A 461,373-nucleotide genomic window follows, 5' to 3' on the forward strand; every position below is an offset into this window, starting at 1 on the left:
TACGGCTACCTTGTTACGACTTAGCCCCAATCACCGGTCTTGCCCTAGGTCGCTCCTCGCGGTCACGAACTTCAGGCACCCCCGGCTTTCATGGCTTGACGGGCGGTGTGTACAAGGCCCGGGAACGTATTCACCGCGCCATGGCTGATGCGCGATTACTAGCGAATCCAGCTTCGTGGGGTCGGGTTGCAGACCCCAGTCCGAACTGGGACCGGATTTCAAGATTGGATGCAACTTGCATTGCACCGTCCCTCTGTACCGGCCATTGTAACACGTGTGTAGCCCCGGACGTAAGGGCCGTGCTGATTTGACGTCATCCCCACCTTCCTCGCACCTTGCGGTGGCAGTGTCCCCAGAGTGCCCGGCATAACCCGATGGCAACTGGGAAAGGGGGTTGCGCTCGTTATGGCACTTAAGCCGACACCTCACGGCACGAGCTGACGACAACCATGCAGCACCTTCACAGACGCCCCGAAGGGAAGCCCACGTCTCTGTGGGCTGCGACTGCAATTCAAGCCCGGGTAAGGTTCCTCGCGTATCATCGAATTAAACCACATGTTCCTCCGCTTGTGCGGGCCCCCGTCAATTCCTTTGAGTTTCACCGTTGCCGGCGTACTCCCCAGGTGGGATGCTTAATGCTTTCGCTTGGCCGCAGGCGCAGGGCGCCAACGGCGGGCATCCATCGTTTACTGTGCGGACTACCAGGGTATCTAATCCTGTTCGATACCCGCACCTTCGAGCTTAAGCGTCAGTAACACTCCCGCAGGCTGCCTTCGCGATCGGAGTTCCTCATGATATCTAAGCATTTCACCGCTACACCATGAATTCCGCCTGCGCTGCGTGTACTCAAGTCTGACAGTTCGCGCTGCAAGTTAAATGTTGAGCACCTAAATTTCACAACACGCTTAACAGACCGCCTACACTCCCTTTAAACCCAATAAATCCGGATAACGCCCGGACCTTCCGTATTACCGCGGCTGCTGGCACGGAATTAGCCGGTCCTTATTCATGAGGTACATGCAATGGCGCACACGTGCGCCACTTTATTCCCACATAAAAGCAGTTTACAACCCATAGGGCCGTCATCCTGCACGCTACTTGGCTGGTTCAGACTTGCGTCCATTGACCAATATTCCTCACTGCTGCCTCCCGTAGGAGTTTGGACCGTGTCTCAGTTCCAATGTGGGGGACCTTCCTCTCAGAACCCCTACTGATCGTCGCCTTGGTGGGCCGTTGCCCCGCCAACTAGCTAATCAGACGCATCCCCATCCCTTACCGGAAAAACCTTTGTTTCATATCGGATGCCGTCAATGAAACACATCGGGTATTAGGCCGTCTTTCAACGGGGTATCCCCAAGTAAGGGGCAGGTTGGATACGCGATACTCACCCGTGCGCCGGTCGACGTCCAGAATGTGCAAGCACATAATGCCGTTTCCCCACGACTTGCATGTGTTAAGCCTGTAGCCAGCGTTCATCCTGAGCCAGGATCAAACTCTCCATTGTAAAATATCTCTCATGGAACGGGAACACGAATGGCACGAAGGCCATCGGAATGCCCGTCCCGTAATCTGCCCGGGACCAATTATCAATTGGCATAAAGTTCATGCACCTAAAAAATGACAAGGTCGTTTCTTTTACCCATCTGCCGTCCCGAAAGGAGCGGCAGACGCTTCTCGTACTACTTCTCTGTCCATGTAAATCCTATCAAAGAACGATGCCCAACGACGGCACGACAAACGCGCCGGCCGTAAAAGCGAGTGCAAAGGTAGGACAAAAAATAATAACAACCAAACTTTTCGCAGAAAAAAATGATTTTTTTGCAAAATGTACACTTATACTAATCCTGGCGGCATAAGACAACAAGGACATACATTATTGTATATAATATACAGAGTGACCTGTACTGATATAAATAGACACATTTATAACAACAATACTCCGTCAATTTTTATGCTGCGTCAGCATCGAAACTAAATGTCTCATTAATACTTTCTTTATTTAATGTCGTGTTCGGGTTTTTCTCGAACACGTCAATAATTCGTTGTGCGTAATAGGCATTGATCATCTTCGCTTTAAGGCGACCGATGGACGTGCCAAGTTCCTTGCACATGATTTTGGCCACATTGAGTGCCGTGAATGAAGAGTTGAAGGCAAAGTCAAGTTTTCTCTTGTCGCGTGCCTGACAATCTGTAAGGCCGAGGAACTGCTTTGCGTCGCGAAAGCAGAACTCCTCTTGGAACCGTGTGGTGTAATATTCCACCACGTCGCGTCCGCTCATGTTCTCATCCGTAGCGAAGTACAGACGGCGGGCACCGTTGGGCAACTCGTGGATGACAAGCGAAACGACCCTGTGCAAGGACTTGCACCATGCCTTGAGCGCATAAGCCTTGCCGGAGGTCTCCTCCAGCTCAAGCATTTCGACTTTAGACATATCGATGTTCCTCACGTCAATCTTGTCACCTTTGACACGGGGACGGCCGGGCTTTCCCGTGGGTTCCCCGTCCCATGTGTAGAACAAGGCTGCGTCGTGACGCAAGCGGCTCACAACATGGAATCCCATCTTCATTACCTTGTCGATGAAAGGCCTTTTGGAGAAGGCTGAGTCGGCGACAAGAACCTTGCAGATACGCTGCAGTCTTACCTTGTCGTCCTCCAACACCTTGGCATACCAGTCATACAGGCTCATCTCTTTTTTCTCCCCGCCTTTTTCCAATGTGGTCTGCACAGCCTTGAGCATCATACACTCATGCAGGTCCACGTCTATCACCCCGATGCCGAGGATCTCAAGACCGTGCTTTACCGCACCTGCACAGCCCGACCAGAACGCACCCACGTATGGGGTATGCTTCCCAGCCTTCTTGATGAAGCTTGGATCAATAACGATGGCATTGCGACCCTTACCCTCCCTGAAGGTGAAAGCACTCAGCCACATGTTCATCTCAAGCCAGTTCACGCTGCGCTCTGCCGTCTGCCGATAGCATTGCTCGACACGCTTTCCATAGCGTCCCATCTGCGTGAAATTGCATCTCCTTGGGATGACCATCAAAAGAAAAAGCATTTCCATGGCGTTTGTTTGAATACTTTCGTTTAACTTTGCTCCATCTTCAGCACTAAATGCTGCTTTGCAGAGCCTCATATATCGGCTAATCAAGTTGGTTATCAGCATAAACTTTATGTTTCTTTCTCAATCCATAAAGTTACTGAAAATCAACCAGATATCCGATTTTATTATGTTATATATTATTATTTAATCTACTCTTTTTCAGAGACCTGTCATGTTATCTTTCTGCCACAATTTATGTTGGCTTTTGGGTGAAAGCTTCATAAACTGCGAAAATTTAACGGACTATTGTAACAAATAAATAAATGTGTAAAAATTATGAGTAAAAGCCAATATGGAACAAAAGTTTTAGATATCTGTCACGAGAGTTTCAGATATCTAAAATAGTAGTTTTATATATCTGTTTTTCCACCTTTTTATTATGAGATAATAAACAGAAAACCAAAAGAAATATAAAAAAAGATTACTTATTTGCATTTATCGAAGCTTTAAAGTACATTTGCACAAAAATTATTGACATGCACCACTTTCAGAGAAGTTGGCACATCTCTTGTTCAAGAATAAAAAGAAACAATTACAAATATAAAAAGAGGAATTATGGAGTTTGACAATTTTTCGAGCGCAAATAACGAGCGCTTCAACGAATTAGAAGCATCGCATACATGGTCTTTGCTTATGCGCAAAGTCTACACATGGATGGCGATGGCACTTACTATTACAGGTGCTGTGGCATACGGAGTTAGTAACTCTGAGGCGATGTTGACTATGCTTTATAGCGGTATGGGACCAATATTGATTTGTAGTTTAGCCGAACTTGGTATTGTTGTCTACCTTTCTTCACGTATAGAGAAGCTATCGTTAACGACTGCCACAATGTGGTTTATCATTTTTGCTATTCTAAACGGAGTTACATTGGGTGCAATTTTCTTAATTTACACTCTGACTTCCATCGCCCAGACTTTCTTTGTTACAGCAGGGACATTCGCTGCAATGGCTATTGTGGGTAGCACAACAAAGAAAGATCTAACCCAGATAGGCGGTATCTTATTTATGGCGCTTATAGGTTTAATTATTGCAGTTATAGTAAACGTCTTCTTGCACAGTTCGATGTTTAACTTGATTGTCAGTGGTATAGGTGTATTAATCTTTACAGGATTGACTGCTTGGGATGCACAAAAAATTAAAGAAATGGTAAAGCAAGCGCCTGATGCAAATGAGTCAGCACAAAAGATTGCGCTGTTGGGTTCGCTAAGTCTGTACTTAGATTTCATCAACCTTTTCCTTTATTTACTTCGGTTCTTAGGAAGGAGAAACTAAGGAAAAGATTACTAAGAAAGCGAACAGGCAGATGCACAACTCTTAAGAAGTGCATCTGTAGATTTGTTTACGTCAATAGATTATTCTCATCGTGTATTTTTCGATTAGAAAATAACTAAATAAAAAGAAAACAACAATGAAGAAAACATTAAACAAAATGATGCTGGTGACATTCAGCAGCATTGCATTACTTGGCATTACATCGTGCAATCTTGACAATAATAAAGATAATAAGGGACTTACACCAGCCGAAGTCAAAGTCGCATACGAAAGCGTAAAAGGAAACTATACGGGAAAAGTCTTTTTCAACAGGCTTAACGAAAGTGCAACATCTCTCGAAAGGGACAGTTTACCAGTTTCTGCAACCATTAATACCGACTCAACGCTTATTATCAATAATCTTCCAATGAAAGTACTCACGGGTCAATTAGAGAATAAAGACTTAAAGAACTCTATTGAGAGTTTAGGAACAACCAATTTGAAATGTTATATAGGTTTCGTTAAGAAAGATCCAGTAACGTTCTTGGTAAACCCTACCCCGCTTTCACTCAACATAAACTATAAGGGCAAGGCACAGTTGTTTAAGACAAGCTTCTTCTTGAACAATAGGAATTCTTTTGCTCAAGTTACTGGAAAGAATAAACTTACAATGCAAATCGTCCAATCAGCCAATATGTATCTTGACGACCATCTCGCAACCAGTAGAGCAAACAACACTGCATTACTCTTCAGATTAGAACACAGATAAGTAAAGCGTAAACATAGAAGCACTGTTGGTATTCTGTATTAACAGGATACCAAACAATATTTATTATTTACAGAATTCTATTGATATTCCGTTAGGGGGGAGACAGAACCACAACGTCCGTCTCCTCCCTCTTCTACTAACTAACTTTTACGTCCATTCACAACAAGCCAGTTTCCTAAATTCGCCTATATTTATTTTGTTGTTCAATCTATTTAAAGTAACTTTGCACTCATTATTACATTATAATAATGTCGAACGAGAATACTTTCAAACTTTTAAGCAAAATTGATTCGCCTGCCGATTTAAGAAAATTGAGCATTGACGAGCTACCAACCTTATGCGACGAACTTCGTAAAGACATAATTCAAGAAGTAGCTGTTAATCCAGGACACCTCGCATCGAGCCTTGGCGCAATCGAAATTACCGTAGCCTGTCATTACGTTTTCAATACGCCTGAAGACAGAGTAGTGTGGGACGTGGGACATCAGGCATACGGACACAAGATTTTAACGCATCGTCGCGAATGCTTCTGCGAAAACAGAAAGAAAGATGGACTTATGCCTTTCCCCTCTCCAAAAGAAAGCGAATACGACACGTTTACTTGTGGGCATGCTTCCAATTCCATTTCGGCAGCATTAGGAATGGCAGTAGCTGCCAAGATGACAAACCACCCCGAACGCCACGTAGTAGCCATTATCGGCGACGGTGCAATGAGCGGTGGCTTGGCTTTTGAGGGTTTGAACAATGCTTCGAGCCAGCCCAACGACTTGCTCATCATCTTGAACGACAACGATATGTCGATAGACAGAGCCGTTGGCGGTATGCAACAATACCTGCTCAACCTCGATACCAACGAAACTTACAACAGGCTTCGTTTCAAGGCGTCGCAATGGTTGCATGCCAAAGGCATACTGAACGACAAGCGACGCAAGGGCATTATTCGCCTGAACAATGCCATCAAGTCGGCTCTTGCCCAACAGCAGAACCTCTTCGAGGGTATGGATATACGCTACTTCGGCCCATTCGACGGGCACGATGTCAAGGAAGTGGTAAGGGTGTTGAACCAACTTAAAAATATGAAAGGACCGAAACTGCTGCACCTGCACACCACGAAAGGCAAGGGATACAAACCTGCCGAGAAGAGCGCAACAGTGTGGCACGCACCTGGAAAGTTCGACCCCGAAACAGGACAGCGTCTTGTGCAGGACAACAGCAATAAGCCACCAAAGTTCCAAGATGTGTTTGGGCATACCCTTTTAGAGCTTGCAAGAAGCAATCCACGCATTGTTGGCGTTACGCCTGCCATGCCGACGGGGTGCTCGATGAACATTATGATGAAGGAAATGCCCGACCGCACCTTCGACGTTGGCATAGCCGAGGGGCACGCCATGACTTTCTCGGCAGGCATGGCAAAGGACGGCTTGCAACCATTCTGCAACATTTACAGTTCTTTCGCACAGCGCGCTTACGACAATATCATTCACGATGCCGCCATCTTGAACCTCCCCGTTGTGCTCTGCTTAGACCGCGCAGGACTCGTTGGCGAAGACGGTGCAACCCACCACGGTGCTTTCGACATGGCTTTCTTGCGTCCTATCCCGAACGTTACCATTGCTTCGCCAATGGACGAACGCGAATTGCGCCGGCTTATGTTTACTGCCCAACTGCCCGAAAAGGGCTTCTTCGTGATAAGATACCCTCGTGGCAGCGGTGCATTGATGGATTGGCAATGCCCATTAGAGGAAGTAAAGGTGGGCACAGGACGTAAACTTTACGACAAGACTTTCGGCACCGACCAGGAGAAAGCCGCGAAAAGCATAGCCGTCCTTACCATTGGCCCTGTGGGAAACGATGCGCTGAAAGCCATCGAAGAGCTGGAACAAGAAAACAAGTGCACAGGTCGCATTGCCCACTACGATATGCGTTTCCTGAAGCCAATAGACGAAAACATACTCGAAGAGGTTGGACAGAACTTCTCGGAAGTCATCACTGTGGAAGACGGGGCGAAGAACGGTGGACTTGGAACAGCCGTCATGGAATGGCTGAACGAGCACAACCACAACATACACGTGCAAAGGTTAGCCCTTCCCGACGAATTTATCGAGCAGGGAACAGTGCAGCAACTCCGCCAATTGTGCGGAATTGACAAGGACAGCATAAAGCGGGAAATAGAAAAAAGATTGTAAGCAACACACACAGAACAAAGGTATGAAGATAATTATAGCAGGAGCATACGCCATTGGAACTTATCTGGCACAGTTTCTTTCTCGCAACAAGTACGACATCATACTTATTGACGAGCAAGAAGAGAACTTGAACAAGATTGGTCAGAACTACGACCTTCTTACGTTGCAAGGGAAGCCGACAAGCATAAAAGTGCTGCAGGAAGCAGGTGTAAAGCATGCTGACCTCTTTATTGCGGTAGACCCCAAAGAGACCATCAACATAACAGCCTGCACCATGGCACACAATCTCGGAGCAAAAAAGACTGTGGCTAAGATTGACAACCCCGAATACATGGAGCCTAAGAACCAAGAGCTTTTCAAGCAGTTGGGCATCGACAGCCTCATCTACCCCGAACTCTTGGCGGCAAAAGACATTATAAACGGACTGAAGATGTCGTGGGTCCGCCAGCGATGGGACGTCCAAGACGGGGCGTTGGTCATGCTGGGCATAAAGCTCCGCAAGACTTGCGAGATATTAGACCAGCCACTCAGGGACATAAGCGGGCCGGACGACCCTTACCATGTTGTGGCCATCAAGCGCAAGAACGAAACCATCATTCCCGGTGGTAACGAGACACTGCAGCAGGAAGACCTCGCCTACTTCATGACGACCAAGGAATACATACCCTACATACGCAAGCTCACCGGCAAGGAGCACTATGTAGACGTGAAGAACGTAATGATTATGGGCGGTGGGCGCACGGCTGTCCGTTCGGTAAAGATAATGCCCGAATACATGGACGTGAAGGTTATAGAAAGAAGCATCGACCGTTGCGAATACCTGAACGAAATGTTCGACGAGTCGCAGCTTGTCATCAATGGCGACGGGCGCGACACCGACCTGCTCGTAGAAGAGGGTATCCGCCACACGCAAGCCTTCGTTGCACTTACGCCGAATGCCGAGACGAACATACTTGCATGCCTGGCTGCAAAGAGCCTGGGTGTCAAGAAGACCATTGCGGCGGTAGAGAACTTCGACTATGTAGACATGGCAGCCAACCTGGACATCGGCACCATCATCAACAAGAAGGCGATTGCCGCAAGTTATATCTACCAGATGCTGCTCGACGCCAATGTAGACAACGTGCGCTTCCTTATGTCCGTCGATGCCGACGTTGCCGAATTCATTCCCGTGCAAGGCTCGAAGATAACGCAGAAGCCCATCAAGGACATGAACCTGCCAAGCGGAATGACCATCGGCGGACTGGTACGGCACGGCGAGGGCATGCTCGTTTCGGGCAATACGCAGATTGAAGCGGGCGACATAGTAGTCGTGTTCTGCTACAACACCAACATGAAGAAGGTGGAACAACTGTTCAACTAAAGACGGAAGGAGAGGTTAGCAATGCTCAATCTAAAGACCATTTCAAAGATTTTAGGGGCGCTTCTGGGAATAGAGGCGCTGCTGATGTCGCTTTGCCTGACAGTGTCATTGCTGTATCAGGGCAACGATGTAACGGCGTTCATCTGGGCAATACTCATCACCATAGCCGCGGGAACGTGCTTCCGCCTCATGGGCAGGCATGCCGACAACACCATCGGGCGGAGGGACGCCTACTTCGTGGTGGCAGTAGCATGGGTCATATTCTCGCTCTTCGGCACCCTGCCTTTCCTTATCAGCGGCTATATCCCGGACTTCACCAATGCCTTTTTCGAGACGATGTCGGGCTTTACCACCACCGGTGCCACCATCGTGGACTATCCCGAACGTTTTCCAAAGGGGCTGCTCTTCTGGCGCTCGCTGACACAGTGGATAGGTGGCTTGGGCATAGTCTTCTTTACCATTGCCATTCTGCCTTCGCTCGTCGGCGGTTCGCTCAAGGTGTTTGCAGCAGAGTCTACCGGGCCGATCAAGAGCAAGCTGCACCCCCGCCTCAGCACGGGAGCCAAGTGGATATGGATGGTCTATCTCGTCCTCACGACTGCATGTGTGGTAAGCTATAAGCTGTGCGGCATGACCTGGTTCGACTCTTTCAACTATGCCATGACCAGTACGGCTACGGGCGGCTTTGCAACGGAGAGCGGCTCAATCGCAACTTTCCATTCTCCTGCGGGCGAGTATGTGTGCACCATCTTCTGCTTCCTTTCGGGCGTGAACTTCACCTTGCTCTACACCTCTGTGGCAGGCTTCAGGTTCAGGCAACTGTTCAGGAACAGCGAGTTCAAGTTCTACACGATGATGATTGCGGCCTTCACCCTCTTCATCATGCTGGAACTTATTTTCCAGCGCAACTACGAGGTGGAGCACGCCTTCCGCAGCTCCGTCTTCCAGGTTGTTTCTTTCATCACGACGACGGGGCTTTACAGCGACGATGCTGCCAAGTGGCCTCACGTTACGTGGGTGGTGCTGGCAGCCTGCATGTTCTTCGGCGGCTCGTCGGGTTCAACCAGCGGGGGCATCAAGAGCATACGTGGCGTAATGCTGGTGAAGATTGTCAAGAACGAGTTTCGCCAGATACTCCACCCCAATGCCGTCCTGCCGATGAAGATAGACGGCTACAACGTGCAGATGTCCAAGCGTGTAACGCTGCTGGCTTTCATAGGGCTGTACTTGTTCCTTGCCGTTATCTGCGCCTTCACGATGATTGCCGCGGGCATCGATTCCACCAACTCGATGACGATAACGCTAAGCAGCCTTGGCAACGTCGGGCCGACACTGGGCTTGGAGATTGGTCCGACAATGTCGTGGAACGAACTGCCCGACTTTGCCAAATGGATCAGCTCGTTCCTCATGCTTGTCGGGCGTCTCGAACTCTTCTCCGTCCTGGTGCTTTTCACCCCTTCTTTCTGGAAAGAGAATTAGGCTTTGCAGCCCATGCATGGAAAGCTCGTTCCACGCACGCCGAACCCACGCCACAGACTGCATAAAATACAAGAGGGCAAATCAGGAACACTGCGTCCTGATTGCCCTCTCTTCTTTTCCCGCACTCTCCTGCATTCCTGTCATCAAGTGTATTCGGTATCTGCCATCGCCGATGTCTGGTATCTGTCGTCATTGGTATTCAGCATCTGCTTACGTTAGTATTCGGCATCTGCCGTCGTCGGTGTTTAGTACCTGCGATTGTAGGTATATAGTACCTGCAACCAATACCCTTGCAAGGGTATCGACAGACACCCTTGTAAGGGTATTGACTGATACCCTTACAAGGGTATTCGTCGCCGGTGCGGAATACCGACAGTTGCCGGTGCCATATACCGACAATCAAGTTGTCATAGGAGCTGTTGTCAAGGCTGCATGGTATCATTGACGTTCCGCCACGTACGGCAGGACATGGCGGAGTGGTTTTCCGGACATCTAAGGACGGTGCAAGGTATGATGGTGCGAAGGGAATAGCTGTTTCAGTCCTCGCCATTCCCGTCCAAGAAGCCTTTCAGGTCGGCTTTCAGACGCAAATAAGGTTCACTGTTGGCATAGCCCACGTTGCGCCGCAGCATGGGTACAATTTCTTCTATGCTGTGATTGTAGTTTGAAAGTTCGTTTCTTTGTTGCACAATGTGTCGCGCATTGCGATAAATCTCCCGCTCATGGTCGCGTATAAGCTTGTCGCACACTCTTTTCAGGGCGGGCACCACCACGTTGTCGAACAAGTGGTGCCCCTGTATGTACAAATAGGTGGTTTGCGCCGTTACCCCCAGTCGCCTTATGTCCTTTTTCAGAGCCAGGTAGGTGTCCTTGGCGTCGGGGTATTCGCGCTGGAACTGCCCTGTCTTCCTTGCCACCTTGCGGCGCAGCTTCTCTATGTTCGCATAAGCCGTATGGAAAGTGAAGTTGCCCATTTCTATGGCATGGTTGAAATCGGTGATGGTGAACTTTCCGTAAATTCCTTTCCTGTAGAACCATACGCTCCACACGAACAAAGGGAAGATGGCCTCGCTGTAGAGGCGCAGGTACTCCCTGAAGTCGAATATCGGCTTGTCGTTCAGCGTTACGGCGACACACACGTTGTGCAGGCTCTCGGCACAGCACTGCAGGTTCTCTATGGCATAGGCATAGGTGTGGAACACGTAGGGATTGTGGTTTATGGTGCGCGACATCGACGTGGAACCCTGAAGGAGGTAGTCGTAGTCGGCGTCCACGCAGGCAATCATGCTCTCGCCGGCATTGCCCGATATCAGGTTCATCAGCACCGAGCGCTTCCCCTTCGTCAGCGTGTGGCGCGACGGCAGCATCACTTCGAAGTAACGGTGTGCGTTCTCGAACTCGCTCAGTGCCGTGCGCCAGAAGAATATGTCGTCGTAAGCCTCCACATACGCCACGATCCTCTTTCTCGCCCTGCGTCCCTGCAGGCGGTTGGCTGCCTCAAAGTAGTCGGACGACAGATTGTCCTTAAGCTGTTTTCCCATCAGGTGTTCCCTTTGCTTATCCTACGGTAATCTCGTCAACCTCGGTAACCTTGTCCAGCCATCCGTCCATGACGACCGCCGGACTGTGCGTGGTAAGTATTATCTGCACATTCGGGTTCAGGCTCAATATCAATCCAATCAGCCTCTTCTGCCATTCAATGTGCAGGCTCACCTCGGGTTCGTCCATGAACAAGGCGTATGGCTTCCCGTCCTGCACCAGGACGGTGAGCAATATGGCCAGCATCTGCTTTTCCCCGCTCGACAGCTGGTAGGGGAACAAGGTTTCTCCAATCTGCGAAAAGCGTATCTCGTTCTCCGAACGCACAATCCTCTTGCCCGTCTCGGCAAACAGTTCGTCTATTATGTCCTGGAACAATCGCTTCGGTGCCGAATATTCCTGCGCCTTGGTTGCAGCGTCGGGCTCCCCGCTTTGCAGCGTTTCAATTATACGGTTGCCAACGTTTACCTGATAGTCGAGATACTTTCGTTGCAGCTGGAACAATTGCCAGTCAAGTTCGGTCGCAAGTTTCAAGTCCACCTTGCTTATACTCTCCACATTCAGAAGCGGGCGGTCGAACGAACGTATAATATCGTACCTGATCCAGTTTGCATCGTCTGGCGAAACCTTTATGTGCACGCCTTTCAGCATGTGGCTCGGAAATTCGCCACCCTGCGAGAGTCCTTTTATCACCTTGTTCAATATCGTGCTCTTGCCCACGCCGTTGATGCCACTCAATATATTTACGTGCTTGTCGAGCTCCCAGCGTATGTGCTTCTGCCCCGCCCACAGCGAGTCAATCTCAATCTCTTTAATATAATCGGCATATTTCTGCATAGCTGTTCAGTTATTTCTCCAGCAAATGTAGCATTTTTCTTTCAGTTATAAGCCCAAATAGCATCTTTTTTTTACCATAACCAGCACTTGCCAAATACATTGAGGGGGCATCTGTACAGATGCCCCCTCTCCGTTTGTAGATTATATTTAAGTAGGTTCTTGTTTTCTTCAGACTTATCAATCCGAAATCAGAACTTTTCAGCCCAATCCAGACTTATAAGTGTGTCGAAAAAGTTTTGTTCGTTGAGCCCCGCGTTTCAAACAACGAAGAGCACCAACTTGTTCATCACATAGTTACATTAACTTAATCTGTAGAAAAAAGCATATATCGTATTTAAAAAGTTCATAACTTCTTAGAAGTTCCCGCTGAACTTCACTTATAAAACACGGAAATGTACAAAACCCCTACTCCCCTCCTATATTTAACACTCTTTTAGATAATGTCCCTTCATAGGCAACTGTTCAGCAATACTAATTTTGAAAACCTTATTTTGATATCTGAGAGAATTGCAGTACATTTGCAATAAAATTAAGACAGAAAATGCAAGAAACAAGACAAAACCGCATTGCACGCCTTCTACAGAAAGAGCTTGCGAGCATATTCCAAAGTCAGACACGTGCAACGCACGGCATATTGATAAGCGTTACACAAACAAAGATTAGTCCGGACTTGAGCATATGCACGGCCTATCTGAGCATATTCCCATCTGACAAGGCTGAAGAACTTTTAAAGAACATAAACAAGAACGAGAAAACCATACGCTATGACTTGGGGCAACGCGTGCGCAGCCAATTGCGTATTATTCCTGAACTACGTTTCTTCTTGGACGACTCGTTAGACTATATTGAACATATCGACGAACTGCTGAAAAAGTAATGGGCTTTCCTTTTTACATTGCCCGGCGCTATCTTTTTTCTAAGAAAAGCACCCACGCCATCAACGTTATCAGTCTGATATCTGTCATTGGCGTGGCTGTTGCTACCATGGCGTTAGTGGTAGTGCTAAGTGGCTTCAATGGCTTTTCCGACCTTGTAGCATCGTTCTTCACTAACTTCGATCCGCAATTGAAGATAGAAGCTGCAAAGGGAAAGACCATAGCAGCAGACGACCCTCTCTTGCACAAGATAAAAGCATTGCCCAGCATAGAAGTCGCCACCGAATGCGTTACCGACCAAGCCCTGGCAATCTATCAAGGCAAACAAATGATGGTGATGGTGAAAGGGGTGTCCGAAAACTTCGACTCGCTTACCAACATCAGTCATATCTTAATGGGCGATGGAACTTTCAAGCTGAATACTGCCAATTTAGACTATGGAATTCTTGGCGTGGGTGTAGCACAGCAACTAAACACAGGCATTGAATGGAACAACTATCTGCACATATATGCACCACAACGCAAAGGACAATACGATACTTCGAATCCCACGAACGCCTTCGTGGCAGACTCCTTGCTGTCGCCAAAAACAGTCTTCCAAGTCAAACAAGGCAAATACGACAACAACTACATTATTACATCGCTACCTTTCGCACGTCGATTGTTCAACAGACAGGGTGAAATTACATCGCTTGAACTACGTCTCAAGGCTGGTGAGGATATTGATAAGGTAAAGAGTGAGATAGAACATATTGTAGGCAACAAGCTTGTTGTAAAAGACCGATATGAACAACAAGCCGACACATTCAACATTATGCATATCGAAAAACTCTTCGCCTACGCATTTCTTACCTTTATTCTCTTGGTGGCATGCTTCAACATTATTGGTTCGCTCTCTATGCTAATGATAGACAAGAAGAACGATGTACAAACGCTGCGCAGCCTCGGAGCTTCCGACAAACAGATAAATCGGGTCTTCCTGTTCGAAGGACGTATGATTTCGGCAGCAGGGGCAGTCATTGGAATTACTGCAGGACTATTGCTGTGCTGGCTACAACAAACTTACGGATTGGTAAAACTGGGCAACCAGGCAGGCAACTTTGTTGTAAATGCTTACCCTATCAGTGTCCACCCCTGGGACATTGTCGGCATCTTTGCCACAGTCATCATCATCGGCTGGCTTGCCGTCTGGTATCCAGTACGATACATGAGCAGACAGCTCACTAAATAAGAAAACCAGGCAACAGCATTCTTCCGTCTGCCAATTATTAAGACAAAAGTTTCTGCAATTCTACTTTTTTTTATACCTTTGCAGAGCAATTAACGCGGGATGTAGCGCAGTTGGTAGCGCACTACGTTCGGGACGTAGGGGTCGCTGGTTCGAATCCAGTCATCCCGACACCGTAAAAGGCAAGCGAAAACAACATCGCCTGCCTTTTCTTATTGTTCTTAACTAATCAGTTCCTCCACCATTTCAGCATAACTTCCAACTTATCATATTATACATGCACATATAAGAAACCCATCTTGACTCTTCCTGATTTGACTATACACTTTCTTATTATATTAGCTGAAACAGTAGACACTTTCTCGTTATGCTTCCTATATAATTAGATTCTTTCTTGCTATGCCTGCTGGAAAGTTGGACACAAGTGGGCAATCTATGATAGAATTATAGACACCTGGACTTACCTGGCACGGGGTTCATGGCTTGCTTTCTGGCACGGCAAAGATACTATTTCTTGCCCTATCTCATATCGTTTCAGCCAGTAATTTAACAATGAAGGATTACATAGACTGGAGCCTTAGCGTAGTGCCAAGGCTTTATTTTCATTTTCTTCCATTATTTCTCGTTCACCCGGACCTTTATCGTTGATGCCGCAAAGATGGAGTACACCGTGAATAATGACGCGGAAAAGTTCGTCTTCGTAGGTCTTACCGAACTTTTCTGCATTGGTGCGAACGGTATCGAGCGATATTACTATGTCGCCATTAAGAATGTTGCCCTCGCAATAGTCGAAAGTAATGACATCGGTGTAATAGTCATGACCAAGATATTCGTTGTTCACTTCCAATATCTTTTCATCGTTTACAAACATATAGCCGATTTCGCCCACCTTACGGTTCTGGGTTGCTGCCACTGCTTTTATCCAGCGTGTGGTATCGCGTTTTCCTATCTTTGGGAGCTTTACACCCTCTGCGTTGTATGTTATCATTCTGCGTCTGTTTTATCGTTTCCGTGGCAGAAATTTGCTGACGTCCCTGCCAAAGTGTATAAGTTCGCGCACAAGACTTGAGCTGATGCTTGCAAATTGTGGTTCAGCTACTATCAGAAGTGTTTCAATTCCACTCAAAAAACGGTTTATCTCTGCCTGTTCGCGTTCGTATTCAAAGTCTTTTATGCTTCGCACGCCCTTTATAAAGAAGGTGGCTTGCTCGCGCTTTGCGAAATCTATAGTAAGATCCGAATAGCTTTTTACCTTTATCTGTGGTATATCTGCATAAAGTTGTTGTATTGCGGACATACGCTGTTCGGTGGTTTGCATATATTGCTTACGTTCGTTTACCCCTATGCCAATCACTATTTTGTCGAACAAAGGCAATGTTCGGCGCACAATTGAATCGTGCCCAATGGTAAAAGGGTCGAAACTTCCCACAAACAAGCCAATCCGTTCTGTATGTTTATTTTCGTTTGCCATATTCTTCAGTATTCTTCTCTTCAAAACACCAGTTATTGCATTTACTATCTGAAAAGTGCATAGAAATGACTCCGCGGTTTACTATTTGTTACCATTATATTTGTAGATGGTGCTGAAATAGTTAATCCACAACAAGTACTTATACTGTGTTCTCCGGCATTGGTTAAAGATGAAAAATAATTGGCTGTGTGGCGTTCGAATGGAACAAGTTGCGACAAAGCCCTGTCAAATCTTCCGACAAGTGTAGCATCGCCAGCACAAAGTTTATGAATATAATCGGAGAAATCGAAGAATGCTGCAGGACGATATCCATCGAGTACTTGCAAGTTTGAACCAACACTTGTGCCTATTCTGTAGTGCGCATGAATATCATCAAGCACTTGCATCATGGCATCTATATTCCGACAATCAGTAACAGAGATTGTTCCATAGTGGTAGTCTATACTGCCAATAGAATAATTAGAATAGAAATCGTAGAATCTGTCCACTGCTTTTCCGTAATCGGGGTGTATGGGTGCAAGATATTTCCACATTTCGCGATAAGGCATTCCGTGCCCCATTATCTCAGTCGGACAACCTATAAGATAGTCGGTAACACGGCTCAATTCGTAAGCTGTTTCGATATTTGCCATATAGCAATCGTCGAAGAGGAGGAACTGCAAATGGTTTACTTTGGAACGTCGTATTCCTTCTGCCAAATCGTCGATATTCATCTGAACAGCTCCGCCACCGAAGTAACGGCTCTGTCGAGTAATGGGCAATCCCATCGCCTTGTTTCTGTCTCGGTCAGCTGCAATGCGACGTTGCGCAGACTCAGAGACTTTTTCGGCATATATCCAGCCTACGCCGTGCGAGCCAATCATCATAGAATAAATGCGTGCAGGAGCAACCTCTGCCACCTTATTTAACAAGTCGGTCATCTTGTCGGAGGTATTCATGGCACCGTCGTCGTAGGTTTTGAGCGTGTCGTTATAACACTTTCCGTTGCGATAAGTAACATTGATAAGATGGCTTTTATCTATGGAGTTGGCTATTAAGACAAGCAAATTGGTATTGTTCAAGCCTCCTTGCTCAACGATTCCTTTCTTCATATCCTTGATATTGTTCACGAAGAAGTCATACAAGCTCTGTCCTGAACCCGTCCAAGGCATATAAACAAAGATTGTTTTTTCTTTCGTGGAGGGCGTGTCGTCAGGGTCTTCGCCCTCTTTGCTGCAGGAAACCAAGGTTGCAGCAACGAACATACACAAAAGCATAAAGACACTGCCAAGGTTTTTAAACAACTTTTGGCGCATTGTAATTGAATATGGAGATAAGTATTTCATTGTCTATCAATCGGAATAATATTTCTATTTGACTTGCAAATATAATAATAAAATAATAAAATCGTTGGTTCACAACTATTTTTTAAGCATCTAACCATAATATTTACTATTTAAAAATCCCACAAGGCTTATGCTTTGTGGGATTTTAATATAAGCTGAATGAACTTTAAAAGCCATTCAAAACTTTACAGTAATTGCTTTAGTCGGCAAGTTTTGCTTTGATAAACTCGCGGTTCAAGCGAGCAATGTTAGCAATAGACTCGTTCTTTGGACACTCTGCCTCGCACGCACGGGTGTTTGTACAGTTACCAAAGCCGAGTTCTTCCATCTTCATAATCATAGCCTTTGCACGTTTAGCCGATTCTATTTTGCCTTGTGGCAATAGTGCCAACTGGCTTACTTTAGAAGAAAGGAAGAGCATTGCCGAACCGTTCTTACATGCTGCAACGCAAGCTCCACAACCAATACAAGTTGCACAATCCATAGCCTCATCGGCAGCTTCTTTTGATATAAGAATAGCATTTGCATCTTGTGGCTGACCTGTACGAATGCTTGTATATCCGCCAGCTTGTATAATTTTATCAAAAGCTCCACGGTCTACCATGCAATCCTTTATTACAGGGAAAGCAGCAGAACGCCATGGTTCTACGGTTATCACATCTCCATCGTTGAAACGACGCATATAGAGCTGGCAAGTTGTAGCCCCGGTTGCAGGTCCGTGTGGGTGTCCGTTGATATAAAGTGAGCACATTCCGCATATTCCTTCCCGACAGTCGTGGTCGAAGACGAAAGGTTCTTTGCCATCTTCGATAAGCTGTTCGTTGAGAATATCCAACATTTCGAGGAAAGACGTATCTCCAGGAATATCCTTCATCTCGAAAGTATCAAAATGACCTTGTGCAGTTGGTCCGTTCTGACGCCATACTTTAAGCGTAAAACTTATTATCTTTTCCATTACGTTGATTTCTTTTAAATTGTTGCAAAGCAACCTTGACCTAAATTAGTTCTTGTAGTTACGTGTCTGAACCTTGATAGCCTCGTATTCGAGTGGTTCTTTTATAAGTTCTGGTTCTGCATCGTCGCTACCTTTATATTCCCAGCAACCTACGTAGAAATAATGTTCGTCGTCGCGTTTGGCTTCTCCTTCCTCGGTTTGATATTCTTCGCGGAAGTGTCCACCACAACTTTCGTTGCGCGATAATGCATCGTAAGCAACAAGTTCGCCAACCAAAATGAAATCGCGAAGGTGAATTGCCTTATCGAGCTCTACATTCAGCCCGTCTTTGCTTCCTGGAATGAACAGATTTGTATCGAACTCTTTTCTTATTTCCTTCATTTTCTGCAAACCAGTCTTCAAACCTTCTGCAGTACGCCCCATTCCTGCGTATTCCCACATAATACGACCAAACTCCTTATGCAGAGAATCTACACTTCGTTTACCTTTTATGTTCATAAGTCGGTCTATTTCTGCCTGAACTCCCTTTTCTGCTTTTTCAAATTCAGGGTGATCGGTAGGAATTTTTGCCCACAAAGCTTGGTCGGCTAAGTAGTTTTGTATAGTATAAGGTAATACGAAATATCCATCTGCCAAACCTTGCATCAATGCAGAAGCACCAAGACGGTTGGCACCGTGGTCAGAGAAATTACATTCGCCAATGGCGAAAAGTCCTTTAATCGTGGTTTGCAATTCGTAGTCTACCCATATTCCACCCATTGTATAGTGGATAGCTGGGTAAATCATCATTGGATTGTAATACTTGACACCATTAATTTCCTTTGCTAATTCGCCTGGATTAACGTCGGTTATCTCTTCGTACATATCGAAAAGATTACCATAACGCTGGCGGATAACGTCTAAACCAAGACGGTTTATACTTTCAGAGAAGTCGAGGAACACAGCCAAACCAGTGTTGTTTACACCAAAACCGTGGTCGCAACGCTCTTTAGCTGCACGAGAAGCAACATCGCGTGGCACTAAGTTTCCGAAAGCCGGGTAGCGACGTTCCAAATAATAGTCGCGATCTTCTTCCGGAATATCAGAACCTTTCTTTGTGCCTGCCTGCAATGCCTTTGCATCTTCTATTTTCTTTGGTACCCAAATACGTCCATCGTTACGCAAAGATTCTGACATCAATGTTAGTTTCGACTGTTTATCACCGTGAACAGGAATACAAGTTGGGTGAATTTGAACGTAAGCAGGATTTGCAAAATATGCTCCTTTACGATAACATTGTATAGCTGCAGTACAATTACAGCCCATTGCATTGGTAGAAAGGAAGTAAGCATTGCCATAGCCACCTGTAGCTATTACGACTGCATTGGCAGAGAAACGCTCAAGTTTACCGGTTACTAAGTTCTTTACTATAATTCCACGTGCATGATCGTCTACAATTACAACGTCTTCCATCTCATAACGTGTGTAAAGTTTCACACGACCATCGTGTACTTGCTTGCTCAATGCAGAGTAAGCTCCGAGAAGAAGTTGTTGTCCTGTCTGACCCTTTGCATAGAATGTACGTGATACCTGTGCACCACCGAAAGAGCGATTTGCCAACATTCCACCATATTCGCGCGCAAAAGGAACGCCTTGTGCCACACACTGGTCGATAATGCTGTTTGAAACTTCAGCCAAGCGGTAAACATTTGCCTCGCGAGCGCGATAGTCGCCACCTTTCACTGTATCGTAAAACAAGCGATAAACAGAGTCGCCGTCGTTCTGATAGTTCTTTGCAGCATTAATACCACCTTGTGCAGCAATAGAGTGTGCACGACGTGGTGAGTCCTGAATACAGAAATTGTAAACAGTAAAGCCCATTTCTCCAAGCGAAGCTGCAGCACTGGCACCTGCCAAGCCTGTTCCAACTACAATTACATCGAGCTTTAATTTATTCTTAGGATTAACCAAACGCTGGTGAGCCTTAAAGTTGGTCCACTTCTCTGCTACTGGTCCTTCCGGAATTTTTGAATCTAATATTTTAGCCATAATCTTGTATCGTTCTATTAGAATTATTGAATTAAACAACAAGCACTATGAAGACTTGGTGCACAACTAAATGTGAAAGCAAGCACTACAATCAGGAAACCTAACATGAGAAGTGTGGTGTAAACCAAGCCTATCATCTTCCAACGCTTGAACCAAATCTTGCCATTTACACCGAGAGTTTGCATAGATGACCAGAAACCATGTGAAAGATGGAACCAGATAGCGCAAAGCCAAACAATGTAAAGCACCACGAAAACCGGGTTCTTAAAGGTTTCCACAATGTAAGCATAGCCATCTGTTGGCCCATACTTGGCTTCAAAGCCCACAATTTCAGCAAACATCATGTTGTACCAGAAGTTGAACAAGTGGAGCAACAAGCCCAAAAGAATAATAATTCCCAATACCAACATGTTCTTTGATGCCCATTCTACCTTAGGACTTGAACCGTTTACAGCATAACGCTCGTTACCACGTGCGCTGCGATTTTGTGCTGTAAGAATAAATGCGTAAACGATATGAGCAACTGTAAGTGCTCCTAAAGCAATTGTAGCTACTACCGCATACCAATTCGCACCAAGAAATGCACAAATCATATTGTAAGCCTTTTCAGAAAAAAGCGCAACAATATTCATCGACATGTGGAATGTCAGGAATAGAATAAGTGCAATACCAGTTACGGACATCACAACTTTTCTACCAATAGAAGAATTGATTAACCACATAAATTGTTTTGTTTTTTAATATTTAAACTGTTAGAATTAATTTGCAACACGGAACGAGCGCATAAGCTAAAAAGGCATACCATAAAAAGCATACTTATTATAGCAGATACCCAAAAGTTGGTATTAAATGCACATATATTCGGTGCAAAAATACTATAAAATAATGACAAGGCGAAGCTTTTTAGGGGAAAAACGGCTATGGAAAGCCTATAAATGTGTAATATTGACAAAGTCTAAACAAGCATTTAAAACAAAATGTTATTTAATTGGAACACAGAACATTTAAAACTAAATTAATAAAAAAGACTGTTCAGCTATCGTTTTACGTTTGTAATGCTGCTTTCTGTATCGTTTTGCATAAATAACATGGTTTTCTCTATCCATAACAACCTGTTAGGATTTAAAATTAAGACGAATGGCATATATAGAAAAATATAGAAAAACAGCAAAAAAACACTTTATTAAGCTATTAAAAATCAGTTTATTATAAGGACTTAGAAAAATATAATTATAAAATTTAAAATTGTAATTAAAAAAAATAATTTTATAATTAAAAACTCAGAAGGATATTATTAATTATTGCTCACCTACTTGTTCTACAAGTTACAAGAAAAGAAGTTTCTGTTTGTTACTGCTACTTTGTTGGAGAGCGTAAAGGCTACTTTCTTCGGTTACACCCACAAACAGAATTCTGTCTGCCATATCGCAGATATATTTGTTGCGTTCTAAAGCTGTTGATTTCGTATTCGAAGCATAAAATTAAGACCTATGCCCATCTTTAAACTCTAAATACTTACGGTTGTTCTTAGGGTCGGTCTTCGCATAGTTATCTTTAATAAATGTACGTGTTCTGCGGATAAGGAAAAGTTTCATTAGTTCTTGCCAATCTTCTTGACAGTCGCTGTGTTCGAAAGCCTTTATATTTCTGTTAAAGCCGTCGTGTTTTTCTGAAAATGCCCTTTCGCCTCCAATCTGACGAATATAAGCTTCGGGGCAAATGCCTAAATCTGTATCGTCGCCAATAAAAAGTCGTAGCTGTGCACTTAAATCTTTATAGTGTTTATTATAAGGTGTAACCGTAAGCAATAATACTTTACAGTCTTGTTTCTGAATAAGTTCTCTGATATTGCGATAACATGTACCTTGATTGTTACTGAGATTATGGCTTTCGTCTACAATAATGAGTTTATAATAGCGCGCATTGTCTACATCTAAAGGCTTAGCCATCGACATTATAAATGATGTCTATAATCAATGTAGTAATATGATGAATTTGTACTACATAATTCAATTAAATTTCTTACTTTTGCCGAAAAATAAACGAAGAATGAGTATTACATTCAAATACGATGTATTAGTTATTGGTGGCGGTCATGCTGGTTGTGAAGCTGCAACGGCAGCAGCAAACATTGGTGCAAAGGTATGTTTGGTTACAATGGACATGAACAAAATTGCCCAAATGAGCTGCAATCCTGCTGTAGGAGGCATTGCAAAAGGGCAAATTGTGAGAGAAATTGACGCTTTAGGCGGACAAATGGGACTTGTTACTGACGCCACTGCTATACAGTTTCGCATGCTCAATCGATCAAAAGGACCTGCTGTTTGGAGTCCAAGAGCACAATGTGATAGAGAGAAATTCATAACAGAATGGAAAAGAATACTCGATAAAACCGATAATCTTGACATTTTCCAAGACCAAGCTGAAGAACTTATTGTAAAGGACGGATGCGCTATAGGAATACGTACAATTTGGGGAATTGAACTTTTCGCACGCTCGGTTGTAATAACAGCTGGGACATTTCTGAATGGTCTTATGCATATTGGTAAACGGCAGGTTGAAGGTGGACGATGCGCAGAACCATCTGTACACAACTTAACAGAAAGTATTACGCGCTGGGGAATTCGTAAGAACCGTATGAAGACTGGCACTCCTGTACGTATAGATAAACGGTCAATTCATTTTGATGAAATGGAAGAACAGCCTGGCGAAAACGATTATCACCAATTCTCATTCATAGGTCCATGCAGACCACTTCCACAATTACCATGTTGGTTATGTAACACAAATGAGGAAGTACACAATATATTACGAAAAGGAATACCCGACTCTCCCCTATTCAACGGACAAATCCAAAGTATCGGACCACGATATTGTCCATCAATAGAAACTAAACTTGTTACTTTCGCAGAGAAGAAATCACACCCACTGTTTCTTGAGCCAGAAGGCGTTGATACAAACGAAATGTATTTAAACGGATTTTCTTCTTCGATGCCGTGGGAAATCCAATTAGAAGCATTAAGAAAAATCCCTGCATTGCGAGATGCCAAAATCTATCGACCTGGATATGCTATTGAATATGATTATTTTGATCCAATACAATTGAAACCTACGTTGGAATCGAAGATTATTAAAGCACTATTCTTTGCCGGACAAGTGAATGGAACCACTGGTTACGAGGAAGCAGGAGGACAAGGATTGGTTGCTGGTATTAATGCAGCATTATTATGCGTAGGCAATAACACCTTTACGATGAAACGTGACGAAAGCTATATCGGCGTATTAATCGATGATTTAACAACAAAAGGAGTAGATGAACCCTACCGAATGTTTACTTCAAGGGCAGAATACAGAATATTACTTCGCCAAGATGATGCCGATGCGCGATTAACAGAGAAAGCCTATAAACTTGGCATAGCAACACGGAAACGTTATAATTGGTGGGTAGAAAAGAAAAGCTATATAGAGAAAATCATTAATTATTGCGATGAAACGTCGATTAAACCAAACGAAATTAATGGATATTTAGATAGTATCAATAGTTCTGCAGTACAAGGTTCGATTAAAATTTCTGGACTTATAGCACGCCCAGATATAAGTTTGTACAACTTAACAAAACATCTACCACGACTTAAAGAGGTCTTAGAATCATTCCCAAATCGTAAAGATGAGATTACAGAGGCAGCCGAAATAAAGATGAAATATAAAGGTTACATTGAGCGTGAACGTACTTTCGCAGAAAAGATGCGCCGCCTCGAAGATATTAAAATAAAAGGACACTTTGATTATAGCACTATACACGACCTTTCAACAGAGTGTCGTCAGAAGTTAGAACACATACAACCAGAGACCTTAGCACAGGCAAGCAGGATTCCAGGAGTAAGCCCAAGCGATATAAATGTCCTCTTAGTACTTATGGGAAGATAGCTGCTAAAAGTTCCACGTGTAACAATTAACAAGAATATCAATATATAATTAATTGAAAATGAATAAGAAAATACTACTCGACAACCTACGGTGCATACCCGATTGGCCCATTAAAGGTGTGAACTTTCGCGACGTTACCACCTTATTTAAATCGCCCGAAGCTCTTAAAGAGATAACGGACGAAATGTATGAACTATACAAAGACAAAGGAATAACTAAGATTGTAGGAATCGAAAGTCGTGGTTTCGTAATGTCGTCTGCACTTGCTCTGCGCCTTGGAGCAGGCATCGTGCTCTGTCGTAAGCCCGGAAAGCTGCCTTGCGAGACTGTGCAAGAGAGTTACGCAAAGGAATATGGCATCGACACAATAGAGATTCATAAAGATGCAATCAACGAAAACGACGTTGTCCTGCTGCACGACGACTTGCTTGCTACAGGCGGAACGATGCGTGCTGCATGCAATCTTGTAAAGAAATTCAAGCCTAAAAAGATCTATTGTAACTTTATTATAGAACTCAAAAGCGAATTTCCCAATAGCCGTAGCACATTCGACAAAGATATAGGAATTTCCTCTTTACTGCAATTCTAAGTAAAATTGATGATGGGCGGGAACTTCGTTGCCTCTTTCAGAATCCTTACTTTGGTGAACAAAACAAATGCTTTTACGTTTCAGAATAGAGATATCTGACCTTTGCAAGAGCCAGAACACACAAATGGACCGAAAGACACAACATAACCGTCTTTCGGTTTTCGCAGTCTAAAAGCAATTGGGAATTTGCTTAAGAGAATAAGATTTCCTCCTTAGTACAACGAGAAAGGTATATGGCAAGTGCGAAATGGCAGTCTTGTTTCACGTGAAACAAGAAAAGCATAAAACACTTTAATATAAAGAAGTTAGACGAATGACAAAAGAAGAGAACGATAAACGATTGGCTTATCTTAAGAACATAGTATCGAATTTGCCCAACAAGCCGGGCACATATCAATACTATGACAAAGAGCACACCATTATTTACGTGGGCAAAGCTAAGAATTTGAAGAACCGAGTGTCGTCTTACTTCCATAAAGAAACCGACCGCTTCAAGACAAAAGTGTTGGTTTCTAAAATCTATGATATAACTTACACGGTTGTAAATAGCGAGGAAGATGCGCTGTTGATAGAAAATCAGCTTATAAAACAATATCAACCGCGCTACAATGTGCTGCTAAAAGACGGCAAAACCTACCCCAGCATCTGCATAACCAACGAATATTTCCCGCGAATATTCAACACTCGCACCATAAACAAGCGGTATGGCAGCTTCTATGGTCCTTACAGCCACATCAGCAGTATGTATGCCATACTCGAAATAGTAAAGAAACTCTATAAGCCGCGCACGTGTCGGTTCCCCATAACAAAAGAAGGAATAGAGCAAAAGAAATATAAACCCTGCCTGGAATATCACCTTGGGAACTGCGACGCGCCTTGCATTGGCAAGCAATCGTACGAAGATTACCAGCAAAATATGGCTCAGGCACGTCAAATACTGAAAGGTAATACACGCGAGGTGCAACGCTTAATGAAAGCCAAAATGGAGGAATGTGCTGCAAAATTGCGCTTTGAGGAAGCAGAAGTGTACAAACAACGCTACCTTGCACTTGAGAATTTCGCTGCCAAAAGCGAGATAGTAAGCTACACAATAGCCGATGTAGATGTCTTCTCTATTGTGAACGACGACAGTAAGAAGAACGCTTTCATAAACTATCTGCACGTTACAAACGGTGCCATCAACCAGAGTTTCACTTTCGAATACAAGCGTAAATTAGAGGAAACAGATGCCGAACTGCTCAACGAAGCTATTCCAGAGATTCGTGAACGCTTTAAAAGTACGGCGAAAGAGATTATCGTTCCCTTTGAATTAGACTTTCATATAAAAGACGCAACCTTCTTCATTCCACAGCGAGGTGACAAGAAACACTTGCTCGAACTGTCGGAAATGAACGCAAAACAGCATAAGTTCGACCGCTTGAAGCAGGCAGAGAAGCTCAATCCAGAGCAGCGACAAACACGCTTAATGAAGGAACTGCAAGACCGTTTAAAGCTGCCCAAGCTGCCCTACCAGATAGAATGTTTCGACAACTCGAACATTTCAGGCACCGATGCAGTAGCCGCCTGCGTGGTATATAAAGGCATGAAGCCTTCGAAAAAGGACTATCGGAAATACAATATCAAGACTGTTGTAGGTCCAGACGATTATGCGTCTATGCAAGAAGTGGTGCGACGACGCTACAAACGTATGGTGGAAGAAGGCATGCCCCTACCCGACCTCATCATAACCGACGGCGGGAAAGGGCAGATGGAGGTTGTCAGAGAAGTCGTCGAAGACGAATTGCAACTCGCTATTCCTATTGCAGGATTGGCAAAAGACAACCGCCACAGAACCAACGAACTGCTTTACGGATTTCCACCACAAACAATCGGCATTCCAACCAAGTCCGAACTCTTCAAAGTTCTCACACAAATACAAGACGAGGTGCATCGTTTCGCCATATCATTCCACAGGGATAAACGCTCGAAACATCAGCTACACAGCGAATTAGACGATATAAAAGGAATCGGAAGCAAAAGTAAAGAACAGCTATTGCAGCGGTTTAAGACTGTAAAAAAAATTAAAGAGGCTGATATTCAAGAACTTACAGAAGTTATTGGCAGCACGAAAGCAATGCTGTTATACAATTATTTCCACTCAAAGCCCTAATAATCAAAATAAAATAAGTACATTTGCGATATGAGAATTGTAGTTCAACGTGTAAAGCACGCATCGGTAACCATCGATGGAAACATAAAATCGGCTATCCAAAATGGCTTGCTCATTTTACTCGGAATTGGCGAAAACGACGACGAAAGCGACATTAAATGGCTTGTAAACAAGGTTGCAAGTCTGAGAATCTTCGACGATGAACAAGGCGTAATGAACAAAAGCGTGATGGATATAGGCGGCGAAGCCCTTGTTGTTTCGCAGTTTACGCTTATGGCAAGCTATAAAAAAGGAAATCGTCCAAGCTATATTCACGCTGCCAAACACGAAAAATCTATCCCTCTCTACAAGCGTTTCTGCGAAGAATTGAGCCGTGCTATGGGCAAGTCTGTGGGCGAAGGAGAGTTCGGTGCCGACATGAAAGTGGAATTGCTGAACGACGGTCCCGTTACAATATGTATGGACACTAAAAACAAAGAATAACAAAATGCACGACGAATTAAGCATCAAAGAAGCGCAAAAGCTCGTCGATAAATGGATTCACGAGTATGGTGTGCGTTACTTCAGCGAGCTCACCAACATGGCTTGCCTTACCGAAGAGGTGGGCGAACTGGCGCGTGTAATGGCTCGTACCTACGGCGACCAGAGTTTCAAGGAAGGCGAAAAGCACAATATCGGCGAAGAAATGGCAGATATTCTGTGGGTTCTGATGTGCTTGGCAAACCAAACGGGCGTAGACCTTACGGAGGAACTACAAAAGAGTTTCGACAAAAAGACAAAGCGAGACAAAGACAGACACAAGCAAAACAAGAAGCTAACGAAGGCGGAAACGCCCGAAAAAACAGAAGAATCATAACAAAAAACCAAAAACGAAGTATTATAATAAACAAACAATAAGACATTATGCAAAACAATAAAGGTAACATTCAAACTACCAGTAAGTACGATGAAATGCTGAAACAATACAACCTTGACATTACAGACGAGGAAGTAAAGGCAGCAGTAAAAAAGATTATTGAAGAGAAAGTACCTGAGAACGACACCTTAGACGTTAAGAAATTCCTTCTCGGAAGTGTCGAATTAACTACTCTCAAGACCACAGACACAGAAGAAGAAGTGCTCGCAATGGTCGAGAAAGTGAACAAATTTGCACAGGAATACCCTACTCTTCCACACGTTGGAGCTGTTTGTGCTTATCCGTGCTTCACAAAACTCATTGCCGATAGCTTAGAAATAGATGGTGTAGACATAACAAACGTAACAGGAAACTTCCCATCTTCTCAAACATTCCTCGAAGTTAAGACCATCGAAACGGCACTTGCCATCAAGGACGGTGCCACACAGATAGACATTGTATTGCCTGTGGGCAAGTTCCTTTCGGGCGATTACGAAGATGTCTACGACCAAATCAGCGAACTGAAGCAGACCTGCGGCGACATACCTATGAAGGTTATCCTCGAAACAGGCGACCTCAACAACGTCCGAAACATAAAGATTGCTGCCCTACTCTCTATGTTTGCAGGTGCCGATTATATCAAGACAAGCACCGGTAAAGAGAAGATTAGCGCAACTCCGGAGGCTGTTTACGTGATGTGCACGGCGATTAAGGAGTTCTACGACAAAACCGGCGTACAGATAGGACTAAAGCCTGCGGGCGGCATAAACACCGTTATGGACGCCATTATCTTCTATACCATCTACAAAGAAGTTCTCGGCGAGAAGTGGCTCACCAACTATTGGTTCCGCCTTGGCACCAGTCGTCTCACCAATTTGCTGCTCAGCGACATTGAAGGCAAAGAGGTTAAGTTCTTTTAAACCTCCGTTCAAACAATACAAAAATCCTGATTTCAACGCAGAAATCAGGATTTTTTATTTCTTAAATTCAATAGAACGGCATTGCTTTATATATACATTCATCAGAAGAAACGATAACATTGCAGTTGGTCTTATTGAGGTTCCATAAAGCCAAAAATACAGCAATGTTTCCCACTATATAAGCAGAAAAACTGTAAAAAGTATGTAAATATTTTTCACAAGAATATCTATTACTTAACTACCTTATTATCAATACTTTCCAAAACCTATTGTTTTACATTCTAAAAGCGTAGGTTTTGCACGGTAAAAGCGGCTCTTTTGCAACGCAAAACCTACGCTTTTGCAATGCCAAATCGAAATTACCATTTTTCTCACGAATTATCTTTACAAAACGAACGTAAAATACCGTTATTGCCATTCCTGTATGGCGTAGTTGCATTCGTGTATTCAACTGCCACATTAAACGGATAATTCTTACTGTCTTATTAGAATGGTTGCCTATAAAAAACATCTGCGGGACAACCCTTAAACAGGCTATCCCGCAGACACTTTACTATATTTGCAATTGTTTTAGTTCTTCCGTTGAATCACAAAATCCAAGTAAGCCTTCAGCGCACGGGCTATTGCTCCATCGTGTACGCAGTTTGAAACGAACTGAAAAGCCTCGCTGTGAAACTCCAACATCTTCTTTTCTGCATATTCTATACCCCCACTTTCTTTTGCAAAAGATACCAATTGGGCGATTTCATCGGCATTTACCGTACCTTCTTTCACCTTCATTGCCAACGCCATCATTTGCTTGTTGCCTGTCGATTTCAACGCATAAATAACAGGAAGCGTCAGCTTTCCTTCCAACATATCGTTGCCTGTGGGTTTTCCTATCTCGGTTGAATCGTAGTAATCGAATATGTCATCGCGTATCTGGAAGATAATTCCGATGCGTTGTCCGAACAGTCTTGCAGCCTCAACATCGCTTTCCAATGCGTTGCCAGCCTTTGCGCCAATCGCCGCACACGCCTCAAACAGAGCCGCCGTCTTCTGGTTTATTACCTGATAATATACTTCTTCCGATATTTCCTGATTAGAAATGTTGGTCAGCTGCAATATTTCACCGTTGGAAAGCGTGCGCCCCAACTCTGCAAGGTCGCGCACAATGTCTTCCGACTGCGTATAAGCCACATTCAGCAGTGCCGTAGAAAGAATGTAGTCGCCCACCAACACTGCCACCTTGTTGTTATAAGTGGCATTCACCGATGCCTGTCCTCTGCGCTCTCCGCTTTCGTCCACCACGTCATCGTGCACCAGACTGGCAGTGTGCAGCAACTCCAATCCAACGGCAGCGTGCTGCGCCACGAACGTAACTTCGCCGAAATTCTTTGCCATCAGCAACATCAGCATTGGGCGCATACGCTTTCCTCCCCTGTTCCGTATATGCTCCAACGCACTCGAAAGCAGCCCTTCTTCGTGCATTAACGCTTTGTTAAACAGTGAGATAAAGTCGTTTAATTCCTGACTAATCGGTTCTTTTATAATCGACAGATAATCCATTCAAAAATTATTTTGATACAAAAATAATGAATAATATCGGTAATTATGGCATTTTTTTAGTAATTTTACCCTTAAATAATATTTTTACAATGGACAAACTGTTTCTCATCGACGCTTACGCACTTATCTATCGGTCGTATTATGCCCTCATCAGAAATCCGCGTATCAACTCAAAAGGAGTGAATACATCGGCTATTATGGGTTTCTGCAACACGCTGAACGAAGTGCTGACAAAGGAAAATCCCACACACATTGCCGTGGCTTTCGACCACGGACTCACCTTCCGACACGAGGCATTCCCCGAGTATAAGGCACAAAGAGAGGAAACACCCGAAGACATAAAGCTGTCTGTTCCCTACATAAAGCAAATTCTTGAAGCCATGCGCATACCTATCCTGCAAGTCGATGGCTTCGAGGCGGACGACATTATCGGTACGGTGGCAACGCTGGCAGGCAGCAAGGGCATTACCACTTTTATGCTTACGCCCGACAAGGACTACGGTCAGCTTATCCGAGAGAACGTCTATATGTATCGTCCAAGGCATGGCGGAGGGTACGATGTGGTGGGTATGAACGAAGTTGAAGACAGATACGGTATCCCTACCCCAGCCCAAGTAATCGACCTCTTGGCACTTATGGGCGACTCTGCCGACAACTTTCCGGGTTGTCCGGGTGTGGGCGAGAAGACCGCTGCAAAGCTTATCAACCAGTTTGGGTCTATCGACAATATGCTCGAACATACCGACCAGATAAAAGGAAAGCTAAGAGAGAAAGTGGAAGCTGCCGTCGATGACATAAAGATGTCGAAGTTCCTGGCAACCATTCGCACCGATGTTCCAATCAATATGGAATGGGACGAACTGAAGATAGAACAGCCCGACGAAGACAAGCTACGCGAAATCTTCACCGAATTGGAGTTCAAAACACTCCTTAATAAATTTGTTAAAGGTAATCAAAAAGCGCAAAAAAGCGATAATTTGCAGCTCAATTTATTTGCAGAAAATGCGCCCGAAGATGCAGGCGACGCAAAAAAAGCCCCTTCCTGCAGCCTTTCAGCAGTGCCACACAATTACAAACTAATTGAGAATGAGCAAGAAGCGCGTAATGTTTGTGATTATTTCTTTACAAGAGAGTTCCTATGTTTAGACACAGAAACCACGTCGGCGGACGCCATCGATGCAGAATTGGTGGGTTTAAGCTTCTCGGTTGCCGAAAAAGAGGCATTCTATGTAGCCGTTCCTGCTAACCGTGAAGAAGCCTTAAAGATAGTAAATATATTCAAACCACTATACGAAGACGAGTCAATTCTGAAGATTGGACAGAACATTAAATACGATTACGAAGTTCTGCACAAATATGGCGTAACGTTAAAGGGCAAGTTGTTCGACACGATGATTGCACACTATCTTATCCAACCCGAGCTTCGGCACAACATGGACTACATGGCGGAAACGCTTTTGAACTATAAAACCATTCCAATAGAAAGCCTTATCGGTGCCAAAGGGAAGCAACAACAGAAGAACATGCGCGACCTGCAGCCGAGCGAAATCTACGAGTACGCTTGCGAAGATGCCGATATTACGCTGCAGTTGAAGCACGTGCTCGAACCGAAACTGAAGGAAGTGGAAGCCGAAAACCTATTTTGGAACATAGAAATGCCGCTCGTGCCCGTGCTCGCCGATATGGAACTGCACGGCGTACGCTTAGATACGGCTGCCTTAGAAGAAACTTCGCGCATCTTTACGCAACGCATGAACCAATACGAACAGGAAATATACGAACTCGCAGGCGAAAGTTTCAACATCTCAAGTCCCAAGCAGGTGGGCGAAATGCTGTTCGGAAAGTTGCAGATAATGGAGAAACCGAAGAAGACAAAGACAGGACAGTATGTTACAAGCGAAGAAGTATTAGTGAGTTTGGAGAACAAACACCCCATTGTACATAAGATATTGGAATACAGAGGCATTAAAAAGCTGCTCAGCACCTATATCGATGCTTTGCCAAAACTTATCAAACCCGAGACAGGACATATACACACGTCGTTCAATCAGGCACTTACGGCAACGGGCAGACTGTCGTCGAGCGACCCAAACTTGCAGAATATCCCCGTCAGAACAGACGACGGCAAGGAAATCCGCAAGTGTTTCATACCCGAATCTGGCTGCGAGTTCTTCTCTGCCGACTACAGTCAGATAGAACTTCGTATCATGGCGCACCTCTCGGAAGACGAAAACATGATGGAAGCCTTCCGCAAAGGGTTCGACATTCACCGTGCTACGGCTGCCAAAATATGGCACGAAGATATGGAAAACGTAACCGACACACAGCGAAAGAAAGCCAAACAAGCCAATTTTGGCATCATCTACGGCATTACTACTTACGGTTTGGCACAGCGAATGGACATTCCGAACGGCGAAGCAAAAGAGCTGATAGACGGATACTTCAACACTTTCCCGAAGGTAAAGGCTTATATGGAGCGTGCGAAAGAAGAAGCACGGAAGAAGGGTTACGCCGAAACCATCTTCCACCGTCGCCGTTACCTTGCCGACATCAACAGTCGGAACGCAACTGTAAGGGGGTTTGCCGAGCGCAATGCCATCAACGCCCCTATACAAGGTTCGGAAGCCGACATCATAAAGGTGGCTATGGTGCGCATCTGGCAACGTTTCAAGCGCGAAAACATACGCTCGAAAATGATTTTACAGGTACACGACGAACTCAACTTCTCGGTATTTCCCGACGAAAAAGAACGAGTAGAGCGCATCGTGATAGAAGAAATGCAGAATGCCTACCCGCTCAACGTTCCCCTGATAGCCGATGCTGGTTGGGGAGAAAATTGGCTCGAAGCGCACTAAAATGGTGTAAATATTTTTCGCAAGCGCATCTATTGCGTAACTATCTTGTTATCAGCGCATTGCAAAACCTATTGTTTTGCATTCCAAAAGCGTAGGTTTTGCACGGTAAAAGCGGCTCTTTTGCAACGCAAAACCTACGCTTTCGCAATGCCAAATCGAAATTACCGTTTTTCGTTGGAATTATTTTTACAAAATTAAAGCGATTTCCACGGATTCATTTAAAGGTTCCTAGATTTCCTAAGAATACTAGAAATACTATTTGGAAAAACTTTCCTCGATAAACGAATTTTATGGGTTTGGCGCGCAAATCGTAATCATTCTCATTATTTTGTAGTAACTTTGCCTACGTAAAAGATAAGTATGGATATACAAGAATATGAAATAATGGCACCTGTTGGCTCACGCGAAAGTCTCGCAGCAGCCATTCAGGCAGGAGCAGGCTCTATATACTTCGGTATTGGGCAGCTTAATATGAGGTCGCATTCTGCCAATCACTTCACCATAGAAGACTTGAAAGAGATTGCAGAAACGTGCAACGAACGAGGCATAAAGACCTATCTCACGGTAAATACCGTTATTTATGGCGAAGACATCAACGCTATGCGCGAGATTATTGATGCGGCAAAGGCTGCCAATATCACCGCCGTCATCGTCAGCGACGTAGCCGTCATGGTGTATTGTCGCCAAGTGGGTATGGAAGTACACCTGTCTACACAACTCAATATATCGAACATCGAGGCGTTGAAATTCTATGCGCAGTTTGCCGATGTGGCAGTGTTGGCACGCGAACTGAATATGGAACAGGTGGCAGAAATATACCGACAGATTGAAGAACAGGACATTCGCGGCCCTCGTGGCGAATTGGTACGCATAGAAATGTTCTGCCACGGTGCTTTCTGTATGGCTATTTCGGGTAAATGCTACATGAGTCTGCACGACTCGAACCGCTCTGCCAACCGTGGACAATGCACACAGATTTGCCGCCGTTCGTACACCGTTACCGACAACGAAACAGGTAATCAACTCGAAATCGACAATAAATACATAATGAGTCCGAAAGACCTGAAAACCATTCGCTTCATCGACAAGATGATGAAGGCAGGCGTAAGGGTCTTCAAGATAGAAGGACGGGCACGCGGTCCCGAATATGTCTACGAGGTTGTAACGTGCTACAAGGAAGCCATACAAAGCGTACTCGACGGCACTTACACCGAAGAGAAGAAAGACAAGTGGGACGAACGCTTATCAACCGTGTTCAATCGTGGTTTCTGGGACGGCTACTACCAAGGCCAACGCTTAGGAGAATGGACAAAAAACTACGGCAACAAGGCTACGGAAAAGAAAGTTTTGGTGGGCAAAGTTATGAAATACTTCTCTAAACTCGGCGTGGCTGAAATTGCAGTGGAGGCTTCTGAGATAGAGAAAGACCAGAATATGCTCATCACAGGACCCACAACGGGCATTATGAAGTTCGATGCAAGCGAAATACGCTACGACCTAAAGCCTGTTGAAAAGGCAGAAAAGGGGTGGCGAGTGTCTGTCCCCGTGCCCGACAAGGTGCGTCCGAACGATAAGGTTTATAAACTTCTGAAGACAAATATAGAGTAAAAAACGCAAACAAAAAACGATAAATCATGATAGAACTACGACAAATTGCCAAACTGTTCCTACGTCTTACCGTAGCCGCATCGATGCTTTCGTCGGTAGCCGACCGCTTCGGAATATGGGCAAAGGAACTCTGTATGTGGGGCGATATGGACAAATTCGTCGCCTATACACAATCGCTGATACCCTATATTCCTGCCGATGTTGTGCCTGTATTGGCGTGGACAGCTACCGTACTTGAAGTTTTGTTCTCGCTCTGCCTGCTTCTCGGACTGAAATTAAAGTGGACAGCATCGCTTACAGGACTGATGATACTTGTCTTTGCCATCGCAATGGCAACGTCTGTGGGCATTAAAGCACCGTTAAACTATTCGGCTTTCACCGCTTCGGCAGCAGCTTTCGGCATACTCGCCTGCGGAAATGGTATATGGGAAGTGGATAACCTGATTGGCAACCGACGCCATAAAGGCCGTCGTATTCAGATGATTAGATAAACAAGAAACAGAATAGGAAGATGACAATCAACGAAATACAAGACGAAATAATAGAAGAATTTGCCGAGTTTACCGAATGGATGGATAAGTACCAAATACTTATCGACCTCGGCAACGACCTCAATGCACTCGACCCAGCCTATAAGAACGACCAGAATTTAATAGACGGTTGCCAGAGCCGCGTGTGGCTGCAATGCGATATTAAAGACGGTAAGCTGGTGTTTACAGCCGATTCTGACGCGCTTATCACCAAAGGTATCATTGCCCTGCTCATAAGGGTTGTAAGCGGACATACACCAAAAGAAATACTCGATACCGACCTTTATTTCATCGAACGCATAGGTTTGCATCAGCATTTATCGCCTACACGCAGCAACGGACTGCTGTCGATGGTGAAGAAAATAAAGGCTTACGCGTTGGCATTCAATATGAAAGGCGAGTGAGAAAGCTACGTACCATAGAAATGAACCGCCTCTCGCTTGAGGAATTTAAGCAGAGTCGGAAGCTCCCGCTCGTTGTCGTGCTCGACGATGTGCGGTCGCTTTACAACGTTGGTAGCGTGTTTCGTTCGTGCGATGCCTTCCGTATCGAGGCGATTTACCTCTGCGGAATAACGGCTACACCTCCCAATGCAGAAATACACAAGACGGCTTTAGGAGCTGAAAACTCTGTCGATTGGCAGTATTTCAGCAATGCTGAAGATGCTGTAACACAGCTGAAAGACAATGGTTACTTCGTTTACAGCGTCGAACAGGTAGAGGGTTCAAACGCATTGCAAGACCTTTCGGAGCATATTTCGCCCATCAATAACGATGCAACTACCCAAAAGCATTACGCCGTAGTACTCGGAAACGAAGTAAAAGGTGTGCATCAATCGGTTGTAGACCTAAGCGACGGTTGCCTTGAAATACCCCAGTTCGGCACGAAACACTCTCTAAACGTAAGCGTTACAGCAGGTATCGTGGTCTGGGAGTTTGCCCGCGCACTGCTGTTGTAAATATTTAGGCAGTATAAAAACAAAACAATCGCAACCCTACCCTATCATCATTTGCAAGTAAGCACACTTCTCTGGATTACCGAGAGTCTTACCTTTGTCGCACGAAAGCTTCACACAGTCGTGCCATTCACGGTTCTCCGTTATGCGCATTCGGGTGAGTTTAACGACAATATTCATTGGTTTCACGTTCTCAACATCGCAGGTCAGGAAGGTTCCCATGCCGTAACTGTCCTTCACACGCCCATCTACGTAGTTGTGAATTTCTATGGCTCGGTCGATGTTTAAGCCATTGCTGAACACCACTTGCTTGGTGGCAGGGTCGATGCCGAGCGACTTATACTTTGCAATAATCTTCTCTAACTGTTCTTCTTCCACGCCGCTGTCCACACGCAAACCGGTGAACATCATCGCCATACGCTTGGAAAGGTTGCTGAAGAACACTTTGTCGCCGAAGCAATCGTAGAGATAAATACCGTTGTCGCCATCGTAAACGTCGCTGAATTTGCGCATTACATTGAAGTTACATTCAAATATTCCACTCACACATTCTTCAAATTCGATAATCTGATGGCTCATTGTTCCAATGGCGATAAGGTCGTATCGCATCGCAAGATAAACGTTGCTCGTTCCTGTAAAACGCCCCGTCCAAGGGTGAAAGCCGTTATCATCGGTATAGCCACCTTGCCCGTAGACTTCCTTCATCGTACGAATGACCATATTCTGGTGGTCGAACGACATACGGCGGCGCGTACCCATATCGCCTAAAATCAACCCATTTGAAAGAATTTTACGCGTCTTTTCCACACAACGTTCATACTCTCGCTTAGGATTATAGGCGGTTATATGCCCCTGAAGATTGTGCATCAACTCCGAAACAATGCTTAAAATGGGCATCTCCCACATAATGGTAGAGTACCATTTACCACGCACTTTTACGTCTAAATGCCCTTCCTCGTCTTGCGTAACCGTAAGTTCGTGAGGGTTGAAGCGATAACCTCGAAGGAAGGTAAAGTACCATTCGGGCAGATAATACATACGTTTCTTCATGAAAGCAATCTCTTCTTCCGTGATAATCACGCTGGGCATGTATCCCAACTGTTCGTTCAGCAGCTCGGCAAACCCCTTCGGATAGACAGTTTCATTGCGGTCGAAGAATGTATATTCCACTTCGGCACGAGGATATGTCTGCAGTATGTAGTACTGACAACTGAACGTGTAAGCGTCGTTATCGGTGAAATGTTGAATTATTTGTTGCATATTCTTTCTCTAATTTCTGCCTCGTTACTAAGGCATTACCCCTTGCAAAGATAATAAAACTTAATGGATAAGTAGGCTAACTCCTATTTATTTTGTACATTTGCACCTAATATTAATGATAAAGAACTGAACAAATGCAGAATTTAGTTATATATAATACGCTGCATCGGCAGAAGGAACGCTTCCAACCGATAGCTGCTCCCAATGTAGGAATGTATGTTTGCGGCCCTACTGTATATGGCGACCCACACTTGGGACACGCCCGTCCGTCGATAACATTCGATATTTTGTTCCGTTATCTGCAACACATTGGCTACAAAGTGCGCTACGTTCGCAACATAACCGACGTAGGACACTTGGAACACGATGCTGATGACGGCGACGACAAGATAGCAAAGAAGGCACGATTGGAACAGCTTGAGCCCATGGAAATTGCACAGTTCTACACCAATCGTTACCACGACGCAATGCGTGCACTTAACGTTCTGCCTCCATCAATAGAGCCTCGCGCCACAGGACACATCATTGAGCAAGAGGAACTCGTGAAGGAGATAATGGAAAACGGCTACGCTTACGAAAGCAACGGCAGCATTTACTTCGATGTAGCGAAGTACGACAAGGACCATCGCTACGGTGTACTGTCTGGTCGTAACCTTACTGATATGATAAACAACTCGCGCGAGCTGAACGGCGTGGGCGAAAAGCGAAACCAAGTAGACTTCGCATTGTGGAAAAAGGCTATGCCTGAACACATCATGCGCTGGCCTTCGCCTTGGAGCGACGGCTTCCCAGGCTGGCATTGCGAATGTACGGCAATGGGAAGAAAGTACCTTGGCAAGCATTTCGACATTCACGGCGGTGGCATGGACTTGGTTTTCCCACACCACGAGTGCGAAATTGCACAGGCTGTGGCATCGCATGGCGAGGAAATGGTGAAGTATTGGATGCACAACAATATGATTACCATCAACGGACAGAAGATGGGCAAGTCGCTCAACAACTTCATTACGTTGGAGCAATTCTTCACAGGCAACCACGAAACCTTGCAACAGGCTTATTCGCCTATGACCATTCGCTTCTTCATTCTGTCTGCTCACTACCGCGGAACGGTAGACTTCTCGAACGAAGCCCTGCAAGCCGCACAGAAAGGATACGAAAGACTGATGAACGCCATAGAGGATTTGAAACGCATTCAGACCGCTGCAACAAGCGACGAGAATACCAAGAAGTTCGTTGCAGCATTGCGCCAAAAGTGCTACGATGCGATGAACGACGACCTTATGACACCTGCTGTCGTCTCAAATCTGTTCGAGGCGTGCCACATAGTGAACCTGCTTATCGACCATAAAGCGCAAATCAACGAAGAAGACTTAAAGGAACTCAGCGAAACGATGCGTCTTTTTGCTTTCGATATTCTTGGTTTGGTAAACGAACGTGGTGCCAACAACGACGCACGCGAAGCTGCTTACGGCAAAGTAGTAGATATGGTGCTCGACTTGCGTGCGAAAGCAAAAGCCAATAAAGACTGGGCTGTAAGCGACCAGATACGCGACGCTCTTGCCGAAGCTGGTTTCCAAGTGAAAGATACCAAAGACGGCGTAACTTGGAAGTTGGATAAATAAAAGATAAAAGCCAAACAAGGAGTTAAAGCGCAAAGGGAATCAGGAGGATAAAAACAACCTCTTGAAACTGCCCTTTGCGCTTTAATTCCTTTTATTATATGCGCACTGCGGTGCCCGAACAAGCCACCATCAGCATCGAACCGCCCTGCCCTACTGTCTCATAATCGATGTCGATGCCCACAATAGCATTTGCGCCCAATTCCTGCGCACGTTGCATCATTTCCCGAACAGAAGTTTCCTTGCCTTCCTGCAACACCTTTTCGTACGACTTGCTGCGTCCGCCTACAATGTCTCTGATACCTGCAAAGAAGTCTTTTATAAAGTTTGCACCAATAATTGTTTCACCTGTTACAAGTCCTTTATACTCTAAAATCTTATAACCTTCGATGTTTGGAGTTGTTGTAAGAATCATAATTTGCCTTTCTTTAAGTTTTAATTGGCAATCGCTTTGACTGCCCTACCCTTTTAACGGAATATTTCTCTAAAAGTTGTAATTGCGTCCTACTTTTGTAAAAATAATTTATAGGAAAAACGATAATTTCGATTTGGCATTGCGAAAGCGGCTCTTTTGCGATGCAAAACCTACGCTTTTACCGTGCAAAACAGCCGCTTTTGGAACGCAAAACAATAGGTTTTACAACGCATTGATAACTAACGAGTTACACAAGAGTCACGCTTGCGAAAAACTTTTACACTATTATCGTCTGTTTTCCGCCTATGAAACGAAGAATACAAGGGTAGCAGAACAGACAGCCAAAGGGTTCTTCCTATTCAGAAAAGCAAAACTATATGTTAGTCTTCGGTAAATATTGACCGACCATTAAAAATTCAATAAAGCATTATTCTATTCATCATTATCGCTCAATTGCCATACAACGACTTACAATGCAAGGCTCGGAATCGGTTTCAGATTATAGTCCGATTTCTTGAAACAGACTATCAGACAAAGCCCAAATAAATTGGCTATCGTTTGGACAATATGCCGAAAATTCGTATTTTTGCATTTCACGAATTTATATAGTAATAGGCAAGAAAGGTAAAAGCAATATGGCAAAAGACAACAAAGGGCTCACTCCGATGATGCGACAATTCTTTTCGATGAAAGAAAAGCACCCCGATGCGTTAATGCTCTTTAGGTGTGGCGACTTCTACGAAACGTATTGCGACGATGCCATAGAAGCTTCTAAGATACTCGGCATAACGCTGACACGCCGAAACAACGGTGCGGCAGCGGGCGACGAGATGGCTGGATTTCCTCATCACGCACTCGATACCTTCTTGCCAAAGCTTATTCGTGCTGGAAAACGCGTAGCAATATGCGACCAACTCGAAGACCCGAAGAAGAAGCGCGAAGCTTTGAAGGGCAAACGGGGCTTGTCTGCCGAAGACAAAATGGTGCGACGAGGCATAACGGAACTTGTTACGCCTGGCGTTGCTATGGGTGACAACGTGCTGAACTATAAGGAAAACAACTTCTTGGCTGCCGTTCACTTCGGCAAAGGTTCTTGCGGTGTGAGCTTTCTCGACATTTCGACAGGCGAATTTCTCACCGGTGAGGGCACGTTCGACTATGTTGAAAAGCTCATTGGCAACTTTTCGCCAAAGGAAGTGCTGTACGACCGTGCCCGAAAGTCTGACTTTGAACGCCATTTCGGTACACGCCTGTGTGTGTATGAAATGGAAGACTGGGTGTTTACCGACCTTTCTGCACGCCATAAACTGCTGAAACACTTCGGAACAAAGAACCTGAAGGGTTTCGGTGTAGACCATCTGAACAACGGAGTGATAGCTGCTGGAGCTATCATGCAGTACTTGGAACTTACCCAGCACACAAACATCAACCACATAACGTCGCTCGCTCGCATCGAAGAAGAGAAGTATGTGCGACTCGACCGCTTCACCATTCGTTCCTTGGAACTTGTCGCGCCCATGCAGGAGGACGGTTCGTCGCTGCTCAACGTAGTAGACAGAACCATCACACCAATGGGTGGCAGAATGCTGCATCGCTGGCTTGTGTTCCCATTGAAGGACGTAAAGCCCATTAACGAGCGTTTGGACATAGTGGAATACTACTTCCGCGAGCCCGATTTCCGCCAATGCCTGAACGACCAACTCCACCGTATGGGCGACTTGGAACGCATCATTTCAAAGGTGGCAGCAGGCAGAGTGTCGCCGAGAGAGGTAGTTCAGCTGAAGATAGCCTTACGTGCGATACAGCCAATGAAGACCGCTTGCCTCTATGCGAACAACGAAGCCTTGAAGCGGGTAGGGGAACAGCTGAACCTCTGCGAGTCTATTCGCGACCGAATAGAGCAGGAAATAAAGCCCGACCCACCACACTTGGTTGCCAAAGGCGACGTGATTGCACACGGTTTCAACGCCGAATTGGACGAATTGCGCTCCATTCGCGACAACGGAAAGCAGGTTTTGCTCGACATTCAGGAGAAAGAAGCGGCTCAAACGGGCATCAGTTCGCTGAAGATAGGCTTCAACAACGTTTTCGGATACTACCTTGAGGTGCGCAATACATTTAAAGACAAGGTACCTGCCGACTGGATTCGCAAGCAGACCCTTGCGCAGGCAGAACGCTACATTACCCCTGAACTGAAGGAATACGAAGCCAAAATACTTGGTGCCGACGAGAAAATACTCGCTCTCGAAGCGCGTCTTTTCAACGAATTGGTGCAGGATATGCAGGAGTTTATTCCTCAAATACAAATCAACGCCAACCTTGTGGCACGCCTCGACTGTCTGTTGGCATTCGCAAACATTGCCGAAGAAAACAAGTATGTGCGCCCCATGGTAGACGACAGTATGGTGATTGACATAAAGAAAGGCCGCCACCCCGTAATAGAAACCCAACTGCCACTTGGCGAACCATACATACCAAACGATGTATATCTCGACAACGAGCAACAGCAGATTATGATGATAACAGGTCCGAATATGGCTGGTAAATCGGCTCTGTTGCGTCAAACCGCACTCATAGTACTATTGGCGCAGATAGGTAGTTTCGTCCCAGCAGAGGGCGCAAGAATCGGTTTGGTCGATAAAGTTTTCACACGAGTGGGTGCTTCCGACAATATTTCGCTCGGAGAATCTACTTTTATGGTGGAAATGACTGAGGCATCGAACATTCTGAACAATGTTACACCCCGCTCGTTGGTACTCTTCGACGAGCTGGGACGTGGCACAAGCACCTACGACGGCATCAGCATAGCGTGGGCAATCGTAGAGTATCTGCACGAACAACCACGTGCTGCGGCACGTACACTCTTCGCAACGCACTACCACGAACTGAACGAAATGGCAAAGAACTTCCGCCGAATAAAGAACTTCAACGTATCTGTGAAAGAGGTGGACGGCAAGATTATCTTCGTGAGAAAGTTGGAACGAGGCGGCAGCGAACACTCTTTCGGTATTCACGTAGCCGACATTGCAGGTATGCCAAAGTCGATTGTGAAGCGTGCGAACGTCGTCTTAAAAGAATTGGAAGCCGACAATGCGCAGGTAGGCAGTGTAGGAAAGCCGTCGGCAGAGAAGCTTGAGCAGAGTAGGGAAGGGGTTCAGCTTTCGTTCTTCCAACTCGACGACCCTGTACTGACGCAGATACACGACGAAATCATAGGCTTGGACATCAACAACCTTACACCCGTTGAAGCATTGAACAAGCTCAACGAAATCAAGCGAATTGTACTTCCGAACAGCAAATAAAGTGTAAATATTTTTCAAAGAGATATCTATTGTCTAACTATCTCTTTATCAACACTTTGCAAAACCTATTGTTTTGCATTCCAAAAGCGGCTCTTTTGCACGGTAAAAGCGTAGGTTTTGCAGCGCAAAAGAGCCGCTTTCGCAATGCCAAAGCGCAGTTATCATTTTTAAGAGAATTATCTTTACAAAGTCAAGGCAATTTCCACGTGTTGGTTTAAAGGTTTATAGGAACCTTAGGGAGATTAGGAATATTAGGCGAAAACATTTTTTCTTGGGTGCTGGGAACATGATGAAACACGCCCATACCTGCCATTGTGCAACACAAAACCTATGTGTTTGCAATAACAAAGCAGCTTGCAGCTGACGCCCTTAAACAGCAAAAACAACATCGTTCCCCCAATAAAATTCCATTCAATCCCTTCTACCCTCTTACAACAACGGCTCTGCAATTAAGTTGCAGAGCCGTTGTTGTAAAGTATTTCTTATCTTATCGGTCGATTTACGCATTGTATTCTTTTCCTCTCGACCGCATAACCGACCATATACCGAGTGCTATAAACGGTATGCTGAGTATCTGTCCCATATCGATTGGCAAGCCTGCCTCGAAGTCTACTTGCACTTCCTTTGTGTATTCGATGAAGAAACGGAAGGTGAAAATAAGCGCAAGGCATAAGCCGAAGTAAAGTCCTGTACCCACTTTCTTGGGATATTTCCTATAAATAAGGAAGATAACCCAGAAGAAAACGAAGTAGGCAATCGCCTCGTAAAGCTGTCCAGGGTGGCGCGGATAGGTATCAACATCGTAGAAGATAAACGCCCAAGGCACATCGGTTACCTTTCCGATAATCTCCGAATTCATCAGATTGCCCAAGCGAATGAACACCGACGTAATGGTAGAGCATATACCCATAAAGTCTAATACCACCCACACATTCAACTTAGTACGCTTAATGTAGAGGTAAAGGGCTATAAGCAGCCCCACAACCCCACCATGCGAAGCCAAACCCTGATAGCCTACAAACTTCCAACCGCCGCCAGCAAGGAACTTTATAGGGAGAAATATCTCGACAAAATGTTGCCAAGAGTCGAAGAAATCTTCTGGTTCGTAGAAGAAACAATGCCCCAGACGTGCTCCAATAAATGCACCAAGGAAGACGTACATGAACATTGGTTCGAACTTTTCTACTGGTATTTTGTGGCGTTTGAAGAGCCATCGCATAAGAAAATATGCAACAGCAAAGCCCACAAGCCAGCACATTCCGTACCAACGAATGCCCATTGAGCCGAAACGCACAAGGTATTCGTCGGGTTGCCAGGCTATATAAAGCAAATTATTCAGCATGTTTTATTTCTCCATAAACTATACATTGAAGCGGAAGTGCATAATGTCGCCATCTTGGACAACATATTCCTTGCCTTCTACGCCAAGCTTTCCAGCTTCGCGGACAGCAGCTTCGGAACCGTATTTCAAATAGTCTTCGTACTTGATAACCTCTGCACGAATGAATCCTTTCTCAAAATCGGTGTGGATAACGCCTGCACATTGAGGGGCTTTCCAACCTTTTTGGAACGTCCACGCCTTTACTTCCATTTCTCCGGCAGTAATGAATGTCTGGAGATTAAGTAGTTGATAAGCTTTCTTTATGAGTCGGTTTACACCGCTTTCCCCCAGTCCAAGTTCGTCAAGGAAGAGTTTTTTGTCTTCGTAACTATCTAACGATGCTATGTCTTCTTCGGTCTTGGCAGCGATAATCATCGCTTCTGCACCTTCTTCAGCGGCAATTTTCTCTACTTGCTTGCTGTATTCGTTGCCGTTCTTTGCACTGTTTTCGTCCACGTTGCAGACGTAAAGCACGGGCTTTGTGGTGAGAAGAAACAAGTCGTGAGCCGCTTGTTGTTCTTCTTTCGTATCGAATTGCACGCTACGGGCGTTCTTGCCTTGCTCCAGCACCGTTTTGTAAGCCTCGAGAACAGCTACCATTGTCTTGGCATCTTTATTGCCCGCAGCCGCCACTTTCTGCTGTTTTACGAGCTGAGACTCTATGGTTTCAAGGTCTTTCAGTTGGAGTTCGGTATCTATAATCTCCTTGTCTTCAATCGGATTTACTGCCGAACCGCCTTCACGAACAATGTTATCGTCTTCGAAACAGCGTATTACGTGAATGATAGCATCGCATTCGCGAATGTTGCCGAGGAACTTGTTGCCTAATCCTTCGCCTTTGCTTGCACCCTTAACAAGACCTGCAATGTCTACTATCTCGCAGGTAGCAGGGACGATTCGCCCCGGGTGAACGATTTCGGCGAGCTTGTTCAGACGCTCGTCGGGCACGGTAATAACCCCCAAGTTGGGTTCTATTGTACAGAAAGGGAAGTTGGCTGCCTGCGCCTTGGCACTGCTCAGACAGTTGAAAAGTGTAGATTTGCCCACGTTTGGCAAACCTACTATACCACATTTTAATGCCATATTCTAAATAAACGTTTATTTTCTTTTGGTGCAAAAATACTGCTTTATTCTGACATTATAATCTTTAAAAGCACTATTTTGTGTTCCTATCCTAAATTGTAAGCTATTTTGCATAGCTTAATATAGCCATTGTTGCATTATTCGAACGCCTTCGCTTCGGCTTCGGCAATAATGCTTTCTTTCTCGTTGTCTTCTGTGTTAGAGACATGTTCCTCGCTTTCTATTATGGCAGAAGCATCGTTCTCGTCATCTTCTAACGGCAAAATAGATACATTATCTTCTGTTGTCTCAATAACATTGCCACCCTCTGGTTGCTCTAAAGCAATGCGCTTTCGTTTGGCTTCGAATATTCTATTGGCAAACTTCGTGTCTTTTCGGATATGTTGGAGTGTTATTTTAGCCGCTTCTTGCTGACTTTCTTTTTTCGAATAGCCGTTTCCCTCGCCACAAGCAATGTCTTCTAACACCACTTGGAAGCAAAAGATAGGACTGCCCTCCTTGTCTTTACCGAAAGAAAGCGGCTTAAACTCAAGGCAAACCTTGTGTTTCTGTGCCCATTCTATGAGTTTCGACTTAAAGTTTACTTCTTTATAGGCTACCTTATCAATATTGATAAGCTCTCCTAATATCTGCTTTTTCATAAACTTCATACAAGCCGTGTAGCCGTGGTCAAGGTATAACGCACCTACCAAAGCCTCGAACGCATTGCCCCCAAGGTAGCTATTGTGCGACTGCGAGTGTCCGCTCGACAAGATTAAACGTGTTATTCCTAAGTCGTTTGCCAACTTATTGAGGGTTTCACGCTGCACTATCTTAGACCGGGTATTGGTTAAGAAGCCTTCACGCTTGCCTGGGAAGTGTTCGAAAACAATGTCTCCAACGATAGCATCGAGTATTGCATCACCCAAAAACTCTAAGCGTTCGTTGTTAACAGGTTTGCCTTTATCGTTCCTTCGTGCCACACTTTTATGTAAAAGTGCCGTCTTATAGAGGGAAAGGTTATGCGGAAGCACACCTATTATATGATACAAAGACAAATAAAGCTCCTTTTCCTTGCGGAAAGGGAGCTTTATTCTGTCTATCATTTTATTCAGCATACTTCTTGAAAATCACGCAAGCATTGTGGCCACCAAAGCCGAATGTATTGCTAAGTGCAGCACGTACTTCGCGTTTCTGAGCCTTATTGAATGTAAAATTCAGTTTGTAATCAATTTCTTCGTCCTTATCGTCTTCCTCATGATTTATGGTTGGAGGAACAATATCGTTTTGAATGGAAAGCACACAAGCCATTGCCTCAACTGCACCGGCAGCTCCAAGCAAGTGTCCAGTCATACTCTTGGTAGACGAAATATTGAGTTTGTAGGCTGCATCGCCAAAAAGCTGGACAATAGCCTTTGCTTCTGAGACGTCGCCGACAGGAGTTGATGTGCCATGGACATTGATATAGTCGATGTCTTCAGGCTTCAAACCGGCATCGTCGAGTGCTGCTTGCATTACCAAATGTGCGCCCAAGCCTTCCGGATGAGACGCTGTGATGTGGTAAGCATCGGCAGATTCACCCTCACCAACCAGCTCTGCGTATATCTTAGCGCCACGAGCCTTTGCGTGTTCTAACTCTTCAAGTATCAGACAGCCTGCTCCTTCACCCATAATGAAGCCGTCTCGGCTTGCTGAAAATGGACGCGAAGCGTGTTCCGGGTCATCGTTGCGAGTTGAAAGTGCGTGCATTGCAGTGAAACCGCCTACCCCTGCTTCGGTAATAGCAGCCTCTGCACCGCCACTGACAATCATATCAGCCTTGCCCAAGCGAATTAAATTGAATGCCTGACTGATAGCATTGGTAGACGATGCACAAGCTGATGTCGTTGTAAAGTTAGGACCGTGGAAGCCGAAACGAATACTAATGTGACCAGAAGCAATGTCGGCAATCATCTTTGGTATGAAGAAAGGATTGAATTTGGGTCCGTCTTCCTTATGAAGTGCATAATAACCAATTTCTTCTTCAAAGGTTTTAATACCGCCAATACCAACTCCGTAAACCACACCGATACGGTTTTTATCGGCTTTCTCCAAGTCGATGCCGCAATCTTCCACACCTTGAATGGCACTGATGAGTGCCAACTGTGTGTAGCGGTCGAGCTTGCGCGCTTCTTTACGGTCGATATAATCGTTCACATTAAGGTTTTTCACCTCGCAAGCGAACTTTGCTTTAAAATTAGTTGTATCGAAATAAGTAATAGGAGCTGCACCACTCTTACCTTCAAGCATTGCTTTCCACGTTTCTTCAGGATTATTTCCCAACGGAGTAACTGCACCCAGCCCTGTTACTACTACTCTTTTTAATTCCATTAATTTGCTGATTTAAATTCTGTCATCGTGATTACGAGACGCTCTTAGGTTTCTTTCAGAAAAAAATTAAGGAGTTAAGCAAAAGGTTCTACTATACACTTATGAAACGTAAGTAAAACGATTGGCTTAACTCCTTAACTCCTTTTTCTTGTCTTAGAGCCTGAATGGACGAAACCCAAGTAAGAAATAAGTAAATGTTAAAGACTAAAAATCAGTTGGAAGCCGAAGCTCCCAACCATCATTTATATATCTTCTTACTTTGCGTTCTCTTGGATATAAGCAATGGCATCGCCTACAGTAGCGATTTTTTCTGCCTTATCGTCTGGAATAGAGATACCAAATTCTTTCTCAAACTCCATAATAAGTTCTACTGTATCCAAAGAATCAGCGCCAAGATCGTTTGTGAAACTTGCTTCTGGCTTTACTTCTGCCTCGTCTACACCGAGCTTATCTACGATAATTGCCTTTACCTTTGATTCAATTTCTGACATAATTGTTAAGTTTTAAAATGTTTAATACTAACTTTCTAAATTCTAAAATTCGGTTGCAAAGGAAAGATAATTTTTTCATACACGCAAATTTTTTGCTTAAAAAAGCACTTATCTATGCACAGAATATATGTATTTGTGCAATAAAAACAGTACTTTTTGTATTATATTGCGCTAAATCAAGACATTATAACAGATGATTAGCACATTACTTCTACGGCTCCAGCACATCGTTTGCAAGCCTTCAGCACATTCATCTGATATATATTATTATAGCAGAGAGGCTTCTTTAGATAAAAATGCCTTGCTTTTATTTTGTGTATATGATTTATTTGAACTATATTTGCAGAAAAATTAAAAGAACAGAAAATATGTCATTTACGGAACATTGTAATGAGATTTTTAGTCAAGCTATCCGCGATTACCACATCACGGATAATGTAGACACACCTATTAATAATCCATACGAAAGAGATTCTATTGAAAACAGATTGTATTTGAAGTGCTGGATTGATACGGTCCAGTGGCATTTTGAGGACCTTATCCGCGATCCGCACATTGCTCCAGAAGACGGAATGAGTTTAAAGCGCCGCATCGACCGTTCCAACCAAGACCGAACAGACCTCGTTGAACAGATTGATTCGTATTTCCGACAGCTTTATTCTGACGTAAAAGTGCAGGAAGGAGCTACCATCAATACTGAAAGTCCAGCATGGGCAGTAGACCGCTTGTCTATCTTGGCACTGAAAATCTATCACATGAAGGAGCAAGCTGAGCGCACAGATGCATCAGCAGAACACATTCAAAAGTGCCAGAACAAGCTGAATGTGCTGCTCGAACAGCAAGCAGACCTTGGAACAGCTATCGACCAGCTGCTCGACGACATTCAGGCAGGACGCAAATACATGAAGGTCTACCATCAGATGAAGATGTACAACGACCCTGCCACCAACCCCGTACTCTACAAAAAGTAAGAGGTGAAGACCGACCACATCATCATCATGCGCTTTTCTGCCATGGGCGACGTTGCCATGACAGTTCCTGTGGTCTTCTCTCTTGCCCATCAATATCCCGACCTTCGCATCAGCGTTCTTTCCCGTCCGTTTGCCAAAGCGTTCTTCAGCCACATGCCAAAGAATGTGGATTTCATTGCAGCCGACTTGAAAAACGAATACAAGGGCATTAAGGGACTGAACCAACTATACGGCAGACTGAAGGCAAAACAGCCTACAGCCATTGCCGATTTCCACGATGTGCTGCGCTCGAAATACATACGAACACGCTTTACCCTTTGCGGATACAAGACAGTGCACATCGATAAGCACAAGAACGGAAAGCGTAAGCTCTGCCGAAAAACACATAAAGTAATGGAACAACAGCCCACATCGTTCCAGAACTACGCAGAAGTTTTAAGCAAATTGGGCTATCCTGTAAATCTTTCCTTTTCTTCTTTATTCGCAAACGGTGGCAATCAGCTGTCGCAGCTCCCTGATATAATAGGCGAAAAGCCTGACGGCGAACGCTGGATAGGCGTTGCTCCCTTTGCTGCCCACAGCGGAAAGATGTATCCAAAAGAGAAGATGGAAGAGGTGGTAAAGGTGCTTTCCACTGAATACAGCAATCTCCGAATATTCTTTTTTGGCGGTGGAAAGGAAGAAAAACAGATACTCAACACGTGGGCTGCAAAGTATAAAGGCTGCACTTGTGCTTCAGAAGTGCTGCACGGACTGAACGAAGAGCTCGTCTTAATGAGCCATTTAGACACAATGATTTCGATGGACAGTGCCAATATGCACCTTGCTTCACTTGTCGGCACACGCGTTGTAAGCATTTGGGGGGCTACTCACCCTTACTGTGGCTTCCTCGGCTGGAACCAAAAAGAGGAAGATGCCGTACAAAACACCGAACTGGAATGTCGCCCTTGTTCTGTATTCGGCAACAAACCGTGCCGCCGTGGCGACTTCGAATGTATGCACAGCATAGCCCCAAGTGCCATTATTGAGCAGTTAAACTTATAATATAGTTTATTTTACACTATAATTAAAACTAAATAATAATACCTACTGCTAAACTAATCGGCACAAACTCCTACCCATACACCTTGCTTTACAGAAGTAGAAATAGTATAAAGAATTTTTCAAAGTATATCTATCGTGTAACATCTTCTTTATCAACGCATCACAAAACCTATTGTTTTACCGTGCGAAAAATATTTATTTACGTGTAAGTAATATAAATATTAATTATTAACTTTGTCCTAAATCAAGTGTTCTTAGAACATAAATGATTCTATGAAAGACTCTAAAATGTCTTATAATACTATTTTTAGAAAGTACGGATAAAAGTGCATTAACCACACTTTTAAAATAATAGTAATTAACACATAAATAAGTTAAGAATCATAATTAGTCATCCCTTAAAAACTATATTTCAGCATAAAGCTTGTACTGACAAGCTCTATGCTGATTCTTTTTATAAGGTCCAAAAGAACTCTCATAGCTCTTTTGAAGTTATATGCTGCTGCAGCTAATAATACATTGATAGCATCTCCTTTCACACCTTTATAAAAGTTGCGAGATAATCGGTGGTCTGCTTTAAGATGTCCTATTGTTGGTTCTATACCTGCTCGTTTACAAAATAGTTTGTGTTTCTTTCTCTTTTGGTAGTAGCTGTCTTTAGCTTTAGGAACGTCTGGAATGAGTATCTTTGTCTGCCCAATCTGCTTTACACCTCTATACCCTCTATCTCCTGCTAACTTATCAACCTGCTTTCCTGTCATCCTTTGGATTTGTTCTAACGTCTTTTCGATAGTATGCCCATCATATTCATTCCTAAAAGAACATGCACCAAGAATAAGTCCTGACCATGAGCGAAGAATAGATACTTTATTGCCAAACTCATATTGCTTATGCTCCTTACCTTTGCTGATACAAACTACATCTGGTTCGTGCAGAGAATATACTTTATTCTTTGACTTCCTATTCTGAGAAAGAACTCTGTAATATAGCTCAAACATCTCCTCATATCCTTTCCTTCCCCCAAGATTACGCTCTAGCTCTCTTACCAATCTTCCTGCTATGGTCTTCAGTTGTCTATCTGCCTTAAGAGCTTTCTTACGATTCTTGGGATGATTACGAAAACGTTGGGAACGGTAAATGCCTTTCAAGGTACGCGTATAACTCTGTCGTAGAGGAAGACAATTGTCATGAACTATCTTCAGAACGTTTTTGATTATCTTTTTATGCAACTTCGCATCTGTAGGATAGGTTATATTCTTCTCCTGCACGGTAGAATCAATGAAAGCCGTATCAAAATGATCTTCGTTATCATGGTCGGTATTAACGCGGATGCTCTCTGCTAATATTAATTCCATACCTTTTTCACCGATACGATTTCTGAAGTGAACTAACTCGGAAGCGTCACAGGGTTGTTTGGGCATAAATTCAAGTCCACCACAGAAATATTGGTAGTAAGCATTCTCACTCCATTGAGAAACCACCATTTCATCTGACACATTACGCAAATGTTTTAAAATTAAAAGACCACACAGCAAGCGAATTGGATGAGCAGGGCGGCCGTTAGTGCTGCAATACAAAGGAGAAAAAGCATTTTCAAAACATTCCCAATTAATCTTATTACTAAGTTGGAAAAGGGGATGTTCATGGCTAAGCATGTCCTCTAGAGAAGAGAACATAGAGAGCTGTTTAGATGTGCGTTTAAGCATAAATATCTGCAAGAATTATAGTATAAAGGTACAAAAACTTGCAGATATAAACAAATAATTTACAGGATAATATACTATGAATCAGAGGAATATTAGGTTTATAAGGGAGGACTAATTAACATTAAATTAAAAAATAAAAATATGGATAGGAATAACACAACAAATATACTATTAAAAGGAATAGTAATTTTAATAGTGCCAGCAATAGCAATAGTAGCTTTAGGAAAAATAGGACTCACAGAGGCACAAGCGATTTTAATAGTAGGAGTATTCACAGTTATTACTGCTGCAAATCAAATCCGTGCAAGTAATAAAAAAACTTTTATCAATACAATAACAATTGCTCGAAAAGAATATATAGCTACACTTCGTAAAGTAGTTAGTGAGTTTTGTGCAAGTGCTGAAAGTAAAGACAATAACAATACAAGATTGATAGAATTATCATATCATCTAAAAATGTTTATGAATCCCAATGGTAAACCCAATGATAATTCCAATAATAAACCTGATGATACCACCAATGGAAAAACCGAGAATACTGATGGATATTGGGATAGGGAAGCTATTAAACTAATTGATGAAATTATCCAAGCAGCCCAAACAGAACAAACAGAAGATAAAAAAAGACATATTAGTAAATTTATAAGATTAATGCAACTATGGTTTGCTCTTGAATGGCATGGAATGACAGAAGAAAGCAAACACGGAATAATGGACGATGATGATAAGAAAAATTTGCAGAAAAAATACTATTTAGAATATAAAACTTGGGTAAAGCAAGAATATAATGAATAAAAATGCAAAGAGTTAAAGTTGATAACCATTTTCGTGAGCTCACGAAAATGGTTAAATCGAGTAGCTAAAAAAAGAAAGGTGCATATAAAATCGGTAATTTGAAATAAATAACAAGGGAGGTTATGACAAGAATAAACTTAATAATGATGCTTCTTCCTTTCGTGTTTATGATTCACGAATACGAGGAAATTATTATGTTTAGACGTTGGATAGACAGGAATAGGGAAGAATTGAGAAAACGATTCCCTAAAATCGAATCATTCTTTACCCGACGAGGAGTTTTCGATTATTCCACTTCCACCTTTGCCGTTGGTACTGCTCACGAGTTCATACTTATTTCTGTTGTTTCGTTTTGCTCCGTTTGGACTGGGGAATATCAATGGTGGTTTGCTGCATTGACAGGGTATTCCGTTCACCTTTTAATGCATATTGCGCAGTGGATTGTATATCGAAAATATGTGCCTGTTATCATTACAAGCCTCCTGACATTACCTTATTGCATCTATTCTTTTGCTGAATTCTCAAAAACAACAGTTCTATCCTTCTCGCAAATGGTTCTATGGGCAGCCATTGGCATTGTTCTTACCATACTAAGCTTGTTTTCTGCATTCTTCTTTATGGATAGGTTTCAACGTTGGGAAAAAGGTAATAAATAACAAATCAATAAGAAATAAATGATGGAAGATTATTATAAAATAAACAAAGAGGCATGGAATGCAAGAACAGAAATTCATCTGCATTCCTCATTTTATGATTTGAATAAATTCAAAAGAGAAGTAAAGTCTGTTCCCGACTTGGATTTGTCTTTACTGGGAGATGTTCGGGAGAAGTCTATCCTGCATCTTCAATGCCATTTCGGAATGGATACGCTTTCCTTATCAAAGTTAGGAGCTAACGTTGTTGGGGTAGATTTCTCGGAAGAAGCTATACAAACGGCAAAGTCTTTGAACGAGGAATTAGGACTGAATGCGCAATTCTGCTGCTGCAACATTTACGATGTACCTACCGTATTGCAAGGGCAACAGTTTGACATTGTATATACGTCTTATGGTGTTGTCAATTGGTTGCCCGACTTAACCCAATGGGGACAGGTGATTTCACAAATGCTGAAAGACGGAGGGAAGTTCGTTATCGTGGAATTTCACCCCGTATTGTGGATGTTCGATGGAAACTTTTCTCAAGTCCGATATGCTTATTCACGCAAAGAGCCTTACATAGTGGAAGAAGCCATTTATACGGATTCAGAAACCAATAATCGGCAAAAGACCGTTACATGGAACCACGGACTGGCTGAAGTTATTAATGGCTTGCTCTATAACGGCTTGCAGATACGGTCTTTTGGAGAGTATGATTATTCGCCCTTCAACCTATTTGGAAATATGACTGCCGAAAAGAACGGAACGTTCAAAATCGCAGGAAAGAATGGCAAGGTACCGATGCTGTTTTCTGTTGTCGCCTCGAAATAAGTGTTTTCTGCATAACAAAACCGCTATCAAACGAAGCAAAAGCTGTTTGATAGCGGTTTATTTGTGCTGATAAGGGTATGTTTCAGGGTTGCTTAAGCATTGATATACCCTTTTCGCATTGCTGTGAGAAAGATTTTATTTCGGCTGTATGATAATCGTTACCTTTACTTGTCCGTAGTTGGCGTTGTTGCGTTTCAGCATATAGATGCGAGTTTGCTGGGGCTTTTCCACCACAAGTAGGGTGGTATGTTCGTTGTTTGCCACCTTGTCGGTCCAGCTTCCCGTACGTGCTTCGCGTTTAAATGCGCGGTAAAAGGTATTTCCTTCGCCATTATCGGTTTCGAGTGTCTTCACAACTTTCACTACCTTTTGGGTTTGCGGATTGCGTTTTACAGCTGTTGTGAAGGAAGAACCACCCGACGAAGAATAGCGTTCCACAAGATTGTCGATGCTGTTTTGCGCCTTTGCGGCAAGCGTTGTCAGCAAGCAGACAATGAATGTTATTATGTATTTCTTCATTTTTTTCTTCCTTATATTTATGGTTTCGTATCGTTGTTACAGCGTTGTTTCGCCGTCAGTATTCAACAGTTGTTCCAATGCTTTGCGCTGTTGGGGGTCGTCAATGCTTTCAAGCACTTCCGTTTCGGCATTTTCTATCACGGCTTGCCTCTGTACTTTCTGTTCTATTCGGTCGGCTTCGGCAAACGTTTCCTTCAGTTTTCCCTTTATTTCGTGCAGATTGTCGTTCCTAACTCCATTGACAATAGTGTAGCTACCCGCATATTTCCTTGCCAATTGGTGGTCTTGATACTGCCCATAAAAGAAATAAATGCCGAGCAAAAACAGTAGAGAAGCAGCAATGCCGACGATGCGACGAAACGTAACCGTGTTTGTTCGTGTCGGCTGTCTTGGTGTTTCTTCAATGTATTCGGATAGTTGCTGAACGGCAGCAAAGTCGAGAAACATTTCCCGATAGTGCAAGTATTCGGGCAATACACGCTCCGAGCGAAAGTAAGCGTAAAGGCTTTGCTCCTCGCCGAGTGTGGTTTCGCCGTCCAAGAACTTGTCAATCAGTAGTTTTATTTCTTTATTTTCCATTGTTGTATTGCTTTAAAACTGCTCGTCTGGCACGACTGACAGCCTGCCGTATGGCAGCTTCAGTACTGCCCGTAATCTGTGCAATGCCGGCATATTCCATTCCGTCGATGTGGCGCAGATGCAGAATGGTTTGCTGGAACGTAGGCAAGGTGTTCATAATGTGGAGCATTCTGTCGATGCGTTCATCGGTTTCCGTGCGTTCTTCCGCCTGTATGGCTTGCAAGCTGCTTATTGCCGTGTGTGGCATGGCATGGCGCAGGCGGTCGATAGCTATGTTCCGAGTAATGACGGAAGCGATGGGCATGAGCGGCAAATTGAGTTCGGCATGTATCTGCCACAGTCGCAACATTGCATCTTGCACAATGTCTTCCGCCTCATCGCTGTTCTTCAGATAGCGCAGGGCGATGCTGACGAGTTTCGGTCGCGCGGTGGCGGCTTCTTGCTTAAACTCTGTTTCGGTCATTCACAGGCAGTTTGGTCGGGCTTTTAATATTTGTTCAGCTTGGAGCTGTCTACGTGTGAGATGCCTTGATTGTCTATCTGGACATCGTCGGCAGTACCTGCAAGCGTTACTTCGCCGAAGCCTGAGTTTGTTACCACGATGCGCCGGCATTCCAAATTGGCCTTTACTTCCCCGTTTCCGGTATTGCTAATCCTTCCTTCGCCTCCTTTAAAGTTAAGATTAAACTCGCCGAGACCCGAATTTACAATGTCCAGTAAGTCGGTTCTTGTGGCTTTCAGCCTGATGTCTCCATTGCCTGTATTGTCTATTCTGCCTTTCTTTCCGCTGAACGTAACCTTATATTCGCCCGACCCGCTGTTTGCTATCGTAAAGTCGTCGGAACAGACTGACGATTTCATATCGATGACACCAGTTCCATCAAACTTAACTTTCGGGGCGTTTATATTTATCTTTCCATCTACCACACCGCTCATGTTCAGTGTCAGCGATTTGCCCGAAAGGTTGTCTATGTGCAACGAGTTTACACCGCTAAGGTCGATTTTCATGTCTCCTCCTTTCATGTTCCTCGCCTTGAAATCGTTCACACCGTACATATTGATGATGTCCATACGGGGCGATGTTATTCTTATGATGGGTGTCTTCTTGCATTCGTCCTTGTCCTTGTGCTTTGTGCCTTTCTTCCAATGTATGCTGAGAAGTCCGTTCTTGTTGTTCACCTCCGTGCTTGCAATGATGTTTGCGGGTGCTGTAATGCTGACGCTGTATGTGTCGCCCTGCACGTATTCCACGTTTCCTACCATGCCAATGTCAATGCCGCCAAACCCTTTCACGTTGTAGCTTTGGGTAATGATGGCTGTCGAAGCAGTAACGGTAATGTCGTTGCGTTTCTCTCTTGGCTTTGTTGCACAGCTGTTCATCGCTCCGAGAAGTATGGCACAGCAAAAAATCAGTCGTTTCATAAGCATTTTGTTTTGATTGTCTACTCTTGGTACGCAGCAGGTGTTGTTTTGTGACAACAGTCTGACGAATATTTAATCACCTGCTGTCGCAGGTCTATAACATCTGCAATTGTCAGTCTATATATGCCTTTGTTGCAGGTATTCAATATCTTCTATCAATACCCTTGTTAGGGTATTGACTGATACCCTTGTGAGGGTATTGACAGACACCCTTGTGAGGGTATTCATTATCGGTACGTAATACTGACGGGTGCAGGTGTTACATACCAATAATCGAAGCATAAGGGAAGCTGTTGTCAGAGCTGTATCCATCATTGACATACTGTCTCTATTTAGCAAATATGGCACCATATTCTAATATGATGCCATACCTTACTGTTATATGCTGCCTGAATGTCTACATTCCTATTCCGGTACCAACTCCGCCCACCTGGCTGTCGTTCTTCTTTTCCTGGAAATCGTTGGATATCTTGGTTCTGTTTGTCTGGAACTGCCTCTTGGTGTTGCCGAAGTGCCATGTAAGGGTTAAACCTACTTGCTGAACGGATATGACCATGTTTGTGCGTTGCGTAAAGTCGGCACCTGCGCTGTATTGGTCTTGCCTTATCTTTCCGGAGAATGGCGTAAAGTAGTTCAGGCTTACGTTCAGCTTCTCGTTGAAGAAGTCTTTTGCTAATGCAATGTTTATCATGCTGAAGCCGTTGCCGTATCCCTGCAGGGTGTGTCGCTTCGTCATTCCGCCCGTGTATATGCTCATCTTCACGTTCCAAGGCAAGGTTTGCTGCAGCCCTATGAATGCCGTTGCCTGCCAGGCGTGCTTCTTCTGGCTGAGCTTGTCGGAACGCATGTCGCCGTAATCGAAGCCACCGTTAAGGAATATGCGTGTATTGGGCGTCAGGGAATAGTTTATGAACGTGTTGAAGTTGGTCCATCGGCTGCGCACAATGTTGCCGTAGGTGGTGTTCAATATGCCGTTGGCGTCCATGAACGAATACTGCTCTATCTGGTTGTTGGCAAATGCTTCGCCCAGAGTAAGGTTTATCATGAACTTCGGAGTAAAGGCATTGAACACAAGATTGACCTTGTGGCTCTTTTCCACGTCGAGGTTTGGATTGCCGTAAGTGAGCACTGTCGGCGTAGAACGGTCGATGTAAGGGTTGAGGAACGAAATTCCGGGACGCGATATGCGCATGTTGTAGTTCACACCGACATTCACCGCAGCTCCGATGTTGTAAGTGAAGCTTGCCGAAGGAACCAGATTGCCATAGTTCTTCTTGAAGTCATCGCCCTTTCCAAGTATGAATTCCACGTGCTCCCATGTATGTTCGTAGCGTGCTCCAGCCTTTGCACTGAACTTGCCCAGCGTGAGCTTATACTCTATGTACGATGCTAGTATGCTTTGTGTGTTCTTGTAGTTTACGCTGTTGTTGCTGTCGAAGACCTCTTTGCCGTTTATTATGTTATAGAACTTAGAGTCGGAAGTGTTTCTTCTGCCAATGAACTTGGCACCTGCATTGAGTGTCTGGTTCTTCGACAACGGCGTCGTATAGTCGGCTTGGAACGTGTGCTCCGTGCCACGCATCTTTGAGTTGGAGTGCAAATCGTTCAACGTGAGTGGTATTCCTGCAGGCAATGGGTCGTAGATGTTGCGACTTTCGGTTGTTGTAGGGTCTGTCGTGAAGAGATAACTCAAGGTAATGTTGCTTGTTCTATCGCGATTTAAAAAGCGCTGATAGTCTATGTTTCCATTGAATGAAGTGTTTTCGTTGCGCGTCATCATATCGTTGCCGTACGAGAAGCCGCTGCCATACATACCACCAGAGAAAGTTGTTGTAGGGTGTCCGCTATTCTTTACACTGTAATTCATCAACCCGACAGAAGCACCAATGTTGCTTAAAGAGTCTATCTCGTAACCCAAACTGAAGTTAGCCATGTTGAAAGGCACTTTTATCTTGCTCTTTTGAAACGAATGCATCTTTGAGCCGTCAGAAGCAATGCGCTCTGTTGTAAGTTCCATCTTCCCCGTCTCCGAATGGTTGTGCGTTACATTGGCACTGTAGGTCAGCTTGCCTTGCTGTCCACTGACAAATGCAGAACCATTCCAGCCAAAGTTATTTACCATTGCACTCACACTGCCATTATAGCCGTTCATGCTTTGCTGCTTTCCATTAACTTTATTCATTATGATGTTAAGCACGCCGCCGACACCTTCGGCATCGTACTTTGCACCTGGGTTGGTAACAACTTCAATCGACTTGACCGACGAGGCCGGCATCGATTTGAATATCTGCGAAGGATTGGCAGAGAACATTACGTTCGGCTTTCCGTCTACATAGACTTTGAAAGAACCTTGTCCGTTCACGGTAATGTTGTCTTGTCCGTCTACCGTTACCATCGGAACCTTGCGCAACATATCGAGCACTGTCTTCGATTTGCTGTCCACATCATTCTCTATATCGTAGCTCATCTTGTCGGTTTCCATCTTTACGAGTGGCTTTTGTGCTACTACTTCCACACCTTTCATCATCTTTTCATCGTCTTGCACCAAGATAGTGCCAAGGCTTAAAGTAGGATTTGCAGCGCTAAGGTGCACTTTTCGTGTTATCATCTTACGTCCCATAGAACTGATTGTAACAGTAAAGTTGCCCGTTCCGTCCACTTTCTGCAATATTTTACCATCATCGTCGGTAACAGACATAGCAACAGGCTTGTCCATTTTTCCACCTTTGAACACACGAATGGTAGCAAACGGTTCGCTTTCATGCGTAAGCGAATCAAGCAATTCGCCTGTAATTGTCGTTGTCTGGGCATTTATAGCTGTGCTTATCCACACCAATGCCAATGTCAGTAATGTTTTCTTTATCCTCATTGTTCGTTGTTTTTATTTTGCTGCAAAGATAACTATAATATAAAAAGGTCGAAAATAATTTTCGACCACTTCTGTTATTCTTTTCGACGAAAAAGTATTTTCAATTCACTTGCGATGCTATTTTGTGGCGTATTCCCTTCATCGATGTAAGATAAGCTTTGGCAGAACCAAACTTTAAGTTCATATCCAAACGAACAGGAATATGGTTGTCGTCGTCAGTAACAAAGAAATTGGCAATATTGCGCCACTTGCTATCCTCCTTTTCATAATAGGAAAGCGACAGGCAACGATATTTTTTATCATTATCTGCCTTTATGTTTTTCTTGCCATTGTATATTATACGTGCCGGCAACAGACTTTTACCACTTACCAATGGGAAGTTTACAACAAACCCTTTCTTCCAGCTCGTAGGATTAAAGCTGCGTGCCCGAAGGAATATACTCATCATATCGTAAACGCATTCTGTTTGCGAACTGGTCTTCCAATGCTTTTCTCCGTCGCCATCTATACGATGTTGTTTTATTTCTACTTTACCTTTCGGATAAGAATAGAACACTTCATCTACCGTATATCGCTTGCCTTCCTTTGCGCCCTTACGATAATAAAGCGGTGCCAAGTCCTTTGTGTTGTAACAAAGCAGCGTGTCTCGCATTACGAAAAACTTGTCGAGCTTTCCGTTTCCTCGCGTTGTCAGCGAAGCACGATAGGCTGGTGTTCCCTTGTAAGTAGAGGAAACAGTGTACCAAGAAGCTGTTCCCACTTTAACCCAAACAAACTTCCAGTTAAAATAAAGATTGTAGTTTAAAAATTCACCACTATTAAAAGCAGTGTTGCGAAACGAACATTGTGCCGAAGCCAGTAAAGAAAACAACAGCAAAACAGACACTGCATAAAACTTAAATCTTCTCATCTTATTAACAATTTTCCTTGTTAGTTACATTATTCTCTTATTTATTCTTTTAAAAAGAAAAAAAGAAAGAGTAGTATGATATGGTGTGGATAGTGTTTATAAGTTTTCAATCAATCTCTTGCATATTTGGTTATTAAGCCGTGAATGAAAGTTATCCACACTCCAATACTTTGCTTTCTTATTGATATTCAACTATAATATAAAGTTATCCACATTTCAACTTCACCTTGCAAAGATAGTAAGTTAATATCTTTTATGCGGTAAAAGCTGTGTAAAACTTCTATAAAATCCTATTAACAACTCAGCAGTTATGCCCAATATCTTTTCCATTTGCTGTGCGTTGTTCATAAACCAATAGTTATTCTGAAGTTATTATATGAGTTATCTACACAGTTATCCACAGTTGTTATAAGCATATTTAAACTTTTATTCTCACTCAAAAAGAATCAATTATAAGTTTGAGAATTTCTTATTAAAAAAAATATTTTTTTAATTACAAATTTTGAAATTATAATTATAATTTTCAGAGAGAATATCTATAACTGAATAAAATAGCTAAAAAGCAGGGCTATTCAGTAATTTTGCAGTACTTTTGCAATTTAAACAACAGGATTAGAAATGAATTTAACAAGCATAGTAAATAAGTTGTACTTTCAACCTCGCAGACGCGAATTGGAACGTTATATTAATGAAGGCGAGGAAATGCAACACGAAATATTACAATACTTGGTTAAGCGTGGCAAAGATACTGAATACGGTAGAAAATATTTGTTTTCTACAATAAACAATTATAACGATTTTGCACAGAATATACCTCTTAATACTTACGAAGAATTAAAAGGATATATAGATCGAATGAGGCATGGAGAACGAAATATATTATGGCCGGGACAAGTAAAATGGTATGCAAAGTCGTCGGGAACTACTAATGATAAAAGTAAGTTTATTCCAATTACGCACGAAGGTTTGCAAAATGTGCATTATCAAGGCGGAAAAGATGTTCTGGCTTACTATTTAAGCAACAACCCTGACAGTAAACTTTTCAGCGGAAAAGGACTTATTCTCGGTGGAAGTCATTCGCCAAATTATAATCTTTCAAATTCGCTTGTTGGCGATTTAAGTGCCATTCTTATAGAAAATATAAATCCATTAGCCAATCTTGTTCGTGTACCTTCTAAAGAAGTTGCATTGCTAAGCGATTTTGAAGTAAAGCGAGATAAAATAGCTCGCGAAGTGCTTTCGCAAAATGTAACCAATATTTCGGGTGTTCCATCGTGGATGTTGTCAGTTTTGGTACGTGTAATGGAACTGTCCGGAAAGAAACATTTGCAAGAAGTATGGCCCAATTTGGAAGTTTTCTTCCATGGAGGCATAGCGTTTACGCCTTATCGTGAACAATACGAACAGCTTATCACAAAGCAAGATATGCACTATATGGAAATATACAATGCTTCGGAGGGCTTCTTTGGAATACAAGACGATCCGAACGACAAGAGTATGTTGCTAATGTTAGATTATGGCGTGTACTACGAATTTTTACCAATGGACGAGTTTGAAAATGAAAAGCCAAATATTGTTCCATTAGAGGGGGTAGAAGTAGGGCGCAATTACGCAATGATTATCAGCACAGTTTGTGGATTGTGGCGTTACGAAATAGGCGATACAATTCAGTTTACATCTGTTCGTCCCTACAAGTTTGTTATTACAGGTCGTACAAAATATTTTATCAATGCTTTCGGCGAAGAACTTATCATGGACAATGCCGAAAAAGGAATAGAAGCTGCCTGCAAAGCTACTGGTGCGCAGATATCCGATTATACAGCAGCTCCTATTTTTATGGATTCGAATGCCAAATGTCGCCATCAATGGTTAATAGAGTTCACGAAGATGCCTGACAGCATAAGCGATTTCGAACGCATATTAGACAGCAAGTTGCAGGAAATAAATTCCGACTACGAGGCAAAACGCTTTCACGATGTAACTTTGCAACAATTGGAAGTAGTAGTAGCACGGAAAGATTTGTTTAACGATTGGTTAAAATCGAAGGGTAAACTTGGTGGTCAGCACAAAATTCCACGACTATCGAACAGTCGTAAGAATATAGACGAGATGTTGGCAATGAACATAAATCAATAAGATTACTAAAGTTATGAACATACAAAGCATAAAGAAAAAAAGTTGGAAAGCAGGAATATTCAGTCTACTTTTACTAACCGTATTTTCGTGTGCAAGAATGGGAAGTCCTGACGGTGGTTGGTACGACGAAACACCGCCAAAAATACTTGGAACATCGCCTGCAAATGGTTCTGACGATGTAAATAGTAAGAAAGTTACCATTCTGTTTAATGAGTTTGTAACACTCGACAATCCAACCGAAAAGGTTGTTGTATCGCCACCACAATTAGAAGCACCTGAAGTAAAGGTAAATGGAAAGCGAATTACAGTGGCTTTGCAAGACACTTTAAAGCCAAACACAACTTACACCATAGATTTTTCTGACGCCATTGCCGATAATAATGAGGGAAATCCATTAGGCAATTACACTTATTCGTTCTCTACGGGCAACCATATAGACACGATGGAAGTGGCAGGATATGTGTTGGAAGCACAAAACTTAGAGCCAATAAAAGGTATATTGGTGGGACTTTACCGTAATCTTAACGATACAGCTTTCCAACACGAACCTATGATGCGCATTGCTCGTACCGATGGAAACGGACACTTTGTGATAAAAGGTGTAGCAAAAGGCGATTATCGCATCTATGCCTTACAAGACATGGACGGCAATTACAAGTTTAATCAGGCGAGCGAAAAAATAGCATTTACCCCAGAAATTATAATGCCTTCGTTTAAACCCGATGTACGACAAGACACTATTTGGCGCGATTCGCTCCATATTAACGATATAAAACAAGTGCCTTATACACACTTTCTGCCCGACGATGTGGTACTTTCAGCCTTTATCCAAATACAAACCAACCGATATTTTTTAAAGGCAGAACGCAAAGAACCCGACCATTTCACCTTGTTTTATAGTTACGGCAATGCCGAATTGCCCGAAATAAAAGGTCTGAACTTTAACGAAAAGAACGCTTTTATAGTAGAACCCAGTTTAAATCAAGACACAATAACCTACTGGCTTCGCGATACAACGCTCGTAAATCAAGATACATTGCACATGCAAGTATCTTATTTGGCAAGCGATTCGTTAGGAAAATTGGTAAGACAAACCGACACATTAGAAGTCTTGTCGAAAGTTCCTTATGAAAAGCGTTTGAAACAATACAAGGAAGAATACGACAAATGGAAAAAACAACAAGAGAAAAATAAAAAGAAAGGCGAACCTTATCAGACGGAATACCCCACGACACCATTAGAAGTAAGAATAAAAAACGGAACACAAATAGCACCCGACGAAAATCCAACCTTTATTTTACCGTCGCCAGTAGCTGTTTGCGACACGTCTAAAATACATCTTTACGAAAAGGTAGATACACTTTGGCAACGTGCTAAATATCAGTTTGGCAGTGTTCCTGGTATTCCTCGGCAATATAAAATTGTGGGCGCATGGAATCCAGGGCACGAGTACAGTCTCGAATTAGATTCTGCCACCTTTATTGATATATATGGCAAGGCATCACGAAAGATAAAACAGAGCATAAAAGTGAGTTCGCTCGACGAATTTAGTACACTAATTGTGTCGCTTCAACGAATGGAAGGCAAAAACTGTTTGCTGCAACTGCTCAACGAAAGCGATAAACCCATAAAAGAAGTAGTAGCAAAAAACAACGAAGCTACTTTCTATTATGTAAAACCAGGCACATTCTATCTGCGCCTAATAGTAGACGAGAACGATAATGGCGTTTGGGACACCGGACTTTACAATACTCGACAGCCCGAAGCTGTTTACTATTACACAAAAGAAATAGATTGTAAAGCCAAACGCGATGTGAGAATAACGTGGAATCCACGCCAAACTCCACTTTATTTGCAGAAACCGGCAAAGATAACCAAACAGAAAGCTGACGAGAAACAAAAAATAAAACGTCGAAACTACGAACGCGCCAAGAAACTCGGCTTAGAATATAACCCGAAAAGTGGTGTAGCTGAGAAAGTAAAGAAAAGTAAAAAGGCTCATCGTAAATAACACTTCCAGACGCTGTTATTGAAGAAAATAAAAAACGTAATTATGTTCTGCAAAAACATAATTACGTTTAAGTTAGAAATATAATGTTTGGCATAGAAAAATATCACCCTCAGAGAAGAGTATTTAATCTATGAGCAAAGATACTCAATTTATACTTCCACACGCTTGATATTCCAATAAAAAACACTATATTTGCATTGTGTTTCTTCGGAAACACAAGACATTGTTGGAAAGAAAGAGCATCATCCAATGACTTGGACATTGTAGATTTTGAACAATCATCATATAATTATTAAAATAACAAACTTATGAAGAAAATCTTTATTACCTTATTATTTTTCTTTTGTGTAATTGTATCCTTTGCGCAAAGTGAAAGTGTTAAACCTACATATGGGGTTGTATTAGACAGAGAAGTGGCGATTGCCACAATAGAAAAAGAGAAATACGAAGATGTAATAGTCGAATTAAATTCTGCAGATCTTGGAGATTTTTTTACGGGAGTGAAGATAATTATAACAGATACCAAAACAGGAAAAAAAATATATAAAAAACGTTTTTCAAACTCTTATCTTTATGCTTTTTCTGATGGTACTATTCAGGTGGGTAAAGGAAATGCGTTAACTCAACTCACTCTTTACAAATCCAAAGAGTATGGTGTCTGGTTAATGAAAGTAAGAGAAAAAGGAATCTACTAAATGAAAAATTATGTATCCTCACGATAATGTTTTCAATATTTATTATAACATAAGCAAGTGAACTACATTCTTAGTTAAAAGATGTGAGTTAGGCTTGGCTAAGTCATCAATTGAAGAAAGGCATATAGACCCTTTTTAGAGAGAGGGTAAAGCCGCATAGTAAATACAGAGTAAGTGTTTTGTAAATGGTAAAACTGATAATAGATAATATAAACATGAATTAGTCCAGCAAGTAATACTTTCAGATACGATTATAATAAAAAACGTAATTATGTTCTGCAAAAACATAATTACGTTTTTTAATTTGGTAATTAAATATTCTTATTCTTTAATTTTATATTTGGAAGAAGCTTAAGTTCCTTTTTGTTTAGTATCTTTAGAACTTTGTTCTAAATAGATATTTCCTAAGTCCAAAAAAATTATAACTATCCAAAAATTTAGTAGTTCACCTTTATATATATAGTATATAACTAACCCTAACAATGAAGCTAAAAGATATCCATAAGATATTTTCCCTTCGTTTATAAGATTATTCTTTATTGGTATCTTTTTTATGAATATACCTAATATAAAGCCAATGAAAATTAAAAAGACTATACTTGCTGATACTGCCAAAAGATACCAATATATATTAGACGAACTTAATATAGGTTCAAAAGCAAATAAAAGAATGAAAAATAGTATTCCTTTATTAATCCATTGCATTCTATTTAGTTTCTTATTTAATAGCTTCATCTTTTTCTATTTGATTAAGTTGAATATTTTATTTTTCATTTGCAAAGATACAATTTTTTTTCAAACTTTTTTTTATTTGAATTGATTTATATCGCAGTCTTTTGAAAACATATAAAAATTCCCAATCATTGTAATGCTAAGAGTATACACTTTTCCTTTAATAGAAGTGTAATTTGTATTTTCATTTATCGTTACTATATACAATATTGGGATTTATAGATTGTAGATTCTTTATGAAACCATTTTTGTCTTTTGGTGAAATAATAAGAGGTGTTTTTTGTTGGATGAAATATATTGCTATTCGATCTAGCGAGGCTGCCGGTGCAGCAAGAATAGAATTTGTGTCTTTTATTTTTCTTATTTGATTTATGTCATAATTGGTGGTTGATAACATACCGCATTTAACAGAGAGGATGTTATTATGGATAGTATAGCGGATATCAAAAAGAGAGAAAAGAGCAAAAAAGAGAATTAATGCTACAATTGTTACTACAATCCACGAAAAATCGTATACTAATACGGGTATTATAGGAATTACAGTGAATCCTATAATGGCACATATTAGCCAAATTGCAATTTTTGTTTTATAAACTTTTTCCATCCCGTTCAATAATTATATGGTCATATTAAATCAATCTGCATTTTTTGTTAGTTGATAACATGGTTATTTTTTTGTATTTTTACAGTCTTGACCGTTCAGACACTCCAGCATTACTTTCATTATATCTATTTTTCTGTAAGTTAAATTCATATGAAACGGTGTTTCCCGGAAGCATATTCTAATGGAGAATAATATTCTACGTTAGATCTAAGTTCTTGATAGTTTGGTCTACGTATTTTCTTTATTTTATAGCTAAAGCATTATTTTTCTTTTTAGCCATTTTGCAAAAATAGGGTCGGTTATAACCAATCCTGTGTTTTGTTTTTCTATTAAGTCGCGTTCTAAGAGAGCTGTTTTCAGTCGAGTTATATTCGAATAGCTGCCTAAGTTATATTCTTCTCGCACTTCAGAAAGTCCGAAATCTTTTTTAATTCCCAATGCTATTGCACGTAGGAAATTTAATTGAAATTCAGATAATGGTTCAATCATCTGCATAAAAAGAATATCGTTTGTAGCCAATAAGTCGTTTTTGGCTTGTCTTACATCGTCTTCAGTTACAGTTTCTCCTTCTTCTTTTAATGTAAAGACCAACCAAGCGAGTTGTTGTACGTAGGCAGAATAATTCTCGGTAAATTTGCAAATTTCTTCTGCCAAAGCGTGGCTAATGGTTCTTTTTCCATCGGCAAAATGCGAAACAATATATTCAACCCAATCTTCTGTTGCTATTTTGTTTAACGAAATAGTATCGCCAAACTGGAAAAAAGGCATACTTCTATGGAGAAATATAGTGCTCATTAAGTGGTGTTTACTTCCAAAAAGACAATAAGATACGTGTTTTTGGTGTTGCCAAACAGTTCTTAAACGTGCCTGAATTTGTTTGCTATTGGACATTTCTCCTATTTGCTGAAACTCGTCTATGCATATAACAATGCGTTTTTTTCGTTTTATAGCAATTGTTTCAGCCATCTGTAAAACCTCTTCTGGCGTGTGTGTTTTTGGAGTAATACCTAAAGAAATGGAAAAATCGGAATTAGGTTCAGGACTAAAAGATATTTTAGGAGTGAGACGGTAAAGAAACTCTTTTGCTTCTTCAAACCATAATTCGCTTTTAGAAGCAGTTTGTTTTAATACCTCTGCGGTTAATTTATTGTAGAAATCGTATTCGCTTTTGCAACCAAATATGTCTAAATAAACTGTAATTATATCTTTATTGTCGAGCTTATTACATACGTGTTTCACTAAAGATGTTTTTCCTAATCGTCTTGGCGACATTAGAATTACGTTTATTCCACCTTTAAAATTATCTAAAAGCCGCTTTGTTTCTCGTTCTCTTCCTATGAAGTTATAGTCGGAGACAGCTACTCCATAAACAAATTTCTTGCACATAATTTAATGCTTTAATTCATCTTACAAGTGCAAATATAATAAGAAAAAAGTAATAACACAAGTATGTATCACACAAATTTGTGTGATACATACTTGTGTTATTATAAATAAACTAAAATATAGGTGGTTGTAATGTGCTTGATAGATATTAATGCTTTACTATATAACATAGTAAGACACTGTGTTTTTATCGTCCTTTTTTTACCATTCTTTTTGAAAAATAGAAGAGTGTAAGGTAAACTAAAATAGCCGAAATAACACCTGCGATAGCATCTATAAGATAGTGTGCTTGAATATAAACAGTGGCACAACAAAGGAAAAAATAAAATGGGGCAAGCACCATAAGTAATTTGTAATTTCGTGTATGCCATACTAAAAACATACATATAGTACTTATTCCTACATGCGAACTTGGGAAGGCAGCTGTAGGACGTTCTCCTGCAGCTTTAGCATCTTCTACTAAATTATAAAAGAAACCATTGGTGAAACCAGGGCTGGGCAAGCAGTCTTTATGCAAATTAAAATAATCGTGTACGTTCGGGAATATACCCGCTGCAATAGTTTTTAAGCCAACTGCCTTATAATAGAATGTAGGACCAGCCACTGGAACAAAAATAAATACTACATAATAGATAAAAAATGAAGCCAATAATATGAAACTTACTCGTTCAAATTCTTTGTAGCGCCATATAAAATAATAGAACACAGTGAGTGCAATCATTGGATAATAAGCTGCATATCCCATATCGAAAAGTTCGCTGAAAAAGGCATCTGGTAATTCTTTAGAGAATAATAGTGCTGGCTGACAGCTAAATATATTTTGTTCCCATTGTGCAAACACATGGTCGAGGTTAGGTAAAAGTCTATTAAACTCGTAAGTATCGGGATACCACCATGCAAGTAATCCTAATTGGGCGGATACTCTTGCTAAACGAGTAAACTTACAAGGGAAAATTCTATATACCAACCATAAGGCAGCCGTCATGGCAATGATGCGTAATCTGCCGTAAATCATGGTTTGGGGAGCTTCCATTTTTGTGTAAAAGAACATTATTAACACGAAAGTGAAAAGCATATATGCTGCTGCTGCCCATTCTATTGGCAATAATCCTTTTAAAGGTTTCTTCTCTATTTTAAAAAGATCGAGTACAAATTTTACCATTTTATTTCTACTATCAGTTATCCTTATTTTTAAATCCAGCCATTATTTTTATACCAATCCATTGTTTCTTTTACGCCTCGCTCTAAGTTATATTCTGGTTTATAGCCAAGTTCTTTTACAATGGGTTGTATGTTGCATCGCCAATTTCGTTGTTTCAAAATTTGATATTTATCGTTGTTCAGCGGCGAAAGCTTGCCCGTTATGCGTCCTAAGATATCGCCAAAGAAAGTAACAATACGCAACAAAGCAATAGGGGCTTTGATTCTTATCCACCAAGGGTTGCCCAATTCTGTGTGAATAAGATTGCTGAATGTGGTGCTTTGATATACTTCTCCATCGGTAAGAAAATAAGCTCTTCCAGTTTTAGCCTTATCAATTGCAAGAAAAACAGCCTGGACAAGGTCTTTTACATAAATAAAAGTAATGTCTTGACGCTGAAAACCCACCGAAAAGTCTATATGCCCTTTTATGGATTTAGCCATTAAAAAGTAGTCTTTTTCTCTTGGTCCGTACACACCCGTAGGACGAAGAATAACGTAAGGCAATGTTTTTCCATTGTAAACAGTGTTTGCCAAAACTTTTTCTGCCTTTAGTTTACTCTCTCCGTAAGCTGTGTTTGGTCGAGGAATATCGGTTTCGTCAATATCTTTATAAGGAAGTTGTTCGTGAATAGCACCATAAACGCTGAGGCTCGATATAAAAACAAAGCGTTCTATGGGCATATTCAGCGCTAAAAGTGCATTAACAAAATGTTGCGTTCCTTGTGTGTTTATGCGGAAAAAATCGTCTCTCTTTGTACATTTTGTGGCTCCCGCAGCATGAACAACATAATTAAAGCTGTAAGATTGTAGCTGCTTTTTAAGTTTTTCTTCCGAAGAAAAGTCGAGTTCTATAAAGTGAATGCGCTCGTCTTGCAAGTATTTTTTCGACGAAGTTGCACGGATTGCCGCCCAAACTTCCATATCGTGGCGCAATGCTTCTGCTACGATAAACGAGCCAATGAAGCCCGAAGCTCCTGTTATTAATATTCTTTTTTTCATTAAAATACTGTGAAACGCTTGCAAAGGTACGAACTTTTTCGTTACTTTGTAAACACAATCAAAGCGCAAATAACAATGGGAAAGGAAAAAAAGAGTAGAAAACGATTGACTAAGGTAGAATTAGCAGAGAAGATTAGAGGTTTCTTTCAGACACAACCAGACAATACTTTTAGCCTAAAACAAATATTCAAAGCATTAAAACTAACCACGCATCCGCTAAAAATGCTTGCTATCGATGTGATGGAAGAAATGGCGTGGGACGATTTTCTTGCTAAAGTTGGCGAAAATGCTTATACACTTAACACCAAAGGACAGGTACAAGAAGGTGTTTTTGTAAGAAAATCGAACGGAAAAAACTCTTTCCTTCCCGACGATGGTGGTACTCCCATTTTTATTTCTGAACGCAATTCTATGTCGGCTCTTAATGGAGACAGGGTGAAAGTGCAGTACTTTGCGCGCCGTCGTAATCATATTAAAGAAGGAATGGTTATTGAAATTCTGCAGCGGAAGAAGGAAACATTTGTAGGACGTTTGCAAGTAGAACCCGAAATAGCATTCCTTATTACGCAAGAAAACCTTTTTGTTCACGATATTCTTATTCCGAAGAAGGCTTTGAATGGTGGTAAAACTGGTGACAGAGCAGTAGTAAAAATAACAAAGTGGCCAGATGCTGCCCATAAAAATCTTGTAGGAGAGGTGATTGACATACTCGGACAGGCAGGAAATAACGATGTAGAAATGAATACTATTCTTGCGCAATATGGTCTGCCTTATAAATATCCGAAGAAAGTCGAGGAAGCGGCAGAGAGAATTAATGCCGAAATTACTGCGCAAGATATTGCCGAACGCGAAGATTTTCGCAAAGTCTGGACTTGTACTATTGATCCTAAAGATGCAAAAGACTTTGACGATGCTCTTTCCATACGTAAGCTGGAAAATGGTTTATGGGAAGTGGGCGTACATATTGCCGATGTTTCCCACTATGTTAAAGAGAACGATATAATTGACAAGGAAGCACAAAAGCGTGCTACATCTATTTACCTTGTAGACAGAACTATTCCAATGCTGCCCGAAAGGTTGTGTAATTTTGTTTGTTCCTTGCGCCCTGACGAAGAAAAATTAGCATACAGCGCAATCTTCCAATTAGACGATAATGCCGAAGTTAAACATTTCCATATTGCACATACTGTTATAAAAAGTAATCGTAGATATGCTTACGAAGAGGTGCAACAACTATTGGAAGACAATGGAGTGATAGACGGAACTGGTGAACCTGCACCAGAAAAACAAGAATATAAAGGCGAATTTGCCGATAAACTTATAATGCTCGACCGTTTGGCAAAACGACTTCGTGCCGAAAGAATAAAGAAAGGCAGTGTAAAGTTCGACTCGGAAGAGTTGCATTTTGATATAGATGAGCATGGAAAACCCCTTCGCTGTTACTTTAAACGCTCAAAAGATGCCAACAAACTCATAGAAGAGTTTATGTTGCTTGCCAATAAATATGTTGCAGAACACGTAGGAAAAGTAGCACGCGGCAAGAAAGCAAAGACATTGCCCTATCGTGTTCACGATAATCCTGACCCACAAAAGTTTGAAAACCTCAGACAGTTCTCTGCAAAGTTCGGATATAAACTGAAATCGTCAGGTACGAAAGGAGCAACGGCACGAGCCTTGAATGCCTTAATGGACGAGATAGAAGGCAAGAACGAGCAGAAAGTCATTCAAACTGTGGCTTTGCGCTCTATGATGAAGGCGAAATATACTACACACAACATAGGACACTTCGGACTTGCCTTCGATTATTATACTCATTTTACATCACCCATACGTCGTTATCCCGATACTATTGTGCACCGTTTACTTACTCGATATGAAAATGGAGGACGTTCGGCTAATAAAGAACATATAGAAGAGCTTTGCGAACACAGTTCTGACATGGAACAAGTGGCACAGAATGCAGAACGCGATTCTATTAAATATAAAATGGTGGAATTTATGGGCGAACATCTTGGCGAATGTTATGATGCGCACATAAGTGGTATTCAGAGTTATGGAATTTATGCTGAGATTGACGAAAATCATTGTGAAGGAATGATACCAATGCGCGACCTTGACGACGATTATTACGACTTTGACGAGAAGAATTATTGTCTTGTCGGGCGTCGTCATCATCATAAATATCAGTTAGGAGATCCTATCCGCATACAAGTTGCAAATGCAAATTTAGAACGAAAGCAACTCGACTTCACTTTAGATGAAGATAAAAGTAGAAAAGTTTCGCAAAAGGTTTCTACAAAAACAAAAGCAGGAAAAACTGTAAAGGCACGCAAAAAGCACCGATAGAAACATTTGAAAAATGAAACAAATAGGAATATTGCTCGCTTTCTTGCTTACAACCATTGTAGCACAATCGCACGAACAACAATATATAAGGTTGAAAGGATACTACCGTGTATATCAGTCTACAAATTTTATGCTTAGCTATTTCGTAGATGGTATGATGGAATTGTATGTTCCATTAGATACAACTTCGAAAAAAACAACTTTCGTAGACCGAAAATTTCTTGGCGAAAGGCGCAGAAAAGCCAAACAAGCTAATGGAGACGAAACTTTTGTTCGTATAAATATGCCTGCATTAGAGTCTACACCTCTTATAGAAAGCATTAAAAGCGAAGAATATTCCACCCGAAACAATGGCGACGTTTACCGATGGGCTGACAAATGCGGTACAATTTCAAAGCATAAGTTTCCTAATCAAAAAATAGCAACTACTGGAATAACCATTAACATGGATAATTTGATGGGACAAGAAAACCATGAAATTGAAATGAACCAACTAAAAATGTATGGTATCATAGCACGTATGACGCAATTTGATGAACAAGAAACTTACGTAGAACATGCAGGAACCTATACATTAAAAGATTTATATTCGGCACATAAACACCAAACTTTTATGGCACATTATAGGGGAGAAGATACAGACGAACAAATAGATGTATGGTCGGACTTGTTTATTACCGATAGAGCTATCATTTCGGAAAGTGAAATGAAAAAAATAAAGAAAGAAAAACCTCGCACACTTACTTTTGAGATACCATCTTCAGTACCACAATTAGACAATAATATTCTGCAAGCATGGTTACAAATGGTAGAATATTAAAAGTATACGCTCTAAACTATTCCTAAATTATTATCTCTTTCGGCGTAATAGACATTTGGTAGAGTGGTTATTCCAGCCTACTTTTCAAAAAAACGTCCGTACATTCTTAGAAAAAAGTACGGACGTTTTTTGAGACATTTCGCTGTTTTTGTATATCGCTAATTACCAACCACTTACAAATGTACAAAAAAACGGCTGAAAACAGTTCAAAATATAGGCCTATACGCCAAATCTACGGCAAACCTGATAGATATCTGAAACGAAAGTAACCAACTTTTTTGACAGACTTTTCTAAGCATCTGAGGTATCTACCATAATCTGCCAAGCATTTTTTGCAGTAGATTGCCCGATGAGTGTACTATTTGAAAGTCTAAAGTTTGGTTTTCTACCGATTTTATTTCTGATGACTTGAAACGACAGAGGATTTCTTGACGATCCAAAGTATCACGAACTGAGGAAAGATTTTGTATTTGTCCAGTAAATGTACCATTAGGTAATTGCAGACAGAGCATTTGTTCAGTTATATTGCCAGGACGTTTGTTATCGAATTTGACAAAAATAGCTATATCTACACTATCGGCTGCTGTATTTGTTATTCTATGAATGGTTGCTGTTCCTGAATAAACCTGCTTGTAGGGCAAGAAATAACCCACAACAAAGAGACAAAGCAACACAGCCCCAATGGCGGTGATGCCGTAGCGAATAAGTGAAGAGGGTATTTGCCCCACAATGCTGCGTACTTTTTCGCTACGAAGTTCGTAACTGCGTTCTTGTTTCTTCTCTTCTTCCATAATGTTCTGCAATCATTGCCAAACAAGATGGACCACAATCCATTGCATTACGTTGTCTGATTATCTTCATTCGTATCTGCAATAAGTTTTTAAAGACGCTGAATTTCACTATTAGTTGTATTGCCTTTATATCTCTTACCATTGATAATGTTAGGTAAGTTATATGAAACTTGTATTGTGAATGTACGGGTTTGATAGTTTCTACTATAATCCATAGATATATTGTTTCCGTAACAACCTCGTTTTGCATGTAGAGTTGAAAAAATATCTGTACATTCAAGATAGATGTTGAGACGATCTGATAGAAAAGATAAATTTAATGCCAAATCTACATTCCATGCCTGTGGAATTTTGAATAATCCATTTTCGCTTGCACTCTGATAGGAACCATTTACAAAGCACTGAATATTTTTATTTATGTTGATTGTATTGTTTGCTCTAAAAATGTATCCCTCACCTTTCTGTTTCGTAAAACCTGCAACATTCAACCATTGAGAATGATAGCTCACTCTTAATGAACTTTCTAAAATATCTCCCCAATTTATTTGCTGCCCAACCGACAATGAAAGATATTTGTTTGTTCCTGTGTTTTCTGGTCTATATAACATTATATTATCAGAATAAAGCGTAGGAACCTGAATAATTTCATCACGAATCGCTGTATAATTGAGCATCAGTGAGCTATTCAAAAACTTCCCAAGAAAAGATAATTCATGTCGTGTTTCAGGACACAAATCAGGATTACCACTTTCATACAGATAAGGAGAACTATAACTCAACCCTGCACGTAACTGGTTATAGGTGGGATATTCTGTTTTCAAAGAATAAGATAGTTGAGATTGAAAAGCTCCCTTTGTCATAGTTACAGATGCTGACGGATATAGTTTTGAAATTGAAAAGAGTTTGTTACGTCCTTTCTTTACATCATCTTCTCTATTTATAGACAATGTTTCGTGTCGAAGTCCCAAAGAAAAGGCAAAGTTAGTAATAGCATAATTCAAAGAAGCATACTCTGCATAACGATGTTGGTAAGTTTTAATGTCAAATGGGTTTAAAACAGCATGAGCACTATTAACATTATATGCTTGTAAAACAGATGTATGAGCATAGTCTGCACCCATTTGAAATTTAATAGATTCAGAAATATTATAGTTTCCTAATGCTTGGAAATAACAAAGGAAGTTACTATCTTCCGAACGTGTATCAACATCTGGTTCTACTGTATGATTGGAACTAATTGAAACCATATTCCTTGAACCAATTCCTCTGTAAATATCTGTATTGAAGAAGAACTCTATTTTTTTATTAGAATAATTATAAAACAAGTTCCCTACCCACTTATGATTTGGACTTGTTGAATGTGATTTTTGTCCATATTCCACATTATTTATATCATCAGTGTAATGTAATCCATTATCTACATCTGTAGTCCAATTGGAATGTCCATAACTCATAGAGACTCCAAAGCTATTATTTTTATTAGGCGTATAAATTAGGCTGTTACGAAACCGTAGATTTCTATATATTTGTTTTTCCGTACTATTGTAATAAACTGATGAAGTATGCTCTTTTCTCATTAGTTGTTCAATCTCAAGGTGTGCAAATGTTGGATCGTAATCATAAACTAATGAAGTTTGTAAACAAAGAGTAGGAGTATTGTACGAGAAATTTCCTTGATTCCATAATTCAGTAAGTTCACTGTGAATAATACCACTGGTTAGTTCAAAGCCCATTCCAGTATTCTTCTTTTTCGTTTTGATTTTTATTACGGCTTTAATATCAGAATTGTATATTATTCCAGGATTAGGAATTACTTCTACCGATTGAAGTTCATCCATTTTTAGTTCCTTCAGCTCTTTCAAATCTTCTATTCGTCGATTATCAATGTAGAAGACAGCTCTTCCTTTACCAACGACAACAAAACTATCACCAGATTTTTCAACAAAAGGCAATTGTGCAATATAATGACTAATATTAGGCAATTGTCTTTGCATTTGAGTGGGAGTAAACTTAATTCCGTTAGTTGTTATTTTATTCGGAGTTTTTCCAGTAATTGCTACTTCCGTTAGTTCCAAAGGCATAGATTCCATTTTAATAATTAATGAATCAGCAAAAGGAGCTTTCAGTAGCACCTTGTCATATCCAATATACTGTGCTCTAATAAGTTTAATTTTCTTTTCTGTAGATAAATGAAACTCGCCAAGACTATCAGATATAACAGTCGCAATGGGCTCTGAAGTCTCTGATGACAAAAACATATCTATATGTGCTCCAGATAAAGTATTTCCTTTATCGTCAATGACTTTTCCAGATAGTGAAGAATTGGATTGAGCAAAACACACTCCCGAAATCCCCAAAAGGACTAATAATGTGATTATAATTTTATTTTGTAATATGATCATAGTATTTCTCTAGCATTTTATTTCTCATACCTGGTGCTTTTAAAAGGCATTGACACAGGTTAAATTGTCCTCCTTTATATTTGTTTTTTAATTGGTACCATGAACATTTCCCGTTACAAATAGGAAGATAAAAACATTTCTTACAATTAGGATCATTAAAACAAGAGCAACTACTGTGGTAGCGATAGTTAACTGAGGATTTGTTATTACAATCTAATGTAGGAGCAACGACTACGCCTAAAGAACTTTTATCATTCTGTGAGGTCTCGCTGATAAATCTCAATTTATCAATAGTCATTATTTTCAGACTCATCGCTCCATTTTCATTAAATTAGGTATTTCCCACTTAATACTTCCCGAAGTAAGTACTTGGTCTGGCTTTTCAGTAGAACTACATTCTACACCAAGTGCACTATAGGTTGCTACAGGATCGTTGTAAAGGTTGGTAAGAAAACTAATGGCTTTTTCGCGTGTCATTTTTTGCAGTGGACGTGCAAATGTATAAATTTGTTCGTAATTTCTACCTTTTCTAATTCCTATTGCTTGCCAACTTGCGCCTTCTAATTCAATTTTCATAATCAATCCAGGTAATCCCATAAAACAATAAGGACCAGCATCGTATGGAAGTTCTTCAGAAAACCATGCAACTACGTTTTTGCCACGATAGGTTGTTGTTGCTTTTGAGCAAACATAACCTAAAATTTTTTGTTTTTCATCTTCGAAGAAACTCCATTGTAATTCATTGGCTGGTTGGATAAACGATATAATTATATTGTCGAAAGGTACTCGATAACCTATTTCTACTGTCTTTGCTTGTATATTTGTCCAAACTTCGTATGGAATAGTAGGGTTAGAATAGAGTGATACTCCTTTTGCACCTTTAGCAATGAGTGATGTTGCTACAGAATCATTTTGATAGAGTGCTTCGTTACGTGAATAGATATGGTTGCGCCCAATTAATAAAGTTCGTTGTTCTGTATGTGGCTGCGAATTGTTAGCATAAGTCCATGTGAATTGGTAACGCACTTCTAAGAGTACTGTATCAAGCGGTTTTTTATTTTTCATGTCTAATGCCGTATAAGAAGGAGAATTACCAAACACAAATGCTTGTGAGAAGGAGGTTTCTGACAGACCAATTAGGAAAAGAAATAGAATTCCTCTGCGTGCAAGGTTTTTAAAAGAAGGTTTCATATTATCTAATAAGTTTATAGGTTGAACTTTAATGAAAGAATCATACTGCGTGGCACAAGAAAAAATGTGTTGCGCTGCTGCTCTTGTGCATTAACTGAAACGATATTCAGTTGTTGTGCGTTGAACAGATTACGAAGGTTTAAACTCCATTCAACTAATTTTGTCTTATAATACAATTTCGCATTTGCGAGAAAAGTATGTGTATGGTCTTGCTGCGAATATAAGGTGTTGCAGGCAATACTCCATTTTCTGAACGTTGCCATTATCTTCCCTATTAACATAGCACGAGTTGTAACAATGTCGGTATTTTTACTGGTGGGTTCTGACATACAGCTACGGTTGATAAACATCTGAATTTCGGTGAGCAAACCTTTTACAGGCGTAATACCTCCCTTCAGAGAGAAACTGCTTTCATTGATCTGAAAGGGATAACTAATATCATTTAGCATTTGTGAAGAAGAAAACCGTGTATGACTTATTTTCAAACCAACGTTTGTTTTCTTCCAATAAAAAGCTTTCGATAACTCGCCACTTAAACTCAATGAATGGGTATCAAAATTCAGTGGAATAAGATAAAGTGCTATGTGATTATTCTTTACCACTTTATTTGTCATCATATCGCTGTTCAGATAATTATAGTTTATGCGTAAATTACCAAAGAGTAATTTGAAAGCGTTGGCATAATTGATTTTTGCTGAAAAATAATGATTATTTGTTGAAGTTATATCGTTTATATTTGCACGAGTCTGCTCGTAGCTGTTACGGATAATAAAAGCTTGCAAAAAATCTTCTGGTTTATTGTCGTGAACCTCTCTAGACCATTGTAATTGCAGCGAAATATGAGATAACAAAGAGCGTTCTATCGTTAAATTCGGAAGGATATGTAGTGAATGTTTTTTTGGGGTGATATAAGGAGAATATACGGAGATATGTGAATAAACTAACGGAATATATCCATAGATTCGAAAATGTGCCATAACCGACTGAAACGATAAACCTATTCCAGCTTTCGCACGGTTATAATGCATATCGTCACTTAAAGCAAAACTACTTTCTGGAGAAAATAAACCTGAAGAATACAATGCAGTAGTTAGCATATTCTTATCAGCAATGCCAAACCAATAAGGGTCGAATGTACAATTGCCAAGTCTGATTGTAGAAAGCATCTCTTGTCGCAGTTCTGCGTAATAGAATTTTTGCTTTACTTCTTGCCGTGCTGTGGGCTGTGGCAAAGAGTTGATTCTCGCTTCTTGTGCTAAAAAGAGCAGCTCACGACTATTGGTAAATTGTAAGTTGAACTGCGTATCCAGTCCATTTACTTCGTTCCATTTGTATATTAACCTTAATTTATTATCAAGTGCAAATTCTCTTTGGTTGAGACTTTCGTCAAGTTGTGCAGTTTTTATAAGTTGTTGTACGAATGGCAACTCTCTATTACAAGTTCCAACCAATTTGTTCATAAAAAAATATCGCGATTTATTTTGTTCGTATTTGAGAAGGAAATCTATATTTCGGTAATTATTTCCAAATTCAAAACTTCGTTTATGCGTTTTCTCTTGTTGGTTAATATGATAAGTATATTCCATACTTGCGCACCCTTCGGTATTTTCGTTCATTGCTATTATTGCATAATTCCATTTGGAATCAGGAGTTTTATTGTATAGTCCGTTTATTGACAATGCCTCACTCTTATTTGTCATATAATCATTCTTGTTGAGCATACCACTTTGTGGTGTGGGAGAAGAAAGTAAATTACTGGATAGCGAGGTTAAAGGCACGGCATAAATATCTCTTAATTGTTCGCCGCTATTATTTGCCGAAGCAGTGACAAAAATTTGATGTTTGGCATTAAATAAACCTCCATATAATCGTGCGGTATAAGCTAAATTATCTTTGTTGCCTTCTCTATAACCACCACCAACTTCCATTTTTCCAGTCAAAGTGTTTTTTGAATTTGGAGAAAGTTTCACATTAAGTGCTACATCATCTGTAATACGGCTACCCTGCAAAGCACGTATGGGCTGATGGTGTTGCATTATGTCTACTGCAATAATATCTTTTGGGTCTATACGTTCAAGTGCTATAGAATATTTTCCCTCAAAAAGATTGCCCCCTTCTATCTGAAATTCTGTAATTTCCCTACCATTATATAATACTCTTCCTGCATCGTTTATGGTAATTCCTGGTAAACGTTCTAAGGTTTCTCGGAGCTTTCTGTCATTTTTATCTCTAAAATGAGAAAGATGATAGGTCAGCGTATCGCCTTTGGCATTTATAATCGTCGGTTTTACATATACTTCCTCTAATTCTATGTTTTGCGATTCTGCAACAAAGTCTAAAGTTTGAGAAATATTGGCTATTTCCTTTCGAATGGGTTTGATATTGAAGTTGGAAATATATAAAACAATTTGCGGACTGCTATTTGAAAGTGTAAAAGCATAGTGTCCTTGTTCATCGGTTCTTGTATTGGCAACAATACGTTCTCCTTTTTCTGATGGAATTTTAGCTATAATAATGGCACTTTCAACAGGACTTCCATTATGTAATTTTACGCTACCTATAAATTTAACTTGTGCATTACAGATGGTACACAAGCACAAATAGAACAATATGATAGTAATGAATTTCATCAATTAGCGAGGTTACAATTGTTTATAAGTTAATGTAAGAAACTCTATATTAAAAAATAGAGAAATACACTATGGACTAAAGTTGCTGCAAATGTAAAAGAAAAAAACGTTACGTCCAAATTTATCCAAAATATTTTCCATTTTATCTTTCTTTTACCCTTATTCTCTCTTGTTTTCTTATATTAAAAGTGAGAAATGCTGGTTATGCTCAAAATAATAATAAGAAATTGAAAAATATTAATTACATTTCTCTTCATTCCTTATTAATATTCATCTGTGTTTTAATGAAAAAATTTTTAGTGGGTAATTCTGTTTGGTTGTGTTGTGAAGGAAGTGTAAAACAACTTATGAATAAGAGGTAGGAAAGATATTGAGGTTGTAGATGATGCGAATTGCACCGCAGGCAAGAAATGTAAATTTCCGCTGCATTTTATTCTTTTTCCATTGGCTTAATTTATAGATAGTGGCACAATGAATATTTGGTAGATTGGTTATTCCATCTTACTTTTCAAAAGAACGTCCGTACATTCTTAGAAAAAAGTACGGACGTTTTAGAGGAAAAGTACGGACGTTTTTGGGAAAAGAATAATAGTTTCGTAAATACCTGAATACTATCTATTTATACTTTCAGTAAAAAATACGTTTTTTCTGTGTATTTTTGGTATGAAAAGATGGTATGTGGTGGGTGATTCCTGCCAACGAATGATGTTGGCAGGTGGGTGTTGCAGTTTATTTTTGTATAATAAAAGTTTATAATGGTTTTGTTGACAGGTATGGGTTTCTGTGTAGTTTTATTTGTTTCTGCAAGATGGTTGCGTTTTTTTATTCTACCGTTATGGTACCGTCTTTGCCTACTTTTAGCTTTCCTTTCTTTGCGGGTTTGGGTGTATTTTCTATTTTTATGAAGCTTGGTAAGGTTTGGGTATTTCTTTGCTTGCCTGTTTTTTGCTTTTTTGTATATTTTGTTGCCATAGAATTGCGTTTGCCTTTTGCGGTTTGCTGCCTTTGCGCTGCCGTGTTGCTTCCGTTTCCACGGGCATGTCCGGGCATTGTCCGGGCAGTTTCGATGGTTTCATAATAATATTCGTCGTCCGGGTCGGAGGCATCGGCATCATGTTTTCTTGAAGTGTTATAGACGGTATTTCCATCGTAGACGGTTTCCGATGCCATCATTCCGTTGTCGAACGTGCGTTTTTTTATGATTGCTCCATTCCGGTCGTATGTATATTTTGTGCCTACCGGCTCTCCGTTCCGGTAGGTTGTCCGTGCATAAAGGGGCAGTCGTCCCTTATTGTCGGGCGTACTGTAGTATTGCAACATTGTTCCATGGAGCATTCCGTTGTGGTAAGTTTCCATGATGTATATGCGCCCTTTCTTGTCGTAGACGTAATACTTGCCTTCTTTTTCGCCGTTCTTGTAGTCGAACTCTTCGAACTTCGTGCCGTCTTGCCTATAAGTAACCCAGTGTCCTTGACGTTTACCCGTGTCCTTGTTTATGAATCCTGCTGTTTTCAGTTTTCCGTCTGCATAGTGTTCTTTGTATGCTTCCTGGGCTTGCAATGCTGTTGCAGCGAGGAAAGTGAGCAGAAGTGCCAATATCTGTTTCATTTTTATTTAGCCTTTATCTTGTATTCCTCTTGCAGGGTATTGTATATTTTATATTTTCCGTCTTTTAAATCGAAGCCGTAAATCTGTAGTATGTCTCTACCTTCGGAACTATCTAATGCTCCACAGAACCATAATTTATTATTGTAAAGCATGACACTCCTGAATTCTGAGAATTTGTTTAATGCTTGTGTCCATAATGTATTTCCGTAAGCATCGTGCAATTGGAATACTGAACTTGCATCTTCAGAAATCGTGGGTCGGAAAGTAATAAATATATAGTTTGAATCGCGATAGAGTATTTTGCCTCCAAAGCCCGTGAACCATGAAGTGAGAGGAGTGGCGCTGACAAGTCGTTCTCCACGTTCTTGGGTGAAAGTTTTTTGTATCCAATTGTAAAAGCCAAAGTCTTGAGGGTCTCCAAGATGGAATTTTGCATGTATTTTCCATAACCGCAACATTCCACCTTTGCTTGACGTTTCGCTGACGTTCTCCTCTTGAAGTTCAAGATAAGTAGTGTCTCTTATCTCTCCGTTTAGCTGGTTCGGTGTTAATTCTCTGGCGTATTTAAAAGCCTCTTCAGTATAAAGCCTATTTGTTGCGGGGAAATAATAGTAGGTTGCCGAAAGATTATTATTAATTATAAATCCTTCTCCATAATCCCTATCTAAGTATTTAACCTCCGATATTCCTACATTCATTGCCTCTTTCCCTTTGAACAGCGTTTTAGAAACATCGGTATAAGTTAATGTTTTTGGATCCATCTCGTAAATCGACTTATCGTTTAAGATGGAAAAATATCTATGTGCCTGATAGAAAAAGAGGGGCGGCGACTGATCAAAATTCACACGAAAATTATGATCTCTAAGTTCTTTTTCTGAAAATAACAAACGTTCTTTTAGTATTTTCCCTGATTCGACATCGCGAAAACCATAATAATATCCATCAACGTATTTAGGATTATCGTCCCCATATCCTAAAGAAAAATCTCGATTGAGTATATAAAAGTAGCAAGGTCTCCCATTATAGACAATCAAACGCACACTCTTATAATCGTCTCTTACACTTATGGCATCGTCTGACATGCCGAGAAAGCCGCTTTTACTATGGTCTGTGGTGAGGGCACTATAGAATAGAATAAAGACAATTGCAACCGGAGCCAGCATAGCTACGATGCCAATCTTGGTTCCCGAACTTAAAAGTTTGTTTAACGATGATGAGGATTGGGATTGATATTCGTAGTGATGATTAACATTAATGTTGATATCATCGTCGTCTATATAGAATTCAGTCCCACAACTCTTGCACCTGTATCGTTTTTCGTCTAATTGTTCGTGCTTCTCGCTGCCACATTGTGGGCATTTTATCGCCTTAATTTTTGTTGCCATCTTTAGGGATTAAGCTTCTTTTGAATAATAAACTGCTAAGAACAACAATATACACTGTATGGAAGTAAGCGTAACGACACCTATCAGCCACCAGTTGTTTGCCCATTGTTCCGGTGCAAAGAAGCCTGTAAGAAATTCCAAGGCACCAATTGCAGTGAATATGAAACCAAGACTTAAACGGTGTGTACTCTCGGCACGTCCTAAGAATGACAGTGCCAGCAACAGTCCGTTTATAACAATTGCACTGCTTGTAAAAAGCAGATTAAGCGGAGAATAAGCCGTAACTATCAAACCTACGAGAAGGTTTGTTATGAGTACGATGAGGGCAATTATAATTATTCTTTTCATAACGTTTCAAGTATTTCGTTTTTCTTTTTGTTGTATTCTTCTTCCGTAATAAGCTGTTCGTCGAACAATTGCTTGAGTTGTTTCAAACGAGCAGTAGCATCTGTTGTTGTAGAAGTAGTGGTTTCGTTTGGCTTTGCAGTATTATCTTGTGTATTGAAGAACTCTTTTGCCAACTGAACACCTGCTCCAATTTGCATACCGGCACCGGCAAGTCCGCCTTCAGTACGTACGGCATCGCGCAAGGCAGCCAATTTTTGTACTCCTGCGTAATCGAGATCCACTTCTGTTGCAGCAAGTTTCTCGGCTGTCATGTCTGCTATTCTGCCGATACGCTCCAAAGTTTCATCGTCGAAAGTAACAGAATCGATACGGAAGTCGGTAAGAATTAACCCTAAACGCTCTAATTCTTCGGTTGTTTTAAGCTTTAAATCTGCCGATAATTCCATTAAATGTTTATCCACTTCTGTATATGGATAACTCTTTTCTGCGAGGAAAGAGGTCAGTGGAGCAACAATTCTTGATGATACAAGCTGGCGGACATCGCTTGCAGTATAGTCGTTTACCGTACCTAAAAGTGTACTAAACATAATGGCAGCATCGTCTATTCTTACAGAAAAGTTACCACAAGCCCCTACTGCAACAGGAAACTTATAGTTTGGTTCCATATATTTTACTGGTGTTGCTGTACCCCAAAGCACATTTACCAACTCGGCTGTACGGAAGAAATAGAAGCGCATTTTATGTTCGCTTTCCATTCTTTGAGCCAGATTGAGCAGCGTTGTAATAAAAGGATGGTTATCTGTTTGCAGTTCGTAGGTATCAGGTTCGGTCAGCGTTGCTTTTACTTTTCCGTCGTAAACAAGTAAACATCCTTGTCCGGGAGCTACTATTAGTTTACTTGAATTCTTTATTTCGTCAGTCGAAGTTTCTAAGCGATGGAACAATATATTGGTGTCTTGTTCTTTCCATTCAATGACGGAACGCATCTGATGTTTGAATAGTTTACTTATACCCATAGTTTTATTGTTTTATAGATAATGTTTATAGAACGTCTAAGATTCTTTATTATTGTCTTGTCTCTGGTCGTTTTCGATGAGTGCAAGCAGGTGTTCTACGGCATCTTCTTCGGGAATATTCCGCTCGATGCATACCTTTTTGCGGTACAGACTCACCTTCTTCATGCCTGCACCCACATATCCGTAGTCGGCATCTGCCATTTCTCCGGGACCGTTTACAATGCACCCCATGATGCCAATCTTCAGTCCTGTCATTCCCTTTGTGGCTTCTTTTATGCGTGCAATGGTGGTGCGGAGGTCGTAAAGCGTGCGCCCGCAACCGGGACAAGAGATGTATTCGGTCTTCACCATACGCAATCTTCCAGCCTGAAGAATACCGAAAGCTGTTTGTTCTACATCGTCCTGCGGAATGTTTCCATTGTTCATGAGCCATAAGCCGTCAGTCAATCCGTCAATCATAAGTGCTCCCATGTCGGCAGCAGCAGACAGTTGGAACTGTTCCTTTGCCGTTGGCTCGTTTGTGTTATTATTGTCTTTGTCCACCGAAAATTGGTACATTTGTGCAAAGACGACAGGGTTTTCCACGCCTGCAATCATCATTTGGTGAACCAATGCACGTTGTTCGGCGAGCTTGTTCTGGTGTGAACTTACGCAGACTATCACTACTTCGGGGTGGTATTTCAGGCAAGCAAGCAACTCTTCTGATGGCGTTCCATACTTCACAACCAAGAATTTAATCTTCGATTTTACTGTTCCAATGAACGGAATGGCAGGAGTAGGGAAGATGGGGAATACGTTTTCAGTTGGCAATTCTCCCTTTGCAGCCAGTTCTATATAGGCGTTATAGTCTATAATATACCTTTGCCCATCTTTCAATTTGGCTGGCAACGTGTCTTTTGTGTAGATGTAATCGGGTGCCGGGAGCTTTGAAACAATGTCTGCATTGTGTTCTGCCGCATCGTGAGTAGCTATTACTATAGGGACATTATCGCCACCAATGTTTTCCACTGCCTTGGTTTTTCTACGTTCAGGACGCAGATAATCGAAACCTTTAAAGGTTTCGGCAGGAACAATAATATGCCCTTTCTTCTGGCGAATATAGCGTGCCAAGTATTTTGCAACAGGTATTTCGCATTCTGGTTCCTCGCTCAGCGACACGCGGATAGTGTCGCCAATGCCGTCGTTCAGCAGTGCACCAATGCCCACAGCACTCTTTATGCGACCATCTTCGCCCTCGCCGGCTTCCGTAACGCCAAGATGGAGTGGATAGTTCATGCCCTCTTTCTCCATTTCAGCCACCAAAAGGCGTACTGAGCGTACCATTACCACCGTGTTGGAAGCCTTGATGGAGATGACAACATCGTTGAAATCGTGCTTTTTAAAGATACGTAAGAACTCCATACAACTCTCCACAATGCCTTCGGGCGTATCGCCATAACGCGACATAATACGGTCGGAAAGGCTGCCGTGGTTTACTCCTATGCGCACGGCAGTGTGGTTTTCCTTACATATATTAATAAAAGGTGTAAGGCGTTCTTCTATCTTTTTTAGTTCTTTAGCGTACTCTTCGTCTGTATATTCCAATATTTTGAACGTGCGTCCGGGGTCTACATAGTTGCCGGGATTAATGCGGACCTTCTCTGCATACAGTGCTGCCACGTCTGCAACATTCGCATTGAAATGCACATCGGCGCAGAGAGGTGTTGTAATACCTTCTGAACGCAATTGCGCATTGATATGTCTGAGGTTTTCTGCTTCGCGTTTTCCTTGCGTGGTAAGCCTTACAAGCTCGCCACCAGCAGCTATAATGCGCTTTGCCTGCGCCACACTCGCTTCGGTGTCGTTGGTGTCTGTGGTTGTCATAGACTGGATTCTGACAGGATTGTCGCCACCCATATCCAACGCTCCAACGTGTGTAACAGAGCTTTTCCTACGTTCGTAATTGAATAAATCTATCATTTTATATTTTTAGCATTCAGCGTTCAGACTTTAAGTCAGGCAGAACTATGTTGGTTTTCGAGTGTTTTACCAATCGTAAACTATAGCTTTCGTTCTGTTATACTTTCGTTCTGTCTTCCTAACACTTATACTTATAGTCTTTTATTTCAGCCAATTCCTTGTTGGCTTTTTCTATTTTCTGCCCTAAAGTAGCCTTCCATTGTTCTACTTTCTTGGCAATTTCTTCATCTCCGAGTGCCATCATCTCAGCTGCTAATACGGCTGCGTTCTGTGCTCCGTTTACTCCTACGGTGGCAACAGGAATGCCAGGAGGCATCTGAATGATGGAAAGCATAGCGTCTAAACCGTCCAACATACCTTTAATAGGTACACCAATTACAGGCAAAGAGGTTGAGGCTGCAATGACACCGGGCAATGCTGCCGCCATGCCTGCACCGGCAATAATCACCTTAATGCCACGTTCTTTTGCTTCTTTGGCAAACTTTTCTACTGCCGCAGGAGTGCGATGAGCCGAAAGTGCATTCACTTCAAACGGTATTTCGTATTGTTCCAACCACTTGCAAGCCTTTTCCATGATTGGAAGGTCGCTTGTAGAACCCATAATAATGCTGACCAATGGCTTCATATATCTTTGTTTTTATTTTTTGTTTCTATATTAATATGATTGTAAAAAATGCGCTGATAATGCCTAAGAAAAATCCTGCCGTAACCTGCGTAAGCGTGTGTTGTCGCAATATAATGCGGCTCGAGCCTACTATTCCCGATGCAATGACAACAAGACACAGCCACCAGACAGAGTTGAAATTGAGCATGAACGAAAACGCCAACAGTGCTCCCAGCACGCCGCCAATGGCTGCTGTGTGTGTAGATATCTTCCACCACACGTTGATAACGGCACAAAGCATTTGTATTACCAGTGCCACTATCAGTATCGACGTTATCAAATGTGGCAGATGCAATAGGTTCATGAGGTAGAAACAACTGAAATAGCAGAGTATGGATATGGCGTAAGGCACCATTCTGCGTTCCTTTTGTCCTAATTGCAACAGTGTCCAACCCTGGTATTGCCTATAAAGATGAATGAGCACTGTTGGAATGAACACCGTAAATAAGTAGACCATTACTACCAATGACACCTTGAACTGCCACGGAAACATACTTAAATACGAGAAAAAGAATATAGCCAATATGCCCATTACAGGCAAATAGAACGGTGTAAGCAGCATGCTTGCTATTCGTGCTGTCAGTATTATGTTTTTTTCGCTCATATTTTCAATATGTCATACCTCCCTGCCCGGCTTGCTCATTCCTTGCGCAGGCGTGCCACGGGCAGGTTGAGTTGCTCCCGATACTTTGCCACCGTGCGCCTTGCAATGGGGAAACCTTTTTCTTTCATCACCTTTGCCAGAGCGTCGTCGCTAAGCGGTTTCTGTTTGTTTTCGTTGTCAATGATTTCCCGAAGTGCCACTTTTATTTTCCTTGTAGACAGTTCTTCTCCGTCTTCCGTAGTGTAACTGTCGGTGAAGAAGAAGCGGAGCGGAAACGTTCCCCACCTTGTTTGTGCATATTTTATGTTGCTTACGCGCGAAATAGTGGATATATCGAGTCCCGTTTTCTCTGCAACGTCTTTCAGAATCATCGGTTTCAAGTCTGCCTCGTTTCCATCTTGGAAGAACTTCTTTTGTATGTCAATAATGGCTTTCATTGTTACGTACAGCGTATTTCTACGTTGCTTAATGGCTTCTATAAAGCCTTGCGCCTTCTCCACCTTACCTTTTGCGTAGAGCAACGCTTCTTTTTCTTGTCGGCTCATGCCCTGCTTGTTGTCCTTATAGGCTGCCAACATGTCGTTGAAGCTTTGCGAAACGTGCAGTTCGGGCAGATTTCCGTGGTTCAGGGTGAAGCTGATGTTGCCGTTGTCGTCGGTATCGATGATGAAGTCGGGCGTTATCTGCTGCACATTCCTGCCCATTGTCTCTCCCATAGAGGCTCCGGGTTTCGGGTTCAGCTTGCGAATTTCAGCCTGAAGTGCCTTTACTTGAAGGTCGGACAGCGAGAGAGCCGCTTGTATTTTGTCCCAGTGTTTCTTTGTAAAGGCATCAAAATAGTCGGTAAAGATGGTTTTCAGATTGCCATAAACCTTGCTGTTGTGTTCCCATTCTCCGTCCGTTACCTTGCGTTTTATTTGCAGGAGCAGGCATTCTTGCAGCGAGCGTGCTCCAATGCCTGCAGGGTCGAAGTCCTGTAGTTGTTCCAGTGCATCGGCAAGCTCCTGTTCGTTGCAGTCTATACCATGGTAAATGGCAAGTTCGTCGGCTATTGTGTCCAAGTCTTTTCGTAGCAGACCATCGTCGTCGAGGCTGCCAATGAGATATTCCAATATCGTTTTTTGTCGTTCGGTAAGCACTCTTTCGCTTACTTGCTCGTTGAGTTTGTCTATAAACGATGTTGTATCGCCATACACAATCTCTTCGTAGTCGGCATTGTCGTGTCGTTGCCGTCCGTCGTAAACGGGCAGTTCGTCGTCGTCTCCCATACGTTCGAGTGCGTTGTCGAGCGCATCTTGCCGCTCTTGCCGCTCCTGCTGTGCATCGAAATCGTCGTTGCTGTTCTCTGCTTCGCTTGTTTCTTCGGTTTGTCCCCCATCTTCTTGTCCCTTTTCCAATGCGGGATTGTCGTCCAATTCGGCATTAACGCTTTCCTCCAATTCGGTCAATGGCATTTCGAGCAACCTTATCTGTAGTATTTGTTGCTGTGAAAGTCGCTGTACTTGCAATTGTCGTTGCTCTTGTATTTGTACTTGTTCCTGTGCCATAATAGCCTGAATTATGTTTGCAAAATTACGAAAAAAGAAATACAATCATCTGTAATAGTAGCATAATTCTTCTGTTAAAGCCGAAAGTTCTTTTGTATCGGCGTTGCCATATCGGTCCCAAACGTTCTGGCACGGCAGCAAAAGTGGCGAAATCATGAGGTCGGCATGGTTCAGGTAGGGGTCGCAGAAGCGGTAAACGTCCATAATTTCCACAACACGCCTGGTGGTTATGTCCAGTAATCGTGCCACTTCTTTCACCTCGGGCGTCTCTTCTGTCATTGTGACAGGGGTGAGATGGAAATACAAGTCAAGCACTATAATGAGCGCAACAGGTGTCAGGTCGGTGGCTTTTTCTATGGGCTTGAAATCTTTTTCAAAGGTTTCTGCTGTCGTTACACCTTCGTAGAACTCCTCGGGTTTCCCAAATCCGCTCATCTTTCTTATGCGTCTGGCTTCTTTCTGTAGTTTTTTGGGGTTGTTGGCGTATGCTTTCCAAAGTGCTTGAATACTTGGAAGGTCGTTTAAATCGAACTCTTCCATCTTTTCGTGCAGTATGTATGGTGGAATATGTAGTTCCAAACTAAGCTCAACCATTGGTCGGGCGTAGGTTCGTTTTATGCCTGCGGGTTTCTTAAAATATATTTGCAAGAGCAGTATCCAATATTCTTCCGACCATAATGGGTGTGTTGCCATAAGTTCAAATACGGTTGATGATTACGGCAAAGTTACTTATTTTAAGTGTAATAGCCAAATTTTTGTTTGGCTCATTGCATTGCATGGAAAACAAGACAATCACGGTGGATTTGTAAAAATAATTTTATAGAAAGGTCAAAGGCACGTTTTTACATTATAAAACTGCCTGTTTTGAGACGTAAAAGAGCCTGTTTTGCACGGTAAAAGGCATACTATTGGTGTGCAAAAGAATGAGTTTTGCAAAGCGTTGGTAATTAGAATGTTATGCGAAAGAAATGTTTGCGAGAAATGTTTACAGTTCTAAGGCTCAATTTTTATGGATTTTAGTCCGGCTTTTATAAGCTTATACTCGCTTGCATTGGCTATGTATTCTTCTTTGTTGCCAGTGTTTAAGGTCTTCTTTGTTGGTGTTGTTGTACTGTTTTTGTTGCTCAATAATACGTACTGTTGTGCTTCGTTTAAGTTTACTACTGTGGGTTTTATGTCGGCAAAGATGGCAAATGTGATATACGCCTTATGTGTTTGATGATTGTAAAACACATATTTGCTGCCGTCAGCCGCTGCATTGTAAATGGTGAATACCTCTATTTGCGTTTGCTTGTCCGTGCTCTCCATGCTTTCTAAAGGTTCAATATCGCTCCCGTCAGCGCAGTAAATGCTTATCAATGTATCTCTTACACCGCCTTTGTTTAGTACTAAATGGCTTATGCAAGAGTCGTCGCTGTTGTTTGTAACAACCACGATCGTGTCCTTTGTTCCTATATTCTGTCCGGCGTATGCATAGGTATTGGCTGCGAACAAAAGAAGTGTGATGAAGCTTTTATATAGATGTTTCATGTTCTTTTATAGGTTTATGTTTTCTGTTTCGTTCCGTCTTATTTTGCTGTCGTTCTTGTTTCTTCCTCTTCATAGCATAGTTCGACGGTAGACCAATGGCACGAACACGTAAAAGTAGAGTGGTTGTTTCGTTGAATTTGAGGTATGTTGATGGTGTCTATTTCGTTGTTATGCTTTCCCGTCATCTTGATATAGAGTTCAGAAAAGTGATAATCGGACACCTTTTGTTCGATGGTTGTAAAGCCTAAATGGTGTAACGACTGCACTAAAGCGGCAATAGGTTCGCACATTTTACTCATTGAATAACTCCTTTCGCTTATATCTTATATTGGGTTCGTACCTTTCTTCTCGTTAAAATAGACCTATTCAAATGCCTCCTCTTCCGTCTTCATACCATTGATAAAGTCGGTTAACGACTTTGCAACAAGTTCCATCATATCCTCTTTATTGTCGTAATGTTCCAAGTTAGCAAAGAGAATGTGTCCTGTTTCAGCATCGTAGCAGTAGGGAAAGCCCCCGCCATCAATTGCAAAAGGAATATGTTTCTTTTGTATTAAACACTTTTCTACGGTGAAAGTGTGCCATAATTTCTCTACAGTATATTGTGAAGAAGAAACCGAATGTTTGATGGACGCAATGTATTTCAGTGTATATTCGTTTTCCAAATCGTCTAAGTAAACGCTTCTATCGCCTTCTTCCACCTTTCCGCCGTTATGCTTTAAGTAGAAGTTTCTTATATCAGCAGGAAGGCAAAAGCCTATTTTGTGTTCTAAATCTAATATATCTGCCTCTGTAATAGGCGGCGCACTGTTCGTAATTTGATAGTTTATCATTTTCGTTTTTTACTTACTTCAATTGCAAATATAGAGTTTATCTCTTATACAAACAAGCAAAGAACAATGTTAAGTTCCTTTTTTGTGCTTGTTGCACAGACACTTTTTGTATGTTTAAAGTTGTGCTACGTGGCTGTAAAACATTAGTAGGAAAGACCTATTTCTATCCACGAATCAAGGTAATCCCAAAAGTCTATGTCCATCTTTGGTGCATCGTTGGTCCACCAAATCAGTGCTTTGGGGTTTTCCTTATTCTCTATATTGATGCAAAGAAATCCATTTCCGCCATTGTGAAGCACGTAGTAAGTCTTGTTTAAGTCGGTAGATTGCAATATCTCTTGGGGCAAACCCCATTCCGATTGGCTTAGGAAACGAACCTTTTCTAAAGGAAGTAATCCTAAACCACCGCTTATATTCTCGAACCAACCATTATGTAAATGCTTGTAAAAGTGCTGCAACTTGTCGGGCAATATTGCGATATGGCTGTCTGTTGTGGGCATATTGCCTACATATAGCACGTATTCTTCGTCGACCAACAGTAGGTAAACCATCTTAATTTGTTGCTGATGAACCACCAAAAACACATCTTCGAGTAGCTCATCCAATAAATGTAGCGTCTTAGGAAGTAGGCTGCTGAAGTCCGACCAGCGTTCTATAACGAGGGCTTTCTTCTTGTCCTTGTTTTCCTCCGTGAGAAGGAACGACCATGTTTTGGGTATTTTTATTTCATCAGATGCAGATAAAATTCTTGCTTCTGAGAGGTTGTTTTCTTGAAAAATGCTATCTATGTTCATTATGAAATATTGCTTTTACGATGTTGAAACCTATTTAAAGATGTCTTGTCCTTCGAGTTCTATGCACCAATCTATCATTACTTCGTTGAACCAATCGCAGAAATCGGAGTTCACAACTTCGGGTTTATCTGTTTCAGAATAGTTATAGTTCGATGTGTAGAACACTATCTCGTTGTTTTGTTTGGTATCGAAGCAGTAGTAATTGCCTCTACCGTCGGGTGCAAATGGAACAATATGGCAGGGCATAGGCATCTGTGTTGCTTCGTGTTCAGTCTTGTATGCCTTTACAATATCAAAGGGCTTATTGCCTATTCCCAGTACTTCGTCGCCGCAAATACTTATTCCGTTAGAGAAGCGGAGGAGGCTTATGTAATCCTCTGGTAGCTGTATTGGAATGTTTTCCTGTGCAAATAGGAGAGCATTGTTACTGATAGGAGCGAAACATTCAACGTATTTGTCTTTGAAAGATTGTATTCTTTGAATAATGGAATCGATGTTCGGACGGTCTTGTAAGTCGTATAATAGCGGGTTAGCGTCTGCTTCTATGTCGCTGTTTATCCACATTCCTTCGTCCTTTCTATACACATGGAAGCGGAAATAAATATCTTGTGTATTGGTAATATACACTATAAGGCAATACGGGCGAGGGTAAACGGCATTTAAACGCTGCTTAAACTGTTCTATAAAAGGCAGAATACAACTAAGCGAAAAGCCTTCGAAAGCCGACAAACAAATCTCGTTGAACCACATCTCCAAGCCTGTCCTGTCGCCTTGTTTCTCTATTTGTTCGGATATGTTGTTAATGAATGAAGTGTTAATATCGTTGTTTGCATCGTATAAAATGCAACATTCTGCCATTTTTATTTTGCTTAAAATGCTCTCGCAAACCTTGCTTATCAATTCCTTATTTGCAGGAACCGACTTCTCTAAAAGCATTGCCATGCGTTGGTTTATCTTTCTCATATAGCAATAATTTTGTTCTTTATACTTATAATTCTTACTGTTATTGCCGTTCACTGCTACGATGAAAGCAATTTGTTCCTGACCGAAAATGGTTGTCTTTCTTGTGCAATGTGTCTTAAAAACAAATTTAAAAAGCCTCCGACAGCAGCGTTTCTATATCCCAACTCTCTGCCTTGTATATTGCATCGAAGTAGCCTTTTACCGCTACACCAATGCCTTCGCATACGCAATCTTTGTCGTCTGCAAAGTTCGGCGCGTAAATATCAATGCCTAAAACGGAAGAAGCAAAGCCAACATAGTCTTCTTCTAATAAATTATTATCGTGGGAAGATAGCTGCTGATAGATGTTTGATGACTTCATTCCGAATAGGTTTTTCCCTTCAAAAATGAGCTTTACTGTAGGTAACGGAACAAAGGTGAGGAAGAATAATCGTTGGTCGTGCTGATTATAATAGGCCAGAAAGTCTCCATGGTCATCTATAATGAAACTGTTGTTTCCATCGTTTTCTTCTCTGGTAGACTTGATTTTCAAACTTGTTTTAGCTAAAATATCCTTCCGATAATCCCCGAAAACAAATTCATTCACGCCAATAAGAGGTTGGATTATATATTCCATGTCTTTGTAAATAGTAAAGTTTTGTTGATAGATATGCCTGCTTCTGTTCTCAAAGAATAAGCTATATATCGTCTCTATTAGGGTCGTTTAGCAGTCTATCCCACTCTTCAAAGGTGAGAGGAGGCAGGCCTTCCTTTGCTCGCATAGCGTTTCTCAGCTCAACAGACTTAGGGGTAATGGTTACCTTACCGCTTGCAATAGCTCGCTTAATCTCCTCTTTTGTTGGCAAAGGGGTAGGGGTTAGCTTTTCAATAAAGTCGTTAAGGTTTTCCGAAACCAGCGTTGGGTATTTGTTATTTCCCTCTAATCCCCAATCGTTTTCTTCGTGAAACCAATAGTAAACCTTACCTGTAATCTTGTTAATACATAGCCAATCGCCCCCATCAACACTTGCAATGGGCATCAATTCCTCTGGCATTCTGCCCTCATAGTCGTTGTATGTTGCGATAATATCATCGTTTTTGTTTTCCGAAAATCCAAGAAAATAGTTAATGGTAAACTCTGTTTCCTTATCCTTATAATGGTTTTTATGAGGCTTGCAGACATTATTTTGCATCAACAAATCCTTGAGATGAGAAGGCAAAACAGAACCTATTGTATGTTCTAACTCGTTGATTTTCTCCGCCATAGCATTTGAAGCTAAAGGCTCTAATACATGTATTACATTCATATCCTCTTTATAAGTATTCTTGAAAGCTATTATATGCACATGCTAAACTGGTTTTTATTTTATTTCGTTGATAGTTTTTTGCGTGCTATTGCTCCAAAGGTGGCAGTCCGTCTTTTATTCTTTTCTCGTTTATTAGCTTCAATAATCGGGGCGAATAGGTAACACTTACGACTTCCCTTTTGTCTTCTTTGTCTTCTTTTTTAGGCTCAATTCTACTGATAAAGTCGTTTAATGATTTTGCAACCAATATTAAATCGTCGCCTATTGGAGTATCGTGCGACCAGTAATAGATATTGCCCAAGCTGCTTTCTTCTAAGGAATAGACTATTAAATCGCCACTTGCACCCTCGCATAATGGGAAGAACTTTATGCTTATTTGCTCCTTACAATAATACATTTTGATGCTTTTCTCAACACTTCTCTGAGTATTTCCAAAGCCCAAAATACCACTAACGTAAAGTAATTCGTCGCTATTCGCCTGCTTTTCCAACGGAGATACCACCATTTCTTCATTGAAATAGGAGAACCCATAGGTAGTAATAAACTGCAAAACAGTATTATCTGGAATTGCGCCCAACGTCCTTTTTACTTCTTCTAAGAACGAAGTTACATCATAACTCTGGTTTAATTCTCTCTCCTTAGAAAAAGAAATAAGTTGTTTAAAACCTTGTATATCCATATTTAAAAAGCTCCGTTTAACTCCCTATTAGGGTCGTTTAGCAGTCTATCCCACTCTTCAAAGGTGAGAGGAGGCAGACCTTCCTTTGCTCGTATAGCGTTTTTCAGCTCAACATACTTAGGAGTAATGGTTATCTTACCGCTTGCAATTGCTCGCTTAATCTCCTCTTTTGTTGGCAAAGGGGTAGGGGTTAGTTTCTCAATAAAGTCGTTAAGGTTTTCCGAAACCAGCGTTGGGTATTTGTTATTTCCCTCTAATCCCCAATCGTTTTCTTCGTGAAACCAATAGTAAACCTTACCTGTAATCTTGTTAATACATAGCCAATCGCCCCCATCAACACTTGCAATGGGCATCAATTCCTCTGGTATTCTGCCCTCATAGTCGTTGTATGTTGCGATAATATCATCGTTTTTGTTTTCCGAAAATCCAAGAAAATAGTTAATGGTAAACTCTGTTTCCTTATTTTTATAATGGTTTTTATGAGGCTTGCAGACATTATTTTGCATCAACAAATCCTTGAAATGAGAAGGCAAAACAGAACCTATTGTATGTTCTAACTCGTTGATTTTCTCCACCATAGCATTTGAAGCTAAAGGCTCTAATACATGTATTACATTCATATCTTATTTGTAATAGCCAACAAAACTTTGCCAAAACTCAACTCCTTTGGCGTTTACAGACTCTCGTATCATGCTTATGAACTCGCTTTCCTTACCATTCCACACTGCGTATTGCCCTGTACCCATCGCCCGTACAAGCATTTCGAAGTTGTCGGCTATTAGTATTCGGTCTTCATAAGCGGTCTCGCTATCGATTGCATAGACCTTTCCTGTTGCACATTCCAACAAGATTGTAGATGGATCTCCATTAGCAATAATCATCAAATCGTACTGATGCAGAATGTCATAATCGGCATATTCCAAGTTCCTTTGTACTATCCAATTCAGCGTTTCCTCATCGTTTATCCCGAATTGGTAGCTCAAAAAACCGAAATTTCCCCAGTTGTAGCTAAGTATTAACTCTGTGAATATCTGGCTTAACGTACCAATATGTAGCTTAGTTTGTAGTTTTACGATTTCCGAACGGGGGATAACGGCTTCCTTTAAAATAAGCCCTTCCGTAATTTCAGGGTCTACATCGCGAGTCTCTTTCATAATAGAAAGCTCGATTTCTTGCATTGTTAATAACTTCATTTGATATGTTTGATATATCTTTTTCTATATTTTACCATAGCGTACTGCCCTCTATCGGTGCCATAAACTATGCTTTTTTTATTTGTTATAGCTCTCTTTATATCAGCAAACACGCCTACCCTTGCTTTCAGAATATATCTTATAATTCTGGTCTTTCTCCGGATTCCAATAGGTAAATACGTATTTTGAAACACCAAATATGGTGCGATGCTCTCTTTGTTTAAGCTTAAATTGGGTTCTTAAATAGCCAGATAGTTTTTCTAACTCGTATAACTTGAAGTATTGAGAGAACATAACTAAGGGCATACAAAGCCTTATTCGTTTATCGCTAAATACAAAAACGATAGACGAAGTTATCTTTCCTTGCCCTGCACACCTTATATATAACAAGTTGTCTATGGTGTTTGTGTATTTCAGTTTACCTCTTGTATAGAAATTAATAGTGTGGTTATCAACAATCTCAACCCGTTTTTTGCGAAGCAAACACACTATTATTAAACCACAAATAATATATGGGATAGCACTTTCATAGCGAAAATAGCGATGAGAAGTGCCAAGAAACGAATTAATAATATGGTCTATTAGATAACTGAAAACAAGCAATCCTAATATATGGATTATACTTAAAGGCGATGCATAGAAGCTAAATTCCTTCTTCTTCTCCTGTATTTTGGCTGTTTCCTTTGGTACTGTCATTTCCTATTTTCTATATTTTTGCATAGTGTACTGCCCCATAATGCTTTACAGAAACTATCCAGTTAAACGATGCATCAAATACTTCTATGTCGTCAGCAGCAGGATACCATATATCGCCGAAGTATTTACAGAAGTCTTTGAATAGGAAAACATCAATGCTGTTGAAGCGTTCAAAGTTGATGAAAACCTCGTTAGGAACAGGTATTCCTATACTATTGAATACCTTGTTCCAGTCGAAATCCTCGTCTTCAGAATTTATGTCGTCCAACAAAACAAGTTCTTGTTCTTCCTTTTTAAAGAACTCTTCGAGCGTATTCACGTGCCAATTGCGAAACAAGGAACGGCACACTGCTTCGCATTCGCTACCTTCTATGCTTCTAACAATAGGCATGTTGGTGTTATACTCATTCTTAAAGTTTACCAGTTTGAAGGCTTCCATAGTGTACGAATGGTTCTATTGGCTTATTTTAGACTATTTATGAATGCTTCGAAAGTATCGGCAAGCAAGTACGTGTTACCATCATCGTCTGACGATTCGAACGTGTAGGCATGGTCGTAGTAGTACACACCCTTGTCGTCTCCATCAGGAATCAAGAGCAAGAAGCCGCCATCTTGGAAGTCGCCAATAAGCAATGCACCCTCTGGAATATCGTCTTTATACTCTGTATTCCAGTATTCGAGCGTCAAAGCTCGGTTTAATTGAGGGTCGCTGCCAAACAAAACGTTGAGTAAAGTTTCCTCTTCGATAGCCTCAATCCTGACAATTGTGTTCTCCGTACAAATACCATTGTGTTCAATAAGAAACGCTTTGTAGTCGGCAGGAATACTTACAGAGAGTTCTTGTTCTATGGAATGAATGTCTGCTTTTGCTTTAGATAATACTTGAAAGTCCATATTACATTTACAAAAAATATATTGTTTATTGGTTTTACGTTAGTTTTCTGCTCCGATATATGGCTCAATGTACGATAGAAATTCACCGTCGTCGGTATCGAAAACATCGGTTCCGTCTAACATGTAGGCGCGCATCAGTGCATCGACACCCTCTTCTTTGTTGCCTAATTTAATAAGGTTGCGCCCTTTAACATACCAAACGTATGGGTTCTCTATACCACTACCACGTGTTAAGGACATAGAATAGAACCTGTCGGCTACGATGTATTCGCCCATTTCGTAATACGAATCGCCAATGCATATAGCGATAGTGTCGAAGAGAGTCCAGTCCTCTTTTGGCTCGGGCAGACGGTTCATGGCTTCTTCGTAATAGGCTATGGCTTCTTTATATTTACCTCTTTCCACCAACTCATCGCCTTCGTCTAACAACTTATTGATAGTTTTGTTAAGTTCAGAAGATAGTTCTTCCGTATCATCTTCTGTATCTTTATAGTTCTTATAAAACTCCAAATACTCCGGCTTAGCATTTGTAAAGTATCTTAATCCTGTCTCTTTCACCAGAATATCCCAATGCTTAAAGGCTTGTTTTTTATCTTTTTTCTCATAGCAATACTGGCCCATTAAAAACCGAACTTCCTCGTCTGACAGGTGCAGATTGTTGTTATTGTCTATCAATCTATTCAGCCATTTCTTGGCTTCGTCGAAGTTTTGATGCTCTAAAGCCTTTCCAAAGAACGACTTTGCATAGTTATATGCTTGGTTCCAACCCTCTACTGGTGCTGGAAATTGTGCCCAACCTTGCTCTGCTAATACAAAAGCATCGTTGTATTTTCCATTGTTATACTTTGTAACAGCTTCCTTGCCATATTCAATAACCTTATCAAATAGTTCTTGTTCTAATACTGCCATAAATATAATATTGTTTGTTCTTTTCTGTAATTTCTTCTTTACAATGTTGTTTTACGATAGTTTGCAATCAGCAAAAGGCGACATCTGCACAACCAATTTCAACTATTTCAAACTGTTGGCCGTTGCCTTTCAACTTTATTCCACAGCCATGTTCTACATCGAATTCGGTTCTGTAACTCAGTCCAAATAGGTCTGGCTCGTCTTGTTCGAATAGTATAAATATAGCCATTAACTCTATATCGGTATCGGAAACATCTTTAATGCCATACTTACCATCGGCATACTGTTTTACAGCATCGATAGTTTTGTTGTACCAAATACTGATTTCTTCAAGAAATTGCACTATCCTTTGTTTGTATTCTTCGCTAAGTTGCTGTTCAGATGCCTCCAAATCGTCAGACAAAACTAAGCGTACTTTCTTCTTTAAAGCACTAATAAAGACACTTGTTTCCAAGTCTTCATCGAACTGTAAATCACATACTTTCATTGTCCTATCGGTGTTTTAGTTCTGTTATATTACATATAATGTGTAACGCTTTTGATAAATAAGTATGCCAAAGCGCCTGAACTTGTTAGACTTTGTCTATTATTTGTACAATAGATAAAAACTGTTTGTAACTGCTTCTCATTCTCTTTGCACTGTAATAGGGCATAGTTAGTGGGCACAAATGTAATGAATATCTTGTAAACGGACAACTAAAAATAACAGATTAGTGTAGTTTAAGTATTGTGTAAACAAAATAAAAAAGAGCTATATGTTGCCAGATTATAACGGAGATATTTGTTTGTTGCACCTTTAAAATAACTAACTTAGTTGTAAATATAGCCACTATGAATTTGCCTAATATGCCACAATATTTGTTCGTAGCTATATGTATGCTGTTGCAACTTTATTGTTTGGCAATGCTGTTCTTAATGTAAATATATTTCAAAGCTATTTAAATCTGTAACGTGCTCTATGTTAATGTGTTACAAAAGGGTGTATTTTGCATTGTAAAAACCCCATTTTTGCGATGCAAAAATATGGTTTTTGCACTTCAAAAGTATGGTTTTTGCAATGCAAAAACGTACTTATTGTTTTCCATTAAATTTATATTTACAAAAGTAGCACATAGTTTTCGAGTGAAAAGCCGTATATTTGCAACTTCTATTTTCATAGCATTAATATGGAATAGAAGCTAATTAAGTGTTGCGGAAATGGAGGATAAGTGTTTTCATAGGTTGCCAAAGGGCAATGAAAAGGTAGCGATGGGCAAGGCAAAAGTCTTTTCCAATCCGTTCTATTATGAGCCTTCTCCACTTGCACGCCTTGCAGTTGCGTTGCTGCAACAGTCGCTTCCAGAGCTGAAAGAAGGCAAAATGTTTGGTGTGCTGATAGTTGAATACGAGGGAAAGTTAGGCTATCTGCAAGCCTATTCAGGACAATTGGAAGGTGTTAGCACCGAGGGCTTTGTGCCACTTGTATTCGATTACCTGCAACCCAATGACTATTTCAAGACACATGAAGCCGAGATAACAGTAATGAACCACGAAATAACGGCTTTAAAGCAGTTGGGCGATTACGAAAAAGCAATGGAAAAACTTACCAAACTCAAGACAGAAGCACAGCAAGTTGTGGCAGAAGCGCAGCAAGCAATGGTTGTTGCAAAGCACTTACGCGACGAACGGAGGAAGGAAAAAGCCATTGTTTCGGACAACGAACAACGGGAGATGATACGCGAAAGTCAGTATATGAAGGCAGAGTTGCACCGCACAAAGAAGCGATATGCAGCGTTGTTGCAAGCAGCAGAGGCTGAAGCGGAGGAGTATAATAGAAGAATAGCAGAACTGAAGAGTGCTCGCAAGCGTAAGTCGGACCATCTTCAGCGTTGGCTTTTCTCGCAATTCATCTTTCAAAATGCACGGGGCGAACGTAAAGACTTACTGTCTATCTTTCGCAATTACTATTTATTGCATAGTCCACAGTCGGTTCTTGCTACACATTTTGCCACTATGGGAGAGCAGATAACACTGTTCCCACCATCGGGAACAGGCGAATGTTGCGAGCCAAAGTTGCTTCAATATGCCTTTATACATGGTATGCGACCCATAGAAATGGCGATGTTCTGGTGGGGGGAAGCACCAAAAACCGAGATACGGCAGCACGGACAGTTCTATCCGGCGTGCAATGGTAAGTGTAAACCCTTGCTGACATGGATGCTGAAAGGTATGAATGTAGCTGCCAATGCGTTGGAGACAGAAGCCGAACAAAGCATAGAGATTATATACGAAGACCATGATTTAGCGGTGATACTAAAGCCAAGCGGTATGCTAACCGTGCCTGGACGAAGTAAAAGACAGTCGGTTGAAACAATATTGCGCCAGCGATGGAACGAAAACGATACACCAATTATAGTGCATAGGTTGGATATGGCAACCAGCGGACTGCTTGTTGTGGCACGAAATAGGTATGCACACAAGCAATTGCAAGCACAGTTTAAGGAACGAACAATACAGAAACGCTATGTAGCTTTGCTTTCTACAGACTTGCTTAATAGGGTGGGACTGCCCAAAGAAGGCACAATATCGTTGCCATTGTGTGCCGATGTGCTCGACCGACCACGCCAAATGGTAGATAGAAACAAAGGAAAAACAGCCATTACACATTATAAAATAATAGGAAAAATACCTTTACACGATAGTTATTACAGCGAGGCGGTAAAGGTAGAACTACGTCCTGAAACAGGACGCACCCACCAGTTGCGAGTTCATTGTGCACATTCTGAAGGGTTGGCGTGCCCCATTCTTGGCGATACACTGTATGGAAAACGGGCCGATAGGCTCTATCTGCACGCCGAATACCTCGAGTTTACACACCCAACAACAGGCAAACGCCTTCGTTTTAAGAAGAAACTAACAATATAATAGTTAGGCAACAGGTAATTTATACAAACTTTTCCTACAGCAGATGAGACAACGACGAATACTTCATGATGGTATGCGACTGGCTTAACAGACGGCAGAACTCGCGCGCAGAGTGCTTTACATAGGTGTTCTTAAGCATGTGAATGCAACCTTCCATATCGGCATTTCCCATATCGAGTGGTACTCCCACGAGTCCTTCCTCGCCGTGCAGGGCAGCTTCGGCAAGTACTGTTACAAGCCTGCTCTGACGCACCAACTTCAGCAGAATGTTCATATCGTTTATCTCTAAACGTATGTTGATGTCGCTGGCGGTCGTTTCTGCCATGTTGTCGAATGCGTTGCGGTTTTGCAAGCCATGTGCCGGCATAGCCACTTGACAATTTTTCAGGTCTTCTACCGTTATGCTTTTGCGTTTTGCAAAAGGATGAGTAGCGCTCATTGCTGCTACGAGCTTATTGTTGAACAGCATGTAGCTTTCCACTCTTTCGTTCTTTTCGGTGGGTTTGAATGCCAAAACAAAGTCTACTTCGTGGCGTTGCAGCATATCCATAAGTTCTGCCATCGTCTTATAGATAATGTTGAGGCGTACTTCAGGATAGTGTTCCATGAACTTGAGCACGGTTTCGGTGAGTAGCGGACTGAAAGTAAACGTAACGCCAATGTTGAGTTCTCCCGTCAGCAAATCTTTCAGATCGGTCATCTTCTGTTGGCAGATGTCGGCGTCTATGACTACCTTTTGTGCATATTCCACAAGTTTCTGCCCGGCTTCGGTGAGCGTAACTTCGTGGCTGTTGCGCTCGAAGAGTGTTGTGTTGAGCTCTGTTTCAAGTTGTTTTATCTGTTGCGACAGTGTGCTTTGCGTTACGTACAGCACTTTCGAAGCCTCTGAGAAGTTTAAGAGTTCTGCAACTTTTAAGAAGTAGCGTAGTTGTCTGAGTTCCATTATCCTTGCCCTTTTTTATTTTTCGGATCTTGTTACTGTGTACGAAATCTTATTTAAGATAAAGATAGGCATAGTTGCCCCCAATACCATTCCAAAGATGTCGAATGCACAGGTAAAGCCATTCGATGTGCAAAGATACAAATAATGGTCGAATAAATCTTCGTTTTCGGTAAATAAACACATTACCAGCCCTTCTATGGTGCGGTAGGCATACATGCCAGGAATCATGGGCAGGAGTGACGGAAATGAGAATGTTTCGGGCGGACACTTGGCTTTCCGTGCCATGAACACCGTTAGAAAGCCTATGCTCAGGGCGGCTACGAAGCTGGCTACAATCAGTCCGAAGTGGTAGTAGCTGTTGTTCATGAGCACGAAACGTATGGCGTGCCCCACAGCCGATATGACAAAGCAGTATTTATAAGCATTCTTTGGTGGATTGCTGATGCTGGCAAAACCTATTCCTGCCAAGCCTCCGAAGAATGCATCTTGCAGTATTGAAAGAATGAAATCCATGACCGAGTGTTATGATAATAGTTTGAGATTCATGAGAAGGATACCTGCCGCCAAGCCCACGGACAGGCAGAAGGTGAGTATCATGGCGTCCATGAAACGGCTGTATGCCACAAGATATTCGCCTGCCATAAGGTCGCTGATGCTGTTTATGTAGGGTATGCCCGGAATTAGATACAGCACGCACGTTCCAAGGGCTACTTCGGGTTTGTTCCCCCAGCCGAAGATGTAGCCCGAAGCGGCGATTACAGATGAGAAGAAGGCGCAAATCAGGAAGACGAACTTAACGTTCATACCATCTTCGAGCAGTATCTGCTTCAGCCGAAAGCCTATGAAAGTGGCAACAAAGACTATCAGCATTGCCGCAAGGTCGCCGCCAAAGACACGGCAGAACGAAAGATTGGCAAGCGATGTCAGCAGCAACACCAACCATTTGTTGGTGAAAGGTGCTGCACTGACTTCTGTAAGGGTTTTGTTTGCCTCGTCCAAATCTACGTGTCCGTCGGCTATATCCCAGCTTAACTGGCTTAAATATGTGTTCTTATAGAAGCTGATACCTGTGTGGGGCGCTCTTTTTATAACCACGGAAGATTGTTCCGTGGTGGGGTCGAATACCATCAGTTCCACGCTACCAGGCATTATCAGAAGGTGACAGTTTATGTTCCACTTATCGGCAATGCGGGCTACATTCTCCTTTATGCGAGTGCATGTAGCACCACAACCGTACATCCATGCGGCATATTCAGCGATAAAGGCGCTGGTTTCGTTGGCGAGAGAAACAGATTCCTTATACTTCATCTTCGTTCCAATCGTATAGGTCGAATTCATCGGATACTTCAAAAATCTTTGCATTACCGCTTGTAAGGCGAGCGGTGACGGCTACGCGCAAGATGAAACCAACTAAAAGTAATAACATTACTGCACTCCAGATAATAACTTGACTGTTCATAATTTTTCGATTTTTAAGTTTGCTTGTTTGTTTTTACGTTGCAAAGGTAGGTGCATTTCCGCATTTTTGCAACCATTGGTAATGGGTTGTTTCGATAATGGTTATCGTGAAGTTTCGAAAGTAAACTGTTAGAAAGCAACTAAAATCTCCATAATGACAAATATAAGTCAAGCATATATCTGTTTCTTATTACGGTGTTGCTTGTGTTTTATTTTTTTTCAGATAGCAGCATTCGTTTTTTTATAATTGAGGTATATATTTTTATCCCCTAATGGTATTGTTGTTAGGGTATGTTTATTAAAATGATTAAGGTTTTACAGTAGGGCGATAGTGTTTCCTTTATATATTATACGTGGCAAATTTCGACGATTTTGCGCACGTACTCTTCAAAGTTCTTGTCTGCTGTTCTGCTCCAAATATCGCCCAAAAGTGCGCCGCCGCCAAAGCCGTAATACTTTGTTTTGTCGATGTTGGCTGCGGTAATACCTCCCAAGGCAACTACTTTTTGGTCGATAACGCCTTGCTTTTTCGCTTCGGAAAGGGCTTTTGGCGTGAATGCAGAGGTATATCCCAGCTTTGAAATACTATTGAAAACAGGGCTGAGAAAAACATAGTTGCACTTTGTTTTGCAGACTTTCACTTCGTCTAACGTGTGGCACGATTGCGAAACCGTGCCTTTGTGGTTTGGCGGCAGCACGCTGTTTCGGCGGTTTAAGTGTAGTCCGTGTAGTGTGAAATGGGTAGCTAAATCGAAATGATCGTGCAGTACAAGGCGGTTATGGTAGGCTGTGGGAATGGCTTCGATGAGCTTTGCCAATTCGTCGGCACTGCTTTCGGGTTTCCGTAGGTGCATAAGGTCTACGCCCCAATGCAGCAGTTGTGCGATAATGGCTGCCTCGTTGTCGGTAAACTGTGGTTCGGTAATTATAATGAGATACATCGTTTTGTTGTTTATCAAGCATTTTCTCTCGTAGACTATACATATTATATATATTAGTTGGTTTATTACATACATTGCTATTCTTTTATTAAGAATAAAAGAATAGCAATACAAACCAAAATCATAGAAATGAATCTAACAACTGAAATCATGCGGGACAAAGAGTCACTATCTCTAAAGGTCTTATATAAAGTTATACTTTCAGTTATCGTAATTGTTAATATTAGGACATACGACAAGACATAAAATATATTATATGATATCAATAAAAAGGCATTACCCTTATTATTATAAATAGATAGTAGTTTAGATAACGCCATAATAAAGGCGTTAATCTCTAAGAGAGATAGAACAATTCTGCTTCCTTTCATATAGTTGATGATTCAAATACTTCTTAACTATCTTCCAAAAGATAGGTATCTAAGCTGCCAGACTATTAGCTCATTGTATTTCTTGCTTCATAGCATCATTTAATATTGCGCGATATAATTAAAATAAATGTTAGAATAAAAGATTGAAATACTTGTTCATAATTTGTTATATTTAATTGTTTGTAATAATAAAGCACGGGTTCAAAGTTAAATAAATAATATTAAAATAACATTATTTCGATATAGAATTTGAATAATCTTTCTATTGTTTCCCTATAAAATAGATGATTTAACAGGTGGCAACCGTTGCTGTCGTGCAACCGTTGCCACCTGTTTTGCTTTCTATTTCAAACGTTCGATAATGGCTTCCGCCACCTTCTTGCCAGAAAGAAGCATACCGCCGAAGATGGGTCCCATACGTGGCGTGCCACCAACTGCCGACGATGCCATACCGCAAACATACAAGCCAGGGTATATTTCCTTTGTGCCTTCCACCACTTGGCGTTCGCCTTCCGCCACGTCTAACGAGCGTTCGCCAATCACATCGCCTGTTGCCGTGTTGAGCTTAATGCCGTTTTTGCGTGCAACCACTTGGCACATCTCGCTGTCGTGGCCTGTTCCGTCTACCACAAACTTTGCCATAATGTTCAAAGGGTCTACGTGCAATCCTTCGCGGAGCACGGGTGTCCAGTTCACAACCACACCGCTCACAATGTCGTTCTTAAACACAACGTCCTCGACTGAATAGCAATTGAAGATGGTTGCGCCTGCGTGGGTGGCCTTGTAGAGTAGGGCGGAGGTGCTTTCCACCGAGTCGGCAGTGTATAAACCGTCTTCGTAAGGCTCGTAGTTGATGTCGAAATCCTTGATGATTTCCAAGGCTTCTTCCTGTACAACCAGTTGGTTGAACATCATTGCACCGCCCCACATACCACCGCCCGGCGATAGCTTGCGGTCGAAGAGTGCCACTTTAAGTCCTGCTTTTGCCATGTAGTAAGCTGCTGCAATGCCCGAAGGACCGCCGCCAACAATGACAACATCGAGTTCGAGACACTTTTCCATCTTGGCAAAATAGGTGCTGATAATTCCTTTTGAAACTTTTTTCTCAATCATAATATTATAGTTTTTAGGTGTTTTTATTTTGTTTATTCTTCGCACTCGCAGTCTTCCAATGTCTGACTGATGCGCATTGCGCAGAAGTTAGGGCCACACATTGTGCAGTATTTTCCACCTACCTTGTTCGATGTTTTCCAATATTCGAGTGCCTTTTCAGGGTCGAGTGCAAGGTTGAACTGGTCTTTCCAGCGGAACTCATAGCGGGCTTTGCTGAGCGCATTGTCCCTTACGGCAACACCAGGGTGCCCTTTTGCCAAGTCGGCAGCGTGGGCAGCAATCTTGTAAGTAATTACTCCTGTGCGCACATCGTCCTTATTGGGTAGCGAAAGATGCTCTTTTGGGGTAACATAACAAATCATTGCCGTGCCGTACCAGCTTATCATTGCCGCACCAATGGCACTCGTAATGTGGTCGTAAGCAGGCGCAATGTCGGTTACAAGAGGGCCCAAAGTGTAGAAAGGCGCACCGTGGCACTTCTCTATCTGTCTGTCCATATTCTCCCTAATCTTGTGCATTGGTACGTGTCCAGGACCCTCTATGAACGCCTGAACGTCTTTTGCCCACGCCCGTTCCACCAATTCGCCCATTGTGTCTAACTCTGCAAACTGTGCAGCATCGTTGGCATCGTAGGTAGAACCGGGGCGTAGACCGTCGCCAAGCGATATTGCAACGTCGTATTTGGCGCAAATGTCGCAGATGTCATCGAAGTGGCTGTACAGGAAACTCTCCTCGTTGTGCACCTGACACCATTTGGAGATGATGCTTCCGCCACGACTCACCATACCCGTAAGGCGTCCGTTGGCAAGATGAACATTCTTCAAGCGGATTCCGCAGTGAATTGTGAAATAATCAACGCCTTGCTCGCACTGTTCAATCAGTGTGTCGCGGAATATCTCCCAAGTAAGTTTCTCAGCCTTGCCGTTCACCTTCTCGAAGGCTTGATACATTGGAACGGTGCCTACTGGTACGGGACAGTTGCGCAAAATCCACTCTCTTGTTTCGTGAATGTTCGTTCCTGTCGATAAATCCATTAAGGTATCGCCACCCCATTTGCAGCTCCAAACCGCCTTTTCGACTTCTTCGTCGATGCTCGAATTTTCGTGTGAGTTGCCGATATTGGTGTTTATTTTCACACAGAAGTTCGTTCCGATAATCATTGGCTCGCTTTCAGGGTGGTTGATATTGGCAGGAATGACTGCCCGCCCTGCTGCTATCTCGTCGCGAACGAACTCGGGTGTGATGTGCGTTTTTATGCCCAAAGCCTCGCAATCCATATTTTCGCGAATGGCAACGTATTCCATTTCCTCCGTAATAATGCCCTTCTTGGCATAATACATCTGCGTTCCTTTGCGCTTTTCTATCCACGATTGGCGCAGTTTCGGCAAGCCTTTGTTGAGGTCTATCTCTATGTTCGGGTCGCTGTATGCCCCACTTGTGTCGTAAACTACTACTGGGTCGTTGGGGAGTTCTATGCGTTTGCCACCTTCGTTTGTAACCGTTGGTGTAAGAAGAATGCGGCGCATACCCACCTTTAGTTCAGGGTAGATGGTGCCACGCTTATAAATCTTCTCCGAATTGGGATAAGAAATCTTAATGTTTTCGTTCTTCATAATGTTATATTTCTATTAGTTTCTTCATTTCTTTAATGGGGTCTGCTGCTCCGAGTACAGCTCCGCTGACGGCTATTCCGTTTACGCCTATGTCTCGAAGTGCTGCAATATCGGTGCTGACGATACCGCCAATGGCAATGAGCGGTAGGTTGATGCCCGCTTGCTGCATTTGTTTTAGAATGTTTTGGAAGCCTTCCAAGCCGAGAATAGGGGCAAGGTTGCGTTTCGTGGGTGTGTATCTGAAAGGACCGCACCCTATGTAGTCTGCTCCTTGTGCTGCCAAATGCTGCACGTCAGCAAAGGTATTGGCGGTTCCACCAATTATTTTTTCGTTGCCAAGTATGCGCCGTGCTTCGCTGATGGGCATATCGTTCTTGCCAAGATGCACGCCGTCGGCACCGAGTTCGGCAACTAAATGCACACGGTCGTCGAGCAGAAACGTTGCATTATAGCTACGGCAGAGCGCAGCAACCTTGCGTCCAATGCTTAGAAACTTGTTGTCGGTAGTGTCTTTCATACGCAACTGCACCCATTTGCAACCGCCACGGAGTGCCATTTCAGCACCTTCAACGTAGTCAAACCGTTGGTTCTCGTGTGTAATAAACTGTATGTTGTTCATCGTTTTATTAGTTTTTCAGGACAAAAGAAATGGTTTACCGCTCCGTGTCCGCTGCCAATGCACACGTTTGCCCCCTCTCTTATGGCTTGCGAGATATAGTTTTTAGCCATTGCAACGGCTTCTTCGAGCCTTAAACCACGAGCTAAGAAAGCCGCAATCGCCGAAGAGAGCGTGCAGCCTGTGCCGTGTGTGTTGAACGAATCGATGGTTTCGGTTTCAAAGATTAGCGGTTTGCTGTTGTCGGAAAAGTAAAGACGGTCGGTCTTTGTGCTGTCTTCTATGTGTCCACCTTTTATTAATAGTGCCTTGCAACCAAGTTTTAGGATTTCTTCAGCAGCCTCGTCAATGTCTGCTACCGTTGCGATTGTACGGCGTGCCAAAACTTCTGCTTCGGCAATGTTGGGCGTCAGCACTGTCGCCATAGGTAAAAGATGTTGGCAGAAGATGCCAATCGCTTCCTCTTCCATAAGTTTATTGCCCGATGTGGAAATCATTACGGGGTCTATGACGAGTGGAATATCGTTGTATTCAGCCAATACTTGTGCGATTGTCTTGATGTTTTCGGCACACCCCACCATACCTATTTTAATGGCATCAGGGCGCAAATCGGTGAGAACGGCACGCAGCTGAGCCTCTACAACCGCAGCTTCGATGTTCTGAATGCAGAACACTTGCTTCGTGTTTTGTGCAGTAACAGCCGTAACAACCGATGAGGCGTAACACCCTAAAGCCGACATTGTTTTAATATCTGCCTGTATTCCTGCGCCTCCTCCGCTGTCGGAGCCTGCTATCGTAAGAGTTTTTACATAGTGCATCATAAGCCATGAAAGTAACAAATGGTACTTTTCGGAATAGCCAAAGTATAGGGGGATACACCAATAAGGATAGATAAACGCAAATGTCTGTATATTCGCACTTCCTACGGCAGCATTACCTGCATCAGGTTATACGGGTATAATCTCAGCTCACTCAATGGAGTGGCACCCCTTTTTCGGATAAACCGAAAGTCTATCTGTGTGCAAAGGTACGATAATGTTCTGCAATTGCAAAATTTAAGTCAAAGTTTTTCCCTATCAACAATTTTTCTTTTATTTTCCCTTTGGTTTGCCAAAATTTGCGTACATTTGCAATCCAACTACTAATTTATAATAGAAATGCTTGAGAAAAACATACGCGAACAAATCATTGATTTGATGCATCGACAGGTTGTTCCTGCCGTTGGCTGTACCGAACCTATGGCGGTAGCACTCTGTACTGCACGTGCCACAGAGCTGTTGGGGCAGAAACCAGAGAAAATAAGTGCATTCTTGTCTGCAAACATCTTAAAGAACGCAATGGGAGTGGGTATTCCCGGTACAGGAATGATAGGCTTGCCAATCGCCATTTCGTTGGGTGCGCTCATAGGAAAGTCGGAGTATCAGCTTGAAGTAATTAAAGACCTGACGCCCGAAACCTTGGAAGAGGGAAAGCAATATGTAAGCGAAAACCGCATAGACATAAAGCTGAAGGAAGGAATTACCGAGAAATTGTACATCGAAATGACGTGCGAGGCAGGTGGAAAGAAAGCTACTGCCATTATTTCAAAGACACATACAAACTTTGTCTATGAAGAAGCCGACGGCAAAGTGCTGCTTGACAAGCAGGTTCCTGCAGAAGAAGGTGCGCCAACTGATAACAAAGACATTCAGTTGAACTTGAAAATGGTGTGGGATTTCGCAACTACGACACCCATAAACGAAATAGAATTCATTCTCGAAGCTAAGCGTTACAATATGAATGCTGCTGAAGAGGCGTTGAAAGGTAACTACGGACACTGTGTCGGTAAAACAATGGACCGCCCATTGAGCCGCGGTTTGTTCGGCAACAGTATCTATTCGCACATACTTTCTAAAACTGCGTCGGCTTGCGATGCACGTATGGGCGGCGCAATGGTGCCTGTTATGAGCAACAGTGGTTCGGGAAATCAAGGCATTTGTGCAACAAACCCAGTTGTAGTGTTTGCCAAAGAGAACGAAAACACACCCGAAGAGTTGGTGCGTGCGCTCACATTGAGCCACCTCACCGCCATTTATATCAAGCAAAACCTCGGTACCTTGTCGGCACTCTGTGGCTGTATCGTTGCCTGTACGGGCTCAAGTTGTGGCATTACTTATCTGATGGGTGGCGACTACAACAACATTTGCTATGCTGTAAAGAATATGATAGCCAACCTTACAGGTATGGTTTGCGACGGTGCAAAGCCAAGTTGCGCACTGAAAGTTTCGTCAGGCGTATCTACTGCCATACTTTCTGCAATGCTTTCAATGGAAAATCACCACGTAACAGAGGCAGAAGGAATCATCGACAAAGACGTCGACAAGTCTATTCGCAACCTTACCAGCTTGGGCAAGGACGCTATGAACGAAATGGATATAATGGTCTTAGACATTATGACAAGTAAAGGTGCTTGCTAAAACATACACCTAAAAAATATGAAAAAGGTTCGCATACAATCCGTGTGCGAACCTTTTTGCTAATATTATCAATGAAAAACGTATCCTTAACGTGAGTTCGATGATTTTATCGGTTGTTTCATCGTGTGCGAAACCGCTTTCATACTCCATAAGTAAGGTGCGTTTATATACCACTCGTGGTATACACTTGCATATCACTCGTGGTATATGCTCATACCCCACTCGTGGTATACGTTTGTGTATTACGAGTACAGTATCACCCTATTTACAAACAATTAAGGGCTGTGAACCTGCATCTTGTCAGCTTGAACTCCCATTAGAGGGTGAAGCTAACGCCTGCATACCATGTTGCACCATATACAGGAGCATACATAAATGCTGCGTCGTCGCCATGCTTTTCGTCTTGCAGATAGCTGAAGATGTTCTTTCCGCCACCATAAACGCTGAACGAACCGAAACGCTTAGCTACACGGAGGTTCCACAAAGTGAAAGTGTCTGTCTTCTTAATCTTAGATGTCTTTGGCGCATCTTCAGAGTTATAGTCGATGTACATCTTGCCTTGCAGAGAACCTGTGAGTGCAAACGACCAAGTACCAGGAGTGTATTCGAGGTTTAAGTCGCCCGTCATAGCAGGGAAACGAGAGATGTACTTGCTGTCTTTGGCGTAAGCTAAACGCTGAGGAGCTTCTTTGCATTCGTCTGATTCTGGGTCAGACCATTCTGCGCGTTCATGTTTGAACTTGCCTTGGTTGATTGTCCAGTTCACACCAGCCTTGAAATCTCTGAATGGATTCCACTTTACGCCAAGTTCAATACCTTGCACGTATGCGTCGTCTACGTTCTCCCACTGGTATGTATAGCCGAATTTCTTCACTTCATCGCTTGCAGGAGCAAACTGTATCTTGTCCTTCAAGTCGGTGCGGAAAATGTTTGCGCTCAACTGAACGTTTCTTGCATAGTAGTCGGCAGAGAGGTTGTAGCTGATAGAACGCTCACCCTTGAGACTTGACGACTTCCATACACGTGGCGAACCAGAGCAGAGGTGCAAGTCTTCAGAGAAACCGTAAGGAGCACGGAAGCCTGTACCAATATTTGCACGGAGTACGAATGAAGGGCTCACAGAATACTTGATGGCAAGACGAGGACTGAACGAAGTCTTGCTGAAGTGGGTCTGTGGGAAGGCATAGTCAGACACTTTTTGGCTTGTTGTGTATTCTTCGCCAGAAGAGTGGGTGTCTAAACGCAAGCCAGGCACAACGGTAAGGTTGGGCAATATGTTCCATTCGTCTTGAACAAAGAAGCCAAATTCGTTGGCGTGCTTCTTACCGATAGATGTGTAAGGAATACCGAAGTATGGGTTACCTCTTTCTTCTTCAGCCGAGATAATGTAAAGACCAGTTTCGTTCAAACGGGTAAAGTAGCCTTGAACACCCGCAAGCAAAGTGTGATTTCCACAGTTCTGGGTCAGCGTAAGCGAAGGAGTGAATGTATTTTCCTTGGCAATGTATGGTCGCATGAGCTCTATATCGGGGTCAATACCGTCAGGATGCGTTGCATCTTTGGTTGCCTCTCTGTAGTTAGACAGGAAAGTATCGTTGGTTGCGTTGCGCTTATGGTGCACGTAAGCCATTGCAAGGTTCAGTTCCGAGTGCGAACCGAGTGGCAAAGTGTAGGCCATATCAGTTGAAATGCGGTTGGTTCTGATGTTCTCGGTGCCTGCTGAGAAGGGGTTTAAGAACAGGTTGTCCTTCATGTTTCCGCCATAACGGAGTTCGTCCATTGCCTTTGCGCGAAGCACGAGCTTGTCGTTCTTTGCAAAGGGACTATACACGTAGATGCTTGCACCGACGTTGTTCATAAGGCTGTAGACCCTGTCGGAAATCTGGTCCTTATGCTTTACCTCGTCGCGGGTCAGTCCGTCCTGTGTTGCATCGACGGCATCTTCTTCCGTGCGTTGTGCCGTAACCAGCAAGCCAATATTCCGATAGCGTATAGAACCGGCACCTTTGTAGCTCTTGTGCCCGAAGTTTCCATACTGAATGTCGGCATTTACCGATGGCTCGAAGGTGGGTTCCTTCGAGATAATGTTGATTGCGCCAGCCACAGCACTACTTCCATAGAGGGCAGAGCCTGCGCCTTTCACCACTTCGAGGCGGTCTATGTCGTTCGTACCCATCTGTTGCAAGCCGTAAACACCTGCAAGACCAGAGTACACGGGTTCGCCATCGAGCAGCACCTGTGTGTGTTCGGCACCAAGACCCTGCATGCGAACCATTGAGAAGTTGCAGAATTGGCATTGCTGTTCTACACGAATACCGGGCACTCCTTCGAGTGCATCGTATAGGTTTAGGGCATTTTTGCGTTTCAAAGCCTGCGATGTCAGCACTTCCGTGCGGATAGGAACGTTCTTTACAAAGTGCTCGGTACGTGTGCCTGTTACCACAACTTGGCTAAGCTCTAAAGCGTCCTTGTCCAGTTTAAAGTAGACGGCAGTACCTTTGCCGCTGACCATTTCAACCTCAATTTCCTGTTCCTGATAACCCTCGAGGTTGGCAACAACAATTTGTTTTCCTACCGGCAGGTCCGTCATCTTAAAGTGTCCCGAAGCGTCGCACTTGGTTTTTAAGGTCGTACCTTTCACGGTAATGGTTGCATGAGGGAGGTGTTCACCTGTCTCTTTGGCTTTAACATCTCCAAAAAGCATGGCGTCTGTACCTTGTGCCATGGATATAAGGGCACAAAACAGACTTAATAATAAAATAAGATTTCTTTTCATGTAGTGCTACATTAATTGATTTTAGTGTGCAAAGGTATTTATTTTTACAATATCCAACAATACCTAATGTTTAGTAAAAACAATAAAATTTTATTTTTCTTGCAATATGTTACTATCCTTTAAATGTAAGTATTATTTAGTTGTTTTATTTGTTTAGTATATGTGCATAATAATGCTTAAACTGTAAAAATGTTTATTTTCATTCATTGTGTTACGAATATTGTTTGCGGAAAACAAGTGCGTTGGCACTCTTTTTGTACATTATGCATACCTAAAAGCAATGATTTTTATAGGTAAACCTAATGTTCCTATAGTTGAAGAAGTAGGGTATTTCCTTTCTAATATAGGTATACGCCTTTGGCAGTGTGGGGATTTACCGCTATATTTGCAGCAGAAATATTGAATAAAAATATAACGGAATAGGAGGAATAAAGTTATGAAACGTCAGAATATAGTCTTTATGAGTGCCATTGCAGCAATGATATCTCTCGCTTCGTGCGACAGTTTATTAGCCTTGGACGGAGGTTCTTCTGGTGTCATTTATACGTCAGGCGGCTCTGTTTATAACGCTGGCTACGGACCAGACCATGGCGGTGTCTATGCTTATTCGGGCATGCGATACGACGATGCACGCCGTCAGGCACTGTTCTTGTCCGACAAAATGGCTTACGAATTGGGACTTACCGATGCTCAATACGAAGCTATTTACGAAATAAACTTAGACTATTTGCTCAATATGCGTGGCGAAAACTCTGTTTATGGTAACTACTGGGCACGCCGGAACAGCGACATTTTCTATGTGTTGAATGCATCTCAATACAATTATTTTGTAAATATGGACTATTTCTATCGTCCAGTCTATTGGTACGATGACACATACGTGTTCAGCATTTACAACCGTTACGACAATCCACGCTGCTTCTATCGTCCGCGCCCCGTCTACTACGACACTTATAGAGGTGGCAGAAACCTTGGCGAACAAAGCTATTATGCCGGCAGATTTGGTAGACGAACCGGACAGCCAGTAATAATTAATCGTAACAATGGCAGCTTTGGTAGCTATAGCAATAATAGTCCGCGTATTGTCCAAACACCACAAAATGGCAACAACGGGAACCGTCCAACGTTTGGAAACCAACGCAGAGGTAATGATGGCATGGACAGAAGAGGGTTCGGAAACGCAACAATACAAGGGCGCCCATTCGATGTTCAGCCGCAGCAGGCGCCACAACGTTCCAGCAATAACAGTAGTTTTGGTGGCTCTCGCCAAGGAACAACTTCTCAGCCGTCCGGTTTCAGTGGCAGCTTTGGCAGGAACAATGGATCGGAGCGTACCTTCTCGTTTGGTTCAGAAAGTCGCCGTCCCGCTACGCAGCCGTCTAACAGCGGACTCAATAATAATGGCAGCAGCCGTGGTTCGTTTGGCAACAGCACTCCACGTACGAGTATGCAGCCAAACCCAACCATCGAACGTCCTGCACAAAACAACGGTTCTTTCGGAGGACACAGATAAGAAATAATAGATATGCGCACGACAACTGTTAGCCGCCACAAGGTGGTGGCAGCAATGACAAGGGGATTTTTCCAAGCCTTTGTAAGTGGTCAGATAGATGCTACACAGCCCGGGAAGACAGACATAACGCCCTTGGAGTACAAGAAAATAATAGCCGACAACTACGAAAAGTTGTCGGCTTGTTACGTTTCAGTGATGTTTCCAATTCTCATTCGTCTGAACTATGCTGACGGAGAAGCGGTTGCGGAAGCTATGAAGCGCAGGAACTTCAGTAATTCAACATCGCCGAAGATGCTTCTCCGCTATGCTTGTGGCTCGAAAGAGCTGTACGATACTGCCATTAAAGAGTATCAGCAACAGATAGCGACCTTGCTTTCGGGACGATTGCAAACCATTTCGGAGTTCTTTGAAAATTACGAGTGCGGTGCAGAAACGACCGAAGCGGTTGATGTAGCCCTCGCCATTCGCTCTATGGTACGCACGCAAATGATGGCGTACAGCACGGTTCTGAAAGCTGCCAACCCAGAGTTGGCAACCCTGCACCAAGCTACCGTCTTCCGTCTGATGCTCCACGGCACAATGGCTTTGTTGCACGAAGAACCCATTTCGCTCGAAGGCGACAACTTGGAACTTATCTTTCGCCGTGTGGCACTTAATTCCGACAACTTTGAAGTGCTGATGAACGAGATGAATCAAGCCTACGAAGATTTGGTGTAAAAGTAGGAATAATCAGGCAACAAGAGTGTAAATATTTTTCACAAGAGTGTCTCTTGTGTAATCGTCTTGTTATCAACGTGTTGCAAAACCTATTGTTTTGCATTCCAAAAGCGGCTGTTTTGCACGGTAAAAGCGTAGGTTTTGCATTGCAAAAGAGCCGCTTTCGCAATGCCAAGCGCAGTTATTACTTTTTAACAGAATTATCTTTACAAAAACAAACGGAAAGCTTAATATTTGAACGATGAGCCTCCCAAGAACTCTCGAAGCAGCGATGTTGGCGGTAAGCTTCGGAAAGGTAAAGAAGCAAAATAGCCCAAAAATTTGCGTAATCGGTAAGCTTCTGCATATTCGTTACAGTTTTCCGGCACTTGTTCCAATACGGCTTCGGCTTGTGCTTTTAAAACTGCAACTTCGTAAAGCATGGCTGTATTGAACATTGTGTCGGCATTTTCCTGATAAGGGAATATCCATTTTTTTTCTCCGGCACGTACACTTGGCCATCGTCGTATGGTTTCTTGTGCGGAACAGCCACGATATTTATGGTCGCGAACAATACGGCGAATAAGTCGGTTGTCGGTGGTTGGAATATAGTTATGGTCGTCCAACAATATAGTTGTTAAGGCAGAGGCATAAATACGGAACTTCTTATTGTCGGGAATATTTTTTGTCAGCGTAGGATTTAGAGCATGTATACCTTCTACGATAAGTATATTGTCGGAATTTAAACGCAGTTTCTTACCTTTCATTTCGCTTTTACCTGTTTGGAAGTTATAGGAAGGCAATTGCACTTCTTCACCACGGAACAATGCCAAGAACTGCTCGTTGACAAGCGGAATGTTCAATGCATACAAGCTTTCGTAGTCATAATCGCCAGTTTCGTCCTTTGGTGTGTCTACACGATTTACAAAATAATCGTCCAAAGAAATCTGTACGGGTTTTATTCCACAAGTCAATAATTGTACGGAAAGTCGCTTACAGAAAGTTGTTTTTCCGCTCGAAGACGGTCCGGCAATCAGCACAACCTTTACATCTTTCTTGTTTGCGATGGTTTCTGCCATTTGTGAAATCTTCTTTTCTTGCAATGCTTCGCTCACGTTTATAAGATCGTTGGAGAATCCTCGCCTTACTGCTTCGTTGAAATCGCCCACTGTCCGTACACCCAGAATATCTTGCCAGCGATGGTGAACTCTGAATACTTCGAACATTTTGTCTTGGTTTATCAAATTATCTAACTTGGCAGGATCTTCTGATGAAGGTACACGAAGCAATAATCCGTCGAAGAATTTCTCTATTCCAAATAGCTTAATCTGCGATGTATTCGTAAGCATCGCACCATAATAATAGTCTACATAGTCGTCTAATTTATAATAAGTGGTGTAAAGCGAGCCCATACTTTCAAGGAGTTTTACTTTAGCTTCGTCGCCCAAATTGCGAAACATACTGATAGCCTCCTCGGTTGTAGTTTCATAACGCTGTATAGGTAAAGCCTCGCCGACAATGGTTTGCATTCGCCGATGTATGTTTTCTATGTCGCTGTCGGTAACCTCACGGTGTATATTTATATTGCAATAATAACCGTTTGACACCGGAATGTCAATTACGACCTTGCTTTTTGGATAAAGGTCGTGTACAGCTTTACATAATACCATAAACAATGAGCGGGTATAAGCGCGCATTCCTGATGCAGAATAAAGATCGAGAAATTCAACATCTTTATTATGAAATACTCTATAATCTAACCCTTCTACCTTATTGTTTACTTTTGCACTGACTGGTCCGAAGTACATTTTAAGATTAAATACGTTGTAAATTTCATAAAGTGTACTACCTATTGGGACTTCTAAAGTTTTTTTATTATTTTTGCAACGGATTTGTATTACTTGTTTCATCTTGTGTGAATGTTTAACGATTTTAATCAGGGCATAAAGTTAGCAAGTTCTCATTAAAGAGCAAAAGAAATCGCATTAGAAAAAGAAATTATTATGACAACAGGTATTTATTTTGCCATTCTATTTAAGATTATTGGCTCGTTAGCATTGCTTATCTATGGCATGAAAGTAATGAGCGAAGCATTACAGAAGATGGCAGGTTCACAATTACGCCACATTTTAGGCGCAATGACCACTAATCGCTTTACAGGTATGCTTACTGGAACATTTATTACTTGTGCTGTTCAATCGTCTTCGGCTACAACAGTGATGACTGTTTCGTTCGTAAATGCAGGATTGCTAACACTTGCGCAAGCCATTTCGGTCATCATGGGTGCCAATATTGGAACTACACTTACAGCCTGGATTATGTCGTTGGGTTATTCAGTCGACCTCACAAGCTTTGTTTTTCCTGCCTTTCTTGTTGGAATAGTGCTGATTTACACACGAAGAATGCGCTATGTAGGCGACTTCTTGTTTGGTCTTTCCTTTATGTTCTTCAGTCTTGTACTACTGAGCGATGCAGGAAAAGCACTTCATTTAGATTCTACACCTGCGGTTATAGAGTTCTTCAAGTCGTTCGATGTGAACAGTTATTTCACTATTCTGATATTTCTTGCCATTGGTTCCGTCATAACTTGCATCGTTCAGTCGTCTGCTGCAGTTATGGCTATCACCATTTTGCTTTGTTCTACGGGCGTTTTACCTATTTACCTTGGTATCGCATTGGTCATGGGCGAAAACATTGGTACAACCATTACTGCCAATTTAGCGGCATTAGCAGCAAACACACAGGCACGAAGAGCTGCATTGGCACACTTAATGTTTAATGTGATTGGTGTTATTTGGGTGCTCGCTGTTTTCTATCCTTTCGTAAACATGGTATGCGGATTTGTTGATTACAACCCTGCCGTTGGCGCAGTTAATGCTAACATCAAAGTAAAACTACCTGTTGTCTTAGCTGCTTTCCACACAACGTTCAATGTTGCCAATACTTTCTTACTGATTTGGTTTATTCCTCAACTCGAGAAATTGGTCTGTTGTATTATCAAACCACGTAAGAGCGAGGCTGAAGAAGACTTCCGTCTGCGTTTCATACAAGCTGGAATTATGAAGACTCCTGAACTTTCAGTGCTCGAAGCAAGCAAAGAAATACAATCGTTTGCCGAACGCCTGCAACGAATGTTCGACATGGTGAGAGAGCTTTTACATACTACAGAAGATTCGAAGTTCGTAAAACTGTATTCCCGAATAGAGAAATACGAGGGAATTTCAGATAATATGGAGATTGAAATAGCCAAGTACTTAGACCAGGTCAGCAATGCCCACCTTAGCGATGAAACCAAGGAAAAGGTACGCTCAATGCTTAGAGAAATATCTGAACTCGAAAGTATCGGCGATTCATGTTATAACATTGCACGCACCATAAACCGCAAAATGTCGGCGAAAGAAGACTTTACCGAGAAGCAATACAACCACATAGAGCAGATGTTTGAACTTACCGACGATGCTCTGACGCAGATGAATAGTTTGCTGATTAGCCATAAACACCAAAACGATGTGAACCGTTCGTTCAACATTGAAAACGAAATAAACAACTATCGCAACCAGCTCAGCACGCAGAATATCCAGGACGTAAACGAGCACAAGTACACTTATGCTATTGGAACAATGTACATGGACATCATTCAAGAATGCGAAAAGCTTGGCGATTATGTCGTAAATGTGGTTGAGGCACGCATGGGCGTAAAGCAAAATGCATAATTTTGCTGTTGCCACTTTGCCGTCTAAAGTGCTTTTAGTAACTTTGTCAGTATGGAAAAAGAAAGTTTTGCATCACGGTTTAATTCTACAGACTATACCATAAACGTAAAAGGACAACTCCTCGACTTGTCTAAACCGTGTGTTATGGGAATTTTGAATGTTACGCCAGACTCGTTCTATGCGGACAGCCGCATGCAAACCGAGGCAGAAATATACAATCGCACCAACCAGATAATAGCAGAGGGAGCGAAGATTATAGATGTCGGTGCATGCTCTACACGTCCCGGCAGCAAGTTTGTAGACGAAGCAGAGGAAAGACGCCGCCTTGCCATGGCACTCCCCATTATAAGGAAAGCACAGCCCGAAGCCATTATCTCGCTCGACACTTTCCGTGCCTCGATAGCCCGGGAAATGGTAGACGAATTTGGTGTAGACATTGTAAACGACGTGGAAGAAGGCAGCGACCCCGACATGTTTCGTACCGTTGCCGAATTAGGAGTACCTTATATCTTAATGTCGAAGGCTCCTGACATGCACGACATGTTGCTCAATCTTGCACGCGAAGTGCAGGAGTTGCGTGCTTTGGGGCAGAAAGATATCATTTTGGACCCGGGCTTCGGATTTGGCAAAGACCCCATCGACGGCAACTATGCGCTAATGAACGCAATGGAACAGCTACACGTCTTGGAGCTTCCCATTCTGGTTGGAATTAGTCGCAAGCGCATGATTCATCAGCTATTGGGCATCACAGCGCAGGAGAGCCTGAACGGAACGACTGCCCTAAACATGATTGCACTGATGAAAGGAGCAAGCATTCTGCGTGTACACGACGTGAAAGAAGCAGTAGAAACCGTGCGGATTTATGGGCGTCTGGCGGCTGCAGCCAGGACTGAATAGACTGCCTGTTACGCAAAAGGAATAGCAGAAAGGAAAGAATATGTTTTTCGAATTTGGCTTAAAGGACATCATCGATATCGTGTTGGTGGCACTCATGCTCTACTACACCTATCGCATCATGAAAGAATCGCGTTCGCTCAACGTGTTCGCGGGCATTATGGTATTCGTCGTTATCTGGCTTATCGTCAGTCAGGTATTGGAAATGCGCCTCTTGGGAAGCATCATGGACAAGCTGGTCTCTGTGGGAGTAATCGGACTTATCGTGCTCTTCCAAAAGGAAATACGCTACTTCCTCTATAATCTCGGTGCACACCAGAAAGCAAAGAATATACTGAAACTGTTCCGAAGCGACAAGAACAAGAAAGGCGTAGACCGCGAAGCAATTCTCCCAATCGTCATGGCGTGCATGAACATGGGTAAGGGAAAGGTGGGGGCACTCATCGTAATAGAGCGCAGCGTGATGCTTCAGGACATTGTAGAAACGGGCGACTACATCGATGCGCGTATCGACCAGCGGCTCATCGAAAACATTTTCTTCAAGAACTCTCCCCTCCACGACGGCGCAATGGTAATATCAAAGAAACGCATAAAAGCCGCAGGCTGCATTCTTCCGGTCAGCCACAACCAGGACATACCGAAAGAATTCGGGCTTCGCCACCGTGCAGCATTAGGAATTTCGCAGGCATCTGATGCGCTTGCCATAGTGGTTTCAGAAGAGACGGGCAAGATTTCGACAGCCATTCGAGGAGAGTTCCAAGTGCGCTTGTCGGCAGAACAACTCGAAAGTATCCTTGCAAAAGAACTTTCAGACTTTTAGGAACAAAGTACAGCCACCTGCAAGCCAAACCTGCCTTGAGTTTCCTTCCACGGAACACAAGGCAGGTTTGTTGCTTTCAGAACCTCTGTTCCGCAAGGCTGCAAAACGCCGTGTTTACCGATGTTCCGCAACGGTGTTTGTCGTAACCCCGAAGCGGCAACTGCCGTAACCCCGAAGCGACAAATGCCGTAACTCCGTTGCTATTTTGGCAGTTGTTCGGAAGGGTCTGTTTCCGGACACACGGCAATAATCCTGGAGGAATGTGCAAAGGCAACTGCTGCTTTAAGATGTGCCTTCTCCGTCGTTCATAAACATTAACAACTAAAGCTCTACTTCTAAAAAAAGACAAAAGTAATCCAAGTATTTGGCTCAACTATCTTAATAGTGTACTTTTGTATTGAAATAATTGCATTCGGTTAGAATATAAATAATGTAAGATATGAAAATAGGTGTATTCTGTTCGGCTAACAATAATATAGATCCAGATTTCTTTGAGTGTACAGAAGAGTTGGGAAGATGGATAGGCGAGCACCATTATGCCGTAGCATACGGAGGCTGCAACATCGGACTGATGGAGTGCATCGGTCGGTCTGTTCACGAAGCAGGCGGCACAACCATCGGCATAGTGCCACGTATCATAGAGAAAGGCGGCAAGAAGAGCGACTACATAGACATAGAGTTTCCGTGCGAGAACCTGTCGGACCGCAAAGACCTGCTGATGATGCAAAGCGACATGGCAGTGGCACTCCCCGGCGGCATAGGCACCATCGACGAGATATTCACGGTTGCGGCATCGGGCTCGATAGGCTATCACGACAAGCGCGTCATATTATACAACGTGAAGGGTTTCTGGAACAAACTTGTTGCAGTGCTGGACGACTTGCAGGCACAAGGATTCATACGCGGCGACTACCATCGTTATATCGACGTAGCCAACAACTTTGAGGAACTTACGAAAAAGATAATGCAGGGATAAATTAACTATTCCACGAGAATACAACGCATTTATACATAAACAACAGTAAAATTTTATTCATTATGAAAAGAAAAGAATTGAAAGTGGCTGTATGCCTCCTGGCAGGCACAATGTTGGCAACCTCTTGTGTAGGTTCGTTCACGATGTTCAGCAAATTGGCTAAATGGAACAGACGTGCCACCGACTCTAAGTTCCTAAACGAACTCATCTTTATTGTCATCTCTCCGGCTTATGCCATTGCCGGCACAATCGATGTCCTTGTTCTTAACACTATCGAATTCTGGACAGGCGACAACCCAATGGCAAAGAACATAGGCAAGACCAAGAACATTAAAGGCGACGACGGCCTGATGTATGCCGTGAAGTATCTTAAGAATGGCTACGAGATAACCCGTCCGGACGGAAGTGTCTTCTACCTAACCTACAACAAGGAAGAGAACAACTGGTACATGAATGAGAACGGCAAGGAAAACAAGCTCATACATTTCAACGAAAACGGCACGATAAAGGCATTCCTGAACAACGGAATGACCATGGACGTTACCCCAGACGCAGCCGGCGTGTACGAACTTCGCCAGGCAGTAGCAGGCACAAGCTACTTTATGGCAACACGCTAAGACAAAATAGACGAGGTAAGCACTATGCTTGTAGCACTTACCTCGTATTTCTTAGCTTTCTTTCTAATACCCATATTACACTTGTTGTCCGATTTATAAGAATTTTGTTACCTCATGTCGGACATTCTTTCTGTGCATCTTAATAGTTTCAATAATACACTCCTCTCTTTTATTTATTGCATGTCATATAGTAAGCCAATAGACTGCTTTCCTAACAATTGACGAACGAAATACACGAGAAAGGCATATGAAAGCTTGCATATTCATGAAATTAACGTTATTTTTGCGAAGTCTAATGACACTTAAATCATTTATTCACTAATATCATTGTGTTATGAAACAAAAACTATTTACCAACGGAAACTTTAGGGGTTTCATCGCATTAGTATGTATGTTGCTATCGGCATCGGTAGCTTTTGCACAGAAAACGGTGCACGTAGAAGAAGCAGGAACATTGAAAGACAAGCTGACGGAAGAGGAAATGCTTTCTCTTACGGAACTTACGCTGACAGGAAACCTAAACGGCACGGACATTCTCTTTATTCGTGCCATGGGTGGAAGCACCATTGCGGGCGGAAAGACCGACGGAAAACTGCAGGTGCTCGACCTTTCGGGGGCGAACATTGTGGCAGGTGGCGACACTTATTATTATGTCAATGAAGATTTGGAATACGGCACAAAGGATAACACCCTCTCGATTAATATGTTTTGCAAGTGCGAGCAGTTGCGCAAGATAACGGTGCCCAATAGCGTTACATCTATTGAGAAGAACGCTTTCTTGCTATGCGACAATCTTACAGAAATTATTGTAAAGCCTGAAAACAAGAACTTTAAGACGGCAGAGGGTGTGCTTTTCGACAAGGATATGACTACCTTGATGAAGTGCCCCGACGGAAAGACGGGTACGTACACCATTCCTGAAGGCACGGTAAAACTCTTAGGCGACGCTTTCTCGAACACCGAAAAGCTTGAGAAACTTGTTATTCCTGCATCGCTTGACGATATCGGCAGCAGCGGTTCGGTGCCTTTCTACATCTGCAACGCTATGAAAGCGTTTGAGGTTCATAAGGATAATAAGACCTTTGCGTCTGTAGACGGCGTGCTTTTCGATAAGAACATAGAAACGCTTTTGAAGTATCCGAAGGGCAGAAGCGGCGAGTATGTGGTGCCCGAAACGGTGAAGAAGATTGACAAATATTCGTTCTATGAGGTTTACGAGCTTACGAAGATAACCTTGCCGAAGTCGCTCACCGAGATAGCAAGCTCGGCATTTGCACACATAAAGAAATTAACGACCATTACCTTGCCCGAAAATCTTGAGCAGATTGGCTTTGGCGTGTTTATGAATTGTACGGGACTGACCGAAGTTCACGCCCTTGCTGCTGCGCCTCCCTATTGTGGTTCGATGGCGTTCTATAACGTGGACTTCGACCAATGCAAGCTGTTTGTTCCTCACGGAAAGCTGAACGTTTACAAAATATCTACGCCTTGGTCGTCGTTCAAGCATATTGAAGAAGCTGCAGAGAAGGCTTATGTAACCTTTACGACCAGCAAGAATATTGGCAGCGAGGTTGTTTTCCATATTGTCGGCGAGGATATGACGTTCGACGGAATTAAGTTCTTGAAGACGGAAGATGTATTGGGCGAGAAGTTTGACTACTATCAGGTTACGAAGAAAGATGTAAGAATCGAAGGCAGAATTACGGATATGAGTGTCGATAACTTTGAAGTGGAAGCCCTTGATGTAAGCCATTGTCCTATGCTGAAGGTACTAAGTTGTAAGAACGGCAAGTTGGAGAAGTTGGAATTGTCTAATAACAAAGACCTCGACACTTTGATTTGCAGCTACTGCGGACTGAAGGAATTGGATATTACGCAGTGCGGAAAGCTTGTTTTCGTGGATTGCGACGAGAACGAACTTACGAAACTCGATGTCAGCAAGAACCTTCTTCTGAACTTCCTTTCAGCAAACAAGAACAAGATTGGCAGCATTGACGTGAGTGCGCAGAAGTATCTTGAAACGCTTTCGCTGAACGGTACAGACATAGAGAAGCTGAACGTAACGAACAATCCATATTTGCAGAACCTGTTTGCGAACGAGAATAAACTCTCCGAACTCAATCTTACGAAGAATACCAACATACAGGAATTGCAGTTGGCAAAGAACAATTTCGCGTCGTTCTCGCTCAATTCGCCTACGCTGAAGAAACTTTATATCAACGACAACAAGCTGAAGGCGATGACGCTCGACCTTCCTGAACTGGAATTGCTCTGTGCTTACAACAACGAGATGGCAGAACTCGACTTGTCGAAGTTGAAGAACGTGAACACGCTTTCGCTTCACCATAACCTGCTGACCGATGTAAATATGAAGGCACTCGAAGAGTTGGAGTACATCTGGATAGACAACAACAAGCTGAAAGCGTTGGATTTGTCGCAAAACCAAATGATTTTAACCGTAGTATGCTATTCAAATGAGCTTTCTGCCAAGGCTTGCAAGTCGCTTATGGAGGGACTTCCGCAGCGTAACGAGAGCGACATTGCCGAAATAATCATCGTCGATACGAAGGGAACAGAGGGCAATGTCTGCACGAAATCGGCTGTGGCGGTTGCAAAGGCAAAGCAGTGGAACGTGATAGACTATGTTGGCGGTACGGAAGGTTATCCCGGTTTGTCTTACGAGGGCGTTGATGACCCAACGGGTGTGCAGGGCATCGAGGCTGACGGCAGCACAGCAGAGTTTGTCGTTACCGATGGAAAGATACTGTTCAACGGCAATTGCGGACGGGTTGTGCTCTATAATGCACAAGGCGCAGCGGTGCGTTCGCTCGACAATCCTACAGTGATAGACCTCGGCGATATGCCGCGCGGTGTCTACATCGTAACCTTCAATGGAGCTTCAACGAAGTTCGTTCATTAACATAAGTATCTGTTATTATTTTTGACGGCGGAACAACGCGATGTTGTTCCGCCGTTTTTGTATACTCACTATGCTGTCAATGAATTATCATACCGTTGTCAATTAAAAAAAGTAGGAGATAAAACACCTATTGGTTGGTATTTACCTCCTACTTGATTATTTACCTATTCTCCAGCATTTGCCACACGAGCTATTCGGTATATGGGAATAGTTCGTGTTTTCGCATCTTGTAATATGCAGCAAATTGTTTTATCCATCAATGCATGCGCTTAAATGTCTTGCCATCTACCTGAATGAATATCACACCCTGGCTATCACCTTTCTGAATAGAAAGAAGCTGAAGACCACCCTTGCACACATCTTGTTTCAGAATACGTCCGTTGATGTCATACACCCTGATGTCCCTGCCTTGCAAACTTTGAGGCGTATTAATTTGCAACAATCCATTGCCAATGAAGCATACGTTAATATCTTCTCTGCCCTCCGGCAGGTTTAATCCCGTAGGATTTTCTTTTCCCTCATAGAGGTTTTTACCATTGTTTTCTTTGTTCTTATAGTCATAAACCTTCCAATTGCGCTTGTTGGCAACTTCTACGTCTTTCTTTGTACACTGGTTTTCTTCCGTGGGATTCGTGGTATCGACAACATAAAATTCACCCTTTTTATTATCTTCTCTCACCGGCAACATGTTGCATAGCGATTTCATTTCCTGCCCTTTGATTTGATTACAGAAGCAATATACAGCTTCCAGCTGCTTTAGATTTTCATCAAGAGCGATGCTGGAGAGGGCATTGTGCTCACACGAAAGCATTCGTAGACCGTTAAGACCCTTTAAGTTTAGCTTTGTAAGTTTGTTCTTCTGGGCATAAATACTCTCAATGAGGGCATTCTTGCTTAAATCAACTTCTTGGAGCTGATTATTCTCAAATGCAATTGTCCGAAGGTTTATGCAGGGTTTTACATTGAGTTCTTTAAGTTCATTGTTCGAAATAAATAATGTAGTCAGTGCATTATTATTGTCAAAGTTTGCTGCCGAGAGTTTGTTGGTGTTGAGTGATAGCAAAACCAGTTCTTTGTTTTCACTCAGATCTATTTCCGTTAATTCATTTTCATACCCTAACAATTCTTTGAGTTTCTTGTTGCTGTTAAGTTTCAATGTCTGAAGTTCGTTCTTTGAACAATTAAGAGTCTCCAACTCTGTGCATTCTTCAACATTGAGTGCGGTAAGGTGATTGCCCATACACACAAGTTTGCTTAGCTTGCCATAAATGTTTATTTTTTCTCCACTGATGGGCAGGCGCACTTGCTGATTAAATACATTTTGTTCCTCACCGTAGTCATATTCATTGTTGTTATTCAAGTCAATCCAAACGCTATCAACCTCTTGTTCGGGAACACCGATATTGAGTAGCCACTCACCGCTTTGCTTGGAGGTGGTCAAGATAGCCTTAGGCTTTGACGTAAGATAACGATTGTGGTCTGAACCAGAATAATCAAGTTGCCCTGTGAAGTATTTTACGTCCCATTTCTTGGTCTTGGCTTGTTCTACCGAAGTTTTCAGAATCTCGTTCTTCTCCTTCTCGTCTATACTGTAAAGTACAAATAACCTGCCTGCTGTATTTTCTTGTGAACGGTCCGGAAGACTCTCCACTAACTTTTGCATGGCATCGGCTGTAAGCCTATTTTTAAAGCAGTCTATTCTCACCAACTTGCTGCAACCGGACACTTCAAGTTTATCAAGTTCATTGTCGTTCACGTCCAGTTCTTCCATCGCAGGACTTTGGACAGGCAGTGCAATACTGTTGAGTTTGCAACCACTAACATTAACCTTCTTAAGATTGGCATTTCCTGAAAGGTCCAATGAAGTGAGTCCTTTAGAATAAGTGCATTTTAGCTTTTGAAGATTGGGGTTGTTCTTAATATTGATTGCAGCAATTGCATTGTCTTTGCTACCACAGTCAATATCAATGACAGGTCCATAAATCCTCAAGGTCTTTGCTGTACGTGGTCTACTGTACCAATACCATTCCCACATACCGATGGTTTCGTTCTCGTCTTTTTGTCCGTTGTTATTCAGGTCTACCCATACTTTGGCTTTATCTTCATCGTTAGCCACCGCAAGCGATAGCCCCCACTTACCAGTTTCTTGTTCTGATGTAAGCTCAATATACGGTTCTCCGGGAGAAGTTTGAGCCATGCAAACATTGCTGGACAGAGCAATTGCTGCAGTCATTAATAGAGAATAATTTCTTTGCATACTTTGATTGTTTTTAAAAAATGAATATTCTATTTGCTTCCAAATTAATTTCAAGGAATAAGCCTTATCCTACTCCTCCATTTCTGACAAGTTATACATTGGCAATAATTTAGTTAAGAGAGTTTTTTGATTAGCTTTCCATCTTGACTTTCATATTTATAAATCGTGCAAGGCTTCTCTGTGTGGTTTTGTACAATGGCAATATTCCCTATTAACAAGAATATACAAGCCAAAGAAAAGAATGCTTTTTTCATATTACATAAATCTCCTATATGCAGCGGATTGTTTAGTTTAATCATCAAAACCTAAAGGAAAAAGCCGATAAGGTTAGATGAATGCGTTTTATCCAGCTTCCTGCTGCATGGAAGAGGATATATAATTAAATCCGTACAAATATACTATTATTTTTTAAGAAAAGCAAAATGAGGCTATAATAACATTACATTCTTGCAAAATTATTCCATAATATTCTAATAAAATCCGAAGCAATCCTTTCTATTATTACTTGGAAAAACGCTATCAAATTAAAGAAGACAACCTTATTGATTGGTTTAAAACAGTTTACTGTGGATAGTTACGAAAGACTGCTGCCCTGTAAATACTTTTCAACGGAGCAGGTTCTACAAAGCGACTCACTAACAACATAATGAGAAAGATATTGTTTTGCATTTCAAAAGAGACTGTTTTACCGTGCAAAACAGCCTCTTTTACCGTGCAAAAGAATGGGTTTTGTAATGTGTTGATAGATAACAGGTTATGCGATAGGTAAGTTTGTGAAAAATATTTACGCTCTTATCGTCTTCTGTCTGCTTCTATAATACAGTGTACAGAGGTTGCTATCTGGAAAGATAAAAAGGGCTTTTTACTCGAAGAGTGGTAAATATGGGCTTGATTTTTCTACATTATCACCTCTCTTAATTATTCGTATTAAACTGTTATACAGTATTAAATATTAAATAATTAACAATTATTGGCACTGTAAAGTTGCTTTTATTACGAATTAATCGTAAATTTGCAACAGAAACAATCAAACCCAATTCGGATATGGAAAAGCTGACAAAACAAGAAGAAGAAGTTATGTTGCAAGTATGGCGACTTGGCAACTGCACAACGAAAGATATATTGCAACAATTGGAGGAACCCAAACCACCCTACACAACCGTGGCTTCGGTGATGAACAACCTGAAGCGCAAAGGGTATATAGCGGCAAAACAGCATGGGTTGGTCTATCATTTCACTCCTAAAATAGCCCAGACCGATTACAAGTCAGACTTCATGAGCAACTTCGTAGGCAACTATTTCAAGAACTCGTTCCGCGAGATGGTATCGTTCTTTGCCAAGGAAGACAAGATTTCACCGGAGGATTTGAAAGACATTATCAGCGAGATAGAAAGGGGAAAGGATACAGAATAAGATGCAAATGCTGTAAAGGTGTCTTTCTGAATTACTCCAAGATGTATCTTCAACACGTTAAACTTAAGATGTAACGGATATGACGATGTACCTATTGAAACTAAACCTTGCCCTCATCGTGCTCTTTGGTTTTTACAAACTGATGTTTTCGGGCGATACATTCTTCGCGTTGCGCAGGGCAACGCTTATCGGAATGTACCTTGTTGCGATGTTGGTGCCGGGACTGAACTGCTCTTATTGGATAAACAAGAGCGTGGGAATGGTATCGATGGCAAACGAATATGCTGCCATTGTCCTGCCGGCTGTAACCGTAACACCGGGTGGTGGAGGTTCGATAGGCTGGGAAACTACGGCGATGACTATATATACTATGGTGGCTTGTCTGTTGTTGCTGCGCTTCTTCTGGCAGTTGGTGTCCATCGTAAGGCTGAGGAATAAATGCAGAACAACCGATATAAATGGAACGAAAGTGTATCTTTTGGAAAGCGACGAAGGACCTTTCTCGTTCTTCAACTGGATTTTCATCAACCCGACGAAGCACAACAGACAGGAAACAGACGAGATAATGACGCACGAACTGGCTCATTGCAGGCAGCTTCACTCCGTAGATATCCTCTTTACAGAACTGTTTGCCATCGTCTTTTGGGCAAATCCGTTCGTGTGGTTGCTGAAGCGTGAAGTGCGGTTGAACCTCGAATATCTTGCCGACAACAATGTCTTGGCAGGCGGAACGGACAGCAAGAAATACCAATACCATTTGCTTGGATTGGCATATAGAAAGAATGTAGCTACTATTTCAAATAATTTTAATGTTTTACCTCTTAAAAAGCGTATCAAAATGATGAACAAAAAACGAACAAAGAGAATAGCAAAAGTAAAGTATGCACTTTACATTCCGTTGGCAGCAATGCTGCTTGTTGTGAGCAACATCGAAACAGTTGCACGCGATATAGCCAACGTTGCGAAGGCAATGCCTATGGCAAAGGCAAGTGTTAAACAGGAAAAGATGGTGGATTTGTCATTTGGCAACAAGGCTACTGTAGCAGTAGAAAGTCGAAAGAATGTGCAGTCTACGGAAGCAATTGAACGCAAAGACAACAAGATGGAAGTACAAGCGGACAACCGCAACAGTGAAATGTCGGCTCAAAAAGTAGAAGAAACGACAGAAGTTGCAAACGAAGAGTCTGCAGAGAAGGGACCAAAGAAAAGCCCGAAGAAAGTGTACGAGTACATAGAAAATATGCCTACCTTCAATGGAAACCTTAACCAATGGTTACTTCAGAATATGAAATATCCAGTTGAGGCTATGAACAAAAAAGAGCAAGGAAAGGTTATTGTGCAATTCATCGTATCGGAAAATGGTGAAGTTTCAGAGCCAAAGATTATCCGTTCGGTTTCTCCGGCACTCGATGAGGAGGCTTGCCGCATAGTGTTGGCTATGCCGAAATGGAACCCGGGCAAGCTAAAAGGGAAACCAGTTGCTGTGCGTTACATGCTGCCTATAACGTTCAGATTGCAATGACAATAGGTAAACATACCATTTTGTAATCGTTTCTGTGGGACTGCAACCGTTTAAAAGTCCCACAGAATTCCTTATCTAAACATCTATCGAGCACGTTCTAAACCAATTATCCATGCGGAAGACATTCCTCCTTCTTGTAGTCTTGTGCAGCTTCAGCCTGCACGCAATGGCGCAAAACCGCCGGCAACTTATTGAAAAAGGCGACAGTTGCATGAAAGCTTACAACTATTTCCACGCCATTTCGCACTATAAGCAGGCGCAGACACTGGGCGACGACAATGCCATACGCATGAAACTTGCCTCGTGCCACTATCTCCGTACGGCATATAAGCAATGTGCAGATATGCTGAAAACCATTCCCGAAGACAGCCTTACCCACGATGCACTGCGCGAAATGTACTATGCGCAGGGAGCAATGCAACAAACAACGTTACAGACTTATTGGGGAATGACGCTTATAGAGAAGTTTCCGATGGACGGACACATCGTTGCCGACCTTATGAAAGTATTTTTAAACCAAGAAGACAGCAATCCTAACATGGCAGTTCTGTATGGCGAACGCTATTGTAAAGTCGATTCCGACAATGTGGAAGTGAACCGTACACTGGGCGAAGCCTATTTCTTGAATCGTAAATACGAGCAGTGCATTGCTATATATAATAAGGTGATGGCAGCAGGCGATACCACTTACAACGCACTTTACTATACGGCAGGCGCATACGAATACTTGGAAAAGTTCGATTCGGCAGCCCTTTACTTCGCAAAAGCGGTGGAACGAGACCCCAAAATGGCAGTTGGGAACTATCGTTTAGGCGTTGTGGAAAACCAACTCGGTCGCTACGATGCAGCCATAGAGCATTTGCGAACCGCTGCAACACTTTACGAACCGAACAAAACCATCATGTTCGAAATATACAAGAATATGGGCGACGCCAAAAACAGCCTGAAACAATTAAAGGAAGCCTATCTTTATTGGGGCTATGCTCTGGCTTATACCGACGATAAGGAGTTGAAAGAGAAACGTCTGGAACTGAAGAAGCGGCTCAATCTGTAATCTTGAAAAACATGCTATGGGGCGAAACGAGACTTAGAGTTACTATAAAGATGACACAAAAAGGAATGTGTATGGTCTATCAGCTCCGTTCATGGAAGATATTTTAACCCAAGTCGTTCATTAGAGCATAAGTAGATTTCGTTTTATTGTTAAGCAGATTGATTGGCTTTATAACGAAGACGTAGCGGGGTATGCCAAGTTAGAAAGGCAATCAAGATGCCGACAAGAAAATGGAAGATGGCAGGAAGTAAAATTATTAACAAGATATGATGATGTTACGGTTTAATGAACCAATTTGGATTAAAATTTTTTCATTTCGTAATAATAACTTTAAATTTTGTAACTACAGATTTTCATTATAAATTTCTGTGCCATTACAACTCGTTTATTTATAGATATTTGAAGAGGCATTTTTATAATATAATCTACATTTGTTACCACTTGTTTTTATGTCTGCTAATTCAGTACACGTAAATAGAACTCTATAGTAAAATGGTAAACTTAATTTAAAGTAGCCGAAAAATATAAATACTTTATGCATTTTGGCACAATTTACACCCCACTTTCTTTAAATGTATATGCAGATAGGTCATAATTTGGTTTTGTATAAATAGTATGTAATATTGTTAATTTAATTCAAAGTATTTAAAAGATATTAAGTTTCTGTGAATTTACTTGTACCTTTACAAATAATTCTGAACACTTAATGCTATAAGTGTATGGGCACTTCATCGTATGAATAAGATTACGAGCTAAATTCAAAAAAGTGAACCTAACGGATTGAAGAAATTTTAAACAATATAATTTAAAACATTAACTTAAACATCATTCATTATGAAAAGAAAATTTTTCTCAGCTGTTATAACAGCCATAATGACAATGAGTTTCTCGCAAACCTATGCGCAGACGCAGCTTGTGGTTACGCCACATTCGGGCGATGTTGGCAAGTATGCCATTGCAGACATTCAGAAGATAACCTTCGATGCCAGTGGTATGCATATCGTGGGCAGCAAGTTCTCGGTAGAACCTGTATGGAAACTATCGGTCATTAAGGAAATTAAATTTGTGAAAACTTCCGATGGAATAGACAAGGTAGGCAATGCAGAAACTGAAGAAATAAAAATTTCTCAGCGTGGCGATATGCTTTATTTCAACGGATTAGGAAGCGAACAAGCAGAAGTGGCAATCTACGACTTAAAGGGACAGACAATGTTGCGAACCAGAGTTGCAGATGGCGAAGGCATAGAAGCTTCTAACCTGCACAATGGTGTATTCATTATTAAAATTAAAAACACAACCTTTAAATTCGTAAAACAATGAAAAAGAAAATATTACTTTGCCTGATGGCAATTTTCAGTCTGGCTACATTTGCACAGACAGAACCTAATCGTGTAATTGTATTAGAGAAAAACAACTCGCACAAAGCCTTTATGGTAGACCGCATAGACAACATTTTCTTTGCAAATGTGGAAGGAAGAGTTGCCGCAGACGTAACTTATAAAGACTATAAGTCTGGATCTACCGGCGATACACTTTGGGTTGCAGTTAAGAAAACTGCTGAATGTAAAGGATATAAAATTACTTGTATTCCAAAATCGTTGTCGAGCAAAATAACCAGCGATGAAGTTGCAGCTTCTTACTTTGAAAGAATTAATGCAACAATGATGCAAGATGATTTTACAAATGCACAAATGACTGGTTTTGACCAGGCATTTAAAGACAACACGCCTTACACTATTATTACCCTTGGTTACGATAAATATGGTGTAGCTTGCAGCATGTCGAAAGCTGAATTTACAACACCTAAGAAACCACTTATTGGAAATCCGCAGATAACTGGCGAAATAGTAAATACAACCGCAACAACCATTAAGGCTAAGTTTACACCAAATGCCGATGTTGCCGGTTATGCTGTTTGCATTTTCCCTGAAGGAAAAGCAAAAGAACAGTTCGAACAGTTTGGTCCAATGATGGGTTTAAGTAATATGGGCGATATGATTAAGCGCTGGGGTGTGCCAAAGACAGGTGAAAGCGAACACGAATGGACTGGAATGGAGCCAAACACCAAATACGAAATATATATACAAGCGTGGGACGCAGCAGAAACCTACGCAGACATGGTTATAGTTCCTGTTACTACAAAGAAACTTGGCGGAACTGGCACTGCTAAAGTAGCAATCGAAATAAAGGAATTTGCAAAGAGTGGCGATTCATACTATCAGCGTGTAATTTATACTCCAAATGCAGAATGCTCTGTACACAGAGATATTATTATAGAGAAGCAAGCCTATGATAAACCCGATATGGGCGAAACGGGTGTAATAAACTTATTGAAGACAGACAACACGCAAGATCCACATTGGAACCAATACGGTGTAGACAATGCAACGTGGAATGCAGACCCATCTACAACCTATTATGCTTGTTCGTTGGCTAAAAACATAAACGACGAATGGGGTCCGCTTGTAAAAGTTGAATTCACTACAGGTACGGGCGAAGCAAAAAGCAAAGTGTCTGCTCCAATTCGTTTAGAACAAAGCACATCGCACGGTGTTACAATGATACCGATGATGACAGCCCCAAAGGCTCAAGCTAAGTTCCAGATGATTCAGAAGTAAGATAGTCTTATATATATAAAGTATATGGTGCGGGCTTTGTCAATCAAAGAGCCTAACGCCATATACTTTACTTTCCTTTTTAAACGTTACTTTAAACCACAAGACATTTTAAGAAACAACTTCAAAACAATAATTACTTATGCGAAAAATTTATACTATTCTTTTATCAGTCTTTTTCTGCGCAGCAACAGCAGTAGCACAAGAAACTATAATTACACAACCCGCAGATGGTGAAACCATAAATCTCTATCGTACCACCACTGGATTTGAATCGGTGTATTACTACGGAATACCACACAAAAGTACAGGCGACTGGCAACGACTTGTTTTTGGTAACGATGGTGCAGTATATCTTGAAAATCCGCTCAATTCACTTTACACAAAAACGTGGATAAAAGGCAGACGCACCGAGGGAGATACAATAGCTTTTCAGCTTCCACAAGCCATATATTCGGAAGAAGATTTTTCTACGGGCGAACCAAAATACGGATATCTCTACCGAATACACCCAGAAACAAAAAATGGAAAAGAGACATTTGTGCCCAACGAGGGGAAAGAAAAACAAGTGCTAAAGTATGTATGGCACGACAATACACTTGAAATGGTGCTCGAGCCGGAAGAAATGATAGGAATGTGCCGTTCTACCGGAGCGTGGACAAGTTATGCAGAAAAAACTTACAGAGCAACACGCAAAGACGATAATAAGCTAACACCGCCAGCATCGGCTAAATCTTACGACGGATTAATGCTCTATATGGATATGGAAGGAAAGTCTCAGCTATATCCTGTAAAATATGCTTTCGATGGTAACGATGCCTACTTAGGAGATTTATCGGCAAACGTAAAGGGCTATTGGATAAAAGGTACAAAAAACGGTACAACCGTAACTTTCCCACGAACATCGTTTCTCGGAATAGACCACACAACTGCTTGTTATGTATATGCCTCATCGGGCATCATGGGGAAAGGCAAAAACGAGATGGGCGACGAATTCGACAAAGCGTGCATAGGCAGCGAACCATTAGTATTTACTTACGATGCAACGAAAAACGAACTAAGCACGAAAGGTATATTAATGATACACAAAAGCGAAGACGACGACCGCAGCACTTTTATTTTCGATGCTTATCGTTACCCGCTAATTAGCCAATGGAACAAGAAAGCTGCAGCACCAATGCCGCCAAAACTTACGGCATATCAGCCCTATGACCCAGAACCATGGGGAGGTCCTGGCGGTTTGCAGTTCACTTTGAGCTATTATTCGCCAGATTTCAACTATCTCGACCCTACGCATCTTTATTATAATCTCTATATTGATGGTGAACGAGTAACTTTCAAGCCCGACACTTACAAGAACCTGAAAGCTGAAATGACCGATGTGCCATACGCTTTTTCAGACCAATACCAATTCTATAAGTACGACGATAACGCACGTGCAATTTACTTCTACAAAGAAGCAAAAATAAAAGTAGGCATGGAAGCCTTATATATCGACGGTGACACACGTTTAAGTTCCGGGATTACAGAATATCAGATAACGAGCGACGGCATAAATGCTGCAACCATAAAGAAAATAGATCACGTCAAGTATTACGACCTTTCCGGGCGAATTGTCGAACACCCACAAAATGGTGTTTACATTCAAACCACAACTTACATAGATGGTTCGCAAACATCGCAAAAGATAGTGAAGTAACGCAAGATACTTTAATTTAAGAAGTAAGACAACAATCCACAAGCCTGTTTTGAAGATGAATGAATAGTATTCATCTTCAGAATAGGCTTTATGTTACACACATATTGCCATCTATAAAATCAGTTTCCATAAAAAAATAACAATCGTCAATGACAAAGATAAAAACATTAACCATACAGTTTAATACTCCATTGAAAAGGAGAGAACTCCCACTTTTTCGTGGTGCAATTATAGCAGCTATCTCTACAGGCAATATTCTTTTTCATAATCACAACGAAGGTTCAACCTTACGTTATGCCTATCCCTTAATACAATACAAACGAATAGGTGGCAAGGCTGCCATCGTTTGCATAGAAGAAGGAGTAGAGGCAATAGGAGAATTATTAGCCAATCAAGATTTATGCGTAAATATTGGAAAAAGAAAGACAGAACTTCGGATAGAACATGTTGAAGCAGAAGAAGTTGAGATAGAAAATAGCGAAACTCGCATCGACTATCATTTAAAAGACTGGTTCGCATTGAATGAAATAAACTATGCTTTATTTCTCGAAACAGACGATTTAGTAACACGTATAAAGATGTTGGAACGTATTCTCGTAGGAAATATATTGTCTTTCTTAAAAGGTATAGGTGTTCGTATCGATTATACTCTGGAACCTATGATAAAAGCATATAAAATTAATAACGTTACACATTTTAAGCATATAAAATTAACTAGTATGGACATCGACTTTTCTATTAATATAATGTTGCCAAAACAAATGGGAATAGGAAAACACTCCAGTATAGGAGCAGGAATATTAACAAGAAAAAATAAATAATCAAGAAAAATATGGAAAAATATTTATACGGGGCAGCCGTACAAGGTATTCAAAACTTTATTTTTCAGACGAATGAACTGAAAGATATTGTTGGAGCAAGCGAATTAGTAGAAGATATTTGTACAAATCTATTTCAAGAAGCTGTAGGAAAAAAGAAATGGAACGAAGAAAACAGACTGATAACTGCAGCAGGAAATGTAAAATATATTTTTAATTCGAAAGAAGAATGTATAGAAGTGGTACGTAATTTCCCCAGAAGAGCTATGATAAACGCTCCAGGCATAACAATTAGTCAGGCAGTAGTAGCGATAAAAGATGGTGATAAAGGGGATTTAGTAGATGCTATAAATGAATTGGAAGCTAAATTACGTGTCCAACGAAATAAACCTAATAAGAGTTTGCTAATAGGGAGACTTGGTTTGAAACGTTCTACAAAGACAGGATTTCCAATAACACACAAAAAAGGCGAAGAACAGTTAGATGAATCTACTTTTGCTAAGCGAGAAAGTAATAATACAATACAATTATGCAAAAAAAGTTTTGGAGAATCTGCCCCATCAAACCTAATAAGTTTTATTCCTTTTGATGTGTCGAAAATGACAGATAAGAATGAATGGATTGCAATTATCCATGCAGACGGAAACGGATTAGGACAAGTGGTACAAAAAATTGCCAAAAAGGTGGACGATTTTAAGGAATTCTCTCACAAATTAGATAAAGCAACCATAAATTCTGCCAATAGTGCTTTCAAAAAAGTAAGTCCAAAAGATGGTTGGAAAGGTGTAATTCCTATTCGACCAATAGTATTGGGCGGAGATGATATGACAGTTATTATTCGCGGCGATTTAGCTTTTCAATATGTTACCGAATTTATGGCACAATTTGAAAAAGAAACCATGAACGATGAATTTAAAAATATTTTGCAGCAAGCAGAATTAAATAAACTTACTGTTTGTGCTGGCGTTGCTTTTATAAAATCGTCTTATCCTTTTTATTATGGTTATGAATTGGCAAAACAACTTTGTGATAAGGCGAAGGATGTGGCAAGGGACCAAAATAAAATCTTAGCACCATCGTGTCTAATGTTTCATAAAGTGCAAGACTCTTTTATTATGCGATACGATGAAATTGTAAAAAGAGAATTGCAAATTGTCTACGAAAAAGATAAAAACGACGATAAGCAAACGAAAGAGAATGATAAGGATATAAAAAAGAATGTATCGTTTTGTTTTGGTCCTTATTTTCTTGATAAAAAACAGACTCCCGAAAACTATTATACCATAAACGATTTAGAAAGAATAAGTGAGGAATTAGATAAAGAGAGTGCCGACGGTATTAAAACTGGCGTAAGACAATGGTTAACACTTATGCATGAAAATAACGAAAAGGCAATGCAACGTTTAAAACGTATGAAAACTTTAAACGAAACGCAAAGAGAATTGATAGACGATTTAACAAAAAGTAGAGATTTAGACGAAAAATGGAATGTTTATCCAGCCTATGATGTGTTAGCTTTCCATACTATTATGAATCAAAAAACAAAAAAGGAGAAAGAAAATGATGGACATAAAATATAAAATAGCGTTTTTTTCAAATTGGCATTGTGGTTCTGGCTTAGCAGCAGGAGCCGATGTCGATGAATTAGTTATTAAAGATAGCAATAAATTGCCATACGTTCCCGGACGAACTGTAAAAGGATTACTTAGAGAAGCTGCAAATATGCTTTCACAATTTAAGAAAGTACCACAAGACAGCCTAAAACGAATATTTGGACTTGGAGGCGATGATGAAAAATTTGGCTCTCAGAGTACAGTTTCGTTTACCGATGCAACACTTTGCGAAGACGAAAAACTTACTATTATAAATAATGAACTTACAAACTATTTGTATATGTCTGTAGCTTCTACAGCTATTGATGAAAAAGGAATAGCAAAAGACCTCTCGCTTAGAAAAATTGAAACAACAATTCCCTGCAATGTTTATGGCACAATTCTGAATGTAGCCAATGAAGATGTAGAATTGTTGTTAGAAACATTTAAATGGGTAAAGCGTTTGGGATTAGGTCGTAATAGAGGATATGGAAGATGTGAAATAAGTAAGGAGGATTAGAAATATGGAGAAGATACAATTTAAATGTGAGTTGCTTTCGGATATTGTTCTGAACGATTCGCCTGCAACAGAAGGAAAACGAAAATGTATTGATTTTATTTCTGGAAATAACTTTCTTGGAATTGTTGCATCACAATTATATGGAGAAACTGATGAAACTTCGTGGCTTATTTTTCATAGTGGAAATGTTCGTTTTGGCGATGCACATCCTTCTTTTAACGGAATAAGAAGTCTGCGAGTTCCTGCATCGTTCTACTATCCTAAGTTAAAAAAGATAGACGATGCTTGTTATGTTCATCATTTTGTAAAGCACGACGATGAAATTAAAGGCTTGCAACTAAAGCAATGTAGAGGCGATTTTTATGTGTTTAGCGAACAAAACGAGGCTACTAAGGTGAAAGTACTGAAAGATTTCTCTATTAAGTCGGCATACGATAGTGATTTGCGTAGAGCAAAAGATAGTCAAATGTTTGGTTATGAAGCATTGTGTAAAGGACTTGTTATGTATTTCTCTATTGAAATTGACGAGAATGCCCTACATTGTAAAGACAGTATTGTAAATGCTATTTGTGGTAAACACCATATTGGGCGTTCACGCTCGGCACAATATGGGTGGGTAGAGATTTCTACAACTTCGTTTAAAGAAGTTGAAACAACTAAACAACCTATTCTTATAGGCAACGAGCAATATATTGCTGTGTATGCAGATAGTAGACTCATATTTTTCGATGAAAATGGTAATAACACCTTTCAACCAAAAACAATAGAGCTTGGAATTGAAGATAAGGATGCTGAAATAGATTGGAACTTGTCGCAAATTCGTACCTTCCAATATGCGCCATGGAATTATAAACGACAAGCATTTGATGCTGAACGCTGCGGAATAGAAAAAGGAAGTGTATTTTTGGTAAAAGCAAAAGACATAAATATAAAGTCGAGCACAATTGGTTTTTATAAAAACGAGGGCTTTGGACACGTTATTTATAATCCAGCTTTCTTGCAAAGTAGAGAGAAAGGACTTTCTATATACAATTTTAGTGAACAAAAACCAGAAACTGTTTCTATAAAAGCGTACAAAGATATAGATAATGAATTGATAGCTTTTTTAAAAAAGAAGAAAGAACAGGCTGTTAAACAAGGTGTAATTATTGAAGCTGTTAATCATTTTGTAGATGAATATGGAAAGCTTTTCCAAAAATCACAGTTTGCTTCACAATGGGGAAGTATAAGAAGTTTTGCAATGGTGTATTCTGAAGATAAAAAACTTAGAGAAGCGATAGAAGGTTTTCTAACTCATGGGGTAAAATCAGAAGATTGGAAAGAAAGAGGACGCCGCGATAAGCTTATAGGTTTCTTGGCAACTACAGAATTTGAGGGACATTTGCAAGAAGCAGTTATCAATTTGGCATCTGAAATGGCAAAAATTTGTAAGTCATAAAAATAAAAAAGATGGAAAATACATATAGATATAGACAAATAGCAAGAGTTACATTCGAAATAACTACTCCACTTGCTGTTGGTAGCGGAAATAAAGATATAACAACCGACTCAGTTGTTATGAAAGATGTAAACGAACTTCCTTATGTTCCAGGAACAACTTTGGCAGGTCTTATCCGCCATTCGTTGCCAGCCGACAAACAAAATACGTGGATGGGGTGGCAAAAAAAGAAAGAAGGACAGGGTTCTCGTTTAATAGTTTCGGAAGCAAAAATACTTTCGGCAGAAGGTAAACCTATTGACGGACTAAATAGTTGTGAAGACACGGTTACAAAATTGTGTAAAGAATTGCCAATTCGCCAACACGTTCGTATAAATCAACAAGGAACAGCCGTAAAGAATGGTAAGTTCGACGAAGAAATTGTACCAAAAGGATTGCGGTTTTGCTTTGAAATGGAAATAATGGACGATAAAGATTGTTCAGAAGATATGAATGCCATTTTAGCCATAATTCAAACAGACGATTTTCGTATAGGAAGTGGCACCCGAAGTGGTTTTGGACAAATTAAAGTTATCAGCATTTTGAGAAGAAGCTTAGATTTAAATGACCCTACCAATTTAGGACTTTATCTTGAAAAATCGTCTTCGTTAGCAAAACAATGGAAAGGTTTTGAATCGTTCCCAGTCGAAAGTCTCACATCTGCTAATTACGTTCGTTATGAATTAAGATTACAGCCTACAGATTTTATGTTGTTTGGCTCTGGATTTGGCGATGACCGTTCGGATATGACTTATGTTCGTGAGCCTATTATAGAATGGAAAGATGGTAAAGCTGTATGTGCAGAACGCGAAAAAATAATACTTATACCAGCAACTTCAGTAAAAGGTGCATTAGCACATCGTACAGCTTATCATTACAATAAATTAAACAATCGGTTTGCAGATACTAAAACAGTAGAAGAACTTGAAGAATATATAGGAAAAGGAAATGAAGCTGTAAAGGCTTTGTTTGGATCGGAAGGAAATAGTAAAGGCGAAGATAAACAACGTGGTGAAATACTTTTTTCTGACGTAATAATAAAGAACGAAGAGACTTTAAAAGGAAAAGTACTCAATCATGTAAAAATAGACCGTTTTACTGGCGGTGCTGTTGAAGGTGCATTATTTTCTGAAGAGGTTCTATATGTACCCAACCAAAATATAAATTTAGAGCTGCGATTCCATAAGTTTGAAACAGAAGATAAAAACATAATTCCAGCTTTCGAATCAGCTTTAAAAGATATATGTAAAGGTTATCTTCCACTTGGTGGAGGCGTAAACCGTGGAAATGGTACATTTAAAGGAAGTTTAATTAAAGAAGGAGAAACAATTTATGATAACGATAAATGAAATAGATTTCAGCTTACCTTACGAAGGATATTTATGGATAAGTAACGAAAATAATCCACATGTTTTCTGTTCAGAAACAAAAATAGATGCACAATTGTTTAAGAAGCTCAATCCTTTCATTGCCGAAGGGTATTTATATAATAAGGAGACAAGAAAGTCTATTAGCATAAAATATATAGATGGGCAATATCATATTTATGAAACAGAAGTAAAACCTACCGATATTAGCAATGAAGATGTAGATAAAATAGAATATCTAACCTTGCGAATGAGTAACCCTCCTACTTTATGGGCTAAATTTCTGCGTTATTGGCATGAGGTTGAAGATGCTAAATGCCTTGATATGAAAGTTCTTGAAGTAGAAAAAGAAGTATTTGTAGGATTTAGAACAAAGGATATCTGATAAAATGTTCTCTATAAAATACGATAGGAAAGAATATCTAAAAAGTCTTTTAAATCAATAACATTCAAAATATTCAAAGTAAAATGTACCGTATAGAATTTATAATAAGAAAATGAAAATTTATAATTATAATTTTTTGATTTTTAATTATAAATCATCTGCATTTTAATTAGAAATAAAACGACAGGAATAATAAAATAGGCGATAACGGTGCAATTTGGGAAATCTCCATAACTTTGAAGAGATTAAATAGTGGGATAAGCATATCTATCTTATTAATATTGAGAAGGAAATATCTGCGTATATTAAATATGTAGAATACCAATAATTTAAAATAAAGAAGATAAAATGAAGAAATATAAAATTCAACCAACGATAAGAGAACAATTCTATAATCCATATTGTTTTGTTCCATTAAGTAATAACGTGTTTAATTACACAGAAGAAGAGAAATATAAGTTTATGATAGCAAATGATGTTCCTTTTAAAAAAGGGATATCAGGAAAAATATACGCTACATTTATTGCAAAGTCTCCTTTCTGTGTAAAATCAAATGAAAAGGAAAATTGTAATATAAATGGGAAGTATATAATCCCATCTACTTCTATCAAAGGTATGATTCGTTCAGTTTTTGATATTATTACTTTATCGAATATAAGTCATTCAGCTGATAATTCGCGTTTTAGTATGAGAAATGTAAGGAGTGATGACTATGACTTAAAAAAAGAAGCCCCAAAGAGCGGCTTTTTAATTCTTTTAAGAGGAGATTACTTTATTATTCCTTGTAAAAGTGAAGCCGTTTTGTATGAAACTATAAACGAGGAAGAAGGTGTAGATGTTAAACATGGTAAGACAGTTGAAGAAAAATATAAACTAATTAGAAAGAAGTATAAATTTCAAACAGAAGATGATTTTTATCATTATTGGTTCTTTTCTGGCTTTATGAATAACAAGAAGCATGAGTATGATTTTAAAGTACCGAAGTCTATTACTCAAAAAGACCTTATACCACTTAATGAAAAGGAATTTAAAGAATTCCGTTTTATTTATGAAATAGAAAATAAGAATAAAAGTTGGGCTTTTTGGAAGAAAGAGATGCTTAGTTTCTCTTGTTTAGAAGAGTTGCAAGAAAAATCTTATAAAGGGCTTGCTCCTTGTTTTTACAGAGAACAAATTGATGAATTTGGAAATAGAAGTGTGAAAGATTTAGGTTTCTCTTATTTATATAGAATTCCTTATCAGAATACAATACACGATTGTTTGCCCAATTCATATAAACAAAATACTTTTGATATGTCGCAAGCTCTTTTTGGATTTGTATTGCCTAAATCTAAAAATAGAAAAGAAGAAAGTTTGCGTGGAAGAGTGCGATTTTCGAATGCCTTTATTAAAAATGCAGAACGCGAAGGAGAACATACATTTATTTTAGGTTCTCCCAAACCAACTTATTTCCCATTCTATTTACAAAATAATGGAAAATCTTTACAAACATATAAATCTGAAAATCCAATTATATCTGGTTGGAAGCGTTATTTGCTTCATTCCAAAGTGCAAAAAGGAGAAAAGCAAAATAAAGGTAGTGAGTCTTCATTTGTAGCATTAAAAGCAGGAGCAACTTTTACTACAGAGATATATGTTCATAATGTTCTACCTTACGAATTGGGAGCTTTGATAGCAGCCTTAACATTCTGTAATAAAAAAGAGTGTTTCCATTCTTTAGGTTATGCTAAGCCTTTTGGATATGGAAAAATGAAGTTGGAAGATGTAAAGTTAGCACTTACACCAAATAGTTCGGAAATTGAAGAACTTAGTTCTGATTTTTTGATGAAAGAATTCGAAAACAAAATACTTAGCAATACCCAAATGACACTTAATCAGTATCATAATTACTTATGGTCTCTATTTAAAATTGCTTCTGGTGATTATAACGACAAACCTATTCGCTATCCACGTTTAGATAATTACGATAAAATAGCACAAAGGAAAAAAAGTGAATTTGATATTATTAGCAATGAAAAGAAATCACTAACAGATTTCTCACCAATAACAAAATAAATATGAAGAAAGTATTAGTTTCAATATTAAGTGATCACCTTGTGCCGAATTATCTTTTTATTAAAGAAATGCGTGGACAGTATAATGAGTTGCTATTTATAGGAACACCTTATACAGAAAGTAAGGCGATAGCAACTCATTTGGAGAATGCTTTAGAAAATAGAAAGAGTAATATTAAAAAAGTTATATTAGAAAGTGATCAATATCAAGAAGGTGTACAGTCTCTTGAAAATATAAGTCTGCCTAACGATGTACAATATATTGTTAATCTTACAGGTGGAACAAAAATTATGTCGTTGATAGTTTACGATTTCTTTAGAAAGCTAAATAGTTCGTTCTATTATATTCCTATAGGTAAAAACACTTATTGCAATATTGAAGAAGAAAATATGCATGCTTTGCAATATCGTATATCGCTTAGAGAATATTTCACACTCTATGGACTCCATTATGAATGCGATAATGCATTATTAAAGGATGCGGAGACTACTTTTCAATTTTTCGAGAAGCAAAAGAAACGAAAGTTTTATCTTTCAGATGAAATAAAAAATTCACAAAAGGCTGAGACAGCAAAAGATAAGAAGTATTATGCAGGAGAATGGTTTGAAGAGTATACTTATTTGCGAATTAAAAAAGAACTGAATTTACGCGAACAAGATATAGCTATGTCGTTGAAAATATATAGAGAAGATGCTCAAAATAACGACAACGAAATAGATGTTGCCTTTATGTACGAGAATACTCTTTATATTATAGAGTGCAAAGTCAGTATGAATGGATTTAGTATGTTGGGTTATGGTAAAAAACCACAGCAAACAATAGAAGAGTTTCTTTATAAGTTAGCTGCTATAAGTAAAGATTTTGGACTTATAGTGCGTCCTTATATATTTACACTCCATAAAATGGAGAAGCTACCTGACGGCTCACTTAAAAGTCTTCAAAAGCGTATGCAAATTCTCGGTATTCGCAATATTATAGATGGCAAACAATTATCAAAACAAAAAATAGATTTCTAATATGGCACGAAAAATATTTATATCTGTACTGGGTACTGGGCTTTATGAACGTGGAATATATACTCAAGGAGAGTTTAAATCTACTGAAACGAGGTTTATACAACAGGCAACAATAGAATTGCTTGGGTGCAAAGAAACGTGGACTGAAGATGATAAAATATGTATTCTGCTTACTGAACAAACAAGAAAATTAAATTGGGACGTAACTGTACGTAAAGCTCGTTGTACTGGAGAGGAAATACCTTACGAGGGGTTAAAAGATATATTAAAAGAAATGCATTTGAAACCTGCCGTTCTTGATATTCCTATTCTTGATGGAAAGGACGAAAAGGAAATGTGGGATATTTTTCAGACGGTGTTCAATCTGTTGCAAGAAGACGATGAGCTATATTTCGATTTAACTCATAGTTTTAGATATTTACCTATGCTCATTCTTGTTCTTGGCAATTATGCTAAATTTCTAAAAAATGTGCAGATTGCTCATATTTCGTATGGAAATTATGAAGCACGAAACGAAAATAGCTCACCTATAGTAAATCTTCTTCCATTAGCAGTTCTTCAAGATTGGACATTTGCTGCTGCAGATTATCTTCATAATGGACAAAGTGAACAGTTGGTACAACTCACCAAAAATGCAATAAACCCAATTCTAAAGGCAACACTTGGAAAAGATGAAGACGCAAATAGCTTAAGGGAATTGTTTATTACGTTAGAAACAATAATAAGTAATATGCAAACTTGTAGAGGTTTGTCCATTACACAGGAAGAAGATGTTTTTAAATTGAAACAATCTATTGAAAGTAGTTCAGCAGATATTATTCCTCCACTTGTTCCTGTGATAAAAGAAATAGAAAAATCTTTTTCTAATTTTTCGGCTGATGCCAATATAATTAATGGTTTACATGCTGCAAAGTGGTGTTACAAAAACCGAATGTATCAACAGGCAATTACAATATTGCAAGAGACGATAGTAACAATGGTTTGCGAAAAAACTAATCTACCTATAGAGAACGATAAAACAAGAGGACTTGTAAATTCAGCTTTCTATATTGTTTTTAATAAGAAACAACATGATGAAGATAGTTGGAGTCTTAATTATGAAAGTAGAGATGAGTCTATAAAAATAGTAAGAGAATTAATTCAATTACCAATTATCAATGATCTTTCTAAAGTCTTTAGTGATGCAACTGAATTACGCAATGATTTTAATCATGCTGGATTTAGACCAAATCCTTCAAAGATTAATAAAATTAGGGATAATATAGGAAAATGTATTAACGAAGTGTTTAATTTATTAATACCCCAAAGCGATGTTCATTAACTTTTCTAACCATTCATTATCTACGTGGACTGAAAAGCAGATAAAGGCTGCAAAAGAATATGGAGAATTGGAAGAAATTGTTTTTCCAAATATAAATCCACAGTTTACAACTGAGCAAGTTCAGATGTTAGCAACAGATTATGTGGCTAAAATACTCACTCATTATTCAACCGAAAATCTCACAGTACACGTTATGGGCGAACTTACTTTTTGTTTTTCTGTTGTTCAACAACTTAAAGAAAAAGGTGTACGTTGTGTTGCTTCTACTACCGAACGTGTTGTGGAAGAAACGGACGATAACAAGAAAATTTCGAAATTCACCTTTGTTCAGTTCCGAGAATATTAACAATTGCTTGCAGATATTGATTGTAACACTCAATATCTACAACAAATAAACACTATTGCCTAATGGAATTAATTCTAAACACTTTTGGAGTTTCACTAAATCGCGATAACGAAGGTTTTGTTATTAATACTTCAGATGGGAAACAACGTATACCAGCTGTTGGAATAGATAGTATTCAAATAAGTCGAGGTGCACAAATAACGAGCGATGCTGTAATGTTGGCTATAGAACGCGAAATAGAAGTGTTGTTTATGGATCGTTCTGGAAATCCAATCGGACGTATTTGGAGTTCAAAATATGGTAGTATTTCTACTATTAGGAAAGGACAACTTAGTTTTGTTTACTCGCACAATGCCGTAGACTGGATAAAAAATGTGCTGCTTAAAAAAATAGAAAACCAACAAGCGCTAATGCTTCTTTTCAACAATAATGATAATCCGAACGTGTCTACCGAAAAGAATATTGCTCGGTTGGAAGATTATAGAAATAAGATACGTGCATTAGATGGAGATATTGTAAACGATATTGCGCCTATGCTTAGAGGTTGGGAAGGACAAGCCTCACGAATTTATTTTAGTACCATAAATTCGTTTCTTCCAGAACAATTCCGTTTTGAAAATAGAACACAACACCCAGCTCTTGATGTTACAAATGCTTTTTTAAATTATGGATATGGCATACTTTATGGGCGTATTGAAGGAACACTTATAAAGGCAGGAATAGATCCATATATTGGTATTTTGCATCGCGACGATTATAATCGTCCTGTCTTGGTTTACGACATTATAGAAATGTATCGTATTTGGGTAGATTATGTCGTTTACACGCTTCTTGCCCAGAATGTCATTACAGAAGAGTTTTATTCTGTTCGCGAAGATGGTTCTTATTGGCTCGAAGCTTTAGGAAGACGTGTACTAATCCAGTCGCTTAACGATTATATGGACGAAATAATAACTATGAAAGGAGTTACACGTTCCCGGCTCACGCATCTCTCTTTTTATATACAATCTTTGGCTCAAAAATTTAAAAACGAAAAGTAAGTTATGCTATTATTTGGAACTAACATACAATCGGCAGCCGACGAACTGCGAAAAGTTCAAGAAGAATATCTTTATCATAGTTTGCGAAATCCTAAACCTGCCATTGCTGCTACTATAAAACAGTTGCGTATTATATATGGTATGGATAAAAATGGCTATAGCCAGCTAAAACGCAAACTTCCTTATTTTGTTTGTGGGCAATTTAATCCGCCGTTTCGGCGTAAAGAGAACTTTGCTTATACAGAAAACTTTATTCTCGATTTCGATCATCTTTCTTCAAAACAATTGTCGCTGAAGGGGGTTCGCGAAAAAATTATTCAAGACCAACAGGTATTAATGTGTTTCGCATCGCCAAGCGAAGATGGAATTAAGGTGATGTTTCGGTTAAAAGAGCGGTGTTACGATGCTGGCATTTATTCTATTTTCTATAAAGCATTTGCTGCAACCTTTGCAATGCGCCATAATCTTATGCAGGTTTCCGATAGTAAAACGTCAGATGTAGCCCGGGCTTGCTTTGTTAGCATTGATACTGAAGCTTATTTCAATCCAAATTGTACACCTGTAGACATTAATGCTTATATAGACGAATCTGATTCTGATGCTATTTTCAAAATGAAATACGAACAAGAACAGCACGAAAAGGTTGCAAAGAAAAACGAAAACGGACAAACGCCAGAAGCAAAAGACCCTGATAAAAAAATATTAGAATGTATTCGACAGAAACTAAACCCCAAAAGTTCTCCAAAAACAGAGACAAAGCAGGCTTTTGTTCCCGAACGTCTGAACGAGATTATAGACAACTTAAAACAATTTATAGAAGCAACAGGAGTACAAGTTACCGAAATTATAAACATACAATATGCAAAAAAAATAAGAGCACGACTTGGACAGAGAGAAGCCGAAATAAATCTTTTCTACGGAAAAAGTGGATTTAGTGTTGTTATTTCTCCACGAAGAGGCACTAACGAAGAGTTAAACGATTTACTTGCAGAGATAGTTAATAACTTTTTGCTGCAATAAAATGGCGAGCCATTGCTATAAAAATACTATAAAACTATAGAAATATGCGTAAACAACTTCCATATATAGAAATTTTGCGTAAACTTAATAGGGCTGGTGTAGAAAAATCGCCAACTATTAATAGAGAAGTAGGCAATATCGATAATATTCCAACGCTGCACGAACGCATAAATTTTCTTCTTGGAATAGTAAACAAAACATCACGTCCCGCTACAAATATGTTATTCTTTGTTATGTATGATATTGCGAGCAATAAAGTTCGCTACCACATTGCGAAATATTTAGAACGAAAGGGGTGCACCCGTATTCAGCGTTCTATATTTCTTGCCGATCTCGACAAGGCAGTTTACGACGAAATAAAAAGTAATCTGGCAGAAGTGCAGGCTCTTTACGATAATAACGATAGCATTATTGTTTGCCCTGTATCTACCGACCAGCTAAAGGCAATGAAAGTTATTGGCGAAGATATTAATATTGATGTTATACTTCGTTCTAACAATACACTTTTCTTTTAGGCGTATTCAGTAAAATATACATCGAGATTAAGTAGGTGTAACTATATTTTCTCTTTGTGTAGTGTTACTTTTTGAGAGTTCTGTTTTGTTTTTCTGTAGTATAACTTGCAATATACTTTCAGGAAAACGAGCTTTTCTCATCTGAAGCGCAAAAAAGTATAATAAAAGTGCTTTTTAAAGCATATCTTAACAAAGATTTTACAGCGTTCTTTGACATTATGAACAAAAATATGTACTTTTGCACTCGCTTTTGAGATACTTAATTTCTGTTAAATAACAATAGCTGTCATCGAAATTATAAACCAAAATGCTTTATACAAAGGATATGTAAGTCTTTGCTCTCATTGAGTATATTCCATTACAACAAGGATTAAGACAGGCTGAAAGTACGGTAAATGTTCATTCTTATAGGTACTCATTGAGTATATTCCATTACAACAAGGATTAAGACTAACACGCAAGTTCATACAGCTATTACACTGGCCTCATTGAGTATATTCCATTACAACAAGGATTAAGACTTTAGATTCATCTTCTCCTTTAACTTTGCATTTTCCTCATTGAGTATATTCCATTACAACAAGGATTAAGACCCACCTGCATTTCAGCAAGCGGGTCCAGCATCATCTCATTGAGTATATTCCATTACAACAAGGATTAAGACTCCACAGGGCAGATTTCAGTAGCAATACACTTGCTCATTGAGTATATTCCATTACAACAAGGATTAAGACTATTTATCGGGTATTCCTGAGCTTAAACTTTTTCTCATTGAGTATATTCCATTACAACAAGGATTAAGACTCTTTACTTCGACAGAGAATGAATTGCCGTCTTCTCATTGAGTATATTCCATTACAACAAGGATTAAGACCATTTACTTTTTTACTCTCTACTTTTACATTATTCCTCATTGAGTATATTCCATTACAACAAGGATTAAGACGATTGGTTACGCTTTCTAATTGCACTAAATTATTATCTCATTGAGTATATTCCATTACAACAAGGATTAAGACTGCAGGCTCGACCTCTCTGTAGGTACTGTCGTTATGGGGGCTCATTGAGTATATTCCATTACAACAAGGATTAAGACTAAATACTGGCAAGGCAACTGTAAACTCTTCTGGATACTCATTGAGTATATTCCATTACAACAAGGATTAAGACCTGAAAATCCTGTAGAAAATAAAGTAATAACAAGCTCATTGAGTATATTCCATTACAACAAGGATTAAGACAGACAAATGTTCTTATGAAGGTTTACTTAGGATAATACTCATTGAGTATATTCCATTACAACAAGGATTAAGACCCCAAAATGAAAAGATACATACGCATAACACTTCTCATTGAGTATATTCCATTACAACAAGGATTAAGACTTCTTTAAAAAATGCTGCCACACGAGCGATATTCTCATTGAGTATATTCCATTACAACAAGGATTAAGACCTTCTACCAGTTTACCTTCTGGTGTTTCTTTTGGCTCATTGAGTATATTCCATTACAACAAGGATTAAGACTCATATTAATCAATAGTACCCTCTTTATCGAGCTCATTGAGTATATTCCATTACAACAAGGATTAAGACCGGGAGACTGATAACTTACCTTGTAAGCACCATTCTCATTGAGTATATTCCATTACAACAAGGATTAAGACTAGTAATAATAATTTAAATATTAAAGAAAATGGCTCATTGAGTATATTCCATTACAACAAGGATTAAGACTGATTATGATTCTTCTATTCATATAAATTAAGGTTTCTCATTGAGTATATTCCATTACAACAAGGATTAAGACTTCTTCTATTCATATAAATTAAGGTTTGCTCATTGAGTATATTCCATTACAACAAGGATTAAGACACCTCAGTAACCTCGATTACTTTACCCTCGATTGCCTCTCATTGAGTATATTCCATTACAACAAGGATTAAGACGATTCTTCTATTCATATAAATTAAGGTTTGTTTTCTCATTGAGTATATTCCATTACAACAAGGATTAAGACAACTACCAATTACTTTTTGTTCTTTTTCTTCGGCTCATTGAGTATATTCCATTACAACAAGGATTAAGACCTTGACGTATCTCTTGCAAAAGGGAAGAAGCAACATGCTCATTGAGTATATTCCATTACAACAAGGATTAAGACTTTATTTGGATCATACTCTACGTGAATATGGTCTTTCTCATTGAGTATATTCCATTACAACAAGGATTAAGACATTTTTTTCATAAGGTTTCGTCAAAAACCTAAAACCTCATTGAGTATATTCCATTACAACAAGGATTAAGACGTAAAACTTAAATTCGTTTAAGTTCTCATTAACTACTCATTGAGTATATTCCATTACAACAAGGATTAAGACTCTTAATACTTACATTTACATTTGACATAATCTCATTGAGTATATTCCATTACAACAAGGATTAAGACATATAAATACCAAACAGCTTAAAATGTATATACTCATTGAGTATATTCCATTACAACAAGGATTAAGACAATGAAACATAAACTTCACCCGAAAGATTATCAGCTCATTGAGTATATTCCATTACAACAAGGATTAAGACACAAAATCTTTTTTACTAAGTTTTTTTCTGCAACTCATTGAGTATATTCCATTACAACAAGGATTAAGACCGCAATTAGAACGCTTTTACATAAGCCGTTAGACACTCATTGAGTATATTCCATTACAACAAGGATTAAGACCGCTTTTGCATTGCCCATTAGACAATTGTTCTATTCCTCATTGAGTATATTCCATTACAACAAGGATTAAGACTCGCCCAATAAACTCTGGTCTAAATGTATTTTTTATTCTCATTGAGTATATTCCATTACAACAAGGATTAAGACAAAACCAAATCTCTCAAAAGTGAAAGAGTTAGCCGCTCATTGAGTATATTCCATTACAACAAGGATTAAGACCAGTCAAATGACGTGTACGAATATCAATAGCATACTCATTGAGTATATTCCATTACAACAAGGATTAAGACAACTTGCCAAGCATGCTCTTTAACAGCACGCTTTCTCATTGAGTATATTCCATTACAACAAGGATTAAGACAGTAGACGTAATCACCATATAAATACCGAATAGCTCTCATTGAGTATATTCCATTACAACAAGGATTAAGACGACATCTTTAGGCTTTTTCTTTTCTCCTTTGTTCTCATTGAGTATATTCCATTACAACAAGGATTAAGACACTCTAAATTGTTAGTCTTCGTCCTCGTCTTTGTCTCATTGAGTATATTCCATTACAACAAGGATTAAGACCGGTAGCAAGTTTTATCATCGGACTATTCACAAACTCATTGAGTATATTCCATTACAACAAGGATTAAGACGATTGAAAGACTTTTTAATTATTAACTAACTTTCTCTCATTGAGTATATTCCATTACAACAAGGATTAAGACTGCAATAGCCTTAATACTTTCTGGATTGTCCATGCTCATTGAGTATATTCCATTACAACAAGGATTAAGACACTTGATTACCTTCTTTGTTGGGTTTTTCTTTTTTACTCATTGAGTATATTCCATTACAACAAGGATTAAGACTAGATACAAGGGAGCTATCACAATTCGCATTAGACTTCTCATTGAGTATATTCCATTACAACAAGGATTAAGACTTGTAACGCTCGATCTTACTTACTTCAAGCAATCTCATTGAGTATATTCCATTACAACAAGGATTAAGACAGTAACACGAGAAATCCAACAGTAAGAAGTAACGGCTCATTGAGTATATTCCATTACAACAAGGATTAAGACAACTATATCCAATGTTCTATCAAAATGAAATTTTAACTCATTGAGTATATTCCATTACAACAAGGATTAAGACTTTTACGCAATTTTGGAAAAACACAATAGAAGCTCATTGAGTATATTCCATTACAACAAGGATTAAGACCCCATTCTTTTTAAGATAAGAAAAATCAACTATTCCTCATTGAGTATATTCCATTACAACAAGGATTAAGACATTTTTTCCATAATCTATTATTTTGTTTATTGTTACTCATTGAGTATATTCCATTACAACAAGGATTAAGACTGAACAAGGAAGAGGAATTTATAAAATTCAAGTACCTCATTGAGTATATTCCATTACAACAAGGATTAAGACATTGGATTATTTTCCTTTCTCTCTTTTTTATTCCTCATTGAGTATATTCCATTACAACAAGGATTAAGACTGCTAGAACGTTTATAATCAGTGACGCAAACATCTCTCATTGAGTATATTCCATTACAACAAGGATTAAGACAAATCAAACTCTCCTATGATTGTTTTAAGTTTACACTCATTGAGTATATTCCATTACAACAAGGATTAAGACCAATGGAATTAAACCAAAAACGTCTAGTATCCATCTCATTGAGTATATTCCATTACAACAAGGATTAAGACTCTCAGTATACTTCTTTTTTGTAGCTTCAAGGATTTCCTCATTGAGTATATTCCATTACAACAAGGATTAAGACTTTCAAAGTGCTAAGTGAATCTTCTACATAAGTTGCACTCATTGAGTATATTCCATTACAACAAGGATTAAGACAAGCTCAAATTTGATAGTAGTTTAAATCTTTATACTCATTGAGTATATTCCATTACAACAAGGATTAAGACTCCATAAGTTTTTCTTATCTTTAATTAATCTGTCTCATTGAGTATATTCCATTACAACAAGGATTAAGACTCAGATTAATCGTGAAGTTACAATCAGCCAGCGCTCACTCATTGAGTATATTCCATTACAACAAGGATTAAGACCCTGATTCGGAGATGGCAACCTTTGGTGCTGACTCATTGAGTATATTCCATTACAACAAGGATTAAGACAAATACCGATTCGTAAAATCTTGCTTGTGGTATTCTCATTGAGTATATTCCATTACAACAAGGATTAAGACTCATAGATAATTGACTTGTTTTGTGCTTCCCGATCTTCACTCATTGAGTATATTCCATTACAACAAGGATTAAGACATAATTTGGCTTTTTTCAGAATTAATCTACCAAAAATACTCATTGAGTATATTCCATTACAACAAGGATTAAGACTTCTGGCGCTCTTCCAAATCGGCATTCTTCAAGGCTCATTGAGTATATTCCATTACAACAAGGATTAAGACCTTATGATAACTTTCTTGTTTATCTTTGCACCACCACTCATTGAGTATATTCCATTACAACAAGGATTAAGACAATGCGTCCGTCTGGTTCAATGATTATGATTCTTCTCATTGAGTATATTCCATTACAACAAGGATTAAGACCTCGCATAACTATCCTCATGCTTCATAAACCCAGTACTCATTGAGTATATTCCATTACAACAAGGATTAAGACCATAATAAGTATTAAACCAAGATACTAAAATTCCTATTCTCATTGAGTATATTCCATTACAACAAGGATTAAGACTATTACCTGTATTTGTAACATTTACAGTTTTAGCCTCATTGAGTATATTCCATTACAACAAGGATTAAGACTACTCTAATGTAGTATCACAAAGAACTCTAAGCTCCTCATTGAGTATATTCCATTACAACAAGGATTAAGACTCATCACGACTAAGAGGATTAATAACAATAACTACTCATTGAGTATATTCCATTACAACAAGGATTAAGACAGGGCAGTTTTCTGCACAAAGATAAAACCGTTTCTCATTGAGTATATTCCATTACAACAAGGATTAAGACGCTTGTGGTATTCTTGAACTCCTTGATTTGAGCACTCATTGAGTATATTCCATTACAACAAGGATTAAGACAATTAAATCCTTGTTGATTAGCATATCATTGACTCTCATTGAGTATATTCCATTACAACAAGGATTAAGACGTTCTCTTGAGGAACAACGTTCACATTCTTCACCTCTCATTGAGTATATTCCATTACAACAAGGATTAAGACACCAATCCAAAAATCGGATTTAGAAATTTTACTTTTCTCATTGAGTATATTCCATTACAACAAGGATTAAGACTAGTTAGCGATAAATCGAAAGTCGCAGTGTAGGCGTCTCATTGAGTATATTCCATTACAACAAGGATTAAGACAAAGATTATTCTATGGAAACGAAACCGTGGGAAATAACTCATTGAGTATATTCCATTACAACAAGGATTAAGACATTACTATTTTGTGCTGGTTTACATTTTTTATCTCTCATTGAGTATATTCCATTACAACAAGGATTAAGACTTATGAGGATTATAAGTAGAGTGTTTACTCCACTCATTGAGTATATTCCATTACAACAAGGATTAAGACACTAAGACTAACTCTAACATAATTGTCTAAAGTTCATTGAGTATATTCCATTACAACAAGGATTAAGACTTTAAGATTTATTACTTTCATAATTGTTATTTATTTCATTGAGTATATTCCATTACAACAAGGATTAAGACTCCTGACCACTTGCGACGTCCTCTTGAAGGATATCATTCATTGAGTATATTCCATTACCGCAAGTTCAACATAGAACTGCAATCCCAAGTGTAGGTTTAGCTTAATAATCTATACCAGAAAACACCGAGGGGTTTGGGGGCGAGCAGCTCCCATGAGTGGAAAATCAACAAGCAATGCATAAAAATAAAAAAGGGAGACCTCTGTCTCCCAAAGATTAATTAATTTTGCATTGCAATGTACAAACAATTAACCTCGGAGCAAAGGTACACAATTTCTGTACTACTCCAAAATAGAACGAAACAAAAAGAGATTGCCAAAGCGATAAATGTAAGTCCAAGTACAGTGTCTCGTGAAATAAGACGTAATAGTGGAGCCAGAGGACGCTATAATTGGGAAACAGCCCAAGCAAATGCAGTACAAACAAAGCGTAAACAGCCAGGCAATCATTCAATCAGTAAGGATGTCATGGAAGAGGCAAAGCATCTTCTTGTTACCGAGCAATGGTCTCCGGAACAAATATCCGGTGTATTGGCCAAGGACGGCAAGTATATTAGCCATGAAACCATATATCGTATGATACGTAAGGACAAGGCAGAAGGAGGAACATTATATAAACACTGTCGTCACAAGCTGAAGCGTCGCGCCAGACCTGTTGGTGGCAGGCGCATATCCATACCCAATAGAACAAGCATCAGTGAGAGACCTGCTGAAGTTGACGGAAAACGCTTTGGGGACTTCGAGATGGACACGATTGTTGGAAGAGGAAATCATGGAGCCATCGTGACACTGATAGAGCGCAGTACAAACATGCTGTTTATGAGAAAACTCAAAAAGGGAAAAAATGCCAAAGACCTGGCACGTACTGTAATACATTTGCTGTCTCCATTCAAAGAGCATGTCAAGTCTATTACAACTGACAACGGTACTGAATTCGCTTGTCATGAAATGATAGGCAAAAGCCTTGGTGTCACCATCTGTTTTGCTGACCCATACGCTTCATGGCAGAAAGGGGCCATAGAAAATGCAAACGGACTGATTAGGCTATACGTGCCAAAAACAGAATCGTTTGAACATGTCAGCCATCAACAAATCACAAAGTATTCAAAGAAAATTAACATCAGACCAAGAAAGAAATTAGAATTTAAAACACCACAGGAGTGCTTTTACGAACAAATTAAGTAAATTTGCACTTGCTTGTTGAATTCACGATGTCAAAATAAATACGATATAATTAAAACAAATATAATAAGATAATCTAACTTTATTAATATGAAACGTTTTACCCTTTACGTCCTTACTTTATTAGGGCTTACATGCAACAATCTGTTTGCGCAAGAATATTACAAGGGAGTTGTTCTCAATAGTAATGGAAATGGAGTAGAATTTGCAAACGTTGCTTTGCTAAGCTCTAAAGATTCTACTTTAATAATGGGTACAGTCACCAATTCAAAAGGGCAGTTCGAATTAAACTCTTCTTCAAAAGGATTGCTCAAAATCTCTTGTCTTGGCTATAAAGCTGAGTACGTAAACACAGAGAGTAACATACCTCTGACCATTACATTGCAAAACAGTTTCACCCTAATGAAAGAAGTTGTGGTCAGCTCAACAAAGCCTTTCACCCATATAGAAGGAGACGCACTGGTTACACACATAAAAGGTACGCCGCTCGAACGTTTGGGTACGGCAAACGATGTATTGAGTAGACTTCCTGGTGTGATGAACAATCAAGGAAACATTGTTGTGTTTGGTAAAGGTGTACCGGCTATTTATATCAACGGACGATTGGTGCAACACAACAACCTGTTAGACCAACTTAAATCGGAAAAGATAAAAAAGGTAGAGGTAATAACCAACCCTGGAGCACGATACAATGCCACCGTTAAAGCAGTGATACGTATTACTACTGAAAGAGAATATGGCGAAGGACTTGCTTTTGCTAATACAACAAAGATAGGATATCTCGACTATCTTTATGGAATGGAGACTATAAATATGAATTACCGAAAAGGAAAACTCGACATTTTTACAGACCTTGAATATAATTATCAGAAGACAAAGCAGACTAGCCAAAGTGTTCAGAACACCTATCTAACACATCTATACACACAAAACATAAATTTAAGAGGGAAAAATAAAAACCAATTATACGACGGAAGAATTGGTTTTAACTATACTTTCTCCCCTATACATTCGCTGGGGGTGTATTATAAAATAAGCCATAAACCCAGTAAATCGCAACTAATATGCAACACAAACTCATGGATTGACGATATTTTTGACGATAATAGCAGCATAACGTCAGCTATAGATGGCAATTCTACTACACACAATATCGACGGATACTATACTAACAATTTTGGTAAATGGAACATCAATGCTGCATTCGATATCCTATGGAAAACAGCTAATGGATTCAGCCATTACCAAGAAGTAAACCAAAACACCTCCAACAGAAACATCACATCAAGCATTGATAGAGATGCACGCTTTTTTGCTGGTGAACTACACCTGATGAGACCTTTTTGGAAAGGTATTATAAAATTAGGTACCGAATATACAAATAGTCGAAGCAAGGAAGATTTTGTGAATACCGGAAACGTACTTACAAATAATTTCCCCTTAATAAAAGAAGGAAACACTGCTTTGTATATAGAGTTGATGCAACGCTTTGGGCAAATAGCTTTTCAAGTTGGTTCAAGATACGAACACGTAAATAGTAACTACTATCAGAATGGACAAAAGATAGAACAGCAATCGCGCCGATACGATAGGCTATTTCCTACAGCACTTATAACCTTCCCCTTATCCAAAACGAATATTCAAATAAGCTACGCAAAGAAGTATATGCGACCTCTATACTCACAACTTGGAGGAAGCGTAACTTACATAAATCGCTATCTGTTTGAAAGTGGGAACCCTCTTCTTCGCCCAACTTATATGGACGAATTTGCATTGAATGTAAACTATAAGTGGGCAATGATGATGCTGAACTACACCCACACAACCAATAAAATTATCACCTCTGCCATCGATTATAAAACTACAGGAGCTACATTGTTTAAGAAAGAGAACTCTAAATACGACATGAACGAACTGCAAATGCTCTTACACGTGGCTCCAGAGTTCGGAAAATATCGTCCTGCGCTGATGGTTGGAATAGTTGCACCTTTCTATAAAGAGATTTATCAAGGTAAAACAAAGCACTTTAATCATATCATAACGATTATTCGTTTCAACAACATTCTTTTATTAAACCCTACCAGTATGTTCACAGCAGACTTTAGTTGGCGTGGTAAAGGAAATGGGGAAAACACATTTATTAATAAAACATGGCAAATAAATCTGGGACTAATAAAGCAATGGGGAAAACATTGGAAGACTAAATTCACAGTAAACGACCTCTTTAATAGTGCTAGAAAACAATCTATAGCAATGTATAGTGGTGTGAGAGAAAACTTTATGGAGAATCTATCCAACACACGAAGCGTTGAATGTACCGTAACTTACAGCTTTAACACAACAAGGTCTAAATACAAAGGTAAAGGCGCTGGTAGTAAAGAAAAAGAAAGATTGCAATAACTATATTGTGCATTATGAAACATATTATGCAGCATGATGCCATGCAATGCGGAATTGCTTGCATAGCTATGGTTTGTAAGTATTATGGTAGAATGTGTTCATTCGAAACTCTATCAAATACCTGTACTATAACCAATGAGGGTGTTTCAATGCAGGCTTTAAAACAATTGGCAGAAGCCTTAGGTTTTGATGTGCTATGTGGAAAAGCAAGCTTATATCAAATAAAAGACATAAATTATCCTTGCTTACTCCATTGGAACCAAAATCATTTTGTGGTACTGTACAAGGTCAAGAAGGGAAAGACATTCTACATTGCCGACCCCGCAAAGGGACTTGTTAAATATACTCTCGAGGAATTTAAAAAGCACTGGGTAAGCACACAATCGGGCGGTGAGGAAAAGGGTATCGCTATGTTCTTGGAACCAACACCTGCGTTTTATGGAAAGAAGATGGACGAAGAACCTAAAGAGGAACGCTCGTTTAAGTTCCTCTTTGGTTACATTAAGCAATATCGCAAGTACTTCGGTCAGATCGTATTGGGCTGCTCGTGGGAAGTCTTCTGCAACTCATTCTTTGAGGTAGGCAGAACGACTGAAAGATGGACTTAAATATATTGATAATTAATTGTGAACACCTACTTAGTGCAAAATAATTGTATTGATTGTTTATGTACTGACATTATATGAACTGCAAACTCGTATCGTTATGTATGGTGTGACAAAATATGACGTCATATTTGTTCGTTTGAGATATCTCAGACGAGAGTTTGTTATATCTCAGGCGAAGGTTTATGATATCTAAAATGCGACCGACAGACAATTGCTTTTCTGAAACCTTATTTTTGTCTCTGTAACTTGTTGTATTACATAATCTTGTAACATTTCCTTTTCAGCTTATTCTAATTCGCTCTCCGAAGCTGTATAAGGTCTTTATTTCATTAGAAGTATACTCCAAAGTATAACCGACATAAATTACGTTTTCTTGTTTCTTTTTTTTGTTCTTGAAAGTGCTGTTCTTATAGCACCCTCACTAATTCCTAATATTTTAGCTATCATAGCTTTAGAGTGCCCTAAATGCTGTAGAATGAAAATGAACTCATTTTTATAAGTAAGACTATTGTATTCTTCTTCGAGTTCATTGAGATAATTGGCATCAATAATTTTATAATATTCTATAAAGGCTTGAAAATCATATTTTTTCCAGGTAACAGTTGTCTTTCCGTTTAAAATACTGTCATAACATTGATGCCCAACTGCAAGGAAACCATTATGCCGTTCTTCAATTTTGGTTACTTCTTGTTCCAGTCTTTCTATCTTAAGTTTCTGTTTATCACGTGAAAATTCTGTATTGGCGAGAGATTGTTTTGCTTCAACAATCTGTTTATTTAAAGTAGCAATCTTTAATCTGTCATCTGCAAGAATAGATCTCATTTTCTGTACTCTATATCTTAAATAAATAAGCAAGATAGCTACACTTAAGATGAGTGCTATGATTGCTAATAGAATATAAGCATATACACGTTGTTGCCTTTGTTCTCTCAATTGTTGTTCAAAGTTGTTCTGCGCAGTTTCCAAGTCTTTTCTATTATCGGCTTCGGACATACTATCTTCCAAGTGCAATAACTGCATAGATAGTTGATTTGCTGATTTATAATCTTTATCTTGTAATTTCATATCACGCTTACCCTCTATGAGTGCATAGCAATGTTTCCCATTACATTGTTTCTCCGCCTTGTCAAGAAGCAGATAGGCTTCTTCTTTCTTCCCTTGATTATATCTGCGGGCAGCCATATATAAATAAGGTGTTATATTGCTCTGATTGCTCATAGCTTTGTGCATAAGCTGTTCCATCAATTCTGGATTTCGCAATTGATAATATTGACCAAGAATGTCTAAGATATCCATTTGTCCTTTCTCGCTCATTTTAGGCAAAAGTTTTAAAAGGCGTTGTATAGTTAGCTGAGCCTCCTTCGTTTTCCCTAACCCATTAAAACTTAAGGTAAGCAAATAATACTCGTATCCTACCCAGTCAGGTTTATGTAGTTGATTGGCTATTCGTAATGCCTTTTGTGCATATTGTATGGCTATTCCCAATGCTTCACTACACATATTTTGAAATGCAATACTTTCATAGATGTGATGCTGAGTAATGAGGTCATCTTTTGCAACAAGTTGTTCCGACCTTTTGTAAAAAATAATCCCTTTTTCTACTTGTCCTTTATCACACAATAGTTCTCCCTTCATGTAATAGCAGCGAGCCAAAAGGGCATCATTACCATTTTGCTCTAAATAAGAAATGCTTTTGTCCAAGTCTGTTTCATTCTTTATAGGTTGAGACAGCCTCCATGTTGTCAGAATAGAAAGCAAATTGTATTTAGCAAGTTCACTTTCACTCATATCTTTTTCGCTTATTTGGCGCAAGGTAAACTCTGCCTCGTTTAAGTTATCAGCAGCCAGAAGAGTATCAACAGTAGACAATTTCTTCTCTATGGAATAGTTTTTACACCCTAAAAGAATGAAAGAACTCCATAATATAAGGCAGAGATATCGATCTTTGTTTATCTTATTCATACCTGCAAAAATAAGAAAAATAGGCACATCATCAAAGCCTTTGTTACATTTTAAGGGTAAAATCACGAACTAAAAACAGATAAATATTTATTAATAAGATAGTTATCTGTTTTTGGAATGTAACACCTCTAAAAAACTTTTTCTCAAAATATTTGATATTGTTTATAGGAACTCCTACTTTTGCAAACAGAAAAATTAATTCTGATAGTATGGAGAGACAATTAAAACGTAAAGAATTAAAATGTATCCTTATGTTGATATGGATTATGTTGATTGGGAGTGTATTTAACATGAATGCTTCGACTTTCAATGTTGATGGAGATGTTGTAATTATACATACAGATAAACCGAAGTCATCAACAACAACTTCTAATTCTAAACCACGACATGCCCCGATGCATAGAAAAACTAAAATGGTTCGATTAGAATTTTTGCAAGACATGAACGATGTAATTATTCTGTTAAAAGAGTCTGGGCAGATAACGGAAACATATAATATAGGAAAAATTTTGTCTGGTAATGAAATTCCTATTAGTATATCGGCTAATTCTGGCGAAATTTGTATAGAGATCTATTCAGAAGGAGAAATCATTAAGTTCTTTTTATTCTAATTAGTCAGCATTATAAAAATAAATCGAAATAAATATATAATCTAGATTATAAAGCAGACCAAACTGTTAAAAAGGAGCAATGCCGGAAGCTAAAAGAAGGCAATAAAATCATTTTAATATGAATAATGAAATTTTTAAAGTTCTCCATAAAGGACAGAAATTATAGATGTAAATTCCTTGGAAATGCTAAAAGGTGGTATGGTTATGGCAGGCTGCCCTAATCTAACATCATGTGGTTGTTATAAAGCTGTAAATAGATCATGTGGTAATAGGAATGAGAGAAAACCCATTCCTGATCCCAATCCATCGAACGATTCTACTGGTACGACAATTTTAAAGCCTTAAAGCGTAGATAAAGTAATTTAACATCGTATAGTGAGCTTAATAACACAGAATTAAGCTTTAGAGGATAGAGAATAATTTTAAAGTATTAAGTTCACTACCTTAAATGAACAACACATATTAGAAGAGTGTCTTTTAGCCAATGTAGAGAAACCTATAGAGGCTATTCATAAAATAACAGCTATTTAATTATTATGAAAAGGTACATTTTATTTTTATCTGCAGCGTTAGTATGCTCTGTATACTCAAAGGGTCAAAGTATCAGTGGCAGGGTGATGGAGAACGACAGTACTTCAATCTCTTTTGCCACGGTGTCTCTACTTCAAGCGAACGATTCTACCTATATTTTAGGAGACATGAGCAACGAAGATGGAAGTTTTTCTTTCAATGCCTCTCCTGCGAACAAGCTGGTCAGAATATCCTATATAGGATATAAGACAATAGTGCTGCCTGCAAAGGAATGTATGACAGTATTGCTGGAACCTTCCGAACAGAGCATGAAGGAAGTAGTTGTAACGGCAACTCGCCCTACTTTCAAGTTAGATAAAGGAATGTTCGTCTCCAACATTCAGGGAACAGTATACAGCAAGCTTGGCAAAGCTATAGACGTGTTGCAGCAACTGCCAATGATGGGCAGCAATGGTGTAAGTGTGCTGGGAAGAGGAACCCCACTCGTTTATATCAACAATAAGCTAATGCGTAGTTGGAACGAACTGGAACGTATCCCGAGCAACATGATTAAGGAGATTAAGATTGACATGAATCCTGGTTCCAAATATAGTTCCAACGTGCGCGCAGTGCTTTTCATTACAACCTTAAAGCCTGTTGGCGAGGGATTGGGAGGAACTTTAACAATGAAAGAAAGTGTATCAAGCTGCTGGGAAACAGATGGCTGGCTCGACCTTAATTACCGCACGAAAGGATTGGACGTCTTTCTGAGTTCCTCGTTTGGCACTTTTGCAAATTCGCATTACAAGCGTCAGGATACCTATGACTTTCAGCATGCGGGTAAAAACATTAATGCCAGGTATGTAGGCGATGGATACAACTCTTCGAAGAGTGGCTTTGTAAGCATTGGTTTCAACAACCAGTTCACCAACAATCAATCGCTCGGTGCCACCTATACCTTCAACAGGTTGTTTGCAAGTAATTCCAACCAGAATTTCCATAATTATATGCAAAAGGACAATGTCCTCACGGAATTTGGAACAAGCGCCCATCAGTTTTTACAAAATGGAAACCATAATGTAAGCCTCTACTATGAAAATAAATTCAGCAATAGGCTGACGCTCAATATAGATGGTACCTATGCGCACAATAACAGCAATGGGAAGCAAACAGTTGTAGACGTGCAAAACAGTCACAGCTCTACACTTGTTCCCGTTACAGAAACCAATTCGGATATGGCGGCTCTGAAAACTGTTTTTACATCGTCTGTTGGCAATGCTAAATTGGAGTATGGCTTTGAAACTACTTATACACACTTCCATCAAAAGTATAATGTGGAGAACAACAACTATACAGGTGTACTGACTGCAAACGACAATAGTTCGGAACAAAAGGCAGCCAATGTTTTCGCCAATTACAGCAGGAGCTTTGGAAAACTCTACACCCAGTTAGGGGTAAAGTATGAATATGCCGATTATGATTACTTTGACAATGGAAAATTGCTAAGCTCAAGCAGCCGCACCTATCATCGCATTTTGCCTTCTGTCTATTTTTCTTATCCCATAAACAGACTGTCGTTAATGCTAAGCTACAATATATATGCCCAATGTCCCTCTTACAGTCAATTGGACGAGGGAATGCAATATATCAGCGATTTTCGTTACAATAAAGGAAATTCATTGCTGCGTCCCACTTACGAACACGAAATATCATTTAATGCATCGTATGGAGATTTCCAATTCATCACCAATTATTCCTACCAGAAAGATGCCATCATCACATGGTTCGAGGTAATGCAACAAATTCCAGCCATATTATCTTCAGACGTCAATCATTCTTATTCGTCTCTATACGCCAGCCTTTCGTATGCTCCTACATTATTCAGAATATGGAAACCATCGTGGAACATTTGGGGCAACAGACAATGGCTTACCTACGATGGGTTACGCTATAATCGTCCACAGATTGGTTTGCAATGGAAAAACCTTTTCATACTTCCAAAGAACTGGTTTATTGTGCTAAATACAAATGGAAATCGTAGGGGAAATGTAGATACCTATATGGCACAGCCAACTATCAGAATGGATTTCGCTATACAGAAGAATATGAAAAATTGGTGGATAAAGCTAAGTGCCTTGAACATATTCAATGCTAAGGAGAAAGGATACTCTCGGTACGCAAAGATATATACATCGCACTATGTGGATAATCGCCAACCTACCATTTGTTTGACAGTATCCTATTCATTCAATCCTGCCAAATCGAAATATAAAGGACAGACAGCTGGACAAAGCGAACTAAACCGCTTGTCATCAGGTCCTCGTTATTAAAAGTAAGAATAAGAAATGATATTCCTTATGAGGTATGTCAGTATGACGATCAAGGCATGCAAGCTTTTCTCGAAGAATTTACATTAAATAATACAAGGCTATGAATAGAATAATCTTTCTTTTAGTACTAAGCTTTTCATCACTTCAACTCATTGCGCAAAATATCAAAGGACAAGTGATTGATGAACAGCAACAGCCTTTACTTTGTGCAAATGTATTATTGCTCACTGTAAAAGATTCAACATTGATAAAGGGGACTGTTACTAATGAACAAGGGCATTTTGAGCTGGCAGCCCCTGACGTTCCCTATATTATTAAAATATCCTTTATTGGTTATGAACCTTGCTATTTAAACAATAGGCAAGGAAACATTGGAGCTATACAGCTAAAGACTAATTCTACAGACCTTAATGCGGTTGTTGTAAAGGGAAGACGCCCGACTGTTAAGGTAGGCTTGAACAAAATAGAGGTAAATGTGTCAAATTCCTATTTAAAATATATGGGAAAGGCTACTACTGTTCTTGGGAAAATACCGGGGTTGACAAAAGATTTGCAATTGCTTGAAGGAGGAAGTCCAACATTTGTTCTTAATGGCAGACCCGTCGATGTCAAAGAGCTCTCAACAATACCATCTTCTGAAATTAAGAAAATTATAGTTGATTCAAATCCGAATGTAGAATATAGTGCAACATGTAAAGGTGTTGTATATATAACAACTATCAAGGCATTAGAGAATACCTTATCTACAGAAATATCCAATGGCTCATTGTTTGCACGGCATTATATGGATGTTGCAGATTTCACATTAAATGAAAAATTTAAAAATATGAGTAATTTACTTTCCATAGGTTTCTCATACCTGAATACAACTCAGATAGACAACACTACTGAGAGCGTGTTTTTACCAACAAGTATCATTTATAGCACCAAAGAACGCCACACGCATGGGCAAGGGCGTGCTCTAACCTGGTTCTATGCAATGAATTGGGCACTTTCCAGCAAACAGTCGTGGGGGCTTCAGTATTCTGGCAATATAGGAAATACTCATACAACAGAACCTACATTACAAAAAATGAATGCACAATCCATGGATTACACTCAAGGTAAACGTGGAGTATCATATATCCACAACATAGGAATAAACTATAAATATTCATTTAATAAAATGAGTTCTCTTAGGTTTATTGCAGACTACGCTCATTACAAATCAGAGAATACAGGATTTGCCAATGCGATTCCTGAGGTAAAGACAAGTAGCTCAGGAATGTACAATATAGCAGGTGCTAAACTAACATACAGCACAAAAGCAAAATGGGGAAATTTCAGTACAGGCGCATTTACGTCTACTATGAGGAATAATGGAGGGTATTCATACAACAAGGAAGAAGAAAGTTATAAGACACGGGAGACCCTGTATGGTGCTTTTACTTCATACTCCAAACGTATAAAAAAGTTTCTTGTCCAGGTGGGGTTGCGAGTAGAAGCTGACAAGCGAAGGTTAGAATCACGCGAGAAAGGTATGTTTGTAGATTCTACAGAATGGAAAGTGTTCCCCAATTTAGTCGTAAATAGAGAATTGACAAAAAAATCATCTATTGGCTTGTCAATTGGTCAAAATATAGGAAGACCTTCATATGGTAATTTAAATCCATCTATAGACTATTACGATGCCATTTCGTATAAAGTAGGCAACCCACAATTACGACCTTGCATCTCCAACAACATTAAACTAAGTTACAATGCTGGCAACTTAATGACATCTGTAGCTTATAACTATAGTAGAAATACAATCATAGAGTTGCCTTCTTGGAAAGACAAAGGTATCGATAATAAAAATATTGAATGGCGACCTGTGAATTTTGTCAAATCATCATCTATAGTTGCTACTGCTATTTATTCTTATGGCTTTGGACCAATACAGGGAGATATTAGCTTTTATTACTCTAAACCTTTTATGAAAGCTACTTTTTTAGATGAGGAGCGAACATGGAACAAACCCAGCTACAATGTGAATTTGTCAGCCCAATGCCCAATAAGCAAGACTTCGATTTTAGCTTTCGACGGTTCTTTTGACAGTGCATATTCTGGAATGGTAACCAACCATCGTAGTTCCTGGACATTAAATCTTACCTATATGCAACAATTGTGGAAGGAAAGGCTGACACTGCTTGTTGTCGCAAATGATATTTTTCATACAGATAGAAGTAATACTTGGGATATGGAATATAATAATATTCGCACAACGATGGATAGTAATTTCGACACTCAATATCTGATGGTTAAACTAAATTACAACTTTGGGAAATTAAAATTGGATAAAACAAAGAAGTCGGCATCTAAAGATATTATAGACAGGTTATGATTATAAAATAAAAAATGAGAAAAAAATTTTCTTTGATTTTACAACGTGACTCTATGCAATGCGGGGCATCATGCTTGGCAATGATTTGCTCTTACTTTGAAAAGAATGAATGTATAGAGTATCTGTCGGAACAATGCTTTGCGACCACAGAAGGAGTTTCGCTACCCTACTGGGCAAGGAGGTGTGTGAGCGGCTGCATATCAGCCCCCACACCTTGCAGGACTATCGGGACAAAAGGATTATTCCCTATAAGCAGTTCGCAGGGAAGATACTTTATAAGGCTTCAGATTTGGAGAGGCTACTGGAAGAGAGTTATAGCGCATAGACAGGAGAAAACTCTTTTATCATATTGGAATTGCCTCCACCATATACTTTATACAAAATACATGGTAGAGGCCTTTTATTTTCATATTTTTGCTATGTATGAAACGTAGAAAACCATGCGAAAATTTGTGAAGAAGTACCAACCGTCCAAGAAATCGTAAGAAAAATTCCGCACAGAAGAGACACAATGGTACACACGTCAAAACACACAAAAGCACAGCCATGAATACGCCCAAAGAACAATTAGTGTGCATTTTACGGCAGTTTAATTGTTAATTTTTCGACTTTCATTGAAATTTCCGGACAAATTTCTTGCAATCTAAAGAAAAAAAGACTTTTTTTGCAAAAACAACAATAAAATATGCTTATGAAAGTAGTACTGTTCTTACCCCATATATCACCTCCAACATATTGATTAGAGTTCGAGTATGTAACGGAGGGTAAAGCGAAGCCTAAAAATCCATGCTTCAAACCATGCTTTTTGATTCCAATAGAGATATTAACCCTACAAGTGTGAGATAATATTTAGATAGTAAAGTCGACAATATTATATCCAGACCATACTGGTAAACAGGAGCGGTAGCCGAAAAGCTAATAGTAACGAGTAGGCATATTTATATAGTCCTTATGAAAGATTTAATTAAAAAGAGTTTTTTAGAGGAGTCTGAAGTTCTCTTAAAATCAGAAATGGTAACATTGACAGGTGGCGATAACTTATCCGACAAAACTGCAGATCATCCTGTAGTTCCTGGAATGTGTCCAACTACATGTTCAAACGGCTGCAGTACAAGCTGTAGCTCTGGTTGTTCAAAAACAAGAACAAGTTAATGAAAGTCCATGTAAGACCTGTAAAGACTATGAAGCTTGTAGAATTCCTAAACAAGTATGTTATAGAGATATTGTAAGAAAATATGGCACAAAACATTGGGATTATCCTGACGTAAATTGTCCAAAGTTCCTATGAAAAAGTATTTATACATTCTTTCTTTTTGTTTTTTGCAATGTGTACTAACGGGCTTTGCACAGAACAAACCTACCTCAATGTCAGACACAATAAATCTTTCTGAAGTAACTGTATTAGCAGAAAGACCATTTGTTCAATATAAAGCTGACAGAATGATAGTTAGTGTAGAACATAGTAAATTGTTAAAGGCACGTTCTCTTTCTAATATTTTGAATTTGATTCCGGGTGTAAATTATGATGGAGAAGGTGGTATTACCATTATGGGCAATGGTATCAAAATATATGAAAATGGAAAATTGGTAAGGTTAAGCGGGGCGCAGCTCAAAAGATATTTATCATCCTTGCGCGGTAATGATATAAAGAATTTGGAGTTGCTGCCTCAGGCAACAGCCGGATATGATGCAGAAGGAGGCACGGGTGTTCTTGTTATTAACCGTCAGAAGAAACATGAGTACGGACTATCAGGCTATGTGGGCAGTGAATACGAACGGAAAAGCAAAAATTTATTTTCGGAATTTGCAGGGTTAACCTATTCGTGGGGAAACGTTGCTCTTTATGCTAATATGGCGTTAGGGCAGTCAGCAAGCCTAAGTAAGATATTCGAAAGCGACTATGGAAAAAACATTACAATCAACAGTATATCTGAAAGTACAGATAAAAGTCTTTATTATATGCCTAAGTTAGGCTTTGACTTTTATATTTCTCCGAAGCATTATTTAGGCGTAGAATGGTCGGGCAACTATTCAAAGGATTATGCCAATGCCTGTTGGGTTCATTCTACTATTACCGACAATAGTCCTTATCAAACAAGTATTAGGAGTTATGCACCATATACATTAAAGCCTAATACCAATAATGTTACATTAAATTATGAATGGAAAACAGATACACTGGGCAGTAAACTGAACCTTCTTGCTGATTATGTAGGAGAAAGAGAACATGATTTGTACGAGTATGAGAATAAATACACCTTAGGTATAGGTGGGGATAGTATTATATCTAAATCGCAACCCTCATTTGAACACATCAACATATATAGTACACAGGTAGATTTTACAAAGTTCTTCAACCGCCATCAGTTTACGCTTGGTGTCAAGTATGTCAATGCCGGTATCAATTATGATAATAAGCTATATCTCGGAAACACGACATTAGGAGGAGTGTTATCGGAAGATGTTGACCAACGGGATAATTTCAGTTATGATGAGCAACGATATGCGATATATGGAATGTACAGGTACTCCTCACGACCTTGGGATTTTCAAGTGGGACTACGTGACGAATATACAGAATGGAATACCCAACAAAGAGTTAGAACCCAATTACATAACAACCAAAAAGGCAATAATTTCTTCCCGTCTTTCTTTGTGAGAAAAAACATGGGACAAGGGAATGCCCTGTCGCTTAGTTATACGCAATCGATAAACCGTCCGTCGTATCAGATGGTAAATCCATTTGTTTTTCATCTGTCCGAAACATCTTATAAGGAAGGTAATCCTAATCTGAAAGGCGAATTGCTGTACAATGCAGGATTACAATTCGTTTTGAAGTCAAGATATGTTTTCTCGTTATCTGCATTTTTTATTGATAGGAAAATCAATGAGGTATACGAACAGATGAACGAACAACAAACGCGCTACACATTAAGAAATGATGGCAATTTAAAGAAATTAGCTTTATACATGGAATTTCCTTTCACGTGTGGTATATGGAATAGCAGAAGTAATGTCGAACTAAGTGAGAACTTTTATCGGAACAGTACCAAACGTGTTAATGACTTTGGGCTTGTCCTGTCAAGTTTTAACCGTTTCAGGTTGTCCAAGCAACTTACTGCAATGGCTAATTTACGCTATATCAGGCATTATAAACAACTTTATCTTATTCAGAAATCAGATTACTTTGGAGTAGATATAGAGGGGGATTATAGTTGTTTGAAAGACAAGCTGAATATCAATTTTGGTGTAAAAGACTTGCTGAATAGCAGAGGAAAGAATCAACAAATATTCAAGAACGGTGACTTTGAGCACCGTACGGACTTTAATTTCATTTCCCGAAAATTCTTTGTCAGCGTAACATTTAGTTTTTCTGCCGGGTCAAAACATGCAATCCAGCATGATAAGACACACTCTAATGAAGAAGAAAAAGAAAGAATGTGATGAGTAGTTTTCCTTTGATTAGGCAACATGATTCGATGGAGTGTGGTATCGCATGCCTTGCGATGGTATGTAAATTTTTTAGAATCGAATATTCAATAGAATATCTTTCTAGAATTTGCTTTGCAACCACAGAAGGAGTCTCATTACTTGGTATTAATGAAACAGCTTTACAACTTGGATTACGAACTATCAGCGGAAGAATCAGTATTAATAAACTTTGGGAGGCTCATTACCCTTGTATTCTTCATTGGAATCAAAACCACTTTGTAGTACTGTACAAGGTTAAGAAGGGAAAGACCTTCTACATCGCCGATCCGGGAAAAGGACTTGTAAAATACAATCTCGAGGAATTTAAAAAGCACTGGGTAAGCACTCAGTTGGACGGTGAGGAAAAGGGTATCGCTATGTTCTTAGAACCTACTCCTGCGTTTTATGAAAAGAAGACAGATGAACAGCCAACAGAGGAACGCTCGTTTAAGTTCCTCTTTGGTTACATTAAGCAATATCGTAAGTATTTCGGTCAAATTGTTTTAGGCTTGCTCGTTGGCAGCCTGCTGCAGCTTATTCTGCCTTTCCTCACACAATCTATCGTGGATGTGGGCATTAAAAACCAAAATATTGGCTTTATATGGCTGATACTCCTTGGACAACTGATGCTTACCATTAGCCGAACTGCCATCGATTTTATCCGCCGCTGGCTCTTGCTCCACATCTCGTTGCGCATAAACATTTCGTTGGTAAGCGATTTCTTCATCAAGCTTTTAAAGTTGCCCATGTCGTTCTTCGACACAAAACTAATGGGCGACCTCATGCAGCGTATGGGCGACCACAACCGTGTAAACTCGTTTCTGACACAGCAAACGCTCAGCATCGTGTTCTCGCTCTTTACCTTTGTGGTGTTCAGCATTGTATTGTTATCCTATAACTGGCTTGTCTTCGCCATTTTCATGCTCGGCAGTCTGCTCTATGGCGGTTGGCTTGCACTATTTCTAAGGCGCAGAAAGGTTCTCGACTACGAACTTTTCGAGCAGCAAGCCATCAATAACAATAAAACCTACGAATTTATTACCTCCATGCAGGAGATAAAACTGCAAGACTGTGAACAGCGCAGACGCTGGGAATGGGAGGACGTGCAGGCTGATTTATTCAACGTACAGATGAAATCGCTAAAGCTCCAACAAACGCAGGAGGCTGGCAGCATATTCATCAACGAACTGAAGAATATTGTCATCACCGTGGTGGCAGCAACTGCTGTTATTCACGGACAACTAACACTGGGTATGATGCTTGCCGTGCAGTACATTATCGGACAACTCAACTCACCAGTGGAACAGCTAATGAGTTTCTTCTATTCTGTGCAGGACGTGAGGATTAGTCTTGAACGTATAAACGAAATACATCGCATGGACGATGAGAACGGAAAACAAGGATTGGAAACTTCAGTGAAAGAAGAAGATAGTGGTATAGACATGGAAAACATAAACTTTAAATACGACCCACATGCACTGAAAACTATCATAGATAATGTAAGCCTCACTATTCCCAAAGGCAAGGTAACAGCCATTGTCGGAGCGTCGGGTAGCGGAAAAACCACGCTCATCAAACTCATGCTGGGTTACTATCCCGTGCTGGGTGGACAAATCAATATTGGTGGAACAGATGTAAACACACTCAATAAAAAGTGGTGGCGCAGACAATGTGGCGTGGTGATGCAGGACGGTGTGATATTCTCCGAGAGCATTGCAAGGAACATTGCCGTAGATGATGGCGAGATAGATAAGGAACGACTAAGGAAAGCAGCCGAAATAGCCTGTATTCACGATTATGTGATGGGGCTGCCCTTAAAATACAACACAAAGATAGGGCGCGATGGTGTAGGATTAAGTCAGGGACAAAAACAGCGCATACTGATAGCAAGAGCCGTATATAAGAATCCCGACTACATTTTCCTTGACGAAGCTACCAACTCGCTCGATGCCAACAACGAACGCATGATTGTGGAACATCTGGACGAGTTCTATAAAGGCAAGACGGTAGTTATAGTGGCTCACCGACTAAGTACGGTGAAGAATGCCGACCAGATAGTGGTACTGGATAAAGGCAAAGTGGTGGAAATCGGCAATCACGAAACACTCACGGCAAAGCGTGGCGCATACTATAACCTCGTGAAAAATCAGTTAGAATTGGGCAACTAATAATAGAGAGACACTATGGCAGACAGCAAGATTGAACTCCGCAGCGAGAAGGTAAGACATATCATTGGCGAAATACCATCAGGAATAGTGCGCTATGGCATCACCATAATCACCATTGTAATATTGGGACTGCTGGTGGGGGCATACTTTATACCTTATCCCGAAACCATCAGTACAAGAATTGAGATAGCTGACAGGCGACAAGGAACAGTAGCCATTCCCTATCAATATGTGAATACTGTAAAAAAAGGAATGAACGTCAGCATTGAGTTGGAAGGATACGATACAGAAATGTATGGCGTAACAAACGGAACCATTACAGCAATATCTTCTACTCCACAACACACAGCAAATGGAAATATATTCGTTGCAAAAGTAAATGTAAAAAACTGCAAGTATAACATTGAGGGCGGAATGGCGGGCACAGCTTCCATACTTGTAAGCAACGAAAGCATGCTTCAAAGGATACTTCAGCGAGTAACAAGCTGTATATAACAACAGCAGACATCATAATCATTTTGTTGACATTTTGCATAAATCCTTATCCCATTTGCCTATACCTAATATGTTCGTACCTTTATATATAGTATGAGACTGAAGTAATCTTCCCCAAGTTTTGCAGACATGTTCCTTAACCAAGAAAGGAAAAGTATATGCAGCTTATGGTCGGCAAAACCTATATTTAGATAATTGGTCTTTACTTAAAGAACTTAAAAATAGGCATTAAAATCAATAATTTACATAATAAACTATCAAAAGTGAGCAGTATCTAAAGAATTCTACGTAAATTTGCAGACAATATAGTATAATTGCTGTCCAATGAAACATAAGATATATCTCCTTGTTGCAATGCTGACAATGGCACTTGCATTAACATCTTGCTTTAAAGATGAAGAAGAAACAAAAAACTATAACTCGCATGCCACTGCGATTATAGCTTTTTCTTTAAAAGAAATAAAAGCGCCGCGCGATACAACTAATAAGGCTGGTAAAGACACAACCATTATTGCAAAGTACAAACCTGCAGCGTACAAGTTCTACATCAATCAGAACAATGGGACTATTTTTAACCCGGATTCTTTGCCGTATGGAACGAAAGCAAAGGCTATGCTCGCCAAGATTGTAACCAAGAGTGGTGGAAAGATATTCATTAAGTCGTTGACCAACGACGAACAAAAAGTATACAACGAGAAGGATTCTATCGATTTCTCCCAACCGCGTACCATCATGGTCTATTCGCGCAACGGAGAATATCGCAGAACGTATACCATAACCGTAAATGTACACAAACAACGCGGGAACGAATTCAAGTGGAAGGCTCTCAGCGATAACGCCAACTTTGCATTGTTCGACGATGCGAAGATGGTAAGCTATAACCAAAAAATATTCATTTTTGGCAAGAAAGGCTCTCAAACTACATGTTACTTCACGTCAGAAAGCGATGGAAACACATGGACGCAAGTTCCCACAACTTTCAGTGCTACAAGCTATAAAAGCGTCATTGTAGCCGAGGGAAGTATGTATTTGCTTGACAATGGGCAGATTAAACGTTCTACCGACGGGGCAACATGGGCAACTGTAGGAACTGCAGCTTTACGGCAACTTGTAGGGGCTGGGACAACTGAACTGTATGCACTGTCGAACAGCAACATGCTTATGGTATCGAAGGATAATGGTGCAAACTGGATCAACGAGGCTTTAGATGCCGATGCTTCCAGACTGCCAGCCGAGAGTGTGGGCTTTATGTATCAACCATCAGCTACGAACAGTTCAATAAGCAGAAGTACGCTTTTCGGTATAAACACAACCAGCAATTATGCCGTAGCATGGACCAAGCTCATAGATGGGTCTAACACAACTGCAAGTTACAAATGGTCGTTCGTTGAATCGAACGCAGGCAACGCATTCAAACTTCCCAGATATAAAGACCTTAACGTGCTTTATTACAACAATAGAGCCATGGCATTCGGAGTAGCAGACGACGGTAAGTTTGCACAAGTTAGAGAAAGTGGCAACAACGGCATTGTCTGGACAGTCAACAAAGCTTATGTCTATCCTACAGAAACTCCTTCTGGATACTTCGCAATAACTTCCGACACCCAAAAGTATATTTGGATTGTAAGTGGCAACAAGGTATGGAAAGGCAGACTGAACAGCATGGGTTGGAGCAAGCAACAAACTGAATTTACGAAATAGAACATACAGGCTGGCTGCAAGAGACTATCTATCTGTAAGCAAACTACAAAACAAAATATGAAGCGTATCCTTTCCTACATATTGTTTCTCATGGCTTCTGTACCCATTCTGGCACAAGATGGTGAAGAATACAGAATGGAATTGGGTGCAGGAATAGGACTGATGGGCTACCTTGGCGACTTCAACGGCGCGCTGACAAAAGACCTTCAGCCTATGGGGACTGTGTTGGCACGCTATGCCTTTAATCCCTATATGGGACTAAAGTTCAATATCTCTTATGGGAAGATGAAAGGTAAATCGAACGATGTTAAAACCTATTACCCTAAATTTACCACAACGCCCTATGAGTTTAACAACACACTGGTAGATGTCGGGGCAGTTTACGAATACAACTTCTGGCCTTATGGTACAGGCAGGGAATACAGGGGGGCACAACGCCTGACGCCTTTTGTTTTCGGAGGAATAGGTGCGACCTATGCACAAATAAAGAATGGAGACAGGAAATCGGCTTTTTCAGCGAATGTCCCGATAGGTTTAGGCATCAAATATAAATTAGGAGAACGAACAAACATTGGATTGGAATGGGCAATGCATTTCTGTCTATCCGACGAATTGGACGGGCAAAAGGATCCTTACGACATAAAGAGTAGTGGAGCTTTTAAGAATACTGACTGTTATTCTACACTGCAACTCACCATTACCTATAGTTTTATGACTAAATGTCGGACTTGTCATAACGAAGACGAATAAAAACCGTTTGCTTGTTATCCAACAATTGAATATATAAGACGATACAATCTTCGAAGAATATGGTAGAAGAATTAGATATGAAACGCATACCACGACATATTGCCATTATTATGGATGGCAATGGACGTTGGGCTACGGAACGCAATAAGCCCAGGTCGTTTGGACATCAGGCGGGCGTGGAGACTGTACGCCGAATAACTTCTGAATGCACAAGGTTAGGCGTGAAATACCTAACACTTTACACATTCTCGACAGAAAATTGGAATCGACCGTCCGATGAAATAGCAGCGCTTATGGGATTGGTACTGACTTCTCTTGAAGACGAAATATTTATGAAGAATAATGTACGCTTCCAGGTCATCGGAGACATTGGGCGACTTCCATCAGCCGTGGCAGAAAAACTAAGAGAGACGATTGAGCATACTTCAAAAAATGATGCTATGACAATGGTTGTTGCGCTAAGTTATTCGGCACGCTGGGAACTTACAGAAGCTACAAAACAAATAGCTGCAAAAGTGCAGAAAGGCGAATTGAAGATAGATGATATTGATGAGAATATCATTAATGGTCATCTTTGTACAAACTTCATGCCCGACCCCGACCTACTTATAAGAACAGGAGGAGAGTTCCGCATTTCCAACTATCTGCTTTGGCAGGTAGCCTATTCGGAACTATACTTCTGTGACACTTATTGGCCAGATTTCAAAGAGTCCGATCTACACAAAGCAATAATTGACTACCAAAGTCGGCAGCGTCGCTTCGGGAAGACAGAGAAACAAATAGAAACAGAACTTAAAAATAAATAAGATACGCTATAGATGAGTAATACGAAAAAGGTCTTAATATTCTTGGCTTTTATTTTCAGTATCAGTTTGCAAATAAAAGCACAACAGAAGATCGTAAACCCAGTCATTTCATATGCGGCTAACCCACAAACGTATAAGTTAGCTGGCATATCTGTGTCGGGAATAGATGGCTACGAAGATTATGTCCTGATAGGAATATCTGGATTAACTGTTGGGCAAGATATTGAAATTCCAGGAACTTCCATCACAAACGCAGTAAAGCGATATTGGAAACATGGTCTGTTCTCGGACGTCTCAATCGCAGTAGATTCCTTGGTAGGAGATAACGCATATCTCCATATCTATCTAAAGGCACGTCCACGTATCTCAACCATTAACTATTATGGACTGAAGAAAAGTGAGCGCGAAGATATGGACCAGAAATTGGGAATTATGAAAGGAGGACAAATAACCCCCAACATGATAGACCGTGCCCAGATACTTGCCAAGAAGTATTTTGAAGACAAAGGATATAAGGACGCTACTGTGCAAATTCGACAACGTAACGATGTAACTGCAAAAAATCAGGTTATTCTCGATGTAGACGTAGATAAAAAAGAAAAGAAAAAGGTGCGCCACATCATAATTGACGGTAATGCACAACTGCCAAATAAAGAGATAAAAGGTACATTCTTCAAGAAAGGCGCCTTCACCAAGACAAACGAGGCAGGAAAACTGTCGACTCTTCTTAAAGCGAAAAAGTTTACCCCTGAACGTTGGGAAGAAGACAAGAAACACTTAATAGAGAAGTATTACGAACACGGTTTCCGTGATGCAACTATTCTGAAAGATAGTATCTGGAATGCAGACGACAAACATGTCAATGTATATGTAAAGGTAGACGAAGGCAAGAAATATTATATCCGAAACATCACGTGGGTGGGTAATACTGTCTATTCTACAGATTTCCTTAACTCTTTGCTCGATATAAAGAAGGGCGACGTTTACAATCAGAAATTCCTTAACAAACGCTTGTCGGAAGACGAATCATCTGTTGGTAACCAATATTGGGACCACGGTTATCTCTTCTATAACCTACAACCTACAGAGGTAAATATCGTTGGCGATTCTGTAGATTTGGAAATGCGTATCTACGAAGGACAGCAAGCGCGTATCAAGCGTGTGCGCATTAATGGTAACGACCGTATTTACGAGAATGTCGTCCGCCGTGAATTGCGTACAAAGCCAGGCGACCTTTTCTCTAAGGCTGCACTGATGCGTACTGCGCGCGATTTGGCTTCAATGGGACACTTCGACCCAGAATCCGTAAACCCAGAGCCAAAACCCAATTACGAAGATGGAACAGTAGACATTAACTGGAATTTAAAACAGAAGTCGAACGACCAAATACAACTATCGTTAGGTTGGGGACAGATGGGTCCACTGCTGCAAATGGGCTTAAAACTGAACAACTTCTCTATTGCAAACTTGCTCAAGAAGAACAAGGAGCACAGAGGCTTCCTGCCTGTTGGCGACGGTGAAACAATGTCGTTAAACGCTCAGACCAATGGCAAATACTATCAATCGTATGGATTACAGTACGCAACGAATTGGTTTGGCGGGAAACGTCCCATTCAGTTTACACTTGGTGCGAACTTCTCCAAATCCACCGGTTTAAATTCCAACTACTACAATCGCAGTTATATGGAAAACTACTATAACTATATGTATGGTGTGGGCAATTACAGTTACAATAACTATGAGAATTATCTCGATCCTGACAAATACATTCAAATTTGGGGGTTCTATGCTGGTTGGGGTAAGCGTTTAAGATGGCCTGATGATTATTTCCAGTTATCTCTGCAATTGTCGTACCAACGTTATATCTTGAAGAATTGGCGCTACTTCTTTGTAATGTCAAATGGTACAGCCAACAATTTAAGTTTGAACATTACGCTTAACCGAAGCTCTACCGACAACCAACTATTCCCTCGTACCGGTTCAGAATTCACAGCTTCACTTTCAATTACTCCACCATGGTCTAAATTCGACAAGAAAGATTATAAACATCTTGCAAACGACCGCTTCTCTGCAACTTACCAGCAAGAGCAACAAGAAAAGTATCGTTGGGTGGAATATCACAAATGGAAGTTTAAGGCACGTACCTTTACAGCTCTCAGCAATGGCAATAAATGTTTCGTGCTCATGACGCGTGTTGAATTTGGTCTGTTAGGAAGCTACAATAAGTACAAGAAGAGTCCGTTTGAAACCTTCTATATGGGGGGCGATGGCATGAGCGGATATTCTTCAAACTATGCTCAAGAAACGATAGGTCTGCGAGGTTACGATAACGGGCAGCTTACACAACACGGAGAAGGTTATGCTTACGACCGTATGACACTCGAACTTCGTTACCCACTTCTTTTAGGCAATACAACTATTTATGGCCTTGGCTTCTTGGAAGCTGGTAATGCATGGACAGAGACTTCCAAGTTTAATCCATTCGACATGAAACGTTCTGCCGGAATTGGTGTACGTATCTTCCTTCCAATGGTTGGCATGATGGGTATCGACTGGGCTTACGGCTTCGATAAAGTCTTTGGTAAAAAAGGAGGAAGTCAGTTCCACTTTATTTTGGGACAAGAATTCTGACAACTTAACAATGCTACTTTCTTATAAGTGGCATACATGAATAACAAGAAAAGATATATTGATAATGAAAAAGTTAATTGTATTCTGCTTGGTGGCTGTGTTTGCAATAACAGCTCATGCACAGAAATTTGCACTCCTCGATATGGAGTATGTTTTAAGCAATGTTCCAGCTTACGAACGTGCCAACGAACAATTGAATCAGGTTAGCAAGAAATGGCAAGCGGAGGTGGAAGCACTCAACACCGAAGCTTCCACGATGTATAAGAACTATCAAAACGAGGTTGTTTTCCTCTCACAAGAACAAAAGAAAAAGAAGCAAGAAGCCATTATGGCAAAAGAGAAACAAGCTGCTGAATTAAAGCGTAAATACTTTGGTCCGGAAGGTGAACTCTTTAAAAAACGTACAAGTCTTGTCACGCCTATTCAAGACGAGATATATAATGCCGTAAAGGACATTGCCGACCAACGTGGTTATAGCCTTGTAATTGACCGTTCAAGCACCACAGCTGGTATTATTTATGGTTCGCCAAAAATAGATATCAGTAACGAAGTTCTGGCAAAATTGGGCTATGGCAACCAATAAATTGTACGGAGAGACAATAGAAATGCGGAAGAAGAGACAAAGGTAGTATTAATAGACAATTACAAACATTTAAAACAATAAAAGAAAATGAAAAAGCTTATTTTAATGTTGATGCTCTGTGCTCCTATGAGTTTGTTTGCACAGAAGTTTGGTCATCTCGATTCACAAGCACTCTTGCAATCATTGCCAGAAGCTACGAATGTACAAAAAGAACTTGAGGCAAAGGGTAAAGAGTATGAGAAACAACTTACCGACATGCAAGCAGAACTGCAACGCAAAGCAGAAGAATACGATAAGACAAAGAGTACGATGAATGCCACAAAACAGGCTGAAACCGAAAAATCGCTTCAGGACATGTACACTAAAATCCAGCAAACTGCTCAAGACAACCAAAAGGCTTTTAACGAACAACAACAACAAAAGCTTGGTCCAGTTCTCGACAAAGTACGTAGAGCCATCGAAGCTGTAGCAAAAAACGGTGGTTATGTTTATATAATGGAGAAAGGTGCCGGGCAACCATTGTACATAAACGAGGCTGTCAGCAAGGATATTACAGCAGAGGTTAAGGCTCAGCTTGCCAAAATGAAGTAAGAAAGAGCAAAAGAGTTCTGTAGCTTTTTTGCTAACTCCTATTGTTAAGGCGGGTGTCTTTCCCGTTATTATTTTCCAGAGTTTTAAAGCTTATCGGAAAAAGTAAGACTACCGCAAAAACTTTGTTCTTGCAGTAGTCTTTTTTATACAAAGAAAACGATATGCAATTATGATAAAAAAAATCTTTGCTTGCTTCGTTATCGCCATCTTGGCGATAACAGCAAATGCACAAAGCACACTAAAGTTCGCCTACTTCAACTACGACGAAGTATTAAAGTCGATGCCGGAATATGCTGCAGCTACACGCAGCATTAACGACCTTCGTGCTAAATATGATGCAGAGACGACACGTTCCGAGAACGATTTTCATGCAAAATACGAGGACTTCCTCGACGGACAGCGTAACTTCGCACCATCAATATTAAAGAAACGTCAGGCAGAATTACAAGAACTGTTAGACAAAAATATTGTCTTTAAGAAGGAAGCCGACCGCCTGATAGAACAAGCCGAGAAGCAGGCTTATGCACCCGTACACGCAAAACTAAGGAAGACAATAGCCAAGATGGCGCAAGAAAGTGGCTATGCCTTTGTTCTTAATGCCGACAACAATGCATTGCCCTACGTAAACAATATGATTGGTGAAGACATAACGGTTGCCTTAAAAACAGCCTTGCAATAGAATAATGGACAAATTGCTGACACAAACACCAGGACCGATTGGGATATTTGATTCAGGATACGGCGGACTTACCATATTGAAAGCCATACGCGAACTGCTTCCACAATACGATTATGCCTATCTTGGCGATAATGCCCGTGCACCATACGGTACGCGTTCGTTCGACATTGTGTACCAATTCACCCGCCAGGCAGTATTAAAACTGTTTGAAATGGGTTGTCAATTGGTTATTCTTGGTTGCAATACAGCCTCGGCAAAAGCACTTCGCAGCATTCAGCAAAACGATTTGCCCAACATCGACCCACTTCGCCGTGTACTTGGAGTTATACGCCCGACAGCCGAAGTAGTAGGAAAACTTACCGAAACCAAGCACGTTGGTATTCTTGCTACACCAGGAACAATCAAAAGCGATAGCTACAACATAGAGATAAACAAGCTGTGGCCTGAATTAAGTGTTACGGGAGTAGCGTGTCCGTTATGGGTTCCAATAGTTGAGAACAACGAAGCCACCGGTGCAGGTGCCGACTATTTTGTAAAAAAGAGAATCGATCACATCTTATGGTTAGACCCCGACATCGATACGCTCATATTGGGTTGCACACACTATCCCATTCTTATGCCGAAAATAAAACAATACGTTCCCGAAGGCGTAAAGATTGTATCGCAAGGTGAATATGTAGCCGAAAGTCTGAAAGACTATCTTGCCCGCCACACCGATATGGACGCTCGTTGCACCAAAAACGGAACAGTACGTTATTATACCACCGAAAATGCAGATAAATTTAAAGAGGCTGCACGCATATTTATTACCGAAGATATTCAAGTAGAGCATATAGATTTAGAGTGATAGCTGCATTTAGCTATCACTTTTTTTATACCGCTGAAACAGAGAACGACAAATTACAGATTCTTCCAACAACATTTTTAAAGAGCTGTTATTGCTGTTCTCCCATACTTAAAACACAGCAATACTTCTTATCGTATAAGCAGGAAAAAGACGGAAAATGTGTAAAGATTTATTGCAAGCGCAACTATCATGCAACCACCTTGTTATCAACATTTTGCAAAATCTATTGTTTTGCATTCCAAAAGCGGCTGTTTTGCACGGTAAAAGCGTAGGTTTTGCATCACGAAACAGCTGCTTTTGCAACGCCAGAACGAATTTACTGTTTTCAATAAAATTGTCTTTACAAAATCAAAGCAATTCCTTTGTAAAACCAACCTATATGCGCTCGAATATGCGGACGTATTGTAAGGGCTTTATTTATCACTTTCCACCTATCCACATTGCAGCTTCTTCGGTGTCAGGAGCGTAAAAAATAACGTCCCTACCTGCCATTGGTGATTGGAAGAAACACGCTGCACTCACTCCAAAAACTATGTTACTTGCGACCGAAGTCGGCAGGAATTTCTCCCCACTCCTTTGTTTCCCACTTTATAATGGGCGTGGTTACACTGTGGGTGCGCAACCACTGTTCTGCCCGTGCTATGATATTGTGCAGCCCGGCGGTCGTTTCGTTATGCTCCAAGGTGGTTTTACACTTCTTTTTGTTCACCCACAAGATGGCATTGTACGAGTCGCTGTAGATTACCTTGTCCTTAATGCCTTGCTTTTCCATCAATGCCAGCGCATGGACAATTGCCAGAAACTCGCCAATGTTGTTCGTTCCCATCGTCGGACCGAAATGAAAGATGCGCTGCCCCGTAGCAAGGTCGATGCATTGGTACTCCATTGGTCCCGGATTTCCCGAACACGCAGCATCTACCGCCCACGCATTTGCCTTTACACACAAGGGCAGAGGCAACACGGTGTCGTGTCTGTTCTCGGGTGGGTTTTGTAGTTTCATCGGCTTATACATGATAATGTGTAAAACAAATGGTCGCGGCAACGTTACGTTTTCACTCCCGACAGGGGCAGAAGAAGATTTTATAAGCCCTTTGTCTCGAATCCCTCAGCTTTCAATTCTTCAACAACGCTTTGGGCTATTGCCATTCCTACTTGCCGCCCCGCCTGATAAAGGTCGTTCATTAACGAAGGATTTGTTCTTGCTACTTTACGTCCTAAGTTGGTTTCATAAAAGGCAATGTATTCCTTTATATCTTCTAACGTAAAGTAACGATTGTAAATCGGCGCATAAAATTCTGTCATTCTTTTAAGAAAAATCTCTTGATACTTGGCCTCTATCTTGGCAAACACATCGTCAGGAATGCCTTTCAGCATTTCTCTAAGATTGCTCATAATAACAGGGAATTGTGCTTTCAATGTAGTTTTGGCACCCGATACCTCCATTAACTTATCCACGGCATTGATGTATTCCACATCGATACCTTTTGGCGTATCTATGCTTTTGGGTGCTTCTACTGCTTTTGGAATCTCTACTTTCTTTGATGTTTTTACTTCTTTCAAAGCCCCAGCCTCTTTCGATGCTTCTGCTTTTTGCGTTTTCAAATTGCAAGAAAAGGCTGCAAAAGAAACGAGAAGAAGGGATAAAAATACTTTTTTCATAACTTTACTATTAATATTTCAATTGTGTAGAATAGGTGTCGAATGCATTAAGACCATACGATAAAAGAATTTTCCTCTCTCTGAAAAGAGAGGGAAATAAATTGAGTTTACATACGTTCTGGCACTTCTATTCCGAGAAGTTCCATACCGTTCTTGATTACTTTCGCTACATTCTGCGCCAAGACAAGGCGTGTGGTCTTTTCGTCTTCGGTGTCTGCGTTCAGAATACTGTAATCGTGGTAGAACTGGTTGAACTCTTTTGTAAGTTCGTAGCAGTAGTTCGCAATTCCGCTCGGACTGTAATCGACGCCTGCCTGTGCTACGGCTGCGCCAAAGTCGTTCATCTTCTGAATGAGTGCAATCTCCTTTTCGTTCATCGGAGCATTGTCGGCAACTGCCGTTGGAATAGCGATGCCTTGTGCAGCAGCCTTGCGCAGAATGCTGCGAATACGTGCGTAGGTATATTGAATGAACGGGCCCGTGTTGCCGTTGAAGTCGATTGACTCTTCTGGATTGAAGAGCATATTCTTTCGTGCGTCTACTTTCAGAATGAAATACTTCAGCGCACCCAGACCCACGATGCGTGCAATTTCGTTCTTTTCCGCTTCGGTAATGTCTTCCAACTTGTTCACCTTGTCCTCGCTAAGCGTACGGGCGTTCTGTACCATCGAAGCTATGAGGTCGTCGGCATCTACCACTGTGCCCTCACGGCTCTTCATCTTGCCGTTCGGAAGTTCCACCATACCGTAAGAGAAGTGCACCAAATCCTTGCCCCACTTGAAGCCGAGGCGGTCTAAAAGAATGGAAAGCACTTGGAAATGGTAGTTCTGCTCGTTGCCTACGACGTAAATCATCTTGTCGATAGGATAGTCCTTGAAGCGCATTTCAGCAGTTCCGATGTCCTGTGTCATATACACCGACGTGCCGTCGCTTCTCAAAAGTATCTTTTGGTCTAAGCCCTCGTTGGTCAGGTCAGCCCATACAGAGTTGTCGTCCTTGCGCACGAACAAGCCTTTAGCCAATCCTTCTTCCACCTTTTTCTTTCCTTCGAGGTAGGTGTTGCTTTCGTAATATATCTTGTCGAAGCCCACGCCGAGTGCCTTATAGGTTTCATCGAAGCCTGCATATACCCAGCTGTTCATCTTCTCCCATAACGCACGCACCTCAGGGTCGTTTGCTTCCCACTTCACCAACATTTCGTGAGCTTCTTTCATCAATGGCGATTCTTGTTCGGCCTTTGCCTTTGCAGCCTCATCGTCTAAGCCTTCTTCTCTAAATTTTGCTGTTAGTTCTGCTACTTCTGCACGATAATGTTTATCGAAGAGGACATAGAAATCGCCGATAAGGTGGTCGCCCTTCTTTCCTGCCTGCTCTGGCGTGATGCCGTTGCCCCACTTCTGCCACGCAAGCATCGACTTACAGATGTGAATACCACGGTCGTTCACGATGTTGGTCTTCACCACTTTGTAGCCGTTAGCCTCCATAATCTTCGACAACGACCAGCCTAAAAGGTTGTTGCGCACGTGCCCCAAGTGGAGCGGCTTGTTGGTGTTGGGCGACGAATACTCCACCATGGCGAGCGGACTGTCTGCCGTTACTTGCTGTTCGCCAAACTTCTCGTCGGCGTGAATATCGTTAAGAAGTCCTATCCACGCTGCAGGAGCAATGACAAGGTTCAGGAATCCCTTTACAACATTGAAGTCGGCAATCGCCTTGCAGTTTGCTTTTAAATACTCGCCTATTTCTTGTGCTGTAGTTTCGGGGCTTTTTCGAGAAGTCTTCAGCAATGGGAACGTTACCAACGTAAGGTTGCCTTCAAAGTTTGCCTTTGTCTTTTGCAACTGTATCATCTGTGCTGGAATCTCTGCACCGTACAGTTCTTTTACGGCTGCCAATGCCGCAGCGATTATCTGGTCTTCTATCTTCATATCGTTTGTTTATTTATATTTGGGTGCAAAGGTACTAAAAACTTTGTAACTTTTGGCAACCAACACCTTACATAAAGGTGATGTTTCTGAATGTTTGTGGATTATATCTTTATTTTTTGCTTCGTTTATTTGCACTTTAACTATTAAATGGCTATATTTGCAGACGAAGTTACATTAGCATAAACTATTATTTTTTACAAAACTTTATGAGAAAAAACATTACTATTCTTTGCTTCTCATTGTTGGTAACAATGGGAGTGCAAGCCCAGAAACAGAATAACTGGGGAAAAGTTCTAAATCAGTCCAATCACATGGTAAAAACTTCTGAGAAAGAAGAGATGATTGTTACGCAGCCCAAAGGGAAAGTCTATAAGAACCTTTATAGCTATGCCGAAGGTTTCTATTCGATGTGGGGATTGATATTCGACGGCAAGAAAGATGGTGTGGCACGCGACGTTGTGATTGCCGACGACGGAACATTTTATATTCAGAACCCGATGACTTTCTTCCCTACCAATTCATGGATTAAAGGAAAGAGAACGGTGAGCGATACGATTGCCGTTGAGCTTCCGCAACTTATCTATGTCAACGACAACGACATTAAGTACTATGCAACTAGAATGAACTTTGAAATAATAGACGGTAACAACCAATATGTAAAAGACCCTAAGTCGCAGACCATTAAGTTTGTGTGGCGCAACGACTCGCTTATCAAGACCGAGAATGATGTTCTGATTGGAATGACGAGCGCTGACGGCGATTGGAATGGCATTGGCGATTTAGTCTCTTCATCTGTCATCTGCAACTATACAAATATGGTCCCATCATCTACAGCAAATGCTAAGAAATACATCTTTTCATTCAACAATGGTGGCAGAGAAATATTCGAACGTATGTCTGAAGTAGTGTTTGAAGACAACCATATTTACGTTAATAATATAGACGCTGACTTGCCCGATGCTTGGGTGAGAGGCGACATTGAGGACGATAAGGTCGTTTTCAAAAACACGCAATTTATGGGATTGTTCCCAACCAAGCATGCTTATAAGTGGGTAATGCCTGCTGATGTCAGTTACAACTCGCAAGAAGGTACGACCGATTACAAGTCGCTGCCATCTGTTACTTTCAACTACGACCGCAACAACCAGTCGTTCACCTGTCCTGAACACGGCTTTATGGCAAACTACGGCTATCGCCTTATAGATTTGGAAATGCAAGTAATGATGAAACCTTCGTTCCGTCCATGGGTTGAAAATGTAGGACGACCGAAGAATCCTATATTCTCAGTAATACAAGATATGGGCGGAGATACGAAAAGATTTGTTTTCAGCCTTGACCGATACAATGAGAAAGGTAGTTTCATGAACTCGAAAAACGTTTATTACAACATTTATCTCGACGATAAGAAGTACACCTTCACCCCATCTGTTTATCCGTGGCTGAATGCAGAGATAACGGATATCCCTATCGATTTTTCTGATAAGACTCGCTACGACTTTGAGAATCACGGCAATGCGCATGCCATAATGATTTACGAGAAAGCAAAAAGAATAGGTGTACAAGCGTTCTATCAAGACGGCGACAACCGACTTGTTACCGACATTGTGTACAGTGATGGTACAACTGTTTCGAGCGTTAATGGTGTTACCGATGTTGCAACTGGCGAAACATTCTACACCGATTTGAGTGGTCGCAGAGTTGTAAAGCCAACGAGAGGCATTTATATTAAGAGTGTAAGAATGGTAGATGGAAGTATTAAATCTGAAAAGATAATAGTTCCATAGTCTGCTTTCTTTAAACTATCTCACAGGAAAGTGTGCCAGTGTGGTGCACTTTCTTTTTGTTAGGTTGCAATTTATTTAAGAGTGAATTGATTAGGACAGCATTTATTTGTTTCCCAGTGCTTTTGCCACATTATTCCAGCAGTTTGTTTATTTCGTCTTTCACTTGTCGAGCCGGAACTATGTGCAGTCCATTTTTGTTTAGTTCCACTAAGCGGTCGGCAATGCGGAGGGCCAATTCCAAATCGTGTGTGGAAAGAAACACCACCTTGTCGGTTTCCCTTGCCAAACGATGGAGCAGCTGCAGCATTTCCACCTTCGACGGAAAGTCCAAGAACGACGTGGGTTCGTCTAATAGGATAATGGGCGTTTGCTGCGCCAACGCTTTCGCAATCATTACTTTCTGCCGCTCGCCGTCGGACAGTGTCTGCACCATTCTGTCTTTCAGATGGTTGATACCCACCATATTGATGGCTTCAGCCACAATTTTTCGGTCGTCGTCGTTGAGCTTTCCCCAGAAGCCTGTGTAGGGCATACGCCCCATTCCCACCATTTCGGCAACGCTAAGGTTCTGCACATCGGTCTTGTAGGTGAGCACGATGCTGATGTATTTCGCACGTTCGCGCTGCGAAAGCAAGTCGATGTCGCGCCCATCGAGTAGAAGCCGTCCGCCGAGTTTGGGCAGAAAGCCTGTCAAGGTCTTCAACAAGGTAGACTTGCCGATGCCGTTCGGACCTATCAGACAGGTAAGCTCGCCACTCTTTATTTCTACATTTATGCCGGTTACTACGGGCGAAAAGCCTTTGTAGCCCACTGACAGCTGTTCAAGCGTTATTTTCATTGGCTCAGGAAACGTTACGGTTGGCTCGCCTGCTCGTGCAAGATGCTGTGCAACCTGGCTATTTTCGTCTTCCTTTCAATCGAGTAAACACTTTGCTTTTCGTCTACGTATGCAAACAGCAGATAGGCTTTTTCGAGCAACATGTTGCGCAAAGGGTTTACTTTGTAGCTGCCTTCGGCATACAGAAGCTCGGCTACCATTTCCAAGCGGTCTGTCCTTTCCTTATCGTCCCATTCGTTCGCAGCGTAAGCAATAAGTTCGTCCACACTCATGTTGCGCAGAAGCGTATAGTCGCCAACATATTGTCGGTACAAATCTTTCAGACTGTCGTCGCGCTCGTCTTCCTTTTTCTTCATCATTGTGGCAAGCGCAGTAGCAAACTCTTCCAGCAGTCGTAGAAAATAGTCTTGTCGTATCATATATCAATACTCCGTTAATTTTTATGCTGCGTCAGCATCGAAACTAAATATCTCATTAATACTTTCTTTATTTAATGGCGTGTTCGGGTTTTTTCTCGAACACGTCAATAATTCGTTGCGCATAGTAGGCATTGACCATCTGCGCTTTAAGTCGACCGATGGACGTGCCAAGTTCCTTGCACATGATTTTGGCCACATTGAGTGCCGTGAATGAAGAGTTGAAGGCAAAGTCAAGTTTTCTCTTGTCGCGTGCCTGACAATCTGTAAGGCCGAGGAACTGCTTTGCGTCGCGAAAGCAGAACTCCTCTTGGAACCGTGTGGTGTAATATTCCACCACGTCGCGTCCACTCATGTTCTCATCCGTAGCGAAGTACAGACGGCGGACACCGTTGGGCAACTCGTGGATGACAAGCGACACGACCCTGTGCAAGGACTTGCACCATGCCTTGAGCGCATAAGCCTTGCCGGAGGTCTCCTCCAGTTCAAGCATTTCGACTTTAGACATATCGATGTTCCTCACGTCAATCTTTTCCCTCCCTCTCGTGTTATATCAAGATATCAGATAACAAAAAATTGTCGGGCGGAGATGACTCCGCCCGACAATCGTTTCTCTTAATTATCTGCCACAGGGCGGACAAAGCCCCCCCATGGCAGATTAGCTTAAAGCTGCGGTTCCGCACTACTCCCGAAAGAAGTGCAGGGAGCAAGCGCCGAACGTGATGTGTAGTTACTCGAATGGAATTGCCAGATTCCCGTGTGCACGGCTTTCGCCTTCCACTCCTATACCACCCCTGCCGAAGCGCAGGGAATACGCAGTTTCACCGCCCCATGGGCAGGCACTTGACGTCCAGTAGTAACCGCCCTCGCTAATGTAATGGAACCATTCTTTGTCGTACTGACCAAAAGCAGGCAAGTAGAAATAGTTGGGTTTTTCGCTGAGGAAGAGGTGTTTATAGGGGTCATCAGCAACATTGTTGTTACGGAAAGATTTGTTAGTGGTGCGCATGTCGGTCTCGTTGTCAGCTGCCAAGTCGCTTCTGAAACCGCTAATGTTGGCCTTCTTCTTAATCCACATACCGCCACTGTGTATATGACCCATAGCAGTCCAAAGCTCTTCGTCCCAATGAGGATCACCATACATAACATACCAAGACATTTCGTTGGCGTTGGGAACGTGCTGGGGAGAAGTAGGATCGAAAGTTCCGTGAGTTCCTTCACCTACGTTGCCAATGTCCTTGTTATAATAACGGTTATCACCGATAACCGACGATCCGGGATACTCATTGCCATGTCCTCCTGAGTGGGTTGGCTGGTCAATACCATAAACGTAGCCTTCTTTGTTCCACTCATGACGGAACCAGTAAGGGCGCTTGGCATCCCACATGTAGTAAATAGGGGAGTAGTCCTTGACTGTCAACTCCGAAGGCATATCGTAGATAGTGTTGGCAGCGTAATTGAAAGCTGGATATTCCTTAGTGACGTAGCCCGTTGTGACGGTTTCTAAATCCTTTATCCCAAAGCGAACTCTCAAGGTGTGTGTACCAGGCATGATGACTACGTAGCAAGCGTTGGCATCAGGGGTGGCAACGGCAGGGATGGGGAAGCCATCACTGTATCCTTCCCCCACACTGGTGTCGAGAGTTATTAGTGTTTCTTTGACGATACCACCGGTGATCTGGTCGTTAGCCGGGTCGAGGGTGAGGTAGGTACCCGCAATGTCGTTGTCAGAGAAAATCTGTATATGGGTCAGCTTGACTTTGTCGCCGTTGAGCAATTTATTATTGCCGCAATAAGGCGTGAACTTGAGGAATGCGGCCTTGTGGTCGATCTTAAAGACGAAATCTACTCTATCAGCGGCAGCGCCAGTGACAGCAGTAGCGACGCCCCAGCCACAATCGCCATCTTGACAGACGTGGTTGGCGTTGTTGGGTATGCGCTGGAGCTGGAATCTCTGGATGTGTACCATATCTTGACCGCCGCTACTACCGCCAACATAGTAAACGGTGTAATTTTTGCTGGCGGAGAACTTGCCGGGCACTATGAAATCGAACGTGGCAGTTTCGCTCGTGGGAGTGTTTTCACTTACCTGCCATTCGCCTTTGTCGTCCTTCACCCAAATCTTGTCGCCTGCCTCCCACTTGAACACACCAGTGGGGCTCATGGTGGTGCGGGTGTTCGGAGCTACGGATGAGAAGGTGGCGAAGTTCTTGTCGGTCTTGGGCGTTTTGCCGCTGTCATCCTGAGCGATCTCCTCACTTGAGCAGGAGGTCAGCGCCATGATCGTACCCAGCAGGGCGACCATACAGAGCATGCGTGCCTTGAATGTTGATCGTATTTTCATTGTAATTTCCATTTTTTTGTTTTACATGTTTTTATGATTCTGTGCTGTTGCAGCTTTGTGCTTCATCGCAGTTGCAGCTTTTGCCTCATTGCCTTTCGTCAGTCGTCCCAAAGTGATTTATGACCGCTCTCTGGGGCGTCTTCCTCCTCCTCAAACAATCCTTGTTTGGAATTCAAAGGTGTAGGACCTGGGGCAGGCTGTGCGGGGTTGTGCTGACTGGAGAAGATATCCATCAGACTATCGTTCTCCTGAACGGTGATTATCGCGCATTTGGGATTCACGTAAACCCGTCTGTTCCTTGTCGTTTCTTCCATGTTTTTATGATTAGTGAATTGAAAATTTCATTGTTCCACCCATGTCTTTTCCGTTAGCCAGACTGGCAAAAGGACACGGGAAAGCGGGCAAGGGAAACTCCAGAGGGAGTCCTTTGCCTGTTGAGATTGTGCGGGGGGCGCCCCGCACGTGTATGCGAGAATGTTGGGGGAAGGCGTTATGCCAGTAGCGCCTGAGAGAGAGTAACAAATTATTTGGAACTGCCAAATAATCCGACGACAAATTTACAGGAAAAACTGCTTTTTCCTGCTCTGCTCTTATAGCTTTATTATATAAGGGAGTCTGCCGTGGCTGATGATGTCTCTCCAATGTATTCAAATTCCTTTAATTTGTGAATGCTGGGGACAAAGGTAATGTTTATTTTGTTAACTGCCAAATTTTCGGGAAGTTTTTTGCTTTGCGAGGATAGACATGTTTATAACGCAGACTTGTCTCCTTTTGAGTGTGCGGTGGTAGTCATGACGAGAAATCGCCATTTGTAGGTATGCGTAATTCTTTCTAACTTTGCTATCTCTATACACATTTATGACACAATATAAACATCAATACTCCGTTAATTTTTATGCTGCGTCAGCATCGAAACTAAATGTCTCATTAATACTTTCTTTATTTAATGTCGTGTTCGGGTTTTTCTCGAACACGTCAATAATTCGTTGCACATAGTAGGCATTGACCATCTGCGCTTTAAGTCGACCGATGGACGTGCCAAGTTCCTTGCACATGATTTTGGCCACATTGAGTGCCGTGAATGAAGAGTTGAAGGCAAAGTCAAGTTTTCTCTTGTCGCGTGCCTGACAATCTGTAAGGCCGAGGAACTGCTTTGCGTCGCGAAAGCAGAACTCCTCTTGGAACCGTGTGGTGTAATATTCCACCACGTCGCGTCCACTCATGTTCTCATCCGTAGAGAAGTACAGACGGCGGACACCGTTGGGCAACTCGTGGATGACAAGCGAAACGACCCTGTGCAAGGACTTGCACCATGCCTTGAGCGCATAGGCTTTGCCTTCGGTCTCTCCTAAATCACGCTCATTGACTTTGAATATGTCGATGTTCCTTACGTCAATCTTGTCACCTTTGACACGAGGACGGCCGGGCTTTCCCGTGGACTCCCCATCCCATGTGTAAAACAAGGCTGCGTCATGACGCAAGCGGCTCACAACATGGAATCCCATCTTCATTACCTTGTCGATGAAAGGTCTTTTGGAGAAGGCTGAGTCGGCGACAAGAACCTTGCAGATACGCTGTAAGGTTACCTTGTCGTCCTCCAATACTTTGGCATACCAGTCGTATAGGCTCATCTCGTCTTTCTGCTCACCTTTTTCCAATGTGGTCTGCACAGCCTTGAGCATCATACACTCATGCAAGTCCACGTCTATCACCCCGATGCCGAGGAACTCAAGACCGTGCTTTACCGCACCTGCACAGCCCGACCAGAACGCACCCACGTATGGGGTATGCTTCCCAGCCTTCTTGATGAAGCTTGGATCAATGACGATGGCATTGCGACCCTTACCCTGCTTGAAGGCGAAAGCACTCAGCCACATATTCATTTCGAGCCAGTTCACGCTGCGCTCTGCCGTCTGCCGATAGCACTGCTCGCCACGCTTTCCATAGCGTCCCATCTGCGTGAAATTGCATCTCCTTGGGATGACCATCAAAAGAAAAAGCATTTCCATGGCGTTTGTTTGAATACTTTCGTTTAACTTTGCTCCATCTTCAGCACTAAATGCTGCTTTGCAGAGCCTCATATATCGGCTAATCAAGTTGGTTATCAGCATAAACTTTATGTTTCTTTCTCAATCCATAAAGTTACTGAAGATCAACCAGATATCCGATTTTATTATGTTATATATTATTATTTGATCTACTCTTTTTCAGAGACCTGTCATGTTATCTTTCTGCCACAATTTATGTTGGCTTTTGGGTGAAAACTTCGCAAACTGCGAAAATTTAACGGACTATTGATATATAAGACAGGGATAAATTATAAAACAGCGACAAAGGTAATAAAAGTTTTAAGAACAATGTGTAGTACCTGTCGTTTTGTGGTGCAAGAAGAAAGACTTTGATATGGTTTTGTCTACATTTATATTGTTTGCCAAACTGCAAGCCAACGTAGCCCATCAGCTTAGCTACAGCAACCACGAGTCAGGCTTTTCCCAATCATCAGAACACCGTTGTTTGCGGCGTTGGAGAGCAGCCATGTCTACCTGTTCCGTAACGGCGTTTGCCGTAACTCCGTTGCGACGATTGTCGTAACCCCGTAGCGACGATTGCCGTAACCCCGTAGCGACAATTGCCGTAACCCCGTAGCGATGATTGCCGTAACCCCGTTGCGACAATTGGCGTCCCACTTTTAGAGTTCTCACTACGATAAGTAATGCGCAATTGCTTGCTAATCTGCCAACAAATACGTACCTTTGCACGCTGAGAAAACAAGAAGGAAAGTTGATGAAAAAACTCTATATAGAGACATACGGCTGCCAGATGAATGTGGCAGACTCGGAAGTTGTTGCTTCCGTGATGAAGATGGCAGGATACGATGTGTGTGAGAACGAAGACGAGGCTGACGCTATTTTCCTCAATACTTGTTCCATACGAGAGAACGCAGAAAACAAGATTTACAACCGTCTGGAAACACTTTATGCCGAAAAACGAAAAGGACGTGAGGTCATTCTCGGCGTATTGGGCTGCATGGCAGAGCGTGTCCGCAAGGATTTGATAGACAATCACCACGCCAATCTTGTATGCGGGCCCGACTCGTATCTGAACTTGCCCGAGATGATAGCACGCTGCGAGAATGGACACAACGCAATGGACGTAGACCTTTCTACCACCGAAACCTACCGCGACATCGTGCCACAGCGCATCGGCGGCAATCGTGTATCGGGATTCGTGAGCATTATGCGTGGCTGCAACAACTTCTGCCACTATTGCATCGTGCCGTTTACACGAGGCAGGGAACGCTCGCGCGACGTGGAAAGTATATTGCGCGAGGTGAAAGACCTGCACGACAGAGGTTTCAAGGAGGTTACACTGTTAGGTCAGAACGTAAATTCCTACGGACTACTGCCTAACGGAAAACGCCCGGAAAACGGAACATCGTTTGCCGAACTGCTGCGCAAGGTGGCACAAAGCGTGCCCGACATGCGTGTTCGCTTCTCTACTTCCAATCCCGAAGATATGACGGAGGATATTCTGCACGCAGTAGCCGATGAGCCGAACCTTTGCAACCATATCCATTTCCCAGCACAAAGCGGCAGCAACACCGTGCTGAAGAATATGAACCGCAAGTACACTCGCGAAGACTACTTGGAGAAAGTGGCAGCCATTCGCCGAATTATTCCGAACTGCGGACTCACAACCGACATCTTTGTGGGCTATCACAACGAAACGTTGGAAGACCAAGAGCTCACACTATCGCTGGTTCGGGAATGCCAATTCGACTCTGCCTTTATGTTCAAATATTCAGAACGCCCCGGAACCTACGCAGCAAAGCATTTGCCCGACAACATTTCGGAAGAGGAAAAGGTACGCCGTCTGAATGAGCTCATAAAACTTCAGACCGAGATTTCGGCTATCCAGAACAAGAAAGACGAAGGAAAAGAGTTCGATGTGCTGATAGAACGCTTCAGCAAACGCAGCCGAGAGCAGCTTATGGGACGCACCGAGCAGAACAAAGCCGTCATTATTCCACGCGGCAAGCATCACATTGGGGAGACGGTTCGAGTGCGTATCACGGATTCAAGTTCGGCAACCCTCATTGGAGAAGTAGTAGAATAAGTCTAAGATGTTTCAACAAATGTAAGTTATGAAAGAATTTCTCCAAATATTGCGCAGGTTTGTTCCACCTTATAAGAAGTATCTTGTATGGTCGGTGGTCTTCAATATCCTGTCTGCTTTACTGAACATCTTCTCGTTTGCAGCACTCATTCCGTTGCTCCAGATACTGTTTAAAGTAAACACAGGAGCGAAGGCAACCCATGTAATGGCATTGAGCGACGGTTCTTTGAAAGATGTCTTGGCTAACAATGCCGACTACTACACGCAGATGTTCATCGCAGATTGGGGACCAACGACGACATTGCTCATCATTGGACTCATAATGGGCTTTATGACTTTCCTGAAAACGGGTGCCTATTTCCTGTCTTCAGCTTCTATCATTCCTGTCAGAACGGGCGTCGTTTGCGACATTCGTAACCAACTATACAAAAAGATAACGTCGCTTTCGCTTAGCTTTTTCAGCGAAGAACGAAAGGGAGATATTATTGCTAGAATGAGCGGCGACGTGCAAGAAGTGGACTCTTCTGTTATGTCTTCGCTCGATTTGCTGTTTAAGAACCCTATTCTTGTACTGATTTACTTCATTACTTTGATGGTTATTTCGTGGCAACTGACGATTTTCACCCTACTTTTCGTTCCACTCTTCGCATCGTTTATGGGCATTGTGGGCAGGAAATTAAAGCAAAGCAGCATTACGGCACAAGCCCTTTGGAGCGATACGATGAGTCAGGTAGAAGAGACTTTGGGCGGTTTGCGCATCATCAAGGCTTTCTGTGCAGAGGCTATAATGAATCAAAGGTTTCATAAAATAAACTCTATGTACCGCAACGACATAATGCGCGTGAACATTCGACAGCAGATGGCGCACCCCATGAGCGAGTTTCTTGGCACCATTATGATTATCGTTGTGCTGTGGTTTGGCGGTACGCTCGTATTAGGAGAGTCTCCCGTCATAAGCGGTCCAACCTTTATATACTATCTTGTTATTCTGTATAGCATTCTCAATCCGCTGAAAGAAATATCGAAAGCAGGCTACAGTATTGCGAAAGGTTTGGCTTCAATGGAACGAATCGACAAGATATTGATGGCAGAAAACACCATTAAAGAAGTGGAACAACCCAAACATATTGAGGCTTTCAACCGCCAAATAGAGTTCCGTAACGTCAGTTTTGCATACGATACGATTATAAAAGAAGACGGAACAACAGAGCCAAAGTGGGTTTTGCGTAACATTAATTTGATTATTCCCAAAGGCAAAACCATTGCACTTGTTGGACAAAGTGGTAGCGGAAAGTCTACATTGCTCGACCTTATTCCTCGCTATTACGATGTGCAAGAAGGCGAAATACTGATTGACGGTATCAATATAAAAGAACTCGGGCTGCACGATTTGCGCCACCTTATCGGCAATGTGAACCAAGAAGCCATTCTTTTTAACGATACATTCAAGAACAACATCTCTTTCGGAGTGGCGGCTGATGACAACGGAATCGTTGAGGCTGCGAAGATTGCAAACGCCCACGACTTTATCTCGCAGACCGAAAAAGGCTACGAAACAAACATTGGCGACCGTGGTGGCAGACTGTCTGGCGGACAACGGCAGCGTGTCAGCATTGCCCGCGCCATTCTAAAGAACCCCCCTATCCTTATTCTTGACGAGGCAACGTCGGCTCTCGACACCGAAAGCGAACGCCTGGTGCAAGATGCGCTCTACAAATTGATGAAGACGCGCACGACAATTGCAGTGGCACACCGCCTTTCAACCATTAAGAACTCCGACGAAATATGCGTCATGCACGAAGGAGAAATCGTGGAAAGAGGTACACACGACGAGTTAATGCAGCTCAACGGATATTACAAGAAGCTGCACGATATGCAAGAAATATAATGAATCAATGATAAGATTTGATTGATATATGATTGATACGATTGACTTTGAAGACTACATTGATACGCTCATTGCAGACAAAGAATCTGAAGAAATAGAATTTAAGAGCGCAAAAGGTGGTTTCCCGAGAAGCTTCTGGGAGACTTACTCTGCCTTTGCAAACACTGAAGGAGGGACAATCGTATTAGGAGTAAAAGAGAAAAACGGTAGTTTTAGTTCTGATAACTTAACAGAAGAGACCGTTGTCAAATATAAGAAAGTTTTCTGGGATAATGTAAACAATCCTAACACAATAAGCAGATGTTTGTTGAAGAATAGTGATGTAAAGACTATTAAATATCAAGATAGTTGGTTGTTGCTATTCTATATACCAATGGCTGATAGAACAGAACGCCCAGTCTACAGGACGCAAAATGCAAAAAATGGTACTTATAAGCGTGGTTACGAGGGCGATTATCTATGTGCATCTAACGAAGTAAATCGTATGTTTGCTGATGCAGACATTACAACGCCTCCTGATAGTCGCATTCTTACAGGTTTCTCAATGGACGATATAGATAACGAAAGTATGCAACAATATCGCCAATTATTTAATCTTTCAAACCCCAATCACCCTTGGAACGTACTAACCGATTTTGAGTTCCTACGTAAATTAGGAGGATATCGCACAGACAGAAAGACAGGAAAAGAGGGTTTTACATTGGCTGGAATATTGATGCTTGGGAAAACACATGCGATAACAGACAATGAATGTGTACCTAACTTCTTTTTGGACTACCGTCATTATGATGATGAACAGACACTAAAAGGACGCTGGATAGACAGGGTGTATCCTGACGGAACATGGGAAGCAAATCTCTTTCAGTTCTATAGACGCATTGCCCCAAAGCTCTATAAATTTGTTCCTGCACCTTTTGTGTTGTCAGGCGATACAAGAATTGATGAAAGCGAAGCACAAGTATCACTTCGTGAGGCTTTTATAAACAGTCTCATACATGCCGATTATAGTGTGAATGCGAGTTTATCAATCCTTAAATACTCTAATCAAATTGTGTTCTCGAACCCTGGAACACTGCTGATTTCAAGGCAACAATATTATAAGGGTGGTGAAAGTGTATGCCGGAACAAGGCTCTACAAACCATGTTTATGATGTTAGGTAAAGCCGAGAAAGCTGGCAGTGGCGTTGATAAAATACTGAAGGGTTGGGAAAAACAATACTGGAAGAAGCCTTCTCTATCCTTTAAATACCAACCGGACAAGGTAGAATTGTCCATGAGTATTGAGTCGTTATTATCTAATGATATCCGAATGGGTTTAATAAAGTTATTTGGTGAGAAGATAAACGGTTTAGATTATCAAGCATTAATAACATTGGCTACAGCTTATTCACAATCAGAAATTAGCAATGAGACTATTCGTCCTTTGCTTACAATACACAGAATAAGTGTTACTATCTTACTAAAACAATTATGTGAACATGGCTTTTTAGTAGCAACAGGTAGAGGGCGTGGTACAAAGTATCATTTAAACAGACAAGAAGCGAGTGCTGATATTGCAAGTTTAGACGCTAATATTGCAAGTACAAAAGCTAATATTGCAAGTACAGATGCTAATATTGCAAGCTCAAAACAAATAAAAATAGGAAAGCGTACAAAGCCAGAAATCTTATTTAAAGCAATTGCAGAAGTTTGTTCCGAATACGTAACACTCGAAGAGATTGCAACAAAGACAGGTCGTAGCACAGGATATTTAAAAGATAGAATTATACCAGAAATGCTCCGTCTGCATATAATTGAGCGATTGTTCCCGGAAGCTCCAACGAACCCTCATCAAAAATATAGAAGGATATAAGTATGTTAAACAATAGGAAAATGGCATTAAAAGCTTTGCAACCATTGTTCTCTTTGGTTGCAAATGTTGTGTTGGCATATTTGGTTTACTTTGTTGCCCGCGTGGCTTATCTGCTTGAAAACTATTCTTTCTTTAAAGAAGGGTTAAGTTTTGGGCATTTGATAAGAATGTTCCGAGGCGGCTTAATGTTCGACACCACAGCCCTTGTGTACAGCAACGCACTCTACATTCTGCTGATGCTGTTCCCACTTTGGCTAAAAGAAACAGACGCTTATCATCGTTTCTGCCGTTGGTTGTTCATCATCGTGAATGCCATTGGCTTGTTCTTAAACCTCTGCGACGCCGTCTACTTCCCCTTTACACTGCGCCGAACCACAACAAGCGTATTCCGAGAGTTCGACAACGAGAATAACTTAGGAGGCATTTTCACCACAGAAGTTTTAAACCATTGGTATTTCGTTCTGCTTTTCATAGTCGTAACGTGGGGTATGTACAAGTTTTACAGAATTCCAAAGAGCAACGCTTCCGACTTCAATACACCTCAAAAGAAGTGGCAGTTTGCAGGAATCAACTTCCTATCGTTGGCACTTGCCGCTGTCATTTGTGTGGGCGGAGCACGTGGCGGACTGCAAAGCGGAGTGCGTCCTATTACGATTAGCAATGCCAACGAATATGTGAAACGCCCCATCGAGTGCGCTTTGGTGTTGAATACGCCTTTCGCACTGATGCGAACCATCGGCAAAAGCATTTTCAAAGTGCCCGAAACCTTTGCTTCTCTCGATGCATCTGCAAAGTTTTTCAACCCCATTCATACACCCAATGCGGAAGTAAAAGCCAACAAAAAGAATGTTGTCATACTGATTGTTGAAAGTTTTGGACGCGAATATATCGGTGCTTACAACACACAACTCGAAGGCGGACACTACAAAGGCTATACGCCAAACGTAGATAAACTTATCAAGGAAAGCACCGTTTTTGAGTATTCGTATGCCAACGGGCACAAGAGCATCGACGGAATGCCTTCTTCCTTGTGCGGCATTCCGATGTTCATAGAACCTTTCATACTGACTCCCGCCTCTATGAACGACTACACAGGCATTCCCGGACATCTTTCAAAGTGGGGCTATCAAACAGCTTTCTTCCACGGAGCCAACCGCGGCTCAATGGGTTTCCTTGCCTTTGCCAACAAGATAGGCTTTCAAAAATACTATGGCAGACAGGATTATGCGCAGGACAAACGCTTCGGAGGCGATGCCGACTTCGATGGAAACTGGGGCATTTGGGACGAACCTTTCCTGCAATACTATTGCGCAAAGATGGGCGAAATGAAGCAACCGTTTATGACGGCTTTGTTTACAGTCTCAAGTCATCACCCCTTTGTCGTGCCAGACAAATACAAAGACCAATTCAAAGAAGGGCAGCTGCCTATCCACAAGTGCATTCGTTACACCGATATGGCTATCGGCCGTTTCTTTGAAAGTGCCCGAAAGCAACCTTGGTTCAAGAATACCATCTTTATATTGGTAAGCGACCACACCAACCAAAGCAACCACCAACAATACAAAACCGACATTGGCGAGTTCAGCGCACCCTTCATTCTCTACGACCCATCGGGCGAAATAAAACCCGGAAAGCGTGCCGGCATCGCACAGCAAACAGACATTATGCCGACCGTCTTTGGCATTTTAGGCTACAACAAGCCTTATCTTTCGTTTGGTTGCGACCTTCTCAACACGCCACCGCAGCAGACTTACGCGCTCAACTATATCAACGGAGTGTACCAATACACGAAGAACGGCTACACAATGCAGTTCGACGGCAACCGAGTAACAGGCATTTATAGTCTGAAAGACCTGCTTATGCAGCACAATCTCGTAGGCAAAGTACCCGAACAAGCACAGATGGAACGCGAATTAAAGGCAATTATTTATCAGTATATGTACCGTATGGTAAACAATAAACTTAGGTAAGCACTGTATTGATGGGGATTTTCCACAAGAAACCTATACTGTGTAAAGAAACATCATTAAACTCTATGGATTATATAAGAACAAGGCAGATAAAGTAATCTTTATCTGCCTTGTTCTTTTTAATAGCTTCTCTGATTTGTAAAGATAATTCGTTAGGAAAATGATAATTTCGATTTGACGTTGCGAAAGCGGCTGTTTTGCGCTGCAAAACCTACGCTTTTACCGTGCAAAACAGCCGCTTTTGGAACGCAAAACAATAGGTTTTGCAAAACGTTGATAGTGAGATTGTTATACAATGATTATGCTTGTGAAAAATATTTACATATATAAATGCTCTTGTTGGCGGATTTACAACGGTGCGTAAGCGTTTTATTGGCTCAACCAGTTTTACGTTTGCTGAGCACCAAAATAAGCACAGCGACAATGATAAGCACAAAGCCAACAACGATAGGAAGTGTGAGCGGTTCGCCGAAAAGAAGTATGCCCACGCACATAGCTGTCATAGGTTCGAATACTCCAAGCACAGCTGCCATGGTGCTGCTTATCTGCTTTAGTGAGATAATAAGCGTTACGTTACTTATGGCAGTGGGTACCAAACCCAATAAAAACAAATTGATGAACTGACTATGAGTTTCTATCGGGTCGATACGCCCTCGTGTAAAGGTGCCATAGAGTGCCAGAATGAGCATCGCAAAGAAAAATATGTAGAATGTAAGCTTGAGCGATGGCATCTTACGGATACGCATTCGGGGGAAGGCTACCATATAAACGGCATAGAGAAAACCCGAAGCAAGGAGCAAGAACAAACCTGTAAAGCCCTCCATGCCGCCTCCACCATCGAGTATTCCCGAAAGAAAGAACACGCCAGCAACCGCTATGGCAATGGAGATAGCTGTAGTTGCCGATAGTCGTTCGTGCAGAAACACCACCGAGAGCAGGCAAGTCCATACAGGATAAGAGAATAATAGCGTGGTGGCAATACCACTTGCCATGTAGTTATAGCCCTCGATAAGGGTGATAGACGATGCCGCATACACAGAAGAAAGAAACAATATGCGCAAGAAATCGCCAAAAGCAAGCCACATTCGGGTGCGGTGAAACATAAGCATACCTAACATAGCGAGGCAGCCAAAGGCGTAACGATAAATCAAAACGGACGTAGAGTGCATACCCGTGGCAAGCACAGGGACAGCGAACAGAGGGATTAGTCCAAACGTAATGCCCGAGATACTGGCATTGAAAAAACCTTTTATTGTAGACGACATCTAATGATCTGTTATAATGGAGATACGCGGCAGTTTGCCATAGTGCCTTCGTCTTTGCGTAGCACTGATTTTTCACTCCTTAATGGTGCGTGTATGCTATTTTACTTTTTGTGTATATCGTAAGCCAACATCTGCCTATAGGTTGTGTCAGGCATTGGGATAAGTGTTAGAAATGCTCGATAATATTGTATCTTTGCAGCACTTTGCGTGTGCAAAGTTACGAAGATGCTTTGCAATAACCTTGAAACGAGTGGCTGATTTTGGTATTATTAACGGCAAAGAAGCAGAATAAGGTGAAGAAAAACAGAAAAAATAGAGCTTACAAAGATAAATAATAGAATTTATGAAAATAAAATAAGGTTATATCAAAGCAAATAAGTACATTTGCAGTCGTATACTTTTGTTTGACAACGTACAAGGTAAGCGCGCCTATGCATACGTATTAACAAACAGAAAAACAGATGAATATCAAGAACAAAATACTTTACGGAATAGCATACGGCTTTTGGTTTATCCTCTCGCTGTTGCCATTTCGTTTTCTTTTTTTATTGTCCGACTGCCTCTACTTCCTTGTTTCAAAGGTGGTGAAATATCGCCATAAGGTTATTTGGAAGAACCTGAAAGAGAGTTTTCCCGATAAAACAGAAGCCGAATTGCGTACCATTGAAAAAGGCTTTTACCATTGGTTCTGCGACTATATCGTAGAAACCATCAAACTGATGACGATGTCGCCCAGTACACTGCGCAAGCGAATGAAGTTCACGGGTATGGAAAAGTTCAACGAAGTGCTGGGCAATGGCGGCTCGTGTGCCGTGTACTTGGGGCACTATTGCAACTGGGAATGGATAACCTCGCTGCCCTATTGGCTTCCCGAACACGTGCAATGCTGCGAACTCTACCACCCTTTGGAGAACGAACCTATGGACCATTTGTTCAAGAAAGTGCGCGAAAGGCAGAATGCTCTCTGCATTCCGATGCAGGAATCGCTACGCAAAATCATCGGTTTCAAGCGCAACAGCAAGTCGATTGTCGTAGGTTACATTGCCGACCAGACGCCGCTTTGGTGGAACATACACCATTGGATAGACTTTCTTCACCACGATACGCCTGTGCTTACAGGTGCCGAACGCATCGTCCGCCACACCAATCAAGTCTGCTTCTACGGCTATATGCGCCGCCCCAAGCGTGGCTACTATGAGTGCGAAATGCAGCTTATGACCGAAATACCTACCGAAGCTGCCGAGTTTGAGATTACCGACACTTACTTCCGAATGCTCGAAAAGAACATAATAAACGCTCCTGCCTACTATCTTTGGAGCCATAATCGTTGGAAGCGGACCCGCGAAGAGTTCAACGAAAAGTGGGAAGTAGTAGACGGAAAAGTACTGAAGAAGAAACAAACAGATTAATTCAACATCGCTTTTATAAACAATGGACATACCACAAATTAAGGATAAGAACCGCATTAGTTTGGAAGAGACCAGAGAAATGCAACGTATCATCTTGGGAATACTGGAGGCAATCGATAAGGTTTGCCGCAAGCACAACCTGCAATACTTCATGATTGCAGGCACAATGCTCGGAGCGGTACGTCACCACGGCTTCATTCCGTGGGACGACGATGCCGACGTAGCCCTTCCACGCCACGACTACGAGGTGCTGTTGGCACACGCCAACGAATGGCTGCCCGAAGAATACGAACTTGTGGACTACGAAAAGGATAGTCATTATCCTTACCAGTTCGCGCGCATACAAGACAAGCGCACCACCTACATACTGCGACGCAGCTTCAATTTTTTAGGTGGCATTCCCGTAGACGTGTTCCCTATCGACGGAATAACCGAGAACCGACTTGCTCGTAAGTATCATTACATGCGCTACAACTTCGTAAACAAACTGCTTTACTACTCGCAGCGCGACCCTTACAAGCACGGCAAAGGCATTTCCTGCCTGTTCTACAAAACCCTGCAAAAGATACTTTCACCACAGAAAATACATCGGGTACTCACAAAAATACAGTCGGAATACTCGTATTCGGATAGCAAATTGGCAGCCGACCACGACAATCGCCCAGAACGAGGCATACTCCCCAAGGAAGTCTATGGTACGCCTACGCCTATCATGTTCGAAGGCGTAGAGCTTATGGGAGTAGCCCAACCCGATGCCTACCTTTCTTATTGCTATGGCAACTATATGGAAATGCCCAAGGAAATACCGCCACAGAATTTCCGCTACATGGATATGAAGTCGCCCTACAAAGACTACAAAGGCTCTGTTTCGATGAAGAAGCAGTGAAATTCAAGCCTTCTCTGCCGTAAGGGCGATACGATTGGCAACGATACTGATTAGGTCGTAGAGCCTGAATACCTTGCAGAAAGAAGTACATCGGGGCATACCGTGTAGTTCTGCATTATGTATTGAACAAAAAATCAGCCGACTGATTCTTTATAATCAGTCGGCTGATTTAATGAAATATGCCCGACCATATCGGTACACAGCCATCAAATTGTTTCCATCTACTTACCCATTATCCAACCTGGCTGCCTGGTTTCACTTTGCCAAGTGTGGTGGTTACGCTGAGCGAACCATCGAAGTTTACGGCAGAAAGTATCATGCCTTGGCTCTCTATGCCCATCATCTTGCGTGGAGGGAAGTTGGCAATGAAAAGCACATCTTTGCCCGTGAGCTGTTCAGGCTCGTAGTAAGCAGCAATACCACTTAGGATTGTGCGCTCCGTTCCCGTACCGTCGTCGATGGTAAACTTCAGAAGTTTCTTGCTCTTCTTCACCTTTTCGCAGTGCAGAATGTGCCCGACGCGAATGTCGAGCTTCTCAAAGTCATCGAACGAAACTTCATTTTTAATAGGTTCTGCCACATAGCTGGCTGCTTCGTTTGCCTTTTTCGTTTCCTCGAGTTTCTTGAGTTGGGCGTCGATAGCCTCGTCTTCAATCTTCTCGAACAGCAAGTGTGGCTTGTTCAGCTTATGCCCTGCCGGAAGAATATCGGTGCTGCCGAGCTGTGTCCAGTCGTATTCTGAGAGATTAATCATATTGCGCAGCTCCTTGCTACTGAAAGGAAGGAACGGCTCGAATGCGATGCTGAGGTTCGCTACTAATTGGAGCGAGATGTACAAGATGGTTTCCACACGCTTCGGGTCGGTCTTCCAGACCTTCCATGGCTCGCATTCGGTAATGTAGCGGTTGCCTATTCGTGCCAAGTTCATAGCCTCTTTCTGCGCTTCGCGGAACTTAAACGCATCGAGATAGCTCTCCACTTTCTCCTTCACATCTTTAAATTCCTGAATGGTTTCACGGTCTACTGCAAGCAATTCGCCACACGCAGGCACTACACTGTCCCAGTATTTCTGTGTCAGTTGCAACGCTCTGTTCACGAAGTTGCCGTACACTGCCACTAATTCGCTGTTGTTGCGCTCTTGGAAATCCTTCCAAGTAAAGTTGTTGTCCTTGGTTTCCGGCGCATTGGCGGTAAGCACATAGCGCAGCACATCTTGCTTGTTGGGGAAGTCTGCCAAGTATTCGTGCAACCACACAGCCCAGTTGCGACTTGTTGAAATCTTGTCGTTCTCAAGGTTCAGGAACTCGTTTGAGGGTACGTTGTCGGGCAAGATGTAGCCGCCGTGCGCCTTCAGCATACTTGGGAAGATAAGGCAATGGAACACGATATTGTCTTTTCCGATGAAGTGGACAAGGCGTGTTTCAGGGTCTTGCCACCACTTTTGCCAGCTGCCGAACTGTTCCGGCTTGCTGTCGCAAAGCTCTTTGGTGTTTGAAATGTAGCCGATGGGCGCATCGAACCACACGTAAAGCACTTTTCCTTCCGCTCCTTCGACAGGCACGGGTATGCCCCAGTCCAGGTCGCGCGTCATGGCACGCGGCTGTAAATCCATGTCGAGCCAGCTCTTGCACTGTCCGTAGACATTCGGACGCCACTCTTTGTGGTCGTTCAAAATCCATTGTTTCAGCCATTCCTGATAGTCGTTCAGTGGCAGATACCAGTTTTTGGTTTTCTTTACTACAGGCTTTGAGCCAGAGATTGTGGAATGCGGATTGATTAATTCCATCGGGCTGAGGTCGCTGCCGCACTTCTCGCACTGGTCGCCATAAGCATGCTCGTTGTGGCAGTGCGGACATTCGCCCACCACATAGCGGTCTGCCAAGAACTGCTTAGCTTCTTCGTCGTAGAGTTGTTCGCTTTCTTTCTCTATCAGTCTGCCGTCATCGTAGAGCTTACGGAAGAAGTCGGAGGCAAACTTATGATGGGTTTCGCTCGTGGTACGGCTATAGATATCGAACGAAATACCAAACTCTTTGAACGAGTCTTTTATCAGTTTGTGATAACGGTCGCACACAGCTTGCGGAGTTATACCCTCTTTCTTGGCACGCAAGGTGATAGGAACACCGTGCTCGTCGCTGCCGCCGATGAAGACGACATCTTCTTTTTTCAGTCGCAGATAGCGTGCATAAATATCTGCAGGGACGTACACTCCTGCAAGGTGTCCTATATGAACGCCACCGTTTGCATACGGCAAGGCAGCCGTAACGGTGGTTCGCTTGAATTTCTTCTCTCCCATAAATTAATTGTTTGTATCTTTTCGTCTGCAAAGTTACACCAAATTGGCGGAACTAACAAAGGTTATTGCATTCTTGCAGTCTACTGAACTCTTACCGTTTTCAAACCTTCGTTACAACCAATGGTACGATTGCCTTTCTTGTACACATCTTCGTTGCCAGGCATATCAAGCACAAAACCTGCTGCTTTTACCTGTGCTACAAGGTTGTCGTAGGCACCCTGATTGAATACTCCTATAATAACAGCGCCATCTTGAAAAGCTACATAGCTCGAAACTCCCTTTTGAAGAGGTTTCGGATAGTCTTCGTACTTGCCTGCAGTAAGTATTTTTGCAAGGCGGCAGTTCTTGTAATACATCTTCGAGAACTTATCGAGACGGTATATCTCATAGTTCTCCTTTAGCTTGTAGCCGTATTTCTTCGTTATGCTCGCTATCTTTTCAGGATTTTCAACCATGTCTATAGCTTCTGCAATGCTTATAAAATCCTTGCTTGCCTCTACCTTTTCTGTAGTAGTTACTGGCGTAGTCGTAGCCCCCACAGTGTTTGCAGACTTCTTAATTGTGCCACAGCTCGTTAATGTTAATGCCATTGTTATGATGGCAACAGTTATCCATTGTCTCTGTTTCATACTTTTCTTATTTCCGAATGGTCTATATATAATAAAGGTGCAAAGATACAATAATATTTTGTACTTGTAGCATAAAACGCCATATCTAAGCATGAATGTGTTATAAAACCATTACAAATAGTATTCGTTTAATGGCACAAGACATGCCAGATTGTCTACTAAGATATACATTTCATGGTGGAATAACGAAAAAGAGACATAAAGATATTGGTAAAGCAGAAAAGAAAATAGGTACAAACCATATCTGCGTTTAGTTTTTGAAAATCTAATTACCTACAATTAGGTAAATTAAGTAGAAAACAACAAAAGGATACACTCAATTCAACTATTTTTCATACATTTGCCTATCGAAGTTACATCTTAAAATAAATGTATTTATGAAAGAAAACAAAGTATTGACAAGCAGTTTGCCATCAGAATGCACCACTATTATTGTGGGACAAGATATGACAGCCGATGGCTCTATGATTGTGGCACGGTCGGAAGACTGGGACGCCATGGAAGCCAAGAACTATGAAATTTACGAGGACACCACCGAAGGAGCAACAGAATACGTAGCGAAAGACAGTCCGTTCCGTTGCGAACTTCCTAAAGAAGCTTTGGGCTATGGCGCATTGGCACCTTATTGCCTGCCCAACCACTGGGGAAGTGCTGGCTTCAACACGGCAGGCGTGGGCATGAGTGCTACAGAAAGTATATTCAGCAGCGATGCGGTGTTGAAGTTCGACCCACTCGTAGAGACGGGAGTTGCCGAAAATGCTGTATTCAATGTTGTATTGCCCTACGTTCGCACAGCGCGCGAAGGGATTGAACGGTTAGGCATGTTGATTGAGAAACATGGTATTGCCGAAGGGTTCGGTATAGGCTTTGTAGACAACAAGGAAATATGGTACTTGGAAACTGCATGCGGACACCGCTGGCTGGCTTGCCGTATGCCGAAGGACAAGTATTTTGTTACGGGCAACCAGAGCCGCTTCCGCGACTACGACCCGTTAGACTCAGAAAACTACATGGCATCTAACGACTTGCTGGAATTTGCCGAAAACTGCGGACTGTACGACCCCAAGAAAGGGAAATTCGATTTCCACGAGGTTTACGCACGCGACATAAAGCTCGACACTACCTACAACTATCCGCGTGTATGGGGATTGCAGAAGATGTTTTCGCCCGGCATAAAGAACGATGTTGCCAAGAACACGTTCCCTGTTTATGCAAAAGCTGAACAGCCCATCAGCATTGCAGACATGCGCCGCGCTTTCCGCTTCCACTACGATAACACGGAGCACGACCCTTATTTGCACAGCAATCCGAAAGAACCTTATCGTCCGGTATCTATCTTCCGCACCACCCAAACACACATCTTGCAGGTTCGTCCCGAACTTCCACAGGCTATTGGCTGTGTAAACTATGTGGCTATGGGAATGGCAGACCTCGGCTTGTTCCTCCCGCTCTATCAAGGCATAACCTCTTATCCTGAAGCATATATGAAAGGAACAAACGAATCGAGCGTGGATTCTGCCTACTGGAAATTCCGCAAGGTAATGACTTTAGGCATGGTGAACTACAACAAGTATGCACCCATTATAAAGGAAGCTTACCTGAAGTTTGAGGCAGAAACCGACCAACGGCAGTGCGAAATGGAAGAAGAATATCTGCGCATTTACAAGACACAGCCACTACGTGCCAAAGATATGCTGCAGGAATTTTCGGACAGCATACTTATAAAAGGTATGGAACTTGCCGACCGCCTGCAAGAAAAACTCTTCACTCAGCTGACAAAGGACATACAAGCCGAATATCTTTTCCACGGCGCATAAACCATATTGCAGCCAACAAGCTATATACAAAAAAGAGTGTATCGATGCCATTACTTCGATACACTCTTTCGTTATTGAGAGAGGGGACGGCAAATGTCAGACTCCATCATAATCCCCAACTGATCATTAGACCGTAACACCATCAAAATAGCAACGGAGTTACTCCAATCGTCGCAACGGAGTTACGGCAGTTGCCGCAACGGGGTTACGACAAACACAGTAACTACGTTGCGACAAACATCGCTGCGGAACATCGGTAAACACGGCTGTTTGCTGATGCCGTGGCATGAGCCCCCTTTGAGTGAAGAACGATGAGACTGGAAGCATATAGCCATTGGCAACCAGTCTTGAGCTTATAAAGAATACACCGAACAACCTCTGACAGGCTACTGTGGCAGATATATCCACGTTTTGCAACTGATGAATGAGGTAGAATTTCAATTTTTTATTGTATCTTTGCCCGGTAATTTGTATATGAGAGGAGTTGGAAGAATTATCCAGATTGGGTTCATTTCTATGGAGACAAAACTGATCATGGCTATAAGAATGGCAACGAAGCTGTTGAAGTTAATGAGCAGCAACAGCATGGGCAAAAGAAGCCTGACAAAGAAGTTTGTTTCATCAATGGTGAAATATTTGTTGTTTATTATCACAATGACGTGTTGCATATGCTGTAACTCATTCCGCAATGCCCCCACTGTCAAGATTCGATACTCTACGGAAAAGGACACACTGCTGAAATCCTTTGGTATTTCGTATATTGATTTAAAAGGAGACAAGATAATCCATATCAGTAAAAGAACAAGTTGTATTTTGCAGCCGCTTGAGACATCGAAAAAGGGAGAGACTAATTACTTTCGACTAAAATTAAACAAAGATGGAAATACTGCATATCAAATAGACAGTATTTTATCTGTCGGAGAAATCCAGTACAATCCGGGGAACACAGGGATCATCTTTCCCATTACTAAACATCAAAATGAAGGTGATTTCTCGACAGCAGGAGAGATTCAATATTTTAATACTGACGAGTTGCTGGCAGATTGTATAGAGAAGAATCTTGAAAATTCAGAGGCTGTTTGTTTTGACAATAAGGGATTGTTCTGTTTGTACATGAACGCAGATACTTTGTTCGCATACAATATTTCCACAAAAGAGAAGAAGTCTATTTTCGCTTTTGATAATCCTATGATGTATTCTGTAGAACTAAAATTAAAAAACAACATACTCACGTTAATATATTATCCTAACTTCGTTGAAGACTTCTCTGACTTTCATTCAGCAAAAGTTATAAATTTTGACTATCATGAATAATAAACCTCACGCAGATGTTCTTTGGCAACTTCTTTTATACCAGTCTACAGCAAAAGTCCCTCGTAAGTATAGTTTTCCATTAAATAGGTTACTCTCAGCATCTGTATATATTTTTGATAGTCTTCATTATAAACTGCGCCTTGAAGTGTCAGCTGTCCGCTATTGCTGGAAGTGTGAGTATAATTCGTTCCATAGCCAGCGAGAATTTCTTACTTATAATTGAATGTCCACTCAGGAAAGCATTATATTTATTTTTTTGATATTGGGAATATTCCGCAGGGTTATTGCCTACAAAGGTTTTGAAATAAAGATATATTTAAGTCCGACATAGAGATTATGATTATAAGGAGTGCTTCCCTTTCTCTTTATGTTGCTTGTCAAGTCTGTAACTTTCCCCTTAATATCATGTTTTGTCCAAGAGCTTTTTGCCTCCTGCTTGATTATTTACCTATTCTCCAACATTTGCCACACGAGCTATTCGGTATATGGGAATAGTTCGTGTTTTCGCATCTTGTAATATGCAGCAAATTGTTTTATCCATCAATGCATGCGCTTAAATGTCTTGCCATCTCTACCTGAATAATATCACACCTTGACGGTACATAGATGTTTAAAAAATCTATAATTAATGTAAAGTAGAAGTTTTTTGTATATCTTTGCACTGTTCTTTTAAACTTAAAACAAAATGTATTTTATGAAAAAAATTTTATCACACGTGTTCGTTGCAGCTTTCTGCATGTTGAACACAATGCCAGCAATGGCTCAGATTAACCTTAAAAAGGCTGTCGGAGGTGCTGCAAAGGCAGTGAAAGCAGTAACTTTAACCGATGCCGACGTGGTAAATTACGTCAAGGAGTACATTGATTGGATGGACAAACACAATAAAGTTTGCCCCGAAAACAGTCCCTACACTATTCGTTTGAAGAAGCTTACAGCAGGCCTGACCGACGTCGAAGGAATTCCTTTGAACTTCAAAGTCTACCACGTTATTGATGTGAACGCCTTTGCTTGTGCCGACGGTAGCGTGCGCGTATTCTCTTCTTTGATGGACATTATGACCGACGAAGAACTGCTCGGCGTCATCGGACACGAGATTGGACACGTTGCCCACAAAGATTCAAAGAACGCATTCCGTACCGCTTTGCTTACTTCTGCTTTTAAAGATGGCATATCTTCAACCAACGGTAAGGCAGCCGCACTCACCGACTCACAGCTTGGCGAACTTGGCGAGGCACTGCTGAACGCTACATACTCACAGAAGCAAGAAAGCAATGCAGACGCTTATGGCTATGAATTCCTCAAGAAAAACGGCAAGAACCCTTGGGCTATCGCCTTGTCATTCGAGAAGCTGAAGAAACTCGAAGAGGACGCAGGCTACCAGAAAGACAGCAAATGGAAACGTATGTTCTCTTCGCACCCAGACCTTGACAAGCGCATCAAGACCATGAGTGCGCGTGCTACAAAGGACGGATTTGCTCGTCCAGAGAATAAAATGCCCGAGAAGCCAGCAGCACGGAAAGAGGTAAAGGGCAAGAAGAAATAAACTAAAATCCTATTACAATTGTTTTTATGAATAAGAAAACAACCACAATTCTTATGCTGATGCTATGTTTCGTGGCACAGTATGCAGAAGCTTTCAAGATTACTGCGAAGAAAGTTCAGCTTCCGGAAAACGACAATAACACTATATTCTGGATTATTGCAGTCGTTGTCGGCTTGGCAATCTTGCTTTGGCTATACAACAACAGTTCTAAAATCAAGAGTCTGTTCAGATTTTTTCGCGGCAATATCCAAATGGCAAAGGAAACCGATTTGACCGAAGACCAACAACGCAAGGTGCTTTTGAGCGGTGTTTTCTCAGCCCAGAAGTCTGCCCTTATGAATACCATAAAGACCGGAATGGACAGGGAAGAACGCCAGACAATGCTTGCAAAGGGTTGGGGAATTCCCAACAAGGAGTCGGCAATAGACACACTCAACTATCTGGAACACGCAGGTACACGCCGTTTCTTTCCGCAAGTTGCCGAGGCTTTGAAGCTCAAAAACAAGAAGGCTATACAGCAATATCTCGCCGATACCTTTCAAAATGAAGGTGATATACGCGCCTGTTGGGAGCAGGTTCAGTATGCTTTCGGGTCTATTGATTCTCTAATGAAGGAACAAATCATCAAAGACGAAGCCGACTTTGTACGTATCGGACCTGATGCTTGGGACGCCGGAAGATTAGTATTCATGGCAAGACTGTGCCGTGAACAAGATTATATCACCGACGAACAGATGTGGCAATATATCGATGCAGCCGACGAAATAGCCCACCGAACACTCACTTGTTGGGAAGACTTCGGCAAGAGTTACATCATCGGACGCTGTCTGTGGTGTGGCACTGCCAACTATTTTGAAGTTATGGCAGGTCATGCAAGGGATATGTATTCGAATCCGAAGAGTCCTTGGAAGAGCATTCGGTTTTAAAAATTAATCTTTATAAAATAATAGAATATGAAAAAGAGAACTATTTTTAGTGTAATGTTTATGTTGTGCCTTGTTGCGCAAGAGGCTTCTGCCTTCAGACTGCGCCTTAAAGTGCCTACGGGGTCTGACTCTGATGAAAGCAGTCCATACACTTGGATTATCTATGCGGTAATTGCTATTGCAGTCTTGGTTGGTCTCTACACCTACTTAAAGCAATTTAAAACCGTATTCCGCCACTTGGGGAGTAGCTTTAAAATGGACGCTAAAACTACTTTAAGCAGCGATCAACAACGTAAAGTACTTTTGGGCGCTGCCTATTATGTACAGGATAAGGTCTATATGAATAGTCTTAAGACTGGCATGACAAGCGAAGAACGCGAAGAAAGGCTTGACGATGCCTGGAATATATCCAACAACAAGAATGCCATGAACGTCTTGGGCGAACTTAAAGTAGAGTGCAAGAAAAGCTATTTCCCACAAATTGCCGAGGCGTTTAAGCTTAAAAACCAACAAGATATAGACAAATACCTTAACGATACATTTGTAAATCAGAGTGATCTATTGGCTTGTAGCAAACAGATAGAGCGTGCTTTCAAATCTATTGGAAACTTGGTTAAGTTAGGAATTGTACGCAACGAAGACGACTTTGTACGCATTGGCGATGCCGGTTGGGCTACAAGTCGTTTGGTCTATGTAGCACGTATGTGTCTCGAATCAAAGTTTATTAACGAAGCCGAGTTTTGGCAATTTGTTGATGTAGCCGACGAAATGGCACATCAGTCGCTCACTTCTTGGGAAGACTTCGGCAAGAGTTATATCATCGGACTTTGTCTTTGGGGTGCCAGCGGATATGAAGTAAAACATCAGGTTCGTGAAGTTAATAAGCTGCTTGAGGACCCGAAGAGTCCTTGGAAGACCTTCCCTTTCGGGAAATAAGGTTCAAACAACAAGCTGTAGTCCAATTTGAAGAATAAGAAAAAATAGGTATCCGAGCCTCGGATACCTATTTTTTGTTGTCCATATTCCTCTTTGTGATGACACAATTACCAAGGTTCCCACACTTACAATATACACTGTATGAATGTAGAAGAAATGTAATAATATCCTCTCAAAATAGTTTTTACACAACAACTTGTATATCAGCATATTACAAATCCGTCTGTTTTATGTCCTAAAAGTGCCTGTTTTACCGCGCAAAACCGACTCTTTTACCATGCGAAAACTACCCTTTTGCGAACTAAAACCGATACTGTTACATCTTTCCAACTTACTGTAGCCCACTACGCCTTCGTTATAAAGTCAATCAATCTGTTCGTACTCTAATGCCCGGTTTGGGTTAAATCAGCATCTTCCAGACTATGTCCAACCATATTATTACTATACCATTCTTCGTTTTTATTGTTCGTTTATGCCATAGAAAGACAGAAATTAATTCATAATAACCTTGAAATAATTTCCTTATCTGACTTATATTTACTATTTTTGCATTGCTTATAAAGCATACGAACAATTGTATTCGATAAAAGAAAGAAAAACTATGCAGGCAAAATATCACTACGCTGTACTCATACACGAACAGGCAAAGAAGTATGGAACAAAGCCCGTTATCACCTTCAGGAACTTCGGAAGCTTGGAATGGAAATCGGTTTCGTGGAACCAATTTTCCATGCGTGTAAAGCAGGTTTCGAATGCTTTGATTAACTTAGGACTGAAACCACAAGAGAGAATTGCCGTGTTTGCCCAGAACTGCATACAATATCTGTACACTGATTTCGGGGCGTACGGTGTTCGTGTCATCACCATTCCGTTCTACGCATCAAGTTCCGAACAGCAAATACAATACATGATACAAGACGCCAGCATTCGTTACGTCTTTGTAGGCGAACAGGAACAGTATAACAAAGCACACCGCGTACTCCCACTTTGCCCGTCGTTGGAACGCATTATCATCTTCGATCCGAGCGTACGCATAAGTTCTCACGACCCACATGCCATCTTCTTTGAAGACTTCCTGAAGCTTGGCGAAAAACTGCCACGCCAGTCTGAAGTGGAAAAACGCTGGGCAGAGGCAAGCGATAAAGATATTTGTAACATACTCTATACCAGCGGAACAACCGGCGAAAGCAAGGGCGTTATACTCACTCATGGCATGTACAATGCTGCCATGCTTGCCAACAGCTTGTGCGTTCCCCTTTCCGATAAGGACAGGTCAATTGACTTTCTGCCCTTCGCACACGTCTTCGAGCGTGCTTTCGCCTACTTAGTATTAGCCAACGGAGGCGAATTGATAGTGAACACGTACCCGAAAGAAATTCAAGACAGCATGCGAGAGACCCACCCAACCTGCATGGCGTCGGTGCCACGCTTCTGGGAAAAGGTATATATAGCGGTGAAAGAAAGAATTGAAAACGCAAGTGCAGTACAACGAAAGATATTCGAACATGCATTGGAGGTAGGGCGCAAGCACAACGTAACGTATCTCGGACGAGGCAAACGTCCCCCCCTGAGTCTGCAATTAGAGTACAAATTGCTGAACAAGACGGTTCTTGGGCTCGTTCGCAAGCAATTAGGGCTCACCAATCCGAACTTCTTTCCAACGGCAGGTGCATACGTTTCGCCCGAAGTAGAGACCTTTGTACACAGCATAGGACTCGACATGCTTGCGGGATATGGCCTCACCGAAAGTCTCGCCACCGTTAGTTGCGACCACCGCGGCGAGCCTTTTACAGTGGGGTCGGTGGGCAGACCCATCGAAGGATTGCAGATAAAGATTGGCGAGAACGACGAAATATTGCTGAAAGGTCCAACAATCACACCGGGATACTACCATCGCGAGCACATAAACGAAACGGCTTTCACCCCCGATGGCTTCTTCCGTACCGGAGATGCAGGCTATCTGAAAGATGGAGAACTGTATCTGAAAGAACGCATAAAAGACCTCTTTAAGACGTCGAACGGCAAATACATTGCTCCACAAATGATAGAAGGACTACTCTTGGTAGACAAGTTCATCGACCAGGTAGCCATTATTGCCGACCAGCGCAAATACGTTTCTGCACTCATTGTACCCGAATTCAGAGTCTTGGAGGAGTGGGCGAGAGACTTTAAGATAGACTACGACAGCCGAGAAACACTTTGCAACAACCTTCAAGTGAACAAGATGATGAAGGAGCGCATAGCTACGCTCTTGCAGTTGCTTGCCCCATACGAGCAAATAAAGCGGTTCACGCTGTTGCCCCACCACTTTTCGGCAGAGAATGGAGAACTGACAAACACGCTGAAGCTGCGCCGGCCAATAGTCTACAAGAACTATAAGGACGTTATAGACCGTATGTACGAAGAATAAGAAAACACTATCTAAAGACGGAAAAGGAAAGTGATTACAGCAGAACAACTGAAAGATGTGGTGGCACGCGTAGATGCCCTGCACCACTATTTAGGCATAGATAAAAAGAAAATAGAGTTCGAAGAAGAACAGCTTCGCACGCAGGCACCCGACTTCTGGGACGATGCCGACCGTGCAAGGGAGCAGATGAAGAAGGTCAAAGGCATAGAAAAATGGCTGAAAGGCTACGAAAATGTGAAATCGGAAGCCGAAGAACTGCAACTCGCATTCGACTTCTATAAAGACGAACTCGTTACCGAAGAAGAAGTAGACAACGACTATGCAAAGGTAATAACCGATATAGAGAACCTCGAACTGATGAATATGCTTCGCCAAGAAGAGGATTCCATGGAGTGCGTAATGAAGATTAATTCCGGCGCAGGGGGTACGGAGAGTCAGGACTGGGCATCTATGCTGATGCGAATGTATATGCGTTACGGCGAAGCACACGGCTACAAGGTTGCCATTTCTGACATTCAAGATGGCGACGAGGCAGGTATAAAGAGCGTAACCATGAAGTTTGAGGGCGGAGAATATGCCTACGGCTTCCTGAAAAGCGAGAACGGCGTACACCGTCTGGTGCGCGTCAGTCCTTTCAATGCACAGGGAAAGCGCATGACGAGCTTTGCCAGCGTGTTCGTTTCACCCCTTATCGACGATTCCATCGAAGTGTATGTAGACCCCGCACGCGTAAGTTGGGACACCTTTAGGTCGGGTGGTGCCGGTGGACAGAACGTGAACAAGGTAGAATCTGGCGTGCGCTTGCGTTATCAATACGAAGATCCCGACACGGGAGAACAGGAAGAAATCCTCATAGAAAACACGGAAACGCGCGACCAACCAAAGAATAGGGCGAAGGCAATGCAGCTTCTGAGGTCGCAGTTGTACGACCGTGCAATGAAAAAACGTATGGAGGCGCAAGCCAAGGTTGAGGCTTCGAAGAAGAAAATAGAATGGGGGAGCCAGATAAGAAGCTATGTCTTCGACGACCGTCGTGTGAAGGACCACCGTACAAACTACCAGACTTCCGATGTAGACGGTGTGATGGACGGCAAGATAGACGGCTTTATTAAGGCGTACTTAATGGAGTTTCCTGAAGAAGAAGAATAGAAAAGGTGAATTGAGAGAGACTTTCTCACCTTATTATATATAGTAACCTGCGAGAAGCCGAAAGGGCTTTTTGCGTAGAACAATATCACTATGAGCAACAAGAACAAATTGAGAAAGAAGGCACGCGAGGCACGGGAAGAGAAAGAAGCAAAGTCTGTTATCAAGTGGATTGCCATATCTCTCATGATATTAGCCCTCATCTTAATGGCGTGGGCAATGACTCTTACTGCATGATGAGCAGCGGATTGGAAATTGAACGCAAGTTTCTTGTCCATAAAAATATGGACTGGAAGAGTCAGGCGTACAGCGTCAGTCATGTCAGACAGGGATATTTTGCAGACATCAATACTGTTCGTGTACGCATTCGCGACAGCAAAGGCTATCTGACAATCAAGGGAAAATCGGTTGATGGTGGTCTTTCGCGTTACGAATTCGAGAAGGAAATAACCCTCGAAGAGGCGGAACAACTTCTTCGCTTGTGCGAAAAAGGAATTATAGACAAGCACCGCTATCTTGTGAAAAGTGGCAGACATGTCTTCGAAATCGATGAGTTTCATGGCGAGAACGAGGGGCTTGTAATGGCAGAAGTAGAGTTAGGCAGCATAACGGAGACCTTCGAGAAGCCCGACTTCATAGGAATGGAGGTAACGGGAGATGCCCGCTTTTACAATCGGCAGATGCGTTGCAACCCATTCAGTGCCTGGAAAGAAACCTTACCAGCAGAGTACCGATAATCAAAGCGATGGTACAACCTACCATGTCGGCAACAAAATCGAGCCATTCGCCACTTCTGTTCCCATTGGTACAATAGGCTTGCAGTAATTCTATTGCCCCTCCCAAGAGCGAAGGCAACAGCCAGACGCCCAGAAACATACCCTTTGGTGTTACAGATTTTTGGTTGTGAAAGTACTCGTGCGCCACAACCATGCCCAGTATGGTATATAAGCCGATGTGTGTCCACTTGTCTATGAGTGTAATACTACTTAATGGTGTCTCCGGAATAGGTATTAACGAAACGACCAAGATAAATATCGTCATGGCAATGACCATTGGAAACCTGCGCAATAACGAGAGCATTCTCTTCATAATTCTATACTATTTTACTGCAAAAATAACAATATTCTGGCATTCCAGTAGCGTTTCAACTGAATAATCTAAAAACAATTATATGTCATTCTATGGATTTTCGTGAATTCTTTTACCTGCAAAAGACGGATAGAAAGGCTATTGCCTTTCTGCTATGTCTTGCCATTGGCATCTTGGGAATCATGCTTTTATTAGGCAACAAGCACAGTAGCACATTGCTGAATGGTGCTGACAGCGCGGCAATTGCCACAGAAAAAGGAAGGAATACGACCAGGTACGAGTCTGGTTCGGAGCAGTACAGAATGGAGAACGAACGAAAAGTAGAGCTGTTTCCGTTCGATCCGAACACGGCAGACAGTCTACAGCTAAGTTGTTTAGGTCTTGCACCCTACCAAATACGCAATATCTACAAGTACAGAGCCAAGGGAGGCGTATTCCGTTCGCCCCAATCGTTTGCCAAAGTCTATGGTTTAACCCGCAAGCAATACCGGGCTTTGGAACCCTACATAACCATTGGCGACGACTATCAGCCTGCTTTCACGATGGAAACCATACGCAATTACGAGCGAGGGCGGGCAGAAGAACAGCGAAAACTGCACGAAGCCTACGAGGAGTACAAGAAGAACGATGCGTATAAACCCTACAAGAAATACGACAGGGATACCATTCGATATCCCATAAAGATTAAGTTGGGCGCACACATCAACCTTGCCCATGCCGATACAACGATGCTGAAGAAAGTTCCCGGCATTGGTTCTGGCTGGGCAAAAGCCATTGTAGCTTATGGAGAACGACTTGGCGGATACGTTGCGGTGGGACAACTGAGGGAGATAGAGGGCTTTCCGGTGGAGTCGTTGCCGTTCTTCGAGGTTCGCAACACACAAACCAAGCGTCTCAATCTGAATACCCTTTCGGTGTCGCAACTGCGTCGCCACCCATACATAAACTTCTATATGGCACGCCAGATAGTAGAATACAGACGATTAAAAGGCAGATTAAACAGTCTTTCACAACTTAGGCTGCTCAAGGAATTTCCGCCCGATGTAATCGAAAGGCTGCAACCTTACGTCTGCTTTTAAGCGTTTCGTCTCAGTGACTGCGAAATGGTTGTAAGGCTGCAGGAGGCATTTCATCACCCCCTCATACCTATTGACGTTTCAGCAGTGTTTCGGTCGCAATCTTGTTTTATGCCAATCGGTTCAGCAGGAAAAGGCTCTCTGTCAATTTCTAATGAACCAATTTGGGGCTATTTGTAGATAAGCGTCGTAAGTTTCTCCTCTGCAAACAAATCTTTCGCCACGTTTTGAATGTCAATTGCCGTAACCGCATCGATTTGCGCATAAAGATTAGTTATGTCTTTCTCCCAGCCATAATGTAAGAAACTCTTTCCAAAATCGAGCGCAAAGCTCTCCCGATTATCGCAGGCAATGCCTATTTGTCCTTTAATCTGGTGTTTTGCCCTATCAAGTTCCTCGGTCGAAAGCGGCTCCTGCATTATTTTGTCGAACTCCTGTCGCACCAACGATATACACTTGTCGGTGTCTTGTGGGTCGCAACCGAAATAAGTGCTCCACATTCCCATGGCACTGAACGATGCAAATGTACTTTCAACCGTATAAACCAGTCCATTCCGTTCGCGCAACGAAAGGTTTAAGCGGGTGCTCATGCCAGATCCACCAAGTATATTGTTCAATAAGTAGAGAGCAATACGGCGCTCATCGTGTACCGAATAGCCACGCGTGCCCATCATGACATGTGCTTGATGTGTCTTCTTGTCTACAACAATGTTCGATGTGCGATACATTGCTGCCGGCTTAACAAGCGTGTTTGTAGCGTCTTCGGTATAACCTATGCAAAGCGGATTGGAAGGAGCTATGTCTGCCGTATGCTGTTGCAAGAGTGCAACAATCCGTCTGAACTCCACATTTCCATAAACAAAGAATATGGCATTGTCGGGGCGATAATATTTGTTAGTAAACCGCTGTGCATCGTGCGAGGTGAATTGTCGCACCATTTCGCTCGTGCCCAGAATGCTGTGCCCTAACGGCAGGTTATTGAAAAGAAGATTTTCGAACTCGTCATAAATAAGCTCCGCCGGACTGTCGTTGTACGATTCTATCTCGTCGCATACGACTTCCACTTCCTTTTCTATTTCTTTCTGTGGATAAACGCTTCGGAAAACAATATCTGAAAGCAAGTCTACAGCCAGTGGAAAGTGCTCGCTGAGAATGGCAGAATGGTAAACTGTAGACGTCTTGGTGGTGTAGGCATTCAAATCGCCGCCTACATTTTCAAGGCATTTAATAATTTCCAAGCTATCTCGGTGCTGCGTTCCTTTAAACGTAGCGTGCTCGCAGAAATGAGCAATACCTTCTTCCGTTGGGGCTTCGCTGGCAGAGCCTACATTAATTTCGTAGCCACAATAAACCACTGGCGATGTAGATGGGAGGTGAATAATGCGCAACCCATTCGCCAAACGTGTTGTATTATATTTCATACGCTGCAAAATTAGTTATTTTCTTTTTGAAATCTGCCGAATTAGTACTACTTTTGCAAACCAACAAATAAATGATACGATATGATAGAAATAGCAAATAAGCTCTACTATGTAGGCGTAAACGACCGCAATAAGCAACTTTTCGAAGGTCTGTGGCCCTTGCCCCATGGAGTTAGTTACAATTCTTATCTCATCGACGATGAGAAAGTCGTACTGATAGACACAGTAGAAGTAGACTTCTTCGTGCAATTCATAGAGAACATTAGAGAAGTAATTGGCGACAGGAAGATAGATTATCTCGTTATCCATCACATGGAGCCAGACCATTCAAGCGGATTGGCACTTCTCAAACAGTATTATCCAGACATTAAAGTTATAGGAAACAAGAAGACATTCGACCTACTGTCTGGTTTTTATGGTATAAAAGAGAATACTATAGAAGTAAAGAATGGTGAAACAATGGAATTGGGAAAACATTCGTTACAATTCTTTATGACACCTATGGTACACTGGCCAGAAACAATGATGACTCTCTACAAAGGTGAGAGTTCTGCTCTCTTCTCTGGCGATGGCTTTGGCTGTTTTGGCGCATTGAATGGTGGAATTATTGACAAAAACATCAATACAGAGCCTTATTGGCTGGAAATGGTACGCTATTACTCTAACATTGTTGGTAAATACGGCACTCCTGTACAGAATGCACTGAAGAAACTTGCTGGTGTCAAGTTCGATTACATCTGCTCTACACACGGTCCGGTATGGCACGACAATGTGGAAAAGGTGGTTGCACTGTACGACAAGATGTCTAAATACGAAACAGAAGCAGGTCTTGTTATCTGTTACGGCACAATGTACGGCAACACCGAACGCATGGCTGAACAGATTGCGCGTTCAGCTTCAGCTGAGGGAGTGAAGAATATTGTGATGTACAACATTTCAAAGACTCCGCACAGCTATATTCTCCGCGATATCTTCCGTTATAAGGGCTTAATAGTTGGCGCACCAACCTATAACAATGGCTTGTACCATGAAATGGAAGTGTTGCTTTCTGAAATAGCCAATCACGACATTAAGAATCACTACATTGGTTGGTTCGGCTCTTACGGCTGGGCAAGTAGAGCCGTTACAGCTATTGGCGATTGGAACGAAACACGTGGACATTTCGAAAAAGTGGGTGAGCCTGTTGAAATGCGACAAGCCCTTACCGAAGAAACAAAAGCAGAATGCTGGCGATTGGGCAAAGAAATGGCAGCAAAATTGTTAGCTGATAAGGCTTAAACGAATGAGAATAAGTATAAACACTGCCAACACACAGTCGCAAGTTATAAGTGTCTTGCGTTTCCCGTTGGTAGTGTTGATACTTTTCATTCACTCTAATTTCCATGATATTAGTGCCAATTGGGACGTATTTTGGACAATCAATACAACTGGAATTGGTCCACAGTTGCCATCTCTGGGCGATGTCTTTGACATCATTTCTAATTCATTAGCAACACTGGCTAATCCGTTTTTCTTCTTCATCAGTGGTTCGTTATTCTTTAAAGAAGGCTTATTCTCTAAAGAATTGTATTTACATAAGCTACAACGACGTGCTTTCTCGTTACTTCTACCCTACATTCTATGGATTAGCACTTATCTCTTTCTTTTATCTGTGGCAGAGGGGATATTTCCAAACTGGACAGCTATTGTGCATAAACCCATAGAAAGTTTTAGCTTTACCGACTGGTTGTTTTGCTTTTGGGATATAAGTAAGATTGGTCCACAAGGCGGCATAGCTGCACCTTTAGTTATTCCGTTTTGGTACATACGAGACTTAATGGTGATTTGCCTTTTTACACCTATTATATATAAGGTACTGCACTGGCTTGCAAATAAACAAAAGGAGATATCAATACTGTTGTTTGTTGCTTTGCTTTATGCATCGCGTTGGGCTGAAAATCTACCGGGGGTAAGTGTTCAAGGACTGTTGTTCTTTTCTTTCGGAGCATTCTTTAGTATTAAACAAATAAAGTTTATAGATGTTATGCGTCCGCTAAAGTGGGGAGGTCTCTTCTTTGCTATATTTGCTTGGCAGATAAATTGTGCTAACTTAATGTATGCTGGATTGATAGTTTTCATAGTTTCTACAACTACACGCATTTTAGAGCGTCGCAAACAACAAAACAAACTTGCTTTTCCACTGCCACTTGTTCTAATCAATTCCACTTTCTTTGTGTTTGCCTTTCACTCTATTGTGTTGGGTGGCATTCTTACCATATTGAAGCACGGAATAGTAGTACCACACAACGAGCTCGAAGCATTCCTTATTTATATACTAAGCCCGGTTACAATGCTCACCGTGAGCGTGGGTGTATATTGGCTATTCTACAAAATTGTGCCCCGAATAGTTTCTATCTATTGTGGCGGAAGATAGACGGGGCGTCTTAATTTCTTTGTTAAAAATGTCCCATTCATTGGCAATATCCTACCATAAACGAACTTCAAACGTATAATACCGATTAACCATAAGTAGGTAGAGAGTGTCTAAGACATCGCTTCAAAAAAGAAGATATATCTTTCTCGGTCATTTCTTTATTCTTTCATTTACGAAAGAGAATCTCATAACCAAACTTTAGGAAGTTGGCTATTAGGGTTGTACATAGCACTTTACGCACTTTAATGGATTTATTCCACACTGCCAGACACCTAAACCCTACACTATACCTAACTTGCACTATTGAAAATACTAAATACGAGGTATTGCACAGCCATCTGTAAATACGTACTTTTGCACTCGTTACAACTAATTAGATATTTAAACACTATTATTTATGAAACTTAAATCACTGATGGCATTGACATGCCTCGCTGGGTTGCTGTGTGTATCGTGTTCAAAAAACGAAGACGGTCCTAAGTCTAAACCTGACCAACCACAAAATGCTCCTATCAAAAAGCTTTCGTTCATAACACAAGAGAAGACGCTTGAAGACTACGACAAGTGGGTGTACGTAAACTTAGAGACAGGCGAAACCGTTATGAAAGAAGATGTCAGCGGACAAGAGTGGCGGACATACTCTGAGGACGGTAAGCAGAAAGACCAATTCGGAAAGTACAATATAACCAAGACTGTAGAGGAAAGACCCTCCAATGCACCTGCAAAATGGCATTTAGCCTTCCACATCTATGATGTTAGGACCAACAATGGTGAAGGTTGCATGACCGATACTACAGATATAGAAACCATTAAATCGTTACCAACCAACGTAAAATGGGTGAGCGACATAAAGGCTTATCTTATCTACGACATGAAAGGAATGATGAAGAAACCAGTCGTAATGGGCTATATGAAGAACTACGTAAACATGGGACTCTACTACTGGATGCATAAAGTAAAGGGGACTATGGGCGAATATGCGCTCACAATGTCGAAGTCGAACCCAAAGAAGGCACCTGTATTCTTAGTACGGTTTAAGGACGGCAGTTACGCAATCATTCAGTTTACGAGCCTGAAAGACGCTACCGGAAGAAAGAAAGAAGTAAGCTTCAACTATAAGTTTATAAAGAAGAATTAATCTATAACATAAAAAAGGCACTGAGAAGTGTACACTTCTCTGCAATACTACATACACAGAGATACTCACCAGTATCTCTTGTGTTGCAGTGTGTCGTGCTTTATTACAAATTTATCAGTAACAATTATTAAAAACAAACAATGAAGAAACTATTACGTTTAACAGTGGCAGCCCTGATGCTTGCCACAGCTCAAGTAAGTACTGCGCAAATAAAAATGGCGCCTAACTATTTCAAAGCAGACCCTGCCATTTACAAATATCGCATGGCACAAGTTGTAGAATGGAAAGACACAGAAGACGAACAAATTACAAAGTACACCTACGACAAGCAGGGCTGTCTTGTCAAGGAAGAATACAAGAAAGGTGAAGGTCCGGCTATCTATGCCTACAACTACACCTACGACCAGCAAGGCTACATGATTCAGAAAGAAGAAGTAGCCTTAAAAACCAATAACAACGTTCCAATCGTGTCGTCAAGACATACCTTCAAGCGCAACGAGTACGGATACGTAACCGAATACACCCGTGCTACACACCACACTACGGAACCAGACGAAATAACATTGACCGAAGACGTTATAATGGATTTTGTCTACAACGACAAAATGCGCCTCGACCACGTAGATATTCGCCAGTTTGATTATCCTACTGACAAGATAGAAGAGAAGGTAGGACGCGTATGTAAGGTAGAATACAACGATGCCGGACTTGTCAGCTGCGTCAGTCAGATATACCCTGACAACAACGAATTGGTATGGAAAGAAGAATTTACGTACGACGAGAAAGGTCGCCGCATCTCTATCAAGAAAGTCCCTGGTCCCAATTACACATCGCAGCAAACATTAACATGGACGTGGCACTACGATGATGATGGCGATATAGACATACATTCAAGCAGCAATGGCTTTAGCAAAGAGTTTAAATACGACAAGGAAAAGCTCGCTTCTGAAACATTTATGCCACTCGAAGCAACCGAAGCAGAATGGGCACTCCAAGGTCCGCTCAACTGCACGCTCTTCAAGGAACTGCCAATGGAGAAGTATTTCAAGCACGCACCTGTCAGTGAAACTACCGAAGAGTCGGAAATAATCTACGAAGCTGTTGGCACACCCGACAACATTAGTAATGCTACCACTACACAGAAGCTGCTCAAGGCACAGGTTAACGGCAACAGACTCACCGTTGAGATGCCGGCAGAACTCGTAGGAAAGACTCTGAACATATTCAATGCTGCAGGAACATGTGCTGATAGTTATACTGCAAAACAAATGCAAACAACTATCGACCTTAGCAACTTCGCTCCCGGAATGTACATTTTAAGCATCGACAACCAGGCTGTGAAGTTCGTTAAGTAATCAACAAGTAGGTATCATAAATAAATTACCTACTTACATATAAACTTGTTACAACAGGTCGTTGAGCCTTCTCTCTGTTTCTAACCAGAAAGAACTCAGCGACCATTTTGTGTTTAAACAATTTTAATCCGAGTTTAATGCTTTCTCATCAGCACAGTAACTCATTGGCAACAGTATGACAATCGGAACGCAAAACAACCGCTTTTACCGTGTAAAACAATAGGTTTTACAACACGCTGATAACAAAGCAGTTACATAATAAGTGTACTTATGAAAAACATTTACGCTTTTGTTGTGCATCTTTCGCCTATCGTTTTACAACCAACGAGCGTTATATCAGCACCGTATCTTTGCGTTGATAGAAGTCGGCAGTAATGTTGGCGATGGCTTCCGACACGTCTTTGCTGACGTAAGAAAGGTTGCGCTGGCTCTGAATAGACTTGATGAAGGTGAGCAGTTCGTAGCGAATGCCCTCGCCATCGAGCTGGTAGAAGTAGCGTTTGTTGTCGCTTTGATTTTCCCGTCGCACCTCGAAATAGTCGGTTTTCCACCACGGAGCAGGCACGTAGATGTAGCCTTCTGTGCCCGAAATAACGAGTTCGCCTTCCGATTTTATGCCTTGTCCGACCTTCAACGATGCCACTGCGTGGGGATAAATGAACGATATTTTGGTGAAAGTATCGAAGTTTGGCGCATCGTCGATAAGGTGCGTGCAGATGGTTTTGTCGGTATAGTCGGTTCCTAACAGCTGCAAGATGGGCAGAAGTGCCGTAGGTGCCCATGCACAAAAACTGTTCCAAGTGTATCGTAGTGCCTCTTTATTCTCGGTATCGTAGTGCGAAAGGCTCGTGCAAGTGGCATCGATGGAATATATCTTGCCTATTTTTCCGCTCTTTGCAAGCAGGCAAAGGCGGTCGTATGCCATGGAATAAGCCGTTTTTATAGAGTCCATCAAGATTAATCCCTGCTCGTCTGCAATGCTGTTGAGCTCTTTCCACCCCTCGTTGTTGAGTGAAATGGGCGACTCGCATAGCACGTGCTTCCCGTGTAATAGGGCTTCTTTGATGTGTGTATAATGTTTTTCGGGGTGCGAAATAATGTAAACGGCATCTGAAACTTCGAGTAACGCGGCGTAATTGTCGGCAAAAAAGGGTACTATTTCGCGCAAATTGCCTAACTTTTGGTCGTTTTCGGTGTACACGCCACTAATGTTTATGCCATTGACATACTTGCTTTCGCGTGCAAACTTGGTTATAATAGACGACTCTCCCACCAGTCCGATGCGTATTTCGCGTAGGTCTGAGCGCAGTTCTGTACTGGAAATGCCTTTCGTTCGCTCGAGATAGACTACCTTACAATACTCTGATAGGTAGTCGAACTTGCCCCGCCAGTCTGAACCTACGGTGAAAATATCGACGTTCATACGCTTGATGTCGTCTATTTTCTGCCCTTCGTATTCCTCAATCACTATTTCGTCAGCCAAGCCAGTGGACTTAACGTTTTCTATTCGCTCCACCAACGATTGCTGAACGTTTATCTTTCCGCGTTCACGGTCGAAGGTATCGGCTGTTACACCCACTATCAAGTAGTCGCCCAAAGCCTTTGCCCGTTCCAATAAACGTACGTGTCCTTTGTGCAATAAGTCGTAAGTTCCATAGGTAATAACCTTCTTCATAGCTGTTTAAAGTTTGCCAATTTTATGTAATTCATCGAAGGCTGCCACGAGAGTAGAGTTGTTTTCGGGTGTCAGTGCACCAATATGACCTACTCGGAAGATGGTATCGCGCATATCGCCACCATTCGGACAAATCCAAATACCGTACTCGTCTTTCAACGTTTCAAATATACTGAACGCCGAATTGTTCAGCGGGTGCAACGATGTTACGGCATTTGAAGGCGATTTTGTGATAGGTTCCAAGGGCAGATGGGCTATTTTCTGGCGGAAGTCCATAGCCAAATTGCGTGTCCGTTCTATTTCGGCTGCAACACCGCCATTGCGTTTTATCTCTTTCAATCGGTAGTTAATTTGTCGCAATATACCCACAGCCGGGGTGAAAGGAGTCTGTCCGCGTTCGCCATTACGCAGTGCATCTTTCAGGTTTAAGTACATGCAGCGCACGTCGTTGCGCTCTACACGCTCGATAGCTCGTGGCGAAAGTACGATGACAGAGATACCCGGAGGACAGGCTAAGGCTTTCTGCGAGCCTGTAATCATAACGTCGGCACCCAATTGTTTCATGTCAAACTCGTCGGCAAGAAACGAACTTATGGCATCGACAAGCAGGAAAAGATGGTTGCGACGGCAGAATTTGCTGATTAAATCAATGTCGTAATGCACGCCCGTAGAGGTCTCGCCAACATTCACAAGAAAGGCTGTGTAGCCCTGACCATCGTACTGTTCGAGCATCTCGGCAGTGATTTGCTGCCCTGTTTTCATCTTTATTACAGTGTGTGGAATGGCATACAGTTCGCACAAGTCCACAAACCGTTGTCCGAAACTACCACCGTTTACCACCAATGCCTTGTCTTCAGTGGTGAGGAGGTTCATTACAGACGCCTCCATAGAAGCCGTACCCGAACCTGTTATGAATACCACACGAGCATCGTCGTCGGCTTTTGCAAACCTTTTCATTAGTATTTCGTTCTCTAACATCGTTGCAGAGAACTCTGAAGTACGGAAGTAAGGCACTTGTTCTGCACCTATTTCTCTTACTTTGTCAGCCGACATTACGGGTCCTATAGTGAAATTAAGCATACTCATAACTGCGTTATTATTATATAATGTGTGCAAAGTTACTGTTTTTTTTTCGCTTTGTCGGCTAATTAAACTATCTTTGCATAAAAACAAAAGTATAATGCGCATTTTACTATTTTGTGAGAACAAATATGCCGTAGATATTCTACAGCCTATCCAAACCGAAGCAGACAAAGAGGGCAACAACGATGTGCTGTGGTATGTACACCAAGAAAAGATACCCGAATTTCCGTTAAAAGACTGTGTGAAATGGACTAACAGCATACAGGAAAGTTTCGATTTCAGTCCGGAAGCCATTTATGTGCCGGGCAACATCGTACCTTATTACCTGCCGGGGGTGAAAATTCAGATATTCCACGGCTATGCTGCGGAGAAGAAAGACCACTGGGTGATACGCCGTTACTTCGATATTTATTGCACGCAAGGACCTTACTTTACAAGTCATTTCAAGGCTTTGGCAAAGAAATATGGCGACTTCTCGGTGGTGGAAACAGGCTGGACGCGCCAAGACTACATCTTTGCGCATCGCCACGACTTCGACAACGAGCGAACAGAACTGCTGCAAGAGCACGCTTGCGAACGCATTGTGGTCTACGCACCAACATTCTCTCCCAAGCTGACTTCCATTCCGTTTATCCTCGACGACCTGCGCAAGCTTGCCGATACACGCCCTGTTCTGATTATCATAAAGCTGCACCCACTGACCAAAACAGAATGGGTGGAAGCCTGCCGAGCACTTGCCGACAGCCACAAAAATATTATAATGGTAGGCGAATTTGCCCTTACAAAATATCTTTTGATGGCTGATGTGGTGGTGAGCGACACCTCTTCGGCAATCTACGAGGCACTCTTGATGGATAAACCAGTTATAACGCTCAATGCCATATCGAAAGATTTGTATTGGAAAAACATCACCGATGCTTCGCAACTGTGCGACGCTTACGACGATATATTTACGAATAAAGAGATTGCCGCCCTGCGCAAATGGGTGATAAACAACTACGACCCGTACCTCGATGGACTGTGTGCACACCGCATGTTAGACGCTGCACGCGATTTCATAGCGCACAACGGTGTGCCACGACAGCGCAAACTGAATCTCTGGCGTAAGTACACCAGCATTAAAACCTTTGGAAAAATAAAGCGATAAACGCTGCAATGCAATACGAAAAGATGGTATGATAGATGTGTAAAATGTGTAAACATTTTTTATTCGTATATATATTGCATAACTGTCTTATTATCAAGGTATAGTAAAACTCCTTATTTTATATTCTAAAGAGTCTGTTTCGTTCTCCGAAACAGACTCTTTTGTGTTGCAAAACAGACACTTTCGCAACATTAAAGTACAGTTATCACTTTTTAAAAGAATTATCTTTACAAAAGCAAAACACTTTCTGCATCTGCCTTAAGCAAGAAAAAGACTATTCACTCCCTCACTAAGTTTCTACTGAACCGAGATTTAATAACAGCTACAATTGAGAATTAAGAGGTAAATCCCAACACTATCGAAATGCCCATATAGGAGAAAAACAGAAGGAGAGAAGAACTTTCAATTTACTTTTATCAGATAACAAAAGTTTTATACCTGCTTTGCTATCTCCCTTAGCAAATCATTGCTAATAGCAAAAGACAATTGAGGAATCTTCTTACCATTCACGCTTGAGATAACTTTTGCACACCCAAATATAGCTCGAGTCAGCTTTGGGTCAGCTCTCAAAGCATCTGCATAAGGGCCACAAGCAAGAATAACGGTTTTAAAATGAGACCAAAATGAATTTGTAGCAATCATTAAGTCAAAACGATTTCTAATATTTTCTTCTATTTTTCTTCGTTCTTCGGCTGATAAGCGATGATTATTAAGTCTACACAACTCATTCAATTCTGTTATAAAACAATCTTTATAGAAATCTATGTGAGTGGTATTTACTGGGCTGTCAAGTTTTCCACGCTCTCTAATAAAATTGATTAGTTTCTGATATTTATACCACGTAGCAGATGTTCCACCCTTTCCTGAGATAACTTCTCCGTCTTTATTTCTTCTTTCAATTGCAAAACGTTGTCCGCTATAAGGCGCAAGAGGGTCAAATATTTTCCAATCCAAGATAGGATTATCTATCCAATTCTTAACATCTTCAACTTTAATTGACCAATCTCTGTTCTTCCATAAGTTGTAGTTCTGCGAATATTCGCACTTGTATGAATCGCTATTTTCATCAACAGCGCATTCTTTTCCGACAATCAATATCTCTGCATTTGGATTTCCCAAACCAACATAATGTTCGCCTTTTTTCCATAAAGGATTCTGCAAAAGGTCTTTAATTTTTTTTAAACATTCCATAGCTTATTCTTATTTGATGGTTATACTTTATTTTATCATTAAGGATTTTAGTTTCCTACAAAGATACAAAAAAAATGTGAAATTCAATAAAATAAATTCATCAATTATCCATTTATCATCAAAAAAAGCATCTTTTCAGGTTACCATTTTGGTATTCAGAACCGATATGGCAGGACTTACAAAAAAGCCAGACAGCAATTTTGGCTGTCTGGCTTTATGGTTTCTATATATAATATATAAGGTGTAGCTTATCGGAGCCACTGTTCCGGATTCAGCTTTTGAGTCTCTTTGTGAAGTTGGAACTGGAATATGCCGCCCGAGTCTACTGTTCCGAGCGTCTGCCCTGTACCAACTTGCTGACCTCTGCTGACACTAACGCTGCCCAAGTTCAGGTAAACGGAGATGTAAGCACCATGGCGCACCATTACAAGGGTGGAACCACCTACGTGCGAAACACTGGTTACTTCGCCTTTAAAGACACTGCGAACGGGAGTACCCGGTGAAGCCTTGATGGCAATTCCATTGCTGCTTAGCTTGACATGCGACAGTCCTGCCACGTTGTAAGTACCGAAACGCTTCACGATTGGTCCCGATACCGGGCGCGGCAACCTACCCTTATTGTTGGCAAAACTGCCCGTCATGGCACGGTCGGCAGACGAAAGGAGAGAACTGTTGTCGTTCGCTTTGCTGGCTGCAGCCTGCTCGCGAGCAGCACGTTCCCTATCGGCAACAGCCTTGCGTTCGGCAGCCATACGGTTGGCTTCGGCTTCGCGAGCTTGCTGGTTGGCACGTTCGCGCTCCATATTCTCCCTTGCTCGTGCCTGGTCTTCGGCACGTTTGGCTGCTGCAGCACGCTCTTCGGCACGCTTCAACTCGCGTGCTTTCTTTGCCGAAGCCTCAGCCTCGGCTGCACGCCGTGCAGCTTCTGCCTCCCTACGTGCCTGTTCGGCTCGCTCTTGAGCTGCTCTACGCTCACGTTCTAACTGTGCTGCTTTAGCGGCAGCTTCAGCTTTTGCCTTGGCTTCGCGTGCCTTGGCTTCGGCTATCCGGCGTGCATTTTCTTCAGCAGCACGCCGTGCTGCCTCTCGCTTACGGGCTAATTCTTCGGCTCGTTGCTTGGCTGCTGCAGCACGAGCAGCGGCTTGTGCACGCGCTTCTTCCATTGCACGCTCACGCGCTTTCCTTATTTCGATGGCAATCAGTCGGTCTATCTGTGCATTAATGGCTTGCTGTTTCTTCTGTCTGTCGGATATAACCGACTGCAAAACCTTTTGGTCGTTCTGCAAAGAAGCCACCACTTTCTGCTGTTCCACCTTCTTGTTCTCCATCTGAATGTGAACTTGGCGCCCTTTCACAAGGAGGTTACTCTTATGTCCACGCACATGTTCCAATTGGTTGTGCTTGTTGTCTACCTGCGCCTGCTTCTGCTTTAAGAGTTCGCCCTGTGCTCTTTGGTAAGCTGCATACTCCCTTACGAAACGAAGACGGCGATACATTTGCGTGAGCGTTTTGGCGGAGAAAATAAACATAATCTTGTCCTGAATGCTGCGGTGGCGTGCCATATAGCGCATAGAACGAATGAACCGGGAGCGTCGTTCTCCCAGTTGCGTTTCGAGAGAGCGTAGCTGTCCCTTTAAGATACCGATATTTCCATCAAGATGTTTTATGTCTGTTGAAATGGTATTAATTGTTTTTTGCTGGTGTCCAATCTCTGTATCGAGCGTTAAAATCTTCTGAAGGCGGTCGTCCACATCTTTCTGCTTTGCCTTAAGTTCGTGTTCGTTCTCGGTTATTTCCTTTTGTATTTGCTTGTTTTTTTGTTGCAAACCCTTTATTTCTTCGGTTGTAACATATTTTATTTGCTGCTTTTTGCCTTTCTGAGAACGCTTTTGTGGCAATGCCATACCCTTTTTATGCGCCATTCCTGCCTTAGCCTTTTGTTGCTGTCTGGTAGGTGTTTGTGTGGGCTGCTGCTTGTCTACCAGTTGTTTTTTTCCATGTTTGGTTGCAACTTGCTGCTTGTTGTCCAAATGCTTATCGGCTTGTTTCCTTGCAGAAACAAGCTTGGCAGGCTCTTTCTTTGTAGCCTTATTCTGTTTTATTTGCTGCTCTGTATTTTCCTTTTTAGCTGTTTTCTTTCTATGTTTCTGCGCATACGAACTTAGAAAACAAGTATTCAGTATTAATAATATAAATAATATCCGCTTCATTTAAAGTTGCATTAATTTACCCAAAATATCTTCCACGCTCACCTGTTCATACTTCGGCGATGGCGTTGTAAAGCTCTCCCAATCGGCATTATCGCCGAGTTTGTCAAATTCGAAGGTAGCAGTAACAACCTTTTGACCTCTTGCCAGGGGTGTCTTTATCGTTACTTTATGATAGTAAGGGAACATCTTTGAACCAAACTTCTTGAAGTCTTCGTAGTCCCAATTCAATGTTGAAACACCATGCTCAGCACTACTATACTTGGCTTCGGCTTCACGAATAAAACTTGTTGCTGGCTCTGCTATCCATTTATAGTTTATCTTTCCCCCATTCAAGGTAATAGAAACGCCCTTTTGAGACGCTGTCTGTGGTGCATTAAAATCGACATTGAATTGTGCTAAATTACGCTCTCCAACGCGTTGCTGACCAGGAATAAAGAGTTGATTCCAAAATAAAGATTGAAGAGAATAGAAGTTTATACCATTGTTTTTCAGGAAAGCGACATCGGTATATTTAGCTTTCACATATTGTTTATGTATTCTATCAAGAAACAATACGTAGTCTTTTGTAAATTCAATGCGTCCAACTTCACTGCGAATAATAGGAACAAGAAGTTGCAAACGAATTACTTCGTCTTTACGCATGCGCAAGATACCGGGTACAGTAATATCTTTCTTACCCGTGTTTACCGTAAATGTTAAGTCGGAAACAAGATTTTTCTGATAGAGCGCACCATCGGAAACCTTTTGCATAAACTGCATTTGTTGCTGTTTAAGAGAGGCTGATGATGTGGTTGAAGCAGCGCCTTGGGGGTATGAAGGCTTTACAACCGACCTATGAGTGCCGCAGTTCGTTAAAAACAAAATGGTGAACACGGCTATATATACATTCTTTATTTTCATTCTGGTATGTATTTCTGAAGTTCTATTTTCCTTTTTAGCGTGGCACTTTTATCGCCCAATTCCACAGCCTTTTGCCAGGCTTCTGATGCCTCTTTCTTCTTTCCGACATGGTAATATATGTCGCCGGCATGCTCGAACAATACGCCGCTGGGGGTGGTATCGTTCTTTATGGCTTGGTCTATATAGATATTGGCTTCCTCGTATCGCTCTTGCAGGAAGAGAATCCAAGCATAAGTGTCGAGGAAAGTAGGGTTTGCCGGCTCTTTCTTTATCGTTTTGTAGCTCATCTGCTCCGCCTTTTTAAGGTCGCTCTTCGTCAAACTTAAGTAGTAAGCATAGTTGTTCAGCGCTGCAAGGTTCTCCGGACGCCAGTGCAAACAGCTGTCGTAAGCCGCGAAAGCGTCCTTTTCGAGTCCCTTTTCGTGCAGAATGTCGCCCATGATAGCGTAAAAGTCTGATACGATATTTGGGTCGCTGTCCGGTTTTATCTGCGCTACGCCTTTCTTGAAGGTTTGCAATGCGGCATCGTTTTCCTTCTTCATGTATTGCGCAAAGCCCTCGAAATAGTAGAAAGCCATCTCTTCGGGGTTGTATTCGTGGGCAGGACGTGCAATGGCAATGACCTTGTCGTACTGTCCTGTGTCCCAAATGTTTTGTATCAGGGCTATGCGAGCACGCGAATTGTCGGGTTCTATGGCGATGGCTTGCTCGTAAACCTTGTTTATACTGTCTTCTGGCGCATGCTTTAAGTTAAGATAAGCTGCTTTCATAAGCACAATATCAGCATCTTCTTGTGGATACGAAAGAACACGATTGAATAGTTTTATTACTTCAAGACTGTCCTTGGCGCTGCTGTTTTGATTGTCCATAATAACCTGACGGAGCAGTGCCATCTTGGTTTCCTTCTCGGTTTTCTTCGACTCCAATAGCTTCTGCGTGAGTTCGTCTACCACTTTTTCGTTCTTTGCATCGCGATAATAATCAAGCAGGGACAGCTGTGCGGCAGCGTTGTCGGGGTCTTCTTTCAGCACAGTTTGGTATTCCTTATAAGCTTCTTTCTTTTTATTGTTCTGGAAAAGCCAATTGCCCAGCATTACACGATAGTTCAAATCCAATGGATTTTTCTGCACAAGGCGCATCAGTTCCGCCTGTGCTTTCCGCTTATCTCCCATCTGTTCGAAGATTTGCATCTTTGTCAGAGACAGCTGTTCGCTGCTTCCCAAAAGCGTTTCCATACGTTCTGTTACCTCTATCATCTTCTTATAGTCGTTCTGCGAACCATAAAGCTGATAGAGGATCTGCAGAACGTCCTCGCGAGTTTTGTTGTTTGCATAGAGTTTTTCGTATGCAGCCAACGCCTGTTCGTAATCATTCTGAGTGATATAGAACTGTCCTAATTTCTCTAAATACGTGGAATTATTGGGCGCAAGTTCAGCCGCTCTCTCGAAATTATAGCGTGCTGCCTTGTTGTTTTGCATTTCAACATAGTATCCTGCAAGTTCATAATACACCTCAGGAGCATTCGGATTGATGTCGCGGGCGTGGCGCAACAAGTCGAATGCTGCAGCTAAGTTGCCCATTTCTTGTTGCCGAATAGCTTCCAAAAAGAAATAGTTGTAGCGTGTTGTCTGGCTATTCGTCTGTGCTTTTGCCTGCAAGCCCATTGCAGCAAGCACTGCTACGAGCGTTGTTTTTACTATGAATTGTTTAAAAGAAAATATCAATCTATTATCCCTCCTGTATCAATTAGACTGTTCTTACTTTACTCCCGTATGTCCATAGCCACCTGCACCGCGTTCCGTTTCGTCGAGAATATCTACTTCAACAAACGCTGCTTGCTCATGACGGGCTATCACCATCTGTGCAATACGTTCGCCAGCGTTGATAATAAAGTCTTCGGCAGAGAAGTTAATCAGCAATACCATCAACTCGCCACGATAGTCTGCATCTACTGTTCCAGGCGTATTCAACACCGTTATCCCATATTTCAATGCCAAGCCGCTGCGTGGACGCACTTGCGCTTCGTAACCTTTGGGGAGCGCAATGTACAAGCCTGTGGGAATAAGGCGGCGTTCCATTGGCTTCAAAGTAATGGGAGTGTCTATATTTGCGCGCAAATCCATGCCTGCACTCTGTGTTGTTGCATATGTTGGTAAGGGCTGGATGCCCTTATTTATTACTTTTACTTGAACCATAATATAATTATAATAATGTGCAAAAATAATGAATTATACGCATATAGATGAATTTTAAGCCCTAAAAAAGGCTGAAATTAGCCAAATTTAAGTACTTTTGCGTAAGCGAATCTTTTTGATAATTATGATGAACTGGCAAAATCTTATCTCCAACAAACGACTCGGGCAGGAAGACCGACACGCTTTACGACACGACGATAGGTCGGAGTTTAAACGCGACAGCGACAGACTTATCTATTCAGCACCTTTCAGACGGCTGCAGAACAAGACACAAGTGTTTCCGCTACCAGGCAGTGTTTTTGTCCATAATCGCCTCACCCACTCGTTGGAAGTGGCATCGTTGGGCAAGTCTTTGGGCGACGACGTGGCACGAAAGCTCATAAAGAAACACCCCGAACTGCAAGGAACTCTTTTTGAAGAAATCGGCACAATCGTGCAGACTGCTTGCTATGCCCACGACATGGGTAATCCGCCGTTTGGTCATAGCGGAGAGAAAGCCATACAAGCCTTCTTCACCGAAGGCGCAGGGGCGTACTTAAAGGATAAAGTAAGTCCACGTTTTTGGGACGATATTACCCATTTCGAGGGAAATGCCAACGCTTTCCGCTTGCTCACCCATAGGTTTTTAGGACGTCGTGAAGGCGGTTTTGTGATGACTTACTCCACTTTGGCAAGCATCGTAAAGTACCCCTTGTCATCGTCTTTGGCAGGAAAGCACGGCAAATTCGGCTTTTTTGCATCGGAAGAAGATATATACAAGAAGATTGCCAACGAACTTGGAATTATCAGCAAGCAAGTTTCCGACAACGGAACAGCCTACGCTCGCCACCCATTGGTATATTTAGTGGAAGCCGCAGACGACATTTGCTACGAGATAATGGACATTGAAGATTCGCACAAACTTAAACTTCTGTCGTTTGAAGATACTTCCGAACTGCTGTTAGGGTTCTTCGACGAAGAAACAAAGAAGAGCATTCGCAATCGCATAGTAGAAGAAGGAGTTACCGACAGAAACGAGCAGGTGGTCTATTTCCGTGCCTGTGCCGTTGGTTTGCTCGAAGCAGCGTGCGTGAATGTCTTTGTTGAAAACGAGGAAGCCATACTCAACGGAACGTTTGAAGGTTCACTAATCGACCATATCCCAACGCTCCAGCGCAACAACTACAAGCACTGTTCAAAGGTTTCCATTGAGAAAATATACAGCAGCAAGACCGTGCTCGATGTGGAACTATCGGGTTATAAGATTATGGAAACGCTGATGGAAGCACTCATCAGTGCTGCAGTCGAACCGGAAAAGTTCCACAGCAAGCAGCTAATCCGCCGTTTCTCAAGTCAGTACGATATACGCAACCCACATCTCGAAGACCGTATTATGGCAGTAATCGACTACATCAGCGGTATGACAGATATATATGCACTCGACATTTATCAGAAAATAAACGGCATCAGCCTGCCGATAATCTAACATTCCGTACAGAAATGGAAAATCAATACAGAAAGACTTTCCCTGACTTGATGGTGAACAAGAAACTTGTTTACGTGCACGGCTTTATGTCGTCAGGGGCTACACACACTGCCAAAATACTGCAAGAGTATATGCCACAGTGCACAGTCATCGCCCCCGACCTACCTATTCACCCCGAGGAAGCAATGGAATTGCTACGGAAAATACAAGCCGACGACCGCCCCGACATCATTATTGGCACGTCAATGGGTGGTATGTACACCGAGATGCTGTATGGTACAGACCGCATTTGTGTGAATCCTGCTTTCCAAATGGGCTCTACCATAAGCGAAAGCAACATGCTTGGCAAGCAAGTGTACCAAAATCCACGCAAAGACGGCGTACAGGAGGTTATCGTAACAAAGGCATTGCAAAAGGAATACAAGGAAATGACAGAACGTTGCTTCTCTGCCGTAACGCCCGAAGAGCAAGAAAGGGTGTACGGATTGTTTGGCGACGCCGACCCCATTGTACACACTTTCGACCTATTCCACCAGCATTACCCGCAAGCAATCTACTTTCACGGCGAGCACCGCCTCATCGAAAAAGCCATATTTCACTACATTATGCCTGTCATTAGATGGATTGACGACAAGCAGGAAGGGCGCGAACGTAAAACCGTATTCATCGATTGGGAAACGCTGAGCGACAGTTACGGCAAGCCAAAATCGTCGTTGCACAAGGCATACGAGTTTCTACTCGACCACTACAATGTTTATTTCACTGTGCCAGCACCCACCAACAACCCAGCGGCTTTAACGGAAATGCAGGCATGGATAAGCGATGTTTTCAGTGCTCCTGCGTGGAACCGCACGCTCTTTGTCAATCAACCGCAATTCCTTCTTGGCGATTACCTCATCAGCACGTATAGCAACGAGGATTTTATGGGAACGGTATTGCCATTTGGCAGCAACGAGTTTAAAACGTGGGAAGAGGTCATTACCTACTTTGAACGATTGGGCGGACAATGACAGAAGGCACTACAACGGCTCAAGAACTATTCGAACGAGTGTTGGAAGTTATCGAATTTCCCGATAACCGCCCCGACTTGCAAAACCATTTAATGCACGAAACGCTTGTGCTGGCTTGCCACGAAGGACTGAAAGGAACACGGCACGGATTTGGAAACTTGTCTTCACAAGTGGATTCGCTTTGCAAACAGCACCATATAAAGCCGCAAGACACCGTCGCAATCCACTTGATGCGCCGCCACAGCAACTCCGTTGCCCCCATTCTGCACAACGATTTGCTCTACGATTGCAGGGCTTTGGCACTTTTTATCTCTGCCGTTTTCAACACGCCGATACCTTCTTTCCTTGTCGGAAAAATCCCGACGGAAGGCCGCCGTACGGCAAATATACAGATTGCGAACTACAAATACATTCGCTGCACGGTGCAATCGTGGGACGACAAATACATAAAAGTAAATGTACTGAACCAAGAATGTGGTGAAGAAGAGGTGCTGATAGACTATATCAACACCCCTGAGCACATTGATTTGAGCTACATTCGCAAGATTTTGTGCGAGGGAATGCAACTCAATCTCTTAGATTGCAATGTTACACGCAAGCGCATTGTGCCACGCATTATTGTTGTAGAGCCCGACTTCCTTGTCGATATTTCGTCGATAGCAAACTGCTTTGAGGACTACGGACACCACCCTTTATCGTTCCTTACAAACCGTTTGCAAGCCAAAACTACCTCCGCTGCAATACTATTGGGTAACTTCGCTGGTACGGCACTCGACGACATCATTAACAATCCAGACCATAACCTCAACGAAACGCTAAAGTCCAACTTCCAAAACAAGGCTTTAGACTTTGCTACATGCACCGATTTCCACCCTGAAAAGTTCAAAAACGATGGCAGAGAGCAGGCTAAGAACATTCAAGACATAGTAAATGAGCTTTTCAAAACCTACGATAGAGACAAGGCAATACTCGAACCTTCGTTCGTTTGCGAAAGTTTAGGCATTCAAGGGCGTGTCGATTTAATGACAACCGACTTCCGTTTACTTGTGGAACAGAAGTCTGGAAAGAACTTCTACATTGCAAACAACCGACTCAACAACCATGGCTCAAGATACTTGGAGAAGCATTACGTGCAGGTTTTGCTCTATTTCGGCATACTGCAATACAACTTTAACAGAAGCGCACGCACCACAAACATTCATTTGCTCTACTCCAAATACCCGCTGCCCGATGGTCTTTTAGAAGTAGAATCGCTGCAATCGCTGATGATGGAAGCCATTAAGTTCCGCAATCAGGTGGTTGCTACCGAATATTGGATAGGCGACAACGATTTCGCAAAGCTTATTCCGCACCTTACACCCAATACTTTACAAGTGGAACACAGCAACGGCGACTTCTTTCAAAGATGGATTTTGCCTCGTCTGACTGCTACTTTAGCACCGCTCCATACGCTTACACCGTTGGAAAAAGCATATTTCAGCCGAATGATGCGCTTTGTTGTGAAAGAGCAAATCATATCGAAAGTGGGTTATCAAGAAGGAATTGGCAGCAGCAATGCCGACCTTTGGAATATGCCTCTGACCAGTAAGATAGAGTCGGGGAATATATATACTGCGCTAACGATTACGAAAAAGGAACGCAGTACAAACCATAGCGGCTACGATTGCATTACTTTTGAAGTGCCAAAGCAAGGCGATGACTTCCTTCCTAACTTCCGTCGTGGCGACATGGTGTATCTTTACGCATACAAGAAGAACGAAACACCCGACATACGGAAAGCCTTTCTGTTTCGTGGCACGCTGCAAGAAATACATACCAACACGGTTGTGGTGCGCCTGAACGATGGACAACAGAACCCCGACTTGCTTGTTGGCGACCAGTTTGCCATCGAACACAGCGGTAGCGACATTGGTTGCACAACTGCCATTCAGGGTTTACACACCTTCGTTACGGCAACCAAAGAACGCAAGGAACTGCTTTTAGGGCAACGCCCTCCACGGCGAAACGCAGAAATACAGCTTTCCCGAAGTTACAATCCTACTTACGACGACATGATTTTGCACGCCAAGCAGGCTGCTGATTATTTCCTTTTAATCGGTCCTCCGGGCACGGGAAAAACCTCGATGGCATTGCAATACCTTGTAAGAGAACACGAGGGAAAGAACATTCTGCTGCTTTCCTACACCAACCGTGCCGTAGACGAAATATGCGGAATGCTTGCCGACAACGACATTCCGTTTCTCAGGCTGTCGAAAGAATATTCGTGCGACCCACGATTTACCGACAATCTGCTCACCAATGCCGTAAAAACAAATCCCACACTCGAGCATATCAGGCAAACCATCGACGCGTCCCGCATCATCGTCAGTACAACAGCGAGCCTCGCAACCCACACGGCAATCTTCAGCATCAAGCATTTCGAGCTTGCCATTATCGATGAAGCGAGTCAGATTCTTGAGCCTAACATCATCGGTTTGCTTGCTGCACACAACGAAGGAGAGCAGGTTATCGACAAGTTTATCTTGATTGGCGACCACAAGCAGCTACCTGCCGTGGTGCAACAAGACAACAACGAATCGGCAGCCGACTCGCCTTTGCTCGAAGAGATACACCTTCCGAACTGCGCCAACTCGCTGTTCGAACGCCTCATACTTACCGAGCGGGCAGCAGGGCGCACCGACTTTGTGGGCACACTGCGCAAGCAAGGACGTATGCACCCCGACATTGCAGCCTTTCCAAACACTTACTTCTACGAGCGCGAACAATTGGAATGTGTGCCTTTGGCGCATCAGACGGAACCCAACCTGCCTTACAACGAGCCAAGCGAAGACAAGACCGACGACTTTTTAAAGGCGCATCGAATGGTATTCATTCCTTCTAAATCGTGCCGAAAGCCCTACATTTCCGAGAAAGTGAATACGGAAGAGGCACGCATCGTAGCCGACCTTGTTCGCCGTCTGTACCGCCAAATGGACACGACGTTCGATGCACAGAAGTCGATTGGCATCATTGTGCCCTACCGAAACCAGATTGCGATGATACGAAAAGAGTTGGAACAGCTTCATCTGCCCGCTATCGACAAGATAAGCATCGACACGGTAGAACGCTATCAAGGTAGCCAACGCGACGTCATTATCTATTCGTTCACCATTCAGAACCGCTTCCAGTTGGAATTTCTCACTGCCAATACGTTCGTCGAAGACGGCAAGCCGATTGACCGCAAACTGAACGTTGCCATAACCCGAGCGCGCAAACAGCTCATTCTTACAGGCAACGAAGCCACCTTGCGCCAAAACTTTCTCTTCAGCGAACTGATAGATTATATCGAAAAAAGAGGTGGGAAAACAGTCATTTAGTCTTATTGACAACAGTTGCTTTTATGTCTTTTATGTTGCCAATAAGTATTATTTCTAAGCTTTCAGCATTAGAATTAAGCATGCAATTATTCATCTATTTCTTCAATATTGATAGAATAGACGCTAAAAATAGTGTTTATTAAACGCAATAGTGCCAAATAGATAAATTAAAATGCTGTTATCTTCTTTACTATGGAATATTATTTATATATTTGCAACATATAAAATGTAGGCTTATGAACTATACAGAGCTGCTTGAAAAGCAAATTACAGACCGCCTGAAGATAGACAATCCATGGTGGATAACCGATGCAATTCCACCCTATTTGAGCGAAATGAGCCCAAGAATGTATTTAGATATATTCTATCCTATCGCAATAAACAGTGGCATTAGGCGGGCTGTTGTATTGATGGGACCACGTCGTGTTGGTAAAACCGTAATGCTTTACCACACCATACAACGCCTTATTAACGAGGGCGTACCAAGCAGAAACATTATTTATGTATCGGTAGAAACACCTATTTATAATGGTATTGCGTTGGAACAACTATTCACGTTAGCCAAACAAATAGTTGGAAAGGCAGACAAAACCGACGAGAACTTCTATGTTTTCTTCGATGAAATACAGTATTTAAAGGACTGGGAGGTTCATTTAAAGTCGCTTGTAGATACTTATTACAGTACTAAATTCGTTGTTTCTGGCTCTGCGGCAGCGGCATTAAAGAAGCAAAGCAACGAAAGCGGGGCGGGACGATTTACCGATTTCAGCCTTCCTCCTCTCACATTCTACGAATACGTGCATCTAAAAGGACTGCAAAATAATCTGAAAATGCAGAAAATGGAATGGTCTTGTTACAATATTGAAGCACTCCCCGTACCTATTTCTACACAGCAATTCAACAAAGCCTTTATAGATTACATAAACTTTGGAGGCTACCCGGAAGTTGCATTAAGAACCGATATGCAGAACGACCCGGCACAATACGTCAAGCAAGACATTGTAGACAAAGTGCTTTTACGCGACCTACCCAGCTTGTACGGCATTCAAGATGTGCAAGAATTAAACTCTTTATTCACGATGTTGGCTTATCATTCGGGCAAACAGTTCTCGTACGAAGGACTTTCGCACGAGTCAGGAGTAAGGAAAGAAACCCTTAAAAAATATATTCAGTATTTAGAAGCAGCCTTCTTAATAAAGGTAATTCATAGGACAGACGACACTGCAAGGCGCTTTCAACGAGACACAGTGTTTAAAATTTACCTCACCAATCCATCTCTGCGCTGTGCGCTTTTCCAGCCTATTACAGAGAACGACCACGAAATCGGCGATATGATAGAGACTGCTGTGTATGCACAATGGATACCTCGACCAAACGTAGCAGTGAACTATGCCAACTGGAAAATTGGCAGAAACGAAGAAGGAGAGGTAGATATTGTTGGACTAAACGTTGCATTACAAAAGCCATGGTGGGCTGTAGAGGTGAAGTGGACCGACCGTTTCTTCGACCGTCCTAACGATTTAAAGTCGTTGGCATTCTTCATTGAGCAGAACAAATTGCCAGGAGCAGTGGTAACAACAATAGCACAAGCAGGAATAAAGAAGATGTCTTTCGGTGAACTTTTGTTCCTACCAACTGCTGCTTATGCTTACATAGTTGGTAGAAATACTATCAATCAAACAAAGTATTCCTTTGGATTGTAACGCATCTTAACCTATCCAGTAAGATAGTCGCAAAGAAATGCATCACTACTTTACTGGGTAAAACGAATGCAGGAAACGTCCCTTATTTTGTAAAAATAAATCTTTTAAAAGATGATGAATACGTTTTTGCGTTGCAAAAGGGTGGTTTTTGTGATGCAAAAGTGCCTGTTTGACATTACAAAACAGGCACTTTTACCGTGCGAGACAATGGGTTTTATAATACGTTGATATAGAAGCAGTTACGCAATAGGCACATACATGAAAAACATTTACATGTCGGGGAGATTGTTTTTGCACACACAATATTCCTCAAGACAAATGCAGAACAATGACCAAAAGAATACTTTCATTTCGGAAAAATAAAGTTGTAAGTTTATTAAAAACAGATACCGGCAAGCTAACCATGAGACTTTTAAATGGTGTTACCTTAACTAACGGACATAAAAAAAGGAGTACCGCCGTACTCCAACCTTTGTTAACCTTAAATCTAATACTATGAAAAACACGATGCAAAGATAGAAGTTAATTCCCAATAATAAAAATAATATCAAGGAAAAATTGCCATATTATCAGTTTTATTGATTTAAATCAATTATTCGTGATAGTTTTTGTATCTTTCATCTTCATCTTTGCAAGTTTTTTATCCTACTTGCTTGACAAAAGAATAGCAGCCAAAAGAGAAAGCTATCGCTATGTAGACAACTGTGAAAACAATTCTTGCTGCAATACAAAAATGTCCCCATAGAAGTTGTCCGTATAGCCTCCCTAACCATATATACACCATAAACTGTTGCAAACCACTCAAGAAGGACTATATTAATAAGGTGTAAAAAACAATGTTTCTTTTGGTTCTATGAGCTGAAATTGCTATCTTTGCATCGCAAAATGGATATAAAACATTTCTAAAATAAAAGTATACTATGGATTTACTTAACCAAATCATCACACGCGCTAAAGCGAACAAGCAGCGCATTGTACTTCCTGAAGCAGAGGAAGAAAGAACTCTGAGAGCTGCAGACAAGGTATTAGCCGATGACATTGCAGAACTAATTCTCATTGGAAACCCAGACAACATAAAGAGACTTGCGGGAGAATGGGGATTGAAACACATTGAGAAAGCTACCATTGTAGACCCTGAGAACAACCCACGTAGCGAAGAATATGCAGCATTGCTTACCGAACTACGCAAGAACAAGGGCATGACGATAGAAAAAGCACGCGAATTGGTAAAGAACAACCTATACTTAGGCTGCATGATTATAAAGACAGAAGGTGCCGACGGGCAGATTTCGGGTGCACTTTCAACCACTGGCGACACGCTGCGCCCCGCATTACAAATTATTAAGTGTGCTCCAGGCATTAGCGTTGTCAGCGGTGCCATGCTCATTTTGACACACGAAAAGCAATACGGAGAGAACGGCGTGGTTGTTATGGGCGACGTTGCCGTAACACCAAACCCAACAGCCGACCAGATGGCACAGATTGCTTACACTACCGCAGAGACCGCCAAGAGCGTTGCAGGCTTTAAGAATCCAATGGTAGCAATGCTTAGCTTCTCTACAAAAGGCTCTGCAAAGGACGCCATCGACAAGGCTACGGGCAAGAGTGTATATATCATTGACAAAGTTATTGAGGCTACAAAGTTGGCTAAAGAAAAGTATCCTGACCTGAAAGTTGATGGAGAATTGCAAGCCGATGCAGCTCTCGACCCGACTGTTGCAGCCAAGAAGGCAAAGGGCTCTGACATTGCAGGCAAGGCAAACGTGCTTGTCGTACCAAACCTCGAAGTAGGAAACATTGGCTACAAACTTATACAACGTCTTGGTGGAGCTACTGCCATAGGTCCTATCCTCCAAGGTATTGCACGCCCGGTAAACGACCTTTCGCGCGGCTGTTCGGTAGACGACATCTATTACATGGTTGCCATCACAGCGTGTCAGGCACAAGACGCCAAGGCATAACCGAGAGAAACAAGAGAAGTTAGAATGGGAAACAGCTCCCTAACTCCTATATCTATTTAAATAAGAAAACAGAAATTGCAGAATGAAGATATTAGTTTTAAATTGTGGTAGCAGTTCCATTAAGTACAAATTGTACGATATGGCTGACGAAAGTGTGCTTGCACAAGGTGGCGCAGAACGTGTAGGATTGGACGAAGCATTCGTAAAGGTTACGCTGAAAGACGGCAGCAAGGAAAAGATAATGCACGATATGCCCGACCATAAGGAAGGTGTAAAGTTTGTATTCCAGCTCTTGCTCGACCCAAAATACGGCGCATTGAAGAGCTTGGACGAGATTGACGCCGTTGGACACCGCATTGTGCAAGGTGGAGACCTGTTCGAAAAGAGCTGCATTGTAACGAAAGAGGTAGAGGAAGGCATAGAAAGTCTCATAGAACTTGCCCCCGTTCACAATTTAGGACACCTTCGTGGTATTAAGGCAGTAGACGCCTTGATGCCTCATACACCACAGGTAACAGTATTCGACAACGCGTTCCATAGCACTATGGAGCCTTATGCGTTCCTCTATGCAGTTCCATACGAAATGTACGAAAAGTACCATGTGCGTCGCTATGGCTTCCATGGAACAAGTCATCGCTACGTTTCTCACCGTGCATGCGAGTTCCTTGGAGTAGACTATAAGAGCCAAAAGATAATTACTTGCCATATTGGCAACGGTGCTTCTATGGCTGCAATAAAGGACGGAAAGGTTGTTGATACTTCTATGGGACTTACTCCTTTGGAAGGCTTAATGATGGGTTCGCGCTCCGGAGACATCGATGCTTCAGCCGTAACCTATATAATGGAGAAGCTTGGGAAGGCTCCACAAGAGATGGCAGACTACCTAAACAAGGAGAGCGGAGTACTTGGTATTACCGGAATAAGCTCGGATATGCGGGAAATTGAGGCTGCCGAAGCTGCCGGAAACGAACGTGCCATACTCGCATTGAAGATGTATTCGTACCGCATCAAGAAGTATATCGGTGCTTACGCAGCTGCTATGGGCGGCGTAGATATGATTGTCTGGACTGCTGGCGTAGGCGAAAACCAGATTGGTCTCCGTATTGATGCCTGCAAAGGATTGGAGTTCCTTGGCATCAAAATGGACGCTGAAAAGAACAACTGCCGCGGCGTTGAGCGCATAATCTCTGCCGACGATTCAAAGGTAAAGGTACTATTGATACCTACCGACGAGGAAATCGTGATCGCTCGCGATACTCAAGAACTGGTGTTAGAGGCTCGCAAGTAAACCGATATACATAATAGAAGGTACAAGCAAGGGGATAGACGGATTGAGATAACGTTTTCATTTACCAGTGTTTTACCTTATACAACTAGTACTGGTGCAATAAAATTGCACGGTAATTAAATATCATCAAAAAGAGATCGTTCTTTGACATATTGATTATGAGATGGAAGAGGGTCTTGCTTCGTTATAAGCTCTTTCAAGTTTACTTTTTCAAGTACTGAAATTCTTGTTAAAGTAGCCACCTCTGTTATTGAATATGGGCTTTTGTACTCATGCTTCATCTTGGCAATTAGAAGATATGTGATAATTGCAACCCACAGATGGGTGCTTACCGCATTCTTTGAAAATCCCCATAAAGTCTTGACAACAATATTTTGTTTGATCCATTTGAAGAAGACCTCAATATCCCATCTGTGTCTATAGAGATTTGCAATTTCTAATGCTTCAATCTCAAAGTTATTGGTTATGAATTCGACTTCTTTACCGTTGTCTGCATCATAGTAACACACTTTTCGGATATGTTCAGGATATAGCTTTCTGGATTTGCATGTAGTTAGGCGTATTGTAAAATCGCCTCTTACTCCAGTGCTTACATCAAAGTCTTCTTTGTGGTCTACAATCTCATATCGCATGTTGTCTTTTGGACGGCAAATCCAAAATGCACCAGCCTTATGAAATCTGTATAATGCATCAAAGTCCACATATGCCTTATCCATCATATAAAATGCAAGTGGCTCTGGCTCAATCCTATCCAGCTCGTTACTGTCATGCCATTTGCCGTCTGTAATATGAATGCTGGCAGGAATGCTTCCACGTAAATCAAGCAATGTGTGCATTTTAACTGCTCCCTTACTGTATTTACCCAAAGCCCAGGTTGCAAGCACTATGCTTGTTGATATTGTTGTGGAGTCTAAAGCATAAAGTACATTGTCAACAGATACCTCTGACAATTTTGTCTCTGAATACAATGGACGTACTTGTTCAATGAGATATTTGCCCAGTTCCTCGTATATGTGATAGTTGCGGTTCTCATTGGCTCGAGATAACGAAGAATGAGTGACTGTTTTGCGAATTCCTAAATGATACAATATATTATGATGTGCTGTCAGGCACATACATATGTCTCTTAAGGAATCACAGCCAGTAATCTGACCGAACAATAAATGTAACAGATGATTATAGCTGTTTAATTCTCTTGAATGTCTATCACCTTTATATTTCGTGACAAGTTTATCAAACTGGTAACGAGGAACAAAGTCTATGACTTGAGAGAATATGTACTTTCCAATATTCATAATCTTGCAGATTTAGGCTGCAAAATTACTCTTACCATTTCAAATCAAAAAAACTAAGAACGTTATAACTGATTAAATATCAAATCAATATAGAAGTGGCTTCAATTTTATTGCACCACTAGTATTATACAACCTTATATTCTTTCCTCTTTTAGCTCATGGTGGCGTGCCACGGCTAAAGAGGAAAGAATTATTTTATAAAGCATCGGAACTGCTTCTCTACAACAAAAAAGCTGCATAGGTTTTGTAAAACAGCCGAAGCGACACAAAGGTAGTTGCTGTAACACATCGGCAATAGACTATTCTTATGTTATAAAACGTAAAAGGTAGCTATCTCACGACAGCCACCTTTTTGACTAAACTTAATCTACAAACCTGAGTTTTTATTCTAAATGATGAATTTCATATTCGTCTTTTATCTCATCTTGATAACTTTAATACGTTCTAATGCCTTAGCATTAAAAAACTGTTTACAAATATACGCCATTTCATTTAAATGTCCAAAATTATTCAATAAACAGCCTTTTTCTTTCAACAAAACAGCTTTTAATTCAGAAAAGGCATGGCGATGAGCGTACATTAAGGTCAGTTCCAGAGAATGGAGAAGCCTTTTCTCTACAACACGCTTTCTCCTTCTACATAGTCTTCAAGGAAGGTATGCTCGCCGTCGAACACAAGATAGGTGAACTGCCATATCCAGTCGCCGAGAACAAACATACGTGTTTTGCCATTCAAAGGAAGGTCGAGCTTTATGTGTCGGTGTCCATAAACAAAGTAGTCTATGTCTTCGTGCGTTTGCATATAGTGCCTTGTGTATTGCACCAAATACTCTTTCTCTTCGCCAAGAAACGGAAGTTCCTTTCCGTCTACACGTTTCAGCCGGCTCTTCTTTGCCCATTCAAGTCCCAGCTGCATGCCCCACCACGGGTGAAAGAAGTTCAGCAGTCGCTGGCAGGCACGGTTATGGAATATCTTTCTGAGTATTTTAAACAACGGGTCGGGGTCTCCAAGCCCGTCGCCATGCGCCAGATAGAATACCTTATCGTGTATTTCGGTTGTCAAATCGCTTCTATGCAGAATTACTCCGCACTCTTCTTCCAAGTATCCGTACGTCCAAAGGTCGTGATTACCTGTGAAATAGTGCACTTCAACCCCCATGTCTGTAAGTTCGGAGAGCTTTCCCAAGAAACGTGTAAAGCCTCTCGGGACAACATATTTATATTCGTCCCAGAAGTCAAACATATCGCCCAACAAGTATATAGCCTCGGCTTTATGCTTTATACTGTCCAAGAAACGAACCAATCGGCGCTCTTGCGTTCGCCGATGTTCTACTGCCAATGAGCCAAGATGGGCATCGGAAAGGAAATAAATATTCTTCATAGTCGTACAATGGGGATTAGTTTATGCGTACAAATCAGTCGAAACCTAATTCAACACGTGCTTCTTCCGACATCATGCTCTGGTCCCAGATGGGGTCGAACACCAAGTTTATGTTGGCTGTTTCTACGCCTTTCACACCTTCAACCTTTGTTCTGACATCTTCAAATATATAGTCTGCTGCCGGACAAGAGGGCGAAGTGAAGGTCATGTCCATGTCCAACGTGCCGTCATCGTGCAGGTCTATCTTGTAAATCATGCCGAGGTCGTATATGTTTACGGGTATTTCGGGGTCGTAAACCGTTTTCAATACGTCTACAATACTTTCTTCTATCTTTGTTCTTTCCTCTTGTGTCATATTCTGTTCATTATTCTATTGAAACTGTAAAATAGCATCTAATATGTGCAAAGATAATGATTATATTTTACATTCGTATGCTATATGGCAACTATTTTCCCCATTTGGAAAGTCCCTGCGAACGGCTGCCGGCTCGGTTCGCAGGGACTTTTGTATTGCTTCAGGCAGCTTGATTGCCACCTATCGCCCATTCTTTGTCGTGCTTACCAGATGTGTGCACGCTTGTTTGCAGGTATAAAGAGCTTGTCGCCCTTCTTGATTTTGAATGCATCGTACCATGCATCGATTTCCGGAAGAGCCGCATTTACGCGTGCCATGTTGGGAGAATGTGGATCGACAGTGATGAGATACTCCAAGTATTCTGGTCTTGCGTTGCCTGCCCATACGCGTGCCCATGAGAGGAAGAAGCGTTGTTCGGGTGTGAAACCGTCCAAAGTCTTCAATGGTTTTTTCTTCATGCTGTTCTGAAGAGCACGGAAAGCGATGTTCAAACCGCCGTTGTCGCCAATGTTCTCGCCCAATGTGAGCTGACCGTTTACCTTCTTTCCGTTCACGACTTCTACCTTGCCGAAGTGGTCCACCAATACTTTTGAGCGTTCCTGGAAGTTCTTCTTGTCCTGTGCGGTCCACCAATCGCGCTGGTTACCTGTCTTGTCGAACTGCGAACCTTGGTCGTCGAAGCCGTGGCTCATCTCATGTCCGATTACGGCACCTATGCCTCCGTAGTTCACTGCGTCGTCTGCGTTAGGGTCGAAGAATGGTGGCTGGAGGATAGCAGCAGGGAAACAGATTTCGTTCGTGGTAGGGTTGTAGTAGGCATTGATGGTCTGTGGTGTCATGCCCCATTCCATTTTGTCTACCGGTTTGTTTACCTTTCGGTTCAATTCGTCTTGCAAGAGGAATTCGTCTATGTTCTGCATGTTTGCGTAGAGCGACAGTTTGTCGTCTATTTGCAGTCCGCTGTAGTCGCGCCACTTGTCCGGATAGCCTATCTTGACTATGAAGTTGTCTAACTTGTCCTTGGCTTGCGCCTTGGTTGCAGCACTCATCCATGTTGCTTCCTGTATGCGTTGCCCCAATGCTTCCTGCAAATTTTTCACGAGTCTTATCATGTGCTGCTTGCTGCTTTCGGGGAAATACTTCGCTACATAGAGCTTTCCGATGGCTTCGCCGAATACGCCTGACACCGTAGCCACGGCACGTTTCCAGCGCGGACGGTCTTGTTGCGCACCGCTCAACACACTGCTGAACTTAAAGCTTTCGGCACGGAAGGCATCGCTAAGCTGACTTGTTGCGCCCGAAATGACCTTTATCTCGGCGTAAGCTTTTAAATCGTCGAGCTTAGTATCAGCCAATATCTTCTCTACTTCGTGTATTGGCTCGGGCTGTCCAACGTCTACTGCATCGAAAGGAGGGAAGCCTGACTGCAAGAAAACGTTACCCCAGTCTATGCCCGGGAAGTTCAGCACGAGGTCGTTGTAGCTCATCTTGTGATAGTTCTTGTCTATGTCGCGAAGCTGAACGTTTGAGTAGCTGACCTTTGCTATGCGTGTTTCTATTGCCATGATGGCTTCCACCTTCTTTGCAGCAGTAGCTTCGTCGTTGCCTACCATCTTGAAAAGGTTCTTCATGTAGGTTTTGTAGGCTTCGCGAACCTTCACGGTCTGTGGGTCGTCGTTCAGATAATAGTCGCGTGTTCCCAAGCCCAAGCCACCTTGACCAATGGCTACGATGTTCATAGATGCATTGCGCATGTCGGCACCAACGCCTATTCCGAACATCATGGTGCCTTCGCCACGACGGTCCAATTCAGCTGTTACCAGTTGATATTCCTTGTTGCTTTTGACAGCAGCAATGCGGGCGAGTGTTGGCTTCAGCGGTTCCCAGCCTTCGCGGTTCAGGCGCACGCTGTCCATAAGCATGTTATAGAAAGTTCCTATCTTCTGTTCGAGGGTTCCTTTCTTCTGTGGTTTGCTTGCATATTCTAATATTAGTTCTTGAATACGCTTCTGATTTTCTTCGTAAAGGTCGGTAAACGCACCGTTGTTAGTGTGCTCTGCGTCTAATGGGTGGCTCTTCAGCCAACCGCCGGCAGCATACTGATAGAAGTCGGTTCCCGGCTTTACGTTCAGGTTCATGTTCTTTTTGTCGATGCCCGATACCTGACTTTGAGCGTTTGCAGACATTGCAGCCAGCAAGCAAGCTGCAATTAGTGTTCTTTTCTTCATGTGTTTAATTGTTATTTATATTATGTTTTTAATTCAGTGCAATATTATAAATATTTTTTATATGTGGCAAGTTTTCAGGGCTTAAAAAGCGTGTTTGCGGGCTGGTTTGCCCTGTATGAACAGACAAGATGCCTTATTTTACGTAAAATGAATGCTTTTCAAAAAGATTTTTCCACCTATTACGGTGCAGCAGATGTATGTGTGTGCAATTGCGTTTACAGTCTGTCTTTGCATTTTCTCTATGGTTAAATCGTATTTATACTATGGGGTAATCATATTTTTATAAGCATCTTCTGTTGTTATTTAAGTTTAAGTAGATAGCTATTTAATATTAAATATATAGCTACTTAATTTTAAATAGATAGTTACTTAATTTTAAGTACTACTATTTGGTACGGCTAAAACGAGACGGAACTACATGAAAAGCGAGACGGGAAGCCGAGAAAAATGTTGCGCACATGTGTTCCTGTGTTTCGTTAGTGGTATGGGACGTGTGCAGACAACGGGGTTTTTAATTGCCCGATTTGGGTTAAAGTGTTGCTATAATAGAAAGAAAAGAGAGCAGATTAGCTTTGTTTGCCAATCTGCCCTCTTGTTCGTTGTTATGCGTTTTCTACGCTGTGTGTTGTTCGTTCCACATCTTTTCTATGTCGCTTATGCCTATTCCGAGCAACGACATCTGCCTGAACACTTCCGGCAACAGCTCGTTCACAAACTCTTTCTTGCGTTGTGCCAGTATCTGGGGGCGGGCATCGGGTGCCACGAAGTAGCCCAAGCCCCGCTTGTTGTATATTATTTCTTCGCGGGCGAGCAGTTCGTATGCCTTCACGGCGGTGTTGGTGTTCACTTCCAGCATGATGGCGTACTCCCGAACCGATGGTATCCGGTCGTCAGCCTTATAGTTTTCGGCTATTATTTCGTCGCACAGGCGGTCTGCCATCTGCTCGTATATCGCCTTGTTATTGTTGAAATTCATAATTAAATCGTTTTTTATGTTGATAGCTGGGATTGTGAGTGGGCTGCAAGCAGCCCTTTCTCACAAACAATAACTGTTTAAATATTCAGCCAGCGAGTATTGATGGCCTGCAGTTTGCAGTAAATTCGGTAGGCAAAATAATAGCAAGCACATATTTGAACCATTATTAATGCAATGTTGAACCAAGCGCTTTGCATCCATTCGGGAGTATAGACCACATAGCTTGTGTAGGCGTAAACAACGTAGGCGTAGCCAACAAACATACTGAAAAAGACGATTGAGAGAATGATTATAGCCAAAGTTGTTTTCAGCCAAGCTGTTTTTCTAAAGAGCATTCCGCCCAGCAGGTAGAACGCATTGCCTCCTATGAGCATCAGGGTAAACATTAATCGTACAGGCTTATGAGCTACATTTTCTATAGCAATAATGCTCGTTTCCATCATGCTGTACATCTGTTTGGTAGCATAAAGGCTTATTGAGGCAAACGTTCCTTTGTGTAACAGCATGTTTATAAGCATCTGCAAGATGTCGCCTGCCACGATACCAGCTGCTACGAGTATGAGTACAAGAACAGTAGAAGCCAATACGCGTGCCGTGAACTTCTCGAGGTTGGTAGCTGGCAATACCAGTTCGTCTATACGTTGCTGCTTTGTTTTCAGGTCGCGAATAATGTTCGCACCGTTTACTGTAATGAATACAACTGCGAAGGCGTATATGCTACCCACTACCTGAAAGAACGAGTACGCATACTCAAGTGTTTCTTTTGCTTCGCCACTGAAAGGATTACAAGCAAAGATGCAAATCAAAGCAACAAACAGTGTTATAGCTAAGAAGATGTTGAAGTATTCTTTCTTTCTAAGCATTACAAGCCTTGTGCATACGTTGCCAAATCTTTTTATATTGAAAGTCTCCATATTTATCGTTTTGTTTTTTATTGTTCTACAAGTTCTTTACTTACTTATTTCTGTGCTCGCGTGGTGCGGTCGTCTACACTTCCGTTGCCACTCATAGTACAATTAGGCTTGTTGCGGGTTACGCCAGAGAGCGTTGCAGAACCGTTTCCTTGCATTATAAAGTCTACATCGCCACCCATATCGAAATTAACATCTACCGAAGCGTTGCCCTGTACTTCTGCCTGCATGCGGTCTACGGTTAGGTGTGCGAAGCCCATGTTCATGTTTCCTTGTGCCTTAATCTTTAGTTCTTTCGCTGTAAGACCAGCTATGTCTACACTCGAATTGCCTAACATGCCGAAGCTGACACTATCTGCTGTCATGGCTTTGTCTATGCTCAACGATGCGTTACTCTCCAAGTAGACATTGTGCAGCGTAGGCATCGTGATGTAGACATCGGCTACAAAATCTTCTTTTGTAAGTTTTCCGAAGCGTAGCTCGTTGTCCGGGAAAATGTTGTTTCGTGCATCGTTAATTGTCAAACCGCCTTCCGATTGCTCTACTTCAACACTGCCAACCAGCTTTTGTTTGCCTTTTATCACTACCTTATATGTATCGCCAGGAACTATATGTACCGTTGCATTGCCATAAACGGCAATATCTTGGAACGGTGTAACCTTAACTTCCTTTGTTATAACCTTGCCCAAGTCATGCTTTTTGCGTACGCACGATGTCAGCAACAGTGCGAAAACAAGCATTGAAAGGCACACATTGAATGTAAAACCAAATATCTTTTTCATATCTTTTCCTCCTTATTTATTGTTTAGTTTACCTAAGGTTGCTGCATTGAAGAACAGTTCCAAGTTGATTGTGGTTTCGGGGCTGTCTGCCTTTCTGCGTGCAATTACAGCATTGCCCTGCAGCGATGGCTCGGCGTAGAGCACGTCTTCGCCCATCTCGTTGGCGTTACGGTAAGTAAATTCGTACTGTTTGGCAATCTCTTCTACCGATGCATCGACTATCATCTCCGAGTTATTGAGAATGAAGACGTGGTCTAACAGCTGTTCAACGTCGTGCACTTGGTGCGTAGAGATAATGAGCGACGAGTCAGAAGGGAGGTTTCCGGCTATCACCTTGCGGAAAAGCGCCTTCGAAGGAATGTCCAGTCCGTTTGTTGGCTCGTCCATTAATAGCAATTGACAGCACGAAGCCACTGCGAAACTCATGTAAATCTTCTTCTTCTGTCCCATTGACAGGTGCTTGAAGTTTACATCTGGCTGCATTTCGAAATCTCTGAGGCAGTTCATTAAAATCTCTTCGCTGAAGCGTGGGTAAAAGTCCTGATGGATTTTTACGTACTGCTTCAGCGTGAGATTAGGAAGATTATATTCCTCTGGCACTACATATATCTCGCGAAGCATCTCCGGACGGCGTTCCTTAGCCTCTATTCCATCGACGCAAACATTTCCTTTCTTCGGGTGCAACAATCCAGCTATCAGGTAAAGCAAAGTACTCTTGCCCATACCGTTCTTACCTAACAGACCATAAATGCGATTCTCTTTCAACGTTAAATTCAATCCGTCAAACACCTTGTGCTTGTTTCCGGGATAGTTGAATACTAAGTTCTTTACTTCAATCATAATCGTATTTCATTTTAATTATTATTCTTTTATACGCTATACCACTTCAATAGTACACTGCAAAGATATTGTATTAATAATATACTTCCAAATTTTTAGAGTACTTTTTTATAAAAACAGTGATATTTCTTTATCTCTTCTGCCCTGCAACAGCCTTACACCTTATTATATATAGAGGCAATCATAGAGAACGTTTTGAACATTCTTGTCTTACAGCTTGACTGTAACGGAAATAGCGTACCAAACAATCCGAACAGAATATTTGTAAGCCTTACAAAGGCAAAATCAATAAAAAAACGCATAAAAGACAATATTTATCTCAATAATTCTTGCATAATTGGGAAATTTTGCATATTTTCGCATCAGTGTAACGCATATATTTCTTGTAGTATGAAGGTAAAGACAAGACGATTAGAGACTATTAAAATGCTTATTTCGAGCATGGAGTTAAGTTCGCAGGAAGAGGTTATCAAGGCGTTAGAAAAAGAAGGCTTCAAGCTGACACAAGCCACTTTGAGCCGCGACCTTAAGCAGCTGAAGGTTGCCAAAGCAGCTTCCATGGGTGGGAAATATGTCTACGTGCTTCCGAACGACTCGATGTATAAACGTGTTTCTACGCCTGGAAGAGCGTCGGAAATGCTTCTCCAAAGTGGATATCTGTCTATACAGTTCTCCGGGCAGATGGCAATTATTAAAACACGCCCAGGCTATGCCAGTGCCATTGCCTACAACTTGGACAACAGCGACCTGCCCGAGGTCTTGGGAACGATAGCCGGCGACGACACCATTTTTATTGTTTTCAAGGAGGGTTGCTCGCACGAAGAAGTGTTACAATCGCTTTCCAACGTTATTCCAGAACTGCAGAAATAATGTAAAGAACTTTGCATAGGAAACCAACAACTGCATTTCGGCAATGAAAAAGAGCCTGTTTTGAAGTGCAAAACAGGCTCTTTTACCGTGCAAGACAATGGTTTTTGGAACGCAAAACAGGCACTTTTGTAACACGCTAACTACTAAGTACTTATGCAATCGCTATTTTGGTGATAATTGTTTACGGTTCTATAGCGACTATTTCACCCTTACGCGGATAGTGTACGGAGGGTTATTTGTTTATGTCCGACTGTATTCTGTCGTAGAACTGGGATAGCATTTCCAACATATCGTCGGGCAGATAGCTAAATGCTTTCTCCTCCATCCACTCCGGAATTTCGTAGTATGCCTCGGCAACCGAGCCTGCTATACACGCCTTCGTATCGGTGTCGCCATCGCAAAGCACGGCAAGCCGTATGGTCTCTTCAAAGTTGTTGGCGTCCATAAAGCACCGTAGTGCCATCGGAACCGTTTCCTGACAGGTAGCATCGAAGTGTCCCTGTGCTCCAATCTTGCGTATGTTGCGCATTGGTGGCAGTTCGTAGCCATAGAATTTTTCTATCTTCCGTTCTACATCGGGCTTGGTAAAACGCATGTGGCGCAGCCAACATATAACCTCGGCAATGCACTGTGCCCCTTTTATTCCTTCTTCGTGGCTGTGCGAAACCTCGGCTGTTTTCTTGGCTTCCGCCATCACTTCCTCCCAATCGGAGAAGAGCCAGCCCACCGGACTGACGCGCATTGCCGCACCGTTGCCAAACGAATTGTTGGGCTGAGGGTCGGTTTCGTGCAACCAATCGTCAAACATATTGCCGTATCCGCCCATTGGTGCAGGGTAACGACGGCACCAATCCAAGAGTGCATCCTTATAAGAACGTTCGTTCAGCACCGCATCGGCAATGGCAACAGTACATATTGTATCGTCGGTGTACGAACATTCATCGGTAAAAAGCTCAAAATCCCTTTCTGGTGTAGGTCCGAATTCAAAGCGCGAACCTACAATGTCGCCTATAATAGCTCCAAGCATACAGTGTGATTGTTAAATTATAGCCTTCTAAATACGGTTGTTGTACCCCCGATGAGAATCGAACTCATATTTCAGCTTTAGGAGAGCCGTGTTCTATCCATTGAACTACAAGGGCGTCATGTCTCGGTTTATTGCTGCGTATGGCTCTTTTTCTACGCACATATAATTCTATGCAAAGGTAGCAAAAAAAAGTATTTTTATAGTTGTTAGCACCATTTTTTTCGTTCTGCATTAAACTTTTTGCCACAAAAGAGGTCTTAGATTATATTATGAACAAGATTATTTCGTTTTTGCTACTCTTCGTTTTGAATGTAGCAGTAGCGCTTGCACAAGGCTCGGTAAAGGGCAGAGTGCTGGACAAAAAGACTAACACAGGGTTAGAATTTATAAATGTCGTGATACGGAAGGAAGGGAGCGACAAGATATTAAAAGGTGCCATAACCGACACCGAGGGTCGTTTTGCCATTCCAGACGTGCCCGGCGGAAACTACATACTCACTGCAAGCAGCATTGGATACAAAGATGCGACAAGGAAGTTTAGTCTTACAGAGACTGCACCCAACAAGAGTTTTGCTGCCATTTATATCGCTGAAGATGCCAAATCGCTCGGCGAAGTGGTGGTAACGGCACAGCGTTCGGACATGAAACTCGAGGTAGACCGCAAGACTTTCAGCGTAGACCAGCAGATAGCGAATGCCGGTGGGGTTGCGTCGGACGTGTTAGAGAACATTCCAAGCGTAGAGGTTGATAACGATGGGAACATCTCTTTGCGGGGCAACTCGAGCGTAGAGGTGTGGATTAACGGCAAATCTTCGGGACTAACTGCCGACAACCGTGCCAACATTCTGCAGCAATTGCCTGCCGAAAGCATCGAACGCATTGAGGTAATAGACAACCCCTCGTCGAAGTTTTCGGCAGAAGGCTCGGCTGGCATCATCAATATTGTACTGAAAAGGAACCTTAAGGCTGGCTATTATGGTAGCGTCCAGGCTGGCGGAGATACGCGTGGAGGCTCCAGTACATCGGTTAATGTAAACTACAACAGTCCGCTCATCGACGCATACGCCAATGTGGGCTACCGTCATCGCAAGAAAGAAAGAGGCTCGTGGAGCCATCAAGACAACTTTAACACGAACACTTACCAACAATACAACAGTCGCAGAAAGGAGCAAGGCAACAATCTTTTCACCCGGGCAGGCATCACTTTGCATGCCACAAAGAAGGACGACGTGTCGCTTGGTGGCATGTTCACGTTTGGAAAAAACAAAGACAACAGCAACACGCCCTACGAATACGGAACCATTGGTTCGCCGCTCAACAGCCGTTTAATGCTCCGAAACACGCACGGAGACAACAAGATGCGTATGATGCACGCCGAATTCGACTACCGCCACAACTTCTCCGACAAGCATTTCTTAGACTTCAGCGTGGGCTACGACAAGTGGAAAGCCGACAATATTAACGTTTATCAAGACACAACCACCTACTTCGATGCGGCAGGCAACCCCATGGCAATGCCCGGAGCTACCGGCAGCTACCAATACAAGCCACTGTACGTGAACAACAGGTCGTGGGAAATAAAGCTCGACTACGAGAACCAAATATCGAAAGCACTGCGCCTTCAGGCTGGCTATCAAGCCGACTTGTCGAAAGAAAACACTCCTCAGGAGAGTTTCGTAGATGCCAACAGTTATGCCGGATACAATCCTGTGGAAGACCAACGCTACTACAATCGTTTCATATACAAAAACAACATACACGCATTCTACACCACCTTGTCGTACAATGCGGGCAAATTCGGACTGATGGCAGGCTTGCGCGGCGAGTACTGGAAGGTGAACACGGAAAGCCATTCGTGGGCACAAGAGCACGATGCAAGCCTCCGCGACAAGCCTTTCAAGAAAGATTACTTCCAGCTTTTCCCCAGCATATTCATGAGTTACCAGCTTACGAAGAACGACCAGCTACAGCTCAACTACACCAGACGGCTGCGCCGACCATGGGGCGGAGAGCTCAACTCGTTCCGGAACACGAGCGACGCCACTGTAATATCGTCTGGTAACCCGGAGCTGACGCCGGAATACAGCAACTCGTTCTCGCTGAACTATCTGCGTACATGGCGCGAACACTCGCTGCTTGTATCGGCTTACTGTCGTCCAACCACCGACGTGATGCAGCGCATAACCTACCGCAGTCCTGCCGATGGGCTGCTCTATCAAACCAGCTTCAACGTTGCCAAGAGCACATCAACGGGTCTGGAACTTACGGCAAGAAACCGCTTGTTCCGCATTCTGAACCTTTCCACATCGGCTAACTTCTACTATTACAAGCTGAATGGCTTTGCTTTCGATATTGATGGGCAAACCGTTACAGGCGAAGGCAATAGCAATTTTACATGGAATGCACGCATGCAAGCCAGCTTTATGCTACCTTACGACATGTCGGTGCAGCTTACCGGCAACTACAACAGTCGCCAGAGCCTTGCCCAAGGCTACAGATCGCCAAATGGGAGTGTAGATTTCGGTTTCAGAAAAAGCTTCTTGAACAAGCAGTTAGTATTCTCTGTGAACTGCCGTGACTTGTTCAATACTCGTAAACGGAAGACTTACACGCACAGCGACACCTTTACACGAAACCAAGAGAACTGGCGAATAGGGCGTACTGTCCGCCTTACGCTTACCTGGAACTTTGGCAATGCGAAGAAGAACAAGAAGAAAGACAGCCAAATGGAAATGGACGACGACTTCGGAAGTCAGCCTTACGGGAACAGCGGAGGCGGCAACTGACCCTCATTTCCTTTACTACATGCAAGCTGAAAGGGCATGTCCGTCGGACGCAGACATGCCCTTTTGCTATGGCAGAATACCAATAAACAAAGATGAGATGCCGTGTCTGTACAGCGTCTGGAGTGTATTTAAGTGTAGTTTGTGGCAGTTCAGAACACTGCTTCCAATCATTCTGAACTCTACGACAATAGTTTTGAATATCGTCAGCAGCAGCTTCAGACACCGTCAGACAGCATTCCCAGCAAATTATCAAAGCCGTGATAAATATTTTTCATGACTGTAATAAACATTTATCAAAGCTGTGATAAATATTTTTTACATCTTTGATAATTCCACAGCACCATGATTTGATGAACCCTTCTGTACTAATCAAACGTATCAATTTAGCCACTTGCAAGATGCAAGAAGCGGACTGACCTGAGACGACAACATAGATAGCAGATTGGCAAGATAGAACCATCGTCGCACGAGAAATAAAATAAAGTTGCACGAAAACGGCAATATTTGTCAATAAAATTTGGTTTTTAATTACGATTATTATATCTTTGCAGACATCTGAATATCTTTTTGTACATCACATAAAACATTGCTATTATGAAAAAAGCCTATTTATTTGCATTACTTGTATAGGTTACTCGTTAGGACAGACCTATTGCCCGACGTGTCTATTCCATCGGGACTCGCTTTGTAAACACTGATAGACAACACGCTTGTAGCCTGCTACAAGTATCCTGGATTTATAATTTTTATCTTAATCAGACATGAAAAGAAAAAAGCATTTTCTCACCGTCATCGCCTTTGTCAGCACAATGAGCCTGTCGGTATCGGCACAAACCATGCCGGAACAAGAAGCACCCTTCCGGTTAAAGAAGGTGTTGCCACAACAGAAAAAGACAGACGCGAAGTTTAAAGAGGTAAAAAACTTCCCGCTGTTAAACCAAATGATGCTCGCCCAACCTAAACCTTCGCTGTTGCGCGAGCCTGCAGATGCAGCCAGACTGTATGCTCCCCGATTTGCAAGCAGTCCGCTTTCGGTCCTGCCCAACCTCGAGATGTGGGCAAATATCCTTTCAAACAACTTCGTGGGCATCTGTTGGTTCAATCCCACAGAGCACATTTCGTTCACTCCTTTGGCTGGATACGAGAAGGGATACTTCAATGCAGGCAGCGGACTTGCCGAAGATGCAGAGCAACTGCACGGCATCTACCTCGACACAACCTACTCCGGCTGGGGCATCATTCTGGTGGTTCACTTTGCGTGGGACACCCGGACGTGGGAGATGATAGGCGAACCTGAAGTGATAAGGGACTACCGTGTTGTGGCAACCGAGACTGCCAACGACCCACAGACGGGCGAAGTGTTCGGGCAGTTCTACAATGCCGACCTTACACGCAGGGAGTTTGGTGTGATAGATTACCAGACGATGACACGGACAACCATCGGACAATCGGCACATCAATACGTCGCAATGGGTATCACAAGCGACGGCGAAGCATACGGCGTAGCCACCGATGGCAACTTCTACCATATTAATCGCACAACAGGAAAGGAAACCCTGAAAGGCTCAACAGGCATACAAGTGGCACGCCACGACGGCAATGCCTACTTCCAGAGTGGAGAAATAGACCCACGCACCGACGAGTTCTACTGGGCATCGGTAGACTCTACGGGCTTGTCTATGCTGTATACGGTGGACTTAGCCGACGGACATCTTACGCAAGTTGCTCCGCTGGGCAACACCAACGTTATGGCATTGACCATTCCTGCCCCCAAGGCTGCCGACAAAGCACCTGCATCTGTGGGTGCACTCAGCTGCGAGTTTGCAGGCGCATCGCTTACGGGCAAGATTAAGTTCCGTGCCCCCGACGAAACTTTCGGTGGCAAATCGTTGTATGGAACACTCGATTATAGCATTACGAGCAACAAGAACGAAGTGGCAACAGGTACCGTTCAGGCGGGCGACATGTGCGAAGCCACGGTTACTCTGCCCGAAGGAATAAACAAGATAGCCGTAACTGTAAGCAACAACGTAGGTCGCAGTCCGAAGAAGAAGAAAGAGGTTTACATAGGTTTCGACACACCACTGCCTGCAAAGGACGTCCGACTCAATATTGATGCAGCCAACCATGCAACCCTAAACTGGACTGCTCCAACCAAAGGAACGCACGGTGGTTATCTCGGTTCGCTGAAGTACGACATCTACAAAGTAGTAGACGGCGACACCATTCTCATTGCTACCGATATCGAAGGAACTACATACAGCGAAAACATTCCAGCCGACTTGCTAAAGAAATACACCTACGCTGTCAGGGCAAAGAACGAGAAACACCAGAGCATGCTCGCATTGAGCAACGGACAAACTGTAGGAAGCGCATTCAGAGTACCCTACTTCGACGACTTCTTGACAGAGGCTGACGCAGAGCTATACACTATTATTGATGCAAACCATGACGGTACAACGTGGAAGTGGCTTAGCGGAAGCACCAACTGTTTCTTCTATAAGCATAGCTCAATAAAGGGTAACGACTGGCTCATTACGCCTGCCATACATCTTAAAGGTGGTAAGAACTATAAGCTTAGCTTCCGCGCACGTGCCGGATTGGAGAACTATCCTGAACGCATTGAGGTGAAGTGGGGTAATGGAAACAAGGCATCGGACATGACCAACGAACTGTTGCCGCCTACCGATTTGGCATCGATAAGCTACCAAACTTATGGCAACACATTCTCGCCAGCTGCCGATGGCGACTATCATTTCGGCTTCCACGCTATATCAGATGCAGAAACATACTTCCTTTATATGGACTCTCTGTCCATCGAATCGGCAGAAAATACAAGACCTGCAGCTGTAACCGGACTAAAGGCAACGCCCGATCCGTCTGGTGCACTCAAGGCAAACTTCACGTTTAAGACGCCTGCTAAGACTGCCAACGGAGCAACACTATCGGCTATTTCGAAGGTTGAAATTCGCAAAGGCAACTATATTGTAAAAACAATAAATAACCCAGCAACAAGAACAACCATTACTGCGACCGACGATAAAGCAGCAAGGGGCAAGAACGAATATGCCATTATAGCCTTTAATGGAGACGAACCCGGCGAACGGGCAACTGCCAAAGTGTATGTAGGCATAGACAAGCCAGATGTTCCTTCGGTGCGTGTCATAGACCAAACCACTTCGGCTAAAATAACATGGCAGCACATAAAGGGTGCTAACGGAGGCGTGATTGTTCCAGCAGAAGTAAGATACGATATATATAATGTAACGGATGCTGGAGCTGTTGGCGAGAAGATTGGTTCGGTACAAGGTGGCACAGAATATCTTGTAAACGGGCTACAGAACAACGAAGGCGTGCAAGACTACAAGCAATGGGCTGTTAATGCCAACACGTCGATGGGTTCGAGCCTTTACGGTGTGGGTGCAATCGTGGTTGGAACTCCTTATATGCTTCCATTCCACAATAGTTTTAAAGACCTGTCGCTCGAAAATCAGTTCTTCGCAATCGAGCGTCCTAACAAGGAAATATCATGGGATATCGTTAACGACAGAACGGTTGATAACGATGGTGGAGCTATTGTTTTCAGTCCATCAAGAGCCGGAACTGCTGCCATTGTTACAGGAAAAATTAGTCTGCAAGGTGCTGCTTCGCCGAAATTCCTATTCGACTATTATGCACAACCGGGCACAAAAGGTTCGTTAGCCATCGAATTAGTAAAACAAGATGGAACTTCTATAAACTTCTGGACACACGATCTGTCAGCCGAAACTACGGGTACAGCAAAATGGAATCATGTAATACTCGACTTGCCAACTGAACTTTTAAGTCTGGATTACTTCCGAATCAGAATACGTGGCATGGCAACTGCCCCGCTCGGGGACACCCCAATATATGTAGATAACATCAATGTTATAGACCCGTTACAAAAAGATGCTGCCATAACAATGAATGCGGTAGAGAGCGTAAAGAAGGGGCAGCCTGTTAATCTTGACGTCAGAGTCACCAATGCAGGACTCGACAACATTCGCGGTTCAAAGCTTATTGTTACAGCAAACGGGAAGGAAGTGTACACATCTACCATCGATCAGGACCTTCTATTAATGCAACAGGCAAAGATACCTGTAGCCGTTAAGACTACATCGTTAGACCAATCGCAGGAAATGAAGCTTACCGCCACAGTTGAAATGGAAAACGACCTCGAAACAAACAATAACACTGCCAGTGCGACTGTACGACTGATTGCAGCAAAACTTGCAGGTCCGACAGACCTTAAAGCTACAGCTACTGGTGAAAACAAAGTGAAACTGACGTGGAAAGCACCATACATTGAAACAAATGTAATGGAAGACAATTTTGAAAACTATGCTGCATGGTCTACCACCTTTGGCGACTGGACAACTGTTGATGCCGACAATGGATACGCAGGTGCACTCTCGGAGAAGGGAACTTATCCGCACCAGGACGAGAAGTTCGCCTTCGTAAACTGGCAACCAAGCGATGTTTTCGGGGCAGGACAAGGTCTGGCGCCACACTCTGGCAAACGTGCAGCCGTCTCTATCTACCAGTTCAATAAGGGCGGAACAGAGTACATCGATGCCAACAACTGGCTTATCAGCCCGTTACTGTCGGGCAAAGAGCAGACCATTCACTTCTGGGTAAACAATATCAAGTCGGAAACGAACGGGCGAGAAACATTCGATGTCTTGGCATCGTCTACAGGAACCGATACGCTGAACTTCGTAAAAATAGGCGATACATACGTGCAAGAGTCTGCAAAATGGACAGAAATTAGTGTGAAACTGCCTGCTGGAACACGTTATTTCGCCATTCATCAGAACACGTCGAAAGAACAAGCATCTATCTTTATGGTAGACGATGCAAGTTTCGAAACGGGCAATATTCTTACAAGCTACAACATCTATTGCGATAAAGTGTATCGTGGTAATACTGTAGAAACAAACTTCACAGATGTAGTAGACCTTGCCAATGCTTTCCACAATTATAGCGTTACAGCTGTATACCTTGACGGTTCAGAGTCGGCACCAGTAACTTTGGAAGTTGCATCAGGTATAGATACCATCAACAGAAGCGAAACCCTATCCTACGATGTTTACTCTGTTGACGGCATCTTAGTGTGCAAGAAATCAGAAAGTCTACGACATTTACACCCTGGCATCTACATTGTAAACGGCAAAAAGTGCATTCTGAAATAACATTCACATAAAGCTCGCACATAATATTATAGTTGATGCGGATTCAATCTATTGAGGACTGGCCGCCACAAAAGGTCAGTCTTCAATTATTTCTCTATTTATAGATATCGGGATTTATCATTAATCGCTTGTGAATTATCACTTATATGTCTAATTAAATCATCACAGTTATGAGAAAAACTTATTTACTTACATTACTTGTATCTTTGTTATTCTGCTACACTTCAAGGGCGCAAACAACAAAAACAGTAGATGTTGCACAGCCTGGAACATTATCCTCAGCACTTGGTGAAGAACTGAAGACAGTCAAAGACCTGACTGTTACAGGGAAAATCAATGCTGCCGACATTGAGGGACTTATACAGGCAAGTGCGCTCGAAGTGTTAAACCTCACAGATGTAGCCATCGTGGACGCCGAAGGAAAAGCAACGACGGCATTTCCAGGCTACACATTGCGCAAGCACCCTACACTGACGACACTTAGTTTACCTAAGACGATAACGACAATTGGGAGCGGTGCATTCTTCAAATGCCAGAAACTAAAGAAGGTTGTATTACCGCAAACCATAAAGAAACTGAACGAAACCGTCTTTATGAGTTGCTCCGCCCTGTCTGACATTAACTTCCCCGATGGATTGGAAAGCATCGGAAGAAATGCACTTTATATGACTGCCATTACCGAATTTACTGCTCCAAAGGCGTTAAAGACACTGGGCGACAATGCTCTATACGGCACGCAAATAACGAAAGCTGTATTGAATGACAGATTAGAGAAGATTGGGCAAGCCTCGTTTGCAGCTTGCAAACAACTTGCAAAGATTGAAATCGAAAACAATCCGAACTTCAAACTTGTAGACGGTGTGCTGTATAGTGCCGACGAAACCACGCTTGTAGCTTATCCGCTGGCGGACAAAAGAGCATTGTACAAAACGCTGCCGACCGTTACAACCATCTATCAAGGTATATTCGAAGGTGCTGTGAACCTAAAAGATATCTACATAAACGAAGGAGTTAAAACCATTCCCGTCAGTCTGTGCTGCAACACCGAAGCATTGGAGCGTATGTATTGGCCGGCTACCCTTACAGATGTGAAGGCCGGAGCAATAGACGGCTGCAAGAAATTACGCGAGCTGCACGTTGCTGCCACTAAGGCACCGGCAGCAGACACGGGTGCATTCGGCGTTATGTTCAAGAACTACACAGCTTATCTTTATGTACCTTTCGGAGCAAAGGCAAGCTACGAGGCGAATGAGGAATGGAATGAAAACTTCTTGGGAATCATAGAAGAAAGCACCGAACCCAACACGGTTGTATTCAGAACCAATAAGGCTGTGGGCAGCGTACTCGCACTGAAAGTAGCTGCGAAAGAGGGAGAGGAAATTAAAATAAAGGGAGCATCGTACAACGAGAAGGACGAACTGATGCTTACAGACACCGAAGTTACACTTTACGGAAAGATGACAAAGATTGATTGCAGCAGCAACCAACTTGCATCAATCGTCATCACCAATCAGCCACAACTGCGCGAACTTTATTGCGACGACAACGAACTGACAACTATAAAGGTGAACTATGTGCCCGCGCTTGCCACGTTTTATTGCGGCAATAACAAGGAGCTGGCAGACATAGACCTCAAGTCGATGCCTGCACTCGCCGATTTCAGTTGCTACGGCAATAAGATAAGGAAACTCGACCTTAGCCTGAACCCAATGCTGACATCGCTCATCTGTCGCGACAACCTTATCGAAGGAACGCTCGACCTCAGCAAAAACCCAAAGGTGGAGCAAGTGAACTGCTATAATAATATGATTTCAGAAATCAGATTAGCGGCGGAACCAGCCCTGCGCCACATGGAAATGCAGCGCAACAACATCAGGGGCGCAGCCATGACCAGCCTCATAAAGGCACTGCCAAAATATGTGGCTTACGGTTCAGACGAATGGGACGACTACGGAGGACTCAACCTGCAAGGTCTATATGTTACAGAAACATCAGGCACACTCGAAAAGAACGTAGCACTCGTAAGCGATGTCAAGATTGCCAAAGACAAGAAATGGCCCGTGTTTGCGCTGAATATCGACGATTACGGTACATCTGCACCAAAACCATACGATGGGGTAGACCCGACAGGCGTCAATGCCACCGCCGCAGCAAGTACAGTTAAGGTCTATGTTACCCATGGCACTGTATTCGCAGAAGGCATTGCCGATGGCGAAACCGTAACACTCTACACTGCCGACGGCATGATTTCCGACAAGACCGTAAGCCGCAACGGCACGGCACAGCTCAACGCACAAGGTGCAGGAGTGTATATCGTGAAGTGGGCAGACTGCACTGTGAAAGTCATAGTCGCGACTGAGAAGGTTGTTGCCTAATGGATATTACAGAGAAGATGTTTCATATCTTGAATCACATGGATATAGTATTTCAGACATAGTCAGCGATGGTTTAAAAGGTCTTCGCGAAGAGTTTCTTATGTACAGATTCTAATACTGCCAGTTCCATCAGGTATGATTGTAAGGACGAAACTTACATTGCAGCCCAAATTAGAAGTGTCACAAGAGTTGCTTGCCATGGCTAAATTACTCTGCCATACAGACAAGAATGCTTTCGTAGGAGCATTAACTGTATGGCATGAGAATATGCAGGACTCATCAACGAACGGGCAAAGGGATCAGACGGGACGACACATTACGTGCATAAGAAAACAAGAAGCGCATATATGAGCTTAAAGAGAAACACGCCCTGGTTGTGTCTATGATTTTTCTGAACGGAAAATCAACGAATTTCATGTTTGCCGTGTCCGTGAGCAGCAGAAGTTGAAAACATTGAAATCGCAGGAACAGATAGAAGCATCGACAGCTATACCAGATGAAAACAAGAAACCAAAACAAGTCAAATATAAAATCAGATAGAATCATGGAAAAGAAAACAAATATAACAGAGAAAGACCTTTCATTGTTCTTGGGAAACCAAGAGGATGAGATAGACGATGAGAACATGACACAGACGAAAGCTCAATCCGCTCCTATCTATGGAGGAAACAACAATTGAAGCAGGAATGAAGAAGGACTGTATTACTCAAGGAGAAGCAGACATTACTTCTAAGCAATCCGAGTATACACGGAACACAGAGAACACGACAACTCAAAGACGCATCAGTGCCAAGATGAGGAAAGAAACACTGGAAGCCTACAAGCAGACTTTTCTCTTTCCCATTAAACTGAGCGACCGAAAGGCACCCCATCTGAGAGTAGGGAAACACAGGAGCGTGCCGACTTCATCATGCGCAGGTTGGACGACAGAGACAGCAACCTTTCAAGTTTCGTAGAAAACATTATCTGCCAACATTTGGAGAAATACGGTGAGGACATAGGAAAATGGAGAAGGCTGTAAGCCGTAAGAAAATGGCAGACGGTTTTCTCGAAAAAGGTGGCATAATGGACATTTCAGTACGCTTCTACTCGCAGTAGGTTCTACAAATAGAGGTGAATTTTTTAAAAAACATTCAAAAAAAATAGTTATTTCGTTTTTTATTTGTACTTTTGTCATGTCATCATATTATATTAACTGTTACAAGAAGAGGAGGTTGAATAGCTTTTATGATATGAAGATAGACTGGAGACAACTACGCGGCTTCTATAGAATAGGGTCGTTTTAATAAAAAACCAGAAGAAGTAATAAATCGAATATTAACTAAACCAAAAACAAATGAAGAAACTTCTATTATCATGCATTGCTTTTGCAATGACAATCGCAGCTACTGCGCAGAACGGTAGCTTGAAAGTAACCGAGGCTGAACCTAATCTCGCTCAACCAATCAGCTCTGTAATGTCTCATAGCAATCTTAAGGCTACAAGAGCAAATTTACCTGCAAACCAACGCTACATGGGTAATTACACCAGCGATAACTACAACAACAAGGGTGTAGGCTTTACACAGAACGAAGGCAAACTGACCGTTCTTACCCCCATTAACGGAGATATTGCCAAGACTTTCGACAAAGGTAAGGTTGTTGGTATGCGTGTTGCAATACCTGCCAACGGTGTCGGCGCTATAACAGCAAAGCTATTTACCTACAAGAAAGCAGGTGCTAATATTCAATATACGATGGTAGCTGAAAAGGAAATTGCCAGTGCCAAGAAAGGTTGGAACGACGTTAAGTTCGACACTCCTTACGAACTTGACCTCTCTAAAATGGAGGGTGTGATGTTAGGATTCACCTATACACAGAAGAAAGGTTCATCAGAAGAGTGCTATCCTATCGCATTATTGAAGGAAGGAACAATTGAAATAACATACGCTGCCATGGATGGCAGTACCCAATTGTACGACTTCAAATCAACGAAGTATGGAAACCTTTGTGTTCAGGCCATAGTAGAGAAGAACTATCCAGCTAAGGATATCATTCTCCACAACGTTACATTCAACAAGTTTACAAAGGCTTCAAGCAACTCAAAGTTCACTGTAAACGTCAGCAACTTTGGTACGACAACTATCAATTCTTTCACTTTAACAGCTTCAATTGATGGTAATCAGGTTAAGGAACAGACTGTCAATGGTACTGTTAATGGCGATATAAAGGCTTGTGTCGTAGAAGTTCCTACAACAGGAGTAGCATTAGGCGCACACAAAATTAAGTTTGCTATCACAAAAGTTGATGGTACTGCACCAACAGGAAACACTGCAAACGATGCTTACGAGTCTGATATAAACCTTTACGAAACAGCTCTTAAGAGACAAAAGCAGCTTGTAGAACAATTCACTTCCATAACTTGTACTTGGTGTCCTACTGGTTCTAGATTCTTGAAGCACCTGCAAGACAAGCGTCAAGATTTAGCTTGGATTGCTCTTCATGGTCCATTGGGAAACAAGGATCCTTATCAAACAAACCAAAGTCTTGCCATTATGAAGGCACTTGGTGTCAACGGTTATCCGATAGCAACGTTCAACAGAAGCTTTATTGAGGGCGAGCTTACAATGGTTATGACTATTCAAGAGAAGAACTACGCCCAAGCTGTAGCAAGCTTCAACAAGATTTTTACTCAAACAGACGAAGAATTTCCTGCATTCGTAAACCTTGATATTACTGCTAATGCTGACAAAGATGCAGGTACTGGCAAGGACAAATTGGTTGTAAAAGTTAAGGGAACAGGTGTTAAGAAAGCTGCTGACTTCCTTAAAGACTATGCACTTTACGTTTATGTAACAGAAGATGGCATTGTTGGTCCACAGATTGATAAGGGACAAACGATTAAGAAATATGTTCACAACAACACGTTCCGTCAGTGCTTGACAAATATTTATGGTGACAACATCAATTGGAATGGCGACAACTTCGACCAACAACTCACTTACGATATCCCTAAAGATCAGTTGGCAGCCAATATGCATGTAGTTGCATTTGTAGCTCCTAAGTTGGGCAACAGTGCTACTCCTATGTCAGAACTCGTAGTGAACCAGACCAATATGGTTCCTGTTACAGTTACTGCAGGCATTGAAAATACAAACGCAGATGCAGACAACGAAATTGTTGCTCGCTACAACCTTGCTGGTCAGAAGATAGATACTGCACAGAAAGGTGTAAATATCGTGAAGTACAAGAACGGTAAAGTAATGAAGGTTATTGTAAAATAAGATAAGAAAACAATACCTTAATGATAATAGTTAGTATTGTTGGCCAATATAACTGACACGCTAACTAAAGCCAAAAACGTTTAGACGTAGAAGCAAAAACAATAAGAAAGGGCTGGATTCCGAACGAGGAATCCAGCCTATTTTTAGGTTCTTCAGTTAAATGCGTAGACGACTGTCATGTAGAGCGTATAGTTTTAACGTGAAGAACTCATCATTTCTAAATCCATACACTTGGGCACTGTCATAAAAAATTGTGTAAGTCCCATTTTCTGTTATTTTTTTTACTTTATACAAAGATAAGAAAAATATGGGCTTACACACTTTTTAGGACACTACCGATTTACATTACTCTTATCCACGCTGGTCTTTTTCGGTATCAGAAACGTGGTAAATCACGCCTTTACACGTACAATCCACTCTTTTTCCGTGTGTTTTTGCCCCTGCCATAAGCGACAAAACAAAGTTCGTTTTCCTAAGAATGAAATTCTGACAAGCCCTCTTTACTTCTTAAAAACCTTGTTTACAAACGCTTATAAGTAAAGATGGTGTTACCGTAAAACTCTTTTTTCACAATGTCAATGCCACGAGGAAGGTGTGGAGCGGCAACACCATCGTTTATTGTAAAAGGTGCTGTTTCTACACGAATCTCGTCCCACAGTCCTGCGTCTATAAACGATTGAAGCGTGCGTGCACCACCTTCTACGATGAGCGAACATATTTTTGGTTCTGTATTGTTGCGTTGGTTGATGGTTTCAATAAGTTGTTGCAGACTGTTTACATATAGAACCCCATCTACAAAACCATTGCTTTTATAAGTAGACGACAGTACTATTTTCTGTGGATTCTTGCCATTCCACTCTCTCACCGTAAGGCGTGGGTGTTCCAATTCTTCGGTGTTGCGCCCCACAAGAATGGCATCGTACTCGGCACGGAGCTTATGGACGAGTATCTTTGTAAAGGCATTAGATATCTGCAACGCAGGTTTTCCGTCGCCAACAGCCTGCGAATACCCTATGAAACCGTTGGCAGTCTGTGCCCATTTCAGCAAGATGTAGGGTCGGTTTTGCGTGTTCCGCACGATAAACTCATGGTTCAGCATCAGGCATTCGTGTTCCAATACGCCCACAGTAACGTCTATTCCTGCCTTGCGAATGTGCTCAATGCCTCTCCCTTGCACTGCAGAGAAAGGGTCTACACAGCCACAAACCACTCTGCGAACGCCCTTTCGAACAATCAAATCGGCACAAGGCGGTGTCTTTCCGTAGTGCGAACAGGGCTCAAGACTGACGTAGATGGTGGCTTCGCACAGTAAATGCTCATCTTCGTGGCGTACCGACCGGAAGGCATTAACCTCTGCATGACCTTCTCCACACCGCACATGGTAGCCCTCTCCTATTATGTTTCCCTCGCTACTTACAATTACCGCGCCCACCATAGGGTTGGGTTTTGCCAACAGCCTGCCGTTCTTTGCCAACTGCAAACAGCGGCACATATACATTTCATCTATATCTTTTTGTTTCATTTCCATTTATTTTCTACCTTTGCAAATATGTACACGACCTACCAAAATCTGTATAAACAGCTCACGAATATCTATCCATTAAACGAGGCGAAAGCCATTGTCAGAATGGTTTTAGAAGACCGATTCGGGCTAACGCTTGCCGATATATATACCGACAAAGTTACGCAATTATCAGCAGACGATGCCAGCAAACTCGAAAAAATAATGCTTCGATTGGCAAAAGGCGAACCAGTGCAGTATGTTCTCGGCTCGGTTACATTCTGCGGACGGCAGTTTGGCGTGGCTCCGGGTGTGCTTATACCCCGTCCCGAAACGGAATTGCTCTGCGAATGGGTAGTAAACGTTCACGATAAGCCATACTGTGCGCTGCAGCCGCCTACTCCTTTACGTGTCTTAGACGTCGGGACGGGGAGCGGTTGCATAGCTATCACCCTCTCGTTGGATATGCCTAACACTGTAGTATCTGCCTGCGACATTTCGCCAGAGGCACTTTTAATAGCCCGCGACAACGCCATAAGGTTGGGAGCAGCAGTCAATTTCCAGCTGAAAGATGCATTACAGCTTGCGGCAACCGAAGAAAGGTTCGACATTATTGTAAGCAATCCGCCCTATATCTGCGACAGCGAGCGCACGGAAATGATGCAGAACGTGCTCGACCACGAGCCTCCAACGGCTCTTTTCGTACCCGACGACGACCCTCTGCGCTTCTATCGTGCTATTGCAGAATATGGAACGACTGTCCTTTCGCACGGTGGTGAACTCTATTTTGAAATCAACGACCGCTTTGCCGACGAGGTTTCGGCAATGCTAAACGCTTTGGGCTATGCCGGCACAGAGGTGCGTACCGACCAATTTGGCAAGCAACGATTTGTAAAAACAATGCGAGCATGATACAAAAGAAACAGATAACCGAAGCAGAAGCCTTGCGCAAACTTGGCGATCTTTGCGCTCGTGGTGAGCATTGTTCGGGCGAAATGACAGAGAAGTTATGCAAATGGGGCATTGCAGCCGATGCGCAGGAACGCATTATCGGCAAACTCATCGACTATAAATATCTCGACGACGAACGATTTACACGATCGTTCGTGCACGATAAGATTACTTTCAACAAGTGGGGGTGCCGAAAAATAGAACAGGCATTGTGGCAAAAGCACATTCCGCAAAGCATTTCGCAGCCCATTCTCGACGAAATTGAACCGGAAGAATACTTGAATGTGCTGCGCCCACTGCTGAAAAGCAAGTATCCAACCATAAAGGCTGAAACCGCTTACGAACGTTCCATGAAACTGATAAAATATGCAATGGGGCGTGGTTTTACGCTCGATGTCATTCGGCAGTGCATAGACGATGCTTCAATAATAGACGATATAGACGGAGATGACACAGATTAGCTTCTTTTCCCGTGTACTTGACCTCATTGCACCTCGTGTTTGTCCAGCCTGTGGATGCCGACTTGGCATCACCGAAGAACCGCTTTGTGCTGCCTGCAATATAGCTTTGCCCCGCACCATGCACCAGCTCCATTCCTTCGACAACGAGGTAGCGCGCCTCTTTTGGGGCAGAATACCAGTGGAAAAATGCGCTGCTTTCTTCCTTTACAAGCCCAGTTCTCCCTCAAGCAACCTTATCTATAAGCTGAAATACTTCGACCGTCCCGACATTGGCGAACAGCTTGGACAGCTTGTTGCAACCGAATATGCAACCGGAAACTTCTTCGACGGCATTACTGCCCTGCTGCCCGTGCCCCTCACACGCCGCCGTACTATTCAGCGAGGCTATAACCAAAGCCATGAAATAGCACGCGGAATAAGTGCCGTAACGGGGCTGCCCATCGTGAAAAAAGCCATTCGTAGAAAGTCGTTTAGAGAAAGTCAGACCCAGAAAAACCTATGGGAACGTTCCAGGAACGTGGAAAACGCCTTTGAACTCTGTGCTGCTGAGAAACTGAACAACCGGCACGTGCTCTTAATCGACGATGTAATTACCACAGGAGCAACGCTGACAGCCGTCGGGAAGGAACTGATGAAAGTTCCGGACATAAAGATTAGCATTCTCGCCCTATGCTTTGCAAGCGATAAATAAACAAGTATGGATAGTTTCGTAACGGGCGGAAAAGAATCTGAAAATATGTAAAGATTATCTATGAAACTATCTATTAGTTAACCGTTTTAGTTTCAGTGTTTTGCAAAACCTGTTGTTTGATGATGCAAAAGAGCCTGTTTTGAAGTGCAAAACAGGCTCTTTTACCACGTAAAACAGGCACTTTCGCAACGCCAAACAGTCTCAATCATTTCCTCTGTAAATTATCTTTACAGAATTAAAGCTCTTTTTCTGTATCTGCCTTGTGCAACAAAAGGAAAACTGTTCCCCAATAAATCTCTACTGAACCTAAACCGCTTTAGGTTCTAATAAAATCTAAATCTTTTGCTTTTATTTTGTTATCCGAATATGATACCGTAACTTTGCACCCTTATTATAATAGGTAAACGTAAAAAAGAAATAACAGATGGCATATTTATTTTCATCAGAATCAGTTTCAGAAGGGCACCCAGACAAGGTTGCCGACCAGATTAGCGATGCCCTTCTCGACCAGTTCCTTGCCTACGACGATACTTCTCGTTGTGCAATTGAAACTTTCAACACTACCGGACAAGTAATTATTATGGGCGAAGTACGCTCGAAAGAATATATCGATATTCCTGCCATCACACGGAAAACCATCAATAAGATTGGTTACACAAGGGCTGAATACCAGTTCGACGGCAATAGCTGCGGTGTTCTTTCTGCCATTCACGAACAAAGTTCCGATATTAACCGTGGCGTAGACCGTACCGATGAGAACAATCAGGGCGCAGGCGACCAAGGCATGATGTTCGGTTATGCCTGCAACGAAACGGCAAACTACATGCCCGTTACGCTTGAACTGGCCCACTTGTTAATGACAACCTTGGCAGACATACGCAAAGAAGGAAAGGTGATGACCTATCTCCGCCCCGATTCAAAGAGCCAAGTAACGGTGGAATACAGCGACGACAACATTCCACAACGCATTGATACGATTGTGGTTTCTACCCAACACGACGACTTTGTAAAGCCTGCCGACAATTCTGCCGAGGCACAGCTGAAAGCCGACGAAGAGATGTTGGCAAAGATTAGAGAGGACGTTTTGAACATACTGATGCCACGCGTGAAGGCGCAGATAGAGTCGGAGAAGGTGCTGGCACTGTTCAACGACAACATAAAATACTTTGTAAATCCTACCGGAAAGTTCGTTATCGGCGGCCCTCACGGCGATACAGGCTTGACTGGTCGTAAGATTATTGTAGACACCTACGGCGGAAAAGGTGCGCATGGAGGTGGTGCTTTCTCTGGGAAAGACTCATCGAAGGTAGACCGTTCAGCTGCATACGCAACTCGCTACATTGCAAAGAATATGGTGGCAGCAGGTGTCAGCGACGAAATACTTGTGCAATTGGCTTACGCTATCGGCGTTGCCGAGCCTGTTAGTGTCTATGTTAATACTTATGGACGCTCTCATGTGAACCTGACAGACGGCGAAATAGCTGAGAAAATAAAGCAAATGTTCGACCTTCGCCCTAAGGCTATAGAGCGAATGCTGAAGTTGCGCCAGCCAATGTACATAGAAACAGCTGCCTACGGACACATGGGACGCAAGAACGAGACCGTAAAAAAGACTTTCACAAGCCTGTATCACGAGAAGAAAGAAGTCGAAGTGGAACTCTTTACATGGGAGAAACTCGACAAAGTAGCAGAGATTAAGAAAGCATTCGGACTGTAAAACAATATGCCAACAACCGATTCCATCGCCACTCCGCCACTATTAAGGCGGCTGCAAACCCCACCTCAACAGTCTGCAAAGAACGCAACGACAGAGCATGGGGAGAGTGGTATTGGACAGGCAGATACTGTCAGGACTGAAAGGACAAAGAGTTTGCTGAAGTGGAAAGCGCCAAAACACCTCAAGCTGACCGACGTGAAGTTTGCCCAAGAAGGCTATTTCAAGGGCAACCCTTACTACCGTCCCGAGCTTGGAATGTCGAACGGCGGAATACTTGGCGACCCTGTGCCTTACAGTGTGAGCAACGACAACGTGGTGGCAGGCACGCTCCTGGTGTGCTTTGCCTTGGCTATGATAGCCTCATCTATGTCGAGCAACTTCATTGTAAGGCAGATAAAGGGACTTTTCAATCGTCCCTATCGCCGTATAAATGTAGGCGAAACAGGACACGAGGTACGCTTCCAAGTCTTTTTGGTCGTACAGACGGCATTGCTTCTGAGCATTACCTACTACCTGTTCACGCGCTCTGAGAATGGTGGTAACTACGTTGTCGATTCGCCAATGCTTGTCGTGGGCATTTTTCTTGCCATCTTCTTAGGGTATTTTCTGCTAAAGAAGTTGTTGTATTCCATTGTAAACTGGGTGTATTTCGACCGCAAGAGTAATCAGCAATGGTCGCAACTGACCTTGTTTCTCGTATCGGCAGAGGGCGTTCTCATATTTCCTGCAGTGCTGTTGATGATTTATTTCGGGCTATCGGTGCAATATACGCTCATCTATGTAGCAACCATTGTAGGTTTAGCCAAATTGCTTCTCTTTTACCAAGGATATGTCATCTTTTTTAAAAGAACAGCTGCCAGTCTGCAAATAATTTTGTACTTTTGCACCTTAGAATTGATGCCGCTGATGGCATTGATAGGAATCTTGGTATATACCGATAACTATTTGACTATAATTTTTTAGGACACGATGATAAAAAAGATATTAATATCACAGCCTAAACCGGGGAGCGACAAGTCTCCTTATTATGAAATAGCCAAGGATTTGGGCATAGAAATGGTGTTTCGCCCATTCTTTAAGGTGGAAGGCTTGTCTTCAAAAGAGTTTCGTCAGCAGAAAATTAACTTGCTTGATTACACTGCTGTGGTATTCACATCTCGCCATGCCATTGACAATTACTTCAAATTGGCGCAGGAAATGCGTATCACCATTCCTGAAACAATGAAGTATTTCTGCGTGATAGAAACAATTGCGCTCTATATTCAGAAATATACGCAGTACAGAAAGCGTAAGATTTTCTTTGGTAATTCGGGTAAAATAGATAACTTGATTCCTACAATGGTAAAGCACAAGGACGAGAAATACCTTGTTCCGTTAAGCTCGGTGCATACCGATTCCATTGGAACGCTGCTCACGAACAACAAGCTGAGGCACAAGGAATGTGTGATGTATCGCACCGTCAGCAACGATCTTACGGAAGAAGAGAAGAAGTCTTTCGACTACGATATGCTTGTTTTCTTCAGCCCTACGGGTGTTCGTGCTTTGAAAAAGAACTTGCCCGATTTTGAACAAGGCGACATTAAGATAGCTGCCTTTGGTCCTGCAACAGCCAAAGAGGTGAAAGACCAAGGTCTGCGCCTTGATTTGGAGGCACCATCAGCTAAATATCCTTCTATGACAGGTGCATTACGTGCCTTCTTGGAAGAGCAGAAGAAGTAAGAGAACCATAGGAGATTATCCCACTCGGATTATCTTCCGAAACATAAAAAGCTAATCGCCAATGCCTGTTACCCGCAGATTTACGTTGTGTAAAGAGGAGCGAATATGCAGCAAACTGCTCATAGACCAGCTCTTTAATGGGGGGAATAGTCATTCTATGGTTGCTTTTCCGCTGCGGGCAGTATATGTGATAAAAGACCGTAACGAAGCACAAGGTGCCCCACCACCACAAGCAAAGATACTCGTTAGCGTACCCAAGAAGTATTTTAAGCGTGCCGTAAAGCGCAACAGAGTGAAGCGACAGGTGAGAGAAGCGTATCGAAAGAACAAATATATCTTGCTTGACAAGCTGCAACCGATGCCGAATCAGGAGGTGTTACTCGCCTTTATATGGCTCGATAATATGCTTCACGCATCTGCTGATATAGAAAACAAGGTGTGCAATCTGCTCCAACGCATTGGAGAAAAGATTGAAACAGACAGAAAGGAGGCTATTCAAGAATGACGTTTCAGAAGCTTTTACACGCTGTTTCGCGTCTGTTATCGTGGCTACTGATAGTTCCAATTCTTTTTTATCAACGGTTTATCACACCCTTTACACCTCCTTCTTGCAGATTTACACCTACTTGTTCGGAGTACGCAAAGCAAGCATTGATGAAGCACGGACCGATGAAAGGACTTGGATTGGCTATTTGGCGAATACTAAGATGCAACCCATGGGGTGGGAGTGGGTACGACCCGGTTCCCTAAACAGCACATAAAAACAGCCCAATAATACATTATATATAATACAGCCCTTGCGGGTTTTAAACACAATAATTGATGAAGAACTTTGTTGAAGAACTAAAATGGCGCGGTATGTTGGCGCAGATAATGCCCGGTACAGAGGAGTTTCTGCAAAAAGAAATGGTATCGGCATACCTTGGAACCGACCCTACCGCCGACTCTTTACACATTGGACACCTTTGCGGAATTATGATGCTCCGCCACTTGCAGCTATGTGGGCACAAGCCTTATCTGCTCATTGGTGGCGCAACAGGTATGATTGGCGACCCATCGGGCAAGAGCCAGGAGCGCAATTTGCTCGATACCGAAACCCTTTACCACAACCAAGAGGCGATAAAAAGGCAGGTTAGCAAGTTCCTCGACTTCGATGGCGATGCGCCCAACAAGGCGGAGATGGTGAATAACTACGATTGGATGAAGGATTTCACCTTCCTCGACTTTGCCAGAACAGTTGGAAAGCACATCACCGTAAACTATATGATGGCGAAGGACAGTGTGAAACGCCGCCTAAATGGTGAGGCAAGCGACGGTCTTTCGTTCACCGAGTTCACCTATCAGCTATTGCAGGGCTACGATTTCCTATACCAATACGAGAAGTTTGGGGTAAAACTGCAGCTCGGAGGCAACGACCAATGGGGCAATATGACCACGGGCACAGAGCTAATCCGCCGCACACTCGGACAAGAAGCCGAAGCTTACTGTCTGACTTGTCCACTTATAACAAAGGCAGACGGCAAAAAGTTCGGTAAAACCGAAAGCGGAAACATCTGGCTCGACCGCAACCGCACCACTCCATACGTATTCTACCAATTCTGGCTCAACGTCAGCGACGACGACGCAGAGAAGTATATAAAGATATTTACTTCGCTTGACAAACCCACTATCGACGCTCTTGTAGACGAACATCGCCAAGACCCAGGCCGCCGCAGCCTCCAACGCCGTTTGGCAGAAGAGGTTACACGTATGGTACACTCGCAGGAAGACCTTGATATGGCGATGGCTGCATCGAACATTCTCTTCGGTAAGGCTACCAAAGAGAACCTTTTGCAACTCGACGAGCAGACTTTCAACGACGTTTTCAAAGATGTTCCACACTACGAGGTATCTAAAGACTTGCTCGGACAGCCTGCAGTAGACATCTTCAACCAAGAAGGCATGCAGATTTTCCCAAGCAAGAGCGAAATGCGCAAACTCGTTAAGGGTGGTGGCGTATCGCTTAACAAAGAGAGATTGCAAGCTTTCGACCAAGTAATTACTGCCGAAAACCTTATCGACGGCAAGTATTTATTGGTGCAGAAAGGCAAGAAAAACTACTTCCTTGTAATTGTGAAGTAACTTTATAAAGTAAAGACTGAATGCAGAAAAGGCGATGACGGAAAGGCTTAACCAAGCCATACCATCATTGCCTTTCTTGTTTATCGCTCTATTTTGGCTATCTTTCCTCGCCCAGCATTAACCTATTGTTCTGCTAAAACAATAGAAAAACTATGCAATACATTTATAATATTACTCAAAAAAGACGTATATTTGTCGCAAAGTTCAACTAAAACTCTCAACAATATGAAAAAAAACATAGCATTAATCTTACTTCTTGTGCTTTCTCTTCATGTTTTGGCGCAGGATAAAAGTCCCGTTATTCATGTAGACTGGAAGGCGATAGAAAAAACTGTAAAAACTCGTCCAGACAGTGTAAAGGCTCTTGTTGCTCGTTTTGTGCAGCCCCAAATGGACACAACTCTTACGTTGCCAGAATGCATTCTTGCCTATTACGGTCAGTCGTATATAAGTAAAGGAAACGAAACATTAGACGTAATGCAGATGAGCGATTCGCTGAAAGTTAAATCGGCTGCAGCACTTAGATTGGCAGAAAAGGCACTTACAAAGAATCCGTTGAATGCCGATGCGCTCATTGGAAAGGCTTCTATTCTTTTGAAACGTCTCGAAACCAATCCTGAAGATTCTTCCGAAATTGCATCAGAAGCACGTCATTGTTTGCGCATTATGATGCAAATATACGATGTTATTGGTTCTACAGGCGATGGAACTGCCGAAAACCCATTTAGCGTAACCAGCGTAAACGATGAATATAACTTCTTGCATTATTATCTCGAAATATGGAAAGTAACAGGACAGGCACTCATTATGTCGCGTAAAAACAAAGTGGCATGCGATGTCTTACACTTAGGCGAAAAGAGCAACTATTGGGATAAGCCCGACATTTATTTCGATGTAACACGTGTGCTCCTACTGGAAGGGGAAACTTTTAAATAAAAATAGCACCTTGTTTTTAAGGTTCATAAAGGTTAATGGAGAAGAAAAGACAAGGGGAGAGACACACCGTTATTGTGCAATGTAAAGCTCATTCAGCTATTGACAAATATCTAACGAAATTCAATACCCATTGTTTTGCGTTCCAAAAAGCCCTGTTTTGCATTCCAAAACAGGGCTTTTTGCATTGTAAAAGCGATTGTTGAAAAATACCCGACAAACGCTCTTGTTTTTCTTAGGTGCAGTTATGGCTTCCCGGCAAGCTATTTTTAAGAAAACAAGTGCATGGGCATCACAGTTGTGTTGCGCCCATTTTTACTTTATTTTCAGTACTGCACGAATGCCCGCTTCAACATCTTTCATATCAGCTGTAGGTTCGAAACGGTCCACGACGTGCCCCTCACGGTCTATTAAGAACTTCGTAAAGTTCCACTTAATGCTTGGATCTTTTGCGTAGTTAGGGTCCTGCTTGCTGAACTTTTCGTCGAGAAACTTGCCTATTTTGTCGTTTGTGTCAAATCCTTTAAAGCCTTGTCGTGCTTTTAAATAGGTGTAGAGCGGCAGCTCTTTCTTGCCGTTCACGTCTATCTTTTCGAATTGCGGGAAGGTAACGCCATAGTTTCCCGTGCAAAAAGCCCTGATTTCGCTAAGCGTTCCAGGCGCCTGCGCACCGAATTGGTTGCATGGAAAGTCGAGAACAACCAGCCCTTGCGCCTTATAAGTATCGTATAGCTTCTGCAAAGCCTCGTATTGAGGTGTGAAACCGCATTTCGTGGCAGTGTTTACTATAAGCATAACCTTGCCTTTATAGTTTTTTAGCTTTACAATATGCCCATTGGCATCTTTCACTTTAAATCCGTACACGTTCTTTTGAGCCACGGCAGAAACAGCCATCAGTACGCACAAAAGTGTCAATACTATCTTTTTCATAATTTTATATCTGTTTTGTTATACACGTTTATCTAAAGTTTTTTCATCAGTTCGCGCATTCCTTCGCTTGCACCCTTACGAATAACCGTAACATTCGCACCATGTTTCGAGTCTAAATCGTTAGGGTCTATTAAGTAGATAGGAACGTCGGTACGGACATAATGCACCAAGCCGGCAGCTGGATAAACATTGAGCGACGTGCCAATGATAACGAAAATATCAGCTTCCGACACCTCTTTTGCAGCAGGTTCTATCATCGGAACACTCTCTCCGAAGAACACGATGAAAGGTCGAAGCAGGCTTCCGTCTCCAGCTTTTTCGCCCGGCAAAACGTCAGGAACGTCTTCTGTAAGTTCCTTTCTGTATTTCGGGTTGTACGCATCAGCACTCGAACAAACCTTTTTCAGCTCTCCATGCAAGTGGATAACGTTGGTTGAACCAGCCTTTTCGTGCAAATCGTCAACATTCTGAGTAATTACGGTAACCTCATAATGGTCTTCTAACTGTTTTATAAGCTTGTGCCCATCGTTGGGTTTCGCTGCAAATAGCTTCTTTCTCAAGCCATTATAGAAGTTGTTTATAAACTCTGGGTCGTTCTCCCAAGCCTCGTGGGTAGCCACTTTCTCCACCGGATAATCTTCCCACAAGCCGTCGTTGCCCCGGAAAGTCTTGAAACCGCTTTCCACCGACATGCCTGCTCCTGTTAAAAACACTATTTTCTTCATATCGATATTTTTATTTGTTGATTTTACAAATTTAGTAATTTTAATTAGATAAATGCTATACTGTATTCTAAAAATAGTATCTTTGCACATTAATAATATTTAAACAAGAAAAGAACATCAATGGATAAATTAAGCTACGCCTTGGGTATCGGCATCGGTACACAGCTCAGAGGAATGGGAGCAACCAACTTGAACATTGACGATTTCGCACAGGCGATTAAAGATGCAATAGCTGGTAAAAAGCTAAAAGTAGACAATAAGGAAGCGCAGACCCTCGTTAACAACTTCTTTGCAGAGCAACAGGCAAGGAAAGAGGCTGCCGCTGCAGAAGCAGGCAGGGCTGCCAAGGCTGTAGGAGAGGACTTTTTGGCAGAGAATGCAAAGAAAGACAATATAGTTGTGCTGCCTTCAGGACTCCAATACGAGGTTATCAGAGAAGGAAATGGCAAGAAGCCAAGCGCAACAAGCAAGGTGAAGTGCCACTACGAGGGTACGCTCATAGACGGAACCAAGTTCGACAGTTCGTACGACCGTGGCGAACCGGCTACGTTTGGGCTGAACCAGGTAATCGCAGGTTGGACCGAAGGCTTGCAACTTATGAGCGAAGGAGCCAAATATCGCTTCTTCATACCTTACAACTTAGGCTACGGCGAACGTGGCGCAGGTGCTTCAATACCTCCATACGCAGCATTGGTGTTTGATGTAGAACTTATAGAGGTGCAATAAACAGAAAGAATATTAACTCGAAAACAATAAAACAAGAAAACGAAATGAAGAAACTTACAGTTGTAGCCGCATTGGCTATCGCCGCAGTAGGCTTTACGGCATGCGGCAATCAGACTCCAAAAGAAGACTTAAAGTCTGACGTTGATTCTTTAAGCTATGCCTTTGGTGTAGACCAAGGTCAGGGTGTAAAAAAGTATTTACAGCAGATGAATATCGACACTGCCTACATCAACGAGTTCATTAAAGGTTTGAACGACGGTGCAACAAGCATGGACGACAAGAAGAAAGCTGCTTACAATGCCGGTGTTGGCGTGGGTATGAATATGAATATGGTTATTAAAAACCAAATCAACAAGAGCATCTTCGGTGAAGACTCTACCCAATCTATCTCGCTAAGCAACTTCCTTGCAGGTTTTGCTGCAAGTGCAAAGGGCAACAACAAGAGCATGACCATAGAGAAAGCACGCCAGATTGAGCAAAGAGTTCCACAAGCCATTCAAGCTAAGACAGCCGAAAAGAAGTACGGAGAGAACAAGAAAAAGAACGACGCTTTTATGGCAAAAATAGCTAAAACCCCAGGAATGAAGGCTCTGAAACAAGGCGTTTACTATAAGGAAATAAAGGCTGGAACAGGTGCAAAGCCTACAGCATCGCAAGTGGTAAAGATTAGCTACGAAGGCAAGACAATCGAAGGTAAGATGTTCGACAAGAACGATAACATGGCAATGCAGATAGGACAGGCTGTCCCTGGCTTCAACGAAGCATTGCTGAACATGCCTGTTGGCTCTAAGTGGGAGGTCTACATTCCTTACGCAGCAGGTTATGGCGCACAGCAGCCAAGCCCTGATATCAAGCCTTTCTCTACTTTGATATTCACCATAGAACTCTTGTCTATCGAGAAAGCTGCACCTGAAGCTGCTGCGGCGAACCCAAGAAGATAACCGAGAATAGTTTTTCGCACTATAGACAATTAGTTTTCATGCTATATATAATAAGGTGGGTTGGGCTATGGTTTAGCCCAATCCACTTTTTCATCACTACACCATTTCATGGGAAACAATACACGAATGTACACTGTAAGTATTCCTGTTTAAACGAAAAAGACAATGAAGAAAATAGCAATTATGGCATTGCTCGTTGTGGCAAGCGCAGGTTTCAGCACGGCAAACGCACAGAGCAGGAAAGAGAAGAAACAGAAAAAGCAAGAGCAAATAGAATCAATAGCAATCACAACACCTGTCAGCGATGAGACCGCAATAGATATAACGAAGTTCGATTCGTTAAGTTACGCAGCGGGAATGAATGCAACACGCGGGTTGGAAAAGTATATTTCAAGTCAGTTAGGTGTATCGAAAGAAGAGATGCCCGACTTTATACGTGGACTGAAAGAAGGTATTTCAAAACGTAAAGACTCATCATTTGCAGCATACACAGCAGGCTTGCAAATCGCAGCACAGGTAGAAAGAGCCATGCTTCCCAATATAAAGAAGCAGTTTAAAGGTATATCTGCAGACATCAACGATAGGCTCTTCTTCAGAGGTTTCGTTGATGCTATGAAAAAAGACACTACCTTCTTCAAACAAGAAGAAGCGCAAGAATATCTTAATAAAAAGCAAAAAGCATTGGCAGACCAACGCAACGCACAAACAAAAGCTGCAGGCGAGAAGTTCCTTACAGAGAATAAGAAGAAGCCGGGAGTAGTTACTTTGCCAAGCGGACTGCAGTATAAGGTGCTCGTTAAGGGCAATGGCGCAAAGCCGGCAAAGGACGATATGGTTAAAGTAGTGTACGAAGGGCGCACCATCGACGGTAAAGTGTTCGATGCAACATCACGCCACGGAACCGAAAGTGACACCTTTGGTGTAGGAAAACTTATAAAAGGGTGGACCGAAGCACTCATGCTTATGCCGGTAGGGTCTAAGTGGGAGATATACATTCCACAGGAATTAGCCTACGGAGCACGGGGTGCGGGCGACGATATAGCACCTTATTCAGCACTCATTTTTACCCTTGAATTGAAAGGAATAGAACAAACTGCAATAGGAGTTAAAAGCAAATAACTTTAGAAAAGTATAACAAAGTGTGCACATAGGCACACTTTTTTTATGCATTTCTATTGCCTGTTCCATTTAAAATGCCTACTTTTGCTTTCAAATTGTAAACTAACTCACTTGCTGTTGTTGGCAAGTCAGAAACAATATTGATATGGATAAGATAGACAAATTAGACAGAAAGATTCTTGGTATCCTGTCGCAGAACGCGCGAATACCATTTAAGGACGTAGCAGCAGAATGTGGCGTATCGCGCGCTGCAATCCATCAAAGAGTCCAACACCTTATCGAAAATGGCGTAATTATAGGCAGCGGCTTCCACGTAAACCCCAAAAGTCTTGGTTATACCACATGTACTTACGTTGGCTTGAACCTCGAACGCGGTTCAATGTATCGCGATGTTGTGGAGCGTATTGCCACGATTCCCGAGGTGATAGAATGCCATTTCACCACGGGTTCGTACACTATGCTCGTCAAACTCTTTGCAAAAGACAACGAACAACTGATGGATTTGCTCAACAACAAGATACAAAGCATTCCCGGTGTAGTATCTACTGAGACGCTTATCTCGCTCGAACAGAGCATCAAACGCGAGATTCCAATCAGCGAAGACCTCTAAACTGCACCGATTGTGCACAGCTTCTATCGTCTATTTAAATAAGAATTATGATGCAAAACTATAACTTAGACGCTCATTTAGCAGGACTTTACGACCATTATCCTGAAGGAAACACCAGACCAGTCATTGGTATTACCACTAACTTTTCAGGTCAAGACGTTACCATTCGGGAGGTTTTTCATAAGCAAGTAATAGAAGCTGGAGGCACGCCGCTACTCATTCCCCCTACCACAGATAAGCAAGTAATCGTCAATATACTCGACCGTATCGACGGACTTCTGCTTACAGGCGGTGCCGATGTGAACCCTTTGTGGGCTGGCGAAGAGCCAACGCTCAACGTAGGCAACATAAACGATAAGCGAGACCTATCCGAACTGCTCACTACACGATTGGCTTACAATCGCCAAATACCTATATTCGCCGTATGCAGAGGTATGCAGGTCTTGGCCATTGCGTTAAACGGAAAGGTGCAACAGCACATTTACGACCCTTATATCGTCGAGGAAACAGGAGAGAAGAAGCTCGCACGCTTGAAAAGTGTTACTACCTTGCGCCCTGCAAAGCTAAAGCACGATCAGAGTGCAGCCTTCACCGAGCCTACGCACAGCATTGCAATAGAGTCCGGTTCCATACTTCATTCCATCTACAAACAAGACAAAATCTTTGTAAACTCCTTCCATCACCAAGCTGTTTCTGTGTCTGGAAAGCGGTTTAAAGCAACGGCTTACGCTCCCGATGGCGTTATAGAGTGTATGGAAAGTGCCGAATTCAAACCTATCTTAGGTGTTCAGTGGCACCCGGAATGGCTGGAAGAGGAAGGTCAGAGGCTATTCAAATGGTTTGTAAACGAAGCCGACAACTTCCGTACAGCCAAGCAACTGCACACACGCATACTTACTCTTGACACCCATTGCGACACTCCTATGTTCTTCCCACAAGGCGTAGACTTTGCCAAACGCGACCCGCGCATTCTTTACGACCTGCATAAGATGACGGAAGGACACCAAGATGCCGTTACAATGGCAGCCTACTTGCCTCAGCCACGCATAGGAGAAACGTTCTCATCAAAGATAGACGTGGAGGGATTAAAGCGTTTCAACCCTGAACTGACCGACGTTTTGGACAACCTTACGCCCACTTCCTACGCCGATTTAATCTTTAACAAGATAGAGAAAATAGTAAAAGAAAACAGTCGCTACCTCAGTATTGCGCGCACTCCGTCCGACCTTTACGAAGACAAACGAAAGGGACGCAAGAGCATTATGTTTGCTATTGAAAACGGTTTGGCTTTGGAAGGCAACCTTGCCAACGTGAAATACTTCGCACAACGTGGTGTTACGTACATCACACTGTGCCATAACGGCGACAACGACATCTGCGATTCGGCACGAGGGAGCAACCTTCACGGCGGCGTGAGCAAGTTTGGCATTGAAGTAATCAAGGAAATGAACCGCAACGGTATTATGGTAGACCTCAGCCACGGCGGCGAAAAGAGTTTCTACGATGCGCTTGAAATAAGCAGTCAGCCCATTGTGTGCAGCCATTCCAACAGCAAAGCCCTCTGCGACGTACCCCGCAACCTTACCGACGACCAGCTGAAAGCATTGGCAAAGAAAGGCGGCGTGGCACACATCACCCTCTATGAAGGCTTCTTGTGCAAAGGCGGAACGGCTTCAATCCTCGATGCCATTGCGCATTTAGAGCACGCAATAGATGTTATGGGTATCGACCACGTAGGTATCGGAACCGACTTCGACGGCGACGGAACAGTGCGTGGAATGGCAGATGCAAGCGAAATGATAAACTTCACCCGCCATTTGCTTGCTCGCAAATACAGCGAACGCGACATAGAAAAGATATGGGGAGGCAACTGGCTGCGCGTAATGGCACAGGTACAGGCAGCCAAACAAAAATAAAAAGAACAACAATGAACGGAAAAATAAGGTTTTTATGCAGTGGTGTGGCAGTGCTTTTGCTTGCTGCCCTTACCTTTAGCTGCAAGGGAAAAACAACCAACAACAGCACCAAAGACAGCGACACAGTGGCAACGGCAAAGCCCGTGGGGCCTACATTCAACCCCGATTCGGCATTCGCCTATACGGCAGCGCAATGCGATTTCGGTCCTCGCACAATGAATTCGTCGGCTCACGACAAGTGCGAACAATGGATTATCAGCAAGTTCAAGCAATACGGCTGCGAGGTTCAGACACAGAAAGCCGACCTGAAAGCCTATGACGGCACGACATTAAAATCGACAAACATCATCGCCCGCACCAATCCCAACGCACAACGGCGCATCTTGCTCTGTGCACACTGGGACAGTAGGCCGTGGGCAGACAACGACCCTGACTCTACCAACCACAAGAAACCTGTTATGGCAGCCAACGACGGAGCCTCTGGGGTTGGCGTTATGATAGAATTAGCACGCCAGTTACAAGCCGACAGCACGCTGAACGTAGGTGTCGATTTCGTTTGTTTCGACGCTGAAGACTGGGGCGTTCCGCAGTGGGAAACCCGTTATCAGGATCAGGCAGGCGACAGTTGGGCTTTGGGTTCCAACTATTTTGCAAAGAACCTGCCACTTGCAATCCACCCTAAGTTCGGTGTTTTGCTCGACATGGTTGGGGGCGAAGGCGCTCAGTTCTATAAGGAAGGAATGTCTCTGCAATATGCTCCCGATGTGGTAGACCGTGTATGGAAGGCTGCAAAGAGTGCCGGTTTCGAGTCGTATTTCCCTGAAGCAACAGGCGGAATGGTTACCGACGACCACGAACCACTCAACAAAATAGCCGGCATTCCTGCTATCGATATTATTCCTTACTATCCTGATTGCGCACAGAGTTCGTTCGGACCGACATGGCATACCGTAAGCGATACGATGGAACACATAGACCGTGCAACACTGCAGGCGGTTGGACAAACACTCATTCAGCTTATTTACACCCTGTAAGAGCAGTGCCAATTGAGAGTATTCCTCTGTTGGTTACAAGCTAAAAATGAAGAAAATAGTTTTCAGAACACTTGCTTTGTTCCTTCTTGTAGGGTGTGCAAAGCAAGCCGGACAGAAGTTTCCTACTCACCGTTTTACCGATGAAGTGCGGTTGCGGACTACTCCCGTGAAAGACCAAGGACAGAGTTCGCTGTGCTGGGCGTATGCCATGCTGGCTACAATAGAGACCGAACACCTGATGCAAGGCGACTCCGTGAACCTCAGTCCCGACTATGTTGCGCGTATGTATTTGGCAGAACAGGCTACGAAAAGCCTATTGACAAGAACCCGAAATGCGGTTTTGCCCAATCAGGGTACGACTATTACCACTCGCGGAATGGCTGGAATGCTGATAGACCTTATTCAAACCTACGGCTTATACCACTTCGATGCCTACCATAAGCGAGGAGACACAAGCTATAAGGTTATTGAACGCAAACTCAGTCAGGCAGTTTTAGCACCTAAGACAAGCAATGTAGCCGAACAGATTGGTTATATTAACACTATGTTGGACGATGAAATAGGTGCTGTTCCAAGGCAAGTGTTTCTTTATCGAGCCATTTACACACCGCAAGAGTTTGCCCACAGCGTATGTAAAAGCGACGAATACTTAGCTTTAACGAGCTTTACACATCACCCTTTCGGCACGTACTTCCCCTTGGAAGTGCCCGACAACTATTTTCACGACACCTTTTTAAATGTTCCCATCGACACTTTGATGCACTGCATGGAGCAGTCTGTGCGCTCGGGACACCCTGTTTGCTGGGAGGGCGACACGTCCGAAGATGGCTTCTCGTTCGCAGAAGGCATAGCAAAGTTAGACAACGACAACCAATTGCCTACACAAGTGCAACGCCAAAAGGCTTTTGAAACCTACCAAACTACCGACGACCATTGCATGGAGATAATGGGAATAGCCCACGACGAGGCGGGTAACAAATACTTTATTTGTAAGAATAGCTGGGGAAAACACAACCGTTTTGGTGGTTTTATGTATCTAAGCTACAACTATGTGCGGCTGAAAACCATTGCCGTATATGTTGTGAGAAACTGAAAACCTACCGCTTGCGCTCTTCCAAATATTCCTTGAAGGGTGCAAGAAAAGCATCGGTAACGTGTATTATCTCGTTGCCAATGTAGATGCAATCGTTCCTATCTACCTTTCTTATTTTATCCAATGCCACAATATACGAACGGCTTACACGCATGAAATGGGCAGAAGGGAGCAGCTCTTCCACAGCTTTCATGGTCATGTGTGTAACCAGTCGGCGATCGGAAAGGTGGAAGATGACATAATCTTTCATTCCTTCCACATAAACGACATCGGTGAGCGGCACTTGCTGCAACTCTCCGTCAGCCTTCAGAAACACCGTCGTCCTTTGGTTGTTTATGGGTTGCGGCAGCCTTTCGAACCAGTCCCTGGCTTTTTCTGCAGCCGTTAAGAACTTGTCGTAGCGTATTGGCTTCAGCAAGAAGTCGAGTGCATTCACCTCGTAGCTGTCGAAAGCATATTCCTTGAACGCTGTTGTAAAGATGATGCGAGTGCGCGATGGCACCATACGCGAAAACTCCATACCATTCAGGTCGGGCATTTGAATATCGAGAAACAATAGGTCTACAACATCGTTTTTGATGGTCTGTAAAGCCGAAATAGAGTCGGTGAACGATGCCTTGAGCACCAAAAAAGGTGTACGTTCCACAAAATTCTCTAATAGCCGTATGGCTAAAGGTTCGTCGTCTACGATAATACACGTTAGATTCATAGGTATATATTAACTTCTTGTTCTTATTTTTATCTGCAACTTGTAGACTCCCCGTTCCACCGTTTGGCTCATTTCGTAGCGTTTGGCATACATCAGCTCCAAGCGTTTGCGCATATTCTCTATGCCAATGCCGCTGCCACTGCGGTCGCAGCTGTCTTTCGGGTGGTTGCTGTTCTGGCAAGAGAACACCAAGAAACCGTTCTCTTCAGTCAGCGAAATGTCAATAAACGACGGCTTTCCGCTGCTCACACCGTGTTTGAAAGCGTTCTCGATGGGCGACAGAAACAGCATGGGCGCAATGGTTCGTGCCGTGTCGGGAACATCGAAATGCGTTGTTATCTTCACGTTCTTGTCGCAACGCAGTGCCATCAGGGAGATATAGTTTTCCATAAAGGCAATTTCTCCGCACAGCGACACTTCCTTTTGCTGCGTTTCGTAGAGCGCATAACGCAGCAAATCGGATAGTTCGCCGATAGAGTTTTGCGCCTCATCGGCATCAATCTGCGTCAAAGAAGAGATGTTGTTGAGCGTATTGAAAAGGAAATGCGGGTTCAATTGGTTCTTCAGCCAAGCCAGTTCGGCTTCCGTATTGCGCTGTTTTTCTTCTAAAAGTTGCTTCCGAAGGTCGCTCTGACGTATAAAATAGCGCACGGAAATGGCTGCAATCGCCACGACATAGTTAAGAACCAGCCAGATAATAGCGAACTGATAGTAGTACAAATGTACCACCACACCATGGTCTGTATTGCTGCGTGGGAAGAACAAGTCGTAGTTCAGTAAAAATACCAAGGCAAATTCTACCAACCAAAACAACCATCGGCGCAGCTTACTTTTATCTTCGTAGAGATACGGAACAAGCACATAGAAGTTTGCCATGAAGACCACGAGGAGCAGAAAGAACATAACAGCGTTGGTGCGCGCCGAAGCCATAGCTACCCATGGGTCTCGTTCGGTGATATATACCACTACACACCACGTTGCAGTAAGCATAAAGTAAATGCCTATTTGTGCAAGAAATATCACTACACTGCGTTTCTTCAACCACGCTTTTATTGTCTGCATAATAATCTTTTTTGTTGCAAAAGTTGTTTCAAACCACTACAAAGGTAACCTTATTCTGCAGTATCTACAAATTATTTTCGACGAACCACCCTTGTTTTTCGACGAATTCGCACCTGTAATTACCTTTGAAACGCACACGATGGAAGTGTAAATATTTTCATAAAAAGAAGTACTCGCATAACAGCATTGTTATCAGCACTTTATAAAATGGGCTGTTTCTCATTGCAAAAGAGCCTGTTTTGGCGTGCAAAACAAGGGTTTTTGGAAGCCAAAAGGGTGGTTTTTGCAATGCAAAAGCGTAACTATTGTTTTTCTTTAAAATTATGTTTACAAAATAGGTACATAGGTATCATAGAATAGCTAATATCCTTCGTATTCCTGGAATACATAGGAAATAGTGGTTGTTTGCAGCGATGCAGCAGGTTGATAGATTTGCATTTTTATTGTGTTGCGACGAAAATACATTACTGTTCGCTTTGCACATCATTCGTAATTCGTTATCTTTGCAACATAAACAGAAGCATATTACACAATTTATGGAAGATTTAAAGAAAATATTCGCAGGCAAACTGCTCGATATTAAAGCCATTAAACTGCAGCCCAACGACCCCTTTACATGGGCAAGCGGGTGGAAATCGCCTTTCTATTGCGACAATCGAAAGACCTTGTCGTACCACGATGTGCGCTCGTTTGTAAAGTTGGAACTGGTGCATGCCATACTGTCGCACTTCCCTGAAGCCACTGCTGTGGCTGGAGTTGCCACCGGTGCCATTGCACAGGGGGCGTTAGTGGCAGAAGAACTGGCTCTGCCGTATGCATACGTCCGCCCAAAGCCAAAGGATCACGGTATGAAGAACCAGATAGAAGGGCAACTGCCAGAAGGCGCAAAGGTTGTTGTGGTGGAAGATTTGATATCTACAGGCGGCTCATCGCTTAAGGCTGTGGCTGCATTGCGCGAGGCTGGCTTTGAAGTAGTAGGCATGGTAGCATCGTACACCTACGGTTTTCCAGTGGCAGAAGAGGCTTTTAGGGAAGCCAAAGTGCAGTTGGTAACGCTCACCGACTATCAGAACGTTGTGGAAAAGGCTTTAGAAATAGGATATATCAGTAAGGAAGACGTGCCAATGCTCGACGAATGGCGTCGTGATCCGGCTAATTGGAGGAAGTAAGCATGAGCAAATTTGAAAGTAGCATAAAGCAAATCGCTTATCCTCAGCAGAGTGTCTACAACATGCTGAGCGACCTTACGAACATTGAACGCATAAAAAACAAAGTGCCGGAAGACAAGTTGAAAGACCTGACTTTCGACAAAGATGCCATTTCCATCAACGTTTCGCCGGTAGGACAGGTATCTATGCGCATTGTAGAACGCGACGAACCAAAGACCATTAAGTTTGCAAGCGAGAACTCGCCGATGTCGTTCAATTTCTGGATCCAGATACTTCCGGTAAGCGAAACATCTTCAAAGATGAAACTGACCATAGATGCCGACATTCCTTTCTTTGCGAAAACGATGGTATCTGGACCGCTGAAAGAGGGCATAGAGAAGATTGCCGAGGCATTGGCAACGATACCGTTCGAGTAAGAAAATACTAAATAACGATTACATAGAGGTTGATTCAGTGCTTATTTTTTGTAAATATCTGTTTCGAAACAAACGTTATTCGTAAATCGGAATACCCAAAAAGCAGCAATAAAAAATAATTTAAAGCGTGTGTAAAACACGTTATCACAGCTGTCCAGCCTCTACTTGCGACACTATTCTCTCCACAAGACGGTCGGCACCTTTAGGGTCGTACCGTTTTTTAAGGCTTGCACCAAACACCCACGCAAAGGCTTGGTAGAAGCCGGCACGTACAGGACCAAGGAAAGCTTGTATGAGTTCGTAGCCTGTAGAGTGGGTTTCGCGGTCAATAAGCTTAATAAGGAGCTTGCCTTGAGAGTAAGTTAGCTTCTTAATACGAGGTGTATACTTTTGTTTTAACTCCTTTTCCACAGCTTTTGTAAGTGCATCGCGTTCCTTTTTCGTCGGAATAGTTTGCAAATAAGCACCTGTTTCCAATATAATTTGATTGCATTCTTTAGCCAGTGGCAGTACTTTCTTTATATTATACACCAAACGATTGTAGGCTTGACGCTGCTTGTCGTTCTTAAATTCCATAGGAGGGTAGATGTAAATAGTGTTGGTACGCACGTATTGAACACTGTCTTGTCCTACTTTCGCCTTACCAATATGCACCATTGGAACGAAAGTGGGAGAGTTTAAGTCTACCACACGATCTTCCGGATTGATATGTTCTTGAGCAAAAACATTCGTAGAGACAAACAAGAACAAAAGTGTAAATATAATCTGATAACCTCTCATAACGTTAGCAAAAGTAACTATAATTTTGTTATTGGGTGCCTTTTTATACTATTTTATGGTTTTGTTGTCTCAATAAATACAATTGTTCAACGTTATTACAAGTAAGATTTATGTGTAAAAGGACAAAGATTAATGAAAATAAAGAATATAATAGGAGAGGGGATAGTAACACTTTCAATATTGTTTACCACCATAGCGTGCAGCGATATCATAAATTACGAATATAGCGATTACCATTGCAATCTATCCATTGATAACAGTGTGCACCTCGATGCAACGCTTGCCAGTTCAATGAATGTGCTTTCGTCTGGTGTATTCACGACCATAAAACCACTCTATAAGGACGGAATCTACTACTTTTACTTTAAGAACAATCAAGGATTAGGGTCGGAAAAACGATTCAACGCCATTGATGAGCGTCTGCAAAGCTACTTGCGAATAGGTATGAACAATGGCTTAATAGTGGGATTTGGCAACCTTGACACGCCTGCACGGTTCTATGCTTACGACCTGCAATGTCCTAATTGTTTTGACATAAATGCTCTGCCACTACGTAACTACGAGCTTACTGTTAATGGAACAGGTATTGCGACTTGCAAGACATGCCATAGAACTTATAACCTTAATACGGGTGGCAATATTGTAAGTGGCGAAAAAGGCAAGACAATGACGCGATATAGGGCAAGCACCACAGGCCCAAACGGAATGCTGCACGTGTATTAGGTGTTGTGTTTACATGTATAGCAACGAAAATGATGCGGAGAATACAAAAAAATATCAATTATCTTGTGGTTTCAGATAATTAGTGTTATCTTTGCACTCGGTTTGCCGCAATGGTGGAATTGGTAGACACGAGGGACTTAAAATCCCTTGGCCAGTAATGGCTGTGCGGGTTCAAGTCCCGCTCGCGGCACCTTTCGAGATACGTTTTCGTATTTTAAGAATGCAAAGTGTAAATGAGATCTTTCTCTGTTTAGCTTTTTACTTTTATAAAACCTATTAAACCATTGTCTCACATGAAGCGAATAGTTGGTTTTTTGTTACTGTCTTTGCTATTGGTTTCTTGTGGAAAGCACAGCGGATACTTTAAAATTGATGGTAGGTTGCTGCATGTTAATCAAGGACAGCTATTTGTTTATAGTCCAGACGGAGTGATGGACGGACTCGATACTATCCAGATAAAAGGCGGACGGTTTGCTTACGAAGTACCATGTCAGTTCAATGGGACACTTATTCTTGTATTTCCTAACTTTTCTACACATGCTATCTTTGCAGAACCAGGTGGCTCTGTTGAAATAAAAGCAGATGCTTCACACCTGAAAGAGATGGAGGTGAAGGGTACGGACGATAATGAACTGATGGGAAAGTTTCGAAAAGAAACTGCTGTAGCGTCGCCACCAGAGGTCGTAAAAGAGGCTAATAGGTTTGTTAAGGAACATCCTGAGTCTCTTGTTAGTATTTACCTGACAGAACGCTATCTTATTAATGATAGGAAGGCAAACTATAAGCAAATAGCCGAACTTATACGACTAATGGAAAAAGAACAGCCAAAGAATGGGGCTTTGGCGCGTTTGACACAATATCTGCGAAGTCTGCAGAATGGAAGCGTGGGACAACCATTGCCGAAATTCGTAACCAAAGACCTTGATGGGAACATTATTACCAGTTCGAAGCTAAATGGCAAGAACGTTATAATATGTACATGGGTCTCTTGGAGCGATGAAAGTAAAGACATTTTGCAAACGCTTAATAGTGCTGTGAAAAAGAAAGAAGCTGTGGTAATTGGCATTTGCTTAGACCCGTCTGCAAAGAGCGCACGACAATATATCAAGGAAAACGGCATAATTTTCCCCAATATCTGCGATGGAGAGATGTTGGAGAGTAAACTGATAAAGACGCTTGGGCTGACATACATACCCGACAACATTATCTTAAACAATGGAAAGATAACCGAACGTAGGGTAAATGCAAATACGCTCAGGAATAGAATGATTAAGTTTTAAACCTAAATGCTTGTAAAAACATATTGTGCTGCTGTAAACGGTATGGAAGTTACAATGGTTACAGTGGAAGTTTGCATAACAAGAGGGGTGATGTTTCATCTCACGGGATTGGCTGACGTGGCTGTAAAAGAAAGTCATGACCGTATTGCTGCGGCATTGCTGAACAACGGATATTCATTTCCTGTTGCCGACATAACCGCCAATCTTGCACCGGCAGACCTTCGAAAGGAAGGCTCCAGTTTCGATTTACCTCTCGCAATTGCTATTCTTGGTGCAACCGAAAAAATAAAATCAGAACATCTTGGCGAATACATGCTTGTGGGAGAATTAAGTCTTGACGGTACATTGCAATCCATTAAAGGAGCATTGCCAATAGCAATCAAGGCGCGGGCAGAAAAGTTTAAGGGATTAATTGTACCAAAAGTAAACGAACACGAAGCAGCTGTAGTTGACACGCTCGAAGTTTACGGTATGGAGAACATTGGTGAAGTCATCAGCTTTCTTAACGATGCTTGTACGAAAACACCTTGCGAAGTAGACACTCGTAAGGAATTTTATGAGAACCAGTACACGAGTGACCTGGATTTTGCCGACGTTCGTGGCCAGGAGAACGTAAAGCGAGCATTAGAGGTGGCTGCCGCAGGTTCGCACAACGTTATTATGATTGGACCGCCAGGTAGCGGAAAGAGTATGATGGCGAAGCGGCTTCCTTCTATACTGCCACCCTTGGCTCTTTCAGAAAGTCTGGAAACAACGCAAATCCACTCCATTGCTGGAAAATTAAGGAAGAATACGGGACTGATAACACAACGACCGTTTCGTAGTCCGCACCATACTATCTCTGAGATTGCTTTAGTTGGCGGTGGAACAAACCCAATGCCAGGCGAAATAACCTTAGCGCATAATGGTGTTTTATTCTGTGACGAGCTACCAGAATTCAGCAAACATACGCTTGAAGTATTGCGGCAACCGTTAGAAGACCGAGCTATCACCATTTCAAGAGCTAAATACACGGTTACATATCCTTGCAGTTTTATGTTTGTAGCAAGTATGAATCCTTGCCCTTGTGGCTATTATGGTGATATTACACACCATTGTGTGTGCACGCCAGGGCAGATACAACGTTACCTTTCTAAAATATCTGGTCCGTTACTCGACCGTATTGATATACAATGCGAAATATCTCCGCTCCCATTCAAAGACTTATCAAAAGCAGAACAAGGCGAGTCGAGTGCCAATATACGCGAACGTGTGTTGCGAGCACGCCATATTCAGACAGAAAGATTTAAGAATTATCCAAACATTCATTGCAATGCGCAAATGTCGGAACGTATGATTCATGAGTTTGTTGAGCCCGATGAGCAATCGCTCGAAATACTTAGGAAAGCTATGGAAAACCTTAAGCTCTCGGCACGTGCCTATAACCGTATCCTGAAAGTAGCACGAACAATAGCCGACCTCGAAGCTTTGCCCAAGGTACAAGTACACCATATTGCAGAGGCTATTGGCTACAGAAGTCTTGATCGAGGGGACTGGGGAGAAAGATAATATAGTTTTATTTTGCTATTTTCTTAGTTTACAGTACCTTTGCACTTGAAATATCAATAGAATGCGTAAGAAACAAATCACATTAAACTACTAAGAATAGCTTAAGAAGATAGTAAGATGGATTGGATAAACGGACTTTTCAACATTCACTCTGCACTCCAAGGTGTAATTATAGTTTCGCTTGTGTGTGCTGCTGGACTTGCTTTAGGCAAAATAAAGTTTGGTGGAGTATCTTTAGGAGTGGCATTTGTATTTTTCATAGGCATTGCCGTGGGTAACTTTGGTTTTAATATGGACGCTCAGATGCTAAACTATTGCGAAACATTTGGGCTGGTATTGTTCGTATATACGTTAGGATTGCACGTTGGTCCTAACTTTTTTAGTTCTCTGTTACATGAAGGAAAAGCATTAAACATGTGGTCTTTGGCCGTTATTCTGTTAGGAACAGTTATGGCTGTCGCACTAACATACGCACTTAACGTGCCTATGAGCGACATGGTTGGTATTCTTAGCGGTGCAACAACGAACACGCCAGCTCTCGGTGCAGCACAACAAGCCTTAGAGCACATGGGGGTGAACAGTAGTCGTGCAGCTCTTGCAACGGCTGTAACCTATCCGCTTGGTGTGGTTGGCGTTATTTTCGCTATGATTTTATTGCGGAAGTTCTTTGTAAAGCCCGACGATTTAGAATTAAAAGGTACTGATGAAGAAAATCATACATACGTTGGGCAATACGTTGTGGTTAATCCTGCCATCATCGGCAAGACTATTGCAGAGATTTCTCAGGATACTCACACCAAATTTATTATCTCTCGTATCTGGCGCGACGAAGAAGTCATACTTCCACAAGGTTCTACTGTGTTAGAAAATCACGATAATCTGCTTGTTATAGCCAACAAGGACGATGTTGCAAGTATGGAGATTTTGTTTGGTCAGACCGTCCGTCGTGATTGGAACAAAGAACAAATAGATTGGAATAAGATAGATTCGAATGTTGAAAGTCGCATTATTGTGCTTACAAAGAGCGAACTCAATGGCAAACTGCTCGGTCAACTACGTTTGCGCGATATGTATAATGTAAATGTTAGCCGTGTGGTGCGTGGAGATATCAAGCTGCTTGCCACTGAAGATTTGCGCCTGCGCTATGGCGATCATCTTACTATTGTCGGAACACCGCGAGACATAGATCACGCTGAACATTTCTTAGGTAACTCTGTAAAAACACTGAATGAACCTAACCTTGGCAATATTTTCCTCGGAATGATACTTGGTCTTGCTATCGGGACTATTCCTATCAACCTTCCAGGTATGGAATCTCCCATTCGCTTGGGCATTGCTGGAGGACCAATTATTATGGGAATATTGGTTGGAACATTTGCTCCACGTTTCCACATGGTGTCCTATACCACTCGCAGCGCATCGCTTATGCTACGCAAATTAGGACTATCACTCTATTTAGCTTGTATCGGTTTAGATGCCGGTAGAGGATTTTTAGATACAGTATTCCGTCCCGAAGGTCTAATGTGGGTTGGATTAGGCTTCTTGCTTACAGTGTTGCCAATTTTTATTATAGCACTTATAGCCTTACGAACAAAAAAATATGACTTTGGCTCTATTTGCGGAATACTTTGCGGTGCAATGGCAAACCCAATGGCGCTGGTTTATGCCAATGACACAACTAAAGGCGAGACTTCTAATATTAGTTACGCCACAGTCTATCCGTTAGGAATGTTTATTCGCGTCATCATAGCCCAAGTACTTGTAATGTTCTTTGTGTAAGGTATGATATGTGGTACATTATAATCAACTAATTTCATTACTAAATGCAATGGTAAAATCAGAAATCTGTCTCTCTCGTTTCAGATATCTGGCACTTTCGTCTTAGATATGTAAATAAATTACTTTATAATATAATAAGGTGTATCCTATCAGTCTTACATAGCTTTACCCATTTAGAAGAGCTATTTTGCAAAAAAGTCATTTTTTTCTGCGAAAAGTTTGGTTGTTATTATTTTTTGTCCTACCTTTGCACTCGCTTTTACGGCCGGCACGTTTGTCGTGCTGTCGTTGGGCATCGTTCTTTGATAGGATTTACATGGACAGAGAAGTAGTACGAGAAGCGTCTGCCGCTCCTTGCGGGACGGCAGATGGGTAAAAGAAACGACCTGGTCATTTTTTTTAGGTGCATGAACTTGATGCCAATTGATAATTGGTCCCGGGCAGATTACGGGACGGGGCATTCCGATGGCCTTCGTGCCATTCGTGTTCCCGTTCCATGGGATATTTTACAATGGAGAGTTTGATCCTGGCTCAGGATGAACGCTGGCTACAGGCTTAACACATGCAAGTCGTGGGGAAACGGCATTATGTGCTTGCACATTCTGGACGTCGACCGGCGCACGGGTGAGTATCGCGTATCCAACCTGCCCCTTACTTGGGGATACCCCGTTGAAAGACGGCCTAATACCCGATGTGTTTCATTGACGGCATCCGATATGAAACAAAGGTTTTCCGGTAAGGGATGGGGATGCGTCTGATTAGCTTGTTGGCGGGGCAACGGCCCACCAAGGCGACGATCAGTAGGGGTTCTGAGAGGAAGGTCCCCCACATTGGAACTGAGACACGGTCCAAACTCCTACGGGAGGCAGCAGTGAGGAATATTGGTCAATGGACGCAAGTCTGAACCAGCCAAGTAGCGTGCAGGATGACGGCCCTATGGGTTGTAAACTGCTTTTATGTGGGAATAAAGTGGCGCACGTGTGCGCCATTGCATGTACCTCATGAATAAGGACCGGCTAATTCCGTGCCAGCAGCCGCGGTAATACGGAAGGTCCGGGCGTTATCCGGATTTATTGGGTTTAAAGGGAGTGTAGGCGGTCTGTTAAGCGTGTTGTGAAATTTAGGTGCTCAACATTTAACTTGCAGCGCGAACTGTCAGACTTGAGTACACGCAGCGCAGGCGGAATTCATGGTGTAGCGGTGAAATGCTTAGATATCATGAGGAACTCCGATCGCGAAGGCAGCCTGCGGGAGTGTTACTGACGCTTAAGCTCGAAGGTGCGGGTATCGAACAGGATTAGATACCCTGGTAGTCCGCACTGTAAACGATGGATGCCCGCCGTTGGCGCCCTGCGCCTGCGGCCAAGCGAAAGCATTAAGCATCCCACCTGGGGAGTACGCCGGCAACGGTGAAACTCAAAGGAATTGACGGGGGCCCGCACAAGCGGAGGAACATGTGGTTTAATTCGATGATACGCGAGGAACCTTACCCGGGCTTGAATTGCAGTCGCTGCCCACAGAGACGTGGGCTTCCCTTCGGGGCGTCTGTGAAGGTGCTGCATGGTTGTCGTCAGCTCGTGCCGTGAGGTGTCGGCTTAAGTGCCATAACGAGCGCAACCCCCTTTCCCAGTTGCCATCGGGTGATGCCGGGCACTCTGGGGACACTGCCACCGCAAGGTGCGAGGAAGGTGGGGATGACGTCAAATCAGCACGGCCCTTACGTCCGGGGCTACACACGTGTTACAATGGCCGGTACAGAGGGACGGTGTAATGCAAGTTGCATCCAATCTTGAAATCCGGTCCCAGTTCGGACTGGGGTCTGCAACCCGACCCCACGAAGCTGGATTCGCTAGTAATCGCGCATCAGCCATGGCGCGGTGAATACGTTCCCGGGCCTTGTACACACCGCCCGTCAAGCCATGAAAGCCGGGGGTGCCTGAAGTTCGTGACCGCGAGGAGCGACCTAGGGCAAGACCGGTGATTGGGGCTAAGTCGTAACAAGGTAGCCGTACCGGAAGGTGCGGCTGGAACACCTCCTTTCTGGATGGGACTTTTACAGGCCGGCATTTTCTGCATGGCGCGTTGCGCCTGCAGCATGAACCGTCAGGAAGTTTCTCTTCTTGTGCTATCGTCTTTGTCCTGCAATATGGAAATGAAGGAAGCCAGGTGGAAGCCGCCCCGGCTCTTGCTCGACTCAGTCCTATAGCTCAGCTGGTTAGAGCGCCACACTGATAATGTGGAGGTCGGCAGTTCAAGTCTGCCTGGGACTACGCTTCTCTTAGTTTCTTTTCGGGGGATTAGCTCAGTTGGCTAGAGCACCTGCTTTGCAAGCAGGGGGTCAACGGTTCGAATCCGTTATTCTCCACCCGTCATGTTGCACCGTCCACAGCGTTGCATTTATGGCATCGTTCTTTGACATGTTGACACAGGCAAGACTGTAGATAAATTAGCTTCTTCCCTCTTTTCTGGGAAGCAAGCGCATAGATATCAAGATACAGCTGAAAGTATGAGCATGGGCATGCCGCATGGCCGTATGGCCATGTGTTCTTTTGCATGCCGCATGAATGGAAAGTAATGAAGGGCGCATGGCGGATGCCTTGGCTCACGGAGGCGATGAAGGACGTGTCAAGCTGCGATAAGCCCCGGGTAGATGCAAGCAATCTCTGATCCGGGGATTTCCGAATGGGACAACCCAGCACTCTGAAGGAGTGCTATCCTGTTTTTTGTTCAGGAGGCTAACGCAGGGAACTGAAACATCTTAGTACCTGCAGGAAAAGAAAATAACTTAATGATTCCCCCAGTAGTGGCGAGCGAACGGGGAGTAGCCCAAACCCGCTGCGTTTCAATGCGCGGCGGGGGTTGTAGGACCACGCCGTCGTACCCTGGTGTGAGGAGAATGTTCTGGAAAGTTCAACCGTAGCGGGTGACAGTCCCGTATCCGAAGCATGATGGGGCGTAGTGGTATCCTGAGTAGCGCGGAGCACGAGTAATTCTGCGTGAATCTGCCGGGCCCATCCGGCAAGGCTAAATACTCCCGTGAGACCGATAGTGTACCAGTACCGTGAGGGAAAGGTGAAAAGCACTCCGATTAGGAGAGTGAAACAGTTCCTGAAACCATGCGCCTACAAGCGGTCGGAGCATATTCCTGTATGTGACGGCGTGCCTTTTGCATAATGAACCTACGAGTTACCATGCCCAGCGAGGTTAAGGGGCTCAGCCCCGTATCCGCAGTGAAAGCGAGCCTGAAGAGGGCGTTCAGTTGGGTGGGGTAGACGCGAAACCAAGTGATCTACACTTGACCAGGTTGAAGTTCCGGTAACACGGAATGGAGGACCGCACGGATAAGCGTTGAAAAGCTTCCCGATGAGTTGAGTGTAGGAGTGAAAGGCCAATCAAACTTGGAGATAGCTCGTACTCCCCGAAAGGCATTTAGGTGCCGCGTGCGATGTTCTCCGTGAGAGGTAGAGCGACCGATAGGTCAAGAGGGCTTCACCGCCTGTCGCGACCTGACGAACTCCGAATGCTCACGGACCGTAGTCGTGCAGTAAGGGGGCGGGTGCTAAGGTCCGTCCCCGAGAGGAGAAGAATCCTGACCGTCGTCTAAGGTCCCGAAATTCTGTCTAAGTTAGTCTAACGAAGTCTGGTCCCGGTGACAGCTAGGATGTTGGCTTGGAAGCAGCCATTCATTCAAAGAGTGCGTAACAGCTCACTGGTCGAGGGTCCGGGCGTGGATAATAATCGGGTATGAAGTCAGATACCGAAGGCGCGGGATAGCATTGTATATATAAAGTATCGGTAGGGGAGCATTCCATGTGCGCAGAATGGTGATGGTGACAGATCCTGGAGCGCATGGAAAAGCAAATGTAGGTATGAGTAACGATAAAGGGGGTGAGATTCCCCCTCGCCGCAAGACTAAGGTTTCCCGGGCGATGCCAGTCAGCCCGGGGTCAGTCGGGTCCTAAGTCCCAGCCGAACGGCGAAGGCGATGGCATACACGGTGAACATTCCGTGACTTGCCCATTCAGCGACGCGGAGACGGAGCAGTGACACTGTCGCGCCCTTACGGACATGGGCGTTGAAGGCTTTAGGCTGTGATGGGTGCAGGCAAATCCACACCCAGAGCTGATGGCCGATAGTACGGTCCTCCCCCCGGGGCGGACCGACAGCACAGGTAACCATACTTCCAAGAAAATCCGCTAAGCTCAATGTTTGGGCAACCCGTACCGCAAACGGACACACGTAGTCGGGTAGAACATACTGAGGCGTTGAGAGATTCATGGTTAAGGAACTAGGCAAACTGACCCCGTAACCTCGGGATAAGGGGTCCTCGTTTTTTACGAGGCGCAGAGAATAGGTCCAGGCAACTGTTTAACAAAAACACAGGGCTGTGCAAACTCGCGAGATGACGTATACAGCCTGACACCTGCCCGGTGCCGGAAGGTTAAGAGGAGGGCTCAGACTTCGGTCGAAGGCCTGAATTGAAGCCCCGGTAAACGGCGGCCGTAACTATAACGGTCCTAAGGTAGCGAAATTCCTTGTCGGGTAAGTTCCGACCTGCACGAATGGTGTAATGATCCGGACGCTGTCTCAACCATGATCTCAGTGAAATTGTAGTATCGGTGAAGATGCCGATTACCCGCGATGGGACGAAAAGACCCCGTGAACCTTTACTGCAGCTTAGCACTGACCTTGGTCATCCGATGTGTAGGATAGGCCGGAGGCTTCGAAGCGCGCACGCCAGTGTTCGTGGAGCCATCCTTGAAATACGGCCCTTTGGCTGTCCGGGGTCTAACCCGCCGTTGCGGGGACACTGCTTGGTGGGCAGTTTGACTGGGGTGGTCGCCTCCAAAAGCGTAACGGAGGCTTCCAAAGGTGCCCTCGGGCCGATTGGTAACCGGCCTCATTGAGTGCAATGGCATAAGGGCGCTTGACTGGGAGGCAGACATGCCGAGCAGGCAGGAAACTGGGGCATAGTGATCCGGTGCACGTGTATGGAAACTGCATCGCTCAAAGGATAAAAGGTACTCCGGGGATAACAGGCTGATCCCCCCCAAGAGCTCATATCGACGGGGTGGTTTGGCACCTCGATGTCGGCTCGTCACATCCTGGGGCTGGAGAAGGTCCCAAGGGTTGGGCTGTTCGCCCATTAAAGTGGCACGCGAGCTGGGTTCAGAACGTCGTGAGACAGTTCGGTCTCTATCTATCGTGGGCGCTGGAGTTTTGCGTGGTTCCGCCACTAGTACGAGAGGACCGTGGTGGACAGACCTCCGGTCTGCCGGTTGTGCCGCCAGGTGCACCGCCGGGTAGCCGAGTCTGGCATGGATAAGCGCTGAAAGCATCTAAGCGCGAAGCCTTCCGCAAGATTAGAACTCCTCATTAGGGTCGTCACAGACGATGACGTCGATAGGGTGCAGGTGTATAGACGGCGACGTCACAGCCGAGCACTACTAATAGCCCGAAGCTTTCATTCCGCCTGCCCTTGCTTGCGGCAGTGTCTCTATGCCTTTAGAAACAGTTTCTCTTGCCCGTGTCACGGTCACCCTTACGGCGTGCATTCCGGCACGCCTGCGAATTTTTCGGGTGGTCATTGCGTCGGGGTTCCACCTCTTCCCATTCCGAACAGAGAAGTTAAGCCCGGTTGCGCCGATGGTACTGCAATGCAATGCGGGAGAGTAGGTAGCTGCCTTTTTTGATATGGGCCCTGATTACGGAAGTAGTCAGGGTCTTTTTGTTTTCCCTGGGATAAGTGTTCAGGCTCCTTGCGCCTGCATGGTTTTCGGGTGGGGGCTGTGTAAGGCAGGACGGATTTCCTTTCTTTGAATGAGAGGAATGAGGCAAGTGCCTTTCTTTAGGAATGGTCTTGTTATTTCATCAGCGTAAATAGTCGTCCCTTAAAATGTCCTATTATACCACGAGTGGAGTATGAACGTATGCTACTTATGGAGTGCGAAAGCGGTTTCAGACAAAATGGAACAACTCATAAATTCGTCGGACTTACGTTACCATACCATTTTAGGGGTATCATGCTATATTGAGGAAGCATGGAGCCGACTGGACACAGCTACTTTGTTCTTTGTTACCTTACGTACTTGTCTGTGGTAGCCTTCAACGGTGTTGGTGGTGTATATCGCTTACGTATCGCAGGTGTATACTGGAAGTGTTCCGTAAGACGTTCCCAGTTGTCACACCATGATTTTATGACGATGGGATACGTTTCTCCCCACTTGCTGTCGAGTATGTCCAACTGTGTTTCTGCAGTCTCTTTGCTAACGGCACCATATACTGTTTTAAGGTCACGGAGGAACTCCTTTTGATGCTTACTGCCAATGTGCTTGATAGAGTTGCGTATTTGATGGACAATACAGAGTTGGACACTTGTATCGGGGAATACGCTCTGTATGGCATCAGGGAAGCCTTTCAGACCATCAATGCAGCATATCAGTATATCCCGGACACCTCTGTTCTGAAGATCGCTTAGAACCTCTAAGCCGAAGTTAGCGCCTTCACTCTTGGAGAAATCTCATAGTGATATTTATATACCTAAAGATACCATCCTTTCTATTGCAAGAATTGTTATACTTTCAAAAAAGCAGTTTATATTTTCTGTATTCATTATTTTTGCGTAAGTTTGTAGCACTATTGTAATGATACAACGAAATATTCTGCCATATAAGCTAAAAGCCTTGTGTGTCTGGTTACAACGAATGAAATACATTCAAGGGTTTGGAATACAGTCGCCATCAGCTTTTTCGTTTGATAGGAAGGTGATAAACGACCACACTTCCTATCCAATTTATGCAGAAGTAAAGGAAGACGTTAATTTAAATTTGACAGAACGCAAGAAAGCTCGATTGTTGTATCGGATAAATCGCTTTGTCCAAGCCAATAAGTTTTGCTTTTGTCCTACAAAAATATCGCGCTACGAAGCGTATATAAAGGCAGCTTGCAGCACGACGTTGATACAAGCAGCTGATAAATGGGGCAAAATCGATGCGGAGACTACGCCCAACGATACAGATATTTATTTCCTTACAGCCTGCAAGCAAAGTAAAACATTCTACGAAAGATTACGAATAGCCATAAACGAACAAAGTTTTGTTATGGTAGACAATATAAAACAAACAGCAGAAGCAAAAGCTTTTTGGCAAGAAATAGTAGACGATGAACGTGTAAGTTTTTCGTTCGACCTATATTATATAGGTATTGCTTTTTTTGACAAGCGCCCTAAACAGAACTATATAATAAATTTCTAATAAAACAACACAATATGAGTAAGGTATATACAAAGACTGGCGATAAAGGAATAACCAGTTTGATTGGAGGAACGAAAGTGAAGAAGAGCGATATTCGTATTAATTCTTATGGAACAGTAGACGAATTAAACTCTTTCATAGGGCTACTTGTTACCTATATTGAGGAGCAAGAAACCATAGACCTGTTGACAGAAATGCAAAACGTCCTGTTTAATATAGGTTGCAATCTGGCTATGGGCGACAATTTTAAAAAGGAGCTAAAAGAATCGGTTGTAACCAATAAACTCATTGAAAATGTTGAAAAAGCCATCGACAGAATGCAGGCAGCGATTCCCGAACTTAAAAGTTTCGTTATACCTGGTGGTAGTCGTTCTGCAGCAATTGCTCATGTTTGCCGTACAGTTTGCAGACGTGCCGAACGATTAATTATAGCTTTAGACGAAACTTCGGAAGTAGACAAGAACCTGCTGGCATATATAAACCGACTGTCAGACTACTTTTTTATTCTTTCGCGTTATTTAAACAATATCGAAAAAGTTGCCGAAAAAATATGGCAAAACCCTTGCAAATAGAAAATAAAATAGTATTTTTGCACGCAAAATAAACTGAAATTTAAAATATGTAAGCCTATGTATTGGACATTGGAATTAGCATCGAAGCTGGAAGACGCACCATGGCCAGCAACAAAAGAGGAACTTATTGATTATGCTATTCGTTCAGGCTCTCCATTAGAAGTGTTAGAAAATCTTCAGGAAATAGAAGATGAGGGTGAAGTTTATGATAGCATTGAAGACATATGGCCCGATTATCCATCTAAAGACGACTTCTTGTGGAACGAAGATGAATATTAATTAGTAAACAAAAATAATCAGGACAGCTCACCATTATCAAATATATGGTGGGTTGTTTTTGTCTGTTACGTTTTGTAGTCTTGTTTTTAGACTCATACTATAAATTCTGCAAAGATAGTTTATAGAATATACCTTAATGGAAAATGCAATAATACAGAAAAACAATCGTTATACATACGTGTTTAAACGTTTAATATTCATAATAGGGATCTATATTTTCTCCAGTGCAATAGCATTGGCGCAGTACGATGTAGCTTTCAGTCATTACTGGGAAATGGAACCCTACTACAATCCTGCATCTGTTGGAAAAGAAAATCACCTAAACGTAGTAGGCGCATACGCCTTAGACTTTGCAGGCTATAAGAATAATCCACGAGTAATGTATGTTGGTGCAAGCATGCCTCTATATTTTATGAAGCAATATCACGGTGTAGGTGTATCGATACTGAACGACAAAATCGGTCTTTTTGCTCACCAGCGTGTTGCAGGACAATATGCTTTTCGCAAAAATATTTTTAAAGGAATGTTATCGGTAGGTGTACAATTAGGATTGCTATTAGAGAAATTCGACGGTTCGAAAATAGATGTGGAAGATGCTACCGACCCAGCTTTTGCACGAACAGAAGTAAATGGGCAGAGTTTGGATATGGGTTTCGGACTTTATTATATACATAATAATTGGTATGTAGGTGCATCTGTGCAACATCTTAATGCCCCACTTGTTGAATTAGGTGAGAAGAACGAACTGCAAATAGATAGAACCTATTATTTAACGGGCGGATACAATATAAAGTTAAGAAATCCGTTTCTTACTATACCAACTTCCGTTATGGCACGCTACGATGGAAATGGTTATCGGGCAGATATAACCGCACGATTAGTTTATACAAACGAGAAAAAAGAGCTGTATGGCGGACTCTCTTATAGTCCCGGGAATTCTGTAACAGCATACGTAGGAGGGAGCTTCCATGGAATAAACGTTGGTTACAGCTACGAAATGTACACAGGCTCTGCCGATTTCGGCAACGGTAGTCACGAATTAATTGTGAGCTATCAAACCGATATAAACCTGCAAAAGAAAGGAAGAAATAAACATAAAAGCGTAAGATTTCTATAGAAAACAAGAATGAAAATGAAGAAGAACATATTAAATCTTTGTCTTGGTATTATTATGCTTGGCACACTTTCTGGCTGCTTTGCCGGGAAATCGGCTTCAGTGCCAGGCAAAGGAGGCGAAGTTACAGGTGTTGGTAGGGGAAAATCGTTCCGCGAACCTACTCCTTATGGTATGACTTTGGTTAAAAGAGGCTGGCTAAAGATGGGACTTACCGACCAAGACAGTCTTTGGGGCAAAGCAACACCAGTGAAAGATATATCTGTAGATGGCTTTTGGATGGACGAAACAGAGGTTACAAACTCTAAATATAAACAATTTGTAGAATGGGTACGCGATTCTATTCTTCGAACTCGTCTTGCAGACCCTGCATACGGAGGCGATGAAACATATATGATAACTGAAGATAAAAACGGAAATCCTGTAACCCCACACCTAAATTGGAATAAACGACTACCACGTAAACCCAATGAAGACGAACAACGGGCTTTTGAGAGTTTATATACTATAAATCCAGCCACAGGTGAAAAAAATCTCGATGTAAAACAACTAAATTATCGTTACGAAATATACGATTATACTGCAGCGGCACTTCGTCGCAATCGCTTAAACCCATCAGAACGTAATTTAAATACAGATATAGAAGTAGATCCCAACGAAGTTGTTATGATTTCGAAAGATACTGCATATGTAGACGATGAGGGGAAAATACACAGAGAAACTATCAACCGCCCATTATCGGGAGCATGGGATTTTCTAAACACATATATTGTAAATGTGTATCCAGATACAACTTGCTGGGTAAACGACTTTAGAAATTCGGATAATGAAACCTATTTACGCAACTATTTCAGCAATGCGACATACAACGATTATCCGGTTGTTGGCGTTACATGGGAACAAGCAAATGCTTTCTGTGCATGGCGTACGGAATATTTACTGAAGGGCTTAGGGAAAGAAGCCCGTTTTGTTCAACGCTATCGTTTACCCACAGAGGCTGAATGGGAATATGCAGCACGTGGGAAAAATCAAGATGAATTTCCATGGGAAAACCAAGATGTAAAGAATGGTAATGGCTGTTTCTATGCAAATTTCAAACCAGATAGAGGCAACTATACAAAAGATGGAAACCTGATTACCAGTAGGGTGGGAATTTATAGTGCGAATTCAAATGGATTATACGATATGGCAGGTAATGTGGCAGAATGGACTGGTACAGTTTATACTGAAGCCGGAGTAAAGGCTATGAACGACCTAAATCCACAATTGGAATACAAGGCAGCAAAAGAAGATCCATATAGATTAAAGAAAAAAAGTGTGCGTGGTGGTAGTTGGAAAGACCCAGAAAGTTATATCCGCAGTGCATGGCGTACGTGGGAATATCAAAATCAGCCACGTAGTTACATCGGTTTCCGTTGTGTACGTAGCTTGGCAAGTTCTTCAAGCACAGCTGCAAAAGAGGCGAAGAAAAGTACAAAGAAAAGAAAAACAAAATAAAAAATACAATGACACAGTATAGCAAATACAATATTATATATCGTCTGCAAAAGTGGATTGATACAGTTGCAGGACAAACATTCCTAAACTACGGTTATAGCTGGGGAGCATCAATAGTCATTTTAGGTGCATTGTTTAAACTAACCCACCTTCCTGGAGCAAATATCTGGTTGTTTTTAGGTATGGGGACCGAAGTTATAGTGTTTTTCTTATCGGCTTTTGACCGTCCTTTCGACAAAACTGACGATGGAAAAGAAATACCTGTTCATTTTGAAGAGGACGAGGAAGATGGAGAAAGTGTTGAGACAAAAGCACAAGAAGCAGTATCTACAATGCACCAACCTATATCTTCTGTTAATTCTGTTGTAGAAGATATTGCTCGCCAGACAATTCCATCGGCGGATAAAATTGCAGCTGCAGTAGTTAATCAGCAAAGTCAAATTATAGCGAATGCAGAACAACAGACACCTGAGATGGTTGAGGCACAAACCAATTATGTTGATGCATTAAAGAGTTTGACCGAAATGTTAGGAAGAGTAAACGACCAAAGCCAACGTCTTACTCGCGATAGTGAAGAAATGGAAAATCTGAATAGAACCCTTACGGGCATTACTAAAGTTTACGAAATGCAATTGAAAGGCGCGAGCCAGCAGATTGGAACAATCGACCAGATTAACGACCAAACTCGGAAGATGGCACAACAAATTGAGCAACTTAACAAAGTATATGCACGAATGATAGAGGCAATGACCGTGAATATGCGTGTTGCATCGCCTAATGTTTCATCGCAATCTGTACCAGAAGAATGAAATTTAAAGTACGTCCAGATGTCTAAATCGTAAAATCTGTTTATGTCATCATAGCAAATAAGGTATGTAGATGCAGCAGACAAGCAGACATATTAATAGAAAGATATTTATATGGCAATTATAAAAAGAAAAGTTTCCCCACGCCAAAAGATGATTAACTTAATGTACGTCGTACTTATGGCAATGCTTGCATTGAATATTTCAACGGAAGTTTTAAATGGCTTTTCTATTGTTGAGGAAAGTTTAAATCGTACTACGGGAAACTCTTCTATGGAAAACAAGGCTATCTTTGATGAACTTGAGCAGATGATGCAAAAGAACCCGGAAAAGGTGAAAGCTTGGTTTGCAATGGCTTCAACCGTACGGAATATGAGTGATTCGTTGTTTAATTACGCCCAACAATTAAAGATAGACATTGTAAAAGAAGCTGATGGAAAAGATGGCGACCCACTGAACATTAAAAATAAAGAAAACCTTGAGGCCGCAGGAATTGTTATGTTGGCACCAGGAACAGGACAAGGACACAAACTTTTTGATGCTATAAATAGTTATCGAGAACGAATACTTCGCTTTGTTACCGACCCTTTACAGAAAAAAATTATAGCAAGCAATCTTTCTACAGTTGTTCCACACCATTCTTTAAATAAGAATTGGGAAGAATATATGTTCGAAAACATGCCAACATCGGCTGCTGTTACACTGCTTTCAAAGTTGCAAAGCGATATTCGTTATGCCGAAGGCGAAGTTCTACACACACTTGTTGCCAATGTTGGATTAAAAGATTTACGTGTTAATAAACTACAGGCCTTTGTTGTACCAAGTCAAACACGACTTTATCCAGGAGAAACACTCACGGCGCAAATGTTAATGGCTGCAATTGACTCTACTCAACAGCCACAAGTTTATGTAAACGGACAACTTGTTCATGGCAATAAAATTACACTTAAAGCAGGTGCACCAGGCAAACATACCATTAGTGGTTATATGTTAATAAAAGATCTTGCAGGAAACGTAATACGCCGGAATTTCGCACAAGACTATTGGGTAACTGGTGGACCAAAACCAGAAAGTTATATTAGTCCTGACGGAATGCAAAAGACACCAGCCTTTGAAGGTATGGCTACAATAGCTGCCGATTTAATGAACGTGCTCTATGCTGGTTTCGACAATCCGATAACCATCAGCATTCCAAATACAGGTCAGAACGAAATTCAGGCTTCTATGTCGGGTGGTTCGTTAGTTTCTCGTGGTGGAGGTAGGTTTGTTGCACGTCCGACATCGGTTGGTAACCCTGTAACTATATCCGTTTCTGCGAAAGGAAGAAAAATTGGCGAATATAAATTCCGTGTGCGCAGGTTGCCAGATCCTGCACCTTATATTGCAATGGGAGGAGACCGCTTTAAGAGTGGCAGTTTATCTAAGGCAGCTTTAATGTCGGCTTCTGGAATACATGCTGCAATTGACGACGGTCTGCTCGATATCCCATTTACAGTTACAAGTTTCCGCACTGTTTTCTTCGACAATATGGGTAATGCTGTTCCGTTGGCAAGCAATGGTTCGCAATTCTCCACACAACAAAAAGAACAGTTCCGCCATCTCAGCCGTAACAAGCGTTTCTATATAACAAATGTTATTGTACATGGTCCTGATGGAACCACCCGCACGCTTAACGGACGTAATATGGAAGTAATAGTGCAGTAAAAATAAAACGAGATTAATTATTAGTACAGCTCGGGCAGTAACCGCAGTCTGAACAATTATTAAAGATACAGAAAATGAAACGAATAATCTTGATAGTATGTGTTGCCACAGTTGCAATAAGTGCCTTTGCACAGCCTGCGCGTCGTAGAATACAACAGCAGGGCAGCCGTTCAAATGCGAATACCATTACAACGCGTGCGCAGATTTCATTCCCAACTTCCGCTCCAATGGAAGAAGATGTTGTCTGGCGTCGCGATATTTATCGCGAACTTAACCTTATGGAAGATGCCAATGCAGGGTTATATTATCCGACAGAACCCATTGGCTCGCAGATGAATTTATTTTGTTACATCTTCAAATTAATGATGATGGGACCTCGCAATGGTGGAATTAGTGCTTACGAATACCGAATGGATGGTAATGAAGTGTTTACAGATTCGGCACGCATAAAACCATTGCAGTTCTTAGACAATTATCATATTTATTACGAACGCACAGATCGTGGTATTCGTCTCGACAATAGTGATATTCCATCGGCTGAGGTGAAAGGTTATTACCTAAAAGAAAGTGCTTATTACGACCAAGGAACATCTACTTTCCATCGTAAAGTTATTGCACTTTGCCCAATAATGTATCGTGCCGACGATTTTGGCGATGGTGAAGTCAAGTACCCGCTTTTTTGGGTGAAATACGACGATTTGGCTCCTTTTCTCTCAAAGCAGACTATTATGACGAGCAATCTGAACAATGCTGCTACAATGAGCGTGGAAGATTACTTCACAATGAATTGCTATAAAGGAAAGATTTACAAAACTACAAATATGCTCGGTAGAACGCTTGCACAATATTGCACAACAGACTCTGCCATGACGAAAGAGCAAAAGAAGATAGAGAGCGAATTAAAAGAGTTCGAAGAGAATATCTTTGGCAATACACAGAAACGCGACAGCTTGGACAGCATTTCTGCAGCGAAAGGTAACACAAAAACTGTAAAAGCTCGTTCCCGCCGTACTCGTCGTAGTGCAGAAACTATTGTAACTCGTTCTTCTCGCCGTTCAAATTCTTCTGGAGGAACATCTAATGGCGCCGCCCGTGTTAGTGTGCGTCGTCAACGACATTAAGTAAAATGAATTTAATTATATTGAATTAATAGTTTCAGAGTCTTTGTAGTTTCTGCTATCCGAAACTACTCAGGCTTTTTTATATTTAAGATTATGAAAAAAGCAATCTCTTTGGCAATCCTTTCTATTGGATTGCTCATTTCAACATCGGCAAGTGCACAAGATGTTAAGTTTGGTATTAAAGGCGGTTTGAATGTAACTGATATGCGTCTTAGTACAGACCTCTTCAGCGAAACAAACCGTATGGGTGGATTTATAGGTCCTACTGTAAAATTTACTCTTCCTATTGTTGGCTTAGGAGTTGATGTTTCGGCGCTTTACGATTTCCGTGAGGCAAAGTTAAAAGACCCCTCAAAACAAGAAAAGGCAGTAAAACAACAGCAAATAGCAATTCCAGTAAACTTCCGTTATTCTATAGGTTTAGGCTCTATGGCCAATGCTTTTCTTTTTGCTGGTCCACAATGGGGAATAAATATAGGTGAAAAAGATTTTAGGTGGACGAAAGGAAGTAGCTATTCCTTAAAAAATAGCAACTTTAGTGTAAATGCTGGTCTTGGAATTACGTTAATGAACCATTTGCAAATTAGTGCAAACTATAATATAGCAATGGGAAAGACTGCTGATGTAAAGGTACTTGAAACGGTAGAAAATGCGGCAGGACAATTAATTGGTGTAAAGTCGAAAAGTAGAAATAACTCTTGGCAAATAGCCGTAGCTTATTTCTTTTAGGCGTTCGGTTTCAGTGTAATAAAAAATAATCTGGTGAGCACAACAAGTAGGCATATCTTTTTTTAATGCACAAGCCCCGACTTTCTCACCCTATCGCTTTGCTATGTTCTAAAGTTTTTCGGTTATGGAAGTCTGTACAGATTTTGTTTGCTTATCGGGCAGATTGCCTGTCATTCTTTCAAAAAATGGTAGGAAAAGCATTGTTATGAATATAAAATAATGTGAGTCCGGCGAATTGTCAATACACGAACTCATCGTTCTTCAAGCATCAGAATACCGATATTTACGGTATCAGGGGACAGCTGTGTTTATTTGTCCCGTAACGGCATTCGTCGTAACCCCGTTGCGACAACTGTCGTAACTCCGTTACGATTTTAGGGCTTATTCAGAAGAGGATTGTGCCGGTCTCAAATCACCTTGATACCATCGAATAAACATTAAAATAATAGATTAGTGGTCTAATGATCAGTCCAGGATTAATTTACTGTTGATTTATTTGCCGTTTTAGCAATTTTCTTATAACTTTGTGCTGCAATGTTCATCTGTGGTTGATGGATAAATGTACCAAACAACCTTTTAACTTTATAATATGAGAAACTGTATATTGGTGCTTATCTTTACCTTGTCTTGTTTTGCAGTGAATGCACAAGAACAACACGAGTGGCAACAACTTTACGACGAATTGATGACAGAAGAAGAACAGGAAGAACTAATGAATGAGGAAAATTACGTCCTGTTATGCAGCTTAAGTACTCAACCAATTGATTTGAACAAGGCTACTCGCGAAGATTTGGAACAATTGCCATTTCTTACTGCCAAGCAGGTGGAAGACATCTTGGCTTACATTTACCAATATCATGGTATGCGTTCGAAAGGAGAACTATTAATGATTGAGTCTCTCGATGCCACAAGGTGCAGATTGTTAAGCTATTTTGTAACGATAGGAACCGATGAGACGCTACACTTTCCCAAACCTTCTACCATTTTGAAACGTGGAAAGCACAATATTGTTTTTACGGCGAAAGTTCCTTTCTACGAACGCAAGGGCGATAAAAATGGATATTTAGGCTACCCTTACGCACATTCGGTGCGCTATAAATTCTCGTATTCCGATTATCTTCAGGCTGGTTTCGTTGGTGCACAAGATAGCGGCGAACCTTTTTTTGCAGACCAGAATACAATAGGGTACGATTATTATAGTTTTTATGCTGCCGTGCGCAAATTGGGCTGCATAAAAACGGCAGTCTTAGGACGATATAAAGTAAGGTTCGGACAAGGGCTTGTTATAAACAACGACTTTAGTTTCGGGAAAACTATGTTTCTTCTTTCGCAAGGACGTTCTTTTACAAATATCCGTCCACATTCTTCGCGAGCCCAAGCTGATTTCTTGCAAGGCGGAGCCGTCATGTTGACCTTGACTCGCAATATACTGCTAACGGCTTTTACATCTTATCGTAAGAACGATGCCACATTGAACGATGATGGAACTGTTCGGACACTGCTAAAATCGGGGTATCATAGAACACCTGCCGAAATGGAAAGGAAAAACAATATTTCGGAAACAGCGTTTGGAGGAAACCTACAATGGAACAACAATGGCTTTCATGTTGGGCTCACGGCACTGTATTCGCAATTCAACCGTCCGTTAAAACCAGATGTTGCACAAAAATATCGCGCTGATAATCCACAAGGCTACGGTTTCCTGAACATAGGTGCCAGCTATGGCTATATAAATTCGCGATGGAATATAAATGGCGAAACGGCAATAAGTGGAAATGGATCTTTTGCCACTTTAAATACGGTATCGTTCCAACCTTCACGGCAAGTTTCTTTTACTGCCATTCAACGATATTATGGTGCTAAATATTGGGCACTTCATGCCAATGCTTTTAGCGAAGGAGGACAAATGCGTAACGAGACTGGTTTCTTGCTGGGTGTAAATTGGACGATAAACAGGTTTCTTTCGGTGAATGCCCATTCTGACTATACTCACTTTCCGAAACCTCGCTATTTAGCTTCAGTGGCAAGTTGCTCTTTCGACAACTTCCTTTCGGCAATTTATACACGCAGGAATATTTCGTTTTTAATGCGCTATCGTTTTAAAATTCGCCAGAAAGATAATGCCGATCACAGCAGGCTGATGAACGAATATGCGCATCGGGCACGCCTTGCATTTAGTTTCTCGCAACTAAAATGGAACAGTAAAACACAGTTAGACCTTGCCTTTAATAGATATAAGACCAATAGCACAGGCTACATGCTGAGTGAATTTGTTTCGTGGCAACCGCTTTCGTGGTTAAAAATGTCAACCAATATTGGCTATTTCCATACTTCCGACTTTGCTTCACGCCTATATATACACGAACGCAGTTTGCCTTACAGCTTTAGTTTCCATGCCTTTTATGGAAAAGGGTTGAGAGGTTCCATTTTTGTTCGTACAAATCTGAATAAAAATCTGTCTACAATATTTAAGATAGGCAGTACCCATTATTTCGAGCGCAAACGGATTTCATCAGGATTACAGCAAACAGACAGTTGTACCCTATCCGAGATGGAAATTCAATTGCAATGGATAATTTAGTACCACTAAATCTGCTTGGGCAACTCCCCGCTCTTTTGACGCTTCAAATTCTTCTTTCCAGCACATAGCCCATTCTGTGGAATAATTACACCACACTTAACCTCTCTCTGCTTCCATCTTCCAATCTCCCTGAGATAGTATGGTAACGTGAGCCCGATGAATTTGATTTATGGGTTGTTTCATCTTGCCTGAAACCGCTTTCGCACCCCATAAGTGGAGCACGTTCATATCCCACTCGTGGGGTACAGTACCAATACAATTCATCATAGAAAGATAAAAAGGCTTTGGAAATAAATCCAAAACCTTTTCGTTTGCAGATAATGCATTAAGAGAAAATTAAGAAAACGATAGACTGCTTATATTTGCTTTATAGCCTGGCAATCTATGCATAATGTAGTTTCTCCTGCATCATTATTTCTTCATCATTTCGTGTACAGCTTTTTCTAACTGACGGTCGTAGCCGTTGATATAGTCGGCTGGTGTGTTATACACTTCAACGTCTGGATTGAGTTGTAGATTTTCGGCAAATCTACCGTTCATATCTTGGCAACCTACTTGTGGAATACCGAAAACCATGCCATTTATAAGTGTTTCCCACCAAACGGCGGTCATGGTTCCTGCTATTGGCGCACCAACAAGCTTACCAATACCAAGGTATTTATAAATTTGCGGGAAGCCCATTCCGTTGCTATAATCGTCTTCGCAAATTAATACGCACGATGGTTTGTTCCATTTGTTGAATGGGTCGTTACCAATATGCTTGCCATGAGGTATAAACTTTTGATACTCTTTTCCACTTAAAAGTGTGCAGAGGTCATCGTGCAGCCAGCCTCCGCCATTATGTCTTTCGTCTACAATTACGGCATCTTTCACACGGTTTTCTGCACTCAGCAGCTCGCTATATACTGTACGGAAGCTCGGACTGTTCATTCCTTTTACATGGACATAGGCTATTCGTCCTCCCGATATGCTATCGACAAAGGCACGATTACGGTCTACCCAGCGTTTGTACAGCAGTTCGTCCTGCATACCTTTACTGATAGCCTTCACAGTAACGTCGAAATGTTTTTTATTTGCAGGGTTATAAACCGAAACAATAACTCGCTTGCCTGCTTTTCCATCAAGTAAGTAGTTGTAGTCTTTACCTTTCAGTATAGGTTCTCCATCTATCTTTTCAATAATGCAACCTGCAGTTACACCTGTATTTCGCACAGTAAATGGTCCACGCTTAATAACTTCTTCTATTTTTAAGCCATCACCATCGTATGTGTCATCGTAGAAAAGTCCTAAAGTTGCCGTTGTCAGCGACGGACTGCTACCATAGTAACGGGCACCTGTATGCGAAGCATTCAGTTCGCCAAGTAATTCGCCGAGCATATCACGGAAGTCGTATTCATTATTTATATAAGGCAGGAAGCGTTGATAAATTTTGCGATAGCCTTCCCAGTCCACGCCGTGAATGTCTTCCACATAGAATTTATCTTTTACTTGTTGCCATACGTGGTCGAAAATGTATTCTCGTTCCTGATAAGGTTTATAATCGAAACGAGCTTCAAAGCCAACATTAGCACTCGATTGTTTAGAAAGGTCTATCTTCTTAATGCCATTACGAACACAAAGATAAAGATTTTTGAAGTCTTTGTCGGCTTCCAACGAGCCGCCTCCAACTTCTTTCATAACAATTTGTGTCTTATTTTCTTTCAAATCGTGTTTCCAAAGGTCGTAACCACCTTCGAAAGCAGCCTGATAGTATAGGACGTTTCCATTAGGACTCAATATGGCATCGCCCAGTCGAGAAGAATTTACAGTTAAGCGTACGATACGGTCGCGACAGTTTTCTAAATCGAATTGCAGCGGTTTTATCTTTTCTTTCTTGTTTTCTTCGTCTTTTGTTTCTTTGTCGTCCTTTTTCTTTTCCTTTTCTGCCTCATCAAACAATTCCTTTTCCTCTTTCGACATACGGAAATGGTCGTAAGCATCAAGGTCGAAGAACATCAAATAAGCGTCAGATTCTGCGCCCCAACTTCCATGACTTCTATAACCGGCACGGTCGCTGAAGAACAACATAGCCTTGCCTTTCAGTACCCATTTGGCACCGCTATCGTTATATCCGCTTTGTGTAAGGTTAAAAGGAGCTTTTTTGCCCGAAGCGTCTACAAGCGATATGTCTACGTTGTTCCAACCAGCATTGCCCATATAGGGAGTTAAGAGCCAACGGCTGTCCGGACTCCACGAAAACCATATATCGCCATCGCTGTAAGAATACAAATCTTTCCCATTGGTAGCTGTTGTTACATCTTTCGATTTAAGGTCTAAAACCTTTAACGATGCCCGGTTTTCATAGAAAGCCACCTTTTTTCCATCAGGACTATACTGTGGCATCTGCGATGTTTGGTTGGTATTTGTCAGACGTTCCTCTACTAATTCGGTTGCATAGGTAAAGTTTTTCTCTGCCTTGTTCTTAATTTTAGTTTCGTAAATCTGCCAAATTCCATTACGCTCCGAGCTATATACAATGCTTCTTCCGTCTGGAGCAAAGTCTATATCGCGTTCTTGTTCTGCAGTGTTTGTTATTTGTTTGGTTGTCTGATAGTCTAACGAGGTTACGTAAACATCACCATGCAATACAAATGCAATTTCTTTTCCCTTTGGCGAGAGCTTTATTTCGGTTGCGCCCGATGAACGTACCTGGCGTATAAGGTCCTTGTCTATTTTATCGGCAACAATATTTATTTCAACCTTCCTTGGTTGTTGCCCCTCGTTAAGCGTATATATCTCGCCATCGTAGCCGTAGCACATTGTACCATTGCTTGCTGCCGTAAGAAAACGTACGGGATTTTGTTTATGGAACGTAAGCTGTTTCTTGCCACTGCCATCAATGTTGCGTTTATAAACATTGAAAGTTCCGTCTTCTTCGCTTAAATAATAGTAAGCATTGTCGTTTGCAGCCCATACAGGCGTTCGGTCTTCCCCATTAAAGTCGGTAAGCTTGGTATAGTTTCCTTTGCTATAAAGCCAAATATCGCGTGTTACAGGCGAACGATGGTGTTTACGGAAATTGTCTTCGTAGCCTTTTACATCGTGATATAGAATATCGCCATTACTTCTTACGTTCGCATCGCACATAGTCATGGGCGAATATAGGCGAGGACGGCTTGCATTGACATCAACTTCGTAGGTTTGTGGGAATGTACCTGAAGCAAAGAATATAGATTTTGCGGTAGGCATAATAGCCGATGAAAACAAGATGTGGTCATTATCGGTAAACGCCATGGGTATTTCGCTGCCACTATTAGTAGTTAAACGCTTGGGAACGCCCCCATTTTTATCCATTAAATAGATATCCATACTACCTTCGCGTGTGGAAGCAAAAGCAATTTTTTGCCCATCGGGACTCCAGACGGGGTAAGCATCGTATGCTGGATTAGTAGTAAGTTGTTTTGCTGTTCCACCATTTACGGGAACCGAAAATATATCGCCTTTATACGAAAAGGCAATAGTTTGTCCGTCTGGCGCGATAGAACAGAAACGCAACCATAAAGGTGAACTGTCGGCAAAGCTGTTAAGCGAAAGGCCTAATAATGCAGCTGTTATAATTTTTTTCATTACGCTGGTATTTGTGTTATTATTTTAAACGATTGTCTATCATTCTATTGCAACTGTCTCTATGGCGAGCCATGCTCTTTCTTCTTCGTTCAGATAAGGAGCAAGTGTTTCGAAAACTTTTGCGTGATATTGGTTAAGCCATTCTATTTCTTCAGCAGTAAGCATATTGAAATCGATAGGTGTTGTATCAATAGGGGCAAGCGTTAGAGATTCAAACTGAAGGAATTTTCCAAAATCAGTCTCCATATATGGCTTTATATATAATGTGTTTTCTATGCGGACTCCAAATTTTCCTGCAAGATAAATGCCTGGTTCATCGGTAACAGTCATTCCAGCATATAATGGAGCAGGTCGCCATTCCATACGTATTTGATGAGGACCTTCGTGAACATTCAAATAACTGCCTACGCCATGTCCGGTTCCGTGCATGAAGTTATATCCTTCACGCCACATTGCCTGTCGGGCAAAGGCATCTATCTGCGAACCACAAGCTGCATTTGGAAATTTACAAAGTTCGAGTTGTATGTGCCCTTTCAGTACAAGTGTATAAATGTGGCGTTGTTCCTCGGTTATTTCTCCTAATGCTATGGTACGTGTTATATCGGTTGTTCCATCTTGATATTGTGCACCGCTATCTATCAGCACTAAGCCATGTGGTTCTACGGGAATATCGGTCTGCGGTGTAGCCTCATAATGCACAATTGCACCATGCGCTTCGTAGCCAACAATAGTATCGAACGATATTCCTCTGAATAAATCTTGTTCGGCACGAAGCGAAGTTAGTTTTTGTTCTAATGATATTTCGGTTTGTCCACCAGCTTTAACTGCAGGTTTTAACCATCGTAAGAACTTAACCATCGCTACACCGTCGCGCACCATTGCATGTTTAAAGCCTTCTATTTCCGTTTCGTTTTTCACGGCTTTCATTTCAGGAATAGGAGATGTACCTGTTACTGCACGTTCGCTATTGATGATGTTGTACACCTTGTGGCTCATTTCGTTGCTATTTACAAGCAATGCTTTACCATCATATCCTTGCAATGCAGATAATAATTCGTTATAATCTTTTGTGGCTATGCTTTCTTTCTCAAGATAGTCTTGCACTTCTGCTGTTACTTTGTCGCTATCGACAAAGAGCGTCGCCTTTGTTGTCTCAATAAGCAAATAAGCCACAAAAACAGGGTTGCAATGAACGTCGTTACCACGTAGGTTTAAAGTCCAGGCAATCTCGTCGAGTGCAGAAACTAACAAGCCATCGGCTTGCTGTTCTGCCAATGCTTTACGAATACGCTGTAATTTTGAAGTTACAGTTTCGCCAGCATACTGCAAAGGTTGTATTTCTATTTTGTTTTTGGGAATAGAAGGACGGTCTTTCCATATTTCTTCCAAGGGGTCGAAATCTGTATGAACATAGAAATCACCCATATCTTTCAGTTTCCAAATAAGTTCGGTTGCGTAAGTATTCGAGCAAACCCAACCATCAATGCCAATATGTACATCTTCGCAACCTTTAAACTCGCTTGCCAGCCATTCAGGAATAGATGGAGTTCCCGCTACACGTTCTTTCATTAATACATAGTCGGTTCCTTTCAGTTGTTCTTCTGCAGCAAGGAAATAGCGTGAATCTGTCCAAAGTGCAGCACTTTTCAGTGTAACAACAGCTGTTCCTGCCGAACCATTAAAGCCAGAAATCCATTCGCGGCATTTCCAATGATCCGGAATATATTCGCCTTGATGTGGGTCGGTACTTGGGAAGATGAATGCTGAAAGATTTCTTTCCTTCATCAGCCTGCGCAATTCTTGCAAGCGTTTCTGTGTTTTGCTCTCCATTATATTGTCTTTTGTTCTAATTTCGTAGAGTTTAAACGTCGTACAACTGCTATTACCATACAAGTATTGGTTTGTACAACGTGGTATATTATTTTATTTTTAAAAGGTTGCACGTTACATTATTCAACATGTGCCACAAAGTTAAGCAAAATATCAGAAACGTAAAAGAATATCAATTATTATTCAACATAGAATTTATAGAACGCGTCTATAAAAGAATTTTCTTTATACTATCAGCTTGACTATAGCGTTTTCGGAACCAAATGAATAATATAAAAATTATAATAAGCCCCCCGGATATTTATAATTAAGAAATTTATTTTTTTTATTACAAAATAAAAAATCATAATAAAAAATATAAGGTGTTATTCTGCTTTGCAAAAAAGGTAGAAAGACACAAAGTTTTTTCAACATTTATACTAAAAAGACTTCAACGTAAGATTTAGAGAATGCTTTTACCGAAAATCGATGTAAATTAAACATCGTGCACGTTTTTCAGACAATTATCTCCCTTTTTGTTATCAAAGACTTTGTTTGCATAACAAATATAATTATCAATTAAGGTTAGATTTTAATAGCATAATATATATATATTCTAAAAAAGGTTGCTGTGTATTCTATTCATACATACAGCAACCTTTCTTTTTATTATCTAAAAACTTTCCATTCGTTGTTTTGCAATATAGCACATAAATGCTGAGCTTTTACAGGTGGGTCAATACCTTTACAATACGATTTAGTCCTTCTTGCAATATGGCTCGCGGGCAGGCTATGTTTATTCTTATATAATCTTCGCCTGCAGTTTTCCCATACATCATACCACTATTTACTTGTACTTTCCCATCGCGGAGTAATTTCTCTGCCAATTCATCTGCATTTAAGCCACTCTTACGAATATCTACCCATACAAGATAAGTTCCTTCCAATTTCATGACTCCATAGTTTGGCAATTGTTTCTTAAAGGTTTCTTTAAGCAGAGCATAGTTGCCGGCTATGTAAGGAATTAACTGATTTAGCCATTCCGCGCTTTCATTGTAGGCAGCTTCAAGAGCTATTGGTCCAAAAGGATTGACATCGCAAACCTCGAAGATATTAATAATGCGGTCGATGCGTCGGCGCCATTCTTTATTATCGCAAATAATATTTGCAATTTGTAATCCGGCAATATTAAAGTTCTTTGTGGGAGAGTTACAAATAACACTGTTCTTTAAACAATCTGGACTTACAGCTGCAAATGGCGAGAAAGTATAACCTGGCATTATGAGTTCGCAATGAATTTCATCACTTATTACTTTTACATTGTGGCGCATACAAATAGCATTCATAAGTGCCAATTCATCGTTTGTCCACACACGCCCTACAGGATTGTGAGGATTGCAAAGCAAAAACAAGGTAGTTTTCTCGTCGGCACACTTTGCTTCAAAGTCTTGCCAATCTATAACATACGTGTTTCCTTTCCTCCTTAATGGATTTTCTAAGATTTGCATTCCTTGATTGCGAATGCAAGAATAGAAACAATTGTAGACAGGCGTTTGTATAAGCACATTTTCGCCAGGCATTGCCAAAGCTTTAATTGTTGCACTTATAGCTGGTATTACGCCCGTTGTATAAATAATAGAGTTGCGTTCTATTTCCCAATTGTGCCTACGTTTAAACCAGTTTATTATGGCTTCGTAATAGCTGTCGCCTACCATTGCGTAACCAAAAACACCATGTTTTGCACGTTCTTCTACGGCTTTACGGATAGCAGGTGCAGCAGGGAAGTCCATATCTGCCACCCAAAGGGGAATTATCCCTTCCTCTTTTTCTTCGTCCCATTTAACCGAATTTGTGCCACGTCGATTTATAAACTTATCGAAATTAATATCTTCCATAGGTATTTGGCTCTTCCTTATCGTTCTTCTATTATACAATCTTTTCCCTTTGCATATTCATCGTAGGTTATTCTGCCTATTTTATCGGCAACTATCTTGCCGGATATTGGATTTTTAATTTCGCTAATGGAACCCTTTATCCGTGCATCTATATTACGACTATCTTCGAATGCACGGTCGCAAGCGGCATCGAAAGTACAGTCTTCCAATATTATTCCATCAAGATAACACAATGGTTGTTCGCCACTGATATGACAACGCACAAGTTTGATGTTCTTACTGTGCCATGCAAGATATTCGCCATTAAGTTCGGAGTCGTACACCGTAACGTTCTCACATTCCCAAAAAGAATCTTTCGTTATAATTTTGGCGTTGTGAACTTCTACATTCTTACAATATTGGAAAACATATTTGGCATCAGAAACAAGTCCGTCTACATAGACATTATTACAGAACATGAAAGGATAAGTGCCTTGATGCAACTCGACATTCTTTATTTTTAATCCATCAACTTTCCAGAATGTTTCGTCAGCATCGTTTATCTTAACGTTATCCAACTCCAAATTCTTCATCTCGCGGAAGAACTTTGGCCCATCTATTACACTATTTTTCATTACCATTTCGGTGGAATACCAAATAGCAGAACGCGAACCAGGAGCAAAATAACAGTCGGTTATAAGACTCTTGTCTACATGCCACCAGGGATATTTGCCATAGAAACGAGAGTTGTGGCACTCTATATTCTTGCAACACTTTATTCCAGATTCTCCATCTTCAATCTCAATATTCTCTAAACAAAGGTTATTTACACCAAACAAGGGGCGTTCGCCTCCGTATTTCTTGTCTTTAATTATCTCCATACCTTTAGAAATCCTTTTTTATTAAACCTATAAAGTTATTTTACGAATGCAAATATACAAAGAAATAGATGCTTTTTAAGGAAAGCAGAGAGTTATTTTCTATAGAATAATAAATCATGTTAATAAAACAGAGAAGCATGATAGGGGTTTTCGTATAGTTTACTGTTTTTAAAGTAAAGACTAAAGAAAATATTTTATAGCATAAAACGAATGGAAATAAAAGTATTTGCTGTACCTTTGTACTGCCGTTTAGGAGAGGTAAAGACATAAAAGTCGAACTCCTTTAAATACAATGAGTGAGAAAAGAAAAGAACAATTCAAGGTGCGGTTTAAAAAATATTACCCAATGCTATGCAAGATAGCAAACGGTTATATTGCAGACCAAGATGACTGTGAAGACATCGTTCAGACGCTTTTCATAAACGTATGGGATAAGCAGAAAGACGCTTTACCTGAAGAGGAAATGCTTGCTTATATGAAGGTTGCTATACGCAACAACTGCCTGACGTTCTTGAATAACAACAAGACATACGAGAAAGTATCGCACGATGAAAGATCGCTGCACTTAATTGCAGACGATTCAGAAAATCTTCCCACCATAGACTATAGACAAATGCTGGAAAACGTGTTGCAAGAGATGCCGCCAAAATGCAGGGAAGTCTTTAGAATGAGTAAACTGCAGAGAATGAAATACAAAGAAATTGCCTCACGTTTGAACATCTCTGAGAAGACAGTTGAGAACCATATAGGTAAAGCTATCAAGATCATTAGAGCCTATATTGCTGCCAATCCTATAATAACAACTATAACCTTATTTATATTGATTGTACTGAATTTATGAAAGAATTAATTGAAATAGACGAAATATTAGGAAAGTACTTTGCAAACGAACCAATTGCAGAGAACGAAAGAATGGCTTTGATTGCATTCAAGAATGCGAACAAGGTTGAGTTTGACACGCTGAATAATATAATGGTACAAACAGAAACCACGGAGACAAAAGACTTTAACACCGAAGTCGCATGGAATAGAATTGAAAACCGATTGGCAAATGACACATCACAATATACAAAAACATTAAAACTCCGAAGCGTCTTCAGCATAGCTGCATCGCTATTGCTGCTTATTGGTGTCGGGACGCTTGCCTATCATTACTTTGTTGAGACCGAAAGAACTACTTTTGCAAATACATCGACTATTGCGAGCCTCGTAACTTTGCCCGACGGAACCGATGTTACGCTCTCTCCGCAAGCCTCTTTAAGCTTTGAAGAACAAGACGGCAAACGTATTGCAGCACTCGAAGGACAGGCTTTCTTCAATGTTGAACACACCGACAAGCCTTTTACTGTTGAGGCTGGAGCCTTAAAGGTTGAAGTCTTGGGTACGTCGTTTAAAATAGATGCTACATTACAAGATACCGAAAGTGTAGCCGTTGCCACTGGGCGTGTACGTGTCAGCACCAATTCGCAGGCTGTAACGCTAACCAAAGGAGAATCTGTCGTACACAAGAATGGTAAACTTATTGCTAAGAAACAAGGCAACGCACAAACTGAAATAAAGGAATTTGTATTCAACAATACGCCTTTGGCAACGGCAATAAAAGAGATAGAGCAAGGTATGGACGTCCAAATAGAGACAGAAAAGAACCTGCTGAAGAACAGGATTACAACTAAACTACACACTAACAATCCTGAAAAGGTGGTAGCCGAATTGGCAATGCTTTGCAATTGCAAGTACGAAACGCTTTCGTCCATTCATTATCGCCTGCACAGATAACTATACTAATATGAGATAAATGCCGAAACTGCTTTTATCAATATTGTTCTTGCTCGTTACGTTGGTAGCGAACGGACAAAATACAGTGGCAGAAGAAGTTGTCAAGATAGACGCTTCTTCTGCCACTGTGCATTCATGGTTCCAGCAAATAGAACGGCAGACAAAGATTACACTCTCCTACAATCCCTCCTTAATCAACCTGAACCAACGCATCGGCATCGGCGTTTCGGGAAAGATGAAGGTGTCGCAATTGCTCGGAATTATTCTTAAAAACTACGAATACAACCTTATTCCGTTAGACAACCGCAAGCTGCTTATCCAGATAAAAGATGGAAAGAAACCAGCGAAACCTATAAAAAGGGAAACCCTTATAGAAGACTTGCTGCTTTCAATAAACATTAAGTCGGCAACAGTAAAAGACTGGTTTAAATTAATTGAGCAACAAGGGCACCTCTCGCTTTCGTTTCCGTCCGACCGCATTAACCTTGCGCGCATTGTGAAATTCCAGCGATACGGCAAGATTACCGTGAAGCAACTTATTGCCACTTTGCTTAAAGACTACGAGTATAAACTCTCGGTTGGAGAAGGCAGACAGCTTAAAATAGATATTGTCAAGGCGAAAGTCGTTTTCTTGACGGGCGTGGTTGAAGAGACTGAAACCGGCGAAAAACTGTTTGGAGCAACCGTAAGCATTGCCGACAAGAATGGAAACAAGACGTTTACGGCTACCGACAAGAATGGCGTGTTTTCTCTTATTACCGAACGAGGAGCTGCCACACTGACTATTTCGTGCATGGGTTATTCGCCTTACGAACAGACATTCGACATTCGAGACAACACGCAGAAGACCATTACTTTGGCGCCTATTCCTTATCAAATCAAGGCGGTGCAGGTGCAACAGCGCAAGAGCAAGGAAGACTTTACCGACGCCATGCCTTCCAACATGCTGTCGTTTAGCAACTCCGACCTGTTCTCCCAGATAAGAATATTGCCCGGAGTGTCGCTCTCCACGGCAAACACGGGTTACAATGTGGCGGGAGGCGGAACCGACGAAAACCTTATTTTGCTCGAAGGCATTCCTGTTTACAGCCCGAACCACCTTAACACGCTGCTCCCAATATTCAACGGCGATGCCACTAAGTCGGTTTCGTTCTACAATGGCTACATTCCTACGCAATACGAGGGGCGCCTGTCGTCGGTGATGGACGTGAAGCTTCGCAACGGCAACAAGAACAAATTCGAACATACTGCATCGTTCGATGTGGCGTCGGTATCAGCCGTGTCAGAAGGTCCGATAGCCAAGAACAAGCTGTCGTACTTAGTGGGTGCGCGAAGAAGCTGGCTCGACTTGTTCGACAAATATTTCGGCGCCGACAAGTATTCCACACATATCTTCGACGACGTAAATGCCAAACTGTCGTGGGATATGGACTCGGTTACAACGCTGCAGCTCTCCGTATACAACTCCAACGACAAGTATAAGGAACTCAGCAAGGAATACAAGAATGCCGTGTTAGAGTGGAACACACAGCTGTATGCCCTCCAGTTCAACACCATTATTAACCGCAGGCTCACCAACTCGTCGTCGTTGGCATACACTTACAACGGCAGCAGTGCCGATGCAAAGGCTTTCGTGTTGCGGGCAGACAAGTTTGTTGAAAGCGGCTCAAGGCATTTCTACGCCAATACAGATTTCTCTTGTCAATTAAACTCGCACTATAAACTTAACTGGGGGCTTAAAACAGACTTCGGGCAATACAAAATCGCAGGCTTTGGAAGAGGGCTTTACAACGAGAAAGAACACGTAAAACAATTGTCGCTATTCGTAGACAACAAGATATATCTCAACAATTGGCTCTACATGCAAGCCGGGCTCCACTACGTTTTCTACGCGCCAAACAACTATAAGAACTACCGGAGCTTGCAGCCACGACTTATTCTGAAAGCCACCGCAAACAGCAACAACCTGTTCTACCTTACTTTCTCCAGAATGGAACAGTTCTTCCACCACGTGCTCGTGTCGAACATCTCTGCCCCGTTCGACTTTATCATGCCGAGCATCAAGAACTTTAAGCCACTAATGTCCACACACTACGAAGTGGGCTGGAAACATTATATGCGAATTGGCATCATAGAACTGTCGGCTTACTACAAGCGACGCAACAACCTGTTGGCCTTCCGTCCCAACTCGTTTATAGAAGACAGCAGGTGGGATAAATACATAATGGCAGGAAACGGAGAGAGCTATGGCTTAAACCTATACATGTTCAACCAATGGTACCGGCTAAGCTGGCAGCTTTCTTACGGCTTCTCCAAAAGCAGGGAATGGTATGCCGAGCTGCCTCAACTGGGCAAGATACCATCACTGTTCGACTTGCCGCACAGCTTCAATGCGTTCTTTTCTTACAAAATGTTCAGGCATTCCACGTTCACAATCGGCGGCACCGTCTATTCGGGCAAGTTCCCCTACGACTCGTTTTACGGAGACGCAAACAATCGTCTCGAGACCTTCCGCACACAACGCGACCCCACACGCTACAGAATAGACGCAAGCTACGATTTCAGGAAGGAATTCAAGCATTCCAAATTCTTCCTCCGCTTCGGACTTTACAACATTCTGGGCAATCCGTCGAAAGACGAGCTTTCGTTCAACTTCTCGTACAAGCTGAACGGAGGCTGCATTCCTTTCGGTGCAATAACTTACAAATTCTGACCCTATTCAGGAGATGGTAGATACTTAGTGGGAGTTTCTCATGTTGTTTGTAAATAGGGCAATGGCTGTATCCTACTCGTGGGGTATGAACGTGCTTCGCTTATGGAGTGCGAAAGCGGTTTCAGGCAAAAGAAAACAACCCATAAATTAAATTTCTCGGACTCACGTTATCATACCATTTTATGGGTATCATACTATCTATATTGAAGGAGTATGAAACCGACCCTCCTGGCAAGTGTTGCCATGGAAGAGACGGAAACAACATATGCCAGGAAGATTTTTCAATGGAAATTCTGGAAACAGAAAAAAGGAAAATGAATAAAAACAAAGAAAAGAAGAAAGAACTTACACATTTTTTAGAACACTATTGGATTTATGCTATTATATTAGTTATTATTTTATTTTACTTCACTTCCTCAAATATATCCCACACTGATTATCAGTGAATTATCTTTGTATGGTACAAAAATGTTTCCTCAATTTGAGTAGTATTGATTAGAAAACATCTTGGATGTTATCTCCTAGAAGCTCTTTCTTATCAGTGAATAGATTCAGTGTCTCGAGAGATACACCAATCCAACATAGTTTGTCCTATTTTCATCCAATTATCATTTTGGAATATCAATAAATTTGGTTTTGGACAACTGTCACAATTTATTAAATCCAATGCCATCTTGATTGTTCCTGTTCCTCCAATTAAATTTGGATAAACTTCTTTACTTTCTAAACGATCGACATAAGTATCAAAATCTTCTTCTTCTTTTATTTTCTCATCATTTAGGATATAGCATTTTTTTGCAAAATTCCTATACTCACTATTTTTTTCAAAAAGTTCATCTTTTTTTATTCCTTTTTTATAATCAAAAAAAGGTAAGAGATTCTCTGCATCTTTTTTTAGATAATCAAAGTGCTTTTTGTGTCTTTGGTCATTTACATTCTTTTTTGTATAAAGAGGAAAAGCAATATCTATGAAATTAAGAGGTACAAGATTTTCTACTTCGTGAACTTCTATAGGCAACAATTTATATTCATCTACTGTCAAGCCTACAGAGAGGCATTTTCCGTAAGTTCCATTTAGGTCATAAGGGCATGATTCATACTTCTTATCTGTGTCTACAATACAAAGTGTTATATGTTTTTTTGACAATTCCTCTTTTACTGTGCGAAAAATATTAACACCACCTCCTCCTTGATTATGAAATGCAAATGAGCAATTGCATCCTTTCGTTTGTATAAACCAAGATAGAATATATTTGTAAAACTCTGCGTCATATAAATCTTCGCAAACTATCCTTGCTTCCAATATGTGATCTAATGTAAGAAAATGTGAGTATGATTTCTGACATATTGTTTTAGTTCCTTCTGTTCTTTTTGTAGGATTCTTTAAAACGACTTCTATATAAAAAGTTAATTGCTCAGGAACACCTTTTGTAGAAAAATTCTGATATAGGTCATTGAATAAAGGGCCTATAATTGGATTTTCTTTGAATACAGTTCTAAAATGTTCAATAACCTTAAAATCACCAGTTAATAGGTGTCTACTATCAATAACTTGCAATGATATATTCTGAATAGCTTTATATATATTCTTATAGGTAGTATCTGTTTGGGCGACTATAAGAGAATCTGTTAAATAAAAAAGCATATTTAATTAATCTAAAGGATCAAAAAAGCCATATGGCCAATCACGGAGTTGGCCTTCATTTGTGTATGATATTTGTTTAATAATAGAATTTTGCATATTATCATCTTTCTGAAATAACAAGATATTCACATCATCAACGCCTAATTTCCCTTCTCTTATCCTTCTGCCTATCCTATTGATTAACGCTTGACTGTGTGTTTCAACTACTAATATGGCGCATTGATCAGCCTCACGAGTTTCATCTATTGTTTTTATTAAGGTATCAGCAATTTTTGCTTGCATTGCTGGATGCAAATGTAACTCTGGTTGCTCCATAAGAATAGTTGTTTTCACAGATTCTCTAAATTTATATCTGAAAAAATAATCTTTTTGATTAGATGTCATATAAGCTGTATGCCACAATTTTGTAATTACAGGTAGAACCTGAGAATAGCCATAACCAACATCAGCAATGTTAAAATGACCATTAGAATTTTTAATTCTTAGGCTTTTCATTCCAGATTCCATTGGAACATCAACTGTTACTCCAAGAATATCTTTTATAAAATCATCATAGCTTATTTTTTCTCTATGGGTTAGTGAGGCTATAAATTCTAGAAGATTGCTACCACTAGGATCAACAGACTGAACTTGAAGCCCTTGAATCCTATAAAATCTACCAGCCTCAGCTCTCATTGGCGCAATGTAATCACATGTATGGTAGAAATTTGCTAATTCGTTATTTAATCTTTCAATTATAGAATTTGATTTTAGAAGCAGAAAATAATTGTATATTAGATTAAACTCAGAAGTATTTATGGTCCAATTTCTGATACTTTTTTGGAAAGACTTTATATCATCCCCATATTTCAGATGTTTAAGGAAATCTTCTTTTTCAATACTCTTACAATTTAAGATATTGATAAGCCTTTGAGTATTTTGAAGTTTCTTATTGCAGTGCTTCTTAAATATTGAAATTAATCTTGTTCCTATAGCACTAACGGCAGTATGGTCTCCTTCTGCATTTGTTACTAGTATAGGTAAAATAGCAAAAGCAGTATTAAAATTAAATCTAAATTTCTCTTGTATATCAAGTATTTGGCCATTTATTATACATTTTACATCATCCTTTCTATCATTCATGGAAAAAATATAGTCAACATGTTCTAATTTAATATGTATGTAATTTATATAAGTACCATTATTATCTCCTTGCAAAGTGAATGAAAGTTCAGCATCTTTAAATTCATTGTCATCAACTCTTTCTATGTTTTGCAAGAAATGAACTCTTCTTGTAGAGAATGCTGTGTTGGTTATACGATAGCAGAATGTAATTCCTTCTTCGTCTTCTGCAAATCTATTTTTTGCAGTCTTAAAATCGCCATAATCAACATATGATGTGTCAAACCATGCAATAGGTCCCCTAAGCTTTTTATCTACAGACTGTGTAAATAATGGGAAACTTCTCAAAAAAGTGCTTTTCCCAGAACTATTAGCACCTAATAGAATCATAATTGGGCGTAAGCTTATCGTACCAGAATCTTTGATGCTTCGTAAATTTTTAATACAGATTTCTGTAATCATATTTATAAGTTTTATTATTTATTCTTATGGTTCTTCAGCCATTTGTTTATCATTCTCATGATGATCATACATCCTTGCTGATTTTATCAGATAATTCTCTTGTCATTATCCGTCCATTGCTCACATTAAATGCGAGTGCTACGACCGTTGCCTTCCATAAATGGATGTGCTACATTCATTTCAACATATTTGTCCATTATCTCATCAAAAGTAGTTTCGGGCATTCGCTCTATCGTTTGCAGGGTTTCAGGGAAATGCATACAATTAGCAAAGGTAAAACCACCTTTTGAAATATTCTTGGTACGGATTTGTCCTGCAAAGTCATACAGTCCTCCAAAGAGATAAGCGTGTATTTGTTGTAAACATTTGATTGTACCTGGATCTACAGTCTTTAAGATACCACTTTCAAAAAGCTGATAAGCCTTTTTCTTACTCTGTCCGTCAATAGTGTTATCACTATAGAGGAACCAGTCAAGAAAGTTCGTTGCCTTGGTATTGTTGATATGCTTTGCCAAAAGGGTTACACCCTCTGCATCAAACGTATCTGTCTTATAAGACTTCCCGTCAGAAGCTTTTAGCTTCAGTTGGTTAGTAGCACTAACCAACTGACTGTTTTCTTTTCTTAGTTTGGTTTTGAGATACTTCCAATAGTTTCTCGTCTTTTGATAATCATCTTGCTCGTTAATCGCAGCAATGATGTCCAGCACAGAGAACCACCACTTACTGTGTTCCTCGTCCCACACCGCCCTAACTTCACGGTCGTTGAAAAAACGAATAGATTTTTTATGCTCTACCATAATAAAGTTACTCATCTGGAGTGTTAATCAATTCCTTTGGATTGACTTGTAAAATCTCTGCTATCTGAAATAGCAATTCTAGGCTTGGCTGTCGACGATTACAAACATATGAGTTCACTATCGTAAAACTCTTGCCGAGCTTCTCGGCAAGCCATGTCTGCTTAATCCCTTTTTCGGTAAGCACCTCTTTAATTCGATTGGTTGGACTTTCCATAAATATCATCTGATTGTTTGCAAATATAGTAAATTTTCTTGTATAAGAAATAAAAAAGAGGAGATATTTTCTCCTCTTTCAAAAGTTTTATATCTACAATTCTATTTGCCTTTCTTGTTTTGTAGGTTATTCTGCATCAGACTGTCTGCTTTTGATTTTAGTTCCATATTATAATCATCTGCATGCTTCTTGATTCTTTTAATCATTGCAGCATTGCGATGAATGTCAAACACATCATTGAGCCATAGGATTTCCTTTGGACTGCAACCTCTCCAAACTCTGATGATACGGAATTTCAAGGCATCATCCTTGTATTGCTGTTTATTTTGCCACAAGAAGTAATTGCCGACCAAAGAAACAAAACAAAGGACAGATACTGCTACCATATAAGTAAAGACCCTCGAGGATTTAATATCAAAGCTATGCCTATAGAAATGTTCTTGTTGTTTTGGAAGCTCTTTCTGCTCCTTTACCCTACAAACCTTATATCTGTGCCCAAACTTATCAATCGACTTACTATCCTCGTTTTTGATACGTATTTGTACATAATAATATTATTTTTCTTAATTTTGTGATATCCTCTTTCCATTATATGAAAAGAGCTAAAACAACATTATTATAAATAACCAAAAATGAAAATGGAAGATTTCAATAGCATTAAAAGTCAAATAGTTAAAGAGCTTAATTCTAAGAAACTGTCCGATGTGTTACCATCAATAATTGATTTTGCTCAAAGAACAGGGAGCATAGCACTAAAGCAATTGTGCGTTAATGAACTTTATGGTTACGATGCAAATGTAGAGCTACCTGAATACAGAAAGATTCCTGTGATTCTTTACGATAAGAATGGAGATGAATTTAGATATTACCCGAAGGGAAGTGTGATTCCTCTAAGTGAGGTTAATAAACGTGAATACTATCCATACAGAGGTACAATTGAAAATATGGAGAATATGGCGATCAGCAGTGATATAAGACAATTTATTGTTTTTAAAAAACCATTCAAGGTTTCTATCAATGGCAAAGCGTTTATTGCCCATAGTTTCGAATATTTCTCACACGAAATAAAACCGTGTATTTTAACAGCGAAAAAAAAGATTAATGCCGCTATTGATAATATAGACAATGCAGATTCCTTTCAAGAAGACAAATCATTAATAACTTTGCATGAAGATATTATCAAGACTTCATCTAAATTATTCATAGATGGCTATTATAGACAAGCTGTTTTAGATGCGACAATAGGTTTGGTAAATCGAGTAAAACAGAAATCACAATGCTATGAATTAGACAATACCCCGCTTATGCAAAATGTTTTTTCGCCTAATAAGCCTATCTTAAAGATATCCAAAAGTAAAGACATACAACAAGGTATTATGTGGTTATTTTCAGGAGCCATAATGGCTTTTAGAAATGCTCATGCACACAAATTGAATTGTCAAATAACAAAAAATGAATGTCTTGAACAACTTCATTTTATAAGTTATTTACACAGAATACTTGACAAATCAAAATTAAATCTAACATAACGATGGTCTGTAGATATACGCAGGGAACTTTTAGCACAAAAATAAGTGTTTCCTCTGTATTCTAAGACACTGAAGAAACACCTACCTCCCCCTCCCCTTCCGCAGTTCATCGAGATAACGGGCGGTTATCACACCGGAAGGCAGCGCGATTACAGCGACGCCAAACAGCGAGGAGAGCATGCTTACGAAGCGGCCGACGTCGGTAACGGGACACATGTCGCCATAGCCGACGGTGGTGAGCGTTACGGTTGCCCAATACAGGGCATCGAAAAAGGAATGGAACGTATGCTGATGGGTATATGGATTTACGTGCGGCTCGACATTGAACAGTATGAGTGCCGTTACAAAGATGTAAATCAGTGCCAATACCAGAACGGAGGACAGCACCTGACGCTCCTTGTAGAGTATGGACAGGAACAGGCGCATCTTGCTCGATATGCCAAATATCTTCAGCACCCTTGTCAGCCTCAGCAGGCGCACGAAGCGGAACAGCTTGAAGGCTGGGTTGAGCAGCGTAATGGCAGGCAAGATGGACAGCAGGTCTATGATTGCCATAAAAGAAAACGGATAGGTAAGGAACGCCGTCTTGCGATTGTTGTTCCTAATGTCAGCCGTACCCCACCTCAGCAGGTAGTCGATGATGAACACGAGCGTAGAGCCGAGTTCCGTGTACCAAAACGCCCTGTGCGACTTCATAAACATAAGCGGCAGGAGGCTTACGAGAATGGCAAGTACCATAAACCAGTCGTAAGCCGTGCATATCCAGTCGGTATGCGATTGTCGGTCAATAATGTTTGCTATCTTCTGTCTATTCATATTGCTAAATGATTTCTTCCGAACCAACGATATTGGACACGTTTGTCCAACTCGCTGGACACGTTAATCCAACCTATTGGACAAACGTGTCCAAAACCGTATGTTATGTATCTTTCCGTAAGAACCTGTTAAGGAGCTGTCGGAATATGTCAAGTATAGGGAGCGAGATACCTACTTGTATCTTGCCAACCGCATCAGTGCGGAGTATTGTTCTTCATAGCGGTCGAACTCGATGGCACTGCCGTCGTAGCCCATTTCAGTAAACGAGAGGCGAAACATTTCCTGCTCTTCCTCCGTGATGGCACGTCGTTGCTGCTTCACCTTGTAGTAGACTTCCGAGCCGAAGCACGCCATTACTTCGTGTCGGGCACGGCGCAAGTCAGCCGCCCTCACGTTGTTGTAGATGCTCGATATGCCCCACGCAAAGCGTTCCTTGCGATCGGACTCGAAGAACGGGCAGGGCTGTGCGCCCTTTATCACGGCAGGGTTCACCATCGTATAGGTTTCATTCCCATTCCCTGCCAGCATCTTGTAGGCAGTGTGGCGCAGGCATTTACCAGCTTTCTCGCAATACGTGCCTGCGCAGTGCGCAAAGTCGGTGTCTAATCGGTTATATTCTTCGAGGGTCATGGAGTAGAAGATATTTACTATTGAATCCCAAACAGAAATAAAATTATGCTTTATACTTAGGATACGTTCTAACCTCCACTATAATTAGTAAATTGTTTTTGCAAAAACTTCACTATTTTGGTTATAGAATTATTATCACTTTCAAATAAATAATCTACAACCATTTCTATCAGTTCATGTCTATCTTTTCTTCTTTCACGCAATTCTGAATCTATTAAGCTATATAGTCTTTTACCTGTATAGTCCTTGCTTGCCATATCATCTTTACTATAATCTGCAATTATATCTGTGAGACTTTTCTGTTGAAAGATATAGTTATTTAATCTTCTAAATAAGCCATGATCCACATTGAGGTATAATTTGCTTCTTAAGAATTTTTCCAAACTTTCGACAGGAAGGTAATTTAAAGGGACATTAAAACTTATATTATTTTTACTTATGTAATTCTCTGCTTTTGTTTTAACATCTGCATCAAGAATCATACAAATGTAGCTTTTCTTTCCTAGAAGGTTATTACGAATTACATCATTTGCTAAATCTATTACTTTTGAATATCCTCCACATGGTAATACGTGCACTAAACGGTTATTCAGCAGATGGTCTCTTTTCAGGATACGTGTAATAATGTCTTTAGCAAGATCATCTTCAACAAGTATGACATTATCATATCCAGAATGGTCATATAATATTCTAGTTGCATACGCAGGATAGCAAGGGTTCAATATCTCAATAGAATTATCTCCATGTCGTTCAACAAAGAAAATATTATCTGGTTTTATACCACTTATCAACTCAATAGAATGTGTAGAAAAATATATTGAGTAGTTGTATTTGTTAGACATATCTTGCAGAAAACGAACTAGTCTTTTAAGAGAAGAAGGATGTAATGCCAATTCTATCTCATCAAGAAATATCATACAGGGCTTAGTTAAGCTTGCACGGTCTTTATTTCTAATATATAACGAATTGAGGACACTTATAAGTAGATTTTCACCAGTTGACATGTGAAATTGGCTTATTATCTTCCCTTTCTTTTCATAAAAGAAAATACTACCATCAAAACCTCCGTACCCAGGCGAAGTTCTCCATAGTTTTTCATAATAATTAGTATCCCCTTGTAAAATCTCACCTAGATTAGTTCTTATAAATTCACTTGCAGTCTTTAACTTGCTTGTATCAACAGATTCTAATGTTTTCAACTTGTCATATGAGGTGTCACGAAAACGAAATCCAAAAATCAAACTCCCTTCATAAAAACCTTTGATGTTCATAGGCTTTCCTTCTGAGGATTGTTCCCATTTCTCGTTATTCTTTTTCCAAGAACGTTTAGCACCATCTAATTCAAAGTTTATGAAAGAATCTGAATCAGTTGTTCCTAAATAGTTCTTCATTGGAAGATTAAAAAAAACACTCGAAGCACAAGCTACAATAGTGCTCTTCCCAGAGCCATTTTGACCTGTTATTGCATACAAGCCACGTTTTGTAGGAAACTCTATTTCCAAATCTTTAATACACTTGATATTGTGTATTGTCATTTTCAATTTCATAGTATAAAACTGTTTAGTTATGACTAAAAAGGAGTTCCCAAGATATTTCATAATCTTGGGAACTTTATCCTACTTCACTTCCTCAAAATCTGCGTCTTGAATTGTGTCGTCCTGCTTAGGCTGCTCTTGCTGTGCCTGCTGACCTGCATCTGCACCTGGCTGTGCACCTGCACCTTGATACATTTGTTGGCTGGCTGCCTGCATTACGGTGTTGAGGTTGTTGATGGCAGTGTCGATGGCTGCAACGTCGGCTGCCTTGTGAGCGTCGCGGAGCTGTTGGAGAGCAGACTCTACGTTTGCTTTTTGGTCGGCTGGTATCTTGTCGCCATTGTCCTTCAGGAAGTTTTCGGTGGTGAAGATGGTTGAGTCAGCTTGGTTCAGCTTGTCTACCTTCTCACGTTCCTTCTTGTCGTTCTCGGCGTTCTGTTCAGCCTCTGCCTTCATTCTGTCGATTTCTTCCTGGCTCAATCCGCTTGAAGCCTCGATGCGAATCTTCTGTTCTTTGCCGGTAGCCTTATCTTTTGCAGATACATTAAGAATACCGTTGGCATCGATGTCGAATGTTACTTCAATCTGTGGAACACCACGACGGGCGGGAGCAATACCTGTCAGGTTGAACTGACCGATAGACTTGTTCTGCGCTGCCATTGGGCGTTCGCCTTGCAGCACGTGGATAGTAACTTCGGTTTGGTTGTCGGCAGCCGTCGAGAATACTTCGCTCTTCTTGCAAGGAATGGTTGAGTTGGCATCGATGAGCTTTGTCATTACGCCACCCATTGTCTCGATACCGAGTGTCAGCGGAGTAACGTCGAGCAATACGATGTCGCCCACACCGCTTTCCTTGTTAAGGATTGCACCCTGAATAGCAGCACCGATGGCTACCACTTCGTCGGGGTTCACACCCTTTGAAGGCTCTTTGCCGAAGTAGTTCTTCACCAATGTCTGAACGGCAGGAATACGGCTTGAACCACCTACGAGGATTACTTCGTCGATGTCTGACGTAGAAAGCTTCGCATCGCGGATTGCGTTCTGGCAAGGTACGAGACAAGCCTGAATGAGGCTGTGCGCCAACTGCTCGAACTGCGCACGCGTCAATGTCTTAACCAAGTGCTTTGGTACGCCACCTTCTGCAGTGATGTATGGCAAGTTGATTTCGGTAGAAGTTGTGCTTGACAATTCTATCTTTGCCTTTTCGGCAGCTTCCTTCAAACGTTGCATAGCCATAGGGTCTTTGGTAAGGTCGATACCTTCGGCAGCCTTGAACTCGCTTGACAACCAGTCGATAATAACTTGGTCGAAGTCGTCGCCACCCAAGTGGGTATCACCGTTTGTAGACAACACTTCGAACACGCCGCCTCCAAACTCGAGGATAGAGATATCGAACGTACCACCACCAAGGTCGAATACGGCAATCTTCATATCCTTGTTTGCCTTGTCTACACCGTAAGCAAGTGCGGCAGCTGTCGGCTCGTTCACAATACGCTGAACGTTCAGACCTGCAATCTGACCAGCTTCCTTTGTAGCCTGACGCTGTGAGTCAGAGAAGTAAGCAGGAACAGTAATAACTGCGTCTGTTACCTCTTGTCCAAGATAGTCTTCAGCGGTCTTCTTCATCTTCTGCAGTATCATTGCAGAGATTTCCTGCGGAGTGTATTTGCGGTCGTCAATCTGCACGCGTGGATAACCACCCTCGTCGACAACCTTAAAAGGAACTCTCTCGGCTTCCTTGGCACATTGTGCGTAGGTCTCGCCCATAAAGCGCTTGATAGAGTAAACGGTCTTCTGCGGGTTTGTGATTGCCTGACGCTTTGCAGGGTCTCCTACCTTACGTTCTCCGCCTTCAACGAACCCTACTACAGAAGGTGTGGTTCTCTTTCCTTCGCTGTTTGCAATAACAACAGGCTCGTTGCCTTCAAATACTGAAACACAAGAGTTTGTTGTTCCTAAGTCAATTCCAATAATCTTTCCCATAATATTTATATTTTATTTTTTTATTATTATCAATTCTTATTTGTGCTTTCTGCTTTCGCAGTACGTACACGCCTCAACAAATACAAACGATATGCCAAGTGTGCCGTGCAGTTTATGTATATGACATCTTGTCAGTTCGTTGTCTATTGTATATTTCTACGAATGTTCAACAATCACTGTTTCTATATTCAGAACTCTCCAACAGAGCCTGCCATCATTCTTTATAATGTGTCTCCGTACCACGGTAAACCGTAATAATATGTTTTTTGGCGGATATTCTTAAATTATCTAAGCTATGATAAATATTTCTTACGGCTTAGATAAATATTTATCACAGCTATAATAAATGTTTATCATAGCTGTAATAATTCAATTTTCCCTGATATAATGCGCTCCCAGACGAGGGCTCTTATATGTAAGTACAGTTGTTTTTAGGTTTAAGTCGTGTAAGTATAACTTCCTAAAACGGTTGCCCAGTGCTTTTTCTGTTACTTTTGTTCCATTGTACCAACTGTGTTTTTCACGATACTCCTTATATATATAATGGTATTTTGGGTTGGGCACTTCGTATTAAAACGTATCATCATACAACCTAAGCTTAATGAAAGGAGGGCATATCTGATACGATATACCCTCGGTTACTATTGTTTCAGACTGGTTAAAAGCAATCTGCAATCTGTTCGTTCCATAACTTCGTATTACATATTGCCGCATTCTTCTCCATCGTGCACAGCCACCTTGGCGTCTTTTGTGGTCTTGGCAGCCTTATATCCGAACTTTTCGAACGAGTCTTGAAGTTTTTTCTCTGTTGTTTTGTCTGCGTCGTAGGTAACAAATACTTTCTGTGCTTCTATATCGGTCTTTATTTCCTTGACGCCCTTTTCAAAGCGGAGGTTGCCTTTTATCTTATTTTCGCAGTTGGCGCAGTGCATCTGCGGAGTAGTTGTAAAGATGACTGTCTTGATGTCTTTTGCCGATGCTGCAATGGCTACCATTGCCAACATCATAATAATTAAACTCTTTTTCATTGTACTTTTTGTTTTTAAGTGAGCCTTGGCAGACCACCGGAGTAATCTGTTGGGGCTGATGTTGCTGTCTATAATTTATTTTGATAAACGGTTTCCGAGGTTCACACGAATACTAATGTAGCCCATTGCACCTTGTACGGGTCCGTAGACTAATGTGGGTTCGAACGTCTGTGCCCATGGCGTGTGATAGCCTATGATAGGGTTCTTCTGCCTGTAGTTGGTAAGATTTTCTCCGCCTATCTGGATAGAGAAGTGGCGGAAGTTGCGAGTTATCTGCGCATTCAGCTGTCCGTACGCCTTATAGTTGGAAGCCCACGATGGTGTTCCGGCAGCTGTTGTGTAAGGCGTTGGCATGCGTCCGCCACCATTCAGGGCGAAGGTTGTATCGAATTGCCATAGACCGAGCGGAGTTTTATAGCTCGCAGTAAGCAGACCTTTGTATCTGCTCTGCAAAGGTTTAGAGAGCAACCGCGCGCCATAGGTAGTCTTTACGAGGTTGTAACGATAGGCAGCGGTGAGTTCGAAGCCACGGAACACGGGGTAAGATGCGTCTATCTGGAAGGTGTGCGAATAGCTCTTGCCGTTAAGATTACCTATATGCAGTTCCAGCGGATTAGAGTCGTAGTCGATAACCGTCTGGTTGGTGAAGTGCGTATAATAGTACTCTGCGTTCAGCTTCAAAGTCTTGTTGAACAGTGGAATGTTGAGAGCCGTGCTCGTACCGTAGTTCCAAGCAGCCTCTTGCTTTAACGGTTGATCCACCATGAGGCATCTGCCGGAAGCCAGCAAGTAGTTGTTTTCTGCCAAAGCGTGCGGACTGCGATAGCCCTTCCCGGCAGAAAGCCGGAGCGTAAGAAAGTCGGTTGCCACCCATTTCACGTGGAAACGTGGCGTGGCAAACGTTCCATAGACATTACTGTGGTCTACACGGAAACCTGCCATCGCAATAAAATGGTTGTGAAGGTTGAACGTGTATTGGACGTATGCACCGGGTGTAGTCTCGCTTTCCACGTTATTCTTCAGCGGGTACAGGTTGCCATAGTTAGAAAGAATGGCCGTGGGGGTGGTCAGTGAGAGGTTCTGGCGCAGATAGTCGTGGTTCAGGCTCAAGCCGGCAGACAAGTTGTGCGCTTCGGTGAAGTTGGTTTCGAACACCAGCGAGGCGTAAGCATTCTTTTCGTTCACGTCGTAATGCTTAATGCCATAGTCTGCCCTCTGCTCGTGCAGCGACACATTCCCCATCAGTGCAATGTTGGTGCCGTGCTTCGGATTGAGGATAAAGGCGTGCTTCATGTATCCCTCGTAGCGGTTTGTTCCTATATTGATACGATAAGGAGTAGTGCCCGGAGCAGGAGGCTGCGCGTGTCTTGTTTGTCCGCTGGCTCTGTCTTCCTTCAAGAAGCTTAGTCCAGCGTGAAGGATATAGTTGTTCTTTTTCCAGAACCATCGGTTCTGAAGATTGTATTGACGCACTTGTGGGTCGTCCTGGAAACCATCGCCGTTGCCGTCGTGATGGCTCCAGTTGTTCTCGAAGTGGGCTAAAACCTCTGTGCTTAGGTTCTTGTTCCCACCGATGTGCAGGTTTGCATCGGCGTTAGCCTCGAATTTCGACATCGTGTTGCCATATACATTGATGGTAGCCCCTTGTTCGTCTTCTGGCTTCAGGTACTCTACGTTTATCTGTCCGGTCATGGCTTCGTAGCCATTCTTGACCGACGAGTTTCCCTTGCTCACTTGCAAGCTCTTCATCCATGAGCCGGGAACATAGCCTAAGCCATAGGGCAGAGCAGCACCGCGGAAGTTAGGCAGGTTCTCGGTAAGCATCTGAACATATCTTCCGCTCAAACCGAGCAACTTGACTTGGCGTGCTCCCGTTGTGGCGTCAGAGTAGTTTACGTCTACCGACGGATTGTTGACGAAGCTCTCGCCAAGGTTGCAGCATGCAGCCTTGAACAATTCGTCGCGCAGGATATCTTGTCCGTTAATGGCGCCACCCAGAGTACGCACGGTGGCACGCCGTGCAGTGACGGTTACGTTTTCGAGCTTTTGCTCTTTCATTGTGGCTGCTGTATCTGCAACCTCTTTCTGTGCCATGGCAGACACAGAGAACAGCAGAGATGCCCCTGCAAGTATAATATTCCGTTTCATATATTTTAATTTAGTGAATATAACGATTGTATCCGGCAAGCCTGCCGTCAGCAGGTTGCCAGACTAAAGCAACATTAATGACAATCACTAAATCAAATCAAGAGCACGGTAAGTCTTTGCAGATACTGCCGTGGTGGACTATGCCAACAATGGGGCATCAGCCGTATGGACGATGCTGTGAAAAGCAATGCAGGCAAAGCCAACAGCAACGTTACAAGCGACACAAGCAGCATCTGCTGCATAGGTTGCATGTCGAAATGTGGCTGTGTGGCTTGGCTTACTTCGGCAAGCTTCAGTAGATGCACCGTCATGCAATGGTTTTCCGATGTCTCGCCACAGTCTTTGTCGTCCATCGGCATTTTGCCTACGGTTACATTCCCCGTATGGGCACATTGCATCACTACAAAGCCCGTTGCTGTCCATATAATCATGACAGACAGCAACAAAAACAGTAGCATGTGCATTACTTTTCTCATCGTGGGTGCAAAATTACAATATAAAAACTTATATCTAATAGAATTAAATATACTTTAACGCTTGTCTGTATGTATAGACTCGGCAAACAGCTGTGTTTACTGGTAATCCGCAACGAGTTTTGTCGTAACCCCGAAGCGACGATTGTCGTAACCCCGAAGCGGCGATTGCCGTAACCCCGAAGCGGCGATTGCCGTAACCCCGAAGCGACAATTGCCGTAACCCCGAAGCGGCGATTGGAGTAACTCCGTTGCTATTCTGGCAGTCTTTCAGAAGAGGTTTATTGATGAATTTACTTTATTATATTAGATGTTTTGGCAAAAAAAGCAGATATGTTTCCGCATAATCATATTTTTAGCGTAATTTTGTATTCTATAAAAGAATAGGTAAAACAACATTTAAGGCAAAAGATTATGAAGAAAATCAGAGCAGCAGTAGTAGGCTACGGGAACATCGGGCACTACGCACTTGAGGCACTCGAAGCCGCCAGAGACTTTGAAGTTGCAGGTATCGTACGACGTCAGGGCGATAAAGACAAACCACTGACGCTCACTCCATACGAGGTTGTAGACGACATTGCAAAACTGAAGAACGTTGATGTAGCCATTCTTGCCACACCTACACGCAGCTGTCCGGAATATGCAGAGCGCATTGTAGCAAAAGGCATTAACACAGTAGACTCTTTCGACATTCATACAAGCATATTGGCCTACCGCACGAAGCAAATGGAGAACTGCAAGAAGGCTGGCAAGGTGAGCGTCATTGCCGCTGGCTGGGACCCGGGCTCCGACTCCGTGGTGCGTGTACTGATGGAGAGCCTGGCACCCAAAGGCATCTCGTACACTAACTTCGGTCCCGGCATGTCGATGGGGCACTCTGTTTGCGTGCGCAGCAAAGAAGGTGTGAAGAATGCACTTTCTGTAACCATTCCGTTGGGCGAAGGCATTCACCGTCGTATGGTATATGTAGAATTGGAAGACGGCGCAAGGCTCGAAGATGTAACGAAAGCCATCAAGGCCGACCCTTACTTTGCACACGACGAAACTCACGTGTTCGCCGTAGCAAGCGTGGACGACTTGCGCGACATGGGGCACGGTGTACATCTTATCCGTAAAGGTGTGAGTGGAAAGACGCAGAACCAACGTATTGAATTCGATATGAGCATCAATAACCCTGCACTGACAGGACAGATACTTGTGAACTGCGCACGTGCAACCATGCGGCTGACACCGGGTTGCTACACCATGCCGGAGATACCAGTAATAGACTATCTGCCTGCATCGCGCGAAGAGGTTATCAACACATTGGTATAACAACCACTATTGTTACGCTGTTGCCTATCTTGCTCCTCAAGCAAATGAGAGCAACTGTAGGCAATAGCTGACCGATTGCGTTTACAAGACAATATCCGCACAAAAACTAATTGTAGAAACAGTAGAAATGGAAAAGGCATTAAAGAGCTTTATTACGCAATTCCAACATAAAATTCCGCAACACATAAGCCTGTCAGTAGACTACGACAAGATTTCGAAGAAACTAAAACAGTACCACATTAACTTAGAGTCGAAGTCGTTACATAAGCTTTGGGGATATATACAGACGAAGGAAAAGCCATCTAAAAAGACATTAGACCGACTGGCATTATTTGCCGGCTTCCAGACATGGAACGATTTGCTTACAGCTATTCATGGCAACTGCGATGGACAATTGAACTACGAGAATAAAAATGACAAGAAGCAAGCAGGACATAAAAGCGAGCGTACAGAGGTTTAATCTGATACGCTCGCTTAAGGCAGACTACTCTAAGAAGCAGTCTTTTTAGAAAGTTCTCATACTATTTCAGAACCATCTTCTTGACAAAAGTCTTGTTGCCATCTACACATTTAATAATATATACTCCACTTGGAATGGCTTGGTTGGGAACTTCTACACCATAAATGTTGTAGATATATACCTTTCCAGCGAAACCATTCACGTTGAGTGTGCCGTTGGCAAACGTAAACTCGGGTACAAGCAACGTTCTGTTATCGGAAATAGATGTAGACGGGTCTGGCATAACCTTGGTTTCTGCAGCATTCTCTATCTCACCCTTGCTGTTGAGCAACAATGCTACGAGATACAGATTGTCGGCATTCTGCACCTTGTCAGGGACGGTAAGCTGAGCTGCATATTCTACAGTTTCGTCTGCCTTTACACTGGTAGGGATACTGCCGTCTACACCGTAGAAGCTGTAGTTCATGCGTGCCACGTGGTCCATATCAATAGAAGCTGCTCCAGGAAGACTTTCGAAGCCACCCATTTGTCCATTGCCACCACCCGAATAGTAGTTGGATTGCTTGTAGCCTTTGATGCCATTTTCTATCAGAACGAAAGAAACCTTATAGTTTACGTTTTGTTCGTCAGCGAAGAATGTGGTGAGAGCCTTTGCATTGATTTTCTTCTTGGTGTCGTCAGTAAAGTTTGCCTCGATTTCTACGCCTATATGCGGTGGAGTAGCCACAGCCTTGTTGTGCATTACTTCTAAAGTTCCTGCTTCTGGAGAAGTAGGATTTTTCAGGTTGCGGTTGATATAACAATTTGGATAGCCTTTGAATTCCAGCTTGCTATAAGAGTTTGTTGTCAAGGCGTCGTTCTTATGTACGGCAATGCCGATAAAGGTTTCTGGGTATTTCTCAGACATGTGTTTGAAAGCTACGATACCTCTCGGACACCAACCACACCACGTTCCCGTTCCCTCTTCCACAACGAAACGCTGTTTAGGAACAGAACTCTTTACCTTCACATTCGTATAAGCGATGTTGTTTCCAGCGTATGCATCAGCTTCATCATCGACATTGACAAGGTTGAATTTTACTGTATGAGCGCCCTCTTTGTCGAAGCCGGGATAGTCTATCGTGAATGTCTTCTCCACATTAGAGCCCATAACAGTTTTAAATTCCATTACTTTCTCTTCCGCATTGTCTATAGTGTAGCTCACCTTAAGCTTTCGGGCAATACGCGGACTTAGATTTATTACGCCGAATTCGAACTTGCAAGGCGTGCCTTTCTTTACAACAACGTTTTTGTTCGCATAGAGCCACAAGTCCTTAGGCATATCTTCGCCTGAGATTTGCGCCTGAATGGTTAGGGCAAGTGCCTCATAGTTTTTGTCGGTAGCATAGTTCTTCCAACCATCTCCTAAGTCAGCCCAGCAGCCATTTTGCGAATACATTTCTGAACGACCCATCGACTTGTTATCGCCATCGTAGCTGTAACCAATGTAGAAAGCGTCGCCATCTATGGTGTAAGTAGAACTTAGCTTGACGTTGTTCCAGCCATTGTAGAGATCGCCTGCTGTTTTTGTAACAGCACTCTCCCCATTGAGATTTTTCGTAATGAAGACTTTTACGTTCCTTGCCATTGCAGCCAAACCTATTCTAACCATAGAAATGGTTTTCCCCTTGTACATCTGGGCTACTTCGGAAGGAATATAAATTGCACCTTTGGCAGCCTTTTTACCACCAAATTCACCTGTTACTTTGTTATTACAATAGCCCCAGTAGCAATTGCTTGGGGTTGCTTGTGCCTCGATAGATATGAAACTAAGAAGCAACAGAAAAAGAAATACTGCCTTTTTCATATTATTTTAATTAATGGGTTATACAAACTTTTTGTGTAATGGTGTCTTTGCCATTTGTAGCCTTTAGTATATAGAGACCATCTTTCAGCAGATTTACGTTCACACTTCGCCCAGATATATCGTAAATGCCAGCCAATTTCCAGCCTTTAGACATCAATATCTTTCCATTTACTACGTAGAAAGCCTTATCGTTAGTAGTCATAGTATGCGAAGTAATGCCTGTAGGATCAACACAAGGAGCCTGCGTGGTGTTGTAGATGGTACGTTTTTCTACATCTTCATTGTAGTTGTTTACAAAAGAAACAATACGCATATTCTTTATATTCCAATCAGGTTTAATCTTCACAGAATAGGTTTTCTCAAAGTCGTATTTAGAAATATCAAGAGCATCGCCCCACGCATTGCTGCTGAGAACAGCTCGTAACACTCCATTTTGTATATACGTATCTTTGCCTTGCTGCTGTTTGCTGCTAATGCCATCTTCTACCAACCACGTGGTTAAGCGCAAGTCGGTCTGCAATGGCATCTCGTTTGTTCCGGCATGACCACTAACCTTTACGTTCATTTGCGTACCATTAACTTTGGGTTCTGCCTTCAGCGTTACGAAAGAGTATACGTTCTTGGCTAAATCAACGAGCTTGGTAACTGCTTCTCCGTCTGCAATAAAGTAGGCAGGTCCTGGATCTTCAAGTCCGCTAACAATAATGCGGTCTACGGCAATGGCAGGAACAAAGGTTTTAGATTTACCATATAGCTGTTCGTATTCGGTTTCTTCAGGAATACGGAATTGGTCTTTGTGTTGTTTATAGTCGAGATGGTGTTTTACACGAACAACATCTTCGCGTGAGCCTAATATATCGGTGTAGACCTCGTCGGCTGTTGTGCATTCATTATACCCTTCGGAAGTAAACTCTTCGAAAAGCACGGAACGCTCCACCGGACCTGTTCCTTCTTTGAAAGAGAAGCCCTTACGCTCTGCAGAATTATCCTTCATATCAGGGTCGGTAGCTCCATTCACTTTCGTAATAGTGAAAGAAGCGGTGAAGTTCCCTTCAGCAGGAATAGAGATATTGTCTAACTTTATTTTCTGAGGTTCATTGTTTGGCACATTGAAACCATTGAGCACAACTTCCTTGCTCTGCAGTCCTTTAGCCGAAACAGTAACAGTAAGAGAATTGACAGGTGTCGTTCCATTGTTCTGAATATAGGCAATGTAAGACTTTGGTTTATTTTGTTCGACATATTCTCCACCATCGTCAGATGTTAATTTCATCAGTGAAACATCGTTGTTTGGTACGGTATTGCCAGACACAACGGCACGGATACAGATATTCTTCCCTATTCCGTTTGTGTTACTGAACCAATTCATGTCGTACCCATACCAGTTTCCTCCCGGCACTGCGTAGCGGCTTTCATCGAACAAGAGACAGTCGTAGTCTTCTCCGTCTTCCAAGTAGAGTATGTAACCAATATAAAGGTTCATATTCTTCTTAATCGTTACGGGGTTTTTAAAGCTCATCTTGTTCCAGCCTTCTTTGTAAGTGGTTGATGCCCCTTGGGCTAACGTAGTTCCTTGCATGTCCTTAAGATCGGTACAAATAAAGTATTCAGCTAAATTTCCACGCTTAGGACTGATTGCAAATTCTATAGATTCAATCTTGTCTCCGACATATTTGTTTAATACATCTGATGGGAAATAGGCTGCAGCATGGTACTTGTGCGAACCTGTTATCTGTGCAATTAAACCACGGCTTGCTTCTGTCGTGCAGTAGCCTATGTGCATTTTATCTTTAGCTTCTGGTGCTTTAATACTCTGGTTTGAAGATGGAAGAGTTTTTAATTTAAAGACTCCTTCGCTTGCAGACTGAGCAAACAAGCCTCCCCCCGTAAAGGGAAGGCTTGCAAAAATTGACAGAAATATATATTTTCTGATAGCGTTCATTGTTATTTTACATTAAGTTTCACACTTGTAACAACACCATTCTTGTCGATTGTACGAACAATATAGAGTCCGGTTGGCAAGTTTACCTTGGTGCGTCCGATACCCATAGCCTTAACAGTCTTAACTATTTTACCATCTACAGAATAGAAGTTAGCCACCTTGACATTCTTATCGAAGGTTATCATATCTGTATTTGTGTCATAGAAGAATGTTTTGTTTGCTACATGTGCATTGCTGATATTATTAGCAACATCGAAACCAAGATAGAGAATTGGAGCCGAATTGTAAGCATGCGATTTCGTTACTTCGAATGGAGAAGCTTCTGCATACTCTAACATTCTGTATATATTAGACGTGTTGGCATTGAACACTTTATACACTGCACAGAACATAAGGTTAGATGGAACAGCATCTTCTTTCTCGAAAACAACTATTAAATTCTTTGTCTTATCGTATTTAAACGGAGTATTAAGGTCGAATGCCAATATGTTATTGCGACCTGGTTCGAGGGTGAATGTACCGTCGTAAACGAGCGTTAACTCGTTGTTCGGCAACCATTGTGTACGAGAAGTGAAGCTTTCTTTATCTGTATGTGCGAGATATATCTTCACGTGGAAAGGATCAGTTCTATCGGTCAAGTTGTCGTTAGCGTTGTAAATATAACCTAAACGCTTGATGTTTCCATCTTTATCAGCCTTTATTTCAGATGCGAGATAAACAGATTGGGTTCTCTCATAAGTATCACTGTTCATGCAAGGACCGTGTGTATCCTCTGATTCGTCTTTACCGCTGGTTACAATATTTGTCCATGGAGTAGTTCCTGCTGGATTAACTTTAATGCGAGCAACAGCCGTTTTGTCGTTGCTATGCTCTTGGTCACCTTCTAATTCAACCACTGCATAGAAGTCGAACATACCATCTTTGGTTGGGTTAAACGTTACAGGAACATCTGCAATCTTGCCAGCTTCCAATGTAGGAACGGTTGATGTTTCGCCAACAAGCGTCTTTGTACCTTCATCGTCGCAGTAAATCTTGATGCTATACTTGCTTTGAGTTTTAGAGCCAACGTTGCGAATCTTAACGGTGCACTTGTTATCGTAACCGACAACAGCCTCTTGGATACCGTTTATTGTAAATGCCTTCAAATCGTTTTCAGCAACATAATCTACATTAAGACCAAACAATCTGAAGCTGTTATACTGGCTGTGTGTAGCGATAGACATTCCAAAGTAATATGTTCCGTCTGCTGGAGCAGTGAACATATCCTCGAGTTTCTCGCGAGTGTACATATTCTTGTAAGAGCAATCTTTCACTTCGCGGATTACTGTAGCATCTTTTAGATCTTCACCATTCGTTCCCATCGTCAGTTTCAAGTCGAAAGGAGTTTCTTTTTGGTGTGCATAGAAGTCGGTCGTAATACGATAGGTCTTTCCGCCTTCGAGCTTAAGAGGAGGTGAAGTAACGAATCCTTGAGCCTCTTGATAGTTGCTATATCCAATCAAACACTTAGAATCTTCATCGTATCCACCACAATAATAGAAGAAGATAGACTGATTGGTTGGACAGAACCAACGGTTCGCATCATCTTGAGTTGCGAAATTCAGCTTGATAGGAGTCTTCAGTGCACTACCAGCCATAATTCCTTCAGATTCAGCAACCTCTCCTTCACCAGCATTACTCTTAGCCATAATCTTGTAAGAGTACTTCTGTTGTTCGCCTAAAGTTTTGTCCTCGTATGAAGTTGCAGTCAAATCTTTTGCCACTACAACGTTATCTGGCATACGTGTTAATGTGTAAGTCAGCTCTGATTCCTTGATATAGCCATTGTTTAAGCCCTTCGTAGGTGCTTCCCACGATAGAGCTATGCCGGTACCTTTCTTCTGTATCTTGATGTTTTGCACTGCACCAGGAACATCAACGCCCATATAGCAACGTATGCTGTCGGGTACACCTTTCTCACCAGCTACTCTTGAAGCTACAACATAATATGTATTGATACCTGTATGTGGCTTTTTGTCGATGTATTGCATTGGTTGTCCAACTTTGTTTGTTGCGTCAATCGTTGCAATCAAATCAGCATTTTCAGTAGAAAGTAAAGTCTTTGTCGGTGTAAGTTCAGTTGTTGTTACATTTGGTTTCTTGCGATAAACCAACACTTCTTTAAGTTCTGTAAGGTCAGAACCATTCCATGCCTTTGTTGGATTTACCCATTTGATGGTATCAACCATTGCTCCATTAACATCAGCGCGTGCATCTATGCTTGATACTTGTGCAGGTGCGGTACGCTTATCAGCCACCATATATGGGATAGTAAGACCAACAAAAGAGTTACCTACATTGAACCATGATTTATCTTGATAGGTTCCTGTTGCTGTATCAATCGTATAAAGACTTGTAGCTCCATAGCTACCAACTGGAATCCACCAAAGATTTCCTGTAGTGAAGTCGAAACTCATAGTACCAAAGTACTTCTGTATATAAGCTTCACCCCATTTACTCTTACATTCTACCTTTGTCAATTCGTTGAAATCTTTATCGAATTTAACGAGTTCGGTTCCTACTACAACTTCTTCGTTTTCGCTTTTTCCTTTCGGACGCAGCATATAACAATTACCGTCATAGTCGAAGCTGAGATTATAATAAACCCGATCGAAATCTTTTACTTTATTAAATTCGCCCGTTGTTTTATCGATTGTGTAAAGTGCAGAGAAGGCACTTACGATTTTTTCTTCGCCATCTATAATCTTTGTAACATAGTCTTTACCCAGTCCATATATTTCTTGGGTAGCCTGATTGTAGCTCAATGCATATACGTCGTAGCCAGTATACCATCTTTGTTTTTCAGTATTGTTAAACTTATAGATAGTTGTTGTGTCGCCAGTCGCTACATTTAATTTAGCAAAATACAACGGCATTACTCCATAAGTGTAAGATTGACAGAAGATTGTATAGCAATCTTTTCCATCAAAGGCAGAACAATATGGACCATGAGCTTGGTGTTGGTCATCTTCCGGCGTAAAGTTCTTTAATGTTGTATATTCAGAAGCTTTACCTGTGCGGAACTTTATCCAGCCGCGTTTCTTGTTCTGACTTACCAACTGTCCCGCATACATGGTGATTCCCTTTGCCTTGTCGTCGATGGCTTGAGGTGTACGACGAGGTGGAGCCATCATTATTGTCTTTGTAGGTTTTTCCCATAATTTGGGAAAACTGTTTGTGGTCGTTTGTCCGGAAGCAGGAATCGCAGCCAAACTCGCGAACAAAAAACCAGTTAAATAAGAAAGCTGTTTCATGTTTAAAATGATTTAATGTTAAAATGGAATATGTTTAATAATTATAAAATTGCTATTTAAGAATCTTCAATGTACGTACCACTCCGTCTTTTTTTATCTTCAATAGATAAATACCGGCAGGTACCGCATCCAAGTTGAGCTTATCCGTATTTCGAACTATTGTCATTGTAGCACCAGAAATATTCATTAGCTCCAACAGTTCGCACACAGACGATGTGCTTATTGTATTGTCATGTCGGGTAATCTTGACCAAATCACCGTCCACAGAAAGGATTCCTGCAGGATTTTTTTCTGTGTATTCCAACATTAAGAAGGGGATATATTCAGAAATAAGAATATTTTTTTCATTAATATCTTCCGTTTTGCCGTCGTATCGTGCGGAACGGACATTGCCTTTAGGCATATCGAAGAGCCATTCAGGGTGTTGTGCCTCTTCTATTGGATTATCTCCGGGGAGTGTTTCGAACTTAAATAGAATGTTCCCTTTCGCATATTCGAATGGCTTGTCGAATACTATTTTCAGCTCTTTGTTGTCGCCTACGCCCTCAATAGTAACATTTCCGTCATACACTTTCGTCCAACCAGCCTGATCGAAGTATCCAAGATATCCGGAATCGGGTGCTTTCGTATTAGAACGATCGGTTATTTTCATTGAGACCCTGGCAGGGAACGTATAAGCCAACTCGTTCTTTCCATTGTATTTTAATTGCATGGCAACGATATTAATATTCTTTTTCCGGATTTCGTTTTCGAGATACAAACATTGCGATTGGGCATACGGAGAAATCAAATAGAAAGGCATTACCCAGCCATAATTGTCTATTGCGTTCAGTGTAATCCACTTCTCAGCATCGGCACCATCGACTTTCACTTTCAATGGAGTATCCAATACATTGTCGGCAGGGTAAGTATCGCCGGCAAGAATTACGCGTGCAGAAACATTCACTTCGCCTTTTGTCTTTGGAATCCAAGACACTGTAACTGTTGTTATTGTGTCTGGAGCAACCTCAACACCGTCTGCCGTTCCTAAAACTTCCTTACTGTCGGTATCGAATAGTTCTATCTTGTAATTCTTTACAGTTGCCGAGCCTTCATTGCCCACCGTAACAATGAAAGGTTGTTCTACGTTACAGTTAGCCGTAACCGACCCATTTAGCTCCTTAACGCTTAAATCTGTCTCGCTATATTCGCGCAAAGATACATCTTTAAGGAATATTTGTCCCTTCAAAGCGTCCGAGCATGCATGGAAGGCGATATGCCCGTAAGCATCATTAGGGATGAAAATATCTTTACCATAGTAATAATGTTCCGAAGCTGTATGGAACTCTCCGAGGTCCTTTATCAATGTTGTCAGTTTCTCGGGAGTAGACTGTGTGCCATAGAAAACCTTCATTTTCTCCATCACAGGCTTGTGTGTTGAAGGGTCAATCCAGTTGGCTGAAGAGTAAGTGTAGCGCAACTGGTATTTCTTTCCTTTTGAAAACTTCAGAGGAGGAGATACCAACCAGTCGTCAGCAGCTTTCTCGCTACGGTCGTAGAATGTGCGCAAAGTTTCATCGTGGAAGCTCCACGACATACCATCATGGTTATTATCGATAATTGTCCATCTGCCAAATTCTTCTCGTGTTATAAGATTTGAGGCAAAGGGGATAGGTTCCATTGAGCCGAAAGCAACGATGTTAGATGTCGCAGAAAGTCCTTTTCCTTTCTTATTGCAGGCTGTAACAACGTAGCTATAGCCTGCATGAGTTTTCACATTGTCTTTTACAGAGCGTGCTGTCGTCTTTGTTGCTATGGTTATGTTATCTGGCAAGCGCATTACATCGTAGGTCAAGGTCGCTTTGTCGAAGTATCCGTTGTGTGCACCAGCCGTTGGTTCGCTCCAAGTTATGGCCCCTTCTTTGCCGTTGGCTACGAGCTTTACGTTTAAAGGAGCTCCCGGAACATCTTCTCCTACAAATGCTGACGCCTCTTTATAGACACCATTGCCTGCATGATTATAAGGAACCACCTTATATATATATAGTCCCTCTGCAATGTTTTCGTCTTTCCAGGTTATATTTTCATTCTTATTAGAGACGCTTAAGGTTTTAACAAGTTCATTATTGCGGTAGATTTTTATTCCATCAATACTTGTCAATGCCTTATTACGATAATTTTTTGTAGGTGTAATAAATGTTAGTGTTGCATTGTTGGCCCCATTCTCTCCAGCTTTTACGGTAAGATTTCTTACGTACGACGGAGTTTCGTCTGGCACATATTGGTATGGAATGCCCATTGAGAGCAATTGTAGGTCGCCTTCAATTAACTTTTTACTTACCGATAGACCCGTCTCTGGATTTAGTTCTACCAGATAAGCCTTGTCGTCAGCAGCCTGTGCGGTCCACCATAAGCGGTGTGTCGTTTTGTCGAACTCCATCGACTGACTGTAATTGCCTATGTTCAGTCCGGTACCTGCAGCCGGGCTTATTGTTGTAACGGCACAGGTTTGTTTTCCTGCATCAATAGAATTTTCATCTATTTTCACCAAGAACGACTTTTTAATTTCTCTATCTGTCGTTACAGCATAAAGGAAACCATCGTCTGCCGAGAGTGTGAAGAAAGGCATTTTTACGCTTGCAATCTTCGTTAAAGCGTAGGAGGTTGTATTTATTTCGTACAGATCCGTCGTAAATTTATCCACATCATAGTGCATTCCGAATATCCTTCCCGTCTTCGGATCGTAAGTCATTTCTTCTAATATAAGTATTGGAGCTGTCTTGGAGAATGTGGTCTTGCTTTCGTACTCGCCCGTCATAGGGTCTATTATGCTTATTCCGTGGGGCATAAGCACATTGGCATACAACGTAGTTTCGTAGGCTACATACTTATTGCCGACGAAAGTGCCAGCCGTAAACACTGGTGTAGTGCCTAAAACGTTGCCATAATCTTTTATCAACGTATAGTTGCTGGGGGCGTCTGACCTAAACGATGTCAGTCCGTTAGTACGGCACTTCATGTCATAGCGCAGATATCCAACTATCTTTGCTTCCCCGTCCGGAACATCGTAGGTAAGCACTTTCTCTCCCTGAAGCTCATTCTTATTAGGTTGCGCACTGCAAATGTTGTTTATGCCCAATAATAATGATAATACTATAAATAGCTTTTTTCTCATATATGAATTTGTCTTTAGAAAAGTTTGGGTTTATAGCCTTTGGGTAAAGGTATTGCTTTTTAATAAATCAATGAATATTTTGCTGAATAAAAAAATACAATTTTATCATAAAATAACAAACAAACGCATCTGTTTAGAGATTGAATACAATAATTAACAAAATGAAGATGCAACGCCATACTATTTATTTAGATATATCGGTCCGCCATTTTTAACCATTTGTATGCCGTTTAAGTGCCAACGAAATAAAACTGATGTGAATATATTTTCACCCCCGAAACCTATTGATATATGATGAAATGAGGCACACAGTCCGTTAGATGCGAAAGTAGACGGGATAGTTTAGAAACTCATAAAGGCGAGTTTCGGTCTCTTTTGTTTATCAACCGCGGACTGTTATATGTGCACAAAAAAGTCGAAATGAAGGATTTTATTTTACTACGAAAACACGCTTATGCAATGTGCTAAGTATCAAGGCATTACAAAACAGGCTCTTTTGCGTTCTAAAAGAGCCTGTTTTACACGGTAAAACCCACCTTTCTACAACGCAAAACCCACCCTTTTGCATCGCAAAAAAGTGGGTTCTATTTCCTATAAGCCATAGGAAAACTATTTCTCATAAGTTTTGTAGTGTGTAAAAGGGTAACTTCTGGTCTCCTATAGGCCATAGGAGAACTCGTGTTCTTAAGTTTTCTATACTACTATCCTTCCTTTTGTTTAAACCGTTCGGACTGGCTGCGTATCAACTCTGCATCGTCAAAATAGTTTATTTGCATCGCTTCTTTCACTTCGGAAAGCGTCTGCGATGCCGTCTGACGGGCAGTTTCAGAACCTTTCTTCAGTATATTATATATCTCTGGAATATCTTGTTCGAACTCGTGGCGACGTTTCCTGATGGGTTCCAACATCTTGTTTAACACGTTGTTGAGTAGTTTTTTACACTTCATGTCGCCAATGCCCCCTGCAGTGTAGGCGGTTTTCAATTCATCAAGTGTTTTAAATTCGGGCCAAAATTCAGCAAAATCGGCATCGGTGGCAAATGCATCGAGATACGTAAACACGGCATTTCCTTCTACGTGTCCGGGGTCGGAGACATTCAAGTGAGTTGGGTCGGTGTACATTCCCTTCACCTTTTTCCAAACCGTATCGGCATCGTCGGACAGGTAAATGCAGTTGCCAAGGCTCTTGCTCATCTTCTCTTTGCCATCGGTTCCGGGCAAACGGCGCGCAGTTGTGTTCTCCGGGAGCATAATGTTTGGCTCTACCAACACCGGCGCATAAATCTGATTGAAGCGGCGAACAATTTCGCGTGCCACTTCCAGCATAGGCTCTTGATCCTCACCAGCAGGCACGGTGGTTGCCTTGAAGGCTGCTATGTCGGCAGCCTGCGACACTGGATAGCTGAAGAACCCCATTGGAATGTTTGCTTCGAAGTTGCGCATTTTAATCTCAGTCTTCACCGTTGGGTTGCGTTGAACACGGCTAACGCTTATCAAATTCATAAAGAAAGTTGTCAGTTCCGATATTTCCGGAATCTGACTCTGTATGAACAGTGTACACTTCGTGGGGTCGAGACCGGCTGAAAGGTAATCTAATGCCACTTCAATAATATTCTGACGTATCTTTTCCGGGTTATCAGCGTTGTCGGTCAGTGCTTGCACATCTGCCATAAACACAAACATCTTGTCGAAGTCGCCGGCGTCCTGAAGCTCTACACGGCGACGCAGCGAACCCACATAATGTCCAAGATGCAGCTTGCCTGTGGGGCGGTCGCCAGTTAATATTATTTTCTTCATCTTCCTTATATTCTTTTTTTGCAAGTCATACAATGGTATCTTGCTCTTACACCTTATTATAATACAACTCTTCAGTAGTTCTTTATCGTTCTACATCTGTCGTATCGTTATCCTGTTTGTGCTTTTTCTGATGTCGGACTACAGTGTCGCGCACTTCTTCTTCCACTTTTTCGGCTGGGCGAGCTACCGTATCAACAGAGGGCTCTATTACAGGTTCCGTATTTGTTTCATACGGAATAGTGTCCATTGCCGCTGGTTGTGGCTCTGGCGTTGCGGGTGCTGGGCGTAGCCAAACGAAATAAGCACCTACTCCAAGTGCGATTATCAGCAATCCAATAATGATGGCAATAACCAAATTTTGCCTATTGCCATTCAGCGTTTCGCCTTCTATAGGTTCTTGAATGCTGTCGCCGGGCTGTTCGGTCGCCTCCTCGTCGATAGCGTCCACGCCTGAAACAAGAGGCAACGTAACCTCCATTATTCCATGACAATGAGGGCATTGGCATTCTATAACCTGACCTTCGCCAGCCTCAACAATGAATTGTGTGCCACAATTATCGCACGTTATCTGATATTTCATAACTTAATACTTGAAAAAACTTTATCGGTTGCACCCGATAATCTCTTTACAAAATCACCTGCAGCATTGCCACTGTATTGCAGAAATGCCTTATCGGAACTGAATTTCTCCATTACTTGTGCAAACATTTCATAGTTGTCCACTTCAAAGCCGCCTTCGGAAGCCAACAATCCTTGTGCTTCGGCAAAACGTTTGTTGTTCGGACCGAACATTACGGGCACGCTCCAAACTGCAGCTTCCAACACATTGTGAATGCCAACTCCAAAGCCTCCGCCTACATAAGCAACATCACAATAATGATAGATGGACGATAACAAACCGAAACAGTCTATAATGAGCACGTCGGCATCAGCCACATTCTCTTCCGTCGCTTTGGTATAGAAGACCACTTTCTTTCCTTTCAGCAACTGTAAAATCTGTTGGAGATGGCTGTTGGCAATGACATGAGGTGCTATGATGAGTTTCCACTCGCTGTGTTTATCGAAATATTTAATAAAAATCTCTTCATCGGGCAGCCACGAAGAGCCTGCAACAAACACTTGGCGCAAAGCCTTGGAGTGTCCAGCAGCCGACTTCACCTCCTTGTTTCCAATAAACTTATCTAACAAAGGTAAACATTTGCTACTTTCTTTTATTTGCAATACACGGTCGAAACGTGTGTCGCCCACGACCGTAACGTCGTTTATGCCGATTTTTGCCAAGAGTTTTTTGCTTAAATCGTTCTGTACGAAGAAGTGGGAGAAACATTTCAACACGGCAGCATACTGTCTGCCATAAGGTCGGAAAAAGATTTGGTTGGGTCGAAATATACTTGAGACACTGTAAACGGGTACATTGCGATGGCGCAAAATGTGCAAATAGTTGTACCAAAATTCGTATTTTATAAAGAAAGCCATAACCGGGCGCACCGCACGCAAGAATTTCCGTGCATTTGCAACGGTGTCGATGGGCAGATAAGTAACGATATCTGCCTGCTCGTAGTTCTTTCTTACCTCGTATCCGGAGGGAGAAAAGAACGTTAAAAGTATTTTATAATGGGGATATTCTTTCTTTATTCTCTCTATAAGTGGGCGTCCTTGCTCGAATTCGCCTAAGGAAGCAGCATGGAACCAAATGTATTCTGCATTCGGTTCTACCTGTTTTTGAAGTACGCCAAAGGCAGCACGCTCACCTGTCCACATTTTTTTCACTTTCTCGTTGAAGTGGCTATAGATGGCAATGCCAGTCTGGTAAACATACATTATAATATTGTATAGCATAGCTTCCCTTGTCTACGAATTAGCGCATGGTGCGTTTTAACCCAACACTTCGATGGCTTTGTGCAAACGATGCAAGGTCTCTTCTTTCCCAAGAAAGGCTGAAATGTCGAACATTCCAGGTCCTTTCCCAATACCAACAAGGGCTAAACGGAAAGCATTCATAATGTCGCCAAGCTTATATCCTTTCTCTTCTACCCACTTCATAACGATAGATTCCTGTCCTTCTACACTGAAGTCGCCGATATCAGCCAGTATTTGAGAAAGCTCTGTCATCTGTTTTGCAGAGTATTCCTTCCAGCGTTTCTTTACGGTTTTGGCATCGTATTGTGTTGGAGGGATAAAGAAGAATGAGCAAAGGTCCCAAAGTTCGTGTACGAAATTCACACGGTCTTTCATTAAATGAACTACCTCCGTAACCTGTTTCATGGTTGCGTCTACACCATTATTTGCTACAATAGGAGCAAAAAGACCGGCTATTTCTTCATCACTCTTATGCAATATATACTCATGGTTAAACCAAATGCCTTTCTGATAGTCGAACTTAGCTCCACTTTTAGAACATCTCGCAATATCAAAGGCTTGTACAAGTTCGTCGAGGGTAAAGAGTTCTTGTTCCGTTCCAGGATTCCAACCCAAGAGAGCAAGGAAGTTTACAACCGCTTCGGGGAAGTATCCGCATTCTCTATAGCCCGAACTTATCTCGCCAGTTTTAGGGTCTTGCCACTCTAAAGGGAATACTGGGAAGCCTAAACGGTCTCCGTCGCGTTTGCTCAGCTTTCCCTTGCCTTCGGGTTTCAGCAACAAAGGAAGATGTGCAAAGCGTGGCATGGTGTCTGTCCAGCCGAAAGCACGATACAGTAAAACATGTAGGGGAGCACTTGGCAACCATTCTTCGCCACGAATAACATGGCTTATTTCCATTAAATGGTCATCTACAATGTTGGCAAGATGATAGGTCGGCAATTCATCAGCGCTCTTATACAACACCTTGTCGTCGAGTATGTCGGTCTTGACGCACACATCGCCACGAATCATATCGTCTACATGGACTTCTGTTCCCGGTTCTATCTTGAAACGAACAACGTACTGTTCGCCATCGTCTATCATTCTTTTAACTTCCTCTTCGGCAAGTGTGAGCGAGTTGCGCATCTGCATTCGTGTACGGGCATCATATTGAAAGTTTGCAATTTCGTTCCGTTTAGCTTCCAATTCTTCTGGAGTGTCGAATGCTATGTATGCTTTCCCCTTGTCCAAGAGCTGGTTTACATAAGTTTTATAGATGTCACGGCGTTCGCTTTGGCGGTACGGGCCATGCTCTCCGCCGAAAGTTACACCCTCGTCGAACTTAATTCCCAGCCAATGGAAAGCCTCTATGATATATTCTTCTGCACCAAGAACAAAGCGATTTGAATCTGTATCCTCGATTCTAAATACTAATTCACCATTATGTTGGCGTGCAAAGAGATAATTATACAAAGCTGTGCGTACGCCACCGATATGTAACGGACCCGTAGGACTGGGCGCAAAGCGTACTCTTACTTTTCTTTCTGCCATCGTTCAAAATCAAAATTTTGTGCAAAAATAAGCATTTTTTTCGATTATAAGGCTTTTTTTTTGTATTTTCGCATACTGATATTGGAATGGACTAATATTGGTCTCTTTCCTTGATATAATACATTAGAAGCATAATTGCACAACAATGTTATACCGTAAATAAAGAATAAAGATGATAAAATTCACAAGTTCCGATAATATTATCTGGCGAAGTCATGTCGCAAGAGCCATATTAGTACTCATTACCACTGCTGTTATTATTGCCTTTTTGCCACGTACGCAAGGCAAGATGTATCACTATGATGAAGGTAAGCCGTGGATGTACGGACAACTTATAGCCAAGTTTGATTTCCCTATTTTTAAGAGTGAGGAGACTTTGAAGAACGAACGAGACTCTATTATGAAGAATTTCGTTCCATATTTCAATTTAAACGAAAACATAGGAAAGGAGAAAATAGAGCAGTTTCGTAAAGATTATAAGAACGGTATTCCTGGCTTGCCGTCTGAATATGTGGAAATTGTAGCGCAAAGGCTACGGGAACTCTACGAAATTGGTATCTTAAACTCTGCAAACTTTACTTCTTTGATAAAGGATAGCAATAACACTGTGCATGTAGTAGAGGGAAAGCAGGCTATAATCAAACCTGTCAAGCAACTTCTTACTACGCTTGGTGCGTACGAAAACCTTTTTACTGCGCAACAATTAAGCAGCAAACGTTCTGTGCTGCAACAATGTAACCTGAACGAATATATTGAGCCGAATCTTATTTACGACAAGAAACGTAGCGAAAGTGAGATGAACGACATGCTTAGTTTTATTCCGCAGGCTTCTGGAATGGTGTTGGAAGGACAACGAATTATAGACCGTGGCGACATTGTTGATGCCCATACATATCGTGTCCTTTACTCTTTCGAACAGGCAACCGAAAAGCGAAATGAAACGAAAGACCAGATAACGTCTACGCTTATAGGACAAACAATTTACGTTATAATCCTTGTTGTATTGTTTACGCTATACATTACGCTGTTCCGTAAAGACTATTTCGACAAGCCAGGGTCTATTTTGTTCTTATACGCCTTGCTTATCATCTTCCCAATAATAACTTCGTTGATGATAAAACATAACATTTTCAGTATTTATATCGTTCCCTTTGCAATGGCGCCCATCTTTGTAAGAGTGTTTATGGACTCGCGGACAGCATTCATTTCGTACGCCGTTACAATTCTACTCTCGGCAGTTGCGGTACGATACCAATACGAGTTTATTGTGGTCCAACTTGTAGGGGGGCTTATTGCAATCTTTTCTCTTCGCGAATTATCGAAAAGAAGTCAGATATTTCTTACAGCGTTGCTCGTTACGTTCGGTTCTGCGGCAATCTATTTAGCGCTTCAGCTTATACAGGCAGACGACTTTTCAAAACTCGATGGGGCTATGTACTTCCACATTGGGGTCAATGGCTTCTTCCTTCTCTTTACTTATCCTTTAATGTTAGTCATTGAAAAACTCTTTGGTTTTGTGTCTACGGTAACGATGTTCGAGCTTTCTAACACTAATAACGAACTGTTGCGGAAACTGAGTGAGGTGGCTCCTGGAACATTTCAACATTCTATTACTGTAGGAAATCTTGGAGTTGAGATTGCCAATAAGATACATGCCAAGGGCCAACTTGTACGAACGGGAGCATTATACCACGACATTGGAAAGATGGTGAACCCAGTCTTCTTTACCGAAAACCAGGCAGGTGTTAATCCACATGACAAGATTTCCGACTTGGAAAGTGCCAGAATAATTATCGGACATGTTACGGAGGGATTAAAATTGGCAGAGAAATATAACCTTCCTAACGTTATAAAGGAATTCATTACGACGCATCATGGACAGGGATTGGTGAAGTATTTCTACATAAACTACAAGAATGCGCACCCCGATGAGGAGATAGACGATGCGCCATTCCGCTATCCTGGTCCCAATCCATGGACACGTGAACAAGCCATACTAATGATGTGCGACACTGTTGAGGCTGCTTCGCGCTCGCTTCCTGAATATACCGAAGAGAGCATAAGCAACTTGGTGAATAAGCTTATAGACGCCCAGATGGCAAACGGCTTCTTTACTGACTGTCCAATTACGTTCCGCGACGTCAGCATAGCCAAGCAAGTGCTTATTGAACGTCTGAAATCTATTTACCATACACGCATTCAGTATCCCGAATTGAAGTCGTAGTGAAATACGTAGAAGTTATTCTGCCTCTCCCGCTTGAGGGCACTTTTACGTATGTTGTGCCCGAAGCATTACTCGAAAAGATAGTGCCGGGGGGGCGTTTGCTGGTTCCTTTTGGCAGAACAAAGACCTATATAGGAATCTGTAATGCCAGTCCTACCGACCAACCTTGTAAGAATGGCGCAGGTGAAGCAATAGAATATAAAAGTATTCTCTCTGTACTCGATGATAGTCCAGTGCTATTGCCACAGCAATTACGGCTTTGGCACTGGATAGCCGACTACTATATGGCGCCTGTCGGAGATGTTTACAAAGCGGCATTACCCTCTGGACTGAAGGCAGAAGATGCCTACAAACCTCGCACAGAAGTGTATGTTTGCTTGGGAAAACAGTTTCGTGGCGAACGAGAACTACATATTGCACTCGACAGTCTTGCCCGTGCACCAAAGCAACTGAAGATTCTTGCATCTTATCTACAATTAAGTGGTATTGCAGACGAACCTGAATTAGTTACCTTAGATGTTTCACAGAACACTAACATCAATGGCAACAAGCTAAAGACAGTGTCGCAAGAAGAGCTTAGGAACATTACGCATAGTTCATCTGCAATAATAAATAGCTTGATAAATAAGGGAATCTTGCAAACTTATTGCAAAGAAGTTGGTAGACTAAACAACGATTATAGCGGAACACAGCCTAACGCCATACACTCTTTAAACGAAGCACAGACCATTGCATACGATAAGATTTTGTTGCAAGCAATGGCACACAATGTAATCCTTCTCCACGGTGTTACCTCGTCGGGTAAGACCGAAATCTACATACATCTTATTCTTAAAGCTCTCCAAGAGCACAAGCAAGTGTTGTATTTGCTGCCCGAAATAGCCCTGACGGTGCAGATTACCAATCGCCTGCGCCGTGTTTTTGGCAACAAACTTGGCATCTATCATAGCCGATACAACGACGAAGAGCGTGTAGAAATATGGAAAAAGCAACTTTCCAATACGCCATACGAAGTTGTCCTTGGTGCACGGAGTGCTGTATTTTTGCCTTTCCAGCGACTTGGTTTGGTAATTATAGACGAAGAACACGAGACAAGTTTCAAACAACAAGACCCTGCTCCTCGCTATCATGCACGTTCTGTGGCTATTGTTCTGGCACAAATGTACGGAGCCAAAACACTGTTAGGCACTGCAACGCCATCGATTGAGAGTTACAGAAATGCCCAATTGGGAAAGTATGGGCTGGTTAATTTATCACAAAGGTATAAGGATATTCAGTTACCGGCAATAGAAGTAGTGGACATTAAAGACCTTCGGAGGCGTAAAATAATGTCCGGACCATTTTCCCCACGCTTAATTGCTGCCGTGAGAGAAGCACTGCAACGTGGCGAACAAGCTATTCTGTTTCAGAACAGGCGTGGCTTTGCACCTATGATAGAGTGCCGCACCTGTGGCTGGGTGCCACATTGTCCCAACTGCGACGTATCTTTGACCTACCATAAAAGCATGAACGTGCTTACTTGCCATTATTGTGGCTATACCGAACGAGTACCCGAACAGTGCCCAAACTGCGAATGCAAGGACTTGAAGGGGCGTGGCTATGGTACGGAAAAAATAGAAGACGAGATAATGAACGTGTTTCCTGATGCCCGTATAGCGCGTATGGACTTGGATACAACGCGTACAAAGAATGCCTACGAACGTCTGATAAACGACTTTTCGGTTGGCAAGACCAATCTGCTCATAGGTACACAGATGGTTTCAAAGGGGTTAGACTTCGACCGTGTGTCGGTTGTGGGCATACTCGATGCCGACAATATGCTGAACTACCCCGACTTCCGCGCCTACGAGCATGCCTTTACCATGATGGGGCAAGTTAGCGGACGGGCCGGCAGAAAGGGCAAACAAGGATTGGTCATCTTGCAAACACGAAACCCGGAACTGTCCGTTATTCGCCAAGTAGTGAACAACGACTATGCGGCTTTCTACAAATCGCAGCTCAAAGAGCGCGCAGACTTTCACTATCCGCCTTTCTTCCACCTTATATATATATACCTTAAACATCACAACAACGACACTGTCGAATCGGCAAGCTTAGAGTTTGGATCACGTCTTCATGAAGTTTTTGGCGACAGAGTGCTCGGTCCCGACAAACCATCTGTGGCGCGCGTGAAGACCTTACATATACGAAAGATAATGCTGAAACTCGAAAACGGACTCGACTACAAGTTGGCAAAGCAGTATTTGCGTTCTATACGAGACACGATGATAAAGGAAAAGCACTACGGCGTACTCTCCATTTACTTCGATGTGGATCCCTTGTAAGGGTGTACATCGTAACATTAATGCGCACAAACGCTCCTGTTCAGGCAAGTCATACATACCACGGAAAATACATATAACATCTTGTTCCAATCATCGTTTAATTACACATATCGGGAAAATATGTGCAGATTAATTTGGTAGAATAGGACAATCCATATAACTTTGCAGCCAATTTGAATCATATTAATACAAGAAAAGTTAAATTATGAGACTGAAATCATTAATTCTAATGCTTGCCTTGTTTGCCTCGTCAACGAGTATTAAGGCAGGCGGATTACTTACAAATACCAACCAGAGCATTGCATTCTTACGTAGCTTAGCACGTGATGGCGCCATCGGCATAGATGGAGTTTATTCCAATCCTGCAGGTGTAGCCTTCCTTCCAATGGGGCTGCACATTTCGTTCAACGTGCAGAACGTTTATCAAACCCGTACCATCAACTCCGGAATGACCGTTCCTGCATTGCAAGGCACACCTTTCTATCAGCCTTTCCGACTGAATGGGGGCAACGATAAGGGTATCAAAGAGTTTAAAGGAAAGGCGTCTGTGCCTATCCTCCCATCGTTCCAAATTGCCAAGAACTACGAAAAGTGGGGCTTCCAAATGGGTTTCGGCATAGTAGGTGGGGGAGGAAAGGCTACTTTCAATGCTGGTCTTCCCACCTTCGAACGCCAGATTGCGCTTATTCCTGCGTTGCTTGCCAAACAGGGATTCGGCTCTGCGACACCTGCATATAGTGTAAGCAGCTACATTCACGGACAGCAATACGACTTCGGATTGCAGCTGGGGGCAACCTATAAGGTAAACGACAAACTCGCTGTTTATGGCGGTGCACGCTTCAACTACATATACAACAAGTACGAAGGCAACATTATTGGTATATCTGCCAACATAAACGGACAGATGGAAAACCTCTACGACTACTTCGGTTCAAAAGCCAATGCGCTGACGCAGTTGGCAATTCAGAGCCGGCAAATGGCAGGCCAAGCTACCAATCCTGCCGACAAGGCACGCTACGAAGGTGCTGCAAAGCAATATCAGGCAGGCGCCGACAAGCTGAACAAGACCAGAGAGAACTTTGCCGACAAGTATTTAGACTGTACACAACGCGGCTGGGGCATAACGCCAATCATTGGCATCGACTATAAGACGGGGCGTTGGAACCTTGCAGCACACTACGAGTTTACAACCAAATTCAACATAGAGAACAACACGAAGCGCGACGATACCGGACAGTTCAAGGACGGTGTGAACACGCCAAACGACCTTCCAGGTTTGCTTTCGATAGGCGCACAGTACGAAGTTTTAGACAATTTGCGTCTGTTAGCAGGCTATCACTACTATTTCGACAAGGATGCGCGCATGGCAAACAACAAGCAACGCCTGCTTTCGAGCAATACACGCGAGTATCTTGCGGGTGTCGAATGGGACGTAAAGCCAGGCATTACCCTGAGTGCGGGCGTGCAACGCACCAAGTACGGACTGGGTGACGGCAGCTATCTTTCCGACCTTAGTTTCGTAACAAGCAGCCACAGCATTGGTTTCGGTGCGAAAATCAAGGTGGCAAAAAATGCCCATCTGAACATAGCCTACTTCTTTACGAACTACGAGAAGTTCGACAAGGCATACGAATCGACCATCAAAGAAGTGAAAGTGCAGAACACCGACCAGTTTACACGCACCAACAAGGTGTTCGGAGTTGGGCTCGACATAAACCTTTAATGCCGATTAACCATTAGCGTCTGTCTGCTTTTATTTGTCTCATCGGTTGTCGAAAGCACAAGGAACGGCAGCAAAATACTTACAAGCAATAAAAACAAATAAAAGAAGACAGGCTCTAATAGTTTATTATATCTATATCTATTCGTTATTCTATATTACTCTCCCCCCTCTTTTCACCTCGTGCATACAACTTGGTGCGCCCTGTGCCAATGTTGCGAAGCTTGCCTGCCTTTGCCAATTGTGCCGTAACACGATAGGCGTATGTATGGGATAGATTTAGCTGATGACGCAAATCTTCTACCGTAAAGAAAGGCTTTTCGGCAAGCAAGGTCTCAACTGCTTCGTCTATTTCTTCTTTCGTGGGTACTTCCGATGTGCCGTGTTTGTAGGTCGTGTTTACGAACTCGATGTACCTGAGTGCCTCCATCATTTCCTTATCGGGACGAAACTTCACCGTGCGAACTTTGGCATTGCGCAGCCTGTGGTGATGTGTGCGCGGGTCTTCGTACACGTCGCCCTTTACCGCGAGCGAGAAATGGCCAATCCCCGGCAGGTGTACACTGTTGCCAGACTGTAGATGGTGGACTATCTCATTGCGCAAACCAGCCACCGCCCCCACTATATCGGCACTTGTAAGCGACATAGTTCCCTCTATATCATCGGCAATGCGCCTTAGTCCTATCTTCTGGTTCTCAATAATAACTGCCCTATATTCGGCGTTTTTTGCCGATGTACTATAGTTCTTCAACAGCTTGTAATTTACACTCATAACTCTTCTTTTTAAATATTTCTCGGTTTCTGTTCTGTTTAAATACCTATTCATTCGTATTTAAATGTCGTTGTAACAGTATTTAGATGCTGTTGCAATGATATTTATATACCTATGAAATCATAATTATATGTGCATTGCGTCATACTATTTAAATTTAAGTAGATATCTGTTTAAGTCTAAGTATATAGCTACTTGATGTTAAGTATATAAATACTTAAATTTAAGTATTATGGTTTGATACGTACAAAAATACAACAATTTCCTAAGAAAAACGAAGGAATGTCATAAGAAAATTATTGCACTCCCGTATTCTCATGTTTCTCTCGCTAATATCTTTTCCTTTCTCAGCTGTTATTGTATTTTTCAAAAGGTATGAGGAACGTGCGAAACCGAATGCCGTTGTTCCGTATTTATATTGTTAGCTTGTTTTCGTTTTGAGCTTGTAAAGCTACCAAATTGCACAGAAAGCTAACCGAATAGCAAACTTTTTTGGTGCTTTTGCAATACAGAGATGGTATCTTTAAGTTTTTTACATTAAATAACAAATATCTTTTGGTAAAGTTGCAATTATCTATTTCTTTTTTGTAAATTTGCGGTATAAAAGGTTGGATAATCAATTAAACGTTTCATTTTAAACATAAACAATATATATTATGTCATTTTTAACAAACGAGAAACTTGTTATCGTCGGTGCCGGCGGTATGATTGGGTCTAACATGGCGCAAACAGCTTTAACATTAAGACTTACTCCTAACGTTTGTCTTTACGATATTTTTGAGCCTGGTTTGCATGGTGTTGCTGATGAAATTGCACATTGTGCTTTCCCCGGAGCAAATGTAACCTGGACCACTGACCCTCGTGAAGCTTTTACAGGAGCTAAGTATATTATTTCTTCTGGTGGTGCACCACGTAAAGAAGGAATGACCCGCGAAGATTTATTGAAAGGGAACTGTAAAATCGCAGCAGAGTTTGGCGATTACATTAAACAGTATTGCCCAGATGTAGAGCACGTTGTTGTTATCTTCAATCCGGCAGATGTTACGGCGCTTACAGCACTAATTCACTCTGGATTAAAACCAAACCAACTGACATCTTTGGCTGCCCTCGACTCAACTCGTTTGCAACAAGCCTTGGCTTTGGAGTTTGGTGTACGACAAGATAAGGTTACCGGTGCACATACATACGGTGGACATGGCGAACAAATGGCTGTTTTTGCTTCTCAAGTAAAGATTGACGGCAAACCATTGTCGGAAATGAATCTTAGCAAAGAACGCTGGGAAGAAATTAAGCACGACACTGTCCAAGGTGGCTCACGTATCATAAAACTTCGTGGCCGCAGCTCTTTCCAAAGCCCGGCATATAACGCAGTTAAAATGATTGAGGCTGCAATGGGTGGCGAAAAGTTCACGCTTCCTGCCGGTTGCTATGTAAACGACGACCGTCTCGGCTTCAAGAACGTAATGATGGCTATGCCAACTACAATCGACAAGACTGGCGTTCATTACGAATTGCCGACCGGAACCGAAGAAGAAATGGCTGCCTTGAAGGCTTCTTACGAACATCTTTGCAAGATGCGCGATGAGATTGTAAGTCTTGGCATTATTCCTGCAGTCGCAGAATGGAAGAAAGATAATGCAAATCTCTAATAAAAGAGTTTACGAGCCATAAGGTTTATGGCAGTCAATAATTTATAGTGGGTGTGTCAAAGAGGAGGCTCAATAGAGTGATTCTATTTTGATACACTCACTCTTTTTTTGTGTGTAAACAAGAAAAATCCTGTCATCTTAATCTATTACTTATTTTTTTGTTACCTTTGTAGCGAAACAAGGCAATTTATAAATCTATTCACGTAGGCTATATTTCTATTCCAGTGAATTTTTATGATAATTTTAAAGCAATATAATTATGGGATACTGTAAAAGATGTGGTACTCTAATCGACGAAAGTTCTGAATTTTGCCCTCAATGTGGTGCACCACAACAAGAAGATGGTCAAGCGGCTCAAACAAATCAAAGCAGCCAGAACGTCCAACATAATCATGAATGTTGTTGTACGGAACAATCAGGTAAAGAAAAGTTACTCAACATTCCTAAAAAGGCTTGGCGCATTATTATTCCCGTCGCAGTCCTTCTGTTGCTATGTTTCACGAACCCCAGCAAGACTAAACATGTTGAGGCTATTCACACAGAATTAATGAAAGTCTTGGAACAACAAGGTGGCAGCGAAGCTACAGTATATGCGTCTTTAGGTGCAGGTTTCATAGACAAGGTGCTCGTTTCTAAGTTAGATGTAAGCAATTATTTTATTTTCAGCATAGGTTCTCTGCAAGATGGGACGAAAAGCAAGATGGTATCGTTCGGTATTTTAGGACACGTCTTTACATCTGGGCTCGATAAGGAAGCACTTGGTGATATGAAGAAGACCAACAAGACACTTGGTCTTTAACGATACTTTGAAAGATAAAATGAAGTGTGGGCTGTTTGCAGTCTTGTCTGCCACAGTTTTGCTATTCATGTCTTGTCATAGGCAGCAAAGAACGAATAATCTTGCTGCCTATATTGATACGTTGTCGTTGCGTAAGGGAGACCTTATTTTTCGAGAAGGAAGAAGTGCCGAAAGTGCAATGGTCATGGCATTAGACCGCCATAACTACTCGCATGTAGGTTTACTTTTTAATACAAAGAATGGTTGGAAAGTTGTACATGCAGTTCCTGGGGAGTCTGATAATAATACAGATACTGTGAAATCTGAGCCTATCAGTGCATATCTTCAAAGCGATAGATGCGCAAAAGCGAAGATAGTGCGTGTGCCTTGCAAGGCTTATATTGCACAAAAAGCAGTGCAATATGCGTTACACAAAATAGGTTTTCCTTTCGACGATAATTTCGATATGGCAGATACAACCAAGTTTTATTGCACCGAATTGGTATGGCGGGCTTATCTTTCTGCTGGAATAGACATATCGAAAGGAAGACGTCATAATATAAATGTGTTAGGACTCCGTAAAACCAGCCTCTTACCTTCGGATATTACGATGGGAAATACAATAAAAAGCATCAACCTGGAGTAGTTCGATGCTTTTTAGTTCTTATGTCCAGTGTGTCTTTTATCGCTTCTTTTTTATTTCTATCAACCTTACCGTTATTCCGCCTTGCAGTGCAGAGCTTTCGCTACTTTCGTATTTATTCGTGAGTTGAACTGTCTCTTTCAAATAGGTTACAATGCCTTCTGTGTTATATTTATATTCCTCCTCGCTTGTTGCCGTAATGCCTAAGTCCATGTCATCATCGTCATCTTCCTCCGAATTGGAATCTTTAAGAAACTCCTCTCCAGGGTTATCTTTAGCCACGGTTTCATTACCGTTCAAAAGGTCTATATTAGTTTTCAGCCATATTGTACCATCGTCTAAACGTGCCACAGTATATTTTGTTGTAACCGAATCTACATTCTCCGATTTTCCTTCCATTAATGGTTGCCCGTAGTATTTAAGAAGAGCAGGAATTTCCTCAAATACGTCCAGAATGTTAAGTTGCGCTTTTATCTTTTCCTTTGCTTCTGCTATTTCTTTTGCTGTTGGTTTGTGTTTTGTCTGTTTCTTCACTAACTCCAAAACGTCCGGCCATATTCTTTGCAAGTAAAGCTCTGCTATTTCGTCTTTGTTATCCAGACTTTGGAAACGTCCAGAGCTATCAATTGTAAAACGAATAGCTTTATTCTTAAGGTCGTTTTCTAAAAATTTCTCTGCACCATTAACAAGACAAATAGCTTTATTCGTATTGTCTTTCTCGTAAATTTTTATTTCGCTTATCTGATAATCTATTTTTAAGTTTCCCTTATTGTCCTTTTCTTTCACAATTAAATAAAACCTTCGGCGGCTCAGAGTTGATTCTGGCATCGCTTTTTGTACAGCTGCATTAGTATTGTCCACCGCGTCATAAACAAGCGTGTCGCCTACTTGGAACTTAGGGAAAATAGTAAAGGTGGACTGGCTCCACACAGATAGAACTGCAGCGAAAGGCAGTAATAAAAGTAAAGTAATTTTCTTCATATCCGATAGTTTCCGTATGTAATGTGGCATCAAAGTTAATACATTTTTGCTATATTGACAAGACAGACTGCTTGTTTTTATATGGAGACCTACAGAAAATGCGTCTTGTCATAATACTTTATAACGAGATTTCTGCAAAGCTCCCATTTACCTCAAACTGTACAAATGCCTGCCAGGTACCATCTTTTCAGGTCGTTTCCATATACTAAAATTCGCGTTTTTACTGATGTCTGCAAACGTTTGATATTCAGTTATTTATAAAAACATTAGATTTCTCTGAAAAAAGGTATATACTTTTTGCCTAAAAAGTATATACTTTTTGAGTAAAAAGTATATACTTTTCTACTAAAATCTATCCCCAAGGTTCAAGAAAAGGCGAAATAGCGTGAATGATTTGTGAGTCAGTCAGTTCTGATTTTTGAGCCTTTCGGCGCAAAACCTCGAAAAGACGGGTTTGTACCAACTTCGGACAGAGCAGCGTTACCAAAACATTACCACCTCCTTTGCAAGTGAGGATTGGGAAAAACGGTAGCGAACAGTGCAAAATCCGACCTGAATTTCGGGGATTACCTCCCGCAAAGGTACTTCGATGAAAGGAAACAGGCAAATAAATTGCAGACTGTTTCTTTACCATTGAACAACAATGTTTTGCATAGCAACAAATAACCTGACAATGAATAGTTTTGTAAACCGTAAAAAGTCAGAGTTATGCGTAGTACGTTTAAGGTTCTGTTCTACCTCAAAAAGAACGCCCCCAAGAAGAACGGTTCCGTTCCCGTGATGTGTCGTATCACCATTGATGGTACAATAGCCCAGTTCAGTTGCAAATGCGACATCCATCCCGACTTGTGGGACATCAAGAGCAACCGAGCTTCGGGAAAAAGTACCGTGGCCTTGGAAACCAACCGTTTCTTGGACAAGATACGTGTCGGCATCAATGCCAAATACAAGGAGATAGCCGAGCGGGATAACTATGTCACTGCCGAGAAAGTGAAGAACGCTTTCTTGGGCTTGGAAATGCGGCATGAAACCTTGCTGAAAGTCTTTGCCCAGCACAATGAGGACTTTTTCAAACAGGTCGATGCAGGCTTGCGATGCCCATCCACCTACCACAAGTATTGCACGGTCTATAAGCATCTGGAGGAGTTCATCAAGAACCGCTACCGTGTCAGCGACATTGCTTTGAAAGAACTCACTCCGGCTTTCATTATCGACTTTGACATCTTCCTGCGCACCGAAAAGCAATGCTGTAACAACACGGTATGGATTTACATGATGCCCCTGCGCCGTATGATTACCATTGCCCAGAATCACGGATGGATAGTCCGTGACCCGTTCGTGGATTACAGCATATCCGCCGAGAGTACCGACAGGGACTATCTGACCAAGGATGAAATCCGCAGGCTGTTGGATTTGAAATTCAGGCGTAAATCAATGGAGCTGGTTCGGGACTTGTACGTCTTCTGCTGTTTTACCGGCTTGTCCTTTACCGATATGAAGAACCTGACCAAAGATAACCTTCAGACTTCCTTTGACGGTAAACTCTGGATTATGACCAAGCGACAAAAGACAGGTGTGGAGTCCAATATCATGCTTTTGGATATTCCGAAGCAGATTATCGAGAAGTACGATGGCATGGCGAAGGAGGATTACCTCCTGCCCGTTCCGCAGTATATTACCGCCTGCAAGAACATCAAGAAAATCATCGGACTCTGCGGTATCGAAAAAGAGATTACGTGGCATACCAGCCGCCATACCATGGCGACGGAAATCTGTCTGACCAACGGCGTTCCCATCGAAACCCTTTCCAAGATGCTCGGACACACGAATATCCGCACCACGCAGATTTACGCCAAAATCACCCACGAAAAGGAAAGTCGGGACATGGCGGCACTTTCCGACAAACTGGGTAAGATAGAGCAGTTCAATGGTATCACTATATAAAAGGAGGACGAACGATGAAAAGAGAAATCATAACCATCGGAGAGAAAGGAAAAATACATATCCCGACAATTACCGTTTGGATGTCGGCTTGCGAAATAGCCGATTTGTTCGGCGTATTCTCCGGCAAGGTAAACAGCCACATCAAGTCTATCTTCAAAGAGGGCTTGCTCAGGGAAGATGAGGTAATGCAAACGCTATTGTTTAGGGATGGTTCGGTGGATTTATACAACCTTGAAATGATTACGATGCTGTCATTTCGCTTTGCCTCTCCTCACGCCCAACTCTTCCGCAAATGGGCTATCAGGAAACTTACCCAAAAGAAATCTACCACTCCGCTACTTGTATGTTACAACAAAGATGGATGGTATAGTTAAATATGAGAACAGGCAGTAAGAAACTCTTGTCTTACTGCCTGTTTCTCTGTCAAGGCTTCTCAAACCGAGGGCGATAATTCTCCTGCAACAGTTTTTCCACATCTTCTTCCCGGTAGAGTACCTTTCCGCCTAACTTAACAAAGGAGATTCTTCCCATGTTGCGATAATCCTGCAACGTGCGCCGGTTGATATGCAACAGGCGGGACAGTTCATCGTCCGTCAGATAGCGATGCCCGTTAAGCAGAGGTCTGTTCTTTTTCCGCAGGACATCTATTCCCTTTATCATGCGGTCGCTCGCGTTGAGAAAGTGCGCAATCTCTTCGTTGTTCTTGGTCTTTACATCGTTGTCCATATTTTACATCGGATTTAGTGGTGATACTATTCATTGGTCATAAAGCGGAGGACTGTTCGAGCAGCTTTCCGACATCCTCCGGCTTGTAGAACATCTTATACCCTATTTGCGTATAGGGCAACATTCGGTTGCTACGGTAGGTCTGCAAGGTACGCAAACTGATGTTCAGGATTTGACAGACATCCTGATTGTCCAGCCACCTGCCCATACGTCTTTCATCACTTTCCCGACACAGGGCATCGACTTTTGTAGCCAAAATACGAAAACGTTCCATCATGGTTTCATACGTTTTCTTCTCGATTGTAATTACTTCCATATCCTTGTCTGTTTTAATTTTACACTTTGTGCAAATGTACTTATGGCGTAAGTATTCAAGACCAGCATTTCCTTTATTGCGTACTTGTGGCTTCGATATGGATGCTTTTGTCGTATGGCTTTTGGAATCAGGCAGAAAAATCTCTATTCAGTACATATTTAGCATACAATCCGGACGGTTTTAACTCCCGAACTTTGCAGCATAATCAAATTCAAAGCGTCATGGATGTCATAACAATTGAAAGTAAAGCCTACCACGAACTGATGGGCAAGATAGAGAAAATCCTCCGTTATGTAGAGAAAGAGGAAAAGGCAAAGATAGAGTACGAAAACCGCCTTGTTACCAACGATGAGTTAGCCGAGATCCTCGGTATCAGCAAGCGTACCCTTCAGCGTATGCGCAGTACGGACAGAATCAGCTACAAGATGATTTATGGGCGTTGCTACTACGACCTGCATGACATCGAGAAGGCGATACGCAACAAGAGCCTGTACTGCAATCCTCAAAATCTGAAAGAGCTACGGCATAACTTCGAACTTAAAAGCAGGAGGATAAAGAATGGAACTATTGGATAGAGAGACTTTCCTTGAATGGATGGAACGCATCATGAAGCGTTTCGATGACTTGAAACAGACGACTGCCGACATACCCCAACGTCCGATGATAGATGGAGAACCGCTGCTGGATAACCAAGAGGTTTGTCTGATGCTCCAAATCAGCAAGCGCACCTTGCAACGTTATCGGGCATCGGGTACACTTCCTTTCCACATCGTTTACCACAAGACGTGGTATTTGGAATCGGAAATCCTTGCCTTTATGCAAACCCACTTTACGGAGAACCTCAAACGAAAAAGGAAGAGACCGTCCAAAGGCACGTAATTTCGGATTGTACGCAACAGCAAAGCCCCCGTTTTGTCGTAATGACAAGTCGGGGGCTGCCGTTTGAATGTGATGATAACATTACAGATTATATTTTCGGTCTGACAACGAACACCTTTTCTGCCAGAGACGGCGGCAGTCCGTTCATAGAGGGCTGTGTAGCGGAGATACTCTGCCCGCTGCTTTCCAACGGTCTGTCGGTTTGAGCCGCAGAGGTGCTGACGGAGGGGGCGGCGACAGTCGGCTCTATCGGACGTGACCGTTCCAATTCTTCCGCCTTTCCTTCGCCGTCCTGCATCACCTCCGTTCCTTCTTGCTCACTCTCTCCCTGCTCGATGGGTTTTAGAGAGAGCTGTATCTTGCGGTCAAGGGCAGCGAGTTCCGTTTTGAGGTCTTTGAGCTGCTCTTCCTTCTTCCAAGATCCGTTCACGACCTCCTGCAAAACCTGAATATCCTTGGCTATCTTTTCCGTGTCCGCCTTAAACTTCTCAATCAAGCCGGGTATCTTCTCCAAGGCGTTCAGGAAATTCATGCAGGCGAGTTGCGGGTCTGCCGCAATCCTACCATTGTTGTAGCTGTACTTCATTCCGCTTTCTCCCATCACGAAGAACTTGTTCTGCGAAAGGTCGAAAAGGTCTTTAGAGGAGGATTCCGTCTTGACCACAAGATTAAATCCGTAGAGTGTTCCGATATTGAAATACTCTCCCCGTGTGCAGGCTTTCTCGTTGATTTCCGCGAGTTTGGCAGCGATGCGTTTCGGGGCGCTTCCTTCCACCCCTTTGAGCGTTATCGGATTGAGGATGTTTCCCTCCTTGTCTTTCTGCACACGGCTTTGGTACAAGTCCCAGTCACTTTGGAAACGGGCAATCAACTCCTTGTTGCCGTCCACCGTCCGCACGACTTCGTCCAATCGACTTCGGGAGGATGACTTACTGCGAATGAACGCCTGCCGTTCGCTGTCCAAACCGGCAATCTTCTTTTCCAACTTTGCCTTCTCCAATAAATCGGTATTCCCGGAGAGGATGGCGACGTATTCGGAAAAATTCATTCCCGATTTCTCGTCCATACTTCCCTCGTCGATGGTACGACTGCCCATACGGTTGTTTTTCAGTTGTTCGATGAAGAGTTGCTTATTATGCAACAGGTTGAATTTATAACTATCAAGAGACTTCTCCACAGCATAGATAATGACATCTACTTTATTGTCCGCATGGAATTTGGCAACTTCATTGCCCTTGCGCACGGCTCGTCCGTCCCTCTGCTCCAAGTCGGAAGGACGCCACGGCGTGTCCAAATGATGGATGGCGACGACACGTTTTTGGGCGTTCACACCCGTGCCGAGCATACTCGTAGAACCGAAAAGCACTCGAATTGAACCTTCATTCATTCCCGCGATGAGCGTCTTTCGAGCCTTGTCGGTCTTAGCTTCCTGAATAAAGCGTATCTCCTGAGCGGGTATGCCGTGGTCTTCCACCAACTTGCGCTTGATTTCGGAATAGGGATTCCATTCGCCCGGCTTATACGTACCGAGATCACTGAATACAAATTGCGTTCCTTTCTGCTCCTCAAACTTGTGATAGTATTCCGCAATCTTGGCAGCACAGTGGGAGGCTTTGTTGTCCACATGATCTCCGTACTTGTTAGGATCAATAAGCCTCAAATCTAAGCTCATCTTTCGAGCCATGTCCGTTGCGATAAGCATCTTGGCTTTCTCCTCTCTATCGGAGAGTTTCTCTCGTCCTAATAATTCTGCATTGCCCGTCTTGGCAAACTCCACCAACTTGGCGATGAACTCTTCCTGTTCGGGCGTAGGCGGTATGTTGTGCATAATCTCATTCTTTTCGGGGCGGTCTATGCCGATGTCCTTTGCCGTCCGGTAATCAGTGATTTGAGCGTAGAACGCTGCCAACTCCGGCACTTTGATAAAATAGCGGAAACGCTCTTTCTGTACGATTTCGTTAGTGACGGAAAACTCATAGTCCACCGACTTCTTGGCGAAGATGGCAGCCCACGCGTCAAAGGTCTTGATGTTCTGTGCTTCGAGGGCTTGGGGACGCAGATACTTGAACAGCAGGTACAACTCCGTAAGTGAGTTCGATATGGTCGTCCCCGAAAGGAAGGTTGCTCCCAAGTCTTTCCCCGTCCTTTCCTGAATGGTTCGTATGGCAAAGAGCATATTCAAAGCACGCTGGCTTCCTTCGCTGTTACCCAACCCTGCCACACGGTCGTGGCGGGTGTTGAACATCAGATTTTTGAACGTATGCGACTCGTCCACGAAAAGGTGGTCTATACCCATTGTCTTGAAATCCACTATATCGTCCTTGCGGTTCTCTATCTTGAACTTGATTTCATCCAGCTTCGCCTGTAAATTCATCTGCCGCTTGACAAGCCCTTTCTCCATCGCACGGGAGATGCTGCGTCCCTGCTGACGCAAAACCTCCAAGTTCTCTTCCACGCTGTCCAGCTCGTCCTGAAGGATTTTTTGCTGTATCTCGTCCGACTGCGGTATCATGCCAAACTGGTCGTGCGTGAGGACAATGCAGTCCCAGTTGTTGTTCTTGATGTCGTGGAAAATCCGCTGCCGCTTGTCGGGGGTGAAGTCGTTCTTCCCTGGATAGAGCAGCTTGGCGTTCGGGTAAGCCGTTTGGAAGGTCTGTGCTATCTCCTGCACGTTGGCCTTGAGAGCGAGTATCATCGGCTTGTTTGCCAAGCCGAGCCGTTTCATCTCATAGGCAGCGGTACACATGATGAGCGTCTTTCCTGCCCCTACCTGATGGTCGCAGATACCTCCCCCGTTGAGTTTGAGCATCCACACGGCATCTTTTTGGCTGCCGTACAAACTCTCGATGCCCAAGCCTTTCAGATTGAGGTCAGGGAATGTCTGATGGGAACCATCATATTGCGGACGAACAAAACAATTGAAAGTGTCATTATAGAGTTTCTCCAACCGCTTCTTGAACTCATCGCTTTGCTCGTTCAGCCAATCAGTAAAGCCATTTCGAATCTCGTCGATTTTGGCGTTTGCCATCTGTATGGCTTCGGTGTCCCGTACTTTGACTTCCTTGTCTCCGACCATGATTTTCTTGGTAATGTCGGGCGTCGTATTCAGCAGGGCGTGCTTCATCAGGGCAATGCCGTCGTAGCGACGATGTTGCCCCCGTACACAGAACCTGTCCCAGATATTGGCATTGTGCATCCGTGCCTCCACAGAGTATTCGTCCGCACTTGAATTGTAGCGTATCATCACCTCCGTGTCGAAGAGGTACGAGGCATAGTCTGAGTAGAGATTTACGGGAATCCATCGCTCCCCGAAGTTGAAATCCAAGTCCACGAAGGGTATCGGTTCGGGAATGGCATCTTTCAGTGCCTGCAAGGAGGCTTGCGCCCTTGTGTCTTCCGGATGCTCCAAAAGATATTGTCCGATACGCTCCGAAGCGGCAACCACATTGCCCGATATGAACTTCTCGGCAATTTCATACTCTCCCTCCAAAGGATTGTAGTAAATCCTGTCGTGCAGCTCGAAGAGCATCTCTTCCTCGGAGGTGTCGGGGAGCAAAGAGAGCATATACTCGGTGTCCACCGCTCCGAACTTATTGAGTGACGCCGAGAGCGCCTCTTGGGCATTGCTCACCTCTGTCACTTCGTGCAGGCTGAAAGAAACGGGCTGACGGAAAATATCGGCTTTGAGCGTTTCTTTATCCACCTTCCGTTCCAAGAAGAGGATTTCCCTGCCACCGGCATCCATCAGGATCTGCTCGTGGTTCTTGCGGTCATTCAAATGCCCGTACAGCCGCACGAAACGGTCGTACAGTTCATTGAGGTTCTCTCGCAAGGATTCATTCGCCACCTTGCGTTCCGCCTCATAATCATAGAGGGCGTGGTAGGCATCCCGCAGGTCTATGTAGAGCAACATTTTCTGTCGTTCTTGGGACGGGAGGTCTATGGGCTGGAACATTCGGTTGTCCTCCATATCACGGACAAGCATTCCGACTTGAAAGTCCGAAGCCAGCAAAGACCCCTCTCTGAGGTGTTCGTGCCATTCCCCCTCATAGAGGCGCTGCTGCATCCCTTTCTCCTTGTCCTGCTGCCACCACAGCTCTCCCGTGTCTTTCAGCCCCAGTGCCGTATCATTGCTTTGTGAAGTCTCGGAAAAGATGGAGGGTGATACGACAGATTTCAGTTTTGCGGCAGCTTTACGTTTGGGCTTTTCCTCCGGGATAACATTGCCGAAAAGGTCGAGCAGTTGTACCTGCGGTGTGACACGGCTTCGGTTTTGCTCCGTCGGCTGTTCCTCTTTCGGTTGCACCTCCTTTCGGTGTGATTGCTCCTCTTTCGAAGCGGCAGGCGTAAGCGTTGGCTCTCCCTGCTTGACCTCGGGAGAAACAGAAACGGTAACTTTGGGCTGCTCCTGAATGGAGATATGCTTTTGGTACAATGCCTCGTCCAAGCGTTTGGCTAAATCTGCCCGCAGGATTTTGCCCATATCGGTGGCGATGCCTTCCGCTCCGCCCTCGTGATGGAACAGGATGGCGGGCTTGCCGTAAGGGTCGGTATCCTGCTTCCATTCGGTATGCACAATTTGAGACATACTTCGCAGATAGGTATTGAACAGTACTCCGCTAGGGCGTTTCTCACTCTTGATGAAACGCAGTTCCTCTTCGGTCAGACTTGTCTTGCCGCTCTGCTTTTGCAGGACGATAAGGTCACTGCCCACTTCCGTCCCCGCATTCTCCGAGAAAAGATTGTTGGGAAGACGGACTGCCGAGACAAGGCGGGAGTTATTCATCAGCCATTTTCGTATAGGCTCGTTCGAGGGCGCGTTCATAACTCCTTGCGAGGTAATGAATGCCAACACACCGCCTTCACGGAGCATATCCACCCCCTTGACGAAAAAGTAATTGTGCAGGGACATGCGGGCGACCTTTCGGGCAGGTTCGTCCGTCTTGCTGAAAACAGGGTCGAAGACGGCCACATCTCCGAAAGGAATGTTGCTGCTGACCACATCGAAATAACCTCCGAGCTTGGATTCGATTTCCTCGAAGCCCCGGATGCGTATCTTGTCTTCGGGATGCAGAGCGGAGAGCATCCGTCCCGTAAGGATGTCTTTCTCAAAACCGAAGGTCGTATGCCCTTCGGCTGCAATGCCGTCAAAAGAGCGGATGAACTCGCCCAGTCCCGCCGAGGGGTCGAGGATACGCTTGGGGACGATGCCTGCCTCCTGTAAGGAAGCGGCAATCTCCCGCACTACGGGCGCAGGAGTATAGAAAGCGGTCATCACGGAATTTTTCAGGCTCTGCATATAACTCTTGTACTGCGACTCGGAAGCGGTGTTGTCCCGAATGATGCGATGCAGCTCCATCACCAAGGGGAATAGCTCCAGCTCCGACTTGTTCCATCGGGCGATGTCCTCCATCGTGTTGGCGGGAGAGAGGATACACTTCAAAGCCCCGAAGCCCGTATAAGCCCGCAACACCTCCATTTCCTCCTCCGTTGCCGTGCGTTGTTCCCGATGCAGGGCAAAGACCGTCTTGATGGCTTCTATGTTCGCCCTTAGATGCTCCTTCTTGTTATAACTTGCCATCTTCTTCGAGTTTTAGTTGAACAAAACCCGTAATCTCCGTATAGAGGGAGTTGTATTCGGGCATATAGGCGAACTCGTCCGAAATAGGATACTTGGTGAAGATTGCTTCCAAGATTGGGCGCAGGCGGATAGCGGTCTCCCTGACAGCTTCAAGCGGCACTTCGGCGGAGAACTCGTTCCAAAGAACAGAGGAGATGGTATCGTGGTGGGAAAAGTGCAGACCCGCATAGAGCGTCTTATTGGCAATGCCGATACATTCGGCTATGGGAAGACCGGTATCGAAGGCTTCGGCATAGGCTTCGGAAGCGGCTGCCGCACGCTCTTTGACGAAGGGAATGTCATCGGCTTTTTCGGGATGGCTTTCCCGAAGAAAAGAGAGCAGGGATAGCTCGTAATAGGAAAATCGAATGGCTGTCATATCTGTAATTTTAATGGGTATATAATGCAAAGGCACTCGACGTCCCCGCCGAGTGCCACCACTAAAATCCGCAGTAAAAACAACAGGATTGTTTATGACCGCATCATTCAGTGGCAAAATTAGCAAATTACGGGGATTTACCTTCGGGATTTGCCCGGTTTTTTACGCTCGGGGAAGACAAAGACCGTCTTGAACTCTCCGTCCAAGGAGAGAGAAGCCTCGAAGCTCTTGCCCGTTTTGGAGGTAAAGCCCTTGATGATGCCAGTCTCTCCGTTTACCGCCAACTGCGTCAGTTGCTCGTCCGTGAGGCTCTTGCCTGCCACGCTGCGGAAAAGCGTCAGCCCACAATCGGCATCAGAGCATTTGGCACATCGGGGATAGAAGACCAGTGAGCCTTTGCCGCATTTGGGGCAATGGATGTCGCTCTGTTTTTTGGGGAAGAGGATTTTGGAGGAGAGCAGTTCGTCGGTAATCTGTGTGGCGTAGTTTTCGATGCCCTTGCGAAACTCTTGCTCTTTCAACTCTCCCCGTTCGATTCTCGCCAAGTCCGCTTCCCACTGTCCGGTCATCTCGGCATTACCGATTTTCATTTCCCTAACGATGGAATAGACGGCAAGTCCTTTCTCAGTAGGGACGAGCGACTTCTTTTGGCGCACCATGTACTCGCGTGCAAAGAGGGTTTCGATGATGGCGGCACGGGTAGCGGGCGTGCCGATACCGCAATCCTTGAGCTGCGCACGCAATTCTTCGTCCTCCAACTCTTTGCCCGCCGTCTCCATCGCTGCCAACAGCGAACTTTCCGTGTGCAGGGGCTTGGGCTTGGTCGTTCCCTGTGCCAAGGAACAAGCGCAGAGCGGAAGTTGCTTACCTTCCTCCCATTGAGGGATGATGATGCCTTCTCCATTCTCCCGGCTTTCCCGTTCTTCGGCTTCCGCCTGCTCCTTGTCTTTTTTTCTGCTGTTTTTGAGGATAGCACGCCAACCCTCTTCTTTGATAATTTCACCTTTGAGGATAAACTTCACATCCTCGCAGGCGGCAGTAACCGTACTGACATCCTTCACGCATCGGGCGGAGAAGGCTTCGAGCATACGTCCGACTATCATATCGTAGATGACTACTTCCTCTCCGAATATGTCTATCGGCTTCTTGCCCGTAATGAGCAGGGCGTGGTGGTCGGTCACTTTCTTGCCGTCCACCGAATGCGCATTAAGTTCGGTCAGTCGGCGGGCATGGACACCCCAGACGGGATGGTCGTGTAAAAAGGCTATCAGGGCAGGTATTTCGGCAAAGACATCTTCGGGAATATATCGGCTGCCCGTGCGAGGATAGGTGATGTATGCCTTCTCATAGAGTTTCTGCGCCAAGGAAAGGGTTTGTTCCGCCGAATAGCCGAACCGGCTGTTCGCTTCTTTCTGTAAAGTGGTCAAATCATACAGAAGCGGTGGCTCCTGCTTGGTCTCCTTGCGCACAATCGTTTCTACAGTGGCATAAGGAGCCTGTTTGAGTTTATCATACAGGGCGGTGGCTTCTGCCTTATCGAACCAGCGGTCGGCGGAGGAGAAACGGAAACTCTCATCACCTTCCTTTACGGCAAGGCTGAGTTGCCAGAATGGCTGCGGCTCGAACTTCTTGTTCTCCAAGAAACGGGAACAGACCATACAGAGGGTCGGAGTCTGCACCCTGCCCAATGAATAAGTGCCTCGTCCTGCCGCAATGGATATGGCTTGGGTGGCATTGATGCCCACTAACCAGTCGGCTTCGCTGCGGGCACGGGCGGCATAATAGAGATTGTCATACGCCGCTCCGCTTTGCAGACGGGCAAGTCCCTCTTTGATGGCTTTGTCCGTCAAGGAACTGATCCATAGGCGGTCGAAGGGTTTGGCGATGCCGAGATACTCATAGATGAACCTGAAGATCAACTCACCTTCCCTTCCGGCATCGGTGGCTACGATAATGCCTTCGCACGCTCGGAAGAGTTTTTCGATGATTTTGAGTTGGGCGACTGCTACAGCGTCGGCTTTATAGCCTTTCCCTTCCTTGATTTGACGGGGAATAAGGGTAAAGACGGGAGGAAGAATCGGCAGGTTCTCTTTGCGGAAACCCTTGATGCCGTAGGCTTCGGGCATGGCTGCCGTTATCAGGTGTCCCAATGCCCACGTGACGGCATAGCCGCCTCCTTCGAAATAACCATTCTTCTTGTTGGTAGCCCGAACGACACGGGCGATTTCACGAGCTACGCTCGGCTTTTCTGCTATAATGACTTTCATTTGTTCTTACTTTTTGGATGTTAGTGGTGGCAGATTACATTTTCATTCCCTTGGAACGCTTCTTCTCTTCTTCCTTCTGCTCTTGCTGGGCGGTAGGTTCTGTCTGCCCCTGCTTGAGCGGCTCCTTCACATGCTTGGTAGCCTCGTTGGTCTTACCTTCGGAATTGACGGCGACCTGTGTGCGGGAAGCATTGTCGGGAGTTACCTCTTTGGCTTGGGACTTGTCAGGATTCCATTTGAGGAAGTCGAACTTGTTCTTCTCGAAATTCGGACGCACATAGGCATTGAAAGGCTCTCCTTTCTTGTCGATAAGCCCGGTCATATAGACCGTTTGACCTGCTTTGAGCTTCGCTTGCTCTTCGGGAGAGATGTCTCGTCCCAGCATCTTTTTGGGGACACGCAATTCTTTCTGCTCTGCCTGTTCCTGTCCTTCGGGGGCTTGTCTTTGGCGTTGTTCCTGCTTGGGAGAGCCGAAACGAAATTCAATCGACCGCTTGTCGGCATTGAATTGAAGGTTGGCATTGAAATGCTTTCCCGTTTTGGATGTCATGCCCTCCACATAGATGCTTCTGCCTTCCGAGAGTTCCTTTTTCTGCTCATCGCTCAGCTTCACGCCCTTGATTTCATCGGGGATGCGTACCCGGTCGGCACTCAGGGCGATGATGTCGTTCGTCAGGCGGTCGATGCTTACGAAACTGCGGGTCGGCTCATCTTTGCCGGGGAAGGTCAGCTCCACGGTGCGACCGAGATTACCCGTTTCTCTGAGGGCTTTCTTGTCCTCGTCGGTGAAGGTATGCCCGAAGAACTCGCGCTCCAATTGCGGCTCCTTGCGGATGGCGTGGATGACGGGGATAAACATACCGTCTCCGGAGGCTTTCAGGGAAAGACGGGCATCGGTGTAGAGGGAAACTTCCCCAATTTTGATACTGATGGGAACAAGTGGAGTCTTTCTGTATTGAAGCAGGTCATCAAGATGCTTGCCCTTTTCCAGACTCTCACGGCTTATGCCCATCTGCTCAAACTGTTCCCATTTCACCTTGTCGGGGTCAATGCCTTGGAAGGACTGTTTCTGCTCGCCTGCATAGTCCGAAGGATTGACACGGGCGGAGTCCAGCATCTCTTTATTGGAGGGGACTTCCGGAGCTTTAAGCATCTCCGAGAGCACACGTGCACTGGCAACGGCACTCTCAAAAGGCACTTTGAAGAAGTTCAGCGGTGTGGGATGCTTGAACTGACGCATGAAGTTGGAGAGGAAGTTTTCCAGCGCATTGCTGTGCTTGTCGAACTTCAGGAAGCTCTGTTCATGCTCGGCGGTGGGCGGAACGGTTTTCAGTCCGCCTTTCTCGTCCGTACCTGTGACGACTTTGAGATTCTCGTCTTTCTGATCCTTGACCAAAAGGACTTCTTGGTCTTTGATTTTTTCGTCCATATTATAATGTATTTAATGGCACCAACAGCGGTGCACGGACAAAAGTAAACCAAAGAAACCGTGTATGTTAGAGGTATTGGATAACTGCGTACTTGTGGCTTCGATATGGATAGAAGTGGCAAAAAAAGAGGTGTGGATCAAACTCCACACCTCCATATTTTTCATTGATTAGGTTATTGCATGGACAGCAATTTGCAGTACATTCCGTTTTTTGCTGCAAGTTCTGCATGCGTCCCGTTCTCTACAAGGTGTCCCTTGTCCATCACAATAATTTGATTAGCATTACGGATGGTTTGCAAATGATGGGCAATGACCAAGACTGTGCGATTTCGGATAAGGGAAGACATTGCCTGTTGTATCTTATATTCATTGACAGGGTCAACATTGCTCGTTATCTCGTCCAAAAGAATGATGGGAGCATCTTTGAGGAACGCACGGGCGATTGAAAGCCTTTGTTTCTGACCTCCGGATAGTCCCAAACCGTTTTCTCCGATTTTTGTTTCATAACCTTCCGGCAGATTGATGATAAAGTCGTGTATCATCGCCCTACGTGCTGCTTCTTCGATTTCTTCCTGCGTAGCATGTTGATTGCCTACTTTGATATTATTGGCAATGGTATCTGAAAAGAGAATAACATTCTGCATCACCACACTGATTTTACCGAGTAAATAATCGTAGTCCATTTCTCGAATGTCTAAACCACCGATACGGATACTGCCGGTCTGCGGTTCCCAGAAACGGAGTAACAGGTTGGTAATGGTTGTTTTACCTGAACCTGACGAGCCAACAAGTGCCGTTACCGTTCCTTCGGGAACATGGAACGTGAGATTTTTCATCTCAAAACCTTCCTTCTCATAATGGAAATCCACTTTGTCAAAGGAAAGATTGAAATGGGTTGCTGTTTTCGGCTGTTCAGGATTGGTGATAACAGGAGCATTCAATAAATGGGAAATGCGTCCGTAACTATCTTTTACCTTGATATAATTCAACCAATGATTCTCCATATTGACAAAAGGTTTGTAGAATTCTTTTGAGACGATGATAAACATTAAATAAGCGAAAAGAGAAAGTTCCCCCTGCTGTGTCCACCAAAGACCGATTGTAGCCATCAAAGCGAAAGCCAATTCTATCAGAAAAGTGTATCTGCCCACACTTACAGCTGCCAAACGAGAAGTATTCTTACTGCTTTCTCCAAATTCACCAACAGAGTGGTCGAGTCTGTCACGGAACATTCCTTTTCCTCCAAATACTTTCAAAACTGGGATGCCCTTGACATATTCAACAAAGAGGCTGACCATATCTGCCAGATTATCCTGTGATTCCTCCTGTGCTTTCATTCCCGAGCGAATACCCCGATACAGAGAAAATAGGGCAATGGGGAGAATGGCTACCATTGTCAATCCCATGCGCCAATCCACGCAAAATAGTCCAATACCGAGTATTAGAGCTACAATGAAGTCGGCAGACATCCGTGTCCATAGATGTCCTACTACCATTTCCATATTATCAACGTCTTTGTGAATGACTGTACTTATCTCTCCCAGACGCTCATTGGTATAGAAACCGAGTGAGAACATTTTCAATTTCAATATGATTTTCTCGCGGATACGTTCCACAAGATCAAATCCGGCAAAATGCTTACTCATATCGGCAATGGCACTGGATATGGTTTTCAAGACCAGCAGACCACCGAGTACCCATGCTGCCGAAATGAAAGAGATGCTTTCTCCTTGTATATGACGGTCGATGAGAAACAAGACGGTGAGCATTATCGCCGTGCCACAAAGGGCATAAACCACGAAAAACAGTGCGGAGATAATTAGATGCCGCACTCCGCTAGCGGTCAATTCATTCAGTATATTGCGTACCATTGTTTATACCTCCTCTTCTTTCAGTTGCCATTTACTTACTTGTTCTTGCGTCTCCGTCATATTGCGGTACAGAGAACAGTCTTTCAGCAGTTCTTGGTGTGTTCCTTTTGAGACAACCTGCCCCTTGTCCATCACAACAATACGCTCCATATCCTGAATAGTATTGAGACGGTGAGCAATGGTAATGACGGTCTTGTTGCGCTGCAATTCATCAAGAGCTTCTTGGATTAGTTTCTCATTCTCTCCGTCCAATGCGGCAGTGGCTTCATCGAGAATAACTATTGGAGAGTCTTTGAGTAACATTCGGGCAATGGAAATACGCTGTTTTTCTCCGCCGGAGAATTTTACGCCAGCTTCGCCTGCGAGCGTATCATAACCATTCGGCAATCCCATGATAAAATCATGAATACGAGCACGCTCTGCTGCCATTTCCACTTCCTTTTGTGTGGCTGTAGGTTTTCCTATACGGATATTGTCCCGAATAGTTGTGTTAAAGAGAAAAACCTCCTGCTGTACCATCGAAAAATAATCAGCGATATTACGTTCGGAGAGTTCCGTAATATTCTCTCCTCCTAGTCGGATAGTACCTGTTTGAGGTTGCCAGAACCCCATCATCAGACTTGCCAATGTGGTTTTTCCCGATCCGGATTCGCCGACGATAGCTGTATGACTTCCTTTCGAAAATTGAAGACATACATCTTTCAGCGCATTGTCTTCCTTGTTTGGATAGGAAAATGTAACATGCTCGAAACAAACATCCGTTTGTGTCGTATCCGTTTTCTTGTCAGCAGTTTCCTTTGTCTGTACCTCTGTAATGGACTGTACTTTTGCCAACGACTGACCATAGACGATTCGGAAATGTTGGAATGTTGCCAACTTAGCAAAAGAGGACGAGAACAATCCACCCAATATCAGGGCAAGAATAAAACGGGCTACAGTTAATTCGCCCGAACTCATCATCCATAGTCCAATAAGGGTCATTACCACGATACCACCTTCCAAGAACATCGTTATCAATGTCATGGGAACAGTAACACTAAACATGCTCCGCTTTACCCAACGGATGTAGTCGCGCATACCATCAAGTACCCGTTTCGTTCTGTTCTCCTCGTTACTGAAGGCTTTGATTACCGATATGGTAGCCACATATTCCAAAAGGTCTTCCGACATTTTTTGCGTACTTTCCATAAAGTGTTGAAAGCTCCTTCCCCAAAGTGTTTTGACAGCCATTTGCAGAAGAAATGCTACAGGCAAAAGAGAAATGAGCGACAGCCCCAAACGCCAGTCCAACACCATAATAATTACCCAGAGTAAGGCAGGAAAAAGCGTAGCCGAAAGGATTTCGGGTAATCCATGTGCTAAATAAATTTCAATTTGTTCCACATCGTGGTTGATAATATTCACCAAGTCGCCAACTTTCCGTTCTTGAAAGAAACCGAGCGGCAAGCGTTGCAGATGACTTATGATACGCAACCTCAATCGTGTAAGGGCATTGTAAGCCGACCGGTGTGCCCGCCAAATGGAGGTTCCATAGAATACGCCTCGAAGCATTGCAAATAGTATCATTATTCCTCCAATACCCCAAACTATTAAGGGAGAGAGTGTGCCATTCATCAGCTTGTCCACTGCCCACACTACCAGCAGTATAGGGAGTGTACCTAAAATAAGGTGCAATATGACCACTGCATTGGAGAGCAGGCTGCGGCTCTCCCGTTCCTCATCAAGAGGTCTGACTTTTTGTTTATCCATATATGTGTCGTTTTGATTTTTTCTGCTGCAAAAGTACGGCTACAAACAGGAATAAAATAACCCCAATAAGCATTACACTGCCCCAAAACAACAATTTGCTCGCATATAAACGCAACAGGGGTATAAGCGTGGATAATAGGGTTATTTATTTGCTCGGCAGGTAAGTACCTTTGCACAGAATCTCACAAACAAATATGATATGTCAATCAGCTCAATAGTCCATTTATACAAAAGAATGCTCATTGTCGGCTTTCTATTGTTGTGGTCTTTTCCTATGTTTGCACAACTGCAACCAACAGAAATAAAAGTTATTGATGCAGAAAATGGGAACAGTATAGAATTTGCCGCCGTACATTGGAAAGGTTTGAATGCTCCAACGTACACAAATGGTACGACTACAAACAGGAAAGGTATTGCAAAACTAAGTGCATCAAGTAATCAAAAACTTATGCTTATGGTAAGTTATGTCGGTTATCAGACCATTACCGATACGATTACTGCAAATGGGAAGCGTTATACCATAAGACTACTCCCGGAATCAACAGAGTTAGCAGATGTAGTGGTCTTCGGAAAAACAAAAGCACAAGTTCTCAGAGAGTCGCCTGAAGCAGTTTCTGTAATAAATGCGAAAGAACTTCAAGGCAGATCTATTTCGTTAGAAACCGTTTTGAATAAAACCATAGGTTTGAAAGTTGGGCAGACCGGTGGTTTGGGAAGCAGTTCGAGAATTATTGTTCATGGATTGGAAGGAAACCGCATTCAAATCTTATGGGACGGAATACCAATGAGTACTTCTGACGGGGCTTTTTCTCTTGATGAAATTCCGATAGACATTATAGAAAGAATAGAAGTCTATAAGAGTATCATACCCGCCCGTTTCGGATGTGATGGATTGGGGGGAGCCGTCAATATCGTTACTAAAGAGTTTAGTACGGACTATTTAGATGCCTCGTATGAATTCGGGTCTTACCAAACACACAAAGGAAGCGTCTTCTCTCGCAAGAACTTTCCAAAGAGTGGCGTTCTACTCGGTGCGGGAGGCTATTATACATCTGCAAAGAATGACTACTCTTTCAGAGTTCCCGAGAGAGAAAACCTGTTGGTAAGACGTGACCATGACCGTTTTCGTTCGTATATGTTGAAGGGAAAAATTGCTTTCACGAAACTTTGGTTCGATGAGATTAGTACCGAGTTCGGGTATTACAATCGTTTCAATGAAATCCAAGGTATCTTAAAAAACATACAACATGCCGAAAACCAATCAGGAATGTTTATGTTGGAAAACAAACTGATAAAAAGCGGAATGCTGAACGACCGCCTTAATCTTGAGTCCCATTTCTCCCTTTCACATACAACAAACAATTTTGTGGATACGGCACGAGTTAATCACGATTTCGAAGGAAACATATATCCGAGTCCGAATGGGCAGGGAGAAACAGGAGATGTTCCTCACAACTCAAATGACAAAGGCTTGGAAATCAATGAACGTATCAATTTTGATTACAAGTTGTCCGCCAATCACAGTTTGAATCTGAACACACTTATTAACTACGCCAGAAGACAACCGAGCGACAACATTGCAAGTCAGCATGCTGGTTTTGTTATCGGAGGATTTCCCAGCAAAAAGACCAGTGTCATTTCGGGGTTGACTTGGGAGTCAAAACTCTTTGATAAGAAACTGACGAATATGCTCTCCGCAAAGTATTTCCACCTCCATTCCGAGATAGAAGATTTGACTTCATACGAGATGATTGAGGCTCCGAAGAAAAAGAACAATACGACCTCACAAATAGGCTGGATAGAGGCAATAAAATACGAGCCCTTCAGAGGTTTTCACTTGAAAGCATCTTACCAGCGGGCAATACGCCTTCCCAATTCACAAGAACTATTCGGTGATGGTATCATCACCTTTCCTGCAGCCGGATTGAGACCAGAGAAAAGCCACAACTTCAATCTGGGGTTCTTAATAGACAAAAATGATGTCCTCGGATTATCGCGATTGCAGTTTGAAGTGAACAGCTTTTATATGCAGGTAAGCGATATGATAAAACTGATGAAACAACACATGGCAGCCGGATATGTAAACGCAGAAAAGGTACATATTAAAGGTATAGAAACCGAAATAAAATTGGACATATCGCCAACGGTCTATGCCTACGGGAACCTGACTTATCAGGACGTCCGCGATGTTTTGGACTATTTGCCCGGCACCCAAGCCCCTAATCCGACAAAAGGATTGCGACTGCCGAATATTCCCTACCTGTTTGCCAACTTCGGAGCGGAATACCACAGCGACCGATTGTTCAAGAATTGGTATGTCAAGGCATTCTGGGACGGGAAGTTCACGGAAGAGTTCTTCTACTTTTGGGAACTTACTGAATTGCAGAAACGACGTATTCCTCGCAGTTTCGTCAATGATATTGGTCTGCTATTGACCTACAAGAACAAATATTCCATCGCTTTGGAATGCCACAACCTGATGAATAAAGAAGTGTGGGACCAGTTCCGCCAACCGTTGGCAGGACGGACATTCCACCTCAAATTCAGATACGTCTTCTCGAAAGGTATTTTATAATTCTAAACATAAATAAAAATGAGAACAACATTGAAGAACATAGCCCTTTCTGCTATGCTGGTCGGCTCCATAGGGCTGACGTCCTGCGACAAGAACGATGACCCGAAACCAACGCCCAATGAGGTGCAACAGCATTTTGCCTTTGTGCATTATGTGGACAAAAGTGCTTACGTCGGCACGTTCGGTGATTTGACACCTCAAGCCACCGACAACAAGAAAGCATTCGAATTTGGCTTTGGGTGTTATCTCTTCGCAAAAGGAAACACGGTACTTGTGCCCGAAGGGAAATTCGGAGATAAGGTACACAAGTTTACAAGAGGGGCGCACGGCGAACTGCTAAAAGTAGGTACGATGACCTTTGAACAGATGGCGCAACCCGGAGAAATCAATTTCATCGACGAGCAGCGGGCATACGTCGCTTTGCACGGAAGGGGAAAGATTGCGCTAATCAATACCGCTACGTTGCAAAAAGAGGATGAAATCGACCTCTCGTCTTATGCTGTTCAGGACAATAATCCCGACCCCGGTTGCAATGTCATTCGAGACGGAAAGATGTATGTAGCCCTCAACCAGCTCAATTCGCCCCACACCTCCGTACCGGGGACGGGTGCAGAGGTGGCTGTTATTGACCTTAAAACGAAAAAGACCGAAGTCATTAAGGACAGTCGCACAAGTGTTGTCGGATTGTTCCGTCACTCCGATGCCTTTATGGACGAGCGGGGCGACATCTACTTTTACAGTGCGGGCAACAACTTCAACGTTGCCAATAAGGAAGGTTTCTTGCGTATCCGCAAAGGAAGCGACCAATGGGACGCCGACTACCTGTTCAACCTGTCGAAGACAACCATAAAAGGGATTGGCAAAACGGGGCAGTATATGATTAAGTCTTACTATGCGGGCAATGGCATTGTATATAGTTGCTTGAAAGTAACGGATACGGAATTCGGAATACTCAAGAAAGACTTCCAACCCGTGAAAATCGACATTTGGAACAAAACCATCGAAAAACTCGATTTGCCAATGACCGACAGCAATGGCTCTTTTGCCATAACCCGCTACAAAGATTTCATCGTCTTTGGTATGACGTGCAATAACGGAACGGGCTACTATACCTACAATACCAAGACGGGTGAATGCTCGCAAACTCCCGTCGTTACTGCCGTGGGAATACCTTCAAGTTTAGTCGCATTTGAGTAAATCCCTATCGCAAGAGTATTCCCTCAAAAAAGGAATACTCTTGTTTTTTATAGAGTATGCGATTCAACAAGGATAAAAATATAAGAAAATCCTCTTTTTTATCCTTACTTATTTGTAAATTTGCAGAAAGGTATAATGATATGACCATAGAATTTTGTGCAATCAATAAGCCAGAAGATTGGATCGAGATGGTTGCCGAGCAATTCGGCACATCGGTAACGAACGATGGTTTTACCGTTCCGCCCTCAGTGGGCAGCGGCTTTTTCAAGCAATACTACCCGTTATCATGGCTCACATTGACCTACATCAGTTTCGTATCGTACGAACCGATGACAATGGTGCGTCGCTCGGTGGAAAACTCGAAATGGATTCCCGTGATGTTCTATATCAACGAGCATAAGCACGAGCAGATTATCGGCACAAGCACGAAAACGGTCGGGGTGGACACGCTCGACGGTATCTTTATGCCCTCAAGCAATATCCCTACGGAGTGGACTTTCGCTCCCAAACGGCAGTATGAAAACATTACATTGACCTTCAACAAGGATTGGATAGAGCAAATGGATACGGCTCACGAAACCTACATCGGTCGGCTGCTCCGGTCGGACAAGTCTTTTTATCTGTTCGAGACCATCACACCTGCGATGCAACAAGTATTGGATGGCATTAAGGCCACAGCCAAAAGCGATGTGCTTTTCTATCCCCTCCATTTGCATGGAAAGGCAATAGAACTGCTGACGATATTTCTTGAAAAACTCGAAAAACGTTCGGAGGTAAAATCTCTTTCCAACTTGAATTTGAACGATGTGGAGGCTGTCTTCCGTGTCCGTCGTCAGATTTTACAAAGTTTGAACAACGTACCGAGCATTCCCGAACTGGCACATGAAGCAGCAATGAGCAGTTCCAAACTACAAAAATGCTTCAAACAGGTTATTGGCAAGGCGATTGCCGAGTATGCCCTATCCGAAAAGATGGAATGGGCAAAACGTTTGCTTTCCACTCGTCTTTACTCTGTATCCGAAGTAGGCTATAAAATTGGATATGCCAATCTCAGCCACTTCACAGAGGCTTTCCGAAAATATCACAGAATAAACCCCAAGCAATTTCTCGACTCTCTATAAGTTTTATGCAATAGGGATATTACTTGCTATTTGAGGGCTATTTTGCCCTAAGCAATCTTCCGAACTTTGCCTGTAAAAACATCAGGCAATGAAAATAAAAACATTTAAGTTTCAGTTTTTTGCCGGAGTAACAATCTTTTCATTGTTTTCCGGTATTTCTGTTTATGCGCAATCTCCGAATGAAACGGACTCTCTCCAGACAGAAGAAATCTCGCAGGATAACCGCATTAAAATCAATGGTTATCTCCGTGCAGGTATTTTTGGCGGAGAAAAGGAAATACGCAATTACTACGGAGAGGGTGCCTTGAAATTAGAAGTTCCCATCGGCATAAGTGCTTCCGCCTTTTCGGAAGTCCGTTACAGAGCCGATGGTAACAACAATTATAAGTTCGACATCCGCGAGGCTTATGTAAATCTTAATCTTGGCAAGTTCGATTTTCGTGTGGGTGAGCAAATCGTTCTTTGGGGACGGGCAGACGGTTTCAATCCGACCAATAACGTTACACCCCAAGATTTTTGTGTGTTCTCACCGGAGGAAGACGATAAGCGTCTGGGAAATTTCGTAGTGAAAGGTGTCTTTAATCCTTATCCCTTCCGTATCGAAGTAGATTGGATACCCGTTTACAAATCGTCATTGTTCCCTTTCATCGGAAAGCCTATGGGAGATGGGCTTGTATGGAACAATGAAAAACGTCCTTACCGATGGAAGAACCAGTCTTTCGGAGTGAAAATAGATTTGGAAAAACCTTCTTTCGACCTCTCTCTTTCCTATTACAACGGGTTACATAAATTTCCCGGCATCGCGTATGAAAAGACTCCTTCTGAAATCCTTTTATCGCAAGAGCCTTATCGGGTGCATGTTGTCGGAATGGACTTTTCCACCTCATTGGGCAACTACGGATTAAGAGGCGAGTTTGCCTGTTCACTCCCCGAAAAAAGCAATAATTCCATCTATTCCGTTCCAAATAAGCAAATGGAATATACAATAGGGATTGACCGAAGCTGGGATAATTTCAGTTTGATTGTACAGTACATAGGTAAGTATATACTGGACTTGGAGACAGACATTAAAGGCAATCCGATAGTTCAGAAACTAAACTCACTGAATCGTATCGTCTTCACGCAACACGAGCGTTGGAATCATTCGGTTTCGGTCAGACCTGCACTGTCATTACTCCACGAAACATTGAACGTGGAACTGCTCGGACTGTGCCAGTTCAGCACGAAAGAATACTTCTTCCAACCCAAGATTCGCTATGCCATAGCCGATGCCGTTACGCTTACGGTGGGAGGGCAGCTGTTCTATGGACCGGACGACCGTCTATTTGGGATATTGGAAAAGACCAAGAACTCGGTTTTTACGGAGTTGAAAGTTTCGTTTTAGATTATCTAATCTCAAAATAATATCGAATGAAGAAGTTAGCTGAATTTGTGATACGATACCGCTGGGCGGTCATCGTGTTCTTTCTTGCACTGACAGCCTTTATGGGCTTTCAGATGAAGAATGCAAGTTTTAATCCCGACCTGCTTACCTATCTGCCGGAAGATTTACCTTCTCGTGTAAATCAAAAACAGATAGAAAGAATGTTCGGCGGTACGGATATGGTAATGATTGTCGTACAGACAGATGATGTCGTGAATGGCAAGACACTGAAGCGTGTGGAGCATTTCTCGCAAGATATGCAGAACATCAAAGGCGTAGAACGGGTAATGTCCGTCTTTGAATTGAAAAATGTCCGCAGTGAGAATGACGCAATGACCGTTGATGCGGCCGTGAAAATGATTCCACGGACTGCTGAAGATGTTGCCACTATTAAGAAAGAGCTTGCCGGTAACGACCTTGTCTATGGAAGCGTGGTTTCCAAAGATTTTACGACCACAGCCATTATTGGATTGCTTGAACCCGGAGCAAAGGACAAGGACGTAATAGACCAAGTGGAGGCAATGATTGCCAAGTATCCCGGCACAGAGAAAGTTCTTTTGGGAGGTTCTCCGTATATGCGAATGCAGAATGCGGGAATGATGCAGAAGGATATGGCTCGGCTCATTCCTCTCGGATTGTTGTTGATGATGGTCTTTCTCTTTATCAGCTTTCGTCAGTTCAGAGGGGTATGGCTTCCCATTCTGATTGTAGTCATGGCGATATTCACGGCATTGGGTGCAACACCTTTGTTGGGATGGAAGTTTGCCGTTACGACCATTATTTTAGTTGTATTGCTGATTGCCACCGCCAATTCCTATGGCATACACATGTTTGCCCGCTACCAAAGAGACAATCTTCCCGGAAACAACTATACAGCAAAAGAATTGTCTGTCAAAATGGTTACAAGTCTCGGCGCTCCCATTATCTTGTCAGGATTGACAACCATTGCAGGGTTGCTCTGTATGTTGGGACATGTGCTGATTCCCGGTGGACAGATGGGAGTTCTTGGCAGTATCGGTATCGGACTTGCCTTGATTGGAAGTCTGTTCTTTATACCTGCATTGAGTTCGGTACTTCCCAAAACGAAGCCTCGATTGAGAGCGGATAACAACCCTAAAAGCAAAAGAGGAATAGGGTTGGACAGATTGTTGGACTTTATTGCCGATTGGGTAACGAAAAAGCCCAAGACTATTTTGGCTTTATTCGTGGTCATTTCTCTAATCGGAGCAGCCGGACTGTTGCGTTTCAGCATCAACTCAAATCCCGCCGAGTTGTTCCCTGACGGACATCCTGCGAAGGAGTCCGCACAAATCATCAATAAGGAACTGGGGGGCTTCTTTCCGCTCTGTGTCGTGTTCGAAGGCGACATCAAAGACCCTGCCTTGTTGAAGAAAATTGATGATTTGGAGAAAAAGGTGCGAGAAATCCCCGAAGTGGGAACAACGCAGTCTATCGCGAAAGTTACACGTCAGATCAGCCGTGCTCTCTATAACAAAGGCGAAGAAGGTTATGATAAAATCCCCGACACCTACGATGCCGTATCACAATACTTCGAGTTGTATCTGATGAGCGGCAGTCAGAGGGATTTGGAAAAGATGGTGGATTTCAATTTTGAGAAAGCTCTCTTGATGATTCGTTTCAAGGAATTGAACACACCGGTATTGCGACAATGTGTTGCTCAAATCAAGGAAATGGTAAAAGATGACCCCAATGTGAAACTTGTTGGTGGCAATGCCGATGTATTCACGGATATGGACAAGCATGTCGTAAGCGGGCAGTTCCTTTCTTTGTTGATTTCCCTCGTTGTTGTATTTATCATTATATCCCTCGGTTTCAAATCGTTTAAGGCAGGATTACTGCAAATCGTTCCACTCATGTTTGCCATGTTGATGCTTTTCGGACTGATGGGATATTTTGGTATCGACCTGAACTTTATGACCGCCTTCCAAGCCTCTATCCTTATTGGAGTCGGCGTGGACTATACGATTCATGTTGTCTGGCGGTATCGGGAGGAACGACGTGCGGGTTACGACGATAAGGAGGCTGTACATCGCTTGTTCAAGGCAACGGGACGCGGTATCGTATTCAATGCCATTGCCGTTATTATCGGATTTGTAGTTCTGCTCTTTTCAGGCTTCCTGCCCGTCCGCTTTTTCGGAATGATGATGGTAACAATCATTTTCGTATGCCTCATTGCCGCAGTGCTGCTCGTACCTGCGCTATGTATGGTGTTGAAACCGAAATTCTTGAGACAGAAAATCCATTGCAAATAACTTAAAAGGACTGAAAGGATAAAAGCAATAAAAGAAACAGTCAAAAGCTTATGAGCTTTTCAAAGAAGATTGATACACGAATATTCATCAAACAATAAATACAATGAAAAAAGTTTTTTTATCGGCGGTTATAACAATCGCAACCATGTGGGCAAATGTTGCTCATGCACAAGGAGGACTATCTCCGCAACAAGTACAACAAAAAGCCATTGAAGCCACTCGTATTGCCGGAATGGAAACAGAATCATCAATGACGATTTACAGTCCGTCCGGAGACAAACGAGTTCGCAAGATGACTATTGTCAGTAAACTCTACGAGAATGGTAGTTTGGAAAAGAAACTCATTCGGTTTACCGAGCCTGCTGATGTGAAAGGCACCGGGTTTCTATCGTTCGATTATTTGAAGAAGAACGATGACAAGTGGATTTATATGCCGGCTCTTCGTAAAACCCGACGTATTGTAAGCTCAGAGAATGCCAAAAGTTTCATGGGGTCTGAGTTTTCTTACGCCGATATGTCCACACCAGCTGTCGAAGATTTCAACTATAAATTCTTGAAAGACCAAAATGTAGGTAATCATGTCTGCTATGTCTTAGAAATTACGCCAAAGAACAAAACCATTGCCAATGAAAACGGCTTCTCTAAGAAAATAGCCTATATCGACAAGCACATTTTTATTATCCGTAAGGCTATATACTACAATCTTGCCGGAGAGAAAGAAAAGGAGATGACCGTCTCTGCAATCACGGAAGTGGATACAAAGTACCATAAGTATCGCTTTAAGGAGATGACAATGATTAATCTGAAAAATAAAAGAAAGTCGGTATTGAATAACAACGTTATTAAGTTCACCCCTTCAATTTCGGACAGTTATTTCACCACTCGCACACTGGAACAAGGCAAGTAAAACTTCTCTTTTCCATTCTACCTCCATTTGTTGCAATCAGAAGTTGTAACAGGTGGAGGTTTTGTGCATTTATCATAAGCACAAACAATTTAGCAATATAAAAATCATAATATGAAACAACTGATTGAAACAGAAACCTTTGAGTTGCTGCTATCAGACAATAGCAAAACTGCAACAGACAATCTTATCAAGGAAATTATAAGGTTGGGGGAAACCGAAGCAAACCTTGCTTCATTGTATCGTACTCTCCATTACACTCGATTCCATTTAGAAAGTATGACTGAAACATCAGGCATACCAACTGAAATGGGAAAAAAATGTATCGGAGCTGCTTTTTGTCATTGACACGGAGCTGGAATTAGTGAAAATGCGAATGCAGGGACTTCTTCCTGCTTTGCCCGTCAAACCCGCCAAGAAACTCTGTTGGACAGGCAAGGCAACAGATTTAGTTGAACTCCTTTATGCTCTCGACACCTGCGACTGTATCAATGATGGAGAAATAGGTGTGGAGGAATTAGCTGATGTTCTTTCTGAAATCTTTGGAGTGGAGATAAAGAACTGCTACAACGTCTATATGAACATGAAACGCCGCAAGGATGACAGCCGTACCTACTTTCTTGATGAACTCCGTGAGAAGCTGAACAAGCGTATGGTGGAGAGTGACCTGAAAGGTGGCAAGTTCAAGAAACGGTAAATCAAAAGGGAGATATTCCGGTATTTCGGAGTACCTCCCTTCATTCATTCTTTGATAAGCACTTCCAACTTCTTGGCTATGTCCTCAGATGTTGGAAGCAGTTCCTTGTATGCCTCCGGCAATTCGGGTGAGAGGCTGTATGTTGCCACCCCGATAGGCATTACAGAAGTTTTGAGGGCATACTCCACAATCGTCCTGCTTTTGGATTTGCAAATGATGATGCCGAGGTGAGTGGTATATTGTGCGTACTCATATTCTTTCTTCTTTATAGATGTTATTCTTGCCGCCTCTTACCGAAAAGCCTTTATTACCCTGAACACTGCCCACAAGCAGGTGAAAGGTGCGGTGAAGACTCCTATGACGACAAAGAGGAGCAGTTTGACAATATAGTAAACAATCCACTGCCCATTTGTCCCAGCCATCATCTTATAAGGAATGTTCTTTTCCACAAAGAGATAGCCTGACCATATCGCCATCAGCACATATCCGGACATCCATCGCATATCCTCAACGCCTTTGGTCGCCAAGAAATTCCATCTGAAACCTATGACAAACAAGGCGATGAGAAACAACAGACTGAAGATGCTTCGCCAAATCTCACTACGTTTTCTTTTCTGAAAACAAGGTGTACAGAGTATCGGCTGATACCTTTCCGCACATTCGGGACACAGCCCTTTTCCGCAATCGGAGCATTGGGCTACCGCCGGTTCTTGGGTATGATTAAAACAATTCATAGTGTCATCAATTAGCGTGTTCAAAAATACAAAAATCCCGCCTTAGAGCCAAGAAAAACAACCGTTATTTCTTGGTATTGAGTAGTTTGGAGAGTTCCGGATCGTCGGAAATTCGTTGCAACTCCCGTTCCACGATTTCCCGCACCTCCGTCTTGACACGGTCATAGTTTGCCTTGATTTCCTGCTCCATCATATCCTCTCCGTTTTCATTCGTGAAGTCTGTCAGAATGGGTATCGGGCGGTAAGCAGCCGTTTCCTTTGCAACTTTCGCATTGTCCACCACAATCTCACAGTGGAATATCTTCTGCTCGATACGTTCGGAGAAGTTATCGGCGACCGCTCCCACGAACATTCCCTGTGTGAGCGTGGAAATCTTACTCTGTGGGATAAGGCTGTCCATCTGCGTGGATATGGAGGTCGTTTTGTCGCTGCGGGTGATACTCATACTCTGTCGCTTTTGAAGCACCTTTCCGAAACGCTCCGATAAAGTCTTTGCCGTCTCGCCGACCACCTGTCCGGAGAAAATGTTTCCGACAGTATTCATCACTACAGCAGCTTCCTTGTCTCCATAATCGCGCTTCAGTTGCGAAAAGTCCTGAAAGCCCAAGCATACCGCCACCTTGTTGCTTCGTGCGGTGGCAATCAAGTTGTCCAACCCCTTGAAATAGATGGTGGGTAGCTCGTCGATGAGCACGGAACTTTTCAGAATCCCTTTCTTATTGATGAGCTTGACGATACGCGAATTATACAATCCCAATGCCGCTCCGTAGATATTCTGTCTGTCAGGATTGTTTCCTACGCATAGGATTTTAGGCTCCTTGGGATTATTGATGTCGAGTGTGAAATCATCTCCTGTCATAATCCAATAGAGCTGCGGACTTATCATCCTTGACAAGGGTATCTTGGCGGAGGCTATCTGCCCTTGCAACTGGTCAGCCGCCCCTCCGAGCCAAGCGTCCATAAAAGGAGAAAGGTAATTCTCCAATTCGGGATAAGAAGTCAGTATTGGGAAAATGTCTTCATACTTACGGCAGAGAAACTCAATAGCGTGCGGAAAGGTACAGTATTTTCCTCCCTCGAAAATGCGGAGATACCAAATGATAGCGGCAAAGAGTACGATTGGCGACTCCACAAAGAAATCTCCTTGTTTCTGCACCCACGTCTTGTTGAGGTTGAGCATGATGGTGTACGCCGACTCGTAGGCATCTGAAATGTCGCTCATGAAATCGGGGTGTATCGGATTGCAGCGGTGCGACCGACGAGGGTCGTCGAAGTTGATCACGTAAAACTTCGGTTTGACCTTATATCCTTTCGAGTGATGCAGCAGATGGTTGTAAACAATCGTGGAGAGGTCGGGATACTTGAAGTCGTAGCAGTAGATGGCAAAACCTTTTTCGATTTGCTGCTTGATAAAATTATTGATGATGGCATAGGACTTACCACTGCCCGGCGTTCCCAAGACGGAGACCGCACGGAAAGGATTGACCACGTTTATCCAGCCACTGTTCCATTTCTTGCGGTAATAGAATCGGGTCGGCAGATTGACCGAGTACTCGTTCTCCAAAAGTTTTGTCTCCTGCATAAAGGATTCATTCTCTTGATTGAAGACATCCTCCATCAGGTTGTTCTTCAAGAGTCGGCTCATATAGAGTCCCGCCATCAGCAGACAAACATAGCCTACGGTTATCGTAAAAGTATAGAGAACCGTATTCGCCTCTATGGGCAGTGGCAAGGCAAGTATCCACCAATTGAGGAAGAAAAAGACAAAGCCGGCGCCTATGAATGCCCATATCTTCGACCAAGTGATATGCTCCTCTTTCACGCCCTTTGTACCCAAACAGGAAAGCCCCATCAGTACCAGCGCAAAGAGCTTGGTGTAAAGCATATTTCCAAATAGTCCCGCCGTGCGATGGAAATTCATCAGTATCCTGTCCACCACACCGATGTTCAGCCCCCATAGTTTGATGGCTTCATAGCAATACCAATAGAGATGGGCAACCACCAGTATGATACTTACGGCACGCAGAAAATCCATGATTTTCGCCAGTGCTCTCAAATCGTCTTCTTGTTGTGACATAATCTTTCTGTTTTTAGAGTTTACGTTGTTTTCTTTTCTTGCGCTGCATCCGTCTGCGGAACTGTTCTTCCTCCCAATCCGTTCCGTGTGTCTCCAAGGACAGGTCAAGTAAACCGCCCAAGACGGAATCTCCGTCCGAAGTCTGAGTTTGGGGAATACTGCCTTTCTCACTCTGCTGTATAGGAGCAGACAGTTCGGGATGCGGACGGTCGAACCACTCGGCAACGGCGTTTGCCGAAAGTTCCTTGCCCAATCGTGAGCCATTGACCACACAGCCGTTGTTCTGGTCTATGAAGGTGATGCCATAGAGCCGTCCCTGTTCGTTCTCACGGAAGAGTACATCAATACCCTTGTGATGGAGATTCGTTCGAAAATCCTCTTTGGTAGCAGAACGTCTCAATGCTCCGGCTACGACCTCTTTGGTCTTGGGGGCAAGATGCTTTTCTTTCAGTTTCTCCTTTGAAGCCTTGAAGCTTTTTTGCAAGGCTTCATATCCGACAGCCTTCCCGAAAAGGGAGGACTTGAAAGGATTACCCACCTTCTTACCTTTATCATCGGTAGCAAAATAGACCAATCCGTTATAGGGCTTTCCATACATTTCCCCCTTGACCTCTTCCACACATATATTATAGGTGGAAAGCAAGGCGCGGTATTCCTTAAAGCTCGGACAGTGATAAAATTTGACCGCCGGTTTGGTGACTGAAGCCAGTTGCTTTTTAAGGTTTCCTTCTTCGAGACAGACTTTCTGCAAGCGAAACGCTTCCTTGAATTGTTTCTTGTCGGCAGGATGCAATCCATACCTTTGCTCCATCTCCCGTGTGATATGCTTACTCTTGTAGAAGTTATTGCCATCGTTAATCTTCCGTCCCGTCTCATCCACTGCCAAGGTCACGATGTGCAGGTGATGCCGGTCTATATCCTCATGCTTATAGACCACGAAAGGCTGATTACCATAGCCCATCCTCTCGATATACTCCAATGCAATGGCGGAGAACTGTTCATCGGAGAGTCTGTCATCGGGATGCGGGTTCAAGGAGATATGAATAACGGGCTTTTTCGTATGAACTTGGCTTGGCATATATGCCAGAAAGTCCTGCATACAATCGGTAATATCGTGCCCACCATCGGCAGGACAGAACACCTTATTTGTTTCCAATATCCTTGCGACGCCTTCGTTTACCTTCTCTCCGTTGTATGCCAACGCCCCATACAAGGAACTTCCATAGCTTATTTTTGCGACCATTTCTCCTGAAATTCACGGGTGAGTTGTACGATTTCGCCTCCGATAGCCGCCAATTCGAGTGTCAGTTTCTCCAGTTGGGCAAGCATAGCGTAGGCTTTTTTCTCGGTGAAATTGCTTTTTAAGGCAACCACGACTTGGTTGTAATTGACCCCTACGCTGCGAAACTGTCCGTACAAAGTCGTCAGTTTTTGATAGTAATCGAGCAACGAACGATCGACTTTTATCACTCGGAATGTCTCATTAAAGATTCTTGCTTTGATGAAAGCCGACTGACTTTGTACACCAGCCGTTTCTTTCATGGAGAGAAATTCGGCAAATTCCATCGCCGTAAAATTGACTGAAACCCGTTTTTCGGTCTTCACTTTGGAGCTTATGCTCCGCATCTTCTTCATTTTCATTTCTTACTTTGGATTTTAGTGTTTCACGACATCACCGGCATTTGAGGCATCGCATTCTCTCTTCCAAGAAAAAACGACTTCGGAGTTTTTTCAGCCCTCTGCAAGAGCAAGGGTTTTATGCTGCAAAAACGGAGTCGTGCTGCATAAAACATACCTTGCTATTTGCTCCGACGCAAATAAATCCGTCCGCGAAGGACGGAAGTCGAGTATCTCAAAAAAGAACGCTTCATGGCTCGAAAGCTTCGGCTTACCGCTTGGGTGCAAAGTTACTAAGCCTTGTGTCTAAATCACTTACCTCTTACGGAGCCACAAATACGCAAATCGAAGCCACAAGTACGCAGTTAGCAAAAAGGGCAGAAACAAGGGGGTAAAGGCTTCTATATTTGCCCCGTCGAACAGGTGTTTGCAGGTCGGTGGACATACCTGCCTGCCCAAGTCTAAAAACCAGTCCGCAGCCATTTGAACAGACAATTACGGAAATGGAAATAGAAATGAGAATATGTACAAGTTATTGCACCCGTCGCCCCTCACACCCTTGTACAAAGGTACAAGTGCGGACGTATGGATGGGTGGACGTGTGCAGGTATGACTCCCGTCATATAGCTCCACTCCTATGCAAGGAGGGACATATCCCCAAAGGCGGGTCTATGTTCCCTTATCGGAATACCTCGCCGTATGCCTGTCCGGGGATTTATTCCCTCACAGACTCATTTCCATATCTGCCTTTTCAAGGAAACAAGCTAAGGCGTACATGCGCCTTTCCACACATATATGTAGAACCATTAAACAGAAAATGAAATGAAAAAGAAACCTGTTTTCATTGCCTTCTCCACCCAGAAGGGCGGTGTCGGCAAAACGACCTTTACGGTCTTGACGGCAAGTTACCTGCACTATGCCTGCGGGTATAACCTTATTGTGGTGGATTGCGACTATCCGCAATTCAGCATCAATGCCATGCGTCAGCGTGACGCACAGGGCGTGGATCGCAACCCCGCGCTGCAAGAATTGGCAGCCACCCAATTCTCCGAGTTGCAAAAGCCTACGTACACCATCCTTTGTGCCACGGCAGAAGCAGCCGTGGATACGGTCAGGGAATATCTGGACACGCACGAGCCGGATACGGATTTCGTCTTTTTTGACCTGCCCGGAACCATCAACAATGACGGTGTGCTTACCACTCTCTCCGGTATGGATTACATTTTCACACCCATCTCCGCCGACCGTATATCCTTGGAAAGCACGCTGAGCTTTTCAGCCATCATCAAGGAGGCGATAACCGACAATACAGACACTGCCAACAAAGGGATCTACCTCTTTTGGAACATGGTGGACGGCAGAGAGAAGACACCCCTCTATGCGATGTATGAAAAGGTCATTGCCGAGTTGGGACTTCTGGTCTTGAAGACGGCAGTCCCCAATACGACCCGCTACAAAAAGGAAGTGATGGATGAGGGTACGACCCTCTTCCGTTCGACTATCTTTCCCGCCTCTCGCACGCTGCTCAGAGGCAGTCGTCTGAAAGAGCTCGTGGAGGAAATCCTGTCCATCGTAAAACCTGAAGCGTATGGCAGAGAAGAATAAAGGGGCGATAGATCCCGTCGCTATCCGGGAACTGATTTCACAGGGTATCCCGATGAAAAAGAAAGAGAGTGAGATGATACCGCCTACCTCCGTCGAAGAGGTGGATGTGTCTGTTCCGGAAACACGGAAAGAAGAAGTCTTGGAAGAACCGCAACTACCCATCCGAACACGACGCAAGAATCCCGCCAAAGGAGATTACATCTCACTCTTCATGCACCGCAATGACCTGTATGACCGCAAGGCAATCTACATCTCCAAAGAGTTGCAGGACAAACTGTCGGAAATCGTCCTCTTCATCCGAAAGAGGGAGATGACATTGGGCATGTACGTGGAAAACATCCTTCTCAAACATTTGGAGGACTACAAGGAAGAAATCAACCGATTAAGTGAAAAGAACTTCAAGAAATTATTGTGATATGAAACAGAAAACAAACCGACCAATGGCAGGCAAAGAGTCCTGCAGAGAACGAAAAAGCGTCTCTTCAAAAGTAACTATCCGTAACTCCACCACGCTCATCGAACATTCCGAGGGACACTCTACAGGTCTCCTTCAGGAAGAGAAGAGTGATTACGAAACCACCTTTCTGCAACCCCTGAACATCGGAGACAGAAAGGGCGTGTTCATTTCCCAAAAGACACAGGAAGAGATTTCCGAAATCGTCTATGTGGCAGCCGCAGGCAAACTGACGATTGGGGCATTCGTAGAACATATTCTCCGGCATCACTTAGAGAGTCACCGTGATGAGATAGACGCCTTGTTTGAGCAACAGTTCCGTAAACGTTTCGAGCGATGAAGCAGGTGATTGTCATTCTGCTGTCGGTCGGCTTAGCCTATCTCGGCAGCGTGCAGGTCACCCGCTTCCTGTACGGACGCTATCGGAGTGCCGTGAGACTCTATCGTGACTTGCGGCTCTTTTTCCGGGAACGGGGCAAGGGGAAATTCGTCGTTACCATCCGCATCCCCAAAAAGGGATCCTCCCAAGAGGAGAATATCCTTTTAGCCGAGTTGCCCATCGAAGAAGAGCAACAGGAACAGACGCCTGAAACGGGAATGTCGGAAGAAACCTCTCCTTTCATCCCCGAAGAAGAGGATTATGTATTGGTGGAAGTCCAAGGTGAAAGCCACTCCCTTTCGGAAAGTATCACCGTGGAAGAACTACAACAAATGGGCAATGTCCTCTCCTGCAAGAATGCTCCGATAGAAGAAGCTGCAAAAGCTGCCGAAACCATCTATAAGATACACGACTCCCCGATGTTCCAAGCGATTAAGAAAGCGGCCGGGGAACATGTCCGCGAGCTGCTGGAGCGCGTTGCCGAAGAAGCTCCGAAAGAGATTCAGTCAGGCAACTTCGATTACAAACGATTTATCAAGACATAGTATTCACCCACTCAAAGAAAAGAGAAAATATGAGTAAACCCATTTATCTTGCCATCGCTTCCCCCAAGGGAGGTGTCGGCAAAACCTCGCTTACGGTACTTTCCGCAAGCATTCTGCATTACCACAGAGGATGCAATGTCGCTGTCGTGGATTGCAACCATCCCGTCTATACCATCGCCCGTCTGCGACAGCAAGAGTCGGAAGACCTGAATCATCAAAGGCTGATGCGCCTGAAACATCGGACAGCCTATGCCCCTTATCCGATTATCTGCACTCCGGTGCGGGAAGCCCTGAGGCGAGTGGAGCAACACTGTGTGGACAGCCATCCTCGATGCATTCTTTTCGACCTTCCCCCATTGATGCGTACCGAAGGGACGGTGGAGTTGCTTTCAGCAATGGATGCCGCCGTCTTTCCCGTTACGGGCAGTCCGATGGATATGGAAGCCGTCCGCCATTTCATAGACATCTTGGGAGAGCAGATACTTACGATGGGTAAGGGCAATATCAGGGAGGTTTACCTGCTTCGCAATATGATAGAGGCTTGGGAATGTGAGGATGCCGACGAACGCTGTCGCACCCTTTCCGATGAAACGGGAGTCCTCTTGATGCAGACCTCATTGAGCCACTCCCGTTTGTATCGTCCGCTGCTTTCCGAACGCAGAAGAGGGGTATGCACCCTCCTCCCACCCCACGGAGGAAAGTTGAGTCAGCTATGCGACGGATTAGGCGATGAACTTCACGAAATCCTGCAACGCCTATGTATCGAATAGTCCTTGTTCTTCTCTTGCTCTACTTTTTGTGACTACTGCTTTTTCTCTCGTATGAACGGAGAAAAAGAAAGAATAGGGCAATTGAGAAAAAGCCTTGTCAAACGGTCAGTGAAGTGGAAATCATCGGTAAAAGTCACTTCAAACTCAGCCACTCGACGCCACAAGTACGCAGTTATCCAAAAGACGAGGCGGAAGCAAAAAAGGCATCTACATTTGCTCCCGAAAACGGACAAGAGCCATCGGAAGAGCCGGATAATCTGCCCGACATAGATGAGATCCCTTTAACGTATGAATCCTCTGATTCTTCATTGTTTGAAGAGGAGGAAGATGAAGAACTTCCCGTATCGGGAAAAAACGAATATGCCACGGGAATTGATTTCGAACGGGTGCTGGAAGCCTTGTCGGTCATACACCGAAATGCCTCTTCCATAGCGGAGCGACAAAGATCCGGTGAGACATTGACCGAATTGGAAGGCACTCGTCTGATGGAAACACTCCGAAGTGACAAAGTTCGTTCTTCCACGATAGACGATATTGTCCGCAACCGTTTTGAAGAGCTTTATGTTCCTTCTGACGGCAGGGACAAATAGTAACAAACCCATTAAACAGTCAAAGACGATGAAAGAAAAAGAGTACGGCTGACATACGAGAGAAGCCACCACTGAAATCCGAAAGTAACAACAGTATTCACCCGTCGGGAGGATATATCCAATCCTCTCGGCACAAAACAAAGATTTATGACCAAAAGACATTTTCTTATCGCAGCCGTTCTGCTGCTTTCCGCCTATTCAGCCTTTGCCCAAGGCAACGGTTTGTCGGGCATCAACCAAGCCACCAATATGGTAACGTCTTATTTCGACCCAGCCACGAAACTCATCTACGCCATCGGCGCGGTCGTGGGACTCATCGGAGGGGTAAAGGTGTACTCAAAATTTTCGTCAGGCGACCCGGATACCTCGAAGACCGCCGCGAGCTGGTTCGGAGCCTGTATTTTCCTCATTGTCGCAGCCACCATTCTGAGAAGTTTCTTCCTCTAAGCCTATGGAGACCTATCCCATCAACAAGGGAATCGGTCGCTCGGTGGAGTTTCAGGGACTCAAAAGCCAGTATCTGTTCATTTTCGCCGGAGGGTTACTTGCCCTTTTCGTGCTGTTTGTCATCCTCTATATGGCGGGTGTCAATCAATGGATCTGTATCGGCTTCGGAGGGACTTCCGCATCCATTCTGGTGTGGCAGACTTTCTCCCTGAACAAGAAGTATGGGGAACACGGGCTGATGAAGCGTTCCGCTTTGCACAGCCACCCCCGCTACCTCATCAACCGACGACGCATTCCCTATCTGTTGCGGCACAAGGAGCTGCCAAGACGAAAGAGAAGAGAGAATAAAAGAATGGACGAAGGAAAGGAGGACAAAGAATGAGAAACCTATTGAAAGCCACCACACTGGAGAACCGCTTTCCGCTGCTTGCCGTCGAAGAGGGCTGTATCCTCTCGAAAGACGCCGACATCACGGTCGCCTTTCGGGTCGAGCTTCCCGAACTTTATACGGTGACGAGTGCGGAGTATGCCTCTATCCATTCCTCTTGGGTAAAGGCAATCAAGGTGTTGCCGACCTACAGCGTCGTACACAAGCAGGATTGGTTTGTCAAGGAGGGCTACCGTCCGGACTTGCAAAAGGAGGAGATGAGTTTCCTCTCCCGCAGTTTCGAGCGACACTTCAATGAGCGACCGTTCTTGAATCACGCCTGCTACCTGTTCCTGACCAAGACGACCAAGAACCGCAACCGGCAGCAAAGCAACTTCTCCACCCTCTGCCGGGGACATATCATCCCCAAGGAGGTACGGGACAGGGATACTGCCCGCAAGTTCCTCGAAGCGACCGAGCAATTCGAGCGGATTATGAACGAAAGCGGTTTTATTCGCCTTGCTCGCCTGACAGACGAGGAGATTATCGGAACGGCGGAGACACCGGGACTGATTGAGAAGTATTTCTCGCTGTCCCTCTCCGATACGACGGTTTTGGAGGACATCGACCTCAAAGCCGACCAAATGCGTATCGGTGATAAGCGACTCTGCCTGCATACCCTTTCCGATACGGAAGACCTGCCCGGGCTGGTAGGCACGGATATGCGCTATGAGCGTTTATCCACTGACCGCAGCGACTGCCGCCTTTCCTTTGCCGCTCCCATAGGGCTGTTGCTCTCGTGCAACCACATTTACAACCAGTATGTCTTGATTGATGATAGTGCCGAGAACCTGCAACGCTTCGAGAAGAGCGCACGGAATATGCACTCGCTCTCCCGTTACAGCCGGAGCAACCAAATCAACAAACAGTGGATTGATGAGTATCTGAACGAGGCGCACAGCTTCGGGCTTACCTCCGTCCGCTGTCATTGCAACGTCTTGGCGTGGAGCGAGGATGAGGAGGAACTCCGCCGTATCCGTAACGACGTGGGCAGCCAACTCGCACTGATGGAGTGCAAGCCACGACACAACACGGTGGATGTGCCGACGCTGTTCTGGGCAGGCATTCCCGGCAATGAAGCCGATTTTCCCGCAGAAGAGAGTTTTTACACGTTCATCGAACAGGCGGTCTGCTTCTTCAATGAGGAGACCAACTACCGTGATTCGCTATCTCCGTTCGGCATCAAGATGGCAGACCGCAGTGGCAAGCCCATTCATCTCGATATCTCCGACCTGCCGATGAAGAAAGGCATCACCACGAACCGAAACAAATTCATCTTGGGTCCTTCGGGCAGTGGCAAGTCGTTTTTCACCAACCACCTCTTGAGGCAGTATTGGGAGCAGAACACCCATATCGTCTTGGTGGACACGGGAAACAGTTATCAGGGCTTGTGCGAGATGATACGCCACAAGACGCAGGGCGAGGATGGGGTGTACTTCACCTACTCGGATGAGAGCCCCATCAGCTTCAATCCCTTCTATACCACCGACAAGGTGTATGATGTGGAGAAAAGGGAGAGCATCAAGACACTGCTGCTGACCCTTTGGAAAAAGGATAACGAGCCAGCCACCCGTTCGGAGGAGGTCGCCCTTTCCAATGCCGTTTCACTCTTTATCGAGCGTATCAAGACGGACGACGGTCTCGCTCCTTCGTTCAACAGCTTTTACGAGTATCTCACCACCGACTACTCGGCATTGCTCCGTGAGAAAAAGGTCAGGGAAAAGGATTTTGACTTGGCCAATTTTCTCAACGTGCTGGAGCCGTACTACAAAGGTGGCGAATACGACTACCTGCTGAACTCGGACAAGCAGCTCGACCTGTTGAACGCCCGCTTTATCGTCTTCGAAATCGATTCCATAAAGGATCATCCCATCCTTTTCCCCATTACCACCATCATCATTATGGAACTCTTCATCAACAAGATGCGACGTCTGAAGGGAATACGGAAAGTCATCCTTATTGAGGAGGCTTGGAAAGCGATTGCGTCCGCGAATATGGCGGGATATATCAAGTATCTCTACAAGACGGTAAGAAAATTCTTCGGTGAGGCGGTCGTGGTGACGCAGGAGGTGGATGACATCATCTCCTCAGACATTGTCAAGGAGTCCATCATCAACAACTCCGACTGCAAGATACTGCTTGACCAGCGCAAGTACATGAACAAGTTCGACCAGATTCAGGCACTCTTGGGACTGACGGACAAGGAGCGGGGGCAGATACTCTCCATCAACCAGAGTAACGATGCCACACGGTCGTACAAGGAGGTGTGGGTCGGACTGGGAGGTGTGCAGTCTGCTGTCTATGCCACCGAAGTGTCGAAAGCCGAATACCTCACCTACACGACGGAGGAGACCGAGAAGATGCGCGTACTTGCCCGTGCCGAGCAACTCGGCGGGAATATGGAGCTTGCCGTCAGGCAGCTCGCCGAAGAAGAGTAATCAATGAATGTTTAACCGCGTAATACAACAAGTCCGAAAAATATGACGTCATGTTTCAAGAAAACAGTCGACTGATTTTCAGATTTACTCGACTGATTTTTCCGAGTGGCTCGAACGACATTGTATCTACGCTAAAATCAATTTGAAAAATGAGAAAGAAAATTTTAATGCTTATGGCGTGCGGTTGCCTCTTGGCAGGCAGCGCACACGCCCAGTGGGTGGTCACAGACCCCACCAATCTTGCACAGAGCATCATCAACACGACCAAGGAAATCGTGCAGACCTCCAAGACGGTCAAGAACACGCTTGACAACTTCAAGGAGGTCGAGAAGCTCTACAATGAGAGCAAGAAATACTACGATGCCCTGAAAAAGGTGAACAACCTCGTGCGGGACGCCCAACGGGTAAAGGAGACGATTTTGATGGTCGGAGAAATCTCCGATATCTATGTGAAGAACTACAAGAAGATGCTCTCTGACCCGAACTTCCGTCCGGAAGAGCTGGTCGCCATTGCCAACGGCTATACCAAACTGCTCGGGGAGAGCAACAACCTGCTCAAGGAACTCAAGCAGGTAGTGAACATCACCACGCTGAAGATGACCGACAAGGAGCGTATGGACGTGATGGATCGCTGCTACAAGGAAATCAGGGATTACCGCAACCTTGTGCGTTACTACACGAACAAGAACATCTCCGTGAGCTATCTCAGAGCCAAGAAGCAGCAGGACACCGACCGGGTGCTTTCGCTCTATGGAACGGACAACGAAAGGTATTGGTAATCATGGGAGCGGAATTTGACAACCTGCACCAAGTCCTCCGTTCGCTTTACACGGAGATGATGCCTATGTGTGGTGACATGATAGGTGTCGCCAAAGGCATTGCGGGCTTGGGTGCGCTCTTTTATGTGGCACTTCGGGTGTGGCAGACCTTGGCTCGTGCCGAACCCATCGATGTCTATCCGCTGCTCCGTCCCTTTGCGCTCGGTCTCTGTATCCTCTTCTTTCCGATGGTCTTGGACACCATCAACGGCGTGCTCAGTCCCGTTGTGCAGGGGACGCACAAGATGCTCGAAAAGCAGACTTTCAGCATGGACGAATACCGCAAGTTGCGGGACAAGCTGGAATACGAGGCGATGGTGAGGAATCCCGAAACAGCCTATCTGGTGAGTAACGAAGAGTTCGACAAGAAACTGGATGAACTCGGTATCTCTCCCTCGGATATGGCGACGATGGCGGGTATGTATGTGGAACGCAGTATGTACAATTTCAAGAAATGGTTTCGCAATATGGTACGGGAGTTCTTGGAACTTCTTTTCGCCGCTGCCGCCCTGCTCATCGACACGCTTCGGACATTCTTCCTGATTGTCCTCTCCATCTTGGGACCGATAGCCTTTGCCATCTCCGTGTGGGACGGTTTCCAAAGCACCCTCACGCAATGGTTCACGAGGTATATCTCCATCTATCTGTGGTTGCCTGTGGCGGACTTGTTCAGTTCGATGCTGGCAAAGATTCAGGAACTGATGCTCAAACACGACATCACGCAGTTGCAGAATGATCCCACCTATACGATAGATGCTTCGAACGGGGTGTACCTCGTCTTTATGATTATCGGTATCATCGGCTACTTCACCATTCCGACAGTTGCGGGCTGGGTGATACAAGCCGGAGGAGCAGGAAACTTCGGAAAGAATGTGAATTATGCCACCACCAAGGGCGCAGGCATCACGGGTGCTGTTGCCGGGGCCGCAGGAGGTTTTGCAGGCGGACACGGAAAACAAGTATTGCACAGTGCCGGACAAAAAGCCAAAGATGTGGCAGGACGACTGTTCCACAAGGGCGGCAATTCTCACGAATAATAAACAAGAATGAAAAGCTATGGAATTTAAGTCATTAAAGAATATCGAAACGAGTTTCAAGCAGATACGCCTCTTTACCTTGGTCGTCGTCTGCCTGTGCGCTCTTCTTGCGGGGTATTCGATATGGAGTGCCTACTCCTTTGCCGAAGCCCAGAGGCAGAAAATCTATGTGTTGGATGGCGGTAAGTCGCTGATGCTCGCCCTGTCGCAGGATCTGTCGCAGAACAGACCCGTGGAAGCCAAGGAGCATGTGCGCCGCTTCCACGAGCTGTTCTTCACCCTTTCGCCCGACAAGAGTGCCATCGAAGGGAATATCTCCCGTGCACTACTCTTGGCGGACAAGAGTGCCTACAATTACTATCGGGATTTCTCTGAGAAAGGGTACTACAACCGTATCGTGGCGGGAAATATCAATCAGGTCGTGCAGGTGGACAGCGTACTCTGCGACTTCGACCGCTATCCCTATGCGGTACGGACGTATGCCCGACAGATGATTATCCGTGCGACCAACGTGACCGAGCGCAGTCTCGTGACCGTATGTCGCCTGCTCAATACGAGCCGTAGCGATGACAATCCGAATGGCTTCAATATCGAAGGATTCGAGATTGTGGAGAACAAGGACATCAGTACCCGTAAGCGATGAAAAAGAAAAGTCTGTTCCGAATGATGCAGGAGGGAGCGGAGGCAAGACTCCGCCGCCTGTGCGGACACATCCCCGCTCATCTGAGGCTGTATGTCGTCCTGACGATGCTTCTCTTTTTCGCCATACTTGCCAACTATGTTTTCTTCAACGGTTTGTTCCGTATCTTCTCAGACGGAGACTCTGAAGAGGAAACGTTACCGGCAATCGAGCATATAGAAGCCCCTGAAGTAAGGCGGCTCTATCCCAAAGACAGTATCAACCTATTAAAGTATTACGATTATGTTCCCATTCAAAAGAAAGACAGCCTCCGATACGAGCACCTCGCCTGAGCTGACGGAGGAAGAGAGACAAAGGCGAAAGAAGTTTATCATTTACCCCCTGATGTTCCTGCTTTTTGCAGGCTCCATGTGGCTCATCTTCGCTCCATTGGAGAAAGGAGGGGAGAAACAGGCGAAGGGGTTCAACACGGAAGTACCGGATCCGCAAGCCTCGGAACTCATCGGCGACAAGAAGAAAGCCTATGAAAAGGAGATGATGGAACAGAAGGAGCAGGAACGAAGTCGTGCCATGCAAAGCCTCAGTTCCATGTTCGGGGAGATGACAGGAGGGCAACCAGTGCAGAGTTCCGAAGAGTTGGCCTTGAAGACGGATTTGTCGGAAAGAGACAACGGCTTCGGCTCTCGCACCGCTGCTCCGCAAGAGGGATTCCACGCCTCTGCATCAGCCTATCAGGACATCAACCGCACGCTCGGCAGTTTCTATGAGATGCCGAGAGAAGATCCGGAAAAGGAGGAAATGCGTACCCGTTTGAAGGAGTTGGAAAGTCGTATGAGTAATGAACAACAGTCGCCCGCTATAACCGTGAACGACCAGATGGCTCTGCTTGAAAAATCCTATCAGCTGGCAGCCAAGTATATGCCCGCAGGAGGCAAGGGGCAGTCCGTTCCCGCTGCTCTTCCTTCGACTTCGGGGAGTGAGACGGCTTCCGAAAGGAAAGTGGTCTCTTCCGGTCGCAATGGAAAGGCGATAGCGTTTCCTGTCAGGCAGGTGAGCGGTCAAGTGGTGTCGGCTCTGGCACAGCCGATGAGCGACTCGACTTTCCGCTCCGAATATGTCAAGGAGAGGAACTATCTATTCCAAACCGCTATCGGGACTGTCTCGCAGACGGATAGAAACACCATATCAGCCTGTGTGCATAACAATCAGACGGTCATGGACGGGCAGACAGTACGTTTCCGTCTCTTGGAGCCGATGTCGGTATCGGGCAGGGAGATTCCACGAAATGCCCTTGTCGTGGGAACGGCAAAGTTGCAGGGCGAACGACTCTCCATTATCATTTCCTCTTTGGGGTATCGGGGAAGCATCATTCCCGTGGAGCTGTCGGTCTATGATACGGACGGACAGGCGGGGATATTCATTCCCGGATCGATGGAGCGTAATGCCGCCAAGGAGATTGCCGCTAACATGGGGACATCCGTGGGCAGCAGCGTGAACATCTCCACCGATGCGGGGGCACAGCTTGCCGCCGACCTCGGCAAGGGACTGATACAGGGAACGAGCCAATACTTTGCCAAGAAAATGCGCACCGTCAAGGTGCATCTGAAGGCAGGTTACAAGGTTCTGCTCTATCAACCCGAAAACAAGTAATTCACAGTTATTATTCACCACTTTAATCCAAAGTAAAAATGAAAAGAACAGTTTTAGCCATCGCCCTGATGCTGGGCGCAGTCTGTGCCAACGCACAGGAAACGACTTCAAGCGGAGACCTCTATCAGGGGCTGACCCGCAAAATCACCTTTGAGCGGATGATACCGCCTCACGGCTTGGAAATCACCTACGACAAGACGGTACACATCATCTTCCCTTCTGCCGTGCGCTATGTGGATCTGGGTTCGCCCAACCTTATTGCGGGGAAGGCGGACGGGGCGGAAAACGTCATCCGTGTGAAGGCGACAGTCAAGGACTTCCACGAAGAGACGAACATGAGCGTCATCACCGAAGACGGTGCATTTTACACCTTTAATGTCAAGTATGCCAACGAGCCGCTGTTACTCAATGTGGAAATGGCGGACTTCATCCACGATGGGGAGAGCGTAAACCGTCCGAACAACGCCATGGAGGTCTATCTCAAGGAACTCGGAAGCGAAAGCCCGATGCTGGTAAGGCTCATCATGAAATCTATTCACAAGGAGGACAGGCGGACGGTGAAGCACATCGGCAGCAAGTCCTTCGGTATTCAGTACCTGCTCAAAGGGTTATACTCGCACAACGGACTGCTGTACTTCCACACCGAGCTGCGCAACAAGTCCAACGTGCCGTTCGACATCGACTTCATCACGTTCAAGATCGTGGACAAGAAGGTTGCCAAGCAGACCGCCATGCAGGAGCAGGTGCTGCTTCCGCTGCGTGCCTACAACTACACCACCTGCGTGGCGGGGCAGAAGAGCGAACGCACGGTATTCACCCTGCAAAAGTTCACCATCCCCGATGACAAGCAGCTCATTGTGGAGATGCACGAGAAGAACGGCGGAAGACACCAATCCTTTGTCGTGGAGAACGAAGACCTTGTGCGTGCGAGGGAAATCAACGAACTCAAAGTGAAGTAGTATGAGAAAGTCTTTGTTTTTCCTGTTTGTCGTGTCGCTTGCCCTCTTTGCAGGGCAGGCGCACGCCCAGCGTTGTCTGCCCAAGATGAAAGGTATACGCCTGACCGCAGGCATGGCGGACGGTTTTTATTCTCCCTCTTCCAAGAATGAAACGGGCTATTCGTTCGGGGCTTCGCTTGCCACCTACACCAAAGGCGGGCATCAATGGGTGCTTGGGGCGGAGTATCTCCGCAGATACCACCCTTATCGGGAGAGCCGTATTCCTGTGGAGCAGTTCACGGGCGAGGGAGGTTTCTTCTCTGGCGTGCTTTCAGACGGAAGCAAGACCTTTTTCCTATCAGCAGGTATTTCCGCCTTGGCGGGCTATGAGACGGTCAATGGTGGAAAGAAACTGCTCTTTGATGGCTCCACAGTACGTAATAAAGACGGTTTTATTTACGGTGGGGCAATCACCCTACAGGCGGAGACCTATCTGACGGATAGATTGGTGTTGCAGCTCTACGGCAGGGAACGTTGTCTGTGGGGAGGCTCTATGGGGCGTTTTCATACACAATACGGTGTCGGACTGAAAATAATGCTGGACTGATGGATGCACGACAGATGAGAGAGATTCCCATTGCGGACTTCCTCAGCACAATGGGAATTCAGCCGACCAGACAGAAAGGAAATGCCTTGTGGTATTCCGCTCCGTACCGCATGGAGCGGAGACCCTCCTTCAAGGTTGATATAAATAGAAACGTATGGTTCGACTTTGGGACAGGAAAAGGCGGAGACATCTTCGACTTGGCAGGAGCATTCATCGGGAGCGAGGATTTCCTTTTAAGGGCGGCTTTTATCGCAAAGAGCGGTGCGTGTCCGCTTCCCGTTATGGAGCATTTGCCAAGGGAAAAAGAAAGAGAACCCTCCTTTGAGGATATTTGGACATGTCCCTTATTGAATGGCAGACTGCTCGGCTATTTGGTAGAACGAGGAATCAATGCCCACGTTGCCATCCCCAACTGCGAGGAGGTGAGGTATCGTGTACGGGGCAAGCGGTACTATGCCATCGGCTTCCGTAACGAAGCAGGAGGATTGGAACTGCGTAATCGCTTCTTCAAGGGCTGCATACCGCCCAAAGACATTTCACTGAAGCGCAACGGCTCGGACGTCTGTTCCGTCTTTGAGGGCTTTATGGATTATCTCTCTGCTATGCAAATGGGCATCATTGCTTCGGACTGGCTTGTTCTTAATTCCGTTTCCAACGTGGAGAAAGCACTGAAAGTGCTGGGCGTTTATCGCAGGATAGAATGCTATCTCGATAATGATGATGCGGGGCGAAGAACATTGGAAAAGCTGAGGGCTAATTTCGGGGAAAAGGTCATTGACCGCAGCTCTCTGTATGCCGACCATAAGGATTTGAATGAGTTCCTGCTTTCCAAGAATGCAGGGAACAATGTATAACAACAAAACGATAACAAACAATGAAAAAGAAAATTATAAACACAATATGGGTAATGGGAGTACTTGCCCTCGCCGGGTTTTGCCTATCTGCTTGTAATCACGAGTTGGATATTCAGCAGGCGTACCCCTTCACGGTAGAGACGATGCCGGTGCAGAAGCACATCGTCAAGGGACAGACGGCGGAGATACGCTGTACATTGAAAAGGGAGGGCAACTTTGCCGACACCCGCTACACCATAAGGTACTTTCAGACCGATGGAAAGGGACGGCTGAAGATGGACGACGGCACGGTGTTCAAGCCCAATGACCGCTATACGCTAACGAAAGAAGAGTTCAGGCTTTACTACACCTCTGCTTCCTCCGACCAGCAGACGATAGACGTGTATGTGGAGGACAATTTCGGACAGACGGAAAAACTTTCGTTTGAGTTCAACAGTCAAAGGGACGAGGAAAAGGAGAAACCGAATGAGGACAAGAAGTAAACTTGTCGTCTTATCGCTCTGCCTTGTTTACTTGTCCTGCTTCCACCTTTCTGCTCAGGAGATCGGAAAGACACTCTTCTCACTACCGCCGTTCGAGCGTGCCGTGGTCTGCATTAAGCACTTCGAGGGCTTACATTCTTGGAAGAATTATCCCTATGTAGGTTACGGACATCGGCTTCTGCCCGGAGAGCGGTTCACGGCAGCGATGACGGAACGGCGGGCGGATTCCCTGCTTCGAGCAGACCTGATGAAGCGTTTTGCTTCGTTCCAAAGGTTTGGTAAAGATGCGCTCCTGCTCACCGTTCTATCCTACAATGTAGGCGAGTATCGCCTCTTGGGAAATGGCAAGCGACCGAAGAGTATCCTTGTCCGAAAATTGGAGTTGGGAGATAGGGATATTTACCGTGAATATGTCTCGTTCTGCCGATACAAGGGTAAAGTCCTCAGAGGTCTTATCAAACGGCGAAAGGTGGAATTTACCCTGTTTTATGTACCCTGATTTCACAAAGTATGCCCCTTGCAAGTTTTATCGGCTTGCAAGGGGGCGTTTTCTGTCTGTTTTATTCGTCTTTCTCGCTATGAATGAGTAACTTTGCAAGAAATTAAATGTAAGTAAAAAATGAACAGAGGATCGGAATGGCGTATTTGGGACTTGCATGTTCATACTCCCTTTTCTTTAGAGCATAATTATAAGTGTTCTCCTGATAAAGATATCTGGGAGAAGTATATAGATGCTTTAGAGCATCTTCCAGATGATATAAAAGTTCTTGGCATCAATGACTATCTTTTTATTGATGGTTATCGTAAAATTCTCGATTATAAAGAACAAGGTAGACTTCAAAATATAGATTTGATCCTACCAGTTGTCGAGTTTAGATTATCCAAGTTCTGTGGGAATGAGAAGTTTAAAAGAATAAACTACCATATCATCTTTTCTAACGAACTAACTCCTGAACAAATTCAGCAACAATTTCTAAATGCTCTTACAGCACATTATACGTTAAGTCCTGACTGTACTCAACAGTGGGGAGGAGTTATTTCAATGGATAGTATAAAAGATTTAGGAGAACGGATTATTAATTCTGTACCAGAAGATAAACGCAAACACTATGGAAATCCATTAAGAGAAGGATTCAATAATCTCAATCTTGAGACTTCTGTCATCAAAAATGCTTTATCAAATGCCAATCCGATATTTGATGGCAAATTCATTACGGCTATTGGCAAAACAGAATGGGAAGATTTCAAATGGAACGATAATTCTATAGCAGAAAAAAAGAGCATCATTAATGATGTTGATATAGTTTTTACCGCAGCCGAGAATATTGACGCATACAATAAGTCAAAAGAAAAACTACATGAACAAGGTGTAAATGATTTGCTGTTAGATTGTAGTGATGCGCATTCTTTTGCAGACCAGATTGAGCTAAAAGATAGATTGGGAAATTGTAAAACTTGGATTAAAGCTGATACAACATTTGAAGGGTTAAAACAAATTCTATTTGAACCTGAAGATAGGGTGAAAATTCAAACAACAAAGCCTGACGAGAAAAATATTTACCAAGTAATCGATAGTATAGCATTAGATGAAGATGATTTTTGGCATGGAAAAATCTTTCTTAATCCGAATTTAAATACTATTGTCGGAGGACGTTCGACAGGTAAGTCTTCCTTGCTTAAAGCAATTGCTGCTAAGCATGGAAATAAAGAAGTTGAAGAAGATGATTTTATTAGGCAGCATCTTGATGGAGTATCTATTCGATGGCAGGATGGAAATGATCAACTTGGTCGTGAAATAGAATATTTTCGACAAAGTTATATGCATGATATTGCTTTTGATTCAGAAAAGACAAATAGGATAGTTGATAGCATTATAAAAGACAAAGATGAGGCGGGGTTATTGAAAGCTTACAATGAGCAACTTACTGAAATTTCAAAAGAAATATCAGAGGGTGTTTTTTCTATCTTCCAAATGCAAAAAGATATAGTTTCTATTGCAAAGTCTTTGTCTGAAAAAGGGAATAAAGACGGAGTAACTCAACAGTTAAATTTGCTAAAGTCGAAAGCCGCTGAGTTGCAAAAGGGAAGTGAATTAACGCAAGAAGAAAGAATGTCCTTTGATGCATACTTACGTCAAATTCAGGAAAAGAAAAAACAAATAGCAGAAATAGACAATGATTTAGGATTACTGGATAAAATGAAGAATGTCACTCCTTTTGATCCTACCTTCAAGGACAAGTGGCAATTTAATCAATTATCATTTCCTTTGAATCAGTATGATATTGACCGACTGTACAATGATTTGAAGGTAAAGACTGAAATTGAATGGGGTAACATTGTTCAACATTTCATAGAAAAGACCTCAAAAGTAAAAGAGCAAATAAGCACAGATATTCAAACTATAATCGCTTATGATGTCTATAAGAAAGGAATACATGCTTTTGAAGGCAATAAGGAATTGAAGGATATTAATAGTAAAATACAAGAAGAAGAGAAAACCCTTGAAACTATTATTGGGTTGCAGAGTAGGCTTGAACATATAAGAAAGCTGCGTAATTCTCTTATTCAGAAAATTATTGATGCTCACTGTTCTTATAAAATTATGGCAAGAGAAATATGTAATACATTAGAAATCACATATGATGGACTTGATATTTGCGTGGGTCTTACATTTCACAAGAAAGAGTTACAGGAATTCTTGGAAAGTAGGCTTAACCAACGTGGGACTGAACGTCAAGAATACTTGAAAATGTTACTAAACAGATATGATGACGATAACAAATCTTACAGCTTGGACTTTCTCAAAAATCTTCTTTCAGAGAATATCTTACTAAAGAACGGATACGAGGCTTTAAATGTTGCGATTGAATTTCTTACTCGTAATTGGTATAGTCTTGATTATAGTTTAACCTATCAGGGAGATGCATTTGTAAACATGTCGGAAGGAAAACAGGCTTTTGTTATTCTAAAATTACTCTTAGATTTTAGTGATAAGAAATGTCCAATACTCATTGACCAACCAGAAGATAGTCTCGACAACCGTGCAATTTATCATGAGTTGGTTGCATACATCAAACGAAAAAAGAAAGAACGACAGATAATATTGGTAACGCACAATTCCAATGTTGTGGTAAGTGCAGACGCAGAAAATGTAATTGTAGCCAATCAAGAAGGTGCAGATACGCCAAACTTAGGAGGCATGAAATTTCAATATATTAACGGGGCTTTGGAAGATACCAAACAAAGAGACGAAAACTCTGAGTATATCTTATCCTCACAAGGTATCCGTGAACATATATGTGATATTTTGGAAGGAGGACGTATTGCTTTTGAAAAGCGTGAACAGAAATACGGTTTTAGAAGATAGAACCATATTTGGTTGGGCTTTTTGTTACTTTTGAGCCGTCTCAACTCACTGTCAAAAGTAACGAGGTGCTTTTCATCGGGTTTCTTTGCTACTTTCTTTGTCCGCTCGAAGCTCACGAAAGAAAGTAGCGGTCGGCAAATCTGCCGACCGCTTTACTTTGTTTGTTCTTCTTGAACGGTTATCCGTCCCGTCCTTACTTCGGGGTGCGTAGAGAAAGCCCAATTGATTTCTTCATCGGGAAGAGTGCTGTGAACGTTTCTACCCATCACCATTCCACAATCCTGAATGACCTTTTGTCGTGCTTCTTCTCTGCTCTCGGCAACCACCTCAAAAACTCCCTCGAAGATGTATTGTGTCCGTACTCTGTAAACTCTCTTTTTCATATTCTCAAAATTCAACCTTTAATAATCTGTGTTCCATTGGTTCTCCATTGGATAACCTGCGGTGGGTAAGCCAAAAATGATGTGTGCCGTAACCATAGGCAAAGAACTTGTCGAGTTCCGTTTCTTCGACTATCCTCTTGACGGCTGCCCTCAGTTCCTCCTCATTGGCGGATAAGGTAATGGCATTGATTACCCTTACAAGGATATGGGGTATCTCGTCCGCCCAGTTGCATACGATGCTTTCTATTTCTGCTTTCATATCTGTGATGTTTTGGTGATTGGTGATTGTTGCTTATGCTGTCGCTCTCATTCTCTGCCTAATCAATTTGCGATTGGCATTGACAAGGCTCACTATTTGGTCGTGATATTCCGTATTCTTGTTGCACACGCCACGACTTTGCACCACTTTGAGCGTGTCCAAATTAACCTCAATCGTTTCTATCCGTCTACCCTCAATGGTCGCCGAAAGGATAAGCGAGTTCTCTTTGAGATAGTAGGTATTGTCGAATACGCAATGGTGCATTGCCACACCCTCATCCAAATGTTCCTGCACGCTCTCCAAAACGTGGACTTGGATTGTGCCATCCGTGAATGAGATACCGAAGAACTTTGATTTGAGTTCGTGGAAACGCTTTTCATCCTCCATTGCCTTTTTGCGTTTCTTCTCCTTTTCTTCCTTTTCCCTTTGTCTGCGGAGTTCGTTTTGTCTTAGGTCGTGTTCCGTATGCAGGTCGGTGGGGCAAACATACTTGGGGCTGTGTATGTCCTTGCCCAATCTGCGGAGCATATCCACATAGTCGCACCATATTGAAATGTCCTCTATGTCGTAGCCGTTGCGAGTGGCAACCTTATAGGACTGCCAACAAACGTCAAATGTCCGTGAATTATCAAGAAAGTATTTCAAATGTTCGGTTCTACCTGCTTTCAGCAAGGTTTCCGCTCGACTGTCGGACAATAGGGCAGGTATGAGAACGGTTGGTGCGATGTCGTGAAAATCGTCCCTAAAACCATTTCTACGAAGTGTCTCTGCAACCTTGAACTTGGGATATATCAGTGAATACGATATATGGCGGTAGGCTTCGTTATCGTTTCTCACTGCCATAGGCGAGCAATAGGAAAAGGTGTCGATGTATCTACCCAGTACTCTTTGAACGGCAACAATCGTCTTTCGTCCTTGTGCGTTCCACCAATACTGACCGATTTCAATAGTGTATGATGATGCCTTGCAACCTTTCTCCATTTCCACAGAAAGAAGAAACATTCTTAATACTTGGTACTCTTTACAAGTGGTAAGTATCGTAAAGTATTGCTTCTGTCTTATCTTACGTTCAAAAGTCGTTCGGACTTGCAACTTTGCTCTACAATGAGGGCAAGTGCATGTATATGCCGGCTTTTCCATTGTCCAACTATGTCCACAATCCATACAAGTGGTACGACCTTTGGGTAATCGATAGGCGAAATGGTCTATACACTCACGGAATGCCCATTTACTCTGTGTCTTGGTTATCGGTCGTAAGTTCTTGCCCTCTGCAAGTACTGCTTTCTCAAACTTGTTTCTCGGTTTCATAATCTTTCCTCCTCAATTAGTTGTTTCGAAATACATAGCCATCCTTATACCAAAAGTCCGTACAAAAAAGGTCATCGGCATATTTGGAGAAGTCAAAATATATCAGCGCAAAATCGGGTAAGTCGTTCTCCATTTTCGCAAGCTCCTCCGCAAAATCTTCCCTGCTTGCATAACTGCCTATGTAGGCGGATTGGAAAGCCTTTACAAGGCTGTATGCGTCTTGGGTGAATTGGGCGTTGTTACCGTCCGCCCATACCCAAAAGGTTTCTTGCTCCTTGTCGCTCAGTCTGTCCAACTCGTCCCGAAGTTCAAAGAAGTTTTCCTCCAAATGCCCTTCATCTATCAGACCATCGGGGATTTCCTCCCACGCTTGGAACATCAATTCGGGTTCTTCCTCGTCCTCGTGTATCTCGGCACAATGTTCGATAAAGTCGTCTAAATCGTAGAAGTCCGAAAGTTCCACCCACTCGCCCTGCAATGAGCCGTTGTTGTACTTAGCATAAGTGCCTACATAGATGCGTGCTTCGTTCAATTCCTTTGTTTCCATTTCCTTTTGTTGTTTAGAGGGTTAAAACTCGAATAGTGAGGGTTGTGCTATCTGCTGTTCCACTTGTTTCTCCGCTTTTGGTTTCTTGGCGGTCAGTTTGCGGTATTCCTCCGCTTGGTATCGCTCGATAGCCTTTTTCCGTGCTTCTGCTTTTTCCTCCTCCGTAAGTTCGATAGTATGGTTTACCACGACTTGGCAGTTGATGGACTTGCCCACCTCGATGTTATCCTCATCGTAATAGTGAACGGCAAGGGAATATACCTCTTCATCAGACAGACCTGCACAACCCATTCTTTGGACTTCCGTCAAGATGTAGGTAATGCACTCGTCTATGTTCTTGTTCTCTTTGCGGAAATTCTCCGCAAAGAGTTCATCGTATGATGCTCTCGTTTCCAAATAGTTTTGGATAACGTCCTTGAAATGTTCTGTTCCTTTCATTGTCTTATATAGTTAGATGGTTTCTAAAATGATTTCTTGGATATGAATAGGTTCAACTTCTGAAAAGAGATAGAGTATAAATTCCTTTCTGTCCTTCCGATAGAGTTCCTTGTATAGTTCCCCAAAGGTGGATATGTTTCCGTTGAGGTAAACCGATACCATATACTCGAAGATGTTGTCCACTTCGTAGTATCTGCATTGCTGTGCGATTGTCTTGCTTCTTCTTTTCATATATCTGTCTGTTTAAGAAATGAGTATCCAAAGTATTGTCCCGATGATGAGGGCATAAGCCAAAATGTATGCGGCGATTGCCAAAGCAATGGTAAGGAGTAGCCGAATGAGGAGTTTTCCCACACATATCCATGCCAGCCAAAGCCAGACGCTTCCGCCACAAAGGAGAGAGCCTGCGAGTGCAAGTACCACCCAAATTGATATTTTGTATCTCAGTTTCATCTTGTCTGATTTTTTTGATTTTATGCGGATTTTAGAGGTGAGGGAGTTGAGTTTCCATTTTCTTTTTCCCTGCTTCTCGCATATCCGACATTTTTTTTATGCGTCTTTCCGTCGGGTCGGTCGTTTTCGTTTCAGTGGCGTAAAAAGGTAGGGCTTAGGACAAACAAGGTTTTATGGCGAGAATACTACCTGCAATGAAATGGAAGTGTGGAGATTGTCGTCTAAACGGCTTGCCGCCCCGACCTTTTTTGTCCGTGGAAGCCCGGAACTACCTTTGCCGCTGACAACGAACAACCGATCCCGACATAATACACGGGCATAAGTGGAGGATGTGCAGACGGAGAAGCGGGGCGAAAACAAAAAACGCAGTTTTCGAGACTGCATCTTATCATAAAAACGGAATACACGGAAAACAAAAAGCCGCCCCAACGGACGGCTCTATGAAAATAATTTGGAGAAAATTCTTTTTTCTCACGATATACCTTTATCTTTGCAATAGGTTATTCGAGTTATGCAAAGCGTTGTATATCACTGTTGAAGATAGGTCGCTAAATCATTACCTACTGCATTTTTGACTTATGCCTACCGTGATCGTCGTAAGTTGAAGATAGGTCGCTAAATCATTACCTACTGCATTTCATAACTCATAAGGCTGTTCATAGCCAATTACTTAGACCTAAATGATAGATTTTTTTATAAAAGATATATATGTTTTCTTCAGAAAAGTATAATCATTCTGAAAAGAAGGTATAATGTATTTCCATATTTGAATGGTATCAAAATAGTAATTCGACAGGATACGAAGTGGAAAACAGCATTGCTTCGCTGCCGGAAATATTCTATAGAAAAAATAAGATTGTATGATTTAATTTGTACTTTTGCAATAGATTAAAATCAATGGACATCTTGTTTAGAACACGAGACAAGATGTGCTGAAACCAAAAAGTCCTATACGAAAATGATGGAAATACGTTCTTTAACAAGCATCGGGAGTGCTGAAGGCAAAGGTTTTGAACTTACTCATGTTACTGCCATGCTTCCTGTTGCCGATTATGTTGCAGGATTTCGTAACATAGAGAAGTTTCTTGGATTATGTAAACAATGTCCTAAGTTCGGACAGTCATGGACTTGTCCTCCCTGCGAATTCGATGTCAAGGCTTTTGTCGACAACTTTAAATATGCACATATACTTGGTTCGAAAATGACCTTCGACGATGTTATACTTGCTTCGACGGTAACTCCGGAGGCTGTAAACACTGTGTGTAGAGACGCAATGCGTTATGGCTTGACAAAAGCATCGGCATACCTACGCCGTTACGAACATAAATATCCAGGCAGTATCTGCTTTCTCGGCTCGCAATGCCTGCTTTGTGGCAACAAACCTTGTGCGCGTTCAAACAGCGAACCCTGTAGACACCCGGACGATGTGCGAGTTTCGTTAGAGGCTGTGGGGTTCGACTTAGGGAAGACAACGCAAGATTTATTAGGTATTGAACTGAAATGGGGCAAGCATGGACGCTTACCCCAATATATAACGCTTGTTACTGCATTGTTGACTAACGATGCTACATTGCGTTTAGAATAAAGCCGGAAGGCTATGTCGCAGTTTTTGCTTAATGTAGTTATATCTTTCTTACAGTAACATGAATGCAATGCTGGCTGCGCTCGAATATAGCCCAGCATTCGCCTTTTTCCCGTAAATCGGAAATAACTTTTCCTAAAATATTGCACATCGTTTCGTTGCTTACTGCCTTGCCACTCTTGCCAGTACGATTGAAACGGGTGTAACTTATATCGAAAGTTGTTCCATACAGATGTGCAGAACTGTCGTCCGTATTATTTTTTGCCTGTCGAGTTCTTTCTATATCTCTGCGTGTCTTGAACATCGAAGTTACAACTATGCGATGTTCACGATAGTCGCCTTTGTCTAATTCGGCTTGAAATCTTTTACCAATCTCTTTTAGAACACTCTTTGCGCCCTTTGTCAGATAAGGTGAAGAGTCTGTCAGCCTATCTATCAGATAATATCCATTAGATTCTACAAGTTTCAGACGCCTGTGGTTGTCTTCTAACTTCGCACGTGAATCAATAGGAGTTACCCCATATTTCTTTGCTGCGTAAAGTTGCTCGCCATGAATGTCCTTAAATTGATAAGCACTTTGCATAGCAACATTATCGTCTCGGAAAGTTTCTCCCTCACTACTACTTTTACTACTTGCACATGCTGCAGTAAATGTTATTACAGTTGCAAAAACACTTGTATGCAGTGCGTTTCGCAAACTTTTCCTGGTGTTGTTTCTTACAGTTATTTGCATAATTATTTTAGTTGAATGATTATATCTGCTATATCTTTCGGCTCATTAAAAGACATTCCCATTTTCAATTCATCGTCAGAAAGTTCATTCAATAGGTCCCTTGCTGCCAATTCACTAATTAAAGGGTCGCCATTATCGGTCTTCCGAGCCAGAAGGTCGTCTAAAATCAGTTGTCTATATTCTTGCACGTCCATATCTAAACATTTTATTACTGATAGAAATCGCTGCAAAGATAATATATTTTTCAGTCAACAGTATTTTATTTTGTATCTTTGCACTATTAATAATGTATTTTCACATAATGCAAAAAATACAAACATACAAATCGCCTTTAGGCGAATTAACACTTGTTAGCAACGGAATGGCATTAACGGGCATATGGTTTGAAAGTCAAAAGCCACTACTACAAATCCTACAATCGCCATACGAGGAATGCAATCTCCCTGTTTTCGATGATACAAAACGATGGTTAGACATCTACTTTGAAGGAAAAGAACCAGATTTTACCCCAAAGCTATGCCCCGAGGGATCAGAATTCCGCCAACAAGTGTGGCAAGAACTACTAAACATTCCATACGGCAAAACTACAACCTACGGCACATTATCAAAACAAATAGCCATTCAACTAAACAAACAAAAAATGTCGGCACAAGCTATAGGCGGAGCTGTGGGACACAATCCAATATCTATCATTATTCCGTGTCACCGTGTTGTGGGAGCGAATGGAACAATGACAGGCTATGCCGGCGGCATTTGGCGAAAAGAATATTTGTTGAAATTAGAAACTTATTAGTCGTACCCTAAAAAGACCACTCCACCAAGAAGTTATCCCAATCTAACTTTGGTAGTGCTTGGTCTCATGAAACTTAAAACATAGAAAAAGCAGCCAATTATTTGGCAGATAAGAAAATAAGCCGTAATTTTGCACACTAAAATGGCATAATGCCATTTGGTGAATGTTTAACATAATTAATAATAAAACAAACAAGCATGATTATTGTACCAGTTAAAGATGGCGAGAACATCGAAAGAGCACTTAAGAAATTTAAGAGAAAGTTTGAAAAGACAGGTGTTGTAAAAGAACTTCGTTCTCGTCAACAATTTGACAAACCTTCTGTTAAAAAACGCTTGAAGATGGAACGTGCTATCTATGTACAGCGTCTTCGTAATGCAGAAGAGTAAAATTATTCTGCGAAAATTTGGTAGTTAAAATAATATTCAGTAACTTCGTTGCCAAGAGATAAGTATTGCAACGATGTTGAATATAGAAAACTTTTTGAAGTTCTTGCAGTTGGAGCGGAATTATTCGCAGAAAACAGTAGATGATTATAAAGCTGATTTAGAACAGTTTGAATTATTCTTCGGAAAGTTAAAAGCAGATTTGTCTTGGGAAGATGTTGATGGAGACATTATTCGGGACTGGATAGAACAAATGATGGATAAGGGAAATGCTCCCTCTTCTGTAAATAGAAGATTAAGCGCCCTACGTTCATATTATCGATATGCATTAAAAAGAGGATTTATTGAAGCTGATCCTACTTATAACATTCGGGGACCTAAAAATAAAAAAGTTCTTCCGCAATTTCTGAAAGAAACAGAGATGGATAAACTGATAGACCCTAAAATGTGGACAGATAAATATAAAGATGTTCTCGCGCGTGCTATAATAATAATGTTCTATTCTACTGGTGTCAGAGTTTCTGAACTTGTGGGCTTAAATGTGGAAGATGTAAATTTCATAACCCATGAATTAAAAGTAACGGGAAAGCGAAATAAACAACGGATAATTCCGTTTGGTGAAGAACTCGAAGAAACGTTGATGACATATTTGCAAAGTCGTAATCCAAAAACGGAAGGGCAAAATGCCTTATTCGTAAATGGAAAAGGTGAACGAGTAACTACAAGCCAGGTAAGAACGATGGTGAAAGTGAACATTGCAAAGGTCTCAACATTAAAGAAAAAATCGCCACATGTTCTTCGGCACACATTTGCAACGGCAATGCTAAATCATAAAGCAGAATTGGGAAGTGTGAAGAAATTACTCGGACATGAAAGTATTGCAACGACAGAAATATACACACACGTAACTTTCGAACAGCTGAAAGAAACATATAACGAAGCTCACCCACGGGCTAACCTTAAATAAAAAAAGGAGGTAATTATGGACGTTAAAATTCAATCAATTCATTTTGAGACTACCGAAAAATTAGATGCTTTCATTAACAAGAAAGTTGAGAAGTTATCGAAAACTTATGAAGATATTCAGAAAGTAGAGGTGCAATTGAAAGTCGAGAAACCCGCTGTATCTATGAATAAGACGACAAGTTTTACGGTCTTAATACCTGGAAATAAGTTGTTTGCAGAGAAAACCTGCAATACCTTCGAAGAAGGAGTCGACTTGTGCTTAGATGCAATGAAGGTTCAACTCACGAAAGTAAAGGAAAAACAAAGAAAGTAAGAAAAAAAACTCCAATTCTTTTGGAAGAAAAAAAATAAAGCCGTATCTTTGCAGCCGTTTTACGAGTAATTGTAAATATAAATAGTCAAATGGCTGCATTTCGCCTCTTTAGCTCAGTTGGCCAGAGCACGTGATTTGTAATCTCGGGGTCGTTGGTTCGAATCCGACAAGAGGCTCTGATTTCGGAAAAGCTTGGGTAGTTTCCAGAGTGGCCAAATGGGGCAGACTGTAAATCTGCTGCTTCTAGCTTCGGTGGTTCGAATCCATCACTACCCACATAAGTAAAGAGTACTTATCCGTTTTTAATATACTTTCAAATGTTGATTGAAAAGACGGTAAATGCGGAAATAGCTCAGTTGATAGAGCACTAGCCTTCCAAGCTGGGGGTCGCGGGTTTGAGCCCCGTTTTCCGCTCACTCTTGCTGTAATAGCTCAGTGGTAGAGCACTTCCTTGGTAAGGAAGAGGTCCTGAGTTCAACTCTCAGTTACAGCTCTACTTTTCTGTCTATTACAGATAAGAAAGAAAAACAAAGATTATTCATTTATAAATTAAACAATAAGCTATGGCTAAAGAGACATTTCAACGTACCAAGCCGCACGTAAATATTGGTACAATTGGTCACGTAGACCACGGTAAGACTACATTGACAGCTGCCATCTCTAAGGTTCTTCACGATAAGGGCTTCGGTAGTGAAGATGTTAAGTCTTTTGATCAGATTGATAATGCACCAGAAGAAAAAGAACGCGGTATTACTATCAACTCTGCTCACATTGAATACGAAACTGCTAAGCGTCACTATGCACACGTAGACTGCCCTGGACACGCCGATTATGTGAAAAACATGGTAACTGGTGCTGCTCAGATGGACGGTGCAATTTTGGTTGTGGCTGCAACTGATGGTCCTATGCCTCAAACTCGTGAACACGTATTGCTCGCTCGTCAGGTAAACGTTCCTCGTTTGGTTGTTTTCTTGAACAAGTGCGATATGGTTGAAGACGAAGAGATGCTTGAACTCGTTGAAATGGAAGTTCGTGAAATTCTCGAGCAATATGACTTTGAAGAAGATACTCCAATCATTCGTGGTTCTGCTCTTGGTGCATTGAATGGTGTTGATAAATGGGTTGAACAAGTAATGAAGTTAATGGATACTGTAGATGAGTGGATTCAAGAACCTCCACGCGCTACTGACAAACCATTCTTGATGCCTATTGAAGACGTATTCTCTATTACTGGTCGTGGTACAGTTGCTACTGGTCGTATAGAAACAGGTGTAATCCATGTTGGTGATGAAGTAGAATTGCTCGGTCTTGGTGAGGATAAAAAATCTACTGTAACTGGTGTGGAAATGTTCCGTAAACTACTTGATGAAGGACGTGCTGGTGATAACGTTGGTTTGCTTCTTCGTGGAATCGATAAGGCAGAAATCAAACGCGGTATGGTTCTTTGCCACCCAGGTCAGATTAAACCTTACAAGAAGTTTAAGGCGTCTGTATATATCTTAAAGAAAGAAGAAGGTGGTCGTCATACTCCATTCGGAAATAAGTATCGTCCCCAGTTCTATCTCCGTACTATGGACTGTACAGGTGAAATAACATTGCCAGAAGGCGTTGAAATGGTAATGCCTGGTGATAATGTTGAAATTACTGTAGAACTAATCTATGCCGTAGCTTTAAATACGGGTTTGCGTTTTGCTATCCGTGAAGGTGGTCGCACAGTAGGTTCTGGTCAGATTACAGAGGTTTACGAAGATTAATTCATGTACTCTATATAAATAGATTCCCAGTATTGGGAATCTATATACGGGTTTAGCTCAGTTGGTAGAGCACTGGTCTCCAAAACCAGGTGTCGAGGGTTCGAGTCCTTCAACCCGTGCTTAAAGAAAATAATATGCTTAAAAGAATATTTTTTAAATTCTTAGAATACAGCAAGGATTGTTATAATGAACTTGCGCATAAAACGACATGGCCAACACGTGCCGAGCTAACACATAGTGCAATGGTAGTATTATCTGCTTCCCTATTCATTGCTCTCGTTGTGTTCGTTTTTGATTTTATATCACAGCATGTGATGGGATTTGTTTATCCGAGCTAAAGTATTAGGGAATGGCTGATACAGAAAAGAAATGGTATGTACTTCGTGCAATCAGTGGTAAAGAGGCGAAGGTAAAAGAATATATCGAAGCTGAATTACGACAGAATGAGAAGTTAGCGGAGCGTGTTTTTGGTATTCTATTGCCAACAGAGAGTTATGCTTCTTTGCGTAATGGAAAACGTGTTATTACTGAGAAATTAAGTCTTCCAGGTTATATACTTGTACAGGCTGATATGAACTCAGAAGTTGCATCGTTACTTCGTTTTGTACCAAATGTATTAGGATTTCTTGGCGGAACTGCAGAACCGACCCCTATTCGGCAGGCAGAGATGAACCGCTTACTTGGCAGAACAGAGGAATCAATGCTTGAGGAAGTACAAGATATTCCTTATGCAGTTGGAGAATCTGTAAAAGTAACTGACGGACCATTCAGTGGTTTCCATGGTATCATTGAAGAAGTGAATACGGAGAAACATAAATTGAAGGTGATGGTTATGATTTTCGGACGACAAAATCCTTTAGAACTAAGTTTTATGCAAGTATCAAAGGAGGACTAAGTTTAATGATTTTTCCTCTTATTATAAATCAATTTAAATTGACAGAAAATGGCTAAAGAAGTTGCTGGATTAATCAAATTACAGATTAAAGGTGGCGCTGCAAATCCTTCTCCTCCTGTAGGACCTGCCTTGGGTTCTAAAGGCATCAATATAATGGGGTTTTGTAAGGAGTTCAACGCCCGAACCCAGGATAAGGCTGGGAAAATTCTTCCAGTTGTTATCACATACTATAACGATAAGTCTTTTAGCTTTGTTATTAAGACTCCTCCTGCAGCAATTCAGTTGCTTGAGGCTGCCAAGGCAAAGAGCGGTTCAGGTGAGCCCAATCGTAAGAAGGTTGCTTCTGTAACTTGGGATCAAATTAGGACTATAGCAGAAGATAAAATGCCTGATCTTAATTGTTTTACGGTAGAGAGTGCTATGAGGCTTATTGCTGGAACGGCACGTAGTATGGGAATAACAGTAAAAGGGGACTTCCCTAATAAATAATATTAAACTTCAGAAGTAAAAATGAGTAAACTGACAAAAAATCAGAAATCAGTAGCTGAGAAGGTTGAATTAGGGAAGGCATACACTTTAACAGAAGCATCTAAACTTGTTAAGGAAATTACAACAACGAAATTTGATGCATCTGTAGATGTTGATATTCGTTTAGGTGTAGATCCACGAAAAGCAAATCAGATGGTTCGTGGTGTAGTTACATTACCTAATGGAACTGGTAAACAGACAAGAGTATTATGTTTATGTACTCCTGATCAAGAAGCTGCTGCAAAAGAGGCTGGTGCTGATTATGTCGGTCTTGATGAATATATTCAAAAAATAAATTCAGGTTGGACTGATGTAGATGTAATTATTACGATGCCTTCTTGTATGGGTAAAGTAGGTCCTCTGGGACGAGTTCTTGGTCCTCGTGGTTTAATGCCTAACCCTAAGAGTGGTACTGTTACGATGGACGTTGCTAAAGCTGTAAAAGAAGTGAAATCTGGAAAGATAGACTTTAAGGTTGATAAGGCAGGAATCATTCATACATCAATTGGTAAAATTAGTATGACAGCTGAACAAATTCTTGGAAATGCAAAAGAATTTATATCAACTGTTGTGAAATTGAAACCTGCAGCAGCAAAAGGTACATATATTAAGAGTATCTTTATTTCAAGTACAATGAGTAAAGGTATCAAGATTGATCCCAAATCAGCTGAATAACTCTAAAAAGTTTGAAAGATGAAAAAAGAAGTTAAAGATACTATTATAACCGAGCTTGGGGAAAAATTGAAAGAGTATCCACATTTTTATCTTGTAGATGTTACTGGATTAAATGCGTCAGCTACAAGCTCTCTTCGTCGTAAATGCTTTAAGAGTGAAATTAAGATGATTGTTGTTAAAAACAATCTTTTACATAAAGCTTTCGAAGCATCTGAACTAGATTATGAACCTCTTTATGGAGTTTTAAAAGGGAATACGGCTATAATGTTCTCACATGTAGCTAATATTCCTGCAAAACTTTTAAAAGAGTATAAGAAGGAAGGCATACCAGCTTTAAAAGCCGCTTATGCAGAAGAGTCTATGTTCATTGGTGCTGACAAGCTTGAAGAACTTGTAGCTCTCAAAAGTAAGGATGAACTTATTGCTGATGTTGTGGCTTTGCTGCAATCTCCCGCAAAGAATGTTGTTTCTGCTCTTCAATCCGGAGCAAGTACAATTCATGGTGTGCTTAAGACTTTAGGCGAACGTTCTGAGTAAATTATAAAGTCAATAATAAAAATAAGTAGAATAAATTAAAATATTAGAATAAAATGGCAGATATTAAAGCTATTGCAGAAGAATTAGTAAATCTTACTGTTAAGGAAGTAAATGAGTTAGCAACTGTCCTCAAGGACGAGTATGGAATTGAGCCTGCTGCTGCAGCCGTAGCAGTTGCTGGTCCTGCTGCTGGTGGTGCAGCTGCTGCAGCTGAAGAGAAAACAGAATTTGATGTTGTTCTTACTGAAGCTGGTGCAAACAAACTTAAGGTAGTTAAGGCGGTAAAAGAAGCTTGTGGGCTTGGTTTGAAAGATGCGAAGGACTTAGTTGATGGTGCTCCTTCTACTATCAAGGAAGGTGTGGCTAAGGCTGAAGCTGAAAACTTGAAGAAGTTGATTGAAGCTGAAGGTGCTAAGGTCGAATTGAAGTAACATTCTTCGGAAGAAAAATGCTTTTATAATTGCGTAAAAGCATAGTTTATAGAAATATGGTTAGAATTTACCAAGTAGGTGAATTCTAACCATTTTATGTCTTTAATTATTAATTGATTGTTTGTGATATTATATCACAGGCATAATAATATAAATATGACAGCAGAGAATAGACCCAGAATAAACTTTGCCAGTGTGCAGAATCCGTATCCATTCCCAGATTTTTTGGATTTACAATTAAAATCTTTCAAGGATTTTTTGCAACTTGATACACCTCCTGAAGATCGCAAAGAGGATGGCTTATATAAAGTTTTCGTTGAAAATTTCCCCATTACTGATACACGTAATAATTTTGTTCTCGAGTTTTTAGATTATTATATTGATCCCCCACGTTATTCTATTTCAGAATGTTTAGAACGAGGATTGACTTATAGTGTACCTTTGAAAGCTAAAATGAAGCTTTATTGTACCGATCCAGAACATGAAGATTTTGGGACTTTCATCCAAGATGTCTTTCTTGGTACAATTCCCTATATGACCGATAATGGAACTTTTATAATTAATGGTGCAGAACGTGTTGTTGTTTCTCAATTGCATCGTTCTCCTGGAGTTTTCTTTGGACAAGGTGTACATGCAAATGGAACAGTACTTTATAGTGCTCGTATAATTCCTTTCAAAGGTTCATGGATTGAATTTGCTACTGATATAAATAATGTAATGTATGCTTATATCGACCGTAAAAAGAAGTTGCCTGTGACAACAATGCTTCGGGCAATTGGTTTTGAGTCAGATAAGGATATATTACAGATTTTCGATCTTTGTGAGGAGATAAAGGTAAATAAGAAAAATCTGAAGTCTGCATTAGGACGGAAATTGGCAGGTAATGTAATGAAGAGCTGGAACGAAGATTTCGTTGACGAAGATACTGGTGAAGTTGTATCTATTGAACGTAACGAAGTCGTTGTTGAGCGTGAAACAGAAATTACCGAGGAGAATGTCGATACTATCCTTGAAAGTGGAGTTTCTTCTATTCTTTTGCACAAAGATGAAAGTGTTGCCAATAAGTTTTCAATTATCTTTAACACATTAGCAAAAGATCCCAGTCATTCAGAGATAGAAGCTGTAAATTATATTTATAGACAGTTACGAAATGCTGATGCTGCAGATGATGCAAGTGCAAGGGAAGTTTTCCAGAATCTTTTCTTTTCTGATAAGCGTTACGATCTTGGCGAGGTTGGACGATATAGAATAAACAGAAAGTTGGGACTTGATACAGATATGGATGTTCGAGTTCTGACAAAAGACGATATTATCGCGATTATAAAATATTTGATAAACCTTGTGAATTCAAATGCCACTGTTGATGATATCGACCATCTATCTAACCGTCGTGTTCGTACTGTTGGTGAGCAATTGGCAAATCAATTCTCTATAGGTTTAGCGCGAATGAGTCGTACTATTCGCGAGCGAATGAATGTCCGCGATAATGAAGTGTTCCAACCCACAGATTTGATTAATGCGAAGACCATCTCAAGTGTCATTAACTCATTCTTTGGTACAAATCCATTGAGCCAGTTTATGGATCAAACCAATCCACTGGCAGAGGTAACACACAAACGTCGTCTTTCTGCCTTAGGTCCTGGTGGTCTTTCCCGCGAACGTGCAGGTTTCGAAGTCCGTGATGTTCATTATACACACTATGGTCGCTTATGTCCTATTGAATCTCCTGAAGGTCCAAACATTGGTCTGATATCTTCATTATGCCTTTATGCGAAGATTAATGATCTGGGTTTCATTGTTACTCCCTATAGAAAGGTTACTGATTCGAAAGTAGATTTGAACAACGACCATGTTGTTTATATGACTGCAGAGGAAGAAGAAGACCTTCCCGTAGGACAGGGTAATGCGCCACTGAACCCAGATGGAACATTTATTCGTGATAATGTAAAGTGTCGCCAAGATGCAGATTATCCAGTTGTAGAACCAAGTCAGGTAGCTTTAATGGACGTTGCTCCACAGCAAATAGCCTCAGTATCTGCAGGCTTAATTCCATTCTTGGAGCACGATGATGGACACCGTGCATTGATGGGGTGTAATATGATGCGCCAAGCTGTTCCATTATTGCATAATGATGCTCCTATTGTAGGGACCGGTTTGGAAAAGCAAGTATGCGAAGATTCTCGTACAATGGTAACAGCCGAAGGAGATGGTGTTATAGATTATGTAGATGCGACTACCATTCGCATTCTTTATGATCGTACAGAAGACGAAGAGTTTGTAAGTTTCGAACCAGCTTTAAAAGAATATCGTATATCTAAGTTCCGTCGTACCAACCAAAACATGGTTGTAGACCTTCGTCCAATTTGTAATAAGGGGCAACGTGTTAAAAAAGGCGATATCCTTACTGAAGGTTACGCTACAGAAAATGGTGAGTTAGCACTTGGGCGAAATCTTTTAGTGGCTTATATGCCATGGAAAGGTTACAATTATGAAGATGCTGTTGTTATTTCAGAGCGAATGGTGCGCGAAGATGTTCTAACATCAGTGCATGTAGATGAATATTCCCTTGAGGTCCGTGAAACGAAGCGAGGAGTTGAAGAATTTACTTCCGATATCCCTAATGTAAGCGAAGAAGCAACAAAAGATTTAGATGAGAATGGTATTATTCGTATTGGTGCGCGTGTTGAACCAGGCGACATTATGATAGGTAAGATTTCTCCAAAAGGAGAGAGTGACCCTTCGCCTGAAGAAAAATTGTTGCGTGCTATTTTCGGTGATAAGGCTGGAGATGTGAAAGATTCTTCATTAAAGGCAAATCCATCTTTAAGCGGTGTTGTTATTGATAAGAGATTATTTGCTCGTGCACTCAAAACACGTGAGAGTAAACGACACGATAAAGCGACTTTAGCACGCCTTGACGAAGAGCAGGAAGCTAAAATTAACGATTTGAGGAGTTTGTTAGTTGATAAGCTTCTTGAATTAACCGAAGACAAAGTTTCGCAAGGAATTAAGGACTATTCGAATGCCGAGATTATAACCAAAGGCGCTAAATTTACTATGGCAGCTTTGAAAAATCTTGATTACGAAGGAATCCAATCGAATGGTTGGACAGATGACGAGCATACCAATTCCTTAATTAGGCAACTTATCATGAACTTCATTCGCAAGTATAAGCAAATGGATGCAGAACTTAAGCGTAAGAAGTTCTCTATTACGATAGGTGACGAGCTTCCTTCTGGCGTTTTACAGATGGCAAAAGTTTATATTGCCAAGAAACGCAAGATACAGGTTGGTGATAAGCTTGCTGGACGTCATGGTAATAAAGGTATTGTGTCAAAAGTTGTGCGTGTAGAAGATATGCCTTTCCTTGAAGATGGTCGAGCTGTGGATTTAGTATTGAATCCTATGGGTGTACCTTCCCGTATGAATCTTGGTCAGATATTTGAAGCCATTCTTGGTGCTGCGGGTTATAAATTGGGTGTTAAGTTTTCTACGCCAATTTTCGATGGTGCTAAACTGGAAGACTTAAAGGAATGGACCGACAAGGCTGGTCTGCCTCCAATGTGTTCTACTTATATTTATGATGGTGAGACTGGCGAACGTTTCGATCAGCCTGCAACAGTTGGTATTACTTATTTCTTGAAGTTAGGACACATGGTTGAAGATAAAATGCACGCACGTAGCATTGGTCCATATTCTCTTATTACGCAGCAACCATTGGGCGGTAAGGCTCAGTTTGGTGGACAACGATTCGGAGAAATGGAAGTTTGGGCAATCGAGGCATTTGGCGCATCGCATGTTTTGCAAGAAATCCTAACAATCAAATCAGATGATGTTGTGGGACGTTCAAAGGCATACGAATCTATCGTCAAAGGCGAACCCATGCCCATGCCTGGTATTCCAGAATCGCTGAATGTGTTACTCCACGAACTTCGCGGTCTTGGATTAAGTATTAAACTTGATTAAATTGTACACCCAAAATTAAAGAAACATGGCTTTTAAGAAAGATAATAAAGTTAAGAGTAATTTTAACAAGATCACTATTGGATTAGCCTCTCCGGAAGAGATACTCGAAAATTCGTTTGGAGAAGTAACTAAACCAGAGACGATTAACTATCGTACTTATAAACCTGAACGCGATGGCTTATTCTGTGAGCGTATTTTTGGTCCTACAAAAGACTACGAATGTGCTTGTGGAAAGTATAAGCGTATTCGCTATAAAGGAATTGTCTGTGATCGTTGTGGTGTAGAAGTTACAGAAAAGAAAGTACGTCGTGAACGTGCAGGACACATCGAACTCGTTGTGCCTGTAGCACATATTTGGTATTTCCGTAGTCTTCCAAATAAAATTGGTTATTTGTTAGGGCTTCCGACCAAGAAGTTGGACAGTGTTATATATTATGAGAAATATATTGTTGTTCAGCCAGGTGTCGTAGAGAACATGAAGTATTCAGATACTGGCGAAGAAATAAACGGCTCTCATAAATTCGACCTCCTCTCTGAAGACGAATACTTGGATATCCTTGATAATCGTTTGCCAGAAGGTAACGAGCGATTGGACAACTCTGATCCGAAGAAGTTTATTGCAAAGATGGGTGCAGAGGCTATATACGATTTGTTAGCTAATATAGATCTTGATCGTCTGGCTGGTGAACTTAGAGACCGTGCCACTACTGATTCAAGCCAACAACGTAAGACGGAAGCCTTGAAGCGTTTACAGATAGTTGAGGCATTCCGTCAGTCTGAAGGTATAAATCGTCCAGAATGGATGATAATGAAAATTATACCTGTTACACCTCCAGAGCTTCGTCCATTAGTCCCACTTGACGGAGGACGCTTTGCAACTTCGGACTTGAATGACCTTTATCGTCGTGTAATCATTCGTAACAATCGTTTAAAGCGACTTATTGAGATAAAAGCTCCAGATGTTATTCTCCGTAACGAGAAACGTATGTTGCAAGAAGCTGTAGACTCATTGTTTGATAATAGTCGTAAATCTTCAGCTGTTAAGAGCGAAAGTAATCGCCCATTGAAGTCGCTGTCAGACTCTCTAAAAGGTAAGCAAGGCCGCTTCCGTCAGAACCTTCTCGGTAAGCGTGTAGACTATTCTGCGCGTTCCGTAATCGTTGTAGGTCCAGAATTGAAGATGGGCGAATGTGGTCTCCCAAAACTTATGGCAGCTGAACTTTACAAGCCATTCATTATCCGTAAGCTTATTGAGCGTGGTATTGTAAAGACTGTGAAGAGTGCCAAGAAGATAGTTGACCGTCGAGAGCCAGTTATTTGGGATATTCTAGAAAATGTAATGAAAGGACATCCTGTTCTTCTCAACCGTGCTCCAACACTTCACCGTCTTGGTATACAAGCTTTCCAGCCAAAGCTCATCGAGGGTAAAGCTATTCAGTTACACCCATTGGCTTGTACTGCGTTCAATGCTGATTTCGATGGCGACCAGATGGCTGTTCACCTCCCATTAAGCAATGAGGCTATTATTGAAGCACAAATATTGATGCTCCAGAGTCACAATATATTGAATCCTGCTAATGGTGCACCTATTACAGTACCTTCGCAAGATATGGTGTTAGGTCTCTATTATATCACCAAGATCCGTCCGGGAGCTAAAGGCGAGGGATTGTGCTTCTATGGAGACGAAGAGGCGATTATTGCTCATAATGAAGGACATTGTGACCTCCACGCACAAGTAAAGGTTATTGTTGATGACCTTGTCGATGGCAAACTTCAGAAACGTATGGTAGAAACATCTGTTGGGCGAGTGATCGTCAATCGGATTATTCCAACTGAAGTAGGATTCTTCAATGGCATTATATCCAAGAAGTCGTTGCGTGGTCTTATTGCCGATGTAATCAAGTCTGTTGGTATGGCACGTGCTTGCGCTTTCCTTGACGGTATTAAGAACCTTGGCTACCGTATGGCTTATACGGCTGGTCTTTCGTTCAACTTGGACGATATAATTGTGCCAAAAGAAAAAGTCGATATTGTTGACAAGGGACAAGCTGAAGTAGACCAGGTTAAAGCTAACTACGAAATGGGTTTCATTACTGATAAAGAGCGTTATAACCAGGTAATTGATGCGTGGACGCACGTTAACAACAATTTGAAAGCGAGCGTAATGAAACACATGACAGAAGCCGATCAGGGGTTCAATGCCGTTTACATGATGCTTGACTCTGGAGCTCGTGGCTCTGCCGACCAGATTGCGCAGCTTGCTGGTATGCGTGGTTTGATGGCCAAACCGCAGAAGGCTGGCGCAGAGGGTGCACAGATTATTGAGAACCCAATTCTTTCTAACTTTAAAGAAGGTATGTCGGTGCTCGAATACTTTATTTCATCACACGGTGCTCGTAAGGGTCTTGCCGATACTGCTATGAAGACTGCCGATGCCGGATATCTAACTCGTCGTTTGGTTGACGTTTCTCACGACGTAATCATAACAGAAGAAGATTGTGGTTCTCTCAGAGGTCTGGAATGTCGTGCATTGAAGAACGGGGACGAGGTTATAGCTTCTCTTTACGAACGTATTCTTGGTCGTGTATCCGTGCACGATGTTGTCAATCCGTCTACTGGTGAGATTATGGTTGCTGCAGGCGAAGAGATTACCGAGGCGAAGGCGAAAGCCATCGATGAGTCTCCGCTTGAGATGATAGAGATACGTTCTGTGCTTACATGCGAAAGTAAGCATGGCGTATGTAAGAAGTGTTATGGTCGCAACTTGGCTACTGCTCGTATGGTGCAGATGGGAGAAGCTGTCGGAGTCATTGCAGCACAAGCTATTGGTGAACCAGGTACACAGCTTACACTTCGTACTTTCCACGCTGGTGGTATTGCTTCTAATGCTGCCGCTAATGCGTCTATTGTTGCAAAGAATGATTGTAAGATAGAGTTCGACGAACTTCGTACGGTTCCATTTGTTGACGAGGAAGATCGAGAATGTCAAAAGGTTGTAAGCCGTCTGGCGGAAATCCGTTTCATAGATATCAATACAGGTATCGTTCTCTTGACAGAAGGAATTCCTTATGGCAGTTCTCTCTATTATAAGAATGGTGATAAAGTTAAGGAAGGCGACCTTATTTGTCGTTGGGATCCATTCAATGCTGTCATCGTAAGCGAATATTCTGGTGTACTCCGTCTACACGATGTTGTAGAAGGGACAACTTATAAGGCTGAAACAGACGATGCAACGGGGCTTACCGAACGTATCATTACAGAATCGCGCGATAAGTCGCATGTCCCGACTGTCGATGTTGTACGCCCAGGAGCCAGGAAAAGTACCGGCGGGCAGTATGCGCCAGAAGATATATTGGGAACTTATAATCTTCCTGTAGGAGGGCACTTGGAACAGATTGTACAAGAAGGTGCAGAAATCAAGACAGGTACGACTCTCGTCAAGATTCCGCGTTCTGTAGGTGGTGCCGGAGATATTACGGGTGGTCTGCCACGTGTAACCGAGTTGTTCGAAGCTCGCAACCCGTCTAACCCAGCAGTCGTGTCAGAAATCGATGGAGAGGTTACAATGGGTAAGGTAAAGCGTGGTAACCGCGAAATTATCGTTACATCGAAGACGGGCGACCAGCGCAAGTATCTTGTCAGCTTGTCAAAACAGATTCTTGTTCAGGAGCACGATGCCGTACGTGCAGGTACTCCGCTTTCAGACGGTATCATAACTCCAGCCGACATTCTTTCCATTAAGGGTCCTACGGCAGTGCAAGAGTATATCGTGAACGAGGTGCAGGACGTTTATCGCCTCCAAGGTGTGAAGATTAACGACAAGCACTTTGAAATTATCGTTCGCCAAATGATGCGTAAGGTTCGTATCGACGATTCAGGAGATACAACATTCCTCGAACAAGAACTTGTTGATAAGCTCGACTTCCAGGAAGAGAACGACCGGATCTGGGGTAAGAAGGTTGTTACCGACCCAGGCGATTCTGAGAATTGCTACAAGGGACAGATTCTTTCCGTACGCAAGTTGCGCGACGAGAACTCTAATCTCAAGCGGCGCGATTTGAAGCTCGTTCAGGTGCGCGATGCCGTCCAGGCAACTGCAACACAGATGCTTCAGGGTATTACACGTGCAGCCCTCGGTACAAAGAGCTTCATGTCGGCTGCTTCGTTCCAGGAAACGACCAAGGTTCTCAACGAGGCTGCAATCCGTGGCAAGAGCGATACTCTCGAGGGAATGAAGGAGAACGTAATCTGCGGACACTTGATCCCTGCGGGAACAGGTCTTCGTCAGTGGCAAAAGCTTATAGTTGGTTCTCAGGAAGAGCATACACGCTTGGAAGCTAACAAGAAGAGCATTCTCGACTTCTCCGATAAAGAGAATGCGGAGGATTAGAACAAAATAAACTTTATACAACTTAAAAGGGCTCACAAGCATTGCTTGCGGGCCTTTCTTGATTAAGCGTCTGCCGTAAGTATCCCTCATGTTTTCCATTTTATACAAAGAAAAGAAAAAGATTGTCTTGCACATTTTTAGGATAGTACCGTTGCCAATGAATTGTCATACCGTTGCCAATGAATTCTCATACTGCTGCCAATGAATTGTCATATTGTTGCCAATGAATAGTCATACTGTTGCCAATGAATTGTCATACTGTTGCCAATAAATTATCATGCTGTTGCCAATGGGAGGTATATGTCTCTAATTATAAAATGAACGTGAAAAGAAATTAGGATTAATTCATTGTGTTCTTGCTTTTCATGTACAATATACAGCGAAAACTTGTGTAATTGAGGAATAAGAACTATGTTTGCAGTTGAAATATGAGAAAATGACAATGAGGCGAAGCATACTCAATTTTTGTAGGTTCTTGCTTTATCCCAAGCACCGTGTGGACGAAACGTGTCTGAAACGTCGTTTCAAGGGACAGTGGGTGGTGATTACGGGAGCATCGCGAGGTATTGGATCTGCATTGGCAAGGCGGCTGATGCGGGCAGGAGCGAACCTCTATCTCATAGCTCGCAGCGAGGCTGAACTGCAGGCGTTGTGCGATGAAGCGCAAGCAATGGGCTGTAAAGCAGTCTGTCGTGCACTCGATTTGCGCGACCGTTCTGCCTTGAAATCGTTGTGCCACGACCTGAAGCAGTTGTCCACGGTAGACTATCTCTTCTGCAATGCAGGGAAATCCATCTGCCGGAAGATTGCAGATGCCACCGACCGTCTGCACGATTTCGACCGTACAATGGACCTAAACTATCGCTCCGTAGTGGCTTTGGCTTTGGCCTTGCTGCCTGCCTTGCAACGAGCGGGCGGCAAATTGGTCTATACCTCGTCGGTCAGCAGTTTGTATCCGCCTGCTCCGGGCTGGTCGGCTTACCACGCATCGAAGTGCGCAACCAATGTGTGGTGTCGTACGGCAGAAAGCGAATGGAAGCCGTCTGGCGTTGGCGTCCATGTGGCTTACCTGCCCTTGGTGCGTACGGATATGTCGATGGCTAACCCGCATTATCGCTCCTTGCCTGCCTATTCGGCCGATGATGCAGCGTGCATTCTGTTGCGGCTGGCTATGGGGCACCGCTTTTCCTACCAGCCTTGGTGGGCGCGCCTTACGGCTTCTGTGGCATCATTGTTTGCCCCTTTGGTTCGTTACTTCTATCAAAAGTCTGTTCTATGAAAACATCTCTCCTCCGTTCGCTTTGGCGTTTGCACTTCATTACTCCGCGTGGTATTGTGCGTCTGCTTGGCTGCTTCCTGCACGAAGGCATTACGATGATGGCTGCCGTGCGCTTTGCTGCTCGCTATCATGCATACGATTGTGCTGTGGTGAGTGATAATCTGCACGTAGATTATCAGGAATTCTATGCGTTGGCACAGCGGTTGTCCCATTTGCTCTGCCATAATTATTGCCTGAAAAGCGGACAGCATGTGGCACTGTTTTGCCGTAACCATCTTGTTTCAGCCTTGCTTCTGCCTGCTCTTTCTCGATTGGGAGTCCACGTAAAGTTGCTGAACACCGACCTCTCGGGCGAACAGTTGGCACAAGTAATGAGCCGTTCGTTCGCACTTTTTATCTACGATGAGGAGTTGATACTGGCAAATGACTTAAACGCAATGTGCCCAATGATATCGTGTGAAACCTTGTTGGAGAGCATAAAAAGACAAGATTTTGTTAATAATACCCCGCTGCCACACATAAGGCGAGGTGGAAATATCAGTGTGATGACGGGCGGTTCGAGTGGTAAATACAAGGAGGCTGCACGGCAGACGGGCATCGTTCAGTTTCTTCCACCCTTCTTTTCGCTGCTCCGCGATTTGCATATCGACAGCTATCAGAGCGTGCTGATAGGACTTCCTTTCTATCATGGCTTCGGCTTGGCTACGCTGATTATCTCGCTCGTCATGGGCAAGAAGGTGTGTCTGCTGCGCCGTTTCGATGCTGAAGAGGTGCTGAATGCTGTGGCAACAAAGCGTGTTGAGGTGATGCCAATGGTGCCTGCCATGCTTGCCAGACTGTGGCAGACGGAACGTGCCGAAGCTCGTTTGCACTCGCTGAAGTGCATCATCAGCGGAGGCGATCGGCTCGATGTGTCGTTGGCAAAGTATACGATGGAGCGTCTTGGTCCTGTGCTTTACAACCTTTATGGCACGTCGGAGGCAGGCTTTTTCCTGCTTGCCACACCGCAGCAGCTTATCTACACTGATGACGTTTCTATTGGGAAACCTATTCGGGGTATGCAGTGCACAGTGCGAGATGCCGATGCAGAGGGCGTTGGAACACTGTGGGTGAAATGTTGCTGGGCAATGGCTGGGCGACAGAACTGTTGGCAGAGCACGGGCGACCGCGTGCTTCAGCTGTCCGATGGTCGCTTTCTTCATCGTGGGAGAGCCGACCGAATGGTGGTCTGTGGCGGCGAGAATGTTTACCCCGAGCACGTCGAGAAAGTCTTGAAATCTCACCCTTTGGTTGTCGATGCAGTGGTTTACGCTGTCCCCGATGTTCGTTTTGGTCGTGTGCTTAGTGCGCAGATAGAACTGAAAGCAGGCACTCTACTCGATGAAGAAGATTTGAAGAAATGGCTCAGAGCAAGACTCTCCCGTGCCGAAATGCCCCATCATTTCCGTTTCGAGCCGATAAAAATACTATCAACAGGGAAGCATCGTAGAAATAGATAACACGCAATAAATTAGAAACATCTACAGAGATTACGTCAAAGATAAATATACTTAAGAAAGCAAGATAATGAAGATTATATTCCTGTTACTCATCAGTGTTTTTTCTCTTTTTTGTGTTCTTCCTTCCGAGAAGATTGTTAGTTTGGGCGATTGGACAAACGAAACTGTAGATACGCTATTGTTTTTCAATGAGGCAGTATCCTCTTATCAACTGAAACCAGAGCTACGAAAAAGGACAGTCCCATTTTCGCTCAAAGAAAGATCTTTACCTCTTAAAGGAAATACTTGTAGTTATGCTATGAAAAGCGTAGATGGACATTATTATATTGTCGCCATTCGTACCGACAAATGCGGATATGTCTACAAACTCATAACCTATAATATTGCGGGTGAAAACGATACAGAAGCTTTAGTTGTCCAACTAAATTCCTATAAACACGGTATACCCATAGACGCCTTGGTCTTAGAGATGAATTTTATTTTTGAGACGAAACATTCTGCACAATATACTGTTGATAATTCAGTAGTAAAGATAGACAGATACGAGGTAAACGATTTCTTGTATGCTGAGAGTGGAGACATTATCGGTATGAAGGATATTCCTGACACTGTTGTATCTCGTTCTATCTACAAAATAAAAGATGGACGATTTATAAAATGGCAGAATAGCAGATAAGTTAGTTATTATATCTTGTAGGATTGGGTCTTACTGACTATGTTATTCTCTTCGAGAAATTATCTGTATCTTTGCAATATTAAATTTTAAAAAGTATGAAATATAGAGTAGGAGTATTCATATTTATGGCTCTCTTCTTTGTCCTCACTCAATCTATTTATGGTATGAGGAATAAGGAAGTAAGATTGTATTCACCAAAACATAATACAACAATGAAGAAAATCTTTTTATGCTCATCTTTTGCTGATGTGGCTCCTCTTCTACTCGAGTTTGTTCCTACTTCGTTGAGTGGAAAAACGGTAGCATTTATTCCTACTGCAAGTATTCATGAAGAATATACCCAGTATGTTGAAGATGGAAAGAATGCACTTGTTTCACTTGGATTAGTTGTAAGAGAATTAGAAATTACACAATGCGAAAAGAAAGAAATTGTAAAAGTACTGAATGATTGTGATTGTATCTATATCACAGGCGGCAATACCTTCTTTCTTATGCAAGAACTACGAAGAACTGGAACCGACAAGTTGATAGTTGAGCAGGTAGAGAAAGGAAAGCTATACATTGGAGAATCGGCGGGTGCAATGATTTTTGCTCCTACCATAGAGTATGCCAAGAGAATGGATAACAATCTTTTATTGACACCAGACTTTGAGGATTTTTCCGGACTTGGTGTCGTTGACTTCTATCCTGTTGTTCATTTTAATAGCTTTCCCTTTGAAGAAGCGACACGGAAAATAATTCAGGAAGATGGCTATTTACCTTTGAAACCAATTACGAATGAACAAGCCATAGTAGTTTTAGGAGATAATATTTCCATACAAAGTAAGCAGTAGTTTTGTACCATTTCTTGATATTTTGTTGTCAAATATAAGAAAATGCATGAAAGTTTATGTGGTTATTAATATTTTTATTATTTTTGTTTTCAGTCAATGGATTTTAAGTGATAAGCGGTGAATTGGTTGGCTTGAACAAAGATGGAAATATTTATATCGTAAATTGATGTTTAAAATAAACTAAATTACTAATTTTCGGCGGACTTTTTAATAGTTTCTCCGAAATCTAAACAGTTACATTATGAGTAAAAAGCTATTTTTATTATCAGTTCTTTTAGGGTTTTGTGTTGGTACTAATGCGCAGAAAGACGCAGAAGAATACACTACTGGACAACCCTCTATTACCATTACCACAACCAACTTAAAGAAGCAATGGCAGCTCACAGTGCTGTTTAATGACAAGAGCAAAACAAAGCCCTGGATTGACAGGAACAACAATGGCAAGTATGATGCGGGGGAGGAAAGTATAAAGAAGTATGGCATAACCCGCTTTAAGCGTACGCAACCCACTATAACTATATATGGCGATATGACTTTCTTTAGTTGCAATCTGAACGAACTGGTGTCTGTCGATGTTTCGAAATGCCCTGGCTTGGTTTCGCTATACTGCGAGGAAAACCAAATAGAGAAGTTGGACGTTAGCAAGAATACAAACTTGAAGAAACTGTATTGCCACACCAATAAATTAAGTGAACTGAAATTGCCTTCCACATCGGAAATAACAGAATTCTATTGTTTTAGAAACAGTTTGAATGAATTAGACCCAAGTGTGATGTCTAAGCTGCAAGAATTTTATTGTGGCGAAAACAATCTTACACAACTCGACATAACAAAGAATACGCAGTTAAGCCTGTTAGCCTGCAACAATAACAAAATTAAAACCATAGATATATCTAAAAGTCCGTTATTGCAAAAGGTATATTTGTTCGATAACGAAATAGAAACGGTGGACATTAGCAAGAATACTGCTTTAGCGGAGTTCCATTGCTATAATAATAAGTTGACGAACATAACCATTGGCGACAATATCGAACTTACAGCTCTGATTGTGAGTGATAACAAGTTGAAAGCACTTGATATAAGCAAGTTGGTAAATCTTACAGATTTGCAATGTGACAATAACCAACTTACTGAACTTGATATTGCAGCCAACCAAAAGTTAAGTTTCATATCTTGTTACAGCAACCAAATAGCTAACCCTGCCATGAAACGAATGTTGGTAAACTTACCCGATATGACGAGTGCCGATAGTAAAGGTGAAGTTGTGGTTGTAGACACGAAGGATGCTAATGAAAAGAACATTTGCTACAAAGTAGATGTAACTGGACTTATTAATGCCAAGAACTGGACAGCCTATGATTATCAGCAGGGATTGAATGACGGTCGTAACTTATACGAGGGCGAGAAGATGCCAGATGGTATTGAGCGTGTGGCAGCAGTAAAGATAAAGGTTAGCCCAGTTGTAGACAACAATGTGCTTACTGTGCAGCTGCCTTTAAGTATGGCGACTGCAACGGCTCGCATTTTTGGAACTAATGGTGCATTGCTTCGCACTGTGGCTTTGCATACAGCTGAAAATAAAATCGATGTTGCGGACTTTACTACTGGCGTTTATTTCTTGAATGTGAATGGTGAAACACAACGTTTTGTTGTAGAACGATAAAGTAAGTGCGTTTCTTGGTGAATTGTCCGAAATGTGTTATCTTTGCATATCGCTCAGAGAATATTTAAAAAGAAATATACGAAATGGACAACAATCAAAATCAACAGGGACAGCAGCTTCAGATAGACCTGAGTCCTGAAATTGCAAAAGGAATTTATACAAACTTTCAAATCATCTCACATTCAAGTTCAGAGTTCGTGCTCGACTTTATCAGCATGCTGCCAGGAGTACCAAAGCCGACAGTGGCAAGTAGGGTAGTGCTTGCGCCCGAACACGCAAAACGTCTTTTGGCTGCTTTACAAGAGAATATAGTTAGATATGAACAAGAGTTCGGAAAAATTCAAATGCCTAATCAGCAACCAAGAACAGCAACACCTTTCGGACCTGTAAAGAACGACGCATAAAAAGAATAAAACTATATATTGTTTTACTATCGCAATTATCCATATTTGTGGGTAGTTGCGATATTTTTTGTATAATGTTTTTAATTTAGAACTGACAATTGATTTTGGTACAGTAGGGAATAGGTGGAACCTTATTAGCAACGCCTAATGCTTACTCGCAACTCGAAAAGAACATATTAGGTAGTTAGAAAATCAATTAGATATTGGCTGCTCTTGTTTTAGATATCTATGACGTTCGTCTCAGATATCTATAATGTTTGTCTCAGACATCTATCAGTTGCGAATTAGATATCACAAAAAGCTACAACTCCTTAATTCCGCAACTAAACATGTAATTAGTTATTAATATATTTTATAAGTTTCTGAAAAACAATAAACTTTTCAGATTTTTGGCATCTGTATAATTCTCACTAATTTATGGACAAAACAATATAGCTAATGAACATTGCCAGCAATATGGAGAACGAATTAGAACTGTTGCGGTGTTAAGGATATTCTTTCTTTATACTCTAACCTGGTAAACTTTTGATATTTCAGTAACTTGCTCTTTCATAGATGTGAAGATACGAAAATTTTCTGAAAGGTGCAAGAAAAAACGCACTTCTTTATAGCCTTTTTACAAAGATTTTAGAGGAGAAAATGCAGACTGCTCAATACCACTGAATAGTTACTGGGAAAGTTCATCCCTATTACAAATGTTAATGCCAACTACCAATAGATTCTTTTGAGGTCTTAACGGTTATGTCTCTTCTTTTCTTTATTACATTCTTTAAATACTCCGCTGTTTCTTTTGGAGCGTCTTTTATGTTGAAACTATCTATTACAATCCATTTTCCATCAGTTAATAGATAGGTCTTGTAGACTGCGTTACTATTTGGTTGGAACTCATCTTCAGCAGTTTCCTTTATCATACTTTTTTTTATACTAATAGCGAAGATGTAATATAGCTCTTTTTTTCTATTGATATATCGTTCCATTTCTTTGGTGTATAGATGTATCAGTTCGCTATCCTTTCCTTTCCAGAATCCATTTTTATTATATACATCCCAATATTCACATTCTTTTTCTGTTTTTCCAAGAAAATAAACAGTATAGAAGTCCGTTGCATTTTCACCAGAGAAGTAAGGCAACATCGTCGCCTCACCGTCTGTTAACAATAGGGAAGATGTTCTGTTTTGCTTATTTAAAAAATCTATTTCCTTTTGACTTTCACGGCAAACGGATGTCAAGCTTATCAAAATCAGAGAAAATATTAAAGTTATATGTTTCATTTTTGCTGTATTTAATTTTTAAATTTTAATTCAAAAACATCAATCCAATTATTTCCAACAAGTTTTTGATACTATGATGAAGAACTTTACCATTTAATTTCCTTGGAATAAATACTTATAAAAGAGTTCTAATTCTTGTGTGTCCTGATCTAAAGTTCCCATTCTATTATAAATCTCTTTATATTTTGCTTCAACTCCCTTTATATTATTCAGCTTCTTTAATAAATACATTGCAACATAATCAGTATGCTTTATTAAGTATGCTTCATTATCAACCAGTAGAAACCAACTCTTTGCATAATCCACACTTTGTAATAACTCTGTCTGCCAATTCTTTCTATTCTCCAGTTTCGCAAAAGTAGAAAACCAAATAGAGAAACTTTTATTAAAATCGTTCAATGTTTGTTCGTATTCTTTGAAGAGTCGCCAGTCTGTTAATCCAAATACATCTTTGTTAGAAGTTCTTTCTTTGAAAATGTCATCTATTACTTTATCAGTGAAATTACTTGGGTATTTTATACCAGGATCCTTCAATACCTTTTTTAGAACATTATTCACACCAGTAGAAATACTTTTGTTTTGCAACTTAAGTTTAAGATGCAATGAAAAATGTGTCTTTAGATTTGTTACGCAAATCTCATAGATGTATAAACTGTCTCCATTTCTTTTCACAAACTTGTTTGGCATTTTCAATTTAAACCCATCTTGCTCGAAAGTAGATCTAATTGTTTCTACAATTTTGCTTATGATATCTTTCTTTTCCATATTCTATATACATTAATTTCTCATAATGTAACATTTCGAATTCTACATGGTATAGCAAAGATAACAATAAAAAATGAGAGAATCATCTCTTGTGATGGCATTTTTATGTGATGAACGAATTTAAGCGCGCAGGGGAGGATAAACTGGTAGATAGCCACCTGAATATTTGCAGTTGGAACGATGTTTATCAATACAGCGACATCATACTTGTTCTGTTTTGTGTTATAAGCTACTCTCCATACAAGTAAACACTGTTACATAAATTTATCCGCTTGGAAAAAGAAATCCTTTTTTACAATAGTAGACCGTGAGATTAACGATAGAAAACGGAGTGGACGGTTAAAAGTTTGTACTTAAACTTTCAATATTAGATTGCGGTAGAAAAGTACAAGTTGTATTTCTGAGATACTTAGAATGCTTTGCTTATTCGTTGGTTAGTTTTTAATTATTTTATGCAGTTTTCTGATATAAAAGACTATCTTTGTGGGGTAGAATAAATCTACTTATAGAAGTTAATCATAAATATAAATAGAAGAAGGTTATGAAAATATTGAAGCAGTTAGAAGCGATAATAGAAAAAGAAGGTTTAGATGAATCGGCTAAACAATTTTATTTGCGTGAAATATCTGAACTCGATAAAGAGAAACAACAAGAAATTATAAATCTTGTTGGAAAGATGGAAAATGCAGGATTTAAGAATAATTTTTCTAATGCCTTTAGTGAGGTAACAGAGAATATACCACAATTTGCCCGTATGACAGTCTTCAAAGAATTACATAAAATATCGAGAGACATAGATGCTAATTGTGATTATGCAGATGATTTAGATGATGATGGCGATTGGGATAAACTATTCGAAAAGTTTAAAAATAATTTCTCGCAAGAAGATGCAGAGAAGTTCTTACGTATTTACACTAAGGGTGTAGTTGCACGCTTTTATGACTTTTTAGAAGAAGGTAATCCGCGAGCAGAAGAAGATGATTTGAATTGGGTTTTGCTTGAAACCAAAGAAGATGGAAGTCATAACGAAAGAGTGATACAGGGCTTTTGGGAAAATGATTTTGAAGAAGATGACTTTGATTGGGAAAGAGAGGAAGACTAATTGTAGACGTTTATAATGGGAAGTTCGTAAAAGAAGATGGATATGTCTGCTGAAAATAAATACAAACATTAATTGTATATGGATTTTTCGATTGTAACAGATACGGCTGGCGCAAGTGTTTCTGAACTTGGATCTGCTTTAAGGGAATTGATTTCTTTAATCAAGAAAAACGACGTGGAGACTTAGGCGCTGCAAGAATTAAATCGTATTTTAATCCAGGTAATGTATTCTTGGTTCATATAAATAAAACTCAACTACGTGATTCTAAATATGGAACAAAAGAGAATCCTGTTCCTGCCTTTTGGTATAAATTCATCTCAGGAAGAGTTGAAAGACAAATAAAGAAAGATAATAATCCCTACGATCGCTCCACAAAGTCAATTCCTTACTTTGATGTTCAAGATAATGTTACAGCTGAAGAATATAAACTTTTCGTGGCGGAGTATCTTATTAGAATTCTTGATAAGAAAGAGCTGGAAAGATTATATGGAAATGAGGTACATAGTGAGAGGTGATACCAGAATTTTATAAATTATCTAACTAGTATAACCGATTGACTTAACTTATTGTCTTTGCCGGGAAAGATATTTATAAATGTGTTCTAATTCCTGAATATCTTTCTTTAACTCTCTAGATATTTGTTGAAAGATTATTAAATAGTAGGGTATATAGAGGACAGCGTATCTTCTGTTGCCTGCAAATAGTTTTATAAAGTCTTTGTTTATGGAAGATTTTACATTGACTTATATAGAATTGACACTAAAATTAACTGCTTTATATTTGTTATTTATGTTTAGACTTTGAGAAGTGCTTCTTATGGTTGATCCACACAATAAGCACGATAAGTAGCCAGCAGCCCACGAAAGCAAGCCACGCCCCCCAGTTGATAGAGAATACAGCTTCTTGAGTAAGTGCCGCTAATTCCGAAAAGCTTCCGCCCTGTTGCAGGAAGTTTATGAACATCAGAGCGAATAGTGATAGAAACGCATTTAAGAAAACAGATATTATCAACTTTAATTTCCACTTAAAGGAAGCTTTCTTGCCTCCTTCATTGAAGTAACCTTTCCCTATAAGGAATATTGAATATAAGGCAGGAACAAGAATTAAGATGATTCCGCCAGGAACGCCCCGAATATACCAGTTGAGTATAACTGTTTTTAGGGGTAAATAATGATTAGTAGCCACATAAAGCATAATCAATATTCCATAGGCTAACATCATTCCAAGCGAATATTTTAAAACTCCACTCTTTATTTTGTTCAAACAAAGCTTTTTGAAAGCCCATAATATGCTTACCCAAACTAACAGTAACAGTCCACCAAGCAGAAAAGCAATCGTATTATTCATACTTATCAATTTTCAATTAAAAAGCTGATTTTCACCAAACAAGTCCTCTATATAAAGGATTTTATATGTAAAGGTACGAAGAACTCTCTACTCCTACAACTTTTTCAGCCACTTTCTTAAACAGGACTCACGTATATATATGTTTAAAGTAATTCTAGGTACTTGTATCCAAGATTTTTATTTTAGAGAAATAGGCAAAAAAAATATTGTTAGATAGAGAAATTAAAAGTTAATGTATTGTAGCTATAGTTATATATTGTTAAATTACAAATATCATACTTTATTACTTCTATAATAATGAGTTGTTTTTTCAATAAAGTTTGTACCTTTGCACCTCGAAATACCTTTATGCCTCATAATACATTATAGAGGAGAAGGTTTAAGATATTGATAATAAATAAAATAAATAAATATAAAATAAAAAGTACAATTATGCCTACTATTTCCCAATTAGTAAGAAAGGGCAGAAAGGTGATTGTAGACAAAAGTAAGTCTCCTGCTTTGGATAACTGTCCTCAGCGTCGTGGAGTTTGCGTGCGTGTTTACACAACAACACCAAAGAAGCCTAATTCGGCAATGCGTAAAGTTGCCCGTGTTCGTTTAACGAATCAAAAAGAAGTTAACTCGTATATTCCTGGAGAAGGGCACAACTTGCAGGAACACAGCATTGTTCTTGTTCGTGGCGGTCGTGTAAAGGATTTGCCAGGTGTCCGTTATCATATTGTGCGCGGAACGCTTGATACCGCTGGTGTAGCAAGCCGTACACAACGTCGTTCTAAGTATGGGGCTAAGCGTCCAAAGGCGGCTAAGAAATAAAACTTCGGTTTCTTTTCCTCTATTAAATGAAGAGGAAAGAAACTTTGTAGAACAAAGTCTTTTAGTTTTTACAGTCGGTGATGGCTGGAAAAAAGGATTTAAAGAAAATAAAGTTTTGCTGGAGATTTGTTAATAACAGGTTGAGTAAATGCCCAAGTGTGAGTGTTGAAGAACGGAAAACGACAGCCTCCGCAGAATTACTAAATTTTAAATAAAAAAAATGAGAAAAGCAAAACCAAAGAAGCGAGTGATCTTACCAGATCCTAAGTTTAATGACCAGAAGGTCTCAAAGTTTGTAAATCATCTTATGTATGATGGAAAGAAGAACATTTCATACGAGATTTTTTATGCTGCTCTTGATATTGTAGATGGTAAAAATACAGATAAGGAGAAATCGGCATTGGAAGTTTGGAAACAAGCTCTCGATAATATTACTCCACAGGTAGAGGTTAAAAGTCGGCGTATCGGTGGTGCAACTTTCCAAGTACCAACTGAAATTCGCCCAGACCGCAAAGAAAGCGTGTCAATGAAGAATATGATAGCTTTTGCACGTAAACGTGGCGGTAAGAGTATGGCTGACAAACTCGCTGCTGAAATCATGGACGCATTCAACAATCAGGGTGGTGCTTATAAGCGTAAGGAAGATATGCACCGCATGGCAGAAGCTAACCGTGCATTTGCTCACTTCAGATTCTAATAACTAAAAGGAAATAAAAGAAAAAATGGCAAGTCACGATTTACATTTGACACGCAATATCGGTATTATGGCTCACATTGATGCCGGTAAAACAACTACATCTGAACGTATTTTGTTCTATACAGGTAAAACCCACAAGATTGGTGAAGTGCACGATGGTGCTGCAACAATGGACTGGATGGCACAGGAGCAGGAGCGTGGTATTACCATTACTTCGGCTGCAACTACCTGTAATTGGAACTATGATGGGAAATCATATAAAATTAATTTGATTGATACTCCGGGACACGTGGACTTTACTGCGGAAGTAGAACGTTCACTTCGTGTTCTTGACGGGGCTGTTGCAACTTATTCGGCAGCCGATGGCGTTCAGCCGCAGTCTGAGACTGTATGGCGTCAGGCTGATAAATATAACGTACCACGTGTTGGCTATGTTAATAAGATGGACCGTTCTGGTGCAGATTTCTTTGAAACTGTACGCCAAATGAAAGAAATTCTGGGCGCTAATCCTATTGCAATCCAAATACCAATCGGTGCAGAAGAAAACTTTAAAGGTGTAGTAGACCTTATTAAAATGAAAGCTATTCTTTGGCACGACGAAACAATGGGTGCTAAATATGATATCGAAGAAGTCCCTGCAGATTTGTTGGATGAGGCTAATGAATGGCGCGAAAAGCTTATCGAAGGTGCTGCAAACTATGATGACGAAGTAATGGAACTTTATCTTGAAGGGCAAGAGGTTCCAGAGGACAAGTTGATGGCTGCAATTCGAAAGGGGTGTATATCTATGGATTGCTGTCCTATGCTTTGTGGTTCTTCATACAAGAATAAAGGTGTCCAGACGTTGCTAGACTATGTTTGTGCGTTCTTGCCTTCACCACTCGATACAGTTGCTACGATTGGTGTAAATCCAGAAACAGAAGAAGAAGAGGAACGTAAAGCTAATATAAATGAGCCTACAGCTGCCCTTGCATTTAAGATAGCCACAGACCCATTTATGGGACGTTTAGTTTTCTTCCGCGTTTACTCTGGAAAGGTCATAGCCGGTTCGTATGTTTACAATCCACGTTCAGGTAAGAAAGAACGCATCAGTCGTTTGTTCCAAATGAATTCTAATAAAGAAATCGCAATGGAAACTATTGATGCAGGTGATATCGGTGCGGGTGTAGGTTTCAAGGATATCCGTACTGGTGATACTCTTTGTGATGAAGATCATCCGATTGTGCTTGAATCAATGACATTCCCTGATACAGTGATTTCTATTGCTGTTGAGCCTAAGAGTCAAGCCGATATAGCAAAACTTGATACAGGTTTGCAAAAGTTGGCTGAAGAAGATCCTACATTTACTGTACGCACAGACGAACAGAGTGGTCAGACCATCATCTCTGGTATGGGAGAGCTTCACCTCGACATTATTATCGACCGTCTGAAACGTGAGTTCAAGGTTGAATGTAATCAGGGCAAGCCACAGGTAAATTACAAGGAAGCTATAACAAAGGCTGCCCAAAGCCGTGAAACGTATAAGAAACAGTCAGGCGGTCGTGGTAAGTTTGCTTGTATTGATGTAACAATCGAACCCAAAGATGAAGATTACAAAGATGGCGATTTACAGTTCATTAATGTTGTGAAGGGTGGTAATGTGCCTAAAGAATTTATTCCTTCAGTTGAGAAAGGATTTAAAGATTGTCTAAGTAATGGTGTTCTTGGTGGTTTCCCACTTACAGGATTGAAGGTAACTCTGACTGATGGTTCTTTCCACCCAGTAGACTCTGATCAGTTATCTTTCGAACTGGTCGCACACCAAGCTTTCAAAAAGCTTTGTCCACAAGCTGGTCCTGTATTGATGGAGCCTATTATGAAAGTCGAAGTGGTAACTCCAGAAGAAAATATGGGTGATGTTATTGGTGATTTGAATAAGCGTCGTGGACTTGTTCAAGGTATGGAAGAGGCTCGCAGTGGTGCGCGTGTTGTAAAAGCAATGGTTCCATTGTCTGAAATGTTCGGTTACGTAACTGCCTTACGTACTATTACATCTGGTCGTGCAACATCATCAATGGAATATGATCACCATTCATCAGTTTCTAATAATCTTGCAAAAGAGATTCTTGAAGAACTACATGGCAACGCCGATCTTATAAAATAATGAGAAATCACTTTGAGAACACTCCCATAGCGAATGACTCTTATGAGGGTGTTCCTTTTAAGTGAAATAATAAATTTATAAATTCAAAAGTATATGAGTCAGAAAATTCGTATCAAACTAAAATCTTACGACCATCAGTTGGTTGATAAGTCGGCTGAAAAGATTGTAAAGGCTGTGAAGGCAACAGGAGCTATTGTTAGCGGTCCTATTCCATTGCCAACACATAAACGTATTTACACTGTAAACCGTTCAACATTCGTTAACAAGAAATCACGTGAGCAATTCCAACTTTCTGATTTCAAACGGTTGATAGACATCTACAGCTCTACACCGAAGACGGTTGATGCTTTGATGAAGCTTGAATTGCCTTCAGGGGTCGAAGTAGAGATTAAAGTGTAACATTTTAGTACGGATCAAAAGATTAATTATTTAAAATTTAATTGAAATGCCAGGATTATTAGGAAAAAAAATCGGAATGACTTCCGTTTTCAGTGCCGACGGTAAAAATGTTCCGTGCACTGTTATCGAAGCTGGTCCTTGTGTTGTTACTCAGATAAAGACTGTCGAAAGAGATGGTTATAAAGCTGTTCAGTTAGGTTTCGGGGAAGCTAAGGAGAAAAGGACCTCTAAACCTCAACAAGGACATTTTAAGAAGGCAGGGACAACACCAAAGAAGCACTTGGCCGAGTTCAAATTTGATGAGGAGTATAACCTCGGTGATACCATTACTGTAGAGTTATTTAGTGATGCTAAATTTGTTGATGTTGTTGGTACATCTAAAG

Annotated in this window: 377 protein-coding genes, 10 tRNA genes, 4 rRNA genes, 9 pseudogenes and 1 CRISPR repeat array (2 of these 401 only partly in view); of the genes and pseudogenes, 232 read left to right on the forward strand and 168 right to left on the reverse strand. The window is 42.4% G+C overall.

Annotated elements, in window-relative coordinates:
• Positions 1 to 1,504 (reverse strand): 16S ribosomal RNA (locus tag RDV52_RS03890) (it extends 29 nt beyond the left edge of the window).
• Between the two features lie 113 nt (positions 1,505 to 1,617).
• On the opposite strand from RDV52_RS03890, the gene RDV52_RS03895 reads away from it, so the two are divergent.
• The gene (locus RDV52_RS03895) at positions 1,618 to 1,752 is read left to right on the forward strand and encodes a hypothetical protein (protein WP_256593306.1); all 135 of its coding nucleotides are present in this window, start codon (positions 1,618 to 1,620) and stop codon (positions 1,750 to 1,752) included.
• A 197-nt stretch (positions 1,753 to 1,949) separates the two neighbouring features.
• Here RDV52_RS03895 and RDV52_RS03900 read toward each other — a convergent pair whose 3' ends face one another.
• Positions 1,950 to 3,137: a transposase gene (locus RDV52_RS03900; protein ID WP_223381173.1), complete on the reverse strand. Its 1,188-nt coding sequence runs from the start codon at positions 3,135 to 3,137 to the stop codon at positions 1,950 to 1,952.
• Positions 3,138 to 3,659: 522 nt separating this feature from the next.
• On the opposite strand from RDV52_RS03900, the gene RDV52_RS03905 reads away from it, so the two are divergent.
• From RDV52_RS03905 to RDV52_RS03925, 5 genes are all read left to right on the forward strand, one after another.
• Positions 3,660 to 4,379, forward strand: a complete 720-nt coding sequence (locus RDV52_RS03905) for a Bax inhibitor-1/YccA family protein (RefSeq protein WP_004366977.1) — start codon at positions 3,660 to 3,662, stop codon at positions 4,377 to 4,379.
• Between the two features lie 136 nt (positions 4,380 to 4,515).
• Positions 4,516 to 5,127 (forward strand): DUF4840 domain-containing protein, encoded by a 612-nt coding sequence (locus RDV52_RS03910; RefSeq protein ID WP_004364987.1) that lies wholly within the window; start codon positions 4,516 to 4,518, stop codon positions 5,125 to 5,127.
• Between the two features lie 248 nt (positions 5,128 to 5,375).
• On the forward strand, positions 5,376 to 7,313 hold the full coding sequence (gene dxs / locus RDV52_RS03915) for a 1-deoxy-D-xylulose-5-phosphate synthase (RefSeq protein WP_004366976.1): 1,938 nt from the start codon (positions 5,376 to 5,378) through the stop codon (positions 7,311 to 7,313).
• Between the two features lie 22 nt (positions 7,314 to 7,335).
• Entirely contained in the window at positions 7,336 to 8,676 is a 1,341-nt protein-coding gene (gene trkA / locus RDV52_RS03920; protein ID WP_004366975.1) for a Trk system potassium transporter TrkA, read from the forward strand.
• 21 nt (positions 8,677 to 8,697) lie between these two features.
• The gene (locus RDV52_RS03925) at positions 8,698 to 10,155 is read left to right on the forward strand and encodes a TrkH family potassium uptake protein (protein ID WP_004366974.1); all 1,458 of its coding nucleotides are present in this window, start codon (positions 8,698 to 8,700) and stop codon (positions 10,153 to 10,155) included.
• Here the strand turns inward: RDV52_RS03925 and RDV52_RS03930 are convergent.
• The 4 genes from RDV52_RS03930 to RDV52_RS03945 are packed head-to-tail and all read right to left on the reverse strand — an operon-like array spanning position 10,127 to position 12,531.
• Entirely contained in the window at positions 10,127 to 10,348 is a 222-nt protein-coding gene (locus RDV52_RS03930; RefSeq protein WP_147278299.1) for a hypothetical protein, read from the reverse strand. The genes RDV52_RS03925 and RDV52_RS03930 overlap by 29 nt on opposite strands.
• A gap of 6 nt (positions 10,349 to 10,354) precedes the next feature.
• Positions 10,355 to 10,705 (reverse strand): hypothetical protein, encoded by a 351-nt coding sequence (locus RDV52_RS03935; RefSeq protein WP_147278298.1) that lies wholly within the window; start codon positions 10,703 to 10,705, stop codon positions 10,355 to 10,357.
• Positions 10,692 to 11,696, reverse strand: coding sequence for a DUF4435 domain-containing protein (locus tag RDV52_RS03940; RefSeq protein ID WP_004366973.1), 1,005 nt, complete (start codon positions 11,694 to 11,696; stop codon positions 10,692 to 10,694). Before RDV52_RS03940 ends, RDV52_RS03935 begins: the two co-directional genes overlap by 14 nt.
• Before the next feature lie 16 nt (positions 11,697 to 11,712).
• Positions 11,713 to 12,531 carry an AAA family ATPase gene (locus RDV52_RS03945; RefSeq protein ID WP_004366972.1) on the reverse strand — a complete coding sequence of 273 codons (819 nt, stop codon included), beginning with the start codon at positions 12,529 to 12,531 and terminating at the stop codon, positions 11,713 to 11,715.
• Positions 12,532 to 13,072: 541 nt separating this feature from the next.
• Between RDV52_RS03945 and rbfA the strand changes: the two genes are divergently transcribed.
• From rbfA to RDV52_RS03960, 3 genes are all read left to right on the forward strand, one after another.
• Complete coding sequence (rbfA, locus tag RDV52_RS03950; protein ID WP_004363843.1) at positions 13,073 to 13,408, forward strand: 30S ribosome-binding factor RbfA; 336 nt, start codon at positions 13,073 to 13,075, stop codon at positions 13,406 to 13,408.
• Entirely contained in the window at positions 13,408 to 14,637 is a 1,230-nt protein-coding gene (locus tag RDV52_RS03955; protein ID WP_004366971.1) for an FtsX-like permease family protein, read from the forward strand. Before rbfA ends, RDV52_RS03955 begins: the two co-directional genes overlap by 1 nt.
• Positions 14,638 to 14,732: 95 nt before the next feature.
• Positions 14,733 to 14,805: transfer RNA gene (locus RDV52_RS03960), tRNA-Pro, on the forward strand.
• Between the two features lie 406 nt (positions 14,806 to 15,211).
• Here the strand turns inward: RDV52_RS03960 and ybeY are convergent.
• From ybeY to RDV52_RS03995, 7 genes are all read right to left on the reverse strand, one after another.
• On the reverse strand, positions 15,212 to 15,622 hold the full coding sequence (gene ybeY, locus RDV52_RS03965) for an rRNA maturation RNase YbeY (protein ID WP_004366970.1): 411 nt from the start codon (positions 15,620 to 15,622) through the stop codon (positions 15,212 to 15,214).
• Between the two features lie 12 nt (positions 15,623 to 15,634).
• On the reverse strand, positions 15,635 to 16,105 hold the full coding sequence (coaD, locus tag RDV52_RS03970) for a pantetheine-phosphate adenylyltransferase (protein WP_004366969.1): 471 nt from the start codon (positions 16,103 to 16,105) through the stop codon (positions 15,635 to 15,637).
• A gap of 44 nt (positions 16,106 to 16,149) precedes the next feature.
• Positions 16,150 to 17,430, reverse strand: coding sequence for a clostripain-related cysteine peptidase (locus tag RDV52_RS03975; protein ID WP_115098578.1), 1,281 nt, complete (start codon positions 17,428 to 17,430; stop codon positions 16,150 to 16,152).
• Between the two features lie 199 nt (positions 17,431 to 17,629).
• Positions 17,630 to 18,385 carry a succinate dehydrogenase/fumarate reductase iron-sulfur subunit gene (locus tag RDV52_RS03980; RefSeq protein WP_004363853.1) on the reverse strand — a complete coding sequence of 252 codons (756 nt, stop codon included), beginning with the start codon at positions 18,383 to 18,385 and terminating at the stop codon, positions 17,630 to 17,632.
• A gap of 45 nt (positions 18,386 to 18,430) precedes the next feature.
• The gene (locus RDV52_RS03985) at positions 18,431 to 20,413 is read right to left on the reverse strand and encodes a fumarate reductase/succinate dehydrogenase flavoprotein subunit (RefSeq protein ID WP_004363855.1); all 1,983 of its coding nucleotides are present in this window, start codon (positions 20,411 to 20,413) and stop codon (positions 18,431 to 18,433) included.
• Between the two features lie 23 nt (positions 20,414 to 20,436).
• Entirely contained in the window at positions 20,437 to 21,135 is a 699-nt protein-coding gene (locus RDV52_RS03990) for a succinate dehydrogenase/fumarate reductase cytochrome b subunit (protein ID WP_004366966.1), read from the reverse strand.
• Positions 21,136 to 21,894: 759 nt separating this feature from the next.
• A complete protein-coding gene (locus RDV52_RS03995) occupies positions 21,895 to 22,362 on the reverse strand; it encodes a DEAD/DEAH box helicase family protein (RefSeq protein ID WP_115098577.1) in 468 nt (155 codons plus the stop codon).
• A gap of 106 nt (positions 22,363 to 22,468) precedes the next feature.
• Here RDV52_RS03995 and mnmG point away from each other — a divergent pair, with 106 nt between their 5' ends.
• The 6 genes from mnmG (at position 22,469) to deoC (ending at position 28,893) form a co-directional block, all read left to right on the forward strand.
• Positions 22,469 to 24,340, forward strand: a complete 1,872-nt coding sequence (gene mnmG / locus RDV52_RS04000; protein WP_040557068.1) for a tRNA uridine-5-carboxymethylaminomethyl(34) synthesis enzyme MnmG — start codon at positions 22,469 to 22,471, stop codon at positions 24,338 to 24,340.
• A 58-nt stretch (positions 24,341 to 24,398) separates the two neighbouring features.
• Positions 24,399 to 24,929, forward strand: a complete 531-nt coding sequence (locus tag RDV52_RS04005) for an adenine phosphoribosyltransferase (protein WP_004366961.1) — start codon at positions 24,399 to 24,401, stop codon at positions 24,927 to 24,929.
• 313 nt (positions 24,930 to 25,242) lie between these two features.
• Positions 25,243 to 27,078, forward strand: a complete 1,836-nt coding sequence (gene uvrC, locus RDV52_RS04010; protein WP_004366960.1) for an excinuclease ABC subunit UvrC — start codon at positions 25,243 to 25,245, stop codon at positions 27,076 to 27,078.
• A 30-nt stretch (positions 27,079 to 27,108) separates the two neighbouring features.
• Positions 27,109 to 27,561, forward strand: a complete 453-nt coding sequence (gene dtd, locus RDV52_RS04015) for a D-aminoacyl-tRNA deacylase (RefSeq protein WP_004366959.1) — start codon at positions 27,109 to 27,111, stop codon at positions 27,559 to 27,561.
• 4 nt (positions 27,562 to 27,565) lie between these two features.
• The gene (locus RDV52_RS04020) at positions 27,566 to 27,934 is read left to right on the forward strand and encodes a nucleotide pyrophosphohydrolase (RefSeq protein ID WP_004366958.1); all 369 of its coding nucleotides are present in this window, start codon (positions 27,566 to 27,568) and stop codon (positions 27,932 to 27,934) included.
• A 47-nt stretch (positions 27,935 to 27,981) separates the two neighbouring features.
• A complete protein-coding gene (gene deoC / locus RDV52_RS04025; RefSeq protein WP_004366957.1) occupies positions 27,982 to 28,893 on the forward strand; it encodes a deoxyribose-phosphate aldolase in 912 nt (303 codons plus the stop codon).
• 570 nt (positions 28,894 to 29,463) lie between these two features.
• On the opposite strand, the gene RDV52_RS04030 is transcribed toward deoC, so the two are convergent.
• The gene (locus RDV52_RS04030) at positions 29,464 to 30,441 is read right to left on the reverse strand and encodes a polyprenyl synthetase family protein (protein WP_004366956.1); all 978 of its coding nucleotides are present in this window, start codon (positions 30,439 to 30,441) and stop codon (positions 29,464 to 29,466) included.
• An 89-nt stretch (positions 30,442 to 30,530) separates the two neighbouring features.
• On the opposite strand from RDV52_RS04030, the gene polA reads away from it, so the two are divergent.
• The 5 genes from polA (at position 30,531) to RDV52_RS04055 (ending at position 36,392) form a co-directional block, all read left to right on the forward strand.
• A complete protein-coding gene (gene polA / locus RDV52_RS04035; RefSeq protein ID WP_040556916.1) occupies positions 30,531 to 33,296 on the forward strand; it encodes a DNA polymerase I in 2,766 nt (921 codons plus the stop codon).
• A 360-nt stretch (positions 33,297 to 33,656) separates the two neighbouring features.
• Positions 33,657 to 34,904, forward strand: a complete 1,248-nt coding sequence (locus tag RDV52_RS04040) for a peptidase U32 family protein (RefSeq protein WP_004366953.1) — start codon at positions 33,657 to 33,659, stop codon at positions 34,902 to 34,904.
• Between the two features lie 26 nt (positions 34,905 to 34,930).
• A complete protein-coding gene (locus RDV52_RS04045; RefSeq protein WP_004366951.1) occupies positions 34,931 to 35,395 on the forward strand; it encodes a DoxX family membrane protein in 465 nt (154 codons plus the stop codon).
• A gap of 20 nt (positions 35,396 to 35,415) precedes the next feature.
• Positions 35,416 to 35,838 (forward strand): SufE family protein, encoded by a 423-nt coding sequence (locus tag RDV52_RS04050; protein ID WP_004366949.1) that lies wholly within the window; start codon positions 35,416 to 35,418, stop codon positions 35,836 to 35,838.
• Complete coding sequence (locus tag RDV52_RS04055) at positions 35,835 to 36,392, forward strand: RNA methyltransferase (protein ID WP_004366947.1); 558 nt, start codon at positions 35,835 to 35,837, stop codon at positions 36,390 to 36,392. Before RDV52_RS04050 ends, RDV52_RS04055 begins: the two co-directional genes overlap by 4 nt.
• A 36-nt stretch (positions 36,393 to 36,428) precedes the next feature.
• Here RDV52_RS04055 and pncB read toward each other — a convergent pair whose 3' ends face one another.
• Positions 36,429 to 37,649: a nicotinate phosphoribosyltransferase gene (gene pncB, locus RDV52_RS04060; protein WP_004366945.1), complete on the reverse strand. Its 1,221-nt coding sequence runs from the start codon at positions 37,647 to 37,649 to the stop codon at positions 36,429 to 36,431.
• Between the two features lie 134 nt (positions 37,650 to 37,783).
• Here pncB and cysS point away from each other — a divergent pair, with 134 nt between their 5' ends.
• Complete coding sequence (gene cysS, locus RDV52_RS04065; protein ID WP_004366943.1) at positions 37,784 to 39,271, forward strand: cysteine--tRNA ligase; 1,488 nt, start codon at positions 37,784 to 37,786, stop codon at positions 39,269 to 39,271.
• A 94-nt stretch (positions 39,272 to 39,365) separates the two neighbouring features.
• On the opposite strand, the gene RDV52_RS04070 is transcribed toward cysS, so the two are convergent.
• Complete coding sequence (locus tag RDV52_RS04070; protein ID WP_004366941.1) at positions 39,366 to 39,683, reverse strand: heavy metal-binding domain-containing protein; 318 nt, start codon at positions 39,681 to 39,683, stop codon at positions 39,366 to 39,368.
• A 635-nt stretch (positions 39,684 to 40,318) separates the two neighbouring features.
• Between RDV52_RS04070 and mutS the strand changes: the two genes are divergently transcribed.
• A complete protein-coding gene (mutS, locus tag RDV52_RS04075; RefSeq protein WP_004366939.1) occupies positions 40,319 to 42,985 on the forward strand; it encodes a DNA mismatch repair protein MutS in 2,667 nt (888 codons plus the stop codon).
• Between the two features lie 499 nt (positions 42,986 to 43,484).
• Here mutS and lgt read toward each other — a convergent pair whose 3' ends face one another.
• From lgt to RDV52_RS04100, 5 genes are all read right to left on the reverse strand, one after another.
• Complete coding sequence (gene lgt, locus RDV52_RS04080; protein WP_004366935.1) at positions 43,485 to 44,327, reverse strand: prolipoprotein diacylglyceryl transferase; 843 nt, start codon at positions 44,325 to 44,327, stop codon at positions 43,485 to 43,487.
• A gap of 18 nt (positions 44,328 to 44,345) precedes the next feature.
• Positions 44,346 to 45,449, reverse strand: a complete 1,104-nt coding sequence (gene ychF, locus RDV52_RS04085) for a redox-regulated ATPase YchF (protein ID WP_004366933.1) — start codon at positions 45,447 to 45,449, stop codon at positions 44,346 to 44,348.
• 137 nt (positions 45,450 to 45,586) lie between these two features.
• A complete protein-coding gene (gene rnc / locus RDV52_RS04090) occupies positions 45,587 to 46,546 on the reverse strand; it encodes a ribonuclease III (protein ID WP_004366931.1) in 960 nt (319 codons plus the stop codon).
• Positions 46,536 to 47,798: a beta-ketoacyl-ACP synthase II gene (fabF, locus tag RDV52_RS04095; RefSeq protein ID WP_004366930.1), complete on the reverse strand. Its 1,263-nt coding sequence runs from the start codon at positions 47,796 to 47,798 to the stop codon at positions 46,536 to 46,538. Before fabF ends, rnc begins: the two co-directional genes overlap by 11 nt.
• A gap of 254 nt (positions 47,799 to 48,052) precedes the next feature.
• Positions 48,053 to 48,289 carry an acyl carrier protein gene (locus tag RDV52_RS04100; RefSeq protein WP_004365096.1) on the reverse strand — a complete coding sequence of 79 codons (237 nt, stop codon included), beginning with the start codon at positions 48,287 to 48,289 and terminating at the stop codon, positions 48,053 to 48,055.
• A 368-nt stretch (positions 48,290 to 48,657) separates the two neighbouring features.
• On the opposite strand from RDV52_RS04100, the gene RDV52_RS04105 reads away from it, so the two are divergent.
• Both RDV52_RS04105 and RDV52_RS04110 read left to right on the forward strand, forming a co-directional pair.
• A complete protein-coding gene (locus RDV52_RS04105; RefSeq protein WP_040557066.1) occupies positions 48,658 to 49,260 on the forward strand; it encodes a DUF4254 domain-containing protein in 603 nt (200 codons plus the stop codon).
• A gap of 3 nt (positions 49,261 to 49,263) precedes the next feature.
• Positions 49,264 to 50,304, forward strand: a complete 1,041-nt coding sequence (locus RDV52_RS04110; RefSeq protein ID WP_004365094.1) for a glycosyltransferase family 9 protein — start codon at positions 49,264 to 49,266, stop codon at positions 50,302 to 50,304.
• A gap of 398 nt (positions 50,305 to 50,702) precedes the next feature.
• On the opposite strand, the gene RDV52_RS04115 is transcribed toward RDV52_RS04110, so the two are convergent.
• Entirely contained in the window at positions 50,703 to 52,010 is a 1,308-nt protein-coding gene (locus RDV52_RS04115; protein WP_115098576.1) for an IS5 family transposase, read from the reverse strand.
• 141 nt (positions 52,011 to 52,151) lie between these two features.
• On the opposite strand from RDV52_RS04115, the gene RDV52_RS04120 reads away from it, so the two are divergent.
• The 3 genes from RDV52_RS04120 (at position 52,152) to RDV52_RS04130 (ending at position 54,271) form a co-directional block, all read left to right on the forward strand.
• Positions 52,152 to 52,805: a hypothetical protein gene (locus RDV52_RS04120; protein WP_004366925.1), complete on the forward strand. Its 654-nt coding sequence runs from the start codon at positions 52,152 to 52,154 to the stop codon at positions 52,803 to 52,805.
• A 122-nt stretch (positions 52,806 to 52,927) separates the two neighbouring features.
• Positions 52,928 to 53,461 carry an HXXEE domain-containing protein gene (locus RDV52_RS04125; protein WP_004366924.1) on the forward strand — a complete coding sequence of 178 codons (534 nt, stop codon included), beginning with the start codon at positions 52,928 to 52,930 and terminating at the stop codon, positions 53,459 to 53,461.
• Positions 53,462 to 53,482: 21 nt separating this feature from the next.
• Entirely contained in the window at positions 53,483 to 54,271 is a 789-nt protein-coding gene (locus tag RDV52_RS04130; RefSeq protein WP_040556915.1) for a class I SAM-dependent methyltransferase, read from the forward strand.
• A gap of 135 nt (positions 54,272 to 54,406) precedes the next feature.
• Here the strand turns inward: RDV52_RS04130 and RDV52_RS04135 are convergent, their stop codons facing one another.
• From RDV52_RS04135 to RDV52_RS04160, 6 genes are all read right to left on the reverse strand, one after another.
• A complete protein-coding gene (locus tag RDV52_RS04135; RefSeq protein ID WP_004366922.1) occupies positions 54,407 to 54,790 on the reverse strand; it encodes a DUF5024 domain-containing protein in 384 nt (127 codons plus the stop codon).
• A gap of 36 nt (positions 54,791 to 54,826) precedes the next feature.
• Complete coding sequence (locus tag RDV52_RS04140; RefSeq protein WP_004366921.1) at positions 54,827 to 55,369, reverse strand: hypothetical protein; 543 nt, start codon at positions 55,367 to 55,369, stop codon at positions 54,827 to 54,829.
• Positions 55,359 to 55,832: an RNA polymerase sigma factor gene (locus tag RDV52_RS04145; protein ID WP_004366920.1), complete on the reverse strand. Its 474-nt coding sequence runs from the start codon at positions 55,830 to 55,832 to the stop codon at positions 55,359 to 55,361. Before RDV52_RS04145 ends, RDV52_RS04140 begins: the two co-directional genes overlap by 11 nt.
• A gap of 23 nt (positions 55,833 to 55,855) precedes the next feature.
• A complete protein-coding gene (locus tag RDV52_RS04150; protein WP_223381172.1) occupies positions 55,856 to 56,791 on the reverse strand; it encodes a GIN domain-containing protein in 936 nt (311 codons plus the stop codon).
• Positions 56,792 to 57,188: 397 nt separating this feature from the next.
• Positions 57,189 to 59,660 carry a TonB-dependent receptor domain-containing protein gene (locus RDV52_RS04155; RefSeq protein WP_004366917.1) on the reverse strand — a complete coding sequence of 824 codons (2,472 nt, stop codon included), beginning with the start codon at positions 59,658 to 59,660 and terminating at the stop codon, positions 57,189 to 57,191.
• A 100-nt stretch (positions 59,661 to 59,760) separates the two neighbouring features.
• Positions 59,761 to 60,570 (reverse strand): DUF3108 domain-containing protein, encoded by an 810-nt coding sequence (locus tag RDV52_RS04160; RefSeq protein WP_004366916.1) that lies wholly within the window; start codon positions 60,568 to 60,570, stop codon positions 59,761 to 59,763.
• Positions 60,571 to 61,188: 618 nt separating this feature from the next.
• Between RDV52_RS04160 and RDV52_RS04165 the strand changes: the two genes are divergently transcribed.
• The 3 genes from RDV52_RS04165 to RDV52_RS04175 all read left to right on the forward strand — a co-directional run bounded on the left by RDV52_RS04165 (position 61,189) and on the right by RDV52_RS04175 (position 65,412).
• On the forward strand, positions 61,189 to 62,706 hold the full coding sequence (locus RDV52_RS04165; protein ID WP_004366915.1) for a GH3 auxin-responsive promoter family protein: 1,518 nt from the start codon (positions 61,189 to 61,191) through the stop codon (positions 62,704 to 62,706).
• Between the two features lie 13 nt (positions 62,707 to 62,719).
• Entirely contained in the window at positions 62,720 to 64,717 is a 1,998-nt protein-coding gene (locus tag RDV52_RS04170) for an Ig-like domain-containing protein (protein ID WP_004366914.1), read from the forward strand.
• A 308-nt stretch (positions 64,718 to 65,025) separates the two neighbouring features.
• Positions 65,026 to 65,412, forward strand: coding sequence for a hypothetical protein (locus RDV52_RS04175; RefSeq protein ID WP_004366913.1), 387 nt, complete (start codon positions 65,026 to 65,028; stop codon positions 65,410 to 65,412).
• Between the two features lie 351 nt (positions 65,413 to 65,763).
• Here the strand turns inward: RDV52_RS04175 and RDV52_RS04180 are convergent, their stop codons facing one another.
• From RDV52_RS04180 to RDV52_RS04200, 5 genes are all read right to left on the reverse strand, one after another.
• The gene (locus RDV52_RS04180) at positions 65,764 to 66,147 is read right to left on the reverse strand and encodes a hypothetical protein (RefSeq protein WP_004362286.1); all 384 of its coding nucleotides are present in this window, start codon (positions 66,145 to 66,147) and stop codon (positions 65,764 to 65,766) included.
• 181 nt (positions 66,148 to 66,328) lie between these two features.
• Complete coding sequence (locus RDV52_RS04185; protein WP_004362289.1) at positions 66,329 to 66,748, reverse strand: PH domain-containing protein; 420 nt, start codon at positions 66,746 to 66,748, stop codon at positions 66,329 to 66,331.
• Positions 66,749 to 67,000: 252 nt separating this feature from the next.
• On the reverse strand, positions 67,001 to 68,134 hold the full coding sequence (locus RDV52_RS04190) for an AAA family ATPase (RefSeq protein ID WP_004366912.1): 1,134 nt from the start codon (positions 68,132 to 68,134) through the stop codon (positions 67,001 to 67,003).
• 187 nt (positions 68,135 to 68,321) lie between these two features.
• Positions 68,322 to 69,296 carry a phosphatase PAP2 family protein gene (locus RDV52_RS04195; RefSeq protein WP_004366911.1) on the reverse strand — a complete coding sequence of 325 codons (975 nt, stop codon included), beginning with the start codon at positions 69,294 to 69,296 and terminating at the stop codon, positions 68,322 to 68,324.
• Between the two features lie 29 nt (positions 69,297 to 69,325).
• On the reverse strand, positions 69,326 to 70,336 hold the full coding sequence (locus RDV52_RS04200) for an NAD-dependent epimerase/dehydratase family protein (protein ID WP_004366910.1): 1,011 nt from the start codon (positions 70,334 to 70,336) through the stop codon (positions 69,326 to 69,328).
• A gap of 75 nt (positions 70,337 to 70,411) precedes the next feature.
• Between RDV52_RS04200 and rnr the strand changes: the two genes are divergently transcribed.
• Both rnr and RDV52_RS04210 read left to right on the forward strand, forming a co-directional pair.
• Positions 70,412 to 72,682 carry a ribonuclease R gene (rnr, locus tag RDV52_RS04205; protein WP_040556914.1) on the forward strand — a complete coding sequence of 757 codons (2,271 nt, stop codon included), beginning with the start codon at positions 70,412 to 70,414 and terminating at the stop codon, positions 72,680 to 72,682.
• Between the two features lie 13 nt (positions 72,683 to 72,695).
• Positions 72,696 to 73,502: a hypothetical protein gene (locus tag RDV52_RS04210; RefSeq protein WP_004366908.1), complete on the forward strand. Its 807-nt coding sequence runs from the start codon at positions 72,696 to 72,698 to the stop codon at positions 73,500 to 73,502.
• 308 nt (positions 73,503 to 73,810) lie between these two features.
• Here the strand turns inward: RDV52_RS04210 and RDV52_RS04215 are convergent, their stop codons facing one another.
• The 29 genes from RDV52_RS04215 to RDV52_RS04350 form a co-directional block, all read right to left on the reverse strand.
• Entirely contained in the window at positions 73,811 to 74,293 is a 483-nt protein-coding gene (locus RDV52_RS04215; protein WP_004366907.1) for a hypothetical protein, read from the reverse strand.
• On the reverse strand, positions 74,250 to 74,435 hold the full coding sequence (locus tag RDV52_RS11195) for a cysteine peptidase family C39 domain-containing protein (RefSeq protein ID WP_081470691.1): 186 nt from the start codon (positions 74,433 to 74,435) through the stop codon (positions 74,250 to 74,252). The genes RDV52_RS04215 and RDV52_RS11195 overlap by 44 nt, the downstream gene beginning before the upstream one ends.
• A complete protein-coding gene (locus tag RDV52_RS04220; protein WP_004366906.1) occupies positions 74,383 to 76,695 on the reverse strand; it encodes an outer membrane beta-barrel protein in 2,313 nt (770 codons plus the stop codon). Before RDV52_RS04220 ends, RDV52_RS11195 begins: the two co-directional genes overlap by 53 nt.
• A gap of 309 nt (positions 76,696 to 77,004) precedes the next feature.
• Positions 77,005 to 77,886, reverse strand: coding sequence for a GLPGLI family protein (locus RDV52_RS04225; protein ID WP_004366905.1), 882 nt, complete (start codon positions 77,884 to 77,886; stop codon positions 77,005 to 77,007).
• Positions 77,887 to 77,900: 14 nt separating this feature from the next.
• A complete protein-coding gene (locus RDV52_RS04230) occupies positions 77,901 to 80,516 on the reverse strand; it encodes a hypothetical protein (protein ID WP_004366904.1) in 2,616 nt (871 codons plus the stop codon).
• Positions 80,517 to 81,338: 822 nt separating this feature from the next.
• Positions 81,339 to 82,124: a toxin-antitoxin system YwqK family antitoxin gene (locus RDV52_RS04235; protein WP_004366902.1), complete on the reverse strand. Its 786-nt coding sequence runs from the start codon at positions 82,122 to 82,124 to the stop codon at positions 81,339 to 81,341.
• A 2-nt stretch (positions 82,125 to 82,126) separates the two neighbouring features.
• On the reverse strand, positions 82,127 to 83,509 hold the full coding sequence (locus RDV52_RS04240; protein ID WP_004362320.1) for a hypothetical protein: 1,383 nt from the start codon (positions 83,507 to 83,509) through the stop codon (positions 82,127 to 82,129).
• A 9-nt stretch (positions 83,510 to 83,518) separates the two neighbouring features.
• Entirely contained in the window at positions 83,519 to 83,857 is a 339-nt protein-coding gene (locus tag RDV52_RS04245) for a hypothetical protein (RefSeq protein WP_004362321.1), read from the reverse strand.
• Positions 83,854 to 84,873, reverse strand: a complete 1,020-nt coding sequence (locus tag RDV52_RS04250) for an SPFH domain-containing protein (RefSeq protein ID WP_004362322.1) — start codon at positions 84,871 to 84,873, stop codon at positions 83,854 to 83,856. Before RDV52_RS04250 ends, RDV52_RS04245 begins: the two co-directional genes overlap by 4 nt.
• Before the next feature lie 36 nt (positions 84,874 to 84,909).
• Positions 84,910 to 86,832: a 4-hydroxy-3-methylbut-2-en-1-yl diphosphate synthase gene (locus tag RDV52_RS04255; protein ID WP_004366901.1), complete on the reverse strand. Its 1,923-nt coding sequence runs from the start codon at positions 86,830 to 86,832 to the stop codon at positions 84,910 to 84,912.
• Between the two features lie 118 nt (positions 86,833 to 86,950).
• The gene (gene purE / locus RDV52_RS04260) at positions 86,951 to 87,457 is read right to left on the reverse strand and encodes a 5-(carboxyamino)imidazole ribonucleotide mutase (RefSeq protein ID WP_004362324.1); all 507 of its coding nucleotides are present in this window, start codon (positions 87,455 to 87,457) and stop codon (positions 86,951 to 86,953) included.
• 25 nt (positions 87,458 to 87,482) lie between these two features.
• Complete coding sequence (locus RDV52_RS04265; protein ID WP_004362325.1) at positions 87,483 to 88,100, reverse strand: phosphatase PAP2 family protein; 618 nt, start codon at positions 88,098 to 88,100, stop codon at positions 87,483 to 87,485.
• 35 nt (positions 88,101 to 88,135) lie between these two features.
• On the reverse strand, positions 88,136 to 89,647 hold the full coding sequence (gene rpoN, locus RDV52_RS04270) for an RNA polymerase factor sigma-54 (RefSeq protein WP_040556913.1): 1,512 nt from the start codon (positions 89,645 to 89,647) through the stop codon (positions 88,136 to 88,138).
• Between the two features lie 45 nt (positions 89,648 to 89,692).
• Positions 89,693 to 90,340 carry a hypothetical protein gene (locus RDV52_RS04275; RefSeq protein WP_004366899.1) on the reverse strand — a complete coding sequence of 216 codons (648 nt, stop codon included), beginning with the start codon at positions 90,338 to 90,340 and terminating at the stop codon, positions 89,693 to 89,695.
• Positions 90,341 to 90,640: 300 nt separating this feature from the next.
• Complete coding sequence (locus RDV52_RS04280; protein ID WP_004362328.1) at positions 90,641 to 91,177, reverse strand: hypothetical protein; 537 nt, start codon at positions 91,175 to 91,177, stop codon at positions 90,641 to 90,643.
• Between the two features lie 38 nt (positions 91,178 to 91,215).
• The gene (locus RDV52_RS04285; protein ID WP_004366898.1) at positions 91,216 to 91,476 is read right to left on the reverse strand and encodes a hypothetical protein; all 261 of its coding nucleotides are present in this window, start codon (positions 91,474 to 91,476) and stop codon (positions 91,216 to 91,218) included.
• A 63-nt stretch (positions 91,477 to 91,539) separates the two neighbouring features.
• Positions 91,540 to 92,010 (reverse strand): SMI1/KNR4 family protein, encoded by a 471-nt coding sequence (locus RDV52_RS04290; RefSeq protein ID WP_004366897.1) that lies wholly within the window; start codon positions 92,008 to 92,010, stop codon positions 91,540 to 91,542.
• Between the two features lie 143 nt (positions 92,011 to 92,153).
• Entirely contained in the window at positions 92,154 to 92,804 is a 651-nt protein-coding gene (locus RDV52_RS04295; protein WP_004366896.1) for an SMI1/KNR4 family protein, read from the reverse strand.
• Between the two features lie 30 nt (positions 92,805 to 92,834).
• Entirely contained in the window at positions 92,835 to 93,767 is a 933-nt protein-coding gene (locus RDV52_RS04300; RefSeq protein ID WP_004366895.1) for an SMI1/KNR4 family protein, read from the reverse strand.
• A gap of 127 nt (positions 93,768 to 93,894) precedes the next feature.
• Positions 93,895 to 94,383 (reverse strand): hypothetical protein, encoded by a 489-nt coding sequence (locus RDV52_RS04305; RefSeq protein WP_004366894.1) that lies wholly within the window; start codon positions 94,381 to 94,383, stop codon positions 93,895 to 93,897.
• Positions 94,384 to 94,444: 61 nt separating this feature from the next.
• Complete coding sequence (locus RDV52_RS04310) at positions 94,445 to 95,053, reverse strand: SMI1/KNR4 family protein (protein WP_223381171.1); 609 nt, start codon at positions 95,051 to 95,053, stop codon at positions 94,445 to 94,447.
• Positions 95,054 to 95,138: 85 nt separating this feature from the next.
• Complete coding sequence (locus tag RDV52_RS04315; RefSeq protein WP_004366892.1) at positions 95,139 to 95,732, reverse strand: SMI1/KNR4 family protein; 594 nt, start codon at positions 95,730 to 95,732, stop codon at positions 95,139 to 95,141.
• Positions 95,733 to 95,734: 2 nt separating this feature from the next.
• Positions 95,735 to 96,352, reverse strand: a complete 618-nt coding sequence (locus RDV52_RS04320) for an SMI1/KNR4 family protein (RefSeq protein WP_004366891.1) — start codon at positions 96,350 to 96,352, stop codon at positions 95,735 to 95,737.
• Between the two features lie 3 nt (positions 96,353 to 96,355).
• Positions 96,356 to 96,925: a protein kinase family protein gene (locus RDV52_RS04325; RefSeq protein ID WP_004366890.1), complete on the reverse strand. Its 570-nt coding sequence runs from the start codon at positions 96,923 to 96,925 to the stop codon at positions 96,356 to 96,358.
• A gap of 102 nt (positions 96,926 to 97,027) precedes the next feature.
• Complete coding sequence (locus RDV52_RS04330; RefSeq protein ID WP_004366889.1) at positions 97,028 to 97,621, reverse strand: hypothetical protein; 594 nt, start codon at positions 97,619 to 97,621, stop codon at positions 97,028 to 97,030.
• Between the two features lie 10 nt (positions 97,622 to 97,631).
• Positions 97,632 to 98,060: a hypothetical protein gene (locus tag RDV52_RS04335; protein WP_004366888.1), complete on the reverse strand. Its 429-nt coding sequence runs from the start codon at positions 98,058 to 98,060 to the stop codon at positions 97,632 to 97,634.
• Between the two features lie 23 nt (positions 98,061 to 98,083).
• The gene (locus RDV52_RS04340; RefSeq protein ID WP_004366887.1) at positions 98,084 to 98,515 is read right to left on the reverse strand and encodes an SMI1/KNR4 family protein; all 432 of its coding nucleotides are present in this window, start codon (positions 98,513 to 98,515) and stop codon (positions 98,084 to 98,086) included.
• 39 nt (positions 98,516 to 98,554) lie between these two features.
• Positions 98,555 to 99,424, reverse strand: coding sequence for a tetratricopeptide repeat protein (locus RDV52_RS04345; protein WP_004366886.1), 870 nt, complete (start codon positions 99,422 to 99,424; stop codon positions 98,555 to 98,557).
• 67 nt (positions 99,425 to 99,491) lie between these two features.
• The gene (locus RDV52_RS04350) at positions 99,492 to 99,911 is read right to left on the reverse strand and encodes a hypothetical protein (protein WP_004366885.1); all 420 of its coding nucleotides are present in this window, start codon (positions 99,909 to 99,911) and stop codon (positions 99,492 to 99,494) included.
• 710 nt (positions 99,912 to 100,621) lie between these two features.
• On the opposite strand from RDV52_RS04350, the gene RDV52_RS04355 reads away from it, so the two are divergent.
• A complete protein-coding gene (locus RDV52_RS04355) occupies positions 100,622 to 102,328 on the forward strand; it encodes an RluA family pseudouridine synthase (RefSeq protein WP_004366883.1) in 1,707 nt (568 codons plus the stop codon).
• A 34-nt stretch (positions 102,329 to 102,362) separates the two neighbouring features.
• Here RDV52_RS04355 and RDV52_RS04360 read toward each other — a convergent pair whose 3' ends face one another.
• From RDV52_RS04360 to thiD, 9 genes are all read right to left on the reverse strand, one after another.
• Positions 102,363 to 103,271 (reverse strand): LysR family transcriptional regulator, encoded by a 909-nt coding sequence (locus RDV52_RS04360; protein ID WP_004366882.1) that lies wholly within the window; start codon positions 103,269 to 103,271, stop codon positions 102,363 to 102,365.
• 15 nt (positions 103,272 to 103,286) lie between these two features.
• A complete protein-coding gene (locus RDV52_RS04365) occupies positions 103,287 to 103,784 on the reverse strand; it encodes a threonine/serine exporter family protein (protein WP_004366881.1) in 498 nt (165 codons plus the stop codon).
• Positions 103,785 to 103,793: 9 nt separating this feature from the next.
• Positions 103,794 to 104,579, reverse strand: coding sequence for a threonine/serine exporter family protein (locus RDV52_RS04370; protein ID WP_004366880.1), 786 nt, complete (start codon positions 104,577 to 104,579; stop codon positions 103,794 to 103,796).
• Positions 104,569 to 104,697: a hypothetical protein gene (locus RDV52_RS04375; RefSeq protein ID WP_256593304.1), complete on the reverse strand. Its 129-nt coding sequence runs from the start codon at positions 104,695 to 104,697 to the stop codon at positions 104,569 to 104,571. Before RDV52_RS04375 ends, RDV52_RS04370 begins: the two co-directional genes overlap by 11 nt.
• Positions 104,698 to 105,076: 379 nt before the next feature.
• On the reverse strand, positions 105,077 to 105,670 hold the full coding sequence (locus RDV52_RS04380) for a thiamine phosphate synthase (RefSeq protein ID WP_223381170.1): 594 nt from the start codon (positions 105,668 to 105,670) through the stop codon (positions 105,077 to 105,079).
• A 713-nt stretch (positions 105,671 to 106,383) separates the two neighbouring features.
• On the reverse strand, positions 106,384 to 107,154 hold the full coding sequence (locus RDV52_RS04385) for a sulfide-dependent adenosine diphosphate thiazole synthase (RefSeq protein WP_040557063.1): 771 nt from the start codon (positions 107,152 to 107,154) through the stop codon (positions 106,384 to 106,386).
• Between the two features lie 32 nt (positions 107,155 to 107,186).
• Positions 107,187 to 108,767 (reverse strand): phosphomethylpyrimidine synthase ThiC, encoded by a 1,581-nt coding sequence (gene thiC / locus RDV52_RS04390; protein WP_004366874.1) that lies wholly within the window; start codon positions 108,765 to 108,767, stop codon positions 107,187 to 107,189.
• 4 nt (positions 108,768 to 108,771) lie between these two features.
• The gene (locus tag RDV52_RS04395) at positions 108,772 to 109,386 is read right to left on the reverse strand and encodes a thiamine phosphate synthase (protein ID WP_004366873.1); all 615 of its coding nucleotides are present in this window, start codon (positions 109,384 to 109,386) and stop codon (positions 108,772 to 108,774) included.
• Positions 109,383 to 110,204: a bifunctional hydroxymethylpyrimidine kinase/phosphomethylpyrimidine kinase gene (gene thiD / locus RDV52_RS04400; RefSeq protein WP_370445871.1), complete on the reverse strand. Its 822-nt coding sequence runs from the start codon at positions 110,202 to 110,204 to the stop codon at positions 109,383 to 109,385. The genes RDV52_RS04395 and thiD overlap by 4 nt, the downstream gene beginning before the upstream one ends.
• 336 nt (positions 110,205 to 110,540) lie before the next feature.
• Between thiD and RDV52_RS04405 the strand changes: the two genes are divergently transcribed.
• Positions 110,541 to 111,839 carry an L-cysteine desulfidase family protein gene (locus RDV52_RS04405; RefSeq protein ID WP_004366871.1) on the forward strand — a complete coding sequence of 433 codons (1,299 nt, stop codon included), beginning with the start codon at positions 110,541 to 110,543 and terminating at the stop codon, positions 111,837 to 111,839.
• A 316-nt stretch (positions 111,840 to 112,155) separates the two neighbouring features.
• On the opposite strand, the gene RDV52_RS04410 is transcribed toward RDV52_RS04405, so the two are convergent.
• Positions 112,156 to 114,615 carry a TonB-dependent receptor gene (locus RDV52_RS04410; RefSeq protein WP_004366869.1) on the reverse strand — a complete coding sequence of 820 codons (2,460 nt, stop codon included), beginning with the start codon at positions 114,613 to 114,615 and terminating at the stop codon, positions 112,156 to 112,158.
• A 436-nt stretch (positions 114,616 to 115,051) separates the two neighbouring features.
• Here RDV52_RS04410 and RDV52_RS04415 point away from each other — a divergent pair, with 436 nt between their 5' ends.
• Together RDV52_RS04415 and RDV52_RS04420 are read left to right on the forward strand one after the other, a co-directional pair.
• Positions 115,052 to 116,128 (forward strand): hypothetical protein, encoded by a 1,077-nt coding sequence (locus RDV52_RS04415; protein ID WP_004366868.1) that lies wholly within the window; start codon positions 115,052 to 115,054, stop codon positions 116,126 to 116,128.
• Between the two features lie 12 nt (positions 116,129 to 116,140).
• Positions 116,141 to 116,845 (forward strand): hypothetical protein, encoded by a 705-nt coding sequence (locus RDV52_RS04420; RefSeq protein ID WP_004366867.1) that lies wholly within the window; start codon positions 116,141 to 116,143, stop codon positions 116,843 to 116,845.
• 227 nt (positions 116,846 to 117,072) lie between these two features.
• Here RDV52_RS04420 and RDV52_RS04425 read toward each other — a convergent pair whose 3' ends face one another.
• Positions 117,073 to 118,734, reverse strand: coding sequence for a nucleoside kinase (locus RDV52_RS04425; RefSeq protein ID WP_004366865.1), 1,662 nt, complete (start codon positions 118,732 to 118,734; stop codon positions 117,073 to 117,075).
• Between the two features lie 93 nt (positions 118,735 to 118,827).
• Here RDV52_RS04425 and RDV52_RS04430 point away from each other — a divergent pair, with 93 nt between their 5' ends.
• The 6 genes from RDV52_RS04430 (at position 118,828) to RDV52_RS04455 (ending at position 126,764) form a co-directional block, all read left to right on the forward strand.
• Positions 118,828 to 120,537, forward strand: coding sequence for a Na/Pi cotransporter family protein (locus RDV52_RS04430; RefSeq protein ID WP_004362360.1), 1,710 nt, complete (start codon positions 118,828 to 118,830; stop codon positions 120,535 to 120,537).
• Positions 120,538 to 120,588: 51 nt separating this feature from the next.
• A complete protein-coding gene (folP, locus tag RDV52_RS04435) occupies positions 120,589 to 121,434 on the forward strand; it encodes a dihydropteroate synthase (RefSeq protein WP_004366864.1) in 846 nt (281 codons plus the stop codon).
• 40 nt (positions 121,435 to 121,474) lie between these two features.
• Entirely contained in the window at positions 121,475 to 122,251 is a 777-nt protein-coding gene (gene cdaA / locus RDV52_RS04440) for a diadenylate cyclase CdaA (protein WP_004362362.1), read from the forward strand.
• Positions 122,252 to 122,690: 439 nt separating this feature from the next.
• Positions 122,691 to 123,227, forward strand: a complete 537-nt coding sequence (locus RDV52_RS04445) for an LOG family protein (RefSeq protein ID WP_004366863.1) — start codon at positions 122,691 to 122,693, stop codon at positions 123,225 to 123,227.
• Between the two features lie 62 nt (positions 123,228 to 123,289).
• The gene (locus RDV52_RS04450; RefSeq protein WP_004362364.1) at positions 123,290 to 123,844 is read left to right on the forward strand and encodes a DUF3332 domain-containing protein; all 555 of its coding nucleotides are present in this window, start codon (positions 123,290 to 123,292) and stop codon (positions 123,842 to 123,844) included.
• 334 nt (positions 123,845 to 124,178) lie between these two features.
• Positions 124,179 to 126,764 carry a leucine-rich repeat protein gene (locus tag RDV52_RS04455; RefSeq protein WP_004366862.1) on the forward strand — a complete coding sequence of 862 codons (2,586 nt, stop codon included), beginning with the start codon at positions 124,179 to 124,181 and terminating at the stop codon, positions 126,762 to 126,764.
• A gap of 256 nt (positions 126,765 to 127,020) precedes the next feature.
• Here RDV52_RS04455 and RDV52_RS04460 read toward each other — a convergent pair whose 3' ends face one another.
• Positions 127,021 to 129,021: a leucine-rich repeat domain-containing protein gene (locus tag RDV52_RS04460; RefSeq protein WP_040556911.1), complete on the reverse strand. Its 2,001-nt coding sequence runs from the start codon at positions 129,019 to 129,021 to the stop codon at positions 127,021 to 127,023.
• Positions 129,022 to 130,065: 1,044 nt separating this feature from the next.
• Between RDV52_RS04460 and RDV52_RS04465 the strand changes: the two genes are divergently transcribed.
• The 22 genes and pseudogenes from RDV52_RS04465 to RDV52_RS04570 all read left to right on the forward strand — a co-directional run.
• Positions 130,066 to 130,434, forward strand: a complete 369-nt coding sequence (locus tag RDV52_RS04465; RefSeq protein WP_004363885.1) for a BlaI/MecI/CopY family transcriptional regulator — start codon at positions 130,066 to 130,068, stop codon at positions 130,432 to 130,434.
• 79 nt (positions 130,435 to 130,513) lie between these two features.
• On the forward strand, positions 130,514 to 131,956 hold the full coding sequence (locus RDV52_RS04470) for a M56 family metallopeptidase (RefSeq protein ID WP_004366859.1): 1,443 nt from the start codon (positions 130,514 to 130,516) through the stop codon (positions 131,954 to 131,956).
• A 112-nt stretch (positions 131,957 to 132,068) separates the two neighbouring features.
• Entirely contained in the window at positions 132,069 to 133,010 is a 942-nt protein-coding gene (locus RDV52_RS04475) for a tetratricopeptide repeat protein (RefSeq protein WP_040556910.1), read from the forward strand.
• 834 nt (positions 133,011 to 133,844) lie between these two features.
• Positions 133,845 to 134,330, forward strand: coding sequence for a T9SS type A sorting domain-containing protein (locus RDV52_RS04480; RefSeq protein ID WP_004366856.1), 486 nt, complete (start codon positions 133,845 to 133,847; stop codon positions 134,328 to 134,330).
• Entirely contained in the window at positions 134,327 to 135,628 is a 1,302-nt protein-coding gene (locus tag RDV52_RS04485) for a hypothetical protein (protein WP_004363890.1), read from the forward strand. Before RDV52_RS04480 ends, RDV52_RS04485 begins: the two co-directional genes overlap by 4 nt.
• A 139-nt stretch (positions 135,629 to 135,767) precedes the next feature.
• Positions 135,768 to 137,324 carry a hypothetical protein gene (locus tag RDV52_RS04490; protein ID WP_004366853.1) on the forward strand — a complete coding sequence of 519 codons (1,557 nt, stop codon included), beginning with the start codon at positions 135,768 to 135,770 and terminating at the stop codon, positions 137,322 to 137,324.
• Between the two features lie 149 nt (positions 137,325 to 137,473).
• Entirely contained in the window at positions 137,474 to 138,145 is a 672-nt protein-coding gene (locus RDV52_RS04495; protein WP_004366851.1) for a CRISPR-associated endonuclease Cas6, read from the forward strand.
• 11 nt (positions 138,146 to 138,156) lie between these two features.
• Positions 138,157 to 139,722, forward strand: a complete 1,566-nt coding sequence (locus tag RDV52_RS04500; RefSeq protein WP_004366849.1) for a Cas10/Cmr2 second palm domain-containing protein — start codon at positions 138,157 to 138,159, stop codon at positions 139,720 to 139,722.
• Positions 139,703 to 140,254 (forward strand): RAMP superfamily CRISPR-associated protein, encoded by a 552-nt coding sequence (locus RDV52_RS04505; protein ID WP_004366847.1) that lies wholly within the window; start codon positions 139,703 to 139,705, stop codon positions 140,252 to 140,254. Before RDV52_RS04500 ends, RDV52_RS04505 begins: the two co-directional genes overlap by 20 nt.
• A gap of 4 nt (positions 140,255 to 140,258) precedes the next feature.
• Complete coding sequence (locus tag RDV52_RS04510) at positions 140,259 to 141,692, forward strand: hypothetical protein (RefSeq protein ID WP_004366845.1); 1,434 nt, start codon at positions 140,259 to 140,261, stop codon at positions 141,690 to 141,692.
• An 11-nt stretch (positions 141,693 to 141,703) separates the two neighbouring features.
• Positions 141,704 to 143,080 (forward strand): RAMP superfamily CRISPR-associated protein, encoded by a 1,377-nt coding sequence (locus RDV52_RS04515; protein ID WP_004366843.1) that lies wholly within the window; start codon positions 141,704 to 141,706, stop codon positions 143,078 to 143,080.
• Positions 143,064 to 143,483 carry a TIGR04423 family type III CRISPR-associated protein gene (locus tag RDV52_RS04520; RefSeq protein WP_004366842.1) on the forward strand — a complete coding sequence of 140 codons (420 nt, stop codon included), beginning with the start codon at positions 143,064 to 143,066 and terminating at the stop codon, positions 143,481 to 143,483. Before RDV52_RS04515 ends, RDV52_RS04520 begins: the two co-directional genes overlap by 17 nt.
• 348 nt (positions 143,484 to 143,831) lie before the next feature.
• On the forward strand, positions 143,832 to 145,538 hold the full coding sequence (locus tag RDV52_RS04525; protein WP_004366840.1) for a TIGR03986 family type III CRISPR-associated RAMP protein: 1,707 nt from the start codon (positions 143,832 to 143,834) through the stop codon (positions 145,536 to 145,538).
• A 2-nt stretch (positions 145,539 to 145,540) separates the two neighbouring features.
• Positions 145,541 to 146,554 (forward strand): Card1-like endonuclease domain-containing protein, encoded by a 1,014-nt coding sequence (locus RDV52_RS04530; protein WP_004366837.1) that lies wholly within the window; start codon positions 145,541 to 145,543, stop codon positions 146,552 to 146,554.
• A gap of 1 nt (position 146,555) precedes the next feature.
• Positions 146,556 to 147,875 carry a TIGR02221 family CRISPR-associated protein gene (csx2, locus tag RDV52_RS04535; protein ID WP_004366836.1) on the forward strand — a complete coding sequence of 440 codons (1,320 nt, stop codon included), beginning with the start codon at positions 146,556 to 146,558 and terminating at the stop codon, positions 147,873 to 147,875.
• Entirely contained in the window at positions 147,865 to 148,221 is a 357-nt protein-coding gene (locus RDV52_RS04540; protein WP_004366834.1) for a hypothetical protein, read from the forward strand. Before csx2 ends, RDV52_RS04540 begins: the two co-directional genes overlap by 11 nt.
• A 62-nt stretch (positions 148,222 to 148,283) precedes the next feature.
• Positions 148,284 to 149,261, forward strand: coding sequence for a CRISPR-associated endonuclease Cas1 (gene cas1, locus RDV52_RS04545; protein WP_004366832.1), 978 nt, complete (start codon positions 148,284 to 148,286; stop codon positions 149,259 to 149,261).
• A gap of 3 nt (positions 149,262 to 149,264) precedes the next feature.
• Positions 149,265 to 150,281 (forward strand): CRISPR-associated primase-polymerase type B, encoded by a 1,017-nt coding sequence (locus RDV52_RS04550; protein ID WP_004366831.1) that lies wholly within the window; start codon positions 149,265 to 149,267, stop codon positions 150,279 to 150,281.
• Between the two features lie 44 nt (positions 150,282 to 150,325).
• Positions 150,326 to 150,796: a CRISPR-associated endonuclease Cas2 gene (gene cas2, locus RDV52_RS04555; protein WP_004366830.1), complete on the forward strand. Its 471-nt coding sequence runs from the start codon at positions 150,326 to 150,328 to the stop codon at positions 150,794 to 150,796.
• 340 nt (positions 150,797 to 151,136) lie between these two features.
• Positions 151,137 to 157,261: direct repeats of the CRISPR family, unit length 37 nt; unit sequence CTCATTGAGTATATTCCATTACAACAAGGATTAAGAC.
• A 235-nt stretch (positions 157,262 to 157,496) separates the two neighbouring features.
• On the forward strand, positions 157,497 to 158,444 hold the full coding sequence (locus tag RDV52_RS04560) for an IS30 family transposase (protein WP_115098574.1): 948 nt from the start codon (positions 157,497 to 157,499) through the stop codon (positions 158,442 to 158,444).
• Between the two features lie 87 nt (positions 158,445 to 158,531).
• A complete protein-coding gene (locus RDV52_RS04565) occupies positions 158,532 to 160,841 on the forward strand; it encodes an outer membrane beta-barrel family protein (RefSeq protein ID WP_004366825.1) in 2,310 nt (769 codons plus the stop codon).
• Between the two features lie 14 nt (positions 160,842 to 160,855).
• A pseudogene (locus RDV52_RS04570) lies at positions 160,856 to 161,415 on the forward strand (cysteine peptidase family C39 domain-containing protein); the annotation flags it as partial.
• A gap of 397 nt (positions 161,416 to 161,812) precedes the next feature.
• On the opposite strand, the gene RDV52_RS04575 reads toward RDV52_RS04570, so the two are convergent.
• Positions 161,813 to 163,411, reverse strand: a complete 1,599-nt coding sequence (locus tag RDV52_RS04575; RefSeq protein WP_040556909.1) for an RNA polymerase sigma factor sigma-70 region 4 domain-containing protein — start codon at positions 163,409 to 163,411, stop codon at positions 161,813 to 161,815.
• A 209-nt stretch (positions 163,412 to 163,620) separates the two neighbouring features.
• Between RDV52_RS04575 and RDV52_RS04580 the strand changes: the two genes are divergently transcribed.
• From RDV52_RS04580 to murI, 15 genes and pseudogenes are all read left to right on the forward strand, one after another.
• Positions 163,621 to 164,022 carry a hypothetical protein gene (locus RDV52_RS04580; RefSeq protein ID WP_004366822.1) on the forward strand — a complete coding sequence of 134 codons (402 nt, stop codon included), beginning with the start codon at positions 163,621 to 163,623 and terminating at the stop codon, positions 164,020 to 164,022.
• Positions 164,023 to 164,558: 536 nt separating this feature from the next.
• Positions 164,559 to 166,862 carry an outer membrane beta-barrel protein gene (locus tag RDV52_RS04585; RefSeq protein WP_040556908.1) on the forward strand — a complete coding sequence of 768 codons (2,304 nt, stop codon included), beginning with the start codon at positions 164,559 to 164,561 and terminating at the stop codon, positions 166,860 to 166,862.
• 100 nt (positions 166,863 to 166,962) lie between these two features.
• Positions 166,963 to 169,224 carry an outer membrane beta-barrel family protein gene (locus RDV52_RS04590; protein ID WP_004366820.1) on the forward strand — a complete coding sequence of 754 codons (2,262 nt, stop codon included), beginning with the start codon at positions 166,963 to 166,965 and terminating at the stop codon, positions 169,222 to 169,224.
• Positions 169,225 to 169,390: 166 nt separating this feature from the next.
• Positions 169,391 to 169,549: pseudogene (locus tag RDV52_RS04595) on the forward strand (helix-turn-helix domain-containing protein); the annotation flags it as partial.
• Positions 169,550 to 170,508: 959 nt separating this feature from the next.
• Positions 170,509 to 172,668 carry an outer membrane beta-barrel family protein gene (locus RDV52_RS04600; RefSeq protein ID WP_004366816.1) on the forward strand — a complete coding sequence of 720 codons (2,160 nt, stop codon included), beginning with the start codon at positions 170,509 to 170,511 and terminating at the stop codon, positions 172,666 to 172,668.
• Entirely contained in the window at positions 172,668 to 174,863 is a 2,196-nt protein-coding gene (locus tag RDV52_RS04605; protein WP_004366814.1) for a peptidase domain-containing ABC transporter, read from the forward strand. The genes RDV52_RS04600 and RDV52_RS04605 overlap by 1 nt, the downstream gene beginning before the upstream one ends.
• A 15-nt stretch (positions 174,864 to 174,878) precedes the next feature.
• Positions 174,879 to 175,358 carry an HlyD family efflux transporter periplasmic adaptor subunit gene (locus RDV52_RS04610; protein ID WP_004366812.1) on the forward strand — a complete coding sequence of 160 codons (480 nt, stop codon included), beginning with the start codon at positions 174,879 to 174,881 and terminating at the stop codon, positions 175,356 to 175,358.
• 324 nt (positions 175,359 to 175,682) lie between these two features.
• Positions 175,683 to 177,059 (forward strand): DUF6242 domain-containing protein, encoded by a 1,377-nt coding sequence (locus tag RDV52_RS04615; protein ID WP_004364128.1) that lies wholly within the window; start codon positions 175,683 to 175,685, stop codon positions 177,057 to 177,059.
• A gap of 57 nt (positions 177,060 to 177,116) precedes the next feature.
• Positions 177,117 to 177,809: a type IX secretion system protein PorG gene (gene porG, locus RDV52_RS04620; protein WP_004364130.1), complete on the forward strand. Its 693-nt coding sequence runs from the start codon at positions 177,117 to 177,119 to the stop codon at positions 177,807 to 177,809.
• Positions 177,810 to 177,868: 59 nt separating this feature from the next.
• Positions 177,869 to 178,615, forward strand: coding sequence for an isoprenyl transferase (locus RDV52_RS04625; protein WP_004366810.1), 747 nt, complete (start codon positions 177,869 to 177,871; stop codon positions 178,613 to 178,615).
• Positions 178,616 to 178,627: 12 nt separating this feature from the next.
• Positions 178,628 to 181,246 (forward strand): BamA/OMP85 family outer membrane protein, encoded by a 2,619-nt coding sequence (locus RDV52_RS04630; protein WP_004366808.1) that lies wholly within the window; start codon positions 178,628 to 178,630, stop codon positions 181,244 to 181,246.
• A gap of 64 nt (positions 181,247 to 181,310) precedes the next feature.
• Entirely contained in the window at positions 181,311 to 181,829 is a 519-nt protein-coding gene (locus tag RDV52_RS04635; protein WP_004363909.1) for an OmpH/Skp family outer membrane protein, read from the forward strand.
• Positions 181,830 to 181,916: 87 nt separating this feature from the next.
• Positions 181,917 to 182,420, forward strand: a complete 504-nt coding sequence (locus tag RDV52_RS04640; RefSeq protein WP_004366806.1) for an OmpH/Skp family outer membrane protein — start codon at positions 181,917 to 181,919, stop codon at positions 182,418 to 182,420.
• Between the two features lie 169 nt (positions 182,421 to 182,589).
• A complete protein-coding gene (locus RDV52_RS04645; protein WP_004363907.1) occupies positions 182,590 to 183,099 on the forward strand; it encodes an OmpH/Skp family outer membrane protein in 510 nt (169 codons plus the stop codon).
• A 4-nt stretch (positions 183,100 to 183,103) separates the two neighbouring features.
• The gene (gene murI, locus RDV52_RS04650; RefSeq protein ID WP_004366804.1) at positions 183,104 to 183,946 is read left to right on the forward strand and encodes a glutamate racemase; all 843 of its coding nucleotides are present in this window, start codon (positions 183,104 to 183,106) and stop codon (positions 183,944 to 183,946) included.
• 535 nt (positions 183,947 to 184,481) lie between these two features.
• On the opposite strand, the gene RDV52_RS04655 is transcribed toward murI, so the two are convergent.
• The 3 genes from RDV52_RS04655 to argS form a co-directional block, all read right to left on the reverse strand.
• Positions 184,482 to 184,946, reverse strand: a complete 465-nt coding sequence (locus RDV52_RS04655; protein WP_004363905.1) for an RNase H family protein — start codon at positions 184,944 to 184,946, stop codon at positions 184,482 to 184,484.
• 80 nt (positions 184,947 to 185,026) lie between these two features.
• Positions 185,027 to 185,605 (reverse strand): DUF2059 domain-containing protein, encoded by a 579-nt coding sequence (locus RDV52_RS04660; protein WP_004366798.1) that lies wholly within the window; start codon positions 185,603 to 185,605, stop codon positions 185,027 to 185,029.
• A gap of 107 nt (positions 185,606 to 185,712) precedes the next feature.
• A complete protein-coding gene (gene argS, locus RDV52_RS04665; protein ID WP_004366795.1) occupies positions 185,713 to 187,533 on the reverse strand; it encodes an arginine--tRNA ligase in 1,821 nt (606 codons plus the stop codon).
• A 206-nt stretch (positions 187,534 to 187,739) separates the two neighbouring features.
• Here argS and RDV52_RS04670 point away from each other — a divergent pair, with 206 nt between their 5' ends.
• Positions 187,740 to 189,317, forward strand: a complete 1,578-nt coding sequence (locus RDV52_RS04670; RefSeq protein WP_040556906.1) for a hypothetical protein — start codon at positions 187,740 to 187,742, stop codon at positions 189,315 to 189,317.
• Positions 189,318 to 189,447: 130 nt separating this feature from the next.
• Here RDV52_RS04670 and RDV52_RS04675 read toward each other — a convergent pair whose 3' ends face one another.
• From RDV52_RS04675 to RDV52_RS04690, 4 genes are all read right to left on the reverse strand, one after another.
• Positions 189,448 to 190,155 carry an ABC transporter ATP-binding protein gene (locus RDV52_RS04675; protein WP_004366790.1) on the reverse strand — a complete coding sequence of 236 codons (708 nt, stop codon included), beginning with the start codon at positions 190,153 to 190,155 and terminating at the stop codon, positions 189,448 to 189,450.
• Between the two features lie 14 nt (positions 190,156 to 190,169).
• A complete protein-coding gene (locus RDV52_RS04680) occupies positions 190,170 to 190,574 on the reverse strand; it encodes a hypothetical protein (protein WP_004366789.1) in 405 nt (134 codons plus the stop codon).
• Between the two features lie 67 nt (positions 190,575 to 190,641).
• On the reverse strand, positions 190,642 to 190,992 hold the full coding sequence (locus RDV52_RS04685; protein WP_309149737.1) for a hypothetical protein: 351 nt from the start codon (positions 190,990 to 190,992) through the stop codon (positions 190,642 to 190,644).
• Positions 190,993 to 191,301: 309 nt separating this feature from the next.
• The gene (locus RDV52_RS04690) at positions 191,302 to 192,201 is read right to left on the reverse strand and encodes a hypothetical protein (RefSeq protein WP_223381167.1); all 900 of its coding nucleotides are present in this window, start codon (positions 192,199 to 192,201) and stop codon (positions 191,302 to 191,304) included.
• 114 nt (positions 192,202 to 192,315) lie between these two features.
• On the opposite strand from RDV52_RS04690, the gene RDV52_RS04695 reads away from it, so the two are divergent.
• Positions 192,316 to 192,765 (forward strand): hypothetical protein, encoded by a 450-nt coding sequence (locus RDV52_RS04695; RefSeq protein WP_223381166.1) that lies wholly within the window; start codon positions 192,316 to 192,318, stop codon positions 192,763 to 192,765.
• Positions 192,766 to 193,013: 248 nt separating this feature from the next.
• Here the strand turns inward: RDV52_RS04695 and RDV52_RS04700 are convergent, their stop codons facing one another.
• From RDV52_RS04700 to RDV52_RS04710, 3 genes are all read right to left on the reverse strand, one after another.
• Positions 193,014 to 193,196, reverse strand: coding sequence for a hypothetical protein (locus tag RDV52_RS04700; protein WP_147278297.1), 183 nt, complete (start codon positions 193,194 to 193,196; stop codon positions 193,014 to 193,016).
• 612 nt (positions 193,197 to 193,808) lie between these two features.
• Positions 193,809 to 194,996 carry a transposase gene (locus RDV52_RS04705; protein ID WP_223381165.1) on the reverse strand — a complete coding sequence of 396 codons (1,188 nt, stop codon included), beginning with the start codon at positions 194,994 to 194,996 and terminating at the stop codon, positions 193,809 to 193,811.
• A gap of 384 nt (positions 194,997 to 195,380) precedes the next feature.
• Positions 195,381 to 195,617, reverse strand: a complete 237-nt coding sequence (locus RDV52_RS04710) for a hypothetical protein (RefSeq protein ID WP_147278296.1) — start codon at positions 195,615 to 195,617, stop codon at positions 195,381 to 195,383.
• A gap of 82 nt (positions 195,618 to 195,699) precedes the next feature.
• Between RDV52_RS04710 and miaB the strand changes: the two genes are divergently transcribed.
• Genes miaB through RDV52_RS04730 form a run of 4 tightly spaced genes read left to right on the forward strand, consistent with a single transcriptional unit; the run spans position 195,700 to position 202,741 of the window.
• Complete coding sequence (gene miaB, locus RDV52_RS04715; RefSeq protein ID WP_040556904.1) at positions 195,700 to 197,031, forward strand: tRNA (N6-isopentenyl adenosine(37)-C2)-methylthiotransferase MiaB; 1,332 nt, start codon at positions 195,700 to 195,702, stop codon at positions 197,029 to 197,031.
• Between the two features lie 28 nt (positions 197,032 to 197,059).
• Positions 197,060 to 198,919 (forward strand): ABC transporter ATP-binding protein, encoded by a 1,860-nt coding sequence (locus tag RDV52_RS04720; RefSeq protein WP_004366782.1) that lies wholly within the window; start codon positions 197,060 to 197,062, stop codon positions 198,917 to 198,919.
• A 28-nt stretch (positions 198,920 to 198,947) separates the two neighbouring features.
• Entirely contained in the window at positions 198,948 to 200,771 is a 1,824-nt protein-coding gene (locus RDV52_RS04725; RefSeq protein ID WP_004366781.1) for an RNA-binding domain-containing protein, read from the forward strand.
• A gap of 2 nt (positions 200,772 to 200,773) precedes the next feature.
• Positions 200,774 to 202,741 (forward strand): LTA synthase family protein, encoded by a 1,968-nt coding sequence (locus RDV52_RS04730; protein WP_004366780.1) that lies wholly within the window; start codon positions 200,774 to 200,776, stop codon positions 202,739 to 202,741.
• Positions 202,742 to 203,118: 377 nt separating this feature from the next.
• Here the strand turns inward: RDV52_RS04730 and RDV52_RS04735 are convergent, their stop codons facing one another.
• On the reverse strand, positions 203,119 to 204,006 hold the full coding sequence (locus tag RDV52_RS04735) for a DMT family transporter (RefSeq protein ID WP_004366778.1): 888 nt from the start codon (positions 204,004 to 204,006) through the stop codon (positions 203,119 to 203,121).
• A gap of 461 nt (positions 204,007 to 204,467) precedes the next feature.
• Between RDV52_RS04735 and RDV52_RS04740 the strand changes: the two genes are divergently transcribed.
• On the forward strand, positions 204,468 to 205,415 hold the full coding sequence (locus RDV52_RS04740) for a lysophospholipid acyltransferase family protein (RefSeq protein WP_004366776.1): 948 nt from the start codon (positions 204,468 to 204,470) through the stop codon (positions 205,413 to 205,415).
• A gap of 22 nt (positions 205,416 to 205,437) precedes the next feature.
• Positions 205,438 to 206,301, forward strand: a complete 864-nt coding sequence (locus RDV52_RS04745; protein ID WP_004366775.1) for a LicD family protein — start codon at positions 205,438 to 205,440, stop codon at positions 206,299 to 206,301.
• Positions 206,302 to 206,533: 232 nt separating this feature from the next.
• Here the strand turns inward: RDV52_RS04745 and metG are convergent, their stop codons facing one another.
• Both metG and RDV52_RS04755 read right to left on the reverse strand, forming a co-directional pair.
• Positions 206,534 to 208,597: a methionine--tRNA ligase gene (gene metG, locus RDV52_RS04750; RefSeq protein ID WP_004366774.1), complete on the reverse strand. Its 2,064-nt coding sequence runs from the start codon at positions 208,595 to 208,597 to the stop codon at positions 206,534 to 206,536.
• Positions 208,598 to 208,677: 80 nt separating this feature from the next.
• Positions 208,678 to 209,226, reverse strand: a complete 549-nt coding sequence (locus tag RDV52_RS04755; RefSeq protein WP_004366773.1) for a hypothetical protein — start codon at positions 209,224 to 209,226, stop codon at positions 208,678 to 208,680.
• A 377-nt stretch (positions 209,227 to 209,603) separates the two neighbouring features.
• Between RDV52_RS04755 and RDV52_RS04760 the strand changes: the two genes are divergently transcribed.
• Positions 209,604 to 211,043, forward strand: coding sequence for a C69 family dipeptidase (locus RDV52_RS04760; RefSeq protein WP_004366771.1), 1,440 nt, complete (start codon positions 209,604 to 209,606; stop codon positions 211,041 to 211,043).
• Between the two features lie 288 nt (positions 211,044 to 211,331).
• Here the strand turns inward: RDV52_RS04760 and RDV52_RS04765 are convergent.
• Positions 211,332 to 211,555, reverse strand: a pseudogene (locus RDV52_RS04765) (transposase); the annotation flags it as partial.
• Between the two features lie 142 nt (positions 211,556 to 211,697).
• On the opposite strand from RDV52_RS04765, the gene RDV52_RS04770 reads away from it, so the two are divergent.
• The 8 genes from RDV52_RS04770 (at position 211,698) to RDV52_RS04805 (ending at position 220,055) form a co-directional block, all read left to right on the forward strand.
• Positions 211,698 to 212,357, forward strand: coding sequence for a hypothetical protein (locus RDV52_RS04770; protein ID WP_256593303.1), 660 nt, complete (start codon positions 211,698 to 211,700; stop codon positions 212,355 to 212,357).
• Positions 212,358 to 213,051: 694 nt separating this feature from the next.
• A complete protein-coding gene (locus tag RDV52_RS04775; RefSeq protein WP_040557054.1) occupies positions 213,052 to 213,900 on the forward strand; it encodes a M48 family metallopeptidase in 849 nt (282 codons plus the stop codon).
• A gap of 26 nt (positions 213,901 to 213,926) precedes the next feature.
• Positions 213,927 to 214,826, forward strand: coding sequence for a DUF1266 domain-containing protein (locus RDV52_RS04780; RefSeq protein WP_004366767.1), 900 nt, complete (start codon positions 213,927 to 213,929; stop codon positions 214,824 to 214,826).
• A gap of 27 nt (positions 214,827 to 214,853) precedes the next feature.
• On the forward strand, positions 214,854 to 215,762 hold the full coding sequence (locus RDV52_RS04785; RefSeq protein ID WP_004366766.1) for a DUF1266 domain-containing protein: 909 nt from the start codon (positions 214,854 to 214,856) through the stop codon (positions 215,760 to 215,762).
• Positions 215,763 to 216,363: 601 nt separating this feature from the next.
• Positions 216,364 to 218,172, forward strand: a complete 1,809-nt coding sequence (locus RDV52_RS04790) for an AMP-dependent synthetase/ligase (RefSeq protein ID WP_040557052.1) — start codon at positions 216,364 to 216,366, stop codon at positions 218,170 to 218,172.
• A gap of 30 nt (positions 218,173 to 218,202) precedes the next feature.
• The gene (gene prfB, locus RDV52_RS04795) at positions 218,203 to 219,321 is read left to right on the forward strand and encodes a peptide chain release factor 2 (protein ID WP_004366763.1); all 1,119 of its coding nucleotides are present in this window, start codon (positions 218,203 to 218,205) and stop codon (positions 219,319 to 219,321) included.
• Between the two features lie 90 nt (positions 219,322 to 219,411).
• Positions 219,412 to 219,555 carry a hypothetical protein gene (locus tag RDV52_RS04800; protein ID WP_004362313.1) on the forward strand — a complete coding sequence of 48 codons (144 nt, stop codon included), beginning with the start codon at positions 219,412 to 219,414 and terminating at the stop codon, positions 219,553 to 219,555.
• Positions 219,552 to 220,055 (forward strand): CYTH domain-containing protein, encoded by a 504-nt coding sequence (locus RDV52_RS04805; protein WP_004366762.1) that lies wholly within the window; start codon positions 219,552 to 219,554, stop codon positions 220,053 to 220,055. Before RDV52_RS04800 ends, RDV52_RS04805 begins: the two co-directional genes overlap by 4 nt.
• Here the strand turns inward: RDV52_RS04805 and RDV52_RS04810 are convergent.
• Entirely contained in the window at positions 220,015 to 220,407 is a 393-nt protein-coding gene (locus RDV52_RS04810; protein WP_004362311.1) for a VanZ family protein, read from the reverse strand. The two genes, RDV52_RS04805 and RDV52_RS04810, sit on opposite strands and share 41 nt — an antisense overlap.
• 92 nt (positions 220,408 to 220,499) lie before the next feature.
• On the opposite strand from RDV52_RS04810, the gene RDV52_RS04815 reads away from it, so the two are divergent.
• Positions 220,500 to 221,486, forward strand: a complete 987-nt coding sequence (locus tag RDV52_RS04815) for a helix-hairpin-helix domain-containing protein (RefSeq protein ID WP_004366757.1) — start codon at positions 220,500 to 220,502, stop codon at positions 221,484 to 221,486.
• A gap of 167 nt (positions 221,487 to 221,653) precedes the next feature.
• Here the strand turns inward: RDV52_RS04815 and RDV52_RS04820 are convergent, their stop codons facing one another.
• Entirely contained in the window at positions 221,654 to 222,904 is a 1,251-nt protein-coding gene (locus tag RDV52_RS04820; protein ID WP_004366755.1) for a M16 family metallopeptidase, read from the reverse strand.
• An 81-nt stretch (positions 222,905 to 222,985) separates the two neighbouring features.
• On the opposite strand from RDV52_RS04820, the gene RDV52_RS04825 reads away from it, so the two are divergent.
• From RDV52_RS04825 to RDV52_RS04840, 4 genes are all read left to right on the forward strand, one after another.
• The gene (locus tag RDV52_RS04825; RefSeq protein ID WP_004362308.1) at positions 222,986 to 224,182 is read left to right on the forward strand and encodes an FprA family A-type flavoprotein; all 1,197 of its coding nucleotides are present in this window, start codon (positions 222,986 to 222,988) and stop codon (positions 224,180 to 224,182) included.
• 4 nt (positions 224,183 to 224,186) lie between these two features.
• Positions 224,187 to 225,317, forward strand: coding sequence for an acyltransferase family protein (locus RDV52_RS04830; RefSeq protein WP_004366753.1), 1,131 nt, complete (start codon positions 224,187 to 224,189; stop codon positions 225,315 to 225,317).
• Positions 225,318 to 225,714: 397 nt separating this feature from the next.
• Positions 225,715 to 226,455: an HmuY family protein gene (locus RDV52_RS04835; RefSeq protein WP_004362304.1), complete on the forward strand. Its 741-nt coding sequence runs from the start codon at positions 225,715 to 225,717 to the stop codon at positions 226,453 to 226,455.
• A gap of 140 nt (positions 226,456 to 226,595) precedes the next feature.
• The gene (locus tag RDV52_RS04840; protein WP_004362303.1) at positions 226,596 to 227,810 is read left to right on the forward strand and encodes a T9SS type A sorting domain-containing protein; all 1,215 of its coding nucleotides are present in this window, start codon (positions 226,596 to 226,598) and stop codon (positions 227,808 to 227,810) included.
• 331 nt (positions 227,811 to 228,141) lie between these two features.
• On the opposite strand, the gene RDV52_RS04845 is transcribed toward RDV52_RS04840, so the two are convergent.
• Both RDV52_RS04845 and RDV52_RS04850 read right to left on the reverse strand, forming a co-directional pair.
• Positions 228,142 to 229,485: a Gfo/Idh/MocA family oxidoreductase gene (locus RDV52_RS04845; RefSeq protein ID WP_004366750.1), complete on the reverse strand. Its 1,344-nt coding sequence runs from the start codon at positions 229,483 to 229,485 to the stop codon at positions 228,142 to 228,144.
• Positions 229,486 to 229,491: 6 nt separating this feature from the next.
• Positions 229,492 to 230,571 (reverse strand): pyridoxal-phosphate-dependent aminotransferase family protein, encoded by a 1,080-nt coding sequence (locus tag RDV52_RS04850; protein WP_172606451.1) that lies wholly within the window; start codon positions 230,569 to 230,571, stop codon positions 229,492 to 229,494.
• Between the two features lie 94 nt (positions 230,572 to 230,665).
• Here RDV52_RS04850 and RDV52_RS04855 point away from each other — a divergent pair, with 94 nt between their 5' ends.
• Entirely contained in the window at positions 230,666 to 231,715 is a 1,050-nt protein-coding gene (locus tag RDV52_RS04855; protein WP_004366747.1) for a CDP-glycerol glycerophosphotransferase family protein, read from the forward strand.
• Positions 231,716 to 232,147: 432 nt separating this feature from the next.
• Here the strand turns inward: RDV52_RS04855 and RDV52_RS04860 are convergent, their stop codons facing one another.
• The 5 genes from RDV52_RS04860 to dut all read right to left on the reverse strand — a co-directional run bounded on the left by RDV52_RS04860 (position 232,148) and on the right by dut (position 238,211).
• Positions 232,148 to 232,906 carry a hypothetical protein gene (locus RDV52_RS04860; RefSeq protein WP_115098572.1) on the reverse strand — a complete coding sequence of 253 codons (759 nt, stop codon included), beginning with the start codon at positions 232,904 to 232,906 and terminating at the stop codon, positions 232,148 to 232,150.
• Between the two features lie 248 nt (positions 232,907 to 233,154).
• The gene (locus tag RDV52_RS04865; protein WP_004366742.1) at positions 233,155 to 235,116 is read right to left on the reverse strand and encodes a murein hydrolase activator EnvC family protein; all 1,962 of its coding nucleotides are present in this window, start codon (positions 235,114 to 235,116) and stop codon (positions 233,155 to 233,157) included.
• A complete protein-coding gene (locus RDV52_RS04870) occupies positions 235,117 to 236,016 on the reverse strand; it encodes a DUF4292 domain-containing protein (RefSeq protein WP_004366740.1) in 900 nt (299 codons plus the stop codon).
• The gene (locus tag RDV52_RS04875) at positions 236,013 to 237,680 is read right to left on the reverse strand and encodes a tetratricopeptide repeat protein (RefSeq protein WP_050793650.1); all 1,668 of its coding nucleotides are present in this window, start codon (positions 237,678 to 237,680) and stop codon (positions 236,013 to 236,015) included. The genes RDV52_RS04870 and RDV52_RS04875 overlap by 4 nt, the downstream gene beginning before the upstream one ends.
• Positions 237,681 to 237,773: 93 nt before the next feature.
• A complete protein-coding gene (gene dut, locus RDV52_RS04880; RefSeq protein ID WP_004366736.1) occupies positions 237,774 to 238,211 on the reverse strand; it encodes a dUTP diphosphatase in 438 nt (145 codons plus the stop codon).
• Between the two features lie 127 nt (positions 238,212 to 238,338).
• Here dut and dgt point away from each other — a divergent pair, with 127 nt between their 5' ends.
• From dgt to RDV52_RS04910, 6 genes are all read left to right on the forward strand, one after another.
• The gene (dgt, locus tag RDV52_RS04885; protein WP_040557050.1) at positions 238,339 to 239,676 is read left to right on the forward strand and encodes a dGTP triphosphohydrolase; all 1,338 of its coding nucleotides are present in this window, start codon (positions 238,339 to 238,341) and stop codon (positions 239,674 to 239,676) included.
• A 14-nt stretch (positions 239,677 to 239,690) separates the two neighbouring features.
• Positions 239,691 to 240,686, forward strand: coding sequence for a YqiA/YcfP family alpha/beta fold hydrolase (locus RDV52_RS04890; protein WP_004366734.1), 996 nt, complete (start codon positions 239,691 to 239,693; stop codon positions 240,684 to 240,686).
• Complete coding sequence (locus RDV52_RS04895; protein ID WP_004366733.1) at positions 240,683 to 244,042, forward strand: DEAD/DEAH box helicase; 3,360 nt, start codon at positions 240,683 to 240,685, stop codon at positions 244,040 to 244,042. Before RDV52_RS04890 ends, RDV52_RS04895 begins: the two co-directional genes overlap by 4 nt.
• 236 nt (positions 244,043 to 244,278) lie before the next feature.
• Positions 244,279 to 245,745 (forward strand): ATP-binding protein, encoded by a 1,467-nt coding sequence (locus RDV52_RS04900; RefSeq protein ID WP_004366731.1) that lies wholly within the window; start codon positions 244,279 to 244,281, stop codon positions 245,743 to 245,745.
• 920 nt (positions 245,746 to 246,665) lie between these two features.
• Positions 246,666 to 247,706 (forward strand): phosphate acetyltransferase, encoded by a 1,041-nt coding sequence (gene pta, locus RDV52_RS04905; protein WP_004362973.1) that lies wholly within the window; start codon positions 246,666 to 246,668, stop codon positions 247,704 to 247,706.
• An 82-nt stretch (positions 247,707 to 247,788) separates the two neighbouring features.
• Positions 247,789 to 248,994, forward strand: coding sequence for an acetate/propionate family kinase (locus RDV52_RS04910; protein WP_004366729.1), 1,206 nt, complete (start codon positions 247,789 to 247,791; stop codon positions 248,992 to 248,994).
• A gap of 116 nt (positions 248,995 to 249,110) precedes the next feature.
• Here the strand turns inward: RDV52_RS04910 and RDV52_RS04915 are convergent, their stop codons facing one another.
• The 8 genes from RDV52_RS04915 to RDV52_RS04950 all read right to left on the reverse strand — a co-directional run bounded on the left by RDV52_RS04915 (position 249,111) and on the right by RDV52_RS04950 (position 257,761).
• A complete protein-coding gene (locus tag RDV52_RS04915) occupies positions 249,111 to 250,289 on the reverse strand; it encodes an IS4 family transposase (protein ID WP_115098571.1) in 1,179 nt (392 codons plus the stop codon).
• A gap of 615 nt (positions 250,290 to 250,904) precedes the next feature.
• Positions 250,905 to 251,669 (reverse strand): UDP-2,3-diacylglucosamine diphosphatase, encoded by a 765-nt coding sequence (locus RDV52_RS04920; protein ID WP_004366726.1) that lies wholly within the window; start codon positions 251,667 to 251,669, stop codon positions 250,905 to 250,907.
• Between the two features lie 34 nt (positions 251,670 to 251,703).
• On the reverse strand, positions 251,704 to 252,024 hold the full coding sequence (locus RDV52_RS04925; RefSeq protein WP_004366725.1) for a metal-sulfur cluster assembly factor: 321 nt from the start codon (positions 252,022 to 252,024) through the stop codon (positions 251,704 to 251,706).
• A gap of 203 nt (positions 252,025 to 252,227) precedes the next feature.
• Complete coding sequence (locus tag RDV52_RS04930) at positions 252,228 to 254,252, reverse strand: M13 family metallopeptidase (protein ID WP_004366723.1); 2,025 nt, start codon at positions 254,250 to 254,252, stop codon at positions 252,228 to 252,230.
• Positions 254,253 to 254,865: 613 nt separating this feature from the next.
• Positions 254,866 to 255,228 (reverse strand): GntR family transcriptional regulator, encoded by a 363-nt coding sequence (locus RDV52_RS04935; RefSeq protein WP_004362967.1) that lies wholly within the window; start codon positions 255,226 to 255,228, stop codon positions 254,866 to 254,868.
• A 77-nt stretch (positions 255,229 to 255,305) separates the two neighbouring features.
• A complete protein-coding gene (locus RDV52_RS04940) occupies positions 255,306 to 256,091 on the reverse strand; it encodes a hypothetical protein (RefSeq protein ID WP_223381163.1) in 786 nt (261 codons plus the stop codon).
• A gap of 95 nt (positions 256,092 to 256,186) precedes the next feature.
• The gene (locus RDV52_RS04945) at positions 256,187 to 256,921 is read right to left on the reverse strand and encodes a GIN domain-containing protein (RefSeq protein ID WP_004366721.1); all 735 of its coding nucleotides are present in this window, start codon (positions 256,919 to 256,921) and stop codon (positions 256,187 to 256,189) included.
• A 12-nt stretch (positions 256,922 to 256,933) separates the two neighbouring features.
• The gene (locus tag RDV52_RS04950; protein ID WP_004366720.1) at positions 256,934 to 257,761 is read right to left on the reverse strand and encodes an ABC transporter ATP-binding protein; all 828 of its coding nucleotides are present in this window, start codon (positions 257,759 to 257,761) and stop codon (positions 256,934 to 256,936) included.
• A 390-nt stretch (positions 257,762 to 258,151) separates the two neighbouring features.
• Here RDV52_RS04950 and argR point away from each other — a divergent pair, with 390 nt between their 5' ends.
• Positions 258,152 to 258,631: an arginine repressor gene (argR, locus tag RDV52_RS04955; protein WP_036875386.1), complete on the forward strand. Its 480-nt coding sequence runs from the start codon at positions 258,152 to 258,154 to the stop codon at positions 258,629 to 258,631.
• Positions 258,632 to 258,863: 232 nt separating this feature from the next.
• On the opposite strand, the gene RDV52_RS04960 is transcribed toward argR, so the two are convergent.
• Entirely contained in the window at positions 258,864 to 259,658 is a 795-nt protein-coding gene (locus RDV52_RS04960; protein ID WP_004366718.1) for an ADP-ribosylglycohydrolase family protein, read from the reverse strand.
• A 43-nt stretch (positions 259,659 to 259,701) separates the two neighbouring features.
• A tRNA-Arg gene (locus RDV52_RS04965) sits at positions 259,702 to 259,773 on the reverse strand.
• 154 nt (positions 259,774 to 259,927) lie between these two features.
• On the opposite strand from RDV52_RS04965, the gene RDV52_RS04970 reads away from it, so the two are divergent.
• The 7 genes and pseudogenes from RDV52_RS04970 (at position 259,928) to RDV52_RS05000 (ending at position 273,294) form a co-directional block, all read left to right on the forward strand.
• Positions 259,928 to 262,444 (forward strand): TonB-dependent receptor domain-containing protein, encoded by a 2,517-nt coding sequence (locus tag RDV52_RS04970; protein WP_223381162.1) that lies wholly within the window; start codon positions 259,928 to 259,930, stop codon positions 262,442 to 262,444.
• A 761-nt stretch (positions 262,445 to 263,205) separates the two neighbouring features.
• The gene (locus RDV52_RS04975) at positions 263,206 to 267,657 is read left to right on the forward strand and encodes a choice-of-anchor J domain-containing protein (RefSeq protein ID WP_004366715.1); all 4,452 of its coding nucleotides are present in this window, start codon (positions 263,206 to 263,208) and stop codon (positions 267,655 to 267,657) included.
• Between the two features lie 170 nt (positions 267,658 to 267,827).
• Positions 267,828 to 270,032, forward strand: coding sequence for a leucine-rich repeat protein (locus RDV52_RS04980; protein WP_004366714.1), 2,205 nt, complete (start codon positions 267,828 to 267,830; stop codon positions 270,030 to 270,032).
• Between the two features lie 135 nt (positions 270,033 to 270,167).
• Positions 270,168 to 270,383, forward strand: coding sequence for a hypothetical protein (locus tag RDV52_RS04985; protein WP_004366712.1), 216 nt, complete (start codon positions 270,168 to 270,170; stop codon positions 270,381 to 270,383).
• Between the two features lie 193 nt (positions 270,384 to 270,576).
• A complete protein-coding gene (locus tag RDV52_RS04990; protein ID WP_023925731.1) occupies positions 270,577 to 270,711 on the forward strand; it encodes a hypothetical protein in 135 nt (44 codons plus the stop codon).
• Positions 270,712 to 270,718: 7 nt separating this feature from the next.
• Positions 270,719 to 271,053: pseudogene (locus RDV52_RS04995) on the forward strand (DUF3408 domain-containing protein).
• 315 nt (positions 271,054 to 271,368) lie between these two features.
• On the forward strand, positions 271,369 to 273,294 hold the full coding sequence (locus RDV52_RS05000; protein WP_004366709.1) for an Omp28-related outer membrane protein: 1,926 nt from the start codon (positions 271,369 to 271,371) through the stop codon (positions 273,292 to 273,294).
• A 520-nt stretch (positions 273,295 to 273,814) separates the two neighbouring features.
• Here RDV52_RS05000 and ribD read toward each other — a convergent pair.
• A complete protein-coding gene (ribD, locus tag RDV52_RS05005) occupies positions 273,815 to 274,822 on the reverse strand; it encodes a bifunctional diaminohydroxyphosphoribosylaminopyrimidine deaminase/5-amino-6-(5-phosphoribosylamino)uracil reductase RibD (protein WP_004366708.1) in 1,008 nt (335 codons plus the stop codon).
• Positions 274,823 to 274,843: 21 nt separating this feature from the next.
• On the opposite strand from ribD, the gene prmC reads away from it, so the two are divergent.
• From prmC to RDV52_RS05055, 10 genes are all read left to right on the forward strand, one after another.
• A complete protein-coding gene (prmC, locus tag RDV52_RS05010) occupies positions 274,844 to 275,707 on the forward strand; it encodes a peptide chain release factor N(5)-glutamine methyltransferase (protein WP_004366707.1) in 864 nt (287 codons plus the stop codon).
• Positions 275,704 to 276,207 (forward strand): regulatory protein RecX, encoded by a 504-nt coding sequence (locus RDV52_RS05015; protein WP_004366706.1) that lies wholly within the window; start codon positions 275,704 to 275,706, stop codon positions 276,205 to 276,207. The genes prmC and RDV52_RS05015 overlap by 4 nt, the downstream gene beginning before the upstream one ends.
• The gene (locus RDV52_RS05020) at positions 276,194 to 276,898 is read left to right on the forward strand and encodes a ComF family protein (protein ID WP_004366705.1); all 705 of its coding nucleotides are present in this window, start codon (positions 276,194 to 276,196) and stop codon (positions 276,896 to 276,898) included. The genes RDV52_RS05015 and RDV52_RS05020 overlap by 14 nt, the downstream gene beginning before the upstream one ends.
• Before the next feature lie 424 nt (positions 276,899 to 277,322).
• Entirely contained in the window at positions 277,323 to 278,615 is a 1,293-nt protein-coding gene (metK, locus tag RDV52_RS05025) for a methionine adenosyltransferase (RefSeq protein WP_004366703.1), read from the forward strand.
• Positions 278,616 to 278,621: 6 nt separating this feature from the next.
• Entirely contained in the window at positions 278,622 to 279,578 is a 957-nt protein-coding gene (locus RDV52_RS05030) for a DUF4271 domain-containing protein (protein WP_004366702.1), read from the forward strand.
• Between the two features lie 6 nt (positions 279,579 to 279,584).
• Positions 279,585 to 280,334, forward strand: coding sequence for a uroporphyrinogen-III synthase (locus RDV52_RS05035; protein WP_004366701.1), 750 nt, complete (start codon positions 279,585 to 279,587; stop codon positions 280,332 to 280,334).
• A gap of 61 nt (positions 280,335 to 280,395) precedes the next feature.
• Positions 280,396 to 280,839, forward strand: coding sequence for a ribonuclease P protein component (locus RDV52_RS05040; RefSeq protein ID WP_004366700.1), 444 nt, complete (start codon positions 280,396 to 280,398; stop codon positions 280,837 to 280,839).
• Positions 280,836 to 281,084 carry a membrane protein insertion efficiency factor YidD gene (gene yidD / locus RDV52_RS05045; protein ID WP_081470687.1) on the forward strand — a complete coding sequence of 83 codons (249 nt, stop codon included), beginning with the start codon at positions 280,836 to 280,838 and terminating at the stop codon, positions 281,082 to 281,084. The genes RDV52_RS05040 and yidD overlap by 4 nt, the downstream gene beginning before the upstream one ends.
• Positions 281,085 to 281,156: 72 nt before the next feature.
• A complete protein-coding gene (gene tyrS, locus RDV52_RS05050) occupies positions 281,157 to 282,455 on the forward strand; it encodes a tyrosine--tRNA ligase (protein ID WP_004366699.1) in 1,299 nt (432 codons plus the stop codon).
• Positions 282,456 to 282,680: 225 nt separating this feature from the next.
• Entirely contained in the window at positions 282,681 to 283,391 is a 711-nt protein-coding gene (locus RDV52_RS05055; RefSeq protein WP_004366698.1) for a DUF4919 domain-containing protein, read from the forward strand.
• A gap of 312 nt (positions 283,392 to 283,703) precedes the next feature.
• Here RDV52_RS05055 and RDV52_RS05060 read toward each other — a convergent pair whose 3' ends face one another.
• A complete protein-coding gene (locus tag RDV52_RS05060) occupies positions 283,704 to 284,318 on the reverse strand; it encodes a glutathione peroxidase (protein ID WP_004362946.1) in 615 nt (204 codons plus the stop codon).
• Positions 284,319 to 284,350: 32 nt separating this feature from the next.
• Positions 284,351 to 285,043 (reverse strand): SIR2 family NAD-dependent protein deacylase, encoded by a 693-nt coding sequence (locus tag RDV52_RS05065; RefSeq protein ID WP_004362945.1) that lies wholly within the window; start codon positions 285,041 to 285,043, stop codon positions 284,351 to 284,353.
• 120 nt (positions 285,044 to 285,163) lie between these two features.
• Here RDV52_RS05065 and RDV52_RS05070 point away from each other — a divergent pair, with 120 nt between their 5' ends.
• From RDV52_RS05070 to RDV52_RS05100, 7 genes are all read left to right on the forward strand, one after another.
• Entirely contained in the window at positions 285,164 to 285,769 is a 606-nt protein-coding gene (locus RDV52_RS05070; protein WP_004362944.1) for an FKBP-type peptidyl-prolyl cis-trans isomerase, read from the forward strand.
• 44 nt (positions 285,770 to 285,813) lie between these two features.
• A complete protein-coding gene (locus RDV52_RS05075; RefSeq protein ID WP_004366696.1) occupies positions 285,814 to 286,710 on the forward strand; it encodes an FKBP-type peptidyl-prolyl cis-trans isomerase in 897 nt (298 codons plus the stop codon).
• A 165-nt stretch (positions 286,711 to 286,875) separates the two neighbouring features.
• Entirely contained in the window at positions 286,876 to 287,829 is a 954-nt protein-coding gene (locus RDV52_RS05080; protein WP_004366695.1) for an FKBP-type peptidyl-prolyl cis-trans isomerase, read from the forward strand.
• Between the two features lie 145 nt (positions 287,830 to 287,974).
• Positions 287,975 to 288,439, forward strand: coding sequence for an Lrp/AsnC family transcriptional regulator (locus tag RDV52_RS05085; RefSeq protein WP_004362941.1), 465 nt, complete (start codon positions 287,975 to 287,977; stop codon positions 288,437 to 288,439).
• A 47-nt stretch (positions 288,440 to 288,486) separates the two neighbouring features.
• Positions 288,487 to 290,355, forward strand: a complete 1,869-nt coding sequence (locus tag RDV52_RS05090; protein ID WP_004366694.1) for a membrane dipeptidase — start codon at positions 288,487 to 288,489, stop codon at positions 290,353 to 290,355.
• Between the two features lie 11 nt (positions 290,356 to 290,366).
• Positions 290,367 to 291,389: a M28 family peptidase gene (locus tag RDV52_RS05095; RefSeq protein WP_004366693.1), complete on the forward strand. Its 1,023-nt coding sequence runs from the start codon at positions 290,367 to 290,369 to the stop codon at positions 291,387 to 291,389.
• Between the two features lie 46 nt (positions 291,390 to 291,435).
• Complete coding sequence (locus tag RDV52_RS05100) at positions 291,436 to 292,482, forward strand: C1 family peptidase (RefSeq protein ID WP_004366692.1); 1,047 nt, start codon at positions 291,436 to 291,438, stop codon at positions 292,480 to 292,482.
• 4 nt (positions 292,483 to 292,486) lie between these two features.
• Here RDV52_RS05100 and RDV52_RS05105 read toward each other — a convergent pair whose 3' ends face one another.
• Together RDV52_RS05105 and RDV52_RS05110 are read right to left on the reverse strand one after the other, a co-directional pair.
• Positions 292,487 to 293,191 carry a LytR/AlgR family response regulator transcription factor gene (locus RDV52_RS05105; protein WP_004366691.1) on the reverse strand — a complete coding sequence of 235 codons (705 nt, stop codon included), beginning with the start codon at positions 293,189 to 293,191 and terminating at the stop codon, positions 292,487 to 292,489.
• A gap of 9 nt (positions 293,192 to 293,200) precedes the next feature.
• Positions 293,201 to 294,253: a sensor histidine kinase gene (locus RDV52_RS05110; RefSeq protein WP_004366690.1), complete on the reverse strand. Its 1,053-nt coding sequence runs from the start codon at positions 294,251 to 294,253 to the stop codon at positions 293,201 to 293,203.
• A gap of 536 nt (positions 294,254 to 294,789) precedes the next feature.
• Between RDV52_RS05110 and pyrE the strand changes: the two genes are divergently transcribed.
• Together pyrE and RDV52_RS05120 are read left to right on the forward strand one after the other, a co-directional pair.
• Positions 294,790 to 295,422 (forward strand): orotate phosphoribosyltransferase, encoded by a 633-nt coding sequence (gene pyrE / locus RDV52_RS05115; RefSeq protein ID WP_040556897.1) that lies wholly within the window; start codon positions 294,790 to 294,792, stop codon positions 295,420 to 295,422.
• A 2-nt stretch (positions 295,423 to 295,424) separates the two neighbouring features.
• Entirely contained in the window at positions 295,425 to 295,838 is a 414-nt protein-coding gene (locus RDV52_RS05120) for an SRPBCC family protein (protein WP_004366687.1), read from the forward strand.
• A gap of 144 nt (positions 295,839 to 295,982) precedes the next feature.
• Here RDV52_RS05120 and RDV52_RS05125 read toward each other — a convergent pair whose 3' ends face one another.
• Positions 295,983 to 296,618, reverse strand: a complete 636-nt coding sequence (locus RDV52_RS05125) for a DUF4294 domain-containing protein (protein ID WP_004365187.1) — start codon at positions 296,616 to 296,618, stop codon at positions 295,983 to 295,985.
• Positions 296,619 to 296,750: 132 nt separating this feature from the next.
• Here RDV52_RS05125 and RDV52_RS05130 point away from each other — a divergent pair, with 132 nt between their 5' ends.
• The 10 genes from RDV52_RS05130 to rrf all read left to right on the forward strand — a co-directional run bounded on the left by RDV52_RS05130 (position 296,751) and on the right by rrf (position 307,637).
• Positions 296,751 to 297,341 carry a hypothetical protein gene (locus tag RDV52_RS05130; RefSeq protein WP_004365123.1) on the forward strand — a complete coding sequence of 197 codons (591 nt, stop codon included), beginning with the start codon at positions 296,751 to 296,753 and terminating at the stop codon, positions 297,339 to 297,341.
• Positions 297,342 to 297,445: 104 nt separating this feature from the next.
• Positions 297,446 to 297,531, forward strand: a tRNA-Leu gene (locus tag RDV52_RS05135).
• A 103-nt stretch (positions 297,532 to 297,634) separates the two neighbouring features.
• Positions 297,635 to 298,621 (forward strand): DUF4369 domain-containing protein, encoded by a 987-nt coding sequence (locus tag RDV52_RS05140; RefSeq protein ID WP_004365120.1) that lies wholly within the window; start codon positions 297,635 to 297,637, stop codon positions 298,619 to 298,621.
• Positions 298,622 to 298,627: 6 nt separating this feature from the next.
• Complete coding sequence (locus tag RDV52_RS05145) at positions 298,628 to 300,169, forward strand: YifB family Mg chelatase-like AAA ATPase (protein WP_004366686.1); 1,542 nt, start codon at positions 298,628 to 298,630, stop codon at positions 300,167 to 300,169.
• 117 nt (positions 300,170 to 300,286) lie between these two features.
• Positions 300,287 to 301,948, forward strand: a complete 1,662-nt coding sequence (locus RDV52_RS05150; protein ID WP_004366685.1) for a putative transporter — start codon at positions 300,287 to 300,289, stop codon at positions 301,946 to 301,948.
• A gap of 508 nt (positions 301,949 to 302,456) precedes the next feature.
• Positions 302,457 to 303,988, forward strand: a 16S ribosomal RNA gene (locus tag RDV52_RS05155).
• A gap of 156 nt (positions 303,989 to 304,144) precedes the next feature.
• Positions 304,145 to 304,218, forward strand: a tRNA-Ile gene (locus tag RDV52_RS05160).
• A gap of 21 nt (positions 304,219 to 304,239) precedes the next feature.
• Positions 304,240 to 304,313, forward strand: a tRNA-Ala gene (locus RDV52_RS05165).
• Positions 304,314 to 304,513: 200 nt separating this feature from the next.
• Positions 304,514 to 307,418 (forward strand): 23S ribosomal RNA (locus RDV52_RS05170).
• Positions 307,419 to 307,524: 106 nt separating this feature from the next.
• A 5S ribosomal RNA gene (gene rrf, locus RDV52_RS05175) occupies positions 307,525 to 307,637 on the forward strand.
• A 370-nt stretch (positions 307,638 to 308,007) separates the two neighbouring features.
• On the opposite strand, the pseudogene RDV52_RS05180 reads toward rrf, so the two are convergent.
• Positions 308,008 to 308,462 (reverse strand): annotated as a pseudogene (locus RDV52_RS05180) (IS256 family transposase); the annotation flags it as partial.
• A gap of 190 nt (positions 308,463 to 308,652) precedes the next feature.
• On the opposite strand from RDV52_RS05180, the gene RDV52_RS05185 reads away from it, so the two are divergent.
• The 10 genes from RDV52_RS05185 to RDV52_RS05230 all read left to right on the forward strand — a co-directional run bounded on the left by RDV52_RS05185 (position 308,653) and on the right by RDV52_RS05230 (position 319,604).
• Positions 308,653 to 309,201: a hypothetical protein gene (locus RDV52_RS05185; RefSeq protein WP_223381161.1), complete on the forward strand. Its 549-nt coding sequence runs from the start codon at positions 308,653 to 308,655 to the stop codon at positions 309,199 to 309,201.
• 14 nt (positions 309,202 to 309,215) lie between these two features.
• Entirely contained in the window at positions 309,216 to 309,773 is a 558-nt protein-coding gene (locus RDV52_RS05190; RefSeq protein ID WP_004366681.1) for a cob(I)yrinic acid a,c-diamide adenosyltransferase, read from the forward strand.
• Between the two features lie 57 nt (positions 309,774 to 309,830).
• Positions 309,831 to 310,052, forward strand: coding sequence for a DUF2795 domain-containing protein (locus RDV52_RS05195; protein WP_004362633.1), 222 nt, complete (start codon positions 309,831 to 309,833; stop codon positions 310,050 to 310,052).
• A 178-nt stretch (positions 310,053 to 310,230) separates the two neighbouring features.
• Positions 310,231 to 311,169 carry a PorP/SprF family type IX secretion system membrane protein gene (locus tag RDV52_RS05200; protein WP_088399043.1) on the forward strand — a complete coding sequence of 313 codons (939 nt, stop codon included), beginning with the start codon at positions 310,231 to 310,233 and terminating at the stop codon, positions 311,167 to 311,169.
• Positions 311,170 to 311,178: 9 nt separating this feature from the next.
• Positions 311,179 to 312,663: a T9SS ring complex lipoprotein PorK/GldK gene (porK, locus tag RDV52_RS05205; RefSeq protein ID WP_004366680.1), complete on the forward strand. Its 1,485-nt coding sequence runs from the start codon at positions 311,179 to 311,181 to the stop codon at positions 312,661 to 312,663.
• An 8-nt stretch (positions 312,664 to 312,671) separates the two neighbouring features.
• Positions 312,672 to 313,472 (forward strand): type IX secretion system motor protein PorL/GldL, encoded by an 801-nt coding sequence (porL, locus tag RDV52_RS05210; protein ID WP_004362630.1) that lies wholly within the window; start codon positions 312,672 to 312,674, stop codon positions 313,470 to 313,472.
• Positions 313,473 to 313,583: 111 nt separating this feature from the next.
• Entirely contained in the window at positions 313,584 to 315,173 is a 1,590-nt protein-coding gene (gene porM, locus RDV52_RS05215; protein ID WP_004366679.1) for a type IX secretion system motor protein PorM/GldM, read from the forward strand.
• 74 nt (positions 315,174 to 315,247) lie between these two features.
• Positions 315,248 to 316,294 carry a type IX secretion system ring subunit PorN/GldN gene (gene porN / locus RDV52_RS05220; protein WP_004366678.1) on the forward strand — a complete coding sequence of 349 codons (1,047 nt, stop codon included), beginning with the start codon at positions 315,248 to 315,250 and terminating at the stop codon, positions 316,292 to 316,294.
• A gap of 93 nt (positions 316,295 to 316,387) precedes the next feature.
• Positions 316,388 to 317,023 carry a porin family protein gene (locus RDV52_RS05225; protein ID WP_004366677.1) on the forward strand — a complete coding sequence of 212 codons (636 nt, stop codon included), beginning with the start codon at positions 316,388 to 316,390 and terminating at the stop codon, positions 317,021 to 317,023.
• A gap of 589 nt (positions 317,024 to 317,612) precedes the next feature.
• Entirely contained in the window at positions 317,613 to 319,604 is a 1,992-nt protein-coding gene (locus RDV52_RS05230) for a helix-hairpin-helix domain-containing protein (RefSeq protein WP_004366676.1), read from the forward strand.
• Here the strand turns inward: RDV52_RS05230 and RDV52_RS11250 are convergent.
• From RDV52_RS11250 to RDV52_RS05255, 6 genes and pseudogenes are all read right to left on the reverse strand, one after another.
• Positions 319,605 to 319,752, reverse strand: a pseudogene (locus RDV52_RS11250) (IS256 family transposase); the annotation flags it as partial.
• Entirely contained in the window at positions 319,701 to 319,871 is a 171-nt protein-coding gene (locus RDV52_RS05235) for a hypothetical protein (RefSeq protein ID WP_004366675.1), read from the reverse strand. The gene RDV52_RS05235 and the pseudogene RDV52_RS11250, both read right to left, overlap by 52 nt.
• 144 nt (positions 319,872 to 320,015) lie before the next feature.
• A complete protein-coding gene (locus tag RDV52_RS05240) occupies positions 320,016 to 323,210 on the reverse strand; it encodes a S41 family peptidase (RefSeq protein WP_004366674.1) in 3,195 nt (1,064 codons plus the stop codon).
• Positions 323,211 to 323,249: 39 nt separating this feature from the next.
• The gene (locus RDV52_RS05245; protein ID WP_004366673.1) at positions 323,250 to 325,040 is read right to left on the reverse strand and encodes an aminopeptidase P family protein; all 1,791 of its coding nucleotides are present in this window, start codon (positions 325,038 to 325,040) and stop codon (positions 323,250 to 323,252) included.
• A 704-nt stretch (positions 325,041 to 325,744) separates the two neighbouring features.
• Positions 325,745 to 326,914 carry a MalY/PatB family protein gene (locus RDV52_RS05250; protein WP_004366670.1) on the reverse strand — a complete coding sequence of 390 codons (1,170 nt, stop codon included), beginning with the start codon at positions 326,912 to 326,914 and terminating at the stop codon, positions 325,745 to 325,747.
• Between the two features lie 17 nt (positions 326,915 to 326,931).
• The gene (locus tag RDV52_RS05255; protein WP_004366669.1) at positions 326,932 to 327,774 is read right to left on the reverse strand and encodes a DUF3737 family protein; all 843 of its coding nucleotides are present in this window, start codon (positions 327,772 to 327,774) and stop codon (positions 326,932 to 326,934) included.
• Positions 327,775 to 328,066: 292 nt separating this feature from the next.
• Between RDV52_RS05255 and RDV52_RS05260 the strand changes: the two genes are divergently transcribed.
• The 4 genes from RDV52_RS05260 to RDV52_RS05275 all read left to right on the forward strand — a co-directional run bounded on the left by RDV52_RS05260 (position 328,067) and on the right by RDV52_RS05275 (position 332,709).
• Positions 328,067 to 328,615 (forward strand): RNA polymerase sigma-70 factor, encoded by a 549-nt coding sequence (locus tag RDV52_RS05260; protein ID WP_004366668.1) that lies wholly within the window; start codon positions 328,067 to 328,069, stop codon positions 328,613 to 328,615.
• Entirely contained in the window at positions 328,612 to 329,550 is a 939-nt protein-coding gene (locus RDV52_RS05265) for a FecR family protein (RefSeq protein WP_004366667.1), read from the forward strand. Before RDV52_RS05260 ends, RDV52_RS05265 begins: the two co-directional genes overlap by 4 nt.
• A gap of 19 nt (positions 329,551 to 329,569) precedes the next feature.
• On the forward strand, positions 329,570 to 332,263 hold the full coding sequence (locus RDV52_RS05270; protein WP_004366666.1) for a TonB-dependent receptor: 2,694 nt from the start codon (positions 329,570 to 329,572) through the stop codon (positions 332,261 to 332,263).
• Between the two features lie 182 nt (positions 332,264 to 332,445).
• Positions 332,446 to 332,709, forward strand: coding sequence for a hypothetical protein (locus RDV52_RS05275; RefSeq protein ID WP_004366665.1), 264 nt, complete (start codon positions 332,446 to 332,448; stop codon positions 332,707 to 332,709).
• Between the two features lie 92 nt (positions 332,710 to 332,801).
• Here RDV52_RS05275 and RDV52_RS05280 read toward each other — a convergent pair whose 3' ends face one another.
• The 5 genes and pseudogenes from RDV52_RS05280 to RDV52_RS05300 all read right to left on the reverse strand — a co-directional run.
• The gene (locus tag RDV52_RS05280) at positions 332,802 to 333,908 is read right to left on the reverse strand and encodes a hypothetical protein (protein WP_004366664.1); all 1,107 of its coding nucleotides are present in this window, start codon (positions 333,906 to 333,908) and stop codon (positions 332,802 to 332,804) included.
• 6 nt (positions 333,909 to 333,914) lie between these two features.
• Complete coding sequence (locus RDV52_RS05285; protein ID WP_004366662.1) at positions 333,915 to 335,471, reverse strand: AAA family ATPase; 1,557 nt, start codon at positions 335,469 to 335,471, stop codon at positions 333,915 to 333,917.
• Between the two features lie 128 nt (positions 335,472 to 335,599).
• Positions 335,600 to 336,283, reverse strand: a pseudogene (locus RDV52_RS05290) (Fic/DOC family protein); the annotation flags it as partial.
• Positions 336,276 to 336,482 carry a helix-turn-helix domain-containing protein gene (locus tag RDV52_RS05295; protein WP_040557045.1) on the reverse strand — a complete coding sequence of 69 codons (207 nt, stop codon included), beginning with the start codon at positions 336,480 to 336,482 and terminating at the stop codon, positions 336,276 to 336,278. The gene RDV52_RS05295 and the pseudogene RDV52_RS05290, both read right to left, overlap by 8 nt.
• Before the next feature lie 101 nt (positions 336,483 to 336,583).
• Positions 336,584 to 337,036 (reverse strand): annotated as a pseudogene (locus RDV52_RS05300) (hypothetical protein); the annotation flags it as partial.
• 78 nt (positions 337,037 to 337,114) lie between these two features.
• Between RDV52_RS05300 and RDV52_RS05305 the strand changes: the two are divergent.
• Entirely contained in the window at positions 337,115 to 338,011 is an 897-nt protein-coding gene (locus tag RDV52_RS05305; RefSeq protein ID WP_004366656.1) for a TIGR02391 family protein, read from the forward strand.
• A gap of 81 nt (positions 338,012 to 338,092) precedes the next feature.
• On the opposite strand, the gene RDV52_RS05310 is transcribed toward RDV52_RS05305, so the two are convergent.
• The 7 genes from RDV52_RS05310 to RDV52_RS05340 form a co-directional block, all read right to left on the reverse strand.
• A complete protein-coding gene (locus RDV52_RS05310) occupies positions 338,093 to 338,827 on the reverse strand; it encodes an ion transporter (protein WP_004366654.1) in 735 nt (244 codons plus the stop codon).
• 171 nt (positions 338,828 to 338,998) lie between these two features.
• Positions 338,999 to 339,457 carry a DUF6078 family protein gene (locus RDV52_RS05315; protein WP_004366653.1) on the reverse strand — a complete coding sequence of 153 codons (459 nt, stop codon included), beginning with the start codon at positions 339,455 to 339,457 and terminating at the stop codon, positions 338,999 to 339,001.
• Positions 339,458 to 339,525: 68 nt separating this feature from the next.
• Positions 339,526 to 341,004 (reverse strand): ATP-dependent nuclease, encoded by a 1,479-nt coding sequence (locus tag RDV52_RS05320; protein WP_040557042.1) that lies wholly within the window; start codon positions 341,002 to 341,004, stop codon positions 339,526 to 339,528.
• A 69-nt stretch (positions 341,005 to 341,073) separates the two neighbouring features.
• Positions 341,074 to 342,975 (reverse strand): molecular chaperone DnaK, encoded by a 1,902-nt coding sequence (gene dnaK, locus RDV52_RS05325; RefSeq protein WP_004366649.1) that lies wholly within the window; start codon positions 342,973 to 342,975, stop codon positions 341,074 to 341,076.
• Between the two features lie 698 nt (positions 342,976 to 343,673).
• Positions 343,674 to 344,003 (reverse strand): heavy-metal-associated domain-containing protein, encoded by a 330-nt coding sequence (locus RDV52_RS05330; RefSeq protein ID WP_004362562.1) that lies wholly within the window; start codon positions 344,001 to 344,003, stop codon positions 343,674 to 343,676.
• Positions 344,004 to 344,078: 75 nt separating this feature from the next.
• Positions 344,079 to 346,151, reverse strand: coding sequence for a TonB-dependent receptor plug domain-containing protein (locus tag RDV52_RS05335; RefSeq protein WP_004366647.1), 2,073 nt, complete (start codon positions 346,149 to 346,151; stop codon positions 344,079 to 344,081).
• A gap of 92 nt (positions 346,152 to 346,243) precedes the next feature.
• The gene (locus tag RDV52_RS05340; protein ID WP_004366646.1) at positions 346,244 to 346,627 is read right to left on the reverse strand and encodes a hypothetical protein; all 384 of its coding nucleotides are present in this window, start codon (positions 346,625 to 346,627) and stop codon (positions 346,244 to 346,246) included.
• A gap of 411 nt (positions 346,628 to 347,038) precedes the next feature.
• Between RDV52_RS05340 and RDV52_RS05345 the strand changes: the two genes are divergently transcribed.
• Both RDV52_RS05345 and RDV52_RS05350 read left to right on the forward strand, forming a co-directional pair.
• Positions 347,039 to 347,938 carry a diaminopimelate dehydrogenase gene (locus RDV52_RS05345; RefSeq protein ID WP_004366643.1) on the forward strand — a complete coding sequence of 300 codons (900 nt, stop codon included), beginning with the start codon at positions 347,039 to 347,041 and terminating at the stop codon, positions 347,936 to 347,938.
• Positions 347,939 to 348,065: 127 nt separating this feature from the next.
• Complete coding sequence (locus tag RDV52_RS05350) at positions 348,066 to 348,398, forward strand: hypothetical protein (RefSeq protein WP_004366641.1); 333 nt, start codon at positions 348,066 to 348,068, stop codon at positions 348,396 to 348,398.
• Positions 348,399 to 348,459: 61 nt separating this feature from the next.
• Here RDV52_RS05350 and RDV52_RS05355 read toward each other — a convergent pair whose 3' ends face one another.
• The 8 genes from RDV52_RS05355 to gltX all read right to left on the reverse strand — a co-directional run bounded on the left by RDV52_RS05355 (position 348,460) and on the right by gltX (position 363,822).
• On the reverse strand, positions 348,460 to 350,244 hold the full coding sequence (locus RDV52_RS05355; RefSeq protein ID WP_004366639.1) for an Omp28-related outer membrane protein: 1,785 nt from the start codon (positions 350,242 to 350,244) through the stop codon (positions 348,460 to 348,462).
• Between the two features lie 10 nt (positions 350,245 to 350,254).
• Positions 350,255 to 352,186, reverse strand: coding sequence for an Omp28-related outer membrane protein (locus RDV52_RS05360; RefSeq protein ID WP_004362556.1), 1,932 nt, complete (start codon positions 352,184 to 352,186; stop codon positions 350,255 to 350,257).
• A 2-nt stretch (positions 352,187 to 352,188) separates the two neighbouring features.
• A complete protein-coding gene (locus RDV52_RS05365; protein ID WP_223381160.1) occupies positions 352,189 to 355,359 on the reverse strand; it encodes a CARDB domain-containing protein in 3,171 nt (1,056 codons plus the stop codon).
• A 172-nt stretch (positions 355,360 to 355,531) separates the two neighbouring features.
• Entirely contained in the window at positions 355,532 to 358,633 is a 3,102-nt protein-coding gene (locus RDV52_RS05370) for a T9SS-dependent choice-of-anchor J family protein (RefSeq protein ID WP_004366636.1), read from the reverse strand.
• Between the two features lie 701 nt (positions 358,634 to 359,334).
• Positions 359,335 to 360,429: a tryptophan--tRNA ligase gene (trpS, locus tag RDV52_RS05375; RefSeq protein WP_040556892.1), complete on the reverse strand. Its 1,095-nt coding sequence runs from the start codon at positions 360,427 to 360,429 to the stop codon at positions 359,335 to 359,337.
• A gap of 82 nt (positions 360,430 to 360,511) precedes the next feature.
• Entirely contained in the window at positions 360,512 to 361,009 is a 498-nt protein-coding gene (locus RDV52_RS05380; RefSeq protein WP_004366633.1) for a hypothetical protein, read from the reverse strand.
• On the reverse strand, positions 361,006 to 362,268 hold the full coding sequence (locus RDV52_RS05385; RefSeq protein WP_004366632.1) for a 3-deoxy-D-manno-octulosonic acid transferase: 1,263 nt from the start codon (positions 362,266 to 362,268) through the stop codon (positions 361,006 to 361,008). Before RDV52_RS05385 ends, RDV52_RS05380 begins: the two co-directional genes overlap by 4 nt.
• A 36-nt stretch (positions 362,269 to 362,304) precedes the next feature.
• Positions 362,305 to 363,822 (reverse strand): glutamate--tRNA ligase, encoded by a 1,518-nt coding sequence (gene gltX, locus RDV52_RS05390; RefSeq protein WP_004362466.1) that lies wholly within the window; start codon positions 363,820 to 363,822, stop codon positions 362,305 to 362,307.
• A gap of 172 nt (positions 363,823 to 363,994) precedes the next feature.
• Between gltX and RDV52_RS05395 the strand changes: the two genes are divergently transcribed.
• From RDV52_RS05395 to RDV52_RS05405, 3 genes are all read left to right on the forward strand, one after another.
• A complete protein-coding gene (locus RDV52_RS05395) occupies positions 363,995 to 366,046 on the forward strand; it encodes an HD family phosphohydrolase (RefSeq protein WP_004366631.1) in 2,052 nt (683 codons plus the stop codon).
• A complete protein-coding gene (priA, locus tag RDV52_RS05400; protein WP_004366630.1) occupies positions 366,046 to 368,370 on the forward strand; it encodes a replication restart helicase PriA in 2,325 nt (774 codons plus the stop codon). The genes RDV52_RS05395 and priA overlap by 1 nt, the downstream gene beginning before the upstream one ends.
• 205 nt (positions 368,371 to 368,575) lie before the next feature.
• Positions 368,576 to 370,093: a porin family protein gene (locus RDV52_RS05405; protein ID WP_004366629.1), complete on the forward strand. Its 1,518-nt coding sequence runs from the start codon at positions 368,576 to 368,578 to the stop codon at positions 370,091 to 370,093.
• 145 nt (positions 370,094 to 370,238) lie between these two features.
• Here RDV52_RS05405 and RDV52_RS05410 read toward each other — a convergent pair whose 3' ends face one another.
• Positions 370,239 to 370,862, reverse strand: coding sequence for an HU family DNA-binding protein (locus RDV52_RS05410; RefSeq protein ID WP_004362470.1), 624 nt, complete (start codon positions 370,860 to 370,862; stop codon positions 370,239 to 370,241).
• Between the two features lie 656 nt (positions 370,863 to 371,518).
• Here RDV52_RS05410 and RDV52_RS05415 point away from each other — a divergent pair.
• From RDV52_RS05415 to RDV52_RS05425, 3 genes are all read left to right on the forward strand, one after another.
• Positions 371,519 to 372,511 (forward strand): malate dehydrogenase, encoded by a 993-nt coding sequence (locus RDV52_RS05415; protein ID WP_004362472.1) that lies wholly within the window; start codon positions 371,519 to 371,521, stop codon positions 372,509 to 372,511.
• 259 nt (positions 372,512 to 372,770) lie between these two features.
• The gene (locus RDV52_RS05420; protein WP_004366627.1) at positions 372,771 to 373,310 is read left to right on the forward strand and encodes a zinc-ribbon domain-containing protein; all 540 of its coding nucleotides are present in this window, start codon (positions 372,771 to 372,773) and stop codon (positions 373,308 to 373,310) included.
• A gap of 19 nt (positions 373,311 to 373,329) precedes the next feature.
• Complete coding sequence (locus RDV52_RS05425) at positions 373,330 to 373,935, forward strand: YiiX/YebB-like N1pC/P60 family cysteine hydrolase (protein WP_040556888.1); 606 nt, start codon at positions 373,330 to 373,332, stop codon at positions 373,933 to 373,935.
• A 36-nt stretch (positions 373,936 to 373,971) separates the two neighbouring features.
• On the opposite strand, the gene RDV52_RS05430 is transcribed toward RDV52_RS05425, so the two are convergent.
• Complete coding sequence (locus RDV52_RS05430; RefSeq protein WP_223381159.1) at positions 373,972 to 374,913, reverse strand: hypothetical protein; 942 nt, start codon at positions 374,911 to 374,913, stop codon at positions 373,972 to 373,974.
• Between the two features lie 708 nt (positions 374,914 to 375,621).
• On the opposite strand from RDV52_RS05430, the gene RDV52_RS05435 reads away from it, so the two are divergent.
• Both RDV52_RS05435 and RDV52_RS05440 read left to right on the forward strand, forming a co-directional pair.
• The gene (locus tag RDV52_RS05435; RefSeq protein WP_040556886.1) at positions 375,622 to 376,857 is read left to right on the forward strand and encodes a site-specific integrase; all 1,236 of its coding nucleotides are present in this window, start codon (positions 375,622 to 375,624) and stop codon (positions 376,855 to 376,857) included.
• Between the two features lie 14 nt (positions 376,858 to 376,871).
• Complete coding sequence (locus tag RDV52_RS05440) at positions 376,872 to 377,231, forward strand: hypothetical protein (RefSeq protein WP_004366621.1); 360 nt, start codon at positions 376,872 to 376,874, stop codon at positions 377,229 to 377,231.
• 49 nt (positions 377,232 to 377,280) lie between these two features.
• On the opposite strand, the gene RDV52_RS05445 is transcribed toward RDV52_RS05440, so the two are convergent.
• Both RDV52_RS05445 and RDV52_RS05450 read right to left on the reverse strand, forming a co-directional pair.
• The gene (locus tag RDV52_RS05445) at positions 377,281 to 377,583 is read right to left on the reverse strand and encodes a helix-turn-helix domain-containing protein (protein ID WP_004366620.1); all 303 of its coding nucleotides are present in this window, start codon (positions 377,581 to 377,583) and stop codon (positions 377,281 to 377,283) included.
• Positions 377,584 to 377,620: 37 nt separating this feature from the next.
• Entirely contained in the window at positions 377,621 to 377,899 is a 279-nt protein-coding gene (locus RDV52_RS05450; protein WP_004366619.1) for a helix-turn-helix domain-containing protein, read from the reverse strand.
• Positions 377,900 to 378,120: 221 nt separating this feature from the next.
• Here RDV52_RS05450 and RDV52_RS05455 point away from each other — a divergent pair, with 221 nt between their 5' ends.
• Positions 378,121 to 378,474: a helix-turn-helix domain-containing protein gene (locus RDV52_RS05455; protein ID WP_004362427.1), complete on the forward strand. Its 354-nt coding sequence runs from the start codon at positions 378,121 to 378,123 to the stop codon at positions 378,472 to 378,474.
• Positions 378,458 to 378,778 carry a helix-turn-helix domain-containing protein gene (locus RDV52_RS05460; RefSeq protein WP_004366617.1) on the forward strand — a complete coding sequence of 107 codons (321 nt, stop codon included), beginning with the start codon at positions 378,458 to 378,460 and terminating at the stop codon, positions 378,776 to 378,778. Before RDV52_RS05455 ends, RDV52_RS05460 begins: the two co-directional genes overlap by 17 nt.
• An 88-nt stretch (positions 378,779 to 378,866) precedes the next feature.
• Here the strand turns inward: RDV52_RS05460 and RDV52_RS05465 are convergent, their stop codons facing one another.
• The 6 genes from RDV52_RS05465 to RDV52_RS05490 form a co-directional block, all read right to left on the reverse strand.
• Positions 378,867 to 384,359: an N-6 DNA methylase gene (locus RDV52_RS05465; protein ID WP_004366616.1), complete on the reverse strand. Its 5,493-nt coding sequence runs from the start codon at positions 384,357 to 384,359 to the stop codon at positions 378,867 to 378,869.
• Entirely contained in the window at positions 384,346 to 384,777 is a 432-nt protein-coding gene (locus RDV52_RS05470) for a DUF1896 family protein (RefSeq protein WP_004362424.1), read from the reverse strand. Before RDV52_RS05470 ends, RDV52_RS05465 begins: the two co-directional genes overlap by 14 nt.
• A 137-nt stretch (positions 384,778 to 384,914) precedes the next feature.
• Positions 384,915 to 387,044 (reverse strand): type IA DNA topoisomerase, encoded by a 2,130-nt coding sequence (locus RDV52_RS05475; RefSeq protein WP_004366614.1) that lies wholly within the window; start codon positions 387,042 to 387,044, stop codon positions 384,915 to 384,917.
• A 34-nt stretch (positions 387,045 to 387,078) separates the two neighbouring features.
• A complete protein-coding gene (locus tag RDV52_RS05480; protein ID WP_004366613.1) occupies positions 387,079 to 388,473 on the reverse strand; it encodes a DUF3945 domain-containing protein in 1,395 nt (464 codons plus the stop codon).
• A 173-nt stretch (positions 388,474 to 388,646) separates the two neighbouring features.
• On the reverse strand, positions 388,647 to 390,344 hold the full coding sequence (locus tag RDV52_RS05485; RefSeq protein ID WP_004366612.1) for an ABC transporter ATP-binding protein: 1,698 nt from the start codon (positions 390,342 to 390,344) through the stop codon (positions 388,647 to 388,649).
• Between the two features lie 3 nt (positions 390,345 to 390,347).
• Positions 390,348 to 392,093 (reverse strand): ABC transporter ATP-binding protein, encoded by a 1,746-nt coding sequence (locus RDV52_RS05490; RefSeq protein WP_004366611.1) that lies wholly within the window; start codon positions 392,091 to 392,093, stop codon positions 390,348 to 390,350.
• 199 nt (positions 392,094 to 392,292) lie between these two features.
• Between RDV52_RS05490 and RDV52_RS05495 the strand changes: the two genes are divergently transcribed.
• The 8 genes from RDV52_RS05495 to RDV52_RS05530 all read left to right on the forward strand — a co-directional run bounded on the left by RDV52_RS05495 (position 392,293) and on the right by RDV52_RS05530 (position 402,283).
• The gene (locus RDV52_RS05495; protein WP_040556883.1) at positions 392,293 to 394,668 is read left to right on the forward strand and encodes a TonB-dependent receptor; all 2,376 of its coding nucleotides are present in this window, start codon (positions 392,293 to 392,295) and stop codon (positions 394,666 to 394,668) included.
• 18 nt (positions 394,669 to 394,686) lie between these two features.
• Positions 394,687 to 395,865, forward strand: a complete 1,179-nt coding sequence (locus RDV52_RS05500; protein WP_004366609.1) for a hypothetical protein — start codon at positions 394,687 to 394,689, stop codon at positions 395,863 to 395,865.
• A gap of 140 nt (positions 395,866 to 396,005) precedes the next feature.
• On the forward strand, positions 396,006 to 396,986 hold the full coding sequence (locus tag RDV52_RS05505) for a helix-turn-helix domain-containing protein (protein WP_025797433.1): 981 nt from the start codon (positions 396,006 to 396,008) through the stop codon (positions 396,984 to 396,986).
• Between the two features lie 88 nt (positions 396,987 to 397,074).
• A complete protein-coding gene (locus tag RDV52_RS05510; RefSeq protein WP_004366607.1) occupies positions 397,075 to 398,370 on the forward strand; it encodes a hypothetical protein in 1,296 nt (431 codons plus the stop codon).
• 26 nt (positions 398,371 to 398,396) lie between these two features.
• Positions 398,397 to 400,682, forward strand: a complete 2,286-nt coding sequence (locus tag RDV52_RS05515) for an efflux RND transporter permease subunit (RefSeq protein ID WP_004366606.1) — start codon at positions 398,397 to 398,399, stop codon at positions 400,680 to 400,682.
• A 103-nt stretch (positions 400,683 to 400,785) separates the two neighbouring features.
• Complete coding sequence (locus RDV52_RS05520) at positions 400,786 to 401,589, forward strand: outer membrane lipoprotein-sorting protein (protein WP_223381158.1); 804 nt, start codon at positions 400,786 to 400,788, stop codon at positions 401,587 to 401,589.
• 111 nt (positions 401,590 to 401,700) lie between these two features.
• Entirely contained in the window at positions 401,701 to 401,934 is a 234-nt protein-coding gene (locus RDV52_RS05525; protein ID WP_004366604.1) for a hypothetical protein, read from the forward strand.
• Positions 401,935 to 401,956: 22 nt separating this feature from the next.
• Complete coding sequence (locus tag RDV52_RS05530; protein ID WP_004366603.1) at positions 401,957 to 402,283, forward strand: RteC domain-containing protein; 327 nt, start codon at positions 401,957 to 401,959, stop codon at positions 402,281 to 402,283.
• Between the two features lie 44 nt (positions 402,284 to 402,327).
• On the opposite strand, the pseudogene RDV52_RS05535 reads toward RDV52_RS05530, so the two are convergent.
• From RDV52_RS05535 to mobA, 5 genes and pseudogenes are all read right to left on the reverse strand, one after another.
• A pseudogene (locus RDV52_RS05535) lies at positions 402,328 to 402,510 on the reverse strand (PDDEXK nuclease domain-containing protein); the annotation flags it as partial.
• A gap of 63 nt (positions 402,511 to 402,573) precedes the next feature.
• Positions 402,574 to 402,777: a permease of the drug/metabolite transporter gene (locus tag RDV52_RS05540; RefSeq protein WP_306302142.1), complete on the reverse strand. Its 204-nt coding sequence runs from the start codon at positions 402,775 to 402,777 to the stop codon at positions 402,574 to 402,576.
• A gap of 304 nt (positions 402,778 to 403,081) precedes the next feature.
• Positions 403,082 to 405,094, reverse strand: a complete 2,013-nt coding sequence (gene mobC / locus RDV52_RS05545; RefSeq protein ID WP_004366600.1) for a conjugal transfer protein MobC — start codon at positions 405,092 to 405,094, stop codon at positions 403,082 to 403,084.
• 13 nt (positions 405,095 to 405,107) lie between these two features.
• Positions 405,108 to 406,337 (reverse strand): conjugal transfer protein MobB, encoded by a 1,230-nt coding sequence (gene mobB, locus RDV52_RS05550; protein WP_004366599.1) that lies wholly within the window; start codon positions 406,335 to 406,337, stop codon positions 405,108 to 405,110.
• The gene (gene mobA / locus RDV52_RS05555; protein ID WP_004366598.1) at positions 406,322 to 406,735 is read right to left on the reverse strand and encodes a conjugal transfer protein MobA; all 414 of its coding nucleotides are present in this window, start codon (positions 406,733 to 406,735) and stop codon (positions 406,322 to 406,324) included. The genes mobB and mobA overlap by 16 nt, the downstream gene beginning before the upstream one ends.
• Before the next feature lie 798 nt (positions 406,736 to 407,533).
• Between mobA and RDV52_RS05560 the strand changes: the two genes are divergently transcribed.
• The 20 genes from RDV52_RS05560 (at position 407,534) to RDV52_RS05655 (ending at position 424,759) form a co-directional block, all read left to right on the forward strand.
• Positions 407,534 to 408,316: a ParA family protein gene (locus tag RDV52_RS05560; protein WP_004366596.1), complete on the forward strand. Its 783-nt coding sequence runs from the start codon at positions 407,534 to 407,536 to the stop codon at positions 408,314 to 408,316.
• Positions 408,300 to 408,731, forward strand: coding sequence for a DUF3408 domain-containing protein (locus tag RDV52_RS05565; RefSeq protein ID WP_004366595.1), 432 nt, complete (start codon positions 408,300 to 408,302; stop codon positions 408,729 to 408,731). The genes RDV52_RS05560 and RDV52_RS05565 overlap by 17 nt, the downstream gene beginning before the upstream one ends.
• A gap of 25 nt (positions 408,732 to 408,756) precedes the next feature.
• Positions 408,757 to 409,110 carry a DUF3408 domain-containing protein gene (locus tag RDV52_RS05570; RefSeq protein ID WP_169310180.1) on the forward strand — a complete coding sequence of 118 codons (354 nt, stop codon included), beginning with the start codon at positions 408,757 to 408,759 and terminating at the stop codon, positions 409,108 to 409,110.
• Positions 409,107 to 409,694: a hypothetical protein gene (locus tag RDV52_RS05575; RefSeq protein ID WP_004366593.1), complete on the forward strand. Its 588-nt coding sequence runs from the start codon at positions 409,107 to 409,109 to the stop codon at positions 409,692 to 409,694. Before RDV52_RS05570 ends, RDV52_RS05575 begins: the two co-directional genes overlap by 4 nt.
• A 29-nt stretch (positions 409,695 to 409,723) precedes the next feature.
• Positions 409,724 to 410,464: a ParA family protein gene (locus RDV52_RS05580; RefSeq protein WP_004366592.1), complete on the forward strand. Its 741-nt coding sequence runs from the start codon at positions 409,724 to 409,726 to the stop codon at positions 410,462 to 410,464.
• 35 nt (positions 410,465 to 410,499) lie between these two features.
• The gene (locus RDV52_RS05585) at positions 410,500 to 411,054 is read left to right on the forward strand and encodes a conjugal transfer protein (protein WP_223381204.1); all 555 of its coding nucleotides are present in this window, start codon (positions 410,500 to 410,502) and stop codon (positions 411,052 to 411,054) included.
• Positions 411,055 to 411,201: 147 nt separating this feature from the next.
• Positions 411,202 to 411,501: a DUF4134 domain-containing protein gene (locus RDV52_RS05590; protein ID WP_004365102.1), complete on the forward strand. Its 300-nt coding sequence runs from the start codon at positions 411,202 to 411,204 to the stop codon at positions 411,499 to 411,501.
• Positions 411,502 to 411,505: 4 nt separating this feature from the next.
• Positions 411,506 to 411,883, forward strand: a complete 378-nt coding sequence (locus RDV52_RS05595) for a DUF4133 domain-containing protein (protein WP_004341666.1) — start codon at positions 411,506 to 411,508, stop codon at positions 411,881 to 411,883.
• Positions 411,880 to 414,366 carry a TraG family conjugative transposon ATPase gene (locus tag RDV52_RS05600; RefSeq protein ID WP_040556870.1) on the forward strand — a complete coding sequence of 829 codons (2,487 nt, stop codon included), beginning with the start codon at positions 411,880 to 411,882 and terminating at the stop codon, positions 414,364 to 414,366. Before RDV52_RS05595 ends, RDV52_RS05600 begins: the two co-directional genes overlap by 4 nt.
• 149 nt (positions 414,367 to 414,515) lie before the next feature.
• Complete coding sequence (locus RDV52_RS05605; RefSeq protein ID WP_004366589.1) at positions 414,516 to 415,145, forward strand: DUF4141 domain-containing protein; 630 nt, start codon at positions 414,516 to 414,518, stop codon at positions 415,143 to 415,145.
• A gap of 2 nt (positions 415,146 to 415,147) precedes the next feature.
• A complete protein-coding gene (gene traJ, locus RDV52_RS05610; protein WP_004366588.1) occupies positions 415,148 to 416,221 on the forward strand; it encodes a conjugative transposon protein TraJ in 1,074 nt (357 codons plus the stop codon).
• A gap of 19 nt (positions 416,222 to 416,240) precedes the next feature.
• Entirely contained in the window at positions 416,241 to 416,864 is a 624-nt protein-coding gene (gene traK / locus RDV52_RS05615; protein ID WP_004366587.1) for a conjugative transposon protein TraK, read from the forward strand.
• Positions 416,861 to 417,193, forward strand: a complete 333-nt coding sequence (locus RDV52_RS05620) for a TraL conjugative transposon family protein (RefSeq protein WP_004366586.1) — start codon at positions 416,861 to 416,863, stop codon at positions 417,191 to 417,193. Before traK ends, RDV52_RS05620 begins: the two co-directional genes overlap by 4 nt.
• Positions 417,144 to 418,511, forward strand: a complete 1,368-nt coding sequence (traM, locus tag RDV52_RS05625; RefSeq protein WP_081470686.1) for a conjugative transposon protein TraM — start codon at positions 417,144 to 417,146, stop codon at positions 418,509 to 418,511. Before RDV52_RS05620 ends, traM begins: the two co-directional genes overlap by 50 nt.
• Positions 418,512 to 418,549: 38 nt before the next feature.
• A complete protein-coding gene (traN, locus tag RDV52_RS05630) occupies positions 418,550 to 419,470 on the forward strand; it encodes a conjugative transposon protein TraN (protein ID WP_004341673.1) in 921 nt (306 codons plus the stop codon).
• Position 419,471: 1 nt separating this feature from the next.
• The gene (locus tag RDV52_RS05635; RefSeq protein WP_004341674.1) at positions 419,472 to 420,056 is read left to right on the forward strand and encodes a conjugal transfer protein TraO; all 585 of its coding nucleotides are present in this window, start codon (positions 419,472 to 419,474) and stop codon (positions 420,054 to 420,056) included.
• On the forward strand, positions 420,056 to 420,910 hold the full coding sequence (locus tag RDV52_RS05640; protein ID WP_004366584.1) for a toprim domain-containing protein: 855 nt from the start codon (positions 420,056 to 420,058) through the stop codon (positions 420,908 to 420,910). The genes RDV52_RS05635 and RDV52_RS05640 overlap by 1 nt, the downstream gene beginning before the upstream one ends.
• A 20-nt stretch (positions 420,911 to 420,930) precedes the next feature.
• A complete protein-coding gene (locus RDV52_RS05645) occupies positions 420,931 to 421,392 on the forward strand; it encodes a DUF3872 domain-containing protein (RefSeq protein WP_004366583.1) in 462 nt (153 codons plus the stop codon).
• Positions 421,376 to 421,891: a glycoside hydrolase family protein gene (locus RDV52_RS05650; RefSeq protein WP_004366582.1), complete on the forward strand. Its 516-nt coding sequence runs from the start codon at positions 421,376 to 421,378 to the stop codon at positions 421,889 to 421,891. The genes RDV52_RS05645 and RDV52_RS05650 overlap by 17 nt, the downstream gene beginning before the upstream one ends.
• A gap of 120 nt (positions 421,892 to 422,011) precedes the next feature.
• Positions 422,012 to 424,759, forward strand: coding sequence for a TrlF family AAA-like ATPase (locus tag RDV52_RS05655; RefSeq protein ID WP_004366581.1), 2,748 nt, complete (start codon positions 422,012 to 422,014; stop codon positions 424,757 to 424,759).
• A gap of 152 nt (positions 424,760 to 424,911) precedes the next feature.
• Here the strand turns inward: RDV52_RS05655 and RDV52_RS05660 are convergent, their stop codons facing one another.
• Genes RDV52_RS05660 through RDV52_RS05690 form a run of 7 tightly spaced genes read right to left on the reverse strand, consistent with a single transcriptional unit; the run spans position 424,912 to position 428,147 of the window.
• Entirely contained in the window at positions 424,912 to 425,142 is a 231-nt protein-coding gene (locus RDV52_RS05660) for a hypothetical protein (protein ID WP_004366579.1), read from the reverse strand.
• A 4-nt stretch (positions 425,143 to 425,146) separates the two neighbouring features.
• Positions 425,147 to 425,401: a hypothetical protein gene (locus tag RDV52_RS05665; RefSeq protein WP_004366578.1), complete on the reverse strand. Its 255-nt coding sequence runs from the start codon at positions 425,399 to 425,401 to the stop codon at positions 425,147 to 425,149.
• Positions 425,402 to 425,434: 33 nt separating this feature from the next.
• The gene (locus tag RDV52_RS05670) at positions 425,435 to 426,709 is read right to left on the reverse strand and encodes a PcfJ domain-containing protein (RefSeq protein ID WP_004366577.1); all 1,275 of its coding nucleotides are present in this window, start codon (positions 426,707 to 426,709) and stop codon (positions 425,435 to 425,437) included.
• Between the two features lie 16 nt (positions 426,710 to 426,725).
• On the reverse strand, positions 426,726 to 427,256 hold the full coding sequence (locus RDV52_RS05675) for an antirestriction protein ArdA (protein ID WP_004366576.1): 531 nt from the start codon (positions 427,254 to 427,256) through the stop codon (positions 426,726 to 426,728).
• Between the two features lie 21 nt (positions 427,257 to 427,277).
• Positions 427,278 to 427,694, reverse strand: coding sequence for a PcfK-like family protein (locus RDV52_RS05680; RefSeq protein ID WP_004366575.1), 417 nt, complete (start codon positions 427,692 to 427,694; stop codon positions 427,278 to 427,280).
• A 12-nt stretch (positions 427,695 to 427,706) separates the two neighbouring features.
• On the reverse strand, positions 427,707 to 427,925 hold the full coding sequence (locus RDV52_RS05685) for a hypothetical protein (protein WP_004332867.1): 219 nt from the start codon (positions 427,923 to 427,925) through the stop codon (positions 427,707 to 427,709).
• 12 nt (positions 427,926 to 427,937) lie between these two features.
• Complete coding sequence (locus tag RDV52_RS05690) at positions 427,938 to 428,147, reverse strand: hypothetical protein (protein ID WP_004366574.1); 210 nt, start codon at positions 428,145 to 428,147, stop codon at positions 427,938 to 427,940.
• 958 nt (positions 428,148 to 429,105) lie between these two features.
• On the opposite strand from RDV52_RS05690, the gene RDV52_RS05695 reads away from it, so the two are divergent.
• Complete coding sequence (locus RDV52_RS05695; protein ID WP_004362480.1) at positions 429,106 to 429,732, forward strand: DUF2284 domain-containing protein; 627 nt, start codon at positions 429,106 to 429,108, stop codon at positions 429,730 to 429,732.
• A 37-nt stretch (positions 429,733 to 429,769) separates the two neighbouring features.
• Here the strand turns inward: RDV52_RS05695 and RDV52_RS05700 are convergent, their stop codons facing one another.
• Positions 429,770 to 430,312, reverse strand: a complete 543-nt coding sequence (locus RDV52_RS05700) for a DUF5715 family protein (protein WP_257880542.1) — start codon at positions 430,310 to 430,312, stop codon at positions 429,770 to 429,772.
• Positions 430,313 to 430,464: 152 nt separating this feature from the next.
• Positions 430,465 to 430,656, reverse strand: a complete 192-nt coding sequence (locus tag RDV52_RS05705) for a hypothetical protein (protein ID WP_004362483.1) — start codon at positions 430,654 to 430,656, stop codon at positions 430,465 to 430,467.
• Positions 430,657 to 430,763: 107 nt separating this feature from the next.
• Here RDV52_RS05705 and RDV52_RS05710 point away from each other — a divergent pair, with 107 nt between their 5' ends.
• From RDV52_RS05710 to RDV52_RS05825, 24 genes are all read left to right on the forward strand, one after another.
• Positions 430,764 to 431,255 (forward strand): methylated-DNA--[protein]-cysteine S-methyltransferase, encoded by a 492-nt coding sequence (locus RDV52_RS05710; RefSeq protein WP_023925629.1) that lies wholly within the window; start codon positions 430,764 to 430,766, stop codon positions 431,253 to 431,255.
• Positions 431,256 to 431,452: 197 nt separating this feature from the next.
• A complete protein-coding gene (rpsU, locus tag RDV52_RS05715; protein ID WP_004362489.1) occupies positions 431,453 to 431,644 on the forward strand; it encodes a 30S ribosomal protein S21 in 192 nt (63 codons plus the stop codon).
• 73 nt (positions 431,645 to 431,717) lie between these two features.
• Positions 431,718 to 432,608: a tyrosine recombinase XerC gene (xerC, locus tag RDV52_RS05720; RefSeq protein WP_004366571.1), complete on the forward strand. Its 891-nt coding sequence runs from the start codon at positions 431,718 to 431,720 to the stop codon at positions 432,606 to 432,608.
• A 15-nt stretch (positions 432,609 to 432,623) separates the two neighbouring features.
• Positions 432,624 to 432,920, forward strand: coding sequence for a ribosome hibernation-promoting factor, HPF/YfiA family (gene hpf, locus RDV52_RS05725; protein ID WP_004362493.1), 297 nt, complete (start codon positions 432,624 to 432,626; stop codon positions 432,918 to 432,920).
• 102 nt (positions 432,921 to 433,022) lie between these two features.
• Positions 433,023 to 433,096, forward strand: a tRNA-Thr gene (locus tag RDV52_RS05730).
• A gap of 18 nt (positions 433,097 to 433,114) precedes the next feature.
• Positions 433,115 to 433,196: transfer RNA gene (locus RDV52_RS05735), tRNA-Tyr, on the forward strand.
• 65 nt (positions 433,197 to 433,261) lie between these two features.
• Positions 433,262 to 433,334 (forward strand) — tRNA-Gly (locus RDV52_RS05740).
• A gap of 7 nt (positions 433,335 to 433,341) precedes the next feature.
• A tRNA-Thr gene (locus RDV52_RS05745) sits at positions 433,342 to 433,413 on the forward strand.
• A 70-nt stretch (positions 433,414 to 433,483) separates the two neighbouring features.
• Positions 433,484 to 434,674 carry an elongation factor Tu gene (tuf, locus tag RDV52_RS05750; protein ID WP_004366570.1) on the forward strand — a complete coding sequence of 397 codons (1,191 nt, stop codon included), beginning with the start codon at positions 433,484 to 433,486 and terminating at the stop codon, positions 434,672 to 434,674.
• 46 nt (positions 434,675 to 434,720) lie between these two features.
• Positions 434,721 to 434,793, forward strand: a tRNA-Trp gene (locus RDV52_RS05755).
• Positions 434,794 to 434,808: 15 nt separating this feature from the next.
• Positions 434,809 to 435,012: a preprotein translocase subunit SecE gene (gene secE, locus RDV52_RS05760; protein ID WP_257880541.1), complete on the forward strand. Its 204-nt coding sequence runs from the start codon at positions 434,809 to 434,811 to the stop codon at positions 435,010 to 435,012.
• An 11-nt stretch (positions 435,013 to 435,023) separates the two neighbouring features.
• Positions 435,024 to 435,569, forward strand: a complete 546-nt coding sequence (nusG, locus tag RDV52_RS05765) for a transcription termination/antitermination protein NusG (RefSeq protein WP_004366569.1) — start codon at positions 435,024 to 435,026, stop codon at positions 435,567 to 435,569.
• Between the two features lie 48 nt (positions 435,570 to 435,617).
• Positions 435,618 to 436,058, forward strand: coding sequence for a 50S ribosomal protein L11 (rplK, locus tag RDV52_RS05770; protein ID WP_004362500.1), 441 nt, complete (start codon positions 435,618 to 435,620; stop codon positions 436,056 to 436,058).
• Between the two features lie 21 nt (positions 436,059 to 436,079).
• Positions 436,080 to 436,772 carry a 50S ribosomal protein L1 gene (gene rplA, locus RDV52_RS05775; RefSeq protein WP_004362502.1) on the forward strand — a complete coding sequence of 231 codons (693 nt, stop codon included), beginning with the start codon at positions 436,080 to 436,082 and terminating at the stop codon, positions 436,770 to 436,772.
• 18 nt (positions 436,773 to 436,790) lie between these two features.
• Complete coding sequence (gene rplJ / locus RDV52_RS05780) at positions 436,791 to 437,309, forward strand: 50S ribosomal protein L10 (RefSeq protein ID WP_004362504.1); 519 nt, start codon at positions 436,791 to 436,793, stop codon at positions 437,307 to 437,309.
• Between the two features lie 53 nt (positions 437,310 to 437,362).
• The gene (gene rplL / locus RDV52_RS05785; RefSeq protein ID WP_004362506.1) at positions 437,363 to 437,740 is read left to right on the forward strand and encodes a 50S ribosomal protein L7/L12; all 378 of its coding nucleotides are present in this window, start codon (positions 437,363 to 437,365) and stop codon (positions 437,738 to 437,740) included.
• 156 nt (positions 437,741 to 437,896) lie between these two features.
• Complete coding sequence (gene rpoB / locus RDV52_RS05790; RefSeq protein WP_004362508.1) at positions 437,897 to 441,706, forward strand: DNA-directed RNA polymerase subunit beta; 3,810 nt, start codon at positions 437,897 to 437,899, stop codon at positions 441,704 to 441,706.
• A gap of 25 nt (positions 441,707 to 441,731) precedes the next feature.
• Positions 441,732 to 446,096 carry a DNA-directed RNA polymerase subunit beta' gene (gene rpoC / locus RDV52_RS05795; RefSeq protein ID WP_004366568.1) on the forward strand — a complete coding sequence of 1,455 codons (4,365 nt, stop codon included), beginning with the start codon at positions 441,732 to 441,734 and terminating at the stop codon, positions 446,094 to 446,096.
• Positions 446,097 to 446,538: 442 nt separating this feature from the next.
• A complete protein-coding gene (locus tag RDV52_RS05800) occupies positions 446,539 to 447,375 on the forward strand; it encodes an SDR family NAD(P)-dependent oxidoreductase (RefSeq protein ID WP_040556856.1) in 837 nt (278 codons plus the stop codon).
• Complete coding sequence (locus RDV52_RS05805; protein ID WP_004366566.1) at positions 447,372 to 448,874, forward strand: class I adenylate-forming enzyme family protein; 1,503 nt, start codon at positions 447,372 to 447,374, stop codon at positions 448,872 to 448,874. Before RDV52_RS05800 ends, RDV52_RS05805 begins: the two co-directional genes overlap by 4 nt.
• Before the next feature lie 298 nt (positions 448,875 to 449,172).
• On the forward strand, positions 449,173 to 449,550 hold the full coding sequence (locus RDV52_RS05810) for a hypothetical protein (RefSeq protein ID WP_223381157.1): 378 nt from the start codon (positions 449,173 to 449,175) through the stop codon (positions 449,548 to 449,550).
• A 95-nt stretch (positions 449,551 to 449,645) separates the two neighbouring features.
• Positions 449,646 to 450,383, forward strand: a complete 738-nt coding sequence (locus RDV52_RS05815) for a Type 1 glutamine amidotransferase-like domain-containing protein (RefSeq protein WP_004366565.1) — start codon at positions 449,646 to 449,648, stop codon at positions 450,381 to 450,383.
• Between the two features lie 241 nt (positions 450,384 to 450,624).
• Positions 450,625 to 452,046, forward strand: a complete 1,422-nt coding sequence (locus tag RDV52_RS05820) for a T9SS type A sorting domain-containing protein (protein ID WP_004366564.1) — start codon at positions 450,625 to 450,627, stop codon at positions 452,044 to 452,046.
• Positions 452,047 to 452,129: 83 nt separating this feature from the next.
• Entirely contained in the window at positions 452,130 to 452,450 is a 321-nt protein-coding gene (locus RDV52_RS05825; RefSeq protein ID WP_004362517.1) for a DUF3467 domain-containing protein, read from the forward strand.
• 698 nt (positions 452,451 to 453,148) lie between these two features.
• Here the strand turns inward: RDV52_RS05825 and RDV52_RS05830 are convergent.
• Positions 453,149 to 453,721: a hypothetical protein gene (locus RDV52_RS05830; protein WP_004366563.1), complete on the reverse strand. Its 573-nt coding sequence runs from the start codon at positions 453,719 to 453,721 to the stop codon at positions 453,149 to 453,151.
• A gap of 93 nt (positions 453,722 to 453,814) precedes the next feature.
• Positions 453,815 to 454,486 carry a hypothetical protein gene (locus RDV52_RS05835; RefSeq protein WP_004366562.1) on the reverse strand — a complete coding sequence of 224 codons (672 nt, stop codon included), beginning with the start codon at positions 454,484 to 454,486 and terminating at the stop codon, positions 453,815 to 453,817.
• A gap of 110 nt (positions 454,487 to 454,596) precedes the next feature.
• Here RDV52_RS05835 and RDV52_RS05840 point away from each other — a divergent pair, with 110 nt between their 5' ends.
• Together RDV52_RS05840 and RDV52_RS05845 are read left to right on the forward strand one after the other, a co-directional pair.
• Complete coding sequence (locus tag RDV52_RS05840; protein WP_004366561.1) at positions 454,597 to 454,734, forward strand: hypothetical protein; 138 nt, start codon at positions 454,597 to 454,599, stop codon at positions 454,732 to 454,734.
• A 293-nt stretch (positions 454,735 to 455,027) separates the two neighbouring features.
• Positions 455,028 to 455,588, forward strand: a complete 561-nt coding sequence (locus tag RDV52_RS05845; RefSeq protein WP_004366560.1) for a hypothetical protein — start codon at positions 455,028 to 455,030, stop codon at positions 455,586 to 455,588.
• A gap of 783 nt (positions 455,589 to 456,371) precedes the next feature.
• Here RDV52_RS05845 and RDV52_RS05850 read toward each other — a convergent pair.
• A complete protein-coding gene (locus RDV52_RS05850; protein ID WP_004366558.1) occupies positions 456,372 to 456,935 on the reverse strand; it encodes a hypothetical protein in 564 nt (187 codons plus the stop codon).
• A 432-nt stretch (positions 456,936 to 457,367) separates the two neighbouring features.
• On the opposite strand from RDV52_RS05850, the gene rpsL reads away from it, so the two are divergent.
• The 5 genes from rpsL to rplC form a co-directional block, all read left to right on the forward strand.
• On the forward strand, positions 457,368 to 457,751 hold the full coding sequence (gene rpsL, locus RDV52_RS05855; protein WP_004362526.1) for a 30S ribosomal protein S12: 384 nt from the start codon (positions 457,368 to 457,370) through the stop codon (positions 457,749 to 457,751).
• 220 nt (positions 457,752 to 457,971) lie between these two features.
• The gene (rpsG, locus tag RDV52_RS05860) at positions 457,972 to 458,448 is read left to right on the forward strand and encodes a 30S ribosomal protein S7 (RefSeq protein ID WP_004362527.1); all 477 of its coding nucleotides are present in this window, start codon (positions 457,972 to 457,974) and stop codon (positions 458,446 to 458,448) included.
• A 25-nt stretch (positions 458,449 to 458,473) separates the two neighbouring features.
• A complete protein-coding gene (gene fusA / locus RDV52_RS05865; protein WP_004366555.1) occupies positions 458,474 to 460,591 on the forward strand; it encodes an elongation factor G in 2,118 nt (705 codons plus the stop codon).
• Between the two features lie 93 nt (positions 460,592 to 460,684).
• Positions 460,685 to 460,990: a 30S ribosomal protein S10 gene (rpsJ, locus tag RDV52_RS05870; RefSeq protein ID WP_004357736.1), complete on the forward strand. Its 306-nt coding sequence runs from the start codon at positions 460,685 to 460,687 to the stop codon at positions 460,988 to 460,990.
• Between the two features lie 46 nt (positions 460,991 to 461,036).
• Positions 461,037 to 461,373 carry the 5' portion of a 50S ribosomal protein L3 gene (gene rplC / locus RDV52_RS05875; protein ID WP_004362529.1) on the forward strand. It continues 278 nt past the right edge of the window, so only the first 337 of its 615 coding nucleotides appear in the window; the start codon lies at positions 461,037 to 461,039; its stop codon lies off the right edge, out of view.

The sequence above is a fragment of the Prevotella nigrescens genome, from assembly GCF_031191185.1.
In the GTDB taxonomy this organism is placed as follows: Bacteria; Bacteroidota; Bacteroidia; order Bacteroidales; family Bacteroidaceae; genus Prevotella; species Prevotella nigrescens.

Excerpts from the sequence above, each read along its gene's own strand:
- RDV52_RS04155 (WP_004366917.1), bottom strand. The coding sequence starts at position 59,660 with ATGAGGATAAAGAAAACATTACTGACATTGGCATTGGTGTGGATAAGC.
- purE (WP_004362324.1), bottom strand. The coding sequence starts at position 87,457 with ATGAAGCCATTGGTCAGCATTATTATGGGTTCTACAAGCGACCTTCCA.
- RDV52_RS05660 (WP_004366579.1), bottom strand. The coding sequence starts at position 425,142 with ATGAAAAAGAGAGTTTACAGAGTACGGACACAATACATCTTCGAGGGA.
- RDV52_RS04170 (WP_004366914.1), top strand. The coding sequence starts at position 62,720 with ATGAACATACAAAGCATAAAGAAAAAAAGTTGGAAAGCAGGAATATTC.
- secE (WP_257880541.1), top strand. The coding sequence starts at position 434,809 with ATGCTTAAAAGAATATTTTTTAAATTCTTAGAATACAGCAAGGATTGT.
- RDV52_RS04810 (WP_004362311.1), bottom strand. The coding sequence starts at position 220,407 with ATGAAGAGAATGCTCTCGTTATTGCGCAGGTTTCCAATGGTCATTGCC.
- dnaK (WP_004366649.1), bottom strand. The coding sequence starts at position 342,975 with ATGGGAAAGATTATTGGAATTGACTTAGGAACAACAAACTCTTGTGTT.
- RDV52_RS04225 (WP_004366905.1), bottom strand. The coding sequence starts at position 77,886 with ATGAAACCTTCTTTTAAAAACCTTGCACGCAGAGGAATTCTATTTCTT.
- dtd (WP_004366959.1), top strand. The coding sequence starts at position 27,109 with ATGAGAATTGTAGTTCAACGTGTAAAGCACGCATCGGTAACCATCGAT.
- RDV52_RS04375 (WP_256593304.1), bottom strand. The coding sequence starts at position 104,697 with ATGTTATTACTTTTAGTTGGTTTCATCTTGCGCGTAGCCGTCACCGCT.
- RDV52_RS04770 (WP_256593303.1), top strand. The coding sequence starts at position 211,698 with ATGACGTGTTGCATATGCTGTAACTCATTCCGCAATGCCCCCACTGTC.
- RDV52_RS05035 (WP_004366701.1), top strand. The coding sequence starts at position 279,585 with ATGATAAAAAAGATATTAATATCACAGCCTAAACCGGGGAGCGACAAG.
- RDV52_RS05320 (WP_040557042.1), bottom strand. The coding sequence starts at position 341,004 with ATGAAATTGAAAATGACAATACACAATATCAAGTGTATTAAAGATTTG.
- RDV52_RS05060 (WP_004362946.1), bottom strand. The coding sequence starts at position 284,318 with ATGAAAAAGATAGTATTGACACTTTTGTGCGTACTGATGGCTGTTTCT.
- RDV52_RS04505 (WP_004366847.1), top strand. The coding sequence starts at position 139,703 with ATGATGGACATAAAATATAAAATAGCGTTTTTTTCAAATTGGCATTGT.
- RDV52_RS03975 (WP_115098578.1), bottom strand. The coding sequence starts at position 17,430 with ATGAAATACTTATCTCCATATTCAATTACAATGCGCCAAAAGTTGTTT.
- RDV52_RS04230 (WP_004366904.1), bottom strand. The coding sequence starts at position 80,516 with ATGAAATTCATTACTATCATATTGTTCTATTTGTGCTTGTGTACCATC.
- RDV52_RS05445 (WP_004366620.1), bottom strand. The coding sequence starts at position 377,583 with ATGGACAACGATGTAAAGACCAAGAACAACGAAGAGATTGCGCACTTT.
- RDV52_RS05850 (WP_004366558.1), bottom strand. The coding sequence starts at position 456,935 with ATGAATAATACGATTGCTTTTCTGCTTGGTGGACTGTTACTGTTAGTT.
- RDV52_RS04615 (WP_004364128.1), top strand. The coding sequence starts at position 175,683 with ATGAAACATAAGATATATCTCCTTGTTGCAATGCTGACAATGGCACTT.
- RDV52_RS04330 (WP_004366889.1), bottom strand. The coding sequence starts at position 97,621 with ATGACAGTACCAAAGGAAACAGCCAAAATACAGGAGAAGAAGAAGGAA.
- RDV52_RS04180 (WP_004362286.1), bottom strand. The coding sequence starts at position 66,147 with ATGAAGCTATTAAATAAGAAACTAAATAGAATGCAATGGATTAATAAA.
- RDV52_RS04990 (WP_023925731.1), top strand. The coding sequence starts at position 270,577 with ATGGAAAAGAAAACAAATATAACAGAGAAAGACCTTTCATTGTTCTTG.
- porK (WP_004366680.1), top strand. The coding sequence starts at position 311,179 with ATGAAAATGAAGAAGAACATATTAAATCTTTGTCTTGGTATTATTATG.
- RDV52_RS04940 (WP_223381163.1), bottom strand. The coding sequence starts at position 256,091 with ATGCTTAGAAAGAAAGAATACTTCAACATCTTCTTAGCTATAACACTG.
- RDV52_RS04660 (WP_004366798.1), bottom strand. The coding sequence starts at position 185,605 with ATGAAAAAAGTATTTTTATCCCTTCTTCTCGTTTCTTTTGCAGCCTTT.
- RDV52_RS04455 (WP_004366862.1), top strand. The coding sequence starts at position 124,179 with ATGAAACAAAAACTATTTACCAACGGAAACTTTAGGGGTTTCATCGCA.
- RDV52_RS04395 (WP_004366873.1), bottom strand. The coding sequence starts at position 109,386 with ATGAACAACATACAGTTTATTACACACGAGAACCAACGGTTTGACTAC.
- RDV52_RS05250 (WP_004366670.1), bottom strand. The coding sequence starts at position 326,914 with ATGGAAGATATTAATTTCGATAAGTTTATAAATCGACGTGGCACAAAT.
- RDV52_RS04695 (WP_223381166.1), top strand. The coding sequence starts at position 192,316 with ATGGGTCAGCTTGACTTTGTCGCCGTTGAGCAATTTATTATTGCCGCA.
- argS (WP_004366795.1), bottom strand. The coding sequence starts at position 187,533 with ATGAAGATAGAAGACCAGATAATCGCTGCGGCATTGGCAGCCGTAAAA.
- RDV52_RS04645 (WP_004363907.1), top strand. The coding sequence starts at position 182,590 with ATGATAAAAAAAATCTTTGCTTGCTTCGTTATCGCCATCTTGGCGATA.
- RDV52_RS05185 (WP_223381161.1), top strand. The coding sequence starts at position 308,653 with ATGAAATACATTCAAGGGTTTGGAATACAGTCGCCATCAGCTTTTTCG.
- argR (WP_036875386.1), top strand. The coding sequence starts at position 258,152 with ATGAAGGTAAAGACAAGACGATTAGAGACTATTAAAATGCTTATTTCG.
- RDV52_RS04300 (WP_004366895.1), bottom strand. The coding sequence starts at position 93,767 with ATGAGAAAGATAAACCAACGCATGGCAATGCTTTTAGAGAAGTCGGTT.
- rplK (WP_004362500.1), top strand. The coding sequence starts at position 435,618 with ATGGCTAAAGAAGTTGCTGGATTAATCAAATTACAGATTAAAGGTGGC.
- RDV52_RS04325 (WP_004366890.1), bottom strand. The coding sequence starts at position 96,925 with ATGAAGTTATTAACAATGCAAGAAATCGAGCTTTCTATTATGAAAGAG.
- RDV52_RS05650 (WP_004366582.1), top strand. The coding sequence starts at position 421,376 with ATGAGGACAAGAAGTAAACTTGTCGTCTTATCGCTCTGCCTTGTTTAC.
- miaB (WP_040556904.1), top strand. The coding sequence starts at position 195,700 with ATGAAAAAACTCTATATAGAGACATACGGCTGCCAGATGAATGTGGCA.
- RDV52_RS04585 (WP_040556908.1), top strand. The coding sequence starts at position 164,559 with ATGAAAAGGTACATTTTATTTTTATCTGCAGCGTTAGTATGCTCTGTA.
- RDV52_RS05420 (WP_004366627.1), top strand. The coding sequence starts at position 372,771 with ATGGGATACTGTAAAAGATGTGGTACTCTAATCGACGAAAGTTCTGAA.
- RDV52_RS05305 (WP_004366656.1), top strand. The coding sequence starts at position 337,115 with ATGAAAATGGAAGATTTCAATAGCATTAAAAGTCAAATAGTTAAAGAG.
- RDV52_RS03935 (WP_147278298.1), bottom strand. The coding sequence starts at position 10,705 with ATGGCGAGGACTGAAACAGCTATTCCCTTCGCACCATCATACCTTGCA.
- mobB (WP_004366599.1), bottom strand. The coding sequence starts at position 406,337 with ATGGTCGCAAAAATAAGCTATGGAAGTTCCTTGTATGGGGCGTTGGCA.
- RDV52_RS05110 (WP_004366690.1), bottom strand. The coding sequence starts at position 294,253 with ATGCAGACAATAAAAGCGTGGTTGAAGAAACGCAGTGTAGTGATATTT.
- RDV52_RS05475 (WP_004366614.1), bottom strand. The coding sequence starts at position 387,044 with ATGAAAGTCATTATAGCAGAAAAGCCGAGCGTAGCTCGTGAAATCGCC.
- yidD (WP_081470687.1), top strand. The coding sequence starts at position 280,836 with ATGACGTTTCAGAAGCTTTTACACGCTGTTTCGCGTCTGTTATCGTGG.
- deoC (WP_004366957.1), top strand. The coding sequence starts at position 27,982 with ATGCAAAACAATAAAGGTAACATTCAAACTACCAGTAAGTACGATGAA.
- RDV52_RS04485 (WP_004363890.1), top strand. The coding sequence starts at position 134,327 with ATGAAAAAGAAAATATTACTTTGCCTGATGGCAATTTTCAGTCTGGCT.
- RDV52_RS04445 (WP_004366863.1), top strand. The coding sequence starts at position 122,691 with ATGAAAATAGGTGTATTCTGTTCGGCTAACAATAATATAGATCCAGAT.
- RDV52_RS04790 (WP_040557052.1), top strand. The coding sequence starts at position 216,364 with ATGCAGGCAAAATATCACTACGCTGTACTCATACACGAACAGGCAAAG.
- RDV52_RS03985 (WP_004363855.1), bottom strand. The coding sequence starts at position 20,413 with ATGGCTAAAATATTAGATTCAAAAATTCCGGAAGGACCAGTAGCAGAG.
- RDV52_RS04895 (WP_004366733.1), top strand. The coding sequence starts at position 240,683 with ATGACAGAAGGCACTACAACGGCTCAAGAACTATTCGAACGAGTGTTG.
- RDV52_RS05130 (WP_004365123.1), top strand. The coding sequence starts at position 296,751 with ATGAAAATAAAGAATATAATAGGAGAGGGGATAGTAACACTTTCAATA.
- RDV52_RS05340 (WP_004366646.1), bottom strand. The coding sequence starts at position 346,627 with ATGAGAAAAGTAATGCACATGCTACTGTTTTTGTTGCTGTCTGTCATG.
- RDV52_RS04725 (WP_004366781.1), top strand. The coding sequence starts at position 198,948 with ATGATTGATACGATTGACTTTGAAGACTACATTGATACGCTCATTGCA.
- pta (WP_004362973.1), top strand. The coding sequence starts at position 246,666 with ATGGATTTACTTAACCAAATCATCACACGCGCTAAAGCGAACAAGCAG.
- RDV52_RS03905 (WP_004366977.1), top strand. The coding sequence starts at position 3,660 with ATGGAGTTTGACAATTTTTCGAGCGCAAATAACGAGCGCTTCAACGAA.
- RDV52_RS04945 (WP_004366721.1), bottom strand. The coding sequence starts at position 256,921 with ATGAAAAAGATATTTGGTTTTACATTCAATGTGTGCCTTTCAATGCTT.
- RDV52_RS04120 (WP_004366925.1), top strand. The coding sequence starts at position 52,152 with ATGGATAGGAATAACACAACAAATATACTATTAAAAGGAATAGTAATT.
- RDV52_RS04925 (WP_004366725.1), bottom strand. The coding sequence starts at position 252,024 with ATGACACAAGAGGAAAGAACAAAGATAGAAGAAAGTATTGTAGACGTA.
- RDV52_RS04855 (WP_004366747.1), top strand. The coding sequence starts at position 230,666 with ATGCGCATTTTACTATTTTGTGAGAACAAATATGCCGTAGATATTCTA.
- RDV52_RS04985 (WP_004366712.1), top strand. The coding sequence starts at position 270,168 with ATGATTGTAAGGACGAAACTTACATTGCAGCCCAAATTAGAAGTGTCA.
- RDV52_RS04560 (WP_115098574.1), top strand. The coding sequence starts at position 157,497 with ATGTACAAACAATTAACCTCGGAGCAAAGGTACACAATTTCTGTACTA.
- RDV52_RS05590 (WP_004365102.1), top strand. The coding sequence starts at position 411,202 with ATGACCAAAAGACATTTTCTTATCGCAGCCGTTCTGCTGCTTTCCGCC.
- RDV52_RS04835 (WP_004362304.1), top strand. The coding sequence starts at position 225,715 with ATGAAACTTAAATCACTGATGGCATTGACATGCCTCGCTGGGTTGCTG.
- RDV52_RS04255 (WP_004366901.1), bottom strand. The coding sequence starts at position 86,832 with ATGATAGATTTATTCAATTACGAACGTAGGAAAAGCTCTGTTACACAC.
- RDV52_RS04605 (WP_004366814.1), top strand. The coding sequence starts at position 172,668 with ATGAGTAGTTTTCCTTTGATTAGGCAACATGATTCGATGGAGTGTGGT.
- RDV52_RS05595 (WP_004341666.1), top strand. The coding sequence starts at position 411,506 with ATGGAGACCTATCCCATCAACAAGGGAATCGGTCGCTCGGTGGAGTTT.
- rpoC (WP_004366568.1), top strand. The coding sequence starts at position 441,732 with ATGGCTTTTAAGAAAGATAATAAAGTTAAGAGTAATTTTAACAAGATC.
- RDV52_RS04295 (WP_004366896.1), bottom strand. The coding sequence starts at position 92,804 with ATGAACATAGATAGCATTTTTCAAGAAAACAACCTCTCAGAAGCAAGA.
- RDV52_RS04490 (WP_004366853.1), top strand. The coding sequence starts at position 135,768 with ATGCGAAAAATTTATACTATTCTTTTATCAGTCTTTTTCTGCGCAGCA.
- RDV52_RS05665 (WP_004366578.1), bottom strand. The coding sequence starts at position 425,401 with ATGAAAGCAGAAATAGAAAGCATCGTATGCAACTGGGCGGACGAGATA.
- RDV52_RS04935 (WP_004362967.1), bottom strand. The coding sequence starts at position 255,228 with ATGAATTTCAACAATAACAAGGCGATATACGAGCAGATGGCAGACCGC.
- RDV52_RS04320 (WP_004366891.1), bottom strand. The coding sequence starts at position 96,352 with ATGAATGTAATACATGTATTAGAGCCTTTAGCTTCAAATGCTATGGTG.
- nusG (WP_004366569.1), top strand. The coding sequence starts at position 435,024 with ATGGCTGATACAGAAAAGAAATGGTATGTACTTCGTGCAATCAGTGGT.
- RDV52_RS04245 (WP_004362321.1), bottom strand. The coding sequence starts at position 83,857 with ATGAAAAGAATAATTATAATTGCCCTCATCGTACTCATAACAAACCTT.
- RDV52_RS05695 (WP_004362480.1), top strand. The coding sequence starts at position 429,106 with ATGATGGAAATACGTTCTTTAACAAGCATCGGGAGTGCTGAAGGCAAA.
- RDV52_RS05455 (WP_004362427.1), top strand. The coding sequence starts at position 378,121 with ATGGATGTCATAACAATTGAAAGTAAAGCCTACCACGAACTGATGGGC.
- RDV52_RS04210 (WP_004366908.1), top strand. The coding sequence starts at position 72,696 with ATGAAACAAATAGGAATATTGCTCGCTTTCTTGCTTACAACCATTGTA.
- RDV52_RS05105 (WP_004366691.1), bottom strand. The coding sequence starts at position 293,191 with ATGAATCTAACGTGTATTATCGTAGACGACGAACCTTTAGCCATACGG.
- RDV52_RS04495 (WP_004366851.1), top strand. The coding sequence starts at position 137,474 with ATGACAAAGATAAAAACATTAACCATACAGTTTAATACTCCATTGAAA.
- RDV52_RS05100 (WP_004366692.1), top strand. The coding sequence starts at position 291,436 with ATGAAGAAAATAGTTTTCAGAACACTTGCTTTGTTCCTTCTTGTAGGG.
- RDV52_RS05295 (WP_040557045.1), bottom strand. The coding sequence starts at position 336,482 with ATGGAAAGTCCAACCAATCGAATTAAAGAGGTGCTTACCGAAAAAGGG.
- RDV52_RS04950 (WP_004366720.1), bottom strand. The coding sequence starts at position 257,761 with ATGATTGAAGTAAAGAACTTAGTATTCAACTATCCCGGAAACAAGCAC.
- RDV52_RS03940 (WP_004366973.1), bottom strand. The coding sequence starts at position 11,696 with ATGGGAAAACAGCTTAAGGACAATCTGTCGTCCGACTACTTTGAGGCA.
- RDV52_RS05335 (WP_004366647.1), bottom strand. The coding sequence starts at position 346,151 with ATGAAACGGAATATTATACTTGCAGGGGCATCTCTGCTGTTCTCTGTG.
- RDV52_RS04275 (WP_004366899.1), bottom strand. The coding sequence starts at position 90,340 with ATGGCAACACACCCATTATGGTCGGAAGAATATTGGATACTGCTCTTG.
- RDV52_RS04215 (WP_004366907.1), bottom strand. The coding sequence starts at position 74,293 with ATGGAAGAAGAGAAGAAACAAGAACGCAGTTACGAACTTCGTAGCGAA.
- RDV52_RS05330 (WP_004362562.1), bottom strand. The coding sequence starts at position 344,003 with ATGAAAAAGAGTTTAATTATTATGATGTTGGCAATGGTAGCCATTGCA.
- RDV52_RS04680 (WP_004366789.1), bottom strand. The coding sequence starts at position 190,574 with ATGATACGACAAGACTATTTTCTACGACTGCTGGAAGAGTTTGCTACT.
- RDV52_RS04550 (WP_004366831.1), top strand. The coding sequence starts at position 149,265 with ATGCTATTATTTGGAACTAACATACAATCGGCAGCCGACGAACTGCGA.
- dut (WP_004366736.1), bottom strand. The coding sequence starts at position 238,211 with ATGGTTCAAGTAAAAGTAATAAATAAGGGCATCCAGCCCTTACCAACA.
- mobC (WP_004366600.1), bottom strand. The coding sequence starts at position 405,094 with ATGTCACAACAAGAAGACGATTTGAGAGCACTGGCGAAAATCATGGAT.
- RDV52_RS05480 (WP_004366613.1), bottom strand. The coding sequence starts at position 388,473 with ATGGACGAAAAAATCAAAGACCAAGAAGTCCTTTTGGTCAAGGATCAG.
- RDV52_RS04805 (WP_004366762.1), top strand. The coding sequence starts at position 219,552 with ATGATGAGCAGCGGATTGGAAATTGAACGCAAGTTTCTTGTCCATAAA.
- RDV52_RS05075 (WP_004366696.1), top strand. The coding sequence starts at position 285,814 with ATGAAGAAACTTACAGTTGTAGCCGCATTGGCTATCGCCGCAGTAGGC.
- RDV52_RS03925 (WP_004366974.1), top strand. The coding sequence starts at position 8,698 with ATGCTCAATCTAAAGACCATTTCAAAGATTTTAGGGGCGCTTCTGGGA.
- RDV52_RS04775 (WP_040557054.1), top strand. The coding sequence starts at position 213,052 with ATGAAAAAAATTTTATCACACGTGTTCGTTGCAGCTTTCTGCATGTTG.
- RDV52_RS03930 (WP_147278299.1), bottom strand. The coding sequence starts at position 10,348 with ATGACGACAGATACCAGACATCGGCGATGGCAGATACCGAATACACTT.
- rplA (WP_004362502.1), top strand. The coding sequence starts at position 436,080 with ATGAGTAAACTGACAAAAAATCAGAAATCAGTAGCTGAGAAGGTTGAA.
- dgt (WP_040557050.1), top strand. The coding sequence starts at position 238,339 with ATGAACTGGCAAAATCTTATCTCCAACAAACGACTCGGGCAGGAAGAC.
- RDV52_RS05605 (WP_004366589.1), top strand. The coding sequence starts at position 414,516 with ATGAGAAAGAAAATTTTAATGCTTATGGCGTGCGGTTGCCTCTTGGCA.
- xerC (WP_004366571.1), top strand. The coding sequence starts at position 431,718 with ATGTTGAATATAGAAAACTTTTTGAAGTTCTTGCAGTTGGAGCGGAAT.
- RDV52_RS05095 (WP_004366693.1), top strand. The coding sequence starts at position 290,367 with ATGAACGGAAAAATAAGGTTTTTATGCAGTGGTGTGGCAGTGCTTTTG.
- RDV52_RS05470 (WP_004362424.1), bottom strand. The coding sequence starts at position 384,777 with ATGACAGCCATTCGATTTTCCTATTACGAGCTATCCCTGCTCTCTTTT.
- RDV52_RS04600 (WP_004366816.1), top strand. The coding sequence starts at position 170,509 with ATGAAAAAGTATTTATACATTCTTTCTTTTTGTTTTTTGCAATGTGTA.
- RDV52_RS04410 (WP_004366869.1), bottom strand. The coding sequence starts at position 114,615 with ATGAAAAGAAATCTTATTTTATTATTAAGTCTGTTTTGTGCCCTTATA.
- thiD (WP_370445871.1), bottom strand. The coding sequence starts at position 110,204 with ATGATGCACTATGTAAAAACTCTTACGATAGCAGGCTCCGACAGCGGA.
- RDV52_RS05810 (WP_223381157.1), top strand. The coding sequence starts at position 449,173 with ATGAAAAGCGTAGATGGACATTATTATATTGTCGCCATTCGTACCGAC.
- RDV52_RS04915 (WP_115098571.1), bottom strand. The coding sequence starts at position 250,289 with ATGAATATTGGAAAGTACATATTCTCTCAAGTCATAGACTTTGTTCCT.
- RDV52_RS04145 (WP_004366920.1), bottom strand. The coding sequence starts at position 55,832 with ATGACCGAAACAGAGTTTAAGCAAGAAGCCGCCACCGCGCGACCGAAA.
- RDV52_RS04235 (WP_004366902.1), bottom strand. The coding sequence starts at position 82,124 with ATGAAACAGATATTGGCACTTCTGCTCACTTTCCTCGCTGCAACAGCA.
- RDV52_RS05435 (WP_040556886.1), top strand. The coding sequence starts at position 375,622 with ATGCGTAGTACGTTTAAGGTTCTGTTCTACCTCAAAAAGAACGCCCCC.
- RDV52_RS05565 (WP_004366595.1), top strand. The coding sequence starts at position 408,300 with ATGGCAGAGAAGAATAAAGGGGCGATAGATCCCGTCGCTATCCGGGAA.
- RDV52_RS05360 (WP_004362556.1), bottom strand. The coding sequence starts at position 352,186 with ATGAACGCTATCAGAAAATATATATTTCTGTCAATTTTTGCAAGCCTT.
- RDV52_RS05560 (WP_004366596.1), top strand. The coding sequence starts at position 407,534 with ATGAAAAAGAAACCTGTTTTCATTGCCTTCTCCACCCAGAAGGGCGGT.
- RDV52_RS05000 (WP_004366709.1), top strand. The coding sequence starts at position 271,369 with ATGAAGAAACTTCTATTATCATGCATTGCTTTTGCAATGACAATCGCA.
- RDV52_RS04115 (WP_115098576.1), bottom strand. The coding sequence starts at position 52,010 with ATGCTTAAACGCACATCTAAACAGCTCTCTATGTTCTCTTCTCTAGAG.
- porN (WP_004366678.1), top strand. The coding sequence starts at position 315,248 with ATGAAACGAATAATCTTGATAGTATGTGTTGCCACAGTTGCAATAAGT.
- RDV52_RS05440 (WP_004366621.1), top strand. The coding sequence starts at position 376,872 with ATGAAAAGAGAAATCATAACCATCGGAGAGAAAGGAAAAATACATATC.
- RDV52_RS04735 (WP_004366778.1), bottom strand. The coding sequence starts at position 204,006 with ATGTCGTCTACAATAAAAGGTTTTTTCAATGCCAGTATCTCGGGCATT.
- lgt (WP_004366935.1), bottom strand. The coding sequence starts at position 44,327 with ATGCTGAATAATTTGCTTTATATAGCCTGGCAACCCGACGAATACCTT.
- metK (WP_004366703.1), top strand. The coding sequence starts at position 277,323 with ATGGCATATTTATTTTCATCAGAATCAGTTTCAGAAGGGCACCCAGAC.
- dxs (WP_004366976.1), top strand. The coding sequence starts at position 5,376 with ATGTCGAACGAGAATACTTTCAAACTTTTAAGCAAAATTGATTCGCCT.
- RDV52_RS04525 (WP_004366840.1), top strand. The coding sequence starts at position 143,832 with ATGAAGAAATATAAAATTCAACCAACGATAAGAGAACAATTCTATAAT.
- RDV52_RS04285 (WP_004366898.1), bottom strand. The coding sequence starts at position 91,476 with ATGAGTAAAATGTGCGAACCTATTGCCGCTTTAGTGCAGTCGTTACAC.
- RDV52_RS05225 (WP_004366677.1), top strand. The coding sequence starts at position 316,388 with ATGAAAAAAGCAATCTCTTTGGCAATCCTTTCTATTGGATTGCTCATT.
- RDV52_RS04655 (WP_004363905.1), bottom strand. The coding sequence starts at position 184,946 with ATGAAACTACAAAACCCACCCGAGAACAGACACGACACCGTGTTGCCT.
- cdaA (WP_004362362.1), top strand. The coding sequence starts at position 121,475 with ATGTTTTTCGAATTTGGCTTAAAGGACATCATCGATATCGTGTTGGTG.
- RDV52_RS05675 (WP_004366576.1), bottom strand. The coding sequence starts at position 427,256 with ATGGAAACAAAGGAATTGAACGAAGCACGCATCTATGTAGGCACTTAT.
- RDV52_RS05690 (WP_004366574.1), bottom strand. The coding sequence starts at position 428,147 with ATGAAACTGAGATACAAAATATCAATTTGGGTGGTACTTGCACTCGCA.
- RDV52_RS05820 (WP_004366564.1), top strand. The coding sequence starts at position 450,625 with ATGAGTAAAAAGCTATTTTTATTATCAGTTCTTTTAGGGTTTTGTGTT.
- mutS (WP_004366939.1), top strand. The coding sequence starts at position 40,319 with ATGGCAAAAGACAACAAAGGGCTCACTCCGATGATGCGACAATTCTTT.
- RDV52_RS05460 (WP_004366617.1), top strand. The coding sequence starts at position 378,458 with ATGGAACTATTGGATAGAGAGACTTTCCTTGAATGGATGGAACGCATC.
- cas2 (WP_004366830.1), top strand. The coding sequence starts at position 150,326 with ATGCGTAAACAACTTCCATATATAGAAATTTTGCGTAAACTTAATAGG.
- RDV52_RS05370 (WP_004366636.1), bottom strand. The coding sequence starts at position 358,633 with ATGAGAAAAAAGCTATTTATAGTATTATCATTATTATTGGGCATAAAC.
- RDV52_RS05680 (WP_004366575.1), bottom strand. The coding sequence starts at position 427,694 with ATGAAAGGAACAGAACATTTCAAGGACGTTATCCAAAACTATTTGGAA.
- RDV52_RS05245 (WP_004366673.1), bottom strand. The coding sequence starts at position 325,040 with ATGGAGAGCAAAACACAGAAACGCTTGCAAGAATTGCGCAGGCTGATG.
- porM (WP_004366679.1), top strand. The coding sequence starts at position 313,584 with ATGGCAATTATAAAAAGAAAAGTTTCCCCACGCCAAAAGATGATTAAC.
- RDV52_RS05230 (WP_004366676.1), top strand. The coding sequence starts at position 317,613 with ATGAGAAACTGTATATTGGTGCTTATCTTTACCTTGTCTTGTTTTGCA.
- pyrE (WP_040556897.1), top strand. The coding sequence starts at position 294,790 with ATGGAAGATTTAAAGAAAATATTCGCAGGCAAACTGCTCGATATTAAA.
- RDV52_RS04745 (WP_004366775.1), top strand. The coding sequence starts at position 205,438 with ATGGACATACCACAAATTAAGGATAAGAACCGCATTAGTTTGGAAGAG.
- RDV52_RS05365 (WP_223381160.1), bottom strand. The coding sequence starts at position 355,359 with ATGATGGCTCCACCTCGTCGTACACCTCAAGCCATCGACGACAAGGCA.
- RDV52_RS04470 (WP_004366859.1), top strand. The coding sequence starts at position 130,514 with ATGACGATGTACCTATTGAAACTAAACCTTGCCCTCATCGTGCTCTTT.
- RDV52_RS04760 (WP_004366771.1), top strand. The coding sequence starts at position 209,604 with ATGAAAGAAAACAAAGTATTGACAAGCAGTTTGCCATCAGAATGCACC.
- RDV52_RS05030 (WP_004366702.1), top strand. The coding sequence starts at position 278,622 with ATGCCAACAACCGATTCCATCGCCACTCCGCCACTATTAAGGCGGCTG.
- rpsG (WP_004362527.1), top strand. The coding sequence starts at position 457,972 with ATGAGAAAAGCAAAACCAAAGAAGCGAGTGATCTTACCAGATCCTAAG.
- RDV52_RS05845 (WP_004366560.1), top strand. The coding sequence starts at position 455,028 with ATGAAAATATTGAAGCAGTTAGAAGCGATAATAGAAAAAGAAGGTTTA.
- RDV52_RS05580 (WP_004366592.1), top strand. The coding sequence starts at position 409,724 with ATGAGTAAACCCATTTATCTTGCCATCGCTTCCCCCAAGGGAGGTGTC.
- RDV52_RS05520 (WP_223381158.1), top strand. The coding sequence starts at position 400,786 with ATGAAAAAAGTTTTTTTATCGGCGGTTATAACAATCGCAACCATGTGG.
- RDV52_RS04970 (WP_223381162.1), top strand. The coding sequence starts at position 259,928 with ATGAACAAGATTATTTCGTTTTTGCTACTCTTCGTTTTGAATGTAGCA.
- RDV52_RS05150 (WP_004366685.1), top strand. The coding sequence starts at position 300,287 with ATGGATTGGATAAACGGACTTTTCAACATTCACTCTGCACTCCAAGGT.
- RDV52_RS05510 (WP_004366607.1), top strand. The coding sequence starts at position 397,075 with ATGAAAATAAAAACATTTAAGTTTCAGTTTTTTGCCGGAGTAACAATC.
- uvrC (WP_004366960.1), top strand. The coding sequence starts at position 25,243 with ATGACAAAAGAAGAGAACGATAAACGATTGGCTTATCTTAAGAACATA.
- RDV52_RS04250 (WP_004362322.1), bottom strand. The coding sequence starts at position 84,873 with ATGGGTATAAGTAAACTATTCAAACATCAGATGCGTTCCGTCATTGAA.
- RDV52_RS04450 (WP_004362364.1), top strand. The coding sequence starts at position 123,290 with ATGAAAAGAAAAGAATTGAAAGTGGCTGTATGCCTCCTGGCAGGCACA.
- RDV52_RS04785 (WP_004366766.1), top strand. The coding sequence starts at position 214,854 with ATGAAAAAGAGAACTATTTTTAGTGTAATGTTTATGTTGTGCCTTGTT.
- RDV52_RS04520 (WP_004366842.1), top strand. The coding sequence starts at position 143,064 with ATGATAACGATAAATGAAATAGATTTCAGCTTACCTTACGAAGGATAT.
- RDV52_RS04960 (WP_004366718.1), bottom strand. The coding sequence starts at position 259,658 with ATGCTTGGAGCTATTATAGGCGACATTGTAGGTTCGCGCTTTGAATTC.
- RDV52_RS03900 (WP_223381173.1), bottom strand. The coding sequence starts at position 3,137 with ATGAGGCTCTGCAAAGCAGCATTTAGTGCTGAAGATGGAGCAAAGTTA.
- RDV52_RS05450 (WP_004366619.1), bottom strand. The coding sequence starts at position 377,899 with ATGGAAGTAATTACAATCGAGAAGAAAACGTATGAAACCATGATGGAA.
- RDV52_RS05125 (WP_004365187.1), bottom strand. The coding sequence starts at position 296,618 with ATGAGAGGTTATCAGATTATATTTACACTTTTGTTCTTGTTTGTCTCT.
- RDV52_RS04865 (WP_004366742.1), bottom strand. The coding sequence starts at position 235,116 with ATGAAGCGGATATTATTTATATTATTAATACTGAATACTTGTTTTCTA.
- rpoN (WP_040556913.1), bottom strand. The coding sequence starts at position 89,647 with ATGGCACAGGAACAAGTACAAATACAAGAGCAACGACAATTGCAAGTA.
- RDV52_RS04105 (WP_040557066.1), top strand. The coding sequence starts at position 48,658 with ATGTCATTTACGGAACATTGTAATGAGATTTTTAGTCAAGCTATCCGC.
- RDV52_RS05310 (WP_004366654.1), bottom strand. The coding sequence starts at position 338,827 with ATGAATAGACAGAAGATAGCAAACATTATTGACCGACAATCGCATACC.
- RDV52_RS05190 (WP_004366681.1), top strand. The coding sequence starts at position 309,216 with ATGAGTAAGGTATATACAAAGACTGGCGATAAAGGAATAACCAGTTTG.
- RDV52_RS05620 (WP_004366586.1), top strand. The coding sequence starts at position 416,861 with ATGAAAAAGAAAAGTCTGTTCCGAATGATGCAGGAGGGAGCGGAGGCA.
- traM (WP_081470686.1), top strand. The coding sequence starts at position 417,144 with ATGTTCCCATTCAAAAGAAAGACAGCCTCCGATACGAGCACCTCGCCT.
- rpoB (WP_004362508.1), top strand. The coding sequence starts at position 437,897 with ATGACAGCAGAGAATAGACCCAGAATAAACTTTGCCAGTGTGCAGAAT.
- RDV52_RS04900 (WP_004366731.1), top strand. The coding sequence starts at position 244,279 with ATGAACTATACAGAGCTGCTTGAAAAGCAAATTACAGACCGCCTGAAG.
- RDV52_RS04800 (WP_004362313.1), top strand. The coding sequence starts at position 219,412 with ATGAGCAACAAGAACAAATTGAGAAAGAAGGCACGCGAGGCACGGGAA.
- RDV52_RS05815 (WP_004366565.1), top strand. The coding sequence starts at position 449,646 with ATGAAATATAGAGTAGGAGTATTCATATTTATGGCTCTCTTCTTTGTC.
- ychF (WP_004366933.1), bottom strand. The coding sequence starts at position 45,449 with ATGGCATTAAAATGTGGTATAGTAGGTTTGCCAAACGTGGGCAAATCT.
- RDV52_RS05410 (WP_004362470.1), bottom strand. The coding sequence starts at position 370,862 with ATGAGTGTAAATTACAAGCTGTTGAAGAACTATAGTACATCGGCAAAA.
- RDV52_RS04135 (WP_004366922.1), bottom strand. The coding sequence starts at position 54,790 with ATGAAGAAATACATAATAACATTCATTGTCTGCTTGCTGACAACGCTT.
- RDV52_RS04820 (WP_004366755.1), bottom strand. The coding sequence starts at position 222,904 with ATGAAATATAATACAACACGTTTGGCGAATGGGTTGCGCATTATTCAC.
- RDV52_RS04530 (WP_004366837.1), top strand. The coding sequence starts at position 145,541 with ATGAAGAAAGTATTAGTTTCAATATTAAGTGATCACCTTGTGCCGAAT.
- RDV52_RS04975 (WP_004366715.1), top strand. The coding sequence starts at position 263,206 with ATGAAAAGAAAAAAGCATTTTCTCACCGTCATCGCCTTTGTCAGCACA.
- RDV52_RS04385 (WP_040557063.1), bottom strand. The coding sequence starts at position 107,154 with ATGATTGAGAAAAAAGTTTCAAAAGGAATTATCAGCACCTATTTTGCC.
- cysS (WP_004366943.1), top strand. The coding sequence starts at position 37,784 with ATGCAGAATTTAGTTATATATAATACGCTGCATCGGCAGAAGGAACGC.
- RDV52_RS04040 (WP_004366953.1), top strand. The coding sequence starts at position 33,657 with ATGGATATACAAGAATATGAAATAATGGCACCTGTTGGCTCACGCGAA.
- RDV52_RS05315 (WP_004366653.1), bottom strand. The coding sequence starts at position 339,457 with ATGACCCTCGAAGAATATAACCGATTAGACACCGACTTTGCGCACTGC.
- RDV52_RS04540 (WP_004366834.1), top strand. The coding sequence starts at position 147,865 with ATGTTCATTAACTTTTCTAACCATTCATTATCTACGTGGACTGAAAAG.
- porL (WP_004362630.1), top strand. The coding sequence starts at position 312,672 with ATGACACAGTATAGCAAATACAATATTATATATCGTCTGCAAAAGTGG.
- RDV52_RS04005 (WP_004366961.1), top strand. The coding sequence starts at position 24,399 with ATGAATAAGAAAATACTACTCGACAACCTACGGTGCATACCCGATTGG.
- RDV52_RS05655 (WP_004366581.1), top strand. The coding sequence starts at position 422,012 with ATGAACAGAGGATCGGAATGGCGTATTTGGGACTTGCATGTTCATACT.
- RDV52_RS05015 (WP_004366706.1), top strand. The coding sequence starts at position 275,704 with ATGATACAAAAGAAACAGATAACCGAAGCAGAAGCCTTGCGCAAACTT.
- RDV52_RS05505 (WP_025797433.1), top strand. The coding sequence starts at position 396,006 with ATGACCATAGAATTTTGTGCAATCAATAAGCCAGAAGATTGGATCGAG.
- rnc (WP_004366931.1), bottom strand. The coding sequence starts at position 46,546 with ATGCTGAATAAAATGATAGACAGAATAAAGCTCCCTTTCCGCAAGGAA.
- RDV52_RS04335 (WP_004366888.1), bottom strand. The coding sequence starts at position 98,060 with ATGGAAGCCTTCAAACTGGTAAACTTTAAGAATGAGTATAACACCAAC.
- RDV52_RS04565 (WP_004366825.1), top strand. The coding sequence starts at position 158,532 with ATGAAACGTTTTACCCTTTACGTCCTTACTTTATTAGGGCTTACATGC.
- RDV52_RS05540 (WP_306302142.1), bottom strand. The coding sequence starts at position 402,777 with ATGTCCGGATATGTGCTGATGGCGATATGGTCAGGCTATCTCTTTGTG.
- ybeY (WP_004366970.1), bottom strand. The coding sequence starts at position 15,622 with ATGATAACATACAACGCAGAGGGTGTAAAGCTCCCAAAGATAGGAAAA.
- RDV52_RS04705 (WP_223381165.1), bottom strand. The coding sequence starts at position 194,996 with ATGAGGCTCTGCAAAGCAGCATTTAGTGCTGAAGATGGAGCAAAGTTA.
- RDV52_RS05285 (WP_004366662.1), bottom strand. The coding sequence starts at position 335,471 with ATGATTACAGAAATCTGTATTAAAAATTTACGAAGCATCAAAGATTCT.
- trpS (WP_040556892.1), bottom strand. The coding sequence starts at position 360,429 with ATGAAGAAAATAATATTAACTGGCGACCGCCCCACAGGCAAGCTGCAT.
- RDV52_RS03995 (WP_115098577.1), bottom strand. The coding sequence starts at position 22,362 with ATGGCTAAGCCTTTAGATGTAGACAATGCGCGCTATTATAAACTCATT.
- RDV52_RS04815 (WP_004366757.1), top strand. The coding sequence starts at position 220,500 with ATGGATTTTCGTGAATTCTTTTACCTGCAAAAGACGGATAGAAAGGCT.
- RDV52_RS05090 (WP_004366694.1), top strand. The coding sequence starts at position 288,487 with ATGATGCAAAACTATAACTTAGACGCTCATTTAGCAGGACTTTACGAC.
- RDV52_RS04265 (WP_004362325.1), bottom strand. The coding sequence starts at position 88,100 with ATGAGCGAAAAAAACATAATACTGACAGCACGAATAGCAAGCATGCTG.
- RDV52_RS05825 (WP_004362517.1), top strand. The coding sequence starts at position 452,130 with ATGGACAACAATCAAAATCAACAGGGACAGCAGCTTCAGATAGACCTG.
- RDV52_RS05275 (WP_004366665.1), top strand. The coding sequence starts at position 332,446 with ATGGGTATCATACTATCTATATTGAAGGAGTATGAAACCGACCCTCCT.
- RDV52_RS03910 (WP_004364987.1), top strand. The coding sequence starts at position 4,516 with ATGAAGAAAACATTAAACAAAATGATGCTGGTGACATTCAGCAGCATT.
- rbfA (WP_004363843.1), top strand. The coding sequence starts at position 13,073 with ATGCAAGAAACAAGACAAAACCGCATTGCACGCCTTCTACAGAAAGAG.
- RDV52_RS04430 (WP_004362360.1), top strand. The coding sequence starts at position 118,828 with ATGACAACAGGTATTTATTTTGCCATTCTATTTAAGATTATTGGCTCG.
- csx2 (WP_004366836.1), top strand. The coding sequence starts at position 146,556 with ATGGCACGAAAAATATTTATATCTGTACTGGGTACTGGGCTTTATGAA.
- RDV52_RS04625 (WP_004366810.1), top strand. The coding sequence starts at position 177,869 with ATGGTAGAAGAATTAGATATGAAACGCATACCACGACATATTGCCATT.
- RDV52_RS04780 (WP_004366767.1), top strand. The coding sequence starts at position 213,927 with ATGAATAAGAAAACAACCACAATTCTTATGCTGATGCTATGTTTCGTG.
- RDV52_RS04890 (WP_004366734.1), top strand. The coding sequence starts at position 239,691 with ATGGAAAATCAATACAGAAAGACTTTCCCTGACTTGATGGTGAACAAG.
- RDV52_RS05830 (WP_004366563.1), bottom strand. The coding sequence starts at position 453,721 with ATGAAACATATAACTTTAATATTTTCTCTGATTTTGATAAGCTTGACA.
- RDV52_RS04100 (WP_004365096.1), bottom strand. The coding sequence starts at position 48,289 with ATGTCAGAAATTGAATCAAAGGTAAAGGCAATTATCGTAGATAAGCTC.
- thiC (WP_004366874.1), bottom strand. The coding sequence starts at position 108,767 with ATGAAGAACGAAAACATTAAGATTTCTTATCCCAATTCGGAGAAGATT.
- RDV52_RS04825 (WP_004362308.1), top strand. The coding sequence starts at position 222,986 with ATGATAGAAATAGCAAATAAGCTCTACTATGTAGGCGTAAACGACCGC.
- RDV52_RS05085 (WP_004362941.1), top strand. The coding sequence starts at position 287,975 with ATGGATAAGATAGACAAATTAGACAGAAAGATTCTTGGTATCCTGTCG.
- RDV52_RS05380 (WP_004366633.1), bottom strand. The coding sequence starts at position 361,009 with ATGAAATATCAGATAACGTGCGATAATTGTGGCACACAATTCATTGTT.
- RDV52_RS04830 (WP_004366753.1), top strand. The coding sequence starts at position 224,187 with ATGAGAATAAGTATAAACACTGCCAACACACAGTCGCAAGTTATAAGT.
- RDV52_RS05600 (WP_040556870.1), top strand. The coding sequence starts at position 411,880 with ATGAGAAACCTATTGAAAGCCACCACACTGGAGAACCGCTTTCCGCTG.
- RDV52_RS05640 (WP_004366584.1), top strand. The coding sequence starts at position 420,056 with ATGGATGCACGACAGATGAGAGAGATTCCCATTGCGGACTTCCTCAGC.
- rnr (WP_040556914.1), top strand. The coding sequence starts at position 70,412 with ATGGGAAAGGAAAAAAAGAGTAGAAAACGATTGACTAAGGTAGAATTA.
- RDV52_RS04580 (WP_004366822.1), top strand. The coding sequence starts at position 163,621 with ATGGAGAGACAATTAAAACGTAAAGAATTAAAATGTATCCTTATGTTG.
- RDV52_RS04365 (WP_004366881.1), bottom strand. The coding sequence starts at position 103,784 with ATGGATTTCATTCTTTCAATACTGCAAGATGCATTCTTCGGAGGCTTG.
- RDV52_RS05635 (WP_004341674.1), top strand. The coding sequence starts at position 419,472 with ATGAGAAAGTCTTTGTTTTTCCTGTTTGTCGTGTCGCTTGCCCTCTTT.
- RDV52_RS03955 (WP_004366971.1), top strand. The coding sequence starts at position 13,408 with ATGGGCTTTCCTTTTTACATTGCCCGGCGCTATCTTTTTTCTAAGAAA.
- RDV52_RS04045 (WP_004366951.1), top strand. The coding sequence starts at position 34,931 with ATGATAGAACTACGACAAATTGCCAAACTGTTCCTACGTCTTACCGTA.
- RDV52_RS04200 (WP_004366910.1), bottom strand. The coding sequence starts at position 70,336 with ATGAAAAAAAGAATATTAATAACAGGAGCTTCGGGCTTCATTGGCTCG.
- RDV52_RS05145 (WP_004366686.1), top strand. The coding sequence starts at position 298,628 with ATGCTTGTAAAAACATATTGTGCTGCTGTAAACGGTATGGAAGTTACA.
- murI (WP_004366804.1), top strand. The coding sequence starts at position 183,104 with ATGGACAAATTGCTGACACAAACACCAGGACCGATTGGGATATTTGAT.
- RDV52_RS04315 (WP_004366892.1), bottom strand. The coding sequence starts at position 95,732 with ATGGATATACAAGGTTTTAAACAACTTATTTCTTTTTCTAAGGAGAGA.
- pncB (WP_004366945.1), bottom strand. The coding sequence starts at position 37,649 with ATGCAACAAATAATTCAACATTTCACCGATAACGACGCTTACACGTTC.
- RDV52_RS05405 (WP_004366629.1), top strand. The coding sequence starts at position 368,576 with ATGAGACTGAAATCATTAATTCTAATGCTTGCCTTGTTTGCCTCGTCA.
- rpsU (WP_004362489.1), top strand. The coding sequence starts at position 431,453 with ATGATTATTGTACCAGTTAAAGATGGCGAGAACATCGAAAGAGCACTT.
- RDV52_RS05710 (WP_023925629.1), top strand. The coding sequence starts at position 430,764 with ATGCAAAAAATACAAACATACAAATCGCCTTTAGGCGAATTAACACTT.
- RDV52_RS04850 (WP_172606451.1), bottom strand. The coding sequence starts at position 230,571 with ATGAGTATGCTTAATTTCACTATAGGACCCGTAATGTCGGCTGACAAA.
- RDV52_RS04575 (WP_040556909.1), bottom strand. The coding sequence starts at position 163,411 with ATGAATAAGATAAACAAAGATCGATATCTCTGCCTTATATTATGGAGT.
- RDV52_RS04910 (WP_004366729.1), top strand. The coding sequence starts at position 247,789 with ATGAAGATATTAGTTTTAAATTGTGGTAGCAGTTCCATTAAGTACAAA.
- RDV52_RS05235 (WP_004366675.1), bottom strand. The coding sequence starts at position 319,871 with ATGATGAATTGTATTGGTACTGTACCCCACGAGTGGGATATGAACGTG.
- RDV52_RS04475 (WP_040556910.1), top strand. The coding sequence starts at position 132,069 with ATGCGGAAGACATTCCTCCTTCTTGTAGTCTTGTGCAGCTTCAGCCTG.
- RDV52_RS05570 (WP_169310180.1), top strand. The coding sequence starts at position 408,757 with ATGGCAGGCAAAGAGTCCTGCAGAGAACGAAAAAGCGTCTCTTCAAAA.
- RDV52_RS05525 (WP_004366604.1), top strand. The coding sequence starts at position 401,701 with ATGAAACAACTGATTGAAACAGAAACCTTTGAGTTGCTGCTATCAGAC.
- metG (WP_004366774.1), bottom strand. The coding sequence starts at position 208,597 with ATGGGAGAGAAGAAATTCAAGCGAACCACCGTTACGGCTGCCTTGCCG.
- RDV52_RS05240 (WP_004366674.1), bottom strand. The coding sequence starts at position 323,210 with ATGAAAAAAATTATAACAGCTGCATTATTAGGCCTTTCGCTTAACAGC.
- RDV52_RS11195 (WP_081470691.1), bottom strand. The coding sequence starts at position 74,435 with ATGGTAAGAGATATAAAGGCAATACAACTAATAGTGAAATTCAGCGTC.
- RDV52_RS05800 (WP_040556856.1), top strand. The coding sequence starts at position 446,539 with ATGAGGCGAAGCATACTCAATTTTTGTAGGTTCTTGCTTTATCCCAAG.
- RDV52_RS05685 (WP_004332867.1), bottom strand. The coding sequence starts at position 427,925 with ATGAAAAGAAGAAGCAAGACAATCGCACAGCAATGCAGATACTACGAA.
- RDV52_RS04930 (WP_004366723.1), bottom strand. The coding sequence starts at position 254,252 with ATGAAGAAAAGAACACTAATTGCAGCTTGCTTGCTGGCTGCAATGTCT.
- trkA (WP_004366975.1), top strand. The coding sequence starts at position 7,336 with ATGAAGATAATTATAGCAGGAGCATACGCCATTGGAACTTATCTGGCA.
- RDV52_RS04340 (WP_004366887.1), bottom strand. The coding sequence starts at position 98,515 with ATGGACTTTCAAGTATTATCTAAAGCAAAAGCAGACATTCATTCCATA.
- folP (WP_004366864.1), top strand. The coding sequence starts at position 120,589 with ATGGAAAAAGAAAGTTTTGCATCACGGTTTAATTCTACAGACTATACC.
- RDV52_RS05425 (WP_040556888.1), top strand. The coding sequence starts at position 373,330 with ATGAAGTGTGGGCTGTTTGCAGTCTTGTCTGCCACAGTTTTGCTATTC.
- RDV52_RS04480 (WP_004366856.1), top strand. The coding sequence starts at position 133,845 with ATGAAAAGAAAATTTTTCTCAGCTGTTATAACAGCCATAATGACAATG.
- cas1 (WP_004366832.1), top strand. The coding sequence starts at position 148,284 with ATGGAATTAATTCTAAACACTTTTGGAGTTTCACTAAATCGCGATAAC.
- RDV52_RS05430 (WP_223381159.1), bottom strand. The coding sequence starts at position 374,913 with ATGAAGAAAATTACTTTACTTTTATTACTGCCTTTCGCTGCAGTTCTA.
- RDV52_RS05490 (WP_004366611.1), bottom strand. The coding sequence starts at position 392,093 with ATGGATAAACAAAAAGTCAGACCTCTTGATGAGGAACGGGAGAGCCGC.
- coaD (WP_004366969.1), bottom strand. The coding sequence starts at position 16,105 with ATGGCAAACGAAAATAAACATACAGAACGGATTGGCTTGTTTGTGGGA.
- polA (WP_040556916.1), top strand. The coding sequence starts at position 30,531 with ATGGACAAACTGTTTCTCATCGACGCTTACGCACTTATCTATCGGTCG.
- RDV52_RS04280 (WP_004362328.1), bottom strand. The coding sequence starts at position 91,177 with ATGAAACATCTATATAAAAGCTTCATCACACTTCTTTTGTTCGCAGCC.
- RDV52_RS04175 (WP_004366913.1), top strand. The coding sequence starts at position 65,026 with ATGAAGAAAATCTTTATTACCTTATTATTTTTCTTTTGTGTAATTGTA.
- RDV52_RS04425 (WP_004366865.1), bottom strand. The coding sequence starts at position 118,734 with ATGAAACAAGTAATACAAATCCGTTGCAAAAATAATAAAAAAACTTTA.
- tuf (WP_004366570.1), top strand. The coding sequence starts at position 433,484 with ATGGCTAAAGAGACATTTCAACGTACCAAGCCGCACGTAAATATTGGT.
- RDV52_RS03980 (WP_004363853.1), bottom strand. The coding sequence starts at position 18,385 with ATGGAAAAGATAATAAGTTTTACGCTTAAAGTATGGCGTCAGAACGGA.
- rpsL (WP_004362526.1), top strand. The coding sequence starts at position 457,368 with ATGCCTACTATTTCCCAATTAGTAAGAAAGGGCAGAAAGGTGATTGTA.
- RDV52_RS04070 (WP_004366941.1), bottom strand. The coding sequence starts at position 39,683 with ATGATTCTTACAACAACTCCAAACATCGAAGGTTATAAGATTTTAGAG.
- RDV52_RS04720 (WP_004366782.1), top strand. The coding sequence starts at position 197,060 with ATGAAAGAATTTCTCCAAATATTGCGCAGGTTTGTTCCACCTTATAAG.
- prmC (WP_004366707.1), top strand. The coding sequence starts at position 274,844 with ATGTACACGACCTACCAAAATCTGTATAAACAGCTCACGAATATCTAT.
- RDV52_RS05255 (WP_004366669.1), bottom strand. The coding sequence starts at position 327,774 with ATGGAGATAATTAAAGACAAGAAATACGGAGGCGAACGCCCCTTGTTT.
- RDV52_RS05805 (WP_004366566.1), top strand. The coding sequence starts at position 447,372 with ATGAAAACATCTCTCCTCCGTTCGCTTTGGCGTTTGCACTTCATTACT.
- mobA (WP_004366598.1), bottom strand. The coding sequence starts at position 406,735 with ATGAAAATGAAGAAGATGCGGAGCATAAGCTCCAAAGTGAAGACCGAA.
- RDV52_RS05495 (WP_040556883.1), top strand. The coding sequence starts at position 392,293 with ATGTCAATCAGCTCAATAGTCCATTTATACAAAAGAATGCTCATTGTC.
- RDV52_RS04360 (WP_004366882.1), bottom strand. The coding sequence starts at position 103,271 with ATGGAACTCAGACAACTACGCTACTTCTTAAAAGTTGCAGAACTCTTA.
- RDV52_RS04740 (WP_004366776.1), top strand. The coding sequence starts at position 204,468 with ATGAATATCAAGAACAAAATACTTTACGGAATAGCATACGGCTTTTGG.
- RDV52_RS04220 (WP_004366906.1), bottom strand. The coding sequence starts at position 76,695 with ATGATCATATTACAAAATAAAATTATAATCACATTATTAGTCCTTTTG.
- RDV52_RS05835 (WP_004366562.1), bottom strand. The coding sequence starts at position 454,486 with ATGGAAAAGAAAGATATCATAAGCAAAATTGTAGAAACAATTAGATCT.
- RDV52_RS04630 (WP_004366808.1), top strand. The coding sequence starts at position 178,628 with ATGAGTAATACGAAAAAGGTCTTAATATTCTTGGCTTTTATTTTCAGT.
- hpf (WP_004362493.1), top strand. The coding sequence starts at position 432,624 with ATGGACGTTAAAATTCAATCAATTCATTTTGAGACTACCGAAAAATTA.
- RDV52_RS05670 (WP_004366577.1), bottom strand. The coding sequence starts at position 426,709 with ATGAAACCGAGAAACAAGTTTGAGAAAGCAGTACTTGCAGAGGGCAAG.
- RDV52_RS04870 (WP_004366740.1), bottom strand. The coding sequence starts at position 236,016 with ATGAAAATAAAGAATGTATATATAGCCGTGTTCACCATTTTGTTTTTA.
- RDV52_RS04160 (WP_004366916.1), bottom strand. The coding sequence starts at position 60,570 with ATGAGAAGATTTAAGTTTTATGCAGTGTCTGTTTTGCTGTTGTTTTCT.
- RDV52_RS04840 (WP_004362303.1), top strand. The coding sequence starts at position 226,596 with ATGAAGAAACTATTACGTTTAACAGTGGCAGCCCTGATGCTTGCCACA.
- RDV52_RS03945 (WP_004366972.1), bottom strand. The coding sequence starts at position 12,531 with ATGCAGAAATATGCCGATTATATTAAAGAGATTGAGATTGACTCGCTG.
- RDV52_RS05575 (WP_004366593.1), top strand. The coding sequence starts at position 409,107 with ATGAAGCAGGTGATTGTCATTCTGCTGTCGGTCGGCTTAGCCTATCTC.
- gltX (WP_004362466.1), bottom strand. The coding sequence starts at position 363,822 with ATGGCAGAAAGAAAAGTAAGAGTACGCTTTGCGCCCAGTCCTACGGGT.
- RDV52_RS04240 (WP_004362320.1), bottom strand. The coding sequence starts at position 83,509 with ATGGCAACAAAAATTAAGGCGATAAAATGCCCACAATGTGGCAGCGAG.
- RDV52_RS04125 (WP_004366924.1), top strand. The coding sequence starts at position 52,928 with ATGACAAGAATAAACTTAATAATGATGCTTCTTCCTTTCGTGTTTATG.
- RDV52_RS05140 (WP_004365120.1), top strand. The coding sequence starts at position 297,635 with ATGAAGCGAATAGTTGGTTTTTTGTTACTGTCTTTGCTATTGGTTTCT.
- rplJ (WP_004362504.1), top strand. The coding sequence starts at position 436,791 with ATGAAAAAAGAAGTTAAAGATACTATTATAACCGAGCTTGGGGAAAAA.
- RDV52_RS05280 (WP_004366664.1), bottom strand. The coding sequence starts at position 333,908 with ATGCTTTTTTATTTAACAGATTCTCTTATAGTCGCCCAAACAGATACT.
- RDV52_RS04845 (WP_004366750.1), bottom strand. The coding sequence starts at position 229,485 with ATGAAGAAGGTTATTACCTATGGAACTTACGACTTATTGCACAAAGGA.
- RDV52_RS04515 (WP_004366843.1), top strand. The coding sequence starts at position 141,704 with ATGGAAAATACATATAGATATAGACAAATAGCAAGAGTTACATTCGAA.
- RDV52_RS04460 (WP_040556911.1), bottom strand. The coding sequence starts at position 129,021 with ATGCAAAGAAATTATTCTCTATTAATGACTGCAGCAATTGCTCTGTCC.
- fabF (WP_004366930.1), bottom strand. The coding sequence starts at position 47,798 with ATGGAATTAAAAAGAGTAGTAGTAACAGGGCTGGGTGCAGTTACTCCG.
- RDV52_RS04020 (WP_004366958.1), top strand. The coding sequence starts at position 27,566 with ATGCACGACGAATTAAGCATCAAAGAAGCGCAAAAGCTCGTCGATAAA.
- RDV52_RS04670 (WP_040556906.1), top strand. The coding sequence starts at position 187,740 with ATGAGAAAAAACATTACTATTCTTTGCTTCTCATTGTTGGTAACAATG.
- RDV52_RS05350 (WP_004366641.1), top strand. The coding sequence starts at position 348,066 with ATGGAAAAGGCATTAAAGAGCTTTATTACGCAATTCCAACATAAAATT.
- RDV52_RS04465 (WP_004363885.1), top strand. The coding sequence starts at position 130,066 with ATGGAAAAGCTGACAAAACAAGAAGAAGAAGTTATGTTGCAAGTATGG.
- RDV52_RS05070 (WP_004362944.1), top strand. The coding sequence starts at position 285,164 with ATGGATAAATTAAGCTACGCCTTGGGTATCGGCATCGGTACACAGCTC.
- RDV52_RS04730 (WP_004366780.1), top strand. The coding sequence starts at position 200,774 with ATGTTAAACAATAGGAAAATGGCATTAAAAGCTTTGCAACCATTGTTC.
- RDV52_RS04510 (WP_004366845.1), top strand. The coding sequence starts at position 140,259 with ATGGAGAAGATACAATTTAAATGTGAGTTGCTTTCGGATATTGTTCTG.
- RDV52_RS04860 (WP_115098572.1), bottom strand. The coding sequence starts at position 232,906 with ATGGAATGTTTAAAAAAAATTAAAGACCTTTTGCAGAATCCTTTATGG.
- RDV52_RS03895 (WP_256593306.1), top strand. The coding sequence starts at position 1,618 with ATGACAAGGTCGTTTCTTTTACCCATCTGCCGTCCCGAAAGGAGCGGC.
- RDV52_RS04305 (WP_004366894.1), bottom strand. The coding sequence starts at position 94,383 with ATGGAATATATAATCCAACCTCTTATTGGCGTGAATGAATTTGTTTTC.
- RDV52_RS05485 (WP_004366612.1), bottom strand. The coding sequence starts at position 390,344 with ATGGTACGCAATATACTGAATGAATTGACCGCTAGCGGAGTGCGGCAT.
- RDV52_RS04500 (WP_004366849.1), top strand. The coding sequence starts at position 138,157 with ATGGAAAAATATTTATACGGGGCAGCCGTACAAGGTATTCAAAACTTT.
- RDV52_RS04755 (WP_004366773.1), bottom strand. The coding sequence starts at position 209,226 with ATGAAACAGAGACAATGGATAACTGTTGCCATCATAACAATGGCATTA.
- RDV52_RS05645 (WP_004366583.1), top strand. The coding sequence starts at position 420,931 with ATGAAAAAGAAAATTATAAACACAATATGGGTAATGGGAGTACTTGCC.
- RDV52_RS05355 (WP_004366639.1), bottom strand. The coding sequence starts at position 350,244 with ATGAAAAAGGCAGTATTTCTTTTTCTGTTGCTTCTTAGTTTCATATCT.
- RDV52_RS04635 (WP_004363909.1), top strand. The coding sequence starts at position 181,311 with ATGAAAAAGTTAATTGTATTCTGCTTGGTGGCTGTGTTTGCAATAACA.
- RDV52_RS05530 (WP_004366603.1), top strand. The coding sequence starts at position 401,957 with ATGCGAATGCAGGGACTTCTTCCTGCTTTGCCCGTCAAACCCGCCAAG.
- RDV52_RS05040 (WP_004366700.1), top strand. The coding sequence starts at position 280,396 with ATGCCTGTTACCCGCAGATTTACGTTGTGTAAAGAGGAGCGAATATGC.
- rpsJ (WP_004357736.1), top strand. The coding sequence starts at position 460,685 with ATGAGTCAGAAAATTCGTATCAAACTAAAATCTTACGACCATCAGTTG.
- RDV52_RS04345 (WP_004366886.1), bottom strand. The coding sequence starts at position 99,424 with ATGGCAGTATTAGAACAAGAACTATTTGATAAGGTTATTGAATATGGC.
- traJ (WP_004366588.1), top strand. The coding sequence starts at position 415,148 with ATGGGAGCGGAATTTGACAACCTGCACCAAGTCCTCCGTTCGCTTTAC.
- fusA (WP_004366555.1), top strand. The coding sequence starts at position 458,474 with ATGGCAAGTCACGATTTACATTTGACACGCAATATCGGTATTATGGCT.
- RDV52_RS04590 (WP_004366820.1), top strand. The coding sequence starts at position 166,963 with ATGAATAGAATAATCTTTCTTTTAGTACTAAGCTTTTCATCACTTCAA.
- RDV52_RS04380 (WP_223381170.1), bottom strand. The coding sequence starts at position 105,670 with ATGTATCTCATTATAATTACCGAACCACAGTTTACCGACAACGAGGCA.
- RDV52_RS05080 (WP_004366695.1), top strand. The coding sequence starts at position 286,876 with ATGAAGAAAATAGCAATTATGGCATTGCTCGTTGTGGCAAGCGCAGGT.
- RDV52_RS05500 (WP_004366609.1), top strand. The coding sequence starts at position 394,687 with ATGAGAACAACATTGAAGAACATAGCCCTTTCTGCTATGCTGGTCGGC.
- RDV52_RS04920 (WP_004366726.1), bottom strand. The coding sequence starts at position 251,669 with ATGAAGAATATTTATTTCCTTTCCGATGCCCATCTTGGCTCATTGGCA.
- porG (WP_004364130.1), top strand. The coding sequence starts at position 177,117 with ATGAAGCGTATCCTTTCCTACATATTGTTTCTCATGGCTTCTGTACCC.
- rplL (WP_004362506.1), top strand. The coding sequence starts at position 437,363 with ATGGCAGATATTAAAGCTATTGCAGAAGAATTAGTAAATCTTACTGTT.
- RDV52_RS04150 (WP_223381172.1), bottom strand. The coding sequence starts at position 56,791 with ATGAAACGACTGATTTTTTGCTGTGCCATACTTCTCGGAGCGATGAAC.
- RDV52_RS04195 (WP_004366911.1), bottom strand. The coding sequence starts at position 69,296 with ATGGTAAAATTTGTACTCGATCTTTTTAAAATAGAGAAGAAACCTTTA.
- RDV52_RS04030 (WP_004366956.1), bottom strand. The coding sequence starts at position 30,441 with ATGGATTATCTGTCGATTATAAAAGAACCGATTAGTCAGGAATTAAAC.
- RDV52_RS05265 (WP_004366667.1), top strand. The coding sequence starts at position 328,612 with ATGAAAGAATTAATTGAAATAGACGAAATATTAGGAAAGTACTTTGCA.
- RDV52_RS04140 (WP_004366921.1), bottom strand. The coding sequence starts at position 55,369 with ATGGAAAATAAAGAAATAAAACTACTGATTGACAAGTTCTTGGACGGC.
- RDV52_RS04875 (WP_050793650.1), bottom strand. The coding sequence starts at position 237,680 with ATGGGCTTGCAGGCAAAAGCACAGACGAATAGCCAGACAACACGCTAC.
- RDV52_RS05465 (WP_004366616.1), bottom strand. The coding sequence starts at position 384,359 with ATGGCAAGTTATAACAAGAAGGAGCATCTAAGGGCGAACATAGAAGCC.
- RDV52_RS05065 (WP_004362945.1), bottom strand. The coding sequence starts at position 285,043 with ATGAAGAAAATAGTGTTTTTAACAGGAGCAGGCATGTCGGTGGAAAGC.
- RDV52_RS04610 (WP_004366812.1), top strand. The coding sequence starts at position 174,879 with ATGGCAGACAGCAAGATTGAACTCCGCAGCGAGAAGGTAAGACATATC.
- RDV52_RS04130 (WP_040556915.1), top strand. The coding sequence starts at position 53,483 with ATGGAAGATTATTATAAAATAAACAAAGAGGCATGGAATGCAAGAACA.
- RDV52_RS04165 (WP_004366915.1), top strand. The coding sequence starts at position 61,189 with ATGAATTTAACAAGCATAGTAAATAAGTTGTACTTTCAACCTCGCAGA.
- RDV52_RS05515 (WP_004366606.1), top strand. The coding sequence starts at position 398,397 with ATGAAGAAGTTAGCTGAATTTGTGATACGATACCGCTGGGCGGTCATC.
- RDV52_RS05120 (WP_004366687.1), top strand. The coding sequence starts at position 295,425 with ATGAGCAAATTTGAAAGTAGCATAAAGCAAATCGCTTATCCTCAGCAG.
- RDV52_RS05345 (WP_004366643.1), top strand. The coding sequence starts at position 347,039 with ATGAAGAAAATCAGAGCAGCAGTAGTAGGCTACGGGAACATCGGGCAC.
- tyrS (WP_004366699.1), top strand. The coding sequence starts at position 281,157 with ATGAAGAACTTTGTTGAAGAACTAAAATGGCGCGGTATGTTGGCGCAG.
- RDV52_RS05020 (WP_004366705.1), top strand. The coding sequence starts at position 276,194 with ATGACACAGATTAGCTTCTTTTCCCGTGTACTTGACCTCATTGCACCT.
- RDV52_RS05700 (WP_257880542.1), bottom strand. The coding sequence starts at position 430,312 with ATGCAAAGTGCTTATCAATTTAAGGACATTCATGGCGAGCAACTTTAC.
- RDV52_RS05195 (WP_004362633.1), top strand. The coding sequence starts at position 309,831 with ATGTATTGGACATTGGAATTAGCATCGAAGCTGGAAGACGCACCATGG.
- RDV52_RS05260 (WP_004366668.1), top strand. The coding sequence starts at position 328,067 with ATGAGTGAGAAAAGAAAAGAACAATTCAAGGTGCGGTTTAAAAAATAT.
- RDV52_RS04405 (WP_004366871.1), top strand. The coding sequence starts at position 110,541 with ATGCTTGAGAAAAACATACGCGAACAAATCATTGATTTGATGCATCGA.
- RDV52_RS04350 (WP_004366885.1), bottom strand. The coding sequence starts at position 99,911 with ATGAAAGTATGTGATTTACAGTTCGATGAAGACTTGGAAACAAGTGTC.
- RDV52_RS04370 (WP_004366880.1), bottom strand. The coding sequence starts at position 104,579 with ATGAAGTATAAGGAATCTGTTTCTCTCGCCAACGAAACCAGCGCCTTT.
- RDV52_RS04185 (WP_004362289.1), bottom strand. The coding sequence starts at position 66,748 with ATGGAAAAAGTTTATAAAACAAAAATTGCAATTTGGCTAATATGTGCC.
- RDV52_RS04640 (WP_004366806.1), top strand. The coding sequence starts at position 181,917 with ATGAAAAAGCTTATTTTAATGTTGATGCTCTGTGCTCCTATGAGTTTG.
- RDV52_RS04415 (WP_004366868.1), top strand. The coding sequence starts at position 115,052 with ATGAAACGTCAGAATATAGTCTTTATGAGTGCCATTGCAGCAATGATA.
- RDV52_RS04355 (WP_004366883.1), top strand. The coding sequence starts at position 100,622 with ATGGAGGATAAGTGTTTTCATAGGTTGCCAAAGGGCAATGAAAAGGTA.
- RDV52_RS05705 (WP_004362483.1), bottom strand. The coding sequence starts at position 430,656 with ATGGACGTGCAAGAATATAGACAACTGATTTTAGACGACCTTCTGGCT.
- RDV52_RS05395 (WP_004366631.1), top strand. The coding sequence starts at position 363,995 with ATGATAAAATTCACAAGTTCCGATAATATTATCTGGCGAAGTCATGTC.
- RDV52_RS04290 (WP_004366897.1), bottom strand. The coding sequence starts at position 92,010 with ATGATAAACTATCAAATTACGAACAGTGCGCCGCCTATTACAGAGGCA.
- traK (WP_004366587.1), top strand. The coding sequence starts at position 416,241 with ATGGAATTTAAGTCATTAAAGAATATCGAAACGAGTTTCAAGCAGATA.
- RDV52_RS05840 (WP_004366561.1), top strand. The coding sequence starts at position 454,597 with ATGAACGAATTTAAGCGCGCAGGGGAGGATAAACTGGTAGATAGCCAC.
- ribD (WP_004366708.1), bottom strand. The coding sequence starts at position 274,822 with ATGGAAATGAAACAAAAAGATATAGATGAAATGTATATGTGCCGCTGT.
- RDV52_RS04310 (WP_223381171.1), bottom strand. The coding sequence starts at position 95,053 with ATGAATGTAATACATGTATTAGAGCCTTTAGCTTCAAATGCTATGGCG.
- RDV52_RS04675 (WP_004366790.1), bottom strand. The coding sequence starts at position 190,155 with ATGAAAATAACGCTTGAACAGCTGTCAGTGGGCTACAAAGGCTTTTCG.
- traN (WP_004341673.1), top strand. The coding sequence starts at position 418,550 with ATGAAAAGAACAGTTTTAGCCATCGCCCTGATGCTGGGCGCAGTCTGT.
- RDV52_RS04190 (WP_004366912.1), bottom strand. The coding sequence starts at position 68,134 with ATGTGCAAGAAATTTGTTTATGGAGTAGCTGTCTCCGACTATAACTTC.
- RDV52_RS04050 (WP_004366949.1), top strand. The coding sequence starts at position 35,416 with ATGACAATCAACGAAATACAAGACGAAATAATAGAAGAATTTGCCGAG.
- RDV52_RS03990 (WP_004366966.1), bottom strand. The coding sequence starts at position 21,135 with ATGTGGTTAATCAATTCTTCTATTGGTAGAAAAGTTGTGATGTCCGTA.
- RDV52_RS04420 (WP_004366867.1), top strand. The coding sequence starts at position 116,141 with ATGCGCACGACAACTGTTAGCCGCCACAAGGTGGTGGCAGCAATGACA.
- RDV52_RS04980 (WP_004366714.1), top strand. The coding sequence starts at position 267,828 with ATGAGAAAAACTTATTTACTTACATTACTTGTATCTTTGTTATTCTGC.
- RDV52_RS05270 (WP_004366666.1), top strand. The coding sequence starts at position 329,570 with ATGCCGAAACTGCTTTTATCAATATTGTTCTTGCTCGTTACGTTGGTA.
- RDV52_RS05055 (WP_004366698.1), top strand. The coding sequence starts at position 282,681 with ATGAAAAAAAACATAGCATTAATCTTACTTCTTGTGCTTTCTCTTCAT.
- RDV52_RS05385 (WP_004366632.1), bottom strand. The coding sequence starts at position 362,268 with ATGCTATACAATATTATAATGTATGTTTACCAGACTGGCATTGCCATC.
- RDV52_RS05415 (WP_004362472.1), top strand. The coding sequence starts at position 371,519 with ATGTCATTTTTAACAAACGAGAAACTTGTTATCGTCGGTGCCGGCGGT.